This is a genomic window from Kitasatospora sp. NPDC090308 (assembly GCF_044769485.1).
Taxonomy (GTDB): domain Bacteria; phylum Actinomycetota; class Actinomycetes; order Streptomycetales; family Streptomycetaceae; genus Kitasatospora; species Kitasatospora fiedleri.
In genome coordinates this window covers 154,879-594,689 of the sequence record NZ_JBIVXY010000004.1, presented here as the reverse complement: position 1 = coordinate 594,689, position 439,811 = coordinate 154,879, and the positions used below count along the sequence as shown (strand labels likewise).

The following is a 439,811-nucleotide window of genomic DNA, read 5'->3' as shown; positions in this document are numbered from 1 at the left end:
GGGACGGGACGTCGAGTTTGCGGTAGACGCGGGACAGGTGGGTCTCCACCGTGCGGGGGCTGAGGAAGAGCCGCTCGGCGATCTCGCGGGTGCGCAGCCCCGTCGCGGCCAGCTCGGCGATCTCCAGTTCGCGGTCGCTGAGCAGGCCGCGCGGGTGCGCGGTGCGGCAGTCCGTCGACAGTTCGGCGCGGGCGCGGGTCACCTGCTCCGTCACGAGCAGCGCCGGGTGCGTCCGGGTGACCGCCTCGGCCGTGCCCAGGCGGTCGAGGGCCGCGGCCGGTCCGTGCGCCTCGTGGAAGGCGCGGGCGCCGGTCGCCAGGGTCCAGGCGTACTGCACCGGCATCCCGGCGGACCGGAACGCCTCCGCGGCCCGGGCGAAGTGCCCGGCCGCCGCGCCGTGGTCGCCGTCGGCCAGCTGGAGCCGGGCCCGGGCGCACCGCGCGTGGGCCTCCTGGACGGGCAGCCCGAGCCGCCGGGCCTCCGCCTCGGCGGTCCGGACCAGCCGCTCCGCCTCCGCCCGGTCCCCGCACTCCAGGGTGGCGGTCGCCAGCACGGCCAGCAGGAACGGCCGGGAGAAGGGCCGGACCAGGGGCAGCCGCTCGTCGGGCCCGCCGTCCAGCAGGGTCCGCCGGCACCCGGCCGGGTCACCGCCGAGCAGCCGGGCCTGGGCGAGCAGGCCGGTCGCCGAGGCCGCCCACCAGCTGTGGCCGGACGGGACCGCCTCCGTCGCCTCCTCGACCAGCGCCACGGCGTCGGCGGCGCCCTCCCGACCGCGGGCCCAGACGAGCGCCGTCGCGCGGATCGCCCGTGCCAGGGCCAGCGCGGGCCGCACGCCCAGGCAGCGGGCGAGGTCCTCGGCCTCCGCGGCGTGCTGCCGGGAGGACTCCAGGCGGCCGGTCCACTGCTCGGCCACCGCGAGCCCGAGCAGGCGGTGGAGCAGGACGGGCCGCTGGGGCCTCCGGCGGTCGGCGGCCGGTCCGCGGTGGTCGGCCGTCGGTCCGCGGCGGTCGGTGGTCAGCCCGTGGCGGTCGGCGGTCAGCTCCTGGCGGTCGGCCGTCAGCCCGCGGCTCAGGTGGCGGGCCGCGTCGGCGAACCGCTCCAGGTAGAGCTCGGCGCTGCCGAGCAGGGCCAGGGTCTCCGGGGTGCGGCCGGCCATCGGGTCCGGCAGGGCGTCGACCAGCCGGGCGCAGTGGGTGACCTCGTCCAGGGCCTCGGCCAGGTCGCCCGCGTGGGTGACGCAGAGCGCGTCGAGCACCCGTAACACGATGCGGTCCGGCTCGCCGGCGCCGGCGCCATCCGCGTCCGCGTCTCCGTCGCTGGAGGCGGGGCCGGGGCCGCCGCCGTGCCCGTCGGCCCCGGCCGGGACCCGGACGGCTTCCCGGAGCAGGGCCCGGGCCTGGTCGTGGGTGCCGCGCAGGACGTGGACCAGCCCGTGCTCGATGACCAGTTCGGCGGCCTCGGCCGGCAGCGGCGACGGCAGCGGCCGGGGCAGCAGGCGGAGGGCCGCGTCGGCCAGGGCCGCCGCCTCCGCGTAGCGGCCGAGCTGCCGCTCGGCGCCGACGCAGACCGCGTACGCCTGGCACAGCTGCCGCTCGTCGAGCGTCGCGGCCCGGCGGCCCAGCAGTTCGTGCGCCCGGGTGCGGGCCTCGCCCGGGTGGCCCGAGGCGATCAGGGCGCGGCAGCGGGCGAGTTCCATCGCGTTCCGGGCGGCGGCGTCGGCTGCTCTGTCCCCTCCGTCGGGCAGGGCCTCCAGGGCCAGTCCGAGCCAGCGGGCGGCGGTGGCCGGTTCCAGCGCCGCGATCTCCGCGGCCCCGTCCGCCAGGGTGCGCGCGGCGAGGGCCGCGTCGCTGCCCAGCAGGTGCTCGGCGTGCCGGGCCCGGTCGCGGGCGCGCCCGTCCCGGCCGGTGATGAGTTCCAGGGCGCGGCGGTGGGCGCGCAGCCGGAAGGACAGCCCGGCCCGCTCGTGCGCGACGTGGCCGACCACCGGGTGGCGGAAGGCGAGCCGGCCCTGCCAGTCGGCCTGCCGCAGCAGGCCGGCCTCCTCCAGTTCGGCGAGCGCGTCGAGGGTGCGGTCCGCCCCCAGGCCGGAGAGCCGGGCGACGTCCTCCGGCCGGAACGGGCTGCCGGCCACGGCCGCCGCGGACGCGGTGAGCGCCGCGGGCGGCGTCAGCGCGTCGAGTTCGGCGACCAGCGGTTTCGCCGCGCGCAGCAGCCCGACCAGGTCGGTGCCCGCCCGCTCGGGCCAGTGCTCGGGCTGCCAGCGCGCCGCGACGAGCAGGCGCAGGTAGCGCGGATTGCCCTCGGCCGCGGCGCACAACCGGGCGGCGAACGCGCGGAGTTCGGCCGGGGTGCGGGCTCCGGGCTCCCCGTCGGCGGGCCGGTCGGCCAGCAGGACGGCCACCTCCTCGGCGGTGAGGGCGCGGGGTTCGACCCGGGTCACCGTCCCGGCCCGCACCCCGTCCTGCAGCGCGGCCCGGAGGGCGGGCGCGGTCTGCCCGGGCCGGTGGGCGACCGCGAGCAGGAACGGGGCGGGCGTCACCGACCGCACCAGCCGGACCAGCAGCGCCGTCGACGCCGGATCGCACAGGTGGACGTCGTCCAGCACCACGAGGTGCCCCGCCGCCCAGGCGAGCGGCCGGCCGTCCGGGCCGTCGAGCCGCTGCTCGGGCCCGGCTAGTTGCTGCCCCGACCTGTCGAGCCGCTGCTCCGGCCCGTCGAACCGCTGCTCCGGCCCGTCGAGCCGCTGCTCCGGCCCGTCGAGCCGCTGCTCCGTCTCGCCGTCGTCGCCCGCCGACTCCCGGGCGTCGCGGAAGACCTGCCACGGGCCGGTGCCGCCGCGCCGGGCGTGGGCCCGGGCCACCGGGACCCCGCGCCGTGCGGCCAGCTCCAGGAGCGCCCCGGCCAGGCGGGTCTTCCCGATCCCCGGCTCCCCGGGCAGCTCGACGACCGAGCCCCGGCCGCGTTCCAGCGCGAGCACGGCCCGGGTGAGCACGGAGAGTTCGGCCTCCCGCCCCACGAGCCGGCCCCCGGCGGGCCGTTGCTCCCCGACGAGCTGCTCCGCGGCGAGGTGCCCGGCCGGAGAACTGTTGTGCTGCAAGGCGCTTGCCCACTTCCGTTGTCGACGCGAGGTGCCCCACCCGGCCCGCCCCGGACGCCCCGCCGCCGCCGCGCCCCTCGGCGGACCTCCCCGGCGGGGCCGGGCGGTCCTGACGACTCGGCGGCGTCGACCGGGTGCGCCCTGACACGGGCGGCCCGGGAGATACGTACGGAGATTACGTGCTCCCCCTGACGCTTCCGCGGGCGTGCTCGATGAAGCTGGCCTCTCCCGACCTTCCGATCCGGAGGACAACGTGAAACTCAGGAGCATGGCGGTGGCCGCCGCACTCGGCGCCACCGTCCTCACCACGGTGCCGGTGGTCACCGCCCCGTTCACCGCCTACGCGTCCTGCGTGGACGACCACTCCACCTGCGGCAACGAGGACCCGCCGCCGCCGGAGGACCCGGACGACCAGGACCCGCCGATCATCGACTTCCCCGACCCCGGCTACCCCGACTACCCGGGCGACGACCCGGGGCCGGCGACGGGCAGCCTGCCGACCGTCATCACCAACGGGTCCAACGTCAGCGAGGCGCCCGTGCCCGTGGCGGACGCCACCCTGCCCACCGTCGTGGTCACCGGCACCGCCACGCCAGCCCCCGCACCGGCCGACCCGGCCATCCCCGGCAACACCGGAGCCGTCGGCGGGGGCGGCGAGGACAGCACCCCGGGCGCGGTGCTGTACCGGCTCGGGAAGCTCTGGGAGAAGCACGAGAACTGCTACCGCAACGGCAACTCCATGCCGTACAAGGTGTCGGAGACCGTCAAGTACGACGTCACCTACCAGGTCAGCACCAACATCTCGGCGAAGGCGGTCGACGTGCTCACCGCCACGATCGGCACCCAGCTCAACACCACGATCAGCCGCAGCCAGACCGTCGACTTCACCCTCAACCCGGGCGAGAGCTGGTCGCTGTTCGTCGAGTACCAGACCAACGTCTACCGGATCACGACCTTCGACTACTGGAGCCTCTCGTACAAGACCGAGTTCGTGAACGTCACGGCCCCGACCGGCGTCGTGACCCCGCGCCCCTGCTGAGGCCGGTCCCGTCCTGATGCCCCGCCACCCCTCCGAACCGGCGGCACGACCGGCCACGCCCGTCGTGCCGGTCGTGCCGCCGCTCGACGCGGAGGTGATCCCCGGACCGGCCCGGGCCGCGGCGCTGGCCGCCCTCGCCGCGCTCACCGCGGCCGTCCGGCGCCACCTCGGCGACCCCGACCTGTTCCACCGCCCCCGCTACCGGATGAAGGCGCACCACCGCCACCTCGCCGGGCTGACGGGCGAACAGGCGACCGCCCGGATCGCCGAGGCCGCCGAGGCCCGGGCCGCGGCCGGGCTGCTGGCCGTTCACTCGGTCCGCGCCGAACGCGCCGAACGGCCCGACCGCCGCCCCTGCTTCACCCCGGACGCCCTCGCCGAACTGCACGGGCTGCTCGTCGCCGCCGACCCCAACATCCCCGGCACCGGCGGCTTCCGGAACGCCACCGCCAGGGTGAACTGGCCCGACGGGCGGCGCTTCGTGATGACCGTCCGCCCCGGCCGCGACCTGCGCGACCACGTCCGGCGCTGGCACGAGTGGGGCACCCGGACCACCTCGCCGCCACTGGACGCCGCGGCGCTCGGCATGGTGCGGCTGCTCACCGTCCACCCCTTCCCCGACGCCAACGGCCGCACCGCCCGGCTCCTCGCGGAGTGCGACCTGGTGGCCGCCGGCCTCCTGCCCGGCCTCCTGCTCGACCTCGAAGGCTGGACCGAACGCCACCGGGCCGAGCACGATCGGGCGGTGGTCGCCGCCGCCCGAGGCCGACTTCCCCGCTGGGGCGAGCTGTTCGCCCGCACCGTCACCGACACCGCCCGCCACCGGACCGCGACCGTCGAGACCTACGGCGCCCTGATCGACGCCGCGATCGCCCGCACCGACGGCGACGCCGCCGAGACAGCCGTCCTCAACTGCCTCCGCACCGCCCCGGCCCTCTCCGCGACCTGGCTCCACGGCCGCATCCCGCACGACCCGGCCCCACCCCTCGACCGCCTCCGCAACGCCGGAATCCTCACCCCCCACCCCCGCCTCCCGGGCGCCCTGATCCACCCTCAGGCCCTGGCCGTCCTGGACACCCCGTACGAAGACCCCCCGCCCTGAGGTCACAGTGAAGCCGCCCCCAACCCCACCCGCCCCAACGGAGGCCAGGGCAAACGGCGGGTGGCGGTGGCTTCGCCCCGGTCGGTGGCAGCTTTGGCACGGACGGTACCGGCACGGTCGCTGGCCCCTTGTTGGAGCAACCCCCGCGAGCGCGGGGCCGAGAGGTCGATGCGGGTGAAGGTGGCGTGGGCGGCGGAGCAACCCCCGCGAGCGCGGGGCCGAGCGCCACCAGCCCCGCGCCCCGCCGTCGCCCAGCGAGCAACCCCCGCGAGCGCGGGGCCGAGGGCGCGTCGTACACGCCGATGAGGGTCAGGTCGGAGCAACCCCCGCGAGCGCGGGGCCGAGAGCAGGATCCCACGGCCGCCGACTTGTCCTCGGGAGCAACCCCCGCGAGCGCGGGGCCGAGAGGGCGTAGGCGGCGGCCTTGAGGGACAGCCCGGAGCAACCCCCGCGAGCGCGGGGCCGAGGAGGTCGGTGTAGTCGCCGCGGTAGGAGTGCGGGAGCAACCCCCGCGAGCGCGGGGCCGAGTGGCGCGGGGCGTTCACCTCGTACTGGTAGCTGGAGCAACCCCCGCGAGCGCGGGGCCGAGGCTTGGTGACCTGGGGTGTTGCGGGTCAAGTGGTGGTGATTTTGTCAGGTGGATTTGTTGGGAGAGCTTGCATCGTCTGGTCGCTGTCCGGAGATTGTCGGTTGGGTCCTCTACGCTGCGGAGCGTAGTGGATCGGAGGCATGAGGTGGGCGGACTTGTGCAGGGGAGAGGGCTTTCAGGGGAAGTGGCGGGGTGGTTGGGGGCGTTGTGGGGGAAATCGGCGGGGAGGGCCGGGGGAGCGACGAACCTGCTGATTTCGCACATGTTGGACACTGCGGCGGTGGCTGAGGTGATGTGGGACGAATACCTTCCGCCGGTCACGCGTCGGCGATTGGACGTGGTGGCGGGTAGGCGGGGTCGGGGGCGGTTGTTGTTCGTGTGGCTTTGTGGTGTGCACGACGTGGGGAAGGCGACTCCGGCTTTTCAGTTCATGGACGCGGCGGGAGCCGCTGCGGTGCGGGCGGCGGGGTTGGGGTGGAATGAGTACGCCGTCGCGGGTGGGAGGAGGTGGCGGCACGACCGGGCGGGTGGCCGGGTGCTGCGGGGGCTGCTTGCCGAGGCCGGTTGGGCGGAGGAGCAGCGGGCTTGGGTGTGGCCGTTGGTGGCGGGGCATCACGGCACGTTCCCGACGGTGGGGGATCTGGCTCCGCCGAAGAAGAACGAGGAGTTCCAGGGGCGTGGGGCCGCCTGGCGCGGTGCCCAGGCCGCGTTGGTCGAGGTCTTCAGCCGGGAGGTCGGCTTCGGCGGTGAGTGTCCGTTGGACGAGGTCCAGCCCTGCGAGGTGCCGTCGCGCACGGTGCAGCTCCAGCTGTCGGGGCTGATCGTGATGGCGGACTGGATCGCCAGCAACGAGCGGTACTTCCCCGGTGTCGCCGATCTCGGGCGCGTCTCGTGGGAGGGCGCGCGCAAGCGGGCCGGTGCGTCGTGGTCCGCGCTGGGGCTGCGCGGTGGGTGGGGGCAACTCGCTCTGCCTGGGGTCGAGTTGTTCCAGGACAGGTTCGGCGAGGAGCCCCGGTCGTCGCAGCGGATGGTGCTGGAGGTGGTTCGCCGGATGGGGGGCCCGGGGCTGGTGGTCATCGAGGCGCCGATGGGGGAGGGGAAGACGAAGGCGGCGCTCGCGGCGGCCGAGGTGCTGGCGGCCCGGAGCGGTGCGGACGGAGTGTTCCTGGGCATGCCGACCCAGGCGACGGCCGACCCGATGTTCACTCAAGTCCGTTCTTGGGTGGGCGAGATCGACAGACCGCTCGCTGACCAGGTGGCGTTGCTGCACGGCAAGCGGATCTTCAACAAGGAGTGGCGCGCGCTCCTCGACGGCGATGGCGCCGACACCTTCGAGGCGGACGACTGCTACGGCTCGGTGGGCGAGGACGAGTACGGGATGGCCTGGTCCTTCGGGGCGGAGGAGCCGCAGCGGCGGGGTCCCTCCGAGTGGTTCCTCGGGCGGCGGCGCGGTCTGCTCAGCCCGTTCGCGGTCGGTACCGTCGACCAGCTCCTCCAGGCCGCGACCCGGACCAAGCACGTGATGCTGCGGATGGCCGGCCTGGTCGGCAAAGTGGTGATCCTGGACGAGGTGCACGCCGCGGACGTCTACATGTCCCAGTTCCTGCTGGAGGGCCTGCGCTGGCTCGGGCAGGCGGGCGTCCCCGTCCTCCTCCTGTCGGCGACGATCCCGCCCGAGCAGCGCCACGACCTGGTGGCGGCGTACCTGGCCGGAGCGCGGTCCGTCGAGACCGTGCCGGAGGTCGAACTCCCGCAGCCGGACGGCTACCCGAACGTGACGGCCGCATGGATGGGAGAGGACGGTCCGCAGGTGCTGGTGGAGAGCGCGGAGACCTGGCGGCCCGACCTGGAGGTCGAGGTGCGCGTCCTCGACGAACCGGTGGCCGATCCGGGGGGCGAGGACCCGTCGGGTCCGACCGCCGAGGCCGTTGCGGAGTACCTGGAGGGTCAACTCGTCGACGGCGGCTGCGCATTGGTCATCCGCAACACCGTCGACCGGGCCCAGCGCACCTTCGAGGCGCTGCGCGCGAAGTTCGCCGACCAAGAGGTGCACCTGCTGCACGGCCGGCTCCACGCCGGGCACCGCGCCGACCGCACCGCGGCGGTGCTGGGGGCGCTCGGTCGGCGTGACGACGGCCGGCCGCGTCCCCGGCGGATGGTGGTCGTCGCCACGCAGCTCGCCGAGCAGTCCTTCGACGTCGACGCGGACCTGCTGGTCACGGACCTCGCGCCGATCGACCTGCTGTTGCAGCGCATCGGCCGTCTCCACCGCCACGACGGCAACCCGCGCCCGCCCCGGCTCGCCCGTCCGACGGTCGTCGTGACGGGGCTGCGCCGGGCAGGCGGCGGAGTCCCGTGGCTGCTCCCGGCCGCGGAGCGGATCTACGGGCGCTGCCCGCTGCTCCGCACGGCGGCCGAGGTGATCGCGGCCAGCGGCGGCGGGTGGGGCATCCCGGGCCGGGTCCCGGAGTTGGTCGCCCGGGTCTACGGCGCCGATCGGATGGTCCCGCAGGAGTGGGCCGACGAGGAGTCGGCGGCGCGGAAGACCTGGATCGAGGACCGGCGCGGGCGCCGGGAGGCGGCCGCGCCGTTCCTGCTCACCCGGGTCGGTGAACACGGGCAGCCGACCTTGGAAGGGCTCCACTACGCGGGCCGGGGCGCACTGCGTGACGGGCAGTTGGAAGCCCTGGTCAGGGACGGCGATCCGAGCACGGAAGTGCTCATGGTCCGCCGGGTCGGTGGTGGCTATCGCACGATGACCGGCCGGGCGCTGGGCCCGAACGGCGAGACCGCGGCCGACCTGCTGGATGACGTACTCATCGGCACCGTCCGGCTCCCGGCCAAGCTCACCGAGGCGGTGGAGCGGCACGGCCTCGGTCCGTTGCCGGGTTGGCGTGACCATCCCTGGCTGCGCTACGGCAGGGCGCTGGAGCTGGACGAACGGGACGAGACACAGCTCGGCGACTGTCGGATCCGGTACGACGACCGGCTCGGCCTGGTTGTGACCGGCCGCCCGTAGCGCCTGGTAGGGGGTGGGCAAGAGAAGTCTTGGCCACCCCCAACCCCGCGAGCGCGGGGCCCACTTGGTGCCGACCCGACCGCGGAAAAACGGCTAGGGGCCATCCCCTTCGGGCGAAGCCCCGGGGCAGGTGGCAATTCAAGCATTCGCCCTTCACCGATCGGTGGCTGGTGCCACTATGAAGGACAAGCCACTTCCAAAAAAGGCTAGTTGAGGGATACGACTGTGCCCGTGTACAACCTGGCGGACGAACCGTGGCTGGCCCCGCGCCTGCTCGACGGAGGCCCGCCCGTCCACCTGGGAATCGCCGAAACGCTGACGCGGGCGGACGAGTTCGACGGACTGTCCGTCGACTTCGCCACGCAACTCCCCGCCGTGCTGCGTCAAGTGCTTCTGCCGGTGGTCGTAGCCGCGCTGGGGGCGCCCGAAACAGCGGCGGCTCAAGGTGAGCGGCTGGCCAGGGGCGGGTTCACCGTGCGGGAGAAGGAGCGTCTGCTCGCCTACCTGGCCGAGCACCGGGCGCGCTTCGACCTGTTCGACGAGGCCGTGCCCTTCGCCCAGGTGGCCGGTCTGCGGACGGCGAAGGGCGAGACGAAGGGTGCCGCCGTGCTGGTGGTCACCGCGGCGAGCGGCAACAACGTGCCGTTGTTCGCCAGCCGTTCGGACGCGGACCAGCTCGACCTGACGCCCGCCCAGGCCGTCCACTGGCTCCTGCACACCCACTGCTGGGACACCGCCGCGATCAAGACCGGCGTCGTCGGGGACGACAAGGCGAAGGCCGGCAAGACCATGGGCAACCCGACCGGGCCCCTCGGCCAGCTCGGTGTGATCGTCCCGATGGGGCGCACCCTGTACGAGACGCTGCAACTGAACATCCCGGTCACCGCGGGCGCGAACCTGGGCAAGCCTCAATGGGAGCGCCCTCCCGGCACGCCCGCCTGGGAACAGCGGTCGGCCACCGGCCTGCTCGACCTGTGGACGTGGCAGGCGCGGCGCGTCCGCCTGATCCCGCACCAGGACGACGGGGGAGCGCTGAAGGTGGCCCGCGTCGTGATCAGCGCCGGCGACCGCCTCTCCACAACGCCGGAGTGGGAGCCGCACACCGCTTGGACGTTCACCGCACCGGCCAAGAAGACGCCGAACCACGCCCCCGAGCGTCGGCCGCGCCGCCACCCGCAGGGCAAGGCCGTCTGGCGCGGGCTGGACGCGCTGCTCGCCCCCGTCCGGCAGAACGACGAGGGCGTCTTCGAGACCAGCGTGCTGCTTGACCGGATCGGCGCCCTCCAGGAGGACGCGCAGCTGCCGGCCGACTATCCGCTTCGGGTCGAGACCTTCGGCATGGTGTACGGCACGCAGTCCTCGGTGGTCGAGGACGTCGTCCACGACACCATCCCCTTGCCCCTGCTCGCCCTCCAGCAGGACTCCGGAACGCGGCTGTTCCTGCTGGACGTCGCCGAGCAGGCCGAGCGGCTCGCCCGGGCTCTCAACGACCTCTCTGCGGATCTGCGCCGCGCGATCGGGGCCGATCCGATCCCCTGGGACAAGGGCCAGCGGCCCGGTGAACCACTGCTGCACGTCCTCGACCGCCTGGTCCGCCGGATGCTGGCCGGAGCCCGGGCGGCCGGCGGGGACGAAGAGCTGCTGGAACGCGGCCGGTTCGCCTGGGAAGAGGCGGCGGCCCGGCGGACCTGGGAACAGGCGGCCGCCCTGCTGGCGGCGGCCCCCGCCGGCGCGTTCACCGGACGGACCGTCAGCCAGACGGGAAAGCAGGGCAAGACCCGCACCTTCTCCCTCGGCAGGGCGGCCGACAAATTCCGCCGCGAGGTCCACGACATCCTCCCGCGCCACGCGCACACCGCTCGTGCCACCGCGCGGGACCGGTCCGGCGCGCTCGACGACACCGAGAACCTCTCTTCCGGAGACCACGTTGACGACTGATCAGCCCGCCGCTCGACGGCGCTACTGGCACGAGTACACCGCTCCCCACCACGGCTGGCGCACCGACCCCCGCACGGGACAGCCGGGTCGGCCGCCCGGCGAGGAGCTGGCCGCCCTGCGCTCCGGGCTCGGGCGACCGGTGATGGACAGCTCGAAGATGTGGCCGTACTACAGCACCGAGGTCGACGACGTACTGGCCCTCCAGAACCGGGTCTCCGACGAGCAACAGGCCGAACACGCCGCGCTCGCCCTCTACGGCCTGCACCAGCAGGGCCAGAGCAGGCCGATGCACCGCTCCGGCGTCAAACTCGGCCGGGCCCTGCGCGAACTGCGCCGCCACGGCAAGTACAGCGAGAACGCGCTGGACGCCAGGGTCGGCCAACTGGCCGCCGCGACCAGCGTCCCGGCCCTCCTGGTCCACCTGCGGGGCCTGGTCACCCAGCTGCGGACGGTCGGCCAACCCCTCGACTACGACCACCTGATGGCCGACATCCGTGCCTGGCACCAGCCCGAGCGCCGACCCCAGGTCCGGCTCAAGTGGGCCCTGGGCTACCAGGCGTGGCAGAACAAGACCTCCGTCGGCGACGAGTGACCACCGCCCACAACCGAACCCCGTCCCCGCCTCGTCAGGAGAAGCGCGTGCCTTCCCGTTCCCGGCTCTACGTCGACGTCCACATCCTGCAGACCGTCCCGCCGGCCAACCTCAACCGCGACGACAACGGCAGCCCCAAGGAGGCGTACTTCGGCGGCAAGCGCCGCTCCCGCGTCTCCTCCCAGGCATGGAAGCGTGCCACCCGTGTGCACTTCGCGGAGCGCTACGAGCCGCAGGACCTCGGCACCCGGACCAAGCGCATCGCCGGCAAGCTCGCCGAGCGCCTCGCCGCCCGTGCCGACCTGCGCGCCGAGGACGCGCAGCGCATCGCAGGGGCGCTGCTGAAGCCGATGGGCATCGCCGCGGGCAAGAAGGCGGGCGACACCGCTTACCTGCTGTTCTACGGCCGCCGACAGCTGGAGGGCATCGTCGACCTGGTCGCCGCCGACGCGGCGGAGTTGGCGGCGCTGGACGACCAGCAGTTGGAGGAGCGGGTGAAGAACCTGCCGGTCCGCGAGCAGCTCCAGCAGGGCCACCCCGTCGACGTCGCACTGTTCGGCCGGATGGTCGCCGACATCCCCGGCCTCAACGTCGACGCCGCCACCCAGGTCGCGCACGCCCTCTCCACCCACGCCACCGAGCTCGAGTTCGACTACTACACGGCCGTGGACGACGAGACCGGCGACGAGGAGACCGGCGCCGGAATGATCGGCACCATCGGCTTCAACTCGGCGACCCTGTACCGCTACGCCACCGTCGGCCTGCACCAGCTGACCGAGAACCTCGACGAGGAGAAGACCGCCGTCGAGGCCGTCGACCTGTTCGTCGACTCCTTCGCCCGCTCCATGCCCACCGGCTACGGAAACTCCTTCGCCCACCGCACCCGGCCCAGCCTGGTCGCCGTCGTGGTCCGCACCGACCAGCCCGTCAACCTGGTCTCCGCGTACGAGAACGTCGTCCCGGTCGGCGACGGCATCCTCGCCGAATCGGCCCGCCGCCTCGCCGCCGAGTACCGCACCGCCACCTCCCAGTGGGGCGACGAACCGCTCCACACCGCCATCTGCCACACCCTGGACGCCGCGAGCCCCGAAGCGGCCGCGCTCGCCGAGGCGTTCGGCGCCAACCGCACCTTCGCCGAACTCCGCGAGGGCCTGCGCACCGTCCTCACCGAGCGGACGGCGGCACGCTGATGCCCGCCAACGCCACCTCGCCGGACGACCGGGCAGTCCTCCTGCTGCGGCTCGCCGGACCGCTCCAGTCCTGGGGTGACCGCAGCGCCTTCAACCGCCGCGACACCACCCCGCAGCCCACCAAGTCCGGCGTCCTCGGGCTGCTCGCCGCAGCCGCCGGCCGCCCCCGCGGAGCGGACCTCACCGACCTGGTCGGCCTCCGGCTCGGCGTCCGAGTGGACCAACCGGGAACGCTGCTGCGCGACTACCACACCGTCAGTGACTACCGCGGTCTGCCGCTTCCCCAGGCCGGAGTCAACGCGAAGGGCGTCCAGAAGCCCACGTCGCCCGGCAAATACACTCATGTGACGCACCGCCACTACCTCCAGGACGCGGTGTTCCTCGTCGCCGTCGAGGGGCCGACGGAGCTGATCACCACGCTCGGCGAGGCCGTCACCCGCCCGGCCTTCCCACTCGCCCTCGGTCGCCGCTCCTGCGTGCCCACCCAGCCGCTGAGCCTCGGCGTCCGCCGCGGCACGCCGCTGGAGACGGCCCTCGCCGAGGAGCCCTGGCATGCGAACGAACAGACCAGGAAGACGTACGAACGACAGGGGAAACGCGGCCCGGCCCCGCTCCGTACCGACCGGATCGACCTGGCGGCCAGTTTCGACGACCCGCACGGGGACGACACCTGCCAGGACGTCCCGCTGAGCTTCGACCCGCGTCGGCGCGGCTTCACCAGCCGCACGGTCCGGCACGCCTGGCTCAGCGTCCCCACCGGCCTCCGGGCCGCCGTTCCCACCGAGCCGCCCGCCGACGGCGGCCACGACCCCTTCGCCCTGCTGGGCTGGTGACCCGACCCATGACCTACCTCTCCCGCATCCGCATCAACCCCCTGCGCGCGGCCAGCCGCACCCTGCTCGCCAACCCGCGCGCCCTGCACGGGGCCGTCCAGGCCGGAGTCCCCGACCAGGCACCCGGCGACCGGATCCTCTGGCGCCTCGACACCGACCACCCACGACGGCCCCACCTCCTGGTCCTCACCCCCGGCAAGCCCGACTGGACCCACCTCGTCGAACAGGCCGGATGGCCCGACGCCGGCGGTGAGCACTACGCGGTCCGCGACTACAGCCCGCTGCTCGCCCAACTCGCCCTCGGCCGCGAGTTCGCCTTCCGCCTCACCGCCAGCCCCGTGCAGAACACCGCCAGCCCCGTCGCGGGCAGCACCCACCGCACCAAGACCGCCGCCGAACTCCACCGCCGCTCCTACCGCGTCCCCCACCGCACCGCCGGACACCAACTCGCCTGGTTCCTCGAACGCACCCCGCGCTGGGGCTTCACCGTCCCCGAAGCCCGCACCGACGCGCCCGCCCCCGGGCTGACCACCCCGGACGACGACGGGCCGCCGGCCCGCGAGGTCCGGATCATCGACCGCGACCGGCGCACCTTCGCCAAACCTGGCACTCGCACCCCCGTCACCCTCACCACCGCCACCTTCGAAGGACATCTGCGGATCAGCGACCCCGCCCTCCTGCGGACCGCCCTCCTCGAGGGCATCGGCCCCTCCAAGGCGTACGGCTGCGGGCTGCTCACCCTCGCCCCGCTCCCCGGCGGAGCCCGCTGACCGATGGCCGACATCTGGTGGAAAGCCCATCCCCACGACCTGCACCGCCTCTCCGACCGCATCTCCAGCGTCTACGTCGAGCGCAGCCACATCGACCGCGACGAGAACGCCGTCGTGGTCATCAACAAGCGCGAGACAGTCCGCGTCCCCGCTGCCATGGTCGCCGTCATGCTCCTCGGCCCCGGCACCCGGATCACCCACGGCGCGGTCAACCTCCTCGCCGACTCCGGAACCACCGTGTGCTGGGTCGGCGAGCAAGGTGTCCGCATGTACGCGGCCGGACTCGGGCCGAGCCGCGGCGTTGGGCTCTTGAACCGGCAGGCGTGGCTGGTCAGCCGGACCAAAGAACGGCTCGCCGTCGCCCGCGCGATGTACCGCATGCGCTTCCCCGGCGAAGACGTGGACGGCGCGACGATGCAGCAACTGCGCGGCCGCGAAGGCGCCCGGATCCGCAAGCTCTACCAGGCGCACTCGCGCCGCACCGGTGTCCCCTGGAACGGACGCGTCTACCAGCCAGGAGACGCACACGCCGCCGGCGACGACCTCAACCGCCTCCTCTCCGCCGCCAACGCCGCGCTCTACGGCATCTGCCACGCCGTCATCACCGGCCTCGGCGCCAGCCCCGGCCTCGGCTTCGTCCACACCGGCCTGGCGACGTCCTTCGTCCTCGACATCGCGGACCTCTACAAAGCCGAATACACCGTCCCCCTCGCCTTCGACCTCACCGCCCGCGGCCACACCGAAGAACGCGACGCCCGCCTCGGCCTGCGCGACCGCATCGCGGAGGACCGCCTCCTCGGCCGGATCGTCCGCGACGTCAAAGCCCTCCTCACCCCGGACGGCCTCGACCTGGAGGACCAAGACGTCAACCAGTTGTGGGACGAGAAGGTCGGCGCGGTCCAAGGCGGTGTCAACTGGTCCTCGACTGAAGGCGGTTCCACTCGCCATACCGTCGATCCGGACCTGGGCGATGAGGACGAACACCTGGCGATCGTCGGCCCCGAGTTCGACAACGAGCCGAAGCAGGAACCCCGATGACCGTCATCGTCCTGATCGCCGCCCCCGAGGGCCTACGCGGCCACCTCACCCGCTGGATGGTCGAAGTCCACGCGGGCGTCTTCGTCGGCAACCCCAGCCGACGCATCCGCGACCGCCTCTGGGAACTCCTCGCCACCCGCATCGGCACCGGCCAAGCCATCCTCGTCGAACCCGCCTCCAACGAACAAGGCTGGACCGTCCGCACCGCCGGCACAGACCGCTGGAAGCCCGTCGACTTCGACGGACTGATTCTCTCCGCCCGCCCGACCCGATAACATCGCAGGTCACGAAGCCTCGGCCCCGCGCTCGCGGGGATTGCCCCTTCGCGGTGAGCCCGTATTCCTGGGCGCGCCGCTCGGCCCCGCGCTCGCGGGGATTGCCCCTGGCGGGCCAGCCACAGCAGCTGCTCACGGTGCTCGGCCCCGCGCTCGCGGGGATTGCCCCCCGACGGCCGCCCGGCGCCCCTCCAACCGCCGCTCGGCCCCGCGCTCGCGGGGATTGCCCCAGGACGACACCGCGCGGTTGATCAGCACCCTTCTCGGCCCCGCGCTCGCGGGGATTGCCCCTCCAGGCCCACGGCCAGGACGCCGCGCAGCTCCTCGGCCCCGCGCTCGCGGGGATTGCCCCGCCGCCAGCCGCAGCTGCTCGTGGGTGGGGTGCTCGGCCCCGCGCTCGCGGGGATTGCCCCTGGGAGTCGTCGAAGAAGCGCCCGGGCATCACCTCGGCCCCGCGCTCGCGGGGATTGCCCCTGGGAGTCGTCGAAGAAGCGCCCGGGCATCACCTCGGCCCCGCGCTCGCGGGGATTGCCCCGGCACCAGGGCGGCGGAGCGGCGCTCGGTCCACTCGGCCCCGCGCTCGCGGGGATTGCCCTCAGCCCAACGACAGCTACTCCAAGATTGCCGCCTCGGCTCCGCGCTCGCGGGGATTGCCCCGGACAGGACGTCCGGGACTTCCAGCAGCGGCTCTCGGCCCCGCGCTCGCGGGGATTGCCCGTGCCAGCTGTCGAAGTTCCCCGAGGGCGGCTTCTCGGCCCCGCGCTCGCGGGGATTGCCCCCCGGCCCTGGCGGCCGGCGACTGCATCCGCGCCTCGGCCCCGCGCTCGCGGGGATTGCCCCTCCCGCTACACCGCGGTGGTGGCCGGCCGGTACTCGGCCCCGCGCTCGCGGGGATTGCCCCTCCGGCGCCGTCACCCCGCCCGGCGCGCCGGGCTCGGCCCCGCGCTCGCGGGGATTGCCCGAACGGGTCGCCGATGTTGGCTCCGGTCTTCTGCTCGGCCCCGCGCTCGCGGGGATTGCCCCTCGACCCGGCGGCCGAACTCGTCGCCTGGTGCCTCGGCCCCGCGCTCGCGGGGATTGCCCCTGCGGTGGCGAGCCCCCGGCGGGATTCACCTGCTCGGCCCCGCGCTCGCGGGGATTGCCCTTCTGGGACACCCGCCCGACCGGGCTCACGCGCCTCGGCCCCGCGCTCGCGGGGATTGCCCCGTGGTGTACATGGAGTACAGGCTGGCTCGCGACTCGGCCCCGCGCTCGCGGGGATTGCCCCTGGGAGATCCCCAGCGGCATCGTCGAGGACGGCTCGGCCCCGCGCTCGCGGGGATTGCCCCGTCTGGCCGGGCTCGCGGCGGGGCAGCGGCGTCTCGGCCCCGCGCTCGCGGGGATTGCCCCTGACCGCCGGCCGCCCCACCCCGAGGCGGCCCCTCGGCCCCGCGCTCGCGGGGATTGCCCCCTGATCTTCGAGCTGCGGGACAGCTCCGGCCCCTCGGCCCCGCGCTCGCGGGGATTGCCCGCAGGACCGCGCCGATGACGCCGGCGGCGATGCCTCGGCCCTACGCTCGCGGGGATTGCCCCTCGCCGCCGTCCGAACGCTCACCGCCGACTGGCTCGGCCCCGTGCTCGCGCGGATTGCTCCTCCTCAGCCCCGTGCTCGCGCGAACGTCATGGTGGCGCTGGTTGTACCGGGCACTTGTGGCCGGGGGCTGTCCTGTGGCGCATGTCGGCCCGCTTCCTGGACGCGGTGTAAGTGTCGCTGCGGTGCCTGAGCGGTTGGGCGGGCTCCGGCAGGGATTGGTCGGGGTTGTGTCGGAGCGGTGGCCACGCCGGGATGGCGTGGAGCTGCCGTGAGTCGCTCGTTCGCGAAGTGCGTTCCGAAATTGGCGCGTTGACCGGTCGTGGTCGGCAGCGGTGTGAGGGTGCGTCCGGACGTGCCGAGGCGCCGGTCCTCCCGGGGTGGGGGGACCGGCGCCTGGGGGTGGGTCAGCCGGGCCAGGTGCCGGTGAGGCGGCGGGTGGCGGTGGCTCCGCTGCGGTCGATGGCGGCTTTGACGAGGGCGAAGATCGCGCCCTGGAGGGTGGCGGCGAGCAGGACCTCGCGCCAGGTGCGGTCCTCGTCGGTGGCGTCCGGGGTGTCGTCGTCGTGGCCGATCAGCTTCCAGGTCTGCTTGAAGGCGACGCCCGCGAGCAGGCCGCCGACCACGCCGAGCGTCAGCCCGACCGGCTTGTACAGGATCTTGACCGCGTTCACTTCTGCTTCCGGCCGCGCAGCAGGAGCAGGGTGACCACCAGGACCGCGCCGCCGACCAGCAGCGGGGTGCGGTTGGCCCGGGCCGCCGCGACGGCGGACGCGGCCTTCTGCCGCAGTTGCTCCGGGGTCTTCTCGGCGGCCAGGTGACCGGCGTGGACCGCGGTGTCGCGGATCTGGGTGGCGGCCTGGTCCGCCTTCTCGAGCACCTGGTCCGGGGTCTTCTCCTTGACCAGGTCGGCGGCCTGCCCCGCCTTCTCCCGGAGCTTGCCGGTCAGTTGCGCGGCCTTCTCGGCGGCCTGTCCCTTGAGTTCTGCGGTCTTCTCCACGACCTGCTCCTTGACGTCTGCCTTGGCCGCCAACGCCTCGACCGTGCGGCCGAGGTCCTCGCGGGTGTGCTCGACCTGCTCACGGAGCCGGTCGGTCTCCGCCGATCCGTCGCCCTGGGGCTGCTCGTTCATCGGTGTGCCCTCTCCTTGATCTCGGCCACGTCGGCCTTCACGCTGTCGATGGTCTGCTCGGGCGCGGGAGCGCCGGCCCTGGCCACCTGCTTGCGGCCGGCCTGGACCAGGACCGCGGCGACCAGCGCGAGCAGGGCCGCGACGATCAGCGCCGACGCCCACACCGGCAGGGCCAGTGCGAGGGCGGCGATCGCCGCGACGACCACGGCCTGGGCCGCCAGGACGCCGACCAGGCCGGCCCCGCCGACCAGGCCGCCGCCCAGGCCGTAGCGCTTGCCCTTCTCGGTCAGCTCCGCCCGGGCCAACCGCATCTCCTCCCGGACCAGTTCCGAGAGTTGCTGCGACGCCCGCGTGACGAGGGCGCCCACCGGCTCCTCGCCGCCGTACCGGGTGCCGTCCCCGATGCCGCTGCTCATGGCCTTGCTCCTTCCTGCTGCCGTCCTGCTGCCGTCCTGCTCCCGTGCGCATCGGACCGGGATCCCTCCCGGCCCGCACGCGCCTACCCCTGAACTCGCGGGTCATCCGCCGCAGGTGCCGACGTGGTCGGCGGGGTGCTCTGCGGACCGGGGGAGGGGGAGGGGTTCAGCGGCCGGTGGCGGGGGTGACGACGGCTGTTTCGACGTGGGTGATGCCCAGGCCGGTCAGGTCCCGGGAGAGGAAGCCGTAGAGGGACTCCAGGTCGGGGAAGTAGCCGGCCGCGTGCAGGTTGGAGGGGCCGGAGGTGGCGAAGGCGCCGTGGACGGCCGGGTGGGCGGCCAGGGCGCGGCCGGTGGCGGCCAGGTGGTCCGGGGCCACCCGGAGGAGGAACTTCGCCTCGATGGGCAGCCCGAGCCGGCGGGGGTCGACCAGCACCTGGGTGACCAGTCGGCCCTCCGCGGCCATCCGGGCCAACCGGCGGCGGACCGTGCTCTCCGGGTGGCCGGTCCGGGCCGCCAGGGCCGTCGCGCTCAGCCGGGCGTCCGGGGCGAGGGCGTCCAGCAGGGCCTGTTCCAGCGGGTCGGCCTCCACACCGTACGGGCCGGGGGCGGGCGGTGCCGGTGCGGTCGGTACGGTCGGGGCGGTCGGGGCCGGAGCGAGCGGTGCCGGTGCGGTCGGGACCGGGGCGGCCGGGGCCAGGGCCGTGCGTTCGGCCGCCGTCAGCACCTGGTGGCGCCACTCGGAGGTGAGCCGGAAGACGTGCAGGATGGTGGCGCTCTCCACGGACGTCACCGCCTGGGTGGAGGGCAGTTGACGGAACACCAGCCGGTCGCGCGAACCGGGTTCGGTCCGGGCGACCGCGAAGATCTCGTCCCCGGCCGTGGTGACGTCGACGAACGGGACGTCCTCGCGCGCCGCCAGCGCGGCCACGATGGCGTCGAGCTTGCCGCGCAGCACCCTGATCCGCAGGAACAGCGCCCCGGCCGAGCCCCCGTGGCGCGGCCGGGCCACCGGGGAGACCACCACCCGCACCGTGCCGTCCGCGGTCAGCGCCCGCAGCCGGCGGCGGACGGTCGCCGCCCCCACCCCCAGCACCTCGGCCGCCCGTTCGGCGCCGAGCCGGCCGTCCCACTGCAGGGCGGCGACCAGCCGCTGGTCCAGGGGACTGAGAACGGAATGCGCCGATGCACGGACCATGACAGCGAGTTTCGCTCATCGCACCGCCCCGCGGCGACCGTTCCGGCACCTCCGGGCCGAGGATGGGAAGCACCCCGACCGATCCCCACCGAGGAGGCTCGCCGTGTCCGAGATCCGGCAACGCACCGAAGTACGCTTCGCCAGCGGCACCACCGCGTGCGCCGCCTGGCACTACCCGGGGTCCAACGGCGGCTGCGTGGTCATGGCCGGCGGGACCTCGGTGACCAGGGGACCGGCCACCGACCGGTTCGCCGCCCGCTTCCACCGGGCCGGGTTCAGCGTCCTCGCCCTCGACTTCCGGCACTTCGGCGGCAGCGGGGGCACCCCGCGCCAGGTCGTCCGCTTCGACGAGCAGATCGCCGACTACCGCGCCGCCGTCGACTTCGCGGCCGGCCTGCCCGAGGTCGACCCCGACCGGATCGCCGTCTGGGGCTTCTCGCTCGCCGGCGGCCACGTCCTGCGGGTCGCCGCCGACCACCCGCGGCTGGCCGCCGCCATCGCCCAGACCCCGCTCGCCGACGCCCCCGCCATCACCCCGCACGCGCTGCGCTCGATGACCCCCCGCGCGGCGCTGCGCCTGTTCGGCCGGGCCGCCGCCGACCTGCTCGGCGGCCTCGTCGGCCGCCCTCCGCTGCTGGTCCCGACCGCCGGACCGCGCGGCACCGTCGCCTCGCTCACCACCGCCGACGCGACGGACGGCGACCGCGCCCTCGACCCCGACCGCCGCCACACCGACTGGGACCGGACCGTCGCGGCCCGGATCGCCCTCCAGCTCGGCACCTACCGCCCCGGCCGCCACGCGGCCCGCATCCGCTGCCCGCTCCTGGTGGTCGTCTGCGACGACGACCGCAGCGCCCTGCCCGGACCCGCCCTGCGCGCCGCCGCGACCGCCCCGCGCTCCGAGACGCTCCGCCTGCCCGGCCGCCACTACGCCCCGTTCCTGGAGGCCCACGAACCGGCCGTCACCACCCAACTGGCCTTCCTGCGGACGCACTTGCTTGCCGACCGCCCGGACGCAGCCGGAGACCCGGGTCGGCGCGACCGTGCGCAGCGGGCCGCCGGGTGAGCGGTGTCCGGCCGTTCCTCCCGGGCCTCGGGGCGGCAGCGGATCGGTAGGATCGGGGCCGGGACGAGGGGGCCGAGGTGGGACGAGGCGAGGCGGCGGCCGGGCTGTTCGGGGCGCGGGCGGGATTCGGGTTGGAGTTCCACCTCGGACAGGACCCGGCGCTGCTGTGCGTCGACGTCTTCGTCGGCGGGCTCCGGGTGAACGCGTGGGACAACGCGTTCTACCCGCCGCTGCTGGTCAAGAAGCTCGGGGCGGAACTCGGCCGCTTCCGCACCCCGGCCGCGCCCCCGCCGGGGTTCACCTCGCCGGCCGAGTCCTTCCGCCGGGCCGAGCGGTGCAGGTACGGCGAGGACGCCGGCACCGGCGCCGACGCGGCACTCGCGCGGTGCGCGTTCCTGGAGTGGGGGGAGTGCACCGACGAGGTGACGGCCTTCGCCTTCCCCGACGGGGAACGGGTGCACCTCGCCTGCCGGGTGCGGGCGGACGGCGGCGCGGCCTGGGGCACTGGGGCCCGGCGCGGGCCGACGGTGGCGTCGGTGCGCCGCACGGCGCTCGTCGGGACGCTGGAACGCGCCCTCGCCGTCGCCGAACGGGAGTGGTCCGTCCGCCTCGCCGCCGGCCGTCGCGCCGGGGCGCGGCCGGACAGGGCCTAGCCTCATGGTCGTGGGCACCGACGTGTACGGCTGCATCGAGATCCGGGATCCGAACGCCGACGAGGACTGGTTCGAGTGGGAACCGTGGCAGCGCTGCATGGACCTGGGCCCGCTGTACGGGGGGTTCGGCGACTACCCGGCGTTCGCCCTGCTGTTCGGGGTGCGCAACGACCTGGGGTGGGAGCCGCTCGCCGCGCGCCGCGGACTGCCGGGGGACGTCTCGGCGGCGGTGCGGGCGGAGTTCGAGGAGGCGCGCCGCCTGGACGCGGCGCTGCACGGCCCGACGTGGGTGAGCTGGGCGGAGCTGGCGCGGGCCGACCTGACGGCCTCGCCCGCGGGCCTGCGCGGGTTGGTCCTGCTGCGCGAGCCGACCAGCGAGGGCGGGCACGTGCGGGGCGGGTACGTGCAGCGGCGGTTCTGGGTCGGCGAGCGGTGGGGCTCGGCGGAGCTGGTGCGGCGGACGGGCCCCGGGGTCGGCGGCCGGAGCCCCGCCGAACTGCCGTTCGGTGAATGGTCGGTGGGCGCCACGCGGGTCACGTACCGCCCGTTCACCCTCGGGGACGCCGTCGGGCCGGGCACCGGCTGGGAGCACGTGTTCGCCGTCATGGCGGCACTGGCCGGCCGGTTCGGCGACGACGGCGTCCGGCTCGTCGTGTACTTCGACTGACGGCCGAGGGCCGAGGGCCGGCGGTCGAGGGTCGACGGTCCGGTGCCGGTCCGGTGCCCCGGCTGCGGCGTGCGGCCGTTACATCGGACGAAGGGACAAATGTAGGGTTTGCGGCATGAAGCTGGTCAAGAGGCGGCCCCGGTTCTACCTGCTGCTGGGCGTGGCGGTGCTGGCGGTCGCGGCCCTGGTCACGGTGGCGGTCATCCGCAGCTTCGCCATGGTCACGGTCAGCCCCGGGCAGGCGCGGAAGCAGGCGAAGGGCGCGCCGGTCGCGGGGCGGGTGGACTGCTCGCGGGAGAAGTGCATCGCGCTCACCTTCGACGGCAGCCCCGGGGAGCCCACCGGGAAGGTCATGGACCTGCTGGCGGAGTACCGCGCCCCGGCGACGTTCTTCCTGGAGGGGCGGGACCTCCACAGCCACCCCGACGTGGTGCGGCGCATCGCGGCGGAGGGGCACGCGATCGGCGACCACACCTGGACGCACCCCCGGCTGACCGAGGTCTCCGACGCGCAGGTCCGGGACGAACTCGGCCGCACCGCGGACGCGATCGAGGAACTCACCGGCCGGCGGCCCACCCTGATGCGCCCGCCGGAGGGCCGCACCGACGACCGGGTCTCGGCGATCTCGCGGGAACTCGGCATGGCCCAGGTGCTCTGGACGGTGACCGCGCAGGACTACGCGACCGACGACACCGCGCTGATCACCCGGCGGGTCCTGGACGGCGCCGCCCGCGACGGGATCGTCCTGCTGCACCCGCTGCACGAGGGCACCGTCCCCGCCCTGCCCGCCGTGCTCAAGACGCTCAGCGACCAGGGCTACACCTTCGTCACCGTCGACCAGTTGCTCGCTCCCGGCACGGCGCGGCCCGGCACCATCTACCGGTGACGGGCCGTCGGCCCCGACCCCGTTTTTCGGATGCATGTTCGTCCCGGCCATGGGCAGACGGCGGTTCGACACCGACTACGGAGGTTGCACGTGGTTCCCCTTCTTCTCGTCCTGCTGCTGGCCCTGCTCCTGTTCGGTGCCGGATTCGCACTCAAGGCCCTCTGGTGGGTGGCCATCGTCGTCCTGGTGGTCTGGCTGGTCGGCTTCGTCGCCCGCGGCGCCCACCCCTCCGGCGGCCGTCGCCGCTGGTACCGCTGGTAGGCGCTCCGGTCCGGGCACGCCCGGGAACCGACATCGAGCGGGGTCCGCGCGCAGGCGCGGGCCCCGCTCGTCCGTGTCCGCCACCCGGTTCGGAACGGCGGGGTGTGCGCCACCGCTCACGGGGCAGACCTCCAGCAGCCGTCGGACGGGCCAGCGCGGAGAACGGCGCGGAAACGGCCCGGCCCGGTGCGAACCCGCCCTCCTCGTACCGCGTCCGAGCCGTGCCCGGAACGAGCCCGTCGACGAAAGGGATGGAGACCATGGAAGGACACGACCCCGCACTGCGGGCCGTGGGTTGGGCGCGGACGCTGCCCGTGTCCAGCGGCGTGCGGACCGGGCGCTCCTGGGCCCGCCGGCACCTCGACGAACTCGGCTGGACGGCCCGCGCACCCGAGACCGCCGACGCGGTCATCCTCACCATCTCCGAACTCATCACCAACGCCCACCTGCACGCCCGCAGCGACGCCAACCTCGTCCTCACCTGGGACGGTTCCTGCCTGTACGTCAGCGTGCACGACGACTCGCCGAGGATGCCGCGCCCGCGCGAGGCCGGGTCCGACGCCACCTCCGGCCGCGGGATGGCGCTGGTGGACAGCCTCGCCGACGACTGGCAGGCCCGGCCCGACGGGCGGGGGAAGACCGTCATCGCCTCCTTCCACCCGAACAACTGCACCGAACACCAAGGCGATTGATCCGAGGCCGGTCGGCGGGAGGGCAGGGGCGCGGGGAAGGACCGCGGCCGTGGTCAAGGCCGTCCGGGTCACGGGTGTGTCCCGGCGGGCGGTCACGGCGGCGGTGCTGCTCCGGGGCCGGGTGAGCCGGCGTCAGGGCTGGTCGGGGGGCGGCGGCCGGTGCCGCCGGGGCGGGCCGTTCCCGGCCGTACTGTCACAGCACTGTCCTGGGGGCGGACCGGACGCAACGGTTCGGCCGGGTGGGCAGTCCTGCTCTTCGGAAACCCGCTCGCACCGAACGGTCGGCACCGCCGTCCCGTCCTCGAGGAGAACACCATGCGCGCCCGCACGTCCGTCTTCGCCGCCCTGGCCGTCGCCGCCGCCCTCTCGCTCACCGCCTGCCAGGACGACGAGACGGACACCGCGCAGGGCGCCCCGACCGGGGCCGCGACGCGGACCGCGTCCACCGCGTCCACCGGGTCTCCCGCGGCCTCCACCGGTGGCGGCCAGGCTTCGGGCGGCGCGGGGAAGAGCAGCGCGCCGACCAGCGCGGCACCGACCGGCTCCGACGCGGCCGGGAAGGCGGCCAAGTGCCGGACGGCGGACCTGACCGTCACCGCCGCCGACCGCACCATCACCGGCGACGCCACCCGCACCGTCGTGGTCGAGCTGAAGAACCGCAGCGGCAAGGACTGCGCGATCTCCGGGTACGCGGGCGTCGACCTCCAGACCTCGGCGGGCCCGCTGTCCGCCGAGCGCTCCGGCGAGCCGGTCGTCGCGGGCGTCCTGAAGAGCGGCAAGTCGACCTACTTCGGCATCGGTTACCCGGCCAACACCTCGGGCGGCTCCGGCATCCGGATCACCGGCCTGGTGGTGACCCCGCCGGACGAGACCCAGTCGGTCACCCTGCCCTGGCCGGGCGCCGCCTCGCTGCCCGTCACGGACGGCAGCGGGACCCCGGTGCGGGTCGGCCCGGTGGGAAGCGCCGGCCAGGGCGAGTGACCCCGGGGCCGGGCTGCCGGGGCGCGGTGGGGCCGCCGGGGCGGGATGGCAGACTGGCGCGATGAAGACCATCGGCCTGATCGGCGGCATGAGCTGGGAGTCCACCGCCCAGTACTACCGGCTGCTCAACGAGTTGACGCGCGAGCGGCTCGGCGGGCTGCACTCGGCGAAGTGCGTGCTGCACTCGGTGGACTTCGCCGAGATCGAGGAGTTGCAGACGGCGGGCCGCTGGACCGAGGCCGGGGAGGTGCTGGCCCGGGCGGCGAAGTCGCTGGCGGCGGCCGGGGCCGACCTGCTGCTGATCTGCACCAACACCATGCACAAGGTCGCCGACCAGGTGGCCGCCGCGGTCGACGTCCCGCTGCTGCACCTCGCCGACACCACCGCCGAGGCGGTCCGGACGGCCGGGCTGGACCGGGTCGGGCTGCTCGGCACCGCGTTCACCATGGAGCAGGACTTCTACCGCGGCCGGCTGGCCGGGCACGGACTCGAGGTGCTGGTCCCGGACGCGCCGGGCCGGGCCGTCGTGCACCGGGTGATCTACCAGGAGCTGTGCCTGGGCGTCGTCCGGGAGGAGTCCCGGGCCGCCTACCGGGAGGTGATCGCCGAGCTGGTCTCCCGGGGCGCGCAGGGCGTCGTCCTGGGCTGCACCGAGATCGAGCTACTGGTCGGGGCGGCCGACAGCCCGGTGCCGCTCTTCCCGACCACCGCCCTGCACGCCCGGGCCGCGGTCGACGCCGCCCTCGGCCCGGACGCGCCGTCCGGGCCGCCGCCGCGCACCCCCTGACGGGCCCGCGCTCCCTTTTTCGTCCTTCTGCCCGGCGGGGTTCTTGCGGACCGGCAGAACGGGTATCCGCCCTGCCGGGGCCACCCGGCCCCAGTCCGCGCAGGACGCGCACCGGTCCGCCGACCGGGCGGTGGGAGGAGAGGGAACCCATGGAACCGACCCGTGAGCCGAACCCGTCGGAGCACCCCGACGGCGAGGTGCGGCCGAACGACCCGACCGCGGAGGATCCGACCGCGGAGGAGCTGGCCCGCATCGCCGCCGAGGCGGAGGTCTGGGAGGGGCCCGTCCGGGACGACCCCGTTCCCCCGAGCGAGCGGAAGCGCCGGATGTCCGCACTCGTGGCCCGACTGGGCGGCAACCGGCCGGATCCGGACACCGCCCGGCCGGACAGCGCCCGACCGGGCGGCACCGGGCTGGCCACCCGGCTGGGCGGCGGCCTGCTCCGCGGCGGTCGCCGCCTCGGGACGGGGGCCCGCAGCGGGGCCGGGGTCCTGGCGGACCGCCTGCTCGACGCGGCCCCGCGCATCCCGGTGCGCGACCTGGCCACGCTGCGCGCCCAGCACCCCGGCGCCCGGACTCCCGACGAACTGGCCGACCTGATCGTCTCCGGCGCGGTGAAGGCGTCGGCGGCGGTCGGCGCGAGCACCGGGGCGGTGGCGATGCTGCCGGTGCCGCCGGCCCTGGCGGTGGAGATGGGCGCCGAACTGCTCGCCATCGCCGCGATCGAGCTCAAGCTGATCGCCGAGCTGTACACCATCTACGGTCAGGCCCCGACGGGCTCGGTCCGGCAGCGTTCGCAGTCCTACCTGGCCGCCTGGAGCGAGGGCCGGGGCCTCGACCTGACCCGCCCGGGCACGCTGGTGGTGCTGAGCAAGGGCGCGGGCCTGCGGCGGCAGGTCAGCAAGCGGCTGACCCGGGCGGGGCTGCGCAAGCTCCCGACCCTCACCCCGCTGCTGGTGGGAGCGGTGATCGGAGCCCGGATCAACCGCGCGGACACCTTCCGCCTGGCCCTCGCCGTCCGCCGGGACCTCCAGGAACGCCGACCGATCGACCCCGGCTACTGGGACCGGCCCGGCGACTGAGCCGTCCGGCCGCGTACCGACCCGACCCGGCCCGGCTGCGGTGATGCCCACGGGCGGGGACGGGTGGTGCGGGCTCCGGTCAGGCGCGGCGGGCGGCCAGGTGGGCGGCGGCGGTTCGCCAGGCGGCGGTCACGGCTGCGTGGGCCCGGGCGGTGGCGGTGTCCACGTCGGGGTCCAGGAGCAGGGGTGCCCCGAAGTGGACGTGCACGGCGGGGCGGCGCAGCGGGGCGGTGGCCAGGCCCGCGAGCTGCTTGGCCGTGGACCCGGAGCTGATCCGTCGGGCACCCGCCTGCCCCAGCGGGACGACCGGGGCGCCGGTGGTGGTGGCGAGCCGGGCCAGGCCGGTGCGGAAGGGGCCGGGCGCGCTGTCGGCCGCGTCCACCCGGCGCGGGAGGCGCCCCTCGGGGTAGAGGACGACGACCCGCCCGGCCGCCAGCGCGTCGGCCGCGGCCCCGAGCGCCCGGGCGGCCCGTTCGGTGCCGCGGTGGACGGGGATGTGGCCCTCGCGGACCAGCGCGCCGCCCAGCAGCGGGACGCGCCACAGCCCGGCGGTGGCGAGCACCACCGGCTCGACGCCCAAGCGGCGGACGGCGGCGAGCACCACGCCCGGGTCGACCAGCGAGGAGTGGTTGGGCGCGACGATGCTGCCGGGGGCCAGGACCGCCGCCTCGTCCGCGGTGACGGTGAAGCGTCCGAGAACCGGGACGACGGTGCGGGCGACGGTGCTCAGCATGGGGGACGGTCCTCGGATCGTGATCGGGAGAGGCGGAATCGGCCTGGTCCTCGGGTGGCTCGCCCATGATGGCGGCGGGTCGCCCCGCCGAGCCTGAGTCCGGGTACTCACCCCGCTACTCACCCGCGCTCCCGCGCCCGGGGGCCCGGTCCCGGCCGGTGGGGGAGCGGCGGGGTGAAGGGGGCGACCGCGCCGTCCGGATCGCGGTTCGGGAGACGGAGAACGGGCGTCCTGGGCCCTACCTATGCGCGACCGATTCGCCCGGCCGCGCCGCTCCGTAGCGTTGGCCGTGTCAACCCCACCCCCTCCGCACGACCCCGGGAGCAGCCATGACCGCCTACGCCCTGGCCCAGGTCCACGCCGTCGAGTTCGGGCCCGACGTCGTCGCCTACCTGCGGCGCATCGACGCGACACTCGACGCCTTCGGCGGGCGCTTCCTCGTCCACGGCGGCGCGTTCGAGACGCTGGAGGGGAGTTGGGGGGAGCTGGGCCTGATCCTGATCGAGTTCCCCGACTACGGGCGGGCCCGCGCCTGGCACGACTCGCCCGCCTACCGGGACATCGTGGAACTGCGGACCCGCCACATGACGGCCGACGTGATCCTCGCCGAGGGCGTGCCGCCCGGCTACCGGGCCGAGCAGAGCCTGGCGAAGACCGGCCCGGACGCCGCCGGCTGAGCCCGGGCCCCGACCGGTACGGGAGCGGTGCGGGTCGGCACGAGCGGGGCCGGAGGCCGCTCAGCGGGTGGGCCGGAGCAGGCCCCGGGCGGCCAGCAGCGGGAGCAGGCCCTCGCCCACCCGGTACGCCTCCTCCAGGTGGGGCACCCCGGACAGGATGAACTCGTCCACGCCCAGCCGGTGGTACTCCTCGATCCGGTCGGCGACCTCGGCGTGGCTGCCCACCAGCGCGGTGCCCGCGCCACCGCGCACCAGGCCGAAACCGGCCCACAGGTTCGGGTACACCTCCAGCCGGTCGACCGCCCCGTCGTGCAGCTCCCGCATCCGCCGCTGCCCCTCCGACTCGCTGCGCGCCAGGGCGAGTTGGGTCTCGCGGATGCGGTCCGGGTCCATCCCGGCCAGCAGCCGGTCGGCCTCGGCCCAGGCTTCGGCGGAGGTGTCGCGGGTGATGGTGTGCAGCCGGACGCCGAACCGCGGGCGGCGCCCGTGCGCGGCGGCCAGCGCCCGGATCCGCTCGACCTTCGCCGCCACCAGCGGCGGCGGCTCCCCCCAGGTGAGGTACACGTCCGCGTGCCGGGCGGCGACCTGCTCCGCCGCCGCCGACGAACCGCCGAAGTACACCGGGGGCACCGGATCGGGCAGCCGGGTCAGTTCCGCGCCCGTCACCCGCAGGTGCGCGCCCTCGTGGTCGACCCGCTCGCCGCGCCACAGCCGCCCGGTCACCGACAGGAACTCCCCGGCCCGCGCGTACCGGCCGTCCTTGTCGAGGAAGTCCCCGTACGCCCGCTGCTCCCGGGACTCGCCGCCGGTCACCACGTTCAGCGCCAGCCGGCCGCCGGACAGGTTCTGGTAGGTCGTCGCCATCTGGGCCGCCAGGGTCGGCGAGACCAGGCCCGGCCGGAAGGCCACCAGGAAGACCAGCCGCTCGGTCAGGCCGGACAGCATCGCCGTGGTCAGCCAGGCGTCCTCGCACCACGGGCCCGTCGGGGTCAACACCCCGGTGAAACCCAGCTGTTCGGCGGCCCGGGCGATCTGCCCCAGGTAGCCGAGGGTCGGCGGCCGGTCCGTGCCGGACGCCCCCGGGGTGGAGCCGTGGCCCCCGCCGACCACCTCGCGGCTGTCCCCGGTGGTCGGCAGGAACCAGTGCACGGTCAGCGCCACGGACCCTCCCCGGCGCCCGGCGCGAACCCGCCGAACCCGCCGTCGTGGTGCACCAGCGGCTCGCCGCCCGGCACGTCCGCCGCGACCACCTCGCCCACCACCAGCAGGTGGTCGCCGACCGGGTGCAGCCCCACCCGGCGGGCCGTCAGCCGGGCGGCGGCACCCTCCAGCAGTGGCGTGCCGTGCGGGCCCTCGTGCCACGGCACCCCGGCGAACCGGTCCGCGCCGCTGCGGGCGAACGCCCGGGCCAACTCCTCCTGCTCACGGCGCAGCACGTGCACGGTGAACGCCTCGGCCGCGCGCACCGCCGGGGCCGTGGACGCCCCCGAGGCGAGGTAGAAGGAGACCAGCGCGGGCTCCAGGCTCACCGAGGTGAACGAGGTGGCGGTGAACCCGGCCGGTCCGGGCACGGTGATCACCACCACCCCGGACGCGTGCCGCCGCAGGGTGCTGCGCAGCAGCTCGGCGGGTGCCGCGGTGGGAGGGCGTTCGTCGAGAGTCGTCATGGGGACGGTCCTTTCCTGGGAGGGGACGACGGCCGGGACGCCACCGGCCGTCGTCGGGGGGAGGGGAGGGGGAGGGGGTGGCGGGGTGGTCAGCCGGTGGTGTCGGGGCCGGGCGGGCCCAGCGGGACGAGCAGCGGCGGCGGAGCGGACGGCAGCAGGTCGAGGCCGGCCCGCAGCTGTTCCAGCCACAGCACGGTGCGGGCCGCGACACTGCGGTGCACCGCGTCGTTGAACACGTCGTGGCGCCCGTCGGCCACCGTGACCGCCTCGACCGAGGGCAGCCGCCCCGCCAGCTCCCGCAGCGCCCCGACCGGGGCGACCGGATCGGCCGAGCCGTGGAACGCCAGCACCGGCACCGCCGGGCGGGCCGCCGCCGCGGCACCGGCCAGGGCGGCGGGCACCGGCTCGAACAGCGCACCGGGCCGGAACCCGGGATCACCGGCCAGCAGTCCGCGGTGGACCGGGCAGGCCGTCCGCGCGGACAGCTCGTCCTCCGCCCGGCCGGGCCGCCCGCTCCCCGGCAGCCCGGCCCCCGGCAGCCCGGCCAGCAGCAGTCCGTCCGGTCGCACCTCGGCGGCGAGGGCCAGCGCGAGCAGCGCACCGAGGTCGGAACCCGCCAGCACCACCGGCCCCCCGGCCGGCTGCTCGGCCCGCGCCTGCGCGAACAGGGCGGCCGGACGGCCGGAGGGGCCGGAGGGGACGAACGGGCCGGACGGGGCGAGCAGGCCGGTCAGGTCGAGCGCGTCGAGCGCGTCGAGCGGGTCCGGTGCCGGGGAGGTGCCGGGGCCGTGGCCGGTTGCCGGGCCCGTGGTGGGGACGGCGGCGGAGGCGGGTGATCCGGACGTGGCGGCAGCCGGGCCGGTCAGGGTGCGCGGACCGGGCCGGTCGAGCGGGTCCGGTGCCGGGAGGGCGTCGGAGCCGTGGCGGCGGCGGAGCGGGTCCGTGTCGGGGTGGCGGTCGGCTGCGGTGTCCGTGGCGGGGACGAGCAGGCGGTAGCCGTCGGAGGCCAGCCGTCGGCCGAACCGGGCGTACACGCCGGGGTGTTCGCCCCGGCCGGGGAGCAGGACCACGGTGCCCCGGACGGCGGTGCCGGGGGCGGGCTCCCAGCGGCCGTCCGGTCCTGCCACCGGTTCCACCGCCGATCCCGCTGCTGGTCCCGCGGCCGGTCCCACGGCCGGCCCCGCCGCCGGAGCGGGACCGGTGGCGGGGAGTGCGGGCGCGGTCACCGGGCGCCGGCGGTGGCCGGGGTGGTGGCGGCGGCGTCGCGGCGGGCGACCTCCTGGCGGACCAGCGGCAGCAGCTCGCGACCGTAGTCGAGGGCGTCGTCCAGCGGGTCGTAGCCGCGGATCAGCAGGGTGGTCGCGCCGATGTCCACGTAGTCCAGCAGGGCCTGGGCCACCGTCTCGGGGGAGCCGACCAGCGCGGTGGAGTTGCCCCCGGCGCCGGTGGCCTTCGCGGTGGCGGTCCACAGCGCCCGGTCGTGCAGGTCGCCCTTGGCGGCGGCGGCCAGCAGGCGCTGCGAGCCGACGTTCTGCGGCGTCGCGTCGGCGCCCGCCAGCGCCGTCCCCCGGCGCCAGCCGAGGGTGCTGCCGCGCTGCTCGATGGTGCCCAGGATGGTCCGGGCCCGCTCCCACGCCTCCTCGTCGGTGCGGCCCAGGATCGGCCGGAAGGAGACGCTGATGCCCGGCACGTCGGTGCGCCCGGCGGCCTCGGCGGCGGCCCGGACCCGGGCGATCTGCTCGGCGGTCTCGGCCAGCGGCTCGCCCCACAGGGCGAAGGTGTCGGCGTGCTTGCCGCCGACCCGGTACGCGGCCTCGGAGGAGCCGCCGAAGTACAGCGGGATGCGCGGCTGCTGCACCGGCCGGACGTCGGAGCGGAAGTCGGCCAGGCGGTAGTAGGGGCCCTCGTGGTCGAACGGGGCCTCCTCGGTCCACGCCTTCTTCACCACCGTCAGGTAGTCGTCGGTGCGGGCGTAGCGCTCGTCCTTGGACAGGTAGTCGCCGTCGCGGCGCTGCTCGGCGTCGTGACCGCCGGTGATGATGTGCACCGCGACCCGGCCGCCGGAGAACTGGTCGAGGGTGGCGAAGGTGCGGGCCGCGACGGTCGGCGCGAGGAAGCCGGGGCGGTGCGCGACCAGCAGGCCCAGGCGCTCGGTGTGCGCGGCGGCGAAGGCCGCGACCTGGTTCGGGTCGGGGCTGCCCGAGGACTGGGCGATCAGGATGCGGTCGAAGCCGGCCTGCTCGTGCGCCTGGGCGAAGCGGCGGGTGTAGTCGACGTCCACCACCGGGCCGGTGGCCGGGCGGATCTCGGAGACGTCGTGGGTGGAGATCATGCCGACGAACTCGACGGGCATGGCTGGTCCTTTCAGTGAAGGGGTGTAACGGAAGTGACAGGGGGTTGGATCGGTGAAGGGGTGCAGGAGTGACAGGAAGTCAGTTTGGTGAATGCCTGTAACAGATGTGAGTAGCCATCGCTTGAGTGAATGGGTATAGCGATGGTGAGGGGAAGTCGGAGGGGCGAGCGGCTGTAGGGGAAGGGAAGCGGCAGGCGGTCAGAGCGGGCGGACCCGCCCGAGGGCGGTGCGGCCCGCGGCGAGCAGCACCGAGTCCTCCTGCGGGGTGTGGACCCGGGCGCACAGCACGTCGCGGAGGTGGCGCTCCAGCGGGTGGTGGCGGGTCAGGCCGTGGTTGCCGACCAGGGCCACCGCCTGCTGGACGGCGTCGATCGCGGCCCGGGTGGCGAGCACCTTCGCGCCGCCGGCCTGTTCGGCGGCGCCCGGTTCGTCCGCGTCGACGGCCGCGGCGAGGGCGGCGACCAGCCGGTCCGCGCCGGTCAGGGCGACCTCGATCTCGCCGACGGCGGTCTGGAAGCGGGGCAGCGAGGCCAGCGGCGCGCCGAGCGCGCTCGGGGTGCGCTCGTGCAGGAAGCCGAGCAGCCAGTCCCGGGCGCTGCCCGCGACGCCCAGGTAGAGAGCGGCCAGGCCGAGGCTGTTCCAGGCGCCGCCGACCGGGTCGCGTCCGCCGTCCGTGCCGGGCAGCGACAGTCCGGCGACCCGGTCGCCGGGCACCGGGACGGCGGCCAGGTGGACGTCGTCGCTGCGCGAGGCGCGCAGGCCCAGGTGGTCCCAGACCGGTTCGACGGTGACGCCCGGACTGCCGGCCCGGACCAGGAACGAGCCGACCCGGGGCTGCTCCTCGTCGGTGGCGGCCCAGACCAGCAGCCAGTCCAGCAGGTACGCGCCGGTCGAGTAGATCTTGTGGCCGGTCAGCTCCCAGCCGTCGCCGCGGCGGCGGGCGGTGGTCGCGGGCAGGCCGCCGCGCACCGGGCTGCCGAGTTCGGGCTCCACCCGCAGCGAGTTCACCAGGACGGGACGGCGGGCGGACTCGGCGAGCAGCTCGGCCAGCGGTCCGGCCGGCCAGCGCGGGGTGCGGGCCTCCAGGGCGTGGGTGAACAGCGTCATCGCGGTGATCAGCGCCACCGCCGGGTCGCCCGCGCCGAGGGCGCGCAGGATGCGCACGGTGTCCGCGAGCCCGGCCCCGGGGCCGCCGTGCCGGGTGGCCACCGTCGCGGTCAACAGGCCCGCCGCGTGCAGGAGTTCGAAGTCGACGAGGGGGAGTTCGGCGTCCCGGTCGTGCGCGGCGGCGCAGGCGGCCAGGGCGGCGGTCACCTCGGGCAGCCCGTCCAGCGCCGGGGTCGGGAAGGCGGACGGTGCCGGGGCCGGGGAGGCGGGCGGGGCGGCGGTGGTCATCGGGGGGCCTCCGGGGTCGGGACGGCGGTGGTCATCGGGGGTCTGCGGGCTCGGCGCGCAGGGCGGGCGGGTGGCGGACGGTCACCGGCGGCGGGTCGCCGCCCGTCCAGCGTTCGAGCTGGACCAGGGCGTGCTGGCCGGTGCAGCCCTGGGAGAGCCGGGAGCTGGGCTGGTCGGCGGTCAGCACGTTGGGGTTGCCGTGCGCGCACAGCGGGGGCTCGGTGCCGGGGACGGGGTCGAACCAGGCGCCGGTGGGCAGCCGGAGCACGCCGGGCCGCAGCCGGTCGCTGAGCCGGGCCCCGGCCAGGCAGGCGCCGCGGTCGTTGAAGATCCGCACCAGGTCGCCGTCGGCGATCGAGCGCTCCGCCGCGTCCGCGGGGTGGAGTTCGACGGCCTCCCGGCCGGCGACCTTGTCGGCCAGGCTGGCCGCCCCGACGTCGAGTTGGCTGTGCAGCCGGGTGGCGGGCTGGTTGGCGATCAGCAGCAGCGGGTGGCGCCGGGCGGCCGGGGTGCCGAGCCGTTCGGGCGGGTCCAGCCAGGCGGGGTGGCCGGGGCAGTCGGGCAGGCCGAGCGCGGCGATCGCGGGGGAGTGCAGTTCGATCCGGCCGCTCGGGGTGGCCAGCGGGTGCCGCTCGGGATCGGCCCGGAACTCGGCGAACAGGGTGCGCTCGGCGGCCTGTTCGGGCAGCCGCCACTCGCCGTCGGCCCAGAACCGGTCGAACGGCGGCGGGTCGCCCGCGCCGTCCGCGCGCAGCCGCTCGGCCCACTGCCCGTACAGGTGCTCCAGCCACTGGCGCGGGCTCCGGCCCTCGGTGAACTCCGCTGCGAAACCCAGGCGTTCGGCGAGCGCGGTGAGGATCACGTAGTCGTCGCGGGCCTCGCCGACCGGGTCGACGGCGCGGTGCATGGCGATCAGGTGGGTGTCGCGCCGGCCGCCGCCGAGGTCCTCGCGCTCCAGCGGGGTGGTGGCGGGCAGCACGATGTCGGCGTGCCGGGCGGTGGCCGTCCAGTGCGGCTCGTGGACGACCACGGTCTCCGGGCGGGCGAAGGCGCGGCGCAGCCGGCCCAGGTCCTGGTGGTGGTGGAACGGGTTGCCGCCCGCCCAGTGCACCAGCCGGACGTCCGGGTAGCGGCGGGCCGTCCCGTCGTACGCGTACTCCTCGCCGGGGTGCAGCAGCAGGTCGGAGATCCGCGCGCAGGGGATGAACTCGCCGGTGGGGTTGGCCGGTTGGGGCAGGAACGGCAGGCGCAGCGCCGGGCCGGTGTCGCCGACGTCGCCCATCGAGCCGTAGCCGTGGCCGAACCCGCCGCCGGGCAGGCCGAGTTGGCCCAGCGCGCAGGCCAGCGCGAGGGCCGCCCAGACCGGCTGCTCGCCGTACCGGGCGCGCTGCAGCGACCAGGTGACGGTGACCAGGGTGCGGGTGGCGGCCATCTTCCGGGCCAGCGCCCGGATCCGCTCGGCGGCCAGGCCGCAGATCGGCGCGGCCCAGTCGGCGTCCTTGGGCGTGCCATCGGCCCGGCCGTCCAGGTAGCGCTCCAGCACCGGCCAGCCGCTGGTGCAGCGCTCCAGGAAGGCCCGGTCGTGCCGCCCCTCGGCGACCAGGGTGTGGGTCAGGGCCAGCAGCAGCGCGGTGTCGGTGCCCGGGACGATCGGCAGCCAGTCGGTGGCCGGCCCGTCCGGCAGGTCGTCGCGCAGCGGCGAGACCAGCGCCACCTCCGTTCCGGCGGCGGCCAGTTGAGCGAGGAAGCCGGGCGTGGAGTGCCGGGTCACCCCGCCGGGCGTGACGTACACGTTCTTCGCCGGGACGCCGCCGAACGCGACGATCAGCCGGGTGTGCCGGACGATCGTCGGCCACGAGGACGCGGCCCGCAGCACCGTCTCCGCGTCCCCCACCACCCGGGGCAGCAGCACCAGCGAGGTGCCCAGGCTGTACGAGTTCCGGGACGCCGTGTAGCCGCCGAACAGGGCCAGGAACCGGTGCAGTTGGCTCTGCGCGTGGTGGAACCGGCCCGCCGACGCCCAGCCGTACGAGCCGCCGAACACCGCCTGCGGCCCGAACTCCCGCTTCACCCTTGCCAGTTCCCCCGCGACCAGGTCGAGCGCCCGCTCCCAGGACACCTCCACGAACGGCTCCCGCCCGCGCCCCTCGCCCGACCCCGGCCCGCCCCGCAGCCAGCCCTCCCGGACGGCCGGCCGGCGCACCCGGGTGCGGTGGCGCAGCGACCCGGCGACGCCCGCCAGCAGCGGCGAGGGCGCCGGATCGTCCGGGTGCGGCTCGACCAGGACCCCGCCGGCGGGGCGCGGACGGACCCGGAAGGCACCCCAGTGCGAGGTGGTGGGACGGCTGGACATGGCGGATTTCTCCAGGAGTCGACGGAACGTCAGAGGGACGTGCGGGTGCGCCGGTCGCCGGCGTGGTGGCAGGCCACCGTCCGGCCCGGCAGCGGCGCGGTCTCGGCCGGGCGGGGCGCGCAGGCGGCGTCGGCGAACGGGCAGCGGTGGGCGAACGCGCAGCCGGAGGCGTCCGGCCGGTCGGGTGCCGGGGCGCGCAGCACGGCCAGTTCGGCCCGCCGGGCCGCCCCGCCGCCCGGCGCGGACGCCGCCAGCAGGGCCGTGTACGGGTGCAGCGGGCGGCCCAGGACGTCCGCCGCCGGGCCGCTCTCCACGATCCGGCCCCGGTACAGCACGGCCAGCCGGTCGGCGACCCCCGCCAGCGACTCCAGGTCGTGCGAGATCAGCACCACGGCGAGGTCCAGTTCGCGGCGCAACTCGTCCAGCAGCCGCAGCACGTGGTTGCGGTTCGAGGCGTCCAGCGCGGACACCGGCTCGTCGGCGAGCAGCAGGCGCGGGCGGGTGACGATCGCCCGGGCCAGCGCGACGCGCTGGCGCTGGCCGCCGGAGAGCAGGGCCGGGCGCCGCTGGGCCAGCGCGTGGTCCAGGCCGACCAGGTCCAGCGCCTCCAGCACCCGCCGCCGGCGCTCGGCGGCCGGGACGCCGGCCACCGCGAGCGGCTGGCCCACCAGCCGCAGCACCGTCAGGTCCGGGTCCAGCGAACGCAGCGGGTCCTGGAACATGTACTGCACCGTCCCGGCCCGCCGCACCTCCCGCAGCGCCCGCCCGCGCAGCCCGGCCCGGTCCCGCCCGTCCAGCGAGATCCGCCCGGCGGTGACCGGCGCCAGCCCCACCACGGCCCGCGCCAGCGTGGTCTTCCCGGAGCCGGTCTCCCCGATCACCCCGAGGATCTCCCCGGCCCGCACCTCCACGTCGACCCCGTCCAGCACGGGTGCGCCGCGGTCGAACTCCACCTCCAGCGCACGCACTTCGAGCAGAGCGGTCATGACTGGGCACCTCCGGAAACACTTGGGCGGAACGGAACGGGACGGATCGGGACAGGTCGGGACAGTCCGGGACAGGTCGGGAGCGCAGCGGCCGGGCGGGCACGCGTCCGGGTGCGCCGGTTGGCGGGCTCTGAGGCAGCCCGTGGGCCTTGGCGGCCAGGGAGCCTTGGGGCGGCTAGCGGGGCTTGAGGCAGCGCACCCGGCGGCCGTCCGGCCCCGGCGTCAGCGGGACCGGGGCGAGGGAGCACTCCGGGGCCGCGTACGCGCAGCGCGCGGCGAAGCGGCAGCCGGGGCCGGTGGTGCCGGGGGCGGGCGGGCGGCCGGGGATGACGGGGAAGCGGGTGCGCTCGCCGGCGCCGAGCCCGGCCACGGTGAGCAGCGCCTCGGTGTACGGGTGGGCGGGGGCGGCCACCACGCTCGCGGTCGGGCCGTCCTCGACGACCTCGCCCGCGTACAGGACCAGCAGCCGGTCGGTGGCGTCGGCGACCACCGCCAGGTCGTGGCTGACCAGCAGCAGGCCGAGGCCGCGCTCCTCCCGCAGCCGGGCCAGCAGGTCGAGCACCTCGGCCTGGACCACGGTGTCCAGCGCGGTGGTGGCCTCGTCGGCCACCAGCAGGTCCGGGTCGCCGCTGACCGCGATCGCGATCAGCACCCGTTGCAGCATGCCGCCGGACAGCTCGTGCGGGTAGCGGTCGTACACCGCGTCCGGGTCGCGCAGCCCCACCGAGTCGAAGAGCTCGACCGCGCGGCGGCGGGCGTCCGTCCGGGACAGGCCGCCGTGCAGCCGCAGCGGTTCGGCGAGCTGCCGGCCCACGGTGAGCGACGGGTTGAGGAAGGAGCCCGGGTCCTGGAACACCGCGCCGAGCCGGGTGCCGCGCAGCCGCTGCCAGCCGCGCCCGTCCAGGCCGAGCAGGTCGGTGCCGCCCAGGGCGAGGGTGCGGGCGTCGGCCTCGACCCCCGGGGCGGACAGGCCGAGCACGGCCCGGCAGGTCAGCGTCTTGCCGCTGCCGGACTCGCCGACCAGCCCGACCGACTGCCCGGCGAGGACGGTGAAGGACACCTCCCGCACCGCCTCGGCGGCGCCGTGGCCGACGGCCACCCGCAGCTCCTCGACCTCCAGCACCGGGCTCCCCGGCGCCGGGCGGTCGGACCCGGAACGGTCGGACCCGGAACGGTCGGACCCGGAGTGGTCGGACACGGGGCGTTCAGACACGGACGCGGTGCTCATCGCGGGCCTCCTCCGGCGCTCGCAGCGGGGTCGGGACGGGCTGCTCCGCCGGGGCCTCCGGCGCGGGCGCGGACGGCTCGGCGTCCCGCAGCGCGTCGGCCAGCAGGTTCAGCGCCCCGACGGTCAGCATGATCAGTGCGGTGGGCACGGCCGGGGCCCACGGCTGCTGGGCCAGGAAGCCCAGGTCGCTGGCGAGCATCCCGCCCCAGGTCGGCGCGGGCGGCTGGACGCCGATGCCGAGGAAGGTCAGCGAGGCGACCGTCAGCAGCGCGGTGGCCAGCGCGTGCGCCGTGGTCACCGCGACCGTCGGCAGCACCTTGCGCCACACGTGGGTCCGCAGCACGGTCAGCCGCCCGGCGCCCATCAGCTCGGCGGCCTCCACGTACTGGGCCCGGTCCAGGCCGAGCGCCGCCGCCCGGGTGACCCGGAAGAACAGCGGGGCCAGCAGCACGCCCAGGGCCAGCATCGCCTGGTGCAGCCCGTTGCCCAGGACGCCGACCGCGGCGATCGCGAACAGCGTGAACGGCAGCGTCATCAGGGCGTCCACGGCGCGCAGCGAGACCCAGGCCAGCGGGGCGGAGAACCGCACCGAGGCCAGCCCCGGCAGCACGCCCAGCAGCAGGGCCGTGCCGACCGCCTCGGCCGCCGCGGCCACCGACAGCCCGGTGCCGGAGAGCAGCCGGCTGAGCACGTCCCGGCCCAGGTAGTCGGTGCCCAGCAGGTGGCCGGCGCCCGGCCCCCGCAGCAGGTGCGCGGTGTCCTGGGCGAGCGGGTCGAGCGGGGCCAGCCGGCCGCCGAACACGGCCAGCAGCGCGACCGCGGCCAGCACCGCCAGCGAGGCCCGCACCACCGGGCGGCGCAGCGCCGCGCTCACCGCGCACCCGCCCCGGCCGGGCGCCGACGGGCGGCGGGGTTGAGCGCCAGCAGCCCGGCGTCCACCGCCAGGTTGGCGACCAGCACCACCGCGACGGTCACCAGCAGGGTGCCCTGGATCACCGGGACGTCGTGCTGCTCGGCGGCCTGGAGCGAGAGCTGGGCGATGCCCGGCAGGTTGAAGATCCGCTCGGTGACCACCGCGCCGCCGATCAGCATCGGCACGCTCATCCCGAGCACCGTCACCGCGGGCCCGGCGGCGTTGCGCAGCACGTGCCCGAACAGCACCCGGCGGCCGGACAGCCCGCGCATCGTCGCGCCGGTCGCCCAGTTCTCCCGCAGCGCGCCGACCAGCGAGGTGCGCAGCTGCCGGGCGATGCCCGCCGCCGCGTCCAGGCTCAGCGCCAGGGCGGGCAGCAGCGCGAACCGCAGCCACTGGCCCGGGTCCTGGCCCAGCGGCACGTAGCCGCCCGAGGGCAGCAGCCGCAGCTGCACCGACACCAGGGTGATCAGGCCGATCGCGACCACGAACGCGGGCAGCGTGCCCAGCAGGGTGCACAGCGCGGTCACCGACCGGTCCAGCCGGCTGCCCGGGCGCAGCGCCGCCGCGATGCCCGCGGCGGCGCCCAGCAGGACGGCGAACAGCAGGGCCAGCCCGGCGATCGACAGGTCCACCGGCAGGGCGGCCGAGATCGAGTCCGCCACCGGCAGGGTGGTGAACCAGGACCGGCCCAGGTCGCCGCGCACGGCGTGCCCCAGCCAGCTGCCGAACTGCGCCCACAGCGGCCGGTCCAGGCCGAACTCGTGGTTCATCCGGGCGATGTCGGCGGGCGTCGCGGTCTCGCCGAGCACCGCCGCCGCCGGGTTGGCGTCGGAGACCGCGCCGAGCGCGAAGGTGAGCAGCGAGGAGAGCAGGAACACCGTGACGGCGGAGGCCAGCACCCGCCCCAGCGACCGGGGCGCCCGGGCCGTCCGGCGCACCACCCACCCGGCGGCCCGCGACCGCGGGCCCGCCGCCGGGAGCACCGCGCTCACGCGACGCTCACCCCCTCGAAGCGCTGCACCACGGTGAACGCCGGGATCGGCGACACCGACTTCCGCCGGGCCAGCAGCCGCGGCACGCTGTACAGGAACACGTTCGGCATCGTCCGCACCGCCAGCGCGGTCGCCGCCTGCAACGCCTTCGGGTAGTCCGGCGAGTCCAGCGGCGTGCGCGACACCTGCTGCACGGCGGCCAGTAGCTCGGGCGGCGTGCTGCGGCCCGGGTTCATCAGCCCCTGCTCGCCGAACAGCACCTGGAACGCCTGGGCGGCCGAGTCGCGGCCCGCGAACTGGTCGGTGAACAGCGCCCTGGAGTGCTGCACGTAGACGATCTGGGTGGCCTGCGCCGCCGGGATCACCTCGATCTGCGCCCGGATGCCGACCTCCTTCAGCTGCGCCTGCACCTGCTCGGGCAGGCCCTGCGCGGCGGTGGTGGTCAGCGTCAGGTCCACGCCGTCCGGGTGCCCGGCCTTCGCCAGCAGCGCCCGCGCCTTGTCCGGGTCGTAGCGGAACAGGTCGGCCGAGCCGGCGTCGTAGCCGACGTAGCCCTTCGGGAACGGCTGGTAGTTGACCTCGCCGTGCCCGAACAGCTGGGTCTTCACCAGCGCCTCGCGGTCGATCGCGTACTTCAGCGCCTCCACCACGTCCGGGTTGTCGAACGGCGCCTTGGTGGTGTTGAGGTCCAGCACCGCCACCACCAGCGACGGGATCTCCTGCACCTCCAGCCCGGCCGCCTTGGCCGCCTCGACCTGGCTGCCGGGGATCTGCGCGACGTCGAACTGCCCGGACTGCAGACCGCTGACCACGGTGGCGGCGTCCGGCAGCGGGTAGACCTCGAAGTTCTCCAGCCCGATCGACCCGGCGTCCCAGTAGTGCGGGTTGCGCCGCAGCACGGCCTTGCTGTTCTGGACGTAGGAGACCAGGCTGAACGGGCCCGCGCCGGCCGGCTTGGAGGCCAGCGCCGCGGGGTCCGACTCGAACGACTTCGGGTTCACCACCAGGCCGGTCTTGCCGGCCAGCAGGTTGGGCAACTGGTAGTCGGGCGAGGCGAGTTCGATCACCACGGTGGTGGCGTCCGGGGCCAGCACCTGCTTGACCTGGGTCAGTTGGGGGGCGACCAGCGACTTGGGGTCGGTGCGGCCGCGGTCCAGGCTCTTCTTCACCGCGGTGGCGTCCAGCGGCGTGCCGTCCTCGAAGACCAGCCCGGGGCGCAGGGTGAAGGTCAGCTTGGTGCCGTCGGCGTCGTACTTCCAGTTGGTGGCCAGCGCGGGGACGGCCTTCCCGCTCTGGTCGAGCTTGGTCAGACCGGCGTACACCAGGGAGAGCACGTGCACGTCCCAGCCCGCCGAGGAGAACACCGGGTCCCACGAAGTGGGCAGCGCCCAGCCCCACTTGAGGGTGCCGGAGCTGCCGGACGCGCCGGTCTGCGCGACCGTGGCGCCGCCGCACGCGGCCAGGGCGAGGGCGGCTCCCGCGCCCAGGCCGAGGCCGAGGAAGGAACGTCTGGCGAGGGGGGAGGAGGGCAGGGCGGAGCTGGTCATGGGCGTGCGTCACCTTTCACGGCGCGGCGGGTGCCCGGACGCAGGCGTCGACGCGGGGGGACCGCGGACGGCGGGGAACGGGCACGACGGCGCGACAGGGCACCGGCAGGGGGAGGGGGCGGCAGCCGCCGCCGCCCGGTCACGGGCGGGACGGAGCCTGGCAGGAGGAGGAGGCCCGGGAACGGCGGCCGGGGCCTGCCGCACGGCGCGGGACGGCCGTGTTCCGGGAGCGCGGGCGGACGGTGCCGCCGGCGCGGAGGGGGGCACTCAGAGACAGAGATCGCTGCTGGTGCGCCGGAAGTCCACGTAGCGGCACACCACGTTGGGGTGCGTCGAAAGCATGCCGCCATCCTGTCGGGCGGGCGGGCCCGGTGTCAATGGACACCAAAAGGTGTCCCATTGGGTGGCGGGCCGCCGGGGCGGCTGCGGGGTGCGGTGCGAGCCGCCAATCGCACCGCAGCGGAAGGAAACTGACGGACCGTCGGGCAGCGGAGGGTGAGCTGCGGTCCGATCGGCGGTCGCGCCGGGCGTCTCGTGATCCGGGAAGAGGTGTCTCACATGGTGGGAAACGGTGATTCGGAGGCCGGGTGGCGGAGGGCCCCGGGGCCGGGGTTCAGGGCGCGGGGAGGAGCGGGGAGACGGCGGCCTCCTCCGGCGACAGGTACAGCGGGCCGCCCGCGGTGGCGACCGTCACCGCGCCGTCCGGCGGGCCGTCCGGCGACTCCGGCGCGGTCAGGCTCCGGTAGCGGCGCAGCAGCTCGGCCGGATCGGGGCGCTCCTCCGGCCTCCCCGCGGGCAGGTCCGGGCACACCGCCCGGGCCGCCGCCAGGTACTCCGCCGACGGACGCCAGCCCGGGACCACCCGGCACCCCGCCGGGCCGCGGAACAGCAGCGTGGGCAGGGCGTAGCGGCGGCCGTCCGCGATCTCCTTCGCCCCGCCCGGGTGCGGGCCCGACCCGCGCAGCCCCACCACCTCCGGGCGCGGCGCCCGGGTCTCGGCCCGGTCCCGGGCCACCCGCTCCCGCACCGGCGCCGAGGCCGCGGCGGACGCCAGCGCCGCCGCGTCCAGGCCGGGCACCCCGCGCAGCGCCCCGGCGATCCGCTCCGGGGTGTCGGCCGGCTCGCCCCGGACGAACGCCGACTCGCGCAGCCGCCGCAGCACCCGCTCCGCCACCTGCGGCCCCTGCTGCTCCGCCGCGGCGGCGGCCAGCGAGGCGGGCCAGCTGCTCGCCGCGACCCAGCGCAGCCGGGCCGGTCGCGGCGCGCCCGTGTGCGCCGACACCCGGGCCACGAACTCCCCGTACCAGGCGGCCTCCGCGGCCGGGTCCGGCGCCGGGTCCTCGTCGTCGTCGAACAGGATGCCGAACACCCGCCGGTGCGTGGCGGCCCCGGCCAGCACCCGGCGCAGCGCCCGCAGCACGGGCTCCGACCCCCAGGCCCACGGACAGAACGGGTCGGTGAACTCGACGACTTCGAGCGCGCTCTCGCGCGCGGGCCCGCCCTCCGGCCGGACGGCCTCCGGCCCGGTGTCCCGGCCGGTCACACCGCCTCCGCGACCGGCCGGGGCAGCGGGCGTCCGGAGCGGCGGACCAGCGCGGCCACGGTGGTGCCCGCCAGCACCTCCCCGGTGCGTTCCTCGACCTCGCGCCAGATCCCCGGCAGCGCGTCCGCCGGGCCCGGGTAGGCGAGCCCCGCCAGCGGTTCGCCGCGGAGCGTGATCAGTTCGCCGTCCACGGCGCGCACCACGTCGAGCAGCGTGATGTCCGAGGCCGGGCGGCCCAGCCAGTAGCCGCCCTCGCAGCCGCGCTGGCTGCGGACCAGGCCGGCCCGGCGCAGGTCGCCGACGACGGACTTCAGGAACCGGAACGGGATCTCCTGGGACGAGGCGATCGCCTCGCAGGTGAGCGGACGCCCCGTGTCGCAAGCCAGCTCGACCAGTGCGCGGGCGGCGTAGTCCGCCTTGGCGGAAATATGCATACCCCGAAGTATCCACCGGGCCGGGCGATCATCAAGTCCCGTCCGGGGCCGCCGGTCCGGCGTCCGGCCGAAAGGACACCTCTTGACATCCTTTTCGGGCCGCGCCTAGCGTTCCCCTCGTCCCGCGCACCCCGCGCACCCCGCCGAGCGTCTCCGTGGCCGCGACCGCGTTCCGCCGTCGCACCCGCCGCCGCACCCGCCGTCGCCGTGCCCGCCGCCGTCCGCCGGTGCTCCGTGCGCACCACCGCCGTCCACCTCCGGGAGAGCCCGTGTCCGCCGAACCGCACCGTCCCGCTCCGGCGCCCGCCGCGACCGCCGCGACCGACGGGGGTGGGCGGACCCGTGCCGGCGAGGGCTTCCACCCGCACCTGCCCGCGCCGGACGCCACCGGCCCGGACGCCGCCGTCCCGCTCCGCGCCCGCCTGCACCACATCCGGGCCGACGCGCTCGACGGCGACACCGCGCAGACCGGGGGGATGCGGCGGTTCGCGGCGATCAGCGGAGGCACCGTCGGCTCGGAGAAGCTCTGGATGGGCCAGACCCACGTCGCCCCCGCCACCGCCTCCTCCGACCACCACCACGGCGAGTCGGAGACCGCGATCCACGTGGTCAGCGGCCACCCCGAGTTCGTCTTCCTGGACCACTCCTCCGGCGAGCCGGTCGAGGTCAGGCTGCGCACCGGGCCGGGCGACTACATCTTCGTGCCGCCGTACGTCCCGCACCGCGAGGAGAACCCCGACCCGGCGCACGAGGCCGTGGTGGTGATCGCCCGCAGCACCCAGGAGGCGATCGTGGTCAACCTGCCGAGCCTGCACGCCGAACCGCCGACCGCGCCCTGACGGCTGCTCGGCACTCCCCACCGGACGGCGCGCCGCGCCGAAGGGCGCGGAACGGCGCCGGTGCTCAGCGCAGGACGGCGGAGAGCAGGTCGGCGCCGAGCATGGCGGTGGCGCCGAGGTCGAGCGCGTGATGGACGTGGCGGCCCCGGCGGCGGGCGGTGAGCAGGCCCGCGCGGCGCAGCACGGCGAGGTGGCGGGAGACCTCGGGCGGGGTGAGCTCCCAGGCGCGGGCGAGTTCGCCGGTGGTGTGCGGGCCGCGGGCCAGGGTGCGGACCAGCCGCAGCCGGACGGGGTGGGCCAGCGCCTCCAGGCGCAGGGCGACGGTGTCCAGCGGGACGGCCGCGGGGCGGTCGCCGTCCGCGGCCGGGTACTGGACGACGGGCTGCCAGCCCGGGGCGTACACCGCGACCAGGTGCGGATGCCCGAAGACGCTGGGCAGGAAGGTGACGCCGGCCGGGCCGGCCTGCGCGGCGGAGTCCTGGAGCTTGTCGAGGACCAGCGAGCCGCCGTCGGCCGTGAGCGCGATCGCCGTCGACACCTCGGCGAGCGCGGCGGGCAGGCCCTGACGGCGGCTCAGCTCGGTCTTGTCCCGGACGTCCCGGCCCAGGCGGGCGGCCAGCGCGGGCCACTCGGTGTCGAAGAACGCCTCCGCGCACCGCTCCAGGGTCTCCCGCAGCCGGGCCCGGACGGCCGGCGGATCGGCCAGCAGGCGCTCCGCGAACGCCTCCTGGACGGGGCCGCGGGCCTGCGCCCGGTCCAGCGCGTCGGCGCGGGCGGCCGGGTCGTGCAGCGGGGAGCGGCCGGCGAAGGTGCGCCGGTTCGAGCCGCAGGTGGTGACCAGCGCGGCGTGCGCGTACCGCTCGTCCCCGATCAGGTCGACCTGGTCCAGTTCGGCGGCCAGGGTGGCCCGGGGCCGGGCCGGCACCAGGAAGTCGGCCCGCGAGGACCGCCACAGGAACTCGGCCTCCCGCAGCCGCTCGGCCAGCTCGGGGCGCAGGCCCGCCCACACCCCGGCCGCCCACCCGGCCAGGTGCGGGTGGTGCTCCGGCGAGGCCAGCACGTGCAGCATCGCGGTCAGTTCGGCGAGCGGCGAGACGCCGAACCGGATGCGCTCCGGCGGCGTCCCGGCGAGATCGATGCGCAGGGTCACCCCCGCATTCTCGCTGTTCACGGCCGCGCCACCGGCACCGGTTGACGGAAAGCGTCAATCGACGTGACCGCGCCGCGCCCCCGCCCGCACCTTGGCGCCATGACCACCAGCCCCCCTGCCGCCCGCACCGACACGACCCGGCCGCCGACCCAGCCACCGCCGACCCAGCCACCGGCCCGCCCCTCGTCCCCGCTGTCGTCCCCGCCGTCGATCCGTCCGACGGTCCGGCAGCTCGTCCGGGCCGGCGGCGGGCCGCGCTACGCCGCCGCGCTGCTCGTCGACGCCCTCGGCACCGGCCTGCTGCGGCCGTTCCTGCTGCTGTACGGGATCACCGTGCTCGACCTCGGCACGGCCGCCACCGGCCTGGCGATGACCGGCGGCATCGTCGCCGGGCTGGCCTGCATGCCGGCGCTCGGGCGCTGGCTCGACCGGGGCGCGCGCAGCACGGCGGTGGCCGCGTCGATGCTGGTGCGGGTGCTGGGCGTGGCCGCGCTGCTGGCGGCGCCCACCGGCGGCGTCGCGCTGTTCACCGTCGCCGCGCTGTTCCTCGGCATCGGCAACCAGTCCTGGCCCGCCGCGCACGCCGCACTGGTGGCCTCGGTCGCCGAGGAGCACCTGCGGGACACCGTCCTGGCGGCCGCCCGGGCCGCCCGCAACGCCGGACTCGGTACCGGCGCGCTGCTCGCCACCGCCTGTCTGGCCGGCGGTCCCACGGCCCTGCGGGCGCTGGCCCTGGCCTCCGGGCTCGGCTTCCTCACGGCGGCGGCGCTGGCCCGCTCGGTCCGGGTCCGCGACGGGGCGGCGCGGCGGACCGCCCCCGCGGCGGACGGGGCGGCACCGCGGCTCGGGGCGCTCCTGCTGGCCAACGTGGTGTACGTGTTCTGCCTGAACGTGCCCGAAGTGGCGCTGCCGCTGGTGCTCGTGACCGTCCTGCACGCCTCGCCGGCCTGGCCGGCCGCGGTGTTCGTCGCCAACACCGTGCTGGTGGTGACCCTCCAGGTGCCCGTCACCGCGTGGGCGGCCGCCCGCTGGTCGCGGGCCCGGGTCCTGGTCCTGGCCGGGGCGGTGCTCGCCGCGAGCTACCTGGCGTTCCTGCTCGCCACCCCGTTCGGGCCGCTCGCCGTCGCCCTGGTCGCGGTGCCCTGCACCCTGGGCGAGATCCTCTACGCGGGCAGCGCCACCGCCCTGGTCACCGCCCGTACCCCGGCCCCCCGCCGCGGCCGCGCCCTGGCCCGCCTCCAACTCTCCACCGGCTTCGGCCTCGCGGTCTCCCCCGCCGTCCTCACCGCCCTCACCCCCGTCGTCCTCTGGCCCGTCCTCGCCGCCGCCACCCTCGCCGCCGCCACCCTCGTCCACCGCACCACCCCCGAAGCCCCCTGACCCCCCGCCGCCCCTCACCGGGCGGGGGCGGGGCGTGGGCGGGGGCGAACCCGGGCTCGACCGGCGTCCGGGCGTTCGTTTCCCGGGGCGGTCGCGGTGGGGGCCGGACGGTGTCGCGCAGTCATATCCGGTCATGATGCGATCAATAGGAGAAGTCGGTCCGGGTCGAACTGTTCGCCGCCCTACCTTGGTCGGCGGCACGAGCTGACGCGACGTCAGTTCGGCTGCCGATCCGAGGTGGAGAAACAGTGCTGAGAAGCCCGCGTCCGCCCCTTCCGATCCGTCGAGCCCGTCGAGTCCGCCCGTCGCGCGCCGCGCTGGCCGCGGCGCTCACCACCGCCCTGCTGCTGCTCGGACCGGGCGGCACCGCCCCCGCGAGCGGCCGGACCGCCGACACCGCCGCCGTCGCCGAGACCGCCACCGCCGAGACCCCCGCCGAGACCCCCGCCGAGACCGCCGCCGCGGGGTCGACGCTGGTGAAGAGCGTGCGGAACGCCACCCACCCCGGCGCCGCCACCGCCGAGCACGGGGACACCCTCGACTGGACCGTCCAGTACGAGAACCGGACCCCCGGGGACGCCGCCGCCCCCGCCGCGGTGACCGACCCGATCGCCGGTGCCGGGGCGGGCCAGAGCTACGTCCCCGGCTCGCTGCGGGTGCCGCCCGGGTGGACGCCGTCCTGGTCCACCGACGGCACCACCTTCGGGCCGACCGACACCGGCGCGGCCACCGTCGCCGTCCGGGCCGAGAACCCGGTCGCCCGGGCCGGCGGCACCGAGCTCTCACCGCTGCTGCTCGCCCCCGTCCAGCCCACCGCCCAGGCCACCGGCGGCGACGGCTACACCCCCGTGCTGTACCGGACCCCCACCGGGGAGGTGCAGGCCTGGAACATCTACCACCACGCCGCCCCGGCCGCGTCGAAGGTGGTGTGCAGCAGCCTGACCACCGGTCAGCCCTGTACCGGCGGCCCCTGGCCGCGCCCGCTGAACACCGCGACCGGACCGCTCGGCAGCGGCGCCACCGGCGACCTCGGCAGCCCGCTCACCTCCAAGTACGTCCTCGACCCGCAGCAGCCCAACCTGCTGTACTACCCGGCCACCACCGCGACCGGCGTCGGCATCGGCTGCCTCGACCTGGCCGCGCACGCCAACTGCGGCTACACCGCCCTGGCGGCCAACGGCACCGCGCCCAGCAGCGCCAACAACCTCGCCGGACTGGCCCGGGTCGGCGACGCGCTGTACGCGGTCGCCAGCACCGGCCAGGTGCTCTGCCTGTCGCTGCCCGGCCGCACCCCCTGCCCCGGCCAGCCGTACGCCCCGATCGTCGCCCCCAACCACGACCTGCCGAACACGCCCGCCGCGCTCTACCAGGGCGGCCTGACCGCCGTCGGCGACAAGGTGTTCGCCTCCTCCGCGCCGCAGGCCGGCGGCTCCAGCGCGGCCGGCCCGCCCGCCCTCGGCTGCTTCGACACCACCACCCGCGCGGTCTGCGCCGGCTGGAGCACCCCGCACCCCGCCGGACCGACCTCCGGCTACTACACCTACGACGCCTTCACCGCGTACGACACCGCCGGACACCCCGACGGCGTCTGCACCAGCACCGTCGGCGGCGCCACCGTGCTGACCACCTGCTACGCGGTCGACGGCTCGCCGCTGCCCGCGCCCGGCATCCTGTCGGCGTTCAGCGGCGGCACGCTGACCTTCGACCCCGAGACCGTCACCACCGACAGCGGGACGCGCAGCTACTTCCCGGCCTGGGGCGGCACCGGCGGCAACGGCAGCACGCTCTGCTACGACTGGACGGCCGCCGCGCCCTGCGCCGGCTTCCCGCTGCCCGCCACCCACCCCAGCGCCAACGGCGGCGTCACCCGCGACTACGGCTACGCCTACGACAGCACCACCCGCTGCCTGATCGGACTCGGCGACGCCGGCGTGCTGTTCTCGATGGACCCGGCCACCGCCGCCAGCCCCTGCCTGCACAGCGGCGCCACCGTCACGCTCAGGCCCGCCGACTTCTACTGCGACGGCGGCAGCGGCCACGTCCGGTCCTACACCCGGGCCCGGCTCACCGGCCTCGACCTCACCCACGTCGACCCGACCGCCTCCCGGGTCCTGGTCACTGACCCCGACGGCACGCCCGTCACCACCCCCGGCCTCGCCCCCGACGGCACCGTCGACCTGTCCGGCGTCGACCCCGCCGCGCACCCCGCGCTCACCGTCACCGCGCAACTCGTGCTCACCACCACCGGGGACTTCACCGCGGACAACCACCCGATGCTGGTCGTCGAGTACCGCGGCGACGCGCCGCAGGTCTGCTTCCGCACCACGGTCGCCGCCGACTGCGCCACCACCTCCGTCGGCAACACCGCCACCGGCACCGACGCGACCGGCGCGCTCACCTCCAACACCGTCACCGTCCCCGTCGCGCCCGGCGAGGGCTGCCAACCCCGGGTCAGCGTCCAGAAGGAGATCTGCGGCTCCGCGAACTCCCGCGACTGCGCCCCCGGCGGACCCGGGCCCTGGGCCAAGACCAGCCCGGTCGGACTGCTGGGCCTGCTCGGCACCGCGCACTGGCGGATCACCGTCACCAACGCGGGCCCGGTCGACGCCGCCGCCGTGACCGTCAACGACCCCACCACGCCCGCCTGTCGGAGCGCCGCCGGCACGTTCGCGCTGCCGGCCGGGAGCAGCCGCCAGGTCTACTGCGACTCGCTGCTGCTGGCGCTGCCGGTGAAGAACACCGCGTCCGCCGGCTTCGTCGCCGCGAACGCGCCCGCCGGGACCGTCCCGACCACCACCGCGCCGTCCGCGGCGGTGGCCTGCTCGCTGCTGTGCCTCCTGGCGGTGCCCTAGCCGGAACCGAACCCGCCACGGCCGGCCGGCCGCCGGGCACCCCGCCCGGTGGCCGGCCGGCCGACCGTTCGCGGTCCCGGGGGTTCTGCTGAGGGCAGAGCGGTACGGCCCGTCCGGCGGACGTGCGGTGCCTAGGCTTGGGGGATGAGAACTCATGCGTCGGACACCCAGGCCCGCGTCGTCCCGCTGCGCCCGCCGCAGGCGCCGGAGCGCAGGGAGCCGCTGCTGCGGGACGTGGTGGGCGGCGTGCTGCGACGCGAACGGCTCACCCAGGGGCGGACGTTGAAGGACGTCGCGGAGGCGGCCCGGATCTCGGTGCCGTACCTGTCGGAGCTGGAACGCGGCCGGAAGGAAGCCTCCTCCGAGGTGCTCGCCGCCGCCGCCCGGGCGCTCGGCCTGGGGCTCGGGGACGTCCTCTCGCTGGTCCAGCGGGACCTGGTCGCGCTGCACGGCACCGCCGCCCGGGGCCGGACCGCCACCGCGACCGCCACCGCGACCGCGGGCCGCTACGGCGGGCTCTGCTTGGCGGCCTGAGCGGCCGCAGGGTCGTACGCCGTACGCCCGGGCCCGGAAGCGGTTCCCCCACCGCTTCCGGGCCCGGGCGTACGGGCGCGTACCGCCTCAGGAGGCGGGGACGCGGCTGCTCAGCACCCGGTCGGCCAGGCCGTACGCGACGGCCTCCTGCGCGCTGAACACCTTGTCGCGGTCCATGTCGGCGCGCAGCGCGGCCACCGGGTGACGGGTGTGCCGGGAGAGCACCTCCTCGACCTGGGTGCGGATCCGCAGCACCTCCTTGGCGGCCAGGCTCAGGTCGGAGACGGTGCCGCGCTGTCCGCCGCTGGCGGGCTGGCCGAGCAGCACCCGGGCGTGCTGGAGGACGAAGCGCCGCCCCGGGTCGCCGCCGGCCAGCAGCACGGCCGCGGTGGAGGCGGCCTGGCCGACGCAGTAGGTGGCGATCGGGCACTGCACGAACGTCATCGCGTCGTAGATCGCCATCAGTGAAGTGAACGACCCGCCGGGCGAGTTGAGGTAGAGGGCGATCTCCTGCTCGGGGCCGGCGGCCTCCAGGTGCAGCAGCTGGGCGATCACCACGTTGGCCACGCCGTCGTCGATCTCGGTGCCGAGGAAGACGATCCGCTCGCTGAGCAGCCGGCTGAACACGTCGTAGGAGCGCTCGCCCTGGGCGGTCCGCTCGATCACGTAGGGAATCGGGTAGGAGGCCATGTCACAGCCCCGCCCGTCGACGGGACGCGGCCGTGCCGATGTCGGCGAGCGACTCCAGCACCTGGTCCACCATCCCGTACTCGCGGGCCTGTTCGGCCGTGAACCAGCGGTCCCGGTCGCCGTCCCGGGCGATGGTCTCCGGGCTCTGCCCGGTGTGCTCGGCGGTGATCCGCTCGATGGCCTGCTTGGTGTACTCCAGGTTCTCCGCCTGGATCGCGATGTCGGACGCGGTGCCGCCGATGCCCGCCGAGGGCTGGTGCATCATGATCCGCGCGTTGGGCAGCGCGAACCGCTTGCCGGCCGCGCCCACCGTCAGCAGGAACTGCCCCATGCTGGCGGCGAACCCCATCGCCAGGGTGGAGACGTCGTTCGGGATCAGCCGCATGGTGTCGTAGATCGCCAGCCCCGCCGTGACCGAGCCGCCCGGGCTGTTGATGTACAGGCTGATGTCGGCGCGCGGGTCCTCGGCCGAGAGCAGCAGCAGCTGCGCGCAGACCCGGTTCGCCGACACGTCGTCGACCTGGGTGCCGAGCAGGACGATCCGGCGGGCCAGCAGCAGCGCCGCCAGGTGGTCGTCGAACGGGTTGGGCGGGGTGTCGCCCTCCTCCGCCCGGGGGCGGAGGGCACGGAGTGGAGTCATCGGGTCTCCCGGTGGTGACGGAGGGTCGGTGACTCCACTGTTGCCCGCCGCGGGCCCCCGGCGGACGCCGCTCTGCCCGCCGCAGATTCGCTGCGGGCAGAGGCGGCCGGGAGCGGCCCCCCCGGCCGGTCGGTCGGTCGGTCGGTGCCGGTCGGTGCCGGTCGGTGCCGGTCGGCGGTGCTCGGCCGTGCTCAGGGGCGGGCCGCGAGGCGGTGCAGGTCGGCGGCCAGGCGGTGCAGGTGGTGGCGGGTGGCGTCGAAGTGGTGGTGGTCGGCCGGGACGGCGGGGGCCAACGCGGTGTCCACCGTCCGCTCCACCTCGTCGATCAGCGCGGCCCAGCGGGCGGTCGCCGCCTGCCGCCACGGCGGCTCGCGCCGGGCCCGTTCGAACTCGGCCCGGGCCGAGGCGAGTTGCAGGTGCGGGGCGCCACCGCCGCGGGGGCGGGGCGGGGCCAGCGCGAGGGCGGTCTGCTCGACGGCGGCGGCCAGCCGGCGGGCCACCGCGAGCTGCCGGTGGCGGTGCGGGCCGAGCAGCTCGCAGGCGAGCACCGCGGCCAGGCAGCCGATCGCGCAGCACGCCAGGTTGGGCAGCAGCAGCGGCAGGCCCGGGTCGCCCGCGATCTGGGTGACCATCAGCACTACCGTGGCCAGCGCCGCCGCCTGGTACAGGTAGCCGGTGCCGGACAGCGCCGGGACCAGGCCCGCCGCCAGCGCCAGCACCGCCAGCAGCGCCCCGTCCGGCCCGGCGCAGGCCAGCACCAGCCCGCTGCCCAGCAGGCCCAGCGCGGTACCGCAGAACCGTTCCAGCGCACGCCCGGTGACCGGGCCGACGTCCGGACGGCAGACGAAGACCACGTTCAGCACCGCCCAGTACGGGTGCGGCAGTTCCCAGTACGCCGCCGCCGCGCCCGCCAGCAGCAGCGCCAGGCCCACCCGCAGGCCGCACAGCCAGGACTGCGGGTCCGCCAGCACCGCCCGGGCCGCCGCCCGCCGACGGCCCGGGTGCCGGCGGTCCGCCCGCCCGCCGGCGGACCCGACCGGCCCCGGCGCCACCGCGGACCGGGCCGCCCGCAGCAGCCGCGCCTCCAGCGGGCCGCAGGCCGGCGGCCACGCCCCGTCCGACGCCGGGCGGCCCGCCGCGACCCGCTCGGCCTCGGCGCGCAGCCGCCCGCGCAGCGCCGGACCGGCGGCCAGCCCCCGGGCCCCGGCCGAGGAGGCCGTCTCGGCGAGGGCCAGCAGACCCGGCAGGTGCCGGGCCAGCAGCGCGCCGCCGCCGACCGCGCCGGTGTGCCGGGCCTGCTCCAGCGCGTCGTGCAGCGCGCGCCGCCGCGCCGTCCCGGCCGGGCCCGCCGCGTCCGGCTCCAGCACCGCCGCGCAGCCCGCCAGGCACCGGGCCAGCAGCGCCCGTTCGGCCCGGCCCCGGAAGAACGGGCGCCCGGCCAGCGCCAGCACGACCACCGACAGGCCGCCCAGCAGCATCAGCGCGGGCGGCAGCCAGAGCGGCCCCGGCAGCGGCAGGTCCCGGGCCACCGCGGCGTCCATCAGCAGGACCATCGCGCCGAGCGAACCCTCCGGGCCCAGCCGGGCGAGCACCCCCGCCGCCACCCCCAGCGCGGGCAGCAGGTACGGCTCACCCGCCCGCCCCGCAGCCGTCAGCGCGGCGAACGCCCCCACCACGCCCAGCAGTTGGGGAAACAGCATGGTGATCGCCCGGTGCCGGTAGGCGGCGGCCACATCGGTCAGCACCGCCGAGAGCGCGCCCATGGCCACCATCACCCCCTCGGCGGGCCGCCCGGCCCACAGGCCCAGCCCGGCCGGGGCGGTCACCGCCGACAGCGCGCGCCAGGCCGCCGGCGAGACGGCGGGCCGCCGCCGGGGGGCGCAGGTCTGCCGCACCCAGGGCAGCAGCCGTCCCGCCCCCGGCGCCCGGGACGGAGCCCGCTCCGGGCGGGGCCGGGTCTGCCGCCCCCGGGGCAGCGGAAAGTCGGACCGGAGCGTGCGGTGACGCCCGTGTCGAAGTGTTGACATGCCGCACATGCAAGGCGACGCCCCACCGCCGCCGACCCGCCGCCACCGCCGTGCTGCGCCGCCTGGAGGCGGGATTTCGCTTGGCCGGGGGAGCACCCGTGACCTCCCGGTGTCGCCCGGATGGAGCGCGTGACCTCCGCCGCGCCGCCACCCGCCCCGACCGCGGGAGGGGCCGTTCCGGCGGGACGTTTCTGCCCGTGGCGGCCGGACCGGGGACGGTCTCGAGGATCTTCCCGCCGCCGTCTGCGCCCGCCGTTACGCTGACGCCATGACGAAGCGTCACCTCGGCAGGGCGACAGCGGCCCTGCTCCTCGCGGGCACCGCCGTCGCGTGCGGCAGCAGCACGGAACGCACCGGGTCGGCCGACATCGCCGACTCCGCCGGGCCCGGCGCGTTCGCCGTCCCCGCGGGGCTCACCGCCACCTGCGGACTCCTCGGCTACGGCTCCTTCTCCGACACCCTGGGAACGCCGACCGGCACGAACACCCTCGGCGACACCGTCTCCGGCACGGACCGGGAGAAGACGGTCGACTGCCGGCAGGACGTCGCCCACCAGGCGAACGGCGCGGCCGACCTCTCGAAGCCCCAGGGCACGGTCGAGACCCAGTTGGCGTTCTGGCGCGACGTCGACACCGCGAAGTCCCAGTTCCCGGCCGAGCGGACCGTGGCCCGCGACCAGCTCGCGAAGGACGCGGCCACCACCCCCGTGCCGGGCGTGGGGACCGAGGCGTTCCGCTACCTCAACAAGGAGTCCATCGGGACGGCCGGCACCTTCGTGCTGGTGGTGCGGCAGAGCAACCTGATCCTCACCGTGCAGGTGACCGCCCTCGGCGCCACCCCGTTCACCGACCGGCAGCGCACGGAGATCTTCGACCGGATGGCCGACCACGCGAAGGCGGCCCTCCCGGTGGTCCGGCGCGCCGCCACGGCACCGGCCGGTTCCTGAGGGCCCGTCCGGCGGCCCCGGGCGGATTGCGCGCGGACCGGCCGGGTAGCCGCGAGGGCGAAGCACCCGACCCGAAGCACCCGACCCGGGGAGACGCCGATGACCGCACACCGCGAACCCGCACCGGACGGGCGGGGCCGCCCGGACGCCGAGGGCGACCGCCGCTACGGCGACCGGGCCGCCGACGTCCGGCCCGCCCGGGAGCACGACCCGGACGTCCACGGCCCGCAGGAGGGCTACGACGCGACCGCCGACGCCGCCGAGCGCACCGGCACCGACGCTCCCGACGCCGACGCCGACGCCGACGGACGCTGACGCCGACACTGGCGGACGCCGACACCGACGCCCCGCGCGGCCCGGGACGGGCTCGGCCGGGCCGCTCAGGCGGGGGCGGGCGGCTCCTGCGGCTGGAGGTCGAAGACCCGGTCGGCGCCGACCACCTCCAGCAGCCGCATCACGTTGGCCGAGGGGCGGGCCAGTTGCAGGACGGCACCGGTGTGCCGGGCGGTCCGGCGGGCGTCGAAGAGCAGGTTCAGGCCCGCGGAGTCCATGAAGGTGACCGCGGCGAGGTCGACGGTGACCAGGGCGGGCGCGTCGAACTGGGCGGAGGCGAGGGCGGCCCGCAGCCGGGGCACGGTGTGCAGGTCGAGTTCGCCGTAGCAGGTCAGCTGGGGGCCCAGCGGACTGTTCTGCCGGGTGACGGTGAACGACACGGGGTTTCCTCTCGGCCGGGGCGCGGACGCGGCAGCGAGCGTACCGGCCGCACGAGGCCCCGGGCAGGGCGCAGGCGGCACCGCCCCGCGCCGCGCGCACGCCCCGCCGCCCGTACGTGTGGCCGGCCGCGCGTCCGCTGCCGGGGGCGGGGACGTGTCGTACCGCCGTTCGGTCGACGGGACGGCGCGGTTGGTCCGTCCGGTGGTGATCCTGGCGGTAGGACGGGGCCCGCAGCCGGCCGCCGGGGCCTCCTCGCGCTGCTGCGCGCCGCCCGGGCGGTCGACACTCCGGACGACGGCCGCCGTGCCCGGTCTCCGGCGCCTGGCGCACCGGCCTCCGACACTGCCTCGCCGAACGCCGCCGGGAACTGCTCCCGACCGGCACCGTCGCGCGCCGGGGCGCCGGGGCGCCCGGTCGCCCGCCGTCCCACCGCCGCCGCGGGCAGCCCTGGCGCTGCGCGCCGGTCGGTGGCTGCCCTGGCGATGCGGACCTCCGTGCGGTGACCGGCGCGGTCGGTGCCGGAGCCGGTCCCGTGCTCCGCGCGGTCGGGCTCAGAGGTCGATGACGACCTTGCCCCGGACGTGCCGGTCGGCCTGGAGCTCGACGGCGGCCCGGACCCGGTCGATCGGGAAGGTCGCCGCGACGGGCACCCGCAGCCTGCCCGCCGCGACCAGGCGGGCGATCTCCTCCAGGGCGCCGGGGGCGGCGTTCGCGCCGTTGGCGGCCGTCACGCCGTCGACCTGCGCGGCGATGGTGCAGATCCGGCCGTCCGGGACGCCGAGTTCCCGCGCCACGTCCACCGTGTCGGTCCCGTGCAGGTCGAGCGCGGCGGTGACGCCGCCGGGGGCGAGGGCGCGGACCCGTTCGGCCAGGCCGTCGCCGTAGGTGACCGGCTCGGCCCCGAGGCCGCGCAGGTGGTCGGCCGACGCCGCGGACCCCGTCCCGATCACGCGCGCCCCGGCGAGGCGGGCCAGCTGGACGGCGAACACGCCGACCCCGCCGCCGGCGCCGCCGATCAGGACGGTGTCGTCCGGGCCGGGGGCGATCGCGGCGAGGGCGGCGGACGCCGTGCGGCCCGCGATGGTGAGGGTGGCGGCGGTGCGGTCGTCGACGCCGTCGGGGGTGCGGTGGGCCTCGTCCGCCGCGGTCTCCCCGGAGGGGGTGACCAGCACGAAGTCGGCGACCGCCCGGGACAGGGCGCCCCCGAACACCCGGTCGCCGGGGGCGAAACCGCTGACGCCCTCGCCGACCTGGTCGACGACGCCCGCGTAGTCGGTGCCGAACCCGACCGGGAGGGTCAGGCCGAAGCGGGCGGCGGTGTCCGCGTCGGAGGTCATGAACCAGTCCATCGGGTTCAGTCCGGCCGCGGTGACCCGCACCCGGACCTGCCCCGGCCCGGCCTGCGGTGCCGGGACCTCCCGGACGTGCAGGTGCTCGGGGCCGCCGAAGGAGTCCATCCGTACGGCCCGGCCGCCGGTCGCGGGTGCTCGGTCGGTCTGTGTCTGCATGTGCGCCATGTGCGCCGTCTCCTCGATGGTGAAGGTCGCCGGTGGAGGGAGGATCGAAACGGACTATGCTCCGTTTACATGAGTGACCGTAACAGAAACGGAGCACGTTCCGTTTCTTCCGGGGCGGAGACCCGCCCGCCGCGGGCGGACGCGGCCCGCAACCGCGACCAACTGCTCGCGGCGGCGACCCGGGTGTTCATGTCGGCCGACGAGGAGCCCCCGATGCGCGCCATCGCCCGGGAGGCCGGGGTCGGCATCGCCACGCTCTACCGCCACTTCCCGACCCGCGAGTCGCTGGTCGACGCGGTCTACCAGGACCAGGTCGAGCGGCTGACCGGCGGCGCCCGCGAGCTGCTCGGCCGACTGCCACCCGCGGCGTCGATGCGGTGCTGGATGGACCTGTTCGGGGACTGGACGGCCGCCAAGAACGGCATGCTCGACACCCTGCGGGCGATGATCGAATCGGGTCGGATCGCCCACACCGGGACCCGGGCCGAGCTGCTGACGGCCATCACCACGATCCTCGACGCGGGCCGCGCGGCGGGCGACCTGCGCTCCGACGTCGCGGCCGAGGACATCGCCGCCGCCCTCATCGGCATCTTCACCGTCGCCCCCCGCCCCGAGCGGGAAGACCTGGCCGCCCGCCTGCTGGACCTGCTGATGGACGGCCTGCGGCCCGCCGCCCGGACGCCCTGAGACCGGTCCCGGTCCGGTCCGGTCCCGCGCGGCGGCTACGGGACGAGCCTCGGGCGGGCCCCGCCGTCCGTCCGGTCCGCGGCGGGCCGCTCCGGGCCGCTCCGGCGGGCGGGGGAGCCCCGGCCGGGCTCGTCCGGGCGCGGTGGCCGGGCCGTCGGCGGGGGGCGGTCGCCGGTCAGGACGGCGCGGTAGAGCGACTGGAGTTCCGCGCCGGGGGCGGCGCCCAACTCCTCGGCCAGGCGGCGCCGGACGGTGCCGTAGCGGTCCAGCGCCTCCGCGCTGCGTCCGGCCGCGTGCAGGGCCTGGATCAGCACGTGCTCCAGCGGTTCGGCCAGCGGGTACTCGGCGGTGAGGTCGGGGACCGCGGAGATCACCGCGCCGGGGCGGCCGAGCCGGAACTCCGTCCGCGCCCAGCGCACCGCCGCGTCCAGCCGCCGCCGGTGCCAGCTCGCCCGGACCTGCGCGGCCCACTCGCCCGCGAGACCGGCCAGCGGCTCCCCCCGCCACAGGCCCAGGGCCTCGGCGAGCTCCGCGGCCCCGGCCTCGTCGTCGTGCTGCCGGTCGGCGCCCTGCTCGACCAGCCGGCGGAACCGGTGCAGGTCCACCAGTTCGGGGTCGACGTCCAGCACGTAGCCCGCGTGCCGGCGCTCCAGCCGGGCCGCGGTCCCGCCGCCCGGGACGGCGGTCTGCCGCAGCAGCCCCCGGATCCGGCTCAGGTGCGCGTACAGCACCGGCCGGGGGTGGGCGGGCGGACGGTGGCCCCAGACCCGGTCGACGAGCGTCTCGATCGCGATCGGCCGGCGGGCGTCGACCAGCAGCGCCGCCAGGACCACCTGCTGCCGCGGCGTCCCCACGTCGAGCGGCCCGTCCGCCGACCGCACCTCGATCTCGCCCAGCAGCCGGAAGTCCACATGTACCCCCCAGGTGATCAACGCGTGATCGGCGGCGCGCGCGAAGCGCCCGGCTGCCCATGCTGGCTGCCCCGCAAGGCGGCCGCAAGGTCGGTGCACAGGCCACCGCGCCAGGGTGGGACGCCCCGGCCGCCGACCACCCGGAACCCGCGGTCGCCCCCCACGGCCGCACCCCCACGGAGGAGACCACCATGCGGACACCCCTTCCCCGACGGCCCGACCGCCCGGGCCGCTCGGACAGCCCGGGCCGGACCGGGCGCGCCCGGTTCACCCCCGCCGCGCTGGCGGCGGCCCTCGCCTGCGTGCTCTTCGCGGCGCTCGCCCCCACCCCCGCCCAGGCGGACGAACCCACCCGCTACGAGCTGGTCAACGCCCGGACCGGGCTGCGGGCCGACGTCATGTGGGCCCCGGCCGCCCCGTACACCGGCGTCTTCCTGTGGCCGGACAACACCAGCGCCTCCCAGGAGTACGAGCTGCTCGACAGCGGGAACGGCTACTTCCGGATCAAGGCCCGGCACTCCGGCCAGTGCCTCATGCTCGACTGGCGCTCGGGGACCTACGCGAACGGCACCCCCGTCCTCCAGTACCCGTACTGCGACGCGGGCTACGCCCCGGCCGAGTGGACCACCGCCTGGGTCGGGCACACCTGTACCTGCTTCCCCACCACCATGCTCCTGAAGAACCGGGCCACCGGCCGGTGCCTGGACGCCGCCGCGCCGTCCGGCACGCCCGCCCAGCAGGCCGCCCTCCAGCAGTGGGACTGCATCACCGCCGACGACGCGTGGAACACCGGCAACCAGAGCTGGAACCTCCTCCAGCTCAACAACCTCCCCGTCGTCAACTAGTGCCGCGTCAGGCCGCCTGCGCCCGCCGGGGGACCGGCGGGCGCAGGCGCGTGCGTGGTGGCGCGGGCCCGGGCCCTACGGGGCCGGGCTGCCGGTGGTGGTGATCTCCGCGGCGCTGGTCCACGGCCCGCGGTTGCCGGCCTCGGTCAGGGCGCGCAGCCGCAGGTAGCGGCCGCTCTTCGCGGTGAACTTCACCGACTTGAGGGCGGCGGTGTCGGCGAAGCTCCCGGTGGCGACGGGTGTGCCCCAGGAGGTGGTGCTGTCGGAGACGTAGACCTCGTAGGAGCCGATCCGGCCGTTGACGCCGCCGTCCTGCCGGGGCAGGTAGCCGAGGCCGTCGACGGAGTAGCGGGCGCCGAGGTCGATCCGGATCTCGTGCGGGAGCGGGGCGGGGGTGCCGGACCACTGGGTGTGCCAGAGGGTGGCGGAGCTGCCGTCGATCGCGTGGGCGGCGGCGCCGTTCTCGTTGGCGGTCTCCTGGCTGTCGGCCGAGACCACCTTCCAACCGGCCTGCGGGATCGGGCCGCTGCCGCCGACCGGGGTGCCGGTGGGCAGGGTCAGGCCCTTGGCGGTGACGGTGAACGCGCCGGTGACGGCGTGGTCGCCGGCCTTGATCCACAGGGTGCCGGAGCGGTCGGCGGGGTCGAAGTACCAGCCGGTGGCGGCGGACTGGTAGGCGGCCTTGCCGCTCAGCTTCGGCAGCGCCGTCCCGCCGACCGTGACGCCGCTCGGCGCGCCGGCCGCGTGCACGGTGAACTCGTAGGCTCGGCTGGCGAGTTGACCGGTGTAGCTGCCGTTCGCCGCGCCGACCGCGAGGGTGACGTCGCCGGTGCCGGAGTTCGGCGCGGTGACGTCGACCCGCTGCCGGGAGGAGGCGCCGTTCCGGTAGGCGCGGGTGGTGCCGTCGTCCTCGTACAGGGTGAAGGAGGAGGTGCCGCGCGGGTAGACGTCGTAGGTGAGGGTGGAGACGGGCTTCTCGCCGGTGTAGTTCATCTGCGGCCACATCGGCACCGCCGCACCGGACTTGACGAACAGCGGCAGTGTGTCGAGCGGGGCGCTGTAGCCGTTCAGCCAGCCGGGGCCGGTGTAGACCTTGCCGGTCCAGTAGTCGGTCCAGCTGCCGGCCGGCAGGTAGATGCCGTCGCGGACGCTGGTGTCGCTGACCACGGGGGCGACCAGGAAGGAGTCGCCGGCCATGAACTGGCCGCTGGTCCGGTTGTCGCGCGCCACCGGGTCGTCGGGGTACTCCAGCACCATGGCGCGGGTGGAGGGCACGCCGGTGTCGGTGGCCGTCCGGCTCATGGTGTACAGGTACGGCATCAGCCGCATCTTGAGCTGCAGGTACGTGCGGTTGATCGACAGGTACGGGTCGGCGTACCGCCAGGGCTGCTTGTCGTTGTAGCCGGCCGACGGGTTGGTCGCGCCCCAGCCCGACATCGTCATGAACGCCGGGGTGAACGCCTTCCACTGGAGGTCGCGGACGTACGTCTCGGGGCTGCCGGCGAAGATGCCGTCCACGTCCCCGGAGGCGTAGTTGAGGCCGGACAGGCCGGCGCCCGCGATGGACGGGACGTGCCAGCGCATGGCGTCCCAGGTGCCGGAGGTGTCGCCGGTCCAGACCACGGCGTTGCGCTGGGTGCCGGCCCAGCCGTCGACGGTCCAGACGAAGCGGCGGGCGTCGGAGTTGTTCTCGATGCCCGCGACGGCCTGGTTGACGCCGGTGAAGGCGGTCTTGTAGCCGCCGCCGATCCAGGCCACGTCGGTCTTGACGGCGCGCGAACCGGCCGTCCCCACCTCCCAGTTGATGTTGTTCAGGCCGGTGGAGGTCCACAGGCCGGTGTGGACGCCCCGGGCGGCCAGGCCGGAGACGGTGCCGGGCAGGTCGGTGTAGCCGCACCCGTAGCCGTCGTTGGGCAGGAACCAGCCGGAGGGCATGTCGGCGGCGCGGGCGTCGGTGGCGTAGCCGACCGCGTCGGGGGTGGTCTGGTGGCGCAGCCGGTCGTGGTCGCCGCTGTAGGCGGGGTTGGAGGCGTTGAAGCAGTCGGCGTTGCCGAGTTCGAGGCCCCAGATCGGGGCGAGGAAGGGCTTGCCGGTGACGTCGGTGTAGGCGTTCAGGACGTCCTTGAGCGAGTTCCCGGCGAAGTACCAGGCGTCGAAGCGCTGTTCGTTGTGGGTGAGCCGGGTCGGCGCGCCGAAGTCGTAGCTGCCCGGGGCCCAGGTGTTGCGCATCACCCCGTAGCCGTTGGTGGACATGTAGAACGGGGCCGGGCTGGCGTTGCTGTTCTCGGTCCAGGAGTTGGTCACGGCGACCGGGACGGTCCGGTCGCGCAGCGCCCAGTCGCCCAGGTGCAGGCCGGTTCCGTAGAACTGCTCGTCGGCGCCGCGGCTCAGGTACTGGGTGGTCTGGCCGGTGGTCCAACTGGTCGGCTGGGACTCGGCCCAGAGCAGGGTGGCGTTGTCGGCGCGGTAGAGCGCGAAGGTGAGCGGCGCCTTGGTGATCCGCAGCGAGATCGCGGAGGTGCCGATCCGCCAGTAGCTCCCGGCGTCGGTGAGGGTGGCGGTGACGGCGCCGAAGGCGGTGGTGGTGGCCAGGTCGGTGCCGGCCGGGTCGTCGGTGAACGCGCCGTTCGGGCTGAGCCAGATCCGGAAGATGTCGGCGCGGGCCAGCTGGACCCGGGCGGCCGCACTGCCGGAGGTGGTGACGGTGAAGGTGTTGCCCGAGCGGGTGACGGCGGTGGCGTTCCCGGCGGTGGCGGCGTGGGCGGCCGGGGCGGGGCCGAGGGCCGCGAACAGGGCCGCGACGGTCAGCAGGACGACGGAGAGCACGAGGGAGCGGCGCCCTCCGCTGCCGGGCCTGGGCAGCGGGGGGCGCGGGACGGAACGCATCGGTGGATGCCTCCTCGGTGGTGATCGGGGGCGGTGGAGGGTGACCGCGGGGCCCCGGACCCGGCGCGAGGCGGCCGGGCGGACCTGCGGGACGCTGCGCTGTGCTGTCGACCGGACGGGGCGTCAGGCCCCGCCGAGCGGAGCGGGGTCGGGAGCTCCGCCGGTTCGCCGGTGGGCCGGGTTTGACCGGTGTACATCGCAGCAGCAGGCTGACGTGACGTCAAGTGATCGATGAGGCGCAGTTTCGAACATCTTCGCGCAGAACGCGCAGTCGGGATGCGCGGAACGGCGCGCAACGGCGCACAACGGCCGCAGGAGGGTGCGGGGGAACGGCGGCGGGAGGGTGCGGGGGAACGGCGGCGGGAGGGCGCGGGGGAACGGCGGCGGGAGGGCGCCGGGAGCGCCGGGAACGCCGTCGCCCCGCCGGGGGGGCGGGGCGACGGTGGTGCGGGGGAGCGGTCGTGCGGGGGCGGGTCAGCCGTGGTTGACCGCGAGGGCGTAGAAGGCGACCCGGGCGCCCTTGGTGGTGCTGTCCGAGGAGGACTGGTTGTAGGAGCCGGCCTTGAAGTACTGGTGGTAGGCGTTGAAGGAGGACGGGATCGGGTAGTGGGTGGTGCTGCCGTTGACCGTCAGGTCGATGGTGTTGCCGCCGGAGACGGCGATGGTGTAGCTCCACTTGGTGCCCACCGCGACGTGGCCCACGGTGTGGGTGGTCTGCCCGCCGTCGGGGGAGTTCTCCACGCCCGCCACGATGTCGCCGCTCGCCCGGTAGTAGAGCTCGATCAGCGGCTTGGTGGAGGAGCCGCCCGAGCCGAGGTGGATCTGGCCGACGCAGACGTTGGAGGTCACCGAGACCACCCGCAGGGTCGCGGCCAGCCGGTGGCTGCCGGCCAGCGCCCAGTCGGCCGCGCCGCCGTTCGGGTTCATCTCGCGCAGCTCGGAGCGGGCGTAGTTGGAGTTGGGCGTGGTGACGCCCTTCTCCGGGGCCCAGAAGGTCATCGCGCCGTCGCCGCCGTCGGTGTAGAAGTACGCGTCGTGGAAGCCGTTCGGGCCCTGGAGCGCGGCGGAGGAGACGGTGGTGGGCGAGCCGGGGGAGCCGACCGGCTCCTGGAGCTGCCAGCGCGAGAGGTCGAAGTTGCCGCCGGGGGAGACCGCGGGGTTCAGGCCGCCGGCGGGCGGGGTGGAGCCGGTGGGCGGGTTCCACTGCTGGTTCGTCCCGCCGGTGCAGGTCCACAGTTGCAGCGGGGTGCCGTTGGCGGTGGAGCGGTCGGTGACGTCCAGGCACTTGCCCGCGCCGGTGTTGACCAGCCCGCCGCCGTCGGCGGTCCACTGCTGGGCGGCGGTGCCGTTGCAGTCGTACAGCTGCACCCTGGTGCCGTTGGCGGTGCCGGCCGCGGCGGCGTCCAGGCACTTGCCGAGCGCGCGGACGGTGTGGTCGGAGGTGTCCACCGTCCAGCTCTGCGCGGCGGTGCCGTTGCAGTCGTAGAGCTGGACGGCGGTGCCGTTGGCGCTGGCGGCCGCGGCGACGTCGACGCACTTGCCGCCGAGGCCGGTGATCGGGCCGGTGGTGGTCGCGGCGGAGGCGGCGGGGCCGAACAGGCCCAGGGTGCCGACGACACCGGCGGCGGTGGCCGCCGCGAGGAGGGGGGAACGGCGCTTCATGGGAGTCCTTGGTCGCTCGTGGTGGGGGCCCGGATCGCGAGCGCGGATGCGGGGACACGGGGACACGGGGGCGCGGGGCGCTGTCCGGCGGGGCGGTCCGGTGGGGCCGCGCACCCGGGGGAGCCGATGGACAGCAAACCTTACTGACGATCCGCCGGAATCCTGCTGGCTTGCCAAGACCCTGTCAAGATGCGGCGGGTGCGCCGGGCGGCGCTGCCCGGCCGGATCACGGTTGCCCCAAGCCCCCTCCCCGGCGCGGGAGTTCCGCGTTAGATTGCCGCGGTACGGGCACCGTACGGGGAGGCCGGGGTGAGCTTCGGATGAGCAACCAGATCGTCAAGGCCCTGGAGCACGGCGCGCAGAAACTCGGCAGGACGCTCGCCGAGGACGCCGGGAAGGCGCTGAAGGACTTCTACCGCAAGGCCGGCGACAACCTCAGGACCGTCGCGAGGAACACCCGCGAGACCGAGGCCAGGCACGTCGAGGACCTCGAGCGGATCATGCGCGGCGAGGGGCGGGGCGGCGTCCCGCACCCGCGCCCGGGCGGCGGGCGCGGCCGGGGGAGCGGACCGCTGGGCCGGGGCGGGCGGCGCGGGCAGTCCGTGGACGGGAACTCCGGCTGCCACACCGCCGGCGACCCGGTGGACGTGGTCTCGGGCCAGGTCGTCACCGCCGAACGGGACCTGGTGCTGGCCGGGCTGCTGCCGGTGGTGCTGCGCCGCTCGTACGCGTCGGGGTACGTCGGGGGCCGGCTGTTCGGGCAGGGCTGGTCCTCCACGCTGGACCAGCGGGTGGAGGTCGACGCCACCGGGGTGCACTACGCGGGCGACGACGCGCAGATCCTGCACTACCCGCTGCCGCCGCGCCACGGGGCCCGGGTGCTGCCGGACGCCGGGGCGCGCTGGCCGCTGACCTGGGACGCCGACGGGGGCTTCCGGATCGAGGACCCCGGCACCGGCCTGGTGCGGCACTTCGCCGACCCCGGCCCCGGCGGGGCGTACCGGATCGGCGAGGTCCGCCCGATCTCGGCGATCAGCGACCGCAACGGGCACCGGATCGCGTTCCGGCCCGACCCGGACGGCGTGCCCTGCGAGGTCGTCCACAGCTGCGGCTACCGGGTCGCCGTCGACCGCACGGTCACCCCCGGAGGCGTCCGGATCGAGGGCCTGCGGCTGCTCGACGGCACCGACGGCGGGCGCGGCACCGCCGTGGTCGGCTTCCAGTACTACCCGGACGGCAACCTCGCCGGGGTGGTCGACTCCTCCGGCCTGCCCCACGTCCACGAGTACGACGAGGCCGGGCGGATGACCGCCTGGATCGACCGCAACGGCCACTCCTACGCGTACACCTACGACGAGGAGGGCCGGGCCGTCTCCGGCACCGGCGAGGACGGCGTCCTCGCCGCGGCGTTCCACCACGACCCGCGGGCCCGGGTCACCGTCGCCACCGACAGCCTCGGCCACGCCACCGCCTACCACTACGACGAGCAGCACCGGGTGGTGCGGGTCGTCGACCCGCTCGGCCACGCCACCGGCACCGAGTACGACGAGCACGGCCGGGTGGTGGCCCGCACCGACGAACTCGGCCGCACCGTCCGCCTCCGACTGGACGAGCACGGCGACCCGGTCCGGGTGACCGCCCCCGACGGCAGCGAACTCACCGTCCGCTACACCGGGTTGCGCCGGATCGCCGCCCTGGAGGAGAACGGCCGCACCACCGCAGCCTTCGACTACGACGCCGCCGGGAACCTGCTCGGCCGCACCGACGCGGCCGGCGCCGTCACCCGCTACGCCTACGACGGCCAGGGCCGGATGACCGCGCTGATCGACCCGCTCGGCCGCACCCACCGGATCGCCACCGACCCCGCCGGGCTGATCACCGCCGTCACCGACCCGCTCGGCCGGACCGCGACCGTCGAGTACGACGCGTTCGGCCGGGTCGCCGCCGTCACCGACCCGCTCGGCGCCACCACCCGGCTCACCCGCCGGGTCGAGGGCCAGGTCACCGAGCGCCGCCACCCGGACGGCACCGCCGAGACCTGGAGCCACGACCCCGAGGGCAACACGGTCGAGCAGCGCGACGCCGCCGGAGCCGTCGTCCGCTTCGAGACCGGCCCGTTCGGACGCCTGCGGCGGCAGGTCCGCGCCGACGGCGAGGTCCAGACCTTCCGCTACGACACCGAGCTGCGGCTCACCGCCGTGACCACCGGCGAGGCGGTCTGGGAGTACCACTACGACCCGGCCGGACACCTGGTGGCCGAACGCGACCTCAACGGCCGCACCCTGCGCCACACCAAGGACGCCGCCGACCAACTCCTCGCCACCACCGACCAGGACGGGCGCACCACCGCCTTCGCCTACGACCCGCTCGGCCGGCTCGTCGAGCGCCGCGACCACGACGGCACCACCACCACCCTCGGCTACGACGAGCACGGCCACCTCGCCGTCCTGACCGACGGCCGCTCCACCGTGACCTTCACCCACGACCCGGTCGGCCGGGTGCTGACCGAGGACGTCGACGGCCGCACCACCCACCACCGCTACGACCCGCTCGGCCGCCGCACCGGCCGCACCACCCCCACCGGCCTCACCTCCACCTGGAGCTGGGACGAGGCCGACCGCCCCGCCGCGCTCACCACCCTGCTGGAGGAACTCACCTTCACCCGCGACGCGGCGGGCCGGGTCACCACCAGCCGCCTCGGCTCCGGCGCCGCCCTCACCCAGAGCTGGGACCCGTCCGGCCGGCTGACCGGCCAGGCCCTCTGGGCCCGCACCGACGGCGCCCCCGCCCCGCTGCACCGGCGCGGCTACCGCTACCGCGCCGACGGCCTCCCCGAAGCCGTCACCGACACCCTCCGCGGCACCCGCACCTACGCCCTCACCCCCGCCGGACGGATCACCCGCGTCACCGCCGACGACGCCCACGAGAGCTACGCCTACGACGCCCTCGGCGCCGTCACCCGTGCCCACGACACCCGCCGCCCGCAGGACGGCTGCGCCGGCGAACGCGCCTACACCGGCTCCCTGCTGCGCACCGCGGGCCGCACCGCCTTCGACCACGACGAGCGCGGCCGACTGGTCCGGCGCACCGTGCGCACCCTCTCCGGCGGGCGCCGCGAGTGGCACTACCACTGGGACGACCGGAACCGGCTGACCGGCCTCGACGCCCCCGACGGCACCCGCTGGGCCTACGGCTACGACGTCCTGGGCCGGCGCACCTCCAAACACCTGCTGGACGCCGGGGGCCGGATCCGCACCGACGCCGAACGGACCTGGTTCAGCTGGGACGACAACCAGCTCGCCGAGCAGCGCACCGTCCTGCCCAACGGCGCCGCCCGCACCGTCAGCTGGGACTGGGAGCCCGGCACCTGGCGGGCCGTCGCCCAGCGCGAACGGATCACCGGCCCCGACGGCGACCCGGTCGACGAGCGGTTCCACGCGATCGTCGCCGACCTGGTCGACGCGCCGAGCGAACTCGTCCACCCCGACGGCCGGATCGTCTGGCACGCGGACACCAACGTCTGGGGGCGCCGCTTCCGGCACCCTGCCGCCGACGGCGCCCCCGACTGCCCGCTCGGGCGGCCCGGCCAGTACCACGACGCCGAATCCGGCCTGGAGTACAACTACTTCCGCTACTACGACCCCGCCACCGGCCGCTACCTGAGCACCGACCCGCTCGGCCAGGAGGCCGGACCCGACCCGCACGGCTACGTCCCCAACCCGCTGTACTGGACCGACCCGCTCGGGCTGGCCCCCAAGCAGCCCTCCGGCTGGGGCGGCTGGTACGGCAAGCTGACGCCCGCGAACTGGACCGACGGCAGCGACACCACCCGCTACGAGGTCAACCACATCCCGGCCAAGGCCACCTACCTGGGCCTGGGCACCCCCGACCTCAAGGAGAGCACCGGCCCGGCGATCCGGATGGAGTACGACGACCACCGCGACTTCATCAGCACCGGCTCCTCCGCCGCCAGCGAGCAGTGGCGCGCCACCCAGAAGAGCCTGATCCAGCAGGGCAAGTTCGACGAGGCGATGAAGATGGACATCGACGAGATCCGCCGCGTCCACGGCACCAAGTACGACGCCGCGATCAAGGACATGGTCGACTCGCTGCCCGGCAACCGGAAGTTCCAGAAGTACCTGGCGGGGAACGGCTGGAAGATCCGCACCTGCCTCCTACAATGACCGGCATGGACATCGACCTCGAACCGGCCCGGGGCATCACCGGCTTCCCGCTCGGGATGGCCGCCGAGGACCTCGAGACCGCCGCCGCCGCGCTCGGCCGGGTCAGGGTCAAGGACGAGGGCCTCGCCGGGCGGTTCGCCTACATGAAGGTCACCGCCCTGCACGAGCAGTTCGAGATCGTCTTCCACCTGGAGGACGGCCGCACCCTCACCGCCGCCGAGGTCTGGGCCCCGCGCCCCGGCCCGGAGCGGATCACCGTCCGGCTCGGCGGCACCGACGTCTTCGCCGTCCCCGCCCGGCAGTTGCTCGACGAGCTGCGCGCCGCCGGGCACACCGTCATCGACAAGGTCCAGCACGCCTACGTGACCGACCTGCCGCTCGGCCTCACCCGCACCGCCGGGCACGACGTCCCGCTGGACACCGACGGCGAACCGCTCCACTTCCAGGCCGCCCTGGTCGCCCGCCCCGGCTACTACGACTTCCTGCTGCCCGCGGCCGAGTAGCCCGCCCCCCGGAGGAACCCGTGTCCGCACCGTCCGGCCCCGTCGCGTTCGAGCGGGTCGCCCCGGTGGTCCCGGTCCGCGACCTGGCCGCCGCCCTGGAGCGCTACGGCCGCCTCGGGTTCACCACCGAGCCGTACCGGGACGGTTCCGGGTACGGCTTCGTCTCGCGCGGCGCGGTGGAGCTCCACCTGACCGAGTGGCCGGAGCACGACCCGCTGCGCACCGGCGCGGTGGTCTACCTGTACGTGTCGGACGCGGACGCGCTGCACGCCGAGTGGGCGGCGGCGACACCGCCGGGACGGCTGACCGAGCCGGCCGACACCCCGTACGGGCTGCGCGAGTTCGGCTACGTCGACCCGGAGGGCACGCTGCACCGGGTCGGCTCCCCGCTCGCCCGCTGAGCGGGCCGAGGCGGAGCGGGCCGGGCCGGGTCGGGGCGAGCCGCGCCCGGCGAGCCGCACCGGGCCGCCCGTCGGTGCTCCGGGGGCCGTTCCCGTCCGTTCAAGAGGTGAATCCTGCACGCCACTTGACGGTGGGTCGTCACCCCCTCAACACTTCCGTACGAACCCAGAGAGCGCTCTCAACCGGTCGGGTTCAGCAGAAAGGCGAAACCACCCCTTCTCCCACTTCGGCCCGGCGTTCACTTCACGAAGCCGGACGAGAGGACCCCCATGCGAAGGACGACCGCCCTCTCCCACCCCCACCCCCGGCAGCCCGCCCGCCCCCGGGTGCTCGCGCTGCTCGCCGCGGTGGCGCTCACCCTCGCGGCCCTGTTCGGCCTGGCCGCCACCGCCGGCCCCGCCTCCGCCGCGGGCGACTACACCCAGAGCGCCACCCAGCTGAACGCCTCGCAGGTCAAGATCGTCTTCACCCCGACCACGCCCGCGCTCTACGTGGACGTCCACTACCTGGTCAACGGCGCCAACCAGCAGAACGTCCGGATGGCCAACAGCGCGGGCACCTGGAGCTGGACCGTCGGCTCGCTCACCACGGGCAACGCCCTGGAGTACTGGTTCACCTACGAGAAGAGCGGCCCGCAGTACGACAGCCCGCACTTCACCTTCACCGTGGGCGGCGGCGCGAGCAGCCCCAGCCCCAGCCCCACCGCCAGCGCCAGTCCCAGCAGCAGCCCCACCGGCGGCACCGGCGGGACCTGCCCGGCCCAGTCCGACACCCCGAACTTCGGGCCCAACGTGCACGTCTACGACCCGAGCATGTCCAGCGCCACCATCCAGGCCCAACTGGACGCCCACTTCAACCAGATGAAGGACACCCAGAGCGCCCAGTTCTCCGAGAACCGGGTCGCCGACCTGTTCAAGCCCGGCACCTACAACGTCAACGACAACGTCGGCTTCTACACCTCGGTGGCGGGCCTGGGCCAGAACCCCGGCGACGTCACCATCAACGGCAACATCACGGTGGACGCCTTCAACGCCTCGGACGCGGGCAACGCCACCCAGAACTTCTGGCGCTCCGCCGAGAACCTGGCCATCAACCCCGGCGGCGGCACCGACCGCTGGGCGGTCGCCCAGGCCGCCCCGTTCCGGCGGATCGACGTGCGCGGCAACCTGGCGCTCTACCCGGCCAGTTACGGCTGGGCGAGCGGCGGCTACGTCGCCGACACCAAGGTCAGCGGCCAGGCCGCCTCGATCTCGCAGCAGCAGTGGTACACCCGCGACAGCAGCCTCGGCAGCTGGGACGGCGGCGTGTGGAACATGGTCTTCTCCGGCGTCCAGGGCGCCCCGGCCAACACCTTCCCCAACCCGCCCGAGACCACCCTCGCCACCACCCCGGTCTCCCGTGACGTGCCCTACCTGTACGTCGACGGCTCCGGCAAGTACCGGGTGTTCCTGCCGAGCCTGCGCACCAACGCCACCGGCCCGAGCTGGGCGTCCGGCAGCACCCCGGGCAGCTCGCTGCCGATGAGCCGGTTCTACGTGGTCAAGGCCGGCGACACCGCCGCGACCATCAACAACGCGCTCTCCCAGGGCTGCAACCTGTTCGTCACCCCCGGGGTCTACCACCTCAACCAGACCCTGAACGTGACCAGGGCCGACACCGTGGTCCTCGGCATCGGCTACCCGACCTTCGTCCCCGACAACGGCGTCAACGCGATGCAGGTCGCCGACGTCGACGGCGTCCGGCTCAAGGGCCTGCTCTTCGACGCCGGCACCACCAACTCGGCCGCCCTGCTGACCGTCGGCCCGAGCGGCTCCTCGGCCAACCACGCCGCCGACCCGACCACCATCCAGGACGTCTTCTTCCGGATCGGCGGCGAGATCGCGGGCAAGGCGACCACCAGCCTGATCGTCAACAGCAACCACACGATCATCGACCACATCTGGGCCTGGCGCGCCGACCACGGCAAGGCCGGCACCTTCGGCTGGAACGTCAACACCGCCGACAACGGTCTGATCGTCAACGGCAACAACGTGCTGGCCACCGGCCTGTTCGTCGAGCACTACCAGAAGTACGAGGTCACCTGGAACGGCCAGAACGGGAAGACGATCTTCTTCCAGAACGAGATGCCCTACGACGTGCCCAACCAGGCCGCCTGGGTGTCGCCGACCGGCGTGAACGGCTACGCCGCCTACAAGGTCGGCAACGGCGTCACCAGCCACGAGGCGTGGGGGCTGGGCAGCTACTGCTACTTCAACGTCAACCCGGCGGTGAACGCCTACCACGCGTTCGAGGTGCCGAACACGGCGGGCGTGAAGTTCCACGACGTGCTGACGGTCTCCCTCGGGCACCAGGGCACGATCTCCCACGTCATCAACGACACCGGAGGCGTCACCCCGGACGGGACCGTCCCGGTCAACGTGGTCGCCTACCCGTAGCGGCTAGGTCGAACGAAGGGCGGGCGGCGGGCCGAAGGGCCCGCCGCCCGCCCCCGCCGTGCGGACGCGGGGCCGGTCAGGCGTGCGGGACGAGGGCCACCGGGGCGGTGCTGTGCTGGACGGCCGCGTGGGCCACCGCGCCCAGGTCGCTGCCGAGCAGGTGCGGGCGGCGGCCGACCACCACCAGGTCGGCGTGCTCGGCGGCGGCGACCACCGCGCCGACGGCGCCCCCGAGGCGGGCCTCGACGCGCAGTTCGACCTCCGGGTGGGCGGCGGCGGCACCGGCCAGCGCCCGGGTCAGGTCGGCCTCGATCTGCGCGCTCCGGTGGTCCGGGTCCGGGTCCGGCGGCAGCCAGCCGGGCGCCCCCGCCCAGAGCGGGACCATCTCCCAGCCGTGCACCGCCCGCACCACGGCGCCCGAGCGGGCCGCCTCGGCGAGGGCGAACTCCACGGCGGGCAGCGAGGAATCGCCCGCCAGGGCCACCACGATCTCCGGCCGGGCCGTGGCCCCGCCCAGCCGCGTGGGAGTGTCCACCGCGGCACCCGAGCCCGGCATCGCGGGCGCCTCCACCGCGGTGAGGGTGTCGGTGTCGGTGTCCACGGCCGTCGCCGTGGCCGTGGCCGTCGGAAGCGTGGCGGTGGCCGTCGTCGCGGGCCCGGGCGCGGTCGTGCCCGCGCTCGCGGCCGTCAGCGTCTCGGCCTCCGCCAGCACCTCGGCCTCCATCCGCGCGTCCGGCTCGACCGGTACGTCCGCGTCCGTGCGCGCGGCCACCGCCGCACGCGGGTCCCCGACCGGCTGCAGGGCGTTCTCCTCGGCGGGGTGCTCCCGGACCAGGACCACCGGGCAGGCGGCCCGGGCGGCGACCGAGAGGGCCACCGAGGTGCCCAGCATGTCGGCCAGGGCGCCCGGGCCGTGCGAGCCGAGCACCACCAGGTCGTAGCCGGCGGCGAGTTCGAGCAGCGCGTCGGTGGGGTCGCCGGCGGCGGCCTGGGTGCACACCGAAAGCTCCGGGTGGGCGGCCAGCAGGTCCGCCGCCAGGGTCTCCAGGTCGTCGTGCTCGGCCTGCTGGAGCGGGGCGGCGTCCGGGCCCTCCGGCCCGGCGGTGCCGAGCCAGTGCCAGACCCGGAGCAGAGTCAGTTCCGCCTCGCGCCGCACGGCCTCCGCCGCCGCCCACTCCACCGCGGCCCGGGACTGCGGGGAGCCGTCGTAGCCGCTCAGGATCTTCTGCGTCATGGTCCACGTCCCCTCTCGCGCCGGACGGCCGACCGCCGTCCGTGGCGGTCGTCGGCTACCCCGCTGAGCGGCGGACATGCGGGGGACGGGTGGTGCGGGTGGGGCTGGGCCGCGCGGGTGAGCGTGCCCGGCCCCGGGTGCGAGATCCCCGGGGCGGGCGGGGCCGGGTGCCAGAGTGACCGTGGTTCCGATCATCAGACCGAGGACGGTGGACACCGGTGTCCCGTGCCACACCCCGATCCTGGCGGGCCGCGGCCCTGCTGCTGGCAGCGCTCCTGTTCGTCCCGGCGGTCCCGGCCGCCGCCGACCCCGCACCCCCACCGCCCGGCGCCGACCAGGCCGGAGCGGCCACCGGGGCGGACCGGCCGCTCGACCGGCTGGCCGCGGACGTCGCCGAGGCCCGGCACGCCGCCGAGGCCGCCGAACAGCAGTACACCGCCGCCGCCGGGGAGTTGGCGCAGCGCCGGAAGGACTCGGCGGACGCCGCCCGGCAGGCCGACCGGCAGCGCGGACGGCTCACCGAGGCCGAGACGGAGGCCGCCCGGCTGGTCGCCGAGCAGTACCGCAGCGGCGGACTCGGCTCGCTGGCCCGGCTGTTCCTCGCCGACCGGCCCGAGGACTTCCTCGACCGGCAGCAGCGCGCCGCGTCCGACACCCGCAGCGCCGCGGCCGTGCTGCGCGACCTGCGCGAGGCCCGCAACCGGATGGTGCTGCTCTCCGAACAGGCCGCGCAGGCCGAGCAGTCGGCGTCCGCCGCCGCCGACCGGGCCCAACGGGCCCTGGACCAGGCCCGGCAGGGCGCCGCCCGCACCGAACAGCTGCTGGCCGCCGCCACCGCCGAGCAACTCGGCCTGCTGGAACAGCGCGAGAACGCCCTCGCCGCCGACGCGGACCGCCAACTCCTCGCCGCGGGCCCCGGCGGCGGGGCGTCCGCGGCCGGACGCCGGGCCGTCGAGTTCGCCCTCGCCCAGCGCGGCAAGCCCTACCTGTGGGGCGGCGCGGGCCCCGACGCGTTCGACTGCTCCGGCCTCACCTCGCAGGCCTGGCAGGCCGCCGGCGTCCCGATCCCGCGCACCAGCCAGCAGCAGTGGGCCGCCCTGCGCCACATCGCCCTGCGCGACCTGCGCCCCGGCGACCTGGTCATCTACCACGGCGACGCCGGCCACGTCGCGCTCTACCTGGGCGCCGGAGCCGTCGTCCACGCCCCGCACACCGGCACCGTGGTCAAACTCGCCCCCGTCACCATGCTCCCCATCCTGGGCGCCGTCCGCCCCGACCCGGGCACCCCGGCCGAACCCGCACCCCCGGCCCCGCCCGCCGCGGCCCCGCCCGCCGAGGCCGCGCCGCCCTCCTGACGGCAGATCGACGAGGACCCCTCCGACGTGCCCGGCCCGACGGCACCGGGCCCTGCCGGACGCCGGCCCGACGCCCCGCGAGGAGACCGCGCTCCGGCTGGGGCCGCCCCACCGTCCGGCGGGACGGCCGGGGTTGGCAGGATGGCAGGTCAGGGGCGGGCGGTACGAGTGGAGGGCGGGACGGGTGGGCGGCTGGGAGCGGGCACTGGACGCGGCGGGGGTGCGGGAGCCCGCGCTGCGGGCCGCGTACGGGCGGGAGCGCGAGCAGGTGGTGGCGTACAAGCGGGAGGTGGCGCTGGCCGCCGGGCTGCTGCTGCCGCCCGGGACGCTGCCGCACGTGATCGTCGCGACCGCGTTCATGCACCGCACCGACGACCTGCTGGACAGCGGGCCGCCCGCCACCCGCCGGGCCGCGTCCACCCGCTGGCGCGAGGAGGTCACCGCGGCGCTCGACACCGGCCGCACCGACCGGCCGGAGCTGCGGCCGCTGCTCGACAGCGCCGAGGCCCGGCCCGTGCTGCGCGCACGGGTGCGGGACTTCCTCGCCGCCGCGGACGCCGACCTCGACTTCGCGGGCTTCGCCACCGAGGCCGACTACCAGTCCTACCTGGACGGGTACTCGCTGCCCGGCTTCATGGTCGTCGCCGCGCTGCTCGGCCCGGACGGCGACCAGACCGCCTACCGCGCCGCCTGCCGGACGTTCATCGACTCCAGCCAGCGGCTCGACTTCGTCAACGACCTCGCCGAGGACCTCGCCGACGGCCGCCTCACCCTCCCGCGGCAGACCCTGGCCGAGTACGGCGTCACCCGCGCCGACCTGACGGGCGGCGCCGCGACCGGGCCGGTCCGGGCCCTGCTCGGTGCGCTGCTGGACCGGGCCGACCGTGACCGCGCCGCGAGCGGTGCGCTCGTCGACCTGGTGCCGCCCGCCCACCGGCCGATGGTCCGCTGCCTCGTCGGCGTCGAGCAGCTCACCGCCACCGCGGCCCGGGCCGACCTCGACGCCCTGCTGCGCCGCTCCGCGAGCCCCGCCAAGCCCGCCCTGCTGCGGCTGCTGGCCCGCGAGTACCTGCGGGCCCGCCGGACCCGCCGGGTGCGCCGGGTGCGCGGAGGGCGTTGAGAGGTCAGGCGGTGGCCGTCGGCGGGTGGGCGGCGGCGATGCCGGCCAGGACCAGGTCGAGGCCGGAGCGGAACTGCTCGCGGTCGTCGTGCTCGCGCAGCTGGTCGGCGACGGTGCGGGTGAAGGAGTAGGCGGCGGGGTCGAGGCCCTGCCAGGCGTTGGCGGCGTCGGCGAGCACCCGGGGGCGGTCGACGCCGGGGTCGAGGGCGTGGGCGGCGGCGGTGTTGGCGGCGTTCAGCGCGGTGGCGCCGAGGATGTAGTGCATCAGGGCCGAGGCGGCGGTGAACCAGCCCTCGACGGGCACGCCCATCGCCCGGACGTGGCGGCCCAGCGCCTCGAAGATCCGCGGGCCGACGGTGCCGCCCGGCCGCCCGGCCAGCTGGGCGGCGATCTGGGCGGAGAGCCAGGGGTGCGCCTCGGCGGCCTCGAACAGGCGCAGCGCGACGGCGTGGACGCCCTCCCGCGGCCGGTCGGCGGCGGGGCCGTCCGGAGCAGCCGGGCCGTCGGGGGCGGCCGGGCCGTCCGCGACGTCCGGCGTGGCGGGGCCGTCGGGGGTGGCCGGGTCGTCCGGGGCGAGCGGGAGGGCGCGGGCCACCACCGCCTCCGTCGCGGCGGCCAGCAGTTCGTCCTTGTTGGCGACGTGCCAGTAGATCGCGCCCGCGCCGGTGGCCAGCCGCTCGGTCAGCACGCGGAAGGTCAGCCCGCCCTCGCCCGCCGCGTCCAGCACCTCGACGGCGGTCTCCACGATGCGCTCGCGGGAGAGCGCGTCGCTGCGGCGGGCGGTACGGCGGGGGGAGCGCGGGGTCGGGCTGGTCATGGGTCGAGTTTGACATATCTGGAACGACGTTCCAACAATGGAATGGCGTTCCAGTCCATTCGACCCCGCCGGGAGGCAGCCGTGAACACCCCCGCCCACACCCCCGTCACCATCGTCGGAGCCGGCCTCGGCGGCCTGCTGCTGGCCCGCGTCCTGCACGTCCACGGCATCCCCGCCGAGGTGTACGAGGCCGAGACCTCGCCCACCGCCCGGGCCCAGGGCGGCATGCTCGACATCCACCCCGACAACGGCCAACCCGCCCTCGCCGCAGCCGGGTTGACCGAGCAGTTCCGCGCCCTCGTACTGCCCGGACGGGAGGCCGCCCGGGCCCTGACCCCCGACGGCGGCGTGCTGCTCGACCAGCCCGACGACGGCACCGGCCAGCGCCCCGAGGTCCAGCGTGGCGACCTGCGCGACCTGCTGCTCTCCGCGCTGCCCGCCGGCACCGTGCACTGGGACCGCAAGGTCGTGGACGTCCGGGCGCTCGGCGGCGGCCGCCACCGGGTGGAGTTCGCCGACGGCGGCGCCGTCACCACCGACCTGTTGGTCGGCGCGGACGGCGCCTGGTCGAAGGTCCGCCCGCTGCTCTCCGACGCCCGGCCCGCCTACACCGGGACGTCCTTCGTCGAGACCTACCTGCACGACGCCGACACCGCCCACCCCGCCACCGCCCGGGCCGTCGGTGGCGGCGCGATGTTCGCACTCGTCCCCGGCCAGGGCATCCAGGCCCACCGCGAGGCCGGCGGCGTCCTGCACACCTACGTGGCGCTGCGCCGTCCGCTGGAGTGGTTCGCCGCCGTCGACTTCACCGACCCGGCCGCCGCCAGCGCCCGGATCGCCGCCGAGTTCCCCGGCTGGGCGCCCGAACTCACCGCCCTGATCACCGAGGGCGCCACCCCGCCCGTGCTGCGCCCGCTGCACACCCTGCCCGCCGACCACCGCTGGGAGCGCGTCCCCGGCGTCACCCTGATCGGCGACGCCGCGCACCTGATGATCCCGTCCGGCGAGGGCGCCAACCTCGCCATGTACGACGCCGCCCGGCTCGGGCAGCTGCTCGCCGCGCACCCCGGCGACCCCGAGACGGCGCTCGCCGCGCACGAGGCGGAGATGTTCGCGCGCAGCGCCGCCGAGGCCGCCGACGCCGCCGTCCTGCACGAGCTGATGCTCGGTCCGACCTCCCCGCACGGCCTGATCGCCATGTTCACGGGCGCGGGTGAGGGCGCGGGTGAGGGCGAGAGCGCAGACGCGGACGCGGGGGAGTCGGCGGGAGTCTGAGGGGCGGGCGTCCGACTCGGGGCCGGTGCGGGCATGGCCGTCCGGGAAACGGGCAGGCGGTGAGCGGCGGACGGTTCGGCGTGCCGGATCAGGTCGACCGGCACGTCGTCCCAACCGCCGCCGTCGGCACGGGAGTTCGAGCTGTGCCGCCGGGTCGGCCCGGTCTCGCCGGGCGGTTCGGCGGACGGTTCGGCGGCTGACCCGGGGTCAGGCGGCCGAGATGCGAAATATCGCACAGGTGAGATATGTTCGCGCAGTGACCGAAGACTACCTCTCCCGCATCGGCAAGCTCGTCCGCGCCGCCCGTACCCACAAGGGCTGGACGCAGACCCAACTGGCCGCGGCCCTCGGCACCACCCAGAGCGCGGTGGCCCGGATCGAATCGGGCGGCCAGAACATCGGCCTGGACCTGGTCGCCCGGATCGGCGAGGCGCTCGACAGCGAGATCGTCTCGCTCGGCGTGGCCGGCCCGATGAACCTCCGGGTGGTCGGCGGACGCCGCCTCTCCGGCAGCATCGAGGTCCGCACCAGCAAGAACGCCTGCGTCGCGCTGCTCGCCGGCTCCCTGCTGACCACCGGCCGCACCACCCTGCGCCGCGCCGCCCGGATCGAGGAGGTCTACCGCCTGCTGGAGGTCCTCGCCAGCATCGGCGTGCGCCACCGGTGGATCAACGACGGCCTCGACCTGGAGATCACCCCGCCCGCCGAACTCGACCTCTCCGGCATGGACGAGGAGGCCGCCCGGCGCACCCGCAGCATCCTGATGTTCCTCGGCCCGCTGCTGCACCGCGCCGACCGCTTCGAGATCCCCTACGCGGGCGGCTGCGACCTCGGCACCCGCACCGTCCAGCCGCACCTGTCGGCGCTGCGCCAGTTCGGACTGCACGTCAACGCCACCACCGGCAGCTACCGGGCCAGCGTCGACCGCGGCGTCTCCCCGCAGCGCCCCATCGTGCTCACCGAACGCGGCGACACCGTCACCGAGAACGTGCTGCTGGCCGCCGCCCGCCACCCCGGCACCACCGTCATCCGCAACGCCAGCGCCAACTACATGGTCCAGGACCTGTGCTTCTTCCTGGAACTGCTCGGCGTCGAGGTCGAGGGCATCGGCACCACCACGCTCACCGTGCACGGCAAGGCCGTCATCGACGCCGACGTCGACTACGCCCCCTCCGAGGACCCGGTGGAGGCGATGAGCCTGCTCACCGCCGCCGTCGTCACCGACTCCGAACTGACCATCCGCCGGGTGCCGATCGAGTTCATCGAGATCGAGCTCGCCGTCCTCGACGAGATGGGCCTGGAGTGCGAGCGCGGCCCCGAGTACCCGGCCGCCAACGGCCGCACCCGGCTCACCGACCTGACCGTGCGCCCCTCCAAGCTGGTCGCGCCGATCGACAAGATCCACCCGATGCCGTTCCCCGGCATCAACATCGACAACCTGCCGTTCTTCGCCGCGATCGCCGCCTGCGCGCACGGCTCCACCCTGGTCCACGACTGGGTGTACGAGAACCGCTCGGTCTACCTCACCGAACTCGGCCGGGTCGGCGCCAGCGTCCAACTCATGGACCCGCACCGGGTCCTGGTCGAGGGCCCCACCCGCTGGCGCGCCGCCGAGATGATGTGCCCGCCCGCGCTCCGCCCCGCGATGGTCCTGCTGCTCGCCATGCTGGCCGCCGAGGGCACGTCCATCCTGCGCAACGTCTACGTGATCAACCGCGGCTACGAGGACCTGGCCGCCCGCCTCAACTCGGTCGGCGCGCAGATCGAGGTCTTCCGCGACATCTGACGCCGCGTCCGGCACCGTGTCCGACGCCGAGCCCGGGGCCGGACCGGCCGCCGCGTCCGGCCTCCGTACCCGGCCCCGCCCCGGCGGGATATCGCACCAGTGCGGTAGCGGTTCCTTCACGGCGGGGTCGGGGCGGAGGTCCAGCGGGCGTACCGACAGGTCTCCGACCACCGGGACGCCCCGGAACGCGCGCTGCGGTGAGCGGGGCCGCCCGCCGCGCCGGGGCGCTGGACGGCGTGCGGGACGGCGTGCGGGACGGCGTGCGGGACGGACCCGGTGGCCCGGGGGCGTGACGTAGATTGGGGGCGGACGAAGGGGGAGCTCCGATGGCGGTGCGCACGGAGGAACCGGCCCGGGTGGGGCCGCTGCTGGCGCAGTGGCGGCGGCGCAGGCGGGTCAGCCAGCTGGAACTGGCCAACCTGGCGGGCGTCTCGGCGCGGCACGTCGGCTTCGTGGAGACCGGACGCGCGCAGCCCAGCCGCGAGATGGTGCTGCGGCTGGCCGAGCACCTGGAGGTGCCGCTGCGGGAGCGCAACGCGCTGCTGATGGCGGCCGGGTACGCGCCCGTGTTCCGGGAGAAGCCGCTCGACGACCCGGCGATGCGGCCGGTCCTGGAGGCGGTGCGGCGGGTGCTGCGCGGCCACCACCCCTACCCGGCCCTGGCGGTCGACGGCCGGTGGGACATCGTCGCCTCCAACGCCGCGTTCGACCTGTTCACCGAGGGCGTCGCCGCCCACCTGCTGGAACCGCCGGTGAACGCCCTGCGGCTGGTCCTGCACCCCGACGGGATGGCCCCCCGGATGGTCAACCTCGGCCAGTGGCGCGGCAAACTGCTCACCCGGCTCGCCCGCTGCGCGGCGCTCGACGAACGGCTCCGCCCGCTGTACGAGGAACTCCAGGGCTACCCGTGCGACCAGCCGGTGCCCGAGGTCGACGTCCCCGGCCCGGACGACATCATGGTCCCGCTCGAACTGCGCTGCGGCGACCGGGTGCTGACCTTCATCGCCACCCTCGCCACCTTCGGCACCGCCCGGGACGTGACCATCTCCGAACTGCTCATCGAGAGCTTCTTCCCGGCCGACGACCGCACCGCCGCCCACCTGAACGCCCTCACCGGCCCGCCCCCCTCCTCCTGAACTCCCGGCCGGGGACACCTACCCGGGGGCACCTACCTGGCGGGTAGTTGAGGTGCCCGGCGGCCCCGGGGAGAGTGGATCGCGTACCGCGCCCCGCACCCGCCGCCCCGGCGGGGCGGAGCGGCGCGGGCCTCCCACTTCCCCGCAAGCCGCAGGAGCCTGCCCTCCCATGACCGACAGCACCACCGTGCCCGCCGCTCCCGTCCCCGCCCCCGTCCCCGCCCAGGCCGCCGCGCCACCGGGCGCGCCGCACCCCGCCACGCTGCCGATCGTCCTGGTCGGCGTGTTCCTCTCCGGGCTCGACTTCTTCATCGTCAACGTCGCCGTCCCCGCCATCCGGCTCGACCTGCACGCCACCGACGCCCAGATCCAACTCGTCGTCGCCGCCTACGCGCTGGCCTACGGCGTCGGCCTGATCACCGGCGGCCGACTGGGCGACCTGTACGGGCGCCGCCGCGTCCTCGCGCTGGGCATGACCCTGTTCACCGCCGCCTCCGCCGCCGCCGGCGCCGCCCCCACCGCCGAGCTGCTGATCGCCGGACGGGTGCTCCAGGGCGCCGCTGCCGCCCTGATGGCCCCCCAGGTGATCGGCATCATCACCACCTCCTACCAGGGCCAGGCCCGCACCAGGGCGCTGAGCTGGTACGCCGCCGCGGCCGGGATCGCCGCCGTGTTCGGCCAGTTGATCGGCGGCGTGCTGATCCGCACCGACGTGCTGGGCCTGGGCTGGCGGGCCTGCTTCCTGGTCAACCTGCCGATCGGCCTGGCCGCCGCCGTCGCCGCGGCCCGGCTGCTCCCGGAGTCCAAGGCCCCCGGCCGGTCGCGCCCGGACCTGCTCGGGCTGCTGCTGGCGACCGCCGCGCTGACCGCCGTCTGCCTGCCGCTGATCGAGGGCCGGGAACGCGGCTGGCCGCTGTGGACCTGGCTGCTGCTGGCCGCCGGACCGCCGCTGCTCGCCGCGTTCGCCCTCCAGCAGCGCCGACTGGCCCGGACCGGCGGCTCGCCCTCGCTCGACCTCTCCCTGTTCCGGGAACGCGCCTTCACGGCGGGCCTGGCCGCCCAGCTGATCTTCTGGGCGTCGATGGCCTCGTACTTCCTGGTGTTCGCGCTCTACCTCCAGCAGGGCCGCCACCTGGCGCCGATCTCCTCCGGCCTGGTGTTCAGCGTGCTCGGCGTCGGTTACGTGGCCGCCTCCGCCACCGCCCGGCACCTGGCCGCCCGGATCGGCCGGCACGCCATCACGGCGGGCTGCGTGCTGCGCGCCGCCGGGCTGCTGCTGGAGCTGTGGGCCGTCGCCGACACCACGACCAGCCTCTGGTGGCTGGTGCCCGGCCTGCTGCTGGACGGCTGTGGCATGGGCCTGTCCTTCGCCCCGCTGACCGCCACCGTGCTGGCCCGCGTCCCGGCCGCGAGCGCGGGCTCGGCCGGCGGCGTGCTGACCACCGGCCTCCAGGTCGGCAACGCCCTCGGCGTCGCCCTGATCGGCCTGGTCTTCTACCGCGTCCTGGCCGACACCCCCGGCCCCGACGCCGTCCCCGCCGCGTTCCGCGCCTGCCTGCTGTACGTGCTGGCCGCCACCGCGCTGCTCGCCCTGGTGGTCCAGGCGCTGCCCGGCCGGAAGGCGGCCGAACGGTGACCGCCCCGACGCAGGGGGCGGCGGCCGGGCCCGACCCCGAGGAGCTGGCCCGCCGCTACGTGCGGCTGTGGAACGAGCCCGACCCGGACCGGCGCCGCGCCGCCGTGGCGGAGCTGTTCGCGCCCGCGGTCGCGCACCGCACCCCGACGACGGCGGTGGACGGCCGGGCGGCGCTCACCGAGCGGATCGCCCTGGCCCACGCGGCGTGGGTGCGCGACACCGGGCACGCGTTCCGCCTGCTGCCCGGCACGGACGGGCACCACGGGGTGGTCCGGCTGCGCTGGGAGATGGTGCGGGCGGCGAGCGGCGAGTGCGTCTCGGCGGGCACCGACCTCCTCGGACTCGACCCGGCCGGGCTGGTCCTGACCGACCACCAGTTCATCGACCGCTGAGCCCGGCCCGACCGCCGGGCCCGGCCCGACCCTGACGGCCCGGGCCCGGACGGACCGCCGGCCCCCGAGGGGAATCCCCCCCCCGGGGGCCGGCGGTCCGCCGCGGCCGGACGCTTCCGCTCCGCCCGGCCGCGGTGCGTCACCCTCGCCGGTGGCGCGTCACGGCTGCCCGCCGCGCTCCAGCGGGATGCGCTCGCCGGCCTCGACCGCCGCCGGGAGGCGGTTCTCGGCGGGCGGCAGCGGGCAGGTGGCCAGGTCGGTGTAGGCGCACGGCAGGTTGGTGGCCCGGTTGAAGTCGACCGTGACCCGGCCCTGCGCGTCCGGCTCGTCGATGCTCAGCGAGCGGTTGGCGGCGTACGTGGTGACGCCCGAGGTGGCGTCGGTGAACAGCACGTGGAAGCTGCCCGGCCGGAAGCCGTTGAACGCGGTCAGCCGGTGCGTGCCGCCGCCGTCGGGCAGCGTGAACTCGATCTCGCCCGGCGCGTCGTACACGTGCTGCAGGCCCTCCACGGCCGCGCCGACCGTCACCGGGCGCGGCTCCTCGAACGGCAGGTAGCGGCCGGTCAGCGCCCAGTGCGGGTCCGGCGCGTAGGCCGGGGTGCGGGTGAAGGCGCGCAGCAGCGGGTTGTCGGGGTGCCGGGGCCGGACGATGTCGTGGCCGCCGCGCTTGGCGACCTCGATCACCGCCTCGCCCGCCGTCGCGTACCGGCTGGCCCGCTCCGGCAGGACGCCGAAGTCGTACCGGCCGCGCACCGGCTCCCCGTCGAGGAGCAGCTCCTCGCCCTCGTCCAGCTCGACCCGCACCCCGTCCGGGCCGGTCGACCAGGCGCCCGGGGCGTCCGGGAAGCGGGTCGGCTCGGCGTCCAGCCAGTGCAGGCTGGTGACGGCGAGGAAGCCGTGCGGGTCGGCGAGGGCGCGCTGGCTGGCGGCGTGCCACTCCTCCCACTCGCGGGTGAACTCCTCGGTGCCGGCGGGGTCCTGGGCAGTGGTCGGTTCCTGAGTGGTCGTCATATCGCTTCCTCGGCAGTGCGGACGGGGACGGGCGGAAGGTCGAGGTGTTCGCGCAGGGTGCTGCCCTCGTACTCGGTGCGGAAGACGCCGCGCTCCTGGAGCAGCGGCACCACGGTGTCGGCGAACTCGTCCAGGCCGCCGGGCGTCAGGTGCGGGGCCAGGATGAAGCCGTCGCTGGCGTCGGACTGGACGAAGCGGTTCATCTCCTCGGCGATCCGGGCCGGGGTGCCGACGAAGGACTGGCGGGCGGACACCTCGATCACCAGGTCCCGGATGGACAGCTTCTTCGCCGCGGCCAGCTCCCGCCACTCGCGGGCCACCGCCAGCGGGTCCCGGCCGGTCCGGACCGAGGCCCGGCCCCGGGACACCGTGTGCTCGCCGACCAGCGGGTCGACCTCCGGCAGCGGCCCCTCCGGGTCGTGGTCCGACAGGTCCCGGTTCCACACCTGCTCCAGCAGCCGGATCGCGGTCTGCCCGCTGACCTGCTGGCGGCGCACCAGCGCGGCCTTCTCGCGGGCCTCCGCGTCGGTGGCGCCCAGCACGAAGGTCACCGCGGGCAGGATCTTCAGCGCGTCCGCCGACCGCCCGTGCCGGGCCAGCCGGCCCTTCACGTCCGCGTAGAACGCCTGCCCGGCCTCCAGGGTGCCGTGCCGGGAGAAGATCGCGTCCGCCGAGGCGGCGGCGAACTCGCGGCCCTGCTCGGAGTCGCCGGCCTGGAAGATCACCGGACGGCCCTGCGGCGCGCGCGGCACGTCGAACCGGCCCGCGATGTCGAACTCGCTGCTGCGGTAGGCGAACCGGCCCGCCTCCGGATCGCCCAGGAACACCCCGGACGCCGGATCGGCCACCACCTCGTCCCCGCGCCAGGAGTCGAACAGCCGCCAGGACGCCTCCAGGAACTGCCGGGCCCGGGCGTACCGGTCCTCCTCGCGCAGGAAGCCGCCGCGCCGGAAGTTCTCGCCGGTGAACGCGTCCCAGGAGGTCACCACGTTCCACGCCGAGCGGCCCGCCGAGAGGTGGTCCAGGGTGGCGAACTGCCGGGCCACCTCGTACGGTTCGTTGAACGTCGAGTTGATCGTCCCGGCCAGGCCGAGCCGGTCGGTGACCGCGGCCAGCGCCGCCAGCACGGTGAAGGTGTCCGGCCGGCCCACCACGTCCAGGTCGTAGATCAGCCCGTTCTGCTCGCGCAGCCGCAGGCCCTCGGCCAGGAACAGGAAGTCGAACTTGGCGCGCTCGGCGGTCCGCGCCAGGTGCGCGAAGGAGCTGAACGCGATCTGGCTGCCCGCCGCCGGGTCGCTCCACACCGTGGTGTTGTTCACGCCCGGGAAGTGCGCCGCCAGGTGGATCCGCTTGAGCGGCTTGCCGCTGCTGCTCTGGTTGCTCATGTCTGCTGCGTTCCTTCGGAGTTCAGGCGCTGACGGCGGTGGCGTCGGCCGTGGCGGCAGCCGTGGGGCCGGTCTCGGTGGACGCGGTGGACGCGGGGTCGGTACCGGCGGTCTCGGCGGGTGCGGCGGCGTAGCGGTTGGCGGGGCGCGGCAGGCCCAGCAGCCCGCGCAGGGTGGACGCCTCGTAGGCGGTGCGGAACAGCCCGCGGCGCTGGAGCTCCGGCACCAGGCCGCGGGTGATCCGCTCCAGGTCGTACGGCAGCGCGCCCGGCCGCAGCCGGAAGCCCGTCAGCCCGGCCGTCGCCAACTCCGCTAGCAGGTCGGCCAGTTCGGCGGGCGTCCCGGCGAAGACCCGGGCGTCGCTGGTGTACTCGGCGCCCGCCGCCGCGTCCAGCCGGGCCAGCCGCTCGGCCGCCGCGCCCGGCTCGTCGTCCAGGAACACCACCAGGTCCGCGAAGACGTGCACGGTCTGTGCGGCCCGCCCGGCCTCCCGCTGGGCGGCCCGCACCTCGGCCACGATCGCCCGGGCCTGCTCCGCGTCGTGCGGCGTCACGAACGCCAGGTCGGTGGAGCGGCCCGCCAGCCGGAACGGCTCGCCGCGGTGGGCCAGGGCCGCCACCGGCGGCTGGCCCTGCGGCGGGCGGGGCGTGATGGACGGGCCGCGCACCGAGAACCGGGGCCCCTCGAAGTCGATGTAGTGCAGCTTCTCCCGGTCGATGAACCGGCCGGTCGCCGCGTCCCGGATCTCCGCGTCGTCCTCCCAGCTGTCCCACAGCCGGCGCAGCACCTCCACGTAGTCCTCGGCCTCGCCGAAGGACTCCGCCAGCGCCGCCAGCGCGGCGGGCGAGTCCAGGTCGTCCAGCCGCAGCTCGCGCGGCTCGCGGCGGCCGAAGTGCCCGACCTCGTCGACCCGCCCCGAGACCCTCACCCGCAGCCCGGCCCGGCCCTCGCTCACGAAGTCCAGGGTGGCCACCGCCTTGGAGAGGTGGAACGGCTCGGTGTGCGTCACGATCGCGGTCGGCACCAGCCCGATGTGCCGGGTCAGCGGCGCGATCCGGGCCGCCACCAGCACCGCGTCCAGCCGGCCCCGGACCCGGTCGGTGCGGGCGTCCGGCTCGAACGGGTGCTCCGACTGCAGGCTCAGCCCGTCCTCGATGGTCAGCAGGTCGAGCAGGCCGCGCTCCGCCTCCGCCGCCAGGTCCGCCCAGTACCGGGCGGTGAACAGCTCCTTCGGCCGGGCGTCCGGCTCCCGCCACGCGGCCGGGTGCCAGCCGGCGCCGTCCAGCGCGACGGCCAGGTGCAGCGGGGCGGGGACGGCGGGAACGGCGGGAACGGCGGAGGACGCCTCGGGGGAGGGGGATGCTGCTGGCGATGCGGGCATGGCGGGACCGGTTCCTGTTCACGGGAGGGGCTGGCGAACGCGTCGGGGCGGGCACCGAGGGCGCGGCCGGGGTGCGGCTGCGGCGGTGGGGAGAGGGGGCCGGGAGGGGCGGGGGAGAGCGGAGGGCGCGGGGCGGTGCGGGCTCAGCCGACCGGGCCGGCCGGACAGAGCGCGGTGCTCACCCGCAGCAGGTCGACCGGCCGGTCGAGGTACACCTCGCGCTCCAGTGCCCGCACCGCCGTCACCTCCCCGTCCGCGTCCCGCGGCACCGCCCGGGTGCCGCCGTCCTCGCACCGTAACTCCGCACCGGGGCCCGGCACAACGCTGTTCATACAGCGGTAACGAACCGCCGACTCCGGCCCGCCGGGCGGCCGTTGACATCCCGTCCGGGCCCGGCCTAGCTTGACCAGGACGAGGGACGACGACGCGACGGAGCGGCGCGGCCGTGACGCGGTGCCGCCGCGACCACGACCGCGACAGCCGGCGCGGCGGGCGACGAGCGACGACTGCGACAACCGACGAGCGACGAGCGACGGCCGAGCGACGAGGCGACCGGGGGGTGCGGGGTGGTGCGGCCAGCGGAGCGCGCGGTGTACCTCGACCGACCGGTCGACCTGCTGCGGGTCAGCAGCGCGCTCTGTCCGGCCGACTGAGACCGCGCCGCCCGTCCACCCGTACCAGGAGCCCGCCCCGCCATGAGCCCGCGCACCGCCCTGCCCGCGCCCACCGCCAGTACCGCCACCGCCAGTACCGCCGCCGACACCGCCGGTGCCGCCACCGGCGCAGCCGCCCACGTCCTCGACAACCCCGCCTGGGCCGCCCTCGCCGGGCCGCACGCCCACCTCGCCGAACGCCGCGGCCGGGCCGCCCGCTACCCCGCGGACGTCTCCCCGTTCACCGCGCTCGCCGACCCGGCCGACCCGCTGGCCTGGCAGGACCTCGCCGCGCTGGCCGGACCGCCCGGCAGCACCACCCCCGTCACCGGCGCCGCCGCCGCGCCCGCGGGCTGGGAGGTGCTGGAGTCCGGCCACGGCGTCCAGCTGGTCGCCACCGCGCTGCGCACCGAACCCGCCCCGGAGGCGGTCGAGTTGGGCCCGGCCGACGTCCCCGAGATGCTCGACCTGATCGCCCGCACCCGCCCCGGCCCGTTCCTGCCCCGCACCATCGCCCTCGGCCGCTACCTCGGCCTGCGCCGGGACGGCCGCCTGATCGCGATGGCCGGCGAACGCCTGCACCCGCCCGGCTGGACCGAGATCAGCGCCGTCTGCACCGACCCCGACCACCGCGGCCGCGGCCACGCCACCCGCCTGGTGCGGGCCGTCGCGCACGGCATCGAGCAGCGCGGCGACACCCCGTTCCTGCACGCCGCCGCCGACAACACCCGGGCGATCGCCCTGTACGAGTCGCTGGGCTTCACGCTGCGCCGCCACACCGCGTTCCTGCGGGTCCGCACCCCCCTGGACGCCGGCCCGGCCGTCCCCGCGGGCACCACCTCGAACCGGGAGAACTGACGCCATGGCCGACCGCCCCACCACCGCCTTCCACTGGTTCCTGCCGACCGGCGGCGACGCCCGCGACCTGGGCGGCGCGGCCCACGGCACCGGCATCGGCGGCGCGTCCGCCGCCGCCCCGGCCGGCCGCCCCGCCACCCTCGGCTACCTCACCCAACTCGCCCAGGCAGTCGACCAGTTGGGCTACGACGCGGTACTCACCCCGACCGGTGCGCACTGCGAGGACGCCTGGATCACCACCGCCGCGCTGATCGCCGCCACCCGCCGGCTCAAGTTCCTGGTCGCCTTCCGCCCCGGCCTGATCGAACCCGCGCTCGCCGCGCAGACCGCCGCCACCTTCCAGCGCCTCTCCGGCGGCCGGCTGCTGCTCAACGTGGTGGCCGGCGGCAGCGACGCCGAACAGCGCGGCTACGGCGACCGGCTCGACCACGACGAACGCTACGCCCGGGCCGGCGAGTTCCTCGACGTGGTCCGGGCCGCCTGGCGCGGCACCCCGTACGACCACGCGGGCCCGCACTACCGGATCGAGGGCGGGCACCTGCGCCAGCCCCCCGAGCCGGTGCCCGAGGTCTACTTCGGCGGTTCCTCCGACCCCGCGCTCGACGTCGCCGCCCGGCACGCCGACACCTACCTGACCTGGGGCGAACCCGTCGAGCAGGTCGCCGAGAAGATCGCCCGGGTCCGCGAGCTGGCCGCCGCGCAGGGCCGCTCCCCGCGCTTCGGCCTGCGGGTGCACGTGCTGAGCCGGGCCACCGCCGCCCGCGCCCGGCAGGACGCGGACGACCTGATCGCCGGGCTCGACGACAGCGCGATCGCCGCCGGACAGCAGCGGCTGCGCGCCCTGGAGTCGGTCGGCCAGCGCCGGATGCTCGACCTGCACGGCGGCAGCCGCGACCGGCTCTGGATCGCCCCCAACCTCTGGGCCGGCATCGGCCTGGTCCGCGGCGGCGCGGGCACCGCCCTGGTCGGCAGCCACCGCGAGGTCGCCGACCGCCTCGCCGAGTACCGCGACGCGGGCGTCGACGAGTTCGTCCTCTCCGGCTACCCGCACCTGGAGGAGTCCTACACCTTCGCCGAGCACGTCCGCCCGCTGCTCTGACGGCCCGCCCGCCGGGACACGGGGCCCGACGGACCGCCGCCCGCCCCCAGGGGCCGAACCTCCCGCCACCCGGGACGTTCGGCCCCTGCCCCTTTCCCGCCCCCGCCCCTACCGTGGAACCTCACCCGTTGGCCGGGCCGGCGGGGCCGTGACACCCCGCCGGCCCCGGGCGGACCGCAGCGCGGGCACCCCCCGGTCTCCGGCCCCCCGGCCTCCGGCCTCCGGCCCCCGGCCCCCGGCCGCGGTCCGAGCCTCCTTTCCCGGCCTCCGCCCCGGCCCCTGCTGCCGGGCCGCCACCGTCCGACGCGCGCGCTCAAGCGGTAGCGCACCCGCTTTCGTTCATTTTCATGACTCGGTCGTTTTTTTGCGTGAAGCTCGATACGCTTCGGCCATGACGAAGAAGCTGGACGAGGTGGCCCGGTTCGCCGGTGTGAGCGCGGTGACGGTGAGCCGGGTGCTGCGCAACCGGCCGGGGGTGGCGCGGGAGACCAGGGAGGCGGTGCTGACGGCGCTGGACGTGATGGGGGTCGAGCGGCCCTCGGCGTTCCGCTCGGACCGGGCGCCGCTGGTCGGGTTGGTGGTGCCCGACCTGCAGAACCCGGTGTTCCCCGGGTTCTGCGAGGTGCTGGCGGGGGCGTTGAGCAAGCAGGGGCTGATGCCGGTGCTGTGCACCCGGACGGCCGACGGGGTCTCGGAGGCGAACTACATCGAGATGCTGCTGCGGCAGAACGTGGCGGGCATCGTCTTCGTGGGGGCCAGCTACGCGGACGCCGGGCCCGAGCAGGGGCGGGCGCTGCGCGAGCGCGAGGTGCCGGTGGTGCTGATCAACGCGGCGGACGGGCACCGCGGTTCGGCGCTGATCTCGGTGGACGACGCGGCGGCCGTGGAGCAGGCCGTGGCGCACCTGGAGGCGCTCGGGCACGAGCGGATCGGACTGCTGCTCGGCCCGGCCGGACACGTGCCGTCCGTGCGCAAACTGGACGCGTTCGCCCGGCACCTGCGCCGCCGCGGGCGGGAGGGGGAGCTGAGCCGGCTGGTGGCCCACGCGATGTTCTCGATGGACGGCGGGGCCGCCGCCGCGCCCCGGCTGGTGGAGGCCGGGGCGAGCGCGGTGGTGTGCGCGAGCGACGCGCTGGCGCTGGGGGCGATCCGGCGGCTGCGGAGGGAGGGGCTGGTCGTGCCGCGGGACGTCTCGGTGGTCGGCTTCGACGACTCCCCGTACATGATCGCCACCGACCCGCCGCTCACCACGGTGCGCCAGCCCGTCGCCGCGATGGCCGCCGCGGCGGCGAAGGCGCTGGTGGAGCAGATCGAGGGCCGTCGGCTGCCCGCCGAGGAGGTGCTGTTCGAGCCCGAGCTGATCGTGCGCGGGTCGACCTGCACGGCACCCGCGACCGTGGCCGCCCGCGGCTAGCGGGGATCGCGAAACCGGTTCGTAACGCAAGCATGTTGCGTCATCCCGTTGACTTCTTGCGTTCACAATGTCAGTGTTCGGGTCACCGACGAGCGCCCGGTGCCACCGATCCGGGCCTCTTCATCCATCACACCGTTTGCGCTGCGAGCCGGGCTCGGCGCAAGCGGTTGCAGGATCCACGGAAGGTCCGAATCAGCATGGGCAGCAACAGAATCCGCCGGGTCTCCGCCGTGGCACTGGCCGCGGCCACCGCCTTCGCCGCCACCGCGTGCGGCAGCGGCGGCAGCGGCAGTGGCAGCGGCGACGCCGGGGGAGTGGTCACCATCTCCGTCAACGGCCTCCCCCCGGCCACCCAGACCGTGGACCGCAAGAACTTCGAGGACGACGTCAAGGCGTTCGAGGCCAGCCACCCGAACATCAGGATCGACGCCCACGAGGGCATGATGGACCCGAAGACCTTCGCCGCGAAGCTCGCCGGCGGTCAGCTGGAGGACGTCTACTACGTCTACTTCACCGACCCGGCCGGCCTGATCCAGCGCCACCAGGCCGCGGACATCACCCCCTACCTGAAGGACGTCCCCGCCCTCGCCGACGTCAAGCCCGCGTTGCAGGACGTCTTCAAGGGCCGGGACGGCAAGGTCTACGGCCTGCCCACCGGCAACTACTCGATGGGCCTGGTCTACAACCGCGAGCTGTTCACCAGGGCCGGGCTCGACCCGGACAAGCCGCCGACCACCTGGGACGAGGTCCGCACCGCCGCGCAGAAGATCACCGCGCTCGGCGACGGCGTCACCGGCTACGCCGACTTCTCCAAGAACAACCAGGGCGGCTGGCACCTGACCTCGTGGATCTACTCGCTGGGCGGCGACGTCGCCACCCAGGACGACTCGGGCAAGTGGAAGGCCGCGGTCGACTCCGACGCGTCCCGCAAGGCCCTCCAGTACCTGCACGACATGCGGTGGACCGACAACACCATGGGCAGCCGCCAACTGCTGGAGATCCCCGACGTCCAGAAGATGATGGGCGCGGGCAAGCTCGGCATGTACCTCGCCGGCCCCGACAACATCCCCACCATCGTCAAGCAGTTCGAGCGCAAGTACGACGAGTACGGCCTGGCCGCGATGCCCGGCACCGCGACGCTCGGCGGCGGCGACGGCTTCATGTTCAACCCCAAGGACACCCCGGCCAAGATCAAGGCCGGCCTCGCCTGGGTCCAGTGGAAGTACCTGAACCCGGACCGCGAGGAGGAGACCACCAAGAAGTCGGCCGGCTCCGACATCCCGATCGGCCTGCCCCAGCCCGACCTGTTCGACGGCAAGAGCGGCGAGACCACCAGGGCGGTGCACGCCGAGTACGCCAACGTCCCGCAGCGCAACTACCAGCCGTTCACCGACCGCGCCGCCGAGGTGAAGGTCAAGGTCGAGCCGCCGAACGCGCAGCAGATCTACACCGTGCTGGACGGCGTGATGCAGGCCGTGCTGACCAAGCAGGACGCCGACCTCGACGGCCTGCTGAAGGACGCGCAGAAGAAGGTCGACACCATCCTCGCCACCGCGCAGTGAGCCCGGGGCGCGGCCGACCACCTCCCGCCGCCGCCGGCCGCGCCCCGTCCGACCGCCCGCCCCGCCCGCCCCCGCCGGTCCGCCCGCTCCCGCCCGGGCCACAAGCCGGCGGCCCGTCCTCCCGCTCCCGTCCGAGCCGAAAGCCACCCGCCCATGAAGGTCGACACCGTCGGCGCGCCGCGCCCCACCGAGCAGCGGCCCGCCACCGACCCCGCACCGCCCCCGTCCTCCTCCCCGCGCCGGGCGGGACTGCGGCGCCGCCTCGCCGACAACCTCGTCGGGTACCTGTTCCTCGCCGCCGGCATCCTCGCCTTCGCGCTGTTCTCCTGGTACCCGATCGTCCGCGGCTTCCTGCTGAGCTTCCAGCAGGTCAACTTCACCGAACCCGCCACCTGGGTCGGCCTGGACAACTTCCAGCGCCTGTTCGACGACCCGCTGTTCCTCACCGCCTGGCGCAACACCCTCTGGTTCACCGCGCTGGCCCTGGTGTTCGGCTTCGCCGCCCCGTTCGTCACCGCCGTCGTCCTCAACGAGCTGCGCCACGGCCGCGCCTACCTGCGGATGACCGTCTACCTGCCGGTGATGCTCCCGCCGATCGTCACCGTGCTGCTGTGGCGCTGGTTCTACGACCCGGGCCCGGGCCTGTTCAACCACGCGCTGGCGGTCCTGCACCTGCCCCCGCAGCAGTGGCTGGAGTCGGAGAACCTGTCGATGCTCTCGCTGGTCCTGGTCTCCACCTGGGCCAACATGGGCACCACCACGCTGATCTACCTCGCCGCCCTCCAGGGCGTGCCCGGCGAACTGTACGAGGCCGCCCAGCTCGACGGCGCCTCGATCCGGCAGCGGCTGTGGCACGTGACGGTCCCGCAGATGCGCTTCATCCTGCTGATCACCCTGCTGCTCCAGGTCATCGGCACCATGCAGGTGTTCATCGAACCCTTCGTGCTGACCGGCGGCGGACCGAACGACGCCACCGTCACCGTCCTGCTGCTGCTGTACCGCTACGCCTTCGTCTACAACGACTTCGGCCTGGCCAGCGCGATGAGCACGGTCCTGTTCGTCGTCCTCGGCGCCTTCGCCGGGCTCTACCTGCGCCTGACCCGCTCCAAGGGCTGAGAGGAACCCGCCATGGCCACCGCCGAATCCGCCGCCCGCACCCTGATCGCCCCCGCCGAACTCGACCGGCCGCTCGGCCGGCTGCTCTACCGCGCCGTGCTGGGCACCGTCCTGGTCACCTTCACCGCGGCGTTCGTCTTCCCGCTGTACTGGATGGTCTCCGGCGCGCTGAAGTCCTCCGCCGAACTCGCCGACCCCAGCCCGACCCTGATCCCGCACAGCTTCCACCCCGAGAGCTACGGCCAGGCGTGGAGCAGCACCGGACTGGGCCGCTACTTCCTCAACACCCTGCTGCTGGCCGCCGGGGCGCTGCTGTGCCAGCTGCTGGTGGACGTCTGCGCGGCGTACGCGCTGTCCAAGCTGCGACCGGTGCTCGGCAACGTCGTCCTCGCGATGATGCTGGCCACCCTGATGCTGCCGGTGTCCGCGCTGCTGGTGCCCACCTACCTGACGGTGGTGGACATCCCGCTGATCCACGTCAACCTGATCAACACGCCGTTCGCGATCTGGCTGCCCGCCTGCGCCAACGCCTTCAACATCTTCGTGCTGAAGCGGTTCTTCGACCAGATCCCCGAGGAGCTGATCGACGCCGCCCGGATCGACGGCGCGGGGCCGGTCCGCATCCTGCTGCACGTGGTGCTGCCGCTGGCCCGGCCGGTGCTCGCCGTGGTGTCCATCTTCGCGGTGGTCGGGGTGTGGAAGGACTTCCTGTGGCCGATGCTGACGCTGCCCGACCCCAAGGGCCAGCCGATCACCGTCGCCCTCAACACGCTCGCCAACGACATGCCCGCCAACCAACTGCTGGCCGGCATGGCGATGGCCGCCGTCCCGCTGCTGGTGATCTTCCTGCTGTTCCAGCGCCACATCATGGCGGGCCTGACCGCGGGCAGCCTCAAGGGCTGACACCCGCCCGCCGGGAGGTCGGCTGACGCCACGTCGGCCGCCCCTCCCGCTCCGCGCGGGCCGCCGTCCCCGGTGCCGACCTCCCGGGGACGACGGCCGCCCCACCGACCCGGCACCGGCCGCGGCGGTCGGCCGTCCGACTCGCCCGGTGCCGCCGCACCACCGCACCGCCGCAACGCCCCCACCCCACCCCCACCCACCGGGAGCCGCCGTGCCCCGGTCAGCTTCGGGAGCCCACGTGTACCCTGCACCCGGCACGTCCCGCGCCACCGCGACCGCCCGCGCCACCGCGACCGTCCGCAGCCGCACCACCCATGGCCGCACCACCCGCGGCACCGCCCTCGCCGCGGCCGCCACGCTGGTCGCCGGCCTCGCCCTGTGGACCACGTTCACCACCGGCGCCCGGGCCGCCTCCGTCGTCCTGGAGGCCGAGTCCGCCGCGCTCTCCGGCGGCGCGGTGGTCGCCGCCGACCACTCCGGCTACACCGGCGGCGGCTTCGTCGGCGGCTTCACCGACGGCAACAAGGGCGCGGCGAAGACCTCCTTCACCGTGCAGGCCCCGAGCGCGGGCGCCGCCACCGTCACCCTCCGCTACGCCAACGGCACCGGCTCCGCGCAGACCCTGAGCCTGCTGGTCAACGGCACCAAGGTCCGGCAGGTCACGCTGCCCGCCACCGCCAACTGGGACACCTGGGCGGGCAGCGAGCAGACCGTCACCCTGAACGCCGGCGCGAACACCGTCGCCCTCGCCTTCACCGCCGCCGACAGCGGCAACGTCAACCTCGACAACCTGACCGCCACCACCGGCACCACCACCCAGGGCGGCACCCTGGAGGCCGAGTCCGCCGCGCTCTCCGGCGGCGCGGCGGTCGCCGCCGACCACTCCGGCTACACCGGCAGCGGCTTCGTCGGCGGCTTCACCGACGGCAACAAGGGCAACGCCACCGCCGCCTTCACCGTCCCCTCCGGCCAGGCCGGCGCCGGCAGCGTCACGATCCGGTACGCCAACGGCACCGGCTCCGCCAAGACGCTCACCCTGCTGGTCAACGGCGCCTCCGCCGGGCAGGTCACGCTGCCCGCCACCGCGAACTGGGACAGCTGGGCCACCGTCCGACAGGCCGTCACCCTCGCCGCCGGGACCAACACCGTCGCGCTGAAGTTCACCACCGCCGACAGCGGCAACGTCAACCTCGACAGCCTCACCCCCACCACCCCCACCGGCACCGGCAGCCCCAGCCCCTCGCCGTCCGACCCGGGCACCCCGGCCCCCACCGGCGCGGGCGCCACCCTCCCCTTCACCGGCTACGAGGCCGAGGCCGGCACCACCAACGGCACCGTCCTCACCCCCGACCGCACCTACCTCAGTACCGCCGCCGAAGCCTCCGGCCGCAGCGCCGTCAAGCTCACCCAGACCGGCCAGTACGTCGAGATCAAGCTCACCGCCCCCGCCAACGCCGTCAACCTGCGCTACTCCCTCCCCGACAGCGCCGACGGCAAGGGCCTCGACGCCACCCTCAGCGTCTACGCGGACGGCCAGGCCCTGCCCGACCTGTCGCTCACCTCCCGCTACGCCTGGGTCTACGGCGCCTACCCCTACACCAACAACCCCGGCGAGGGGCAGGCCCACCGCTTCTTCGACGAGACCCGCGCCACCCTCGGCCGCACCCTGCCGGCCGGCACCGTGCTGCGCTTCCAGAAGGACGCCGGGGACACCGCCGCCTCCTACACCCTCGACCTGGTCGAGGCCGAACAGACCGGCACCGCCGAGACCCTGCCCAGCGGCTACCTGTCGGCCGCGAGCCTCGGCGTCACCCCGGGCGGCCCGGACGTCACCGCCGCCCTCAACAGCGCCCTGAACACGGCCAAGAGCCAGGGCAAGGGCCTGTTCCTCCCGGCCGGCACCTACACCGTCTCCGACCACGTCAACCTCTCCGGCGTCACATTGCGCGGCGCGGGCGTCTGGTACACCGTGCTGCGCGGCACCGGCCTCAAGGGCGGCCTGTACGGGCAGGGCGGCACCAGCACCGTCGAGAACCTGACCATCGACGGCCAGAACACCGTCCGCGACGACGCCGGCGGCCAGGCCGGCATCGAGGGCGACTTCGGCACCGGCTCCGTCATCCGGAACGTCTGGATCCGGCACACCAAGGTCGGCCTCTGGATCAACGCGCCCACCAAGGGACTCCAGGCCAGCGACCTGCGGATCCGCGACACCTACGCCGACGGCGTCAACCTGCACGGCGCGGTGAACGGCGCCGTCGTCTCCAACAGCAGCATCCGCGGCACCGGCGACGACGCGCTGGCCATGTGGTCCGATGGCGCGGCCGTCACCGACAGCGCCTTCCGGCACAACACCGTGCAGCTGCCCGCCCTCGCCAACGGCGCCGCCGTCTACGGCGGCAGCGGCAACAGCGTCCAGGACAACCTGATCTCCGACACCGTCACCGCCGGCGCCGGCATCACCGTCTCCACCCGCTTCGGCCAGCCCTTCACCGGCACCACCACCGTCTCCGGCAACGTGCTGCGCCGCACCGGCAGCATGGAGGTCAACTGGAACTCCAAGCTCGGCGCGGTCTGGATCTACGCCGACCAGAGCGACCTCACCCAGCCCGTCGTGCTGAACGGCAACACCGTCGAGGACTCCACCTACAGCGGCCTCCTGCTCTCCTGGCAGAAGCAGATCGCCGACCTGCGCGTCGACGGACTGACCATCACCAGGACCGGCGCCAACGGCATCGAGGGCAACGCCACCGGCCGGGGCACCTTCGCCAACACCAAGGTCTCCCAGACCGCCGAGGCCCCGCTGAACGTGACCGGCGGCTTCACCATCCAGCGCGGCACCGGCAACAGCGGCTGGTAACCCCGCCCGCACCAGCGGCTGGTGGCCCCGCCCGCCCGTCCGCACCACGGCCCCCCGGCGGACCACCCGCCCGGGCCCGCCCGCACCACGGCCCCGGTGACCACCCGTCCAGGCCCGCCCGCACCCGCGGGCGGGCCCCGGGCCCCGGGCCCGTCCACGAACAAGGAGAAGAACCCCGTGAGCAAGTCCACCGAACGCCACACCCGGCCCTGGTGGCGCACCGCCGCCATCTACCAGGTCTACGTGCGCAGCTTCGCCGACGGCAACGGCGACGGCGTCGGCGACCTCGCGGGCGTGCGCAGCCGCCTGCCGTACCTGCGCGACCTCGGCGTGGACGCCCTCTGGTTCAACCCCTGGTACCGCTCCCCGATGGCCGACGGCGGCTACGACGTCGCCGACTACCGCGACATCGACCCGCTGTTCGGCACCCTCGCCGAGGCCCGGGAACTGATCGCCGAAGCCCACGGCCACGGCCTGCGGGTCATCGTCGACCTGGTGCCCAACCACTGCTCCGACCAGCACCCCTGGTTCCGGGAGGCGCTCGCCGCCGACCCCGGCTCCGCCGCCCGGGAACGCTTCTGGTTCACCCCCGGCCGCGGCGCCGACGGCGAACTCCCGCCCAACGACTGGCAGTCGTACTTCGGCGGCCCCGCCTGGACCCGCACCACCGGCCCCGACGGCGCCCCCGGCGACTGGTACCTGCACCTGTTCGCCCCCGAGCAGCCCGACCTCAACTGGGAACACCCCGAGGTCCGCGCCGAGTTCGAGTCCGTCCTGCGGTTCTGGCTGGACCACGGCGTGGACGGCTTCCGCATCGACGTCGCCCACGGCCTGGCCAAGAAGCCCGGCCTGCCCGACGTCGGCCCGCACCCCGACGTCACCGACCTGCCCTACCAGGACGTCGACGCCGTCCACGAGGTCTACCGCTCCTGGCGCAAGATCACCGACAGCTACCCCGACGACCGGGTCTTCGTCGGCGAGGTCTGGCTCCCCACCCCCGAGCAGTTCGCCCGCTACCTGCGCCCGGACGAGCTGCACTCCGCCTTCAACTTCGAGTTCCTGTGCTGCGCCTGGGAGCACGACGCCGTCCGGGACGTCGTCGACGGCACCCTGGCCGCGCACGCCCGGGTCGGCGCCCCGCCCACCTGGGTGCTCTCCAACCACGACACCATCCGGCACGCCACCCGCTACGGCCGCGAGGACACCTCCTTCGACATGGGGAACAAGCGGCTCGGCGCCCCCACCGACCGCGCCCTCGGCCTGCGCCGGGCCCGCGCCGCCGCCCTGCTCACCATGGCGCTGCCCGGCGGCGTCTACGTCTACCAGGGCGACGAACTCGCGCTCGCCGAGGTCGAGGACATCCCCGACGCGCTGCTCCAGGACCCCACCTTCGTCCGCTCCGGCGGCACCGACCGCGGCCGCGACGGCTGCCGCGTCCCGCTGCCCTGGTCCGGCACCCGGGCCCCGTTCGGCTTCTCCCCGGACGGCGCCGCCGACCCCTGGCTCCCGCAGCCCGCCGCCTGGGCCGAGCAGAGCGTCGCCGCCCAGCAGGCCGACCCGCACTCGGTGCTCGCCCTCTACCGCGACGCCCTGCGGCTGCGCCGCGACCGCCTCGCCGCCCTGCCCGAGACGCTCGACTGGCTGCCCGCCGACCCCGGCGTGCTGGCCTTCACCCGCGACGGCTCGTTCGCCTGCCTGGTCAACTTCACCGACCACCCGCTGCCCCTCCCGCCCGGCAGCACCCCCCTGCTGACCAGCGCCCCGCTGGACGCCGGCCGGCTGCCCGCCGACGCCTGCGCCTGGCTGGACCTGTCGCTGCCGGCGACCGGGCCGTGACGGGCGCCGACGGGCACCGACGGGCGCCGACGGGCACCGGCGGGCGAGGCGGGTCCCTGCGGGGTGTGAACTCCCTTCTGTAACTTACGAGTTGTTCATTGACACCGGTGCGGCGGCGTGGCCACCATGGACGCCGCCCACCGCCTGTCGACACCGTCCCGAGCCGCTCGGGGTGTGGGAGCGCTCCCATGGTGTTCGGGCAGGTCACGGGCCATCCGATCGGCTACCCCCACCCCCCACCCCGCAGCCGCCCCGGAAGGACACCATGCCGCACCCCGCCGCACCCCCACCCGGCCCGCCCGGCCCGCCCGCACCCGTCCGCCGCACGGCCGCCCCCCGGCACCCCGGCTCCGCCCGGCGCGCCCTGTGCGGACTGCTCGCGGCCGGGGCCCTGGCCGCCGGGGCGCTGCTGCCGCTGCACACCGCGCCCGCCGCCGCTGCCGACAGTGCCGTCGCCGACAGCGCCGCCGCCGCGTCCGCGTCCGCGTTCAACTACGGCGAGGCGCTGCAGAAGTCGCTGCTCTTCTACGAGGCCCAGCAGTCGGGCAAGTTGCCCGCCACCAACCGGGTCGGCTGGCGCGGCGACTCCGCGCTCGACGACGGCAAGGACGTCGGGCTCGACCTCACCGGCGGCTGGTATGACGCGGGCGACCACGTCAAGTTCGGCCTGCCGATGGCGGCGTCGACCACCATGCTGGCCTGGGGCGGCATCGCCGAGAAGCAGGGCTACACCGCCTCCGGGCAACTGCCGTACCTCAAGAACAACCTGCGCTTCGTCGACGACTACCTGCTCAAGGCGCACCCCGCCCCGAACGTGCTCTACGGCCAGGTCGGCAACGGCTCGGCCGACCACGCCTGGTGGGGCCCGGCCGAGGTGCTGCCGATGGCCCGGCCCGCGTACAGGATCGACGCCTCCTGCCCCGGCTCGGACCTGGCGGGCGAGACGGCCGCCGCGCTCGCCTCCTCGTCCATCGTCTTCGCCGACAGCGACCCGGCGTACGCGGCGACCCTGCTCACCCACGCCAAGCAGCTGTACACCTTCGCCGACACCTACCGCGGCAAGTACAGCGACTGCATCAAGGACGCCCAGGGCTACTACAACTCCTGGAGCGGCTACAACGACGAACTGGTCTGGGGCGCGATCTGGCTCTACAAGGCCACCGGTGACAGCACCTACCTGGCCAAGGCCGAGAGCTACTACGCCAACCTCTCCACCGAGCCGCAGACCACGACCAAGTCCTACAAGTGGACGATCGCCTGGGACGACAAGTCCTACGGCGCCTACGTGCTGCTGGCCCAACTCACCGGCAAACAGCAGTACGTCGACGACGCCAACCGCTGGCTGGACTGGTGGACCGTCGGCGTCAACGGCAGCCAGGTCACGTACTCGCCGGGCGGCGAGGCCGTGCTCGACTCCTGGGGCTCGCTGCGCTACGCCGCCAACACCTCCTTCGTGGCGCTGGTCTACTCCGACACGCTCACCGGCGACCCCACCCGCAAGGCCCGCTACCACGACTTCGCGCTCCGCCAGATCGACTACGCGCTCGGCGACAACCCCCGCAAGTCCAGCTACCTGATCGGCTACGGCACCAACCCCCCGAAGAACCCGCACCACCGCACCGCCCACGGCTCCTGGACCGACCAGCTCACCAACCCCGTCAACAGCCGCCACACCCTGATCGGCGCCCTGGTCGGCGGCCCGAGCTCGGCCGACGACTCCTACACCGACGACCGCTCCAACTACGTCAACAACGAGGTCGCCACCGACTACAACGCCGCCTTCACGGGCGCACTGGCCCGGCTCTACGGCGAGTACGGCGGCGCCCCGCTCGCGAACTTCCCGCCGAAGGAGACCCCGGACGGCCCGGAGATGTCCGTCCAGGCCTCGGTGAACGCCGCCGGCCCCAACTTCACCGAGATCAAGGCGTACCTGATCAACAAGTCGGCCTGGCCGGCCCGCCCGCTCAAGAACGCCTCGCTGCGCTACTACTTCACCCTGGAACCGGGCGTGATCCCGAACCAGATCACCCTGACCACCAACTACAACCAGTGCGGCGCGGTCAGCGGCCCGACGCTCTACGCGGGCTCCACCTACTACGTCACGGTCGACTGCTCCACCACCGTGATCGCCCCGGCCGGGCAGTCCGCCTACCGCAAGGAGGTGCAGTTCCGGATCGCCTCCTCGGGCGCCTGGGACCCCACCAACGACTGGTCGTACCAGGGCATTTCGCTGGTCCCCGGCTCGACGCCGGTGGACGCGGCCAACATCCGGCTGCTGGACGGGGGAGTGCCGCAGTGGGGCGCCGAACCGGGCGGCGGCACCGGCCCGTCCTCGTCCCCCTCGCCCTCGCCCTCTCCCTCGCCGTCCTCCTCGGCCTCCCCGTCCCCGTCCCCTTCTCCGTCGGCATCCCCCTCGCCCTCGCCGAGTGCGAGCGGTGGTCCGACCCGGCCGGTCACGGGGTGCGCGGTCAGCTACACCGTGGGCAGCAGCTGGGGCGCCGGGTTCACCGCCGACGTGACGGTGCGCAACACCGGCAGCGGCACCGTCTCCGGCTGGAAGCTGGCCTGGACGTACCGGGGCAACGAGGCGGTCAGCAACGCCTGGAACGCCCAGGTGGTCCAGAGCGGCGCGGCCGTCACCGCCACCGACGCGGGCTGGAACGGCACGCTCGCCCCCGGCGGCACCGCCTCCTTCGGCTTCCAGGCCACCGGTACTCCCGCCGCGCTGCCCGCCTTCACCCTCAACGGCACCGCCTGCACCACCGCCTGACCCGTTCAGCCCGTTCAGCCCGCCGGACCCGCCGGACCCGCCGGACCCGCCGGACCCCGAACGCCCCCGTCCCCGCCGCCACCGCGCGGGGGCGGGGGCGTTCGCGTGCGGCCGGGACGGCCCGGATAAACCTCGGGATTCGCAAGATCACCGCATCGAGGTAAATACCCCCGGCCCCGTGGGCGGAGCGCGCCTACGGAGCGTTAGCGTTCCTCAAGATCCGACCGAGCCGGTCACAGCTTCTGACGGTTAGTCAATTCTTCATTCCCCGAGGAGTGTTCGTCCCGTGACCATTGAGGCCGGCCCGGTCGTGGAGCCGGCACCGCTGCCGACGCGGACGTCTGCACGGACGCGGGTCGACCCGCCGAACGCGTCCGCGGACGCTCCCGGAGCAGGCTGACCACGAGATCCCCGCTCGTGGCGGACGGTCGCAGGCCGCCCGCCCCGTCCGCACGGCCGGACGCGCCTCCGTCGGCCGTCCCGACCAGACCGCCCCCTCCCAGTAAGGAGTCCAGGATGCCCGAGCCAGGGCCTTCCTCTCCGTCACCGGCCCCCGCCGTCCCGGCCGACCTCACCGCCCTCACCGCCCTCCCCGCGCTGCCCGGCCCGCCCGCCGTCCCGTTCCGGGCCGCCGCCACCGCCCTCGCCGCACTCGCCGCGCCCGCCGTCGTACCCGCCGCGCCCGGGGCGTCCGGTGGCGGGCTGGAGCGCATCCTGCGCGGTCCCAGCGGACTCGGGACGGGCGGCCTGCTGCTGCCCCGCCTCCCGGCACCGGCCGCGCCGCCACTGCCCGCCGCCGTCCCGGAGCCGCCCGCCGCCACCCCGGCGGAGGGCACCCCGGTGCCCGGCCTCTACCACCACCCGGTGCCGGAGCCCGACCCCGTCCGGGTGGCCGAGGTCAGCCGCCGGATCAAGGACTGGGCGGTGGACGAGGTGGAGCTGTTCCCCGACGAGTGGGAGGGCGAGTTCGACGGCTTCTCGGTCGGGCGCTACATGGTGGCCTGCCACCCGGACGCCCCGACCGTCGACCACCTGATGCTGGCCACCCGCCTGATGGTCGCCGAGAACGCGGTCGACGACTGCTACTGCGAGGACCACGGCGGCTCCCCGGTCGGCCTCGGCAGCCGGCTGCTGCTCGCGCACACCGCCATCGACCCGCTGCACACCACCGCGGAGTACGCGCCGGGCTGGGCGGAGTCGCTCGGCTCGGACGCCCCGCGCCGCGCCTACCGCTCCGCCATGGCGTACTTCACCGGTGCCGCGACCCCCTCCCAGGCCGACCGCTACCGGCACGACATGGCGCGCCTGCACCTGGGCTACCTGGCCGAGGCCGCCTGGGCCGAGACCGACCACGTGCCCGAGGTGTGGGAGTACCTGGCGATGCGCCAGTTCAACAACTTCCGCCCCTGCCCGACCATCACCGACACCGTCGGCGGCTACGAACTGCCGGCCGACCTGCACGCGATGCCCGGGACCCAGCGGGTCATCGCGCTCGCCGGGAACGCGACCACCCTGGTCAACGACCTCTACTCGTACACCAAGGAGCTGGCGAGCCCCGGCCGCCACCTCAACCTGCCCGTGGTGATCGCCGAACGCGAGGGGCTCTCCGACCGGGACGGCTACCTGAAGGCCGTCGAGGTCCACAACGAGCTGATGCACGCCTTCGAGGCCGAGTCCGCCGCCCTCGCCGCCGCCTGCCCGGCCCCGCCGCTGCTGCGCTTCCTGCGCGGGGTGGCCGCCTGGGTGGACGGCAACCACTACTGGCACCGGACCAACACCTACCGCTACAGCCTGCCCAACTTCTGGTAAGAACCGGCAAGAAACGGACACGTGGACATGACCAGCACCGAATTCGACACCGCCGCCACCACCGGCACCGACGCCGCCACCCCCTTCGTCCCGGCTCCGGCGACCGCCTACCAGGGCGACATCGCCCGCTACTGGAACAACGAGGCCCGGCCGGTCAACCTGCGCCTCGGCGACGTCGACGGCCTCTACCACCACCACTACGGCATCGGCGAGGTCGACCACGCCGCCCTCGGCACCCCCGAGGACAGCGCGTACGAGAAGAAGCTGATCGCCGAACTGCACCGGCTGGAGTCCGCCCAGGCCGAGGTCCTGCTCGACCACCTCGGCCCGATCGCGCCGGGCGACACCCTGATGGACGCCGGCTGCGGTCGCGGCGGCTCCATGGTCATGGCCCACCAGCGCTTCGGCTGCAAGGTCGAGGGCGTCACCCTCTCCACCACCCAGGCCGAGTTCGGCAACCGCCGCGCCCGGGAGCTCGGCATCGCCGACCACGTCCGCTCCCGGGTCTGCAACATGCTCGACACCCCGTTCGCCAGCGGCCTGATGTCCGGCTCCTGGAACAACGAGTCCAGCATGTACGTCGACCTGCACGACCTGTTCGCCGAGCACGCCCGGGTGCTCAAGGTCGGCGGCCGGTACGTCACCGTCACCGGCTGCTGGAACCCGCGCTACGGCCAGCCCTCCAAGTGGGTCTCCCAGATCAACGCCCACTTCGAGTGCAACATCCACTCCCGCCGCGAGTACCTCCGCGCGATGGCCGACAACCGCCTCGTCCCGCAGGCCGTCATCGACCTGACCCCCGACACCCTCCCCTACTGGGAACTGCGCGCCACCTCCTCGCTGGTCACCGGCATCGAGGAGGCGTTCATCGAGTCCTACAAGGACGGCTCCTTCCAGTACGTCCTGATCGCAGCCGACCGCGTCTGACCCCTCTGTCCCCCTCTACCCCTCTGTCCCTCTACTCCCTCTTCCTCTCCTCCGCCCCACCGGTCCCCGCCGCCACCCAGGCGCCGGGGACCGGCCGGCGGTGGGATCAGGTGCTGTGGCCGTAGACGGCCGTGACCGGGGCGTGGTCGGACCAGCGTTCGGCGTGGGTGGCGGCGCGTTCGACGTGCGCGCGGGTGCAGCGGGCGGCCAGGCCCGGGGTGGCCAGCTGGTAGTCGATGCGCCAGCCGGCGTCGTTGTCGAAGGCGCGACCGCGGTAGGACCACCAGGAGTAGGGGCCGTCCTGGTCGGGGTGGTGGTGGCGCAGGACGTCCACGTAGCCGTGGTCGTCGAGGACGCGGGAGAACCAGGCGCGCTCCTCGGGGAGGAAGCCGGCCTTCTTCCGGTTGGCCTTCCAGTTGCGCAGGTCGGCCTCGCGGTGGGCGATGTTCCAGTCGCCGCAGACCACCACCTCGCGGCCCTCCGCCGCCGCGCGGGCCCGCAGCTCGCCGAGGTGGAGCAGGAACTCGGCCATGAAGCGCTCCTTCTCGTCCTGTCGCGCGGTGCCCACCTCGCCGGAGGGGAGGTACAGCGAGGCGACCGTCAGGCCGGGCAGGTCGAGCTCGGCGTAGCGGCCGGAGGAGTCGAACTCGGCGGACCCGAAGCCGATCCGGGTGGCCTCGGGCGCGCGCCGGGAGAGCACCGCCACCCCGGCCCGCCCCTTGGCCGCGGCGGGCGCCCAGACGCCGTGCCATCCGTCGAGCCGGGCCAGCACGTCGTCGAACTGCCCGGCCTCGGCGCGCACCTCCTGGAGGCAGACCACCTCGGACTCGGTGCCGTCGATCCACTCCAGGAAGCCCTTCTTGGCGGCCGCCCGGATCCCGTTGACGTTGACTGTCGTGATGATGCTGTGCACGGAGCGAGGGTACCGGTCGGCTCCGACAGCCCGGCATTCCGGGCGAACCGGTGCGCCATACCGGGTCGGCGGGCGATCCGCAAGGAACACCTCCCATTGGTCTTGACCATCTCCCGGGGCACCCCCTACTGTCACTTACTGCAAAGACCTTTAATAAAGAAGGACGGATAAAGCCCGCCTCCCCCACCTGCCGAAACGGGGAGTCGCGGTGGGCCTGTCGTCCCTCAGGGTGGAGGACACGGTGGGGCAAGGAACGCTCGCGGCGGTGGCGGAGCCGAAGTACTGGCACCTGCGCACGGTGCTGCTGCGCACCATGGACACCGAGTTCTCCACCGGCCAGGTGCTGCCCAACGAGCGGGAGCTCTCGGCGCGCTTCGGCGTGGCCCGGGCCACCCTCCGGCAGGCCCTGGACCAGCTGGAGCTGGAGGGCCGCCTGGTCCGCCGTCGCGGCATCGGCACGCTGATCGCCGCCCCGCGGGTGGGCGTCCCGGTCGGCGGGCGCGAGTCCGGCCGCCCCGGCGCCGCCCGCGACGGGCAGGAGTGGACGGTGGTGGACTGCGCCACCGGCCCCGCCACCGCCGCGCTGGCCCGCACCCTGGGCCTGGCCGAGGGCGACCAGGTGCACACCGTGCGCCGTCTGCGGACCGTCCAGGGCGTGACGGTCGCCGCCGAGTCGCTGCACGTGCCCTCCGCCGCGCTGCCGCACCTGGCCGTGGTGGTGAAGGGCGGCGACCGGGCCCGCGGCGTGCTGCGCCAGCTGGAGCGGCTCGGCGTCGACGGCGAGTCCCGCTCGGTGGAGCTGGGCGTCGCGGAGGCCGCCGAGGCCGCGCTGCTGGAGCGCCCCCCGGGCACCCCGGTGCTGGTGGTCACCACGCAGTACGCGACGGCGGGCCGGCTGGTCGCGGTCGGGGTCTCCACCTACCGGGCCGACACCTGCAAGCTGACCTTCGGCGAGTCCGGCGCGGCCGTCCAGGTCGCCTCCGCCGTCCCGGTCGCCGCCGCCGTCTCCTGACGCCGGGCCCGCCGCCCGCCACCCGCCACCGTTCCTGACGGACCGTCAGGGCGCCTTGTCGGTGGCCGCCGTTACGCTCCTGCTCACTGACGACCGGTGAAGCAGGGGAGCGGCGCCACGATGGATCAGACGGACCAGACGGACCTGACCGAGCAGGCGGACCACGGCAGGGTGCTCACCGAGCGGGCGGTCGCCGCCGTGCGGGAGGACCCGGGCCGTCAGGTGCTCGACTACCACCGGTTCGCCGGCCCGTGGGTCGAGGGCGCCCTCCGGCCGCGCCCCGAGCTGACGGCCTTCCCCAGCGGCCACCCGCTGCCGCCCAGTCTGCGCACCTGGCTGGCGTACGACAGCGGGATGCTGGCGCGCCACGACTGGTTCGACGAGGACGGCGCCCTCGCGCCGCGCACCCTGGGCGAGATCGCCGTCGAGGAGTACGGCGAGCCGTGGGGCTCCTGCTTCGAGCCGTTCTCGGAGCGGTTCGGCGAGTGCTTCCTGCTGCCCGGCGGCTCCGACTCCCGCCGGGTGCTGTCCGTCGGCCCGCACGGCGAGCGCGACGGGCTCGGCGAGTACCCGGTGTTCGCGCTGGACGTCGACGACCTGCCGTACGCGGTGCTGATGTACCCGGGTTTCGACGTCTACCTCGCCGAGACCGCGGGCGTGCTGCCGCCCGACGACCGCCCCGGCTACGACTCGCTCAAGCACGACCCCCGGTACGCGCGGCGGATGCTGGCGCACGCCCGGGCGCGGCTCGGCGGTGCGTACGACCTGCTCTGCCTGCCGTAGCCGGGCGCCGCGGGCGGGCGGCTACCGCGCGGTGGGCGGGTCGACGGCGAACAGCTGTTCCTCGACGTGGTCGAGGGCGACCCGCAGCGCGCCCATCGCGACCACCTCGGAGCCGAGCGCGGCGAGCGCCACCTCGGGGGAGCGCAGCGTGTAGCGGGCGAGCTGTTCGCGCAGCGGCTCCAGGACGCCGTCCAGCCCGGCAGCCCAGCCGCCGACCACGACGAGTTCGGGGTCGAGGGCGAGGACCAGCGCGGTGACGTCGTGCACCAGGCGGCTCAGGAAGCGGTCCATGGCGATCTGCGAGACCTGGTCGCCCTCCCGGGCCAGTCGCAGCACCCGGGCCACGGCGGCCTCGTCCAGCGGGTCGAGCGGCTTGCCGGTGGTGGACAACAGCCGTTCGGGGGTGACCTGTTGGCCGAGCAGGTGGAGCGCGCCGATCTCGCCGGCCGCGCCGCCGTGGCCGCGGTGCAGCCGCCCGCCGATCAGCGAGCCGGCGCCGGGGCTGAGCCCGGCCATCACGAACACCACGTCGCCCTTGCCGACCGCCGCGCCCTTCCAGTGCTCGGCGATGGCGGCCAGGTTGGCGTCGTTCTCGATCACCACGGGGCAGCGGAAGGAGCGGCGCAGCCGGGCCCCGAGGTCGAGGCCGGTCCAGCCGGGCATCGCGGTGCCGAGCCGGACGGTGCCGTCCCGGTCGACGATGCCGGGGGTGCCGACGGCGACCTCCCACAGGCTGTCGCGGGAGACCCCGGCCTTGCGCAGCACCTCGCCGACGGTGGTGCGGACCAGGGCGAGCCGCTCCTCGGCCTCCACCGACTCGTCCACCGTCCGGGAGTGGCTGGTCAGCACCTCGCCGGCCAGGTCGGCGAGGACGACCCGCAGGTCGTGGACGCCGATCTCGATGCCGAGCACGTGCCCGGCCTCGGCGCGGAACCGGAACCAGCGGGCCGGGCGGCCGCGCTGACGGCCCGACTCCTGGACGTGCTCGACCTCGGCGACCAGCCCGGACTCCAGCAGCCCCTCGATCACGCCCTCGACGGTGGGCCTGGACAGGCCGGTGTCGCCGACGAGCTGGGTCAGCGTGACGGCCTGTCCGTCGCGCAACGACCGCAGGGTGACCGCCGCGTTGATGCGCCGCAGCAGTGAGGAGTCCCCTCCGGTGAGCCGGTCCGTCAAATCGCTGCCCTTCCGCTTCGCGCGACTGCCCTGGCGCGCGGTGACGTGGAGCGCGGCACCGCCGGTCCGACCGTGGTGAGGCCGTCGCGGGCCCGCGCGGAGCCGCCGCCCGCGGCCTGGCACTTGTGGGGTGCACCGGACGGGGCGTCTGCCCGGATCGTACTCGGGCGGCCCCGCGCGGGGCGAGCGTTTCCGCAGCTCATAACGGCTTCGGTATCGAAACGGTACGTCGTCCGTGATCACGGGGTGACCCGCCGTCGGCGCGGCGGAGGACCGGTGGGAGACGGCAGGGAGACGGGAGGGGCAGGGGGAGACGGGGAGAGGCGGGGGAGACGAGGGGAGGCGGGGGAGGGGACGGCGGCGGGCGGGCGGCGGGGTGCCGTGGACGCCCTAAGCTTCCGCCCATGGGGAACGACACCGCCGCAGCGCACCCGACCGTGCACCCGACCGTGCGCCCGGTCGCCGGGGAGGACGCCGAGTTCGTCCGCGCCCACACCAGTCCCGGGCCGGTGCCGTTCGTGCCGGAGGTGCGGCTGCGGATGGCGGGGGACGCGATCGAGCTGTGGGAGACCACCGAGCGGGCGCGCGGGCGGGAGGGGCTGCCGCCGCCGTTCTGGGCGTTCCCGTGGGCGGGCGGGGTGGCGGTGGCCCGGTACGTCCTGGACCATCCCGAACTGGTGCGCGGACGCCGGGTGTTGGACCTGGCGGCGGGCTCCGGCCTGGTCGGCGTCGCGGCGGCGCTGAGCGGCGCGGCCGGGGTGCGGGCGGCGGAGATCGACGCCTACGCGGTGGCCTCGATCGAGGTGAACGCGCAGCTCAACGGCGTCGCGGTGACGGCCGAACTGGCCGACGTGCTGGACGGTGACGGTGCGCCGGACGAGGTGGTGCTGGCGGGCGACGTGTTCTACGAGCGGACGATGGCGGCCCGCTTCCTGCCGTTCCTGGAGCGGGCCGCCGCCCGGGGCGCGACCGTGGTGGTCGGCGACCCGGGACGGGCCTACCTGCCGCGCGGGCGCTTCACCGCGCTCGCCGAGTACACCGTCCCGGTCGCCGCCGACCTGGAGGACGCGGCCGAGAAGTCCACCACGGTGTGGGCGCTGCGCGGCTGACCCGGCGCCGGGCCCCGGTGGGGCGGGGCGGGCGAACCCGTTGGCGGGCGGCCGGGCGGGGCTGGTAGGAACGGGGGCATGAGCGAGTACGAACTGCGGGCCGCCCGCCCCGAGGACATCGACGCGGTGCTGGCGTTCTGGGCCGAGTCCGCCGAGGGCACCAGCATCAGCGACGACCGGGCGGGCGTCGCCCGGCTGCTGGAACGCGACCCGCGGGCCCTGCTGCTGGCCGAGCACGAGGGCGCGATCCTCGGCACGGTGATCGCGGGGTGGGACGGCTGGCGCTGCCACCTCTACCGGCTGGCCGTCCACCCCGCCGCCCGCCGCCGGGGCATCGGCACCGCCCTGCTCGACGCCGCGCACGCCCGCTTCGCGCAGGCCGGCGGTCGCCGGGCCGACGCGATGGTGCTGGAGCACAACGCGCTCGGCCGAGCCGCCTGGGAGGCCGCCGGCTACGGGCGCGAGGACCAGTGGCGCCGCTGGACCAGGCCGCTGGACGGCGACCCCGCCGCGTCCTGACTCCTGACGCGCCGCCGGAGCGGGCGCGCGGGGGAGTGCCGGGAGGGCCGCCGGGGGTCTCAGGGGAGGATCGGGAGGATCGGGCGGATCATCGCCGTCAGCTCGGGGGAGAGCGGCGTCGAGCGTTGGGAGTTGAACCTCCGGTAGCCCCAGCTCTCGTACCGCCGGAGCACCTTGCCCTCGCCCGCCAGCGGGTTGACCATCAGGGCGGCGCGCTGTTCCGGGCGGTCGGCGAGCAGGGCGTCGTGGATCAGGCGGGCCGTTCCGGTGCCCCGCCAGGGGGCCCGGACGCCGATCTCCCGGAGGGCCAGCACCGGGGTCGCGGTGAAGCCCGCGGGCAGCGGCTCGGCCAGGCGCCGCCAGTAGCCGTCCGCGGGCCCGACGGTGTTGCCGTAGGCGTAGCCGATCGCGCTGCCCCCGCCCCGGCCGGGGGCGGCCACGGCCAGGACGAGGGCGAAGCCCGGGGTGGCGGCGTGCTGGTCGAGGCGTTCGGCGAAGGCCCGGACCCGGTAGTTCGGGTGGTCCAGCAGCGGGGCCCGGACGTCCGCGTACACGTCCAGCAGGGTCCGCCGGACGTCCGGCGCGAGGGTGGTGAATCGGCGCAGGTCGACGGCCACGCGGGCTCCTCCGGACGTCGGGGGCGTACCGGGCCCGCGGTCGGTGCGGGTCCTGCCGGGAGTCTCCCGCACCGAACGGCGGCGACGGACCCCGGGCACCCCGGCCCCGCCCCGGCCCGCCGCCCGCCCGGACCCCGGGCACCCCGCCCCGGCCCGGCGCACGTCCTTCGGCCGGGTGCGGCCCGGCCGCCGCTCCGTCACTCGAAGGCCGCCGCCGCCTCCCGCAGGGCCCGGGCCACCGTCTCCGGGTCGTACGGCGCGGCCGGGCCCGGCAGGTAGGTCACCGAGCGCAGCTCGCCGGTGTAGCGGAAGGAGCGGTGGCGCTCCCACAGCGGCCAGGACACCGGGGACTTGCGGTCGACGCCGACGCTGATGCCCTGGAACGGGGCCATCCCGATCAGCTGGTGCACCGGGCCGAGCGTGCCCGTCACCGCGCCGTCCACCCGCACCTCGAAGCGCCACTTCAGCTCGGCCACCGCCGTCGCCTCCAGCGCCACCAGGTGCGCCCCGGGCGGGAGTTCGCCCGCGTCGGCCTCGAACAGCTCGCCGTACTGGTTGTACGCCAGGCGCAGCCGCCCGTCTTCCACGTACAGGCTGTAGCCGCCGCCCTGGTCGCCGTGCGAGACCAGCACGCCCCGGTCGTCCGCGCCGTGCCGGTCGAGGGCCACCTCGGCGGTGAAGGAGCGGAACGCCACCAGCCGGGAGGAGCGGTAGCGCTCCAGCTCAGGGGTGCCGGCCAGCAGCGTCACCGGCCGGCGCAGCGCCTCGTCCTCCGGGTTGCGCAGGGCGAACGCGCCGGAGGCGTCGGCCAGCGGGAAGACCCCGTTGCGCCAGGCCGCGTCCTCCCACGCCTGCGCCAACTCCTTGACCAGCTCGTGTCGTTCGGCCGACAGGTCGTGGATCTCGGTCGGGTCGGTGCGCAGGTCGTACAGCGCCCACTCGCCGTCGTCGTAGGGCGCGCCCGGCCGGTGCAGGGTCACCAGCTTCCAGCCGTCGCGGTAGTACGAGCGGTTGCCGGTCATCTCGCAGTACTGCTCGTGGTGGGTGGACGGCGCGTCGGCGGCCCGCAGCACGGACGCGAACGACACCCCGTCCAGCTCCTGCACCGGCACCCCGCCGCGCTCCGCCGGCCGCTCCACGCCCGCGAGTTCGAGCAGCGTGGGCAGCAGGTCGGTGACGTATTGGTACTGGCCGCGCACCCCGTCGTCGCCCGCCGCGCGCGGCAGCCCGGCCGGCCAGGACAGCACGAACGGGACGCGCACGCCGCCCGCGTGGGTCTGGCCCTTGTACAGCCGGAACGGCGTGTTGGAGGCCATGCCCCAGCCGCGCGGGTAGTGCACCAGCGACCGCGGGCCGCCGATCAGGTCGATCTCCCGCTGCACGTCCGGGTTCCAGTCGGCGGGCAGGTTCGGGTGGTGGACGAAGCGGCTGAAGTAGCTGCGGGTGCCCTCCGCGCCGCCCTCTCCGGTGCCGCCGTTGTCGGAGGTGAACACCACGATGGTGTTGTCGAGTTCGCCGAGCTGCGCCAGCACGTCGGTGAGCCGGCCCAGGTTCTGGTCGACGTTGTCGACCATGGCGGCGTAGACCTCCATGTAGCGGGCGTACAACTTCCGCTGCACCGCGTCGAGTTCGTCCCAGGCCCCGACCTCGTACCCGGCCTCGCCGTTGCGCTCCGGCAGCTCGGTGCCGGGCGGGAAGTGCCCGGCCGCCAGCTGCCGGGCGAAGCGCCGCTCCCGCAGCTCGTCCCAGCCGCCGTCGTAGCGGCCCCGGTGCCGGGCCAGGTCCTCCGGCTTGGCCTGGAGCGGGCCGTGCACCGCGTTGTGGGCCAGGTAGAGGAAGAACGGCTTGTCCGGGTCGTGCGCGCGCAGCGACTTGACCATGCCGATCGCCCGGTCGGTGATGTCGTCGGTGTAGTAGTAGCCGTCCGGGAACTCGTCGATGTCCAGCGGCGAGTTGTCGCGCACCAGCTGGTGCGGGTGGAACAGGCTGGTCAGGCCCTCCAGCACCCCGTAGTACTGGTCGAAGCCCTTCTGGAGCGGCCAGTTGGCGCGGTCGTCGGCCGCCGAGGAGGCGGAGTCCCGGGTCAGGTGCCACTTGCCGACCGCGTACGTCGCGTACCCGGCGTCGTGCAGGGTCTGCGCCAGGGTCGGGACGTCGCCCGCGATCTCCATCCCGTACCCGGGGAAGCCCGGGTCGGCGTTGGCCACGAACGAGTACCCCACCCGGTGCGGGTTCAGGCCGGTCAGCAGCGCCGCCCGGGCGGGCGAACACAGCGGCATGGTGTGGTAGTTGGCGAGCTTGACGCCGCGCGCGGCCAGGCCGTCCAGGGTCGGCGTCGGCACCTCCGAGCCGAACGGCCCGACGTCGCTGTAGCCCAGGTCGTCGACCAGCACCACCACCACGTTCGGCGCGCCCTCGCGCGGGCGCACCCGGCGCGGCCAGGACGGCACCGACTCGCCGAACGTCCGCCCGACCCGGCCGGGGAAGCCCGCGTAGGGGTCGCGGCGGTGGCCGGTGCCGGGGCTCGCGCCCTCGGTCGCGTTCCGGTTGGTGTCGCTCACAGCAGGCTCCCGGAGGTAGGGGCGGGCAGGGCCGGGACGGCCGCCAGCAGTTCGGCCGTGTAGGGGTGTTCGGGCGCGGTGACGACCCGGTCGGCCGGGCCGCTCTCCACGATCCGGCCGCGGTGCAGCACCGCGATCCGGTGGCTGACCTGCCGCACCACCGCCAGGTCGTGCGCGATGAACAGCACCGCCAGCCCCAACTCCCGTTGCAGGCGAGCCAGCAGCTCGATCACCTGGGCCTGGATCGACACGTCCAGCGCGGAGACCGGCTCGTCGCACACCAGGACGCTCGGCTCCGGGGCCAGCGCCCGCGCGATGCCGATCCGCTGCCGCTGCCCGCCGGAGAACTCGCGCGGCGAACGGGCCGCCGCCGACGCCTCCAGGCCCACCTGCTCCAGCAGTTCGGCCACCCGGGCCTGCCGCTGCGCCCGGTCGCCGATCCGGTGCGCGATCAGCGGCTCGGCGATGATCCGGCCCACCGTCAGCCGCGGGTTCAGCGAGGCGTACGGGTCCTGGAAGACCATCTGGATCTCCCGCCGGGCCCGCCGGCCGTCCAGCGGCTGCCCGGCGAAGCTGATGCCGCCCGCGTCGGGCGCGTGCGCGCCCACCAGGGCCCGGGCCAGCGTGGACTTCCCCGACCCGGACTCGCCGACCAGGCCCAGCGTCTCGCCCGGGTGCAGCTCCAGGTCGACGGACTCCAGCGCCGCCGTCCGCCGCCGCCGCGGACCGTACCCCTTCGCCAACCCGCGCACCACCAGCAGCGGTTCGGCGCCGGGCGTGCTGTTCGCGGCGGCCCGGGACGGCGCGTCCAGCCGTGGCACCGCCGCCAACAGGGTCTTGGTGTAAGGATGTCGAGGTGACGTCAGGAGCCTTTCGACAGGGCCCTGTTCGACCACCTCGCCGTCGCGCATCACCAGCAGCCGGGAGCAGGTCTCGGCGATCACGCCCAGGTCGTGGCTGATCACCACCAGGGCGGTGCCGCGCTCCCGGTTGATCCGGGCCAGCAGGCGCAGGATCTGCCGCTGCACGGTCGGGTCCAGCGCGGTGGTCGGCTCGTCCGCGACCAGCACCTGGGCGTCGTGCGCCAGGGCCAGGGCGATCATGATGCGCTGGCGCTGGCCGCCGGAGAACTGGTGCGGGAAGTCGCCCAGCCGGGACACCGCCTTCGGCACCCCCACCAGCTCCAGCAACTCCACCGCCCGCGCGGCCCGTTCGGCCTTCGACCGGCGCCCGCCGTGCGCCCGCAGCGCCTCGTCCAGCTGGCGGCCCACCGAGAGCACCGGGTTCAGCGAGGACATCGGGTCCTGGAAGATCATCGCGATCCGCCTGCCGCGCACCGCCCGCAGCGCCTCCTCCGGCAGCCCGGCCAGGTCCTGCCCGTCCAGCTCCACCGCCCCGCCGGTGATCAGGCCCCCGGCGGGCAGCATCCGCAGCAGTGCCAGCGCGGTCGTCGACTTGCCCGACCCGGACTCGCCGACGATCCCCAGGCTCTCCCCGGCTCCCAGGGCGAAGTCCACCCCGCGCACCGCCGGCCGCCCCCCGAACGCCACGTGCAGCCCGCGCACCCGCAGCAACGCGCCGGTGGGGGAAGGAGGTTGGTCCGCCGACGGCGGGCGGTCGATCAATTCGGTCATCGTACGGCCCTCCGGGTCGGGTCGGCTTCCCGTGCTCATGTGCGCGCCCCACGGTTCAGGGCCTCGGCCAGCAGGGTGAAGCCGAGGACGAGGGCGGTGGTGACGGCCAGCGGGGCGGCGGCCAGCAGCGGGTGGGTGTCCAGGTAGGCGACCGAGCCGCTGATCAGGCTGCCCAGGGTGGGCTCCGGCGGGCGGACGCCCAGGCCGAGGAAGCTGAGCGCGCCCTCGATGAAGACGCCCACCGACAGGGCGACCGCGCCCTGCACGATCAGCGGGTCGACCGCGTTCGGCAGCACGTGCCGCAGCAGCACCCTGGCCCGGCCCGCGCCGCCGACCCGGGCGGCCAGCGCGTACTCGCGCTCCCGCTGCACCAGCACGCCCGCCCGCAACTGCCGTCCGAAGTACGGCACCTCGGCCAGCGCGATGATGATCACCACCGGCCAGCGGCCCGGCCCGAGGATCGCCGTCACCGCCAGGCCGAGGATCAGCCCGGGGAAGGACAGCACCAGGTCGAACAGCCGCTGCACCACCAGGTCGGCGGTCCGCGAGGTGGCCGCCAGCAGGGCCAGCCCCGCACCGGCCAGCGCGCCCGCCGGAACGGCCGTCAGGATGATCGACAGGTCGGTGAGGATGCCGTGCAGGAGCCGGCTGAGCAGGTCCCGCCCGATGTCGTCGGTGCCCAGCGGGTGCGCCCCGCTCGGGCCGGCCAGCGCCTGCGGGCCCTGCGCGTCCGGGTCGGCGCCGGACAGCAGCGGCGCCAGCAGCCCGGCCAGCGCCACCGTCCCGACCAGCACCAGCCCGCTGACGCCCCGCCAGGTCAGCAGCCCGGCGACGTAGCGGTTGCGCGAACGGGCAACCAGGGGAAAGGGGATCGTGGTCATCGTGTCGTCACTCCCACCGCACGCGCGGGTCGAGCCAGGAGTACAGCAGGTCGGTGAGCAGTTGCACGGCCACGTACCCGGCGACCACCAGCAGCAGCAGGTCCTGCACCACCGGGTAGTCGCGGCGCTGGACGCCCTGCTCGATCAGCTGGCCGAGGCCCGGCCAGGCGAAGATCCGCTCCACCACCACCGCGCCCGCGACCAGCTGGCCGATCTGCAGGCCCAGCACGGTGACCGCGGCGGGCAGCGCGTTCGGCAGCGCGTGCCGCCACAGGATGCGGCGGCGCGGCACCCCCAGCGCCGTCGCGGTGCGCACGTAGTCCTCGCCGAGCGCCCGCTCCAGCCCGTCCTGCAGGTACCGGGCCAGGATCGCCGCGCTCGGCAGCGCCAGGCACAGCGCCGGCAGCGCCAGGTACTGCACCGCCAGGTCCGGCGCGTCGAACAGCGAGGCGTACCCGCCGGCCGGCAGCAGGCCCAGGCCCACCGCGAACACCAGCACCAGCACCACGCCGGTGACGAACGGCGGCACCGCCAGCGCCCCCGTGGTCAGCGCCCGCAGCGCCCCCGCCAGCGCCCGCCGCCGCGCCGACACCGCGTACAGCGCCGTCGGCACGGCCAGCACCACCACCAGCAGCAGCGCCACCAGGGTGAGCTGGACGGTCGAGGCCAGGCCGTCCCCGATCAGCTCGGAGACCTGCCCGCCGATCGCGTAGCTCGGCCCCAGGTCGCCCGTCAGCACCTGCCCCAGCCAGTGCAGGTACTGCGAGAGCAGCGGCGCGTCCAGCCCCAGCCGCTCCCGGATCGCCGCGATCACGGCCGGCGAGGCGTCCGGCCCCGCCAGCGTGGTCGCCGGGTCGCCCGGGATCAGCCGCAGCATCAGGAAGACCGTGAACGAGGCGGCCACCAGCACCGCCACCCCGCTCGGCAGCCGTTTGAACAGGAAGGTCCGCACCGCTCAGCCCGCCAGGTACGCGTCGTCGAGGTTCAGGTACGAGTACTTGTTCAGCGTCACCCCGCGCACCTGCGCGCCCGCGACCTCCACCAGCCCGGCGATCGCCAGGTCGATGATGAACTGCTCCTCCAGCAGGATGTCCGTCACCTGCTGGTAGAGCGCCTTCGCCTCCGGGCTGTCCGCGTCCGAGCGGTTCCACGCCTTCTGCACGGCCTCGGTGTACGCCGGGGAGGAGAACTTCGAGGTGTTCTTCGCCTCGTTGAACGGGTACGCGCTGACCGCCAGCGTCGCCGGGTGCGCCTGCGAGAAGCTGTGGCTGAGCGTCCACAGCGCCGGCATGGACTGCGAGATCAGCTGCTTCTGCATGGTCGGCGAGTCCACCGGCTGCAACTGCACGTCGATGCCGACCTGCTTGAGGTCGTACTGCAGGATCTGCGCCACCGCCGTCGACCCGGCGTCCGACTGGTGCGCCAGCGGCAGCGACAGCGAGGTCACCCCGGCCTCCGCCAGCAGCGCCTTCGCCTTCTCCGGGTCGTGGTGGTACCGGTTCGCGTCCTGCTCCCGGTAGGCCGGCGAGGACTTCGGCCACGGCACCGAGGAGACCGTCGCGTACCCGCCCAGCGCCTGCTGCACCAGCCGGTCCCGGTCGATCGCCCAGGCGATGGCCTGCCGCACCCGCCTGTCCTGCACCTCCGGGAAGGACAGGTTCGCGCCGATGTAGAACGCGCCCGCCCCGGTGTCGTACTGGGTGATCCGGAACCGCTTGTCGTCCTTCAGCGTCGCCACGTCCTTGCCGCGGACCGCGTACGACAGGTGGGTCTGGCCGGTCTTCACCGAGGACAGCAGCGTCTCCGCCTGCGGGATCACCTTGATCTCCACCCCGTCCAGGTACGGCCGGCCCGGGTTCCAGTACTTCTCGTTGCGGGCGAAGCTCAGCGAGGACCCCGGCTTGCGGTCAGTGAAGGTGAACGGGCCGGTGCCGATCAGCCTGGTGCCCGCGACGGCGTCCTCGACGGACTCCGAATCCGGGATGATCATGAACTCGAAGAGGTCGAACAGGTTGGACACCTGGTGCGCCAGCACCAGCGTCAGCTCGAAGTCCCCGTTCTTCCGGAAGTCCGCCACGGTCAGCGCCGTCGAACGCAACTGCGCCGAACGCACCGGGTTCTGCAGGTTCTTGATCGCGAACACCACGTCGTCCGCGGTGAACCGGCGCCCGCTGTGGAACGCCACGTCCTCGCGCAGCTTCAGCGTCACGCTCAGGCCGTCCGCCGCCACCTCCCAGCTCTTCGCCAACTCCGGCTGCGGGCGCAGCTGTTCGTCGTAACGGGTGAGCGTGTTGAACACCAGCCGCTGCAACAGCGAGTTGGCGCTCTGCGCGAACAGCAGCGCCGGCGTGAAGTCGACCCCGACACCCACCGTCAGCACCCCGCCCCGGCGCGGCGAGGCCGCGTCCGACGCCGCCGCCGCGTCCGTCCCGGACGAGGCGTCCGCCGCCGAGCGGCACGCCGACAGCGCCAGCAGACCGGTACCCGCCAGGGCGCCGCGCAGCAGCGCCCGGCGCGAGATCGCGGAGAGGGGGAGCGGGCCACCGGAGCCGGCGGAGAACACGGTCATGGTCAACAGTCCTTCGGGAGAAGCGGGTTCGGGATGGGACGGGGTGGAGCGGGGAGCGGGGAGCGGGGAGCGGGGAGCGGGGAGTGCGGGTGGGAAAGGGGGTGTCGGGCGGGCGGGTCCGGCGGCTCAGAGGCCCGGCAGCGGACGGGCGTACAGCTCGCCCAGCACCGGCGCGCAGGCCGCCACCGCCAGCGCGTCCGCGCCGAAGCGCTGCGCCACCAGGAGGTCGGCGTCCCGGTGCAGGTGCGAGCGGAGCGCGAACTCCGCGCGCACCTCGTCCAGGTAGACCGGGTCGGCCAGCGCGAAGGTCTCGGTCAGCACCAGCAGGTCCGGGTTGACCACGTCGGCCAGCAGGGCCAGCGCCCCGCCCACCACCCTGGCCCGCTCCCGCACCAGCGCGTCGGCCCGCCCGTCACCGGCCCGGACCGCCGCCAGCAGCAGCCCCCGGTCCGGCCGGGCGATCACGCCCTGCGCGACCGCCGCCTCGAACAGCGTGTCGTCCGAGGCGGCCACCGACAGGCAGCCGCGGCGACCGCAGTGACATCGCGCCGTGCTGCCCGGCACCGGCAGGTGCCCGCCGTCACCGGTCACCGATGGCGGACCCTGGTGCACCGTCCCGGCCACCGAGATGGACGCGTCCACCACGTGGCCCACGAACAGCTGCACCATCGAGCGCCGGGCCGCCGGATCGCCGAACAGCACCTCCGCCGCCGCCAGCGCCCGGGCGTGGTTGTCCACCCGCACCGGCAGCCCGGTGGCCCGCTCCAGCAGCGCCCGCAACGGCACGTCCCGCCAGCCCAGGGGCTCGTGCCGGACCGTCACCCCGCGCTCGCTGTCCACCGCCCCGCCGGTCACCGCGCCCAGCCCCAGCACCCGGCGGCCGGACTCCACCGGCGCGGCCGCCGCCAGCAGCCGCGGCAGCCGGGCCAGCAGCGCCTTCAGCACCGCCGGCCCGCGCCGCCCGCCGTTCGGCAGCTCCTGCCGGAACAGCACCCGGCCGCGCAGGTCCAGCAGCGCGAACGTGCTGTACGGCAGGCCGATGTGCAGCCCGGCCACCGCCAGCCGCTCCGCGTCCACCTCCAGCGGCAGCTGCGGACGACCCCGCGAACCCGGCGCCGTGACCGCCAACTCCGGTCGCTCCGCCAGCAGTTCCAGCCGCAGCAGATCCACCACCTGGCGTGACACCGCCGCCGGGCTCAGCCCCGTCAACCGGGCCACCCCGCTGCGCGCCACCGGCCCGTGGTCCAGCACCGCCCGCAGCACGGTGGCGGCGTTCGCCTCCCGCCGGTCGTCCCCGGGCCGGAAGGCCGGACGCTCCCCGGCGGTACTGCGGACGGTGCCGTTCACTGGTTCAACTCCTGTGTGGTGCAAGGCGGTTGATTGACATTCCGGCATGGACGGTCAATGTGGTAGTCGATCGGTTTGCCGGTGTTGTTGTCGACGGCCCGGTCAGGAGACCGGGCCGGCCAGCGCCTCCGCCTCCAGCTCGACCGCCGGGACCAGGCCCGCCACCCGCGGCGGGTCGGCCGGCTCCAGCAGGCGGCTCGGCCGACCGTCCACGCCCACCGGCAGGTCGCCGTCCAGGGTGATCCGGCGCACCAGGCGCGGCTCGTCGCCGTAGTCGTTCACCGCGTAGTGCTGGGTGGCCCGGTTGTCCCAGATCGCCACGTCGCCGACCTGCCAGTCCCAGCGCACGCTGTTCTCCAGCCGCTCCACGTACCGCTGGAACAGCTCGATCAGCGCCCGGCTGTCCTTGCCCGACACCCCGACGATCTTCTGCGCGAACGACCCCAGCAGCAGGTGCTTCTCACCCGTCACCGGGTGCACCCGCACCAGCGGGTGCTCGGTCTTGAACGCGGTGGACACGAACACCTGCCGGAACCGCTTCGCCACCTCGGCGTTGTCCGCCAACTCCGGTGCCAGCGCCAGGTTCGCGGCGTAGTCGTAGTCGTTGGTGTGCACCGCCCGCAGGCTCTCCGCGAGCGCCTTGAGCGGCGCCGGCAGGTCCTGGTACGCGGCCGCGGTGTTCGCCCACACCGTGCTGCCGCCCGCCGGCGGCAGCTCCAGCGCCCGCAGGATCGACGCCTTCGGGTACGAGGGCACGAAGGTCACGTCGGTGTGCCAGTTGTTCGCCCGCACGCCCTTGGTGGCGTCCAGCTCGAAGATGTACCGGCCGTCCGCGCTGGGCACCGTCGGGTGGAACACCGGCTGCCCCAACAGCCGTGCGAACGCCTCGTGTTCGGCGTCGTCCAGGTGCTGCTGCCCACGGAAGAACAGCACCTTGTGCTCGTACAGCGCGGCCTCCAGCGCCGCCACCGTCGCGGCCGGCAGGTCGGCGCCCAGCTTGACGTCGTGGACCACCGCGCCGATCCGCCCCGCGGCCGGGGTCAGCCGCAGATCGGTGGACGCGGGCGTGGACGTGGGAGCGGGGGCGGACGTGGAAACGGACATGGCGGAACTCCTTCGGTGGGACGGAGAGACGGAGAGACGGCGACGGTGACACGGCGACAGTGGCGGCGGCAGCGGATACGGCTGCCCGACGCATCAGCCGAACGCGGATGCGGACACGGCACGGCATCCGGGCAGCCCGAGGGCGCGCCGCCGTACCGGAGAGAAGGGGGAGAACGGTGAGAGGGGCGTCGTGACTACGCGCGGCAGCGCGGACAACAGCCACCGCGGCACACGGACACCGGGACCGGGCACGACGCACGACAGACGACAACGGCGGTACGCATCGGCCCTCCTTCCGGCTCGCTGCGAGTGGGCTCGGCGCTCATCGTGCTGGGCCGCGACGCCCGCTGTCAATCGCCATCCGCCCAGTTGGGGGCGGGTGTTGCGGAGTATTTCGACATGTTGCGGCGTGGTGACGGCCCCGCGACGAACCCCCGTCCGCCCTTGTCGCCGGGCCCTCGCCCGAGCAAAACTTCCCGAGCGGAAACAACCCGGGGCCGCGCCCCGAACCCGCTCCTCAGGGCCACGACTCCGATCCGGCCCGTCGGCCCGTCGGCCCGTCGGCCCGTCGGCCCGTCGGCCCGTCGGCGCGACGCGGCACGCGGGCGCGGCGGGTGCGCGGCCGGGACCCCGAGCCGGGCGACCCAGCCGGGACGGTGCCGGCAACGGGTCGATCACCGCCCACGACTCATCGGCCGACCCATGACGACGCACCACGAACAGACCGACGACCACACCACTGTGCGGACGAGTCCTAGGCGCGTCGGTGGTCGGCCATCACCTCGTCGAGGACCCGCAGACTCGTCTCCGCCCGGGCGGAGACGGCCGCCGTCGGACGGCCCGCCTTCCTGGCGCTCTCGACGCTTTCGGCGAGGACGAGCAGTGCCTTCCAGGTCAGCCAGCCGCGGGCCCGCGCCCAGGTGCCCTCGTCCTGCCCCACGGCGTGCCGGAACGCCGCCCGGCTCGGGCCGGTGAACAGCCCCCAGGCCATCACGAGGTCGCAGGCCGGGTCGCCGACGCCGCAGGTGCCGAAGTCGATGACGGCGCTCAACTCGCCCCCGGAGACCAGCAGGTTGCCCTCGGCGAGGTCGCCGTGGAACCACACCGGCGGGCCCGTCCACTCCGCTGCCAGGGCCTCGTCCCAGATCGCGGTGGCGTGCGCGGTGTCCACGTACCCGCCGAGCGCGGAGAGACAGCGCCGGGTCTCCTCGTCGTAGTGGGCCGGCGAGGCCCCCCGCTGGAAGCTGTGCGCACCCGCGAGCGGTCCGCCCGTGGTGTCGCACCGGTGCAGGGCGAGGATGAACTCGGCCACGGCCTCGGCGAACCGGGGCAGGTCGGCGATGTGTCCCGCCGCCGCGGTCTCCCCGTCGATCCAGCCGCGCACCGACCAAGGATGCGGGTACCCCTCACCCGGCTCGCCCCTGCCCAGCACCTGCGGAACGGGCAGCGGCAGGGACGGCGCCAGGCGCGGCAGCCAGGTGTTCTCCTTCTCCACCGCCGGGACGTAGGCGGCGTGCGTGGGCAGACGCACCGTCATCCGATCGCCGAGCCGGTAGGTGCGGTTGTCCCACCCGTCCACCGCCACCGGCACGACCGGCAGTTCCGCCCACTGCGGGAACTGGGTGCGCAGGAGACGACGCACCAGCCCGGCGTCGATCCCGGCCCGGCCGTCCGGCGGAGGGTTCCTCGTCTCGCTCATCACCGAGGATCCTCCGCCGCGGCCCGGGACGGCCGCAAGACGATTTCCCGGCGCGGATCCGCCCGGCCCGTCGGCGGCGGAACCCGGGAACCGGACCGCTCGGCGCCCGAGTCGTTCCCGTGGGCACGCGACGGGGCGGTCGAGCCACTGCGGCACCCGTCGCGAAGCTCGCGAGGCGGTTCCCGCTCGGAGCCGCGCACACCACTGTCCGGCGCCCGCCACCGAGCGGGAGGGAACGACGGGTCATCCGGCACGTGCTGCACCCCGGCTTCCGCGCAGCGCCTTTCGGGTCGGCCTCGACCGTCCGGACCACCCTGCCGGACAAGCCGTGATCGACCACTGGGGAGGTGCCGACGGGTTCGGCGGCCGCGCTGGTCGGACCCCAGCCGCAGGCCCGCCGGGTGCGGACGTGGCCGTGCCGACTCGGGCCGCAGGGCCCGGGCGACAGCGGACATCCCGAGGCGGGCACGGCCCGGACGGTCGATTCCGAGGCCGGTGCCCGTACGCGGCGAGTGGTCGCGGGGGCGGTCGGCCGCCCCCGCGCCGTCTGCGCGGCCGCTCCCGGGCCGGGAGCCGGTCCCCGTCATCCAGCGGCGGTCGCCCCTACTGGCCGAGCAGGTGGGCGAAGTCGTTGCCCAGGTTGCCCAGCATCGGCAGGGCGCCCAGGTCGGTGATCGCGCCGACCGGGATGCTGTAGCCCTGGTTCGGGACCGGCCCGGCGGCCTCCTCGGCGGCTGCGCCGGCGGGGGCGGCGGCCGAGAGGAGCGCGGCGGCGAGGGCGAGGGCGGGGAGTGCGGTGCGCATGCGGCGTTCCTCGGGCGTGCGGTGACGGGGCAAGGGCTGACGGCCCTTCAACGCGCGACCGGCCGGGACGGTGACGCGGAGCCGCCCGTTCGGAGCAGGGGGCGGAGCCGTGACGGGGGCGGTGCGCCGTCCCGCCCCCTCCTCCTCCCGTCCCGCCGTCAGGGGCGCCGGACCGCCAGGTCCGCGAGCGCCGAGAGAATCCGGGCGAAGGCGTCCTCGCTCTCCGTGGGCCGGAACGTCGCGGGGCGGTGGTCGCACAGGAAGCCGTGCGGGACGCCGGGGTAGCAGACCAGGTCGGTGCGGACGCCAGCGGTGGTCAGGCGGGCGGAGATCCGGGCCCACTGCTCGGGCGGGACGACGTGGTCCTCCGCGCCGACCAGGCCGAGCACCGCGGTGCCGTGGGCGGCGAGCGCGGCGGCGCCCTGCTCGGTGAGCGGGGGGTGCTCGTCGGCGAGCGGGGTGGGGCCCTCCAGGGTCCAGCCGGGGTAGCAGGCGGCGACCAGGTCCAGCGGCAGACGCGTCCCGGCCAGCAGGCCCAGGTGGCCGCCGACCGAGAAGCCGACGAACGCCCGCCCCGGGCCCCCGCCGAGGGACGCGCCGACGGCCAGCGCCGCCGCCGTGTCGGCGGTCACCTGCTCGGCCGTCAGCGTGCCCAGCAACTCGAAGCCGGTGACCCGCCCGGTGTCGTCGTACGGCAGCTCGGCCCGCTCCGCCGCCCGCCCGTAGAAGTCCGGCGCGACGGCGGCGTACCCGGCGGCGGCCAGCCGCCCGCACACCTCGCGCACCCACGCCGTGACCCCGAACAGCTCCTGCCCGACCACCACGGTGGCCGCCGGCGGCACCCCCTCGGGCGCGGCCAGGAACACCTCCGGCCCACCCCCGTCCGGCCGCACCCAACGCCCCGTCACATCTCCCGCGTCCATCCCGCGCCGCTCCCCGTCGCCCTCCGCTGACCCGACCTGGCCCCGCGGGCCCCACGCTACCCGCCGCCGCCCGGCCGGAGACCACCCGTCCCGGCCCGCCGCGTCAACTCCCGCACCGGGCAGACCGGCTGACGGTCCAGCGGGAAAGGGGACGAGTACCAGCCGGTCAGACGCCGGCGGGCGGGTGGACGGAGAGTCCTGGCCGGGCCAGCGGACGGGCGCGTTCGTACAGTTCGCGGGCGTGGGCGTTGCGGCGGTGCGGGCCGATCGCGGCGAGCATCGCCCGGTAGCGGTCGTCGGCCCGGCCGGACTGGACGTGCGGGTAGTCGTCCAGCGCACGGTGCCACTCGGTCACCGCCTCCTCCAGTCGGCCTTCCCGGAGCTTCCACTCGGCGAGCATCGCGCGGTGCCGCACCCTGGCCCGGCGGTAGACGGTGGGTCGGATCTTCTCGGAGAGCTCCATCGCGCGGATCGCGGTGTCGCGGTTGCCGAGCTCGTAGTTGACCTGGGCGACGTGGTAGGCGAGCGAGGACGGGTCGTAGGAGCCGTGGGCCTTGGCCTTCGACTCGGCCTTCTCCATCGCGGTCTCCGCCTCGCGCAGCATCGCCATCGCGCCGCTCGCGTCGCCGGTCCGGGCGAGTGCGTGGGCCTGCTGCCCGGCCAGGAACGCGCGCATCCTGGGGCCGGCCTCGGGGGCGGCAGCCGACGCGGCGTCGGCGTACCGCAACGCGGCCGCGCCGTGGCCGAGTTCGACCGCCTGCACGCTCATGCCCCGCAGGGTGGTGCAGTAGGTCAGGTGGTCGCCGGCGGCGCCGGCGAGTTCGAGGGCCTTGGTGTAGTAGCTCTGGCCGAGCAGGTCCAGGCGCTCGTCGACGGCCATGTAGCCGGTCAGGTACAGGTGGTCGGCCGCGGCGGAGAGCATCGCCCGACGGACCTCGTCGGAGGCGTCGGCCTTCAGGTACGGGGCGATGTTGTTGACCATGAACGCGGCGGCCATCGGCCGGGCGGTCCGGCCCCCGAACCGGTCGTCGAGTTCGCTGATCCGCTCGGTCATCTGGATCACCGCGTCGACCTCGGCCATGCCGATCCGGGTGTACGGGTCGGTCCTGATCCGTTCGAACCGTCCGAGGACGTCCTTCCAGCCGGGGATGGTCAGGGCGACCGAGTACAGGCCCGCGCTGAGCACGCCCCTTCGCGATGGGTCCATGTCCATGCTCCCCAGGTCGATCAGTCCCGCCACGGTATCCGGTGCTTCGGGCCGGACGTCCGGCTGATCGGCGAATCCGGCCTCGAACGCGGTGATCGGTCGGCCGAGCCGGCGGGTGAGGGCTTCCAGGACCACGGCCTGGTACTTGGCCATCGGCCGGGTGCCCGAGAGCCAGTGCGACACTGCGGACTCGTCGTACCGCAGCTTGATCCCGGCCTCGGTGCCGGCCCGGTTGACCGCGCGGGCGAACTCACCGTTGCTCGACCAGCGGCACTGCGCGATCAGCGCGGCGAGCTTGCCGTTCGGCGTCCGCATCCGTGCTGCCATGCCAGCCCCCCGGCGAGGTTTCAAGGGTTTCAAGGGTCCGGGGTGTCTCTACCGTGTTCACGCCCGGCGCACACATGTTGACTCTGTGTCAGGTTGATCGGGTGGGCAGGAGCGGTGCCCGGTCCGGCCTTCCCGTTCGGCGGCACCCGCCACTGCGTTCGATCCGTCCCGGTGGCGGGTGCCGCCCATCAAGCGTCGCCGAAGGGTCGTGTCATGGCTGTCAGTTCGTCGTTCCACCTTATGAGAGACCCCTCCCAGGTCCGGCCCGCCCGGCGCCAGGTCCAGTCCCTGGTCGTCGGCTGGGACATCCGCCTGGACGAAGACACCCGCACCGCGCTGGACGTGATCACCTCGGAGCTGGTCACCAACGCGGTACGGCACTCCAAGGGCGCGGTGCTGACTGTCGCCGTCCACGCCGACCTGGCGCGGTGCTTGGCGATGGTCGAGGTCTTCGACGGCTCGTTCATCCTGCCCCGGGCCCGTACGGTCGGCCCGGACGCGGAGGACGGCCGGGGCATGTTCCTGGTCGAGCTCCTGGCCCGCGACCACGGTGCCGAGCGGACCGAGGCCGGGAAACGGGTGTGGGCCGAACTCCTCCTGCCTGAACAGCCACTGAGCCGCCGACAACTCCTGTCGCAGCCCCGCCGGGCGGCCCGGCCCCTGTTCGACCGCTTCCGGCCGCCGCCGCGTCCCCCGCGCCCCCGCCCCGGCACCCGGCCTGGAACGCCGGCCGGGGCGGGCACCGGGCGGCGGTGACCCCCTCTGTCCTCGGCGGGTACTTCCGTGCGGCACGCCCCCGCACGCCGCACGGAAGTACCCGCCTTCCCCGAGCGCCAGCCGTCCGACCCGATCAAGGAGGCCATTGAAGTGCACGAACTCATCGTCAGCCGGTTCCTGGACGACTACCTGGTCGTCCATCCCGGTAGCACCGCGGGAATCAAGGTCCCGATGCGGCACTACGCCGACTTGGAGCGGGCCGCCGCTGCCGACGAGGCGGCCCCGGCCTGGCTGATCAAGGCAGTCCGGCAGCGCTGGGCGATGGACCTCTCTCCCGTCCGCCCGCTGCGGGAGTACCTGCTGGTCCGCGCCCCGGCCGACCCGCAGTACAGCCGTGCGTCGTGGGAGATCAACCTCGGCTGCAACTACGACTGCGAGCACTGCTACCTCGGTGAGAAGACCTTCGAGGGCCTGAGCATGGAGGGCAAGGCCAAACTCCTGCACCTGATGCGCGATGCCGGGGTGCTGTGGCTGCAGATCACCGGTGGCGAGCCGACCGTCGACCGCGACTTCACCGATGCCTACACCCTCGCCCACAGGCTCGGCATGATGCTCACCGTCTCCACCAACGGCTCGCGCCTGTGGCAGCCGAAGATCCTGGACCTCCTCAGCAGGCTGCCCGCCTACCGGGTCGTCGTCTCCGTCTACGGGGCCAGCGCCGCCAGCTACGACGGCCTGACCCGCCGCAAGGGCTCCTTCGCGACCTTCCAGAAGGGCATGGCCGCCGCCCTGGAGGCCGGCCTCCCGATGCGGCTCAACCTCGTCGTCACCGAGCACTCCGCCGACGAGGAGGCCGCGATGGTCGCCATGGCCGAGAACTGGGGCCTGGAGCACAACAGTTACGTCAACATGGCCCCGACGATCTACGGCGGCGCCGAGTCGCTGCCCGCGCAGTCCGCCAAGCACCTGCGGCAGCGGAGGGTGTTCACCGGCTGCAACGCCGGCCACACCTTCTTCCACTCCGACCCGCACGGCAAGGCGTCGATCTGCAAAGTCGGCCGCGACCCCGGCGTGGACCTCATGACCGACGGCCTCGACGGCCTCCGACGCCTGGGCGCGATCGCCGACTCCCTCATGCTTCGCACCGGTGGGTGCTCCGGCTGCCGGCTGTCCGGCTCCTGCGGGGTCTGCCGGCCGATGGCCAAGCTCTACCAGGAGGCGAAGGCACCACTCGCGAGCTACTGCCGGCACGGACGACCCAGGGAGGAGGTGTCCGCATGAACCCCCAGGCCGTGATCCAGCTCGGAGCCACCCGCGTCGACGTGGTCGACGTCGAACTCGTCGACGACCTCGACGAACTCGCCGAGTCCACAAAGTGCTCCTGCAACGCGGGCGACGACAACCCGTTCTAGGACACCGGATGCTCGAAAACCCGCGGGCCCCGGTCGCTTCCGTGCCGGGGCCCGCGGCGTGCGGGGCCGATGGGTAGGGTGCTCGCATGCGCCTGACGTGGGACTGGATGAGCCCCGTGGTGACCGTGCCATACGTGCCCACCCTCGGACCGGTCCACCCCGACGCACTCACCCCCGAGCTGTTCGCCGACGTCATCGACCTCGCCGGCACCGGCCGCTTCCTCGTCCACGACAAGGACCGCCGCTGGTCGGACACCAAGGACGAGACGGTCCTGCCGCTCGACATCGTCCACCGACCCGGCCTCACCCTCATCCCGACGCTCTCCACCCGCGGCACCGGCACCCTCAAGGTCCACCTCTACGGCGTCCCGGCCGACGTCGACCAGGAGGCCGCCGAACTCGCCGCGAAGCTCGCCGCCACCCACGGCGCCGCCAAGGCCCGCGTCCTCTCCTTCCACCCCCCGGGCCGGCCCACCAGCACCACCGCCGGGGCCTGCACCCGTGTCCAGCTCCGCGAGTTCACCCCCGACCGGCCTCGCGTCGCCCAGTCGGACGCCGTACGGCCGCTGGAGGCCCACCCGGAGGCCGTGCGGGCGACGTTCGCCGAGTTCGCCGGCACACTGGCCGGTGACGGCTTCGCCTTCCTCAGCTCCCGCATGCGGGCCGCCGCCGTCGGACCGGTCCTGGTCGCCGTCGCCGGAAGTCGGGTCATCGGGGCGATCGGCCCGATGGAGACCCTGCCCGATCCCGTCGGCCGCACCCGGCTGCTGCCGCAGTACTTCGGTGTGCTGCCCGACCACCGCGGCCACGGCCACGGCCGAGCGCTCTGGCGGGCCGCCATGCACTGGGGTCACACCCGCGGTGCCGACTACCAGCTCCTGCAGACCGAGATCGGCGGCCCCTCCGACACGCTCTGCCGCTCCGAAGGACTCACTGACCTCGGCCTCGTCCGCACCGCCACCGTCTGATCCGCCGTCGCGATCACCGGAGGCAGTCTCAGGCCGCGACGGCCGCGACGGCCGTGACGGGCGCGGTGGGCAGGTGTTCGGCGAGCAGGGCGGCTAACTGTTCGGGGTCGAGGATGCGGATGCCGAGTCCTTCGGCCTTGGCGCGCTTGGAACCGGCCTTCTCGCCCGCGACCAGGAGGGTGGTGCGCTTGGAGACGGAGGAGGACGCCTTGCCGCCGGCGCGTTCGATCAGTTCGTTCATCTCGTTGCGGGAGAGCGCCGCCAGGGGGCCGGTCATGCTGCCCGTCACCACCACGGCCTCGCCGGTCAGCGGGCCGGTGGCCGGGGCAGCGGCGGTTTCGGCGGGGACGGGGGCGGCGGGCGCGGTCGGGGTGGTGACCTGGGTGCCCACGCCGAGGTCGGCCAGGCGGTCCAGCAGCGCGGACAGTTCGGCGAGTTCGGAGACCACCAGGCGGGCCTTCTCCGGGCCGATGCCGTCCACGGCGGCCAGGGCCTCGGCGTCCGCCGACCGGATGGCCGCCATCGAGCCGAAGTGCGCGGCGATCCGCCGCGACATGCTGCGCCCGGTGCCGCGCACGCCCAGCGCGCACAGGACGCGGTTCAGCGGGCGGGTGCGGGCGGTGGCGATCGCGGCGAGCAGGTTGTCGGTGCTCGTGGTGCCCATCCGCTCCAGGGAGAGGAGTTGCTCGCGGGTCAGGGTGAACAGGTCGGCGAGGTCGGTGACCAGCCCGGCCGCCACCAGCTGCACCGCCCGGGTCGAGCCCAGGCCCTCGATGTCCAGCTGGTCGCGGCCCGCCGCGTAGATGATCGACGCCACCGCCTGGCAGTCGCGGCCCCGCACGCAGCGCCAGCGCTGCTCGCCGGTGTCGGTCCCCTCCCCGCAGCGCGGGCAGGCGGCGGGGAAGACGATCGGCCGCTCCGTGCCGGTGCGCTCCTCCACCAGCGGGGCCTCCACCCGCGGGATCACGTCCCCCGCGCGGTAGACGAAGACCCGGTCGCCCAGCATCAGCCCGCGGCGGGTGATGTCGGCGGGGTTGTGGAGGGTGGCGTAGGTGACGGTGACGCCGTCGATGACCACCGGTTCCAGGACGGCGCGCGGCGCGATGATGCCGGTGCGGCCCACCGCCCACTCCACCGCCAGCAGCCGGGTCACCTTGTGCTCCGCCGCGAGCTTGCGGGCCACCGCCCACCGCGGGGCCCGGGAGCCGGAGCCGGCCTGCCGCTGGTCCGCGGCCGCGTCGGCCTTCACCACCACGCCGTCGATGCCGAACGGCAGCGCGCCGCGCAGCGCGGCGATCCCGGCGATCCGCTCCCGGACCTGCTCGATCGTCTCGCAGCGCACCGGGGCGGCGGCCGTCCCGGCGGCGGTGTTCGCGCCGAGCCCGGCCAGGGACTCCAGCAGGGCGCTGTGGCCCAGCTCCTCGTCCAGGCCGATCGCCCCGTAGGCGAAGAACGTCAGCTCGATCCGGTACGGGCGGTCCTTGGCCCGCAGCGTCCCGGCCGCGCCGCTGCGCGGGTGGGCGAACGGGGCGGCCTCGTGCGCGAGCCGGATCCGGTTGGCCTCCTCGAACTGGGCCGTGGTCAGCAGCACTTCGCCGCGCAGCTCCACGTCCAGCGGGCGCGTCAGCACGGCGGGCAGGCCCAGGACGGCGTCGGCGGCGTGCGTGATGTCCTCGCCCGCCAGGCCGTCGCCCCGGGTCAGCACCTGCTGGAGCCGCCCGCTCCGGTAGCGGGCGGCGACGGCCAGCCCGTCCAGCTTCGGCTCCACGCACCACCCGGCCACCGCCCGGCCCAGCCGCCGCTCCAGGCCCGCGGCCCAGTCGGCCAGCCCGGCGTCGTCGAACACGTTGTCCAGCGACAGCATCGGCACGCCGTGCGGCACGTCGCCCACCACCGCGCCGCCCGCGACCTTCCCGGTCGGCGACTGCGGCAGCACCTCGTCCGGATGCGCCTGCTCGTAGGCCGCGATCGCCCGCACCAGTGCGTCGTACTCGTCGTCCCCGAGCGGCGTCGCCCCGTCCCCGTAGTAGGCGGCGGCGGCCCGCGCGGCGGCAACGGCGTCGGCGTAGTCGCTGGAGGAGAGCGGAGCGGCGTTGTCCATGACCGTCATCCTTCCGTTCCGCACTGACAATCGACCGCCTCCGACCGAACCGCCTGACACCCCGTCAGCGACGGGTGAAACCCGTTCGGGCGAGAGTGGGATCGCGGAAGCGGGGAAGGCACGCCGAGCGACCCCCCGCGAGACCCAGGAGCCACTGACGTGACAGCACCGCCCACCACCGCCTCCCGCGCCGACGACCGGCCGGTCCTCCTCGTCCTGTTCGGGGCGACCGGGGACCTCGCGCGCCGGATGCTCTTCCCCGCGCTGTTCGAACTGTGGGAGCGCGGCCTCCTCCCGGACCGGTTCGAGGTGATCGGCTCGGGCCGCCACTCGCCCGGCACCGACCAGGACTTCCGCCGCGACGTCGTGGAGGCGGTCGCCGCCTCCGCGGACGGCGCCGACCGCGCGGCGCTGGAACGGTTCGCCGAACGGGTCCGGTTCGCCACCGCCTCCGCCGAGGACGGCACCGGGCTGGCGGCGGAGGTGGAGCAGCGCCGCGCCGCGCTCGGCGAGGGCTGCCGGACCTTCCTCTACCTCTCCGTGCCGCCCGGGCAGACGGACGGCATGCTGCGGATGACGGAGCGCGAGGGCCTCGCCCGGGACGCGACCCTGATGGTGGAGAAGCCCGTCGGCGAGGACGTCGACACCGCCCGCGCGCTCAACGCGCTGCTGGCCACCCTCGCCCCCGAGGAACGCGTCCTGCGGGTCGACCACTTCCTCGCCAAGGAGTCGGTGCGCGCCCTGCTGGCCCTGCGGACCGCCAACCCCTGGCTCGCCGGGTCGTGGGACGCCCGGCACATCGCCTCGGTGCTCATCGACGTCCCGGAGAAGATCGACATCGAGGGCCGGGCCGCCTTCATGGAACGCACCGGCACCTTCCGCGACATGATCCCCACCCACCTGTGCCAGGCGCTGGCCGCCGTGGCGATGGAACCGCCCTCCTCCGACGACCCGGAGGCGGAACGCGCCGCCCGGCTCCGGCTGTTCGAGCAGACCAGGCCCTTCGACCCGGCCCGGACGGTGTTCGGCCAGTACGAGGGCTACCGGGAGGAGGACGGGGTGGCCGCCGACTCGACCACCGAGACCTTCGCCGCCGTCGAGGTCCGGATCGACAACCCGCGCTGGCAGGGCGTCCCCTTCCTGCTGCGCACCGGCAAGGCCCTGGACTCCGCCGACCACCGGCTCACCGTCCGCTTCCGCCCGACGGACCCGAAGGACTCGAAGGACCCGAAGGACTCGACGGACCGGACGGACTCGACGGACCGGACGGACTCGACGGGCCGGACGGCGGACGCGGAGCAGGGCGGAGCGGAGGCCGGCACCGAGCTGGTGGTGGGCCTGAGCGCCACGGCGGACGTCCGGTTCGGCGTCCGGCTCAGCCGCCCCGGCCCCCGGCCCGGACTGGTGGACGGGGTGCTGGGCCTGGAGCCGCTGCCCGGCGCCGACGCGTCCCTCGGCGCCTACGCGCAGGTCTTCCACCACGCGCTGAGCGGCGACCACCGGGTGTTCACCACCGCCGCCGAGGTCGAACGGCTCTGGGAGCTCGCCGCGCCGGTCCTCGCCGACCCGCCGCCCGCCGTCCGCTACCCCCGGGGCTCGTCCGGACCGGAGGTGCCGGGGGTGGCGGACCCGGCGTCGGACTGCGAGGGCTGAGCGCGAGGACTGAGCGCGAGGGCCGGGCGTGCGGCGCCCGCGGCCGGTCAGTGGCCGGTCGCGGGCAGGTCGCGCAGCGCGTTCTCCACGACCTCGGTCAGTGCCGGGTGGATCCACAGCGGGCCGTCGGCGAGTTCGCCGGCCGTCATGCCGGTGGTGAGGGCGACCACCAGGGGCTGGATCAGGGTGGCGGCCTGCGGGCCGAGGATGTGCGCGCCGAGCAGCCGTCCGGTCCGGCGGTCGGCGAGCACCTTGCAGAAGCCCTCGGTGTCCTCCAGCGCCCAGCCGTAGGCCACGTCGGCGTACCGGTGCACGGCGACGGCCGGGTCGAGCCCCTGCCCGCGGGCCTGCCGCTCGGTGAGGCCGACCTGGGCGATCTGCGGGCGGGTGAAGACGGCGGAGGGCACCGCGCCGTAGTCCATGGACCGCTCCTCGCCCGGGTGCAGCAGGTTGTGCGCGACGATCCGGGCCTCGCGGTTGGCGACGTGCTTGAGCGGGACGGGCGTGGCGATGTCGCCGAGCGCCCACACCCCGTCGGCGGTGGTGCGCAGCTGGGCGTCCACGGTGATCCGGCCGTCCTCCCCGGTGGCGACGCCGGCCCGGTCGAGGTCGAGCAGGTCGCTGTTGGGGCGGCGCCCGACGGCCACCAGCAGGGTGTCGGCGCGCAGTTCGGCGCCGTCGTCCAGGGTCAGCCGCAGGTCGCCGGGGCGGCCGGTGACGGCGGTCAGTTCGCGGCCCAGCCGCAGGTCCCAGTGGCCGCGCATCGCTTCGGTGAACGCGGCGGACACCGCCTCGTCCTGCTGCTTCCCGAGCAGCCGGTCCTCCTTCTCCACCACGGTGACGTGGCTGCCCACGGAGCGGAAGACGTGCGCCAGCTCGGCGGCGATGTAGCCGCCGCCGAGCACCACCAGCCGGGCGGGCGGCCGGGGCAGGCGCATCACGGTGTCGGAGGTCTCGTAGGGCAGACCGGAGGACGCCACCACGGGCGGGACGACGGGACGGCCGCCGGCCGCGATGACGATCCGGTCGGCGGTCAGCTCCAGCGGGCCGTCGGCGGTGTCCACGGTGAGCCGGCGCGGCCCGGTGAACCGGGCGAGGCCCCGGTGGACGGTGGTGTTCGCCGCGTCCCGGCGGTCCCGCTCGCCCTCGGCGGACGCCGCGTCGAGCCGGCCGAAGACCCGGTCCCGGACTTCGGGCCAGCGCACCTCCCGCAGCCGCGCGTCCACGTCGTGCCGCCCGGCGTCCCGGACGGTGTCGGCGACGTCGGCGGTGACGGCGAGCATCTTGCTGGGGATGCAGCCCGCGTTGAGGCAGGTGCCCCCGAACGGGCCGGCGGAGACGACGGCGACGTCCAGGTCGGCGAAGCGGTCGTCGAGGAGGAGGTTGCCAGAGCCGGCCCCGAGGACCAGGAGATCGTGATGGCGCATGTTCGGAACGTAACCGTTTCCCAGCGGACCATTCCGGACGCCGGTCCGGACGCCGGTCCGGACGGGTGCCGCCCGGCGGCTTCCCCCGGGGCCGGCGGGCCTGTCCGGCGGGCGGACGGAGGAGCGGACGGAGGAGCGGACGGAGGAGATGTTCACCCGTTCGGCGCATCCGCACCCATGAGTCGCGCGGAATGGGGGAGGCGTGAGTCAGCACCGTGCAGAACGACATCCCGATGAGGAGAACCCGCCATGGCCCGCACCGCCAACCGTGACGCCAACCGCCCCGCCTACACCGTCCCCGGCCTGACCACCGAACAGGGCGCGGAGCTGATCGTCACGCTGCAGGAGCGGCTGAACGCGCTGAACGACCTGCACCTGACCCTCAAGCACATCCACTGGAACGTGGTCGGCCCGCACTTCATCGCCGTCCACAAGATGCTCGACCCCCAGGTCGACCGGGTGCGCCTGATGGCGGACGACGTCGCCGAGCGGATCGCCACCCTGGGCGGCGTCGCGCACGGCACCCCCGGCCGACTCGTCGCCGAGCGCGGCTGGGACGACTACAGCGTCGGCCGGGCCGACGCCATCGCCCACCTCGGGGCCCTCGACCTGGTCTACACCGGCGTCATCACCGACCTGCGCAACGCCGTGGAGCAGGCCGGCAAGATCGACCCCGCCACCGAGGACCTGCTCATCGAGCAGCTGCGCGACCTCGAGCAGTACCAGTGGTTCGTCCGCGCCCACCTGGAGAGCTCCAGCGGCACCCTCGCCACGGCGGACGCCCCCACCGAGGCGCGGGCCGCGAAGAAGGCCGTCCGCAAGAGCGGCAAGTCCGCGGGCTGACCGCCCCGCACCCCCGAAGGCCGTCTCCGAAGGCCGTCTCCGAAGGCCGCCCCCCGCCCGACCGGTTCGCCGGTCCGGCCCGGGGCGGCCTTCGGCGTGCCCGGGCCGGTCAGGCGGGGCGGTGGGCGGCTGCGAACGCCGTCGCGTCCCAGGTGCCGCCCAGGGCGGGGGCGAGGGCGGCGGTGGCGAAGGGGTGGAAGGTGGCGGGGGTGTGGGCGGCGGCGCCGGTGGGGAGGGCGCCGAGGAGGGGGGCGCCGGCGGCGGTGGGGAGGTCGGCGAGGTTGCAGCGGGTGGCGAGGTCGGGGGCGGCGGGCCAGCAGCCGATGACGACGCCGCGCAGCGGGAGGCCGCGGTGGCGCAGCGCCTCGGCGGTGAGCGCGGTGGCGTTCAGGGTGCCCAGGCCGGCCGCCGCGACGAGCAGGAACTCGACGTCCAGGCCCAGGTCGCGGCAGGCCAGCGCGTGGTCGGCGAGGGTGCGGCCCCGTTCGTCGTAGCGCACCAGCAGCCCGCCCGCGCCCTCGACCAGGACGGTGCGGTGCCCGGCGGCGAGCTCGGCGACCGCCTTGGCGACGTCCTCGGGCGCGAGGGGCGGCAGCCCGGCCCGGCGGGCCGCCGTCTCGGGGGCGAGCGGCTCCGGGTAGCGGGCCAGCTCGACCGCGTGCACCAGCGGCCCGGCCAGCCGGGCGACCTCGTGCACGTCCCCCGGCTCGTCGGGCCCGAGGCCGGTCTGGCCGGGCTTGAGCACCGCCACCGGCTCCGGGCACAGCGCGGCGACGGCGGCGGTGGTCAGGGTCTTGCCGACCTCGGTGCCGGTGCCGGTGACGAAAAGGACGGTGGACATGGTGCCGGTGCTCCTGTGCTGGGGGTGGGTTCCGAACGGCCGGGCCGGGCCTAGGCGGTGGCCGTGGCGGATGTGGCGGATGTGGCGGTGGCGGCCGTGGAGGCGGTGGCCGCGGCGGCGATCGCCCGGCCGATCGCGGCCAGGTCCTCGTCCGGGGTGACGAACGGCGGCATGGTGTAGATCAGGTCGCGGAACGGCCGCAGCCACACGCCCTGCTCGGCCGCCGCCGCGGTCGCCGCGGCCATGTCCACGGGCGCGTCCAACTGCACCACGCCGATCGCGCCGAGCACCCGGACGTCCGCGACCCCGGGCCGCCCGGCGCACGGGGCGAGCGCGGTGCGCAGCGCGGACCCGATCCGCCCGACCTCGCCGCGCCAGTCCTGCCGCAGCAGCAGGTCGATCGAGGCGTTGGCGACCGCCGCCGCCAGCGGGTTGCCCATGAAGGTCGGGCCGTGCGCCAGCACCGGGACCTCGCCGCGCGAGATGCCCTCGGCGACCCGGCCGGTGCACAGCGTCGCGGCCAGCGTCAGGTAGCCGCCGGTCAGTGCCTTGCCCAGGCACATCACGTCCGGCGAGACGCCCGCGTGGTCGGCGGCGAACAGCTCGCCGGTGCGGCCGAAGCCGGTGGCGATCTCGTCGAAGACCAGCAGCACGTCGTGCGCGTCGCACAACTCCCGCAGCGCGCGCAGGTACGCGGGCGAGTGGAAGCGCATCCCGCCCGCGCCCTGGACCACCGGCTCGACGATCACGGCGGCCAGCTCGCCCGCGTGCCGCCCGATCAGCTCGGCCAGGTGCGCGAGGTACGCCGGGTCGGCCGGGGCGTCGTACCCGGCGGGCGGCTCGGCGGCGAACAGCTGCCGGGGCAGCACCCCGCCCCACAGGTGGTGCATCCCGCCCTCGGGGTCGCACACCGACATCGGGTGGAAGGTGTCGCCGTGGTAGCCGCCGCGCCAGGTCAGCACCCGGTGCTTCTCCGGCCGGCCGAGCGAGCGCCAGTACTGCAGGCACATCTTCAGCGCGACCTCGACCGCCACCGAACCGGAGTCGGCGAGGAAGACGTGCTGCAACGGCTCCGGCGTCAACTCGACCAGTTTCACCGCCAGTTCGACGGCCGGACGGTGGGTGAGGCCGCCGAACATCACGTGGCTCATCGAGTCGAGCTGCCCGCGCACCGCCGCGTCCAGCTCGGGGTGCCGGTAGCCGTGGATCGCCGCCCACCAGGACGACATGCCGTCGACCAACTCCCGGTGCCCGCCCACCGGTTCGGCCAGCCGCAGGCGCACGCCCGCGGCCGACTCCACCACGAGGGGCTGCGCCGTTCCCGGCATCGGGCCGTACGGGTGCCAGACGTGCGCCCGGTCCAGTTCGAGCAACCGGGCGGCGTCCGGGGTTTTCTGACGGTCCATCAGGCGTTCGGGGCCAGCTCGGTGCCCGCGCCGCGACGGCGCACCCGGACCAGGTCGGTGCGCGCCTCGTCCTCCGCGCCCGGGGCCGCGACGGCTCCAACGGCTTCGACGACTCCAACGGCTCCAACGGCTCCAACGGCTCCGGCGGCCCCGACGGCCGGCGCGCTCTCGCCGTGGCCGCCGCACGGGCCGCAGCCGCCGCCCGTCCCGCAGGCGCCCTCCTCCTGGTGGCCGCCGCAGCCGGTGGCGGCGGCGTGGACGCGGTGGCGGGGGAGGGTGGTCTGCTCGGCGCCCTCCACCTCGAAGCCCGCGTCCTTGATCATGTCGAGGTCGGCCTGCCCGGCCTGGCCCTCGCTGGTCAGGTAGTCGCCCAGGAAGATCGAGTTGGCGATGTGCAGGCCCAGCGGCTGCATCGAGCGCAGGTGCACCTCGCGCCCGCCGGCGATCCGCACCTCGATGTCCGGGCAGACGAACCGGACCATCGCCAGGATGCGCAGGCAGCGCTGCGGGGTGAGGTTCCACTCCTCGGCCAGCGGGGTGCCCTCGAACGGGATCAGGAAGTTCACCGGCACCGAGTCCGGGTCCAGCTCGCGCAGCGCGAACACCACGTCGACCAGGTCCGCGTCGCTCTCGCCCATGCCCGCGATCAGGCCCGAACAGGCCGACAGGCCCGCGCCGTGCGCCTTGGCCACGGTGTCCACCCGGTCCGCGTAGGTGTGGGTGGTGGTGATGTCGCCGTAGGTGGCCTCGGAGGTGTTCAGGTTGTGGTTGTACGCGTCCGCGCCGGCCGCCTTCAACCGCTCGGCCTGGTTGTCCGAGAGCAGGCCCAGGCAGGCGCAGACCTCGACGCCCTCGTCCGCGCCCTTGATCGCCGCGATGGTGTCCGCGACCCGGTCGATGTCCCGGTCCGTCGGGCCGCGCCCGCTCGCCACCAGGCACACCCGCTTCGCCCCGCCCGCGACGCCCGCGGCGGCGGCCTGCGCGGCCTGGTCCGGCTTGAGCCAGGTGTACTTGAGGATCTCCGCCTTCGAACCGAGGCGCTGCGAACAGTACGAGCAGTCCTCCGGACACAGCCCGCTCTTCAGGTTCACCAGGTAGTTGAGCTTCACCCGGCGGCCGAACCACTGCCGGCGCACCCGGCCGGCGGCCGCGACCACGTCCAGCAACTGGTCGTCGGTGGTGGCCAGCACGGCCAGCGCCTCCTCCCGGGTGGGCAGTTCCCGGCGAAGGCCCTTGTCGGTCAGGATGTCGAGGAGGTCCATGGCCCGATCCTGCCCGGGTGGCCCCGGCGTCCGCCAGAGGGAACCCGCCAGAAGATCCCCCGCAGGCTGTGCGAGTTGTCACAGTGTCGCGGCTCACAGTGACCGCCCCGACACCGGCGCGGACCGCGTCGGGCCGCGCCGTCGGGCCGCATCTGGCCGCGTCGCGCCGGGCCGGGAGCGGGCGGGGCGGCCGGGACCGGGGTCAGGCGGGCTGGACGGGGGGACGGTGGTCGATGACGATCCGGGTCAGCGGACGCTCGTCGACCGCCGCCGTGGAGTCCGCGGGCAGGGTGCGGCGGATCTCGTGGGACAGGTCGACGTAGTACGCCAGGGCCATGGCGCTGTCCTGGAGGTCGCGGGCCGGGCCGCTGCCGGTCTCCCAGTAGGTGGTGTACAGGGCGTGGACGGCGGACATCAGGCTGGGGCCGGACAGCCGGACGGTCACCATGTCGCTCTTCTCGTCGGTGGCGGCCGGCGGCAGCTGGAAGTACTTGGCGCCGACGGCCCGCGCGACGATGAACTGCCAGGCGTGCGGGTGGCAGACCAGTTCGGCGGTACCGATCTGGGCGGCGGTCCGCAGCACGGTGGACAGCTCGGCGTCCAACTGGTCCCGGAGGCGGTCCGGTCGCACGGCGGGCGCGGAGACGGCGGGAGCGGAGACGGCGGGAGCGGGGGCGGCGGTGGGCTCCGGCGCGGGCTGCTGCCGGCCGGTCAGTTCGGAGAGCAGACCGGCGGCGGCCTGCTGCTCGGTGCTGTCGGTGCTGTCGGTGCTGTCGGTGCTGTCGGTGGGGGTGGAGGCGGGGTCGGGGAGCGGGTCGGGGGTCGGGTCGGACGCGGCGGACAAGGCGGTCTCCTTCGGGGCGGCGGGCTCGGCGGTCTCGGTGGTGGCAGCGGTGCGGGCGTCGGTGCCGGTGTCGGCGGCCGGCACCGCCGCAACGGTGGTCGTGGCCGCTGCGGCGGGCTCCGGCGCGGGCTCCGCCCCGGCGTCCGGTCCGGACGGCGGCGCGGTCCGGACCGTCCGCAGTTCGGCGAGTCCGCTCTCCCAGGCGGCCCGGGCCTCGGCCAGTTCGCGGCGGAGCCCGTCGATCTGCCGGTGGGCCAGGGCGAGGTCGCGCTGGTCGCGGTCGAGGGCGCGGAGGACCTCGGTGCGGGTCCGGTCCAGGCCCTGGCCGAGGGCGGCGGCCAGATCGGTGCGCAATTCCGCTTGGCCGGAACGGAGTTCCCGCAGTTCTTCGATCAGCGCGGGGGCGGTTTCGGTGCGGAGGAGTGCGATCTGTTCGGCGGTTCTCGTCATGTTCCCTCCCGTTGGTGGTGGGTGCCGCCGCGGGCCGGCCTGCGGCGGTCGGCGGTTCCCGGTGGTGTCCGGGCCAAGCGTGGTGGGCCTGTTCCGGGCGGGTGGGCAGGTCGGGGCAGGCTGTCGGGATTGCGGCGATCACTGGCCGGAATCCCCTCGCCGCCATGTTCGAATGGTTTGTTGCGGGTTTCCCCACCCCCGCCGGGAGCCCTTCTCGCGGATTTCCGACCCGGCCGGGAAACGGATTCTCCGGGGCGCGGCGGAAACGTCGACCGGGCGGAGCGGGCCGGGTCGGGCAGGCGGACGGGTTCGGTCCGAAGTGGGCGTGCGTCCGACCCGAAGGAAGGACCGTCCGATCAACTGCTTACAATCTGCGCCATGACCATCCAGCGGGGCCCGCACGCGCGCGGGGACGACGAGCAGCCGCCGCCCGGGCACCGGGCGAGCGGCGAGCGGCGTCGGCTGGCCGTGCTCTGGGGCGTCGTCGCGGTGCTCGCGGCCGGCGGGGTCTGGGTGGTGGCCACCCCGCACCACCGGGGCGCGGCGTCCGGGTCGCCCAGCGGCGACAAGCCCACGGCCCAGGCGGCCGGGGCGGGCCAGCCGGTGGAGCCGCTGACGGAGTCTCAGTCCTTCCTGGCCGAGCGGTACTTCCCGGCCCAGCGCGGCTACGACTACGACAACTACCGGGCCCGCCGCTCGACCGCCCGGGAGGGCGCCGAGTGCCGGGGCGTGCAGAACGACAAGGCCCGCGACCTGCTGGCCGAACTCGGCTGCCAGGGCTGGCTGGGCGTCGCGCTCACCCGCAGCGACCAGCCGGTGGCCTCCAGCATCACGGTGCTGCGCTTCCTCGACGAGGGGGCGGCGGCGCGGGCCCTGCCGACCGTCCGGGACAAGGCCGCAGACTTCGAGTTCACCTACCCGGAGGGGATGTTCGCCCCCGCCGCGAACGTCCGGCCGATGTCGGCGACCCGGGTCGAACTGGTCGGCCACCACATCACGCTCACCGTCTCGCGCTACCTCGACCAGCGGGCCGGCGAGAAGCCCGACGACCTGCTCACCGCCAGCAGCCGGTCCGCCGCCGCCGTGGCCGGCCAGCCGTTCATGTGGATGTAGGGCCGTACCGCCCGGACGCCGCCCGCCCGGACGCGGCCCGCTCGCGCCGCCCGGCGGCCGTCGCCCGCAGCAGCGCCCCGGCCGCCAGCGCCAGCACCGCCGCCAGCCCGAACACCGCCGCCGCCCCGAACGGCAGCGCCACCCCGCCCAGCACGCTGCCCGCGCCGATGCCCAGGTAGATGCCGGACGCGTTCAGCGACACCAGCAGCGCCCCCTGTTCGGGCGCCGCCACCAGCAGGCGCAACTGCTGCGGCGGGGTCTGGCACCAACTGCTCGCGCCCCACAGGAACGCCAGCGCCCCGACCACCGCGGCCCCCGCCCGCACCGGCCCGGCCGCCAGGCCCGCCAGCACCGCGAACGCCGCCGCCATCACCGCGTACCCGGCCGTCAGCACCCGCACCGGCCCGCGCCGGTCGGCGAACCGTCCCGCCAGCAGGTTCCCGGCCACCGCGCCCGCCCCGTACAGCACCAGCGCCACCACCACCGCCGTCCGCCCCGCGACCCCGACGGCGGCCAGCACCGGCACGCTGTACGCGTACGGGACGTAGCAGGCGGCCATCCCGAGCACCGTCAGCGGCAGCACCGCGAGCACCCCCGGGCGGCGCAGCGCCGCCAGCCGGGCGCGCAGCGGGACGGGCTCGGTGCCCGGCAGCGGCGGCAGCGCCAGGCGCACCGCGAGCGCGCACAGCGCGGTCAGCGCCGCGACCGCCCCCAGCGCGGCCCGCCAGCCCAGCCCGACGGCGGCCACCCGTCCCAGCGGCACGCCCAGCGCGGTGGCCGCCGTCAGCCCGCCGATCACCACCGCCAGCGCCCGCCCGCGCCGTTCGGGGCGCACCAGCGCCGCCGCGCTCGCCCCCGCCGTCGGCGTGAACGCCGCCGCCCCGAGCGCCGCGAGCAGCCGGCCCGCCAGCAGCGCCGGGTAGGTCGGGGCGAGCGCGGTGAGCGCGTTGGCGGCGGCCAGCAGCACCAGCGCGCCGACCAGCAGGGCCCGCCGGGGCACCCGGGCGGTGGCCACCGCGAGCAGCGGCGAGGCGAGCGCGTAGCAGGCGGCGAACAGGCTCACCGACTGCCCGGCGGCCGAGGTCGACACGTGCAGCGCGGAGGCCGTCGCGGGCAGGAACCCGGCGGTGACGAAGGCGTCGGTGCCGACCGCGAAGGTGCCCAGGGCGAGCACGGCGGCGAGACCGAGACCGCCCCCGGTGGGGGTCGGGGCCGGGGCGGTGGGGGGTGGTGCCTTGAGCGCGTCGGTCACGGGGGAGCCCTCCTCGGAGGCAGGCGCGGGCCGCTGTTCCGGACATTCGGTGTCCTGAATCATTCGGGACACACTGTATCCAGAATTGGCGGACGGGGAAGGGGGGGTTCCGGCGGGTGGGCGCTCAGCCGGTGGCGGCGGCGGTGCCGGCCAGGCGGGCGTGGTTGGCGCGGACCCGGGCCACCGAGGCGGCCGGGGTGGCCGCCGCCAGGTCGGCGACGCTCTGCCCGGAGAGCTCGCGCCGCCAGGCCAGTTCGGCGCGCCGCATCGCGGTGGAGACGCCGCACGGGCGGGCGAACTCGCGGGCGGACGCGCCCGTCGCGGAGACGCCCCGCTGCCGGATCTCGACGCAGGCGAACAGCGGGTCCGGGCCCTCCACGGCGGCCACCACGTCCATCATGCTGATCCGCTCCGGCTCCCGGGCCAGCCGCACGCCCCCGCGCGGCCCGGAGACGGACGTCAACACCCCGGCCCGGGTCAGCCGTTGCAGCACCTTGTTCAGGTACGTCGGCGACAGCTCGAACATCGCCGCCAGCCGCGCCGAGGGCACCGGCTCCGCCCCGCCCACCCAGACCAGGGTGAGGCAGCAGTGCAGGGCCCACTCCACGCCTTCGCTCGTCCGCATATTCCGGATGGTAGCTATCCGGAACCCGGCCGCGCCAGCACGGACCGGTGCCCCGGGGGCGTCCGTACCGTCGGCGCGGCAGCGGCGCGCGGATCAGCCGTCGAGGTGCTGCTGGACGCGGCGGGAGGGGGAGAAGACGTACAGGTCGAGGATGGCGGGCAGCGGGGCCAGGCCCGGGCCGCCCGCCTCGATCCAGGCGGTGATGTCGGCCCCGGCGTCGCGGTCGTTGACCAGGCCGAGCCAGACCGGCCGGCCACCGGCCCGGCGGCCCGCCGCGGAGGGCTGGACGACCACCACGTTGGCGTGGTCGCAGGCGTCCAGGCAGGCCACCGGGCGGACGGTGGCGACCTCGGCCAAGGCGCCGCGCAGGTCGGCGAGTTGGGCGGCGTGGTCGAGGCCGGGGATCTTCGGGGTGCCGCAGCAGCACCCCCGGCAGACCGAGACGGTGCAGCGGGCGGGCGCACCCTGCGCGCCGACGGCGGCGGCCTTCTCGCGGGCCCGGCGGCTCATCGCAGGACCCCCGCGGCGGCCCGTCCGGTGACGGCCCGCCAGGCGACCGGCCGCCCGGCGGCGGCGGTTCCGGCGGCCCGGTCCCACGCGGCGTCGCGCAGCAGGCGCAGGCCGTTCAACCCGACCAGGACGGTGGAGCCCTCGTGGCCCAGCACGCCCAGCGGCAGCGGCAGGGTGCCGACCAGGTCCCACACCACCAGCACGGCGATGAACGCGGCGGCCAGCACCAGGTTCTGCACCACCATCGAACGGGCCCGCCGGGACAGCGCCACCACCGCCGGGACGGCGGCGAGTTCGTCCCGGACGACCACCGCGTCCGCGCTCTCCAGGGCGAGGTCCGACCCGGTCCGGCCCATCGCGACGCCGCTGTGCGCGGCCGCCAGCGCCGGCGCGTCGTTGACGCCGTCGCCCACCATCAGCACCCGCCGTCCGGCGGTCTCCAGTTCCTGCACGGCGGCGACTTTATCCTGCGGCAGCAACCCGGCCCGCACCCCGGTGACCCCGGCCTCCGCCGCCGCCCGCCGCGCCGCGCGCGGATTGTCGCCGGTGAGCAGCACCGGAGCCGCCCCGGTCAGGGCGCCCAGCGCGGCCACGGCCGCCGCCGCGTCCGGCCGCACCCGGTCGGCGGCGCCCAGCACGCCCACCGCCGCGCCGTCGCGCGAGACCAGCACGGCCGTCCGGCCCGCCTCCTCCAACTCCGCGACGAACGAAAGGGGTTCGATCGGGGCGGTGACGGCGACGGACCGTCCGGCGACGGTGGCGGTGACGCCGACGCCCGGGGTGGAGGCGAAGTCCGCGGCGTCGGCCAGGGTGAGGCCGCGGGCCCGGGCGGCGGCCACCACGGCGCGGGCCAGCGGGTGCTCGCTGGGCTGCTCGGCCGCCGCCGCCAGGGCGAGCAGCCCGTCCGCGTCCAGGCCGGAACCGGGCAGCGGGCGGACGTCGGTGACGTGCGGCGCGCCCTCGGTCAGCGTGCCGGTCTTGTCGAGCGCGACGGCGTCCACCCGGCCCAGACGCTCCATCACCACCGCGGACTTCACCAGGACGCCGTGCCGCCCGGCGTTGGCGACCGCCGACAGCAGCGGCGGCATGGTCGCCAGCACCACCGCGCACGGCGAGGCCACGATCATGAACGTCATCGCGCGCAGCAGCGCGTCGGTGAACGCCGCGCCGGCCAGCAGCGGCACGGCGAACACCGCCAGCGTGGCGGCCACCATGCCCAGCGAGTAGCGCTGCTCGATCCGCTCGACGAACAGCTGCGTCGGCGCCTTGGTCTCCGACGCCTCCTCGACCAGTTCCACGATCCGGGCGACCACCGAGTCGCCGGCCTCCCGCCCGACCCGCACCCGCAGCGCGCCGGTGCCGTTCAGCGTCCCGGCGAACACCTCGTCACCCGCCCGCTTGGCGGCCGGCAGCGGCTCGCCGGTGATGCCCGCCTGGTCGACCTCGCTCGCCCCGTCCAGCACCAGGCCGTCCGCGCCGATCCGCTCGCCGGGACGCACCAGCACCACGTCCCCGACCGCCAACTCCTCGACCGGGACGGTCCGTTCGGTGCCGTCCTCGGACAGCCGGGCCGCGGTGGCGGGCGCCAGGCCGAGCAGGCCGCGCACCGAGTCGGCGGTGCGGGCGGTGGCCAGTGCCTCCAGCGCGCCGGAGGTCGCGAAGATGACGATCAGCAGCGCGCCGTCCGTCACCTGCCCGACCGCCGCCGCGCCCAGCGCCGCCACCACCATCAGCAGGTCGACGTCCAGCGTCCTCCCGCGCAGCGCCCGCAGCCCCGCCCGGCCGGGCTCCCAGCCGCCGCACCCGTAGGCGAGCGCGTACGGCGGGCCCCAGGCCCAGGCCGGCGCCCCGGCCAGGTGCAGCGGCAGGGCGAGCAGGAACAGCAGCAGCGCGGCGGCGGCCCACCGGGCCTCCGGCAGCGCGAGGAGCCGGGTGCGCCGGGCGTCCCGGGCGGGCGGGGCGGGTGGGGCGTTCCGGAGGTTCGGGGTGTCGGTGGATGGCATGGCGGCGGGAGTCCTCGGGCGTGGGCGGGAGCGGGCGTGGACCCGGCCACCATACATGAACACATGAAGGATCATTCATGTGTGCGCTGTACGATGGTCGCCATGGGTCATGGAGCTTCCCCCGCCACGAGCGCCGTCCCGCGCACCCCGCTGGACGCCGACAGCGCCGCCCGGGTCGCCACCACCCTCCAGGCCCTGGCCACGCCCTCCCGGCTGCTGATCCTCTCCCGACTGCGCGAGGGCCCCTGCGCCGCCACCGAACTGGCCCACGCCGTCGGCATGGAGCAGTCCGCCTGCTCGCACCAACTGCGCCTGCTGCGCAACCTCGGACTGGTGGTCGGACGGCGCAACGGTCGCTCCGTGGTCTACGAGCTGTACGACAACCACGTCGCCGAACTCCTCGACCAGGCCGTCTACCACATCGAGCACCTGCGCCTGGGCCTCAGCGACGCCGAACCCGACCACCCCGACCCGCGGTAGCGCGTGGCGGCCCGTGGCGGCGCGCAGCCCGCGGCCGTTTCAGGCCGGTGCGGTCCGGGGGCGGCGCAGGCAGAACTCGTTGCCCTCCGGGTCTCCCAACACACAGAACTGGATGTTCTGGAGTGTGAGAGATGGCAGCGGCGTCTGTGCTGGTCAGAGGCTCGGAAGCGGACAGCGGGCGACCCTTGCTCCCCATGTGGGGTATGGAAGACGCACGCAACCCACTGTCCGGCACCGTATTCACCGAGACGCTTCGGGGTGTCCGGTGCATCCGGCTGTCCGTCCTGACGGACGAGACCACCAGCCCCGAACGGCAGCGGGAAGCCTGCGACCACGTAGCCAGAGAGCTGCGGGTCACCTTCGGCGCGGGTGACGCGCTGCGCGAAGCGGTGGACCTTGACGTCAGTGCATCCAAGACCAGCCCTTGGGAGCGCCCGCAGCTCCTACGCTGGCTCAGCAACCCGCAGGCGTATGACGCTCTGGTGTTCTGGCGGTTCGACCGCGCCATCCGGTCCATGGGGCACATGTACGCCCTCGCCAACTGGGCGCGCGAGCACCGGAAGGTACTGATCTTCGCCGAGGGGCTGGGCGGGGGTCGGCAGGTGTTCGACTTCCGCAACCCCATGGACCCCATGGCGGAACTCCAACTGTTCATGCTCGCTTTCGCCGCACAGTTCGAGTCGCAGTCCATCAGCGACCGCGTCAGCGGCGCGCAGGCCGCCATGCGCAGGATGCCGCTTCGCTGGCGCGGCGGTGGCCGTCCGCCGTACGGCTACATGCCCGCGCCCATGCCCGAGGAGTTCGGCGGCAAGGGCTGGACCCTGGTGCCCGATCCGGACGCCGTGGCGGTCATCGAGCGCATCGTCCGTGAGCTGCTGGAGGGTGCCACGGTGTCCGGCATCGCTGCGGGGCTCAACGCCGATGGGGTGCTCAGCCCGCGTGACTACTGGGCCGACAGGATGGGCCGCGAGCGGGGCGGCAAGACCGGCGGGACCAAGGGTCAGCACGTCGTCCGGGAGACGTTCCAGTGGACCCCTGCGGTCGTTACCCGGATGCTCCGCAACGAGGTCCTGTTGGGCTGGAAGATGCACAACGGCGTGCCCGTGCGCGACGACCAGGGCAACCCGGTCATGTGCAGCGAGACACCGATTCTCACCCGCGAGGAGTTCGACCAGATCGGCGCCGTTCTGGACGAGCGCAGCATCAACAACGGCGAGCGGTCCGACACGGAAGCGCTGTTGCTGCGGGTCATCCACTGTGATTCGTGCGGCGGGCGCATATACTTGAACCGGCAGGAGAGCAAGAAGAATCAGGCGCCTGTCTACAAGTGCAACCACCACGCCCGGGGCGACAAGTGCGAAGCGCCCGCGAACATCCGTGGGGACTGGGCGGACGAGTACGTGATAGCCGAGTTCCTGCGCCTGGTCGGGGGAATTCAGACCAGGACAACCATGGTGGTACCTGGGTACGACCCCGAGCCGGAATTGAACGCGACCGTGGCCGAGTTCACCGCGCACCTGAAAATCCAGGGACAGCAGAAGTCCAAGCACGCCGCGCAGGAGTGGCAGAAGCGGCATGACGCGCTGGACAGCCGCATAGCCGACTTGGAGTCCCGCGAGAAGACCGAGCCGCAGCGCATCACCACAGCGACCGGGCGCACCTTCGCCGACGACTGGACGGCTGCCGATACGGCCGAGCGGCGCGGCATGCTCGTTGACGCCGGAGTCCGCCTGAACGTCCGCCGGGGCACCCGTGGCGGGTGGCGCACGCTCGACACACGGCGGGTGGACTTCACCATGAGCGGCGAACTCGACCCCGCCGCCGAGGAACTGTTGGCGGTCGCCCTCGGCATTGAGTCCGAAGCCAGGGCCGAGATGTTGCGCGCAGCCGCGTGACGGCCCCATAGAGCCCTGCACAGCCCTGGTTGGTCCCCGCGGACCGGCCGGGGCTTTCTGCTGCCCGCAGACGGGCGCCTGTGGCCTCGGCCCGCCGGCTCGGGCCCGGGGCCTACAGCGGTGGTGGTGGGTGGTGGTTAGTACCTATTTTTTTGAACACATAGAAAAAACTAAGAGAAAACAGAAGAAGGACCACTTTCGCCACCTCGCCACCGAAGGCGGGAAACCTCCGCCCTCCACTATGACAAGGGAAGGGCGGCGGCTGCACGGCGCCGTAAGACGTCCGGCAACGCTTGCTCCCCATTACGTACAGAGGCCGTAACAATCCACGGCCATGAAGGACGGAGAACACTATGAGTGACACCCCGCACCGGGCCAGCTACCTGGACGGCCCTCGGGACAAGGATGCGATCCGCGCTGCCGAGTGGCAGCGAGACGAGCGCATGGAGAAGCTGGCCGCCCTCCGGGACGCGAACCCCGAGGTGTACGACCGCATGAGCACCACTGCCCGCATGTCCCTTGGCTACTACGAGAACGCGAAGAAGATCGCAGCCCAGTACGGGCGCGACACCACGAAGGGTGACAACTGACATGAGCGCCGAGATCGAGAAGGCCGCCGAGCGGGTCGCCAAGCTGCAAGCGCAGATCGATAAGGTTTCCGGCCCGCTAGCCGATGCCGAGGCACAGTTGCGCGCCGCCGAGGACGCCGAGAAGGCCCGCCGAGCCGAGCGAGAGATCGAGTACAGCCGCGACTTCGCTAGGAACTGGTCGGAGCGGGCCAGTGAGGCAGCGAACTCCGGCGACGAAGCCCGCGAGCGGTTCTATGACGCGCTGTCGGCAGAGCCCTGGTTCGCGGCGTATGTCGAGTACCGGGCCGCCCGATACAAGCGAGGGCACGTCATGGACGAAGCACAGCGCGCACAGCGGACCATCGGTGAAGTCGTCACCGTGCCCGAGCAGCGGTATTACGCGGCGCAGATTCTCGATGAAATCGTTGATCGCCTTGAGAAGGAGTCGGCACAGCTTGCCGACGAATTCAGTCAGGATCTCGTGAGTCAGCGTGAGGCATACGTTGCTGCGCGGGGCTGACGCGGCTACCGAAACGGCGGTACGGCATGGCCGTTGACGCACTCGACCCCGGGTCGGACGGAACCTATCCGCACTTTCCTCGGGACACGCAGGGTCGGCCCGTCTGGTCGGACGCACCAACTGGGCTGCCAGTAGCCAGCGGTGGGGCGCCGATGCCGCGCGGAGTCCAGCGAATGCGCGATCCGAGGTCCGGTCGCGTGCTGGTGGTGGACGTGACCCCGAGACAGCCGGACGGAATTCCGATCAATCCGCCGGCCATCCCACCGAGGGGGCCCGATGCCTCGTAAGCCCCGCCCCTCGTGCCCCGTTCCCGGCTGCCCCGAGCTGACAACTGGTGGACGCTGCAAGGAACATGAGCGTGAGGCAACCAGGAACCGAGCCACGCCGGGCACCATCGCGTACGGTCCAGGCTGGCCCCGTGCCCGCCGCGCCTACCTGTACGAGAACCCCTGGTGCGTGCTGTGCGGCTCGGTGGCCACGGTCGCGGACCACTTCCCCGAGCCTCGGCGCGTGCTGGTGGCCCGTGGCGTGCCCGATCCGGACGCGTTCCATCGGATGCGGCCGTTGTGCACGCTCTGTCACAACCGGCAGACGGCGAAGCACCAGCCGGGCGGTTGGGCTACGGCGAACGCCAAGCCCGTACGGCGCTGACCAGGGCCGCTACCAGGGGGGTACTCCCCTCCCCTCCCGCGAAAGCACGGCAGGGAGGGGAAAACTCGCGCCGGAGCTGTGGCCGTTCTTGGGGCTCCGAGTGCCATTACAGCGAGTTGGAAAGGAGACTATGGCTGATCGGTACCGCCCCAAGCCAGCGGCAATACGGGCCCGCGAAGGGAACCCGTCCAAGGCTGAGATCAGAGAGGGGGTGATTGTTCCGCGCGCTGTTCTCGCCGAGCCCGATTGGCGAGATCTGTTCAAGGACTCGCCGGCCCCCGAGATCCAAGAAACCAATATCCGCTGTCGAGAAATAGCCTCGGCTGAGTGGCGGCGCGTTGTGCCGATTCTCGAAGTGGCCGCAGGGCTCGGCGAAGTGGACCACTCGACCGTCAAGGACCTGTGTGTCTGTGTGGCCCGCATCGACCAGGCCGAGCGCGACCTGTCCGAGCGTGGACTCATGGTCACGGCCGAGCGCGGGACCGTGAAGAACGGCGCCGCCACCATCGCAGCACAGTACCGCTCCCAACTCGCACGCTACATTAGGGAATTGGGTCTCTCACCGAGTGCGCGAGTGGCCATTGCCCCGCCGGAGTCAGCAGACGACTCCGATATCTGGGACTGACCGGTCCCACCTTCCGCGAACGCCCCCGTCCCTTCCTCCCTCATCGGGTGGTTGGGGCGGGGGCCTTCTTGCGTTCCCGCTTGCTGCCCTGCCGTCACTCGCCCCTTCCCACGTGCTCGGTTCGAGCCGGTGCTAGCCCGGCAGCGCTGGTCCTACTCTTACCCCATGGCTATGGCTGTCGATCCGGCGCTGTCTGTTGGTCAGCGCATCAAGCTTTTCAGGGAGCGCGCGGGCAAGTCCCGTGCCGTGCTGGCCGGGTTGGTAGGCCGCTCAGAGGGATGGTTGAAGGCAGTTGAGAACGGCCGCCTCCTGCCGCCGAGGCTGCCCATGCTCGTCAAGATCGCAGAACACTTGGGCATCGAAGACCTGTCGGCCCTGACGGGGGACGTGTCGATGCCCCGAGCGTTGTTCTCCGGGGCGGAGCATCCGGCGCTGTCGGTGGTCCGGCGGGCCGTTGACTCGGCGCCGCTGGGCCTGGCAGATGGGCCGGTCCCGAGCGTCAATCACGTTGCGGCTCAGGTGGCTGCGGCTTGGCAAGCTCGGGACTCCCGGGGCGACCACCGTACGGCTCTTGGGGACCTGCTCCCGGCGCTGGTATCGGCTGCCTCGGCCGCCGCATCGCACCCTGACTGCCCGGATCGTCGGCGCGCTGAGGTGCTGTATGCCTCGGCTCTGAATCTTGTCCAGATGTTCGCCGCCTACCAGGGGGATGGAAACCTGGTCTGGCGCGTGGCTGAGCGCTCCTTGGCGACCGCCCGAGCGTCCGGTGATGCCGTCGCCGTTGCGCAGGCTTGTTGGTTCCTGGTGGAGGCGTTCCGGAAGTCTGGGCAATGGGACAGCGCCCAGACGCTCACGGAGGAGGCTCTGCGGCTACTGGGACCGGCCCGGGGTGATTCTCCGTCGCTTGCTGCGGCATGGGCAGATATGGCGTTCCACGCGGCCATTACGCACGCTCGCGCGGGAGAGTCGGGCGAGGCTTGGGGCTGGTTCGATCGGGCCGAGGAGGTCGCCAGGACCCTGCCGGCTGACTTCTGGCACTCGCCAACCTCCGCATCTGCACGGGTAGTCCCGGTGCACGCTGTGACAGTCGCTGTCGAGCTGCGACAGGTCGGTACCGCCTTGCGGTGGGCTGACCGGCTGGCACCGGCAGAACTTCCTGCACGGCCGAGGCGGGCACGGCACCTGATCGAGGTCGCACGGGCATACGCCCTGCGGGGCGAACCGGATTGGGTGGCGTCGCTGCTCACCGACGCAGTGGAAGCAGCGCCCGACACCGCCCGGTGGAACCACGAAACCCATGACTTGGTACGGGGCCTGCTGGACGGCCCGCCATCTGTTCGACCCGCCGCCCGTGACCTTGCAACCGCTACCGGGCTCGCCGCCTGACTGATAGTTAGGGGCACAAACTGTGCCTCTCGGCCGCCTTGAGTGCCCGTACCGTCCATGTGACGTGACGGGCATTCAGCGTTTTGGAGGCCGAATGAGCAGCATGCCGACCAGGGAACTGCCGTCGGTACTGACGCACACGGACTGCCAGGACACGAACCGGATCGTTACGCGGTTCGGGGGCTGGAAGTTGCGCCCGGATGACCCTCGGGCCGTTCCGGCGCGCTACGTCCTGTCCTGCGTGTCCGAGGATGAGGACGGCACCGTGTGCGGTGAGACGTCCCGGCCGAGTGCCGACGTGGGGGCCGTGGCGGAGTGGGCGCGCACCCACACCTGGCTCAACCAGGACCACCGGTCGTACAGCCTGGACGCTGCCTCGGTCCCGATGGTGCTGGCGCCCGAGGAGGAACCGGCGTGAGCCGCAAGACCCTTGCCGCCTGCGTCCTGGCCGTGGCGGTCGCCCTCGGGCCCGCCGTTCTGGTGGTCGCCCTCGCCAAGCTCGACCCGTACGCCGCGCGTCGGTGGGTCTGGTGGTTCTTCGCCCTGGCGGTCGCCATGCTCGGCATCGTCTACGGCGGGGACTGGGAAACGTGGTGGCGCCGAAGACGTGCCGCCAGGCGGTCCCGGCTGCGGGTCACGGTGCGCCACGTCCGTCCCGGACAGCCGCCGTGACCCTCGCTGCCGAGGTGTCGCCCACGCTGGCCGAGATCGGCGCGGGACGCCTGCCGGAACCGCCCGAGGAGAACGACGGGAACCCGTGGACGGTCGGGGACTGCTGGCTCTACTGCGGGCGCACCTCGGTCCGCGTGCTCTGGCTCGGCCCGGTGACCGCAGCCGGCGGAGTCACGGCCGAGCTGCTCGTCTGCGCCGACTGCATATCGACCCTGCACGGAAGGGCAGTTGCCGCCATGGCCAAGCGGGACAAGTCGGCGACCGAGCGCACCCACCGCGCTCGGCACGCCCGACCCCGGTCGAGATGGGGCACCAGGGTTCGGCAGTAACCCGACCGCTCGACTCCCGGCGTTGCCTGCGCTGCGCCGGGCTACACAACCCCCGCCCCGGTGGCGGGACTTGGACGGCCCGGACGACCGGGGCGGGGCACAGACGGATCACGGTATGGAGCGGAGATGCACGAGTGCCCCGAGGGCGCCGGACACGAGGTCGAGACGACCACGGAACCGGGTGCCTTGTTGAGCGGCCCCGGCGGGCCGGTCTGGCGGTGTAAGACCTGCGGCCGGTGGGGCGGAGTCCTGACCGGCGAGTGGGCCGAACTGTTCCCCGGCGAAACGGAGTTGTTCCCCCTCGGGTGGACGCGCCCCGGCGAGCCCGTACCGATCCGCAAGGCGTACCCCCTCGGGCACACGTAGGCACCTCACGAACTCCTGTTCCGGCGGGTGGGAAGGGTCAACGATCCCACCGGAACAGGGCACCAACTCCCGCTCAGGGCACACCAACTCCCATGCCCGGAGTGGGGCACAACACCACCTCGCCTGTCTCTGTCCGGCAACAGGCTTGAGCGGGCAAGGTGGGTTCTTCGCACTTCCGATCAACACCGAAATGTAGGAGGAGAGTTGAGTACCGTTTCTGAACTCGTTCCCGCTGCCCCGTGGGGCATGGTGCGCATGGCGCCGTTGCGCAACGGCGAGCCGTCGCAGTGGCAGTACGCCGGATTGGACCCCGTGACGCAGACCGGTCTGTGGTTCGGCGAGGACGGCGCCATGGGCCCTGCCGAGTTGGGCAAGCACGGCACGTCCGTGAACACCTACCCGACCACCCAACAGGGCAAGGACGGGAAGATGGACAGTGACTCCGGCTCGGACGCGACGCAGGACTAGGGGTAGCGCCATGGACGGACCCCCGGTGCTGGTCTCGACCGAAGTCGAGGACCCGACCGCCGATCTGGTCGTAGCGGAGTTGAACCGGCGCCGGGTGCCCGTCCTCCGGTTCGACCCCGGACGGGACTTCCCGACCCGCGCCGCGCTGGCCGCTTCGCTCACGGCTGACGGGTGGTCGGGGAGTCTCACAGTGGGTAAGCGCACCGCCGATCTCTCCGGCGTTCGCGCCCTCTATCATCGGCGGCCGAGCCCGTACACGCCGGAGAGCGACGGCCAGGCCGACCGGTTCGCCGCGCAGGAGAACCGCCGGGGGCTCAACGGCGTACTCGGCGCGCTCCCGGGCTGTCTCTACCTGAGCCACCCGCAGGCCATCGCGCGTGCCGAGTACAAGCCCGCTCAACTCGCCGTTGCCGCCGGACTCGGGCTGCCGGTTCCGGCAACGCTGATCACCAACAGCCCCGCCGAAGCGAAGCTGTTCGCCACTGCGCAATCCGCGATCTACAAGCCCTTGCACGCCGGGGCCTACCACGTGGACGGTGAGCCCGCCGGTATCTGGGCGGCCCCGGTCGAGCCGGGGGAGATCACTGATGCGGTGGGCAACTGCGCTCATCTGTTTCAGGCGCAGGTGCCGAAGTCCGGCGACGTGCGCGCCGTGGTCGTCGGGGAACAGGTGTTCTGCGCGCTGATCACCGCCCCTCCCGGAGTGCTCGACTGGCGCAGCGCGTACCGGAGCCTGACGTACGAACCTGTGGACTGCCCGGAGCCGGTCCGGGCCGCTCTGCTGCGGTTCCTCGGTGAGTTCGGCTTGCACTTCGGAGCGTTCGACTTCGCCGTGACCCCCGAGGGTGAATGGTGGTTCCTGGAGTGCAACCCGAACGGTCAGTGGGCGTGGCTGGAGCACGCGGCGGGCCTGCCGATCACGTCCGCCATCGCGGACCTTCTGGAGAACGGAGTAACCGGGTGAACGAGTCCGAAGGGCTGCGGGCGGTGCTGGCCGCACAGCTCAAGGAAGCGGGGGTGATCCGTAGCGCCGAGTGGGAAGCGGCGGTGCTGGCCGTCCCGCGTGAGGCGTTCCTGCGGGACGGCTGGTTCGAGTACGACGGCGACGGCTGGTACCGGCCCGTGTCGCTGGAGAAGTCGCCCGAGTTGATCGGCCGCGTGTACGAGGACGACACGTTGGTGACGCAGCTCGCCGGCTGTGTGGTGCCCCGACAGGTCGAGGGCCGGTTGGCGCAGGTGCCCACGTCGTCTTCGACACTGCCCGGCTTGGTGGTCCGGATGCTCGAAGACCTGCGGGTGCAGCCCGGCATGTCCGTTCTGGAGATCGGCACCGGCACCGGCTATTCAACTGCACTGCTGACGCACGTCCTTGGCGACGACCAGGTGACATCAATCGAGGTGGACGCGGACGTGTCAGCGCGGGCGTCCGTGGCGCTCGGTGGGCTCGGCTACTGGCCCGAGCTGGTGAACGGTGACGGGCTCGCCGGTCACGCCAAGGGTGCACCGTATGACCGGATCATCGCCACGTGCGGGGTCCGGACCGTTCCGGCCGAATGGATCGCACAGACCCGTCCGGGCGGGGAAATCCTGGTAACCGTGGGCGGCTGGATGAACGCCTCAGAGTTGGTGCGGCTCACGGTGGCCGAGGACGGCATGGCAACGGGTCCGGTGCTCGGCGCCGGTGTGTCGTTCATGCTGGCCCGCCCGCACATGCCCCCGCCGCTCGGCATGCTGCCCGCGCTCGACCAGGGCGAGGCCCGCCCGGCGGGCGTCGGCGCTGACCTGCTCGACCAGTGGGCGGCCCGGTTCGTGGCGCAGTTCGCGGCGCCCACGGCGCAGTACTTCGCCATGCCCCGGAACGGACGCACCGAGCACGTGTTGGTGGACGTGGACGGCGGGTCGTGGGCCGTGGTGTTCGAGGACGGGGGCCGCTGGCTGGTCCGGCAGGGCGGTCCGGTCCGACTCTGGGACGCGGTGGCCGAACTGATCACCCGGTGGCGCGTCGCGGGTGAGCCCGTGGGCGAACGGCTGCAGGTGGTGGTCAGCACCGAGGATCAACGGGTCGAGTGGGACCGATCCCAGTAGTTCACCCCACCTGGTAAGCCCATGCACAACGATGCCCCGTGCAGTCTCTCTGACCGTGCGGGGCCTCTTGCATGCGCTGACGTGACGGTAAGATCAGCAGAACTGGTAGTCAGGTGTGTTGGGGTCCGCCAGCACCAGCCGCTCCGTCGTCGCCCCGAGCCGTCGGGCGCCGAGGGCCAGCAGCCGGGCCGTCTCCGCGTCCGGGTCCGGCTCGGGGCCGAGGGGGCTCAGGTCGAGGTGCAGCGGGAGGCGGACCGGTCGGGGGTCACTGGTCGGGCTCAGCACCAGGGCCGGTCGCGGCCCGCCGTAGCCGTCCGCGGCCGGTCCGAGTTCGATGCTCCCGTCCGGTTCCCTGCCCAGTTCGACGTACCCGAGCGCCGCGCCCCAGAACGCGGCCAGCCGCTCCGGGTCCGCGCAGTCCAGTACCAACTCGCCGATGCGGCACGCCATGCCGGGCAGCATATCCACCCGGCCGGACGCGCGGAGCCGGTGCCGCACTCTCGCATCGGCCGGCTCGGTCGGGCCTCGCCGAAGGGGGTGGCGAGGGCGGCGGCCGGGTGTTCGCGGGCGGGGTGACGGCCGGGCAGGAGCACGTCGGCCTGAGCCTCGGTGCCCTCCCTCCCGCCGGGTGCTCCGCGGCCTTCGGACCGCCGGGCGTCGTCACCGGACCCGGCGGCGCCCCCGGCCCCGACTCCACCGCGGGGCGCCACCGGACCGGCCGAGACCGGAAAGCGCCGGGCCACCACCGGGCGGAGCGGCTGCACGGCGGCGGCCCCGGCTGGTACTGCTGCGCGGTACGGGGCGTGCCGGTGCCGATCGGCTGTCCGGTCAGGGGCCGAGGGTGACGGTGAAGCAGGCGCCGCCTTCGGGGCCGTGGCCGCGGACGGTGACGGTGGCACCGAGCCGGTCGGCGAGGCGCTGGGTGATGGCCAGGCCGAGGCCGGTGCCGCCGGGGCGGGTACCGGCGTAGCGGGCGTGCAGGGCGCCGGGTCGGAAGGCGACCTCGAGGTCGTCGTCGGTCAGGCCGGGGCCGCCGTCGCGGACCTGCAGCTCGGCGGCACCGGTCTCGGTCCTGCGCAGGGCCAGCACGACGGGGGCGCCGGGCGGGGAGACCCGCACGGCGTTGCCGATCAGGCCGTCGAGCAGCTGGCGGACCCGGAACCCGTCGGTGACCGCGATCACGGGTCCGCCGGTCCGCTCCACCCGCAGGTGCAGTCCGTCCTGCCGGACCCGCTGGTCCCAGGCTTCGGCGGTCTCGCGGGTGAGGGCGGCCAGGTCGGTGGGTTCGCGGGTGACGGGGAAGTCCTCGGCGTCCAGGCGGGCGAGTTCGAGCAGGTCGGAGACGAAGCGGTCCAGGCGCTTGGTCTCGGTCAGGAGGATCTGGCCGACCTGGGCCTGCTGCCCGGGTTCGACGACGCCGTCGCTGAGGGCCTCGGCGTAGCCCTGGAGCGCGGTGAGGGGGGTGCGGATCTCGTGCGAGACGGAGGTCAGGAAGTCGCGCTGGCGTCGTTCGCTACGTTCCAGGGCGGCGCCCAGGGTGTTCAGGGCCCGGGCGACCTCGCGGGCTTCGGCGGGGCCGTCCGCTTCGCAGTGCAGGCCGCGTTCGCCCGCGGCGAGGCGGTGGGCGACGTCGGCCGCCGCCACCAGGGGGCGGGCGATGCGGCGGGCCAGCAGGGCTCCGGCGAGGGCCGCGCCGATCAGGCCCGCGACCAGGGGGAGCGTCAGACTGCCGCGCATCCGGTTCGCGGCCGCGTCCACCTCGGTGAACGGCTGGGCCAGGACGACGGCGCCGCCGTTGCCCGCCGGGTGTCCCTGGACGAGCACGCGCCGGTCGCCGAGCGAGCCCGTGGTGGAGAGGGTCCGTCCGGCGAGCAGCGCGTCCCGGTCGGCCGAGGTGACGGCCCCGGCCGCCGGGCCGTCCACCTGCCCGCCGGGGGCGACGACGGCGACCTGGACCCCGGTGGCACCGGTCAGGCGCTGGGCCTGGTCGAGGAGCAGCACGGACAGGTTGGGGGCCAGGCTCAGTACGGTGGCCTGGCGGGCCAGGCGCTCCCGGTACTGCGACTCGGCGTCGGAGCGGGCGGTCTGCCAGGCCGCGATGCCGGCCAGGAGCACCGCGGTGGCTCCCACCACGGTGGCGAGCAGGACCAGGCTGCCGGTCAGCGACCCCGCCCGCGGGCGCCTCACCGGCGGGGCTCCTGGGCGCTGTAGCCGACCCCGCGCACGGTGCGGATCGGGCTGGCGTCGCCGAGCTTGGCGCGCAGCTGCGAGACGTACACGTCGACGACCCTGCTGTCGCCGTAGTCGGCGCGCCCCCAGACCTGGGCGCGCAGCTGCTCGCGGCTGAAGACCTGGCCCGGCCGGGCGAGCAGGTGGGCGAGCAGGTTGAACTCGGTGGTGGTCAGCTCCAGCGGCTCGCCGTCGCGGAGCGCCGTGCGCCGGGCCGGGTCCAGCCGCAGCCGCCCGGTGCCCAGGACGGCCGGGACCGGCGGGCCGGCGGTGCGGCGCAGCACCGCCTTGAGGCGGGCGACCAGCTCGCGGGGCGAGAACGGTTTGGTGAGGTAGTCGTCGGCGCCGATCTCCAGGCCGAGGATCCGGTCGGCCTCCTCGTCGCGGGCGGTGACCAGGAGGACGGGCGTCCAGTCGTCGGCGGCGCGCAGCCGTCGGCAGAAGTCGGTGCCGTCCAGCCCGGGCAGTCCGATGTCGAGGACGATCGCCACCGGCCGCAGCCGGGCGACGGCGGCCAGCCCGGCCGTGCCGTCGCTCTCGGTGTGGACGCCGAAGCCCTCCCGGCTGAGGTAGAGGCGCTGGAGGTCGGCGATGTGCCGCTCGTCCTCCACCACCAGGACGAGGCCCTTGCTGTGCGTCATCTGTTGGGTGCCACCGCAGTCTCCCGGCGCCGCCGCACCCCTCTCGCGGCGGCACGGCCGGCCGCGGGCGCAACGGCTTCGAACTGCACCGATGCTAACCCGCGGGTCGCCACCGCCCCGCTGAGCGGCGCAATCCTTACACCGCCCGAACACCGGCCGAACCTCCGCCTTGCACCGCGAGGACAGGATGCTCGCGGCCCCGCCGACCGGTGCGGCCCGGACGACCGGCGGTCAGGACGACCAGCGGTCAGGACGAAGGAAGGCAGCCGTGCTCACCGGTTCCAGGTCGCTCGCGCTGGCCGGCGTCGGCCTCGCGGTGCTGCTGGCCGGCGCGGTCCTCGTGCTGCTCGCCCGCACCGGGCGCAACCCGTCCCCGGGGGACCGCAGAACCGCAGGGCGGCACCTGGACGGCACCGGATCGCCCGCACCGTCCGACACCACGACCACCAGGGCAGGACACCAATGACCATCCGTCCCACACCGACCCGGACCGCCACCGGAGGACGGCTGACCCGCCTGCGCCGCCCGGCCACCCGGGGCGCCCGGGCCACCCGCGCCGCCGTCCTGGCCGTGGCCGCCCTGGCGGCCGTCGCCGGAGGCGGCGAAGCGGTCACCCGGCACGTCCTGGAGAGTCGGATCGCCTCGGGCGTGGAGAAGTCCCTCGACACCCGGGTGACGGTCGACACCGGCGACGGCCCGGCCCTGCTCGCGCTCATCGACCGGCACCTGGGCCGCGTCACGCTCAGTGCCGACGACGCCCGCCTCGGCCCGCTCCCCGGCGCCTCGGTCCGGGTCACGCTCGACGACCTCCACCTGGCCGAGCCCGCGACGGTGTCCGAGGTCCGGGCCGACGTGACGATCCCCGCCGACTCCCTGGCGCGAGCCGTCGGCGACTCGGACCAGGGCGTTCCCGTCAGCGGTGCCCGGACCGACCCCGCCGCAGGCACCCTCCTGCTCTCCGTCGGCCCCAACGGCATGGGCCGGTTGACGCTGAAGCCCGCCCTGGCCGACGGCCGGGTCACCGTCACCGCGACCGAACTGCAGCTCCTCGGCCGGACGGTCACCGGACCCCCGCTCGACCGGATCAACGCCCGGCTGACGGCGCGTCACCGGCAGGCCGACTACCCGCTGTCCCTCGAACCGCTCTCACTCACCGTCACACCGACCGGACTCGCCCTCACCCTGGCGTCCGGCCCCACCACGCTGAAGCACCCGTGAACCAGGAGCCGGCCCCGGCCATGACCCACCCCCCGACCCCACCGTCCACCCGCCGCACCCGCCGCACCCGCCGGCGCCGACGCATCGTCGCCACCGTTGCCGGCCTGACCGCCCTGGTGCTCGGCGCGACGGCCGGCGCCCTGTGGCTGCTGACCGTCAAACTCCTGCACCCCATCGACGACACCCCGCTGAACACCCGCGTCGTCGCGGTGGGAACCGCGACGGTCACCCTGCCCGCCACCGCGGAGAGCCGGGCCGCCGGCACCTACGGCCTGGTCTGGCAGGACAGCGGCTCCGCGCGACAGCACGCGGGAGTCCTCGGCCGCATCACCGCCTCGGACGCCAGGACCGTCACCCGCGAACTCCGGGCGGCCACCCCGCCCGCCGCCGGTGACAAGGCGAAGATCACCGTCACGGTGTGGAACTCCGACCCGAGGCAGGCAGCGGGGCTGGACTACCAGGAGGTCGACTACTCCGGCGACCTGGGCCCGATGCCCGCCTGGTACCTCCCCGGCGCGCGCGACACCTGGGTCATCCAGGTCCACGGCCTCGGCGCCGGCCGCAGTGCGGGCCTGCGGACGATGCCCCGACTCCACGGTCTCGGCTATCCGGTCCTCGACATCACCTACCGCAACGACCCCGGCGCGCCCCGCGACACGAACGGCAACCGGCAGCTCGGCGACACCGAATGGCGCGACCTCGACGCCGCCGTCCGCTACGCCGAGGCCCACGGGGCCTCCGGGGTGGTGCTCTACGGCTTCTCCATGGGCGGCGGCATCGTCGAGAACTACCTGCAGCGCGCCTCCGACACCGGCGCGGTCCGCTCCGTCGTCCTCGACGCACCCGCACTCGACTACGGCGCGGCCATCGACACCATCGCCACCCACCTCGGGATCCCGTTCCCGGTCGCCGACGTCGCAGCCCCCTTCATCCGACTGCGCGCCGGGGTGGACCTCGACCGGGTCGACACCCTGGCCGCGAACCGGCGCACCGGCGGCCCCGAGCAGCCCGTGCTGCTCTTCCACGGCACCGCCGACACGGTCGTCCCCTACGCCACCAGTGCCCGGTTCGCCCGCGACTGGCCGGACCGGGTCCACCTCGTCACCGTCGCCGGAGCCGTCCACACCGGTGCCTGGAACGCCGACCCCGCCCGGTACGACAGCGAACTCGCCGCCTTCCTCGACCAGCACGGCTGAGCGGCGGCAGGCCCGGAACCGGCGCCGCAGGCGATCCGGCCGCTCTCCCGGTCGTCGCTCCTGGCGAGAGGGCCGGGGGACGGGGCACCGGGGATCACGCGGGCGGGGCCGGGGTCACAGGGCGGCGAGGAGGGCGGGGAGGTAGGCGTTCGCCTGGCCTTCGGCGGTGGGGTGGAAGGACTGTCCGACCGGCCAGTCCAGGGCGTGCAGCCACGGAGCCGAGTCGCAGAGCTGGTGCCCGGCGAACCGGGCGTTCACCTCCTGGTAGGTGAATCCCGGGTGCTCGGCGGCCTCGGTCCGGATGACGGCGTCGAGGGTGTCGGCCCCCTCGTCGAGCGCCGCGCGCTTCACGCGGTCGATGCCGGGGCAGAGCGGCTGGGCGAGGTCGTAGAACCTGGGGTAGCCGAGGACGACCACGTGGGCGTTGGGGGCGTGGGCCCGGATGGCGCCGTAGACGGCGTCGAGTTCGCCCGGGAGCTGGGTGCGGGCGGTGTCCTCGGCGGCGGAGACGGCGTCCAGGCAGGTGGCGTCGTCACCGAGCAGGCAACTGGCCAGCACGTTCTTCAGGCCGACGTCGTTGCCGCCGACGGTGATGCTGACCAGCGTGGTCGCGGAGTCGAGCGGGCCGAGCTGGTTGTTGACCACGTCGCCGGTGGTGGCGCCGCCGCAGGCCCGGAAGGCGAAGGTGGCCGGCGAGGCGAGCCGGTCGTAGAGGTAGGGGTAGGCGTTGGTGCTCTGGTTGCAGCTGTTGAGGTAGCTGGTGGCGGATCCGCCTCCGGCGGAGTAGGAGTCGCCGAGGGCGGCGTAGTGGACGGTCCCGGTGCCGGCCCGGGCCGTGGTGGCGCCGAGGGCGGCGGTGGACAGGGTGAGCAGGGCGGCTGCGAGGGCGGCGGTCCTGGTTCGGTGCACGGTGGCCTCCTGGTGGGGCGGGCGCGGGAGCGCCGGAACGTCGCCGTCCGGCGCGGTGGTGCGTCCGGTGACGGTGCGGCGGTCGGTGGCCGTCAGCGGTGCTCTGCCCGGCGGCGGTCGAGTTCGGCCTGGAGGGCCGCGGCGTCGCGGTGGTAGGTGCGGTGGAACAGGCTCGCCAGCAGTCCGTTGGCGAGGACGAGGACGACCAGCAGCCAGAGGAACGCGGCCCGGATGCCGAGGGCGTCGGCGAGGTAGCCGAGGGCCAGGGAGGTCCAGGCCGTGCAGACGAGCTCGGTGGAGAGCATCAGCGCGAAGGCGGCGTTTCGCAGTTCGGGGGCGGTGACGGCGGCGACCAGCGGTCGGTTGATGCCGGGGTTGACGCCCTGGAGGAAGGCGAGCACGGAGAACAGGGCCGCGTGGACGGCGATGTGGTGCCACGCGATCTGGCTGGCGGGGTAGGCGAGGACGCCGTAGGCGAGCAGGGCGGCCTGGAGCAGGACGAGTCGCCCGGTGCGCGGGTGGCGGCGGTGGAGGCGGTCGCTGAGCAGCCCGCCGGCGTAGGTGCCGAGCAGGTAGGCCAGGGAGGCGGGCAGGACCACGGTGGCGGCGAGCGCGTTGCTGTAGCCGAAGCCGTCGACGAGCAGGACCACGCCGGAGACCTGCAGCACGAACTGGCCGTTCGTCAGGCGCTGCAGGAGCAGGACCCGCAGGGTCGGCACGGCGAGGAGCCGCCTGGTCCCGGCCCGGCCGGGCGCGGCGGCGGGCGCGCGTCCGAGCCGGGGTTCGGCGGCGCCGACGCCCGGGTCGCGCAGGAACAGCAGGACCAGGACGCCGATCAGGATCTGGAGGGCGCCGGAGGCGAGGAAGCCGTAGCGCCATCCGTCGTGGACGCGGGTGAGCTGGCCGAGCAGCGGCCCGGCCAGCGCGGTGATCAGCGCGGCGGTGCCGTAGAGCGCGCCGGCAGCCCGGCCGCGGGAGCGGTCGTCGAACAGGTCGACGAGCAGGCCGTTGACCAGCGGGCCGGCGCCCGCGATGCCGGCGGCGCCGACGGTGAACAGCAGCAGCAACTGCCAGAAGTCCTGGGCGAGGCCGGCGGCCGCGGTCCAGACGCCCCAGAAACCGGCGCACAGCGCCAGCAGGGTCCTGCGGGAGACGCGGCGCAGCGCGAGGAGCCACAGCGGACCGGCCACCATGCCGGCGATCCTGGAGACGGCGACCAGCACCCCGAGCGCGGACACGGGCAGTGCGAGAGCGGTGCGCAGCATCGGGAACATCACCGAGGCGACGCCCGCCTCGGTGTTGTCGAACGCGATCAGGGCGGAGAGCAGCGCGAGTTGGCGTCTTCGGGCCGGGGCCGCCGCGGGCTGGTCGGCGGCGCGGGGGGCGAGGGACGGGGCCTGGGTGTTCATCGTGCGGGGCTCCTCGGGCCGGACGGGGACGGGGTGGGTGCCGGGGTCACCCGGGGCGTGTCGCTGGGCGCGCGGTTCGGAAGGGGCCGCCACCGCGGCTGCGGCCCGCCGGTCTGCCGCCGGGCCCGCGTCGGCGGCCTCCGCGGCGCGGGGGCGGGCCGGGGGACGGGCCCGGTCTCGGTGCCGGCGAGCCGCTGCTCCGACTCCGCGGCGAAGGTCACCGACCCGTCCGCCGGCAGCTGCAGCTGCAGGTGCGGGGTGGTGGGGCGGTGGTAGCCGCGAGGGGTGATGCGCAAGGAGGCTCCTGGGAGACGGGGCTGCGCCGAGCAGGGTTCATATGTTCCTGCGTAGTTATTCAGCAGGATTGACACCGGCGTCGGCCATGTCAATGCTCTCGGTGCGACTTCGCGCGCCTGAAATGTTCAGGACGCATGCGGCAACAGTAGGCCGGACGGGCCGCAGGTGACGGTTCATCTCTCGGTCCATATGTTCTAAGGTCCATAGCGAACGATTCCCTGTACCGAGCCCGCCCCGACGGAGGCCGACGCCGTGAAGGCCCTGATGGTCATGTTCGACACCCTGAACCGGCGCTTCCTGCCGCCGTACGGCGCCGAGGGGGTGCACGCCCCCCACTTCACCCGGCTCGCCGAGCACACCGCCGCGTTCGACACCTGCTACGCGGGCAGCATGCCGTGCATGCCGGCCCGCCGGGAGCTGCACACCGGCCGGTACAACTTCCTGCACCGCGGCTGGGGACCGCTGGAGCCCTTCGACGACTCGGTGCCGCAACTGCTGGGCGAGCACGGCGTCCACACCCACCTGGTCACCGACCACCCACACTACTGGGAGGACGGCGGCGCGACGTACCACAACCGCTTCCGCTCCTACGAGTTCTTCCGCGGTCAGGAGGGCGACCCGTGGAAGGGCCAGGTCGCCGACCCCGACATCCCCGACTCCCCGCGCACGATGCGCGGGCCGGCGTGGCGCCAGGACTGGGTCAACCGGCAGCACCTCACCGACGAGGCCGACCACCCGCAGACCCGCACCTTCGACGCGGGCCTGGAGTTCCTGCGCACCAACCACGCCGAGGACGGCTGGTTCCTGCAGATCGAGACCTTCGACCCGCACGAGCCGTTCCTCAGCTACGACCGCCACAGGCAGCACTACCCCCACGACTACGCCGGCCCGCACTTCGACTGGCCCGACTACCGGCGGGTCCTGGAGACGCCCGAGCAGGTCGAGCACGCCCGCCTGGAGTACGCGGCGCTGCTGACCATGTGCGACGCCTCGCTCGGCCGGGTCCTCGACGCCATGGACGGACTGGACCTGTGGGACGACACCCTGCTGATCGTCTGCACCGACCACGGCCTGCTGCTCGGCGAGCGCGGCTGGTGGGGCAAGAACATCCAGCCCTGGTACGACGAGACGATCCGCACCCCGCTGTTCGTCTGGGACCCGCGCAGCCGCGTCCGGGGCGAACGCCGCACCTCCCTGGTGCAGACGATCGACCTGGCACCCACCCTGCTGGACTGGTTCGGCCTCGCCCCGACGCCGGACATGCAGGGCCGGTCGCTGCGCGACACCGTCGCCGCCGACGCGCCGGTGCGCGAGGCGGGGCTGTTCGGCTCCTTCGGCGGGCACGTCAGCGTCACCGACGGCCGCCACGTCTACATGCGCGCCTGCGCGGACCCCGGCAACCAGCCGCTGTTCGAGCACACACTGATGCCCACCCACATGCGCGCCCGCTTCAGCCCGGCCGAACTGCGCGGGGCGCAGCTGGTGCCGCCGTTCCCCTTCAGCAAGGACGTGCCGCTGCTGCGCACCCCCGGGTCGGCGATCAGCAGCCCGTACGCCTTCGGCACCCTGCTGTTCGACCTCACGGCCGACCCCGGCCAGGAACACCCCCTGGTCGACGACGCGGTGGAGCTGCGGATGGCCGCACTACTGGTGGACCTGCTGCGCGCGAGCGACGCACCCGAGAGCCAGTACCGGCGCCTCGGACTGCCCGCCGAGGGGCCGGTCACCACCGAACACCTGCTCGCGCGCGTGCAGCGGCCGCAGGCGGAGCTGGGGCTGCGGCCCGGGCCCCGCCCCGAGGACTACCCCGCCGGACCGCGCAGCGTGCACACGTCCATCGCCCGGCTGCTCGCCGACCCCGAGGCGGAGAAGATCGTGCGGGGCGCCTTCGGCCCGCTGCTGGACGGGCCCTTCGCGGCCGTCCTCACGCAGCTGTCGCTGCTCCACGTCGCCGCGACGGTCACCGGCATGCTCCCGCAGGAGCGGCTGCGCTCGCTCGCCGACCAGCTCGCCGCGCTGCCCGAGCCGGCCACCGCGTCCGAGCCGGTCGCCGCGTCCGAGTCGACCACCGTGCCCGAGCCGGTTGCCGTGCCCGAGCCGGCCACCGCGCCCCGGAACGGCTGAGGGAGTCAGCGTGCACACCTGCTGCACCCCGGGCCGCCCCGGCCGTGTCCACGCCTGCGCGCCCGGCACCGTCGAGCTGCTACCGCCGCCGCCGGTCCCGCCCCGACGGCGGGCGCCGCACACCGCACCCGAAGTCGTCGACCTGCCCGGCGGCGAGTTCCGGATGGGCGACCACTTCGACGAGGGCTACCCGGACGACGGCGAACGCCCGGTGCACCGCGTCGTTCTGGAACCCTTCGCGATCGGGACGACCACGGTGACCAACGCCCAGTTCGCCGCGTTCGCCGCCGCCACCGGCCACCGCACCGACGCCGAGCGGTACGGCTCCTCCGCCGTCTTCCACCTGGCACTGCGCGCCCGTCCGCGCGACGTGCTGGGGAGGGCGCCGCGCACCCCGTGGTGGCTGGAGGTCGCGGGCGCCGACTGGGCGCACCCGGGCGGACCGCTCTCCTCGTGGCAGGAACTGCCCGACCACCCCGTCGTGCACGTCTCCTGGTACGACGCCGTCGCCTACTGCCGATGGTCGGGCACCCGGCTTCCCACCGAGGCCGAATGGGAGTACGCGGCACGCGGCGGCCACCGGGGCCGCCGCTACCCCTGGGGCGACGACCTCACCCCGGACGGCCAGGACCGGTGCAACATCTGGCACGGCGACTTCCCCACGCACAACACGCTGCGCGACGGCCACCTGACCACCGCTCCGGTGCGCTCCTTCCCGCCCAACGACTTCGGCCTGTACGAGAGCGCCGGGAACGTCTGGGAGTGGTGCGCCGACTGGTTCTCGCCCGCCTACTACCGCCGCTCGCCGCGGCACGACCCGCTCGGCCCGCGCACCGGCACCGCACGGGTCACCCGCGGCGGCTCCCACCTGTGCCACCGCAGCTACTGCAACCGCTACCGCCTCGCGGCCCGCTCCGCCAACACCCCCGAGTCCTCGTCCGGCAACTGCGGCTTCCGCGTCGTGCGGGCCGCTCCCGGCCCGGCCTGATCGGCTACCTTGGGCCGACGCCACCACCCCACCCTGAGGAACGCTTCACCGATGCGCCTGGAACACCTCATCCTCGGCCTGCTGGCCGTGCGCCCGTTCTCCGGCTACGACATGCGCAAGTGGATGGAGGGCAAGGGCAAGTACCTCGGCTACGGGGTCCAACTGCCGCAGATCTACCGCACCCTGCCCAAGCTCGTGGCCAACGGCTGGGCCGCGTTCGAGCTGGACCCGCGCGCCGGCCGGCCCGACGCCAAGGTCTACCGGCTCACCGAAGCCGGCCGCCAGGAACTGCTCGCCTGGGCCCGCTCACCCTACGAGCCCTCACCCCGCATGACCGACAGCGACTTCCGCCTGCGCTTCCTGTTCGCCGGCCAACTGGGACCCGAGTTCGCCCTCGACCTGCTGCGCACCGAGCTCGACTACCGGCTCGCGCATGTCGGCGAACCGGGCTGGATGGACTTCCTCACCGACGAAGCCGCTGACGGAGCCGCTCACGAGGCCGCTGACGGAGCCACTGCGGAAGCCACCGCCGGCTCCCTGGTCGACGCCGCGTGGGCCAACGCGGTCCGCCTGGCCGCCCACGAGCACGGCTACCGGGCCATGGCCTCCTACATCGCCTGGCTGCAACTCACCCTCGCCCGCCTCGAACTCCAGGCCGGCCTGCCGCCCAGCCGCACCCCCTACCGGGGACGGCCTGCGGACACGCCCTGACCCTCCGGCGTCGGGTGTGCCGCCGGAGAACGGCGGCGAGCTTCCCGTCGCGGGCCGCGCGATCGACGTGCCGCGCGCCCGTGCGCTCCACGGCCGACCGTGACGACGCCGGCCTCCGGATCGCCGCCGGCGTCCCGGCCGTCCCGGCGCGGCCGTGGCCGTGGCCGCCGACGGGAGCGCGGGCAGCGCCGGGACGTCGAGCCCGGGCGGTGGTCAGCCGAGCCGGGGTCAGGCCAGCAGCTGCTCCAGGACGGCCGGGTCGCCGGTCGCGAGCAGATCGGCGGACGGGCGGCGGCGGTGCAGGGCGAGCAGCAGGTCGCTCGCGGTGCCGGCGAGTTCCAGCACGGCGGGGTCCTGCCCGGGGGCGGCCTCCGCCGGGGCGAGGTCGAGGGCCAGCTCGGGGCCCTCGGCGGTGCGCAGCCGGACGGCGGCGGGGGCGTGCGGCCACGGGGCGGACATCGCCCAGTACAGGTCGCGGAACTCGGCCAGGCCGTCCAGGGCGACGGCCTCCGGCAGCGGGAGGGGCGCGCCGAGGGCGAGTTGGGCGTCGTGGGCGTGCACGGCGGCCTCCTGCACCTGGTGGCGGGCGATCGCCCCGCTGTCGCCGGGGACGTCGCTGCCCTGCCACCACGTCCAGCAGGCGCGGTCGGGACCGGCCTCCCGGAGCGCCGCGAGCATGGCGGCGGTCGCCGCCTCGGCGTCGGCCAGGGCCCGGGCGGCCGGGAGGCCGGTCTCCAGCTCGGGGCGCTGCGGGGTGAAGCCGGGGCCCGCGGCCACGGCCGCCGCCCAGAACAGGTGCACGCCGGTGATGTGGCCGAGCAGGTCCGACAGCGCCCAGTCGGGACAACTGGGGACGCGGGCCGTCAGGTCGGGCGCCTCGGCGACGGCCTTGCGCAGCGCGGCGGAGCGTTCGTCGACGAGGTCCAGCAGGTCCGAAAAGGCAAGTGGGACAGTCATCCTGACTGCCTATCACGGACGGGTGACAACGAGGCCGCGCCCGCCGACCCCCCGTCTCGGGGCCCTCCGTCTCCTGGCTCCCCGTCGGGCCCGAGGGCGAGGCGGCCGAGCGGGGTGACGCCGGTCCCGGTGACGCCGATCCGGGTGATCAGGCCGTGCGCGATCCGCAGCCGGATCGGCGCGTACGGGCGGCCGCCGGGGGCGATCACGGCGGCGGGTGGGCGCGGTGAGCGGCGCGGTGGAGGGGGTCCTGCTGGTCGGCACGGTGTGCTGCGCGTCGGCGAACGCCGTGGCGGTGGTGGCGAAACTGGTGCGGGGCCCGGCCGGGCTCGGTCCGGCGGTGCCCGGTCTGCCGGGGCGGACCCTGGCGGCGCTCGGTCCGGCGGCGTCCGTCGGGCCGGTGCTGTTCTCCGTCGGCGCGGTGGCGGCGCACGTACGGGCGGAGGTGCTCCACGCCCTCGGGTTCCCGGCGGTGTCCCTGCTGTCGGCGGCGGCCTCGGTCGGCCACTTCGGCTTCGGCTGAGCGTGCCGGGGAACCGCCCGCCGCCGTCGGCTCGCGCCCGTCGGCCTGCCCGCGCCCGTCGGCCTGCCCGTGGCAACGCGCCGACGCCCGGCGGCCGTTCGAGCGCCCGGTGCCGACCCGCGCCGACCTCGGCACCGCCTGCGCGGTACGCGGTGCGCGGTGGCGCGACATGGTTCGATCCCGCCCGGTCGTGCTGGCCGGGCGGGATCGAGGGGGCGGCACCGCCCGGGGTCGGAGGAGGCTCCCCGCCCGTCGGAGCCCCGGGCGGTGCCGGCTCGGGGGGCCGGCGCCCGTCGGGTGACGGGTGTCGGCCGGTCGGCTGGTGTCCGTGGGAAGCCGGACGTCAGCCGGGGGAGGGGCGTCCGTCCGCGGACGGACGCCCTTCGGGCATCAGGCCCCGAACACCTGGAACTCGGAGAGCTGCGCGGCGGGCCAGCCGGTGTTGCCGGTGACGTTCAGGCGCAGGTAGCGGGTCGAGGTGGCCGGGAGGTTGATGGTGACGGTGTTGCCGGTGGCCGGGTCGAAGGTGTAGCCGGCCGAGCCCACCAGGGTGGTGAAGGTGGTGCCGTTGGTGGAGCCCTGGACGGTGACGGTCTGGGTCCGGGAGGCCCAGGCGCTGGCCGGGGGCAGCTTCAGGACGGCCTTGGTCAGGCTGCGGGAGCAGCCCAGGTCGACCTGGATCCACTGCGGGAAGGCGTTGTTGGCGCTCTCCCAGTACGAGTTGGCGTCACCGTCGACCGCGTTGCCCGGACCGTAGGTCTGGCTGGTGCCGGAGGCGGTGGCCGGACGGCCCTGCGCCAGGTTGCCGCTGCCGGTCGGGCAGGTCGGCCCCGAGGGGGACGAGGACGGCGAGGACGACGGGGAGGAGGACGGCGAGGAGCTGCCGTTGCCGCCGCCGAACACCTGGAACTCGGAGAGCTGCGCGGCGGGCCAGCCGGTGTTGCCGGTGACGTTCAGGCGCAGGTAGCGGGTCGGCGTGGCCGGGAGGTTGATGGTGACGGTGTTGCCGGTGGCCGGGTCGAAGGTGTAGCCGGCCGAGCCCACCAGGGTGGTGAAGGTGGTGCCGTCGGTGGAGCCCTGGACGGTGACGGTCTGGGTCCGGGAGGCCCAGGCGCTGGCCGGCGGGAGCTTGAGGACGGCCTTGGTCAGGCTCAGCGAGCAGCCCAGGTCGACCTGGACCCACTGCGGGAAGGCGTTGTTGGCGCTCTCCCAGTAGGTGTTGGCGTCACCGTCGACGGTGTTGCCGGGGCCGTAGGTCTGGCTGGTGCCGGAGGCGGTGGCCGGACGGCCCTGCGCCAGGTTGCCGGTGCCGCTCGGGCAGGTCGGCGGGGTGGAGGTGGAGGGCGACGGGGACGGGGACGGCGAGGAGGGGTTCGAGGTGGACGGGGACGGGGACGGCGAGGAGCTGCCGTTGCCGCCGCCGACCGGGACGCCGTTGTACGTCCAGACCGGCGCGGGCCACTGGCCGGTGCAGGTCGAGCCGGTGATGCCGGAGTTGCCGCCGCCGTCGGTGATCTGGAAGCCGGTGCCCACGCAGTTGTGGATCGGGGTGGCGGACTGCGCGATGTTCTTGGCCTTGACGTTGGTGAACTTCATCTGGGCGTTGGCCTGCGCCTGGATGGCGTAGGTGCCCGCGCCGTCGATGTTCACGTTGGTCAGGTTGACGCCGGTGACACCGCCCTCGATGGTCTGGATCGCCTCGTAGGAGCTGTCCAGGATGTCGGTGTCGGTGATGTTGATGGTCGCGCCGGTGATCGGCTCGTTCAGGCCGTCGAACCAGATCGCGCCGACGCCGAACTGCCAGTTGAAGTCGCTGTTTCCGGTGCGGATCAGGGTGTTGCGGGCGGCGGTGATGGTGCCGGCGACGGCGGTGCCGCTGCCGGAGTTGACGCCCGGGTAGCGGTTGGCGATGTGCAGGCCGCCGCCGTTGCTGATGGTGTCGGACATGACGTTGTCCGAGATGGTGAAGTCCTTGCCGCCGTACGTGACGATGTTGTTGGCGAGGATCGGCAGCACCACCGTGTTGTGGGTGAAGCTGTCGTTGGTGTTCGCCACCCGCTCCGGCCAGGAGGCCAGGCCGTCGTCACCGGTGTTGCGCACGAAGGTGTTGGTGACCGTCGAGTTGGTCACGCCGGTGTGGAAGTTGACGCCGTCCGCGGTCTGGTCGAGGATGCGGCTGTTCTTGATGGTGAGCCGGTCCATCGGACCGTCCATCCAGGCGCCGACCTTGGTGTGCTGGATCCACAGGTTGTCCACCGTGGAGTTGGACATCGCGCCGCCCAGGCCGTTGACCTGGTCCTCGTCGACCCGCTCGCGGATGTCGCCGATGATGGCGAAGTCCTTGAGCGTGACGTTCTGGCTCGGGCCGCCGGAGGTGACGTACTTGCCGTAGATGCCGGCCGCGTGGCTGCGGTTGTTCGGGTCGCGCCCGCCCAGCACGCTGTACCAGGGGCCCGCACCGGCCAGCGTCACCTTGTCCACGATCACGTGGTCGTACAGGGTGAAGTTGCCCTGCGGGATGTAGACCGTCCGGCCCTGCGCCGCACCGGCGTTCACCGCGGCCTGGAACTTGGCGGTGGAGTCGGTGGCGCCGGTGGGGTCGGCGCCGAAGTCCGCGACCACGTCGATCGCGTTGGCGGGCTTGGCGATCGGCGCGCCGACGTTCTCGAAGTCGGCCAGGTCGATGGTGAAGGTCGGCGACTGGGCGGTGGAGGACACCTGCAGCCGGATCTTCGTCCCGGCCGGGTAGGTGCTGCCCAGCAGGGTGCGGGTCTCGTCGAAGAAGTGGTGCGGGTTGGTGTCGCCCGGGTTGTTGTTGAACGGGTAACCGCCGTAGTACCAGCTGTACTTGGAGGTCACGTCGACGTTCTTCAGCTTCTGCCCGTTGACCAGCAGGTCCATCGAGGCGTCGCGGCCCTTGCCGTCCGAGGAGTCCGGCAGGCTGTAGCGGAAGTCGATCGAGTTGGCGGGCGCGGTGAGCGTGAACTCGACGTACTGGCCGACCGCGTTCAGCGTCACGGCCTGCCGGCCGGAGGCTTCCGAGGGCAGGTGGCCGTACAGCCGGTCCGGCCCGACCACGGTGCCGTTGGTGGCCGCGTACTCGGCCTCCTGCTCGATGAACGGGACGGTCGCGCCGCGGTTCGGGACGGCCAGCGGGGAGAGCGCGGGGACGGCGGCGGCGTGGGCCGTGCCGGCGTTGACGAACGCCGCCGCCAGCAGGCCGGAGGCGCCCAGGGCGAGCGTCGCCAGGGACGCGACGGTCCGTCTGGCGCGGGTGGGGGGATTCAGCATGGATGACCGTGCTTCCTGCGGGGGAGGCCCGGGTGGTGGCCGGGCGTGCCGAGCGTAGGACGCTGTGCGGCAGGAAGTCCACGGGTGAACGCAAAAAAGATACAGATTGACGCAAGATCAGATGTGAAGGGACGGTGGAACCCAACTGTAGGGCCCATGTCAGGGCATCCGGCTCAGGGCGCGGACCCGATCAGGGCGTCGCCCGTCGGGGTGCGCCGGTAGAGCACCGAGCGGCCCGCGCGGGCCCGGGAGAGCAGGCCCGCGGCGCGCAGCACGGCGAGGTGGTCGGCGACGGCGCCGGGGGACTGGTGCAGGCTGCGGGCGAGCTGGGTGGTGCTGGCGGGGGTGTCCAGGGCGGCCAGGACGCGGGCGCGGGAGCGGCCGAGCAGGGCGGCCAGCGCGTCGGGCGGGACGGCGGCGCCCGGCTCCCACAGCGCGGAGATGCCGCGGGCCGGGTAGATCAGGGTGCACGGCCACGGCTCGTCGTGGTGCGCGGCGACGCCCGGCCAGACGAACACCGAGGGGACCAGCAGCAGGCCCGCGCCGCGCAGCGAGTAGGTGGTGGCGGCGTCGAACGGCGGGACGTCGATGCCGCCGTCCCGCCAGCGGACGTTCTCGTGCAGCCCGGCCAGCGCCGCCGCCCAGCCGCGCCGGCCCAACTCGCCCGCCCGGTGCACCACGTCGCGCTCGCACAGGGCCCGCAGCTGCGGCCAGTCCCGGGCCAGCAGACCGTGCCAGGCGCGGTCGAGCGCCCCGGCGACCTGCCGGACGGCGTCCGGCGCGGCCAGCACCGCCCGGGCCGCAGCGTCGGTGTCCGGGCGGGCCGCCAGGCAGCGGGCGATCTCGGCGCGGGCTGGCTCCGGCGGGGCGGCCAGGATCGCGGTCAGGTCGTCCGCCCAGGTCTGCGCCATGCCGCGCGGCGGGATGGCGATGAAGTCCGCCCCGAACCTCTCGTTGTGCAGCGCCAGCGCGGCCCGCACCGCCGGGTCCGCCCGCAGCCGCAGGAAGGCCGGGCGCAGCCGCTCCCGCCACCCCGGCGGCAGCGACCGCTCCCCGCCCCGGTCCAACAGCCGCAGCAGATTGGCCAGTTCGAACGCGGGCGAGAGCGCGAACCGGCTGCGCACCAGGTCCTCCGCGGCGACCTCGAACCTCAGCATCCGGCGCTCCCTCCACCCTCCCCGCCGGACCGTCCGACGGCTTCCTGACGGCCGTCCGACCGCTGCCCGCTCGCGGCCCGTCCCCGTGACCTTACGTCCGGGGACGAATCTCTCGCCCGCACCGGCCCCCGGCCGCCAGGCTCACCGGCATGACGACCTACCGCGAGGTACTGGGCGACCCGCGCTTCCGCCTGCTGTTCACCACCCGCACCCTCGGCATCGTCGGGGACTCGCTGCGGATCACCACCCTGGCCGTGCTGATCTACGCGGGCACCGGCTCCGCGCTGCTGAGCGCCGTCGCCTTCGGCATCGGGTTCCTGCCGCAACTGCTCGGCTCGATGCTGCTCGGCTCGCTCACCGACAGCCTGCGCCCCCGGCCGCTGATCACGGCCGGGTACCTGCTGGACGCCACCGCCGCCGCCCTGCTCGCCCTGGTGCGGATGCCGGTCGCGGCCGGCCTGCTGCTGGTCGGCGCGGTCGCGGTACTCACCCCCGTGTTCAACGGCGCCTCCAGCCGCCTGGTCGCGCAGACCCTGCACGGGGACGCCTACGTGCTGGGCCGGTCGCTGACCCAGATCGCCTCCTCCGGCGCCCAGTTGCTCGGCCTGGCCGGCGGCGGCGTGGCGGTCGCCCTGCTCGGCCCGCACGGCGCCCTGCTGGTCGCCGCCGGGCTGCACCTCGCCGACGCACTCGCGATCCGGCTGCGGCTGCCCGACCTGCCGCCCCTGCGGCGGGCCACCGGCTCGGTGCTCCGGCAGAGCCTGCGCGGCAACGGCGACCTGCTGCGCCGCACCCCCGTCCGCCGTCTGCTGCTCGCCCAGTGGCTGCCGTCCGCCGCCGTGACCGGCGCCGAGTCGCTGGTCGTCGCGTACGCCGGGGCCCGGGGCTTCCCGGCCGGCGGGTACGGGTTCCTGCTGGCCTGCCTGCCGGTCGGGATGCTGCTCGGCGACCTGCTGGTCGGACGGTTCGCCGCCCCCGCCACCCGGGAGCGGCTGGTCGCGCCGCTGGCCGCGCTGACGGGCCTGCCGCTGCTGGTCTTCGCGCTGCCCGTGCCCCTGCCGCTGTGCGCCGCCGCCCTGCTGGCCGCCGGTCCCGGCTTCGCCTACGCGCTCGGCCTCCAGCGCTCCTTCCTGGACGTGCTCCCGGCGGACGGCCAGGGCCAGGCGTTCACCCTGCTCGGCTCCGGCACCATGACCCTCCAGGGCGTCGGCCCCGCCCTGTTCGGCACCGTCGCCACCTTCACCGGCACCGGCCCCGCGATGGCCATCGCGGGCGCGGCCGCCGTCCTGACCGCGTTCTGGATCGCCACCTGGCACCGCCCGCCCCGCCCCGCCGCCGCGTCCCCCACGGCCGCGGCGGCGGCCTGAGGCTCCGTTCCCCGGCTCCGGTCACTCACGTCGCTTCCGCGCCGCCGCCCCCGCCCCCGTCGGCCAGGAACGGGCGCAGCAGCGCGAGGAGGGCGTGCGGCCGGTGCAGCGGGACGATGTGGCCGCAGTCCTCGATGAGGTGCCCGGTGAGGTCGTCGGTGATCGGGCGGAGCTGGCGCTCCAGCGCCGCGCCGACCGGCCGGGCGCCCAGCGCCATCGTCGGCACCGTCAGGCGGGCGGTGGCGACCGCCCGTTCGATCTGGGCCGCGCTCTCGGGCAGCGCCCGGTAGTAGGAGAACGCGCGGCCCAGCGCCCGGCGGCCGGTGTACGCGCGGACGAAGGCGTCCCGGAGGGCGGGGCGGACCCCGTCGCCGAGGGTGCCGGCGTCCAGGAACCAGTCGACGTAGGCGGCCTCGTGGCCCTCCAGCACGGTCTCGGCCAGGCCGGACGCGGCGCGGTGGAAGCCGAACCACCACGGCGGCCCGCCGGCCAGGAACTCCTCGGCGCCGGGCAGCCCGCCCAGCACGGACTCCATGACGGCCAGGCGCCGGACGAGGTCCGGGCGGCGCAGGGCGAGCAGGAAGGCCGGCGGGGCGCCCGCGTCGATGCCCACCACCGCGGCCGAGGGGACGCCGAGCGCGGCCAGCAGCGCCGCGGCGTCCTCGGCCAGCGTCCCGGCGTCGTAGCCGGTGGCCGCCGCGCCGCTGGCGCCGAACCCGCGCAGGTCGGGCGCGATGACGCGGTGGCGGTCGGAGAGGCCGGCCATGACGTCCGTCCACAGCTCCCAGGTGTGCGGGAAGCCGTGCAGCAGCAGGACGGCCGGGCCCGACCCGGCGAGTGCGACGTTCAGGTCGACGCCGTTGACGGGGACGCGCCGCAGTTCGGGCACGGAGGGGCTCCAGGTGGGGTGGGGAACGGTGACCACCTCACGCTAGGGACCTATCCTGGCCCCTCCAAGACGGCACTTCTCCCTCAGGTGGTGAGCCCGGAGTGACCACGTCCGAGTCCGATGGACCCGGTCGGCGGCCCGGTGAGCGGGGCGACCTGCTGGACCCGCTCTGCCCGACCCGCCGACTGCTCGACCGGATCGGCACCAAGTGGACCTCGATGGTGGTCAAGGTGCTGGCCGAGGAGGCGCCGGACGAGCTGCGCTTCGCGGAACTGCGGCGCCGCGTCCCCGGCATCTCGCAGAAGATGCTGTCCGTCACCCTGCGCGGCCTCGTCCGCGACGGCCTGGTCGCGCGCCGGGTGGAACCCACCGTGCCGCCCGCCGTCCACTACCGGCTCACCGCACTCGGCCTGTCCCTCGAGGGGCCGCTCTCCGCCCTGCGGGTCTGGGCCGAGACGCACATGCCGGAGATCGACCGCAGCAACCGGCTCGCCGACGGGTGAGCCGTCGGCGAGCCGGTTGCTGCGGGGCGGGGGTGCCGACCCGGGGTCAGGGCTTGAGGATCAGGCGGATCGGGTCGCCCTGCTTGCTGTGCAGGCGCTCGACGGCCTCGGCGGCCCGTTCCAGCGGGAGGACCTCGCTGACGGAGCGGGAGAAGTCGAGGCGGCCGCCCGCGGCGAGGGCGATGAGCTGGGGGACGGCGTTCTCCTCGGAGCCGTAGTGGCCGAGGATCCGCTGCTGGAGGTAGGAGAAGCGGATGCTGTCCCGGACCGTCAGGGGCTGGTCGGTGAGGCCGACCAGGACCAGGCGGCCGTGCGCGCCCAGCACCTTCAGCGCCTGCTCGCGGACGGCGGGCACGCCGGCGAAGTCGAACGCGGCGGACAGGCCCGCGCCGCCGGTGGCCGCGCCGATCTTCGCGGCGAGCTCGGGATCGGCGGAGTCCAGGGCGAGGTCCGCGCCGAAGGCGAGGGCGCGTTCGCGGGCGGCCGGGGCGGGGTCGACGGCGACGATCGGGTTGGCGCCGATCGCGCGCAGCAGCTGCACGCCGTGCGCGCCCAGGCCGCCGACGCCCCAGACGCCGACCGGCTCGGCGGGGCGCACCCCGCCGGTGGTGGTGACGGCGCCCCACGGGGTGGAGACCGCGTCCGGGATGATCGAGCCCTGCTCGAACGGGATCGTGTCGGGCAGCCGGAACAGCGTGTCGGTGCGGGCCAGCGCGTACTCGGCCCAGCCGCCGTCGTAGTCCACGCCGCGCGTCCAGGTGGTCCCGTCGCGCTTCTCGCCGGCCTGCAGCACCACCCGGTCGCCGACCTGCCAGGCACCCGACCCGGGGCCGGGCTCGGCGACGGTGCCCGCGACCTCGTGGCCCAGCGTGACGCTCTCGCCGGGCAGGTACAGCGGGGTGAGCGAGCCGTCGATCAGGTGGACGTCGGACAGGCAGACGCCCGCCGCCTCCACCTTGACCAGCACCTGGCCGGGGCCGGGAACGGGACGCTCCACCTCCTCCACGCTCAGGGTGCGGGTGGGAACGTGCAGACGGACGGCACGCATCACAGCCATGGTCGATCCTCTCCGGCCGGCGGCGAGCCGTCGGCGGCCTCGTTGCCGCTCGCGACGGCCCGACCGGTTGCGGCCGGACTATCGCAAGGTGACTTGCGTTGTCGAGGCTACGACGCCGCCCGGTGCAACGCAAGGTCGCTTGCGTTAGGCTCCGGGTGTGCCCGCGAAAGAACCGTCCCGGGAGGAACCGCCCGGGGGAGAGCCGCCTCGGGAAGAGCCGCCCGGGGAAGAAGTGCCGGACGCCGCGCCGCAGACCGTGGTCGCCACCGCCCCGCTGCGCCGGCGCGGTGCCGCGATGCGCCGGGCGGTCCTCGACGCGACGGTGCGCCTGCTCGCCGAGGGCGGCCTGGAGGCCGCCAGCGTCGCGGCGGTCGCCGCCGCCGCCGGGGTGCACGAGACCTCGGTGTACCGCAACTGGGGCACCCGGGAGCGCCTGCTGCGCGAAGCGCTCGCCGACTACACCGACCAGGCCATGCCGCTGCCCGACACCGGCAGCCTCCGCACCGACCTGCACCGGCTGCTCACCGCCCTCGGCGCCTTCCTCGACACCCCCGAGGGCCCGGCCCTGCTGCACCTGAGCATCGCCCCCGCCACCGCCGAGACCCGCAGCGGACGCGACGCCTACTGGGCCGACCGCCTCGACCGCGCCGAACAGCTCCTGCGCCGGGCCGCCGCCCGCGGCGAGATCCGCCCCGACGCCGACCCCCGCGCCGCCGTCGAGGCCCTGATGAGCCCGCTGTTCGCCCGCCACCTGCTGCTCGGCGAACCCGTCACGCCCGCCTTCGTCACCGCCCTGGTCGACCTGGTCCTGGACGGCCTCGCCCCGCGCTGAGCCCGGCGGCCACGGTGGACCGACGACGGCCCGGGTGACCGTGCTCGACGGCGGCTCCGGCAGCGGCAGGACCAGCCTCGCGCGGGCCCTTCAGGCCCGACTGCCGCGCCCCTGACCGGCCTTCGGCATCGACGGCCCGGCCGCCGCGCTGCCCCCGGCCCGGCGGGAGAGCGGCGACGGCATCGCCCCCGCCACCGACGGCACCGTCCCGGTCGGCGACGCCTTCCGCGCGCTGGAGGCCGCCCGGACGGCCGCCGCCGCCACCGCCCGGGCCGGCGCCCCGGTCATCGTCGACGACGTGTCCCTCTCCGGCCCCGCCTCCCCGCAGCGCCGGCGCGAAGCCCTGCACGGCCCGGACGTCCTCCGGATCGCCGTCCGCTGCGACCCCGCCGAGGCCGCCGCCCGCGACCGCGCCCGCGGCGACCGCGCCACCGGCATGACCGCCGACCAGGCGGTCCGCGTCCACCGCGGCGTCCACTGCGACCTCGGGTCGGACACCACCTGCACCCCGCCCGCCGCCTGCGCCCGCGCCGTCGAATCCCACCCCCCGGCAAGGGAGTTGACGGTAGGTCGGTCAGTGGTGGTCAGTCGAATCGGCGGGTCGCGGTGATGCCCCCGTCCACCGGCAGGGTCACGCCGGTGACGTACGAGGCACGGTCGCTGAGCAGCCACGCCGCCGCCTGCGCGACCTCCTCGGGCCGGGCCGGGCGGCCCAGCGGGGTCGAGCGGGCCACCAGGTCGGCGAAGGCCGGGCCGAGCGCGAAGAGGTCCTCGGTGCCGGGGGTGCGCACCACGCCCGGCGCCACCGCGTTGACCCGGATGCCGTGCGGCGCGTAGTCCGCCACCGCCGCCCGCACCAGGCCGGTCAGCCCGTGCTTCGCGGCCTGCTGCACACCGTCGCCGAACCCGCCGACCAGCGCCCCCACCCCCGAGTTGACCACCACCGACCCGCCCCGGCCGCCCGCCACCAGCGCCGCGAGCTGCGCCCGCAGGCACAGCCAGGTGCCGCGCAGGTTCAGCGCGTGCACGCCGTCCCAGTCCTCCTCGGCGCGCTCGGCCAGCGGCGCGGGCGGCAGGCCGTTGCCCGCGTTGTCGAACGCCGCGTCCAACCGCCCGTAGCTGCGCAGCGCGGTGTCGACCAGCAGGTCCGCACCCGCCGCGGTGGTCAGGTCGACGGCCACCGGCACCGCCCGCGCCCCCGCCTCCCGCAACTCGGCGGCCAGCGCCGCCACTTCGTCCCCGCTCCGGGCCGCCAGCACCAGCGCCGCCCCCTCCCGGGCGAACAGCCGCGCGGCGGCCGCACCGATACCGCGTCCCGCGCCGGTGACGATCGTGACCTTGTCCTCGAGAAGTCCCATGCCCGCCAGCGTGGTTGACGCCGCCCCACCCCACCAGCGGCCGACCCGACCGGGGACCGCCGATCCCGGACCGGCCGGGGCGTGGACAGCGGGGCGGGCCGGGGTGAGCCGGGGCTCACCGGGGGCGAGGCGGGTCGGGGCGAGGCGAGGGGGGCCCGTGCTCGCCGGGCCGGGTCGGTCGGGCACCGGGTCGGGCCCGTGCTCACCGGGTCGGGTCGGTCGGGCACCGGGTCGGGCCCGTGCTCACCGGGTCGGGTCGGTCGGGCACCGGGCCGTGTGGTGGGGCACCGGCCCGGCCAGCCCGGACCCGGCAGGTCCTGGTTGCGCGGTGGCGGGTGTGGCAGGGTGGCGCGCATGCCCGAGACCCCGCTGGGCGCGTTCCTGCGCGCCCGTCGTGCCCGCCTGGCGCCGTCCGACCTCGGCCTCGCCGCGACCGGCCGGCGGCGCACCCCCGGGCTGCGGCGGGAGGAGGTTGCGGCCCGGGCCGGGATCTCGCCGGACTACTACGCCCGGCTGGAGCAGGGCCGCCAACGGGTGCCCACCGGGCCGGTGCTGGACGGCATCGCGGACGCCCTGCGGCTGGCCGACGCCGAACGGGCCTACCTGCACCGGCTGGCCGGGCGGCGGCCCGCCCCGGAGCGGCCGGAGGAGCGGCGGGGCGTCCCGGCGAGCACCCTGGCCCTGCTCGACACCCTGGACGCCGCACCGGCGTTCGCCACCGGCCCGACCTTCGACCTGCTGGCCTGGAACCGGCCCGCCGCCCTGCTGATGGCCGAGCCCGCCCGCCGGCCCCCGCACGAACGGAACCTGCTCTGGCAGGTCTTCTGCTGCCCGTACGGCTCCCGCACCGCCGACAACCACGCCCCCGAGCGGTCGATCGGCGCGGACCTGGTCGCCTCCCTCCGGGCCCACCACGCCGACCGCCCCGCCGACCGGAACCTCGCCGACCTGGTCGACCGCTTCTCCGCCGCGAGCCCGGCCTTCGCCGCCCTGTGGTCCCACCACCGGGCCGGCCCGCCCGGCCCCGGCCGCCTGCACGTCCGCCACCCCGCGCTGGACACCGACGTCCTGGAGTACACCGTCCTGGCCCTGCCCGAACCCGGCCGCTACGTCTTCGCCTGCCTCGCCCCGCCCGGGGGGCGCACCCGCCGGGCCTTCGCGGCCTTCGCCGCCGAGCGCGGGGTCGAAGCGCAGGTGCCCGGCTGAGGGGCGGCCCGGTCCGGGTTCCGTCCCGGGGCGGACGGTCAGTCGGGGCACAGGCTCGCCGGGCGGGCGAGGAAGCGGGTCTCCGGGTACCTGTCCTGGCCCTGCCGGAACCCGGCCGCCACGTCTTCGCCTGCCTCGCCCCGCCCGGGGGGCGCACCCGCCGGGCCTTCGCGGCTTTCGCCGCCGAGCGCGGGGTCGAAGTGCCGGTGCCCGGCTGAGGGGCGGCCCGGTCCGGGAGCAGGCGGTCAGTCAGGGCGCAGGCTCGCCGTCCCGCGCTGGGCACCGACGTCCTGGCCCTGCCCGAACCCGGCCGCCACGTCTCCGCCTGCCGCACCCGCCGGGTCGAAGTGCCAGTGTCCGGCTGAGGGGCGGTGCGGTCCGGGCCCGTCCCGGGAACCGGAGCTGGAGGGTCAGTCGGAGCGCAGGCCCGCCAGACGGGCCAGGAAGTGCGTCTCCGGGTCCTCGCCCCGGCCCGCGTGCGTCCGGGGGGCGGCGGTGAGGGCGCTCAGGGCGCGGCACCAGGCCAGCAGGCGGTCGGGGGAGAGGCCGGGGACGAGCGCGGCCAGCCGGTCGGTCCGCCGCCGTAGCGCGGCCAGGTCGGTGACGCCCTCCAGGGCCCAGTCCACGGCGTCGAAGTCCGGGTCGCCCCAGGTCGGTCGCGGGTCGATCGCCACCAGGCGCCCGCCGGGGCCGGAGAGCACGTTGGACGGGTGCAGGTCGCCGTGCACCAGCCCGGTCGGCCCGTCGGCGGCGAGGGCCAGGGCCGCCGCCCGGGGCCCGGCCAGGTCGCTCCCGGCCCCGGCGGCGGACGCCCGGCGCTCGGCGAGGTCGAACAGGAAGTCGATCCGGTGCGCGAGCGGGCGCAGGCCGGAGCCTCCCGCGGGCCGGGCGGCGGAGCGCAGGTCCCGCAGCAGGGAGGCGACCCCGGGCAGGGTCCAGCCGAGCTGCCGCACCGGCGTACCGGGCCGGACGTCCGCCAGCAGCAGCGCCCCGGCGGCGGTGTCCGCCGCGAGCAGCGCGACGACCGACGCCCTGCCCGCCCAGACGCGCAGGGCCGCCGCCTCCTCGCCCGCGATCGAGGGATCGGGCGTCAGCTTCAACCACACCCGGGCCCCGTCGCCGCGCCGCACGCAGCGGAACACCCGCGAGGTGCCCCCGCCCCCCGCCGCGACCGGCTCCAGCCCCCACCGCCCGGCCAACTCCCCGACCAGTCCGGGCAGCGCGTCGCACCACCCGAGCACCCCGCCCCCGAACCGCCCGACGAACCGCTCCCGCACCTCCGGCCCGACCCGAGCCAACTCCTGCACCGCGCCCTCCCCGGCCCACCGATCCGGATGTCGGGTCAGATCCCGGTCCCGGTCCCGGGCATCCTACGGGCGCGATCCGTCCCGCTCGGTGGCCGGGGGAGGGGCGGGTGGGTCAGTGCGCGCCCACCGAGGTGATCTTGACGACGGCGCGGCCCTCCTCGTCGGAGCCGTAGAGGTCGACCTCGGCGGAGATGCCCCAGTCGTGGTCGCCGTTGGGGTCGTCGAAGATCTGGCGGACGCGCCACAGGCCCTCGTCCTCGACCTCCTCGATCAGCAGCATCTTGGGGCCGCGCGCGTTCGGGCCGGTGAAGAGGTCGTCGTACTCCTCCCAGTAGCCGTCCATCGCGTCGGCCCAGCGGTCGGCGTTCCAGCCGTCCTCGCCGTCGAGTTCGGCCAGCGCGTCGTACTGCTCCAGGGCGCACAGCTCGACCCGGCGGAAGAGCTCGTTGCGGACCAGGACGCGGAAGGCCCGGGCGTTGGCCGTGACGGGGGCGGGCTTGTCGTCCAGGCGGACCTCGGCGGCCTCCGGCTCGGTCGGGTTGGCGAGCGCTTCCCACTCGTCCAGCAGCGAGGAGTCGACCTGGCGGACGAGTTCGCCCAGCCAGGCGATGACGTCCTTGAGGTCGTCGGTCTTGATGTCGTCCGGGACGGTCTGCTCCAGCGCCTTGAACGCGCCCGCCAGGTAGCGCAGCACGATGCCCTCGGTGCGGGCCAGCTCGTAGAAGCCCACGTAGTCGGTGAAGGTCATCGCGCGCTCGTACAGGTCGCGCACCACGGACTTCGGCCGCAGCGGGTGGTCGCCGATCCACGGGTGGGCCCGGCGGTACACCTCGTAGGCGTGGCCGAGCTGCTCCTCCAGCGGCTTCGGGTAGCTGATCTCCTGGAGCCGGTTCATCCGCTCCTCGTACTCGATCCCGTCGCGCTTCATCTCCGCGACGGCCTCGCCGCGCGCCTTGTTCTCCTGCGAGGCGAGGATCTGCCGCGGGTCGTCGAGGGTGGCCTCCACGACCGAGACCACGTCCAGCGCGTACGAGGGCGACTCCGGGTCGAGCAGGTCGAAGGCGGCCAGCGCGAAGGTGGACAGCGGCTGGTTGAGCGCGAAGTTCTCCTGCAGGTCGAGGGTCAGCCGGGCGATCCGGCCCTCGGCGTCCGGCTCGTCGAACTGCTCGACCACGCCGCCCTCCCGCAGCGAGCGGTAGATGGCGATCGCGGTACGGATGTGGCGGCGCTGCGCGGCGCGGTCCTCGTGGTTGTCGGTGAGCAGCTTGCGCATCGCCTCGAACGCGTTGCCCGGGCGGCCGATCACCGACAGCAGCATCGCGTGGCTGACCTTGAACCGGGAGACCAGCGGCTCCGGGTCGGCGCCGATCAGGCGCTCGAAGGTCTCCTCGGTCCAGGACACGAAGCCGTCCGGGGCCTTCTTGCGGACCACCTTCTTGCGCTTCTTCGGGTCGTCCCCGGCCTTGGCCAGCGCCCGGTCGTTCTCCACCACGTGCTCGGGGGCCTGCGCCACCACCTGGCCGACGGTGTCGAACCCGGCCCGGCCCGCGCGCCCGGCGATCTGGTGGAACTCGCGGGCCCGCAGGATCCGCACCCGCTGCCCGTCGTACTTGGACAGCGCGGTGAACAGCACCGTGCGGATCGGCACGTTGACGCCCACGCCGAGCGTGTCGGTGCCGCAGATCACCTTCAGCAGGCCGGCCTGCGCCAGCCGCTCCACCAGGCGGCGGTACTTGGGCAGCATGCCGGCGTGGTGCACGCCGATGCCGTGCCGCACGTACCGGGACAGGTTGCGGCCGAACTTGGTGGTGAAGCGGAAGTTGCCGATCAGGGCGGCGATCGCGTCCTTCTCCTGCTTGGAGCACATGTTGATGCTCATCAGGGACTGCGCCCGCTCCACCGCCTCCTTCTGGGTGAAGTGCACCACGTACACCGGCGCCTGCCCGGTGGTCAGCAGCTCCTCCAGGGTGTCGTGCAGGTTGGTGCGCCGGTACTCGTAGAACAGCGGCACCGGACGGGTCGCCGAGCGCACCACGGTGGTCGGGCGGCCGGTGCGGCGGGTCAGGTCCTCCTCGAAGCGGCGGACGTCGCCGAGCGTGGCCGACATCAGCAGGAACTGCACCTGCGGGAGTTCGAGGATCGGGATCTGCCAGGCCCAGCCGCGGTCCGGTTCGGCGTAGAAGTGGAACTCGTCCATCACGACCTGGCCGATGTCGGCGCGCGGGCCGTCGTGCAGGGCGATCTGGGCCAGCACCTCGGCGGTGCAGCAGATGATCGGCGCGGTCGGGTTCACCGAGGCGTCGCCGGTCATCATGCCGACCTGCTCGGTGCCGAAGACCTTGCACAGGTCGAAGAACTTCTCCGACACCAGCGCCTTGATCGGCGCGGTGTAGAACGTCCGCTTGCCCTCGGCCAGCGCGGCGAAGTGCGCGCCCGCCGCGACCAGGGACTTCCCGGAGCCGGTCGGCGTCGCCAGGATCACGTTGTTCCCGGAGACCAGCTCGATCAGCGCCTCCTCCTGGGCTGGGTAGAGGGTGATACCGCGCTCCGACGCCCACTCGGCGAAGGTCTCGAACAGCGAGTCGGGCGTGGCGGGCTTCGGCATCAGGTCCAGGAGGGTCACCCCGCTATCTTGCCCGTCCGGGATCACCGCGGGCAAAGCTCGCCCCCGCACCACCCCGCCCCGCCGCGCTCCGGACGATCGGATGGTCGCCCGGCGCGCCCGCGTCGTGACAGCGAGTAGCGGGGGAGGGCTGGGCCGCTCGCCCCCGACCGGGGCCGGCACTACGGCCCGATCGCCGGGGACGACGGCTTCGCGGGCGGGATCACCCCCACCCGGACTCCCCGCCGCCGCCCGACACGGTCGCGCTCACCCTCACCCGCACCCGCCGCTGAGACCCTCCCGGACGGGACCGAGCCGGCCCCGGGCGCGGGCCCGGCCCCGGGCGTGGGCCCGGCCCGTCACGGGCAGGTGACCACCTGGCCGGCCCAGGACAGGCCGCCGCCGAACGCGAACAGCAGCACCCGGGCGCCCGAACGCAGCTCGCCCCGCTCCACCAGCTTCGCCAGCGCCAGCGGCACGGAGGCCGCCGAGGTGTTGCCGGAGTCCACCACGTCCCGGGCGATCACCGCGTCCTCGGACAGGCCCAGCTTCTGCACCAGCGACTCGATGATCCGCAGGTTCGCCTGGTGGGTCACCACCCCGTCCAGCTCCGCCGGGCTCAACCCGGCCGCCCGGCACGCCTGTTCGGCCAGCGCGGGCAGCTCGGTGGTGGCCCACCGGAACACCGCCTGGCCGTCCTGCTCGAACTGCGGGTGCCACTCGTCCAGCAGCCGCACCGCGCTCGCCCGCGACGGGTCCGAACCCCAGACCACCGGGCCGATCGCGCTGCCCTCCCCGTCGGTCGCGGACAGCACCGCCGCGCCCGCGCCGTCGCCCAGCAGGATGCAGCTGCGCCGGTCCGTCCAGTCGACCAGGTCCGACATCTTCTCCGCGCCGATCACCAGCGCGTGCTTGGCGCCGCCCGCCAGCAGCGAGTGGTTCGCCACCGACAGCGAGGTGCAGAACCCCGCACACCCGTTGTTCAGGTCGAACGCGACGGCGGACGGAATGCCCAGCCGACCCGCCACCTGCGCCGCGATCGACGGGCAGCGGTCCACCGCACTGCAGGTGGCCACCGTGACCTGCCCGATCTCCGCCGGGTCCAGCCCCGAGGCCGCCAGCGCCTTCGCCGCCGCCCCCGCCGCCAGATCGGTCACCGACTCCTGCGGCCCCGCGATCCGCCGGGTCACGATCCCGGTCCGCCGCCGGATCCACTCGTCATTGGTGTCCACCATCGTCGCCAACTCGTCGTTGGTCAGCACCCGGCTGGGCTGGTGGTGGCCGAGAGCGGCTATCCGGACTCCGGGCATGGCGGTCCCCTTCTCCACGGGCGGCCCCCGGCCGACGCCGGGGCAACGGCCTGGAATATAGCAACCGACCGATCGGAAGCTAAACGCCGCCCGCAGAACGGACACCCGCCCGACGGGGAGGCGCCGACGCCCCGTCCCAGCGAACTTTGACGGGCTCAGTGAAGTTTGACCGCTGCCCGGTACCGCGTTCGACGGACCGCTTTTCGCAGGGCGATCGTGCACGCGACCGTCGCCAGGAGCAGCGCTGTCGGAGCCGCCAGCGCTGCGGTCCAAGCCGTAAAGCCCTTGCTGGGGACGGTGTACGCACCCCATGGCGTCTTCGCTGCGGCGACTTGCTCGCCGGGATGGCCGTCATGGCGCAGCGAGACGCGGGTGCCGTCGGCGCGGGTGCCGTCGCACCGGACGTAGTCGTTGCGACCGGCGTGTTTGGTCTCACACGCCGACGCCGTTACCTGTTCCAGTGGTTCGTTCGGCGCGACCAGGGACAGCCCGAGTGCGAGGGACACGGCAGCCGCGCCCACGCACAACGCTGCCAGCAGCCCCCAAACGCGACCGCCCACCGCCGGCCTGCCCCGCCATGGCACGAAAGCTACCCGCTCGAAAGTCGAGCAACAGCGACAGAGGTAGGCACATGGCGCGCTCTTCGCCACGTGGACCGGACTTCGGCCGAACCCCATTGAGAAGAAATTGAGTTGGCCGAACTTCACTGAGACTGATCAAGCTTCGTCGTAGGAGTGGAGCGGATCGCCGGTTCGGTGCGGTGGCGGCCGGTCCTGTCGGGGGTGGCGGCTAGCCTGCGGCGAAGCTGGAGGACTGAGGGCGAAAGCGAGGCGCTGCGGTGGGCGGCAACGAGTGGGCGATGACCGGGCCGTACCAGGAAGATCTGGAGGCGGCGTTCCGGCAGGCCCAGGAGCGGGAGTTGGCGAAGGACGATCACGGCTTTCCGGGACGCGGCATCGTCCAGCTGTGGCAGGACGAGACGTGGCAGGAGTACATCGCGACCGGGGGTAGCGGCACGGTGCTCGACTTCTACGAGTTGGCCGTCACCGAGGACGAATCCCCTTTCGTGATGCGCCCCTTGTCCCCTGACGAGGTCTCGGCCTGGGCCCCCGACGGCCGTCCGACCCGTGAGCAGTGGGACGCCGCGCTGCGCCGGTTGCTCGACCCGATCGGACGGGGGGAGGGCCGCTGCACGGTCCTTTACCGCGACGGCCGGGCAGCCGAAGTCGGCTACTGGGGCTGCACCGCGGACTGATCCCGTCCTGACCAGGTTCGAACAGCTGTCAGGCACCCCAGCGGGCGACGACGGCTTCCGCGACGTCGAAGGGGGTGCCGCACTCCGCGCAGCAGGCCGTGCCGTAGGTCAGCTTGTGCGCGAGGTCGGGGCGGCCGTCCGCGAGGATGCGCTCGCGCAGTCTGCCGGCCAGACCCCGCATCGCCGAAGTGTCCCGCGGCTGGAGGGGGATCGTCAGCCAGCCCGGGATCCCGCAGGGCTTCTTCGGTGAGCTCCCGCATCGCGGCGATCTCCGCGGCGTACGACACGTAGGGGTCTTCCCCGTTGTCGGGCCGGTCGATGCTGGCGACGACGGCGCCGGCCGGGTGGAGCGGTTGCTGCCGCTCCGTAGGTGACCAGCGCCGGGCGGTGTCGGCCAGGGCCGGAAGTGCCGCGTAGCTGGCCGAGAAGACCGAGCCCTGGTGGCACAGGGCGGACCACAGCGCGTTCCAGCAGGCATCGTGCGGATCCGGACTCATGGCGTCGAGGAGAGCGGGGATGTCCTGGGTGGTGCCGTACGCGTGGCTGAGCTCGGACCAGTCCGTCGTGCAGCGAATTCAAGCAGTTGAGGAGACGAATTCCGAACGGTCGAAGTTCGTGGGACGGCCAGGGGTTATCCGCCCCAACGCGACCCGGCTCGGCCAAGCCTGGCGGGTGGGCTTCCCCGTCACACCGGGCTCCGACCGTCAGGGGTCCGTAGCCCCGCCGGGCCGCGTTGGGGCGATGGGCCGGGCTGCGGTCGGCGCATCGTCGCACGTCGTAGGATTCCGGGGCCGGGGGTAGGACGGGACGCGTCCGGGCGGACGGATGGACGGACGGATCGCGGAGGAGGACCGGATGAGCCCGCGCAGCACGGTGGTCGAGGCCCGCCGGACCAGGGCCCGGATCATCGACCGCAGTGTCGCCCTCGCCTCGGTCGACGGGCTGGAGGGGCTGACCATCGGGCGGCTGGCCGCCGACCTCGGGCTGTCCAAGGCCGGGGTGCTCGGGCACTTCGGCACCAAGGAGGCCCTCCAACTGGCGACCCTGGAACGGGCCTCCGCGCTGTTCACCGCGCTGGTGTGGGACCCGGCGGCGGCCACCGAGCCCGGCCTGCGCCGGCTGCGGGCGGTCTGCCAGAGCTGGATCGACTACCTGGAGCACGCCCGCGAGGTGTTCCCCGGCGGCTGCCTGTTCACCACCGCGGCCGTCGAGTTCGACGCGCACGACGGCCCGGTCCGCCGCAACGTCGCCCGCCTGCTGCTGGTCTGGCGCCGCCGCCTGGCCGGCGAGGTCCGGCTCGCCGTCGAGGCCGGGGACCTCCCCCCGGACACCGACCCCGAGCAGGTCGTCCACGAGCTGACCGGCATCTACCTGGCCCTCAACCAGGCACTCCAACTCCTGCGCGACCCGCTCGCCGCCACCCGCACCCGCCGCGCCCTGGACCGGCTGCTGCCCGCCGACCGCTCGCTGCCCGCCCGCTGAGCGTCGGCCGGGGTGGACGGAAAACGGGTGGCAGCGGGCCGCGCGGGCGGGGATCATGCGGGCATGACCGACTGCCGAAAGGCCGGTGCCGCGTAACCGGCCCGGCGCCCTGCGCGCCACCGCACCCCGTGCCACCGCACCCCGTGCCACCGCACCCCGTGCTACCGCACCCAGCCGCCGCCCGGAGGCCCCGCCGCCGCACGTCCCGGGGCTGTCCGCGGCCGCGGACCGGGACGTCCGCCGGGTCGAGTGGCAGCGCCCCGACCGCTGGGTGGAGCCGGGGGCCACGGGCGAGGCGCTGCGCCGCTACCGCGCGTTCCTGCGCGCCCCCGGCGGGCGGTGGCGGTACCCCCGGGCGGCGGAGTTCTCCTGCTGCCCGGGCTGCGCGCGCGACGACGCCCGCCACTGCCGGGACGTCCTGGCGGCGCTGCTGCCGCACCTGCCTCCCCGCTCCCGGGCCGAACTCGTCCGGCTGCTGCGCCCGTTGGACGCGGAGTTCCGCCGCCGCACGCTGCCCGACCCGTTCGCCCCGCCGGACGCCCCCTGGTGGTGGCGCCGCCTGGGTGACTCCCCGTGGGGCTGACGCCCCGGGCGGGAACCCTCGCCGGAAACCCCTGTGGCGGGCGTTCGGGCAGCACACCAGGACCCCGTAAAAGCGCATGAAATGACAGGCGGAAAATCGAAGGAAAGCGCCGGGCGGCGAATTTCCGGTTCCTCCCGCGTGGCACCCACCCATTCGCCGCGCAGCTCCTAGTCTCAACGGTCTACAGCGCTGCGGCACCTTCCCGCCGCGCCCCCGTTCCGCGCGTTCGCGCGTTCCCGCGTTCCCGCGTTTTCCGTGCCGTCGATCCGAGGAGTTGCGGCCATGAGCCGTGTCGTCAGGGCCGCCCTGTTCCAGACCGCGTGGACGGGCGACAAGGAGAGCATGCTGGCCGCCGCCGAGCAGGCCGCGCGGGACGCCGCCGGGCAGGGGGCGGGGATCATCGGGTTCCAGGAGGTGTTCAACGCCCCGTACTTCTGCCAGGTGCAGGAGCCGGAGCACTACGCCTGGGCCGAGCCCGTCCCGGACGGGCCGACGGTGCGGCGGATGCGGGAGCTGGCCCGGGAGTTGGGGATCGTGATCGTCGCCCCGGTGTACGAGATCGAGAAGCCCGGTTTCTTCTACAACACCGCCGCCGTGATCGACGCCGACGGCAGCTACCTCGGCAAGTACCGCAAGCACCACATCCCGCAGGTGCGCGGATTCTGGGAGAAGTACTACTTCAAGCCCGGGAACCTGGGCTGGCCGGTGTTCGACACGGCGGTCGGGAAGGTCGGCGTGTACATCTGCTACGACCGGCACTTCCCGGAGGGCTGGCGGGCGCTCGGCCTGGCCGGGGCGGAGATCGTGTACAACCCGTCGGCGACCAGCCGCGGCCTGTCCGCCTACCTGTGGCAGCTGGAGCAGCCCGCCGCAGCCGTCGCCAACGAGTACTTCGTCGCCGCGATCAACCGGGTCGGCGTCGAGGAGTACGGCGACGACGACTTCTACGGCACCAGCTACTTCGTCGACCCGCGCGGGCAGTTCGTCGGCGAGGTCGCCTCCGACAAGCGCGAGGAACTGGTCGTCCGGGACCTGGACCTCGGCCTGATCGACGAGGTCCGCCAGCAGTGGGCGTTCTACCGGGACCGGCGCCCGGACGCCTACGGCCCGCTGACCGAGGGCTGAGCGCGATGGCCCGCACCCTGATCACCGGCGGCCTGGTCGTCACCGCCGCCGAGGAGACGCACGCCGACGTGCTGGTCGAGGACGGCCGGGTGGTCGCGCTCGCCCTGCCCGGCAGCCAGCGCTGGCACGCGGAGCGGGTGTTCGACGCCAGCGGGAAGTACGTCGTCCCCGGCGGCGTCGACGCGCACACCCACATGGAGATGCCGTTCGGCGGCACCCGCGCCTCGGACACCTTCGAGACCGGCACCCGGGCCGCGGCCTGGGGCGGCACCACCACGATCGTCGACTTCGCCGTCCAGACCAAGGGCGCCCCGCTGCGCGCCGGACTGGACGACTGGCACGCCAAGGCCGACGGCCGGTGCGCGATCGACTACGCCTTCCACATGATCGTCTCGGACGTCAACGCGGCGACGCTGGACGAGATGCCCGGCCTGGTCGGCGAGGGCGTCACCTCGTTCAAGCTGTTCATGGCCTACCCCGGGGTCTTCTACTCCGACGACGGACAGATCCTGCGCGCCATGCAGCGGGCCGCCGACACCGGCGCGCTCACCATGCTGCACGCCGAGAACGGCCCCGCCATCGACGTCCTGGTCGAACAGGCCCTGGCCCGCGGCGAGACCGACCCGCGCCACCACGGCGAGGTCCGCCGGGCGCTGCTGGAGGCCGAGGCCACCCACCGGGCGATCCAACTGGCCCGGGTGGCCGGCGCGCCGCTGTACGTGGTGCACGTCTCCGCCCGCGAGGCGATCGCCGAACTGGCCGCCGCCCGCGACCTCGGCCTGCCGGTCTTCGGCGAGACCTGCCCGCAGTACCTGTTCCTGTCCACCGACAACCTGGCCGAGCCCGGCTTCGAGGGCGCCAAGTACGTCTGCTCCACCCCGCTGCGGCCCAGGGACCACCAGGCGGCGCTCTGGCGCGGCCTGCGCACCGACGACCTCCAGGTGGTCTCCACCGACCACTGCCCGTTCTGCTTCAAGGGGCAGAAGGACCTCGGCCGCGGCGACTTCTCGAAGATCCCCAACGGCCTGCCCGGCGTCGAGCACCGGATGGACCTGCTCCACCAGGCCGTGGTCGACGGCCACCTGACCCGCCGCCGCTGGATCGAGCTCGCCTGCGCCGCCCCCGCCCGGATGTTCGGCCTCCACCCCCGCAAGGGCACCATCGCCCCCGGCTCCGACGCCGACCTGGTGATCTACGACCCGCACGCCGTGCAGACCCTCTCCGCCGCCACCCACCACATGAACGTCGACTACTCGGCGTACGAGGGCCGCACCGTCACCGGACGCGTCGAGACCGTGCTCTCCCGCGGCGAGGTGGTGCTCGACCGCGGCCAGTACCTCGGCCGCCCGGGGCACGGCACCTTCCTGCCCCGCTCCACCTGCCAGTACCTCTGACCACCCCCTCATCCGCGAGGAGCCCCCCGCCGTGGACTTCGGACTCGTCCTGCAGACCGACCCGCCGGCCGCCGAGGTCGTCGACCTGATGCGTCGCGCCGAACGGGCCGGGTTCAGCCACGGCTGGACCTTCGACTCCGCCGTGCTCTGGCAGGAGCCCTTCGTCATCCACAGCCGGATCCTGGAGCACACCGAACGGCTGCACGTCGGCCCGATGGTCACCAACCCGGCCACCCGCAGCTGGGAGGTCACCGCCTCCACCTTCGCCACCCTCAACGACATGTACGGCAACCGGACGGTGTGCGGCATCGGCCGCGGCGACTCCGCGATGCGGGTGGCCGGACGCCGCCCCAACACCCTGGCCCGGCTCGGCGCCGCCGTCGACGCGATCCGCGACCTCGCCGAGGGGCGGGAGGCCGAGGTCGACGGCACCCCGATCCGGATCCCCTGGATCAAGGACGGCCGACTGCCGGTCTGGATGGCCGCGTACGGCCCCCGGGCGCTCGCCCTGGCCGGACAGAAGGCGGACGGGTTCATCCTCCAACTGGCCGACCCCTACCTCACCGAGTGGATGGTCAAGGCCGTCCGCCGGGCCGCCGAGGAGGCCGGCCGCGACCCCGCCGCCGTCACCGTCTGCGTCGCCGCCCCCGCCTACGTCGGCGACGACCTCGCCCACGCCCGCGAGCAGTGCCGCTGGTTCGGCGGCATGGTCGGCAACCACGTCGCCGACCTGGTCGCCAAGTACGGCGAGCACTCCGACCTCGTCCCCGAGGAGCTCACCGCCTACATCAAGGACCGCCACGGCTACGACTACAGCCACCACGGCCGCACCGGCAACCCCTCCACCGACTTCGTCCCCGACGCCATCGTCGACCGCTTCTGCCTCCTCGGCCCCGCCACCGCCCACATCGAGAAACTCCGCACCCTGCGCGACCTGGGCGTCGACCAGTTCGCCCTCTACGCGATGCACGACGCCCGCGAGGCCGTCATCGACGCCTACGGCACGGAGGTCATCCCGGCACTGGCCTGACCCGGCGGCCGGGCGTCGGTCACGTACCGGCCGGCTCGTGCGTCCCGTGCGTCCCGTGCGTTCCCTCGGCCGCGACCGGCGGGGTGCCCGCGAGCTCGCGCAGGAAACGGCCGACCTGGTCCCCCAGCGGGGGCCGAGGGGCGTCGGGCTGGTCGACCCGCATGGACACCGCGCCGTGCACGGCGGCGCGCCGGTCGAGGGCCACGGTGGCGGTCGCCCGTCCGAGTTCTTCCCTGCCTTCCGCCTGGAGGGCGGCCGGACCTCCGAACACCGGCACGTCATGCGGCAGTCCCCGATGAGGCACGCCACCGGAACGGCGTGTTCCGAGCGGGTGGAACGCACGGCAGGGGCGGCGGATGGCGGTAGGGGACCGGGCCTGGTGCCGGGTGGCAGGGGTGGCCTCGGTGGCGTTCTCGGCCGTGTTCGTGGAGGCGGCGCGGGTCGCGAACTGGCACGTGCAGCATCCGGTGCCCGTTCCCGGTGACGATCCGCCCGGCGGCGGAGAGACGGGAAACGTGGTCGCCGTACCGCTCTTCGCGCTGCTTGCGGCCGTCTGCCTCCTCCTCCCGCTGCTGTGGGGGCCGCAGTGACGCACGGCCACAAGGGGCGGCCGGCCCGGCAACCGGCGGGGACCGCCGCCTTCCTGCAAGGAGTCACCCTGCTGCTGGCCCTACTGGCCGCGGTGAGCCCGCCGTGCGGCTGGATCGGTGTCACGGCCCTCGTGGCCGCGGAACTGATCGCCCTCGCCGTCGTCCTGAGCCCGCTCCGACCGCGCGGCCGGGCCGCCGCCTCCTGAAGGCCGTCCCGTGACCGGTGGGGCGGTCGGTGCGTCGGCGGGCGAGTCCGTCGTGCGGGTCGCGCAATGCTCTGAACCTGTGGATCGGCGCCGGGAGGAACGGGGAGGGCGTACCTTCACGAATGATCCACAAGCTCTCCGAGTGGGCCCGCGTTGCAGCGCGGGTCAGGAAGGCACGCCCGTGCTCAGCGTAGTCACCGACGACAGCCCGACCCGGTCCGGCTCCCTGATCGACGAGATCGTTCGCGGGGGAGATCGGCGGATGCCCGCCGCGGCGCTGGAAGCGGAAGTCAACCAGTACACAGCCGAATGGGCGGCCGAGACCGACGAGCACGGACGGCGCCTGGTGGTGCGCAACGGCCACCACCGGCCCCGCACCGTGGTCACCGCGGTTGGTCCGGCCCAGGTCACCGCTGCCCGAGTCAACGACCGCCGCGTCGACGAGACCACCGGCGAGCGCAAACGGTTCTCCCCGAAGATCTCCGAGGCCCTGCCGCTGCTCCACTTGCACGGCCTGTCGCCCGCGACCGTCACCGGGCTGACGAAGCAGTGGAGCGACGACCGCGCCGCCTTCCAGGACCGGGCCCTGTCCGACTGCGGCATCGAGAACGGCGTCCTGGCCGAGTGCGCCGAGGCGGCGGCATGACCGAGCACGCCAACCCGGACAAGCACGCGGTCGAGGTGGAACTGCAAATCGACCAGGTCGCCGTCGTGACCGCGACCGAGGCCACCGCCACCGTGCGCTGCACACTCGGGCCCGTCCGTCGCGGAGCACGCTTCGACCGCATCCGCGACGCCGTGGAAGCCATCGACCTGGAACTGACGCAGATCCTCACCTACCACCGCTCCGTCGAGGAGCTCGACCCCGTCCACACCGCGCTCGTGACCCTCCGAGGCCGAGGCGTCCGGCACCTCGCGTCAGCCGCCCCGGGCCCCCGCCGGCAGATCATTCAGGGAACCAACCCACCACCATCATGAGCAACCCGTCCACGGGTACCGACCATTGCTCGGGCGGGTCTTCGCCGAGGGCGCCCGGGAGACCGTCACCGGCACCGTCCAGGACGCGGCGCGCCCCTCCGGACCTCTCAACGTCCCTTGCCGACGCGGTGGGCACCGCTGATGAGGCTTCGACCGTACCGAGTCAGCATCGAGCGGAAGGTTCCGCTGACGGCCGTCTGTCGATCACCGAGGTCCTGATCGACCTGCCGTTCCCCCGTCAAGAGGAGAGCTCGGGCAGGCCTGGCTTCCACCTGGCCGTGCTCCGGGAGAACCGAGACTTCTGGGACGACCGGAGCGAGGAGACCACCGAAGCAGCAGAACAGGGGCTGGAGTCCGATCTCGCCGTACCGGCCGCGACTTTGACCGGCCGCTGGGGCCGCCCGACGTCGGTGGACCTGTGGCCGTATCTCGGGCTCGACCGTCCCGACCTCGACTGCACGGCACCCGAGCCGCTCTCCTTCCTGAGCGGTGCCGCCGGCAGCATGCAGGTGCGGCGGTTGCCGGTCGCAGACCGTTGGCTCGCGTCGACCATCGGTCAGGCCGATCCGGAGTTCCCGTTCCAACTGCGCGCTCAGTCCCGGCGGGTGGACCAGAGTGGTGGTGGCGTTCGGCGTGATCGTGCCCGGGGGCTGTGGCTGGAGGAACAGGTCCACCTATCTCACTTCTGATCTGACAAGACCAGTAGGATGACGCCCGCGTCGAGGCTGGCGGTTCGTGGGAGCTGGGGCTGGGCGCTGAGCAGCCGACACGGTGGGGGGCCGATGAAGCCGGTGAAGAGTAGCGACCCTGTTCGGATGGTCCTGGTGGCCGCAGGGCTGCTGTTCCTGGTGATCTCGGTCGTCAGCATGGCCAGGTCATCGGTCGGATCGCGGGTGTTCTTCGTGGTCCTGACGGTCATTTCCGCGGTGTGGTGCTTCCGTGCGGCCCGGATGGGGCTGGTCATCGACCAGGACGGCGTTGTCGAGCGGTCGATCGGGCCCTCTCGCCGTACCCCCTGGGGGAGGTCGCGGCGGTTGCCGTCCGTGCCGGACGGGGAACGGACGCGGCCGACTACTGGCTGGTCGAGTTGCGGCTGCGCGACGGCCGGGTCCTGCCGGTCGGGGGAACGGCGAGCCGTGACAGGAGCAGCGTCGAGGAGGTCGGGCACCGGATCGTCGCCATGCGGGCGGCACGCCTCGGCGGCGGGGACGCGGCCGGGTTGCTGGAGCTGGACGGTGGTGCGGGCCGGACGGGCAGTCAGCCGCGGGGGGATGCGGTCGTCGGTCCGGACGGTGTCCCGGTGGTGGTCCGGTTGACCGGCCCCGGCGGGGTGAAGCTGGACTGGGGCGCTGCGGCGCTGCCGGACGGTCTGCTGATCGCGCTCGTGGCCGCCGTGGTGATCGGTGTCGGGAGACTGGTGTCGGTCCTCGTGCGAAAGATCCGCAGGATGCCGGGCTACGAGGTGAACATCGAGGTCGGCGGACCGGAACCCCGCAGCGTCACCCTGCCGTTCGACTCGCGGGCGCAGGCCGCCGAGCGCGCCCGCGAGCTGGTCGCCGCCGTCGGCGAGCGCGGTGCGGACGCCGTGCCCCGCGCCTCCGGACGGTAAAGGGCAGCCGTAGGGACGCCCTACAGCTGCTGGGTGGGTCGATGCGTGTCCGCTGTGGCGGGTCATCGTCGAGGGGACCCGGGAGACCGTCACCGACACCGTCCGGAGCGTCGGTTGGCGTGCCGGGCCGTTCGGTACCGGTGTCGCCGACCGGTGGGTCGGGATCGACCGGGAGGGCACGGGCCTGAACCTCCGGCTCTGGGCTTACCGGGCGGGGCCCTGACGTGCTGTCACCGGCTCCGGTGGCTGTCGGTGGCGGCTGCGAGGATGGCCGGCATGGCTGGAACGATCACCTATCTGCGGGGCGACGCCACCGCGCCGCAGGGCGAGGGGCCGCGGATCATCGCGCACGTCTGCAACGACCTCGGGGGGTGGGGCAGGGGCTTCGTGCTGGCGCTCTCCCGGCGCTGGCCCGGACCGGAGGCCGCGTTCCGCCGTTGGCACCGGGAGCGGGCCGGTAACGACTTCGGGCTGGGGGCGGTCCAGTTGGTGCGGGTCGCGCCTTGTCTGTGGGTGGCCAACACGGTGGGCCAGCGCGGCATCCGGACCGGCCGTTCCACCGGTGTCCCGGTCCGCTACGAGGCGATCGACACCGCGCTGGCCGCCCTGGCCGCCGAGGCCGTCCGGCTCGGGGCCTCCGTGCACATGCCGCGGATCGGCTGCGGCCTGGCCGGCGGCAGGTGGGAGCGGATCGAACCCCTGGTCACCGACCGCCTCACCGCCCGGGGCATACCGGTGACGGTCTACGACCCCTGACCGGTCGGCCCGCCGCCGCGGGCAGGCCCTCTTCCGCACCGGCCCGATCGGCGGGACGCTGGGAGCGCACCGGGGGAGCAGGGGGAGGGGGACGCATGGACCTGCGGCAACGGGTGGTGCGGCGCAACCCGTTCGTCACCTGGACGCTCAACGGGCTGGCCGCGGCGGCCGTCCTGCTGTTCGTGCACACCATGGTGCGGCAGAACCTGTCCGCGCAGGGGCTGCGCTCCTGGCCGTGGTCCTGGCAGCTGCTCGACACGCAGAGCGCGACCGCCGCGCTGCTGGCCGCGATCGGGGCGATCGTCGCCCGCGCCCAGTTCGCCCGTACCGTCCGTCCGCTGCTGGGCAACACCGGCTGGCCGGCGGTCGGCCACGCCCCCGACGGGGCACTCGCCTGGGCCAGCCACCTGCGCAACGGGGGGAGCGGCGCGGTGGTGGTGGTCTCCCTCGAGTACCGCCTGGACTTCTTTCCCGACCCGGTGGCCGAGACGGGGGCGCGGGCCCCCGACGGGCCCGACGGGCCGGGCCCGAGTACGGGGTGGACCGGGCGGGACGGGGCCGTCGCGGCCGTCGCCGGGTACGGGCTGCGCTCCGGAGCCGACTACCGTTTCGCGTCCATCCGTCCGAACAGCTTCATCGGCGGCGAGAGCAGCTTCCTGCTCGGCTGGTTCGCCGAACCCGCCCTCGCGGTGGTCCGGGACCTGTACGTCCGGGTCACCGTCCGGGACCGGATCGGCGACCTGCACCAGCGGGTCATCTCCTGCCTGGTCGACGTCGACCGTCCGCTCGCCCACGTCGTCCCCGACCCGCGGTAGCGCCCCGGCGGCCGGGGGGAGCCGGTGCGGCGGCCTACGATGCTGCGCATGACGGAAGACGCCGGTGACCTGGACGGGCTGGTCCGCAAGCGGATCCGCGCGCTGCGGGTCGCGCAGGGCTGGTCGCTGGAGGAACTGGCGGGCCGGGCCAACCTCAGCCAGTCCTCGCTGAGCCGGATCGAGAACGGGCAGCGCCGGCTCGCGCTCGACCAACTCGTGACCCTGGCAAGGGCGCTGGACACCACGCTGGACCAGTTGGTGGAGACCGCCGCCGAGGACGTGGTGATCAGCCCGACGGTCGACGGGCCGCACGGCACCATGCGCTGGCCGGTCAAGGGCGACCCGGGGATCAGCGTGGTGCGCCAGCGGATGACCGAGCCGCCGCCCGACAACCCGGCCCGGATGCGCGCCCACCCCGGCCGGGAGTGGCTGGTCGTGCTCTCGGGCACCGCGATCCTGATGCTCGGCCACCGCCGGATCCGGCTCGCCACCCACCAGGCCGCCGAGTTCCCCACGATGATGCCGCACGCCATCGGCGCCGAGGGCGGCCCGTGCGAGGTCCTCGGCATCTTCGACCGCGACGCCCGCCGCGGCCACCAGCCCGACCCCGGCCCGCACCGCTGCTGACGGCTTGCGCCTGCGGCAAGCGGGAACGGCACCGTCTTGCGCATTCCGGGAGGGTGCGTGCCCCACGCGCATGACGGCCGTACGGTGGCACACATGAGCCACCCGCAGCCCCACGTCCCCGCCCACGGGCACGCCCACGGGCACGCCCACGCCCACCACCAGCACCCGGTCGAGGACGACGCCGGGCAGGCCGAGGTCCTCGACCTGGACGCCGAGGTGCTGGCCGAGCACCTCGCCGCGATCACCGACTGGCTGCCGCTGGACGCCGACCCGCGGCACGTCGTCGACCTCGGGGCCGGCACCGGCGCCGGCACCTTCGCGCTGCTGGGCCGCTTCCCCGGGGCCCGGGTCACCGCCGTCGACGCCTCGCCCGGCCACCTGCTGCGCCTGCGCGAGAAGGCGCACGCGCTGGGCCTGGCGGACCGGATCACCACCGTGCAGGCCGACCTGGACGAGGCCGACTGGCCCGAACTCGGCCGGCCCGACCTGATCTGGGCGTCCGCCTCGATGCACCACCTGGCCGACCCCGACCGGGCCCTGCGCCGCGTCCGCGAACTCCTCGCCCCGGACGGCGTGTTCGCCCTGGTCGAACTGGCCGGCTTCCCGCGCTTCCTGCCGCCGGACGCGCCCGCCGAGCGCCCCGGCCTGGAGGAGCGCTGCCAGCGCGCGACCGACCACTTCCACGCCGAGCACGTCCCGCACCGGGGCGCCGACTGGGGACCGCTGCTGACCGCCGCCGGGTTCACCGTCACCGGCGAGCGCACCGTCACCGTCCACATCGACGCCACCGAGCACCCGTCCGTCGGCCGCTACGCCCTGGCCACCCTGCGCCGGATCCGCTCGGCCGCCGCCGAGGCGCTCGACCCCGCCGACCTGGCCGCCCTCGACCGGCTGACCGACGCCGACGGCCCGGACAGCGTCGCGCTGCGCGAGGACCTCGCGGTGCGCACCGAACGCCAGGTCTGGGCCGCCCGCCGCTGACGCCCACCTCGCCGAGGCCCGCACCGCCGAGGTCGACCGCCCGGCCCCCGCGTCCGGTGCTTCAGGCCCGGCGCCGCTCGTACAGGGCACGGCCGATCCGGCGGCCCAGCAGCAGGTGGGCCAGCAGGGCGCCGAGCGTGTTCAGCAGGACGTCGTCCACGTCGAACGCCCGGCCCTCCACCAGCAGGCCCTGCGCCGCCTCGACCGTGACCATCACCAGCGCGGTCAGCGCGGTCGCCGCCAGCACGCTGCGCAGCCGGGGGAACAGCACCGGCAGCAGCACCCCGAACGGCGCGCCCAGCAGGATGTTCCCGCCCACCTGCTGGGCGGCGGCCCGGACGGCGGGCTGGTCCAGGTAGCCGCGCAGCGAGGCGCCGAGGTGGAAGTTGGGGTGCACCAGGTCTCGGGCGCCGGGCTCCGGCACCAGCGTCACCCGGGCCAGCGCGACCGCGAACACCACGGTCAGCACCAGCCCCGCCAGCAGGATCAGCCACCGGGCCAGGACGGAGAACGGCCCGCGCCGCTGCATGAACGCCGGCCGGGTCCGCTCGGCCCGCGGGGCGCCCGCGTCCCCGGGGGCGGCCGGGACGTCCCCGGACGCCGCCGGGGCGCTCCCGGGCTTCCGGGTCCGCCAGCGCTTCCAGTCCCACGACGAGGACCGGCCGCCCACCGGTTCCACGTCCACGGCCGGTGCCTCCTGCTGCCCGGCTCCCGTCGAAGTGGCCCGCACTCTGCCCACTGTCGAGGCCCTCCCCATTCCCGCGTTCCGCTCCCTGTTCCCCGTGCCACCGCCGAATACCCCGTGGCAGCGCTCCCATGCCGCGCCGACCGGCGCCGACCGGCGCGGGCCGGTGGCCTCCGGCCGGGCGGTGCGGCAGACTCGTCCGCATGGTTTCCCTGGTGCAGAACGTGGCGATCGACTGTGCGGACGCCTACCGGCTGGCCCGGTTCTGGGGCGCGGTGACGGGCCGCCCGGTCGACCCGGACGGCCGTCCGGGCGACCGCGAGACGCAGGTGACCCTGGCCGACGGGCTGGTGCTCTACTTCAACCAGGTGCCCGAGGCCAAGACGGCCAAGAACCGGGTCCACCTCTGCCTGCGGCCCGAGACCACCCGCGACGCGGAGGCGGAACGCCTGCTGGCCCTCGGCGCCGTCCTGGTCGCCGACCGCCGCGACGCCGACGGCACCGGCTGGGTGGTGCTGGCCGACCCGGAGGGCAACGAGTTCTGCGTCCTGCGCGGCACTGCCGAACGGGCCCCCGCCCACTGACCCGGCGTACAGCGCAAGGCGTAAGGCGGCGGCCGCCCCCTCCCGCACGGAGGGGGCGGCCGCCTTTCCGGTGGGGGCCGGGTCCGGGGGCCTTACGGGTAGGCCACCAGGTTCGCCACGTTGGTGGACGAGTTGGACGGTCCGCCGGTGGAGTTGATGACGTGGGCGATGGTGCCGGTGCCGCCGAGCGAGACGGTCACCATGTCGTGGAAGCGGACGGTGGAGCGGTTCGGGACCTCGAAGGAGTGCTCCTCGACCACGGACGGGTTGACGTTGAAGTAGGCGTAGGAGCCCAGGCCCCAGGCCTCGTGGTTGGTCACCGAGTCGGCGACCTTGTAGGCCGGGTAGCCGCGGGTGGAGCCGTTCATCCAGGCGGCCTGGTTCGGCGGGTCGTACGGCAGCTCGTTCTGGAAGAAGTACGTCCGGCCGTTGTTGCCGTTCCAGATCACCTGGGTCTGCTGGTAGTGCTCGACGAACAGCCCGTACATGGTGACGTTGTTGCCGTTGACGACCAGCCCGTTGGCGGCGGTGTTGCTGGTCCAGCCGACGCCGCTGCCGTGGTCCGCGCGCCACAGCCACATGTGGTCGCCGATCACGTTGTTCGAGTTGACCACCAGCGACTGGGTGGCCTTGCCGACGCCCGCGCCGCCGATCCGGAAGAAGACGTCGTGCAGCGAGGTCGGGTCGGCCGAGTGGTCGGCGGCGGAACCGGCCGCGCCGAGCTGCATCAGCACCGGCGAGTTGACCGTCCCGGCGTCGATCAGCAGGCCGGCCAGCTTCACGCCGTTCACGTCGGCGACGTTGACGGCGGTGATGCCGTTGTCCGGGACGAGGGTGGCCAGGCCCAGGCCGAGCACCACGGTGTCGGCGCGGTTGATGTTCAGGGTCTGGTTCAGGTGGTAGACACCCGGCGTGAACAGCAGGTTCTTGCCCTGCGCCAGCGCCCCGTTGATGTCGGCCGCGCTCGCGCCCGGCTTGACGATGAAGAACTGGTCGATCGGCAGCGAGCTGCCCTGCTGGGCGCCGCCCGCCCAGCTGGTGCCGGAGGTGTTGGAGCGCAGCGCCGGGACGAACACCTTGTAGGCGCCCGCGGAGTCCACGTACAGGAAGGGCTTCTCGCGCACCACCGGGGTCTGGTTGACCGTGGTGTAGGGCGGGTTGGGGAAGGAGTTGGCGGGCGCGTTGACGTCGCCGACGAACACCATGTTCCAGTTGGAACCGGTCCAGCTGCCCCACTGCGCGTTGCGCGACAGCCACTGCTGCTGGGAGCCGGAGCGGACCTGGCCGTCGATCTTCGAGTCGGCGATGAAGCCGCCCGAGGACCAGCCGCCGTCGTCCAGTTGCAGGTTGCCGCGCACGTGCATCCGGCGGTAGGGCGCGGCCTGGGAGACCGCCCAGCGGTCGGTGCCGCCGGTCGGGTTGACCGAGAGGTTCTCGGCGGAACGCCAGAAGTTCTGCGTCGCGTTGCCCTGGAACCAGTCCGCCTCGGCGTGCACCGCGCCGTTGATGGTGACGTCGTCGGGGGACAGGCCCAGGCCCGCGACCTGGGTGTAGAAGCCGACGTTGGCGTCCACGTTGTAGCTGCCCGGCTTGAACAGCAGGGCCTGGCGCTGGGTGCCGAACTGGTTGCTCTCCTGCTGGGAGAAGACCGCGTTCAGCTTGGCCTGGACGGTCGCGGCGGGCGTCGACGGGTCGAAGACGGCCACGTTCGGCCCGAAGTCGGGCGTGCCGGGCGGGTTCGTGACGGTGCTCCCGAAGGTGAAGGACTGCGCGGTGGTGCCGTTGCAGGTGTACTGCTGCAGCTGCACCGCGTCGGCGGTGGAGGCGCTCGGCACGTCCAGGCACTTGCCGCTGTTGCGGTTGACGAAGTGGTAGGCGCCGCTCGCCTCGGCGACCGCCTGCCACTGCTGGTTCGGGCCGCCGCTGTACGTCCACAGCTGGATCTTGGCGGCGTCCGCGGTGGAGACGTCGGTGACGTCCAGCGCCTTCGAGGTGTCGTTCTGGTTGTTGATCCGGACGTAGCCGTTGCCGAGGTCCTGGACCTGCCACTGCTGGGCGGTGGTCCCGTTGCAGGCGTACTGCTGGACGGCGGTGCCGTTGGCGGTGGCCGCCGCGGCGGCGTCCACGCACTTGCCGGAGTTCTGCGCCACCAGGGTGGTCGCCCCGGTCGGGACGGCGGCCAGCGCGGCGGGGGCGGGGGCCAGCAGCACCGCGGAGGAGGCGAGCAGGCCGGCGGTCGCGGCGAACGGGAGGATTCTGTTGCTGCGCAAGGGGGTTGCTCCTTTCTCGGGCCGACGGGCGATCAGGCGGGCAGGTTCCACTGCTGGTTGGAACCGGCGAAGCAGTCCCAGATCTGGAGCCGGGTGCCGTTCGCGGAGGACGGGCCGGTGGCGTCCAGGCAGCGGCCGGAGGCCGGGTTCACCAGCGTCTTGTTGGACTGCGCCTGCCACTGCTGGGCGCCGGTGCCGTTGCAGTCGTACAGCTGGGCCTGGGTGCCGTTGGCGGTGCCGGCCGAGGTGAGGTCGAGGCACTTGCCGAGCGCCCGGACGGTGCCGTCGGTGCCCACCGTCCACTGCTGGGCGGCGGTGCCGTTGCAGTCGTAGAGCTGCACGGCGGCGCCGTTGGCCGAGCTGGCGGCCGCGACGTCCACGCACTTGCCGCCGTAGCCGGTGATCTGGCCGGTGCGGCCACCGGTCGGCGGCGGGGTGGTGGTGCCGCCGGTGAGCGCGTTGAAGGTCTTGGAGAACTGGTACGCCGACTGCGGGGTGCCGCTGCAGCTGTCGGAGAGCGTGCCGCTGCTGGCGCACGCCTTGTCGCGGCCGATCGCCCAGAAGGCCAGCAGCTGGATGCCCTTGGACGCGGCGAAGGACTCCAGGGTCTGCGCGTTGGCGGTGGTGAACACCTCGGCGGTGGTGTCGTTGACCCCGATCATCGGGGTGTTGCCCTCCATCGCCCACAGCTGGTCGGAGGTCTTGGACGTCCAGATCTGGCCGAGCTGGGTGTGCAGGCCGTTGGCGGCGCTGATCGCGGCCTGGCCCATGTCCATGGCCGGGCCGTAGTCCATCGTCATGATGTTGACCGCGTTGACGGTCAGGCCGCGGCTCTTCGCGTTGTTCAGCAGGCTGATCGAGTTGGATTCGAGACCCGAAGGGCTGACCGGCAGCGTGTAGTTGACGTCCAGCCGCTTGCCCGCGGCCGCCTGGGCCTGCTGGAGCTGGGCCAGCGCCTGGTTGCGGCGGTCGTTGGCGGTGGTGTCGTTCAGCGCGCCGCCCTCGATGTCCAGGTCGATCCTGGTCAGGTTGAGCGCGTCCACCACCCGCTTGTACTGGGCCTGGAGGCTGGAGACGCTGGTGCACGCCTGGCCCAGCTCGGTGCCGGAGGCGCCGCCGAAGCTGGCGATCACGTCGCCGCCGGCCGCCCGGTGCGCGTTGATCGCGTTGGTCCAACCGGCGTCCGTGATCGAGGTGTTGCCGTTGAACGTGGCGTTGCAGCTGCCGTCGCTGATCACGAAGGCGAGGGTCACGTACTTCAGCCCGCCGCTGGTGCGGGCGTTCGCCAGCGTGTTCGGCGAGTTCCAGGTCTCCAGGTACGGCGCGGCGTAGTGCGCCGGGAAGCCCGGCCCGGCGTTGGCCGCGGCCGAGGCCGGGCCGGCACCGGCCACCAGCAGGCCGGCGACGGTGGCGGGCAGCGCGACGGCGGCGGCGACGGCCCGGAGGCGGGTGCCGGTACGGCCTTCGGCGCGGGGGCGCAGACGGGTGCGGATCAAGGCGGCTCCTCGTGGGGGAGAACGTTCACTCGTTCAGTTAGTGAACGCGAAGCGATGCCTGAGGGAGCGTCCGGAGTGGTCCGGGCAGGGCGGATCATCCCCCTGAGGGGGAATCAGTGGTGGTGGCCAGCAGCCCCGCCGGCTTTGGTCTGGACCTTTTTCAAGACGTGAAGTTAGGGGGGTCTGCGCGGCCACGTCAACCCCCGTGCGTACAGGACTCGAAGACCGTGCACGGAGCGGCCCGACGTGGAGCGCCGCAGCGGGACGTGCCCAGTTGTGTTTGTTAACAAATGAAAGTCGCCCGGGGCGGCCGCACCGGTGGTCCGCCGACGGCGGGGAGCGGGAAGGCGCCCCCCACGGCCGGGGACTTCAACCGGCAGGTCATCACAGAGCCCCGGGCGGGCGCCGGGAAGGCCGACGCGCTCGGCGGGGCGCGGCGGCGGGGCGCGGCGGTCAGCGGCTCCAGCGGGGCGGGATGCGGTTGAGGAGCAGGCTGCGGTGTTCCGCCAGTGTCATCGGGCGGGGCCGGAGCAACGCCCCGGCGGCGGTGGCGTCCCCGGCGGCGGTGAGGGCCGCTGCGGCTGCCGCGACGGTCGGCGGGGCCAGACGGCCGACCTCGTGCAGCAGGACCTCCAGGCGGCCGTGCTGGCCCGCCCGCCGGAAACCGGCGACCAGCGCGGGCAGGTCCGACGGCGCCCGTACCGCTCCGGCCCGCCGGACCAACCGCCCCGCGACCTCGAACTGCCCGGTGGCGTGGAACGCCGCGACCACCGCGCCCAGTTCGGCCGCCGGCCAGGCCCGCGCGACCGCCGCCACCAGGTCGTCCGGCGAGATCCCCGGGTGCCGGAGCCGGTGCAGCGTCGGCAGCCACTCCGCCCGGAACCGGCCCTCGCCCGAGGGCCGGGCCCGGACCCAGTCGAGGAACGCCGCCTCGTCCGCGGTCCCCGCCCCGGTCCGCCCGGGAATCTACCAGCCCGTCGCGGCCCGGGGCCGTCCGTCCGGGAACGGGCGGCGGCCCTCCCCGACGGGAGCGGGACGGCGCTGTGGGCGGGGCCTGCTTGAATGCGTGGATGCTGGTCGCCGAACTGATCCGCCGCCTCCCCGACACCCCCGCCGTCCTGGCGCGCTGCCGCGCCCTGGCGATGCTGGACGCCGTCCTCGGCCCGGACTGGGCGGACAGGTACTACTCGTGCGACTCCGGCTGGGCGCCCGGCGAGGTGATGGCCTCGATGCGGAACGGCAGCGGCGACTCCTACGCGATCGTCTTCACCGAGCAGGGCGCCCTAGCCCTGGGCTTCGACCACGAATCCGCGCTGAGCCCGTACCGGTACGACGCGCGGGAGCCGTGGCCCGGGCTGATCGACGAGGTGCCGGAGGCGTTCCGCGCGCAGCTGGAGGAGCCCGCCTTCCGCGACGAGGACGGGGTGCTGGAGGCCACGGTGTGCTTCTGGCGCGAGCGGGCCGACACCGCGTGGCGCACCGGCGACCTCGCCCCCGCACCGGACGGCGGTGACCAGGACGGCGGCGCCGCCCGGCTGTTCGACCTGCTGCTGGACGGCAGCTCCGAGGCGTACCGCGATTTCGCCGAGGAGTACTACGAGGTGGACGTCGACCTCGACGCCGTCCGCCACGTCCACGCCCTGCGCCCGCTCACCGCCGAGCTGGTGCGCGCACTGAACCCGGAGCTGGACCTCGCCGACCTCGCCGACGACCTCGCGGAGATCGGCTACCCGACCGGCGGGTGAGGCCCCGCCAGGGAGCCGCCACCGGATGAACCTCCGCCGGAGGAGCCGCCGGCAGGTGGGCCTCCGACGGCGGGGTGCCGCCAGGCTGTGGCAGCGCGGCACGGCTCCGGGCGGGCGAAGGAGCGGAACGGCGGGCCGATCAGCCCGACGGCGTGCGGTCCAGCGGCGTGGGCGGGTCGGGCCAGGTGTCCTGTGACTGGACCGCACCGGCTTGGCCGGGGACTCCGGGTGGTGGTCGCGGCCGGGGGTTTCGTAGCTGTCGGGCGGTGGTCGGCTTCGCGTTCGGCGGGCGGGACGTGACCCGTCTCGCCGGGGAGTCGGCGGTACGGCGTCCCGGGGCGGCCCGCGCCACGACTTCACCGCGTCCGTCCGAGCCTGACCGCCTCGGCCGTGGCAGCGGGGGCCGACCTGGCCTCGTCCGACGCCGGCCCCGTGGTCGAGGGAAGCGCCGCCCGCTACGCGCACCTCCGCGGTCGCCCCGACGACGCCGCGCTGCGCCGCCGGTTGCTGCGGCGGCCGGAGAGGGCGCACGACCCGCGCCGGGACCGGCACCGCCACCTGCTCGCGGTGGTCGACCGCTGGTCCGTCCCGCAGACCTCGTCACCCGTGCTCGACCGGTCCGGCGCGGCCGTGCGCGCGAGGTCGCGCCGGACCGCCTGCCTGCCGGCGGCAGGCCCCCGACCCGGCTGCGTCGGCGCCCCCTGCGGTTTCCCGTAGGGGTTGTGCGCCGACGACGGGTTCGTTCTCCGGCGCAACCCCTACGCCGTTGAGCCGACGTCAACTTCCTCCAAGGGAACGTACGGTCACGCCCATGACCAGAATCCGCCCCGCCGCCGCCCTGGCCGCCCTGCTGCTCGCCCTGCCGCTGTCCGTCGCCGCCGGCCCGCCCGCGGGGGCCGCCCCGGCCACCCCGGCCCGGGTCGCTGACTCCGCCGCCCCTGCGGCCGCGGTCCGGGCCGAACTCCCGCGCCCCACCGGGCCGTACACAGTCGGACAGGACGTCCTGGAACTCGTCGACCGGGACCGGACCGACCCGTGGGTGCCGGCGTCGGGCCCGCGCCGGCTGATGGTGTCGGTGTACTACCCGGCCAGGGCGGGCACCGGCGACCCGGCCGCGTACATGACCCCCGGCGCGGCGCGGATGCTGCTGGACGCCAAGCTGCCGGGCAACACCGTCCCCACCGAGGCGCTCACCGAGATCCGGACCTGGGCCGCCTCCGGGGCCCGCCCCGCGCCCGGCCGCTACCCACTGGTGCTCCTCTCGCCGGGCTTCACCATGCCCCGCACCTCGCTGACCGGCTTGGCCGAGGACCTGTCCAGCCACGGCTACGTGGTCGCGCTGATCGACCACACCTACGAGAACACCGGGACGACCTTCCCCGACGGGAGCACGCTGCCCTGCGTGATGTGTGGCCGACTGCGCTCCCCGGAGGACTGGGCGGGCCTGGACCGCAGCCGGGCCCAAGACGTCTCCTTCGTCATCGACCGGTTGACCGCCCGCCCCCACCCCGCCTGGCGCTACTCCCGCATGATCGACCCGGCCCGGATCGGCACGGCCGGCCACTCCGCGGGCGGCGCGGCGGCCGTCCCGGCCCTGCTCGCCGACGACCGCATCCGGGCCGGCGCGGACCTGGACGGCACCATGGACGTCCCGGTGCCCGCCACCGGCCTCGGCGGCAGAGCGTTCCTGATGATCGGTCACCCGCTGCCGGACGCCGCCGAGGACCCCAGCTGGGCCGAGAGCTGGCCCCGGCTCGACGGTTGGAAGCGCTGGCTGACCGTCGCCGGCACCAACCACGCCTCGTTCACCGACTTCCCCGTCCTCCTCGACGCCCTCGGCCTGCCCGACGACGGCCGGACCCTCTCATCCGGGCGCGCCCTCCAGCTCACTCGCACGTACGTCACGGCCTTCTTCGACCTGCGCCTGAAGGGCGTCGCCCAGCCGCTCCTCGACGGGCCGACCCCCCGGAACCCGGAGGTCTCCTTCCACCCGTAGGGACCGGCCGTCGGTCTCCTCCGGTCCCCTCCGAATCCGCCTGGCACGCGAAACCAGGTGACGAACCGGCTCGGCCCGGTGAACAGGCTCGGCCCGGTGAACAGGCTCGACAGCGCCTCCGGCCGTCGGTGCGGCGGCCAGGCTCACCGGGAGGAGACCGGCGGTCGAACCCACCTGTCGAGCGGTCGGGATCGGGTGCGGGAGGACACCGGGACGGTGCGGCGGACCCGGTGCCGGTCGAAGCACCCGCCGACCACGGCCCGCCCGCCGGGCCGCACCACCCGGCCCGGCTCCGGCAGCGGCACGCCCGGATCCGGGACCTCATCCGGGGCCGTCACCAGGTGCGCCGCGTCGAACGCGCCGTCGGGCAACGGCAGGGCGCGGGCGTCCGATCCGGCGGGGACGGTGCCGGTGGCGTCCTCCGCGGAGATCCGGACCGTCACGTGGCCGAGCGTCCCCTGCTGGACGCCGGCCACGTCGGCCACGTCGGCGATGCCGGTCACGTCAGCCACGTCGAGCCGCTTGGCGGGTCCCGCCGCGGCACCGCCCGCACGGAGACCAGCACCGTGCCCGGCCCGGTCTCCGACAGCACCGTCCGAGCCGGACTCGGCCTCCCGCACGCGGAGGCGGACCGCCGCCGGCTGCCGACGGTGCTGCGCTACCCGGGGGTGGCGGGCTGCCGGACCGTCCGGGGCGCTCGGCTCCCGCCCGGGAGGGGGAGGGGCAGACCGCCGCCGAGCAGGTCGAGGAGGTGGGGCCAGGCCAGGGCGCCCAGCCGGGTGTCGGCGGCCGGGGTGCCGCCGTGGGCGTGGACCGGGGACGGGGGCAGCGGGAGTTCGCCGGGGAGCACCACGCGGTGGCCCGCGTCCGGGTCGCTGACCAGCAGGGTGCGGGGGCCGCCGGACGCGGGGCGGTGCTCGCGGAGCTGCTCGGCGAACGGGAGGGACGGCCACATCGCGTCGGCGCCGCCCGCGACCAGCAGCAGGTCCGCCCGGGCCCGCTCGACCGGGATCCGGGCCGCGGGCAGGGCCGGGGCGAACGTCCGCGCGCTCCGCTCGTACCAGCCGCGGACGGCCACCGGGGCGCCCTCCGGCTCCGCGGGCGTCCAGCCCTCGTCCATCGGGACGAACGGCAACGGACGCCCCCACCAGGTCCAGGAGGAGCGGAACGGGCGGTCCGCGCCGTCCGGGCCCGGGCCGACGTTGCACCACACCAGGGAAGTGGGCGCCAGCGCGGCGACCGCGTCTACCCGGGGATCGCGCACGGCCGTCAGCAGCGCGGCCTCCGCGCCCTTCGACGTCCCGAGCAGGCCGACCCGGCGCGCCCCGTCCGCCCGCAGCAGGTCCACCGCCGCCGTGAAGGTCTCCAACGGGACCTCGCACACCCCCGGCGGCTGCCCCGGCCCGCCGAACCAGCGGATCGCCAGCGCGTCGAACCCCGCCCGGGCCAGCACCCGCGCCCGCGTCTCCTCCACCCGCCCGCTCGACCCCGACAGCCCCACCACCCCGACCGGGCTGCCCCCGGTCGGCGTGCACCGCAGCCCCTCCCAGGGCTCCGCCCAGGCCCGCTCGACGATCTCCATCCGCCTCCCCTTCTCCGTCCTGCCACCGGCACACCCACCCTCGCCGGGCCCGTCCCCGCCACGCAAGGGCGTACCGGACACCGTCGAGCCGCGGCGCACGCGCCCCGCAGGCCCGGGATGCGGGTGCCGGGCGGGTGCGGCACGGCAGGACGGCCGGGCCCCCGCCGAGGAGCGCGGCGCCGCCCGGGCGAAGTGGTGCCCTGTCCCCGGACGTTGGCGCCCCTCCGGTGGGCGCCCCGGTCAGTGGAGCTCCCGTGCGCGGTGCGCCGGGCACCGGCGTTTCTGGACTTGCTGGTCCATTTTTGCCCGCCTAACGTGCAGTACGTGCCCGGACGACGGCGGACGGGCCCGAGCAGGAAGGCGGTGTGCCATGCACGCGATCCGGATCGAGGAGCACGGCGGCCCCGAGGTGATGCGCTGGACCGAGCTGCCCGACCCCGTGCCCGGCCCCGGGGAGGCGCTGGTGCGGCTGGGCGCGGCCGGGGTCAACTACATGGACACCGGGGCCCGTTCCCAGGGCGGCCCGGGCTGGGCGGCGCCGACGGTGCTGGGCGCCGAGGGCATGGGGTACGTCACCGCGCTCGGCGCGGGCGTCGAGGACCTGGCCGTCGGCGACCGGGTGGCCTGGTTCTACCACCCCGGCAGCTACGCCGAACTGCTGGCCGTCCCGGCCGCCGCCCTGGTCAAGGTCCCGGACGGGGTGCCGGACGAGATCGCGGGCGGCCTGCTGATGCAGGGCCTGACCGCCAACCACCTGACCACCGAGACGTTCTCCGTCACCCCGGGCAGCACCGCCGTGGTGCACGCCGCGGCCGGCGGGGTCGGGCAGCTGCTCACCCAGCTGGTCAAGGCCCGCGGCGGCAGCGTGATCGGCCTGGTCTCCCGGGAGGAGAAGACCGCGGTGGCGAAGGAGGCCGGGGCCGACCACGTCCTGGTGCACTCCGGCGGCGGGTTCGAGGAGCGCATCCGCGAACTCACCGGCGGACGCGGGGCCGACGTGGTCTACGACGGCGGCGGCGCCGACACCTTCCGCTCCTCCCAACTGGCCCTGCGCCCGCACGGCGTGCACGCCTACTACGGCCCGTTCATGGGCGTGCCGACCATGCGGCCCACCGACCTGCCCCACAGCATCCTGCTCAGCTACCCGGTCGTGCACCACCACGTCGCCACCCGCGCGGACCTGGTGCGGCGCACCGGCGAACTGTTCGACCTGGTCCTGGACGGGCGGCTCACCCAGCGGATCACCGGCCGCTACCCCCTCGCCGACGCCGCCCGGGCGCACGCCGACCTCGAATCGCGCCGGACCACCGGCAAACTGCTCCTGCTGCCCTGACCGCCGACCGTCCCGGGAGGAGAACCGTGCCGCTGACCCGCAAGGGCGCCGCCACCCGGCAGCGCATCGTCGAGGGAACCGCCGAACAGATCCGGGAGGACGGCGTGTTCGCGGTCCGGCTGGAGGACGTGATGGCCCGCACCGCGACCAGCAAGAGCCAGCTCTTCCACTACTTCCCCGGCGGGAAGGACGACCTGCTGCTCGCCGTCGCCCGGCACGAGGCCGACCGGGTGCTGGCGGACCAGCAGCCGGAACTCGGCGCACTCACCTCCTGGGACGCCTGGCGGCAGTGGCGCGACAAGGTCCTCGCCCGCTACCGCGCCCAGGGCGGCAACTGCCCCCTGCACACGGCCCTCGCCCAACTCGGCGGCGCCACCGACGCCACCCGGGCGGTGGCCTGCGAACTGCTCGCCCAGTGGCAGCGCCACCTCGTCGCGGGCATCCGCCACCTCCAGGCCGACGGCGCGATCTCCCCGGAGCTGGACGCCGACCGGGAGGCCGCCGCGCTGCTGGCCGGCGTCCAGGGCGGCGTGCTGATCCTGATGACCACCGGCTCCGCCACCCACCTGGAGGCCGCCCTGGACACCGCCCTCGCCCGCCTGCGCGCGAGCGGGGCCTGAGGGGTGCGGACGCGCGCGGAGGCGGGGCGGGCGCTGGCGGGATCTTGACGGTCACAGGCGGTCACGCCACTCGTGGAGCGAGCGCGCGGGACCCGAGGATGGAGCCGTCGCCGACCGGTACCACCCGCACCCGTACCCGGTACGGCCCCGTCCCCCCCTCGCGTCCCGTCAGGAAGAGGCCCCCGTGTCCGTCGCCGAGAACACCCGTGAGAGCAGCAGCGCCGTCCCGGGCGACGCCGTTCCGATCAGCGCCGTCCTGAGCGTCCCCGCCGCCGCCCCGGCCGAGGCCGCCGCCCACTACGCCGCCCGGCTCGCCTTCGAGGCGGACGTCTCCGACGTGCACGCCGACCTCGCCGCCGGGGTGCCCGGCATCGTGGTGGTCGACACCCGCAGCAGGGCCGCCTGGGACCAGGGGCACCTCCCCGGCGCCGTCCACCTGCCCACCGCGCGGATCGCCGATCTGGCGCCGGGGACGATCGACCCGGCGCTGACCGTGGTCACCTACTGCTGGGGCCCCGGCTGCAACGGCGCCACCCGCGCGGCGCTGGCCTTCGCCCGGCTCGGCCACCCGGTCAAGGAGATGCTCGGCGGCTTCGAGTACTGGGTCCGCGAGGGCTTCGCGTACGACACCGCCGCCGGCACCGAGCAGCGCCCCGTCGACGACCTGACCGCCCCGCGCTCCGGCCTCTCCTGCGCCTGCTGAGCCCCGCGCCCCGCCCACGAACCCCCGCTCCGCCGCCGGTCCGGCGGGCGGTCGGCGTCAGTCGCGGTAGGCGGCCGTCGCCGTCTCGACGAAGGAGCGGACCAGCGGGTCGGCCCCGCGCTCGTTCCACGCCACCACCACCCGGCTCGGCGCCAGGTCCACCACCGGCACCACCGCCAGCTCGGCGGGCAGTTCGTGCCCGAGCGGCGCCAGCCCGACCGTGCCGTTCCAGAGCACCGCCTGCAGGCACTCCTGGACGCCGCGCACCACCGGCCCCTCGCGCGGGACGCCGCCGTGCCAGTACGCCTGCCAGTGCGGATCGGTGCCCGGGGGGAAGCGGAACCAGCGCCGGTCGGCCAACTCGGCCAGCCGCAGCCGCTCGCGGCGGGCCAGCGGGTCGTCCGCCCGCAGCACCGCGCCGACCGGGTCGGACCGCAGCGTGCGCACCGCTAGGCCGGTCCCGTCGAACGGAGCCCTGGTGAGCGCGACGTCGACCAGCCCGGCGCGCAGCCCGCAGGTCGGGTCGGTCAGGTCGGTCTCCCGGACCCGGACGTCCACGCCGGGGTGGCGGCGGCGGTAGGCGGCCGCCGACCGGAACACGCCGGGGTCGGTGCCGTCGCCCAGGATGCCGACGGTGATGCCCGCGCTCCCGGCCGCCGCGCCCACCCGTGCCCTTACCCGGTCGGCGTGGGCGAGCAGCGTCCGCGCCTCCGCCAGCAGCACCGCGCCCGCCGGGGTGAGCGCGACCCCGGCCGGCGAGCGGACGAACAGCGGCGCGCCGAGGTCGGCCTCCAACTGCTTGACGGCCCGGCTCAGCGGCGGCTGGCTGAGGTGCAGGCGGCGGGCGGCCCGGCCGAAGTGCAGTTCCTCGGCGACCGCGACGAAGTACCGCAGGGTTCGTAGCTCCACGCTGCGACGATACCCAGCCGGTATCGGCGGCCCGGAACGGGTCTTGGACAGCGCCCGGCCCCGGCGGTGGGGTGGACGGGGACGCGGCCGACCCGGCCGCCGCCACCGCCCGGCCCCGCCCAGCGGCGGCCACGTCCGAACGGGAACCATGGAACTCGCCTACTGGATCGTCGCGGGCCCGCTCGCCCTCCTCTACCTCTACGGGGGCGCGCTGAAGGCGGTCCGCAGCCCCGACCGGCTCCGCCCGATGATGGCCTGGGTCGACCGCGTCCCGCTCCCCGTCCTGCGCACCCTCGGGGTGCTCGAACTCCTCGGCGCCGCGGGCCTGCTGCTCCCGCCGCTGACCGGCACCGCCACCTGGCTCGCCCCGGCCGCGGCGGCCGGTCTGCTGCTGCTCCAGGCCGGCGCGGTCCCGGTCCACCTCACCGGCGGCGACCGCCGGATCGGCCTCAACCTCGTGCTGCTGGCCGCCGCGGCCGCGGCCCTCGCGCTGTCCGTCGGGTAGCCCGGGCCGGGGCCGAGCGAGTCGGAGAACAAATGGGTTGGACGGGCGGCGGGAGGTTGCTACTGTTCGGATCACCGTGACCGGAAGCGAGGAGGTGAGTTCCCGATGAGAGCTGGATCGAGGCGGGTGCTCCCCCTTTCCCCACGGTGCAACGACTGACACAGGTGTCGTCGGGAGCGCTCGCGTGACAACGCAGGCACTCCCGAAAGGCGAAAGCCATGAACACCGTGCAGATCACCCGGGTCGACGAGACCCAGTGGCAGGCCCTGGCCGACGACGTGGTCGTCGGCCACGGCGACGTCTCCTCGCGCCGCCACGACCTCCGCTACGTCAGCATCGACGTCTGGGACGACGCGGCCTTCCAGCCGCTCGCCGGGGCGATGCTCACCGCCCTGCCCGCCCCGCTCCGCACCCTGGTGCCGGGGGACGACGACACCGGCCTGGCCGCCCGCTGGGAGCGGGCCGGCTTCGTCCCCGAACGACGGGAGTGGGAGTACCTGCTGTCCACCGCCGTCGCCGCCGAGTCCCCCCGCCCCGCCCCGGGCGTCACGATCCTGCCCGCCGGGGCGGCCGACGAGGCCGCGCTGCGGGCGCTGGACCGGGAGATCCGGGCCGAGGTCGAGGCCGGGCCCGGCTGGCACACCATGCCCGCCGAGGTTCGACCCGGCCCTCCGGGGGACACTCTCATCGATCCCTCCCTGTACGCCGTCGCCGTCCACCGGGGCCGGTACGCCGGGCTGGTCCGGGTGGTCCGCGGTCGCGGCCCCGCCCGGATCGGCCTGCTCGCGGTCCGCGCCGCCGACCGGCGGCACGGCCTCGGCCGCTCCCTGCTCGCCCACGCCCTGCACACCCTGCACCGGGCGGGAGTCTCCGCCGCCTGGGCCGAGGTCGACCAGTCCCGCACCGCCGCCACCACCCTCGTCGAGAGCTTCGGCGCCGAACGGACCGGCCAGGTCCTGCACCTGATCCACCCCTGATCAGCCCTGATCGACCCGCACCACCCCTGATCGACCCGCACCACCCCGTCGGAACCCCACCAGAGAATCGAGATCCCTTGCCACGCGTCGCAAAGGGCCTGGAGCTCGAAGGCACCGTCCTCGAGTGTCTGCGCAACGCCACCTTCAAGGTGGAACTGCAGAACGGCCACCACGTGCTCGCCCACATCAGCGGAAAGATCCGCAAGAACTACATCAAGATCCTCCCGTTCGACCGCGTCCTGGTCGAACTCAGCCCGTACGACCTGACCAGGGGCCGCATCCTGTTCCGCTACCGCAACTGACCCCCCGCCAGGCCCGCCAGGCCCGTCAGACCCGTCAGGCCCGCCGCCCCGGAGTGTGGGACACCGCACATCGGGGCGGCGCGCGTTGCTCCGGCCCGCTGCCGGGTGACAGAGTGCCGGGCATGGCGGGAGACGGGCAGGTCGGGGACGTGGGTGCGGCGCCGGAGCGGGTGTTCGACTGGCTGGACGAGGCCGCGGCCGTCCGTGCGGAGGCCGGGCTGACCAGGCGGTTGCGCAGTCGCCCGGCCGAGGACCCGGTGCTCGACCTGGCGTCCAACGACTACCTCGGGCTGACCAGGCACCCGGCCGTCACCGCGGCCGCCGCCGGAGCCGCCGTGCGCTGGGGCGGCGGGGCGACCGGCTCCCGGCTGGTCACCGGGACCACCGAGGCGCACACCGAGCTGGAGCGCGAACTCGCCGAGTTCTGCGGGTACGAGGCCGCGCTGGTGTTCTCCTCCGGCTACACCGCCAACCTCGCCGTGCTCACCGCGCTCGCCGGGCCGGACACCCTGATCGTCTCCGACGCCCACAACCACGCCTCGCTGATCGACGGCTGCCGCCTCGCCAGGGGCCGCACCGTCCGCGCCGCGCACTGCGACCCCGGCGCGGTCCGGGCCGCCCTCGCCGGGCGGACCGAACCCCGCGCCCTGGTGGTCACCGACTCGGTGTTCTCGGTCGACGGCAACGCCGCCCCGCTCGCCGGACACCTCGCCGCGGCCCGGGAGTCCGGCGCCGCCCTGGTCGTCGACGACGCGCACGGCCTGGGCGTGCTGGGCCCCGGCGGCGCGGGCGCCGGAGCCGCCGCCGGCATCGCCGGACAGCCCGACGTGGTTGCCACCGCGACGCTCTCCAAGTCCCTCGGCGCCCAGGGCGGCGTCGTCCTCGGCCCCGAACGGGTCGTCCGCCACCTGGTCTCCGCCGCCCGCACCTTCATCTTCGACACCGGCCTGGCCCCCGCCGCGGTCGGTGCCGCCCTCGGCGCCCTGCGCCTGCTGCGCGCCGAACCCGGGCGGGCCGCCGACGCCCTCCGGGTGGCCCGCGAACTCGCCGACCGGCTCACCGAGTCCGGCCTGCACGCCTCCGCCCCCGACGGCGCCGTGGTCTCCGTCCGCGCCGAGGACCCCGAGCACGCCGTGCGCTGGGCCGCCGCCTGCCGCGAGGAGGGCCTGGCCGTCGGCTGCTTCCGCCCGCCGTCCGTCCCCGACGGCGTCCCGCGGCTGCGGCTGACCGCCCGCGCCGACCTGACGGACGAGCAGATCGCCTTCGCCGTCGGCGTGGTGCTCAAGACCCGCTGAACCGGTCCGGGGCGGGCCGGGCGCGACCCGCCCCGGACCGGGCGCGGCATCAGCCGAAGACGACCTGGTCGACCGTCCAGAACGCCGAGTTGGTGCCCGTGTAGCGGAACTGGAACCGGGCCGTCGACGCACCCGCCGGGACGGTGACGTCCAGGTGCTCGACGGTGTTCAGGTCCGCCCGGTAGGACTTCACCAGCTGCGCGGCGCCGCCGTCGAACGAGACGTACACGTCGCCGGTCTGCGGGCCGTCGACCTTGTAGTCGGTGGCGAAGGACAGCGTGCCGTGCGTGCGGCCGGCCACCGAGTAGGCCGGGCTGACCAGCGTCGAGTCGAACTGACCGGTGCCGTGCGACTTGTCGTCCCACTCGTCGGAGTCCGCGACCGCGAACACGTTGCGGGCCCGGACGTTGGTCTCCCGGCTCTGGCCGAGCTGCGCCGCCGTCCAGAACTCGTCGGTGGCGAACGCCCAGCCGCGCCACTCGGTGACGCCGCCGGACGGCATCCGCGCGTTGTCGATCGACCAGCCGGCCGGCGGGGTGTGGGTGAAGCCCTTGACCGTCGCGCCGATGCCGCTCTCGTCGACCCGGGTCTGCAGGCTCGGCCGCAGCGCGTCGAACTCGTCCGGCACGATCTCGTCCACCGGCGTGCCGTCCAGGCCCCAGGCCGGGTCGACCGGCGCGCCCTCGTGCTTGAGCACGGTCGGCGCGATGTCCACCGGCTTGACGTCGTAGCGGTGCGCGCCGGCCGCGTAGCCCCGGCCGTTGAGGACCATCCAGGTCTGCCGCTCGTTCGCCGAGTTGCCGCCGTGGCCGCCCGCGTCGGTGTGGCCGTGGTCGGTGGTGACCACCACCAGCCAGTCCTCCGCGGCGTAGGTGGCACGGGACCTGAGGCCCGCCAGCACCTGCCCGACCCGGGTGTCCGCGTCGTGGATCGCCGCCAGGTACTGGCTGGACGCGCCGCCGTACGAGTGCCCGGCCTCGTCCACCTCGTCCAGGTGCAGGAACACCGAGTCCGGGTTGCCGTGCGCCAGGTAGTCGGCGGTGTCCGCGGCGGCCTTCGCGTCGTTCTCGCTCTCCGAGACCCGCAGGTCGGCCCTGCTGCTGAAGACCGTGGTCGCGATCGGGTTCCAGGAGCCGACCACCAGCGTCGAGGCGGCCGGGGCGGCGCTCTCCAGCCGGCTCGTGTAGTCCGGGTACAGGTCGAAGCGCGAACCGGTGAAGTTGTTGTCCATCACCTTGTGCTTGTCCGGCCACACGCCGGTCGCGATGGTCGACCAGCCCGGGCCGGAGAGGGTCGGCGCCAGCGGGTTCGCGTACAGGTCGGACGTCGCCGTGGTGCCGGAGGCGATCAGCGCCTTCAGGTTCGGCGCGTCCGCCGTGAGCAGCTTGTCGTACCGGGTGCCGTCGATGCCGATGACCAGCGTCTTGGCCTGCTTGCTGCCGTTCGGCAGACCGTTGTACGCGCCGGTGGCGGCCACGGCGGACGAGCCGCCCAGCGGGACCAGCGCGGCCGCGACGACGGCCGCCGCGGAGAGGGAGAGGGCCATGGTGGAGCGGGAGTTGCGCACGGGGGCTCCCAACGGGAAAGCGTCACGGTGCGGTTGCACCGGCACCGAGGATGGGCCGGGCGGGCGAGCGCGAGCCCGCGCCGAATCCACGGTTGTATGAACAAGCGCCAAAATTCAGTACAGACCGGTTATCCGTTCGTGATGTTCCGTGGACGTCCGGACCGAGGGCGAGCCGAGGGCGGACCGGGGGCGGGGGAGGGGTGCTCGCTACCCTGGGCCGGTGAACCACGGCCCCTCCCGCGCCCCCCTCGCCCCCGCCCGGTCCGGCGTTCCCGAGCACGGCCGGGTGCCCAAGTACTACCTGGTCAAGGCCGAACTCGAAGAGCTGATCGAGGAGTTGGGCCCCGGCGGACGGCTCCCCACCGAAGCCGGCCTGGCCGAGCGGTACGGCGTCGCCCGGGCCACCGTCCGCCAGGCCCTGCGCGACCTGCTGATCGAGGGCCGCCTGCGCCGCCAGGGCCGCGGCACCGTGGTGGCCGGCGCCAAGATCGAACAGCCGCTGTCACTGGCCAGCTACACCGAGGGCGTCACCCGCCAGGGCCTGCGCCCCGGCCGCACCCTGATCGCCCTGGACCGCCAGCCCGCCGACCCCGCGACGGCCGACCGCCTCGCCGTCCCCGCGGGCGAGCCGCTCTGGCACCTCGAACGCGTGCTGCGCGCCGACGAGGAACGCGTCGGCCTGGAGTCCACCTACCTGCCGGTGGCCCGCGTCCCGCGGCTGGCCGCCGAGTTCGACCCCGCCGGCTCGCTCTACGGCTACCTGCGCGAACGCGGCGTCCACCTCGCCGGAGCCGAGGAACGCATCGAGACCGTCCTCGCCACCCCGCGCGAGGCCCTCCTGATCGGTACCCCGCCCGCCCTCCCGATGCTCCTGCTGAACCGCCGCAGCCGCGACGCCGCCGGCCGCCCGCTGGAACTCGTCCGCACCCTCTACCGCGGCGACCGCTTCAGCTTCACCCTCGACCTGACCGCCCCCACCACCGACTGACCACCGGCCGACCACCGGCCGACCACCGGCAGGAGGCGGCCTCGCGCCGGCGGTGAACGCCGCGGAGCGCGGCGTCAGGCGAGGGACTTGCGCATCAGGGTGCAGACCGTCTCGTGGCGGCGCAGGGTGCCGTCCGCGTCCTCCACCTCCCAGGAGTCGGCGGCGCGGCCGAAGGCGCGGTAGCCGAGGCGCTCGTACAGGGCGCGGGCGCGCGGGTCGGACTCCTCGACGCCGAGCTCGGCCCGGGTCAGGCCGCGCGCGACGATCCGCTGCTCGGCGGAGCGGATCAGCAGCGTGCCGATCCCGCAGGACTGCAGGGCCGGGTGGACGCCCAACTGCCAGAGCGTGCCCGCCCCGGGCGCGACCGCGTAGTCGACGCCGCCGACCGCCACCGGCAGCCCCACCGGCGTGCACACCGCCAGGTAGTCGACCTCGCCCGCCTCGGCCCGGCGGAGCTGTCGGACCAGCTCGCGCACGTGCCGGGGCGAACCGGCCCAGCCGCAGGACGGCAGGTCGGCCTCGGTGAGGTCGCGCACCGACAGGTGCAGCCTGATCTCGGCCATCGCGGTGTCCCTCCGGTTCGGCCCGGGCCGGTGCGGCTCCGGCCGTGGCCGTGGGCGTCCCCATTGCAGCAAGCCGCGCCCCGGGACGTCCAAGGGATTTGTGACGGGGGGTCAGGCCGGAGCCCCGAGAACGGTGGTGGTGGCAGACCCGGGGCCACCCGGTTCCACCCCGGACTCGCCCCGCTGGAGGGCGGCATCGTGGTCCGCAAGGTCCGGATCGGCACCGGGGCCACCACGGACCTGTACGAGCGGCTCGAGGCCCGCGGCGTCGACACGCCGGTCCTGAGCGGGATCAGCACCGGCGGCGTCGTGCTGTCGACGCTGCTCGACGCCGCCGACCGGGACCACCGGCCCCACGTGCTCTCCGACGGGGTGGCCGCCCGCGACCCGGAGGTGCACCGCGTCCTGCTGGAGAAGGTGTTCCCGAGCCGGACGCACGTCATCGACACCGCCCGGCCGGCCGAACTGCGGGGCCGAGGCGGCCCGTTGCCGCCGTCCGCCCCGGCCGCGACCCGCCGATGACCCGCCCAGGTCACGGCCCGCCCAGGTCACGGCCCGCCCGGGTCAGGGGCGGACGGCGACCGCGCCGTAGCAGGAGGCGCCGGCGTCGGTGATGTGCTCGGTGTCGTCCTCGGGGGAGGGGTTCCAGCGGGTGGTGGCGACCAGGCCCGGGTCGAGGAGGTCCCAGCCGGTGAAGAACTCGCCGAACCGGTCGCGGGTGCAGGCCGCGACCGGCGTGCCGGCGGCGGTGTAGACCTGGATGAGCCGGGCGGTCTCGTCGGGGGCGAAGTCGGGCGTCAGGTGGCTGATCACCAGCGCGGACCCGCGGGGCAGCCGGGCCTTGAGGCCCTCGGTGATCCGGTGCGCGTCGTCCGGGACGAAGTGCAGCAGCGCGTTCATGCTGAGCGCGACCGGCCGGTCGAAGTCGAGGGTCCGGGCGGCGGCCTCCAGCAGCGCGTCCGGCTCGCGGACGTCGGCCTGGACGTAGGCGGTGACGCCCTGCTCGGTGCCGCGCAGCAGGGCCTGGGCGTGCAGCAGCACGATCGGGTCGTTGTCGGCGTAGACGACCGCGGCGTCCGGCGCGATCCGCTGGGCCACCTCGTGCAGGTTGGGCGAGGTGGGGATGCCGGTGCCGATGTCGAGGAACTGCCGGATGCCGGAGCGGGCGAGCAGTCGGGTCGAGCGGCGCATGAAGGCGCGGTTGGCGCGGGCGGCGGAGCGGGCGTAGGGGAAGACGGCCAGGGCGCGGCCGGCGGCCTCCCGGTCCGCGGGGAAGTTGGTCGTCCCGCCGAGGTAGAAGTCGTACATCCGGGCCGAGTGCGCCAGGTGGATGTCGAGGTTGACCTCGACGCCCTCGGTCCGTCCGCTCACGTCTGTCACGCGCGCCCCCTGATCGTCCGTCACTCCTTCACTGCGCCCACTATGCCCATACGGGCGAACGGAGAATCAAGGGGGGTGGTCGCACCCGGGGCGCGGCCGGGCGAAACGGTCGGAATCGATCATCGGTCGGTCCGATCCGGTCGGCGCCCCGGATAGGCTGGTTTTCCGGCAGGGTGACTTGCGGCTGATCCGGAAACCTCTTGTGCCGGATTACCATTTCGGCACCTGATGCGCCTTACTGTTCCTGTGGGGGACGCGAGTTCTGGCGACCGGTGCCGGCGGCCGGCGCCGGCGTCCGGCTGCGGCGACCAGGGTGCCGCCGGGGAGGAGTGGGGCGTGAACGAGAGCGAACGGGCGGTGGGCGACCGGCACCGCCTGACGTTCGACGCATTCTGCGACACGCACCACCGGACGTGGACCGGCTTCGCCGCCGCCCGCCTGGGCGACCCCGGCGCGGTGCACGGCGCGGTGGAACTCGCCAAGGGCCGGGTCTGGCAGGAGTGGCCGCGCATCCTGCGCGAGCAGTTCCCGGCCTTCCAGGCCTGGACGATCCTCAAGGAGGAGGTCGGCGCGGCCCTGCTGCAGCGGATGATGGACGGCGAACCGCCGCCCTCCCCGGCGCACGTCCCGCTCTGGGTCTGCGCGGTGCGGGTCGCCGCCGAGCGGGCCGGCGACCTGCCGGAGACCGCCGCCGACCACTGGCAGCTGTACGCCGCCCTGCGCGGGCTCTCGGAGCGGCGCCACGACGTGGTCCTGCTGCGCTACCTGCTCGGCCTGACGGACCGGCAGATCGCCGACTGCCTGGCCACCACGGAGGCCAACGTCCGCTCCACCGCCGCCCAGGCCCTCGACCGGCTGGCCGCCGCCCTCGGCGCCCGGAACAGGGAACGCCGGTGACCGCCGGACCGGACAGCCTCCACCCACCCGCCACCCGCGAGCCCCGCCCGCGCCCCGGCGGTCCGCACCGCGCAGGCGGCCAGGGCGGCCAGGGCGGCCCGGACGGCCCCGGCGTCTCCTGGGACCGGCTGCTCACCGCCCCCCGCCCGTTCCCCTCCGAACACCTCCAGGCCGCCCACGAACTCGACCTGGCCACCTCGCTGGTCCTGGCGATGCCCACCGCCGCCCCCTCGCTGGACCTGCTCGTCAACGACGAACGCATCCACCCCGAGGGCGCCCTGGTCCTGGGCGCGCTGCTGCACGCCGCCCGCCACCGCGAGGGCGCCCAGTTCTGGTGGCAGTTCGCGGCCGGCGGCGGCTCCTACACCGCCGCGTCCTGCCTGAGCCTGCTGCACCGCAGCCTCGGCGAGTTCCTGGACGCCGAGGTCTGGCGGCGCCAGGCCGAGGCGCTGGCCGCCCGCCCCCGCCCGCCGCAGCACGTCCTAGGCGTCCGCGACACCCTGCTCCCGGCGGGCGTGCTCGCCGAGATCCTCGCCCTGTGCCACGACGGCCTCGACGTGAAGCTCCCGCCCCGGCTGGCCGCCGTCATCCACCAGCTCCCGGTCGACTGCGACGACCTCGAGTACGGCGAACTCCCGCAGGTGAGCAGCACCCTGGTCCGCGACCTGGCCCGCTGACCTGCTGACCGGCACCGGCCGGCCCGCACCGGGCGGCCCGTCGGCCCTCAGCGCTGGACGATCACCCGCTCGCCCTCGCCCACCGGCTCCTGGAAGGCGTCGAAGTACCGCCGCAGCGTCTCGTCCGGGACGGTCACGCTGTTCGCGTCGCTGCGCCGGCTGCGGGCGGCCAGGCGGCGGCGCAGCGTCTCCAGGTCGGCCCGCAGCCGGACCAACTCCCAGCGGCAGCCGTGGTCTTCGATCAGTGCCTTGTACCGGTCGCGGGTCTCCCGGCTCCAGAAGCTGTAGTCGACGACCACCGGGCGGCGCGCCTCCAGCAGCCCGACCAGTTCCTCCCACAGCTCCCGTTCCACGGCCGTCTTGAGCCGCTCGTACACGGCCGGTTCCAGCTCCGCCCCGTCGCGCCCGGTCCGCGCCCAGATCACCTCGTCGATCGACAGCCGGACGAACCCGCGCCGCTCCAGCGCCCGCGCGTACGTGCTCTTCCCCGATCCGGGCAGCCCGCACATCAGCACCACCAGCCCGCGCTCGGTCCCGTCCAGCTCCGGCAGCAGCTCCGCCTCGTCCGGTACCGTCTCCACCTCGTCCACGCGGCCCAGCCTATGCCGTTCCGGCCCGCGGCCGTCGCACCGGGGACGGGAGGACGGTCGGCGGCGCACCGCCCCGCGCCGCGGAACCGGCACCGCACGGCGGGGGGCCCGGCCTACAGGGGGGGGGATCGGCCGGGCCCTTCTTCCGCCGCACCCAGCGACTGCCCCGGATGCACGACTCCATGCCACCTTCTTCCGGGCCTCCGGGCCTCCGGGCTTCCGGGGCTTCTTCCGGGGCGGCGGGCGGGGGCCCCGGTCGGCGGGTGTGCGAAACATTGCAACGGGCCCGTGAACAGCGTGCGTTGTCTGCGCGCAGCCAATTGCGGGCCCTCGTCGCGCGCCCGTAGGTTCACCGTCAGTGCCGCGCACGCTCCGTCCGGCCGGGGACGCCCGCCGACCCGCTCCGCCCGCACGTTCCCTCCTGCCGCGAAAGGGTGCGCACACCATGAGCCGGAACACCGAACCTCCGCGCGACGAACCGAAGGCCGCATCGAAGGTGGACCGCCGCGGCTTCCTGGCCGGCGCGGTATCGGTCGCCGCCGCGACCGCCCTGCCCCTGACCCTGGGCGCCCCACCCGCCACCGCGGCCGCCGCCACCACCGAGCCCGGCGCCGCGCCGGGCACCCGGCCGAACATCCTGGTGATCCTCACCGACGACCAGCCCAAGCAGACCGAGTGGGCCACCCCCAGGACGGTCGACTGGCTGGTCGGCCACGGCGTCCGGTTCACCGCCGGGCACGTCACCACGCCGCTGTGCGCGCCGTCCCGCTCCTCGATCTTCAGCGGCCAGTACGCGCACCACCACGGCGTCCGCGACAACGGCCACCCGTACAACCTCGACCAGCAGCACACCATCCAGCGGGCGCTGCACCAGGCCGGCTACCGCACCGGCCTGTTCGGCAAGTACCTGAACGCCTGGCACCCGGCCGACAACCCGCCGCACTTCGACGAGTGGCTGCTGTCCGCGCCGGTGGTCTACAACAACGGCCAGTACAACGACAACGGCACCGTGCGCACCATCCCCGGCTACTCGACCTCGGTGATCCGCGACCACGCGCTCGCCTTCCTCGACAAGGCCGCCACCGACACGCGCCCGTGGTTCGCGTTCGTCGCGCCGAAGGCCTCGCACGAGCCCAACACGCCCGAGCCCAAGTACGCCGACACGCCCGTCCCGGCCTGGGACGGCCGCCCGTCCGTCGACGAGGCCGACCGCAGCGACAAGCCCGAGTGGATCCAGAACGGGACGGCCACCCTCGCCACCGCCCGGCAGCTGCGCGCCCGCCAACTGCGCACCCTGCTCTCGGTGGACGACGCCGTACAGGCCATCCACGACAAACTGGCCGCGCTCGGGCAGCTGCAGAACACCCTGGTGATCTACCTCGGCGACAACGGCTACACCTGGGCCGACCACGGCTGGTCGAAGAAGTCGGTGCCCTACCTGCCCTCGGTCGAGGTGCCGTTCTACCTGTCCTGGCCGGCCGGCGGCCTCGGCGCGGGCAGCCCCGCCGACCACCGGATCGTGGCCAACATCGACATCGCCCCGACCGTCCTGCAGGCCGCCGGGATCACCCCCGACTGGGCGGTCGACGGGCACTCGCTGCTCGGTGCGTACAGCCGCGACCACCTGCTGGTCGAGTTCTGGGAGCAGGGCGTCCACCAGGACGGGCGGCCGCACAGCTGGGCCTCGTACCTCTCCACGTCCAAGCAGTACACCGAGTACTACAAGCTGCACACCGATGCGAACGGCCTGCCCGCGGGCACCGGCCAGGTCGCCTTTCGCGAGTACTACGACCTGGACGCCGACCCGTACCAGCTGGTCAACAAGCTGTACCAGGCCACCCCCGCGCAGGAGCAGGCGCTGGGCATCCCGGCCCTCGCGGCGACCCTCGCCGCCGAACGCACCGCCTGACCGCACGGCCGCACGGCCGCACGGCTTCCTCGAAACCCCGGTCGGTCGCCCCCCACGGCGACCGGCCGGGCCCCACTTCCCGGCAACTCCGAACCGCCCGGGCCACCCGAACCACCCGAACCACCCGAACCCCCGCACCGAAGAGGCCGTCATGCTCCCCTGCTGCACCCCCGGACACGAGCCCACCGACCTCGGCCTGCCCGTCCTGCCGCTCCTGACCCCGGAACCGCCGCCCGTCGCACCGTCCCCCGCCGCGGTGCGGGCCGCCCGCGGGCTGCTGGAACTGCCCGGCGGGACGTTCCTGATGGGCGGGCAGGACCCGGACGGCGTCCCGGCCGACGGCGAGGGGCCGGTGCGCGAGGTGCGGCTCGGGCCGTTCGCGATCGCCGCGACCACCGTCACCAATGCCGAGTTCGCGTCCTTCGTCCGGGAGACCGGGTACGTCACCGACGCCGAGCGCTTCGGCTCCAGCTTCGTCTTCGAGGGCTTCCTCACCGACCGGCTGCGCGCCGCCTCCCCGCCGGTCGCCGCCACCCCGTGGTGGCGGGCCGTCGAGGGGGCCGACTGGCGCGCCCCCGAGGGCCCCGGCAGCGGTTTCGCCGCCCGCCAGCAGCACCCCGTGGTGCACGTCTCCTGGAACGACGCGCAGGCGTACTGCGCCTGGTCCGGCACCCGGCTGCCCACCGAGGCGCAGTGGGAGTACGCGGCCCGCGGCGGACGCACCGGCACCCGCTACCCGTGGGGCGACGAACTCGCCCCCGGCGGACGGGAGATGCTCAACATCTGGCAGGGCGAGTTCCCGATCCGCCACACCGGCCGGCACCGCTCCACCGCCCCCGTCCGCTCCTACCGCCCCAACGGGCACGGCCTGTACAACGTGCTCGGCAACGTCTGGGAGTGGTGCGCCGACCGCTTCAGCCCCAACCACCACCGCCCCGACACCCCCGCCACCCGCCACGACCCGCTCGGCCCGCCCACCGGCCCCGCCCGGGTGATGCGCGGCGGCTCCCACATGTGCCACGCCTCCTACTGCAACCGCTACCGGCTGTCCGCCCGCTCCTCGAACACCCCGGACAGCTCCAGCGGCAACATCGGCTTCCGGGTGGCCCGCTGACCGCCCGCCGGGGCGCCCCTGGGGCGCGGCGCGGCGCACCCTTGACCGGCCCTTGCCGGGCGGCGGGGGCATGTCGCGGGGGCGGTCCGCGGTCCTAGCGTCCTGCCGCCGAGCCGAACCCGGCCGCGACACCACACCCCATCGGTGCCGCGGCCGTCCCCCATCAACCCCGGCCCGGCGGGAGGAAACCCGATGAACCGCAAGACCGCGCTGGCGGCAGCCGTTGCGGCCGCCCTCACCCTGGGCACCGTGGTGGCGGCGAGTTCGCAGTCCCCCGCACTGGCGAGCGGCACCACCGCGAACGGTGCGGGCTTCCAGTCGATGACCGTCGTGGGCCGCCTCGCGGTCATGGAGCGGGCGGAGAAGGAGGCCGGGGCACTGGCGAAGACACTGGGCCTGGGCCCGGACGAGCGCCTGCTACCCAAGGACGTGCTGGTCGAGAACGACGGCGCCCGGCACGTGCGCTACGACCGCACCTACCGCGGACTGCCCGTGGTCGGCGGCGACCTGGTCGTGCACTACGCCGCGAACGGCAAGCCCGCCTCGACCACCTGGGCGCACGAGGGCGCCGTCAAGGTGGCCGGCGTGACCCCGAAGCTGACCGGCAAGGACGCCTCGGCCACCGCCGAGCGCAGCGCCAAGCACGTCACCTCGGCCCGCACCACCACCCTCGACACCAGCCAGCTGGTGGTCTGGGCGGTCGGCAAGGTACCGGTGCTGGCCTACCGCAACACCGTCACCGGCACCGGCGACGCGGGCCCCGGCTCCCACGAGGCGGTCGTGCTCGACGCGGCCAGCGGCGCCGTCCTCGACCAGTACGAGGTCGAGCAGACCGTCACCGGCACCGGCAACGGCGTCAACGTCGGCCAGGTCGGCATCGAGACCAGCCAGGGCGGCAGCGGCTACACGCTGACCGACGCGGCGCACGGCGGCACCATCGTCTACGACTCGTACAACAGCCCGCAGTCGAACCCCGCGCAGAACGCCCGGACCTTCTCCAAGTCGTCCAACTCCTGGGGCAACGGCTCCACTTCGAGCCGCGAGAGCGCCGCCGTCGACGCCTCCTACGGCCTGGCCAAGACCTGGGACTACTACAAGAGCACCTTCAACCGCAGCGGCATCCGCAACGACGGCCGCGGCGCCCCGGCCTACGTGCACGTGGACAACCAGCTGCTGAACGCGTTCTACGACGACTCCTGCTTCTGCATGTCCTTCGGCGACGGCTCCTCGCAGAACGGCAACACCCCGCTGACCGCCCTGGACGTCTCCGGCCACGAGATGAGCCACGGCGTCACCGCCGCCACCGCCAACCTGAACTACTCCGGCGAGTCCGGCGGCCTCAACGAGGCCACCAGCGACATCTTCGGCACCATGGTCGAGTTCTACGCCGGCAACAGCACCGACCCCGGCGACTACTACATCGGCGAGAAGCTCCACATGGGCAACGGCTACCTGCGCCGGATGGACAACCCGGCCGCCGACGGCTCCTCGCTCTCCTGCTACAGCAGCCGGGCCGGCCAGGTCGACGTGCACTACTCCTCCGGCATCGCCAACCACTTCTTCTACCTCGCCGCCGAGGGCACCGGCGCCAAGACCATCGGCGGCCTGCCGCACAACGGCACCCCGTGCAACGGCGACAGCTTCGGCGGCATCGGCCGGGACAAGGCCGCCGCGGTCTGGTACCGCGCCCTGTCCACCTACATGACCTCCACCACCACCTACTCCGGTGCCCGCACCGCCACCCTGCAGGCCGCCGCCGACCTGTACGGCGCCAACTCGCAGGAGCGGTACCTGGTCTCCAAGGCGTGGGCCGCCGTCAGCGTCGGCACCGCCCTGCCCGACCCGGGCAACGGCACCCCGACCCCGTCGCCGTCCGGCTCGCCCAGCCCCTCGCCCACCTCCTCGCCCACCGGCAACCCCAACCCGGGCAACGCGCTGACCAACGGCGGCTTCGAGCAGGGCGCCACCGGCTGGACCCAGAGCGCCGACGACATCACCAACTCCACCCAGCAGCAGGCCCACGGCGGCTCCTGGTACGCCTGGATGATGGGCTACGGCTCCACCGCCAGCGAGACGCTGGCGCAGAACAACGTCGCGGTGCCGTCCACCGGCAGCCCCAAGCTCACCTTCTGGCTCAAGGTCACCACCCAGGAGTCCGGCTCCACCGCCTACGACACGCTCAAGGTCACCGCCAACGGCCAGGCCCTGGCGACGTACTCCAACGCCAACGCCTCCGCCGGCTACGTGCAGAAGACCGTCGACCTGAGCGCCTTCCGCGGCCAGAGCGTCAACCTGGGCTTCGTCGGCCAGGAGGACGCCTACCTGTCGACCGTCTTCCTGGTCGACGACGTCAGCGTCGGCTGACCGGAGCCGACCGCCGGAGCCGACCGGCCGGAGCCGACCGCCGGAGCCGACCGGCCGGAGCCGACCGCCGGAGCCGGGAAGCGTCCGACCGGCTCCGGCCGGGCCACCCCAACAGGCGGTCCTTAAAGGGGACTTAACGGCGGGTCGTGAGGGTGTCGCGTTCAGGTGACACCCTCGCGCAGCCGGTTCCGAGGCGGCACACTGACCGCCATGACCGGCATCCTCCCCGGCCCGGCCGCAGCCGCCACCACCCCGGCGGGCCCGACCGAGCCCCCACTCGTCGACCGCGCGCACCTGCTCGCCGACATCCGCGCCGCCCTCGCCGCCACCGGCGGCGTCCTGCTGCACGGACCGGCCGGCATCGGCAAGACCGCGCTGCTCGACACCCTCGCCCAGGACGCCGGCCCGGCGGGCGGGACCGTCCTGCGCAGCAGCCCCACCGCCGCCGAGGCGGACCTGCCGCACCTCGCCCTGATCGACCTCCTCGGCGAGGCCCTCCCCGGCCTCGCCGAGGACCTGCCCGACCACCTGCGTCAGGCCCTGGAGTGCGCCCTGCTCCACCGCGCCCCCCAACCCGGCACCCCCACCGACCCGTTGGCCGTCCGGGTGGCCGTCCTCGAAGCACTGCGCCGACTCGCCCAGCGCGGCCCCGTCCTCGTCCTGCTCGACGACACCCAGTGGCTCGACGAGGCCAGCCGCCAGGTCATCGCCTTCGCCGCCCGCCGCCTCACCGACCGCCGGGTCCGGATCGCCGTCACCGAACGCACCGAACACGCCGCCGCCGCACCCGAGCGGGGCGCGCTCTGCCCGCCCGGCGCCCGCGAGATCCCGGTCGGCCCGCTCGGCGAACGCGGCACCGGCGCCCTGCTGCGCGAACGGCTCGGCCTGCGGCTGAGCGGACTCACCCTCACCCGGGTGCACGCCGTCAGCGGCGGAAACCCCTACTACGCGCTGGAGTTGGGCCGCTCGCTGGCCGCCGGCGGCGGTGAGAGCGCGCTGCCCGCCGACCCGGCCCGCCCGCTCGACGTCCCGCACCGGCTGCGCGCCCTGGTCTCCGCCCGGCTCGGCGAACTCCCCGACACCGCACGGCAGTCGCTCACCGTCCTGGCCGCCGCCCGGACCGGCACCGGCCTGCCCGCCACCGTCACCGAACCGCTCGCCGCCGCCCGCCGCCACGGCATCGTCCAGCAGACCCCCGCCGGCACCCCCCAGTTCAGCCACCCCCTGGTCGCCGAAGTGGTCCTCGCCGACGCCGCCCCCGACACCCTGCGCGCCGCCCACCGGCTGCTCGCCGAACTCACCGCCGACCCGGTCGAACAGGTCCGCCACCAGGCCCTCGCCGCCGACGCCCCCGACCCCCGCCTCGCCTCCCGGCTGCACCGCGCCGCCGACACCGCGCTCACCCGCGGCGCCCCCGGCACCGCCGCCGAACTGCTCCGCCTCGCCGCCGAACACACCCCCGACCCCGACACCGCGAGCCGCCGCCTGCTCGCCGCCGCCCGCAACGCCGCCGCCGCCGGCCTGCCCGACCTCGCCCGCGCCTGCGGCGAACGCCTCGCCGCCGCCCCCGCCGCCGACGTCCGGGTGCACGCCCGCCTGCTGCTCGCCCGCCTGCTCGGCCCCGACCACCCCGGTGCCGAACCCCTGCTCACCGCCGCCGCCGAGGACACCGGCGGCCACCCCGCCCTCACCGCCGCCGTCCACCAGGAACGCGCCGTCCGCGCCCTGCACCGCGGCGACCGCGCCGAAGGACTCGCCGAACTCGCCACCGCCGAGAAGCACGCCGACCACGCCGACGACCCCGACCTGCTGGTCGAACTCCTCGCCCAGCGTGCCCCGCTGACCCTGCTCACCGACCCCGCCCTGGGCCTGGCCCAACTCGAACGCGGCTGCCGCCTCGCCGCCGGCCGGCCCCCCACCGCCGCCGCCGTGTTCTGCCGCGAAGGACTCGCCGTCGCCGCCCTGCGCAGCGGCGACCTGCCCCGCGCCGTCGCCGAGGTCGAGGCGCTGCGCGCCGAGGTCGAAGCCGCCGGCCGCACCGAGGACCTCGCCAACGTCCTCTACATCGCCGCCTCCGTCTACGAGCGGGCCGGCCGCTGCGCCGAGGCGTACGCCGCCGGCCGCGCCGCCCACGACCTGCGCGAACGCATCGAACCCAGCCCCGGCCCGGCCCGCGTCCTGGGCGGAGCCGCCGAACTCAACGGCGGCACCGCCGACCGCGCCGCCCACCTCCTCGACTCCGCGATCCGCGCCGCCGAGAGCGACCACGACCGCGAATGGCTCGCCTACGCCCACGGCCTGCGCGGACGCGCCGAACTCCTGCGCGGCAACCACCCGGCCGCCGCCGACCACCTCGCCCGCTGCCGGCTCCTGCTGCGCCTGATGGAGTTCACCGACCCCGCGCTCTTCCTGGTGGACGCCGACCTGGCCGAGGCACTCGCCCTCTCCGGCCGCCCCGAGCAGGCCGCCGCCGCCCTCGCCGACGCCCGCGACCGCGCCGCCCGGCTCGGCCGCGACGTCCTCACCCTGGGCCTGCACCGCGCCGAAGCCCACCTCACCGCCGCCACCGACCCCCGCCGCGCCGCCGACACCCTGCGCGCCCTGCTCCCCGACACCCACCCCTACCCCCTCGAACTCGCCCGCGCCCACCTCGCCCTCGGCACCCTGGAACGCCGCGCCCGCCGCCGCGCCGCCGCCCGCACCGCCCTCCAGGAGGCCCACACCCGCTACACCGCCGCCGGCTGCCGCCCCTGGCAGCAGCACACCGCCGCCGCCCTCGCCGCCCTCGACGCCCTGGAGGCCGACCCCACCCCCATGCAGCAGCAGATCCTCACCCTGATCCGCTCCGGCGCCACCAACCGCGAGATCGCCGCCCGCCTCCACCTCTCCGTCAAGGCCGTCGAGGCCAACCTCACCCGCCTCTACCGCCAGTACGGCGTCCGCGGCCGGGCCGAACTGGCCCGCCACCGGGACTGACCCGGGGCCGGGCCGACCCGCGGCCCAGTGGCAGGATGGGCGGCATGAGCGAAGAAACCCGGCCCCTGCTCGTCGACCGCACGCCCTTCCCGGAGGGGCTGGACGAGCGGCTGCGCGCCCAGTTGACCTTCCTGGTGGAGGTGGACCGGCTCAAGACCGTCCTGCGCCAGTCGCCGCTGGCCGCCGCCGACCGCCGCGAGAACGACGCCGAGCACTCCTGGCACCTGGCGATGATGGTGACCGTTCTGGCCGAGTACGCCGACGAGCCGATCGACGTCGGCCACACCGTCCAACTGGTCCTGCTGCACGACCTGGTGGAGATCTACGCCGGGGACACCCCGCTGTACGACGACGCGGGGGCCGTCGACCAGGCGGAGCGCGAGGCCGTCGCCGCGGACGAGCTGTTCGGGCTGCTGCCCGCCGACCAGACCCGCCTGCTGCGCGCGCACTGGGACGAGTTCGAGGCCCGCCGCACCCCCGAGGCCCGGTTCGCCAAGGCGATGGACCGCCTCCAGCCCCTGCTGCTCAACTGGCTGGCCCGTGGCGGCACCTGGCGCACCCCCGGCGTCACCGCCGCCGACGTCCGGGCCCGCAAGGCCGTCATCGGCGACGCCTCCACCCCGCTGTGGGAGGCCGCCCGCCGACTGATCGACGAGGGCGAGGCCCGCGGCTGGTCCCGCCCCGCGCCCTGAGTCCGCCGCCCGGGCCAGGGGTCCGCCGCCCGGGCCGGTGGTCCGGACCGGCGGCCGTGCCACGGGTGTTGACATGTTCAGTGTCGGTCGGGATGCTGCGGAGGAGCGCTCCTCCAACGTTGCAGAGCCCGACGCGCCGCCACCGGCCGGGCCGGTGCCCGGCCCCGGGCCCCACCACGGATCGGGACACCATGAAGCCTTCCCGCCGCCTGTCCGGCGCCGTCGCCCTCACCCTGTCCGCCGTCCTCGCCGCCGCGCTGTCCACCGCGGTCACCGCCCCGGCCGAAGCGTCCCAGACCGCCCTGCGGGCCGCGGACCCCAGCGTGCTGCGGGTCGGCGGCACGTACGTCTCGGTGCAGTCCACCGGCGCGGGCATCGCCGTCCGGCAGGCCGCCTCGACGGCCGCGCTGGCCTCGGCGCCCGCCCGGCAGGTCTGGTCGGACACCGCCGGGCGCGGCGAGGTGTGGGCGCCGGAGATCGTGGTGGACGGCGGCCGCTACTACATCTACTTCTCGGCCGGCCGCGGCGCGGCCCACCGGATGTACGCCATCAGCTCCGCCACCCCCGACAGCGGCTACGGCGCCGAGACGAAACTGGCCCTGCCGGACGACAGGTGGGCCATCGACGGCACCCTGTTCACCTTCAACGGGCAGCGCTGGTTCGTCTGGTCCGGCTGGGCCGGCGACACCAACGTCGAGCAGAACCTCTACATCGCCCGGATGAACACCCCGACCGCGCCGACCGGCGCCCGCTACGTCATCTCCCAGCCCCGGGAGGGCTGGGAGCGGGTGGTCGGCAACCCGTTCATCAACGAGGCACCCGAGGCGATCAAGGACCCCAACGGGCAACTGCACGTCACGTACTCCGCCAACGGCAGCTGGAGCGACCAGTACTGCCTGGCCGACCTGCGGCTGCGGGCCGGCGGCGACCCGACGTACGTGTGGGACTGGTACAAGTCCAACGGCTGCCTGTTCGGCTCCCACCGCGAGACGATGATGTCCGGCTGGGACCCGACCCTGCACGTGGACGGCCCCGGCCACCACAGCTTCGTCCTGCTGAACGGCGACATCAACACCAGCCCGCCCGCCGGGTCGACCTTCCCCCTGATGTTCCACGCCGTCCCCAAGGGCACGCCCTACTCCTGGGCCGAACGGTACTGGTACACCGGCACGTTCGCCTGGTGGGGCGGCGCCACCTACCGCCGCGCCAACGTCCCCGGACCCACCGCCGACACCGGCTGGAGCCTGAAGTTCTTCGAGTGACCGGCCCGGGGCCCGGCCCTCCTCAGACGCGTTCGAGCGGGCGGTGCGGCTCGGGCGGCAGCGTGACGGTGACGGGGTCGCCGGGGCGGATCTCGCCGCCGGAGCGGACCACGCCCATGACGCCCGCCCTGCGGACCACCGCCCCGGTCTCGTCCCGCCCCACCACCTGCTTGAGCAGGCCGTGCCGGAAGCGGTCGATCTGCCCGCACGGGTTGCGCAGCCCGGTCACCTCGACCACCGCCTCGGCGCCGAGCCGCAGCAGCGTCCCGACGGGCAGGCCCAGCAGGTCCACGCCCCGGGTGGTGACGTTCTCGCCCAGCTGCCCGGGCCCGACGGTGTAACCGGCCTGCGCCAGCTCCTCGAACAGTTCGGCGTGCATCAGGTGCACCTGCCGCAAGTTCGGTTGGGTCGGGTCCTGCGCCACCCGGGAGCGGTGCCTGACCGTCACCCCCGCGTGCACGTCCCCCTCGACCCCGAGACCCGCCAGCAGGCGGATGCCGTCCCGGTTCGGCTTCGTGAACGAGTACTCCCCGCTGCTGCTGACCGCCACCACGCTCCCGGACACCCGGACCACCCCTCGTCGCACCGATGTTCCGTGCACCCACCCTACGGGCAGCCCGTCGGCGGCCCGCGGCGGGGGCCCGGCCGCGGCGGTCAGGGCAGCAGCCGGGTGCCGGGCGGGAGGGAGTCGGTGCGGTCGGCCTCGTGGAGGTGGGCGAGCAGGGTGTCGCGGAAGGCGCTCGCGGCGCGGGTCAGCGGGAGGTCGCGGCCGTGCGCGACGGCGATGGTGCGGCCGAGGCCGGGCGGGGCGAAGGGGGTGGTGGGGAGGTTGGCGCTGGCGGCGACCATGCCGGGGACGACCGCGGGCCCCAGGCCGGCCCGGACGGCGGCCAGGACCGCGTCCATCTCGCCGCCCTCGACGGCGTAGACCGGCTCGAACCCGGCGGCGCGGCAGGCCGCGAGGGTGGTCTCGCGCAGGTCGTAGCCCTCGCGGAACATCACCAGGCCCCGGCCGCGCAGGTCGGTGATCCGGGCCCGGCCGCGGGGGAGCGGGTCGGCCGAGACCAGCACCAGGTCCTCGTGCAGCAGCGGGGTGACGGCGAGCGGGGCGGGCGGCGCGGAGGCCGGGGTGATGACCAGCGCGAGGTCCAGCTCGCCGGCCTCCAGGTCGCGGACCAGGTCCCGGGAGCCGCCCTCGGTGAGGTGCAGGTCGACGCCGGGGTGCCGGGCCCGGTACGCGCGCAGCACCTCCGGGACCAGGCTGGCGCAGAGCGAGGGCGGGGCGCCGAAGCGGACCCGGCCCCGGCGCAGCTGCACGGTCTCGGCGACCGCCCGCCGGGCGCTGTCGGCGTCCGCGAGGATGCGCCGGGCCAGCGGCAGCAGGGCCTGTCCGGCGTCGGTCAGGGTCGTCCCGGAGCGCGAGCGGTGGAACAGCTCGGCGCCCAGCTCCCGTTCCAGGGCGCGGACCTGCTGGGAGAGCGAGGGCTGCGAGACGTGGCTGAGCTCGGCGGCCCGGGTGAAGTGCCGAACGTCGGCGACCGCGACGAAGTAGGCGAGCTGCTGCAACTGCACACCAGCCATCATAGGCACTGCCTATCGTGATCGGCGGTTCCATGTCTTGGACACCCGCGACACGCCCGGCTTACGGTCATGGCCATGGCTTCCGCACCCCCGGCGAACCGGGCGAAACGGACGGGCCGGGCCCCCGCCCCCGGCCGGCACCCGTCCTCCCTGGCGGCGCTCTGGCGCAGCTCCGTCGGCAAGAAGGCCGTGATGGCGGTCAGCGGCCTGGTGATGCTGGCGTACCTGGTCGCCCACATGCTCGGCAACCTCAAGATCTTCTTCGGTCCGGACGACATCAACGGGTACGCGCACTGGCTGCGCACCCTCGGCGAGCCGCTGCTGCACCACGGCTGGTTCCTCTGGCTGGCCCGCCTCGTCCTGGTGGCGGCCGTGGTCGCCCACGGCACCGCCGCCTACCAGCTCTCCCGCCGCGATCTGAAGGCCCGCCCGGTCAAGTACGCGCACCGGCGGCAGCGGGCCACGTACGCGACCCGGACGATGCGCTGGGGCGGGGTGATCCTCGGGCTGTTCATCGTCTGGCACATCCTCGACCTGACCACCCTCACGGTGAACCCGGCCGCCGAGGAGGGCCACCCGTACCAGAACGTCGTGGCCTCGTTCTCGACCTGGTACTCGGGCGTCATCTACTGCCTGGCGATGCTGGCGCTCGGCCTGCACGTGCGGCACGGCTTCTGGAGCGCCGCGCAGACCCTGGGCGTCAACAACCCGCGCCGCGACCGGGCGCTGAAGGTCGGCGCGAACGCGCTGGCGCTGCTGCTGACCGCCGGGTTCCTGTCGGTGCCGGTGGCCGTGATGGCCGGACTGGTCCGGTGACCCCGATGGACCCCGACACCGCGAAGGACGGAGCGGCCCCGATGAGCTACCTCGACTACACCCTCGGCGACCCGGTCGCCGACACCACCGCCCCGGCCGGGCCGATCGAACAGCGGTGGGAGCGGCGGCGGTTCGAGGCCAAGCTGGTCAACCCGGCCAACCGCCGCAAGCACACCGTGATCGTGGTCGGCACCGGCCTGGCCGGCGGCGCGGCCGGCGCCACCCTGGCCGAACAGGGCTACCACGTCGTCCAGTTCTGCTTCCAGGACTCCCCGCGGCGGGCCCACTCGATCGCCGCGCAGGGCGGCATCAACGCGGCCAAGAACTACCGCAACGACGGCGACTCGGTGCGCCGGCTGTTCTACGACACCGTCAAGGGCGGCGACTTCCGGGCCCGCGAGTCCAACGTGCACCGGCTGGCCGAGGTCTCGGTGGAGATCATCGACCAGTGCGTGGCCCAGGGCGTCCCGTTCGCCCGCGAGTACGGCGGCCTGCTCGACACCCGCTCCTTCGGCGGCGTCCAGGTCTCCCGCACCTTCTACGCCCGCGGCCAGACCGGCCAGCAGCTGCTGCTCGGCGCCTACCAGGCGCTGTCCCGGCAGATCGCCGCCGGGAACGTCGAGATGCACCCGCGCACCGAGATGCTCGACCTGCTGGTGGTCGACGGCCGGGCCCGCGGCATCGTCGCCCGAGACCTGGTCACCGGCGAGATCCGCTCGTACACCGCGGACGCCGTGGTGCTCGCCACCGGCGGCTACGGCAACGTCTTCTACCTCTCCACCAACGCCAAGAACTCCAACGCGACGGCGATCTGGCGCGCCCACCGGCGCGGCGCCCTGTTCGCCAACCCGTGCTTCACCCAGATCCACCCGACCTGCATCCCGCGCTCCGGCGACCACCAGTCCAAGCTCACCCTGATGAGCGAGTCGCTGCGCAACGACGGCCGGATCTGGGTGCCCAAGGCCGAGGGCGACACCCGCCCGCCCGGGCAGATCCCCGAGGACGAGCGCGACTACTACCTGGAGCGGATCTACCCGGCGTTCGGCAACCTGGTGCCGCGCGACATCGCCTCCCGGGCCGCCAAGGTGGTCTGCGACGAGGGCCGCGGCGTCGGCCCCGGCGGGCAGGGCGTCTACCTCGACTTCGCCGACGCCGTCGCCCGGCTCGGCCGGGACGCCGTCGAGGCCAAGTACGGCAACCTGTTCGAGATGTACGAGCGGATCACCGCCGAGGACCCGTACGCCGTCCCGATGCGGATCTACCCGGCGATCCACTACACGATGGGCGGCCTCTGGGTCGACTACGACCTACAGACCACCATCCCCGGCCTGTTCGCGATCGGCGAGGCCAACTTCTCCGACCACGGCGCCAACCGGCTCGGCGCCAGCGCCCTGATGCAGGGCCTGGCCGACGGCTACTTCGTGCTGCCGCCCACCCTCAACGACTACCTGGGCCGCACCAAGCTCGCCGCCGTCCCCGCCGACCACCCCGAACTCGCCGCCGTGGAGGCCGAGTCCGCCGACCGGCTGAACCTGATCCTGGCCGTCGACGGCGACCGCACCCCCGACTCGTTCCACCGCGAACTGGGCGAACTCCTCTGGGAGGAGTGCGGCATGGCCCGCGACGAGGCCGGGCTGCGCCGCGCGCTGGCCCGCATCCCGCGGATCCGGGACGAGTTCTGGCGCCGGATCAAGGTGCCCGGCACCGGCGAGGAGCTCAACCAGGCGCTGGAGAAGGCCAACCGGCTGGTCGACTACTTCGAACTCGCCGAACTGATGTGCCTGGACGCGCTGCACCGCGCCGAGTCCTGCGGCGGCCACTTCCGCACCGAGTCCGCCACCCCCGAGGGCGAAGCCGCCCGCCGCGACGAGGAGTTCGGCTACGCCGCCGCCTGGGAGTTCACCGGCACCGGCACCGCCCCCGTCCTGCACCAGGAACAGCTCGTCTTCGAGCACGTCCACCCCACCCAGCGGAGCTACGCGTGAACCTCACCCTGCGCATCTGGCGCCAGCAAGGCCCGGACACCCCGGGCGAGATGACCGAGTACCGGGTCTCCGGCATCAGCGCGGACATGTCCTTCCTGGAGATGCTCGACACCCTCAACGAGGAACTGATCCTGCGCGGCGAACGCCCGGTCGCCTTCGACCACGACTGCCGCGAAGGCATCTGCGGCGCCTGCGGCATGGTCATCAACGGCCAGGCCCACGGCCCCGAACGCACCACCACCTGCCAGCTGCACATGCGGCACTTCGACGACGGCGACACCATCGACGTCGAACCCTGGCGGGCCGGCGCGTTCCCCGTGGTCCGCGACCTGGTGGTGGACCGCTCCGCGCTCGACCGGATCATCGGCTCCGGCGGCTACATCACCGCCCCCACCGGCTCCGCCCCCGAGGCGCACGCCACGGCCGTCCCCAAGGAGGCCGCCGACCTGGCCTTCGAGCACGCCGAGTGCATCGGCTGCGGGGCCTGCGTCGCCGCCTGCCCCAACGGCTCCGCGATGCTGTTCACCGCTGCCAAGGTGGTCCACCTCAACGTCCTCCCGCAGGGCGCCCCCGAACGCGCCTCCCGGGTGCGGACCATGGTGGAGACCATGGACGACGAGGGTTTCGGCGGCTGCACCAACACCGGCGAGTGCGCCACCGCCTGCCCCAAGGGCATCCCGCTGTCCGGCATCGCCCGCCTGAACCGCGAGTTCCTGCGCAGCTGAGGAAGCCGGACCCGCCCTCCCCGCCAGCATCCTGACGCAGCGTCAGATGTCGCGCGGGGAGGCCAGCGGCAGCGGGCCCGGGCCCTTGACGATCCGGATGGTCGGCGCGGTCTCCAGGTGCTGCACCCCCGGCAGCGCCGCCACCCGGCTGGTCAGGTAGGCGTACAGCTCCCGCACGCTGCGGGTGATCACCACCGCGTGCAGGTTGCTCGGGCCGGTGGTCGCGCAGGCGTACGCCACCTCCGGGTGGGCGGCCAGCGCCGCACCGGCGGCGGCGAGTTCGGACGGCACCACGTTCAGCCACAGCCAGGTGTGGGTGCGCAGCCCGAAGATCCGCCAGTCCACGTCCAGGTCGTAGTAGAGCACCCCCGAGCCGGCCAGCTCCTCCAGCCGGCGGCGCGCCGTGCTCTCCGACTTCCCGCAGGCGGCGGCCAGTTCGGCCAGCGGGGCCCGCCCGTCCACCGCCAGCGCCGCCAGCAGCCGGCGGTCCGCCGCGTCCAACTCCGGCACCGGGCCGTCCGGTTCGGCGACCCGCGGACCGGCCGCGGTCAGCTCCGCGACCTGCCCGGCGGTCAGCGCCCCGGACTTGACCGCCAGGCTCTGCGCGCCGCCGAAGAAGGTGTGCAGCACGCAGTGCGCGCTCACCCCCAGCACGCTCGGGGTGCGCGGCAGGTGCTGGAGCAGCAGCGAGTGGTCCGAGCGGTCCGGCGGGGTGCGGGTCGAGCAGGCGATCTCGGTGCCGCCCGAGTTCAGCGACACCCACACGGTGTCCTCCCGGCGGGCCAGCGCCGCGGCCACCGCCCCCGCCGAGTCCGGCGAGCAGCGCACCCGCAACTGCCAGCGCACCTCGCCCAGCCGCTCCGGGTCGGGCAGCCCCAGCACCCGGATCACCCCCGCCCCGCGCAGCCGCCCGTACCGGCGCGCCACCGTCTGGTCCGACACCCCCAGCACCGCCGCCAGTCGGCTGAACGCCGCCCGCGGCGCCAACTGCAGCGCGTGCACCAGCTGCCGGTCGAGCGCGTCGTAGCCGTCGGATTCCACCGCACCATCGTAGGACGTGTCGAGAACCGGCGCGAACCGCGCACCGGCTAGGGGAAAGCGGCGGTCCGGAGCGAGAGTACGGAAGGAAACGACAACCCCGTCCCGGAAGGACGACCCCGCCCGTGCGCAAGTGGATACCCCTGACGGCGATCTGCGTCGGCGCGTTCATGCTGCTGGTCGACGCCAGCATCGTGAACACCGCGCTGCCCGAGATGTCCGAGGACCTGCACTCCACCTTCACCGCCCTGCAGTGGGTGGTGGACGTCTACGCCCTCACCCTCGCCGCCCTGCTGATGGCCTTCGGCTCGCTCGGCGACCGCCTCGGCCACCGCCGCCTCTACCTGGCCGGCCTCGCCGTCTTCGGCCTCGCCTCACTGGCCTGCGCGCTCGCCCCCGACGCCGGTACCCTGATCGCCGCCCGCGCTGCCCAGGGCCTCGGCGGCGCCGCCATGATGACCTCCACCACCGCCCTGCTCAACGCCGCCTACCAGGGCCGCGACCGGGGCACCGCGTTCGGCGTCTGGGGCGCGGTCAACGGCGCCGCGGCCGCCGCCGGGCCGGTGCTCGGCGGGCTGCTCACCCAGCAGTTCGGCTGGCGCTCGATCTTCCTGGTCAACCTGCCGATCGCCGCCGTCGCCGCCTGGCTCACCGTCCGCCACCTCACCGCCGACCGCCCCCGCGCCACGGAGGCCGAGGCTGCGGGCCGGTCCGGAGCGGTGGCGGGCCGGTCCGCCGGACGCTTCGACCTGCCCGGCGCCGCCACGTTCACGCTGTTCGCCGCCGCCCTCACCTACGGCCTGATCGAGAGCGGCGAACGCGGCTGGAGCGACCCCCTGGTGGCCGCCACCCTGATCGCCGCCGCCCTCGCCCTCGCCGCCTTCACCACCGTCGAACTGCGCACCGCCCGGCCCCTGCTGGACCTGCGGCTGCTGCGCAACCCCGCCTTCGTCGGCCTCGCCGCCGCCGGGCTGCTGCTCACCGCCGCCGCCTTCGCCCAGCTCACCTACACCGGCCTCTGGCTCCAACAGGTCCTGCACCTCAGCCCGTTGAACGCCGGACTGGCCGTCTGCCCGCTCGCCGCCGCCGCCTTCCTCACCGCCCCCGCCGGCAGCCGCCTGCTGCGCGGCGCACCCCCGCGGCTGCCGATCGCCCTCGGCCTGGCCCTGATCGGCGGCGGCACCCTGCTGCTCACCCTGGTCTCGCCCACCACCGGTTGGACGGCCCTGCTGCCCGGCCTGCTGGCCACCGGCGTCGGCGTCGGCCTGGCCACCCCGCCGATGATGGCCGCCGCCCTGGCCGCCGTCCCGCGCGAACGCGCCGGCATGGCCTCCGGCGCGTTCAACACCGCCCGCCAACTCGGCCTCGCCCTGGGCATCGCCGTCCTCGGCACGGTCTTCCAGAACACCCTGCGCGAACGCCCCGGCACCGATCCGCGCCACGCCTACGCCGCCGCCCTCGACCACGTCTACCTCACCGCCGGAGCGGCCGGACTGCTCGCCGCCGCGCTGGTCGTCCTGCTGGTGCGCCGCCCGGCCCCCGCCGCGCCCGCACCCGTTCCGCAGCCTCACGTCGTCAAGGAGCCGTCCGGGCAGCCGTCCTGACGGATGGTCAGTTCGACGGCAGGGAGTCGAGCCAGGAGGTCAGCAGCCCGTTGACCTCCTCGGCGCGCTCCTGCTGCACCCAGTGGCCGCAGCCCTCCAGCAGGTGGGCGGAGACCAGTCCGGGCAGCGTGGCCGGGAAGGCGTCGATCGCCTCCGCCATCCAGGTGGTCGAGGCGTCCCGCGTCCCGCCGACGAACAGCGCGGGCTGCTCCAGCGGACGCCCGGCGAAGGGGGCCAGCTCCGCCCAGTCCCGGTCCATGTTCCGGTAGCGGTTCAGCGCGCCGGTCAGGCCGGTGCGCTCGAACTCGCCCGCGTAGAAGTCGAGATCGGCCTCCGACAGCCAGGACGGCCGCACCCCGCGCGGGAAGCGCTCGCGGAGCGTCCCGCCCGCGGCCCGGGAGACGAAGTGCGGGTCCGGCGCGTCCGGGCCGGGCATGGTGTCGGCGGACAGCGCGGCGAAGAACCCCGCCAGCCAGCCCCGGACGTCCGGCTCGATCTCCGCCTCCGCCCGGCCCGGACGCTGGAAGTACGAGACGTAGAACTCCTCCGGCCCGCCCATCCCGGCGAACACCTCGCCCGGCCGCGGCCCGCCCGGCGGGGCGTACGGCACGCTCAGCAGGCCCACCGCGCGGAACACCTCCGGGTGCAGCAGGGCGGACGCGGCCGCGATGTTCGACCCCCAGTCGTGCCCGACCACCACCGCCGTCTCCGCGCCCGACCCCCGCACCAGCGCCAGGTTGTCCGCCACCAGCTCCCGCATCCGGTACGCCGCCGGATCGTCCGGCCGGCACGACCGCCCGTACCCGCGCACGTCCGGCGCCACCGCCCGGTACCCCGCCGCGGCGAGCGCCGGCAGCTGGTGCCGCCACGAGTACCAGGACTCCGGGAACCCGTGCACCAGCAGCACCAGCGGCCCGTCCCCCTGCTCCACCAGGTGCAGCGGCCCCGCGGGCCCGGCGACGGTGCGGTGCCGGGCCCCGGCGGCCGGGCCGGACCCGACGGTCTCCTGCGGTACGGACATGACGACTCCTCCAAGGGGCTGGACCGGGGACCGGACAAGGGGCTGGACGGCGGCGGGAACGCCCCGGCGCCGGGAACAGGTCGATCATGCGCCGTCCCGCCCCGCCCGGGCGACTACTCTTGCCGGATCGGCAACACCGCAGCTGAGGGGAGTGCCCGGGATGACCGGCAACGAGGAGGTGGCGCACCTGCTGGCCACCATGGGCCCACGGCTGCGCGCCGCCCGGGCCCGCGACGGTCGCGGCCTCGGCGAGGTGTGCCGGGCCACCGGCCTCACCCCCAGCACGCTGTCCCGGATGGAGAACGGCCACCGCCACCCCACCCTGGAGGTGCTGCTCCTGCTGGCCCGGGAGTACCGCGTCCCGCTCGACGAACTGGCCGGTACCGCGCCCGCGCGACCGGCACCGCTGCGGGGCGCGGACGACAAGGCGGTGCTCCCGCTGACCCGCTACGTCGGCGGCCTGCACGCGCACAAGCACGTCCTGCCCGCCACGGCCGCCGCCACCGACACCACCGCCGCCACCGCCGCCACCGACACCACCGCCACCGACACCACCGCCGACGGGCCCCCGTCCCGGCCGCGCCAGGTCTCCCACCCCGGCCACGAGTGGCTCTGCGTGCTCTCCGGGCGGCTCCGGCTGGCCCTCGGCGACCGCGAGCTGGTGCTGGCCGCCGGGGAGGTCGCCGAGTTCGACACCCGCGCCCCGCACGGGGTCGCCAACGCCGCCCCGGACCGCCCCGTCGAGTACCTGGTGATGTTCGGCCCGCAGGGCGAACGCCTGCGCGTCCGCAGCTGACGTCGGGCGGCCGAAATCCCCTGTCGCCGAAGGGGGTTCAGGCCGCCCCGCTCGGCGCGCCGCTCGGCACCCCGCCCCGCAGGCCGTCGCCGGACAGCGCCTCGGAACGGCCCAGCTGGTAGGCCATCTGAACCCGGCTCTGGGCGTCGTACGCCTTGAGGATCTTGGCGATGTGGGCCCGGCAGGTGCGGACGTTGAGGCTCATCCGACGGGCTATCGCGTCGTCCGGTTCGCCGTCCACCAGCATCCGCAGGATGGTCTGCTGGACTTCGTTCAGCCCCCGCCCGGCCGAGCCGCCGCGGTAGCGGACGTCGTACGGGCTGGCCCGCCGCCAGTCGCGCTCGAAGGCGTCGGCCAGGTAGGCGACCAGGGCGGGGTGGCGGACCAGCACCGCGCGGCGGCTGTCCTGGGCGGCCGAGACGAAGGCCGTCCTGCGGTCGAAGATCATCAGCCGTTTGGGCAGCTCGTCGAGGGTACGGACCTCCGCGCCCAGCGAGGACACCTTGGTCACGTAGTCCCGGATCGGCTCGCTGAACCGGGCCGGGTGCTGGTAGAGCGTGCGCAGGTGGGCGCCGCGGGCCAGCAGCTCCTCGGCCTTGCCGAGCGCCCGGGCCAGCGCGTCCGCCCGGCGGCCGTTGCCGGGCTGGGCGGTGAGCGCCTCCTCGGTGCAGTCGCGCATCGCCTCGTCGATCGCCGAGGTGATCATGTCCAGGCCGACCAGGTCCTGCACGGGCGCCGCCTGCGGGCCCTCCTCGGACGCCTGGTCGTAGAGGTGCGAGAGCCGGGTCAACTCCCCGACCAGGCGCGAGCCGTACTCCTCGATCCGGGCGGACTGCAGTCGCACCCGGCGGCGCACCGAGGCCGCGGCCAGCTGCGGGTCCACCGGGACCAGGCGGGCGGGCTCGGCGGCGTCGGCGGCGAGCAGCCCGAGCCTCAACAGCTGTTCGCTGGCGGCCAGTTCGTCAGGGGAGAGGCAGGCGGCGGAGAGGCCGACGGGACCGCCGCCGACCGCCGGGTTGGGCAGGCTGCCGCTGCTCAGCGAGCGCACGTAGAGCCGCTCGGCGGCGGGGCTGAGCCGGGGGACGTCCTCCTGACCGGGATCACCGGTCCGGTGTTCGGTGTTCATGACCACCCTCATGTTCATGCTGTTCATCAACATGAGCCAGCTGATCGCTTGCTCGACTCGGCCGGTCGGCCAAGAATTGTGTGTGCGGACGGACACGGGTTCTCCGCAACCACCCACCTGACAGAAGGATGTGACCGATGATCAGCCATGCCTCCAGCCACCTGCGGCGCTGGGTCGCCCTGCTCCTCCTGCCGGCCGCCGCCGTGATCGGCGTGGCGGCGGTCGGAACCGGCGCCGGGCACCCCGGTACCGGGCACGGCACCCGGGTGGTCGCGGACCTGGAATGGGACGTCACCCCCACCGGCGGTCACTGACCTCCGGACCGGCGGACGCGCTCCACCGCCGACGGCTCAGCCGCCGTCGACCGATCTCCCGGGGCAGGAACGCCGACATCGGACCGGAACGCGCACGGTCGGCCCGCTCACGACCGGGACTCTCGCAGCCGGGACTCTCGCAGCCGGAACGCGCACGACCGGGACTCTCGCGGCCGGAACGCGTACGACCGGAACCCTAGGAGCCGGGACTCTCGCAGCCGGGGCGCCCACGACCGGGAATGCCGCCGCCGGGAATCCCGCCACCGGGAATCCCGTGCCCGCGGCGGGCCCGCGGCCCGCGTCGACACCGATGCCGTGGCAGACCGGTTGCCGGAGCGTCGAGTACGTCCCCGACCTTCCTGGCACACCGCACATCCCAGCTCCCCATGTAGCTGCCGCCCCCGGCGCGGCATGAACCGTCGCGCTCATGACCAGGGCTGATCGTAACCAATGGAACGGCCCGATGCGCCGTTGTTCGACACTTCCGCACGCCGATCTACGCGCGTTCACGTGCGGAAAGACCTGATGCACCGTCAATTGTCCATGTAATCAAAGCATTTGCCCCCATCGCCGCTCCGGCCTGCCCGTCCAGGAGGACATCCATGAAGAAACTGCTGCTGATCGAGGCGAACGGCATGGTCGGTGGTGACCTGCTCGACGCGGCGCGGGAGTTGGGCGTCGAGGTGCACGTCGCCACCCACGAGGAGCTGTACCGCGACTACCGCCCCGAACTGAAGGAGAGGATCGACGGCACGGTCTTCACCGACCTCGGCGACACCGAGACGGCCGTCCGCGACCTGCTCTCCTTCGCCCGCGAGCGGGGCGTCGACGGCGTCGTCACCGGCTGGGAGTTCTTCTCCCCGCTGGTCACCCGGGTGGCCGCCGAACTCGGCCTGCCCGGCCACGACCCGGAGAAGGCCGCCGCCGCCCGCAACAAGCGGGTGATGGCGCAGGTCTTCGACGCCGCCGGCGTCCCCGCGCCGCGCACGGCCGTGGTGGCCGGCCCCGCCGAGGCCGCCGAGGCGCTGGCCCGGACCGGCCTCGACTACCCCGTGGTGGTCAAGCCGTGCGAGAACGCCGGCTCGGTCGGCGTCTCGGTGGTGCGCGGCGAGCAGGAGCTGGCCGCGGCGGTCGAGTTCGCCCAGGGCTGGCCGCGGGAGTTCCCGCACGGCACGCCGCTGGAGACCACCGTGCTGATCCAGGAGTACATCGGCGGGAAGGAGTTCAGCATCGAGACGGTGGTCTTCGAGGAGAAGTACCACCACCTGGCGATCACCGAGAAGTTCACCACCGACGACGCCACCCGCGCCGAGGTCGGCCACACCGTCCCCGCGGCGCTGGACGCGGCGGCCACCGAGGCGGTGCTCGCCACCGTCGAACAGGGCCTGGCCGCGCTGGGCTTCCGGTACGGCGTCGCGCACACCGAGCTCAAGCTGCTGGAGGACAACACCGCCCGGATCATCGAGGTCGGCGCCCGCCCGCCGGGCGACCACATCGTCAAGCTGGTCCGGCAGGCGACCGGCGTCAGCGAGGCCCGCGCCTACCTGCAGGCCGCGCTCGGCGAGCACCCCGACGTGCTGCCCACCCACCAGCGGGCCGCCGCGATCCGCTTCCTCACCCCGCCGTCGGCCGGCGTGCTGCGCTCCGTCGAGCACCTCCCCGAGGGCCCGCACACGGTGGCCACCGCGCTGTACGCCGAACCCGGCAAGGAACTCGCCCGCCCGCAGGACAACATCTCCCGGGTCGGCCACTTCATCCTGACCGCCGAAACGGCCGAGGAGGTCAACCGGCTCGCCGCCGAGGCCCTGGCCGCCGTCCGCATCGAGCTGGCCTGAGATGGCCCGCATCGCGCTGCTGCGCTCCATCGAGATCCAGCAGACCGACCCCTACGTCCGGGAGCTGGCCGGCCCGGCCGCCGAGGCCGGCCTCACCCTCAAGCTGTTCCACACCGACGGCGAGTGCGGACCGGACGACTTCCCCGGCGAGTCCGAGAAGCTCCCGCCCGGCCTGAGCTGCGAGCAGATCGCCGACCGGATCGCCGCCTGGGGCGCCGACGGCGTCGTCTCGCTCTCCATACCCGACGAGAACGCGCTGCGCGACGCCGTGGTGCGCGAGAAGCTCGCCGCCCGCGGCATCCCGATGGTCATGCACAGCCCGGACGCCACCTGCGTGCTGGCCAACAAGTGGGAGACCAAGCGGCTGCTCGCCGCCCACGGCCTCGACACCCCCGACGGGCTGCTGGTCGACGGCGACCTGCTGCGCGGCCGCAGCGTCCAGGCCCCGGCCTACCAGGACCTGCTGCTGGCGCAGGCCGAGCGGATCGGCTACCCGCTGCTCTCCAAGCCGCTGTGGGACTGCCTCGCCACCGGCATCCGCTTCCTGCCCGACCGGGCGGCCCTGCGCGCCTACCTCGCCGACCCGTACGACGGCAGCACCGTCCTGGAGCACTGCGTCACCGGCGAACTCTGCTCGGTGGAGGTGGTCGGCCGGCCCGGGCACTACGCCCTCCAGCCGCTGATCTGGAAGGGGCCGACCGGTGGTGCCCCGTCCTTCGTCTTCGACACCGTCCGCTACACCGCGCCGCGCCCCGGCCCCGACCGGGACTTCCGGCCGGTCGCCGAGCGGCTGCTGCGGCTGTGCGAGGACCTCGGGATCGAGGGCGCCATCGAGGTCGAGATGATCCACGTCGACGGCGGCTACCAGGTCATCGAGATCAACCCCCGGGTCTCCGGCTCCACCACGCTCTCCATCGCCGCCTCCGGCGACAACACCTACGCCGCGCTGCTCTCGCTGCTGCTCGGCACCTGGGAGCAGCAGGCCCCCGGCTTCGGCCGCCGCCGCCGGCTCGCGCTGCAACTGCCGATCCGCCGGGCCACCCCCGCGCTCACCGCGCTGCTGCGCGAACGCCTCGACCTGGTCCGGGCCAGCGAGTTCCACATCGACGGCCAGGCGTACGCCAACACCGTGCTCACCTGCGAGTTCGACCGTCGGGACGAACTCGCGGCGACACTGCGCGAGTTGACGGCCGAGCACGGACTGCTCACCCCCGGCGTGCTCGAACTGGCGGAGCAGCTCCTGGCCGCCCCCGCCCCGCTGGCCGCCGCCACGGCCTGACCGGCGCACCACCGCGCACCACCCGTACCGCCCCGTCCCACCGCGAACCCACGAACCACACGCACTACGCGCACCACGCGACCGAACCGAGAGGAACCGCCACCATGCTGGTCAGCGAGCAGGGCTCCGTCCTGGACACCGCCCCCGGCGTCGAACTGCGCAGCGACATCTCCGTCGAACTGGTCGACCACCGGGCCAGCGACGCCGGCGTCGTCCGGGCCGCCCGGGTCTCCACCATCGGCGAGGACGCCCAGATCGAGGACAAGGGCGAGGGCTACAGCGCCGGACTCCTCAACTACCTGATGAAGAGCCGCCACGGCAGCCCCTTCGAGCACAACTACATGACCTTCCTGATCACCGCGCCGATCTTCACCGTCCGCCACCTGATGCGCCACCGCACCTGGTCGTTCAACGAGGAGAGCGCCCGCTACCGGGAGCTGCGCCCGGTCTTCTACGTCCCGGACGGCGAGCGCCTGCTGCGTCAGAAGGGCAAGCCCGGCCACTACCAGTACGTCCCGGGCACCGACCAGGACCACGAGCAGATCCTCACCTCCGCGCACGCCGTCTACGCCAAGGCGTACGAGGAGTACACCGCGATGCTGGAGTCCGGCATCGCCCGCGAGATCGCCCGCATGGTGCTGCCGGTGGCCACCTACTCCTCGGTGTACGCGACCTGCAACTCCCGCGGCCTGATGCACTTCCTGAGCCTGCGCACCAACCGCGCCGACGCCACCTACCCCTCGCACCCGCAGCGCGAGATCGAGCTGGTCGCCGAGCAGATGGAGGACGCCTGGAAGGCCCTGATGCCGGTCACCCACGCGGCCTTCGAGACCTACGGCCGGGTCAGCCCCTGATGCGGGTCACCGTCTACGCCGGCTCCTCGGCGGGCCGGGACGAGGTGTACGCCCGGGAGGCCGCCGCCTTCGCCCGCGAACTCGCCGAGGCCGGGCACGAGATCGTCTACGGCGGCGGCAGCGTCGGACTGATGGGCGTGGTCGCCGACAGCGCGATGGCGGCCGGCGGCCGGGTCACCGGCGTCATCCCGCGCTCGCTGCACGACGCCGAGGTCGCCCACCTCGGCCTCACCGAACTGCACGTGGTCGACACCATGCACGAGCGCAAGGACCTGATGGCCCGGCTCGGCGACTGCTTCGTCGCCCTGCCGGGCGGCCTGGGCACCGTCGAGGAGCTCTTCGAGGTCTGGGCCTGGCTGATCCTCGGGCACCACGGCAAACCGGTCACCGTCCTGAACACCGACGGCTACTGGGACGGCCTGCTCGACACGGTCGAGGGCATCGCCCGGGCCGGGTTCATGCGGCCCGAGGAGAGCGCCTCGCTGGTCCCGGTCCGCAAGGCCGGCGACCTGCTCGCGCTCTGCGACAGCTGGCGGCCCCCGCCGCCGCGCTGGGCCTGACCGGCCCCGGACACCACCACGGGCACCCCCCACCGGCACCGCGGCACCACCCGCCGTCACCACCCACCGACCGAGAAAGGCAGTCCGTGCAGCAGCGCATGGCCACCCCCGCCTTCTCCCGACTGCCCCGCTCCGCCCGGCTGGACGGCGACTTCGACGTCGTCCGGCTGGGCGCGGAGCTGGCGGCGCTCCGCCAGGTCCACTGGCACCGCCGCCGGCGCTACCCGGCCCAGGCCCTCACCGCCGTCCCCGAGCAGTGGCGCACCCTGCCGCTGCGCAGCATCGGCGGCGACCCCGAGCGCACCGACGCCGGCGGCCCCGACCGGGACGACTTCGCCGACACCCCGTGGCTGGCCGGCGCCCCGTACCTCGCCGAGGTGCTGGGCGCCCTGCCCGCCGCCAAACGGGCCGTCCGGCTGATGGCGCTCACCCCCGGGGCCAGCGGCGCCCCGCACCGCGACACCAAGAACGGCCTGGCCTGGGGCACCGTCCGGCTCTACCTGCCGCTCACCGCCCACCCCGGCGCCGGACTGGTCATCGAGGGCGAACCGCAGCAGTGGACGCCGGGCACCCTCTGGTACGGCGACGTCAGCCGCAGCCACCGGCTGCTGCACCCCGGCACCGACGGCACCCCGGTCCACCTGGTCGCCGACCTGCTGCCCAACCGCGCCCTGCTGGACCTCTTCCCGCCGGTCTTCCGCACCCCCGAGGTGCTGGCCGAGAGCATCCTGGCCCGGCCCCCGGCCCCGCTCGACGCCGCCGCCCGGGCCGCCCACGGCCTGCGCTTCGACGTCCCCGAGTCCTTCACCGACCGGGACGAGGCGGACGGCGCCTTCCTGCGCCACCAGCGCCGACTGCCCAGCACCGTGCTGCTCCGCGCGGACCGGCTGTTCCTGACCGCGCCCGGCGAACCCGAGCTCGGCCTGGTCCACCTCGGCGGCGGCGAGTTCCGCTTCGCCGGCTGGACGGAGGAGCGCACCCTGCGGCTGCCCCGCCCCGGCGAGGTCCCGGCCGTCGTCCTGCGCACCCGCTGCGGCAGCACCGTCCGCGAAACGGCGGTGCCCGCCCGGCACGACACCTGACCGACCCCGGGCCCCGGCCCGGCCGACCGCGGCCCCGGCCGCCCCACCGACAGCAGACAGCAGACAGCAGAGAGGTGAGAACCGTGCCGACCCTGGCAGCGACCGCCGCCCCGACGGGCACCCCGGTGACCCTGGTGGACGGCTACGTGCCGGTCATCGACCTGAGCGGCGCCCGCACCGACCCCCGCCGCCGCGCCGAGGTCGCCGCGGCCGTCGACCGGACCTGCCGCACCAGCGGCTTCCTGGTCATCGTCGGCCACGGCGTCCCCGAGCAGGCCATCACCGAGATGTACCGCGCCACCCGCGAGTTCTTCGCGCTCCCGCCGGAGGTCAAGGCCGCCCACCTGGCCGACCCCGCCGACCCGCTGATGCGCGGCTTCGGCCGCAGCGGCAGCCTCGCCGCGTCCAACCCGGACGCCTCGGTGGCCACCGAACGGGCCCGCCCCGACGTCTCGGAGACCTTCACCGTCAACCGGCTCGGCGAACCCGAGGGCGCCCGCGCCCTGCCCGCCGACGCCGCCCCGGCGCTGCGCACCCCCAACCCGTGGCCCGACCTGCCGGGCTTCGCCGACGCGTACCGCGGCTACTACGCCGAGATGGAACGGCTGGCCGGCGAGCTGATGCGGCTGTTCGCCCTCGGACTCGGCCTGCCCGAGGACTGGTTCGAGGACAAGATCGACCAGCACATGACCAACCTGACCGCCAACTACTACCCGGCGCAGCCCGTCCCGCCCGCACCCGGACAGCTGCGCAAGGGCGAGCACAGCGACTGGGGCAGCCTCACCATCCTCTACCAGGACAACGGCACCGGCGGCCTCCAGGTGCTCGACCGCACCGGCGACCGCTGGCTGGACGTCCCCGTGGTCGAGGGCTCCTTCGTCGTCAACATCGGCGACCTGATGGCGATCTGGACCAACGACGCCTGGGTCAGCACCGTGCACCGGGTGGTCAACCCGCCCCGCGAAGAGGCCCACAACGAGCGCTACTCGGTGCCGTTCTTCCACCAGCCGAACTACGACGCCCTGATCGAGTGCATCGCCACCTGCACCGACCGGGACAACCCGCCGCGGCACGCCCCGGTCCGCTCCGGCCCCTACATCACCGGCAAGTTCGCCCGGGCGTACGGAAACTGACGCCCCCACACCCAAGCGGCGGCCGCCACCGGGGCGGCCGCCGCGCGCCCGCAGGAGAGTCATGGACAACAGCGCACCCCGGCCGTCGCAGTCCGCACGGCCGCCGCAGCCGCCGCGCGGACTGCGACACCTCCTCGGCCTGCCCGACCTCACCGGCAACGGCCGGTTCCTGGCGGCCAACGTCATCGACAGCCTCGGCAACGGACTGGTCCTCGCCTTCACCGTCGTCTACTTCACCCGGACCACCGACCTGCCGCTGGTCGAGATCGGCGCGGCCCTGACCCTGGGCCACCTGCTCTCGCTGCCGGTGCCCGCCCTGGTCGGGCCGCTGCTGGACCGGATCGGCCCGCGCGCCGTGGTCGCGGTGGGCAACCTGGTGTCGGCCGGCGGCTTCCTCGGCTTCCTGTTCTGCCGCCAGGCCTGGATGATCGTGCTGTTCCAACTGGTCGTGCAGACCGGCTCGAACATCTACTGGACCTCCAGCCGCCCGCTGGTCGTGCTGGCCGCCCGCGAGGGCGAACGGCAGCGCTGGTTCGCGCTCACCAGCTCGCTGCGCAACATCGGCGCGGGCTTCGGCGCGGCCGTCGCCGCCCTGCTGCTCCAGTTCGCCGGCACCACCGGCCTGCGGGCCGTGGTGGTCGCCAACACCGCGACCTTCCTGCTCGCCGCCTGGCTGATCTCCTCCTGGCGCCCGACCGGCGAACAGCCCCGCCCCACCGCCGCCGCCCCCGCCGACCGCCCGGCCGGCAGCTACCGGGACGTCCTGCGCGACCTGCCCTACCTGCGCCTGGTCGCCGCCAACCTGGGCTTCGTGCTGGCCGCCATGGTGCTGCCGGTGCTGCTCGCCGTCTACGCCACCGGGACGCTGCACTCCGCCGCCTGGATCGTCGGCGCCCTGGTCGTGCTGAACACCGGCCTGGTCGCGCTGGCCCAGACCACCGTCGCCCGCTGGGGCGAACACCGCAACCCCGTACGGGTGCTGGCGCTGGCCGCGATCCTGAACGCGGTGGCGTTCGCGCTGTTCGGCGCGCTGTCGGCGGTGCCCGGCTGGGCGGTCGAGGCGGGCCTGGTGCTGGCCGTGCTGGTCTACACGCTGGCGGAGATGGTCGGTGGCCCGCCGTCCAACGAACTCAGCGTGGCGATGGCCAAGGAGCACATCCAGGGCCGCTACCAGGCCGCCTTCCAACTCTCCTGGACGATCGGCGGCGCCGTGTCGCCGGTGGTCCTGACCGCCCTGCTGGGGCGCGGCCCGCTGTGGCCGTGGGTGTTCCTGGCCGCGTTCAGCCTGCTGTCGGTGCTGCTGGTGCAGGGGCTCGGCGGACGGCCCGCGAAGTCCGCCGAGCCCGCCGAGCCCGTCGCGTCGGCCGAGCCCGTCGCGTCCGCAGACCCCGCCGCCACCGCCCCCGCTCCGGCGGCCCCCGCTCCGGTCGCGTCCGCGGAGGTGTCCGGTGCTGCGTGAACGGCTCGGCCTGACCTGGGAGTTGCACGGCGACGGCCGCGAACCGCGCCCCGGCGCCGCCGTCCGGCCCGACCAGCGGCTCAGCTGGCCCCGGACGGTCGGCCTCGGCGCCCAGCACGTGGTGGCGATGTTCGGCGCCACCTTCGTCTTCCCGCTGGTGATGGGCCTCGACCCGAACCTCGGCATCATGATGTCCGGCATCGCCACCGCGCTCTTCCTGCTGGTGGTGCGCGGCCGCATCCCCAGCTACCTCGGCACCAGCGCCTCGTTCGTGGGCGCGGTCGCCGCGATCCGGGCGGCCGGCGGCTCCAGCGCCGTCGTCACCGGCGCGGTCGCGGTGTCCGGCATCGCGCTGGCCCTGGTCGGCCTGGCCGTGCACCGGGCCGGCAGCGCCGTCGTCAACCGGCTCTTCCCGCCGGTGGTGGCCGGCGCGGTGGTGCTGCTGATCGGCTTCAACCTGGCCCCCGTGGTCGCCCGGATCTACTGGCCGCAGGACCAGTGGACGGCGCTGGCCACGATGGCCGTGGTGCTCGCCTCCGGCGTCCTGCTGCGCGGCTTCTGGGGGCGGATCTCGGTCTTCGTCGGCCTGGTCTTCGGCTTCGCCCTCTCCTGGCTGCTGGACCTCACCACCGGCCCGATCACCGCCCCCGACGCCACCGGCGCGGTCACCACCCACTTCCGGGTCGACCTCGGCGCGGTGGCGCACGCCGACTGGATCGGCCTGCCCTCCACACACGCGCCGGAGTTCCGGCTCTCCGCGATCCTGCTCGCGCTGCCCGCGGTGATCGCCCTGGTCGCCGAGAACACCGGCCACGTGCGGGCGGTTGCCGAGATGACCGGCAGCGACCTGGACGGCAGCCTCGGCCGCGCCCTGTTCGCCGACGGCCTGGCCACGGCGGTCGCGGCCGGCACCGGCTCCGCCCCGACCACCACCTTCGCCGAGAACATCGGCGTGATGGCCGCGACCCGGGTCTACTCCACCGCCGCGTACTGGGTGGCCGCCGGCACCGCCGTCCTGCTCGGCCTGTGCCCCAAGTTCGGGGCGATCGTCGCCGCCACCCCCGGCGGGGTGCTCGGCGGCATCACCGTGGTCCTCTACGGCATGATCGGCCTGCTCGGCGCGAACATCTGGGTCCGGAACCGGGTCGACTTCGGCGACCCCGTCCACCTGGTCCCCACCGCGGCGGGCGTGGTCGCCGGGATCGGCGGCGTCTCGATCGGCGTCACGGGCGGCTTCTCGCTGAGCGGCATCACGCTGGGCACCCTGATCGTCCTGGTCGGCCACCACGCCCTGCGCCACCTCGCCGCCCGCCGCCGCACCGCCACCGGCCCGCACCCCGCGCCCGCCGCACCCGTTCCCGTCTCCGTCTCCGCACCCACCGCCGCGGACCCCCAGCCCGTCCCCGCCGCACCCGCCCCCGCCGCCGCCAGCCGAGGAGCAGCCCGATGACCAGCCCCGCGCCGACCCGCCCCGCCACCAGCACCCCCCCGGTCGCCGAGAACGCGCTGACCGCCGCCTACCTGGCCGGCCGCCCGAGCGCCGAGTCGCTGGCCCGGCGCTGCGCCGAGGACACCGCGCTGCGGACGGCCCTGGGCGGCAACTACCTGACCCGCCCGGTCTTCCTGGAGGGCGCCACCGCCCGCGACCTCGGCGTCCGCCTCAGCGGCCTCTACGACCTGCTGCTCTCGCTGCCGCACCGGCTCTTCGACGGCGACGTCCGGGCGTTCGCCGCGGCGGCCGGCTGGTCGCCGCTCCAGATCGCCACCTCGCTGCGCCCGGACGGCAGGCCGCGCACCGTGCCGCGGATCGCCCGCTCCGACCTCTACCAGGAGGCCGGCGGCTTCAAGCTGCTGGAGCTGAACGTCGGCAGCCCGCTCGGCGGCTTCGACACCCCGCTGATCAACCGGGCCATGCTCGGCGACGAGCAGCTGCGCCGCTTCGTGGCCGAACACCGCCTGGAGTACGCCGACACCCTGCACCTGCTGGTCGCCATGTGGCGCGAGGCGTTCCCCGAGCTGGACTTCGACGCCGCCCCGCTGGTCGCCCTGGTGGACTGGCCGACCAGCTTCCCCAGCCTGGAGCCGCGGCTGCGGGTGATGGCCGAGATGCTCGCCCCGCTGGGCATCGAGGCGGTCCCCTGCCACGCGGGCCAGGTCGAGACCCGCGCCGACGGGGTGTACGTGCACGGCCGGCGGATCGACCTGGTGCACCGCTGGTTCGTCAGCGAGGACCTGGTCGACCCGGCCGATGCCGCGCTGGCCGCCCCGATCCTGGCCGCCGCCGACGCGGGCCTGGTCGCGCTGTTCGCCACCCTGGAGACCGAGCTGTACGGCGCCAAGGGCTGCCTCGCGCTGGTCAGCGACGAACGCCACCGCCCGGCCTTCGGCACCGCCGAACTCGCCCTGGTCGACGGCCTGTTGCCGTGGACGCGGATGCTCGCCGACCGCAAGGTCGAGGCCGACGGCGAACAGGTCGACCTGCTGCCGTACGTGCTGGCCCACCGCGAGGAGTTCACCCTCAAGGCCACCGCCGGGCACGGCGGACTCGACGTCCTCCCCGGCTGGCAGACCGGGGAGGCGGAGTGGCGGGCCAAGGTGGCCGCCGCCGCGGGCGGCCCGTACGTGGTGCAGCGGCGGGTGCGGCCGGTGGTGGAGCGCTTCCCGGTCGGCGACGGGACGGGCCGCACCGAGCCAGTGGTGGTCAACTGGGGCGTCTTCATGATCGGCCACGGCTACGGCGGCGCCTTCAACCGCGGCATCGCCAACCCGGAACCCGGCGTGATCAGCCTCGCCAACGGCGCCAGCTTCACCACCGCCTTCCACACCCCGCTGGACTGACGCCCCGTCCGCCCCGCCCCGCCCGTCCGCCCCGCCCCGCTGCTCCCGTCCGCTACGCCGCCGCTACCCCGCCGCCGCTACGCCTCCGGCGCGAGCGCGGCGGCGGCGGCCCGGGCGAAGCCCTCCGGGTTGTCCAGCATGATGTTGTGCCCGCAGTCCGGGACGGCCACCACCGACACCCCGGCGGCGGCCAGCGCCTCCGCGCCCGGCAGCGGGGTGTCGGACGCCGGCAGCAGGAAGGTGCGCGGCACGGACAGGCCGCTCAGCACCTCCCGCACCGTCGGCGAGGTGTTGCGGGCCAGGTGGACGGCGCTGCGGTACAGCCCCTCCCGCCCGGCCAGCCGCATGGTGGACCACCAGTGCGGCCCCACCCGGTCCGCGACCTCGGCCCAGCCCCCGGCGAGGAACTCCTCCTCGGTGTACGCGGCGATGCCGCTCCCGCCGCCGTGTCCGGGCCGGGGCGGCACCGGGTCGAGGTTGGCGTCCACCAGCAGCAGCCGGGACACCAGGTGCGGGTGGCGGTCGGCGAGCACCACCGCCACCGAACCGCCCATGCTGTGCGCGACCAGCTCCGCGCCCGACACCCCCGCGGCGGTCAGCAGCGCGGCCAGCGCGTCGGCGTGCGACTCCAGGGTGTAGTCGAAGCCGGTCGGCCGGTCGCTGAGGCCGTGCCCCAGCAGGTCCACCAGCAGCGACCGCCGCCCGGCCAGCAGCGGATGGACCGCCGAGGCCGCGAAGTACGCGGGCGCGCTGGCCCCCAGCCCGTGCACGTAGACCCGGGCCGCCTCCCGTCCCTCGAACTCCACCCAGCGCATCTGATCGCCCTCGGGCGTCACGGTCGCGGTCCGCACCGTCCCAGCTCCCTCCGTCTCGCAGCCTGCCGACGGAGCAAGACCCTAGTGCGTCCCGACGCCCCGTCAGGACCGCCCGCGCTGATCCGGCACGATTCCGGAGCGCCGCACTAGGCTGACCGCCATGAGCCCTTCGATCGCCACCAACACCCGGGTGGAACTCGCCGAGTTGCTGGACTTCGTCCGCCCCCGCCACCGTGCCCTGCTGCTCACCCGGCGCGCCGACGGCAGCCCGCAGGCGTCCCCGCTGACCTGCGGCGTCGACGACGCCGGCCGGATCGTGGTCTCCACCTACCCGGAGCGGGCCAAGACCCGCAACGCCCGGCGCGACACCGCGGTCAGCGTGGTCGTGCTCTCCGACGAGTGGGACGGCCCCTGGGTGCAGGTCGACGGCGAGGCCGAGGTGCTGGACCTGCCGGAGGCGCTGGAGCCGCTGGTCGAGTACTACCGCACCATCTCCGGCGAGCACCCGGACTGGGACGAGTACCGCGCCGCGATGCGCCGCCAGGGCAAGTCGCTGATCCGGATCACCCCGCGCCGCTGGGGCCCGATCGCCACCGGCGGCTTCCCGGCCCGGCTGGCCACCACCGACTGACGCCGCGCCCGGTCCGTGCCGCCCGCCGGACCCGTTCCGTCGGGGCACGGGCACGGGCACGGGCACGGGGACGGCCCCGGTCTCCGTGGGGTGGGACCGGGGCCGTCGGGGGAGTGGCGGTGCGTCAGCCGGTGAAGCCGGCCGTGATGGAGCTGAACTGCCAGTCGGACTGGGCGATGCCGGAGCAGGTCTCCTGCAGGCCGCCGCCCGCGCAGCCGCGGTCCCGGTTGACCGACCAGAACGCCAGGCGGGCGATGTGGTTGGTGTTGGCCCAGTCGCGGATCGCGGTCCAGTTGGCGACGGTGGTGGTCTCGTTGGTGTCGCTGAGGCCGTTCATGCCGGAGATGCCCAGGTGCGCGTAGGCGGTGGCGTCGTCCCAGCCGTAGACCGACTTGAGCTTGTTCTTCAGGCCGGTGGCGGCGCTGACGGTGGCGGCGTACATGTCGGTGGACGCGTTGCCGAAGTCGAACGGCATGATGGTGAAGACGTCGATGTCCGCGCCGAGTGCCTTGGACTGCTCGATCAGCCGGTTGCCGGGGGCGGTCGGGCCGCTGGTCGAGGTGCCGAAGGTGACGATCGTCCGGATGCCGGGGTTCTTCTGCTTGACGATCTTCAGCGCGTTCAGGATGCGGTCCTGGACGGTGTAGTTCTCGAACTCGTCGGTGTTCTCGATGTCGATGTCGATCGCCTTCAGGTTGTAGGCGTCGATCACCTTCTGGTAGGCACCGGCCAGCGCGGTCGCGTCGGCGCAGTTCGGGCCGAGCTTGTTGCCCGACCAGCCGCCGAAGGACGGGACGACGTCGCCGCCCGCGGCGCGCACCGCGTTGACGGTCTGCTGGTCCACGCCGCCCAGCAGCGGGCGCTGGCTGTCCCAGGCCGGGTTGCAGCCGTTCTGCGCCAGCACGAAGGCCAGGGTGAACCACTTGACGCCGGTGGCGTTCATCACGGTGGTCGCGGCCGGCGGGTTGCCCCAGCCGTTGTACAGGTACGGCGCGGCCTGCTTGAAGCCGCTCGGGGTGGTGGTCGGGGGCGTGGTCACCGCCAGCGCGTTGGACGCGGCGGAGGCGTTGCCGGCCGCGTCGCGGGCCTTCACGGTGAAGGTGTACGCGGTCGAGGCGGTCAGGCCGGTGACGGTCGCGGTGGTGCCGGTGACGCTGGTGGCCAGCGTGCCGTTGCGGTACACGTCGTAGCCGGTGACGCCGACGTTGTCGCTCGACGCGCCCCAGGAGAGCGAGACCTGGGTGGCGGCCGTCGCGGTCGCGGCCAGGCCGGTCGGCGCGGTCGGCGCCTGCTGGTCCCCGCCCGAAGGCGTGGTCACCGAGAGGGAGTTGGACGCGGCGGAGGCGTTGCCCGCGGCGTCGTGCGCCTTGACGGTGAAGGTGTAGGAGGTGCCCGCGCTCAGGCCGGTGACGGTCGCCGTGGTGCCGGTGACGGTGGTGGCCAGCGTGCCGTTGCGGTACACGTCGTAGCCGGTGACGCCGACGTTGTCGCTCGACGCGCCCCAGGAGAGCGAGACCTGGGTGGCGGCCGTCGCGGTCGCGGCCAGGCCGGTCGGCGCGGTCGGCGCCTGGGTGTCCGGCGTGCCGCCGCCCGGGCCGTCCAGGCTGATGTCGTCCGCGTAGTACGTGCCCTGCCCGAACCAGCCGTTCAGGTACACCTCGGCGCTGGTCTGCGAGGCGCCGGTGGTGAAGCTGACCGTCAGCTGCTTCCAGTCGGCCGCGGCCGGCGTCCAGGTCGAGGCGCCGCCGGTGACGCCGAGGTACACGTAGTTGCCGCGCACCCAACTCGACAGCGAGTAGGTGGTGTTGGGCTGCACCGCGACGGTCTGCACGCACTTGGCGTTGTCCGAGGCGCTGGCCGCGCCGGCCAGCGCCTTCGAGCCGCCGTGGACGGGGGTGGAGACCACCGAGCCGAGGACGCCGGAGCAGGACCAGCCGCTCAGCGTGCCGGTCTCGAAACCGGGGTTGGTCAGGATGTTCGCGGCGCTCGCGCTGCTCGGGACGGCGGCGACGGCGGCCGTCGCCAGCAGCAGCGCGGCGGCGCCGACCGCGGTGGTGCGGCGGTTGGGGGCGTGCACGGGGACCTCCAGTGGGGGATGGGGGCGGAGGTGCGTAGGGAGCGCGCACAACAAAATGGACTGGACCAATCCCGAATGTCAAGGCTAGGTCAAAACCCGGACACCCGGCTGACCCGCCGTCAGCCACCCGCCGGCCGCCCATCGGCCGCCTGCGGGCCTCCGCCCAGCACCCCCCTCGGCCCCCTTCGGCACCGCCCGGACGCCCCCGCGTCGCTGCTCCGTCCGGGTGTCTTGCGGCACGCCGGAGCCGGACCGGCGGCCCGGCTCGGGCACGATCGTTCAGCCCAGCTGTGGCACCCGTTAAGAATTCCTCGATGGACCGAACCCACCGTGACCGGGCAGATTTCACCCTGCCGGGCCGGTCACCGCCGCACGCCGGGCCGCCCCACCGGGCTGCGAACCGCCGCACGCCCGCACCCGGGCCTGCCGACCCGCAGGCCCGCCGAACCCCGCGTCAGGAGCGCTCGCCGTGAAGGCACTCGTCAAGCTGAACGCCGAACCCGGACTGTGGATGACCGACGTCCCGGAACCGGAGATCGGCCCCGGCGACGTCCTGATCAAGGTCCTGCGCACCGGCATCTGCGGCACCGACCTGCACATCCGCAAGTGGGACGGCTGGGCCCAGCAGACCATCAAGACCCCGCTGACCGTCGGCCACGAGTTCGTCGGCGAGGTCGCCGCCGTCGGCGCGGCCGTCACCGACGTCAACGTCGGCGACCTGGTCAGCGGCGAGGGCCACCTGGTCTGCGGCAAGTGCCGCAACTGCCTGGCCGGCCGCCGCCACCTGTGCCGCAACACCGTCGGCCTGGGCGTCAACCGCGACGGCGCGTTCGCCGAGTACGTCGCGCTGCCCGCCTCCAACGTCTGGGTGCACCGCGTCCCCGTCGACCTCGACGTCGCCGCGATCTTCGACCCGTTCGGCAACGCCGTGCACACCGCGCTCTCCTTCCCGCTGGTCGGCGAGGACGTCCTGGTCACCGGCGCCGGGCCGATCGGCATCATGGCCGCCGCCGTCGCCAAGCACGCCGGCGCCCGCAACGTCATGATCACCGACGTCTCCCCGTACCGCCTCGACCTGGCCCGCGAGCTCGGCGTCACCCTCGCCCTGGACGTCTCGCAGCACACCATCGAGGACGGCCAGCACCGGCTCGGCCTGCGCGAGGGCTTCGACGTCGGCCTGGAGATGTCCGGCCGCCCCGAGGCCATGCAGTCGATGATCGCCAACATGACCCACGGCGGGAAGATCGCCATGCTCGGCCTGCCCGCCGACGACTTCCCGATCGACTGGGCCCGGGTGGTCACCTCGATGCTCACCATCAAGGGCATCTACGGCCGCGAGATGTTCGAGACCTGGTACGCGATGTCCGTGCTGCTCGAGGGCGGACTCGACCTCACCCCGGTGATCACCGGCCGGCACGCCGCCCGGGACTTCGACGCCGCCTTCGACGAGGCCGCCGGCGGCAACTGCGGCAAGGTCATCCTCGACTGGACGACGCTCTAGGGACTGTCCTCGAACTCCCTTCCCCGGCAAGCCAGCTGATCCCTCGTTAGGAGCGACACCCCGTGTTCGAGAACGTCCGCGACGACCTCGCCGCCACCCTCGCCGAGATCCGCGAAGCCGGCCTGTTCAAGCCGGAACGCGTCATCGGCACCCCGCAGTCCGCCGAGATCACCGTCACCTCCGGCAACGGCGGCCAGGTGCTCAACTTCTGCGCCAACAACTACCTCGGCCTCGCCGACCACCCCGCCGTGGTCGCCGCCGCCAAGGACGCCCTGGACCGCTGGGGCTACGGCATGGCCTCGGTGCGCTTCATCTGCGGCACCCAGGACGTCCACAAGGAGCTCGAGCAGCGGCTCTCCCAGTTCCTCGGGCAGGAGGACACCATCCTCTACTCCTCCTGCTTCGACGCCAACGGCGGCGTCTTCGAGACCCTGCTCGACGAGCGCGACGCCGTCATCTCCGACGCACTCAACCACGCCTCCATCATCGACGGCATCCGGCTCTGCAAGGCCCGCCGCCACCGCTACGCCAACCGCGACCTCGCCGACCTGGAGAAGCAGCTGCAGGACACCCAGGACGCCCGCCGCCGCCTCATCGTCACCGACGGCGTCTTCTCGATGGACGGCTACATCGCCCCGCTCGCCGAGATCTGCGACCTCGCCGACCGCTACGACGCCATGGTCATGGTCGACGACTCGCACGCCGTCGGCTTCGTCGGCCCCACCGGCCGCGGCACGCCCGAACTGCACGGCGTCACCGACCGGGTCGACATCATCACCGGCACCCTCGGCAAGGCCCTCGGCGGCGCGTCCGGCGGCTACGTCGCCGCCCGCCGCGAGATCGTCGCCCTGCTGCGCCAGCGCTCCCGCCCCTACCTGTTCTCCAACTCGCTCGCCCCGGTGATCGCCGCCGCCTCGCTCACCGTGCTCGACCTGCTGGAGACCGGCGACGACCTGCGCGACCGGCTGCGCGCCAACACCGAGCTGTTCCGGACGAAGATGACCGAGGCCGGCTTCGAGATCCTGCCCGGCGAGCACGCCATCGCCCCCGTCATGGTCGGCGACGCCGCCAAGGCCGGCCGCCTCGCCGAACTCCTGCTCGAACGCGGCGTCTACGTGATCGGCTTCTCCTACCCCGTGGTCCCGCACGGCGCCGCCCGGATCCGGGTCCAGCTCTCCGCCGCCCACAGCACCGAGGACGTCGAACGCGCCGTCGCCGCCTTCATCGACGCCCGCACCGCCCTGGACGCCTGACCCCGTCCCCTTCCGCCAGGGCGCGGACCGACCCTCGACCGCGCCCCCCTCCGGGCCGCCCCCCACCCCCCTCCGGGGACGGCCCGCCCGGCGCGGGGAGCCACTCCCGGCTCCCCGCGCCACCCCCCGGCCTCCGGCCTCCGCGCCGGGGTTCCCGGGCCGCCCGGCCGCCCCGTCCCGGCCGCCCCCGTCCCGGTCGGCTCCGCCGCGCTGGCAGAATTGACCCGTGATCGACGCACGACGGCTGCGGACCCTCCGGGCCGTGGCCGACCACCGGACCGTGACCGCCGCCGCGGCCGCGCTCTACCTCACCCCCTCCGCGGTCTCCCAGCAGCTCGCCGCCCTCGAACAGGAGACCGGCCACACCCTGCTGGTCCGCGCCGGCCGGGGCGTCCGGCTCACCGCCGCCGGGGAGATCCTGCTCACCCACGCCGACGCCGTCCTCGCCCAGCTCGAACGCGCCGAGGCCGACCTGGCCGCCTACAGCTCCGGCGCGGCCGGCGAGGTCACCGTGGCCGCCTTCGCCACCGGCATCGCCCTCGTCCTCGCCCCCGCCGTCACCGCCCTCGCGGACACCGCCCCCGACCTGCGGGTGCGCGTCCTGGACGCGGAGGGCGACGCCAGCCTGCCGATGCTGCTCGACGGGCGCGCCGACATCGCCGTCGCCGTCGAGTACCGGGGCGCGCCGCGCCCCGACGACCGCCGCCTGACCCGCCTGCCGCTGTACGCCGAACCCTTCGACGCCGTCCTCCCGCTGCGCCACCCGCTGGCCGCCGGGAGCGGGCCCGTCGCGGTCGCCGCCCTCGCCGCCGAACCCTGGATCGGCCCCTACCCCGGCAACCCCTGCCACGACGTGGTCCTGCTCGCCTGCGAGCACGCGGGGTTCCAGCCGCGGCTGGTCCACTCCTCCGACGACTTCCGCGCCGTCACCGCGCTCGCCTCGGCCGGCGCCGGAGTCGCCCTCGTCCCGCGCTCCGCCCTGCGCGGCGCCGAACTCGCCGCCGTCGCCGTCCGCCCCGTCGACAGCGCCCTCGCCACCCGCAGGGTCTTCGCCGCGACCCGGGCCGGGGCCGAACTCCACCCCCTGATCAGCCCGGTCCTCACCGCCCTCGCCGAGGCCGCCGCCCCCCTCGACCACCCGGCCTGACCGCCCCGCGCCCCCGACCCTCCCCGATAACCGGTCGAAAGCCACCCCTCCCACCTGCTAGTTTCCGTTTCCGAACCGACCGGGGGGAGGCCCGAGATGCCGCACGACCGCAACCAGCTCCAGCTCCAGCTCCAGGACCAGAACCAGGGCCAGGACCAGGACCGGCGACCCGACGCCGAGCAGCGCGCCGCACGACGGGCCGCGCTGGTGGCCCGGATCCGGGCCGCGAACGCCGAGACGCTGGAGAGGCTGGCCGAGCTGTGAACGCGCCCCACCAGCACACCACCGACCACCTGGACGAGGACGACATCGCCTACCTGCTGGGCGACGTCGCGGTGGTCCGCGAGCGCTCGCTGCTGCGCTCCGCGCTCGGCCGCCCGCAGTCCTCCGCGTTCGGGGCGGACGCGTACCCGGACGCGTGGACCAAGGCGGTCGCGCTCGGCGAGTCACTGGCCCGCAACCACCCCATGACGGACCGGAACAAGCGCACCGCCTTCGAGTCGATGCTGCTCTTCCTCGACTACAACGGACAGCCCTACACCGACCCGCAGCCGGACGACGCGGTGGCCTTCATGCTGCGACTGGCCCAGGGCGGCTACCGCGACCGGTTCGACACCGCGGTGGCCGACTTCCGCCGGATCCTCGGCGCCGCTCCCGACCCTCCGCTCCCTCGCTGCCCTCCTGCCGCACCGACGCGAATCGGCCGATCCACCACGTCCTGACTGCTCAACACCCGTCCTGGCATATGCTGCCGGGTGGCCAGGGACCACCACCACCCACCCTCGCAGGAGTGCCCGATGAGCGATCACCAGACCGAACCCGGCACGAACCCGATCCCGATCGGCGTCGTCGGACTCGGCGACATCGCGCAGAAGGCGTACCTGCCCGTCCTCACCGCCCAACCCGGCATCGACCTGCGCCTGATGACCCGGGACCGGGCCAAGCTCGACCGGATCGGCGACGCCCACCGCCTCCCGTTCCGCACCACCGACCTGGGCGAACTCATCGACTCCGGCATCCGCGCCGCCTTCGTCCACGCCGCCACCGACCAGCACGTCCCGATCGTCGAGGAACTGCTCACCCGCGGCGTCGACGTGTACGTCGACAAGCCGCTCGCCTACGACCTCGACGGCGCCCGCCGCCTGACCTCCCTCGCCGAGCGCACCGGCCGCTCCCTGATGGTCGGCTTCAACCGCCGCCACGCCCCCGGCTACCTGCTCGCCGCCGAGCGCCCGCGCGACCTGATCGTGCTCCAGAAGCACCGCGAGGGCCTCCCCGAACGCGCCCGCACCCTGGTCTACGACGACTTCATCCACGTCGTCGACACCCTGCGCTTCCTCGTCCCCGGCGAGATCGAGCACGTGGACGTCCGCTCCCGCACCCGCGACGGCCTGGTCGAGCACGTCGTCCTCACCCTCGCCGGCCACGGCTTCACCGCCCTCGGCATCATGAACCGGGTCTCCGGCTCCACCGAGGAGATCCTCGAAGTCTCCGGCGCCGACTCCAAGCGCGAGGTCCACAACCTCGCCGAGGTCGTCGACCACCGCGGCCAGCCCACCGTCCGCCGCCGCGGCGACTGGGTCCCCGTCGCCCGCCAACGCGGCATCGAACAGATCGTCCTGCACTTCCTCGACGCCCTCCGCGCCGGCAAGACCCTCGACGCCGCCGACGCCCTGCGCACCCACGAACTCTGCGAACTCATCGTCGACCGCATCGAAACCGACCCCAGCTGACCCCGCCTCGGGTCCGACCCGCCCGCTCGGCCGCCACCGGCGCAGTGGCTGACGCCACGTCAACCACCCTGCGAAAAACGGGATGCGGACCACCGGAGACCCGGGCTAGGTTGATCCGATGCGCCTGACGAAGTACGCCCACGCCTGCGTCCGGATCGACTCACCCGACGGGGAGCGCTCCGTCCTGATCGATCCGGGCTGCTGGACGGAGCCGGAGGCGTTCCACGGCGTCCGGGCGGTGCTCTACACGCACGCGCACGCCGACCACCTCGACGAGGGCCTGCTCGCCGCCGCCCGCGCCGCCGACCCGGGCCTGGAGGTCTACACCCACCCGGAGCTCGCGGCCGAACTCGCCGGGCACCCCGCCCTCGCCGGCCTCCCGCCCACCGCCGTCCGGGCGGGGGAGGGTTTCGAGGCGGGCGGCTTCGCGGTGCGCGCGGTCGGCGGACGGCACGCGCAGGTCATCGACGAGTACCCGGACTGCGCGAACCTCGGCTACCTGGTCGAGGGCGTCTACCACCCCGGCGACGCCCTGCACGTCCCGCACGGCCCGGGGGAGGACGTCCGCGCCCTGCTGCTCCCCGCGTCCGGCCCGTGGCTGAGCCTGCGGGAGGCGATCGAAATGGTGCGCGCCATCCGCCCGGAGCGCACCTTCCCGATCCACGACGCCAACCTGAGCGCGATCGGCGCCGAGAACTTCGACGGCTGGCTCGGCGGGGAGGCGGCCACCCGCTACGCCCGGATCGCGCTGCGGGAGTCCGCCGTCCTGGACTGACACCGGCCGTCGATCACCGGCCCCCGGTCGCCGGCTCCCGATCACCGGCCCGTCGACCGCTCGACCGCTCGATCACTGGCCCATCACGTAGCGGACGGTCGGGCCGGTGGTCCAGCCGCCGTCCACCGCGAGCTCGGCGCCCGTGATGTAGGAGGCCGCGTCGGAGAGCAGGAAGACGGTGGCCGAGGCGATCTCGGGCGCCTCGCCGACCCGGCCCATCGGGGTGTTGGGGTAGTTGCCCTCACCGCGCCGGATGCCGGTGGACGCCGTCATCGGGGTGTAGGTCATGCCCGGGTGGACGGAGTTCACCCGGATCCGGTCCACGCCCAGCTCCACCGCGCCGATCTTGGTCAGCCCGCGGACACCCCACTTGGACGCGCCGTAGCCGGCCGTCAGCGCCAGGCCCATCAGGCCGGCCGCCGAGGAGATGTTCACCACCGAACCGCCCCCGGCCTCCCGCAGCGCCGGGATGACCGCCTTCATGCCGATGAACACGCCGGTCAGGTTGACGTCCAGGACCTTGCGGAAGTGCTCCACCGACTCCTCGGCCAGGAAGCTCCCGGTGGAGATGCCCGCGTTGTTCACCAGCCCGTGCACCGCCCCGAACTCGGCCCGCGCGTACGCGACCACGTCCGCCCAGTCCTGCTCCGAGGTGACGTCGTGGTGGCGGTAGCGGACCCGCTCGCCCAGCGCCGCGGCGGTGGCCTCGCCGTCCGCGTCCAGGACGTCGGTGATCAGCACGTTCGCCCCCGCCTCGACCGCCTGCTTGGCGGTCTCCGCGCCCAGGCCCCGGGCCCCGCCGGTGATGACGACGGTCTTGCCGGACAGCTCGTTCATGACTTGCTCCTCGCTCACTCGCTCCGCGGGGCAGACGCCCCGCGGGCGCTCGTTCCAGTGGTACGTCCTCCGCCGACATCCGGCGCCCGGCGCCCGGCGCTCGCCGCCCGGTACCCGGCGGCGGGGGTCAGGGCACCGGCGCGGTCAGCAGGCCGGTGCAGACGGAGACGAGGTCGGCCAGGTACGCGCGGTCCTCGCTCAGGGTGGGCTCGCCCTCGGCCAGCTGCCGGGCGCGCTCGGCGAGCGCGGCCCCGATCAGGGTCAGCGCCAGGTCGATCCGCTCCAGCCGGACGGGCTCGGGCGCCAGCGCGACCAGCGGCTCCTCCAGCGCGAGGATCAGCCGCCAGTACAGGGTGCCCGCGAGCCCGGCGTGCGGACGCCGCTCCCGGATGCCGCTGCGGTGGCTGACCTGGGTGGAGATCCGCAGGCAGTCCCGGCCGCGCTCGGTGCGCAGCTCGGTGGACTCCGCGTCCACCAGCGCCCCGAGCAGCTCGCCCAGCCCGCACCCCTCGGGCCGCGGCAGCCGCTCGGCGAGCGCCCGCTCGGTGCGCCGCTGCCGCTCGGCCATCACCGCGTCCAGCAGCCCCTCGCGCGAACCGAAGTGGTACTGCACCGCGGACGGGTTCGCCTGCCCGGCCCCCCGCACCACCTCGCGCAGTTGCGCCCCGTGCACGCCCCGCGCCGCGAACGCGCGCTCGGCGGAACGGATCAGCCGCGCCCGGGTGGAACCGCCGTCGCCGCCGCGGTCGTCATCGACCGGTCCGGGGCCGCTCCCGGCGCCCGTCGCCTTCTTCGTCATGCCACCACATTAATACTCGACATTATTAATGTCGAACATTAGGGCAGTTGGCGGAGCCCTCGACCCGTCCGTGTGCCGCCTGGGAACTCGCTGGGAACCCCGGCGCGCGGCAGGAGGAATCTCCAAGCCGCAGTTGCTAGCTTCGTGACGCATGATCGACTCGTCCCACCTGGCAGCCCGGTCACGCTCCCTGGCGCTCCACCTCCTGTCCCGGCTCAGACTCCGCCACCTCGCCTGGCCGCTGTTCGCCGTGGCGTTCTGGCGCTACCTGGTCGTCTACGGCCTGCCGTACGCCAACGACGTGGTCTTCCTCTGGCTGATCGCCGCCCTGATCGCGGCGTCCGTGCACAGCGGCGGTCGAAAGGGGTGGCTGTACGTCCTGCGCGACTGGGTCCCGGTGATGGCCGTGGTCTGGACGTACTCGCTGCTCCGGGGCTACGGCTCGCACACCCCCTGGAGGCCGCACTACGCCCCGCAGCTCGCCTTCGACAAGGTGCTCGGCTTCGGCGAGACCTGGACCGTCCGGCTCCAGGACTGGCTGTACCACCCCGGCCGGCCGCAGTGGTACGACTACGCGGCCGTCACCGTCTACATGTCGCACTTCTTCGCGGTCTTCGTGATCCTCGCCGTGCTGTGGAAGCGCAACCGCGCGCGGTTCCGGCACTTCCTCGGCTGCTACCTGGCGATCACCGCGATCGGCTTCGTCACCTACGTGCTCTACCCGGCCGACCCGCCGTGGCTGACCGCGCTGGAAGGCCACATGCCGGCCGTCAGCCGGGTCGTCTCCACCGTCCTCGACAGCAGCGGCCTGCACCGGGCCGGCACCGTCTTCGAGAACGGCAGCAAGTTCGCCAACGACGTCGCCGCGATGCCCTCGCTGCACGCCGCCTACCCGATGATGATCGCCCTGGTGTTCTGGCCGAAGGCCGGCCGCACCCTCCGCGTCCTGCTCACCGCGTACCCGCTGGCGATGGCCTTCACGCTGGTCTACGGCGCCGAGCACTTCATCATCGACATCCTGGTCGGCTGGGCCTACGCCTGGGCGATGGTCACCCTGGTCAACCGCTTCATTGCCCGCCGCGCGGCGGCCCGGGCGGTGCGGGAGGCGGCGGCCGCCCCCGCCGTCGAACCGGCCCCGACCGTCCCGGTCGGCTGAGGGCGCTCCTCCCCGCTCCCGCGGGCCCCGGCCCCGGCCCCGCAAGGTGGCCCCGGCCCGGCAAGGTGGTGCCGGACCGGGGCCCTTCCACGTCCCCGGCCCGCCGCCGCCGTCCGCCGTCGCGCCCGGGGAGGTGCCGGCGAGACCCTCCGGAGGCGGCTGAGCGGATGCCGGGAACTCGCTGGGCGTTCCCTGTGAATCGAACTGTTCCGCGTTCGCGCTGATGGGCCGCCCGGGTGAACCTGACGTCCCGTCAGAGGTGGTGGCCCCGAGGCGATCCGGTGGGAGCGGGGAAGGCTTTGCCAATCCGTGGCGGAGTCTTGTTGCGCCCCCGGGTAGCGTCGTGCGGAACACCGCAGGAGGACCCGCCATGGCCGCACCCCACGCCCCGTCAGCGCCCGGCGCGCGCCCCCGACCCGCCGGCGGGCCGACCGGCCGATGATCTCCGGCCACCTCGCCGCCCCCGTCCTGTGGGCGGTCCTGACGCCGCTCGGCGTCCTGCTCTCCGGTGCGGGCCTGGCCTCCACCATCCGCATCCGCCCGGGCACCGACCGCCCCCGCGACCACCTGCTCGGCCCCCTGCTGATCGCCGCCGGCATCCTGGTCGCGGGCTTCGGCCTCTGGATGCTCTGAAACCCCGCCACCCCCGCACGCGCGCGAACGTGGCTCGACCGCAGCGACGGTACTCAGCCGCCGTCCGCGATTCGGTCACCGGTGTCCGTGCACCAGTGGCCGATGCCGGTCCAGTCGAACCCCGACCGCCACTCCGGCTGCCCGCGCGACCAGCCGACCAGCGCGTTCACCACCTCGGCGAGGGAGACCGTCAGGGTCCGGTAGTGCTCGGCGGGGACGCCGTCGCGGTACTCCAACTGGTAGCCGCCGTTCTCCCGGAGACGGACCTGCACGTACCAGTCGCCCGCCGGCTCGTCCGCGCCGAACCGTTCGACGATCAGGTGGGATTCGCCCCGCTGCGTGTTCGCCACCAGCCGGCCCGGGGCGGCCGGCCCCGGGTCGCGCATCGACAGTCCGCGCTCGGTCATCGCGTGAAGCACGCGTGGAGCATGCCGCACCTCGCCGACAACGGCCCCACCGGGGACCACGGGAACGCGCGCCACCCCGACCCGTCCTGTCCCGCGCCCCCACCCCTGGTCCGCTCGTCCTCCGCCGACCAAAAACAAGCACGCGTGCTTGATTTGTCTTCGGGTTGCTGCCACGCTCGGTCCCGACCGGACGCGCTCCGTTCCCGGAAACCGCCGTCAACGGCAGCCGGGTGCGGCGGAGTTGGGGAGGTTTCGTGCTGCGGATCGGCAATGCTTCGGGGTTCTACGGGGACAGGTTCGGCGCGTTCCGCGAGATGCTGACCGGCGGACCGCTGGACGTGCTGACAGGGGACTACCTGGCCGAGCTGACCATGCTGATCCTGGCCCGGGACCGGCTGCGCGACCCGTCGCTGGGGTACGCGCGGACGTTCCTGCGGCAGGCCGAGGAGTGCCTCGCCGAGGCGCTCGACCGCGGGGTGCGGATCGTGGTGAACGCGGGCGGCCTCAACCCGGCCCGGCTGGCCGAGGCGCTCGGCGAACTCGCCGCCCGGCAGGGCCTCCGAGCCCGGATCGGCCACGTCACCGGCGACGAACTCCTCCCCAGGGCCGACGAGTTCGGCTGGACGGAGGAGTGGGACGCGCACCGTCCGCTGCTGGCCGCGAACGCCTACCTGGGGGCGTTCGGGATCGCCGCGTGCCTGCGCGCGGGCGCGGACGTGGTGGTGACCGGCCGGGTGACGGACGCCGCACTGGTGGTCGGGCCGGGCATCGCCCACCACGGGTGGACGCCGGACGACCTGGACGCGCTGGCGGGAGCGGTGGTGGCGGGCCACGTCCTGGAGTGCGGGGCGCAGGCGACCGGCGGGAACTACGCGTTCTTCACCGAGCACGACGTCGACCACCCGGGCTTCCCGATCGCCGAACTGCACGCCGACGGCAGTAGCGTGATCACCAAGCACCCGGGCACCGGCGGCGCGGTGACCGTGGAGACCGTCACCGCCCAACTCCTGTACGAGACGGGCGGACCGCGCTACCTCGGGCCGGACGTCACGGCCCGGCTGGACACCGTGACGCTCACCGCGCAGGGCGCCGACCGGGTCCGGATCGACGGCGTGCGCGGCGAGGCCCCGCCCGCCACCCTCAAGGTCGGGCTGAACCGGCTCGGCGGGTACCGCAACGAGCTGGCGTTCGTCCTCACCGGCCTGGACGCCGACGCCAAATCCGCCCTGGTGCAACGGCAGTTGAGCCGGGCGCTGGCCGCCGACCCGCCGGCCGAACTGCGCTGGACCGAGACCCGCACCCAGCACCCGGACGCCGACACCGAGGAACGCGCCAGCACCCTGCTCCGGCTCACCGCCCGCGACCCGCAGGAGCGCAGGGTCGGACGCGCCCTCACCGCCGCCGCCGTCGAACTCGGCCTGGCCGGCTACCCGGGCTTCCACCTCACCGCCCCGCCCGGCCGCCCCAGCCCCTACGGGGTGTTCGAGGCGAGGGAGTTGGACCAGAAGGCGGTCGACCACACCGCCCACCTGCCTGCTGGCCACCTGGCCGCCGCCGGCCTGCCCGTCGATCGCCCGGCCACCGGCCGACGTGTCTCCATCCCGCCCCCGACGGCCACCACCACCCGCCAACCCCCGCTCCCGCCCGTGCGGTTGCCGCCACCCCCGCCCCCCGGCCCGACCCGCCGCGCCCCGCTCGGCCTGGTCGCCGGGGCCCGCAGCGGCGACAAGGGCGGCGACGCCAACCTCGGCCTCTGGGCCCGCGACGAAGCCGGATGGCCCTGGCTCGCCCACACCCTCACCGTCGCCAGACTGCGCGAACTCCTCCCGGAGGCCGCCGAACTGGAGATCGAGCGCCACCTGTTCCCGAACCTCCGGGCGGTCAACTTCACCCTCCGCGGCCTGCTCGGCGAAGGCGTCGCCGCCCAGGCCAGGTTCGACCCCCAGGCGAAGGCGCTAGGGGAGTGGCTGCGCTCCCGCCACCTCGACATCCCGGAACCCCTTCTCCCGCCCGTCCGGCCCGAGCCCCCGGAGGCCCCGCTGTGACCGTCCTGCCCACCCGGCTCGACCCGGACGCGCCCGAGTACGCGGCCAACCGCGACGCGATGCTCGCCAGACTCGCCGACCTGGACGCCGAACACGCCAAGGCACTGGCCGGCGGCGGACCCAAGTACCTGGAACGGCACCGCGGTCGGGGCAAACTCGCGGCCCGCGAACGGATCGAGCTGCTGCTCGACCCGGACTCGCCGTTCCTCGAACTCTCCCCGCTCGCCGCCTGGGGCAGCCCGTACCAGGTCGGCGCGGCACTGGTCACCGGCATCGGCACGGTGGCCGGCACCGAGTGCGTGATCACCGCCAACGACCCCACCGTGCGCGGCGGTTCGTCCAACCCGTGGACGCTGCGCAAGGCCCTGCGGGCCAACGAGATCGCGCTGCGCAACCGGCTTCCGCTGATCAACCTGGTCGAGTCCGGCGGCGCCGACCTCCCCAGCCAGAAGGAGATATTCATCCCGGGCGGCGCGCTGTTCCGCGACCTGACCAGGCTGTCGGCGGCGGGCATCCCCACCGTGGCCGTGGTGTTCGGCAACTCCACGGCGGGCGGCGCGTACGTGCCGGGGATGTCCGACCACGTCATCATGGTCAAGGAGCGGGCCAAGGTGTTCCTCGGCGGCCCGCCGCTGGTGAAGATGGCCACCGGCGAGGAGTCCGACGACGAGTCGCTCGGCGGCGCCGAGATGCACGCCCGCACCTCCGGCCTCGCCGACCACCTCGCCCTCGACGAACCCGACGCCCTGCGCCTGGCCCGCCGGGTCGTCCACCGCCTGCACTGGCGCAAGTCCGGCCCCGAACCGGCGCGTCGCCCCGAGCCGCCCAAGTACCCGGAGGACGAACTGCTCGGCATCGTCCCCGGCGACCTCAAGGCGCCCTTCGACCCCCGCGAGGTGATCGCCCGGATCGTCGACGCCTCCGACTTCGACGAGTTCAAGCCCCGCTACGGCACCAGCCTCGCCACCGGCTGGGCCACCCTGCTCGGGTACCCCGTCGGCATCCTGGCCAACGCCCAGGGCGTGCTGTTCAGCCAGGAGTCCCAGAAGGCCGCCCAGTTCATCCAACTCGCCAACCAGCTGGACCGCCCGCTGGTCTTCCTGCACAACACCACCGGCTACATGGTCGGCCGGGAGTACGAGCAGGGCGGCATCATCAAGCACGGCGCGATGATGATCAACGCGGTGGCGAACAGCACCGTCCCGCACCTCTCCGTCCTGATGGGCGCCTCCTACGGCGCCGGCCACTACGGCATGTGCGGCCGGGCCTACGACCCCCGCTTCCTGTTCACCTGGCCGAGCGCCAAATCCGCGGTGATGGGCCCCCAGCAACTCGCCGGCGTCCTCTCCCTGGTCGCCCGCCAGTCCGCCGTCGCCAAGGGCCAGCCCTACGACGAGGAGGCCGACGCCGCGATCCGCGCCGCCGTCGAGCAGCAGATCGAGGCCGAGTCCCTCCCGGTCTTCCTCTCCGGCCGCCTCTACGACGACGGAGTGATCGACCCGCGCGACACCCGCACCATTCTCGGCCTCTGCCTGTCCGCCATCCACAGCGGACCGATCGCGGGCGCCAAGGGTTATGGCGTTTTCCGAATGTGACACCCCATCACAGTTGCAGCGTCCTGCAACCGTTACACCCCCTCACCGCCGCAAGGGCGCCTCGCTGCTGCACCTACTCGCAACCGTAACACCCTCTCGCGATTGCACCCTCTCGCAACCGTGACGCCCTCTCACCACTGCACCGGCCTGCAACCGCGAGTACCTCTCACCGCCCCGCCCCACGACCTCTCCGCCCCCGCCCCGATCCTCCCGCGAGAAAGCGAACTGACGGATGATCACCTCCCTGCTGGTGGCCAACCGAGGCGAGATCGCCCGCCGGGTCTTCCGCACCTGCCGCACCCTCGGCATCGCCACCGTCGCCGTGTACGCCGACCCGGACGCCGGTGCCCGGCACGTCCGGGAGGCCGACACCGCCGTCCGGCTGCCCGGCGCCGCGCCCGCCGACACCTACCTGCGCGCCGACCTGCTGGTCCGGGCCGCCCTCGACGCGGGGGCCGACGCCGTGCACCCCGGGTACGGGTTCCTCTCCGAGAGCGCCGACTTCGCGCAGGCCGTGCTGGACGCCGGGCTGCGCTGGATCGGCCCGCCGCCCGCCGCCATCGCCGCGATGGGCTCCAAGACCGCCGCCAAGCGGTTGATGGCCGCCGCGGGCGTCCCCGTCCTGGAGGTCGGCCCCCACCCCACCGAGGCCGACCTGCCGTTGCTGGTCAAGGCCGCGGCGGGCGGCGGCGGACGCGGCATGCGGGTGGTGCGCACCCTCGCCGAACTCCCCGACGCACTGGCTGCCGCCCGGGCCGAGGCCGCCGCCGCGTTCGGCGACGACGAGGTGTTCTGCGAGCCCTACCTGCCCACCGGCCGGCACCTGGAGGTCCAGCTGCTCGCCGACGCCCACGGCACCGTATGGGCGGTCGGCGACCGCGACTGCTCGCTCCAGCGGCGGCACCAGAAGGTGATCGAGGAAGCCCCGGCCCCCGGCCTCGCCCCCGAGTTGCGGGCCCGCCTGCACGCCGCCGCCGTCGCCGCCGCCCGCGCCGTCGGCTACCAGGGCGCCGGCACCGCCGAGTTCCTGCTCGCCCCCGACGGCCGCCTCGCCTTCCTGGAGATGAACACCCGCCTCCAGGTCGAACACCCCGTCACCGAGTGCGTCACCGGACTCGACCTGGTCGCCCTCCAACTCGCCGTCGCCGAAGGCGAACAGCTCCCCGCCGACCCGCCCCCCGTCCGCGGCTGCGCGATCGAGGCCCGCCTGTACGCCGAGGACCCGGCCCGCGACTGGCAACCCGCCACCGGACCGCTGCACCTCCTCGAACTCCCCGGCACGGACGTCGAATTCGCCACCCTCCCGAGCCCGGCCGGGCTGCGCCTGGACGCGGGGGCCGGGGCCGGTGACCAGGTCACCGTCCACTACGACCCGATGCTCGCCAAGGCCGTCGCCTGGGCCCCCACCCGCACCGCCGCCGCCCGCCGCCTCGCCGACGCCCTCGCCCGCGCCCGCCTGCACGGCCCCACCACCAACCGCGACCTGCTGGTCCGCGCCCTGCGCCACCCCGACTTCCTGGCCGGCCGCGTCCACACCGCCCTGCTCGCCGACCACCACGCCGAACTCACCGCCCCCGACGACAAATCCACCCCCCTGGCCGCGCTCGCCGCCGCCCTCGCCGATGCCGCCGACCGCCGCGGCCCCCTGCGCGAACTCCCCTCCGGCTGGCGCAACCTGCCCTCCCAGCCGCAGACCAAGCGCTACCGCGCCGCCGACGGCACCGAGTACGACGTCCACTACCGCCTCACCCGCGACGGACTGCGCGCCGACGACCACCCCGACGTCCAACTCCTGCACAGCACACCCGAATCCGTCGACCTGGCGATCGGACCGCTGCGCCGCCGCTACCGGATCGCCCGGTACGGCGACCAGGTCTTCGTCGACGCGCCCACCGAGCACCACACCCTGACCGCCGTCGACCGCCACCCCGCCCCCACCGCCCCGCTCGCCCCCGGCACCCTGCTCGCCCCGATGCCCGGCACCGTCGTCCGGATCGACGCCCGGCCCGGCGAACGCGTCACCACCGGCCAAGTCCTGCTCAGCATCGAGGCGATGAAGATGGAGCACCGGGTCACCGCCCCCGCGGACGGCACCCTCACCGACCTCCCCGCCACCCTCGGCCGCCAGGTCGAAACCGGAACCGTCCTCGCCGTCGTCCGCCCCGACCACTGACCCGCCCCGACCACTGACCCCGCCCGCCGCCACCGCCGCGCCCCGCCGCCACCGCCTCGCCACCCACGACAGACAGGACCCCGCCATGTCCACCCCCCTGACCCCGTCGCGTCCGCCCACCCTGCCGAGCCCGCCGACCTCGCTCACCGACACCGAGGACCAGCGCGACCTGCGCGCGGCCGTCGCCGCCCTCGCCGCCCGCTACGGCCGCGACTACTTCCAGCAAAAGGCCCGCGCCGGAGAGCCCGTCCGCGAACTCTGGTCGGAAGCCGCCAAGTTGGGCTACCTCGGGGTCAACCTCCCCGCCGCGTACGGCGGTGGAGGCGCGGGCATCGGTGAACTCGCGACCGTCCTGGAGGAGTTGGGCGCGGCCGGTTGCCCGCTGCTGATGCTGATCGTCTCCCCGGCGATCTGCGGCACCGTCATCGCCCGGTTCGGCACCGACCCGCAGAAACAGCGCTGGCTGCCCGGACTCGCCGACGGCACCGCCGTCATGGCCTTCGGCATCACCGAGCCCGACGCGGGTTCCAACTCGCACCGCATCTCCACCGTCGCCCGCCGTGACGGCGCCGACTGGCTGCTCACCGGCCGCAAGGTGTTCGTCTCCGGCATCGACCAGGCCGACGCCGTCCTCTTCGTCGCCCGCACCGAGGACGCCCGCACCGGCAAGCTCAAGCCCGCCCTGTTCGTCGTCCCGCGCGACACCCCCGGCTTCGAGTACCGGCCCATCCCGATGGAACTCACCGCCCCGGAGAAGCAGTTCCAGGTCTTCCTGGACGACGTCCGGCTGCCCGCCGACGCCCTGGTCGGCGACCAGGACTCCGGCCTGCTGCAACTCTTCGCGGGCCTCAACCCCGAACGCATCATGACGGCCGCCTTCACCCTCGGCATCGCCCGCCACGCCCTCGACACCGCCGTCTCCTACGCCCGCACCCGCACCGTCTGGGACCGCCCCATCGGCGCCCACCAGGGCATCGCCCACCCCCTGGCCCAGTGCGCCATCGAGGTCGAACTCGCCCGCCTGATGACCCGCAAGGCCGCCCAGCTGTACGACGCGGGCGACGACCTGGCCGCCGGCGAAGCCGCCAACATGGCCAAGTACGCAGCCGGCGAAGCCTCCTGCCGCGCCGTCGACCAGGCCGTCCAGACCCTCGGCGGCAACGGCCTCACCCAGGAGTACGGCCTGGCCGCCCTCATCACCGCCACCCGCGTCGGCCGGGTCGCCCCGGTCAGCCGGGAGATGATCCTCAACTACGTCGCCCAGCACACCCTCGGCCTGCCGCGCTCCTACTGACCCGCCCCACCCGCCCGGGCAGCACCACCCCGATCACCCGCCACCACCACCCGCCGCCGGCCACGCGGAGGGCGCCGCCGTACTCTTCCACCAGCCCCGCGCCCGGGGACCGGAAGCCCGGACGGACCCCCGACCGGGCCCGAGCCGCCCACCGACCGGAAGGATCCCCGTGCGTGACGCCGATCTCGCCCGCCAGGCCGCCGAGCTCGGGGCGGAGGTGGTGCGGAGCCGGGCGTGGCAGGGCGTCGAACGGCAGGACAAGGGCGGCGGCGACTTCGCGACCGCGGTGGACGTGGAAGCGGAGCGGGCCATCCTCGACCTCCTCCGTGCCGCCCGCCCGGACGACGCGTTCACGGCGGAGGAGAGCGGCCGCACCGGTGCGCCCGACGCCGCCCGCCGCTGGCTGGTCGACCCGCTGTGCGGGACGCTCAACTTCGCGGCGGGCACCCACCTGGTGGCCGTCAACGTCGCACTCCAGGAACACGGCCGGACGGTCGCCGCCGCCACCGCCGACCCGTACACCGGCGAGACGTACTGGACCGACGGCGCCCGCGCCGCCCTCCGCCACCACGGGGAGGACACCCCGCTGGCACCGTCCGCGGGTTCCCGGCTGGTCGACCTCAACCTCGACCCGCCCTACCCGAACGCCCCCGCGCTGCGCGTCGCGCGCCTGCTCACCGACGCCGACTTCGAACGCGCCTTCCGCCCCCGGGTGGTCTCCAGCACCCTCGCGGTGGCCTGGGTCGCCGCCGGCCGCCGCGCCGCGTACCTGACGGACGGGCAACTGGCGGGCAGCGTCCACTTCGCGGCCGGCATCGCGCTCTGCGAGGCCGCCGGCTGCACCGTCACCGACCTGCGCGGCAGACCGGTCCACCACGGCGACGGCGGCCTGATCGCCGCAGCCGACGAGGAGACCCACGCCCGCCTGCTCGACCTGGTCACCCGACAGGAGAACCCCGGCGTACGCCGGTAAGCCGGGCACGCGCCCTGGTGGCGGCCAGCCATCCCCGGCACGCTTGCACCGCGACCGCGATCACGACCGCAACACCACCTCTCAATCGTTACGTCTTATTACTCATGCAGTGAGCACTCGTGTTCGTGATGGCCACTCACACTTTCAACACCATCTCACATTGGTAACGGCCTATCGCATGTGTGAGCAGCCATCGCGTTGGCAGTACCAACCCGCACCCCGCACCCCTCACCCGCACCTCGCGACCGCACCCCCGCGATCGCGCCCGCGCCCGCCGAGCCGCCCGGAGGCCCGCATGGTGTTCCACAGCGACTACCCGTCCGTCGCCCCGCTCGACCTGCCGATCCACGACGCCGTCCTCGACGGCTGCGCCACGGGCGAGCACGCCGACCGTCCGGCCCTGATAGACGGCCTGACCGGGCGCAGCGTCAGCTACCGGGAGCTGGAGACGGGCAGCCGCCGGGTCGCGGCGGGGCTCGCCGAGGCCGGGGTCGGCAAGGGTGACGTGGTGGCGCTGTTCAGTCCGAACTCGATCGCCTATCCGCTGGCGTTCTACGGCACCACCCGCACCGGCGCGACGGTGACCCCGGTCAGCGCGCTGGCCACCGCCGAGGAGCTGGCGGGGCAGTTGCGCGACTCCGGTGCCCGCTGGATCATCACCGTCGCCGCGTTCCTGCCGGTGGCCCGGCAGGCGGCCGCCGAGCACCCGGTCGCCGAGATCTTCGTCTGCGACGAGGCCGAGGGCCACCGCTCGCTCGCCGAGCTGGCGGCCGGCTCGGCCCCGGAGCCCGCCCCGTCGATCGACCCGGCCACCGACCTGGCGGTGCTGCCGTACTCCAGCGGGACGACCGGCCTGCCCAAGGGCGTGATGCTGACCCACCGCTCGGTGTCCACCAACCTGGCCCAGGTCGACGCGCTGCTCGGCCCCCGCCCCGGCGAGCGCACCCTGGCGGTGCTCCCGTTCTTCCACATCTACGGCCTGACCGCCCTGCTCAACCGCCCGCTGCGGGCCCGCGCCACCGTGGTCGTGCTGCCCCGCTTCGACCTGGAGCAGTTCCTGACGGCCATCCAGCAGCACCGGATCGAGGCGGTGTACGTGGCCCCGCCGATCGCCCTCGCACTGGCCAAGCACCCGCTGGTCGACCGCTTCGACCTGTCCTCGATCCGCTACGTGCTGAGCGCCGCCGCCCCGCTGGACGCCGAACTGGCCGCCGCCTGCGCCCGCCGCCTGGGCCTGTCGCACCTGCTGCAGGGCTACGGCATGACCGAGCTGTCCCCGGTCACCCACGTCCTCCCGCCCGGCGACCCGAACCCGCCGGTCGGCACCGTCGGCCGCCTGGTCCCCGGCACCGAGCTGCGGATCCGCTCCCTCTCGGCCCCGCACCACGACCTCGGCCCCGGCGAGGACGGCGAACTGCTGTTCCGCGGCCCGCAGGTGATGCGGGGCTACTTCGGCAAGGAGTCCGAGACCTCCGCGACCGTCGACCCGGACGGCTGGCTGCACACCGGCGACGTCGGCCACGTCGACGACGCCGGCTACCTGTTCGTGGTCGACCGGGTGAAGGAGCTGATCAAGTACAAGGGCTACCAGGTCGCCCCGGCCGAACTGGAGGCCGTGCTGCTCACCCACCCGAGCATCGCCGACGCCGCGGTGATCGGCGTCAACGACGCCCACGGCGCCGAGCACCCCAAGGCGTACGTGGTGCCCGCGTTCGGCTGCGACCTGGCCGAGCAGGAGGTGATCGAGTACGTGGCCCGCCGGGTCGCCCCGTACAAGAAGGTCCGCGAGGTGGAGTTCCTGGACGCGGTGCCGAAGTCCGCCAGCGGCAAGGTGCTGCGCCGCGAACTGCGGGCCCGCGGCGCGCAGCCGGCCCGGCACCCCGCCGACGGCGCGCAGGGCGCGGGAGCGGCGTCGCCCGGGAACGGCGGCGCACGGGGCGGCGACGTGGAGGAACGACCGCGCACGGGAACGGCGGTGCGCGAAACCGGCGGTGCATAGGATCGGCACCCGGAGCCCGCCCGCGCAGACCAGGAGCCGCCGATGACGACCAGCGCACCCGCCGCCCGCACGCCCCGGCAGGACCGCAGCCGCGCCACCCGCAGACGGCTGCTGGAGGCGGCGGTGGAGTGCCTGGCCGAGGTCGGCTGGCACGGCTCCACGGTGCTGGTGGTCGCCGAGCGGGCCGGGGTCACCCGCGGCGCCGCCCAGCACCACTTCCGCACCCGCGAGGACCTGTTCACCGCCGCCGTCGAACACGTCGCCGCCGAGCGGCTGGCCGCCGCCCTGGCCCGGGTCGAGCAGCTGCCGCCGTCCGGCCCGGCCCGCACCGAGGCGGTGGTGGAGATGATCGTGAGCCTCTACACCGGCCCGCTGTTCCGCGCCGCGCTGCACCTGTGGGTGGCCGCCGCCACCGAGGAGCCGCTGCGCAGCCGGATCACCGGCCTGGAGAACCACATCGGCCGGGAGGCGCACCGGGCCGCCGTCGAGTGCCTGGGCGCGGACGAGTCCGCCGCCGGCGTCCGGGAGACCGTCCAGGCCACCCTCGACCTGGCCCGCGGCCTGGGCCTGGCCAACCTGCTCACCGACGACGGCCCGCGCCGGGCCGGCGTGGTCCGCCAGTGGTCCCGCCTGCTGGACGCCGCACTCGCCGGCTGACCCGGTCCGGGCCGCCGTCCCGTCCCGGCCCGCCCGCCCGGAGGTCCCACCCGGAGCGCCCGCCCGGCCGCCTCCGCCCGGCCGCCTCCGCCCGCCGCCCCCCGCCCGACGCCGCACCGCGGACCGGCAGTTGGGAGTAGCACTCTTGCCCGAACCGGTCCGTATCCAGCACACTCGCATCTTCGGTCCGACCGCCCGCACGACCACCAGTCGCCAGCGTGCGGCGAGCCGTGCAGTCTGGTGGAAGCCGGAACGACCGGCAGAACCGGGGAAGGTACCGGGCAGGTGGCCAACTGAGCACGCACGGGTTCGAACAGAAGCCCGGCCGCGACGCGGCGGGTGCCGCTTCCGCGCGCCTGGCCGGGCACCGCCTGGTCCCGCTGGCCACCGCGCTGGTCCAGGAGGACGGCCGGATCCTGCACTGGAGCCAGGAGGCCGAGGCGCTCACCGGCTGGCCCGCCGACGAGGCGATCGGCGCGCACCCGGTCCGGCTGCTGCTGCCCGAGCAGGAGCGGGCCGCCGCCGAGCGGCTGTTCGAGCGGCTGGTCGCCGGACGCGGCTGGTCCGGCACCCACCCGGTGCGCCGCCGCGACGGCTCCACCGTCGAGCTGGAGTTCCACACCTACCCGGTGGCCGGCCCCGACGGCAGCACCCTGTTGCTGGCCACCGCCTCCGACACGCACGCCCTGCACGAGGTCGAGTCCGACCTGGCGATCCTGGACGGCTTCTTCGACCAGTCCCCGATCGGCCTGGCCGTCTACGACACCGACCTGCGCTTCGTCCGGCTGAACGCGGCGCTGGCCCGGATCAACGGCCTCAGCGCCGAGCAGCACCTCGGCCGCCGGCTCTCCGCCGTGCTGCCCGGCATCAACGCCGCCGAGATCGAGAACGTGATGCGGCAGGTGATCACCACCGGCAAACCGGTGGTCGACGCCCGCTCGTACGGCCGCGTCCCCGGCGACCCGCGCCGCGACCGGGCCTGGTCGGCGTCCTACTTCCGGCTGGAGGACTCCACCGGCAAGGTGCTCGGCGTCTCCTCCTCGATCATTGACGTCACCGAGCGCTTCCAGGCCGAGGCCCGCGCCTCCCGCGCCCAGGAGCGGCTGACCCTGCTCGCCTCGGCCGGCGCCCGGATCGGCACCACCCTCGACCTCAGGCGCACCGCGGAGGAGATGGTCGAGGCGATCATCCCGAAGTTCGCCGACTTCGCCACCGTCGACCTGCTGGAGCCCGTGCTGCGCGGCGAGGAGCCCGCCCCGATCCAGCCCGAGCGGGCCATCCAGGTCCGCGCCGTCGCGGTCGGCGAGGCGTACGGCTCCGGGCTGACCGGCGCCGCGGACGCCGTCGGGGGCACCACCGAGTACGGCCCGAACCGGGTCTACACCCAGTGCCTGCGCAGCGGCCGCCCGCTGCTCAAGCCGCACGTCGACGAGGAGGTGCTGCGCGGCCTGGTCCCCGACCCCGACCGGGTCGCCCCCGGCATCACGGCCGGCATCCACTCGTACCTGCTGGTGCCGCTGATCGCCCGCGGCATGGTGCTCGGCGGCGCCGAGTTCGTCCGCACCCGCAACCCCGAGCCGTTCGGCGCCGCCGACGTCTCGCTCGCCGAGGAACTGGTCGCCCGCACCGCCCTGGCCATCGACAACGCCCGGCTCTACCGGCGCGAGCGCGAGACCGCCCTCACCCTGCAGCGCAGCCTGCTGCCGCAGGAGATCCACCGCACCCTCGGCCTGGAGATCGCCCACCGCTACCTGCCCTCCAGCGTGGTCAGCGAGGTCGGCGGCGACTGGTTCGACGTCGTCCCGCTGTCCTGCGGGCGGGTCGCCCTGGTGGTCGGCGACGTGATGGGCCACGGCATCCGGGCCGCCGCCACGATGGGCCAGCTGCGAACCGTCGCCCGCACCCTGGCCACCCTCGACCTGCCGCCCGAGCAGGTCCTCGGCCGGCTCGACGAGACCGCCTCCGCGATCGGCGAGGGCCAGTTCGCCACCTGCGTGTGCGCCGTCTACGACCCGGTCGACCGCAGCGTGGTGATCTGCTCGGCCGGCCACCTGCCGCCCGTCCGGGTCGACCCCGACGGCACCGCCCAGGTCATCGACCTGCCGCCGGGCGTCCCGCTCGGCGTCGGCGGCGGCGCCTTCGAGTCGATCGAGTTCACCCTGCCGCCCGGCGCCACCTTCGCGCTCTACACCGACGGCCTGGTCGAACGCCGCGGCCGCGACCTCGACGAGGGCATCGACCTGCTCGCCCGCACCCTCGCCGCCCCCGGCCGCACCCTGGAGGAGAGCTGCGACGCCGCGCTGTCCGCCCTGGTCACCGACGGCACCGAGGACGACATCGCGATGATCATGGCCCGCGTGCTGCCCGTCCCCGCCGACCGGATCGCCACCCTGCTGCTGCCCAGCGAGGGCCCGCTGCCCGCCCGCGCCCGCCGCTTCACCCGCGCCACCCTGGACGCCTGGGGCCTGTCCGGGCTCACCGACTACGCCGAACTCGTGGTCAGCGAACTCGTCACCAACGCCCTGCTGCACGCCGACGCCCCGCGCCGCCTGCGGATCTTCCGCGACCGCACCCTCACCCTGGAGGTCTCCGACGCCGGCGGCCAGCCGCCCCGGCTGCGCACCTCCGCCGAGGAGGACGAGGGCGGCCGCGGCATCCACCTGGTCAGCGAACTCGCGCACCGCTGGGGCAGCCGCCCCACCCGGCACGGCAAGGTGGTCTGGGCGGAGATCGAACTCCCGTACCGGGCCGGCTGACCCGCCCGCCCGTACGACGGCCCCCCTCGTACGACGGTCACCCCCTCGTAGGACGGCCGCTCGCCCGTACGACGACCACCCATCCGGACGACGACCGCTCGCCCGGGTGACGGCCACCCGCCCGGACGAGGACCGCTCGCCCGGGCGGCGGGACTGACGGACAGTCGGAGGCAGTCCCCGCCGCCGACCGAAAGGCCCCCCGTGCCCGTCCGCCTCCTCCTCGCCGCCGCCGGCCTGCTCGCCCTCGCCGCCGCCGCCCCGGCCGCCGCCGACGACACCCCCACCGGTACGCCCGCCGACCCGCCCGCGGCGACCTCCGCCGCGACCACCGTCACGATCACCGGCGCCGCCATCGACCCGAAGATCCCCAGCCGGGTCCGGGTCGCCCTCGCCTACACCTGCGCGCCGACCGACCAGCCCCGCTCGCTGAACACCTCCGTCGAGCAGACCGACCCCGAGGACCCCGCCACCATCGCCTTCGGCTCCACCCGCACCGCACCGACCCAGGTGGTCTGCGACGGCACCCCGCAGACCCAGACCGTCACCGTCCAGTCCAAGACCAGCAACTGGCTGCCCGGCACCGACTCCGTGGTGATCACCACCCTCACCGACCTCGGCGCCACCCCGACCGCCGCCGCCGACGCCCGCCTGATCGCACTGGACCAGCCGCCCGCCCCCTGACCCGCCGTCAGCCGACCGGCCCCCCTCCCCGGCGCGCCGCCCGCCCGCCGCCGCCGTCGCCTCCGAGACTGGACGCCGGACGGAAGGGAACCCGGATGACCCAGCCCACGACAGCCACCGCACCGGCCCCCGAGGTGCGCCGCTGGCGGGCCCTCGCGGTGTGCCTGGTCGCCGGGTTCATGACCCTGCTCGACGTGTCGATCGTCAACGTCGCCCTGCCGTCCGTGCGCAGCGGACTGCACCTGTCCGAGGCCGGGCTCCAGTGGGTGCTCTCCGGCTACTCGCTGGCCTTCGGACTCGTGCTGGTCCCGGCCGGACGGCTCGGCGACGCGATCGGCCGCCGCCCGGTCTTCCTGACCGGACTGGGCCTGTTCACCGCCACCAGCGCCCTGGCCGGCGCCGCCCAGAACGAGACCTGGCTGGTGGTGGCCCGGCTGCTCCAGGGCATGGCCGGCGGACTGCTCGTCCCGCAGGTCTCCGGCTTCATCCAGCAGCTCTTCCGCGGCGGCGAACGGGCCCGCGCGTTCGGCATGCTCGGCACCACCATCGGCTTCTCCACCGCCGTCGGCCCGCTGCTCGGCGGCCTGCTGATCGCGGTGTTCGGCACCGCCGAGGGCTGGCGCTGGGTCTTCTACGTCAACCTCCCGATCGGCCTGGTGGCCCTCCCGCTGGCCCGCCGGCTGCTGCCCGCGCCCACCCCCGACACCTGCGCCCGCCGCGACTTCGACCCGGTCGGCGTGCTGCTGCTGGGCGTCGGCACCGTCCTGCTGCTGCTCCCGCTGGTCCAGACCCAGTGGCACGGCACCGGCAAGTGGCTGCTGCTGGCCGCCGCCGTCCTGGTCCTGGCCGCCTTCGCGGGCTGGGAACGCCGCTACGCCCGGCACCGCGAACCGCTCGTCCACCCCGAGCTGTTCCGCACCCGCTCCTTCACCTACGGCGCGCTGGTCTCCCTGCTCTACTTCGCCGGGTTCACCGCGGTCTTCTTCGTCTTCACCCTCTACCTGCAGTCCGGCCGCCACTACAGCGCCCTGCAGGCGGGCCTCGCCATCACCCCCTTCGCCCTGGCCTCCGCGGTCGCCTCCACCATCGGCGGACGCCTGGTCACCCGCCACGGCCGCCGCCTGATCGCCGTCGGCCTGGCCACCGTCGCCGTCGGCCTCGCCCTCGCCGCCCTCGCCGTGCACCTCTTCGACGGCCCCGAGGTCGGCTGGGCCACCGCCCTCCCGCTCCTGCTGGCCGGCCTCGGCAGCGGCCTGGTGGTCTCCCCGAACCAGGCACTGACCCTCAACGAGGTCCCGGTCGCCCGGGCCGGCTCCGCGGGCGGCGTCCTGCAGACCGCCCAGCGGATCGGCTCCGCCGCGGGCATCGCCACCGTCGGCGCCACCTTCTTCGCCCACCTGCACACCCCCGCCGACTACCCCACCGCCTTCCAGCTCAGCATCGCGGTGGTCCTCGCCTTCGTCCTGCTCGCCCTGCTCGCCGCGACCGAGCCCTTCGGCCGCAAGCCCCGCGAGAAGGCCGGATGAGCGGCGGGTCCGCGGCCGGGGCCGGTAGGACAGGTAGGACAGGTAGGACGGTAGACCGACAGGGCGGTGGGAACGGCGAACGGCGGAACGCTCCCGGCCGGTGGACCCCGGCCGTTCGCGCCCGCCGTTCCCCGTGCTCCCGGCGCTCCCGGTGCTACAGCCCCGCCACGCCGCGCGCGGCGACCCGCAGGGCGGCCACCGGGTCGCCGACCGAACTGCCGGCCCGCCAGCCGACGAAGCCGTCGGGGCGGACCAGGACGGCGCCGCCCTCGCGCAGGCCGTAGACCGCGGGCCAGCCGCTCGGCCCGGCCGGACGGGGCCCGGCCGGGAGGTCGGGCACGGGCTCGGGCACCAGGTCCCCGTCCTCGCCGACCAGCAGGCAGCGGATCGGCACCCCGGTCTGCTCGGAGACCGCCCGCGCCGCCTCCGGCCACCCCGCCCCGCCCGCCACGGGCGCCAGCAGCACCGGCTCGCGCCCGAACAGGTCGAGCGTGGACAGCCGGACGCCGTCCGCGTCGCGCAGCCACAGGTGCGGGGCCCGGGTGCCGACCTCGCCGGTCGCGGCGAAGCGCTCCGGGATCACCCCGGCGGTGGCGTCCGCGCCGACCAGCGCGCCCTCGGTGTAGCGGTAGCCGAGCGCCACCGCCAGCACGTTGGTGCGCGGCCCGCCCACCGGCGCCGCGTCGAAACCGGGGTGCTGGTGCTCCACCGACCGGGCCGCCGCCCGGGCCGCGGTCTGCACGGCGACCGGCCGCCGCTCCGCCCCGTACGACTCCAGCAGGCGCGGCCCGCCCCAGCCGTCGAGCACCGCGGCCAGCTTCCAGGCCAGGTTGTGGGCGTCCTGGATGCCGGTGTTGGAGCCGAACGCCCCGGTCGGCGGCATCTCGTGGGCGGAGTCGCCGCACAGGAAGACCCGCCCGGCGCGGTACCGGTCGGCGACCCGCTCGGCGGCGTGCCAGGGCGCCCGGCCGGTGATCTCCACGTCCAGGTCGGGCACCCCGGCCGCGGCCCGGATGTGCGCCGCGCACCTGGCGTCGGTGAAGTCCTCGACGGCCTCGCCGCGCTCCGGGTGCCAGGGCAGGTGGAAGACCCACTCCTCGCGGTTGTCGACGGGCAGCAGCGCGCCCGCGCCGGCCGGGTCGGTCAGGTAGCAGGCGATGAACAGGCGGTCGCCCACCACCTCGGCCAGCCGCTTGGCCCGGAAGGTCACCGAGACGTTGTGGAACAGGTCGCCGCGCCCGGACTGCCCGATCCCCAGCTGCTCCCGCACCGGGCTGCGCGGCCCGTCCGCCGCGATCAGGTAGTCGGCCCGCACCTCGCGCTCCTCGCCGCCGGCCCGGTCCCGCAGCCGTGCCGTCACCCCGTCGGCGTCCTGCGCGAAGGAGAGCAGCTCGGTGTTGAAGCGGACGTCGCCGCGCTCGGCGGCGTGCCGCAGCAGCACCGGTTCGAGGTCGTTCTGGCTGCACAGGCACCACGAGGACGGGCTGAACCTGGCCAGGCCCCCGCCCGGGTCGATCTCCCGGAACAGCCACTCCTGCTCCCCGCCGGAGAGCGTCTCGGCCTGCAGGATGCCGTGGTTGTCGGCCAGCACGGACGCCGCGGCGCGGACGTCCTGCTCGACGCCGGCACCCCGGAACAGCTCCATGGTGCGCAGGTTGTTGCCGCGCCCCCGGGGGTGCCGGGAGGTCTCGGCGTGCCGCTCCACCAGCAGGTGCGGCACACCGAGCCGACCGAGGAAGAGCGAGGCGGACAGTCCGACCAGCGAACCGCCCGTGATCAGGACCGGGACCCGGTCGGCCATCTGTGTGTTCATCAGCTCTGCTCCATCCGTGCGGGGCGCTGGAAGCGCCAGACCCGACATCCATCCCCCGCCGCGGGCGGCCACGCAGGGTGCGTCGCCCGGATGGCCGTGAAGTCTCGCGCGGCCGTCCGTCCCGCCCTGACGATCGAGGACGAACCGCCGCCCGCTCCGCCGACCGGCCCGGCCGCCCGAGGCCCGTCCGTGAAACCGGCGAAGGGCCCTTCGCGGGCAGACCGCGGAGGAAGCGCGGACGAACCACGAACCGACGACAGGATCCGCCGCCATGACCCTGCTCTCCGCAGCCGAGGAGACCACCACCACCGGCCGGCCCACCCCGGGCCGGCTCCGCGTCGTCCTGATGCTGGACGTCCACGACGGCGCCCAGGACCGCTTCCTGGACGCCTACGAACTGCTGCGCTACCAGGTCTCGTCCGTCCCCGGCCACGTCAGCGACCAGCTCTGCCAGTCCATCGACGACCCGTCCCGGTGGCTGATCACCAGCGAGTGGGAGAGCGCCGAGCCGTTCCTCGCCTGGGTCGACAGCCCCGCCCACCGCGAGATGGTCAAGCCCATGCACGGCTGCGTCAGCGACACCCGCTCGCTGCGCTACACCGTGCTGCGCGAGACCCACGGCGTCACCGCCACCGACACCCCCGCCCCGCCGCTGCGCCCCGGCGAGCACCACCCCGGCGTCCCCGGCGTGCCGCGGCCCGGCCCGGACGGCGTGGTCCGGCACGCGCTCAGCTTCACCGTCAAGCCCGGCACCGAGGCCCAGGCCGCCGAACTGCTGGCCGGCTACCGCTCCCCGCAGGCCCGGGTCGACGACACCACCCGCCTGCTGCGCACCTCGCTGTTCATGCACGGCAACCGGGTCGTCCGCTGCGTCGAGGTGGCCGGCGACCTGCCCACCGCGCTGCGGCACGTCGCCCGGCAGCCCGAGGTGCGGGCCGTCGAGGAGGCGCTCAACCCGTACCTGGAGGAGAACCGCGACCTGGACGACCCGCTGTCCGCCCGCGACTTCTTCCAGCGCGCCGCGCTGCCCGTCATCCACCACCACGCCGGCCTGAAGAGCGGCCCGGTGCAGCGGCACGCCTACCGCTACCCCGTCCGCCCCGGCGCCGGCGCGGCCCTCGTAGAGCTGCTGTCCGAGCAGGACGAGCACGCCGCCGCCGACCCCGGCAGCCCGCTGGTGCGCGCCACCGTCCACCGGCACGAGGACCTGGTGGTCCGGCTGGTCGACCTGCTCGTCGACCCCGCCGACGACCCGGCCGCCGCCCTCGGCCTGGCCGGCCCGCTGGCCGCCGCCGTCCTCGGCAAGCTCACCGAGCCGGTCGAGCACACCCGCGAGGGCCTGCGCCACCTGCTCGCCGAGTGCGCGATGACCCCGGTCACCGACCGCACCTCGGCCGAGGACTGACCCGGCGGGTCCTCGCCCGCCCCGTACGACCCGTACACCCCGCACACCCCGCACGAGAGGAACCAGCACCGTGACCACCGAGACGCCACGAGTCGTCCACGTCGACGACGCGCCCCCCAACCGCAAGCGCGGCGGCGACCTGCGGGCCATGCTCACCCCGCCGGCGGTCGGCGCGACCAGCGGATTCATGGGGGTGGCGATCGTCGAACCGGGGGACCGGATCGGCGAGCACTACCACCCGTACTCCGAGGAGTTCGTGTTCGTGATCTCCGGCGAGCTGGAGGTCGACCTGGACGACGTCACCCAGCGGCTGCGGCCCGACCAGGGGCTGATGATCCCGATCGGGATGCGGCACCGCTTCCGCAACGTCGGCAGCACCCAGGCCCGGATGGTCTTCCACCTCGGACCGCTCGCCCCGCGCCCCGAGCTCGGACACGTCGACACCGAGGAGGACGCAGCCGAGGCGGGCCCGCCCGAACCGGCGGAGGCCGCCTCGTGAGCCGCCGGGTCGCGGTGACCGGGATCGGCGTGGTCGCCCCCGGCGGCATCGGCGTCCCCCGGTTCTGGTCGCTGCTCACCGAGGGCCGCACCGCCACCCGCGGCATCACCCTGTTCGACCCGGAGGGCTTCCGCTCCCGGATCGCCGCCGAGTGCGACTTCGACCCCGCCGCCCACGGCCTGACGCCGGACCAGGTCGCCCGCAACGACAGGTACGTCCAGTTCGCGCTGGTCGCCGCCGCCGAGGCGGTCGCCGACGCCGGGCTCGACCCGGAACGCGAGGACCCCTGGCGGATCGGCGTCTCGCTCGGCACCGCCGTCGGCGGCACCACCCGGCTGGAACGCGACTACGTGCTGGTCAGCGAGCGCGGCGAGCACTGGGGCGTCGACCACGCCCCCGCCGCCCCGCACCTGGAGCGGGCCTTCTCCCCGTCCACCCTGGCCTCCGCGGTCGCCGAGCAGATCGGCGCGCACGGCCCGGTGCAGACCGTCTCCACCGGCTGCACCTCCGGCCTGGACGCCGTCGGCTACGCCGCCCTCGCCATCGAGGAGGGCCGCGCCGACGTGATCGTCACCGGGGCCTGCGACTCGCCGATCTCCCCGATCACCGTCGCCTGCTTCGACGCGATCAAGGCCACCTCGGCCCGCAACGAGGACCCCGAGCACGCCTCCCGCCCGTTCGACGCCGGCCGCGACGGCTTCGTGCTCGGCGAGGGCGGCGCCGTCCTGGTGCTGGAGGAGTGGGAGCACGCCAGGCGGCGCGGCGCCCGGATCTACGCCGAACTCGGCGGCTTCGCCACCTTCGGCAACGCCTACCACATGACCGGGCTCACCCAGGACGGCCTGGAGATGTCCCGGGCCATCGACCGGGCCCTGGCGCACGCCGGGGTCCCCGGCGAGGCCGTCGACTACGTCAACGCGCACGGCTCCGGCACCAAGCAGAACGACCGGCACGAGACCGCCGCCGTCAAGCGCTCGCTCGGCGAGCACGCCCGGCGCACCCCGATGAGCTCCATCAAGTCGATGGTCGGGCACTCGCTCGGCGCGATCGGCGCCATCGAACTCGTCGCCTGCACCCTCGCCCTGCACCACGGCGTCGTCCCGCCCACCGCCAACTACACCGAGCCCGACCCCGAGTGCGACCTCGACTACGTCCCCCGCACCGCCCGCGAACTGCCGCTGCGCCACGTGCTGTCGGTGGGCAGCGGCTTCGGCGGCTTCCAGTCCGCGGTGGTGCTGAGCAAGGTGGAGGCGGCCGCATGAGCGAACGAAGCGCGGTGATCACCGGCGTCGGCGTGGTCGCGCCCAACGGGATCGGCGCCGACGACTACTGGAAGGCCCTGGTCGAGGGCCGCTCCGCACTCGCCCCGATCGACCGGGAGGGCTGCGCGCACCTGCCGCTCAAGGTGGCCGGCCTGGTGCACGGCTTCGACGCCGAGGAGTACGTCGAGGCCCGCTACCTGGTGCAGACCGACCGCTTCACCCACTTCGCGATGGCCGCCGCCGAGCTCGCCACGGCCGACGCCGACCTCGCCGACCACCCCGACGACCCGTTCGGCGTCGCCGTGGTCACCGCGGCCGGCTCCGGCGGCGGCGAGTTCGGCCAGCGCGAACTGCAGCACCTGTGGGCCGAGGGGCCCCAGCACGTCGGCCCCTACCAGTCGATCGCCTGGTTCTACGCCGCCTCCACCGGCCAGATCTCCATCCGCGGCGGCTTCAAGGGCCCCTGCGGCGTGGTCGCCTCCGACGAGGCCGGCGGCCTGGACGCCCTCGCCCACGCCGCCCGGGCCGTCGCCCGCGGCACCGACGCGGTGCTGGCCGGCGCCACCGAAGCACCCATCGCCCCGTACTCGATGGTCTGCCAGCTCGGCTACCCCGGGCTGTCCACCGTCGAGGACCCCGAACGCGCCTACCGCCCGTTCGGCTCCGACGCGGCCGGGTTCGTCCCCGCCGAGGGCGGCGCGATGTTCGTCGTCGAGGACGAGCGCACCGCCCGCCGCCGCGGCACCCGCCCGCGCGCCCGGATCGCCGGCCACACCGCGACCTTCACCGGCGCCGCCCGCTGGAGCGAGAGCCGCGAAGGACTCGCCCACGCGATCCGCGGCGCCCTCGCCCAGGCGCGCTGCGCCCCGGACGAGGTCGACGTGGTCTTCGCCGACGCCCTCGGCGTCCCCGAAGCCGACCGGGCCGAGGCGCTCGCCCTGGCCGATGCCCTCGGCGAGCACGCCGAGCGCGTCCCCGTCACCGCCCCCAAGGCCGGACTCGGCCGCGCCCACAGCGGAGCCCCCGCCCTGGACGTCGCCGCCGCCGTGCTCGCCCTCGAACACGGCCTGGTCCCGCCCACCCCGCACACCGCGGACTGCCCGCACGGCCTCGACCTGGTCATCGGCCACCCGCGCGCCGCCGAGCTGCGCACCGCCCTGGTGCTCAGCCGCGGCCTGATGGGCTCCAACACCGCCCTGGTGCTGCGCCACCCCTGACCGTTCCGACCGCAAGGAGCACGACATGGCCTCCGAGATCACCTACGAGGAACTCGCCACCCTGATCAAGACCCGGGCCGGGGTGTCGGTCACCGTCGACGAACTCGCCGACCCCGGCTGCATGTTCCTCGACCTCGGTGTCGACTCGCTCGGCGTGCTCGGCGTCCTCGCCGACGTGGAGAACCGCTACGGCGTCTCCATCGACTCCTCCGACCTGCTCGGCCGTCCCGTCGCCGAGTTCCTGCAGACCGTCAACTCCACCGTGAAGGCTGGTGCCTGAGATGCCCGGACACACCGACAACACGATCGTCATCGACGCCCCGATCGACCTGGTCTGGGACGTGACCAACGACCTGGAGAACTGGCCGGAGCTGTTCAGCGAGTACGCCTCCGTCGAGATCCTCGACCGGCAGGACCAGCTGGTGCGCTTCCGCCTCACCATGCACCCCGACGAGAACGGCCAGGTGTGGAGCTGGGTCTCCGAGCGCGAGGCCGACCGCGACAAGCTCACCGTCCGGGCCCGCCGGGTCGAGCCCGGCCCGTTCGAGTTCATGGAGATCCGCTGGGAGTACGAGGAGCTGCCGCGGGGCACCGGCATGCGCTGGATCCAGGACTTCGCGATGAAGCCCACCGCGCCCGTCGACGACCTCGGCATGACCGACCGGATCAACCAGAACTCCAAGGTCCAGATGGAGCTGATCCGCGCCAAGGTCGAGCACCGCGCCGGAGCGGCCCGATGAGCGACCTGGCCACCGACCTGCACCGCACCCTGATCGTCGCCCGGATGAAGCCCGGCACCGCCGACCACATCGCCGGCGTCTTCGCCGACTCCGACCGCGGCGACCTGCCCGGCCTGATCGGCGTCCGCGGCCGCAGCCTGTTCCAGTTCGGCGACGTCTACCTGCACCTCATCGAGTCCGAGCGCCCCGCCGGACCGGAGGTCGCCAGGTACGCCCAGCACCCCGAGTTCCGCGACGTCAGCGAACGCCTCGCGGTCTACGTCGACGCCTACGACCCGGCGACCTGGCGCAGCCCCAAGGACGCCATGGCGCACGAGTTCTACCGCTGGGACCGCTGACGCTGCCGCTGAACCGCCGCGGCGCGGAGCGCAGAGCGGAGGGGCCGCCCGGAACTCCGGGCGGCCCCTCGGTGTCTGCTGGCGTCGGCGTCGGCGTCTGTCGGCGTCCGTCCGCGCGCGCCGTCTGCGGGGCTGTTTACGGGACGGTGCAGGAGAAGGCGTGCAGGTACGGGTTGACCGGGGCGACCGCGTCCAGCCGCAGGCCGGACTCCGCGATCAGGGCGGTCAGGCTGCCCAGGGTGTGCTTGGCGCCGCCGACGTTCAGCAGGAGCAGCAGGTCCATCGCGGTGGTGAACCGCATCGAGGGGGAGTCGTCCACCAGGTTCTCCACGATCACCACCCGGGCGCCCGGACGGGCCACCTGGCGCAGGTTGCGCAGCGTCCGGCGGGTGGAGTCGTCGTCCCACTCCAGGATGTTCTTCACCAGGTACAGGTCCGCCTGCACCGGCACCGCGGTGCGGCAGTCCCCGGGCACCAGCCGGGCCCGGTCGGCCAGCGACCCGCCGGGCAGCAGCCGCGGGTCCGCGTGCTCGACCACCTTCGGCAGGTCCAGCAGGGTGCCGTGCAGGTCGGGGTGGCGCTCCATCAGCTCGGCCAGCACCTGCCCCTGGCCGCCGCCGACGTCCGCCACCGAGGCGACGCCCGCCAGGTCGAGGAAACCGGCCAGGTCCTGCGCGGACTGCCGGCTGGACTGGGTCATCGCCCGGTTGAACAGGGCGGCGGACTCCGGCGCGTCGTCGTGCAGGTACTGGAAGAACTCCTTGCCGAAGGCGTCGCCGAAGACGCTGCGCCCGGTGCGCACCGCGTCGTCCAGCCGGGACCAGGACTGCCAGGTCCACGGCTCGGTGCACCACAGCGCGATGTCGCGCAGGCTGCCCGGCTCGTCGGTGCGCAGCAGGCGCGACAGCGGGGTGTGCCGGTAGCGGCCGTCGGCGTCCTCGGCGAACACCTCGTAGCAGGCCAGTGCGCGCAGCAGCCGCCGCAGCGGGCCGGGCTCGATGTCCAGCCGCCCGGCCAGCTGCTCGGCGGTGGCGGGCTCCTCGTCCAGCGCGTCCGGCAGCCGCAGGCTGGCGGCGGCGCGGACCGCGCCCGCGCAGGCGGCGCCGAACACCAGCTCGCGCAGCAGCATCGCGGGCGGGACGGCCGGGGCCGCGACCGACTCCGGCGGACTCTGCGGGCTCTGGGAGGTCTGCGGGCTCTGCGGGTTCGGCGAGGTGGTCGGGTTGGGCGGGGCGGTCGGGGCGGAGGTCACGGGGACGGCCTTTCGTCGGTGGGTCGGAGGATGGTCGGGGGACGTGGGTGGGGGCTGCGTGGGGGAGCGGGGTGAGAGTGGCTCAGCAGTGGCCGGCGGGCTCGGAGGTGCCGCAGACGTTGCCGGCGAACGTGTGGCCGGTGCCGTGCGGGTCCCGGTCGGCCAGGTCGGCGGGGACGTTGTCGCGCAGTGCGTTGCCGGTGACGGTGGCCCGGGCGTTGGGGGCGCCGACCACGCTCGGGTACAGCACGATGCCGCCGGACATCGGGGACGCCCCGGTGTGGTCGGCGACCTGGTTGCCGGAGACCGTGACGTCCTCGGTGCCGGTCAGCAGGATTCCGGTGCCCTGGACGAAGTCGAGCCGGGGATTGGGCGGGCAGTACCGGTTGTTCGCCCGCACCACGTTGTCCCGGAGGGCCAGCGCCCCGGCCCGGGGCACCCCGTCGTCGCCGACCACGAACAGGCCGCCGCAGTTCCCGGACGCCAGGTTGGCCTCCACCGTCAGCCCGCGCACCCGGCGCAGTTGCAGGCCGATCCGGTTGCCGGTCAGCCGGTTCTCGGACACCTCGGTGCCCAGGGTCTCCAGCGCGCCGCCCTTGCGGTCGTACCAGTTGGCGACGAAGATCCCCGCCTGGCCGTTGTCCCGGGCCTCGTTGTCGGTCAGCACGGTACGGGTCGACATCTCGACACTGATGCCTTGCAGGCCGTTGTCGTGCACCGCCACCCCGCGCACCGTCAGCCGGTCAGTGACGGCTGCGCCGACGCCGTTGCGGGCGAAGCCCGCCACCGTCAGCGCCTCCACCACCACGCCCGAGACCGGGTGCACCGGCACGCCCTGCGGGTCCGAACCGCCCGTCACGCACACGCCGTCACCGGCCTGTGCGCAGGCGCCGCGGTCGGCCGGATCGGGCCCCAGGACGGTGCCGGTGCCCTGGCCGCGCAGGGTCACGCGGTCGGTGGTGAGCGTCACGCTGCCCGGGTAGCGGCCCGCGGCGAGCTCCACCACGTCACCCGGGGCGGCCGCGTCCAGGGCGGCCTGCACGGACGCGCCCGGCGGGACCCGGAACACGGTCGGACCGGTGGGCGCCGCCGCAGCCGGGGCGGCGGCCAGCGCGGCGGGCACCGAGGCGGCGCAGGACAGCAGAACGGCGGCGACCCGGATCAGCGGGCGCGTCGGAGCGAGGAGAGCAGTCATCGAGAGCAGCCGGCTTCCAGACGTCGCGGTCGCGGACGGCATGAGGAGCACGTCCGCCGCCTCGAAGCTATGGTCGCGCCCCCGGCCCGGCCAGCCGGGTTGGCTCGCACGGGTTGCCCGCACCCGCCGACCGGGTGGCGGCGGGCCGGAAGAGCGAGGCAGGTACCACCCGTACACCCGATCGGGGGCCTCTGCGGCCGGGCACCGGGCCCGCACCGGCGGGCCGAACCACTATGGACCCATGGACACGCAGAATGGACGAACCACCGAGCAGACCGAACTCCTGGCCGCCGACCTGCGCCCCACCGGCGCCGACGGCACCGATCTCCGCACCGGACCCTGGTCCGGCCTCCGGCTGGTGGAACCCGGCGCCGACGCCTTCGGCGGGCCCGATGCCGACGCCTTCGCGGAGGCCATCGGCGAGGCGGCCGACGAGGCCGTCGCCGGGCAGGACGCGGAGGGCGCGGACGACCCGGCCTGGGACTACGAGGACGTCATCCTCCGCTCCGTCAACTGACCCGGTGCCGGGGCGGAGCGCGCACGGACACATGGACATACGGACATACGGACATACGGACATGCCGGCACGCGGAGATGCGGGCACGCGGATGCCGGTGGGTCCACCGCTCTCGACTCGTGCGGTGGACCCACCGGCATCCGCGTGCCCGGTCAGTAGCGGTAGGACTTCACCACCACCGGGATCAGGTTCACGCCCTGGCCCGCCTTGCTGAACGCCATCGGGTTGGCGGTCGCCCCCGCCGCCAGGTTCTCGATGCCGACCGCCTGGCTGTCCACGCTCTTGCCGGTGCTGTCGGTGAAGTCGACCTGGATCGCGTAGGAGCGGGTCTCGGTGGTGCTGTTGGTGACCGTGACCATCGCTGCCGTCAGGTCGCCGGAGGTCGAGTTCGGCACGCCGGTCAGCGTCACATCCGAGATCGCGTTGCCCGCGTCCGGGACGGCCGCCAAGACCTCCGCCGCCTTCGCCCGGGTGGCCGCGAGCTGGGCGTTGACCGAGGCCTCGAACGAGGCGGCGCGCTCGGACGCGCTGGCCTGCGCGGCCGAGACCGAGGCCAGCGCCGACTCGTGCGCGGACGCGAAGGCGGACGGCGGCTCGCCCGAGAAGCTCGCCGTCTCCGGCGGACCGACCGTGAACGTCGACATCGCCGCCTGCACCGGGTTCTCGCCCGAGCTGCCGCCGCAGGCCGCGACCACCGAGATCCCGGCCACCGCGCCGGCCAGCGCCAGCGAGACCCGCAGGCCGCGCCGGACCGGCCGCCGACGCGCCGGGTGCCGCTGCGGCGGCCCCACCCGGCCCTGCCGGACCAGCCCCCGGCCCGAACCGTTCCGCTCCGCGTCTCGCATCGCGATGCACCCTTTCGCTCAGAACCGCGCCGGGCCCGTGCGCGCCGCGGTCGTTCCGGCAGGCCCACGGCCCGCGCCCGGACGTGCGGAACCGGACGTCCGCCTCCGCCCTACGCCCCCATCGTCCGAGCCCGGCGCCACCCGGGGCCAGCGGCGCTGCGCCATTGGGGGAGCCGGACGTCCCGTCAGACCGGCGGTGCGGGCGGCGGGATGGGTACGGCGGGCGCGCGGCGGCGGCCGCGGCCGCGGGTGGCGGTCAGCGGTGGGCGGGGGACCTGGCGGGTTCCGCTCCGGACCGCGGGGCGGGGCGGTCGGCCGGCTGCGTGGGGCCGGCGGAGGTGGCGCCGGCGGTGGTGCCGGCGGCGGTGGTGCCGACGGTGCCGGTCGTGGTGCGGTCGGGCCGGTCGCGCAGCAGGTGGCGGGCGAGGGCGGCGGAGGCCAGCAGCAGGGCCGCCGAGACCCAGGCCGCGACCGTGACGCCGTGCACGAACGCGCCGTTCGCACTGGCGAGCAGCTGCCCGGCCGGGCCCGCGGGCAGGGCGGCCGCGGACTCCAGGGCGCCGCCCAGCGACTGGCGGGCCTGCTCCGCGAGCGCCGGATCGACGCCCGCCGGAACGGACAGCGAACCCGCGTACAGGGCCGTCACGATCGAGCCGACCAGGGCGATGCCCAGCGCCGCGCCCAGCTCGTACGCCGTCTCCGACACGGCCGAGGCGGCGCCCGTCCGGTCGGCCGGGGCGGCACCCAGCACCAGGTCCGAGGAGAGGGTGTACACCACGCCCTCGGCGGTGCCCAGCGCCAGGAAGGACGAGCCGAGCAGCAGGTACGCGCTGTCCACCTGGACGAAGCCCAGCACGCCGATGCCCAGGCCCATCACGAACAGGCTCGCCGTCAGCACCCGGCGGGCCCCCGCGCGCCGCACCAGCCGGGCCGTCAGCAGACCGCCCGCCACCGAGCCGACGAAGGCCGGCATCTCGGCGAAGCCCGCGTGGAGCGGGGAGTAGCCGCGCACCAGCTGGAGGTACTGCGACATGAAGAAGATCACGCCGGACAGGCCGATCAGGCAGATCAGCGAGGAGACCACCGCCGCCGTGAACCGCGCGTTCCGGAACAGCCGGACGTCCAGCAGCGGGGTCTCCAGCCGGAGCTGGCGCCGCACGAACACCACCAGCGCGACCGCGCCCAGCGCGAACACCAGCGGGGTCGTCCACCGCTCCAGGCCGTGCACGGCGAACTCCTTGACGCCGTACACCGCCCCGATCACCCCGGCCATCGACAGCAGCACGCTCAGCACGTCCCACCGGCCCGGACGCGGATCGCGGGACTCCGGCAGCAGCCAGCCGCCCAGCGCCAGCAGCAGCACCATCACCGGCAGGTTCAGCAGGAACACCGACCCCCACCAGAAGTGCTCCAGCAGCACGCCGCCCACCAGCGGGCCCAGCGCGGCGCCGGCCGCCGCGCCCGCGCCCCAGACGCCGATCGCGGTGGCCCGCTCCCGGGTGTCCGGGAACAGCGTGCGGATCAGCGAGAGCGTGGACGGCATGATCGTCGCCCCGGCCACGCCGAGCAGCGCCCTGGCCAGCACCAGCCAGCCCGGGCCCGGAGCGTACGCCGCCAGCAGCGAGGCCGCGCCGAACGCGGCCGAACCCGCCAGCAGCACCCGCTTGCGGCCCAGCCGGTCGCTGAGCGCGCCCATCGACACCAGCAGGCCGGCCAGCACGAAGGAGTAGACGTCGCCGATCCAGAGCAGCTGGGTGCCGGACGGGCGGAGGGTTTCGGTGATCGAGGGGATGGCGAGGGAGAGCACCGTCGCGTCCACCGCCACCAGGGTGACGGCGAGCACGAGGACGCCGAGACCGGCCCAGCGGTGGCCGGGCCGGGTGACGGGGGTGGGACTCATCAGGTATCAGATCTCCGTAGAGCACCGCCGAGGAACAACTCGGCGAGCGAGAACGCGCTTTCGCGGGGGGCGAGCCGGCCTTCCTGCACGGCCCAGCCGATGCCGGCCACCAGGTCGAAGAACGCCTCGCTCAGCCAGGCGGCCGAGAGCTCGACGCGGAACACCCCCTCCTGCTGGCCGCGCAGGAACAGCGCGCGGACCCGGGCGTCCTGCGTCTCCCAGAGGTCGTTGATCTCCTCGTGGTCGTACAGCTGGTTCTCACCGGCCAGGAAGGCGCACAGCGCGGCGTCCGGCACCACCGCGTCCACCAGCCGGCGCAGCGCGGCCTCGGCGTTGCCCTCCTCCACCCGCGCGGCATCGAGCGCGGAGGAGAAGCGGCGCAGACCGAGGGCGCCCACCTCCAGGATCAGCGCCTCGCGGCCCGGGAAGATCCGGTGCAGCGTGGCCCGGCTGATCCCGGCGGCGCGGGCGATCTCGTCGAGATGGGCCGTCGGGCGCCGGGACAGGATGCCCACGGCTGCCTCCAGGACGGAGTCGCGGTCGGTTGCCATGAGAAGAGGATAGCGCAACTGAGACATCTATGTCTCAGAATTTCGATGTGCGTCTCACCGGCGGGGTGCGGATACGGGCGCAGGAGGGGGCGGGGGAGTGCTTCCGGGCATGCCGAAGACCCCGCGCGGGGCGCGGGGTCCGTGGGTGTCGGTGGGTGTCGGTGGGGCTTGCGGCCGGGGCCGGGCGGTCAGCTCTGGTTGTAGAAGCCCGACTCGTCGAGCGGGCGGTCGATGACCGTCACCTCGACGTCGGCCGGGGTCAGCAGGAACACCCGGCGGGCGATCCGCTCGATGCCGCCGCAGGTGCCGAAGATCAGGCCGGAGGCGAAGTCGACCATGCGCTTGGCCTCGGCGTCGTCCATCTCGGTGAGGTCCATGACCACCGGGGTGGCGGCGCGGATGTGCTCGCCGACGGTGCGGGCGGCCTCGAAGCCCGTCGGTCGGAGCGAGACGATCTTGGAGGGGCCGGTCTGGACGCTGCTCGGCAGCGTCTCCTCGCCCTCCCACGGTTCCTCGTACATCGCGGCCGGGTAGCTTCCGGAAGGCATCAGCCACCCGTTGTGGTGCTCGTCGCGAAGTGCTCCCATTAGCCGCGCCTCCCTGTCTCGTTCCGTACTCGTCCCCCGGGGGACGACGGGTCGTTTTGACACGTCATCCACTTGTTGGAACTGTCCGAGTATCGCACTGATCACCGTGGATGTGCCCGCTTGTACCCGCTGGACGAGTTGTGGCGCGGGGGGAAATCCGTGGCTCCCCGGATGTCCGCAACGACGCCACCGGCAGGTGAACGGTTGCGCGGGACGACCCTATCGGTGCTACCCGGAAGCTAGTTGACTATGTGTCAACAATCATGTAACGGCTTCACCCGGGAGTGGCGGGTCGCGAACGGGGGGCGCGCGCGAGGGGGGTGGCGCGCGGCGCGGCGTGCGTCACACGGGCGTGGCGTCCCGCGCGGCGCGGGCGGACTACTCGCCGGTGGAGCCGTCGATTCGTTCCCGAAGCAGGTCGGCGTGGCCGTTGTGACGGGCGTACTCCTCGATCATGTGCACCAGGATCCAACGGAGCGTCACCTCGTTGCCGCGCCACCGGCCCCTGCCGGCCGTGTCCAACGACGCACCGGCGGCTGCGGACCGGGCGAACGCCACCTCCTCCTGCCAGACCGCGGTGTCGGCGACCGGATCGGCCCCGTCCACCAGGTCGAAGTCGCCGTCCGGGAACTCCTCCGTCCAGTAGCGGCCGGACGGCCCCAGGTCCTGGCCGTCCAGCACCTCGCGGAACCAGTGGCGCTCCACTTCCGCCATGTGCCGCACCAGGCCGAGCAGGGACAGCGAGGACGGCGGACAGGCGCGTCGGCGCAGTTGACCGGGTGACAGCCCCTCGCACTTGAGGGCGAGCGTGGCGCGGTGGAAGTCCAGCCAGGCGCCGAGCATGGTCGCCTCGTCGGCGGCGAAGGGCGGGCTGGTGCGGGTGGTGGCGGGGGCCGTGTTCGTCATGCGGACATGGTGGAGCAGCCCGGGCGGGGCGGGCGAACCGTTTTCCGGCGGCCGTTCCCTTTCCCTTTCCCGTTTCCCGTTACTGGGCCGGGCCGGGTGGGGCGGGGTTGTGGTGGGAGGATCGGATCATCGTGAGGGCTGGTGCCGCTGGTGTGGCGGGGAATGGGCGGTGGCGAGCGTGCGCAAGGTGGTGACGGGCACTCAGCTGGCGCTGCGCCTGCTGCTGGAGCTGGCCTCGCTGGCGGCGCTGGCCGTCGGCGGGTACGGGGTACGGGCGGACGGCCCGGTCGTGCTACGCACGCTGATCGCGCTGGTGCTGCCGGTGCTCGCGGTCCTGCTGTGGGGCCGCTACGCGGCGCCCCGGCGGCCGGTGCGCGACTCGGCCCTGCTCTGGTACGGGGTGCAACTGCTGGTCTGGGGCGGCGCGGTCGCGCTGCTGGCGGCCGGCGGGCACCCCGGGTGGGCGCTCGGCCTCGGCGTCGTGATGGCCGTCAACACGGTGGTGCTGTGGTCGCTCGGCGAGTGGTCGCCCGCGATCGAGCGCTAGGCGGACGGTCTGAGCCGAGGGAGCGGCCCGTTCCGGGGAGGGCGTGCCGTCGGTGCCGTACCGCGTCGTACCCACCGCGCGGTGCGCTGCCCGAGGCCGGATTCGCTGCGGAGGGCCTCGGCGTGGGGGCTCCGGCGCGGGGGCTCCGGCGCGGCCGGTCCTGCTCGGCCGGTGAGGCGGGCGTCGGGTACTGGGGTGCGGCGCCGGTCAGGCGGAGCGGCGGGGGCGGGCGCGCCAGAGCGAGACGGCGCTGAACACGCACATCGCGGTGATCACGCCTGCGGAGATCAGGAAGGCCGGGGAGGTGGGCGAACCCGCGCTCGCCCCGGCGACCACGTACGCGGCGGTGGTCGGCACCACGCCGAGGACGGTGGCCGCCAGGTACGGCCAGAACCTGACGCCGGAGAACGCGCACGCGAAGTTGCCGGCCTGGAACGGCGCACCCGGGAACAGCCGGATCAGCAGCACGCTGCGGAAGCCCTGTTCGGCCAGGCGCCGGTCGATCTCCGTCAGCACCCGGCCGCGCACCAGCGGCCGCAGTGCCTCGCGCCCCAGCGAACGTCCGAGCGCGAACGCCACCGCCGCGCCGATCGCCGACCCCGCGATCGCCAGCGGCACGCCCCACAGCGACCCGAACAGCACCCCCATGCCCGCGTTCAGCGCCGGACGGGGCAGGAAGGCCACCGTCCCGAAGCCGTACGCGGCGAGTGCGATCGGGATCCGCCACGGCCCCGAGGCGGCGGACAGGACGGCGGACGGGTCCCACAGCAGCAGCGAGCCCGCGGCGGCGGCCAGCACGGCGAGCAGCGCGCCCAGGCGCAGCAGCGCCCCGCGGTGCGGGCGGCGCGCGGTCCGGTGCGGCGGGGCGGCGGCGGGGAATTCCGGGACGTCGGCGCGGGGCGCGGGGGCGGTGGCGGGGTCCGCCGGGGTGCCGGTGCCGGCCTCGGCGGGGGTGGCGGTTCCGGTCGGGGTGGCGGGCGCGGCTATCGGCTGCGGAGCGTGCACCCGGGGAGCTTAACCCGCGCCGAGAGCCGTACCGCCCGGGAGGTACGCCCCCGGCCGGGTGGGCGGGCGCTCACGGGTTGGCCGGGCGGCGCAGTCGCTTGAGCAGGGCGATGTCGGCGGCGTGCCGGGCGCCCTCGACCCGGGCGGGGTCGTGGCGGCCGTCCGGGGTCTCGATGATCAGGGGGACGCCGGCGGTGGCCGGATGCGCGAGCAGCGCCTCGAACGCGGCCGCGCCGATGTGACCGGCGCCGATGTTCTCGTGGCGGTCCTTGCGGGCGCCCGCGACGTCCTGCGAGTCGTTGGCGTGGATCAGCCGCAACCGGCCGGGTCCGATCGCCCGGTGCAGGGCGTCGAAGAGCTCGTTGGCCCCGTCCGGCGCGGCCAGGTCGTGGCCGGCCGCGAAGGCGTGGCAGGTGTCCAGGCAGACGCCGACCAGCGGGTGGTGGTCGAGGGCGTCCAGGTAGGCGGCGAGGTCCTCCATCCGGGAGCAGAGCGAGCTGCCCTGGCCGGCCGTCGGTTCCAGTAACAACCACGGGGCGTCGGCACCGTACCGGTCGAGACCGTCCAGGATCGGCAGCACCTGCTCGCGGACCTGGGCGAGCGCCTCCGCGCGGGTGCCGCAGAGCGCGGACCCGGTGTGCACGACCGTGCCGAGGGCGCCGATGGCCGCCGAACGGTGCAACGAGTGCGTCAGCGACTCGGCGGAACGCTCCCGGGTCGCATCCGAGTCGGAGCCGAAGTTGATCAGGTACGGCGCGTGCACGTACGCCGGGACGCCCCGCTCGGCGCAGGCCGTCCGGAAGGCCAGGTCGTGCGCCGGATTCCCGGCCGGGGTCGCCCACCCGCGCGGGTTGGCGACGAACACCTGGACCGCCTCCGCCCCGACCTTCTCGGCGTAGGCCAGCCCCGTCCCCACCAGGCCCTTACCGGCGACGGGGACGTGGGCACCGATCGGGTTGCGCGGGGCGGAATCCATGACCACGAGCATCGCACGGCAGGACGGAGGCGCAGATCATCGGGTCGACGCACTCTCGGCGGCGGGTGGCAGGTGGCTGGTGGCGGATGGGTGGCGGCGGTCGCAGCGGGCGGCGCGCGCCCCGGGGGCGGGGCGGTGCCGGGGCTCCGGACGTGTCGAGGGGCGCGGGAGTGGATCTCCCGCGCCCCTCGACGGACGTCCGTCCGCCCATGCTCCGGCCGTCCGTCAGTGGGTCGGCTCCAAGGAGCCGGAGGTCGCGACCGGGACGTCCACCGACTTGCGGTGGCGCATCGCCGTCGCGGAGGGGACCAGCGCGGCGACGAGCAGCGTCACCGCGACGAAGGAGACCGTGAGCGAGCTGGCCTGGGCGATGCCGCCGACCACGGCCGGGGCGACCAGGCCGGAGGTGTACGTGATGGTGGCGACGCCGGCGATGGACTGGCTCGGGTTGGTGCCCGCCCGGCCCGCCGCGGCGAACGCGAGCGGAACGACCACGGCGATGCCGATGCCGATCAGCGCGAAGCCCGGGATGGCCAGGTACGGGGAGTCGGCGAGCACCACCAGCAGACCGCCGACGGTGGCGACCATGCCGCTCAGCCGGACGGCGCGCACCGGGCCGAGCCGGCGGACGACCGCGTCACCGGCCAGGCGGGCCGCGGCCATGGTGGCGGCGAAGGCGGTGAAGCAGGCGGCGGCGACGGAGGAGGAGGCACCGGTGATGTCACGGAGGTAGACCCCGCTCCAGTCCATCGACGCACCCTCGGCGAACACCGCGCAGAACCCGACCAGGCCGATGACCATCGCTTCCTTCGGAGGCAGCGCGAAACGCGGCGGGGCTTCCTCCTCGGCTGCCGGCCGGACGTCCAGCACCCCGCGCGACACCACCTGGGCGAGCAGCGCCAGGACCGCCGCGGTCACCGCGTACTGCACCCGGGCGTCCGCATGCTGATGGGCCGCCAGGACACCGAACGCGGAGGCGACCAGGCCGCCGACGCTCCACATGCCGTGCAGGCCGGACATGATCGACCGACCGATCCGCTCCTCGACCTCGACACCCTGCGCGTTCATCGCGACATCCGACATACCGGCCGTCGCGCCGTAGAGGAACAGCGCCAGACAGAAGACCGCCAGATTGGGGGAGAGTGCCGGCAGCGCCAGCGACAGGCACCACAGCGTCAACAGGCCCTGCAGCGCCGTCCGGGCGCCGAGGCGGTGCACGATCCGACCGGCCAGCGGCATCGCCATCGACGCGCCGATCGCCGGGAACACCAGGGCGAGACCGAGCTGGCCCGGGCTCAGGTGGAGGTGGTCCTTGATCCACGGGATGCGGCTGACGAAGGTGCCGGTGACGGCACCGTGAACGGCGAACACCAGCGCCACGCTCATCCGTGCGCGCTGGATGTCCTTGAGAGTCTCGCCCATGCTGGGCTCCCCCTTGGGTCGGTCGGATGGCAATAAACTATCAGGGACCCTGCCTGATAGAAACCTCTGGAAGGATGCAGGCTCATGACGACCGCTCGCACCGCCACGCCGAGCACCGCCCGGGCCATCAACGACCGGCTTGCCCTCGACCTGCTGCTCGAACGGGGCCCGCTCACCGCATCCGATCTGCGCGCGCTGACCGGACTCTCCCGGCCCACCGTCGCCGACCTGCTCGAACGACTCCAGCGCAGCGGCCTGGTCGCCCACGCCGGCGAGAGCGCCGCGCTGCGCCGCGGCCCCAACGCCCGCCTGTACGGACTGGTCGCCGACCGCGCGCACCTCGCCGGCATCGACATCCGCGCCAACGGCGTCAGCCTGGTGGTCGCCGACCTGACCGGCCGGACGCTCGGCACGGCCACCATCGCCGCCTCCACTCCTGCCCCCGCTGTGGACGCGCCCGGGGGGCCGGCGGACGGCGACCAGCTGGTGGAGCGGACCGTCGAGGCACTGCTCGCCACCGCCGCCGAGGCCGGTGCCGGGGAACTGCACACCGTGGCCGTCGGCGCTCCCGGCCTGGTCGACCCGGCGACCGGCGCGCTCAACAACTCCGGCAAGCTGCCCGAATGGCACACCAAGCTGCTCGCCGCCCTGCGGGCGCGCCCCGGGACGGAGGTGATCCTCGAGAACGAGGTGAACCTGGCCGGGATCGCCGAGCACCGCATCGGCGCGGCCCAGGGCCGACGGGACTTCGCGCTGATCTGGCTCGGACACGGCGTGGGCGCCTCCGTGGTGCTGGACGGTCGCCTGCGGCGCGGGGCCTCCGGGGGCACCGGCGAGATCGGCTTCCTGCCCGTGCCCGGGACCATCGGGCTGCCGGACTCGAAGAAGTGCGACAACGGCTTCCACTCCACGGTGTCGAGCGCGGCGGTCTGCGAACTCGCCGCCCGCCACGGGCTCAAGGTAGATATCGGTGCCGGTGCCGGCGCCGGGGCTGGTGTCGGGAGCACAGGTCGAACCCGAGCCGGAGGCGTGGCCAAGGACCAGGAACCCGCCGCCGAGGCGGTGGTCCGCCGGGCCGTCGAGACCGGCGCCGACGACTTCCTGGACGAACTCGCACTGCGGATCGCCGTCGGGGCCTCCGCGATCTGCGTCGTGCTCGACCCGGGATGCGTGGTGCTGGGCGGCGAGATCGGACAGGCCGGCGGCTCCGAACTGGCCGGTCGGGTCGAGCGCCATCTCACCCGACTCTCCCCGCTCGCCACCGAGGTGCGGGCCGGTACCGCGGGCGGCGGCGCCGTCCTGGCGGGCGCCGTGCTGACCGCCGGGGACGCGGCGCGACGGGAGCTGTTCGGGGGCGACTGAGAGCGCGACCTGGCGCGCGCCGCACGGAGCGCCGTGCCGGGTGCCGGGGCCGATGACCCGTCGGCGCTGCCGAACCGGATCTCTGCCCTTCGTCGTGGTGGCACCGGGGCGTAGCGGCCCTGCTGCCGCGCGGCGCGCTGGTCCGCAGCTCGTGTCGGCCGAATCGGTCGTGTGAGGCGGGCGCGGTGAGTCATGGTGCGTTGAGGTGCGGTCGTGGCCAGGGCCGCAGCGGCGGGCGGCGGGTCGGGGACGGGCCGGTTCCCGGTCGGAGGGTGGGGCGTGCTGGGGAAGTGGTGTCGGTACGGCAGGATGGCGGGGTCCGCCAGTCCGTTCTTGAATCGTCCGGGAGCCGCATCGATGGTCACGTCCGACCGGCCCGTCCACCCGTACCGCATCGGCGAGGCTGCCTCGATGCTGGGGGTGAGCGCCGACACCATGCGGCGATGGGTGGATGCGGGCCGACTGCCGGCGACGCGCGACGAGCACGGACACCGGATCATCGACGGGGCGCAACTCGCGGCGTTCGCCCGGGAACTCGCCCGACCGGAGAACGGCGAGGTGGAGGGGCGTTCATCGGCCCGGAACCGGTTCCCCGGGATCGTGACCGCCGTCGTCCTGGGCGACGTCGCGGCGCAGGTGGAGATCCAGGCGGGCCCGTTCCGGGTGGTCTCCCTGATCAGCCGTGACTCGGCGGAGGAACTCGGGCTCGTCCCGGGGGCGCCCGCCACCGCGGTGATCAAGTCGACCAACGTCGTGGTCGAACGGCGCTGAGGCCGGTTGAGGCCGAGCGGACCCTCGCGCAGCCTCAGGCAGGCTCCCACTCCCGCCCCCTCTTCCGCTCCGGTTCCTGCACCGATCGAGCCCGAGCCCGTGTGTGAACCCGAGCCCTGGTCCATGGCCGGGACCGGGTCGTTCGTGCGGTACCGATGGCCAGCGGCGGGGCGTGAACTGACGCCGCCTAGGATGCGGAGACCTGCGGTCGACCGGTAGCGGGACGGCCAGCGTTGTGAGTGCCCTGACCGTGCGAGAGGACGATCCCGTTGAAGAGCCGCGTGCGCGCCGTTGCCCATCGTGGTGACCCGTACCTGCACCGCGAGAACACCCTGCCGGCGGTCAGCGCCGCCCTCGCCGCGGGGGCCGACGCCGTCGAGGTCGACGTCCAGCTCACCCGGGACGGGGTGCCCGTGCTGCTGCACGACCGTAGCCTTGAGCGGCTGTGGAACGACCAGCGCCAGATCAACCGGGTGACGCTCGACCAGTTGGAAGAGCTGGCCACTCCCGGGCTCCGGATCCCCACCCTGGCCGAGACCTTGCAGGCCGTCGCCGCGACGGACGGGGCACGGCTGATGATCGATCTGGACGACAGCGCCCCGGCTGCCGTCACCTGGCAGGTCGTCAGCGAACTCCGGATGGAGTCCCGCGTCGCCTTCTGCGGACCGGTGGTGGCCATGCTGGCCGTCCGTGAACTCGCGCCCGGCGCGGAGATTTCGCTGACCTGGAAGCGTCTCCAGTTGCCGAAACAGCGACTGCTCGCCGAGCTGCGCCCCAGCTACCTCAACCCGCCCTTCGGGCTGGTGGACGAGCGGCTGGTGGCCTCCGTCCACGACGCCGGCCTGGGTCTGGCCACCTGGACCGTGGACCTGCGCCGCACCATGCGACGGATGATCGCGCTCGGAGTCGACTCGCTGACCTCCAACCGAATCGCCTTGCTGCGCCGAACGATCGACCAGCAGCAGGCCTGATCCACCGGTGCTGACCGTCCGCACCCGCACAACCGAGACGGGGGAAGCGAAGGGCGCGCGGGGCCACCGGTGGCGGCGTTCCGACCGCGCCGGTCGGCTGCTCCGACCGCCACGCCACGCCGCCGGCTCCTGCCAGTCGATATGACCGTTATCTGTTGAAATAAGACGATCATGACGACGGGTTGGCTGCGGAGGTGGCGGTGACGGCTGAGGGCTCTCCGAATCCGCAGGGACCGGACGACCGTCAGAACTCGTCGACGCCCTCCAGGGGCGGAGACGGCGAAGGGGCCGCCAGGGGCACCTCAGGGAAATCCGCATCAAGTGAGAGTCCTTCCACGGGGGACGAGGGAACCTCGGGAACGGCACCCGTGATCATCGCTGGAGGTACGCAGCCGGAACTGGACGATCGGCGGCCGGCCCAGATGCTGCCCGCGCCGGTTCGATCTGCTGCTGCCTGGTCCGCGGCGGTGATCCTCTTCATCACCGTGGCCGCGTTCGCCGTCTTCGTGGTGGTGGAACTGCGGGCCGCAACGATCCCGATGCTGATCGCCCTGCTGGCCACGGCCCTGCTCTACCCGGTGATGCCCTGGTTGGTGGACCGGGGCGTCAAGCGAGGTGTGGCGGCCGGACTGACCTGCACCATCCTTGTACTCGTGGTCACGGGAGGGATCGCGCTGCTGGTCAACTCCCTGGTGAGCAGCGCGCCTCAGATCGTCTCCGGGCTCCAACAGGCGGGCGACCGCATCGCCTCCTGGCTGGGGCCGTTCGGTGACAAGATCCAGTACGCGCTCAAGGAGAGCTCGGGGTCCGGGAGCACCCTGGTGGATTCACTCGCGGACGGAGTCCTGTCCGGGCTGGGGCTGGTCACCCAACTGCTGACCGGGGGAGTGCTCGCCCTCGCGCTGGTCTTCTTCTTCCTGCGCGACGGGCACCGCTTCGGCGACGCTATGCACGAACTGATGCCGGGCAGGCACGCCGACACGGTGATCGCGTGCGGTCAGCAGGCTTTCACGGCGATGGCCGGTTTCATGCGGGGCACCACCCTGATCGCGCTGATCGATGCCACGTTCATCTCCATCGGGCTGCTGGCCCTGGGGGTTCCCGGGGCGGCCGGACTCGGAGCGCTCGTCTTCATGGGTGCCTACATCCCTTTCGTCGGTGCCTTCCTCTCGGGAACGGTGGCCGTTCTGGTGGCCCTTGCGAACGGCGGACTGGGCACGGCCCTGTGGACCCTCGGGGTGGTGCTGGCGGTGCAGGCGATCGAGGGGAACATCCTGCAACCCCTCATCCAGAGCCGGACCGTCGAACTCCACCCCGCCACCATCATGATCGCGGTGGTGGCGGGCTCCGGGATCGCCGGAATCATCGGTGCTCTGCTGGCGGTGCCGGTCAGTGCGGCCGGACTCGGCGTGGTGTCCGTCCTCCGGGGTGAGGCGGAGGGGCCGGGGCTGCCGGGTAGCCGTCGGAAGCGTCAACGACCCGAGTCCTGAGTGGCCGTGCTGCGGGTACGAGTGCGGGTGCGCCCGGCTCCGGTTCGTGGCTGCGTCAGGTCCTCCGAATTCGGTCGAGCGGTCAGGGGGCAGGGAAGTAGGCGGCCATCCAGCGGTCCAACTCGGCGAAGACCTCGGCCCGGACCTGATCGGCCGACAGGACCAGGTCGTGCATGCCGCCTTCGATCCGGATGGTGGTGACGTGCCGACCCAGACGCGGTGCGAGTGCGGCGATGTCGTCGGCGCGCAGGACCGCGTCGGTGCGCATCAGCGCCGGGTCCCACCGGTTGGTGACGGTGGAGGCGGTGGATGCCATCAGCAGGACCGGGCAGTCGATCGAGAGCCCTTGGCGCACCTTCCGTTGGCCGCGCTGGATCGCGGCCAGCCAGCCGGCGAACAGTGGAAAACCCTCGGCGGGCTTCAGGGCGAGATCGAACTCCCAACTGCCCCGGTGGCTCAGGTGGAGGCTGTGGACGTAGTGCGGATTGAGCGGGGCGGGCAGCTTCCGGGTGGGGGCGGTCCGACCGATGGCTTCGAGCGCGGGGGCGCCGAGGGCCCGTACGGCCGGGGCGGCGGGCATCGACAGGAAGGGACTGTTGAGGAACAGGCCGTCGACCACCCCGTGGCCGACCCGTCGGGCCGCCCACAGGGCTGCCACCAGCCCGCCCGTCGAGTGCCCGTTCACCAGGAGCCGGGTGTGGCCGTCGAGCTCCCGGATGATCCGGACCGCCTCGTCCACCTCCTCGTCGTAGGCGGCGAGGTCCGTCACGAAGTTGGGGGAGTGGTGCGGGCGGAGCGACCTGCCGTACTTGCGGAGGTCCAACGCGTAGAAGGAGAAGCCGGCCGCCGTGAAGTGGTCCGCGAGGTGGGTCTGGAAGAAGTAGTCGGTGTAGCCGTGCAGGTACAGCACCGCTTGGCGGGACCCCTCGACCAGTCGACGGACCAGGGTGGCACTGACCTCGCCCTCCTCGTCGGGGAGCAGTGGGAGCTCCGCCGCCTCGTACGGGGCGCCCAGGATGTCTTCACGGAACTCCACGCCAGCCACGTCCATTTCCTGCTCTGCCGTGCCGCCCGGGACCACCCCGCGCGGTACCACTCCCGCGACCATACCGGTCGGTAGGATCCTTCGTTTGGGAAGACTGCCCTGGTGGGGCCTAAGCTGCCCGCATGGCTGTCCCTTCGTCGATCGTTCTTCGCCCCGTCACTTCCCGGAGGCCCGGCCGATGAGCGGCATCACCGCCGACGGGGCGGATCCGCGGCCGGCGGAGCGCGAGGTGGCGCTCGGCACCGCCAAGCTGATTCCCGACATCGACGTCGAAGGCGGCTGGCTGCTCACCCTCGACGGCACCCCGCAGTCGTATGTCGACCTCCAGGACCCGACACATCTCGAGTTCGAGTACGTGCAGCGGATCGCGCACCTGCTGGACGTGGTCGCGGACCCCGGTGAACCGTTGGACGCACTGCACCTGGGCGGCGGCGGGCTCACCCTGCCCCGCTACCTGGCGCGGGCCCGTCCCGGCTCGCGCCAGCAGGTGGTCGAACTGGACGGCCCGCTGACCGAGTTCATCGCCGAGCACCTTCCTTGGCCGTCCGGTATCGAGGTGACGGTCGGCGATGCCAGGGCCGCACTCGGGTCCGTGGCACCCGCCAGTGTCGATGTGGTGGTGGCCGACGTGTTCCGCGGCTCGCGGACGCCGGCTCACCTCACCAGCATCGAGTTCGTACGGCTGGCTGCCGCCGTGCTCCGGCCAGGGGGCTGCTACGCGGCGAACCTGGCGGACGGCCCGCCGCTCACCTTCGCCAAGGCCCAGGCTGCCACGGTCGCGGCCGTCTTTGCCCACGTCTGCCTGGTGGCCGAGCCCGCAGTGTTGAGGGGCCGGCGCTACGGGAACGTCTTGCTGGTCGGCTCCGATGCGCCGCTCCCCACCGGGGAGTTGACCCGGCTGCTCGCCGCGGACCCGTTCCCCGCCAGGCTCACGGAAACGCCGGAGCAAGCGGCAGAGCCGGTCACGGATGCGACGGCCGAAGATTCGCCGCCCCCTCCCAACGGAGCTTTCTCGCTGGGCTGAGCCGGAACGGTGGCGTGGCGGAGCACTGTGCTGGAAGTCGTACCTGATGGGAGGCGCTCCTTTCGGTGACGGGACGGCAGGTGCCTTTCGGCCCTGGGCAGACCGCAGGCCGGCAGTGGAAACGCCGGGCCGCTGGGCGGTCGGTCGATGCTGCTGCCGACATGGGCGTGGTGGCCGGTCAGACGGCGGAGAGGACCAGTCGGCGATTGCGGTTGCGGTAGCCGACCAGTTCGAGAGCGGCGACCACCGGATGGTTGGAGAGGCTGGTCTCGGCGCGGACCACCTCGGCCTGGCTTTCGGCGGCCAGGATCCGGGTGATCTCGGCGATGATCTCGGCAGCGAAGCCCCGTCCTCGGAATTCGGGCAGGACTCCGAGGTAACCCACCACCGGCACGACGGAGTTGTGCGAGGGGATGGCGAAACCGGCCACCTGCCCCGTTGATGTCCTGGCTATTCGCCACCAGGAACGCTTGCCGTACATCTCCCAGCGGTAGAACGCGACCTCGTTCCTGGCGTGTGCTTCTGAACCGATCAGGAGAGCCTCCCGGGTGCACATCGCGTCCAGACTGTTCGGCAGGACCCGGCGGAACAGGTCGACGAAGACTTCGTCGTCGGGCTCGGACGTGAAGAACAGCCGACCGGACAGGGAGGGGACAGGATGATCGGTCTCGCGTTCGAAGCGGAGCCGTTCGGCGGCGAGGCGCAATCCTGCGGCCTCGGCCGCGTGGCGACGCCACGCCACCGAAGCGGCGACCTCGGGGTGATCGCGCCAGTCGGGCGGTAGGAAGAGGTGGTAGTCGGGCGCGGGTACCAGCCCATCTGCGGCGAACACCTGATGGGCGGCGGTCAGCAGCGCGGCGGCGACCGCACTGCGCGGATCCACGGGCGGACTGGGCACCCGGGGCGTTCGCCTGCGCGGATCGATGGAGGGCCGGGCCGGATCGGACCGGGCGAACAACGCATCCAGATTGCTCGGATGGACGTCGGTGGGAGCGCCCCACCAGATGGCGACGGCCAGCGCTGCTCGGCCAGGGCCAGGCTCCGCCACCCAGATCCAGCCGGGACGGTACTCGCCGCTGGCCAGACGCGCGCGCACCATCTCTGCGGAGAGCGAGGTGGAAGGGTCGGGCCGGATCTGAGCCAGCACGGCGTTGAGTTCCTGCGGAACGATCGGACGGAAGATCACAGTGCCTCCAGGAAGGGGTGGGAGACGCTGAACCCGATCGTGGCGATCCGCCGCGACTGCTACGCGAGAACGGACCGGCGGGGTGGAGCAGCGATCGGGAGCGCCGCGGAACGGTCGCGGATTATCGGAACCATTGCGGGACTCCCTTCGAAGAGTGGCACTGCGAGACCTCGGTGCCCGGACGAGCGAACGCCGGGAGAACCAACGGCGGGACCTGATCCGCCGTCAGCTGTGCCCAAGAGTAGGAGGGACAGCGGATCGCCTGCAAATTATTATTCGAGGCCGGGATTCCTCGGATCCGCAGCACCGAGTGGAGAGACCGATGGGATCGGAGGACTGCTCGGAAAGCGAGGAATCGGGCTGATACGGGGTGGCCGCAGGCGGGAGCCGGAGGTCCTTCGTGCCTTCAGCAGTGATGCCTGCTCCGCCTCGGAGACCTACACCCCGGGGATGGATTGATCCGGCTTCAGCGCTGGTAACTAGATTCAGGCGAAGAAAGCGCCGCGCTCCTGCGAGGTGGGTGGCAGGAACGCGGCGGGATCGAAGGAGGGTGGGGCTTTCCGGGGCCGGTGCCCGGTCGGTGGATCAGACTCGACCGACCAGGGCGAAACCGGCGTCGGTGACGGCGGAACGAATCTGGTCGTCCTGGAGAGGTTCGGCAGATTCGACTGTCACCTGGCCGGACTTCGCGTCGGCGGTGACGTTGGTGACGCCGTTCAGCGCGGTCAATCCGGCGGTGACGGTTCGCTCGCAGTGGCCGCAGCTCATTCCTTCGACGGTGAAGACAGCGGTGGTAGACATGGATACCTCCAGAGAACATGCAGGACTGGGCGGGCGGCCGAGCGGGGCCGAAGGACGCCGTACAGCACAACGCACTCGATCGTGATGGGACACCGGGACACGCCGGTGAGTGCCCCCAACGGGTGGTGTGCTGAATGGGAGTTCGCCAGTGGCAGGCGCGGCCGGCCGCGGTTTTCCGGGAGGCGGCGTCGCGGTGCCGGGGTGGTGTCGCGGTGGTGCAGCACCCCGCTTGGGCCGAGCAGCGGGTGGGGCTGGCATCCGGATGCGCGCGGTGCGCCGCCTTGCCGTCTGCGCTCCCCGCCCTGCCGGGCGCCGGATTTTTCAGACTAAATCCGAATGGGCCGGGGAGGTTTATTTCTTGAATTCATAAAAATCTCTCGCTACGGTCGGCCGCGTCGATATCGCCGACGCTCTGTGGAGGGCTGTCGGCATGACCACGAGGGGGAAGCATGGCTGTGGAGTCCACGACCGCCATCGAGAAACAACAGCCCGTGCCGGCGTCACTGAACGTGTCAGCCGCGCGGTTCGCCGTATCAATCCTGCTCGGATTGGTAGCAGGGCTGGTGCTGCAGACCTGGACGGTGGCCTTCCTGGGGCGCCTGGGCCCAGAGGCGCTCTACGTCCGCTCGGTGTACACCCCGGTCGGTTACCTCGTGCTGGCGGTGACCGAAGGGCTCGTGGTGGCTGCTCAGGTCTCTGCGGGTATCGCTGCTCGGAACGGCAGAGAACGGGACTCGCTCAAGTCCATACCGACGTTCTTCGCCATCGGCGCGGGCCTGCTGATACTGCAAGCCGTCACCGCGGTGGCGGCCTCGGGCCCCTTCCTGTCCGCTCTCGGGACCGCGCCCGGCGCCCGGCACGAGGTGCTGGTCTTCGTCGTCGCCGTCGCTCTGACCGGAGTGGTCGGGCTGATCCCCTACCTCGGTACCGGAGTCCTACGCGGTCTGGGCCACACCGGTCCGGCCGCCTGGCTGGGGGTGCTGTTCACCGTGCTGTCCATCGTGGGCATGGTCGCGCTCCGCGCGGTCACGGGCCTCGGCGTACTGGCGGTGCCGATCGGGGGCCTGCCCGCCACCGTGATCGTCGGGACGGCTGTCGTGCGCGTTCTCCGGCGGAAGCAGGTGGCCTGGCCCGTGCTGACCCTCGACCGGGGTGCGATACGTGAACTCCTGGGCCTGGGCGCCCCGGTGGCGGGCACGTTCCTGCTGCTGTCCACCATGACCTTCGGCTACCTGCGGGTACTGCACGAGGCCGGGCCGACCGAGGTCGCGGGATTCGCCCTCGGGCAGATGGCCGTCGGACTGCTGATGGTGATCGCGATGGCCGCCGGCTCCGGTGCGGCCGTCGCCGTGACCTTGCGGCCCGGCGAGAACCGCCGAAGTCTCAACCACACGGGCCTGGTCACCGCCTTGCGGCTGGCGACCCCTCCGTACCTCCTGCTCGGGGCGGCGGTATTCCTGCTCCGGGAACCGATCGCCCGGGCGCTGACCACGGATCGTGCCGCGGCCTCCGTCACAGCCGACTACTTCGCCTGGGTCGGCCCCACCCTGGTGCTCTTCGGCGGAACGCTCGCGCTGCTCAGCTACCTGGAGCAGATCGGTCGAGCGGGGGTGGCCTTCCTGTTGAACGTCGTCTACTTCGCGGCGATGCTGGCCGCCGCGTTCCTCATACCCGGGCCCGTACGCGCCGGGGACCTGTCGAAGCTGATAGCTGCGGGCAACGTCCTGGGACTCGTCGGGCTCTGGTTCAGCGCACGCTTCCTTGTGCTGCGTCGGTGACGCCCCGCCGTCGTGGCCGGGAGGGCTGAAACCGGCTGCGGCACCACGGGCTCGGGCCTGTCCACCACCGCGTTGACGGCTGGACAGCCCCGCTGGCGGGAGGCGCGGCGGGTCAGATTCCCGACAGGTCGTCGGGCACGGGCGAGAAGGCGAACAGGTCGACCCGGCCGGTGCGGATGTAGTCGGCGTTCCGGAGGACGCCCTTCTTCTGGAACCCCGCCTTCTCGGCGACCCGCTGGGAGGCGGTGTTGCCGGTGGCGGCGAACAGCTGCAACCGTTGGAAACCCTACTCGCCCAACAGCCACTCACCGAGGGCCCGCGTTGCCTCGACCGTCACCCCGCGGCCCCGTGCCCACGGGGCGGTCCAGTAACAACCGACCCCGCTCACCCGGGCCGGCCAGTCAGTCTTCTTGAGGCCGCCGGTGCCGAGCAACTGCCCGGAGTCGCCTCCGGTGACGGCGAAGTGGATGCCGTCGCCGGAGGCGCGCAACCGGTGGGACACATCGGTGCACCAGGAAGCCGCGTGCTCGGTGGTGTAGGGATCGGGCAGTGGCTGCCACTGCTGGGTCAGCTCGTCGGAGCAGGCGGCTCGGGTGTCGTTCACGTCCTCTGCGGTGAAGGAGCGGAGGGGCAGCCGATCGGTGTGCAGGACGGTTTCGGGAAAGATCGGCGGCACAGGGGAGCTCCCGGTCCAGAGGCGGACAGAACGAGAGGCGGCCACCGGCGGACCGAACCGGGCCGGAACGGACAGCCGCCCCGTTCGAACCGGCCGGAGGACCGGACGGACACGGGCGAGTGTGGGCCGGATTCGGCACGCTCCGGTGTGCCGAAGCTTCGGGTGGGCGCGGACAACGGGGTCAACCTCATAGAACCCTAGAAATGTCTAATTGGTTGGTTTAGTACCTGTTATACCCTTTTCGGGTGTGGGTTCAGTGAGGCTCGGGCATCTTCCGGATCGTCAGCTCGCGGCAGTGCGAGCCCAGATCCAGCAGGAGGCCGAAGTGATCGAGCAGTTCAGGACGGGACTTGACGCGCAGCGCGGTGTAGAACGCTGCGGCAGCCTGCTCGGGGGCCAACGGCTTCCCGTCAGCGGAACGAACCACGAACCGCGGTTCGCTCGCCAGGCCGACGAGGGCGCCGTCGGGCAGCGACACGGCGATCAGCAGGCAGACGTAGTGAGCCCGGAGTTCGAGGACCCGGTGGTGAGCCGCGTCGAGCGAGGCGGACGGGCGCCGACAGACCAGAACGGAGGCGCTGTCGGTGAGGTGCGTATCGGGTTCCTCGGCATCACTCGCAAGATGTCAGAAGGTCTGCTCCGATTCCTCACCCGGCTCACGCGCCGCTGCCGGGTAACGGCGCACCGACACGCGGAGGGACGGACTGTCGGTGCCGAGAAGAGCCGTCTCCACGTAGAAGGAGGTGACAGGTGGGGCATCGGCCTGCGGTACGGGCGGGAAAGCCATCGGCCGGCCACCCGTCTCCGCCGGCGGAGCCAGTTTCAGCAACTGGTACAGCAGCCGACGGAGTTCCGGAAAGGCCGACCCGGGCTCCATGAATGCGCGCTGGGCGACAGCCATGAGCCGATCGGAGCGATGGCCCGAGACCGCCGCGTCGATCTGTGGGCGCAATGGAGCCGACCGGTCGAGCATCGGAACGGAACGGCCGAGCGTGTGCCCGGCCGTCCCGGGCACCATCTCCTCACCGAAGGCGGCGAGCACGACGGGCCTGCCGAGCGCAGCCCCGTAAAGGGTCACCGAGCCGTGGTCGCCGACCACCACGTCGGAGGCGGTCAGCGCCTGCTGCCAACCCGCCGTCGGATCGATCAGCAGAGCACCGGCAGCCAGTGCCGAACGCTGCGCCACCCGGATCTGCCACGCCCCGTGGCCGGACCAGACGTTCGGATGCAGCACCAGGGCGAGTCGGTACTCGTCTGCGGACAGCTCGGCCAGCAGCCGGGCCGGCAGGTCCGGGTGACGGCCGATCAGCGCGCCGGGCCCCCAGGCGGAGGTCACGAAGACCAGCTGTTGGCCGGGTCCGACCCCGAGCGAAGAGCGGTAGCGGTCCCGCCAGCGCAGATTGGCGTGCAGACGGTCCAGGCACGGGTCGCCCACCAGGACGGTCCGACCCGCAGTGGCTGGATGGGCGGCGGCGAGCTGGCTCTCCTGATCGAGGTGCGACACGGTGAGCCAGGCCCGACCCGCCGACAACAACCCGTCCGGCACCAGATCGGAAAGCCGAGTACCCGAAGACGCCGAATCCGGAACGAGCTTCTGGAAACCGATCCCGTGCGGAAGGACGAGCACCGGGTAGTCGCCGGACGGAACGCCGATGTTCTCGCTCGCCGAGATCAACAGGTCAGGTTCTGCCTCGGCGAGTTGAGCCCAGGGTGGGGTCCGGCAGCGCAGTGAGCGGAGCAGTTCCGGAACGCCTTCGCCGAAGGCGGAAGTGGGATCGTGGGCGAATACGATCGCCAACCGGGGATCATTGCCCACCAGATCCGGCAGGACTTCCAGAACACGAACGAGGGAGGTCACCGTTCGGGCCGCGACCGCTACGGTGCGCTCGCTGTCGAGGTGCGCCAGTGCCAGGCATCCGGACCGACCGGCACGAGGATGGGCCTATCGAAGTCCACCGGACACCTTCGCCCTTGCGGGCGATCGTACCGAATCGATCAGCGCCGGGCGCTCAATGACGCGGTTCGCGGCAAGGTAGATAGCGGATCGAAGGGGCTGAGACAAGGTACTCACCACCTGTTTCTCCGCATCTGCCGGGTCTTCTCTTGAAGGCTACTGGAGTGTGGAAGGTGGTTTCGACGGCCGGGACCGCAAAGGAAACGGACCGGAGAGCGGGCGATAGCGTCCGGGCAGGCGATGCGATGGGAAGGGGAGCCAATTGGTGCGGATACGGGTGGCAGCGGCCCAGTTCGAGTGCGTTGCGGGTGACGTGGTGGCCAATGTGCGGCGGATCGCCGGTCTGGCGCGGGAGGCGCGGGAGGCGGGCAGCGTGGTGATGGTCTGTCCGGAGTTGGCGCTCACCGGGTACGAGCCCGAGCTGATCGGTGCGGACCGGACGCTGTGGACCGAGGCGGAGGACGTGCGTCTCGACCCGCTGCGTGAAGCGGGGATCACGGTGGTGGTCAACGGGGCTACGGCAGGACCGGGAGGCCGACCACGGATCACCAGCACCGTGTACGCCCGGGACGGCTCCGTGGTGGAGGTGTACGCGAAGGAGCATCTGTACGAGAACGAACAGGAGGTGTTCGAGGCCGGGAGCGGGGGCGGCCGCTTCTGGCTGGACGGCATCGGCTACTCGTTGGGGACGTGCTTCGACAACCACTTCCCCGAGGTGGCCGCACGGAACGCAGCCCGGGGCTGCCAGGTGCACCTGGCGAGTTCGCTGTACGGGACCGGAGGGGGACGTGAAGAACGCCGAGTCCTTCATCCGGCGATAGCGAAGGCCACCGGAATGTACGTGGTGCTCGCCAACCACGTCGGCCCCGCCGGACCGTGGACGGGCTGCGGGGGCAGCGCCGTGTGGGCACCGGACGGGACCGTGATGGCGGAGGCCGACGAGAGCGGACCCCGACTGCTGGTGGCCGACCTGGAGGTGGAGGTGGAGGTGAGCGGTTGAGGCCGGGGGACCCGGCGGAACCGAAGGGGCGGCTCAGCGGTAGTCGTCGTCGGGGACGCGATCAGCCAGGTCGTCGAGCACGGTGAACCTGACCGCCTCGCGCAGCGGCTCGTCGGGCTCGGCGTCGTCGAACTCGGCTTCGGCGTCCTCGTCCGGGTACACCAGGTGCACAGCGGCCTCTTCCGCGCTGGCGGCCCCGGCGTCCGGTCCGACGTCGGTGCCCTCGGTGTCGATGCCGTCCTCGACCAAGCGGCCGGACCGGGGCGAGGGCCCGTCGGCCCAGCGGTCGTCGACCGCCTCGGGGCTGTCGTCGGGCTCCTCCTCGGACAGCAGCTGGTCCAGGGACTCGCCGCGCTCGGCCTCCTCGGGCGTGGTGCCGTACGCGGTGGCCCCGCGGTAGCCGTCCGGCGGGATGACTCCAGTGTCGAGCGGGTCGTCGTCCAGCCGGTCCGTGAGCAGGGAGTCGGCAGGTTCGAGAACGCCGTCGTCCTCGGCGGGCTCCGGGTCCTGGGCGTCCCAGTCGGTCATGACAGCACCTGTCCTCGTCGCTCGGGGTGAGGTCGCACGCAGTTTCTTCATGCTCGCCAGGGAGTCACCCGGCCCGCAACACGGCACGGTGCCGAAGCGCTCGGGGCAGGAGCCGGGACGGGCGGTCTCCGTGGGTCTGGCGGGAGCAGGTGGAACGGCTGTCAGCAGGGAAGTTGCCTGGCCGGGGGCACGGCAGCAGGTGCGTTGCCGTGGAGCGGAAGTGTCGGGACAAAGGCAGGACGGGGAGCGGTGCCGGGCCGTGGCCCAGGGCGGTGAGCCGGGGGTCGGGGCCGGTGAGCAGGCAGGTGGGTGCGGTGGAGGGATTTCAGATGCGAGAGGAGGTGGGAATGAAGGGTTCCGGTGAGGAGGCAGCCGAGCGTGGTGCGTCGGCGGGCGGCTGCCGGGGTGTGCGGGTGGCACGGCATGATGGGGCGTATGGAACGTACGTGCTCTCGCCGGCTGGTGCGGTCGGGTCGGGCGTGCGGATGGGGCGTGCGGAGATGAGGCACGGCGGGGGAGCGCCGGGCTTCGTCGGGCGGCGGCGGGAAGTGGCGCGGTTGGTCGAGGTGCTGCGCACTGCGTCGGCGGTGATGCTGGTGGAAGGCGATGCGGGAGTCGGGAAAACCGCGCTGGTCGAGCGGGCGCTGGCGGAGGCCGGGATCCCGGGGGAACGGGTGCTGACCGCACGGTGCCACCCAGTGGCCGAGCCGCCGCCCTACGGGCCGTTGCTGGACGCCTTCCGGCACAGCCGCCCGGCCCTGGCGGAGACCGCCGGAGTACCGTCGAGCGCCGGTGCGCTCCGCGCGTGGCTGCCGGACCTGGCCGACCTGCTGCCGGCGGACACCGCCGGGCCGGGAGCCGACGAGCGGTACCGGCTGGCACAGGGCCTGCGGGCGTTGCTCGGAGCGCTGGGCGAGGTGGTGCTGCTGGTCGAGGACGCGCAGTGGGCCGATCGGGCGACCAGAGAGCTGTTGCTGCTGCTGGCCAGAGACCCGAACCCCGGCCTGTCGCTGGTGGTGACCTACCGGCGGGAGGAGCTGCCGGACGGGGTGTCCGTGCTGGGAGCGGCCTACCGCTGCCCGCCCGGGGTCTCCGGTGGGTTGCTCAGGGTCGAGCCCTTGGACGAGGCGGAGGTCCTGGAGCTGGCCCGTGCCGCGCTCGGTGCCAGTGGCGGGAGCGGTTCGGCCGCTGGTGGCGGCCCCGCCGCCGGGAGCGTGCCCGCGGTGGCGGCCCTGCTGCACCGGCGCTCCGGTGGGTTTCCGGCGGCGATCGTCGAGGACCTGGCGGTACTGCGGGAGGACGATCGGCGGACGGACCCCGTCGCTCTCCTGGCCGGGGCGGACCTGCCGCGCAGCCTGCGGGACGCGGTGGCCGAGCGACTGGCAGGGCTCGGCCCGGAGGCGCGTGCGGTGGTGGAGACGGTTGCCGTGCTGGACGAGCCGGCCGGGGAGGAGCTGATCGCCGAGGTCTCCGCGCTGCCCTCCGAGCAGGTCTCCGCCGGGCTGGTGGAGGCCCTGCGCGCGGCGGTGCTGAGCGAGCCCGCCCCGGCCAGGTACGCGTTCCGCCGGGAGCCCGCCCGGCAGGTGGCGTACCGGCGGATACCGGGCCCGACGCGCTCCGCGCTCCACCGTCGGGCCATCGAGGCGCTGCGCGCCGGGCAACCGCGGCCACTCGCCCGGATCGCCGTGCACACCCGCGCGCTCGGCGACCGGGACGCCTGGCAGCAGGCCGCCGAGGCGGCGGCCGAACAGGCCGCGGAGCAGGGCCACACCGCGCTGGCGGGCTCGCTGCTGCGCGAGCTGCTCGCCGAGACCGACCTCGCGCCGGAGCGCCGCGGGCGGGCCGCCCGGGCGCTGGCCGGCCTGGCCGCGAACGCCGCCTACGACGAGGCCAGCACCGAGGTGCTGGCCGACATCATCGCGGACCCCCGGCTGCCGGTGGCCGACCGCGGTGAGGTCCGGCTGACCCTGGGCCTGCGGGTGGCCGTCCAGGGCGGCGACCGGGCCGGGTTCGCCCTGGTCGAACAGGCCGCCGACGAACTCATCGCCGAACGGCCGGCCCGCGCCGCCCGGGCCTTGGTCGCGCTTGCGATGAACGAACGCGACGGCGCGGGCGCGGCCGTCCGGGAGCGGATGGCCAAGGCCGCCGCCGCGCTGGAGATCGAGCCCGACGAGGAGGTCGCCGCCGCCTACCGCGCCACCAGGCTCACCTTCCAGGCCCGCGAGGGCGACCCCGAGCTGTGGCCCGAACTCGACCGGCTGCCGCGCGGCGCCTCCAGCCCGGAGCTCGTCCGGCAGACCACCAGGGCACTGTTCAACGTCGGCGAAATCGCGATGGAGACCGGCCACGACCAGCGGGCCGGACAGCTGCTCGCCGAGAGCCGCGCCCTGGCCCGGCAGGCCGCGATCTCCTACCTGGAGTGCTACAGCCGGATCGCCCTGCTGCGCCTCGACGGCCTGGCCGGGCGCTGGCAGGGCTTGGAGGAGCGGTTCGAGGCGCTCGGCACCGAGTACCCGGACGTGGCGATGGCCCGGGTCGAACGCGCCCTGCTGTTCGGTCGGATGGCCGCCTCGCGGGGGCGGCTGGCGGTCGCCCGGGCCGAGTTCGAGTCCGCCGCCGGGTACGGGGAGCGGGAGTCACAGGTCACCACGGCGATCAGGGCCGCCGCCGGTCTGGGAGCGGTGGAGCTGGTGGAACGCGGGGCGGAGGCGGCTGCCGCGCTGCTGGCGCCGGCGGTGGCGATCCTGCGCCAGGCCGGGGCGTGGGCCCGTGCGGGGGAACTGCTGCCGATCGCCGTGGAGGTCGTACGGGGCGTCGGTGACGAGGGCGCGGCCCGGCACCTGGTCGAGGAGGCGGCGGAGGCGATCGGGAGGACGGACGCGCCCGCCGCCCACGCGGGGCTGGCCCTGGCCCGTGGCGTCCTGCTGGAGGGGGCGGAGCCGTGCGGTGCGATCGAGTCCTACCGCCGGGCCCGGGACGCCTGGCGGAGCATCGGCCGCCCCTACGAGGTCGCCAGAGCGGAGGAGCGGCTGGCCCGGGCACTCGCGGAGCGCGAACCGCAGACCGCGGCCGAGCGGTTGGCCGCCGCCGAAGCCACCTACACCACCCTCGGAGCGGCCTCCGACGCGGCCCGTTGCCAGCACGTCCGGCGGGACCTCGGGCTCGGGCGGATGGCTTCGCCCGGACGGCGCGGCTACGGCGAGGCGCTCTCGCCGCGCGAGCGGCAGGTTGCGGAGCTGGTCGGGCAGGGGGTCAGCAACCAGGACATCGCCCAGGTGCTGTTCCTGTCGCCGCGCACGGTGGAGCACCACGTGGCCAGCGTGCTGAGGAAGTTGGGTGTGGGACGGAAGGACGTGGCGGAGGCGCTGGCGGAGACCGAGAGCTGAGTTCGAGTGGAGGGGCGGGTGGTGGGTGGGCGCTCGGCGGGGAGTGCGGCCGGGGGCGCGGAGGGGAGGAGAGCTGCGGGTGGGCATCCGGCCGGGCTGGGCCCACCGGTTCGCGGCGGGGTGGTGGTCGAGCGGGCCGGGCGGGCTCTGCGGCAGGTCGCTCCAGGGGCCGTTTCGGCGGGTGCTTCGAGTAGCGGTTCGAGCGGCGGGAGGCACCGGGCAGCCAGGAGCGTTCGGCTGGGGGTGGGTGACGCCCGGGGGAGAGCGGTGGACGGCGTGTCAGTGGTGCAGGGCGGCGCGGGCGGTGGCGGTGGCGGTGTCGGTGCGGGCGCCGCGGCGGTGGCGGAGGGTCGGGTGGGTGTGCGCGGTGGTGGCGGCTGTGGCGAGGGCCTCGACGTGGGTGAGGGCGCGGACGGCGAAGGTCTGCTTGCCGCAGGCGCCGGTGGGGCCGGGGGTGGGCATGGTGACCAGCCAGAGCGGGAGGTCGACTGTGGGGAGACGTCGCGGGGTGGGGAGGGTGGCGGCCGGGGGCGGAGTCAGGCACGGGGGTGGTGGGTGAGACGGGGGTGGTGGGTGAGACGGGCGAGTCGGGAGAGCGTGGCGCGGCGGGTCTGGCGTTCGACGGTGCCGCGGCGACGTCCGATCGTGGGCCGGTCGGCGCGGGCGGTGAAGTGTTCGCTGGTGTGCAGGCGGAAGCGTTCGCGGCGGGTCATCCGGGCCTCCGGGTGAGGGTGGGCGGAGAGGGAGTGCCAGCCAACCGGGGGTTCATTACGGTGATCAATGCGTGGCGGTACCCATCGCGGCGGGCGAAGGGCAGGTGGTGGCCGGTCGAGGCTGGGGATACCCAGGGTTCGGGGCGGATGTTGGGTAGGGGATACGCATTGTTCGGCCCGCGGGAGTGGCGCTTTTGGTGGCCGGTCGAGGCTGGGGATACCCAGGGTTCGGGGCGGATGTTGGGTAGGGGATACGCATTGTTCGGCCCGCGGGAGTGGCGCTTTGCTTGGGGTGTTCCCGATGACGGCTGCCAGCCGGTCCTCGGCTGCTCAGGAGGTTTCGATGACCCGCCGTGAACTCTTCCGTCGTTACGCCGCCGAGCACTTCACCGCCCCGGACGTGTCGGCCACCGGCCGGGCTCGCTGCCGGGGGGCGGTGGAGCGGCAGACCAGCCGGGCCCGGTTGGCCTCGCTGGCGCGGATCACCCCCCGCCACCCGCTGCCGGGGACGGCTGGGAGCGAGGTGGCCGGTGCCGGGATGCCTGCTCAGCGCTGGTCGCCGGCGGTCGGGGGAGTCGAGGTTCTGCGGATTCCGGCGCAGCGTTCGCGCGGCAGCCGTCCCGGTACGTCAGACAGTTGAGGATGGGGAGAGGGAAGAGAGAAAGATACCCCTGACGGACCGTCAGGGGGGCGGGCGGGGGTGGGCTCAGCGGATCAGGTGGGGGAGGAAGCGGGCGCCCTGGTGGGTGATGGGGCTGTCGTCCGTCTCGCGGATGCCGAGGCCGGCGGATTCGCCGTCGACGACCCAGGTGCCGAGGACGGGGCGGTTGCCGTCGAAGTCGGGGAGCGGGTGGTACTGCTGGTAGCAGTAGCCTTCGGCGCCGTAGCGGTCCGGGTCGCCGGCCCAGTCGGCGAGCCGGGTCTGGCTGCCGTCGGGTTCGACGATGCGGATGCCGGCGCCCTCCCGGCCGAGCAGCGGCTTGGCGGCGTAGCCGGGGCCGTCGGGGTCGGCGAGTTCGCGCGGGCCGTCGAGGTAGGCGGGCAGCAGGTTGGGGTGGCCGGGATTGAGCTCCCACAGCACGGCCAGCAGGGCCTTGTTGGAGAGCAGCATCTTCCAGGCGGGCTCGATCCACAGCGTGGAGCCGGTGCTGCCGCCGAGGTCGATGACGTCCAGCAGGTGGTCGGCGAACTCGTCGTCGACCAGCCACTCCCACGGGTAGAGCTTGAACGCGGAGCGGATGAAGCGGTGCTCCAGGTCGACGAAGCGGCCGGACAGCTCGTCCCAGCCGATGTCCTCCACGGCGATGCCGACGGTCCGCAGGCCGGCCTGTTCGGCGCACTCCTGCAGGTAGAGGGTGGTGAGCCAGTCCTCGCCCTCGGTGTCGCCGCGGGAGTGGGCGAAGTGGACGGGACCGGGCGGCAGGAGGTGCTTCTGGCGGGACCAGGACTCGATCAGCCGCTCGTGCAGGGAGTTCCACTGGTCGGCTTCGGGGAAGCGCTCCTCCAGCCAGAACCACTGCGGTCCGGCGGCCTCGATCAGCGAGGTCGGGGTGTCGGCGTTGTACTCGAAGAGCTTGGCCGGGCCGGTGCCGTCGTAGGCGAGGTCGAAACGACCGTACACGCTGGGCTGTTCGTCGCGGCGGCGCCAGGACTCGGCGACGACGGCGGCCAGGCGCGGGTCGGTGATGCCGAAGTCGGCGAAGCGGCCGGTGCGCACCACGTGCTCGGCGGCGGCGAGGGAGAGCTCGTGGAGTTCCTCGACGACCTCCTCCAGGGCCTCCACCTCGGGCAGCGAGAACTCGTAGTAGGCGCTCTCGTCCCAGTAGGCGTGCGGGCCGCCCTGGTTGCACGGGTCGGAGCACATCGCGTACACGAGGCCCTGGGACTCGACGGTGGCCAGCCAGTCGGGGCGCGGGGCGATGGTGTGGCGGCGCATCCGGATCAGCCTCCGCCCGAGCCGCTGCTGCTGCCCTTGGGGCAGCCGAAGCCGCCGCGCTTGGCGGCCGACTTGCTGAAGGTGCCGCCGCTCGCGGTGGTGGTGCCGGAGCCGCAGTAGTACCACTGGCCCGCGCCCGAGCCGCCCGCCGAACAGGAGTGCGCGTCGAGGACCTTGAGGGTGCCCGGGTCGACGCAGCGGCTGGGGGTCTTGCTCGACGAGGAGCAGCCGGCCAGCGTCAGGGCGAGGGTGCCGACCATCCCCAGGGCGACGAAGCCGGAGCGGCGGCGGGCACCGGGGGTCGGCCGGTCCGGTCCGGTGGCGGGGGAAGGCGGCGGCGGTGTCATGGCGGATCATCGTACGCGGGCCGCCGGACGGTGGGGGAGGTGCCCCCGGAAACTGACGGGACGCCAGTGCCCCGGGCCGTCCGTGGGATATCTTTTGCCGATCCTTGACCACGAGGCGGCCCGCACGGGCGCCCGACCTCCGGGGAGCCCCCGCAGATGAACGACATACTCCACGGCCTCGGCGCGGCCGCCGTCTACGGCCTGGTGGGCCTGGTCCTGCTGCTGCTCGGCTACCTGCTGATCGACCTGCTGACGCCCGGCAAGCTCGGCCGGCTGATCTGGGCCGAGGGCAACCGCAACGCGGCCGTGCTGCTCAGCTCCGCGCTGCTCGGCGTCGGCGGCATCGTCTACACCGCGATCCGGTACACCTACGACGACTTCGGCAAGGGCCTGCTGTCCACGCTCTGCTTCGGCGTGCTCGGCCTGCTGCTGATGGCGCTCGCGTTCTGGCTGCTGGACCTGCTCACCCCCGGACGGCTCGGCACGATCCTGGTCTCCACCGAGCCGCACCCGGCGGTGTGGGTGTCGGCCAGCTGCAACCTGGCCGCCGCGGCGATCGTGGCCGCCTCGATCGCCTGAGCACCTGAGCGCCCCGACCCGGGCGGCCTCCCGGAAGCAACACGTCAGCGCCGTTCGGCCGGCAGCAGTTCGGCGAACAGCGGAGCCACCTGCCCGGCCTCCAGCAGGAACCCGTCGTGGCCGTGCGGCGAGGAGATCGTCCGCAGCGCGTCGGCGTCCGGCAGCAGCGCGGCCAGTTCGGCCTGCTGGGCGGGCGGGTACAGCCGGTCGGAGTCGACCGCGGCGACCAGCGCCGGGACGGCGGCCCGGCGCAGCGCCGCCGCGGTGCCGCCCCGGCCGCGCCCGAGGTCGTGGGCGTTCATGGCCTCGTTGAGGACCACGTAGCTGCCCGCGTCGAAGCGGTGGGCGAGCTTGGCGGCGTGGTGGTCCAGGTACGACTCGACGGCGAACCGCCCGCCCCGCCAGGGGTGTTCGCCGGACTGCGGGTCCCGGCCGAAGCGGGCGGCCAGCTCGGGCTCGCTGCGGTAGGTGATCTGGGCGAGGCGCCGGGCCAGGCCCAGGCCGCGGTGCGGGCCGCCGCCGGGCGGCAGGTGGTGGTAGTCGCCGCCGTGCCACCCCGGGTCCGCGCGGATCGCGTGCAACTGCGCGGAGGCGTGCGCGATCTGCTCGGCGGAGGCCGCCGCCGCGGTGGCCAGCACCAGCAGCGCCCCGACCCGCCCCGGGTGGGTCACCGCCCACTCCAGCGCGCGCATCCCGCCCATCGACCCGCCGACCACCAGCGCCCAGCGCTCGATGCGCAGGGCGTCGGCGAGCCGCACCTCGGCGGCGACCTGGTCGCGCTGGGTGAGGAACGGGAACCGGCTGCCCCAGGGCCGCCCGTCCGGCGCGGTGGCGGACGGTCCGGTGGAGCCCTGGCAGCCGCCGAGCACGTTCGGCGCGACCACGAACCAGCGGTCGGTGTCCAGCGCCCGCCCCGGCCCGACCAGTTCCGTCCACCAACCGGCCGTCCGGTGCCCCGGTCCGGCCGGCCCGGTGAGGTGGCTGTCACCGGTCAGGGCGTGCAGCACCAGCACCGCGTTGGAGCCGTCGGGGTGCGGCGTGCCCCAGGTCTGGTACGCCAGCCGGGCCCCCGGCAGGGTGCCGCCCGCCTCCAGGGCGAGCGGCCCGGGCAGCGCGAACCAGCGCCGCCCGCCGACCGGATCGCCGTCCCGCCAGGCCCCGGAGGACGGCGGGACGGCGAGCTGCGGCAGGCCGTTCAGGACGCCGCGCCCTTCGCCGCGCGGAAACCCGCCTCCAGGTCGGCCCGCAGGTCCGTGACGCTCTCCAGCCCGACCGACAGGCGCACCAGGCCCGGCGCCGTCCCGGTGGCCACCAGCTGCTCGGCGTCCAGCTGGCTGTGCGTGGTGGACGCCGGGTGGATCACCAGGCTGCGCACGTCCCCGATGTTGGCGAGGTGGCTGAACAGCTCCAGCCCGTCCACGAACCGCCGCCCCGCCTCGACGCCGTCGCGGAGCTCGAAGGAGAGCACCGCGCCCGCACCGCGCGGCAGGTAGCGCTGGGCCGCCGCGTACCAGCGGCTGGAGGGCAGCCCCGGGTAGTGGACGACCGACACCTCGTCGCGCCGCTCCAGCCAGCGGGCCAGCTCCAGGGCGTTCGCGGTGTGCCGCTCCAGCCGCAGCGACAGCGTCTCCACGCCCTGCAGCAGCAGGAACGCCGAGTGCGGGGAGAGCGCGGGCCCGAGGTCGCGCAGCAGCTGGACCCGCAGCTTGGCGGCGAACGCGCCCGGGCCGAGGGCGTCCCAGAAGCGCAGGCCGTGGTAGCTCGGGTCGGGCTCGTTGAAGCCGGGGAAGCGCTCGGGGTGGGCGCCGAAGTCGAAGCTGCCGCCGTCCACGACCACGCCGCCGATGGTGGTGCCGTGCCCGCCGAGGAACTTGGTGGCCGAGTGCACCACGACGTCCGCGCCGTGCTCCAGCGGCCGCAGCAGGTACGGGGTCGGCACGGTGTTGTCGACGATCAGCGGCACCCCGGCGGCGTGCGCGACGTCCGCGACCCCGCGCACGTCCAGCACGTTGCCGCGCGGGTTGCCCAGCGACTCCGCGAACAGCGCCTTGGTGTTCGGGCGGACCGCCGCCCGCCACGCCTCCAGGTCGTCCGGGTCCTCGACGAAGCTCACCTCGATGCCGAACCGGGGCAGCGTGTGGCGCAGCAGGTTGTACGTGCCGCCGTACAGCGAGGCCGAGGACACCAGGTGGTCGCCCGCCTGGGCCACCGTCAGCAGCGCCAGCGTCTCGGCGGCCTGCCCGGAGGCCAGCGCGACCGCCGCCACGCCGCCCTCCAGCGAGGCCAGGCGCTGCTCCAGCACGTCGGTGGTCGGATTGTGGATGCGGGTGTAGATGTTGCCCGGCTCGGCGAGCGCGAACAGGTCGGCGGCGTGCGCGGTGTCCCGGAAGGCGAACGAGGTGGTCTGGTAGATCGGCACCGCCCGCGCCCCGGTCGCCGGATCGGGCTGCGCGCCCGCGTGGATCTGCCGGGTCTCGAACGACCAGCCGGGAACGGCCTCGGGGCTCTGCTCGGACATGCTGCTCCTGTACGGGATCGCGGGCGCGCCGCGGGCACGGCGGAGCCGTCGCTCGGACGCGGGAGGGCGGGGAGACGGCACCGCCGGCGGGTCTGCGCGGCCGGGGTGCCCGCCGTACCGGCGGTGCGGCGGCGCCGCCGGACGGTCACGGCGTCAGGTAAGCACAGGCCGCGAACGCCCCGCCAGCGGGTCGCCGAAACGGAAACGGGAGGACACGGGGCGCAATGTCCCGGCGACCTGACGGGTCATCATCCGATGGTCGTACCAGCGGATTCGGCCTGCTCCGGGACGGTGCCCGGGACGCCGAGCAGGGACAGGAACGCCGCGGTCGCCGGAGTGGGACCGGAGCGCGGCCAGACCACCGTCTCGATCCGGGTCGGCGCGTCCGTGACCTCCACGACGGCGACGCCGGTCAGCCGCGGGGCGTACGCGGCGGGCAGCATGGCCACCGCCAGGCCCGGGCCCACCAGGCGCGGGATGTAGGACGCCTCGTCGACCTCGAAGGCCACGTCGCGCACCAGCCCCGCGGCGGCGAACGCCAGATCGGTCTGGGCCCGCCCCGCACTGCCCGCCGGCAGGTCGACGAAGGGCTCGGCGGCCAGCTCGCGCAGCGGGACCCGGCCGCGGGAGGCCAGCGGGTGGTCCGGTGCGACGGCGGCGACCAGGGGGCCGCGGGCCAACTCGCGGGCCGTCACCCCCTCGGGCCGGAAGGTGGTCGGCAGCCCGAGGAAGGCGACGTCCAGCGCGCCCTGGCGGACCTGCTCGACCAGGTCCTTGCTGGCGCCCACCCGCAGGCTGATCCGCACCCGCGGGTGCCGGCCGCGGAACTCGCGCAGCCCGACCGGGATGTCCACCGCGGTGACGGTCGAGATCAGCCCGACCGCCAGCCGCCCGCGCACCTCGCCGACCGCCGCCGCGACCTCGGCGGCGGCCCGCTCGGCCGCCTCCAGGCACTGCCGGGCGGCCGGCAGGAAAGCCTCCCCGGCGGCGGTCAGCCGGACCCGGCGGCTGGTGCGCTCGAACAGCCGGGCGCCCAGCTCCTGTTCGAGCCGGGCGATCTGGTGGCTGAGCGCCGACTGCACGACCAGGCAGCGCTCGGCGGCCCGGGTGAAGCTCAGCGTCTCGGCGACCGCGAGGACGTAGCGCACCTGCTGGAGTTCCATGCGATCCATCATGGAACGAGATCGATGAGCTGACAAACATGTGTTGGACTCATCGATCGGGCCGGAGCCAAACTGCTGCCCATGAGAGCGAACCCCGGCACCACCCCCACCGTCAGCCCGCTCGACACCCGCGCCCCGTCCCCGGGTTCGCCCCGCCGCGCCGGTCTCGGCACCCTGCCCCGCACCGCGCTCACCGCGCTCGCCCCGATGGTTTGGGGCACCACCTACGTGGTCACCACCGAACTGCTGCCCCCGACCACCCGATGTCCGCCGCCCTGCTGCGCGCCCTGCCCGCCGGTCTGATCGCGCTGGCCGTCACCCGGACCCTGCCGCGCGGCAGTTGGTGGGGCAAGGCCGCGGTGCTCGGCGTGCTGAACATCGGCCTGTTCCTGCCGCTGCTGTTCACCGCCGCCGAGCGCCTCCCCGGCGGCGTGGCCGCCACCCTCGGCGCCGTCCAGCCGATGGCCGTCGCCCTGCTCGCCGTCCCGGTGCTGCGCCAGCGGCTGTCCGCCCGGCGGCTGGGCTGGGGACTGGTCGGTGTGGCCGGCGTCGGGCTGGTGGTGATCGGACCGAGCGCGGGGCTGGACGCCGTCGGCGTGGCCGCCGGGCTGGGCGGCGCCGCCACCATGGCGCTCGGCGTCACGCTCACCAAGCGCTGGGGCCGCCCCGAAGGCGTCGGCCCGCTCGCGCTGACCGGCTGGCAGCTCACCGCGGGCGGCCTGTTCCTGCTGCCCACCACCTTCCTGTTCGAGGGCGCGCCCCCGGCGGTCGACGGCCGGGCCGCGCTCGGCTACCTCTGGCTGGGCCTGGTCGGCGGACTGCTCACGTACGCCCTCTGGTTCCAGGGCATCGGCAGCCTCCCGGTCACCGGCGTCGCGGTGCTGAACCTGCTGTCGCCGCTGGTCGCGGCGGTGCTCGGCGCGCTGCTGCTGGACCAGACGCTCGGGTTGGTGCAGTTGCTGGGCTTCGCGCTGGCGCTGGCGTCGATCGTGGCCGGCCAGCTGCCCGACCGCCGTACGGCCGGCGGGCTGCCCGGACGGTCCTGAGCGGTCGTCGAACGCCCGTGCCCGTCGAACGCGCACGGCCGCCCGGGAGCCGGGCGGCCGTGCGTCGGTGGATGCGGGGGCCGGTCAGATCCGGCGGATGGTGCTGATGCTCAGCGCGTCGACCGCCATGGTGCGGACCGGGGCACCGGGCTTCGGCGCGTGCACCACCATGCCGTTGCCGATGTACATGGCGACGTGGTCCTGGGCGCCGTGCACGTTGTAGATCACCAGGTCGCCGGGCTGGGCGTTGTGCCAGTCGCGGCCCACGCTGCTGCCCGCGTGCGCCTGCTCCTGCGAGGTGCGCGGCAGGTGCACGCCGGCCTGGGCGTACGCGTACACCATCAGCCCGGAGCAGTCGAAGCTGCTCGGCCCCTCGGCGCCCCAGACGTACGGCTTGCCCCGCTGGGCGAGCGCGGTGGTCACGGCGGCCTGGGCGGCGCCGCTGGAAGCCTCAGGCAGGTCGGCGACGTCCAACCGGTCGGCGCCGCGCGAGGCGGTGCCCCCGTTGTCCGCGAGGATCGCCGCACGGTCGGCGGCGCTGAGCTGGTTGAGCAGCCGCTGCGACTCGGCGAGCTTGGACTGCACCTCGCCCTTGGTGTCGTTCAGCGTCCTGGTCTCGGTGTCCAGCTCGGCCAGGATCGACGAGGTCTCCTGCTTCTGCTGGTCCAGGCGGCGCTGCTGGTCCTTGAGCGCCTTGAGGATCTCGCTCTGGGTGTCGGCGGCCTGGTTGAAGGAGGACGCCTTGGTGAGGTACTGGTCCGGGTCCGCGGAGAGCATCAGCTGCATCGACGGGTCGACGCCGCCCTGCCGGTACTCGTCGGCCGCCACCTCGGCCAGCCCCGAGGCCAGCGCGGTCAGCTGCTCCTGGCTGCGGGCCACCTGGTCCTGCAACTGGCCGGCCTGCTGGCGCAGCTGGTCGGCCCGCTCCTTGGCCCCGTTGTACTTCTCGGTGGCCTGCTCCATCTCGCCGGTGAGCTTGTCGACCTGGGCCTTCACCTCGTCCTTGGACGGCTGGGCGGGCGCCGCGTGCGCCCCGGCCTGGGCCGAGAGGGCGACCACGGTCGCGGCGGCACCCGTGAGCACGGTCACCCGCGCTCGGCTCGGCTGCTTGGGGCGGCGGTGGGAGGCCATCCGAGGTTCCTTCTTCCGGTTCTGCCGGGCGAACTCTTCGCGCTTCGTTCGTCGTTCGAGTGATCATCCGAAGACGGGTTCGATGCCAGACCGTAATGAAAACCCGGCTCCGCGTCCACTCCTCCCCTCCGAACCCGGCAGGGAGAGGAGTGGCTGACTGTATGTCAGCCTGACGGCGACGCCTCGACAGGGGGCAGGTGGTATGTCACATGTGGTGGTGATGGCTGATGGGCGCACTACCGCAGGAGGACCGGACTCCCCTGACCAGGGCGAACGCGGCGCCGTCACCCCGGGGCGGGGCGGACGGACAGTGCGGCGCAGAATGGCTCCGTGCTCGAACTGACCACGGAGGAGCGACTCCGCACCGCCACCGACGACGACAGCGTGCTGGTCTGGGCCGCGCAGGGACTCGCCGGCGGCGCCCGCGCCTGGACCTCCGCCTCCGGCCGGGCCGTCGCCGTCGCCTCGCCCGCGCTCTCCGGGCGCGACCGGATCGCCGTCCGCGGGCCCGCCGCCGAACTGCTGCCGCTGCTGGACGGGGTGACGGCCCTGGTCGGCCCGAGCTACCGCCCGTTCGGGGACGCCGAACTGCTCGCGGAACTCTGCGCGCGCCACGACGGGCTGGAGTCGCGCGGGCGGTTCGGCTGGATGCAGCGCGACGGGACCGGCGCTCCACCGCTCGGTGCCGGGGCGGCGGGTGGCGGTGGTGGCGCGTACTGGCTGGCTCCCGACGAGTGGGACGAGGCCGCCGAGCTGATCGACCGCCACTTCCCCGCCTCGTACGCCCACCCGCACCGGCCGGGCGTCCGTGCCTGGGCGGGCGTCCGCGACGAGGCCGGGCGGCTCACGGCGCTCGCCGCCGACGCGTGGCCCGCCCCGACGGTCGGCCTGCTCGCCGGTGTGGTCAGCGACCCCGTGCACGGGCGCGGACGCGGGCACGCGGCGGCGGCCTGCCGACTGGTGCTCGGCGGGATCCTGGCGCGGTCGCCGCGCGCGGCGCTGATGGTGGACGACTGGAACACGGCGGCGATCGGGCTCTACCGGCGGCTCGGCCTCGACCACCGGTTCCTCAGCGCGGCGGCGCAGCGCGGGGCCGACGCGGCGGCGGTGCCCGGACGGGAGGGCGGGTCCCGTCCGGGCGCGGTGCCGGAACTTGTCACCCGTGGTCGCTAGCGTGTTCGCATGACCGATGCCGAGCACGATCTGCGCCGTCTGCTGCCCAGTGGGGACCCGAGTACCGTCGCCGGACTGCTGCCCGCCGGGCGCCTGGTCAGCCCCCGGCAGGGAGGGGAGGAGGCGGCGCCGGTGCTCTGGCTGAGCGACGGGCCGGCACCGCTCGGGCTGTGGGAGAAGCTCCACCGGGAGCACCCGCGCAGCGGGCTGTGGCCGCTGCTGCTCGCGCCGCTGCGGGTCGGGGAGGAGGAGTTCCGGCCCTGGGCGACGGGCGAACTCGACACCGTCTCCGCCAGCGAACCCGACTGGTACGACCCGGCCGCGCTGCTGCGTACCGGCTGGGAGTACTCCACGGTCGTGGACTCCGACGGCGAGCCGCTCGACCCGGACGAGATGTCCGAACTCGGGCGGTCCGTCGCCCCGTTCCTCGACGGCTGGCCCGGCACCGCGCCCGCGGCCGAGCAGGCCGGCGACCCCGACGGGGCGGCCCGCGCGCTCGCCCGGGAACTGCTCGCGGGCAACGCGCACCTGCGGATCGGCCTGGTCGCCGCGGCGAGCGGGGCGGAGGCGCTGACCGCCTGCGGCTGGTCGGGCCCGGTCAACCACGAGGACGACATCGCCAAGGTGTCCGCCGTCCTGCTGGACTGGGAGCGCCGCTACGGCACCCGGCTGGTCCAGGTCGGCTTCGCGGAGCTGGAGTTGAGCGTGGCCGCCCCGCCCGGCGACGAGCGGAGCGCGCTGCGGATCGCCGCCGAGCACCTGGCGTTCTGCCCCGACAACATCTTCCAGGGCGCGGGCACGCTCACCGAGTACGCGCCCGGGCTGGTCGGAGCCGCGCAGTGGTCCTTCTGGTGGGACTGACGGGCGCCCGCCGCTGGTGCGTTCCCCGGGAGAACGTCAACTCCGGTTGATCACGCCCCACTCGTGCGAGCGAAGAATCGCACAAGAATTCGCTCCGGCGGGTGGTTTGGCCTCCGTAGCACCGAGTTCCCGTCTCCACGGACCCTAGGGTTGCTGACAAGACAGGGACGGAGCGGTACGGATCGGGCCGAAAAGCCCAGGGGGGAGCAGACCATGACGGAAAGCACGCGGACGGGCACCGGCGGATCGGGAGCAGGCTCGATGCTCCGCCGCACCCTGGGCGAACAGCGGATCGCCCTGGTCGCCTGGCGGCTGCTGGTGCTGCAGAACGCGCACCCGGCGGTCGCCGCCGGGGTCAGCCAACTGTCGACCTACCGCAGCCACCCGTGGCGGCGGATCGAGCACACCATGGACAGCGGCCGACGCCTGTTCTCCGCCGACCGGGAAGCCCTGCACCTGGAGGTCCAACGACTCGCACGGAGCCACCGCCGGATCGCCGGGGTCGACGACCGGGGCCGTCCCTACACCGCGCTCGACCCCGCCGTCCGGGTCTGGGTGCTGGTGACGCTGTACGAGGCGATGACCGCCCTCCACGCGCTCGCCGGGCGCCCGCTGCGCCCCGCCCAACTGGACCGGCTCTACCGGGAGTTCCGCAGGGTCTGCGCCGCCTTCGAACTCCCCGACGAACTGTTCCCGCCCACCGCCGCCGACGTTCCCGGCTACATCGGCGCCACCATCCGGGACACCCTGGAGTTCACCGAAGCGGCCCAGGACATGCTGTACACCGTCCTGACCCGCGCGCCGGCCCCGCGCCGCCTCGGCCGGCTCCGCCCCGCCTGGCCGCTGCTGCGCAGACTCGTCGCCCGCTTCCTGACCACGCTCACCCTGGCCGACCTGCCACCGGAGTTCCGCGCCAAGTTCGGCCTGCCGCGCAGCCGGGGCGCGGCCGTGCTCTCCTGGGTCGTCCACCGCGGCGCCCGGGCGGTGGCGCTCCAACTGCCGGACCGGTTGCGCTACCGCACGCTGTCGGACGGCGGGCGGGCCCGACCACAGCAGGCCAGGGCACCGCGCCCGGCGCGCACCCCGCGCCGGGACAACCGGCCGGCGCGGATGGCCGCGTTCTACCGCCAGGTGATGGACCAGACCGGGGACGGACGGCTGACCTCGGCCGACTTCCAGGCGATGGCCCACAACATCTGCTGGCCGCTGGAGCTCGACCAGGCCGGTGAGTCCGCCGTGTACGCCGCCTTCGACACCTGGTGGCACCACCTGCTGGCCACCGTGGACGCCGACGGCAACGGCGAGATCTCCTGCGAGGAGTTCGTCACCGCGATGCTCGCCGGCATCGACCGGGACCCGGACTACCTGGACCAGGGACTGCACGTCGCCGTCCGCGCCATGTTCCGCGCCGCCGACCTCGACCACAGCGGCCTGCTGGACGCCGAGGAGTACCGCACCCTGTTCGGCGGCTCCCGGGTCCATCCCGCCGAACTGACCCACGGCTTCCGCCAACTGGACACCGACGGGGACGGACAGATCACCGAGGAGGAGTTCGTGAGGGGATTCGCCGAGTTCTTCACCGCCCGGACGGAGAGCACCGCCGGTACCCAACTGCTGGGTCGACCATGACGGCACGGCGCTGAGCCGTGACGTCGGTGCCGGTACTGCCGCGGGCGCGGGCGGCGGTGCTGGTCGGGGCCGGGTGCGGAGACCGCCCCGGGGGGGGCAGTTCCTTGACAACTGGAGAGAGGGTGAACCGCCGGTCGGGCGGATCGAGGAACTGGTGCGGGCCCAGGGCCCGGTCGCCGAGGCCGCCGTCGCGGCGCTCAACGCCAGGACCGGCCACGGCCGCGTGCCGTACGACTTCCTCGCGTACGGCGGCAGCCGCAGCCGGGCGGACTTCCCCTCGAACTCGCCCGCCCGGTCAGACCGGCTTCGCCACCGCCTGTAGCGACTGGTTGGTGGCCGCCAGCACCTCGCCACCGGACCGCGTTCCCAGCGGGCGGCGTAGTTCGGCGATCTCCGGATCGGCCGCCGACACGGTGAGGGTGTAGGGGGCGGGGCCGGTGACGTTCTGGCCGGCGTCGGTCCGCGGGGTCAGCCCGGCGGCCAGCGCCGGTGCGTCGACGCCGGGGCACAGCGCTGCGGCGGGCAGCACCACGTGGGCGGTCGCGCCGCCGTCGGTGATCAGCCAGCCCCGGCCGTCGGGAGTGTGCGCGGCGCCGTCCACCGTGGTGGGCAGCCCGTGGGCGGCGGCCACCACCCCGTTCGGGCCCTCGATCTCGACCGCGACGCCCGCGCTGCCCAGCGGGGCGGCGAGTACCAGCGGGGCGTCCGAGTCAGAGCCGAGCTCCAGGTCGAAGACGAACTCGCCGGGCCGGCCGGCGTCCAGCCGCTGGTAGCCGTAGGAGGCGAAGCGCAGCCAGGGACCGGTGGGCTTCCCGGCGGACTCCCCGGCGGGGAGTGCGTCGGCGGTGGTCGGGAAGTGGTGGTAGCCGTGCTGCCCGCACTTGCTGCCGGCGAACGTCCCGCCGCCGGGAAGCGCCTGGTCGACGGTGGGACGGGGGCTGCCAGGGCGGGTGCCCGGGGACGCGATCTGCGGGGTGTGCGCCCGGTTCGGTCCGAACAGCAGCCCGCCGACCACGAGGAGGACGATCAGCACACCGAGCACCACCGTCCAGCGCTCGCCCCGGCTGAGCGTGCGGAACCGGGTGCCGAACCGTCCGGAGCCGGAGCGGCGGGTGCGGGCCGGGCCGTCCTGGGACCAGCGGCGGCCACCCGGATCGACCGGAGGCTCGTGGCGCCAGCGCTCGCTGAGCATCCTGGTCCGGGCGGACGGCTCGCTCACGGTGGCGGAGCGGATGAACTCCTCGTCCAGGACCAGACCTTCGAACGGGTCCGGAGGTTCGACGGCATCGGGCGGGCGGCGGTCGGGCATTGCGCCAGTATGCCCGCCGGGAGTGTCGTCGCGGGGCTATGTTCTGGATCACGGACGCGGCAGACCCGGGAAGGCCCCGGTGCGGCCCGCCGTCCGGGAAGGGCGACCGCCGTGCCGCAGATCCTGATCGACCACTCGCCGGACCTGGACTTCGACGCCACGGGCTTCGCCAAGGAGGTGCACCAGCTGATTCCCGCCGTCGTCGACACCCGGGTGGAGGACTGCAAGACACTGGTGCGCGAGGCTGCGCAGCACCTGGTGGGCGACGGTGCGTCGACGGAGGCGGTGGTGCTTGTCGAGATCAAGCTCCTGGCCGGTCGCAGCGCAGAGATCCGGAGCACGCTCACCACCCGGGTGATGGAGCTGCTGCGCGCGTACGTCCGGGTGCCCGCCGCGTTCTGCGTGGAGGTCACCGAACTCGACCGGGAGACCTACGTGTTCGTGCAGCACCCCGGACAGTGAGGGCCGGGGGGAGGACCGGAGAGTAGGACCGAGGGAGTGGGGGCCGGCGCCCGCCGGGCGGTAGCCGTGGCGGTGACGGCGGGGGTGGCGCCGATGGCGGGGCCGGGGTGGATGTGAGGGTCGAAGGAGGGCGATGGCCGGGACGGTGGGGCGTCAGAGTCCGGGAGTGGATTCGTCGAAGAGTAGGCAGCGGGCCCGGTGGTTCAGGTCGAGGGTGCGTCCGGAGACCACCTGGCGGCCCGGTTCGTCCACCTCCCGGGCGGTGTGGTGGATGCCCTTCGCACGGCTCAGGTCGGGGACGCGAGCGGTGCGGTCCGGGTAGCCGCTGTCCGGGATGAAGATCAGGTACTCCCAGTCGCGGGCCGGGTTGTGCACGGTGGAGCAGGGGTCGGGCGACAGGCGGATGGTGACGAAGTCCTTGTCGTTGGCCACCGCGGAGCGGCCGAGCCCGAACGCCCCGGTGCGGGGCAGGTCCAGCCGGGGGGTGGTGACGCCGCGCTTCGCCTGCTGGAACACCCAGATCTCGCCGTTCTGCTGTCCGTTGTTATCCTCGCGCTCGTAGAGGCAGAACGCGTCGGCGGGACAGGCCGCGACGCCGTGCCCGCGCGCCAGGTGAGCGCCGGACCGCTGGGTGGTGGCCGCCCCTGCGGGGCTCGCGGCGGCGGCCAGGACGAGTAGCCCGACCGCCGCACAAGTGATCATCTTCTTCATGCCCCGCCCAACGAGCCCCGGCCGGGCCGGGTACGCGCCCGCCCGCCTTTCGTGACGTTCCGTCACTTGGGCGGTGGATCTTGATACTCAGCGTGACGATTTGGCGTTGAAGTGTTACTCGGGAGCTGTCGAATTCACCTGGCGAACAGACGAGTGACATGCGTTGGTGTCGAGTGAGGGTGCGGGAGGGGGGTGGTGGAGGGGATTCGGCGCCGCATCGCGGAGCAGCCTCACGAGGGATCCGCCACCTTGACCCCCGAGGGGTACTTGGCCGACGAGTTCCCCGTGGGGGTCGTCGGGTTCGGGGCGTAGTCGGGCGGCGGTAGGTGGGTGCGGCGGGGGCTCGTGGGTGGGGTTGCTTGTGCCGCTGCTCGGGGCGTGTCTATGTTGGGCGGGAGTTCGACCGTTCGGCAGGATGCAAGAAGAGGTGCAGCGGCACGATGTGTGGCCCCCGCCCGGCAGCGTGGTACGGGAGCGGAGCCGGTTCCCCCGGCGCTCCGCGGGCGAAGGAGGCGTGAGGTGACCGGCACCCCGGACGCCATCGGCGCCCTGCTCGGAACCGGCCCCCGGAGGGTCGTCCCGCTCCCCGAACCGGCCGAACGCGAACGCCTGCGGGTGGCGTACGGGTTGACGAAGTCCGAGACCGCGCAGGCCCTCGGGATCAGCGCGAGCACGCTCACCGCCTGGGAGCAGGGCCGTCGCGACCCGCAGGGCGAGGGCCGGGCGGCGTACGCGCGCCTGCTGGAGGGCATCGCCGCGCAGTTGGCGGAGGAGCTTCCGGTAGAACCGGTGCCGGAGAGGGAGGCGCAGGCGGAGGCGGAGGCCGGGGCGGTTGAGCAGCAGGCGGTGATGCTCGATCAGCGCCCGGACGGTTCGTTGGTGATGGTTGACGCCGCGCCGTGCGTGCAGTGCGGGCAGCCGTCGGTGTACCGCGCGCAGGGGCGGCCCATGCACCTCGGGGGCTTCTGCCGTCCGCCGATGCCCGGGGCCGTACCCGCCCCCGTTCCTGTACCCGTAGCTGCCACCGCGCCCGTGCCGGCCCCGGAGCCCGTCTCCGCTCCGGCCCCGGCCAGGTCGCGCGGCGCCGAGGCGCGGGGTGGGCGGACGCGCAGGGGCAGTGAGGGGGAGGACTGGGAGCAGGCGGCCGCCGCCCGTTTCCCGGCCGGGCCGCTCGTGGTGGTGGACGTGGCGGCGGACGGGCGCGGGCTGGTGGCGCACGGCGCGGACGGTGCGGAGGTGCCCGGGGAGCGGCCGGCGGGCCGGACGGTGGCCGGGCTGCTGGAGTGGGCGCTGCGGGTGCGGCTCGGTTCGGCGCGGCTGCACCGTTACGGCAAGGACGGCGACCCGCTGCTGGTGCTGACCGACGCCGCCGCCGCCGAACTCGGTCTGCCGCCCGCCGGGCGCGACGAGAAGACCCAGTACGTCGCCCGGATCGGTCGGCTGCCCGACACCCACCAGCAGGTCAAGGCGCTGGCGAAGGAGGGCTGGCAGCTCACCCGGCGCGGGTTCGGCCCCTGGGCCCGGATCTACCGCGAGCCCGAGGCCGGCCGCCGGCAGTGCGTGCAACTGTGCGTGCTGCCGTGGGGCGCGCTGGACGGCGGCGGCTGGAAGCTCCCGGACGGGCTCGCCGCCCCCGAACTCGCCCGCCTGCTCGGCACGTACGCCCGCCGGGTGCACACCCCACGCGGCTCCACCGCCGTCTCCGGACTAGAACTCGTCACCGCGCTGCGCCCGCCGACCCGGCCGGTGCGCACCGGCAGCGGCTGGACGTCCGGGCCGGTGGAGGGCTCCCGGGCCCGGGTGTTCGACGCGGCGCCGCCCGAGGTCCCCGACGAGCACCCGCTGGCCGCCGACCGCGAGGACGACGCCGTCCTGGTCACCGAGGCCTGGGACTGGCACCGCCCGCTCACCGACCGGGAGTCCGCCGCGCCGTTCGCCGTCGGGCTCGACGTCAACATGGCCTTCCTCGCCGCCGCCGGGCGCCTCAACGTCCCGCTCTCCGAACCCGTCCACGAGCTGAACCCGACTTTCGACAAGAAGACCCCGGGCAGTTGGCGCGCCGACCTCAGCGGCCTCGCCCTCGACCCGCTGCTGCCCAACCCGTTCACCGCCGACGGCAGCGCCCCCACCGGCCCCGCCTGGTACAGCACCGCCAAACTCGCGTACGCCGTCGAGCTCGGCGCGGACGTCCGCCCCAGCGAGGGCTGGCTGCGCCACGAGTCCGGCCCGTACCTCGACCCGTGGCACAAGCGGCTGCGGCAGGCGTACGTCGACACCATGGCCGCGCTCGGCGTCCCGCTCGACCTCGCCGACCGCGACCCGGCGGCCTTCCTGGACGCGATGGCCGCGCTCGGCGACGGCGACCCGGCCGAACTTGCCGTGCTCGGCGCGATCAAGCAGACCGCCAAGGGCACCATCGGCAAGTTCCGCGAACGCCCGCGCGGCTTCGGCTACCGCCCCGGCCAGCGCTGGGCCGCCCTCGAACGACCCACCTGGGACCCGCTGGTGCGCGCCCTGGTGATCGACACCGCCACCGTCAACCTGCACCGCAAACTCACCCGGCTGCACGCCGAACTCGGCACCCCGCCGCTCGCCGTGCTCTCCGACTGCGCGGTCTTCGCCGCCCCCGGCCCCTCGGCGCTGGACGTGCTGCGCCGCCCCGACGGCAGCGTCTGCACCGCGCTGCGGCTCGGCGTCTCGCCCGGGCACGTCAAGTTCGAGGGCAGCCGACCGCTCGCCGAGATCCGCGAACTGCTCGCCGACGGCGCCAACCCGGCCCGCCACATCAAGACCGGCGGCCTGGTCTCCGCCGACGAGTGAACCGTCCCAGCGCAGCAGCGAGGAAGTGACGCCCCGTGGGGGAGATCGACGAAGGACTCGAACGGGTCGAGCGGACCCGGCCTATCCCGCGCACCGTGCCCGCCCGGGTCCGGTACCTGGTCAAGCGGGCCAAGGGCTCCACCCGGGCCGTCGCCGCCGAACTCGGCGTCTCCCAGCGCACCGTGCAGCGCTGGCTCAAGGGCACCATCGCCCCCAAGCCGGACGCCGCCCGCCGGATCGAGGAACGCGTCCGGGCCACCTGGCAGCCCGGCGTGCGCCGCCGGGTCCGCCGCCGCGCCGAGGAGCAGGGCTTCATGCTGCACATCCAGGCCAGGTTCGGTTACAGCGCGGCGGGCGGGTCGACGGACGACCCGCGCGAGCGGCTGATCACCCAGCACCTCCCCGGTGACGTCGCCCGCGAGCTCTACGCCGCCCGCGACGCCGGGGCCGGCGAGAGCGAGCAGCAGCGCATCCTGGCCGGCGCCCTCCAGGAGCACTACTTCAAGGACCGCGGCCGCCGCGCCGAGGGCCTGACCGCCGAGATCAACGACCTCGGCTGGCTGGAACTGGAGGTCTGACCCCCGGCACCCGGCCGGACGAGGACGGAGCCGGACGGGGGCGGGGCCGGTGACCGAGCGCTTCGGTCGGCGAGTGAGTACGCGGTGAGTGAGCACGCGGGTCGGCGACTCGGGCGGGCGTTGTCGGTGGCGCCGAGGAGCCGGGACGCGGTGGTCGGAACCCGGCCGCGGATGGTGGAGCCGGGGGGCTCACGCCCCCTGGCGGGTGTGACCCGGCCCGCGTTGTCCGCCGGCCCGGTAGCGGCCCGGGGTCGTGCCGACGAGGTCGGTGAACGCCGCGATGAAGCCGCTGGGGTTGGCCCAGCCGCAGGCGTGGGCGGTGTACGTGGTGTCGTGGCCCTCGGCCAGCAGCACCAGCGCGTGGTGCACGCGCAACTGCGTGCGCCACTCGTAGAACGTCATGCCGAGCTCGGCGCGCAACAGCCGGCTCAGGGTGCGGGCACTGGTCCCGACCTGCCGGCCGAGCCCGGCCAGCGTGGTGGTGTCGGCGGGCGTCCGGGACAGGATCCGCTCGATCGCCCGCAGCCGGTCGTCGCGCGGGTGCGGCAGGTGCAAGGGCTGTTCGTCGGCCTCGCGGAGTTCCTCGACCAGGACCCGCAACAGACGCCCGCGCGCGGCGCGGCCGTAGCCGGGCACCGCCCCACCCCCACCGCCCGAGCCGTGGTGGCCGTCGCCGCGCGGGCCGGTCAGGGCGAGCAGCACCTCCCGCGCCAGGCCGGAGACGCCGAACACCGCCGGACGCCCCGGCACCAGCCGGGCCAGGGACGGCGGCAGGAAGACGATCCGCATGTCCGTGTCCCCGTGGGCGCGATGGCGGTGGGTGAACCCGGCCGGTGTCCACGCGACCCGGTTGGCCGGGACGATCGACGTCCCGCTCTCGGTGTGCAGCGCCAGGACACCACTGGCCGCGTAGACCAGGTGCCCGCGCGCGTGCGCCTGGACCCCGCTGCCGCCGCCGGAGGGCCACAGGTGGCGCCCGCCGGAGGGCCACGTCAGCGACGTGGCGCCGGCGTCCGGGCGGGCTTGGCGGCGAACGGGCATCGGTTGGCAGCCTATCGGTGGCAAGCCACGACGTGCGTCGACGAGGCTTTTCGTCGTGAGCGGTGGCCCCCGACGCCACGGCCGAGCAGGTGAGGGGAAGTCCCATGGCAACGTTCGTCCTTGTTCTCGGCGGTTGGCACGGCTCCTGGGCGTTCGAGGCCGTGGTCCCGCTGCTGGAGCGGGTCGGCCACACCGTCCACACCCTGACCCTGACCGGCCTCCGCCCCCACGACGACCCCGCCACGATCGCCACCGCCAACCTCGACACCCACACCGACGACGTGCTGCGCCTGCTGGAGCGCGCCCACCTCGACGACGTGACGCTGGTCGGCCACAGCTACGCCGGGATGGTGATCACCGCCGCCGCCGACCGTGCCGACCGGCGGGTCCGCCGCCTGGTGTACCTGGACGCCTGCGTACCGCGCGACGGCGAGTCGTGCTGGTCCCTCATGAACGAGGGCTACCGGGAGTCGTTCGTCGCCGGTGCGGCCACCAGCGGCTACGCCGTCCAACCCCCGTGGCGGCCGGACGGCGACCCGCGCCGTCGCCCCCACCCGCTCGCCGCCTTCCTGCAGACGGTCCGCCTCACGGGCGCCCACGCCGACGTCCCCCGCCGCGAGTTCGTCTACTGCTCGGGATGGGAGGACCGCACACCGTTCGCCGACCAGCGCACCCGGCTGCTCGCCGACCCGGGATGGACCGTCCACGACCTGCCGACCGCCCACAACGCCATGCGCGAAGACCCGGGGGCGGTCGCCGCGCTCCTGCTCCACGAAGCGGACGGACCCGGTGGACCTGGTGGACCCGGCTGAGACGCCGCCCTCGCCCAGGGACGGACGGCCCGGTCGAGGTCGTGGCGTGCCCGGTCGAGCCGGGTGGCAACGGACACCCCCGGCCGGACAGCGCGACGGGCCGGGTGACCGCCGCCCGGCTCTGCCCGACCCGCCGTACCGCGCGCTCGGTCACAGGGCCGCGGGAGGGCTTCCGGAACAGTCCCGGCCGGTGCGCGGGCACGTGCTGCGAGGACGGGAGGAAGGGCTGTGAAGAGGACTCGCTCGTACGGTCGCGGTCACGGGCCGAGGTGCACGGACGCCGGTCCCGGCCGGTGGTGCGGGTGGGCGGTCGGGTGCCGGTTGCGTGCCGGGCTTGAACCGGGCGGGCGGGGCGAGGCAGCATCGTTGGTGGACAGCTTCCCCCGTGCGCAGGAGGCCCGCTCATGTCCGTCGAACAGCTGCTCCGTTCCCTGCCCGCCGAGGCCCCCGCCCCCGTGCTCAGGCCGACCGTGGTGGAGGTCCCCGGCCGGGTCCGGGTGCTGCGGTTGGACGGGGAGATCGACCTCGACCAGCGGCGCCTCCTGCGCCGGGCGTTGGAGCGCGCCCTGCGTGCCGCGCCGGCCCGACTGCTGGTGCTGGACCTGTCCCGGCTCGTGTTCTGCGACGTGACGGGGCTGAACGAACTGCTGCGGGCCCGGGAGGAGGCCGAGGCCGCCGGGTCCGGGCTGGTGCTGGCCGGGCCGCTCCCGCAGACGGCCCGGCTGCTGGAGGCCACCGGCACCCGGGCGGTGTTCGAGGTGCACGACAGCGTCGCCGGTGCCCTGGCCCACCGGGGGCGGCGATGAGCACCGACAGCCGGACCCAGCCGGAGCGGTACGTCGTCACCCTGCCCGGCCGTCCGGGCGCGCACTGCCGGGCGCGGACCGTCACCGTGTACCGCACCGGCCGGACCGGCCCCGGGGGAGGAGCCGTGTACGCGGACGCCGACGGCACGTTCCTGGTGGAGGTCACCGGTCAGGTCGCCAGCCCGCTGTCCCCGTCGCGCGGGTCCGGGCTGCCGGTCGTCCTGCACGCCCACCCCATGCCCTGACCGGCGCGGCCCTGGCCGGGGAGGTCGGGCGCGGAGCGTCCTGCCGCCGGTCGGGTGAACCCGGCGACCCTGCTGCCTTGGGCTCCGGCGGGCGGGGTAGGCGCGGATCATGCGCGCACTCATCCTCAACTGCACCCTCAAGCCCTCGCCCGAGCCGTCCAACACGGACGCCCTCGCCTCCCACGTCGCCGACGCCCTGGCCGAGCGCGGGGTGGAGGTCGGTACCGTCCGGGTTGTCGACCTGGACATCCGGCCCGGTGTGAAGACCGACATGGGCGGCGGCGACCAGTGGCCCGCCGTCCACGAGCGGCTGCTCGCCGCCGACATCCTGATCGTCGCCTCGCCGACCTGGGTCGGTCGGCCGTCCTCGGTCGCCCAGCGGGTGCTGGAGCGGATGGACGCGATGATCTCCGAGGCGGACGACGACGGCGTCCCGGTCGCGTTCGGCAAGGTGGCCGGCGTGGTGGTGACCGGCAACGAGGACGGTGCCCACCACGTGATCAGCGAAATCTGCGGCGGCCTGGTCGACATCGGCTACACGATCCCCGCCCAGGCCTGGACGTACTGGCACCTGGGCCCCGGCCCCGGCCCCGACTACCTGGACGAGGAGAAGGGCCACGACTGGGCGCACACCACCGGCCGCACCATGGCCGCCAACCTGCACCACGTCGCCTCGGCACTCGCCACCCGAGCCTGGCCCGCCCCCGCGCAGTGACCACCGACGCCGGTACCGCCCCGCCGCGGTCCCCGCTCCGTGGGCCGGGCGGGCGGAGAGGAAGGAACGAGCGATGACCCGCGACCGGTCCGCGTCGAGCGACCCCGTCGAGCAGTACCCGAAGCCCGACTTCGCCGAGCAGCAGCAGCCGCACCCCGGGAGCAGCGCGGAGATGGACCCGGAACCGGACTACGGCGAGGACACCTACCGCGGCACCGGCCGCCTGGCGGAGCGGGTCGCGCTCGTCACCGGCGCGGACTCCGGCATCGGCCGGGCCGTCGCGCTCGCCTTCGCCCGGGAGGGCGCCGACGTCGCGTTCTGCCACCTGCCCGAGGAGGAGGACGACGCGCGGGAGACGGTCCGGCTGGTCCGCGGCGCCGGACGGCGCGCCCTGGCGGTGGCGGGGGACGTCCGGGAGGAGCGGTTCTGCACGGACCTGGTGGCCCGCTGCGTCGCCGAACTCGGCGGCCTGGACGTGCTCGTCAACAACGCCGCCTACCAGATGTCCCAGCCGGACGGCCTGGCCGCCATCACCACCGAGCAGTTCGACCGGGTGGTGAAGACCAACCTGTACGCGATGTTCTGGCTCTGCCGGGCGGCGCTGCCGCACCTGAAACCGGGGTCGTCGATCATCAACACCGCGTCCGTCCAGGGCTACAAGCCGAGCCCGCACCTGCTGGACTACGCGACCACCAAGGGCGCCGTCGTCACGTTCACCCAGGGCCTGGCCCAGCAGCTCGCCCCCGAGGGCGTCCGGGTCAACGCCGTCGCCCCGGGCCCGGTGTGGACGCCGCTGATCCCCGCCACGATGGACGCCGAGAAGGTCGCCGGGTTCGGCAAGCAGTCCCCGCTGGGCCGCCCCGCCCAGCCCGCCGAGATGGCCCCCGCCTACGTCTTCCTGGCCTCGGCGGAGGCCGGCTACATCACCGGCGACATCGTCAACGCCACCGGCGGCACCCCGCTGCCCTGACCGCCCCGCTGCCCCGACCCCCGCAGAGCCGCAGAGCCGCAAAGCCGCGACCGTGACGGAAGGACCTCGACCGTGCGCCTGAGAACCAGCGACCCCCACCGGCCGGGGTACCGGCGGGTGCGGCACGGCCGGGGCTTCCGGTACCTCGCCCCGGACGGCCGGCCGGTGGGCGACGGGGAGCGGGCCCGCCTCAAGGCGCTGGCGGTGCCGCCCGCCTGGACCGAGGTGTGGATCTGCCCGTACCCCAACGGGCACCTCCAGGCCGTCGGCACCGACGCGGCCGGCCGCCGCCAGTACCTCTACCACCCGGCGTTCCGGGCCCGGCGGGACGAGGCCAAGCACGAGCACGTCGTGGCGGCGTCGGCGGCCCTCCCGAAGCTGCGGGCCGCCGTCGAGCGGGACCTCGCGGCGCGCGGACTGGGCCGCGAACGGGTGCTGGCGTGCGCGACCCGCCTGCTGGACCTCGGGCTCTTCCGGATCGGCTCCGACGCCTACGCCCGGGAGAACGGCTCCTACGGCCTGACCACCGTCCTGCGCTCGCACGTCACCCTGGCCCGCGGCGAGGTCCGCTTCGACTACCCGGCCAAGTCCGGCCGGCGGCGGATCGCGGCCCTCGCCGACCCGCCGACCCACGCCGTGGTCCGGTCCCTGCTGCGCAGCCGGTACCCGGGCGAGCGGCTCCTGGTCCACCGGGAGGGCCGCTCGTGGCACGAGGTGCACGGGAGCGACCTCAACGCGTACCTGCGCGAGACCGGCGGAAGCGACCTCACCGCCAAGGACTTCCGGACCTGGAACGCCACCGTCCTGGCCGCGGTCGGGCTCGCCGTCTCGCGGCCGGCGGCCGCGAGGTCCGAGGCGGCCCGGCGGCGAGCGGTGACGCGGGTGGTCCGGGAGGTGGCCGACTACCTGGGCAACACCCCGGCCGTCTGCCGGGCCTCCTACATCGACCCGCGCCTGATCGAACTGTTCGAGGAGGGCGTCACCATCGCCCCGGCCCTCGGCGGACTGGGCGCCGACGGCGGGCCGGTCGCCACGCACGGCCCGGTCGAGGACGCGGTCCGCGCGCTCCTCTCCTGATCGCCAGCCCGCCAGCCCGATCGCCCGATCGCCCGACCGCCGGACCGGCTCGCGGCGGAGGTGCGGGCCGGACGCGTGGGCGGACGCGGTGGCGCGTCGGGATCAGGGCGCGGCGGCGGCCGGGGGTGCGTCGCGGTCGTGGACGAGGACGCCGGCGGCGTAGGTGGCGCGGACGGCCCGGTCGTCGCCCAGCACGGCGAGCACGAAGAGCAGTTCCTCGACGTCCTCGGCCCGGGCGGTGCGCCGGGCCAGCAGCGGGGTGGCCTTCGGGTCCAGCACCACGAAGTCGGCCTCGTGGCCGGGTTCCAGCGAGCCGACCGTCCCCTCCAGGCCCATCGCCTGCGCGCCGCCGCGGGTGGCGAGGTGGAACGCCTCGACCGCGTCCAGCGAGTAGCCGGTGAGCTTGGCGACCTTGTGGGCCTCGTTCATGGTCGCCAGCATCGAGAAGCTCGTCCCCGCGCCGACGTCCGTGCCCAGGCCGAGGCGCACCGGCCGGGCCGGGTCCTTGGCGGCGCGGACGCGGAACAGGCCGCTGCCGAGGAACAGGTTGGACGTGGGGCAGTGCGCGAGCGCCGTCCCGGTCTCCGAGCAGCGGGCCCGTTCCCGCCCGGTCAGGTGGACGCCGTGGGCGAGCACCGCGCGGGGGCCGAGCAGCCCGTGGTGGTCGTAGACGTCCAGGTAGCCGCTCCGTTCCGGGAACAGCGAGCGGACGCGGGCGACCTCGTCGGTGTTCTCCGAGACGTGCGTGTGCACCAGCGTCCCCGGGTGCTCCCGCCACAGGGCCCCGGCCGCCTCCAGCTGTTCGGGGGTGCTGGTGGGGGCGAAGCGCGGGGTGATCGCGTAGAGGTTGCGGCCCTTGCCGTGCCAGCGCTCGATCAGTGCCTTGGAGTCGTCGTAGCCGCGCCGGGCGGTGTCCAGCAGCGCGTCGGGGGCGTCCCGGTCCATCAGCACCTTCCCCGCCGCGATCCGCAGGTCGCGCCGGGACGCCTCCGCGAACAGGGCGTCCACCGACTGCGGGTGGACCGTGCAGAAGGCCAGCGCGGTGGTGGTGCCGTTGCGCAGCAGCTCGTCGCAGAACGCGGCGGCCGTGTCCGCGGCGTACCGGGCGTCGGCGAAGCGCCGTTCCTCGGCGTAGGCGTAGTGGTCCAGCCAGTCGTCCAGCCGCGAGCCGAACGCGGCGATGACGCCGGTCTGCGCGTAGTGGACGTGGGTGTCGACGAACCCGGCGCTGATCACGTGGTCCGGGTAGTGCACCGGGGTGGTGCCCGCGGGGAGCCGGTCGCGCAGCGCGGTGTGGTCGCCGATCGCGGTGATCCTGCCGTCCTCGCAGATCAGCAGGCCGTCGGGCTCGTGGACGAAGGACTCCGCCCGGTCGGTCAGGAACGGGTCGGCCCGGAACCAGACCATCCGCCCGCGTACCGCCGTCGTGCCCCGTGCTCCGGTTGCCGTTGCCATGGGGGAGTATCCCCACGTCGCTCCGCGGATGGTCAAACCGGCCCGACGACCTGGTGCGGCGTCATGCGGCCTGCCGGGGGCGCGGGGTGAGGGCGGCGTGCTCCAGCGGGGCGGACGGGTCGACGGAGAGGTCGAGCGGGGCGGGTGCGGCGCCGGAGCGGGCCAGCAGGTCGCCGATGGCGGCGACCATCGCGCCGTTGTCGGTGCACAGGCGCGGTGGCGGGACGCGCAGGGTGATGCCGGCGGCGGCGCAGCGCTGCTCGGTCAGGGCGCGGACGCGGGAGTTGGCGGCGACGCCGCCGACCACGACGAGGGTGGTGACGCCGTGGTCGGTGCAGGCGCGGACGGCCTTGCGGGTGAGGGTGTCGGCGATCGCCTCCTGGAGGGAGGCGGCGGCGTCGGGCACGCGGGGGGTGGTGCCGGCGGCGCGGTGGGCCTCGACCCAGCGGGCGGCGGCGGTCTTCAGGCCGGAGAAGGAGAAGGCGTACGGGTCGTCGTGCGGTCCGGTGAGCGGGCGGGGCAGGCGGACGGCGGCCGGGTCGCCGGTGCGGGCGGCGCGGTCGACGGCGGGGCCGCCGGGGTAGGGCAGGCCCAGGACGCGGGCGGTCTTGTCGAAGCACTCGCCGGCCGCGTCGTCCAGGGTGTCGCCGAGGTGGACGATCGGATCGCGGGCCAGGTCGCGCACCAGCAGCAGCGAGGTGTGGCCGCCGGAGACGATCAGCACCACGCAGGGGTTCGGCAGCGGCCCGCCGTCCAGGGTGGCGGCGGCGACGTGTCCGGCCAGGTGGTGCACGCCGTACAGCGGCACGCTGAGCGAGAACGCGTAGCCCTTCGCCGCCGCCACGCCGACCTGGAGCGCGCCGGACAGGCCGGGGCCGGTGGTGACGGCCACCGCGCCGACGTCGGCGAGGGTCAACCCGGCGCGCTCCAGGGCCTCGCGCACCACCGGGGCCATGGCGTGGACGTGCGCGCGGGCGGCGATCTCCGGGACCACGCCGCCGTAGCGGGCGTGCTCGTCCATGCTGGAGGCCACTGCCTGCCCGAGCAGCACCCCGTCCCGCACCAGCCCCGCGCCCGTCTCGTCGCAGGACGACTCGATCCCCAGCACCACCGGCGACTTCGCCACCAGCCCGCCCTCCACTCCGCAATACGTTCGCACTTGCACACAGTGTGCAGTAAGGGGCCGTGAAGCGCGTACTCCCCGCCCTCCCGGGCTTTCCGGACCCGGGCGCTCCGGGGGTGCGTTTTCGGCCAGGTGCTTGACCTCTCCGAAGATGACGGGACATGCTCAAGCCGCGTCGGACGCAGGGGGACATCCGGAGCAGAGCGACTTCCGACCCGCACTCCAGGGAGGTGTGAGACCGTGCGTTCCGTTGCTCCTCCGGCGGTGGCGCCCGTCGCGTCGGGCCGGCTGCCGCTCCTCGGGCACCTGCCGCACCTGGCCGTCCGGCGGGTGGAGTTCCTGCAGTCGGTCAGGGGCCAGGGCGACATCGTCAGGATCTTCCTCGGCAACCGGCCGGTGTTCGTCCTGAACTCGCCCGAGGCGGTCCACGAGGTCATGGTGACGCAGGGCCGGAAGTTCGGCAAAGGGCTGCTGTTCGACGTCGCGCGCCCCTTCATCGGCAACGGCATCATCACCTCCGACCGGGACCTCCACCGGCGCCAACGGCGGGCGCTCCAACCCGCCTTCCGCCGCGACGGCATCGCCGCGTGCGTCGGCACGATGGCGGGCATCGCGGAGGAGCAGGTGGCGGCCTGGCGGCCGGGCGAGGTGATCGCCATGGACCTGGTGCTGCGCCGGATGATGACGGCCATGCTGGTCGCCACCCTGTTCAGCACCGGACGCCCGGACGGTGCCGCCGCGGTGGCCGCGCTCGGGGAGCGGGTGGCCGAACACCTGACCACGGTGATGCGCGGGGTCTTCGTGGGCACCGTCCTGCCCGCGCGGATCGCGACCTCGCCCGCGCTCGGGCACCGCAGGTACCTGGCCGCGGCCGCCGCGCTGCGCGAACTCGCCGACACCGCCGTCCGGCAGGCCCGGCAGGACCCCGCCGACCACGGCGACCTGCTGTCGGCCATGTTCGCCCCGACCCCCGGCAACCCGGACGGGATGACCGACACGGAGGCCCGCGACGAACTGCTGTCCCTGCTGATGGCCGGCGCCGAGACCACCTCGACCACGCTGGCCTGGGCGCTCCACGAACTCGGACGGCGCCCGGAGATCACCGACCGGATCAAGGCGGAGTGTGACGCGCTGCCCGCCGACGCCCTCCCCGGCGCCGCCGCGCTCCCCTTCACCGACCGCTTCCTCCGGGAGGTGCTCCGGCTGCACCAGCCCAGCTGGATCCTCATGCGGCGGGCCCTGGAACCGGTGCGGGTCCGCGGCGTCGAACTCCCCGCGGGCGCCGAGCTGATCTACAGCGCGGTGACGATGCACCGGGACCCCGCGCACTTCCCCGACCCCCTGCGGTTCGACCCGGACCGGTGGCTCGACCGCCCCGAGAAGGACCTCCCGCCGGGCGTCTACGTGCCGTTCGCCCTGGGCAACCGGAAGTGCATCGGGGACCACTTCGCGATGACCGAGATGCTGGTCGTCCTCCGCTCGATCGTCACCCGCTGGCGCCCGCACCCGGTCCAGGGGCACCGGGTCCGGCCGGTGGTCCAGGCGCTGATCCGGCCCGACGCGCTGCCCATGCGCGTCTCGCCCTGGCCGACCCGCTGAACCCACCCCCCACGCCCACGGAGGCGCGCCCCACCATGACACCGACGGCAGAGACGACCGCGCCCGCCGACGCCCCCCGGCACCCGGCCCCGGCGCCCCTCGCCCTCCCCTTCCCCGGCCGGACCAGCCCCGACCTGCGCGCCGCCCACGACCGCCACCTCGGCTGGCCGAAGTCCTTCGGGTTCCTCGCCTCGGAAGCGGAGGAGTCCCACCACCTCAAGGGCCAGTTCCCGCTGATCGCGGCCATGTTCTACCCGAACGCGACCGGAGCCGAACTGGACCTGGGCGTCGACCAGCAGAGCTGGTACTTCCTGTTCGACGACGCCCTCGACGAGCGGTGGGGCCGGTCGCCCGACCGGGTCCGGCACCTGGTCGGACTCGTCAAGGAGGGCGTCACCGGCGAGGCGTCCCCGCTGCCGCTGGCCGCCGCCTTCGCCGACATGCGGCGGCGCAGCTGCCGGGGCATGCCCGAGGACTGGCGCCGGAGGTCGGCCGCCCACTGGTCCTCCTACCTGGACCACCACGTCCACGAGGCGCGCAGCCGCCGGGACGGCGTCCCGATGCCGCTGAGCACCTACCTGCGGGTGCGGCGCCACACCATCGGCGTGGCACCGGTCATCGACCTCGCCGAGCGGCTCTCCTCGTGCGTCCTGCCGGACCACCTGTACACGCTGCCGCACCTGTCGGTCATGCGCGAGATGGCCAGGACGTTCGTCATCTGCGACAACGACCTCGTCTCGCTGGACAAGGACGCGGCCCTGGGGGAGCCGAACAACCTCGTGCTCTGCCTGGAACGCGAACACGGCCTCTCCCGGCCGGAAGCCCTGGCGCGCACCCGCCGCCGCCGCGCCGAGGCGCTGGACCTCTTCACCGCCGCCCAGCGCGCCCTGCTCGACCCGGCGGCGACCGGCCACCTCGACCCGGCCGAACGCGAACTGCTGCGCCGCTACTGCACCGAGGCGCTGCAGACCACCGTCCGCGGCGCCCACGACTGGCACCACGCCTCCACCCGCTACCACGGGTAGCGCGGGCACCCGCCAGCACGACGAGACGGCCCTCCCGGGGCCGACCCAACCGAGGAGCACGCACCGTGTCCGACCAGCGCCCGGCTTCCTTCGTGGCCTCCGAACGGGACCGCCGCCGCCCCTTCGACCCGTCACCCGACCTGCTGCGCCTGCGCGGGGAGAGCGGCCTGCCGCGCCTGCGCGTCGTCCACCCGGTGCGCGGGGAGATCGAGGCCGCCGTCCTCACCCGGTACGAGGACGTCCGGGCCGCCTTCGCCGACGAACGCCTGGTGACGGGCGACGGCATCGACCCGGAACTGCCGCGCACCCTGTTCAACCACCCCGGCTTCCTGCCCGCCTACAGCGGACCGGAACACGCCCGCCTGCGCCGCATGCTCACCGGCAGCTTCACCGTCCGCCAGGTCGAACGGCTGCGGCCGGCGATCCGGGAGACGGTCGCCGCCCACCTCGACGCCATGGCCGAACACGGCCCCGTCGTCGACCTGGTCGAGGCGTTCGCCCTGCCCGTCCCCTCCCTGGTGATCTGCGAACTGCTCGACGTCCCGTACGGGACGCGGTCGGTGTTCCAGCGCTGCGCACAGGTGATCATGGACGGGACGGCCGGAGCCGACCGGCTGGTGGCCGCGTCGGCCGAACTGAACGCCGCCATGGCCGACACCGTCGCCCGCCACCGGGCCGCCCCGGGCCACGGCGTGCTGGGCGCGGTGGTGCGGCAGCACGGCGCCGAACTCACCGACGACGAACTCGTCGGATTCGGCACCACCCTCCTGGTCGGCGGACACGAGACCACGGCGACCATGCTCGCGCTGAGCGTGCTGGCCCTGCTCCGCCACCCGGACCAGCTCGCCGCCCTCCGCGACGACCCCGCGACCACCGGCCCGGCCGTCGAGGAACTCCTGCGCCACCTCGCCATCCCCGCCCCGCTGCTGCGCACCGCCGTGACCGACGTCGAGGTCAACGGCCAGCGGATCGCCGCCGGCGAGCACGTGCTGCTCTCCCCGCTGACCGCGAACCGCGACCCCGCCCTCGTCCCCGAACGCCCCGACGAACTCGACGTCCACCGCCGCCCGGTCGCCCAACTCTCCTTCGGCTTCGGCGTCCACCAGTGCCTGGGCCAGCAACTGGCCCGGCTGGAGCTGAGGATCGCCCTGCCGGCCCTGCTGCGCCGCTTCCCCGCCCTCCGGCTCGCCGTCCCCGAAACGGCCCTCCGGTTCCGCCGGGGCTCGACGGTCTACGGCGTCGAGCAACTCCCGGTCGCCTGGTGACCGTACGGGCCGGATGACCGTACGGACCGGGTGACCGCGCGGGCCGGGTGACCGGCCGGAGCGGCCGGGGGCGATTTCGGCCGCGGGTTCCGGCGGCATGGTTGACCAAGTTGAAGCGGGCATGGCATTTTCGTGCGGCGCGGGCGTGCGCCGACCGGTCGCACGTCTGCAATCCCCCACAAGGAGAGCCATGTTCAAGAGATTCGCCGCCGCGCTGGGCGCGGGCACGGTCGTCGCGGGCGCCCTGACCTTCGGTGCCGCTCCCGCGCAGGCCGTTCAGGCGGGCGATCTGACCTCCACCATCGCGCTGAGCAACTGCTCCGCCTCGCTGGTCCGTTACCCGAGCTCGGTGGAGACCGACCGGGCGCTGATGCTGACCAACGGCCACTGCCTGCCGACCATGCCGACGGCGGGTCAGGTCATCCAGAACGCGAGCGCCAGCCGCAGCGGCACGCTGCTCAACTCCGCCGGCACCTCGCTCGGCACCGTCCAGGCGGACAAGGTGCTGTACGCGACGATGACCGGCACCGACGTCGCGCTCTACCAGCTCACCGACACCTTCGCCTCGATCACCTCCAAATACGGGGCGACGGCGCTGACGATCAGCGACACCCACCCGGTCGACGGGTCCTCGATGTACATACCCTCCTCGTACTGGAAGCAGGTGTGGAACTGCTCGATCAACGGGTTCGTCCCGACCCTGCGCGAGGACCAGTGGACCTGGCACGACTCGCTGCGCTACAGCGCCGGGTGCAACACCACGCACGGCACGTCCGGTTCGCCGATCGTCGACGCCGCCAGCCGGAAGATCGTCGGCATCAACAACACCGGCAACGACGACGGCGCGACGTGCACCCTGAACAACCCGTGCGAGGTGGCCGCGGACGGCACCACGACCGTCACCAAGGGCCAGAGCTACGGTGAGGAGACCTACTGGTTCACCACCTGCCTGGGCACCGGCCGGGTCATCGACCTGAACGTCAGCGGCTGCCTGCTGACCAAGCCGGCCGGCGCCGCCGTGTCGGTGACCAACCCGGGCAACCAGTCCACCGCGGTCGGCGGCGCGGTCGGCCTCCAGATCACGGCCGGCGGCGGCACCGCGCCGCTGACCTACTCGGCCACCGGCCTGCCGGCCGGCCTGTCGATCAACGCCTCCACCGGCCTGATCAGCGGGACGCCCACCGCCGCGGGCGGCTCCTCGGTGACCGTCACCGTCAAGGACGCGGCCAACAAGACCGCCTCCACCACCTTCTCCTGGACGGTCACCGCCACCCAGGGCTCCTGCACCCCGGCCCAGCTGCTCGGCAACCCCGGCTTCGAGACCGGCACCGCCGGCCCCTGGGCCGCCAGCTCCGGCGTGGTCAACAACTCCACCTCGCAGGCCGCCCACGGCGGTTCCTGGAAGGCCTGGCTGGACGGCTACGGCTCCGCCCACACCGACAGCCTCTCGCAGACCGTCACCATCCCGGCCGGTTGCAAGGCGACCCTGAGCTACTGGCTGCACGTCGACACCGCGGAGACCGGCACCACCGCGTACGACAAGCTGACCGTCACGGTGAACGGCACCACGGTGGCCTCGTACTCGAACCTCAACAAGGCCACCGGCTACGCGCAGAAGACCGCCGACCTGTCGGCCTACGCCGGTCAGAGCGTCACGGTGAAGTTCAACGCGGTCGAGGACTCCTCGCTGCAGACCAGCTTCGTGATCGACGACACCGCGATCCAGACCGGCTGAACCCGGTAGCCCCCGGCGGAGGAAGCAGGACGCCGCCGGGTTGCGCGCCCCCTCGCACCGGCCCCCGAGACCCGATCGCGGTCTCGGGGGCCGACGCCGTTCGGGTCGGGAAACCTTGGAGAGCGCTCTCCGGATATGGAGGGGGATGGCGTTCAAAGCGGTTTCGATCGCGGCTCCTCCGCCCGGGACGTGGGTGCGCGAAGGCCCGGATGTGGCGCACAGGAACAGGTGTGATCCCTTGACAGGTTCAGGTGGGGGTCAGGAGAATCCGGGAGAGCGCTCTCTCTTCTTGCCGCCGTGGCCCACCCCACCCCGCGAGCCGCCGGCTCGCGTCCCCCACCGCCGACTGGAGCCGTCGTGCGCCGTTCCGATCACCGACCAGCCCTCGCCGGGCCCCTCGCCGCCCTGCTGGTGGCCGGGGCCCTCGCCGCCTTCGGCAGTCCGGCGGCGCGGGCCGCCGACCAGCCGTGGACCAACGCGTCCCAGACCCCGGACCAGCGCGCCGACGAACTGCTCGCCGCGATGACCCAGACCGAGAAGCTGACCATGCTGCACGGCGGGCCGTCCTGCGGCTACGCGGGCTGCATCCCGGCCAACACCCGACTCGGCATCCCCGCGCTGCACTTCCAGGACGGACCGGTGGGCGCCGGTGACGGCCTGACCGGGGTGACGCAGCTGGCGGCCCCGGTGGCCGGGGCGGCCAGCTGGGACCCGGACCTGATGCGCGCGTACGGCCAGGTGCTCGGCGCCGAGCAGTGGGGCAAGGGCACGAACGTGGTGCTCGCCCCGACGGTCAACATCGTCCGCGACCCGCGCTGGGGCCGGGCCTTCGAGTCGTTCGGCGAGGACCCGTACCTGGCCGGGCAGATCGGCGCCGCCGACATCGCGGGCATCCAGAGCCAGGGCCCGATGGCGCAGGTGAAGCACTTCGCGGTCTACAACCAGGAGACCAACCGCAACTCGCTCGCCGACAACGCGGTGGTCTCCGACCGCGCCGAGCGGGAGATCTACCTGCCCGCGTTCGAGGCCGCCGTCCGGCAGGGCGTCGACTCCGCGATGTGCTCGTACTCGGCCGTCAACGGCGCCTTCGCCTGCGAGAACGGGCCGCTGCTGAACGGCGTGCTCAAGGGCGACCTCGGCTTCAAGGGGTTCGTCACCGCGGACTGGGGCGCCACCCACTCCACCGTGGCCTCGGCCAACAACGGCCTGGACGTGGAGATGCCCGGCAGCGACTACTACGGCAGCGCGCTGACCAACGCCGTCGGCGCGGGCCAGGTGTCGCAGGCGACCGTCGACGACCACGTCCGCCGGGTGCTGGTGTCGATGTTCCGCCGCGGGCTCTTCGACCGGGCGCAGAACGGCAACCGGGACGCGGTCGTCACCACCGCCGCGAACGCCGCCGTCGCGCAGCGGGTCGCGCAGGAGGGCAGCGTCCTGCTGAAGAACAGTGCCTCGGTGCTGCCGGTGGCGCCGTCGGTGAAGTCGATCGCGGTGATCGGCGAGGACGCCGGGGCCGGGGTGATGACCCAGGGCGGCGGCAGCGCCGCCGTCAACGCCCCGCACGTGGTGACGCCCTACCAGGGCATCAAGGCCCGCGCCGGGGCCGGGACCACGGTGACGTTCGCCCAGGGCGGGCCGTCCGCCGACGGCTCGCTGCCGCCGGTCCCGGCCACCGCGCTCAAGCCGTCCTCCGGCAGCGGCAGCGGCCTGTACGGCGAGTACCACAACAGCACCGACCTCTCCGGGCCGGTGGTGGCCAGCCGGGTCGACGCGGGCGTCGACACGGTCTGGGGCGGCCAGTCGCCCGCCGCCGGGGTCAACGCCACCAACTGGTCGGTGAAGTGGACCGGCACGCTGACCCCGCCCGCCAGCGGCAGCTACCAGTTCTCGCTGAACAGCGACGACGGCAGCCGACTGCTCGTCAACGGGCAGCAGGTCATCAACAACTGGTACAACCAGGGCCCGACCACCCGCACCGGCAGCATCACCCTGACGGCCGGTCAGCCGGTGAGCGTCGAGGTCGACTACTACCAGGCCGGCGGCGGCAGCAACGCCACGCTCGGCTGGTCGGTGCCCGGCCAGAGCGCCCACGACCAGGCCGTGACGGCGGCCCGGAACTCCGAGCTCGCGCTCGTCTTCGTCAGCGACTTCCAGTCCGAGGGCTCCGACCTGCGCGACATCGACCTGTCGGCCGCGCAGAACCAGCTCGTCGCGGACGTGGCCGCCGTCAACCCGCACACCGTCGTGGTCGTCAACAGCGGCTCCGCGGTCACCATGCCCTGGGCCGGCGCGGTGCAGGGCATCGTGGCCAACTGGTACCCGGGGCAGGAGGCGGGCTCGGCGATCGCCGCGCTGCTCTACGGGGACGTCAACTTCTCCGGCAAGCTGCCGGTGACCTTCCCGAAGTCGCTCGCCGACGTGCCCGCCGCGAGCACCGCGCAGTGGCCCGGCCAGAACGGCAGCGTGCAGTACTCGGAGGGCGTGAACGTCGGCTACCGCTGGTACGACGCGAAGAACAAGGAGCCGCTCTACCCCTTCGGGTACGGCCTCTCCTACACCACCTTCGGCTACTCCGGCCTCACCGTCTCCGCGCCGGACGCCGCGGGCGACGTGGCCGTCGGCTTCGACGTCACCAACACCGGCACCCGGGCCGGCTCCGAGGTCGCCCAGGTCTACGTCGGCCAGCCCGCCGCCAGCGGCGAGCCGCCGAAGAGCCTGCGCGGCTTCCGGAAGGTCACCCTCGACCCCGGCCGGACCGAGCACGTCGCGCTGACCCTGGACGCCCGCAGCTTCCAGTACTGGGCGGGCTCCTGGACGACCGCCCCCGGCACCCACACCGTCTCCGTCGGCTCCTCCTCCCGCGACCTGCGCCTCACCGGTCAGACCACCGTCACCGGCGGCGGCACCGGCGGCGGTCTGACCCTGCTGCCGCGGACGGGGTGGTCGGCGTCGGCGTCCTCGACGGGCGGGGGCGACGTTCCGGCGAACATGCTGGACGGGGTGGCTGGTTCGCGCTGGTCGTCGGGCGCGCCGATGGCGGCGGGGCAGTCGGTGACGGTGGACACCGGTGCGGTGCGGTCGCTGGCGCGGATCACGATGGACTCGGGCGGTAGCGCGAACGACTACGCGCGCGGCTACCAGGTGTTCCTGTCCTCGGACGGCGTGTCGTGGGGTTCGGCGGTGGCGTCGGGCAGTGGCACGGGGGCGCTGGTGACGGTGGACTTCCCGGCGCAGAACGCCCGGTACGTGAAGGTGGTGCAGACCGGGGCGTCCACCTCCTGGTGGTCGATCGCCGAGTTCAACGCCTACACCAGCGGCGGGAGTTCCGGCGGCGGCGGTCTGACCCTGCTGTCGCGGACGGGGTGGTCGGCGTCGGCGTCCTCGACGGGCGGGGGCGACGTTCCGGCGAACATGCTGGACGGGGTGGCTGGTTCGCGCTGGTCGTCGGGCGCGCCGATGGCGGCGGGGCAGTCGGTGACGGTGGACACCGGTGCGGTGCGGTCGCTGGCGCGGATCACGATGGACTCCGGTGGCAGTGCGAACGACTACGCGCGGGGCTACCAGGTGTTCCTGTCCTCGGACGGGGTGTCGTGGGGTTCGGCGGTGGCGTCGGGCAGCGGGACGGGGGCGCTGGTGACGGTGGACTTCCCGGCGCAGAACGCCCGGTACGTGAAGGTGGTGCAGACCGGGGCGTCCACCTCCTGGTGGTCGATCGCCGAGTTCAACGCCTACGGCTGAGCCGGTCCTGACGTCGCGGGGGCTGCCTCCCCCCGCGGACCGGAGGTGGCCAGCGCCTTCCCGACGCCGCTCGGGGAGGCGCTGACCGGTCCGGTGCCCCGGCGGCGGGGGAGCCGGTCTCCCGCCCACGGGTGCGGGCGGGTCGTGGCACCCGGTCGCCGCCGGGTTTTACAACGTTATACAGAGCCTGAGGGTCGTCGGCAAGGGTGCGTCGGTGCCCGTCGGCGGCCCTCCGGCCTTTCCGGTGAGCCGCCCGCTGCCGCCGCTGATCATGGGAATTGATCCGCGACGATCCCTGCCGGAGCACTGGACACCGCTCCCGCCGCATGCTGTCATGCCGTTGCCCCCAGGTTTCTAACGTTGGAATTCTCCTCGGGAGGAGAATGTCATGCCCATGAACCGCAGGCAGTTCGTCGGCAGCGCCGCCGCCGTCGGCGCCGGCCTCTCGTTGCCCGCACCGGCCGACGCACTCGCCACCCCCGCCCGGCCCGCCCCCGCCGCGACGGCCGCCGCCGCGACGGTCGCCCCCGCCCCGGGCGGCCTCTACTTCCCCAACGCGGCGCCGCTGGCCCCCGTCGCGTTCCTGCGCCTGCCGCCCGGCAGCATCACCGCGGCCGGCTGGCTCGACGGCCAGCTCCGGCTCCAACTCGCCGGCCTGTGCGGCCGCTACGACCAGCTCTCGCACTTCCTCGACCTGAACACCAGCGGCTGGACCCACCCCGACCGGGTCGGCTGGGAGGAAGTCCCGTACTGGCTGCGCGGCTACGTCGACCTGGCCGTCGCCACCCGCGACGCCACCGCCCTCGCCACCGCCCGCCGCTGGATCGACGCCATCGTCGCCACCCGGCAGTCCGACGGCTTCTTCGGGCCGACCGCCCTGCGCACCTCGCTCAACGGCGGACCGGACTTCTGGCCGTTCCTGCCGCTCACCTGGGCGCTGCGCAGCTGGCAGGAGTACAGCGGCGACACCCGGATCATCCCGCTGCTCAGCGCCTTCTTCCGCTACATGAACGCCCAGGGCCCCGGCGCGTTCAACAGCAGCTGGGTCTCGGTGCGCTGGGGCGACGCGCTGGACAGCGTCTTCTGGCTCTACAACCGCACCGGCGACGCCTTCCTGCTGTCCCTGGCCGACAAGATCCACACCTACGGCGCGAACTGGACCGACAACCTGCCCAGCCTGCACAACGTCAACATCGCGCAGGGCTTCCGCGAACCCGCCCAGTACGCACTGCGCTCCCCGTCCGCCACCCTGACCGGCTCGGCGTACCGCACCTACGACACCGTGATGGCGCGGTACGGCCAGTTCCCCGGCGGCGGCTTCGCGGGCGACGAGAACGCCCGGCCCGGCTTCGGCGACCCGCGCCAGGGCTTCGAGACCTGCGGCGTCGTCGAGTTCATGGCCAGCCACCAGCTGCTGAACCGGATCACCGGCGACCCGCTCTGGGCCGACCGCTGCGAGGACCTCGCCTTCAACTCGCTGCCCGCCGCGCTCGACCCGGCCGGCCGGGCCGTGCACTACATCACCAGCGCCAACAGCGTCGACCTCGACAACACCCCCAAGAGCCAGGGCCAGTTCCAGAACGGCTTCGCCATGCAGGCGTTCATGCCCGGCGTCGACCAGTACCGCTGCTGCCCGCACAACTACGGCATGGGCTGGCCCTACTTCCTGGAGGAACTCTGGCTCGCCACCCCCGACAACGGACTCGCCGCCGCCATGTACGCCGCCTGCTCGGTCACCGCCAAGGTCGCCGACGGCACGGCGGTCACCTTCACCGAGACCACCGACTACCCGTTCGCCGAGACCGTCACCCTGCGCCTGAGCACCCCCGAGCCGCTGGACTTCCCGCTCTACCTGCGCGTCCCCGGCTGGTGCGCCGCGCCCGCCCTCACCGTCAACGGCGCCGCCGTCAGCGCCCCCGCCGGACCGGCGTACACCGTCGTCCGCCGGACCTGGCGCGACGGCGACACCGTCGTGCTGCGCCTGCCGCAGCGCACCACCGTCCGCACCTGGGCCGCCAACCGCGGCAGCGTCTCGGTCGACCACGGCCCGCTGACGTACTCGCTGCGGATCGGCGAGAACTACCAGCAGTACGCCGGCACCGCCGCCTTCCCCGAGTACGCCGTGCACGCCACCACGCCCTGGAACTACGGCCTCGCACTGGACGCCGGGAGCCCCGCCTTCACCGCCGCCGGGGGACCGCTGCCAGCCAACCCCTTCACCCAGGCCGGCACCCCGGTGCGGATCACCGTGCCCGCCCGCCGCATCCCCGAGTGGCAGGCCGACGGCCAGCACGTGGTCACCCCGCTGCAGAACAGCCCCGCCCGCAGCACCGCGCCCGTCGAGACCGTCACCCTCATCCCGATGGGCGCGGCCCGGCTGCGGATCTCCGCCTTCCCCACCACCTCCCCGAACGGCACGCCCTGGACCACCGGCGGCGCCTCGTTCCGGCTGCGCAACCGCAACTCGGGCAAGGTGCTGGGCGTGGACGGCATGTCGACGGCGGACAGCGCGCGGGTGGTGCAGTTCGCGGACAGCGGGACGGCCGACCACCTGTGGCAGCTGGTCGACAACGGCGACGGCTGGCTGCGGATCCGCAACGTCAACTCCGGCAAGGTGCTGGGCGTGGACGGCATGTCGACGGCCGACAGCGCCCGGGTGGTGCAGTTCGCGGACAACGGCACCGCCGACCACCTGTGGCAGCTGGTCGACAACGGTGACGGCTGGTTCCGGCTGCGCAACCGCAACTCCGGCAAGGTGCTGGGCGTGGACGGCATGTCGACCGCCGACAGCGCGCAGGTGGTGCAGTTCGCCGACAGCGGCACCGCCGACCACCTGTGGCAGCTCCAGCCCGACGGCCAGGTGCGGGTCCAGAACCGCAACTCGGGCAAGGTGCTGGGCGTGGACGGCATGTCGACCGCGGACAGCGCGCAGGTGGTGCAGTTCGCCGACAGCGGCACCGCCGACCACCTGTGGACCTTCCTCGCCGACGCCGACGGCTGGTTCCGCATCCGCAACGTCAACTCGGGCAAGGTGCTGGGCGTGGACGGCATGTCGACGGCGGACAGCGCCCGGGTGGTGCAGTTCGCGGACAACGGCACCGCCGACCACCAGTGGCGCCTGGTCGACAACGGCGACGGCTGGTTCCGGCTGCGCAACCGCAACTCGGGCAAGGTGCTGGGCGTGGACGGCATGTCGACCGCCGACAGCGCCCGGGTGGTGCAGTTCGCTGACAGCGGCACCGCCGACCACCTCTGGCAGCTGCGCTGACTCCGCCGCACTCCGCACCACCGCAACCCCGCACCGCCCTTCCCCACCCCTTCGTTGGAGGAGCACCGATGCACCGACCGCCCCCCGCCGCAGCAGCCGCAGCCGCGCTCCGCAGCCGGACGGCCGCCCTGCTCGCCGTCCTCGTGACCGCCGCCGCCCTCCTGCTGGCGGCCGGGCAGGCCCCGGCCCGGGCCGCCGCCTGGACGCCCAAGTCGCCGCCGATGACCACCCCGTGGACCGGCCAGGTCTCCGTCGACCACCCGCTGCCGGAGTACCCGCGCCCGCAGCTCACCCGCCCCGACTGGCTCAACCTCAACGGCATCTGGGACTTCGCCGTCACCCCGGCCGGCGCCGGCCAGCCCGCGACCTTCGGCGAGCAGATCCGCGTGCCGTTCGTCGCCGAGTCCGCGCTCTCCGGCATCCAGCGGCAGATCACCCAGAACGACCGGCTCTGGTACAAGCGCACCTTCACCGTCCCGGCAGGTTGGTCCGGCCGCCGCGTCCTGCTCAACTTCGGCGCCTCCGACTGGCAGACCACCGTCCGGGTCAACGGCACCCAGGTCGGCGCCGTGCACAGCGGCGGCTACGACGCCTTCGGCTACGACATCACCCCCTACCTCAACGGCGGCACCAACACCGTCGTGGTCTCGGTCTGGGACCCGACCCAGACCGGCGGCGGCGCGGTCGGCAAGCAGCGCAACACCAACGGCGTCCTGCCGCACTCCGGCGGCGGCATCTTCTACACCGCCGCGTCCGGGATCTGGCAGACCGTCTGGCTGGAGCCCGTGGCCGCCGCCCACCTCAGCCGCCTCGACCTGGTGCCCGACCCCGCCGCCGGCACCGTCCGGGCCACCGCCCTCGCCGACGGCGCCACCGGCCAGAGCGTGCGGGTCACCGTCTCCACCGGCGGCACCGTGGTCGGCACCGCCACCGGCCAGGCCGGCGCGCCGATCACCGTGCCCGTCCCCGGCGCCCACCTGTGGACCCCCGAGGACCCGTTCCTCTACGACGTCCGCGCCGACCTGCTGTCCGGCACCACCACCGTCGACTCCGTCGGCAGCTACACCGGCATCCGCTCGATCGCCGTCGCCACCGTCAACGGCGTCCAACGCCCGGTCCTGAACGGGAAGTTCGTCTTCCAGACCGGCACCCTCGACCAGGGCTACTGGCCCGACGGCATCTACACCGCCCCCACCGACGACGCCCTGAAGTCCGACCTCCAGGCGCACAAGGACCTCGGCTTCAACCTGGTCCGCAAGCACATCAAGGTCGAGCCGCAGCGCTGGTTCTACTGGGCCGACCGGCTCGGCCTGCTGGTCTGGCAGGACATGCCCGCGATGGACACCCGCACCCCCGACGCCGCCGCCCGCACCCAGTGGGAGGCCGAGTACCACCGGATCATCGACCAGCACCGCAGCTCGCCCGCGCTGATCCAGTGGGTCGACGAGAACGAGGGCTGGGGCCAGTACGACCAGGCCCGGATCGCCGCCGACGTCAAGGCGTACGACCCCTCCCGGCTGGTCGACAACATGAGCGGCGTCAACTGCTGCGGCGCCGTCGACGGCGGCAACGGCGACGTGGTCGACAACCACGTCTACGTCGGCCCCGGCGCCACCACCCCCACCGCCACCCGGGCCGCCGTCCTCGGCGAGTACGGCGGTCTCGGCCTGCGGGTGGCCGGCCACGAGTGGTACCCCGGCGGCGGCTTCAGCTACGAGGACCAGCCCAGCGCGGCCGCCCTCAACGACCGCCTCGTCAACCTGCTCGACAGCCTGCGCACCGGCCAGATGCCCGCCGGGCTCTCCGCCTCCGTCTACACCGAGATCACCGACGTCGAGAACGAGGCCAACGGCCTGCTCAGCTACGACCGCCAGGTGGTCAAGGTGGACGCCGCCCGGGTCCGGGCCGCCAACCTCGCCCTGATCGCGGCCTCCCGCACCACCCCCGCCAACCCCACCCTGCCCACCGGCCAGGACAAGTCGCTGCGCGCCACCACCGCCTGCTGCACCGACCGCTACCTGCGCCACTACGACGGCCTCGCCAACACCGAGCACGTCGACGCCGCCAGCAGCGCGCTGCTCAAGGCCGACGCCACCTGGAAGGTCGTCACCGGCCTGGCCGACCCCGCCTGCTACTCCTTCGAGTCGCGCAACTACCCCGGCCAGTACCTGCGCCACCGCGACAGCCGGGTCTACCGCGAGGCCGGCAGCGACGCCCTCTTCCGCGCCGACGCCACCTTCTGCGCCCGGCCCGGCACCGGCGGCGTCCGCCTCACCGCCTACAACTACCCCGACCGCTACCTGCGCCACTTCGACTCCCAGGTGTGGATCGCCACCTACGGCGGCGGCAACCCGTGGGACGGCAACACCCCCTCGTTCGTCGCCGACACCACCTGGTCCGTCGACGCCCCCTGGGCGCCCTGACCGACCCGGCAGCACCGACCCGGCAGCACCGACCCGGCAGCACCGACCCCGCAGCACCGACCGACCCCCGCAGCACCGACCGACCCCCGCAGCACCGACCGCTTCCGCACGGCACCGACCGGCTGCGGCCGGGCCGACCCCGGCCCGGCCGTCGCCGCGTTCCCCCGCCCGTTCCCCCGTCCCCCAGCAGCACCAGGAGACCCCCGTGACCGTGTCCCGCCCCCTGCGCGCCGCCCTGCTCTCCACCGCCGTGCTGGCCGCGGCGCTGCCCGCCGTCAGCGCCGCCACCCCCGCCGCGGCCGTCACCGCCGCGATCTGCAACAAGTACTGCGACACCCGCGACCCCGCCCTCAGCCCGCAGGACCGGCAGCCGGTCTCCGCGGCGCTCTCGGGCCGCACGCTCGTCCTGCACTTCGACGACGGCGACGCCATGGGCTGGGCCTCGATCGCCGGCGGCGCGGCCGGCGACGAGGTGTGGCTGGACCGCTCCATGGACGGCGGCCGGACCTGGACCGGCGGCAGCAAGCTCGGCGACACCAAGGTCCCGGCGGGCGGCAGCGGCTGGCGCACCCTGATGTACAACGTGGACGACTGGAACACCCGCGGCGTCGGCGCGCTGCGGGCCTGCGGACAGGTCGGCACGGCCCTGGCCTGCACCCCCTGGGCGCGCACCACCTGGAACGCCTGGGACCGGCGCACCGCCGCCGCCACCGCCCTGATGGCCTCCTTCGACCGCACCACCAAGCTCTTCGGCGGCAACGGCTGGTGGACCGGCGCCAACGCGCTCACCGCGATCATCGACAACGCCCGGCTCACCGGCATGGGCAGCTACACCTACGCCATCGCCGAGACCTACGACAAGAACATCAACGCGCAGGGCGGCAACTTCACCAACGAGTACCTGGACGACACCGGCTGGTGGGGCCTGGCCTGGGTGGCCGCCTACGACCAGACCGGCGACGGCCGCTACCTGGCCACCGCCCGCGCCGACGCCGACCACATGAGCGCCAACTGGACCGGCTCCTGCGGCGGCGGCGTGCGCTGGAACACCGGCAGCACCTACAAGAACGCCATCACCAACGAGCTGTACCTCCAGCTCACCGCCGCCCTGCACAACCGCATCCCCGGCGACACCGCCTACCTCCAGCGGGCCCGCGACGAGTGGACCTGGTTCCGGGGCAGCGGCATGGTCAACGCCGACCACCTCGTCAACGACGGCCTGAACGACGCCTGCGCCAACAACGGCCAGCCCACCTGGACGTACAACCAGGGCGTGGTCCTCGGCGGCCTGACCGAGCTCTACCGGGCCACCGGCGACGCGAGCCTGCTCACCACCGCGCGCACCCTCGCCGACGCCTCCACCACTCGGCTGACCAGCGGGGGAGTGCTGCGCGAACCCGGCGAGGGCGACGGCTGCACCGGCGACGGCCCCTCCTTCAAGGGCGCCTACGTCCGCGGCCTGGGCCGGCTCAACACCCAGCTGTCCGACCACCCCTACGCGCCGACCCTCACCGCCTGGGCGAACTCCGCCTCCACCAAGGACCGCAACCCGCTCGACCAGTACGGCCCGCACTGGGCCGGCGGCCCCGGCAGCACCGACTACGGCTGCCAGCAGAGCGCCCTCGACCTGCTCAACGCGGCCGGCTGAGACCTGCCCCGACGTGCCGCCCGCCCGTCGCCCCGACGTACCGCCCGCCGGGCACGGCGGTGCCGCCCGCCCCGGTCGGGGGCGGGCGGCACCGGGCGGACGGCCCCGCTCGCTACGCGGAGGCCGGCGGGTTCCACTTCTGGGCGGCGGTCCCGTTGCAGTCCCAGATCTGGAGCTGCACGCCGTTGGCGGTGTTGGAGGACGGGATGTCCAGGCAGCGGCCGGAGTTGGGGTTCACCAGCGTGCCGTTGACGGCCTGCCACTGCTGCGCGCCGCTGCCGTTGCAGTCCCAGAGCTGGACCGGGGTGCCGGCGGCGGTGCCCGAGGAGGTGACGTCCAGGCACTTGCCGAGCGCCTGGAGGGTGCCGCCGGTGGACGTCCACTGCTGGGCGCCGCTGCCGTTGCAGTCCCACAGCACGACCTTGTTGCCGTTGGCGGTGCCGGAGTTGGAGTCGTCCACGCACTTCGCGGTGTTCAGGCCCGAGGTGATCGGACCGGACCCGGCGCCCGGCCCGGCGGCGTAGACCTCCAGTTCGTAGAGCCGGGCGGCGGTGTCGCCGCCGGTGTTGGTCGGGGTCGAGACCACCACCCGCACGTACCGGGCCGAGCGGACCGCGAACGGGCTGTAGGTGCGGCTGGAGCGCGAGCCCGTGACGGTGGCGGCGCTGGTCCAGGTGGTGCCGTCGGTGCTGGTCTGCACCTGGAAGGCGCCGGTGTTCCAGGCGGTGTTCTCACCGCCGAGCCCGGCGTGCTCGAGCACCACCGAACCGACCGGCTGCGCCGAGCCCAGGTCGACCTGGAGGCTCGCGCCGGCCGCCTTCGAGCACCACTTGCTGTTGTTCTGCAGGCTGCCGTCGACGGCCTTGTCCGCGCCCTCGGCGGTGGCGCACGCGGCCGAGGAGCTGGTCGCCTTCCCGCGCGCCAGGTTGGTGCCCAGCTCCGGGGCGGCGGGCACCGGGCTCGCGCCGTCCTGGAAGGAGGGCGGCACGTCGCCCGCGCCGGTGCCCCAGCTCGTGCTGGGCGCCGACCCCATGGTGAAGTCGAGGGTGCCGCCGGCCGCGAGGTCCGGGTAGCGCAGGTAGTTGTGGCTGGTGGCCGTCCCGTTGACCTTCAGGCCCTGCACGTAGGAGCCGGTGCCGGACGCGTTGACGGTGATGTTGCCGCCCGGGCGCTGGATCAGCACGGACGGGAAGGACGGGCCGTGCACGGCCAGGGTGTCGGCGCCGGGCGTCGACGGGTACAGGCCGAGGGCCGCCCAGACGTACCAGGCCGAGGTCGCCCCGAGGTCGTCGTTGCCGGGCAGTCCGCCCGCGCCGGTGGTGAAGGACTCGGTCATCACCTTGCGGACGGCCGCCGAGGCCCCGGCCGGGTAGCGGGCGTAGTTGTAGGCCCACGGGACGCCGTGCTCGGGCTCGTTGCCGATGTAGTAGTACGGCAGGCTCTGCCCGGCGTTGACCTGGGTGAAGTGGTGGTCGAGCCGCTGGACGGCGGTCTGCCGGCCGCCCATGTCGTTGATCAGGTCGGCGAAGTCGTAGGGGACCATCCAGGTGTACTGGGCGGCGTTGCCCTCGGTGAAGTCGGCCTGGGCGGCCGGGTCCAGCGGCCACTTCCAGCTGCCGTCGGAGTTGCGCGGCTGCACGTAGCCGGACTCGGGGCCGTAGGTGTTGCGCCACCACTGGGCCCGGGTCATGAAGTCGGTGTAGTCCGCGGTGCTGCCGAGCGCCTTGGCGAACTGGGCGACGGCGAAGTCGGAGGCCGAGTACTCCAGCGAGTCGGACGGCGCGCCGGGGATGTAGTGCAGGTTGGTGTAGGTGCCCTGGTTGCCGCGGATCGGCGAGCCCTGCGCGGTGCCGCCGGCCGAGGACTTCTTCATCAGCGCCAGCGCGGCGGCGGTGTCGAAGCCGCGGGCCCCGAAGGCGTACATGCTGGCGACGATGATCGGGCCGGGGTCGCCGGTCATCACGAAGTCCTCGTTGGTCTGCTGCGACCACTTGGGCAGCAGGCCGCCCTGCTGGCCGTCCAGGACCATCGAGTTGGCGATGTCGGCGGCCTCGTTCGGCGCGATCAGTGCGATCAGCGCCGCCCAGGAGCGGTAGATGTCCCAGCCGGAGTAGTTCTGGTAGACCGGGCGGGCGGAGTTGTGCACCGCGCCGTCGAAGCCGCGGTAGTCGCCGTTGACGTCGCTGGCGACGTTCGGGCTCTGGAAGACGTGGTACAGGGCGGTGTAGAACTTCTTCAGGTCGGTGGCCGAACCGCCGCTGACCTGGGCCCGGTTGAGGATCTGGTTCCACGCGGCGTCGGCGCCGGAGCGCACGGCGGCGAAGTCCCAGCCGTTGTTCTCGGCGGTCAGGTTGGCCTGGGCGTTGGCGGTGCTGACGTAGCTCAGCGCCACCTTGAACTGCACCGTCCGCGAGCTGCTGGTGTCGAAGGTGAGGTAGGCGCCGGTGTTGGTGCCGGACGCGCTCGCCGAACCGGCGCTGACGGTGGAGCCGGACCAGGTGCCGAAGCCGGTCGGGGCCCGGTCGAAGCGGATGTCGAAGTAGATCTGGTAGGTCTTCGAGGAGCCGCAGAAGCCGCCGGCGGTGACGCTGCCGGTCACCTCCGAACCGCTGACCTTCACCGAGCCGCTGCGGTTGCCGGTGGCGCTGCGGCCGGTGTTGACCAGCAGCTGGGCGGCGTTGGTGGCGGGGTAGGTGAGCCGGCCCATGCCGGTGCGGGTGGTGGCGGACAGCTCGACGTCGGTGGCGTACTTGTCGAGCCGGTTCTTGTAGTAGCCGGGGGAGGCGGCCTCGTTGGACTTGGTGTAGCCCGAGGCGTAGCCGGTCCAGCTGCTGCCGGGCGAGGCGCCCAGCGCGCCGGTGACCGGCAGCAGCGGGAGGTCCTCGTTGTTCGGGCAGCCGGCCCCGTCGAAGTGGGTGAGGCTGAAGTCCTCGATCGAGGTGTCCGAGTTGCGGTAGCCGGACGGCGAGGCCGTCGGCGTGTCGGGGCTGAACTGGACTCCGCCGAAGGGCACCACGGCGCCCGGGTAGGTGGAGCCGCCGGCGCCGCCCCCGACGGGGTTCGGCGCGTTGCTGTCGTCGGTCCCGATGAACGGGTCGACGTACGGGGTGAGGTTGGCCGCCGCCGTCGCGGCGTGCGCGACGGGGGCGGTGGCGAGGAGGCCGGGGCCGAAGGCGGCGAGCAGGAGCGCGCCGGCCGCGACGGCGGCCCGGGACTTGAGAGCGGGCAGGGGCACCGTGAGCACCTTCCGGTAGCGATGTGAACGTTACCGAGCGAGTGGCATTGTTCCGACGATGTCGAACGCCAGTCAAGGTCATGACACAACGTCAACTTCGGTTTTTTCCGGGGACTTTGCGCGGGACATCGAGGTGTGACGAAGCTATTGACAGTCCGCCGCCACGCCATCAGACTCCCAACTCTTGCGTGAACGTTACCAATTGCGGCACGGAGGCCGGCCCGATGACACAACCCCTCCTGGAAGCCAGGCAGGTGAGCAAGCGCTACGGCCAGGTGCACGCCCTCCAGGGCGCCGACTTCACCGTCCACCCCGGCGAGGTGGTCGCCCTGATCGGCGACAACGGCGCCGGGAAGAGCACCCTGGTCAAGACGCTCTCCGGCTCCGCCGCCCCCGACGGCGGCGAGATCCTGGTGGACGGCACACCGGTCCGGTTCGCCGGCCCGCTCGACGCCAGGCGCCACGGCGTGGAGACGGTCTACCAGGACCTGGCCCTCGCCCCCGACCTGGACGCCGCGGCCAACCTGCACCTGGGCCGCGAACTGCACCGCCCCGGCCTGCTGGGCCGGCTCGGCGTGCTGGACAACACCGCGATGCGCCGCGCCGCCGTCGCCGCCTTCGCCGAACTCGGCGTCGACCTGCGGGACGTGTCCGTCCCGGTGGCCGCGCTCTCCGGCGGCCAGCGGCAGTCGGTGGCGGTCGCCCGCGCGGTCGCCTTCGCCAGCCGCGTCATCTTCATGGACGAGCCCACCGCGGCCCTCGGCGTGGTCCAGCGCGGCCGGGTGCTGGAGACCGTCCGGCGGGTCCGCGACCGCGGCATCTCGGTCGTCCTGATCAGCCACAACATGCCGGAGGTGCTCTCGGTCGCCGACCGGGTCGAAGTCCTGCGCCTGGGACGGCGGGTGGCGGTCTTCGACGCCGCCGCCACCTCGGTCGAGGAACTGGTCGGCGCGATGACCAGGGCGCTGGACCCGGTGCCCACCTCCACCAGGAAGGACGGTACGGCGTGAGCACGCGGATGCCCGGAGCGGCCGGCGGCGAGACGGCCGGTGTCGGCGAGGCGGTCGAGGGCGGTGGGGCGGCCGGTGTCGGCGAGGGGGTCGGCGGCGGTGAGGCGGTCGCAGTCGAGGGCGGCGAGGGCGGCAAGGCGGTCGGCGGTGGCGCGGTGCGGCGTTCCCCGCTCGCCGTCCCCGGGTGGGCGCGCCGGCTCGCCGCGGCGAACGAGGCGTGGACCTTCGGCGTCCTGCTGCTGCTGGTGGCGTTCTTCACCGCCGCCCGGCCCGACACCTTCCTGACCCGCTACGACCTGACCCAGATCGCCACCAACGCCGCGATCTACCTGGTGCTGGGCGTCGGCATGACGTACGTGGTCATCGTCGCCGGGATCGACCTGTCGGTCGGCTCGGTCCTGGTGCTCTCCGCCGTGCTGTCGGCCGAGTACACCATCCACCACGGCGGGGCGGCGGCCGGCTGGGGTGCCGTCGCGGTGTCCACCCTGATCGCGCTCGTCACCGGGCTGCTCTGGGGCGCGCTGCAGGGCTGGCTGGTGGCCAAGGCGAAGGTGCCGCCGCTGATCGTCACGCTCGGCGGCTTCGGCGCCGCCCTGGGCATCGCCCAGATCGTCACCGGCGGCCAGGACCCGGCCGGGGCGGTCTCCGGGAAGCTCCAGCGCGGCGTCGGCTTCGGCAAGCTCCTCGGCCAGGTCCCCTGGCTGGTCGTCATCGCCTTCGCCACCACCGTGGTGTTCGGCCTGGTCCTGGCCCGCACCCGGTTCGGCCGGCACACCTACGCGATCGGCTCCAACCCGGAGGCCGCCCGCCGCTCCGGCATCGACGTGGACCGCCACCTGGTGCGGGTCTACGCCCTGACCGGGCTGCTCGCCGGACTCGGCAGCACGATGTGGCTGGCCTACTTCGGCACCACCTCGATCGCCGGGCACTCCACCGACAACCTGAAGGTCATCACCGCGGTCGTGCTCGGCGGCGCCAGCCTGTTCGGCGGGCGCGGCAGCGTGCTCGGCACGGTGATCGGCGTCTTCATCCCGGCCGTGCTCACCACCGGGCTGATCATCATGGACGTCCAGCAGTACTGGCAGGACGTCGCGATCGGCGTGGTCCTGGTCGCGGCGGTCTACCTCGACCAGTTCCGCCGGCGCGGCCGCGAGCGCGGCTGACCACCCGGCCGGTCCGCCCGGGCGACGCAGCACGTCCGGGCCCCGCTCCCGTACGCCGGCTCCCGCCGCCCGTCCGCTCCCGCTCCCGCTCCCGCACCTCTGCTCCCACCCACCCGCAGTTCCCCCCGCAGGAGGAGACCCGCCATGCCCGGAACCAGCAGATCGCGCACCCTCGTCCGCTGCTGCGCCGTCCTCGCCCTGGTCGCCGCCGGCACCGCCACCGCCGGCTGCGGCAGCGACGGTGGCGGCGGCGCCAAGAGCGTCACGCTGAAGCTCGTCACCGGCGTCAAGAGCGACCCGTTCTACATCACGATGGCCTGCGCCGCCCAGGCGGAGGCCGAGAAGCGGGGCGTGAAGCTCACCGTCGACGGCTCGGCGCAGTGGGACGTCGCGGTGCAGCGGCCCATCGTCGACGCGGTCGGCGCCAACCGCCCCGACGGGCTGCTGATCTCGCCGGTGGACACCGCGGCCCTCACCCCGTCGCTGACCCAGGTGCAGAACGCCGGCACCAAGGTCGTCCTGGTGGACACCGCGGTCAGCGACGCCTCCGTCGGCGTCTCCCGGATCTCCTCCGACAACGAGGCCGGCGGGCGGACGGCCGCCAAGGCGCTGGCCGAGCTGATGGGGGACCGGGGCTCCGCCCTGGTGATCAGCGTCAAGCCCGGGGTCTCCACCACCGACGCCCGGATCAAGGGCTTCACCGAGGAGATGAAGGCGAACCACCCGGCGATCACCCTGCTGCCCGTCCTCTACGACAACGACCTGCCCGCGACCGCGGCCTCCCAGCTCCAGGCCACCCTGGCCGCCCACCCCGACCTCGGCGGTGTCTTCGCCGGCAACACCAACACCGCGCAGGGCGTCGCCACCGGCCTCCAGGCCGCGGGGCGCCAGGGCGCGGTCAAGGTCGCCGCGTTCGACGCCGAGCCCGACGAGGTCGCCGCCCTGAAGAGCGGCACCCTGGACGTCCTGGTCGCCCAGGACCCGGCCGGCATCGGCACCCAGGGCGTCGACCAGGCGCTCGCCGCCGTCGCCGGGCAGCCGGTCACCGCGCAGATCGGCACCACCATGGTGGCCATCACCAAGGCCAACCTGGACGACCCCGAGGTCGGCAAGTACGTCTACCGGGAAGCCTGCTGACCCCGGGCCGGGGCGGCTCCCGGCCCCGGTGGGAGCCGCCCGGCGGCCGGCCGGGGACGGGCCGGCGGGCGTCGTAGGATGCACTCTCCGACGCCCGCGCCGACCCGCGGGCGCCCGGGACCCCGTCGTCCGATGCCCCGGTACGCCGCGCGCGCACGCACCGGACGCCGCGGGGCCGCGGCAGGGGCTCGACGGCGGGCCCCGGGGGAGTGCGCCGAGGAGGAGCCCTGTTGAAGCGCCCGACGATGAAGGACGTGGCCGAAGCCGCGGGGGTCAGTCTGATGACGGTCTCCCGGGTGGTCTCCAACACCCCGGGCGTCTCGCCCGACACCGCCGCCAAGGTCGAACAGGCGGTGCGCCGACTCGGCTACCAGCGCAACGACAACGCCCGCAACCTGCGGCAGAAGCGACTCGGCACGTCCACGATCGGGCTGGTCGTCGACGACCTCGCCAACCCCTTCTACGCCCTGATGGCCCGTTCGATCGAGGACGAGGCGCACCGGCGCGGCTGCGTCGTCCTGGTCGGCAGCACCAACGACGAACCGCGCCGGGAGCGCGAGGTGATCGCCGCCTTCACCGCCCGGCAGGTGGACGGTCTGATCATCGTCCCGACCATCGGCAGCCACGGCTTCCTGAAACCCGCCATGGAGGCGGGCACCCAGGTGGTCTGCGTCGACCGCCCCGCCAAGGACCTCGACGTGGACACCGTCACGGTCGACAACCGCGACGGCGCCCGACGGGCCGTCACCCACCTGCTGGACCACGGCCACACCAGGATCGCCTACCTCGGCGACCGCTACGACATCTGGACCCAGCGCGAACGCCACGCGGGCTACCTGGACGCGCTCCGCGCCCGCGGCCTGGCCCCCGACCCCGCCCTGGTGCGGCACGGCCTGCGCTCCCACCTGGACACCCGGCTCGCCCTCGCCGCCCTGCGCGCCCTGCCCGAACCGCCGTCCGCCCTGTTCAGCAGCAACGACCTGATCACGCTCGGCGTCCTGGACCGCGCCGACGGCCCGGACGGCCCGGACGGCCCGGAGACCGCCGACGTCCCCGCGCCGATGGCCATCGTCGGCTTCGACGACCTGCCGCTCGCCAAACGCCTCAACCCGCCCCTGACCGTCGTCAGCCAGGACCCGGTCGCGGTCGGCAGCACCGCGGCCAACCTCCTGTTCGCCCGGATCACCGGCGACCGCTCCGCCCCGCGCCAGGTCGTCCTCCTCACCCGCTTCGTCGAACGCCGCTCGGGCGAACGCCCCGCCCACCGGACCGACCACCGCACCGACAGCCCGGCCGCGGCGCCCTGAGCGGCCCGGGCTCCGACCCGGGCTCCGACCCGGGCTCCGGCCCGGGGGGTGGGGCGGGGGGTGCGGTGGTTAAGGTCGGGGCATGAGCGCTCGTTACCTCCTTCCGTACGCACCCGATGTGATCGGCGGTCTGCCCGCCGGACTCGACGCCCTGGTGTGGGACGGGGACGGGCCGGTGCCGCCGGACGAGGCGCTGCGCGAGGTGGAGTTCTTCTGCCTGCCGTACATGCGGCACGCCGTCGCGCTGCCGGTGATCGGGCGGCTGCCGTCGCTCAAGGTGGTCCAGACGCTCACCGCCGGGATGGACGACGTCCTGCCGCACGTGCCGGCCGGGGCCGTCGCGTGCAACGCGCCCGGGCTGCACGACGCCAGCACCGCCGAGCTGGCGGTGACGCTGATCCTCGCCTCGCTGCGCGGCGTCCCGCACTTCACCCGCCTCCAGGACCGGGAGCGCTGGCAGCAGGAGTTCCACCCGTCCCTCGCCGACCGGACGGTGCTCATCCTCGGCTACGGCTCGATCGGCCGGGCGCTCGCCGCGCGGCTGGAGCCCTTCGAGTGCGAGGTGGTCCGGGTCGCCCGCCGCCCCCGCCCCGAGGAGGGGGTGCACGGCGTGGCGGAGCTGGCCGAGCTGCTCCCGGCCGCGGACGTCGTCGTGCTGCTGACGCCGCTGACCCCGGAGAGCCGCCACCTGGTCGACGCCGGGTTCCTGGCCCGGATGAAGGACGGCGCGCTGCTCGTCAACGTCGCCCGGGGCCCCGTCGTCGACACCGGGGCGCTGCTCGCGGAACTCTCCGCGCAGCGCCTGCGGGCGGCGCTCGACGTCACCGACCCGGAACCGCTGCCCGCCGGGCACCCGCTCTGGCACGCCCCCGGGGTGCTGATCACCCCGCACGTCGGCGGCCCCAGCAGCGCCTTCCTGCCGCGGGCCAAGCGCGCCCTGCGCCGGCAGGTGCTGCGGTTCGAGCACGGCGAACCGCTCACCCCCGGACACTGACCCGCACCACCCGGCCCCCGGTCCCCGGCCGCCCCTCGCGCCTGCGCGGCACTTCCTTCGGACGACCACCCGATCCGGGGTGCACGACGTGGTGCGCGCGCCCACTCGGCCCGGGCGGACCCGCAGCGGCCGTCGCGGGTTCAGCCCAGGTCGAGGAGCTGCTCGTGGAAGCCGCCGAAGCCCCGCGCGGTGTCGACGAGGTGGATCTCCAGGATCCAGTGGCAGACCCGTCCGGCCCGGTCGGTGCGGCGCATGGGCGTGGTGTTGCCGGGCGCGATGTAGGACTCGATCTCGGCGGCGTCGATCTTCTCGTGCGGGAACTCGCCCACCAGGTGCCCGGCGTGGCCGGTGCCGCCGAGCGTCCAGCCCGCGGCCCGGGCCAGGCGGTCGACCTCGGCGTGCAGCCGGGCGCCGGTGACGTCCGGGTGCTCGGCGAAGTAGCGGCGACCGGCGTCGAACACCGCGGGCAGGTCCGCGGCGAGGCGCAGCTTGTCCGGGTCGTCGCCCAGGACGTAGGTGCGGCCGAGGTCGGCCTCGAACTCCTCGAAGATCGGGCCGAAGTCGGCGAAGGCGATGTCGTCGGCCCCGAGGACCCGGTCCGGCGGGTTCTCCCGGTAGGGGAACAGGGTGTGCGGGCCCGAGCGGACGATGCGCTTGTGCCAGTGCTTGGTCGTCCCGAACAGCTCGTTCGCCAGGTCGCGGATGCTGTCGCTGACGGCCTGTTCGCTCCGGCCGGGGGCGACCAGGCCGCGCCGGGCCACCTCCTCGAACAGGACGGTCGCCTTGGCCTGGGCGTCGAGCAGCCGCCGGGCGCGGAACTCCTCCGCGGTGGCGGTGTCCACGTAGGCCCAGGCCCGGGCGCCGGAGCGCAGGTCGGCCCGGATGCGCAGGTAGTCCTCGACCTCGTAGTGATCGGCCGCCGCCAGCTCCGCGGCGCTGAGCGTGAAGACGCTGCCCTCGATCGCGTCCGCGGGGTCGTCGGAGCGGACGGCCACCGGGTGCCGGTCGCTGCCGCTGTCGGCGATCACGTCCGGGTCGGTGATCGTCACGGTGTCCAGCCGGAAACCGGTCAGCGCGTCGGGGCGGCCCGCCAACTCGCGCCCGAACCGGGCCCGTTGGACCTGCGGGAGGCGGAGCGTCCCGTACGAGAACAGCAGCTGGTCGGACACGGGACCCCCATCGCGGTGTGGCATCTGCCAGTGGTTTCGCCACTCTACCGTGGCAGTTGCGAGGGTCTCCGGTGATTTCGCCCACGCCCGGGGCGGCTCGCGCGTGGGTGCTCCCGGTGCGGCGGTCAGTGTGCGACCGGGCCGATCCAGACCTCGGTGACACCGCCGATGTAGCGCCCGCCGCAGCGGTCGGCGGGCACCACCAGCTGCGGACCGGCACCGTCCAGCGCCGCGCCGTCGGCGCTGGTGGCGAGGAGGACCTGCTGGCCGCCGAAGTCCGGGTCGATCTCGGCCCAGGACAGGACCGCGCAGTGGCCGTCCGCGCCGGTCACGGCCAGCAGGAAGCGCAGGCGCTGCTTGCGGCCGCGCAGGTCGATCCGCGGACGGGCCTCGCGCACCGCGTCCCACAGCTTCGGGCCCTCGAAGCTGTGCCGCCGCTCGCCGTCGGCGAGGCAGTCGAAGCTCACCTCGGCCCGGTGGGCGGGCAGCGCGCGCAGCTGGGCGACGGTCAGCCGCAGCGGTGCGTCGACGCTGCCGTGGAACCGTACGGCGGGTGGCGCGGTGGTGGCGGTCACGGTGGCTCCTTCCCGGCCGCCGCGGCGGGTCCGGTACCGGCCGGGCGGGGCGCGGCACCCTCGCAACTGCGCGCCGCTGGCGGTATTTTCGCCAGCAGATGCGGGGATCATGCGCCGGACGGGCCGGCAGCTGCCGCAAGTCCGGCTCCATGGCGCGGACGGGGTCGGGCGGACCGGGCGGGTCGGGTGGACTGGGCGGGCCGAGCGGACTGGGCGGGTCGGAGATTCGGGCACGGGCGGAGTCGTTCCCGCCCGCCGGGAAGTCCTCGCTGTGCGGGACGCGGACGGAGTGGTTGCCGAACCGGGTGCCGAGTCCCGGCCGACGTGGCGCGCGCACAGGGCGGGTGCACAGAGCGCGCGCACAGAGCGGGTGCACAGGGCGGGCGATCGCCCCTCCACCGCACCGGATCAGCCGGCCGCCCGCCGGTTGCGGGCCGGGCGGATTCCGGCGGGGATGCGCTCCACCAGGGCCGCGGCCTCCGGTGTGCGCACCACGAAGTGCACCTCCCAGGACGTCCCGCCCGCCAGTTCGGCCTCCACCGCGGCCCACACCGCGGCCAGCGCGGTCTCGCGCGGCAGGCCGCCGCGGCCCGAGCCGAGCAGCGGGAAGCACACCGAGCGCAGCGGCGGGTCGAACCGTCCGCACTCTTCGGCGAGCAGCGCGAACACCCGGGAGGCGGCCCGGGTGACGTCGGCGGGCAGCACGTCGTAGTCGTTGGTCCCGGCCCGGGGGACGGCCACCGCCGCGTGGTAGATCCGGCGGACGCCCCGCTCCGCCAGGACGCCGGGGCCGGTGGCCGCCACCGTCCCGGGCAGCACGGCGCGTCCGGCCACCCCGCGCCGGGCCGCCCAGGCGCGCAGCTCCTCGCGCAGCGGGTCGGCCAGCACGTCCCCGGTCACCCCGCGCCGGGCGGCGGCCCGGCGCAGCGAGGCGGCCACCGAGGACTTGTACGACTCGGGCAGCGCGAAGTACACGTTCGACGGGGAGACGACCACGTCCACCCCGCGCAGCAGGTCCACCGGGTGCACGTGCAGGGCGAGTTCCACCGGCCGCCCGCCGGCGGTGACGCGGACCGTCCGGTGCGTGCCGGAGCCGGCCCCCGCGGGGACCGGCTCCGGCTCCGGCTCCGCGACCAGGCGCAGGACGTGCTCGGCGACCTGCTCCAGGACCATCACCTCCTGGTTCCGGCGGAACCACTCCACGCCCACCCCGTACACGCGGGCCGCCCGGGCCCGGCGGTCGGCGGGCGGCCAGTCCCGGGTGCCCTGCGCCAGCCCGAGGGTGTACTCGGCGGCGGTGCGCAGCGTCCCCGCGTCCAGCCGGGAGACGGCCAGCCGCAGCAGTGCCTCGATCCCCGCGACGGGCGTCGCGGCGGCGGCACCGGTGGACACCGCCCCGGCCGCGGCCTCCAGGGCGGGCAGCGCCCGCCCGCGCAGCCGGACCAGCCCGTTGAGCCTGACTTCCTTCAGTTCCTTCACAAGTGACGCCGCGTCAGGGAGGGGTGTCATGTCCCCACGATGGCACCGTGCTCCGAGGACGCACAAGTTGCGGGGGGATCGCCGCTCCCCGGTCCGCCGCGCCGCTCACTGCCCGGTCCCCTGGCCGGCCCCCTGCCCGGCCCCCTGCCCGGTCCACGTCGCGGGCACCGAGACCCTCGCCCGCAGGGGCGCGAGCACCTCGTTGGCGCGCGCGAGGCCCTCCGGGGAGCCCAGGTCGGGGACGCTCCGCTCCGGCACCGCCTCCAGCGGCCCGTCCGCGCCGCGCCCGACCCGGTCCCGGTAGAGCACCATCACGTCGTCGCGCCGGTTGCGCCGGGAGTCCCAGAGCAGGCCCTGCGCCCGGGGCTCCTGCGCCCGGATCTCGCTCGACCAGCGCCGCGACACGGCGTAGTTGCGCTCGTCGTCGAGGAGGGTCTCCTGGCAGCGCACGGCGGCCAGGTCCGCGCCGGTCAGCAGCGGGACCAGGACCAGGTCGCACCGGGAGCGCAGGCAGCTCAGCGCCCGCCCCTCGGCCGCGGCGTAGCCGACCTCCCGCACGCCGTCCCCGCCGTAGGGCACGGAACGCAGCAGGCTCTCGGCGAGCGCCGTGAGCGGTGTCGCCGCGAGGTAGAGGTAGTGGTACGGGTCGAGGACGGTGCCCTCGAAGCGGCCGCCGCCGAAGTGGATGTCCGCGAGCCGGTCGTTGAACTCGTCCGGCGCGTACTTGGACTTGTGCACCCGCCACAGCTCGGTCCCGGCCGGGACGGTGGTGAGGTGGGGGCTCAGCTCCGTCCCGGCCCGGGGGAAGAAGCCGGTGGGGTCGAAGGGACGTCCGCTCGTCATTCGCCCTCCACCAGTTGGGCCGCCGCCCCGACCAGCTCGGCATCGGGCAGTCGGCCGAGCAGCGACACGGGCCGACCGCCCAGCCAGCTGTTGCCGCCGAGCCACCAACTCGCGGCCCCCCAGGGGTCGATGTCCGCCAGCAGCAGCCGGTTGACCGCCAGGACCACCCCGTGCGGGGCGCCGTCGCCCGCGAACTGGAACCGCGGGTACCGCGCGCTCTCCGGAGAGCCGGGCACCCGGATCAGCTCGGGCGGCGGCGGACCGCCGCAGCGCTCCCGGGCCTCCCGCGCCGAGATCGCCGCCTCGCCGAGCAGCGGGTGGCCCGGCCTGGCCCCGCCGGACCGGACGGGGGAGGGCTCGCGTTCCGGCGCGGGCTCGGGTGCCGGTACGGGGGAGGGCGCCGGTACGGGGGAGGGCCCGGGTTCCGGCGCGGGTACCGGTGTCGGTTCCGGTTCCGGTGCGGACAGCCAGGCCAGCAGCTCCCGGGCGGCGGCCACGTCCGCCGGCCCGGGTACGTCGGCGACCAGCCGGGAGGACTCCAACGCGGCCCGCACCGGATGCTCGAAGGACAGCCGCCGCAGCGCCAGCCGGACGCCCTGGAGCGCGTTGCGCCGACCCCGGTCGTCGTCCGGGGGCACCGCGGCGAGCGCCGCCAGACTGCCCAGCAGGACGGCGTACCGCTCCTCGCCGAGCTGCGCGCGGATGCTGTCGCGGTGTTCGCGGATCAGGCCGAGCAGCCGTGTCGTCGCCCGTCCGCGGCCCTCGTCCGCACCGTCCTCACGCATGTGCCCCTCCCTCGCTCCCGTTCTTCGGCCCGCCGGGCCCGGCGGGCCCGGGGTGGCCCTGGTGGATGAAGGCCGCCCAGTGCGCGATCCGGTCCAGCCCCGGGCGCCGCAGTTCGTCCACCAGCTCCTCGTGCAGCGACTCCGGGGCCCGACGGTCCGGGTCGAGCATCCACAGCTGGGCGGCCCGCAAGGCGTCGACGGGGCTGAGCCGGTCGACGTTCAGGTGGTGGTGGAACACCGCCATCAGCAGCGCCGACACGCCGTCCGAGACGGCCCAGCGGGAGCCGACCACGTCTCGCGCACCGGCCGCGCAGAAGCCGGTGGTGAGGGTCAGCGCCTCGTCGTGGTCACGGGACGACAGGTCGGTCCGGCAGGCGCTGAGCACGACCAGCGGGCCGTCCTCGGCGGTGCCCCGGGCACCCGGGTGGTCGAGCAGCCGGGTGACCGTGAGCCGCCCCGCGGCGGGGTCCGGGTCGCCGTCGGGGCCGGCCAGGTGGAGGGCCGAGGCGGTGGGGTCGGTGCCCTCCGAGCCGTGCGCGCTCAGGTGGAGCAGCGAGGCGCCGTCGGCGAACCGTCCCAGGACGGCCCCGGGCGTGCCGGGGGCCACCTCGTCCGCGGCCAGGTACGAGACGCTGCCGTACAGCCGGGCCCCGGGGTAGAAGGAGTCCCGCAGCGCCGTCACCTCGATCTCGGCGTACATCAGGCTCTGGCCCGGGTCGGCCAGCAGGACGGGCGCGGCCGTCGGCGGCCGGGGCGCGCGCCGCACCGAGCGCAGGAACTGGCTGCCCGAGGCGGCGTAGCTGACCACCGCGGCCTGGCAGAGGTACCCGCGGGGCGGCCCACCGGGGAGACGGCCGGCGTGCCAGGGCACCAGGCCCAGGCGTCCGCACGGCACCAGGACGATCCGCAGCGGCTGGCCCCCGGCGCCCAGGTCCCGCTCCAGATCGGCCAGCAGCGGGCCGAGCACCTCCCCCGCCCAGTCGCAGAGCGCGTCGAGCGCGTCCTCCCAGGCCCGCCGCAGCGCGGGGTCCTCGCCGTCCGCCCGCGCCGCGGCGTCGAGCGCCGCGGCGGCGTCCAGGTAGTCCTCCAGCGGTCCGCTCCCGGCCCGGGACAGCTGCTCCAGGACGACCATCGCCGCCCCGAGCCGCGGGCTGACGACGATGACCACCCCGGGGCTGACCCCGTCGCCGGGGACCAGGTACAGCAGGGCGTCCGCACCGCCGTCCGCGAGCCCGTCCGAGAGGTCCGCCAGCGTGGGGGTGGCGAGCAGGCCGTCCTCCGCGCGGTAGCCGAGCGCCCGGAGCGCCCGCCGGCGCAGGGCGCTGGGCAACTCGCCGGGGACCCCGCCGTCGGCGTCGCCGTCGTCGCCCGTCGTCGCGGTGGCCGTCGTCGCGGTGGCCGCCCTCGTGGTGGCCACCCGCCAGGCGTCGGCGAGCTCCCGGTGCCCGCGCCGCTCCAGGAGTTCCGGGACGGCCGCGGAGGTCGACGCCGCGTGCAGCACCAGCGCCCGTCCCGCCTCCAGCGCCGCCACCGCCTCGGGCAACCGCCCCTGCGACCCGGCCCACAGCGCGGCCTGCACGCCCCGGCTGGCCCCGGCCCGGGCGGCCACCAGCCCGTGCTCGGCACCGGTCTGCAACAGGACGTCCGCGGCGAGCGCGGTCAGCGACTCCTTCGCCGCCCCCAGCGCCCTGAGGTCCGACACGTCCCCGTCCTCGACCGCGCGCACCCGGTACGCCTCGGCCAGTTTCCACAGCGCCTCGGTGGCGATCCGCGGCGCCCGCCCCTCCCGGACGCCCGTCCGGACCCGCTCCAACTCCCCGATCAGCAGGTCGAGGACGCCCCGGTCACGGGTCATGCCGTACCGGAGGGCCAGCGAGAGCGCGGAGCTGTGGACCTGCTCGGTGGAGGCGTGCGGCGGCGGGGTGCGGTGCTCCCGCATCGGCGGCGGCGGGGTGCCGCCCAGACCGGCCCGCAGGAGGTCGAAGTCCGAGGTGTCCGGGATCGGGATCCGCTCGCCGAACGGCGCCCCCGTCGCCCTCAGCTCGGACACCCCGTCCTCCAGGACGGACAGGCTGTCCAGCAGTTGCTGCCGGTCCCGGGCGAGCACGCCGAGCTTGGCGCGGGCCGCGCCGACCGTCAGCGTGACCAGCCCCCGGAAGAAGCCGTCCGGGACCTCCTCGGCCAGCCGCTCGGCCTCGGCCACCAAGCCGCGCGCCGTCTGCACGTCCTCCTCGGGGTCCCCGCCCGCCCTGAGGTCCATGACCTGCTGGTACAGGCCCGTCACCCGGCCCAGGACGGTCGGGTCCCCGACGCCGGGCGGCAGCGAACCCTTCATCTTCTCCAGGCCGTCCCGGAACGCCGCCAGGTGCCGGAGGCCGGCCTCCTGGTCCTGGAACGTGCCGCCGGTGCGGCCGCCGACGTTGAGCAGGACCGCCCGGAGCGCCTCCAGGTGGTGGGACCAGTCGACTCCGGCGGGCGGCCGGCCCTGGACGGTGCGCAGCCGGTCGAGCAGCTCGTCGATCCGCTGCTGCGGGTCCGTGCTGTCCAGCGCCTCGCCGAGCCCGGCGGAGGTGGCGTTGACCGCGTCCACGGTGGCGGCGATGCGGCGCAGATCGGCGGGGTCGGTCGGGGTGGCGGGGTCGGTCGGGGTGGTGGGGTGCTCGGCCGGGGTGGCGGGGTCGGTCGGGGTGGTGGGGTGCTCGGCCGGGGTGGCGGGGTCGGCCGGGCCCTGCGCGGTGGGCGTCGGCGCTGCCGCTCCGAAGGTCCGGTCGAGCAGCTGCCGGAACTGTTCCGCGAAGGGGTCCCCGTCCGGAAGCGCGCCCGTCAGGACGTCGTGGAGGCCCGCCGTCGACGGAGCCGCCATCCCCGCCCGCAGGCGGCCCAGCAGATCGCCGTGCTCGGGCGGCAGCGGCAGGTCCCCGATCTCCGCGAACAGGGTCTGCACCTCCCGGGCGAAGCCCATCAGCTCCGCCGGCGTGGAGCGCGTCGTCCAGTCCAGGAAGGCCGAGAGGTCGGGCACCGAACGGAACCCGCTCTGCGGCGGGACGGGCGCGATCAGTCCGACCAGGTGGAACGCCGCCCACTGGCGGTGCTCCCCGCTCGCCGTCGCCCCCAGCACCGTGGCCGGGTCCCGCACCTCGCGCAGCAGGGACTCCGCCCGCTCCCGGTCGCCCGGTGCCCCGGTGGCGGCCCACCGGGTGGCCAGCGCGACGCCCAGCCACAGGTGCGCCGCACTGCGCAGCGCCGGGTCGTGGTCCAACAGCCCCGCCAGCTGTTCGAGTTCCCGGACGGACGCCTCGCACGCGGGCAGCAGCGGCAGCCCGCCGCCCGGGGCGGGCAGCAGGCGCCTGGCCCGCTCCTCCGCCTCCGCGACCCAGGTGCGCAACCCCCGTACGCCGCCGTCCTCCGTGTCCTCGTGCTCGACCTCGCCGTTCTGCGTGCCGCCGTTCTGCGTGTCGCCGTGCTCGCCGTCGCCGTTCCGCGTGCCGTCGTGCTCCACGTCGTCGTGCTCCACGTCCCCCACCGGCTGCCTCCCGCCTCTCCGCGTTCCCTCCGTGACACTCCGCCACTATGCCGAGACCCGGACCCCGGCCGCAGTCGATCCCGGGACCCGCCCGCTCAACGTCCGGAATCCGACCGGGAGACGCCCAGTTGGGCCCGCATCTCGTCCCGGACCCGGCGCAGCCCGGCCCACCCGGTGTCGATGCCCTGCTGCGCGGCGGCCGGGGAGTCGCCGGCCCGGGGCGTACCCGCGTCGAGGCGGCGGACCATGCCGTAGAGCGCGCCCAGGCCGTGGCTGAACGGCCCGGCGAGGTCGAGCACGGGCTCGGGCACCCGCAACTGCGCCTCGGCGTACACCGCCCGGTACCGGTCGCGCGCCTCGGCCAGCCGCTGCCGGGCCGCCGGGACGTCGCCGTTCCGGCCCAGGGCGTGCACCTGGTCGGCGAGGGCGGCCAGGTACTGCCGGGCCGTCGTGTTCAACGCGACGTAGCACGCGCGCAGTTCGTGCTCGCGCCGCTGCCGCTCCGCCGCCGCCCCGGCGCGTTCCTGCTCGCGCCGTCGCCCGTCGTCCGCCGCGCGTTGCGTCAGCAGCGCGGACAGCAGCGTCCCGAGGACGCCGACCACCGCGACGCCCAGCGCGCCGGTCCCCTCGATGTCCACCCCGGCCCTCCGTCCGCCGCGCTCCGCCGAACGGCCAGCGAAGCAGCGGGCCCAGGGGCGGGGGAAGGGCAGGTCCTGGGTTCGCCCGGGATCCGCCCGGAGTCCGGCCGGGGTTCGACCCGGGGCCGGGCCGGTGTCAAGCCGTTGCTCGGGAAGGGGCGTTCGGGCGGCGGGCCAGGAAGACGTGTTCCCGGCCGGGGCGGTCCGGGGCGCCCCGGACCTCGACCGGATCCAGGCCCGCCGCGCGCAGGTCGGCCTCGACCTCGGCGCGTTCGCGGAAGCGCAGGGTCGAGTCCGAGGTGAGGTGCTGCCCGTCCGCCGCGAACACGTAGTGCCAACGGAACGTCACCAGCGGCCCGGAGACGTCCAGCAGCTCCACCCAGTTCTCCACCGCACCGACGTCCGGCAGCTCGCTCACCCGGTGGGACGCCTCCCGCGTCCAGGACTCCCAGGCCCGGCGGGCCGGCACCCGGCTCTCGAACACCAGGTGCCCGCCCGGGCGCAGCGCGCCGCGCACGCCCAGCAGGGTGGCGTGCCACTGCCCGGGACCGGTGACCGCCTGGGCGGCGTTGGCGGTCATGGTGACCAGGTCGACCTCCAGCGGGGGCAGGCCCGTCGCGTTCCCGACCAGCCAGCGGACCCGCTCGGCACCCGGCTTGCGGCGGGCCACCGCGACGGACGCGGCGGCCGGGTCGACACCGAGCACGCGCACGCCGCGCCCGGCCAGCAGCAGGGCGAACACCCCGGTGCCGCAGCCCAGGTCGAGGACGCGGGACGCGCCGAGCTCGTCCACCAGGGCGAGGTAGGGCGGCAGGTCGTCGCGCACCGGGTCGAGGGCGTCGTAGATCGCCGCCAGCCGGGGCAGGGTGAAGCATTCGTCGGCCATCCGCGCGACGGTAGCGCCGACGGCGCTCCGGCCGCGCCCGGTTTTCGGTGCGGCCGGGGCGGGGGGAGAGGGGAGCGGCGGCAGTGGGAAAAGGAGTTGTCGGGGGAGGAGGGGGTTCCGTACGGTGTCCGGGTGAACACCGGAACGGCCATGGGCCACGCACGGATCGGTGACCCGGTGGGCGACTGACCGCGCCCCGGGTGCCGCAGGGTCGCCCGCACGCCAGAGGACCACCACCTCCTCCGCGCAGTGCGCGTACCGCCCCCTTGCCGACCACATCCGGAACGAGGTCAGACCCGAACCATGCCCGCCGCCTTCAACCACACCATCATCGCCTCGCGGGACCGCACCGTCTCCGCCCGCTTCTACCAGGAGCTGCTGGAGGCCGAACAGGCGCCCTCCTGGGGCCCGTTCACCAATCTCCAACTCGCCGACGGCGTGCTGCTGCAGTTCGCCGAACCGCCGGTGGAGATCCAGCGGCAGCACTACGCCTTCCTGGTCGACGACGAACTCTTCGACCGCGCCCACACCATGCTGCGCGAACGCGGCATCGACCACTGGGCCGACCCGCAGATGCAGCGCCTCGGCGAGACCAACACCGAACACGGCGGACGCGGCGTCTACGTGCTCGATCCGGCCGGCCACGGGCTGGAGCTGATCACCCGCCCCTACCTGTGATCGGTTGATCTGTCGACCTGTTGATCTATCGACCCGCCGACCCGCTGACCTGTCGACGCGGGTCGGCGGGCCGACGGGTCGGCAGGTCAGCGGGTCAGCAGGTGGGCGTAGCGGCGAATCGCGGGTGCGAGGATGGGGCGATGGACCATCGGGAACTGCGTGCGGCCCTGACGGAGACGCGAAGCGTCCTCACCCCGCAGCTCGGCCTGGACTGGGGCGTCCCGGCCGGCCCCCTGGAGTGGAGCTGCCGGGACACCCTCGCCCACATCGGCCACGACCTGCTCGCCTACGCCGGGCAGCTCGCCGCCCGGCCCACCGACCGCTACCTGCCCTTCGACCTGACGATACGTCAGGACGCATTCCCCGCCGACCTGCTGGCGACCGCGCTGGCCTGCGGCGACCTGCTGGCCCTCGCGCTGGCCGCCGCCGACCCCGGGCTGCGCGCCTGGCACTGGGGCTCGACCGACCCGAGCGGTTTCGCCGCGATGGGCGTCGCCGAGACGCTGCTGCACACCCACGACATCACCACCGGCCTGGCCCTCGACTGGACGCCGCTGCCCGCGCTCTGCGCCGCCGTCCTGGCCCGGCTCTTCCCGGGCGCCCCCGCCGGAGAGCCCGCCCCCGTCCTGCTCTGGTGCACCGGCCGCGGCGAACTCCCGGGTCGGCCGCGCCGGGAGTCCTGGGCCTGGCGGGCGGCGCTCGCCGAATAGCCGTCGGAGCTGTCGGAGCTGTCGGAGCCGCCGGAGCCGGTGTGGCTGTCGCAGTCGGCGGAGGCGTGCGGGCGCCGGGTGCGCCTTCGCTAGAGTCGGGGCATGAGCGAGCAGACGGAGCAGCTGGAGCAGGCCGGGTCGACCGAGGAGTCGGTGCGGGCGCCGTTCGGGAACTTCCCGCAGGTGCGCCGGGCGGTGGACGCCGTCGGGGAGTTGGCGGCCCCGGTGGCCGAACTGCTCGGGCGCTGGGACGCGGAGCTGGCCCGGCAGGTGCTGTACGTGGACACCGATCCGGAGCTGGCCGACACCGCCGTGTTCTGCGCCGCGTACGACGTCCCGGCGGAGGCGTCCGCGAACTGCGTGGTGGTCGCCGCGAAGCGCGGCGGGGAGACCACGCTGGCCGCCGGGCTGGTGCTGGCCACCACCCGGCTCGACGTCAACAAGGCGGTGCGGAGTCACCTGGGCGCGCGCAAGGCGTCGTTCGCGCCGATGGACACCGCCGTCGGCGAGAGCGGCATGGAGTACGGCGGCATCACCCCCGTCGGCCTGCCCGCGCACTGGCCGCTGCTGGTCGACGCCGCGGTCGCCGCCGCCCCGTACGTGCTGGTGGGCAGCGGTCGGCGGCGCGGGAAGCTGATCCTGCCGGGTGCGGTCGCCGGTGCGCTGCCCGGGGCGCAGGTGCTGGAGGGGCTGGCCGGCTGAGCGAGGCGGTGCGCGGGTCGGCGCACGGGCCGGGCGGGGAACATCGGGGGTGTCCGGGCGGTTGGACCGGATGGTCCCCCGGGGCGGTGCCCCGGGCGGACGAGTCGACGTCCCATGCGAGGAGTGAGTACTAGATGACCACGGACCGTGCCGTCCTGGCCGGCGGCTGCTTCTGGGGTATGCAGGAGCTGATCCGCAAACTCCCCGGCGTCCAGTCGACCCGCACCGGCTACACCGGCGGCGAGAACGCGCACGCCACCTACCGCAACCACCCCGGCCACGCCGAGGCGCTGGAGATCGTCTACGACCCGGAGCGGATCAGCTACCGGACGCTGCTGGAGTACTTCTTCCAGATCCACGACCCGAGCACCCTGGACCGGCAGGGCAACGACATCGGCAGCAGCTACCGCTCGGCGATCTTCTACGCGGACGAGGCCCAGCGCGCCACCGCCCTCGACACCATCGCGGACGTCGACGCGAGCGGCCTGTGGCCGGGCAAGGTGGTCACCGAGGTGACCCCGCTCGGCGACTTCTGGGAGGCCGAGCCCGAGCACCAGGACTACCTCCAGCACTACCCCAACGGCTACACCTGCCACTACCCGCGCCCGGGCTGGAAGCTCCCGGTCCGCGAAGGAGCGTAAGGGCCCGAGCCCCGGCCCCTGCGGGGGCTGAGGGCGTGCACGGCGGCGGCGGTCATCGGTTTCGGTGGCCGCCGTTCGCCGTGTGCGGGGGCCGGGGTGGGCGCCGTTCGTCGCAGGCGTCTACGGGGCCGGTGCGGGGTGACGAGGACCCTCGAAATCGGCGCTGACCGGAGTGCTGTGAAAGACCGGGTCGCAGACGTGAATGCGGAAGCGTTCCGCTGCGGGACGAAACGCCCGGCTTCGTTCACGGCAGGGTGGCGGGGGCGTTGAGCTCGGTCGTCCTGCGCAGGAGTTCACGGTCGGTGCAGTAGCTGTCCGGATCGTCCACGGTGCACAGGACGTATTCGCCGTGGACGCGGAAGACACTCAGTGCGAACTCGCAGTCCCATGACTTGCCGAAGCTGGCAAATGCCTCCTGCCCCTCGGTGGCGCTCCGTTCACTGACGAAGACATCGGATTCGCTCCGGGCGTAGAACATCCAGGTGCCCTCGCGTTCGCACGAGGCCGTGCCCGGAATGCCGTCGGCGGTGGCCCGGTGGTCGAGGCCCAGATGCAGCGTCATGCCGAAGCCGTCCTGCCACGTCCCGAGCATGTCGCTCTGGCCGACCACGACTTCGTCGGGCCGCTGGTAGCCGATCAGGCCGGCACGAGCTGCCGAGAGGAGGGCCAGCGGCGCGAGAAGTACCGCCACGATGAGCCCGACCCACCCCCAACGCGCCAGTGCTGTCTTCTTGATCATGGGTACCCGCCCTGTTTCGTTCGACGCATACGAACGCACCCGGCCGACGGCATCCCAGGACGGACGATCGGATGAGATCGCCTCATCATGGCATCGAATTTGAACATGTTCAATCTTGTGATGCCGTCCCGGAGGGATGGCAGCGCGAACCCGGTCCTCTGCCGACCGGGTACTGCGGCCCGGGACGTGCCCACTGCGCATTCTGACGGCTCGGCGGACTTTCGGGGGAGCGGTGCACGAGGTGACCGGGGAAGACGGGAAAGGAGGGCTCGTGAACCCCGCCGACTTCTCCACCGAACCGAACAGTCACCCGCCACGCGCCGCACTACTTGGCGGTGCGGCTTTCTGTGGCTGTGCCCGGAATTGCGTGACAGGCCAGGTCGCCGGCCTGAATGTGGGACCGTTTCGCGGGGATGGGTTTGCCTACTCGGAAACGGGCGAGTCGGCACCCCTCCTCGATCGTTCGCGGGCCCCCGGCCATAGCCTCGGAATTCCCCTGGTTCTGCCCGGATTCCCGTGCGGTTGAGCGGTTGAGCGGTTGAGCGGTTGAGTGGTTGAGCGGCGGACGGCGAGGTCGGGTCGCGCTCCGGATCGCCGTGGCTCAGCTCGGCGAGTGCATCAGGGAGGTGAGGTAGGCGTTCAGCCGCTCCTCCACGGTTTGTGTCGTCAGCTCGGTTCGTCCGGCCTCCCGCCACGGCTGTGCCACCCACTGGACTTCCTCCGAGAACGCCAGGGGGGCTCGCACCTGCCAGTACAGCCGTTCGGGCGCGGTCGGGGCCAGCGTTCCGCCGGCCTCCTGGTAGGTCTCGGTGAAGCGCAGGCCCCACTGCGGGCCGTGCAGTAGCGCGAGATTGGTGGAGCAGTGCGCCACGTCGAGGTCCGTCGGGCCCCAGGAGGCCGCCGCCCAGTCGACGACACCGGTGATCCGGGGGTCGGCGGTGCCGGTCGGATCGTCGGCCGGTGGGCCGAACAGCACGTTGCCGGGCTGGAAGTCGCGGTGCAGGAAACGCCCTTCGTGGCGCGGCGCGGGCGGGCGGATCACGTCGATCGCGGCGTTCCAGACCGCGGTGTCGGCGGTCTCGGGGGTCACGACCGTGTCGGCGGTCGTCAGCGCCACGTACTCCCGGGGTCGGACGGCGGGCCGTACCGCGTGGATCGCCACGAGTTGACGGGCCAGCAAGGGCAGGCGCGTCTCAAGCCCTTCGTCGGCAAGGACCGTTCGGCCCGGCAGATGGGTCATGAGGAGCGAGGGGTACGCGCAGTGCGCTGCGGTCGGATCGACGGCCACCAGTGCGGGCGCCGACACGTCGGTACCGGTCAGCGTGGTCAGGGCGCCGGCCTCCCGGTGCAGGAGGTCCTCGGCCGGCCCCTGCCGGGTCGGGGCGACGAAGGAGCGGAGCACCAGGTGGCGGGTTCCTCCGTCCCGCGTGCCGATGGTCAGCCTCCGCATGTCGGCGGTGGCGCCGCCGTGCAGCGTCTCCGCTCGGACGATCCGTTCGCCGGACCCCAGGTGCCGACGCACCCAGGCCAGTGTCGACGGTCGGACGGGCGCCGCCTCGTCATGGTTGGTCACCGTGCCACCTCATCATCCGGTCGGCGGTGCGCGCGAGCCTTTGCGGGCCGGTCCGCGAGTGGTGGGTGGGGATTTTCAGGGCTCTGACCGGAATTCCGTGAAGGCTCCCTTGGCGTATGTGATCTACTCGCGGCATGGGCAGCTCGAACATGGACTACCGCGGTTCCGGGTTCTGGGTCCGCGACTACCAGGTCGAAGTGTGGCTGTACCTCTTGGCGCAGGAAGCCAAGGCGGTCGCTGACGCTCCGGCATGGTTGGCCGGCGCCCGTGATGAGTGGGAGGCGCAGGCCACGGCCGGCTTCATGGGATGCGTCTCGTCACGCTTGGACGAGCACCTTGGAACGGACCCTGATCGCGTCGCGCTCACGCTTCATCTTTCGGAGCGCGCCGTCCAGCGACTACTCGCATGGGCTCCGGCCATCCCGAAGGATCTCGTGAATTCCTTTGGCACTGGCGGTGATCAGGAGGCGTTCGACACGGACCTGCCCACCGACCCTTTGCTGGCATGTGGTCGTGCCTTCATCAGCCTTCTTCGTGGAGAGGTCCCGCCCGGATACGACAGGTGGGCGTCCTGATCTCGCTCGGGCACAGGCTCACGCCCTTTTGGGGATGTGTATCCGAAGGAGTCGAAACGAAGCCCGGCCGTACATGGTTCTTTTGAGCGTTTTGACCCGGTTCACGTTGCCTTCGACCTCGCCGGAGATCCATTCGAGGGTGAGTCCGGCGGTGACGGCGGCGAGGTCCTGGCGGAGGAAGCCGGCGAACGAGCGCATCGGCGCGGGGGCGCCCTGCTCGGCCTGGTCGATCCAGTCCGGCAGGAGGGTGCCGAGGCGGTTGGTCATGAGGTCGTGGAAGCATCGGGCCAGGTCGTAGGCGCGGGCGATGTCCGGGCAGGCGGTCCTGACGTCCAGCAGCTCGTCCTGCTCGCGTTCGGTGAGGGTGCCGATGGGCCGCATGATCCAGGAGGTGATCCGGCGCGGGCTGGGGATGTCGGTGCGGACGGGTTCGGCGGTTCCCTCGCGCAGGGAGGCGACGTGGCGGCGCACGGCCAGGACGCTGCCCTGGTAGCCGCGTTCGGTGATTTCGCGGAAGAGTTGCTGGGCGCTGGTGCACCCGGCGGTGAACCGGCTGTTGAGGTAGGGCTTGGACGGGTCGATCAGCCCCTGCTTGCCGACGCCGAACTCCCGGGCGGAGGCGAGGAGTTCGTCCAGCGGGGTGGTCTTGAAGCGGCGGACGGTCTTGCGGTCGAGCCCGAGGTGGCGGGCGATGGCGCTGATCGTCCACTTCTGGTCCAGTAGGCGGTGGACGTCCCCGTAGCGGTCGCGGGTGCGTTCGACGATCGGGGTCCGGGGCAGTTGGAGGACCGGCAGGTTGATCGCGGGCAGCTCGGGAGGCGCTTCCTGGTCTGCGTGTTTGCGCAGGCAGGAGCGGTGCTGGTGGCAGGTCTTCTCGACCGCGGCGGACAGGTTCTGCAGCAGGTGCCAGCGGTCGGCGGCCTCGATCGCACCGGGTGCGGTCGACCGCGACACTGAGCTTGCGGCACAACCGCTCGCCCGTGCGGCCGCCGAGTTCGACGGCCACCGCTCGCAGCCAGTCCTTCAGCCCGGTGCTGGAGCGCAGGTGACGCTCGCTCGGCCCCCGGACCTGCTCGACGAACGTCCGCCGCGCGCAGCGGACGCGGTCGCAGAAGTACCGGCGCACCCGCAGCCGCATCAACAACTTCCGCCCCGGCAAAGGGCTTTCGGCCACCATGTGCCAGTACGTGGAGTGGACCCGCCGACCCCGGATCCCGCAGTCCGGGCAACGGACGGTCGGACCGCACGCGCCGACCTCGACCAGCACCAGGTCCAACCCGGCGGTCACCCGCTCCAGTTCAACATCGACTCCAGGGAACAGCACGTCTTCGATCGCGTCGAGAGCCACGTGAAGGTCGTCCCGTAGCGAAACGATCCTGCATTCATGCCGATGACCTGGTCTTTCACGGAATTCCGGGCGGAGCCATTTTCAGCCAGTCCGCTCGGGGGTGCTGCGGGCGCGGAGGAGGGTGTCGAGGGAGTCGACGATCCAGTCCCAGGACTCCTGCGGGGGGACGGGGGTGTGAGCGAAGCCGCCGGCGGATTCCAGGCCGATGTAGCCGTGGAAGACGCTGCCGAGGAGGCGGACCGCGTGGGTCTGGTCGGGTTCGGGGAGGTGGTAGCCGCGGAGGATGGCCCGGGTGAGGTGGGAGTGGCGGGGGGCGGCACTGGCGGCGGCGGTCTCGGGGTCGAGGCGGAGGCGGGCGGCGTCGTAGCGGCCCGGGTGTTCGCGGGCGTAGCCGCGGTACGCCTCGGCGAAGGCGGCGAGGGCGTCGCGGCCGGACCGGCCGGCGATCGCGTCGGTGGCGCGGTCGGCGAGTTCGGCGAGGGCCAGCAGGGCGATCCGGACCTTGAGGTCGTGGGAGCTCTTGACGTGCGAGTACAGGCTGGCGACCTTGACGTCGAAGCGGCGGGCCAGCTCGGTCACCGTCACCTGGTCGAAGCCCACCTCGTCGGCCAGTTCCGCGCCCGCTCGGGCCAGTACCTCGGGGGTCAGACCTGCACGTGCCACCGCACCCACCCGTCCCTTCCTCGTCGTCGTCCGGTCGTGCTTCCTGAGTCGATTATCCATTTGCCTAAACGACTTAGGCAAATTAGCGTGGTGTTTCGTGAGAGAGCTGACCGACCCCGAGATCCGCGCCGCGTTCCTGAACTGCTCCAAGGGCGAGGCGAAACGTCTGAACCTGCCCCGCGAGCTGCACGAACAGCCCTGGTCGGAGCTGGACTTCCTCGGCTGGCGCGACCCGCAGGCCCCGGACCGGGCCTACCTGGTCGCCGAGCTGGAGGGCCGCCCGCAGGCCGTCGTCCTGCGGTCCTCCTCCGGCGCGTCCTGGCAGCCGCGCCGCAGCATCTGCTCGCTGTGCGTCACCACCCACACCGGCGGGGTCTCGCTGCTGGTGGCCCCGCTGGCCGGTCCCGCCGGGCGGCAGGGCAACTCGGTCGGCGCGTACATGTGCAGCGACCTGGCCTGCTCGCTGTACGTCCGCGGCCTGCGCGAGACCGGCACCAAGATCCACGAGTCGCTGACGCCGGAGCAGCGGATCGAGCGGATGCGCGGCAACCTGGCCGCCTTCCTGGCGAAGGTGCGCGGGGAGGCTGCGGCGGGCTGAAGCCCCCTCGGGGGTGCGCGGCCGGGCTCAGGGGAGTTCGACGGAGAGCTGGGTGCCCAGTTCGCGGAAGCCGACCCGGGCGGCGACCCGGCGGGAGGCCGGGACGCGGGCGCGCCACTGGGGGAGCAGCCCGGCGGCGAGGGCGTGGGCGGCGGCGGCCGTCGCGGCGACGCGGGCCAGGCCGCGGCCGCGGGCCGTCGGGTCGGTCAGTGCGCTGAACTGGGCGGTCTCGAACGGCCAGGCACGGTAACCGCAGGCGGCCAGGACGCGGCCGTCCCGGAGGACGGCGAACGCGGGCGAGGTGATCTCGCCGAGCGCGGCCTCGTCGCGTTCCATGGCCGGCACCCTGGCCTCCAGGGCGCGCAACTCCTGCTGTTCGTTGGGGAGTTCGTGGACGGGTGGGCGTCGGGCCGCCGACGCGAGGTCGGTCGGGGCGAGGTAGGCGAGCGCGGCGGGGCCGAGCACCCGGCCGACCGGCAGTGCGGCGCGCAGCCGGTCCGCGTCCCACCCGGCCTCCGGGCAGGACCGCAGCGCGGCGCGGAGCAGTTCGGCGCGCCGGGCATCCGGGGCGGTCGCCAGCACCGCGCCGCCCAGCGTCAGCAGGCCGACCCAACCCGGCGGGCACAGGCCGGAGTTCGGTGACACCACGACACTCGAGGCGCCGGGCGCGGGGAAGGCCGCGGGCACGTCGGCCAGCCCCGTCCAGAGGCGGGACGCCCGGTGGAGCAGGTGGTCGTCGGTCATCGCCCGATTCTGGCAGTGCGGTCGGCTCCGCCGCGCCGGGATTGCGGGCCGGGGGCGGGGCGGAGGAGGGAGGCTCAGTGGCCGCCCTTCGGGAGTGCGCAGCCGCCCTCCAGGTACGGGCCGTGCACCTCGATGTGCGGCGGGTCGGACAGCACGCCCGTCAGGCAGGGGCCGAGCTGCGGGACGGAGAAGGTGAAGTGCACGCCGTCGCCGCCCTGGTCGACGGTGGCGTCCGGGTAGCCGAGGCGGGTGAGCAGGGCCTTGGCCTGCTCGGGGCCGGTCGGGGGCTGCGCGGCGGCCTCGGCGGCGATGCGGGCGGCGTGCGCCTCGCCGCGGCACTGGGCGGCGGGGTTCAGCGGGGCCGTCCGCAGGTAGGCGTGGTTCTCGGCGTACTTGGGGTTCTCGGGCTGGGGGCCGGACGACGGGGTGTCCACCGGTGACGGCTGCGCGGTGGGCTTCCCCGCGCAGGTCCTCGCGACGCTCGGGAACGCCCGATCGTGGTCGGCCACCGCCTGTGCGTACTGCTGCTCGTACTCCTGCTGGGCCGCCTGCGCGGCATCCGGCGAACCGGCGGCGGCACCCGCGGCGGAGCCGGAACGCGCGGCGGAGCCGGAGCCCGTGACGGAGCCGGAGCCGGGGGAGTCGGAGCTGCGGGTGGAGCCGCAGCCGGCGAGTAGGGTGCCCGCGGCGAGCACGGTGGCGGCCACGGCCAGGGCGGGACGTTTCACGGTGGGGCGCTCCGGTCGGCAGGGACGGGCCCCTGCGGCCCGTCGCGCCGATCATCATTCCGTATGCGGTGGACCGGCGGCCTGAGTACCCGTACTCAGGCCCGCGACGCGGGGGCGGGCGGTAAGGGCGTTCCGGTGCAAGTCAGTTCGAGACGGCCGTGGTCAGGGCAGTCGGAGGGCCGCGCGGAAGGCCGGCAGGTGGTCGGCGAGGAAGGCGTCCACCGTGCGGGCGGGGCGGCCGAGCAGGTCGGGGACGGCGGTGGTCACTCCGGCCAGCGAGCCCGCGGCGACCTGGCGCAGCAGCTCGGCCAGGCCCGCGGTGAAGCCGGCCGGGAGGCCCTGGGCGGCCAGTGCGGCGGAGACCTCGTCCGGGGTGAGGGGCGCGAGGCCGACCGTCCGGCCCAGGGCGTGCGAGATCCGGGCGGCCAGCTCCCGGTCGGTGACGGCCTCCGGCCCGGTCAGGACGAAGGACTCACCGGGGCGCGGCGGCCCCGTCAGCAGGGCCTCCGCGCACTCGGCGATGTCCCGGCAGTCGATGTGCGAGACGGGCGCGCCGCCGTAGCGGCCGACCAGGCGCCCGTCGGGGGTGAACGTGCCCGGGGCCAGCAGGTTCTGCAGGAAGCCGGAGGGTTGCAGGAGCGTCCAGGCGGCCGGGCCGGACTCGGCGAGGCGGCGGTCGAGCACGCCGTGCACGCCCTCGGAGAGCGGGCGGCCGGGCGCGGCGTGCCACACCGAGACCTTCACCACCCGTTCGACGCCCGCCGCCGCGGCCGCGTCGATGACGGAGCCGAGCTGACGGACCATCGGCTGCTCCCCGTCCACCGGCGCCGCGCCGGGCCCGTTCAGGAACAGCCGGTCGACGCCGTCGAACGCGGCGGTGAGCGAGCCCGGATCGGCGAAGTCGCCCACGACGTACGCGCAGCCCAGGGCGCGGCCCTTGGCCTCGTCCCGGACCAGGGCGCGGAACTCGGCGCCCCGGTCGGCGAGTCGGCGGACCAGGTGGCGGCCGATCGAGCCGGTGGCTCCGGTCAGCAGGATCACGGCGGGTTCTCCCCTGTCTGGTGTTCCGTGGCGCGGCGGACGGCGCGCCGATAAGCTGAGGCATCCTCGGTTTCGAGGTGAGTCGAGGATGCCTCGACTTGACGGCCGACCGCAAGAGCCGACGGGCAGGGGTCGGCCACCAGGGCCGGGCGCAGGGGCCGACCGCGAGGACCGGCAGCAAGGGCCCGGCCGGGAAAGGGAGATGACGTGACCGAGACCGCCCGCCGCCGTCCGCGCGCCGACGCGCGGCGCAACCGTGAGCGGCTGCTCGCCGAGGCCGACGCCGTCTTCCGGGAGGAGGGCACCGGTGCCTCGCTGGAGCGGGTGGCCCGCCGCGCCGGGGTGGCCATCGGCACGCTCTACGGCCACTTCCCGACCCGCGCCGCACTGATCGCCGCCCTGCTGGACGCGCGCAACCAGGAGCTGTTCGCCCACGGGGACGGACTCGCCGAGCACCCCGACCCGGCCCGGGCGCTGGCCGACTGGATCCGCGCGGTGGTCCGGCACGCCGCCGCCTACCAGGGCCTGGCCGCCGCGCTGGCCGCCCGTTTCGACGAACTCCAGGACTCCTGCCACCGGTTGACGGCCATCGGCGACCGCCTGGTCGACCGGGCCCGCCGGGCGGGCGCCCTGCGCGGCGACACCACGGGCGCGGACGTGTTCACCCTGATGAACGCCGCCGCCTGGGCCCGCGAGCACGACACCGAGGCCCAGGCCGACCGGCTGCTCGACCTCGCGCTGGCGGGGATGATCGCGCGGTGACGCCGGGACGGGGGCGGGGACGGGGCGGGGCGGGCGGCGGGCGGGGTGGACGGGCGGTGGCCACGGAGTGCCGGAGCCGGTGAGTTCGCGCGGGTGTTCAACGGTGACGGAACTTTCAACACATTCACCGGTCATATGACTGGATGGTGGGCGTACTGATTGGGCACTGTGGTGACGGGCCGGACGCCGGCCGCGCCGAGGGGAGTCGGTGCGGGGCCGGGCGCGGTGCGGCCCGTACCGGATCGGCCCTCTCGCTGCTGCGGAGCGTGCAGTCATGCCCGTGTCGGTTCACATGTTCCCAGGTCAGGGGGACTTCCCCGTGCAGACGCTGTACCGGGCCGCCGCCCGGGACGGTGCCCTGCGCCGCGCGCTGCGGGCCGTCTACGAGGAGATCGACGCCACCGTCGCGACCGCCGACGCCTCCGTCGATGACGCCGTCCCCGCTTCCGACACCCCCGCACCCGCCTCCGTCCCCCCGCTGGCCGCCCTGCTGCTCGGCGAACACCCGCCCGGCGGAAGGGAGTTGGCCGAGGGTCCGGTCGGCCTCCAGCAACTGGCCCACTACGGTGCGGCGGTGGCCTGGCAGCGGGTGCTGGCCGAACGGTACGGGCCGCCCGACGCGCTGCTGGCCGTCAGCTTCGGGGAACTCGCCGCGCTGACCGTCGCCGGTGCCTGGACGGTCGGGGCCGGCGCGCGCGCCGCGTACGGCCTGGCCCGGGTGCTGGCCCGGACGCCCGGCGGGCTGACGCTGATCGGCTGCGGGGAGCGGCGGGCTGCCACGCTGGCCGCCCGCGCCGGGGGCGGCCGGGTCGCCGTCGGCTGCGTCAACAGCCCCGGGGAGTGCGTGCTCGGCGGGCCGGTCGACCGGCTGGCCGCCGTCGAGCGGCTCGCCGCCGAGCAGGGCGTCACCGCCGTCCGGCTGCGCCTGCCCTTCACCTCGCACCACCCGGAACTCGACCGGCAGCGACGGCAGTTCGAGGAGATCCTGCGCGGCGGCCCGGCGATCGGGGAGCCCGCCGTCCCGGTCTACTCGGCCGTCGCCGGACGCCGCTACACCCCCGCCGACGACCTGGCCGCCCGCGCCGCCGACTGCCTGGTCCGCCCCGCCCACCTGCCCCGGCTCCTCGCCCTGCTCGCCGCCCACGGCCACACCGACTACCGCGAGGCCGGTCCGGGTGGCGCGCTGAGCCGCAACGCCGCCGACTGCCTGCGCGGCACCGGCGCCCGGGTGCACGTTCCACCGACCGGCCAGCCGTTCGCCCCACCGCTCGACGAGCTGCCCGATCAGCTGCTCGCTTCAGCGCCCGGTCGGCCGCTTGCTTCACCGTCCGGCCTGCCGCTCGACCAGCTGCTTGCTTCACCGTCCGGCCAGCTGCCCGTCCCACTGCCCGGCCTGCCGCCCGATCGGCCGCTCGCCTCACCGTCCGGCCAGCCGCCCGCCCCACTACCCGTCCCACTGCCCGTCCGGCCGCCCGCCTCACCGTCCGGCCAGCCGCCCGCCCCACTACCCGACCACCCGCCGACCCCCGCAGCGAGAAGGACCGTGACGATGGCCGAGGAGCCGACGAGGACCCTGGACGAACTGCTGCACGGTCGCCACCACCCCGGCTACCTGCCCCGCCTGCACCGCGCCCTGGCCCGGCACCCCTACCGGGTCGCCGAGTCCGCCGCCGAGCGCGAGCCCTACCTGTACCGCCGCCTGCGCGCCCTGCTGCGCGCCCTGCCCGCCGCCGCCGACCTGCACGCCGACGCCGACGCGCTGGCCGCCGCCCTGGCCTGGGCCACCGTCGCCGACCCCCGGCTCGGCATGACGGTGGTCACCCAGAGCATCCTGGGCCAGGGCTCGTTGCTGCGGCTGGCCGGCGGGCCCAAGGACGTCCGGCCGGAGCTCGACGCCGTCGACGCCGGTGCCCTGCGGATCGGCTACCTGGTCACCGAGGCCGGCCGCGCCAGCAGCCACCTCGGCGCCGGGACGGTGGCCGAATTCGACCCCGGTCGGCGGGAGTTCGTGCTGCGCACCCCCACCACGGCGGACCGGAAGTTCGGCGGCGTGGCCGGGCACCCCGGGCCGCGCGGAGCCGTGGTGATCGCCCGCGCGGTGGACGGGCGGGGCCGGGAGGGCGGGGTGTTCGCCTTCCTGGTGCGGCTGGCCGACCACAACGGCCCGCGCCCGGGCGTCACCCTCTCCCCGCCCGTCCCGGTCGGCGCGCTCCCGCTCGGCTACCACCGGATCGGGTTCGACGGCGTCCGCGTCCCCGAGGCGCACTGGCTGCGCGACGACGCCGACCTCGACGAGCACGGCCGCCTGCGCGACCCGCGCACCCCCGAGGACCGGCTGCGCCGCACCCTCGCCGTCGGCCAGGACCTGTGGGGCGTCCTGCCCACCGCGCTGGCCGCACTCGCCCGCCAGTCCGCGGTGCTCGCCGTCCGGCACTCCCGCCACCGCGAGACCCGCGCCGCACTCGCCCCCGGCAGCCCCCTGCTCGCCCACCGCAGCCAGCAGCGCGCCCTGCTCGGCGCCCTCGCCGACGCCTTCGCGCTCAGCTGCGCCGCCGCCCGCGCCCGCGAACTGCTCGCCGCCGCCCGGGAGTCCGACACCGCCGACGCCGAGGCCGGGTTCGCACCCTGGTCCGCCGTCAGCCGCCCGCTGTCCGCGTACAAGGCGCACTGCGCCGACGAGGCCGAACGGATCGTCGCCGAGTGCCAGCGCCGCTGCGGCCACGCCGGACTCGCCGACGACAACCGGCTGGCCGGCTACCACGGCTTCGCCCGCTCCTTCGACCCGGCCGGCGGCGACAGCCGGCTGATCCGCTACGACCTCGGGCGCGCCCTGCTCGACGACCCGCCCGCCACCGGCATCGGCACCGCCACCGGCGCCCTCCCGCCCGTCCCGGCCGACCTCGCCGACCCCGGCTGGTGGCCCGCCGTGCTGGCCCGCCACCAGCACACCCTCACCGGGTGGCTGCGCCGGGCCCGCACCGAGCACGCGCCCGGCTCCGCCACCCCTTTCGAGGTGTGGAACCCGCTGCTCGACCGGGCGGCCGAACTCGGCGCCACCTACGCCGCCCGGCTCGCCGCCGAGGACCTCCCGCGCGCCCTCGCCACCCTCCCCCCGGACGAGGCCACCACCGCCCTCGCCCACCTCGCCGCCCTGCGCGCCGCCGACCGGACGGCCGGCGCCCTGCTGCGCCACCGCACCCTCACCCCGGGCGACCTGGTCGGCCTGGAGAACGCCCTGGAGCGCGGCTACGACCGGCTGCTGCCGCACCTGGAGCGGATCGAACGCGCCTTCGCCTTCCCGGACGACCTGGTCCGGGCCCGCGACGGCGCACCCGAGGCCCGGTCGGCCGCCACCGACTCCGCCGACCCCGCCGACTCCGCCGACCCTGCCGAGCGGAAGGAGCCGGGGCCGTGAACGCGGTGGGCGTGTGGGGCACCGGGCGGTACGTGCCGGCCCGGGTGCGGAGCAACGCGGAGGTCGCGGCCGGGACGGGGGTGACGCCGGAGTGGATCGCGGAGCGCACCGGCGTGCGCCGTCGGCACGTCGCGGACGGGTCGCAGGCGGCCTCGGACCTGGCTGCGGAGGCGGTGCGCCGGGCGCTGGCCTCGGCGGGCGTGACGGCCCGGCAGCTCGGGCTGCTGGTCTGCGCGACCTCGACGCCGGACGAACTGGGCCCGGCGACGGCCTGCCGGGTGCAGGCCCTGGTCGGGGCGGCGGACGCCGTCGCGCTCGACGTCTCCGCGGCCTGCTCGGGCTGGCTGTTCGGCGCGAAGGTCGCGCACGACTGGCTGCGGGAGGCGGACGGGCCGATGCTCGCGGTGGTGGTCGGGGTGGAGGCGTACTCGAAGTTCCTCGACCCCGCGGACCGGGCCACCGCCGTGCTGTTCGCGGACGGGGCCGCCGCCACCGTGCTGGGCCCGGTCGAACCGCCGGGCGGGCTGGGCGGGTTCCGGCTGGGCTCGGACGGCAGGCTCGCGGACCGGGTGCTGATCCCGGCCGGCGGCAGCCGGCGCCCGGCGACCCGGCAGACCCTCGCGGAGGGCGCCCACCGGATCCGGATGGACGGGCGGACGGTGAGCCGGTTCATCCGGGACGCCTTCCCGCGGATGCTCGGCGAGACGCTGGAGCGCCACGGCCTGACCACCGACGACATCGACCACGTGATCACCCACCAGCCCAACCCCGTCCTGGTGCGCCGGCTCGCCGCCGAGGCGGGCCTCGCCGACCGGATGACCGTGGTCGGCGACCTGGTCGGCAACATCGGCGCGGCCAGCGCCCCGTACGCACTGGCCACCGCGCACGCCGAGGGCCGGCTGCAACCCGGCGACCTGATCCTGCTGACCGTCTTCGGCGCCGGCATGACCTGGGGCAGCGCCCTGCTGCGCTGGTCCGAGACCAGCTCCGAGACCAGCTCCGAGACCAGCTCCGAGACCAGCTCCGAGACCCGCCCCGAAGCCCGTCCAGAGACCCGCCCCGGCAGCCGCACCGACACCGGGGCTGGCACCGGGACCGACCCGCACCGCACCGAACGGAAGGAAGAACTGTCATGAGCAGCAGCACACTGCCGGGCGCGTTCCGGCTGGACGGCGCCCGCGCCCTGGTGACCGGGGCCTCCCGGGGCATCGGGCGGGCCTGCGCGCTGGCGCTGGCCGAGGCCGGGTGCGAGGTCGTGCTGACCGCCCGGTCGGCGGCGGCGCTGCACGCGGTCGCCAAGGAGGCCGAGGCGCTCGGCGCCCGGGCCCGGGCGCTGCCCGCGGACCTGGGCGCGCTGGGCGCGCCGAGCGCCGTGGTGGCGGAGGCGGCCGCCGCGCTGGGCGGGATCGACGTGCTGGTGCACAACGCCGGGGTGCTGCCCACGGCGGCGGACGGCAGCCCCGTCCTGGTGCCGTTCCAGGACTCCGCGCAGGACGACTGGGAGCACGTGATCGCCGTCAACCTGAACGTCACGGCCGAGCTGTGCCGGGCCGCGCACCCGCACCTGGCGGCCTCCGGGCGGGCCTCGCTGATCCTGATGTCCTCGGCGGCCGGGCTGATGGGCACCCCGATGCTGGAGGCGTACGCGGCCTCGAAGGCCGCCCAGATCTCGCTGGCCCGCAGCCTGGGCGTCGGCTGGGCGCGGGAGGGCATCCGGGTGAACGCGGTCTGTCCCGGCTGGGTGACCACCGACATGACGAGTTTCGCGTCCGACGCGGAGCCGGTCTCGCAGTGGCTGATGAGCCACGTTCCGCAGGGCCGCTGGGGCACCCCCGAGGACGTCGCCGCGGCGGTGCTGTTCCTGGCCTCGCCCGCCGCCGACCTGGTCACCGCGCAGACCCTGGTGCTGGACGGCGGGCTCAGCACCCCGGACGGCGGACTGGCGGGCGTCCCCAAGCCGCCGTCCCCGTTCGCGGCCTGAGGGGGCGCCGGATGCCCCGCGCGGCCGTCGTCGGCCTCGGCTCCTGCCTGCCCGCCCGCAGCGTCGACAACGAGGAGGTGATCGCCGAGGGCGGGCTCGACAGCAGCGACGAGTGGATCCGCCGGCGCACCGGCATCCACCGCCGCCGCCGCGCCGCGCCCGGCACCGCCACCGGCGACCTCGCCGTGTACGCCGCCGCCGCCGCGATCGAATCCGCCGACGCCGCACCGGACTTCGTCCTGCTCGCCACCACCACCCCCGACCACCCTTGCCCCGCCACCGCCCCCGCCGTCGCCCACCGGCTCGGCCTGCCGCACGTCCCCGCCCTCGACCTGGCCGCGGTCTGCTCCGGCTTCCTGTACGCGCTGGCCACCGCCGACGCCCTGGTGCGGGCCGGGGCCTGCCGCCGTCCGCTGGTGATCGGCGCCGACACCTACTCCACCATCGTCGACCCCGCCGACCGCGGCACCGCCGCCCTGTTCGGCGACGGCGCCGGGGCGGTGCTGCTGGCCGCCGCCGAGGACGGCGCGCCCGGCGCCCTGCACGCCGCCGACCTGGGCAGCGACGGCGGCGGGGCCGCCCTGATCACCATCGGCGCGGGCGGCTCCCGGCACCCCGACCGGCAGCGGCGGGACCCGGACGCGCACTGGTTCCGGATGCGCGGCCGGTCGGTCTACGGCCAGGCCGTCCGCCACCTCACCGACTCCGCCGCCCGGGCGCTGGCCGCCGCCGGGTGGAGACCCGCCGACCTGGGCGCGTTCGTCGCCCACCAGGCCAACCAGCGCATCCTCGACTCGGTCGCCGACCGCCTCGGCCTGCCGCCCGCCGTCCGCTTCGGCAACCTGCGCGACCTCGGCAACACCGCCGCCGCGTCCATCCCGCTGGTGCTCGCCGACGACGGCCCGCAGCGCGCCCTCGCCCCCGGCACCCCCACCCTGCTCACCGCCTTCGGCGGCGGCCTCACCTGGGCGTCCGTCGCCCTCACCTGGCCCGCCGCCACCCCCGTCCGCCGCACCCTGGGCTGACGGCCCCGCCACCAGGAGGAGACCCCGTGGACCAGGTCACCGCACGCATCACCGCCGTCCTCACCGAGAAGTTCGACGTCCCCGCCGAGCTGATCACCGCCCGGGCGAGCTTCCAGGAGCTCGACCTCGACTCGCTGTCCGTCGTCGAGCTGTACGTCACCCTCCAGGAGGAGTGGGGCGTCCCGCTGGACGCCGAGGCCGCCACCGGCGAGGTGACGGTCGGCGAACTCGCCGACGAGGTGCGGAAGTCGCTGGAGGGGAGGCGACCCGACGATGACTGACCGGATCGTGGTCACCGGCACCGGGACGGTCACCGCCGGGGGCGAGGGGACGGACGCGACCTGGCGCACCCTGTGCGAGGGCCGCGGCACCGCCCGGCCCGACCCCGGCCTGGCCGGCACCCCGGTGCCGATCAGCTGCCGCCCGCCGCACCCCGACCGGGCCCCCGTCCGGCAGGGCTGGCGGCTGGACCGCTCCACCCGCTACCTGCTGACCGCCGCCCGGGAAGCCCTCCGGGAGGCCGGGATCGAGGCGTTCGGCGAACGGCCCCCCGACTGGGACCCGGGCCGGGTCGCCGTGGTGGTCGGCTCGGCCGCCGGGGGCGTGGCCGTCCTGGAGGACGCCCACCGCCGGCTGCTGGAACGCGGACCGGACGCGCTCTCCCCGCTCACCCTCACCGGCTACCTGCCCAACCTGTCCGCCGCCGGCCACCTCGCCCTCGCGCTGCGCACCACCGGCCCCGCCCTGCACACCTCCACCGCCTGCGCCTCCGGCGCCAACGCGATCGCGCACGCCGCGCTGCTGCTGGCCACCGGCGCCTGCGACCTTGCGGTGGCGGGCGGCACCGACGCGATGGCGACCCCGCTGTGCGCCGCCGCCTTCGCCCGGACCGGCGCGCTCTCCCGGCGCACCGACCGGCCCGCCACCGCGTCCCGCCCCTTCGACCGGGACCGCGACGGCTTCGTGCTCGGCGAGGGCGCCGGCGTCCTGGTGCTGGAGCGGGCCGCCGACGCCGCCGCCCGCCGCGCCCCCGCCCTCGCCCGCCTCGCCGGGTGGGCCACCACCTCCGACGCCCACCACCCCGTCGCGCCCGACCCGGCCGGCCGCGGCCTGCGCGTCGCCGTCACGCTCGCCCTGCGGGCCGCCGACGCCGGGCCCGAGCAGGTCGACCACGTCAACGCGCACGGCACCGGCACCCCGCAGGGCGACCGGGTCGAAGCCGCCGCGATCCGCGACCTGTTCGCCCGCACCCCGCCCAGCGTCACCTCCGCCAAGGGCGCCCTCGGCCACACCATGGGCGCGGCCGGCGCGATCGAGGCCGCCCTCACCGTCCGCACCCTGCTCACCGGCACCGTCCCGCCCACCGCCAACCACGACGCCCCCGGCCCCGACACCGCCGGGATCGACCTGGTCACCGGCGCGCCCCGCCGGCACGCGCCCCGGCTGGCCCTCAGCCACTCGATCGGCTTCGGCGGCCACAACACCGTGCTGGCGCTGCGCCGCTGACCGGCCGTCCGGCGCTCGGTCACAGGCGGCGCGGGCCGACCCCGCCCTCGGCCAGGCTGTCGCCCGGGTTCAGCAGCGCGCACGCCTTCATCGACAGGCAGCCGCAGCCGATGCAGCCGGTCAGTTCGGCCTCCAGCCGCTCGATGGTCTGCCGGCGCTCCTCCAGGCGGCGCTTCCAGCCGCGCGAGGCGCGCTGCCACTCCTGGTGGCTGGGCGGCCGATCCAGCGGCACGTCGGCGAACGCCGCCCGGACGTCCTCCAGCGGGACGCCGATCCGCTTCGCCACCGAGACCAGCGCGATCCGGCGCAGCATGTGCCGCGGGTAGTGCCGCCGCCCCCGCCCGTCGCGCTCGGAGGCGATCAGGCCCAGCTCCTCGTAGAACCGCAGCGCCGACACCGCCACCCCCGTCCGCGCGCTGACCTCGCCGATCGCCAGCCAGTCACCCGCCGCGGGCCGCCCGCCACCGGACCGATGGGTCGTCATCCCCGCCTCCCCGCCTCCCCTGTTGACCTCAACCTTACTTGAGGACCTACGGTCGGCTGCGCCAGCGCGGCGAGCACCACCGACCGGAGAGGACCGCACCCCGATGACCTTTGTGATCGCCCTGCCCTGCGTCGACGTCAAGGACAGGGCCTGCGTGGACGACTGCCCCGTCGACTGCATCTACGAGGGGGAGCGGATGCTCTACGTCCACCCCGACGAGTGCATCGACTGCGGCGCCTGCGAACCGGTCTGCCCGGTCGAGGCGATCTTCTACGAGGACGACCTCCCGGAGGAGTGGCAGCCCTTCACCCCCGCCAACGCCGAGTTCTTCGACGACCTCGGCACCCCGGGCGGCAGCGCCAAACTCGGCCTGATCCCCAAGGACCACCCCGCCGTGGCCGCCCTCCCCGCCCAGCACACCGCCTGACCGACACCCCCCGCCCCGCCCCGGCGCGGGGCGGGGGGTGTCGGGCACGTGGTGGGGCGCGGGCGTACTGCACCACGCTGGACGGGGTGGTGTGCGTGGCGGCGAACGGGGCCGAGCCGTGGCGGTCGGTGATCGAGCCGGAGTGGACGCACGCGCGGGGGCACCGCCCCGGGTGCGGGCTCTCGGTGGACGGGCGGCGGCTGTGGCTCTACCGGCCCGACGCGATGGCCGGCCGCGGCTGCCACGACCACTGGACGGTGCTGGACGCCGGGACCGGCGCGCGGCTCGCGCCGGTCGAGCTGCCCACCGTCGGCCACGGCGGCGAGCACTTCGCGCACCCCGACGGGGAGATGCTGCTGTGCGTCGGCGAGGGCCAGGACGGCATCGCCGTCTTCCGGGGCACCGTCGCCGACGGCGTGCTGCGACCCGTGCCCCTCCCCTGGACCGACCGCTGCCTGATCGCCCTCCCCCCGGACGGCTCGCACTTCCTGACGGTCGACCACGGGCAGACGGACTTCGCCGTGCACGCCCACCCCGGCGGCGAGGTGGTGCGCAGCGCCACCGTCGACGACTTCGGCCACGACGGCGAGCGGTGGGAGGCCGTGGTCGAGTGGAGCGGCGGCCACCTGGACCGCGACACCCTTGCGGTGGTGCTGTACGGCGAGGACGCGGAGACCGGGCGGGAGTGGTTCCGCAGCCACCGGGCCGACGCGCGCACCGGCCGCGACCTCGACGCGTTCGACTCCGGGGCCCGGGACTGCTACGACCTGTGCCCGCTCGGCGACGGCAGCCGGCCGACCACCGACGAGTCCGGCCACCCCGTGCGCGGCTTCCCGCCCGCGGAGCCGGACTGACGGGCGGTCAGGAGACCCGCCGGGCCGGGCCCGTTCGGCGCGCGGCGGCGGAGTCCGTCAGGGAGCGGACGGGGCGGGTCCGGCGGGCTTGCGGGCCTCGAACAGGGTGCGGGACATGGTGGAGACGAATACGCCCTCGCGCTCGATCAGCCCGTGCAGCGCGCGCAGGCGCTCGCGGTAGCGGTCGACCGAGAAGTCCGGCACCGTCCAGACCACCTTGCGCAGGAACCAGACCACCGCGCCGACGTCGAAGAACTCCAGGCGCAGCCGCTCGTTGCGGCACCGCACCACCTCCAGCCCGGCCGCCCGGGCCCGTTCGGCCTCCACCTCGTGCTCGCGGGCGGTGGGCACCGGGAACGGGCCGAGGAAGAACGCGCTCAGCTCGACGTTGGTGCGTCCGCCCACGTGCTGGGCGAAGTAGGTGCCGCCCGGGGCCAGCACCCGGGCGATCTCCGGGAAGTCCACCGCGGCCGGGTGGCGGCTGGTCACCAGGTCGAACGCGCCGTCCGCGAACGGCAGCGGCGCGTCGGCCGGGGAGGACACCAGCACGGCGCCCATCGGGTGCAGCCGCCGGGTGGCCAGCGCCGCGTTCGGCGCCCAGCCCTCGGTGGCCGCCATCGTGCGCGGGAAGTGCGGGAAGTCCGCCGCGCCCGCGCCCGCGAGCACCTCGCCGCCGCCGGTCTGCAGGTCGAGCGCCGCGCGGGCGGCGGCCAGCCGCTCGCCCAGCAGCCGCTGGTAGCCCCAGGAGGGGCGCTGCTCGGTGGCCCGGCCGTCGAGCCAGGCGAAACCCCAGCCGTCGACGGGGGCGGCCCCGGCCTCGTCGACCAGGGCGTCGAATGATCGGTCCATGGCGATCATCCAAGCACGTCAGGGCCGGTGGACCGAGGGATTCAACGCCCCGTGAAATCTTCCCGACAGGGCGTCGGCAACAGCTTGACTTAGGTGAGCCTCACCTAAATAATCGTAGGGATTCGATCTTTGGAGGCCCTTCCCGATGTCCAGCCCCGACCAGCAGCCCGCCGCTTTCTCCGCCCTGCTCCGCACCGCCAGCGCCGAGGAGCACCAGGCGGCCGAGCAGTCCTCCTTCATGAGCGACCTGCTCGGCGGGCGGCTCGGCGTCCAGGCCTATACCGACCTCACCGGCCAGCTCTGGTACGTCTACCGCGCCCTGGAGTCCCGCCTGGACGCCCTGGCCGCCGACCCGCTGGCCGGCCCGCTGATCGACCGCGCCCTGCTGCGCACCGCCGCCATCGAGCGCGACCTCGACCACCTGGCCGGCCCGGACTGGCGCAGCACGCTCGCCCCGCTGCCCGCCACCGAGGCGATCGCCGCCCGGATCGAGGAGCTCGCCGACACCTGGCCGGCCGGCTACCTCGCCCACCACTACACCCGCTACCTGGGCGACCTGTCGGGCGGTCAGATCATCCGCGGCGTCGCCGAGCGCACCTGGGGCTTCGAGCGCAAGGGCGACGGCGTCCGGTTCTACGTCTTCGAGGAGATCGACAACCCGGCCGCGTTCAAGCGCGACTACCGGGCCAAGCTGGACGCCGCGGGCGCGCTGATGGACGAGGTCGAGCAGCGCCGGGTCGCCGAGGAGTGCAAGCGCGCCTTCGTCCTCAACGGCGCGATATTCAGCGAGCTCGGCGGGCGGTACCCGCTGAGCGCCTGAGCGACTGGGCGCCTGAGCGGCTGGACACCCGGGCGGCTGGACACCCGGGCGCCCGAGCGAGCGGAGTGCCGAGAGGCCCGGTGCGGGAACGGTTCCCGCACCGGGCCTCGTCGTCGTCCGTACCGGGTCGGGACGGGGGCGTACCGGGTCGGGGCGGGTGACGGGGCGGCCGTGCGCTCGGGCATCATCGTCCGCATGAGCGACACGCACAACGACCAGTTGGACACCCGCTGGCAGGGCTTCCTCGGCCTGCCCTTCCCGCAGAGCTGCTACCGGCGTTCGCCCGCCGGCGAGGACCTGGTGCTGCTGGACAGCCACCTCGCGGGCTGCGTGTCCGCCGCGTTGACCGGCCCGCTCGACCAACGCCGCAGAGCGGCCCTGCGCACCGGCATAGCGACCGTCGACCGCATCCTGCCCGAACTGGCCGACGACCCCGGGGCCGCCGACTACTTCACCCGCCTGCGCGAACTGGCCGTCCTGGCCGCCGCCCGGTAGACCCTGTCCGCCGGGAGCCGGTGAGGACGCGGTCGGGCCCGCGCGGAAGTGTCCGCGCGGGCCCGAAAGGGGGTCAGCGGCCTTACTCGGCCGCGGCGGTGTCGGCGGTGGCGGTGCCGGAGGAGCGGCGGCGGACCAGGACGGTGGTCGCCCCGCCCACCAGCAGCAGCCCGGCCGCGGTGGCCAGCATCGGCACCGTGCCGGTGCCGCCGCCGGTGAAGGCCAGCTCACCGCCGGTGCCGCCGGAGGTGGTGAGGGTGGCCCCACCGGTCCCGCCGGTGCCGGTGCCCGCGCCCGTGCCGGTGCCCGTTCCGGTGCCGGTGCCGGTGCCGGTGGTCGGGGTGCCGGACGGCAGGGTCGCGTTCCGGTCGAAGGAGAGGACCGCCGTCACCGGGGCCAGCTCCTTGCCCTCCTTGTACTGGCCGAACACCGGCACGCCCTCGGCCGTCAGCGTCGCCGGGACCTGGCGCAGCGTCACCACGCCGTCGACCGGGGTGAAGTCGGCCTTGGCGAGGTCCAGCTTGGCGATCTTCGCCCCGGTCAGCCGGACCGGCGCCCCGCCGGAGAGCGAGTTGGCGGTCACGTCGGCCACCAGGTACGCGCCGGAGGCGTCCACCCGCAGGCCCAGGTGGGAGAGGGCGGTGTCCAACTGGTAGTGCCCGTCGGCCGCCTGGTGCCCGAGGAAGCGCACCGACCCGGCGAAGCCCGCCGACAGCGCGTGGGTGTCCGTCCGGTAGCTGCCGCTGCCCGAACCGAAGCGGAACTCGGCCGCGCCGCCGCCGAACTCCACCTTGCCGTTGGCGATCGGTCCCGTCACGTAGGCCAGGAAGTCGGACTGCACGTTCCACTCCAGCCGGCCGTCGACGATCGCCAGCTCGTTGCCCGCCGGGGTGGAGGCGGACGCGGAGGGCGAGGGGGAGGAGGACGGCGCGGCGGAGGCGGACGCGGAGGGCGAGGGGGAGGAGGACGGCCCGGTGGAGGCGGACGCGGACGCCGAGGGCGAGGGCGAGGAGGACGGCCCGGGCGAGGCCGAAGCGGAGGCCGAAGCGGAGGCGGAGGCCGAGGGGGACGGGGCGGGCGTCTGCTTGAGGACGATCGACAGCGGGTCCAGCGCGGTGCCCTCGGGGTAGAACCCGGCGAACGCCTTCGCGCCGTCGGCGGTCAGGGTGGCGGCGGTGGCCCCGCCGTTGGTGGTGTCGCGGGCGACGGTGAAGGTGGCCAGCGCGACGTCCTGGCGCAGCGTCGGGGCGGTGGCGCCGATGCTCTCCTTCGAGGCGGTGTCCGCGGTGAGGGTGCCGGTGGTGCCCTCGGTGACGATCCGCAGGTCGCTGATCGCGATGTCCAGCGCGCCGTCGTGGGCGAGGAAGCGCACCCCGCCGTCGAAGGCCGCGTTCAGCCGGTGCGTCGTCAGGTCGTAGCCCGCGGAGGCCAGGTTGAAGTGGTAGGAGCCGTCCGCGTTGGTGGTGGCCCCACCGCTCAGGGTGACGCTCCCGCCGCCGGCCGGGCCGGTCACGTAGGTGCGGAAGCTCGCCTTGACGCCCCAGTCCAGCGAACCGGTGTCGTAGCTGACGGTGGTGGGGGCGCCGGCGCCGAAGGCGAGCGAGGGCAGGCCGAAGGCGGTCAGGCCGAGACCCGCGGTCGCGGCGGCCAGCGCGGCCAGCCGGGTGCGGTTGCGGTGGCGGACGGCAGGGGTGTGGGACATGGATCGGACTCCGGAATCGGTGGGGTGGGGCGGGAGGAGGGGCCGGGGGAGCGGCCGGGGACCTGCCGGGGGCGTTCGGGAACGGGGGCGTTCAGGAACGCCTGCGGCGCCGGACGACGAGGGTCGTGGCCGCCGCCACCGCCGCGGCGAGCACCAGGGCGAGGGTGGTGATCAGGGCGGTGTGGGAGGAGGAGGACGTGGCGGCGGCGACGGGCGCGGTGGCCGGGGGCGGCGTGGGCGTGGGCGTCGCGCCGAGGTCGGGCAGCGGCGGGACGGCCGCGGCGGGGGTGAGCGGGAGGTTGACGGTGAGCGGGTCCATCTCGGTGCCGGCCGGGTAGAGGTTGCCGAAGGCGCCCGCACCGGCGGCGGTGAGGGTGAGCGGCAGGTCGGTGGCGGTGAGGAGGTCGTTCTCGGTCTTCAGGGCGCTCGCGTCGAAGGTGGCGATCTCGGTGGTGGCGGCGGTGCGGGTGGTGCCGTCGGGGGTGCGGCCGGAGACGTCGACGGTCAGGTGGCCCTCGGTGCCGGCGGCGGTCAGGCGCGGGTTGGCGAGTGTCAGGTCCAGGCCGAGGGTGTCGCCCTCGCGCAGGCCAGTGAAGCGGACGGTGCCGGTGAAGCCCGCGTCGAGGGTGCGGGCGGCCGGGTCCCAGGTGCCGCGGGCGGGCGTCCAGCGGAAGAACGCCCCGCCGTCGGCCGCGCCGTCGCCGAGCTGCCAACCGCCCTGGGCGATCGAGCCGGTGACGTAGTCGCGGAAGGTCCGCCGGACGCCCCAGTCGAGCGCGCCCCGGTCGAGGGCGGTGGCGGTGGCGGTGGCGCTCGGGGTGGCTCCGGCCGCGCTCTCCGCGGGCTCCGGGGCGGCGGTCGGGGCGGCGGTCGGGGTGGGCGTCGGCGTCGGGGAGGGCGCGGCGGCCGGGGACTTGAGCGTCACGGAGAAGGTGAGCGGGTCGAGCGCGGTGCCCGCGGTGTAGAAGCCGCCGAAGGCACTGGCCCCGGCCGGGGTCAGCGTCGCGGGGACGTTGCTGAGGGTGAGGGTGCCGGAGGCGTTCTTGAGCGAGACGCCGGAGAGCGAGAGGTCGGCCAGCCGGGCCTGGCCGGTGCTGGAGGTCTTGCCGGTCTCGCGGGACTTGGAGCTGACGTCCGCGTACAGGGCGGCGCTGCCGTCGGCCGCGGCCTTGACGGTGAGGTGGGAGATCGAGAGGTCGAGCGCGTTGCTGCCGTTCTCCTGATGGCCGGTGAAGCGGACCCCGCCCTGGAAGGCGGCGGAGAGCGCGCCGGTGGCCGGGTCGTAGCTGCCGGCCGCGGAGTGGAAGCGGAACGCCGAGCCGCCGACGGTGGCCGCGCCGCCGGTCAGGGCCCACTTGCCGTTGGCGATCGGGCCGGTGACGTAGGTGAGGAAGGACTGCTTGATGCCCCAGTCGAGCCGGCCGCCGGAGACCGCCGGATCGGCCGCGGCGGCCCGGCCGGGGAGCCAGGCCAGGGCCAGCAGCAGGGCGAGCGGCAGCACGAGGGCGGTGCGCAGCCGGCCGGCCGGGCGGCGGGGTGGTACGGGGGGCCGTCCGGGGACGGGCATGGCGGATCACTCCTCGGCGGAGGGGAAGCGGGCAGGTGGCAAGGGGTGCGGGGGGAGGCGGCCCCCTTGCTCAATTGAGGTAAGGCTAACCTAATATATGAGTCAAGTGTCCCGACCACGACCCCCCTGGGCGACCTCGACGGGACGTCAACGCACCGAGAAAGGCCCGAGGTTGACCCGCACCCTCCGCGACCGGACCAGAACCGCCCCCGCCGTCCTGCTCGCCGTCCTCGGACTCCTGCTCGGTGCCGCCGCCTGCTCCACCGGCGAGGCCGCCCCCGACACACCGGCGGCCTCCGCCTCCGCTTCCGCCACCGCCGACCCCGACCGGATCGAGGCGCTGCCCGACACCCCCGCGCCCCGCCTGCCCGTCACCGTCCCCTCCGCCGACGGCCGACAGGTCACCGTCACCAGCGCGGACCGGATCATCCCGCTCAACGGCAGCCTGGCCGAGCTGGTGTTCAGCCTCGGCCTCGGCGACCGCGCGGTCGCCCGGGACGTGTCCACCACCTTCGAACAGGCCGCGAAACTCCCCGTCATCACCCAGGCCCACGAGGTCTCCGCCGAGGGCGTGCTCTCCCTGCACCCCACCGTGGTGCTCGCCGACCGCAGCACCGGCCCCGCCGAGGCCGTCGACCAGATCCGCGCCGCCGGCGTCCCGCTGATCGTCCTGGACGACGCCAAGAAGCTGGACGACGTCGGCCCCCGGATCGACCGGGTCGCCGCCGCCCTCGGCGTGCCCGAGGCCGGTGCCCGGCTCAAGGAGCGCACCCAACGTCAGATCGCCGACGTGCAGGCGCAGCTCCCGGCCGCCGGGGCCACCCGCCCCAAGGTCGCCTTCCTCTACCTGCGCGGCAGCGCCTCCGTCTTCCTGCTCGGCGGCCCCGACTCCGGCGCGCCCTCGCTGATCGAGGCCGCCGGCGGCGAGGACGCCGGCACCGCCGCCCACCTCACCGGCGACTTCACCCCGCTCACCAGCGAAGCCCTGGTCAAGGCCGCCCCCGACGCGATCCTGGTGATGACCAAGGGCCTGGAGTCGGTCGGCGGCGTCGACGGCCTGCTCGAACTCCCCGGCGTCGCCCAGACCCCCGCCGGACTCGACCGCCGGATCATCGCCGTCGACGACGGCCGCCTGCTCTCCTACGGCCCGCGCACCCCCGAGGTGCTGCGCGACATCGCCACCCAGCTGCACCGGGACGCCGAATGACCGCCACCCTGCCCGAGACCGGCCCGACCGGCGGGACCGGCGCCGCCGCGCCCCCGCCGGTGAAGAAGGCCGCCCGCGACCGGCGCCCGCTGCTGCTGGCCGGGCTCTGCGCCGCCCTGCTCGCCTGCGCGCTGCTCGCCGCCGGCACCGGCGCCTACGCCATCCCGCTCGGCGACATCCTCGCCTCGCTCGCCCACCGCGCCCACCTCGGCGGCCACGCGCTGGAGCGGGTCCCCGAATCGGTGCTGTGGAACGTCCGGCTGCCCCGGGTGGTGCTGGCCCTGCTGGTCGGCGGCGCGCTCGGCTGCGCCGGGGCGCTGATGCAGGGCGTGTTCGGCAACCCGCTGGCCGAACCCGCCGTGATCGGCGTCTCCTCCGGCGGCGCGGTCGGCGCCGTCAGCTGCATCGTGCTCGGCCTGGACGCGCTCGGCTCCTGGACGGTCACCGCCGCCGCGTTCGCCTCCGGCCTGCTCACCGTCGGCGCCGTCTACGCCATGTCGCGCAGCGGCGGCCGCACCGAGGTGGTCACCCTGCTGCTCACCGGCATCGCCGTCAACGCGTTCTGCGGCGCGCTGATCGGCCTGCTGCTGTTCACCGCCGACACCGCCGCGATCAGCCAGGTGACGTTCTGGCAGCTCGGCTCGCTCTCCCAGGCCAGCTGGACGAAGGTGCTGGCCGTGCTGCCGTTCGCCGCCCTCGGCCTGGCCGTCGCCCCCCGCTACGCCCGCCGCCTGGACCTGCTCGCGCTCGGCGAACGCCCCGCCCGGCACCTGGGCGTGGACGTCGAACGGATGCGGATCGTGCTGATCACCGTGGTCGCGCTGCTCACCGCCGCAGCCGTCGCGGTCAGCGGCATCATCGGCTTCGTCGGCCTGGTCGTCCCGCACCTGCTGCGGATGCTGGCCGGCCCCGGCCACCGCTTCCTGCTGCCCGCCTCCGCCGTCGGCGGCGCGCTCGTCCTGGTCGCCGGCGACCTCGCCGCCCGCACCCTCGCCGCACCCGCCGAACTCCCGCTCGGCGTCCTCACCGCACTCATCGGCAGCCCGTTCTTCTTCTGGCTGCTGCGCCGCACCCGACGCCGCCAGGGAGGCTGGGCATGACCGTGCTGCTGGAAGCCGACCGGATCGGTTTCGCCGTCGGGGGACGGGAGTTGCTGGCGGACGTCGACCTGACCGTGCGGGCCGGGGAGATCCTGGCGCTGCTCGGCCCCAACGGCGCCGGCAAGTCCACCCTGCTGTCCGTCCTGGCGGGCGACCAGCGCCCGGCCCGCGGCGAGGTGCGGATCGACGGCCGCCCGCTGGCCGGGCACCGGCCCGCCGAACTCGCCCGCCGCCGCGCCCTGCTGCCGCAGACCCACGAGGTGTCCTTCCCGTTCCCCGCCGTCGAGGTGGTCCGGATGGGACGCGCCCCCTGGGCCGGCCGCTGCACCGCCGACCAGGACGAACGGGCCGTCGCCCGCGCGATGGCCGCCACCGACTGCGCGCACCTGGCCGAACGCCCGTTCACCGCGCTCTCCGGCGGCGAACGGGCCCGGGTCGCGCTGGCCCGCGTCCTCGCCCAGGACACCGCGCTGCTGCTGCTCGACGAACCCACCGCCGCGCTCGACCTGCGCCACCAGGAACTCGTGCTGCGGGTCGCCCGGGAACGTGCCGACGCCGGACACGGCGTGGTCGTCGTCCTGCACGACCTGACGCTGGCCGCCGCGCACGCCGACCGGATCGCACTGCTGGACGCCGGACGCACCGTCGCCGTCGGCCCCACCGCCGAGATCCTGGACGCCGACCTGCTCAGTCGGGTCTACCGCCACCCCGTGGAGGTCCTGGCGCACCCGCGCGGGGGCGCGCCGATCGTGCTGCCCGAGCGCCCCCGGGAAGCAGATTGACGGATCGTCTGCCCGGGAAGATCCACGGTTGGTGGGCGACCGACCGGGCGAGATCCGGGCCGCAAGGCGGTCCGGGCGGGTGACCCGGGAGGGCGGTCCACATGTCCGCGCCAGGTGTGGGTACCCGCACCAGCAGGAACCGGACCACCCGGAGGCACCACATGCAACTCACCATGCTTCTGCTGCTCACCCCCCTGATCCTCGCCGCGGCCGTCACCGCGACCCGCGCCCCCGCCCGTCGCGGCCGCCACCGCGCCGCCCCGCGCGGCCGGGAATCCTGACAGGCCGTCACTCCTCGTACCGGACGGTGAAGCGGGTCCCGCCGCACCGGCCCGGCCCGCCGAGGCGCAGCACCAGCAGGGTGCCGTACCGGGCCCGCGCGTCCGCCAGCCGCGCCCGGTCCGCCCGGTCGGTCCGGTCGGTCCGGGCGGACCGGCCCGGCGATCGGGGCGGGACGCTCCAGCGGCGGTGGCGCAGTCGGCCGGAGCCGATCCCCCGGCGCGGCGCCCGCACCCCGTCCCGGAGCGGGAGCGGCGCCCCCGGCCGGTCCCAGTCGATCCGCAGCTCCGGAGTGCCGAACTCCGGGCCGGTGGATCGGGCCGGGCCGCACTCCGGGGGCGGCATCCAGTCCGCGATGCCGTACCGCCGGAGCTCGTCCAGGACGTCGGCCACCTCGCCGCGGACCCCGAAGTAGGCGACGGCCCGCAGCTCGCAGGTGACCTTGCGGACGGCGGGGGAGCCGAAACCCGCGAACTCGGTGCGCCGGGAGAAGGTCTCCGCGCAGTGCGTCAGCACGTGCTCCAGACCCCCGAACGCGCCCACCCGCTCGACCACCGCCCCCATCCCGCGCTCCGCCGCCGCCCGGCGCGACTCCACCCCGGGCGACTCGACCAGCCGCCGCAGCTTCCGCTTCGACGGCCCGCTGAGGTTCGTCCCGCCGAACCGCACCAGGACGAGCGCCCCGACCAGCCCCAGCGTCCTGGCGCACTCGGCCGCGAGCGACCTCCGCTTCCCCGTCATCCCGCACCTCCGGCTCCACCATCGGCGAGCCGGGGGCCGGACGCATGAGTACGGGTACTCAGCCGGCACCGGCCGCGGCGGCGTTGCTGTGCGCCTGGCCCGGGCGCGAGGGGGCGCCGGGCGTCCGGGGGGCGGGGGCGGGCGTCAGGCGGGCGGTTTCTCCCGGACCGGGACGTGCTGGGTGCTGTGTTCGGTGAACGGTGCCCGCGTCCACCCGTCCCAGCGGTCGCGGAGCCGCAGGCCGGCCGGTCGGGTCATCAGGTCCGGTTCGGCGGGCCAGGCGTAGCGGAAGGGGACGGTCCGGGCGGTGCCGCGGCCGTCCGGGGTGACCTGGAGGTAAGTGGCAGGTCGCGTCCTGGGTGACGGTGTCGTAGGCGGTGCAGGCCCACTCGCCGGGGCCGGTGCGGAACGGGACGGTGTTCTGCCCGGCCGGGATCTTGCGCAGCTCCGGGACCATCGCCTCGACGGCGAAGCGGCCGCCGGGCGCGAGGTGGGCGGCGGCGGTGCGGAAGCAGGCGACCTGGGCCTCCTGGCCGGTCAGGTTCATGAGGGTGCGGAAGACCGGGAAGACCAGGGCGAAGGGCCCGTCGGCCGTCAGGTCCGCCTGCGCGGTGGCGAAGTCCCCGAGGGTGACGCCGATCGACTCGCCGCCGGGCTCGGCGCGCAGGCGCCGCACCATCGCCCGGGACGGCTCGATGCCGTGCACCGGGACGCCGTGGCGGGCGAGCGGCAGGGCGATCCGCCCCGTCCCGACCCCCAGCTCCAACGCCTTTCCGCCGCCCGCCAGTTCGGCGAGGACGTCGACCGTCCGGGCGATGGCGTCCGCCCGGAACTCGGGCCCCGAGGACTCGTCGTACCGCTCCGCCACCTGCTCGCCGAAGTACCCGTCCGCGTCGCTCGCCGGCCGACCGTACCGCGCGGGCGGCGCGGGGGACCGGCATTTTTCCGGCCGCAACTCCCGCCGCCCGAAAGGCCGTTCGGCCTGGGGGCGGGAGGGCGGGGGAGGGTCAGCGGGTGCGGTGGTCGATCAGGGCGGCGATGCCGTCGAGGATGCGGGCGATGCCGAAGTCGTAGGCGTCGTCGCGGCCACCGGGGGGTTCGGCGAGGGCGGCGGCGAGGGCGGGGTAGCGGTCGGCGTGGGTGTGGACCAAATCGCCGAGGGCGCGCAGGAGTTCGGCCTCGGGGGAGCCGTCGCGGGACTGGCGGTGCTGGGCGGCGATGGTGCGGACGTGGCCGACCAGCAGGACGGCGGCGTCCATGCGTTCCGCGCCGGACAGGCCGTGGCCGTCGAGGGCCGCCACCACCCGTTCCAGCCAGGCCAGTTCGCGCGGGCCGGTGGGGCGCGGGGCGGCGAGGGCGTCCAGCAGCCAGGGGTGGGCGGCCAGCACGGCGGACATCCGGTGGGCCCAGTCGGCGAGCTGTTCGCGCCACGGGGCGTCGCTCGCGGGCGGGGGGTCGCCCGCGGCGTGCTCGACCATCAGGGCGACCAGTTCGGCCTTGCCCGGCACGTACCGGTACAGCGCCATCTTGGTGTGGTCGAGCAGCCCCGCGACCCGCTGCATGGACACCGCCGCCAGGCCCTCGGCGTCCGCGATGCCGACCCCGGCGCGGGCGATCGACTCCAGGCTCAGGGACGGCTTCGGCCCCCGGGTGGGCCGGGCGGGCGGGCCCCACAGCAGCCGCAGCGCCGCGTTCGGTTCCGGCACGGCCCCTCCTCGCTCCGCGGGCCGGCCTTGTGCGCGGCCCGGAACTGTGTCTACCGTACACAGCAATGAACCGCGTCCGCTGGACGCAGTTTCTCGGCGGTGACGTCACCCGAGGAGGAAGCACGTGCGGATACTGATCTCCGGCGCCGGCATCGGCGGCCCCGCGCTCGCGTACTGGCTCGCCCGGTACGGACACCGGCCCACCGTGGTCGAACTCGCCCCCGGACTGCGGGCCGGCGGGCAGGCCGTCGACTTCCGCGGCCCCACCCACCTGACCGTCCTGCGCCGGATGGGCCTGCTGGACGAACTGCGCGCGCACCGCACCGGCGGCACCCCCATGACCTTCACCGACCCGCGCGGCCGGACCAGGCTGCGGCTGCCCGCCGAGTTCGCCGGCGGCGAGGTGGAGATCCCGCGCGGCGACCTCGTCCGGCTGCTGCACCGGCACAGCGCGCCCGGCACCGAGTACCTGTTCGGCGACACCGCCACCGCCCTGCGGCAGCGGCCCGACGGCGTCCTGGTCTCCTTCCGGCACGCCCCCGAACGGCACTTCGACCTGGTGGTCGGCGCCGACGGCCTGCACTCCCGGGTCCGCGCCCTCGCCTTCGGACCGGAACGGCGCTACGTCCGCCACCTCGGCTACTACGCCGCCACCTGGCCCTTCCCCAACCGCCTCGGCCTGCCCGCCGGCAGCACCGGCGTCAACACCCCCGGCCGGCTCGCCGCCGCCGGGGCCGACCCCCGCGACCCCGCCCGGGCCGGCGCCTTCCTGCTGTTCGCCTCGCCCGAACTGCCCCTCGACCGGCACGCCCCCGCCCGGCTCAAGGCACTGCTGCGCGAACGCTTCGCCGACCTGCCACACCCCGTCCCGCACCTGCTCGCCACCCTGGACGAGGTCGACGACCGCGACCTGTACGTCGACTCGATCAGCCGCGCCGACGTCCCCGCCTGGTCCGACGGCCGGATCGCCCTGCTCGGCGACGCCGCCTGCGGCGCCACCATCGGAGGGATGGGCACCGGCACCGCCCTGGTCGCCGCGTACGTCCTGGCCACCGAACTCGCCCGCGCCGACGGCGACCACCGCGCCGCACTCACCCGCTACGAACGCACCGTCCGCCCCTACGCCCGACGCTGCCAGCGCGGCGGCGACCGCACCGGGCCCTTCCTCGCCCCGCGCACCGCCCGCGGCCTGTGGCTGCGCAACACCCTGCTCGGCCGGCGCCCGCTGCTGGACCGGATGCTCGCGATGGGGGAGGACATCGCCACCCTCGACCTGCCCGAGCCCGCCCGGGCGCGGCAGGGGTGAGGGGGCGGCCGTCGGTCCCGTTCCGTCGGGGGTGAAAGTTTCGCGGGGCCGGCAGGCTCCTCGGGGCGGCCGGGCGCGGGTGGGACGGGCGCGAAGGGCCTGTTCGACAGCGGTTCGACGGTGGTACGGCCCGGTGGCGCGGAGTCAGGGGCGGTCGGGGCGGCGGGAGTTCGCGGGGTCCGGGGCCTGCCGTGAGGGCGGGGCGGGCCGCTAGCATCGGGCGCGGTTCGTTGCGGGAGCGCTCCCACGTTCCGGTTCCCGCATCGGCCCCGGTCAGCATGCCCCCCACCCGGCTGCCGTCCGCCTCTCCCACCCGAGAGCACCCCACCGGAGGACACCGTGCACACCCCCGACCCGCACCGGCACACCCCCGTCCCGCCCGTCCGGCCGACCCGTCGGGCCGCCGCCCTCGCCCTCGCCGCCGCGACCGCGGCCGTCGGCCTGGTGGTCGCCGCCCAGGGCGGCGCGGGCGCGGCCGTGCAGGGCAGCCTCGCCGCCGACACCCAGTTCTACAAGGACCCGACCTCGCAGGTCGTCAAGTGGGTCGCCGCCAACCCCGGGGACTCCCGCACCCAGGTGATCTCCAAGCGGATCGCCAGCCAGCCGCAGGGCATCTGGTTCTCCAACTACCGCCCCGACAGCGTCACCTCCGACGTCCGCGCGGTCACCTCGGCCGCCGCCCAGGCCGGCCAGGTGCCGGTGCTGGTGGCCTACGCGATCCCCAACCGGGACTGCGGCGGCGCCTCCGCCGGCGGCGCGCCCGACCTGCCCTCGTACGACGCCTGGGTCGGCAAGTTCGCCGCCGGACTGGGCAGTTCGCGCACCGTGGTGGTGCTGGAGCCCGACTCGATCGCGCTCACCACCTGCCTGAGCGCCCAGCAGCAGAACGACCGGTTCGCCTCGCTGGCCCGCGCCGTCACCACCATCCACGCCGCGAACCCGAACGCCAAGGTCTACCTCGACGGCGGCCACTCCACCTGGAACTCCGCCGCCGAGCAGGCCAACCGGCTGCGCGGCGCGGGCGTGCTGAACGCGGACGGCTTCTTCACCAACGTCTCCAACTTCAACACCACCGCCAACGAGAGCTCCTTCGCCCGCAACGTGCTGAACGCCCTCGGCAACCCCGGCAACCTGCACGCCGTCATCGACACCAGCCGCAACGGCAACGGCCCGGCGGGCAGCGCCTGGTGCGACCCGTCCGGCCGCCGGATCGGCAACTACCCGACCGCTGCGACCAACGACAGCGCCGTCGACGCCTTCCTGTGGATCAAGCCCCCGGGCGAGGCCGACGGCTGCGCCGCCGCGGCCGGGACGTTCGTCCCCGACATCGCCTACCAGCTGGCGCAGAACGCGCCCGACCCGAGCACGCCGTCCCAGCCGCCGTCCTCGCAGCCGCCGACGTCCCAGCCCCCGACCTCGCAGCCGCCCACCTCGCAGCCGCCGGCCGGGAACGCGGCCTGCTCGATCGCGTACCGGGCCAACTCCTGGGCGGGCGGCTTCACCGCCGACGTGACGGTGAAGAACACCGGCTCCGCCGCGATCTCCGGCTGGACGCTCGGCTGGACCTTCCCCGGCGACCAGAAGGTCACCAGCGCCTGGAACGCCAGGGTCACCCAGAGCGGGGCCGCCGTCACCGCCACCGACCTCGGCTACAACGGCACCCTGGCGGCCGGCGCGTCCACCGCCTTCGGCCTGCAGGCGACGTACGGGTCGAACAACACCACCCCGACCGCCTTCACGCTGAACGGCACCGCCTGCACCACCTCCTGAACCACCCTCCCCAGCCCCGCCGGCCACCCCCACCCGAGGGCCGGCGGGGCACCCTTCCGTTCCGCCCCGCCCGCTCCGCGCGGGTCAGGGCCGGAGCTGGACGGCCGTCACCATCACGTAGCCGACCAGCAGTCCGAACAGGCACACCGCGGTGATGTACCGGGGGGTGAACGGCAGCCCCGCGAGCGACGGGTAGAGCAGGACGGCGCCGCCCGCCGCGAGGTCGGCGATGTACAGGCCGTCGGGCGGGACGATGCCGGTGCTGCGGGCGGCCCAGCCGGTGGCGATCAGGAAGCCCGTCAGCAGGGTGAACCCGGACAGCAGCCCGGACCCGATCGCCCCGAGCGTGGGGTGCGGTTCCGGGAACGGCTCGCCCTCCGGGACCTCGGGGCGCAGCCGGTTCGCCACCGCGAGCGCGCCCACCGCGAGCACCAGCGCCCCGAGGGCGCCGAGCAACGGAGCAAGGTTCAACGTCTCCTCCTGGAGAACACGAAGTGCTGTCCGGCGAGGGCCGCGAGCGCGGCCGGCAGCAGGACGGTGACGAGCAGGACGGTCGCCCAGACCGAGGGTTCGAGCGGGCCCGGCCCGGCCGGGGCCTCCGGCGGCGGGGCGGCGACCAGGGTCGAGGGGGCGGTGCCGGGTGCCGGGACGGGGGCGGGTGCCGGGGGCGGCGGGCTCGCCGCCCGGGCGACGGCCGTCGAAGCCGGAGCCGGAGCCGGGGCCGCGGTCTGGGACTGCGGGTGGGGGGAGGCGGACGGGGTGCGGAGGGGCGTCGGGTACGAGGCGGCGGGAGGCGCGGTCGGGGCCGGGGCCGGGAGCGGCGTCGGGTGCGCAGTGGGTGCGGGGGTGGGAACGGGAGTTGGCGACGGGTGCGGCGTGGGTGTCGGGACGGGGGTGGGTGTCGGGACGGGGGTGGGTGTCGGGGTGGGGGTCGGGGTGGGCGTGGGTGCCGGGTGGTGGCAGTGCCACGGCCACGGCCAGGGCGGGTGGTGCGGCAGGGGCAGCGAGGGCAGCGAGGGCAGCGGAGGCAGGGGCGGGAGCGACGGGAACAGGGGCAGGGGCAGGGGCGGCGGGTACGCGCCCGCGGCATGGTCCATTGCCCGATCATCGGACCGTTCCGGTGGTGCGCGGTAGCCGTTCGGGGTCAAACCCCACCGGCCGGTGAACCCTCCCGGGCTGCGGCGGAACGTTCGAACGCGGATCGGTCGCCCGTTCGGTCGGTGGCGGCCGCGGTCAGGGCCACCGCCGCCGCGGCGAGCACCGGCAGGCCGGTCCCGAGCAGCAGGGCCAGGACCGCCGGGCAGCTCACGGCCGCGGCCAGGCGCGGCGCGCCGGTCAGGACCCGGACCGCCGAGGCCGTGCAGGTCAGGTAGACGGTGAGGAACAGCGCGGTGGGGACCGCCACCAGCTGAGCGGTGGTCAGCACGCCCCAGCCGACCAGGGCGAACAGCGGGACGCCGATGAGCGCGGTCGCGGCCGGTACCGCGAGCGCACCGCGTCGTCCGGCCGCCGCACCGGACGGGAGCAGGGCGTCCAGCAGGGCGGCGGCGCCGGTCAGATAGGTGTTGGTGGCGGCCAGGGTCAGGACCAGGGCCGCGCCCGCGGCCAGCAGCGGGCCCCGGTCGCCGATCGCGGCGCGCATCAGGTCGGCGAGCGGCACGGAACCGCCCGCGCCCGGGCCGAGCACGGCGACCGTCGCGGCCGCCAGGCCCAGGCAGAGCAGCGAGGTGACGGCGAAGGCGATCAGCACCACCCGGCGCAGCTGGCGGCGCGGGTCGCGCAGCCGGGTGGTCAGCGAGGCGGCGGCCTCCCACCCGACGAACGCGAACATCAGCGGCGGCGCGGCCCGCGCGACGCCCGTCCAACCGTGCGGCAGGAACGGCGTCCAGTGCGCGGCCCGGGCCGCCGGAGCCGCACCGATCACCGCGAACAGCACCAGCCCCACCAGCGCGGACACCAGCACCAGTTGCAGCCCGGCACCGGTGCGCACCCCCAGCAGCCGCACGGCCAGCACCACCGCCAGCAGCACCAGCCCCGCCCGGACGGCCGCGCCCCCGTCCGCGCCGACGGCCGCCGCCGCGTAGCTCCCGCCGATCAGGCAGACCACCGGCGCCCCCGCGACCACCCCCGCCAGGAAGCACCACCCCGCGGCCCGGCCCGCCCGCGCCCCCAGCCCGGCCGCCGTGTACCCGGCCACCCCGCCGGACGACCCCAGCCGGGTGCCCAGCCCGCAGAACACGGCCGCGATCAGCCCGGACAGCGCCAGCAGCCCCAGCCACGCCACCAGCGAGGCCGGGCCCGCCGCCCGCGCCGCGAGCCCCGGCAGGAGCAGCAGGCTCGGCCCGAGCAGCGCACCGATGTACAGCGCGGACGCCCCGGCGGTGGACAGCAAGGCGGCCGGGCGGGAGGAGCCCCGGCGGGAGGCCCGGGAGGCCCGGGAGGCTCGGGAGGCTCGGGAGGCTCGGGAGGCTCGGGAGGTGAGGAGGCGGGGGCGGGGGTGGGGGCGGGTCGCGGACGGGGTGTCGGTCATGCCCTGATCCTGGCCCCGATCGCGTGGCACCCGCTGGTGAAATCCGCGCCGCGACGGGGCCCGGACGGCATGCGCTGCCGCGCGGCGGTCGTTTCGCGGCACCACGTGCCGGGGCTAGGGTGCGGGGCATGCCGAGTCCGCAGTACGACCGCATCGACCGCGCCATCCTGGCCCACCTCCAGCGCCACGGCCGGACGCCCAACGTCGACCTCGCCGAGGCCGTCCGGCTCTCGCCCTCCTCCGCGTTGCGCCGGACGAAGGCGCTGGAGGCGGACGGGGTGATCGCCGGGTACCGGGCCGAACTCGACCGGGAGCGGGTCGGGTTGGGGCTGACGGTGTTCGTGGCGCTGCGGGTGGAGCAGCACTCGCGGGAGACCTCCCGGCACATCGAGGAGTCGCTGTGCGCGATCCCGGCGGTGGTCGCCTGCCACGTGGTGTCGGGCGAGGCGGACTTCCTGGTGGAGATCGCCGTCCCGGACCTGGCCACCTACGAGCAGGTGCTGCTGGACGAGATCCTCGCGGTCGGCCCGGTCCGCGACGCCCGCTCCACCTTCGCCATCCGCACCGTCCGGTCCCGGGGGCCGCTGCCGCTCGACCACTGGCCGCCCCGACGGGGGTAGGACGGGGGCGGGTACCCGGGCTACCGGTGGGTACGGAAGACTGGGCCGGGGCGGTGAGCGCCGTCGTCCCACCGCTCCGCCGTACCGTCGTTCCGTCGTCGCGTCCGTCCCGTACCGGAGGTGCCACCGTGGCCGAACCCCTGATCGCCGCCGTCGGCGGACTGCACCCGCAGGTCGACCCCGAGGCGTTCGTCGCGCCCGGGGCGGTGGTGGTCGGGGCGGTGACCGTCGCCGCCGGGGCCAGCGTCTGGTACGGGGCGGTGCTGCGCGGGGACGCCGAGCGGATCAGCGTCGGCGCGCTGACCAACATCCAGGACAACTGCACCGTCCACGCCGACCCGTCCTTCCCCGCCGTCCTCGGGGAGCGGGTCTCGGTCGGCCACAACGCCGTCCTGCACGGCTGCACGGTCGAGGACGACGTGCTGATCGGGATGAGCGCCACCGTCCTCAACGGCGCCCGGATCGGGGCCGGTTCGCTGGTCGCGGCCGGCGCGGTCGTCCCGCAGGGCATGCAGGTGCCGCCCGGGTCGCTGGTCGCCGGCGTCCCCGCGAAGGTCAAGCGCGAGCTCACCGAGGAGGAACGGGCCGGCATCCGGGCCAACGGCGAGGGCTACCAGCTGCTGGCCGCCGCCCACGCCCGGGACGTCCCCGGGGCGGGCCGCTGAGACCCGGCCGCCCTCCGACCGGTTCCGGGCGGCGGCTCAGGAGACGAAGCCGACGACGCCGAAGCCCGGGCGCTTCTCCACCTGGCGCAGCCAGCCGACGACGTCGGAGACGGCGTCCGCCACGGCGGGCTCCAGCGGCGGGGCGTGGTCGTCCCGCTCGGTCCGCTCGAACTGCTCCAGCGCGGCCAGGCACTGCTCGTGCGTCCACTCGCCGCAGCGCGGCAGGTCGTCCGAGGGGATTCCGCTCGGCAGGCCCCCGTAGTAGCCGAACTCGGCCACCGAGACCGCCGTGATCCGCAGCGCCCGCAGGCCCTCGTCGACCATCTCCAGCCAGGAGCCGCGGAACGGCGAGAAGCCGGAGTTGTCCAGGAAACTGCCGGTCAGCTCGCACAGGCGCTTGTAGGCGTAGCCGTACTGGAAGACGTACGGGGAGTCCGCCGGGTAGGGGCCGCCGTGCACCACCGCGTGCAGCGCCTCCGCGGCGGTCGGCGCGCCTTCCGCTATCTCGTCGGAGAACCAGTCGTCGTCCGCGGCGAGGCGGGCGCCGAAGCGCTCGCCGATCAGCCGGAGCATCTGATCGTCGCCGGAGCCGACCAGGCCGCGCACGGCGGCGGTGTCGATCAGGAAGGGGCTCAGGGAGGAACTCATGTGATCACCCTAGGCGCCGTGACCGACAGTCAACTCGGGCGTCCGGCAGTCACAGCAGGCCACGTCCGGGCGCGGCGTCCGACGGCCAGTGGCCGGAGCGGGCCAGGGTGAGGACGAGGGCGGCGATGTTCCAGGCGTCGTCCGCGCCGCTGTGGTGGCGGCCCTCCAACGGGAGGCCGGCCAGCTCCAGGGCCTGCGCCATGCCCGGGCGCCGGCGCAGGCCGCGGGCGTCCGTGAAGACCGCCTTGGCGTTGGTGTGCCGGTGGCCGAACGGGTACGCGGTGCCCGTGGCCCGGCACTGGCGGGCGAACTGCCGCTGGTCGTAGTCGCCCCAGCTGGCCCAGGGCCGCTCGCCCGCCCGGTGCTCGGTGGCCAGCAGGCGGCAGGCGGCGGAGAACGGCAGGCCGGTGTCCACCTCGGGCCCGGTCAGGCCGGTCAGTTCGGTGCAGAAGGCGCTGACGGTCGAACGCTGGGGGCGGACCAGGACGCGGTGCCGGCCGACCCGCTCCAGGGAGTCGAGGTCCACCACCGTCAGCCCGATCTCGATGATCTCGCTGACCTGGCCGGGCGGCGGCTGCCCGTCCCAGCAGGTGGCCTCGATGTCGACCACGTTCAACAGCCCCTGCGGCAGCCCGTGTTCCATGGGGGGATGATGGGCGGAGCCCGCCGCGCCGGTCAATCGGATATCGCCGTCGCCGACCGGCCGCAGTCAGTGGTGGCCGGGCGTCGCGACGGGGGGTGTGCTGTCCGGTGAGGTCGGGGACGCGGCACTGGCTGATCGTTGCTCTGCGCGGGGACATCGAGCCGTGCGGCACCGGTCCGCAGCACGTGGATGAGACCGGCCAGGGCCGTCCGGTCCGGGATGCGCGGTCGCCCGGGGGGCCTGTCGGCCCCGGCCGACCCTCGTCGGCGTCGCCGGCGGGTTCGGCGGCACCCGCTCCGGCTCCACCCGGCCCGGCCGGAACGCGGAGGTCTCCTCCACCCGCTCCAGCGCCTTGCCCCGGCTTCGGTGACCTGGCCGCGGCATCCTCGTTGGAACGATCATGATGTTGACCCATGACCCGCACCGCGGCCCGTCCGAGAGCGCTCCCGCGCGGCGCGCACTCCCACCAGTGACAGCCGGAGGCGCCGGCACCGGGCAGGAAGGGCTGGACCGCATGATCGCGCTCCCCGCCGCCGCCACCCTGGGCACCGACCACCACATCGACGGCGCCCAGACCCTCGCCCGGCTCGGCGCGGACCGCGTCTACATGATGGGCGACAACCCGGCGCTGCCACCGATGCCCGCCAGGCCCACCCTGGCGGACTTCTTCCGCCTGCGGCTCGCGCAGGATCCTTTCACCGCCCTGCACCTGATCCACAGCGCCCGCCGCGCCCGCGCCCTCGACCTCGGCGACGCGGTGGTCACCGCCTGCCTGCTGCACGACATCGCCGTCGGCGGCCTGCTGCGCAGCCACCACGGGCACTGGGGCGCCCAGCTGGTCGCCCCCTACGTCAGCGAGGAGGTCGCCTGGGCGATCCGCCAGCACGAGGTCCTCCGCTTCTTCCCCGACCCCGCGGTGGGCTATGACTACCCGCAGGCCTACGACGCGTTCTTCGGCGCCGACTACCGTCCGCCCGAGCACGTGCGGCACGCCTACCGTCAGGCCCGTGCCCACCGCTGGTACATGACGGCGCGCCTGGTCACCCTCAACGACCTCTACACCTTCGACTTCGACCCGGCCGAGGCGATCGACATCGGCGAGTTCGAGGACGAGCTCGGCCGCTGCTTCCGGCAGCCCCGCGAAGGGCTGGGGTTCGACGACTCGCCCTCGGCACACATGTGGCGCACCATGATCTGGCCCAACAACTTCCTGTAGCGCGGCTCGGCGGCGCCGCGGACTCCGGCCGGCCGTGGCGGTCTCGGTCCCCTGGTCGCGCAGAGCTGCCTGACACAGCCGCTCGACCATGACGGGACGAGCCTCGGGGTGGCTGTCGACCGAAGGGGGGCGGCGGACGGCCGACGTCGCGGAGCTGATCTGCTATCCCGTGAAGGGGTGCGCGGGCACCTCGACGACCGAGGCGCTCCTGACGCCGGCGGGCCTCGCGCACGACCGCAGCTTCATGGTCATCGGCGAGGACGGCACCTACCGCACCCAGCGCCGCCACCCCCGCCTCGCCCTGGTCCGGCCCGCCGTCAGCCCCGACGGCACCCGGCTCACCCTCGACCCGGCCGACGGTACGGACCGCTTCGGCACGGTGCGCCTCGACGTGACGACGACCGCGCCCCGCCGCGACGCCGACCTGTTCGGCACCGCCTTCCGGGGCATCGACCGGGGCGACGAAGTCGCCGCCCGGCTCTCGGAGTTCCTCGGCACCCCCAGCCGCCTGGTCCGGGTGCCGCCCGAGCACGACCGGATCGCCGACGGCCTGACCCCCGGCCCCGCCGGCTACGCGGACAGCAGCGCCGTCCACCTGCTGTCCCGCGCCTCGCCGGCCCTCCTCGACCGGCGACTGGCCGAACGGGGCGCCCCGCCCCTGCCGATGAACCGCTTCCGCCCGGACACCGTCGTCGGCAGCCACGGCCACGACGACGAGGGCCACGGCGACGACCGGGCGGCCGTCCCGCACGCCGAGGACCGGGCGCGCCGCCTCACCATCGGCGCGGCCGAGTCGGGCTGCGCCGAACTCGCGGTGCGCTGCGCCGTCACCCTGGTGGAGCAGGAGACCGGGGCGCGCCGGGGCCCGGAGCCGCTGCGCACCCTCGCGGGCTACCGGCGGGCCGCGAGCGGCGGCGTGGTGTTCGGGACGAAGTTCTCCGTGCTGACACCGGGAAAGCCGTCGGTCGGCGACGAGGTGGCCGTCCGGGAGTGGGAGGAACCCGAACGGATTTCCTGGGCCCTGTCCGGCAAGACCGGCCGGACGGGGTCCAACGGGGTCCAACGGGGCCTAACGCCAGAGCGGTTCCTCGGCCCGGTGTTCGGCCTCGCGCAGCACCCGCAGCACGTTGCGGCCGGTCAGTGCCTCCAGCTCCGTTGCGGACCAGCCGCGTTCGGCCAGTTCGTCCAGGAGGAGGGGGTAGCCGGACACGTCGGGCAGGTCGACCGGCTGCCGGTCGACGCCGTCGTAGTCGCCGCCGAGGCCGATGTGGTCCAGGCCCGCGACCTCCCGGGCGCGCTCGACGTGGTCGGCGACCTGGGCGGCGGTGGCCTCGGGGCGCGGGTGGGCGTCCAGCCAGCGCTTGAGCTCGGGCGGCGGGGGCCCGCCCGGACCGGCGGCGAAGGCGGCGGCGATCTCCTCGGCCGCGGCGGCCGGGCTCTCGCCCGGGGCCGGGTGCCGGGGCCAGCTCCAGGACGCCGGGGGCAGGCCGAGGCGCTCCCGTTCGGCGGCCGACTCGGCCCGCCAGGAGGCGACCTCGGGCGAGATGAAGTCGGGCACGAAGGTCAGCTGGACCACCCCGCCGTTGGCCGGGAGCAGCGCCAGCACCTCGTCGGAGACGTTGCGGGGGTGGTCGTTCACGGCGCGGCAGGAGGAGTGGCTGAAGATCACCGGGGCGGTGGAGGCGGCCAGGGCGGCCCGCTGGGTGGACTCGGCGGTGTGCGAGAGGTCGACCAGCACGCCGATCCGGTTCAGTTCGGCGACCACGGCCAGCCCCGCCGCGGAGAGGCCGCCGACACCGGGGGAGCCGGGGTCGGTGGCGGAGTCGGCCCACGGCGTGTGGTGGTTGTGGGTGAGCGTCAGGTAGCGGACGCCCAGCCGGGCGTAGGCGCGCAGCACGCCGAGCGAGGAGGCCAGCGAGTGGCCGCCCTCGATGCCGAGCAGCGAGGCGATCCGGCCGTCGGCGATCGCCGCCTCGACCTGGTCGGCCGTCACGGCCAGCCGCAACTGCCCCGGGTAGTGGGCGATCAGCCGGTGGGTCAGGTCGATCTGCTCCAGGGTGGCGACGGCGGCCACCGGTTCGGGCAGGTCGGAGGGGACGTAGACCGACCAGAACTGCGCGCCGACCCCGCCCTCGCGCAACCGGGGCAGGTCGGTGTGGAGTTCGGGCCGGTGCCGGTCCAGCCCGGCCACCGAACCGCCGCTGCGGGCCCGCAGGGCGACCGGCAGGTCGTTGTGGCCGTCGAACACCGGGCTGCGGCGCAGGACCTCCCGGACGACGGCCTGCGGGGAACCGGCCGAACCGGCGGAGCCGTCGGAACCGGCGGAACTCTCAAGGTGGGCCGGGTCGGCGGGGCCCGGGTCGGCGGGGCTCGGATCGGCGGGGCCCGGTGCGGTGCGGTCCGTCATGGGGCGGTGGCTCCTGTTCGCGGGAGGGGGAGGGCGGCGCGGCGCCGGGCCTGGCGGTCCGGGTCGGGCACCGGCAGCGAGGCGATCAGCCGCCGGGTGTACGGGTGCTGCGGATCGCCGAGCACCCGGGCGGTGGGCCCGGACTCGACCACCCGGCCCCGGTGCAGCACGGCGACCCGGTCGGCCACCCGCTCCACCACGGCCAGGTCGTGGCTGACGAACAGGGCGGCGAAGCCCAGCTCGCGCTGGAGCCGGGTGAACAGCTCCAGCACCTGCGCCTGCACCGAGACGTCCAGCGCGGAGGTCGGCTCGTCGGCGATCACCAGCGCCGGGTCGAGGGCCAACACCCGTGCCAGCGAGGCGCGTTGGCGCTGGCCACCGCTGAGCTCGTGCGGGTGCCGTTCGGCCGTCCCGGCCGGCAGCCGGACCTGCTCCAGCAGCTCCCGGACGCGCGCGGCGACGGCGGCCCCGTCCAGCTCGGGCCGGTGCACCCGCAGCGGCTCGGCCACGCAGGCGCCGATGGTCAGGTGCGGGTTGAAGCTGGTGGCCGGGTCCTGGAAGACGTAGCCGAGCCGGCCCCCGCGACCGGCCGCGGTGCCGCCGGCGCGGCGGCGCGGGCCGGTGCGGAGCGTCTCGCCGAGGACGGTGAGGGTGCCGCCGCTGACGGCGGTGAGCCCGGCGAGGGCGCGCCCGATGGTGGTCTTGCCGCTGCCGCTCTCGCCGACCAGCCCCAGCACCTCGCCCGCGCCGATCTCCAGGTCCACCCCGTCCACGGCCCGGAACGCCCGGCGGCCCAGCCGCCCCGGGTACTCGACGGTCAGGCCGCGGGCCGCGACCACCGGCGCGGCGCCCCCGTCGGCGGGCCGGGCCGGGCGGGGTGCGGCCTTCCCGAAGTCCGGTACCGCCGAGAGGAGTTGGACGGTGTACGGGTGCTGCGGCGCGGCGAACAGCTCGCGGACGGGGGCCTGCTCCACGATCCGGCCCTCGCGCATCACCGCGACGCGGTCGGCCAGGTCGGCCACCACCCCCATGTTGTGGGTGATCAGCAGCAGCGCCGTGCCCAACTCGTCCCGGCAGCGGCGCAGCAGGTCGAGGATCTCGGCCTGCACGGTCACGTCCAGCGCGGTGGTGGGCTCGTCCGCGACCAGCAGCCGGGCCCCCAGGGCGAGGGCCATCGCGATGACGGCGCGCTGCTGCTGACCGCCCGACAGCTGGTGCGGGTAGTGGTCGACCCGCCGCTCGGGCTCGGGGATGCCGACCTGCCCCAGCAGTTCGACCGCGCGGGCGCGCCGCTCGGCGCGGGTGCCCCGGCCGTGCGCGCGCAGGCCCTCGGTGAGCTGCCAGCCGATCGGGTGCACCGGGTTCAGCGCGGTGGCGGGCTCCTGGAAGACCATGGCCGCGGCCGTCCCGCGCAGCGCCCGCAGCGTGCGGCGGTCCGCGGTCAGCACGTCCACCGGCCCGGCGTCCCCGTGGTCGAGCAGCACCCGGCCCCGGGCGGCGGCCGACTCGGGCAGCAGGCCGAGCACGCTGCGCGCGGTGACGGTCTTCCCGCTGCCGCTCTCGCCGACCAGCGCCACCGCCTCCCCGGCCGCCACCGCCAGGTCCACGCCCCGGACGGCGAGGGCCGGTCCGCTGTCGGTGGCGAACGACACGTGCAGGTCCTCGATCCGGAGCAGCTCCGTGGGCGGCGTCTTGGGCTCAGGCACGGCTCTGCTCCGGGGTGTCGGCGAGCGGGACGGCGGGCGGGGCGGGCGCGACCGCGGGCGGGACGGCGGGCGCGTCGACGACCGCGTCGACCACCGCGGGGGCGGCGGCGACCGGCGCGGCGGTCCCGGCGGGGGCGGTGCGCGGCGCCCGGCGGCGGCGCAGGCGCGGGTCGGCGAGGTCGTTGAGGCTCTCGCCCAGCAGGGTCACGCCGAGGACGGCGAGGACCGTGGCGGTGCCCGGGGCGAGCGCCGTCCACCAGATGCCCGAGGTGACGTCGGGGACGGAGCGGTTCAGGTCGTAGCCCCACTCGGCGGCGGAGTTGGGCTCGATGCCGAAGCCGAGGAAGCCGAGGCCGGCCAGGGTGAGGACGGACTCGGCGGCGTTCAGGGTGAGCAGCAGCGGCAGGGTGCGCACCGAGTTGCGCAGCACGTGCCGGAACATGATCCGCAGGCGGCCGGTGCCGATCACCCGGGCGGCCTCCACGAAGGGCTCGGCCTTGACCCGCAGCACCTCGGCGCGCACCACCCGGAAGTACTGCGGCACGAAGACCAGCGCCACCGAGCAGGCCGCCGCCGTCAGGCCGCCGACCAGGCTGGAGCGCCCGCCGCTGATCACGATGGACAGCACGATGGCCAGCAGCAGCGAGGGGAAGGCGTACAGCGCGTCGGCGACCCCCACCAGCAGCCGGTCCGGCCAGCCGCCCAGGTACCCGGAGACCAGGCCGAGCAGGGTGCCGGGCAGCGCCGACAGCACCAGCGAGAGCGCGATGACGGCCACGGCGGTGCGGGTGCCCCACAGGGTGCGCGCGAGCACGTCGTAGCCGCCGACGGTGGTGCCCAGCGGGTGGCCGTGGCCGGGCGGCTGCTGCGAGCCGAACAGCGCTCCACCGTCCTGGAGTTGGGCGTGGCCCCAGGGTGCGAGCCAGGGCGCGAGGAGGGCGGCGAGCAGGAACAGCGCGGTGAGCCCGGCCCCCGCCAGCAGCATGCCGCGCTGCAGGCCGACGCTGCCGCGCACCCGCTGCGGCACCAGCCGGGACAGCCAGGACGGACGGTCCGCACCGGGTGGACGGGAGGGCTCGGAGGGGCGGGACGGCTCGGAGGAACGGGAGGGCTCGGAGGGGCGGGACGGCTCGGGCGGACGGGACGGCGAGGACGGGGAGGACTCGCGGGACGGCTCGGACATCAGTACCTCACCCGGGGGTCGATCAGCGCGGCCAGCGCGTCCACCAGGAAGTTGACCACCGCGACCACCACCGCGAACAGCGCGACGATGCCCTGGACGGCGGCGAAGTCGCGCACTGTCAGGTAGTGGGCCAGCTGGTAGCCCAGGCCCTTCCACTCGAAGGTGGTCTCGGTGAGCACCGCCCCGCCGAGCAGCCCGGCCACCTGGAGGCCGAGCACCGTCACCACCGGGATCAGCGCGGGCCGGGCGGCGTGCCGGGTGATCAGGCGCAGGCCGCCGACGCCGCGCGAGCGCGCCGCCGCCACGTACTCGGTGTCCAGGGTGGCGATCAGGTGGGTGCGCACCAGCCGCAGCAGCACGCCGGCCAGCAGCAGGCCGAGGGCCAGCCCCGGCAGCACGCCGTGCCGCAGCACGTCGGCCACCGCCGCGCCGTCGCCGCTGCGCACCGCGTCGACCAGGTAGAGGCCGGTGGTGCTGGACAGGTTCTGCAACTCCAGTTCGACCTGGATCGAGGCGCGGCCGGAGACCGGCAGCCAGCCGAGCCCGACCGCGAAGACCAGTTTGAGCAGCAGCCCGACGAAGAAGACCGGCGTGGCGTAGCCGAGGACGGCGGCCAGGCGCAGCACGGCGTCCGGGGCGCGGTCGCGGTAGCGGGCCGCGACCGCGCCCAGCGGGACGCCCACGGCGACGGCCACCAGCAGGGCCCAGCAGGCGAGTTCGAGGGTGGCCGCGCCGTAGGTGCGCAGCACCGCGGAGACGGCCTGGTTGTCGGTGGCGGTGCGGCCGAAGTTGCCGGTGGCGGTCTGCCGCAGGTAGTCCAGGTACTGGGTGAGCAGCGGCCGGTCGTAGCCGGCCGCGTGCAGTTTCTGCTGGAGCTGGGCCGGGGTGAGCCGGTCGGCGAAGGCGGTGGTGACCGGGTCGCCGGTGGCCCGCATCAGGAAGAAGACCGTCGTGAGCAGCAGGAAGACGGTCGGGACGACGAGCAGGAGGCGGACGGCCAGGTAGCGGGCCAGCGGCGAGCGGAGCACGGCCGACAGGGGTCGGCCGTGCTCCTGGCGTCCGCGTCCGCCCAGGGGTGGGGCGAGCGTCATGGCGGGATCTCTCGGGTGTTCGGGGTGCGCCGGTCGGCGGGGGTCAGCTCTTGCTGAGCTCGGCCCAGCGGAACCGGTAGGCGCTGTTCAGCCGCTCGGGCACGCCCTGCACGCCGGCCCGGGTGACGATCGCGGTGGACCCCTGGAGCAGCGGCAGCAGCGGCACCTGCGCGGCGGTGGCGTCCTGCACCTGCTCGATCTGCCGGGTGCGGGCGGCCGGGTCGGTCTCGGTCTCCTCCTGCTTGATCAGGGCCTGCACGGCCGGGTCGTCGTAGCCGCTGTTGACCCAGCTGTCGTGGGAGAAGAACGAGCCGACGTAGTTGTCGGCGTCCAGGTAGTCGGCGTACCAGCCGAGCTGGTAGAGCGGGTAGAGGTCGGCGACCCGGTCCTTGCCGTACTGGGACCACGCGGTGGACTGGAGGTCGACCTTGAACAGGCCGGTGGCCTCCAGCTGGGTCTTGATCAGGGCGTACTCGTCGGCCGAGGAGGAGCCGTAGTGGTCGGTGTTGTACTGGAGGTGGAGGTCGACCGGGGTGCTGACGCCGGCGGCGGCGAGCACGGCGGCGGCGGCGTCCTTGGAGGGGCCGCCGTTCTTGTCGCCGTAGAGCCTCTTGAAGGACGCGGTGGCGCCGGTGATGCCGTCCGGCACCGAGGTGTAGAGCGGCTCGAAGGTGTTCTTGTAGACCTGGGAGGCGAGTTGGGCCCGGTCGACGGAGTGGGCGACGGCCTGCCGGACGGCGAGCGCCTTGGCCGGGTCGGCCTGGCCGGTCGCGCTGCCGTAGGGCTGGGTCTTGAAGTCGAAGACCAGGTAGCGGATGCCGTTGCCGGAGCCGGTGTGGACGGTGACGTCCTTCTTGCCGGAGAGGTCCTGGAGGTCGGCGGTGGGCAGGGTGCGGTAGACGGCGTCGATGCCGCCCTGCTGGACGTCCAGCTTCAGGTTGTTCGGGTCGGTGTAGTACTTGAGCCGGACCTGCGCGGTCTTCGGCGTGCCCAGCTGGCCCCGGTAGGCGGAGTTGGCCTCGAAGGCGACGAGTGAGTTCTTGGCGTAGCTGGTGATGCCGTAGGGGCCGTCCCAGGGCTTGCCCTTGACCACGGCGTCGTCGTCGAGGACCTTGTCGGCGGGGAAGACCTCCTCGTCCAGGACGAAGCCGGCGCCGGTGGAGAGCACCTGCGGGAAGAGGCTGTCGTTGGCCGACTTGAGGGTGAACACGACAGTGGTCGGGTCCGGGGCGGCGACCGAGGCGAGGTTGTAGAGCAGCGAGGACGGGCCGTTCTTGTCGGCGATCCGCAGCTGCCGGTCGAAGCTGAACTTGACGTCGGACGAGGTCAGGTCGTGGCCGTTGGCGAACTTCAGGCCGGGCTTCAGGGTGGCCGTGTACTGGGTGGGCGCGGTCAGCTTGACGTCGGTGGCCAGGTTCGGCGAGACGTCCGAGGTGCCGTTCCTGGCGCTGAGCAGCGGGGAGTAGACCTCGTCCGCGATGGTGCCGGAGCCGGCGTCCCAGGAGCCGGCCGGGTCGAGGCTGACGATCTGGTCGGTGGTGCCGATGGTCAGCACGGAGGCCGCGCTGCCGCCGGAGGCGGAGCCGCCGGCCTTGGCGCTGGTGCAGGCGGTGGCGGAGACCAGGACGGCGGCGCTCAGCGCGAGCGCGGCGGTGGCGCGTCGGCGGGGCGCCGGGGTGGGTATGGCGACGGTCGAACGGCCGTGTCGGGCAGGGGACTTGTGCATGGACGGTCTCCGGGTTCGCGGGTGCGCGGGTGCGGCGGCGGTCGCCGGCGACGCGGCAGCGGTGCGGGCGCGGGATGCGGCGGGCACGCTGGGCGCGGGGCGGGCGCGGGGCCTGGTGAGCGGCGGGACGGGCACCGCCGGGCCGCCGGTGGGCGGGGGGGGCTGTCGTGCTCAGCGACAGAGCGAACTGGAGACCATGAGCAGGTCGATGTGGCGGCGGCTGTACAGAGCCGTGGGCACCCTCGTCCTCCCGGTCGTGGTCGGTCCGGGCGTGGCACCGGAACTCGTGGCGAGGCACGAAGGTAGATCAACGGCCGGGGCCGGTCAAGGGGAGCGGTCGGCGCTCCGGGGGTGCTCCACCGGTCGCCCGGTGGGCCGCAACTCTCCTGCGGCACAGGATAGTTAACTGATCATCAGGCAATATTGCCGGGGCCGTTCCGGTGACGGGCGTTCACCTCGCGTGCCGGGATCGCCACACGGTGGCAATGCAATCTTCACGACACGGTATCTACCCGCATAGACAATCGGCTGCCACGCTGGCTCGGAACCGCCGACAGGGCCCAACGCGCCTTCCCGCAGCGCCACTTGCGCGTTGGCCCTGCCCTGCCCTGCTCTGCCCTGCCCTGCTCCGCCCGCTGCGCCGCGCCGCCCCTGTTGCCCCCGTCCCTCCGTCGAGTCCAGGAGTGCCCCCGTGCCGAATCGTTTCCTCCGCCGTTTCGCCGCCTTCGCCACCACCTCCGTCCTCGCCGCCGGAGCCGTCACCATCGGCACCGGCACCGCCGAGGCCGCGCTGCCCACCCCGGTCTCCGCCGCCACCGCCCGCAGCTACCTGGCCCAGTTGACCGTCAAGGCCGAGAACCGCACCGGCTACAACCGCGACCTGTTCCCGCTCTGGATCACCATCTCCGGCACCTGCAACACCCGCGAGACCGTGCTCAAGCGCGACGGCTCCGGCGTGGTCACCGACGCCAACTGCGCCGCCACCTCCGGCACCTGGTTCTCCCCGTACGACGGCGCCACCTGGCACGCCGCCTCCGACCTGGACATCGACCACCTGGTGCCGCTCGCCGAGGCCTGGGACTCCGGCGCCTCCGCCTGGACCACCGCCCAGCGCCAGGCCTTCGCCAACGACCTGACCCGCCCCCAGCTGCTCGCCGTCACCGACAGCGTCAACCAGGCCAAGGGCGACAAGGACCCGGCCGAGTGGCTGCCCTCGGTGACCGGCTACCGCTGCACCTACGTCCGCGCCTGGGTGCAGGTGAAGTACTACTACAAGCTGTCCGTGGACAGCGCCGAGAAGACCGCGCTCACCAACATCCTCAACGGCTGCTGAGCGCCGCGCCGTTCGACCCGGACCGTCCGCGCGGAACCCCGCGCGGACGGTTTGGGCGTTTGCGCACGCGAATGACCGAAATGTCCGATCGGCGCGCCTTCGTCCTGGTCAACGCGGTTCTCCGGCATCCTTGCTGACGGAACGACGGACGGCTGGACACGGGCGGAGGGCTGACGGATGGACAGGCGGAGCTTCCACCGGGCGGGGGTCGCGGCCGGCGCCGGGCTGTTCACGGCCGCGGCGGGCGGACGGGCCTACCCGGCCCAGGAGTACGGAGCCCAGGCGTACGGGCCCCAGGCGTACGAGGCCCAGGGCTACCCGGCACCGGCCTACGCGGTGCCGACGTACGAGCCGCACGGGTACGAGACCCAGGGCTACGGGGCGCACGGCTACCCGGCACCGGCGTACATGGTGCCGGCCTACTCGGCGCCGGCGCCCGCGGCGCCCGCGTACGTCGTGCCGCCGCGCACGGCGCCGTACGGGGCGGTGCTCTCGGACGGGCTGGCGGTGCCGTGGACGCTCAGGCAGGTGGTCGCCGGGGACCTGAACGTCTGCTACGCGGAGTGCGGCCCGCCCGACGGCCCGGTGGTGGTCTGCCTGCACGGGTGGCCGTACGACATCCACAGCTTCGCCGAGGCGGCCCCGCTGCTGGCGGCGCGCGGCTACCGGGTCCTGGTGCCCTACCTGCGGGGCCACGGCCGGACCAGGTTCCGCTCCGAGCAGATCCCGCGCAACGCCCAACAGGCCGCCGTCGCCCGGGACCTGATCGCCCTGCTGGACGCGCTCGGGGTCAGCAGCGCCCTGCTGGCCGGGTTCGACTGGGGCGCCCGGACGGCCGCGATCGTCGCCGCGCTGCGGCCCGACCGGGTCAAGGCCCTGGTGTCGGTGGGCGGCTACCTGATCACCGACGTCCACGCCCAGGCCGACCCGCTGGGCGCGGAGGCCGAACACGCCTGGTGGTACCAGTACTACTTCACCACCGAACGCGGACGCCGCGCCCTGCTCGACCGCCGGCTGCGCCGCGACCTGTGCCGACTGGTGTGGCAGACGGTCTCGCCCGGCTGGCAGTTCGAGGAGCAGGTCTTCGACCGCACCGCCACCGCCTTCGACAACCCCGACTACCCGGAGATCGTGGCGCACAACTACCGCTGGCGCCTGGGCCTGGCCGGCGGCGAGCGCCGCTACGACGCCGACGAGCGGCGGCTCGCCGACCGGCCGGTGATCACCGTGCCCGCCGTGGTGCTCGACCCCGCCCTCGACCCGTTCACCGCGCCCGGCCGGGGCCGCAGCTACCGCGACCGGTTCGTCGGGCCGTACCTGCACCGCACCGTCGACGGCGTCGGCCACAACCTGCCGCAGGAGGCGCCCGGCGAGTTCGTCCGGGCGGTGCTCGACGCCGACCGGCTGTGAGCGACCCCGCGGACGGGACGGGACGGGCCGGGCGTGGGGCCCCGTTGGGCTCCGCGTCACCGGGTGAAGGATTGACGAACAGTCAGACCGCCCCCTGGACAAGCCGTTACCCGTCGGTAAGTCTCGTGTGACGTGACCGACACCACCAACGCCACCGCCGCGCCCCGCCCGCCGCGCCGCCGGGTGATCCAGGCCGCCGCCCTCACCGCCGGGGCCCTCGCCCTGCCGCTCACCGCCCCGGCCGGCCGGGCCGACGCCGCCGACACCCCCCGGTTCCTGCACGGCGTCGCCTCCGGCGACCCGCTGCCCGACGGCGTCCTGCTGTGGACCCGCCTCACCCCCACCGCCGACGCCCTGCCCGGCTCCGGGCTCGGCCCCGACACCGCCGTCCGCTGGCAGCTCGCCACCGACCGCGACTTCACCACCGTCGTCGCCACCGGCACCGTCACCACCGGCGCCGCCACCGACCACACCGTCAAGGCCGACGTCCGCGGCCTGCGGCCCGACACCGCCTACTGGTACCGCTTCCTCGCCGACGGCGCGACCTCCCCCGTCGGCCGCACCCGCACCACCCCCGCCGCCGACGCCGCCCCCGACCGGCTGCGCCTGGGCGTCGCCTCCTGCGCCAACTGGGAGGCCGGCTACTTCGCCGCCTACCGCCACCTCGCCGCCCGCGGCGACCTGGACGCCTTCCTCTTCCTCGGCGACTACATCTACGAGTACGCGAGCGGCGCGTACGGCACCCGCGGCACCGTGGTGCGCCCGCACGCCCCCGCCCACGAGATCCTCACGCTCGCCGACTACCGCACCCGGCACGGCCGCTACAAGACCGACGCCGACCTCCAGGCGCTGCACGCCGCCGTCCCCACCATCGCGATCTGGGACGACCACGAGTTCGCCAACGACGCCTGGTCCGGCGGTGCCGAGAACCACACCCCCGGCACCGAGGGCGACTGGTCCGCCCGGGTCGCCGCCGCCAAGCAGGCGTACTTCGAGTGGATGCCGGTCCGCCCGTCCGTGGCCGGCACCACCTACCGGCGGCTGCGCTACGGCAAGCTCGCCGACCTGCACCTGCTCGACCTGCGCTCGTTCCGCTCCCAGCAGGCCGCGGTCGGCGACGGCCGGGTCGACTCCGCCGACCGCACCCTCACCGGCCGGGCCCAACTCGACTGGCTCAAGGCCGGGTTGGCCGCCTCCGACACCACCTGGCGGCTGGTCGGCAACGAGGTGATGATCTCCCCGGTGGCCTTCCTCTCGCTGCCCGACTACCTGCTCCGACCGCTCGCCCAACTGCTCGGCCTGCCCGGCGAGGGCCTCGCCGTCAACGTCGACCAGTGGGACGGCTACACCCACGACCGGCGCGAACTGCTCGCCCACCTCAAGGACCACCGCATCACCAACACCGTCTTCCTCACCGGCGACATCCACTCCGCCTGGGCCTGCGACGTCCCCTACGAGGCCGCCACCTACCCCGCCTCCGGCAGCGCCGCCACCGAGTTCGTGGTCACCTCGGTCACCAGCGACAACATCGACGACATCCTCAAGGTCGCCCCCGGCACGCTCTCCCTGGTCGCCGCCGCCGCGATCCAGGCCGCCAACCGGCACGTCAAGTGGACCGACCTCGACTCGCACGGCTACGGCGTCCTCGACATCACCCCCGAACGCGCCCAGATGGACTACTACGCCCTCTCCGACCGCACCAGGACCGACGCCACCACCCGCTGGACCCGCTCCTACCGCACCCGCACCGGCACCCAGCAGATCGAACGCGTCAACTCCCCGGTCGCCTGACGCCCTGTCCGCCGTCCGCCGCCGCCGTCCACCCTCGTCCGCCGCCCGGGGGCGGCGGACGTGGTCACCGGACGTCACCCCGGTAGGGTCGGCAGCCACGCCGTTGGAGACGTGCCCTCCGGGGCGGAAGGGCGGCCCGACCGTGCGCTCCGCACCGCACCCGCTGCTGGCGCACTTCCTGGCCGCCGCCGAGGGCCGCTTCCCGCCCGCGGACGGGCGGGTGACGGTGCTGCCGCCGCTGCCCGGCGGGCTGGAGTGCTCGGTGGCGTTCACCGGGCACGCCGTCGTCGCCACCGCCCTGGACGCGCGCCAGGTCGCGGACGGCGGCGCGGACGGCTACGGGGGCTCGCTCGACCCGCGCTTCCTGCTGCGCCTGGCCGGGCCGGACGGCTGGATCGGCGTCACCGACGCCACCCTCACCGCCCGCGCCACCGGCGGCCCGCCCCGCCTCGGCCCGCTGCCCGGCCTCGACGACCACCCGCGGGTGCGCTTCGCCCGCTCCCAGCGCACCCGCGTCACCGTCCACGGCGACGGACGCGGACTGGTCACCCTCGCCCACGGCCTGGCCGGCCGCCACGAACTCAGCGTCGAGCTGCACGACACCCGCCCCGACGGCCGGGGCCACGGCCGCACCCTGCTGCACGACGCCCTCACCCTGCTCCCCGCCGGCACCCCCGTCTTCGCCGCCGTCGCCCCGGGCAACGCCCGCTCCCTGCGCGCCTTCCTCGCCGCCGGCTTCACCCCCGTCGGCAGCGAGGTCGTCCTGCGCCCCGGTCAGTCCAGGTCGTCGGGGCCGGGAACGCCGCCGTAGGCCGGGGCGAAGAGGACCAGGGCGACCAGGTCCTCGGTGATGTCGTGGAAGCGGTGCGGTTCGCGGGCCGGGACGAAGAGCGAGCTGCCGGGGCCGACGTCGACGGTGCGGTCGCCGGAGGTGAAGCGGGCGCGGCCCCGGGTGACGACGTACACCTCGTCCTGGAGGTGCGGGGACTGGTCGTCGGCGGAGCCCGCCGGGAGCGAGTAGGTGCCGAAGCTCAGGGCGGGCACGCTCAGGTGCTCCGCGTAGTGGGGGGAGCCGTCCGGGGCGGGGCGGAAGCGGCCGCTGTCGATGATCTCCATGACGGCCGATCCTCGCACGGGGGACGGGTGTCGGGGGAGGGGTGTCGGGGGGGAGGGTCGCGGGGGAGTCGGCCGGGGCGGTGAGCGGGGTCAGCCGAGGCGGGCGAAGGTCGCGGGGACCGGCAGGGTGGTCCAGCGGTCGAGGGGCCAGACCAGGATGCGGGCCCGGCCGATCACGTTGCCGACCGGGAGGAGGCCGCCCGCCGGGTTGTGGAGCTGCTGGTAGCGGGAGTCGAGCGAGTCGTCGCGGTGGTCGCCCATCACCCACAGGAACCCCGTCGGGACCTGGACCGTGCCGACCGGGAAGTCGTCGCAGGGGGTGGAGCCCGGGTACAGGTAGGGCTCGTCCAGGGCGGTGCCGTTGACCTTCAGGGGCTGGCCCGCGTCGCACTCGACGGTGTCGCCGCCGACCGCGATCACCCGCTTGATCAGGTCCTTCTCGTCGGCGGCGGGCATCAGTCCGAGGTGGCTCAGCACCCCCCGCACGATGCCGCCGGAGCCGGTCGGCTCGGTCAGCCAGCCGCCCGGGTCGCGGAAGACCACCACTTCGCCGCGGTGCGGCTGCTCGCCCAGCCAGGGGCTGAACTTGTCGACCGCCACCCGGTCGTCCTTCTGCAGGGTGCCCATCATGGAGCCGGACGGGATGACGAACACCTGCACCAGGAAGGTCTTGACCAGCAGCGACAGCAGCAGCGCCGCGACCACGCAGCCCGCCACCGTCCGCCCCCGGGAGGGGCCGAGCCCCCGGCGCAGCCGCTGCCGCCACCCGGAGTCGGAGCCGGACGGCCCGTCGGCCGACGAGGTGCCGTCGGCGGAGGTGGCTGCGGTGGTCACGGCGGCTCCCGGGGCGGACGGTGGCGGGCTGCGGGTGATGACGGCTGACAGGCCGACGGAGCGGGCGGTCGGCAGGTCGGACGGTCGGTCGGAACGGCCGTCATCGTACGTGCACCGTGCGTGTGTTCGGCGTAAGGCGACGCCCCCTCAGGCCGCGCCTCCCGCCCCCGGACGCGGGTGTGGGCGCCCCCGGGCCCCCCCCCCGGCCGGCCCCCCCCCCCCCCCCCCACCCACCCCCCCCCCCCCCCCCCCCCCCCCCCCCCC

At 74.6% G+C, this 439,811-nt stretch carries 389 protein-coding genes, 10 pseudogenes and 2 CRISPR repeat arrays; of the genes and pseudogenes, 232 read left to right on the top strand and 167 right to left on the bottom strand.

The genetic code is table 11. From position 1 onward, the window contains the following. Positions 1–3,097: LuxR C-terminal-related transcriptional regulator (locus ACIQVD_RS13240; RefSeq protein ID WP_402288646.1), on the bottom strand; the 3,097-nt coding region annotated here is incomplete at its 3' end. Positions 3,098–3,350: 253 nt separating this feature from the next. Here ACIQVD_RS13240 and ACIQVD_RS13235 point away from each other — a divergent pair. From ACIQVD_RS13235 to cas2e, 10 genes are all read left to right on the top strand, one after another. After that, complete coding sequence (locus ACIQVD_RS13235) at positions 3,351–4,136, top strand: DUF6426 family protein (RefSeq protein WP_400684327.1); 786 nt, start codon at positions 3,351–3,353, stop codon at positions 4,134–4,136. A 73-nt stretch (positions 4,137–4,209) separates the two neighbouring features. Next, complete coding sequence (locus ACIQVD_RS13230; RefSeq protein WP_402288643.1) at positions 4,210–5,238, top strand: Fic family protein; 1,029 nt, start codon at positions 4,210–4,212, stop codon at positions 5,236–5,238. A 133-nt stretch (positions 5,239–5,371) separates the two neighbouring features. Next, positions 5,372–5,827: a CRISPR direct-repeat array (repeat unit 28 nt; unit sequence GAGCAACCCCCGCGAGCGCGGGGCCGAG). Between the two features lie 157 nt (positions 5,828–5,984). Further along, complete coding sequence (locus ACIQVD_RS13225) at positions 5,985–8,846, top strand: CRISPR-associated endonuclease Cas3'' (protein ID WP_402288676.1); 2,862 nt, start codon at positions 5,985–5,987, stop codon at positions 8,844–8,846. Between the two features lie 225 nt (positions 8,847–9,071). Beyond that, on the top strand, positions 9,072–10,784 hold the full coding sequence (casA, locus tag ACIQVD_RS13220) for a type I-E CRISPR-associated protein Cse1/CasA (protein WP_402288641.1): 1,713 nt from the start codon (positions 9,072–9,074) through the stop codon (positions 10,782–10,784). Next, positions 10,774–11,376, top strand: coding sequence for a type I-E CRISPR-associated protein Cse2/CasB (gene casB / locus ACIQVD_RS13215; RefSeq protein ID WP_402288639.1), 603 nt, complete (start codon positions 10,774–10,776; stop codon positions 11,374–11,376). Before casA ends, casB begins: the two co-directional genes overlap by 11 nt. 47 nt (positions 11,377–11,423) lie before the next feature. Further along, positions 11,424–12,566 carry a type I-E CRISPR-associated protein Cas7/Cse4/CasC gene (cas7e, locus tag ACIQVD_RS13210; RefSeq protein ID WP_402288636.1) on the top strand — a complete coding sequence of 381 codons (1,143 nt, stop codon included), beginning with the start codon at positions 11,424–11,426 and terminating at the stop codon, positions 12,564–12,566. Continuing rightward, positions 12,566–13,399, top strand: coding sequence for a type I-E CRISPR-associated protein Cas5/CasD (gene cas5e, locus ACIQVD_RS13205; protein ID WP_402288633.1), 834 nt, complete (start codon positions 12,566–12,568; stop codon positions 13,397–13,399). Before cas7e ends, cas5e begins: the two co-directional genes overlap by 1 nt. A gap of 8 nt (positions 13,400–13,407) precedes the next feature. Next, on the top strand, positions 13,408–14,169 hold the full coding sequence (gene cas6e, locus ACIQVD_RS13200) for a type I-E CRISPR-associated protein Cas6/Cse3/CasE (protein ID WP_402288631.1): 762 nt from the start codon (positions 13,408–13,410) through the stop codon (positions 14,167–14,169). Between the two features lie 3 nt (positions 14,170–14,172). Continuing rightward, positions 14,173–15,207: a type I-E CRISPR-associated endonuclease Cas1e gene (cas1e, locus tag ACIQVD_RS13195; RefSeq protein WP_402288628.1), complete on the top strand. Its 1,035-nt coding sequence runs from the start codon at positions 14,173–14,175 to the stop codon at positions 15,205–15,207. Then, the gene (gene cas2e, locus ACIQVD_RS13190; protein WP_402288625.1) at positions 15,204–15,482 is read left to right on the top strand and encodes a type I-E CRISPR-associated endoribonuclease Cas2e; all 279 of its coding nucleotides are present in this window, start codon (positions 15,204–15,206) and stop codon (positions 15,480–15,482) included. The genes cas1e and cas2e overlap by 4 nt, the downstream gene beginning before the upstream one ends. An 18-nt stretch (positions 15,483–15,500) precedes the next feature. Continuing rightward, a CRISPR array of direct repeats spans positions 15,501–17,115; the repeat unit is 28 nt; unit sequence CTCGGCCCCGCGCTCGCGGGGATTGCCC. Positions 17,116–17,459: 344 nt separating this feature from the next. Here the strand turns inward: cas2e and ACIQVD_RS13185 are convergent. The 4 genes from ACIQVD_RS13185 to ACIQVD_RS13170 all read right to left on the bottom strand — a co-directional run bounded on the left by ACIQVD_RS13185 (position 17,460) and on the right by ACIQVD_RS13170 (position 19,798). Next, positions 17,460–17,726 carry a DUF4235 domain-containing protein gene (locus ACIQVD_RS13185; protein ID WP_100839135.1) on the bottom strand — a complete coding sequence of 89 codons (267 nt, stop codon included), beginning with the start codon at positions 17,724–17,726 and terminating at the stop codon, positions 17,460–17,462. After that, the gene (locus ACIQVD_RS13180; RefSeq protein ID WP_402288622.1) at positions 17,723–18,184 is read right to left on the bottom strand and encodes a DUF3618 domain-containing protein; all 462 of its coding nucleotides are present in this window, start codon (positions 18,182–18,184) and stop codon (positions 17,723–17,725) included. The genes ACIQVD_RS13185 and ACIQVD_RS13180 overlap by 4 nt, the downstream gene beginning before the upstream one ends. Then, positions 18,181–18,600, bottom strand: a complete 420-nt coding sequence (locus ACIQVD_RS13175; RefSeq protein WP_400684340.1) for a phage holin family protein — start codon at positions 18,598–18,600, stop codon at positions 18,181–18,183. The genes ACIQVD_RS13180 and ACIQVD_RS13175 overlap by 4 nt, the downstream gene beginning before the upstream one ends. A gap of 166 nt (positions 18,601–18,766) precedes the next feature. Next, positions 18,767–19,798, bottom strand: a complete 1,032-nt coding sequence (locus tag ACIQVD_RS13170) for an Lrp/AsnC family transcriptional regulator (protein WP_402288620.1) — start codon at positions 19,796–19,798, stop codon at positions 18,767–18,769. Between the two features lie 103 nt (positions 19,799–19,901). Between ACIQVD_RS13170 and ACIQVD_RS13165 the strand changes: the two genes are divergently transcribed. From ACIQVD_RS13165 to ACIQVD_RS13125, 9 genes are all read left to right on the top strand, one after another. Continuing rightward, positions 19,902–20,864 carry an alpha/beta hydrolase gene (locus ACIQVD_RS13165; RefSeq protein ID WP_402288617.1) on the top strand — a complete coding sequence of 321 codons (963 nt, stop codon included), beginning with the start codon at positions 19,902–19,904 and terminating at the stop codon, positions 20,862–20,864. 77 nt (positions 20,865–20,941) lie between these two features. After that, positions 20,942–21,517 carry a hypothetical protein gene (locus ACIQVD_RS13160; RefSeq protein WP_402288614.1) on the top strand — a complete coding sequence of 192 codons (576 nt, stop codon included), beginning with the start codon at positions 20,942–20,944 and terminating at the stop codon, positions 21,515–21,517. A 10-nt stretch (positions 21,518–21,527) separates the two neighbouring features. Continuing rightward, positions 21,528–22,184: a hypothetical protein gene (locus ACIQVD_RS13155; RefSeq protein WP_402288612.1), complete on the top strand. Its 657-nt coding sequence runs from the start codon at positions 21,528–21,530 to the stop codon at positions 22,182–22,184. 115 nt (positions 22,185–22,299) lie between these two features. Next, complete coding sequence (locus tag ACIQVD_RS13150) at positions 22,300–23,070, top strand: polysaccharide deacetylase family protein (protein ID WP_400684352.1); 771 nt, start codon at positions 22,300–22,302, stop codon at positions 23,068–23,070. Between the two features lie 90 nt (positions 23,071–23,160). Further along, the gene (locus ACIQVD_RS13145) at positions 23,161–23,331 is read left to right on the top strand and encodes a hydrophobic protein (RefSeq protein ID WP_400684355.1); all 171 of its coding nucleotides are present in this window, start codon (positions 23,161–23,163) and stop codon (positions 23,329–23,331) included. A gap of 260 nt (positions 23,332–23,591) precedes the next feature. Continuing rightward, entirely contained in the window at positions 23,592–24,023 is a 432-nt protein-coding gene (locus ACIQVD_RS13140; RefSeq protein ID WP_400684358.1) for an ATP-binding protein, read from the top strand. Positions 24,024–24,338: 315 nt separating this feature from the next. Continuing rightward, positions 24,339–25,004, top strand: a complete 666-nt coding sequence (locus tag ACIQVD_RS13135; RefSeq protein ID WP_402288607.1) for a DUF4232 domain-containing protein — start codon at positions 24,339–24,341, stop codon at positions 25,002–25,004. A gap of 61 nt (positions 25,005–25,065) precedes the next feature. After that, complete coding sequence (locus ACIQVD_RS13130; RefSeq protein ID WP_402288605.1) at positions 25,066–25,791, top strand: aspartate/glutamate racemase family protein; 726 nt, start codon at positions 25,066–25,068, stop codon at positions 25,789–25,791. Positions 25,792–25,940: 149 nt separating this feature from the next. Then, positions 25,941–26,873, top strand: a complete 933-nt coding sequence (locus tag ACIQVD_RS13125; protein ID WP_400684365.1) for a hypothetical protein — start codon at positions 25,941–25,943, stop codon at positions 26,871–26,873. A 79-nt stretch (positions 26,874–26,952) separates the two neighbouring features. Here ACIQVD_RS13125 and ACIQVD_RS13120 read toward each other — a convergent pair whose 3' ends face one another. Continuing rightward, entirely contained in the window at positions 26,953–27,606 is a 654-nt protein-coding gene (locus ACIQVD_RS13120) for a lysophospholipid acyltransferase family protein (protein ID WP_402288602.1), read from the bottom strand. A gap of 329 nt (positions 27,607–27,935) precedes the next feature. Here ACIQVD_RS13120 and ACIQVD_RS13115 point away from each other — a divergent pair, with 329 nt between their 5' ends. Continuing rightward, positions 27,936–28,283 (top strand): DUF1330 domain-containing protein, encoded by a 348-nt coding sequence (locus tag ACIQVD_RS13115; protein WP_402288600.1) that lies wholly within the window; start codon positions 27,936–27,938, stop codon positions 28,281–28,283. Between the two features lie 60 nt (positions 28,284–28,343). On the opposite strand, the gene ACIQVD_RS13110 is transcribed toward ACIQVD_RS13115, so the two are convergent. From ACIQVD_RS13110 to ACIQVD_RS13050, 13 genes are all read right to left on the bottom strand, one after another. Beyond that, the gene (locus tag ACIQVD_RS13110) at positions 28,344–29,444 is read right to left on the bottom strand and encodes an LLM class flavin-dependent oxidoreductase (RefSeq protein ID WP_402288598.1); all 1,101 of its coding nucleotides are present in this window, start codon (positions 29,442–29,444) and stop codon (positions 28,344–28,346) included. Next, on the bottom strand, positions 29,435–29,950 hold the full coding sequence (locus ACIQVD_RS13105) for a flavin reductase family protein (protein ID WP_100839121.1): 516 nt from the start codon (positions 29,948–29,950) through the stop codon (positions 29,435–29,437). Before ACIQVD_RS13105 ends, ACIQVD_RS13110 begins: the two co-directional genes overlap by 10 nt. An 89-nt stretch (positions 29,951–30,039) precedes the next feature. Next, a complete protein-coding gene (locus tag ACIQVD_RS13100; RefSeq protein WP_402288595.1) occupies positions 30,040–31,077 on the bottom strand; it encodes a hypothetical protein in 1,038 nt (345 codons plus the stop codon). 95 nt (positions 31,078–31,172) lie between these two features. After that, the gene (locus ACIQVD_RS13095) at positions 31,173–32,303 is read right to left on the bottom strand and encodes an LLM class flavin-dependent oxidoreductase (RefSeq protein WP_400684377.1); all 1,131 of its coding nucleotides are present in this window, start codon (positions 32,301–32,303) and stop codon (positions 31,173–31,175) included. Positions 32,304–32,501: 198 nt separating this feature from the next. Then, positions 32,502–33,698, bottom strand: coding sequence for an acyl-CoA dehydrogenase family protein (locus ACIQVD_RS13090; protein ID WP_402288593.1), 1,197 nt, complete (start codon positions 33,696–33,698; stop codon positions 32,502–32,504). A gap of 31 nt (positions 33,699–33,729) precedes the next feature. Continuing rightward, complete coding sequence (locus tag ACIQVD_RS13085; RefSeq protein WP_402288590.1) at positions 33,730–36,051, bottom strand: molybdopterin-dependent oxidoreductase; 2,322 nt, start codon at positions 36,049–36,051, stop codon at positions 33,730–33,732. A gap of 29 nt (positions 36,052–36,080) precedes the next feature. After that, a complete protein-coding gene (locus ACIQVD_RS13080) occupies positions 36,081–37,037 on the bottom strand; it encodes an ABC transporter ATP-binding protein (protein ID WP_400684386.1) in 957 nt (318 codons plus the stop codon). Positions 37,038–37,212: 175 nt separating this feature from the next. After that, positions 37,213–38,160 carry an ABC transporter ATP-binding protein gene (locus ACIQVD_RS13075; protein WP_402288588.1) on the bottom strand — a complete coding sequence of 316 codons (948 nt, stop codon included), beginning with the start codon at positions 38,158–38,160 and terminating at the stop codon, positions 37,213–37,215. Between the two features lie 82 nt (positions 38,161–38,242). Next, positions 38,243–39,139 carry an ABC transporter permease gene (locus ACIQVD_RS13070; protein ID WP_100839115.1) on the bottom strand — a complete coding sequence of 299 codons (897 nt, stop codon included), beginning with the start codon at positions 39,137–39,139 and terminating at the stop codon, positions 38,243–38,245. Further along, entirely contained in the window at positions 39,136–40,173 is a 1,038-nt protein-coding gene (locus tag ACIQVD_RS13065) for an ABC transporter permease (protein ID WP_400684396.1), read from the bottom strand. The genes ACIQVD_RS13070 and ACIQVD_RS13065 overlap by 4 nt, the downstream gene beginning before the upstream one ends. Continuing rightward, positions 40,170–41,720 (bottom strand): ABC transporter substrate-binding protein, encoded by a 1,551-nt coding sequence (locus ACIQVD_RS13060; protein ID WP_402288585.1) that lies wholly within the window; start codon positions 41,718–41,720, stop codon positions 40,170–40,172. The genes ACIQVD_RS13065 and ACIQVD_RS13060 overlap by 4 nt, the downstream gene beginning before the upstream one ends. Positions 41,721–42,333: 613 nt before the next feature. After that, positions 42,334–43,263 (bottom strand): DsbA family protein, encoded by a 930-nt coding sequence (locus ACIQVD_RS13055; protein ID WP_402288583.1) that lies wholly within the window; start codon positions 43,261–43,263, stop codon positions 42,334–42,336. Continuing rightward, entirely contained in the window at positions 43,260–43,697 is a 438-nt protein-coding gene (locus ACIQVD_RS13050) for an Rrf2 family transcriptional regulator (protein WP_100839113.1), read from the bottom strand. The genes ACIQVD_RS13055 and ACIQVD_RS13050 overlap by 4 nt, the downstream gene beginning before the upstream one ends. A gap of 368 nt (positions 43,698–44,065) precedes the next feature. Between ACIQVD_RS13050 and ACIQVD_RS13045 the strand changes: the two genes are divergently transcribed. Then, entirely contained in the window at positions 44,066–44,536 is a 471-nt protein-coding gene (locus tag ACIQVD_RS13045; protein WP_400685357.1) for a cupin domain-containing protein, read from the top strand. A 64-nt stretch (positions 44,537–44,600) separates the two neighbouring features. Here the strand turns inward: ACIQVD_RS13045 and ACIQVD_RS13040 are convergent, their stop codons facing one another. Beyond that, complete coding sequence (locus tag ACIQVD_RS13040) at positions 44,601–45,686, bottom strand: DUF5937 family protein (protein ID WP_400684407.1); 1,086 nt, start codon at positions 45,684–45,686, stop codon at positions 44,601–44,603. Between the two features lie 99 nt (positions 45,687–45,785). Between ACIQVD_RS13040 and ACIQVD_RS13035 the strand changes: the two genes are divergently transcribed. The 3 genes from ACIQVD_RS13035 to ACIQVD_RS13025 all read left to right on the top strand — a co-directional run bounded on the left by ACIQVD_RS13035 (position 45,786) and on the right by ACIQVD_RS13025 (position 50,452). Beyond that, positions 45,786–47,066: an MFS transporter gene (locus ACIQVD_RS13035; RefSeq protein WP_402288579.1), complete on the top strand. Its 1,281-nt coding sequence runs from the start codon at positions 45,786–45,788 to the stop codon at positions 47,064–47,066. A 248-nt stretch (positions 47,067–47,314) separates the two neighbouring features. Continuing rightward, positions 47,315–49,918, top strand: coding sequence for a hypothetical protein (locus ACIQVD_RS13030; protein ID WP_402288577.1), 2,604 nt, complete (start codon positions 47,315–47,317; stop codon positions 49,916–49,918). 144 nt (positions 49,919–50,062) lie between these two features. Beyond that, on the top strand, positions 50,063–50,452 hold the full coding sequence (locus tag ACIQVD_RS13025) for a helix-turn-helix domain-containing protein (protein WP_402288574.1): 390 nt from the start codon (positions 50,063–50,065) through the stop codon (positions 50,450–50,452). Between the two features lie 87 nt (positions 50,453–50,539). Here the strand turns inward: ACIQVD_RS13025 and ACIQVD_RS13020 are convergent, their stop codons facing one another. From ACIQVD_RS13020 to ACIQVD_RS13010, 3 genes are all read right to left on the bottom strand, one after another. Then, positions 50,540–51,142: a ClpP family protease gene (locus tag ACIQVD_RS13020; RefSeq protein WP_400684418.1), complete on the bottom strand. Its 603-nt coding sequence runs from the start codon at positions 51,140–51,142 to the stop codon at positions 50,540–50,542. A gap of 1 nt (position 51,143) precedes the next feature. Then, entirely contained in the window at positions 51,144–51,782 is a 639-nt protein-coding gene (locus ACIQVD_RS13015; RefSeq protein ID WP_400684420.1) for a ClpP family protease, read from the bottom strand. Positions 51,783–51,973: 191 nt separating this feature from the next. Continuing rightward, positions 51,974–53,677, bottom strand: coding sequence for an FUSC family protein (locus tag ACIQVD_RS13010; RefSeq protein WP_402288572.1), 1,704 nt, complete (start codon positions 53,675–53,677; stop codon positions 51,974–51,976). Positions 53,678–54,077: 400 nt separating this feature from the next. Here ACIQVD_RS13010 and ACIQVD_RS13005 point away from each other — a divergent pair, with 400 nt between their 5' ends. Both ACIQVD_RS13005 and ACIQVD_RS13000 read left to right on the top strand, forming a co-directional pair. Continuing rightward, positions 54,078–54,755 carry a hypothetical protein gene (locus ACIQVD_RS13005; RefSeq protein ID WP_402288569.1) on the top strand — a complete coding sequence of 226 codons (678 nt, stop codon included), beginning with the start codon at positions 54,078–54,080 and terminating at the stop codon, positions 54,753–54,755. A gap of 99 nt (positions 54,756–54,854) precedes the next feature. Further along, positions 54,855–55,070 carry a hypothetical protein gene (locus ACIQVD_RS13000; protein ID WP_402288567.1) on the top strand — a complete coding sequence of 72 codons (216 nt, stop codon included), beginning with the start codon at positions 54,855–54,857 and terminating at the stop codon, positions 55,068–55,070. Positions 55,071–55,135: 65 nt separating this feature from the next. Here the strand turns inward: ACIQVD_RS13000 and ACIQVD_RS12995 are convergent, their stop codons facing one another. Then, complete coding sequence (locus ACIQVD_RS12995) at positions 55,136–55,468, bottom strand: STAS domain-containing protein (protein WP_400684432.1); 333 nt, start codon at positions 55,466–55,468, stop codon at positions 55,136–55,138. A gap of 552 nt (positions 55,469–56,020) precedes the next feature. Beyond that, positions 56,021–56,977 (bottom strand): NADP-dependent oxidoreductase, encoded by a 957-nt coding sequence (locus ACIQVD_RS12990; RefSeq protein WP_400685360.1) that lies wholly within the window; start codon positions 56,975–56,977, stop codon positions 56,021–56,023. 78 nt (positions 56,978–57,055) lie between these two features. Here ACIQVD_RS12990 and ACIQVD_RS12985 point away from each other — a divergent pair, with 78 nt between their 5' ends. Beyond that, complete coding sequence (locus ACIQVD_RS12985) at positions 57,056–57,673, top strand: TetR/AcrR family transcriptional regulator (protein ID WP_400684435.1); 618 nt, start codon at positions 57,056–57,058, stop codon at positions 57,671–57,673. 35 nt (positions 57,674–57,708) lie between these two features. On the opposite strand, the gene ACIQVD_RS12980 is transcribed toward ACIQVD_RS12985, so the two are convergent. Beyond that, entirely contained in the window at positions 57,709–58,605 is an 897-nt protein-coding gene (locus ACIQVD_RS12980; protein ID WP_402288564.1) for a BTAD domain-containing putative transcriptional regulator, read from the bottom strand. Between the two features lie 170 nt (positions 58,606–58,775). Here ACIQVD_RS12980 and ACIQVD_RS12975 point away from each other — a divergent pair, with 170 nt between their 5' ends. Further along, complete coding sequence (locus ACIQVD_RS12975; RefSeq protein WP_402288562.1) at positions 58,776–59,429, top strand: RICIN domain-containing protein; 654 nt, start codon at positions 58,776–58,778, stop codon at positions 59,427–59,429. A gap of 75 nt (positions 59,430–59,504) precedes the next feature. Here ACIQVD_RS12975 and ACIQVD_RS12970 read toward each other — a convergent pair whose 3' ends face one another. Then, positions 59,505–62,315 (bottom strand): TIM-barrel domain-containing protein, encoded by a 2,811-nt coding sequence (locus ACIQVD_RS12970; RefSeq protein ID WP_402288560.1) that lies wholly within the window; start codon positions 62,313–62,315, stop codon positions 59,505–59,507. A gap of 474 nt (positions 62,316–62,789) precedes the next feature. Next, a complete protein-coding gene (locus ACIQVD_RS12965) occupies positions 62,790–63,977 on the bottom strand; it encodes a polysaccharide lyase family 7 protein (RefSeq protein WP_402288557.1) in 1,188 nt (395 codons plus the stop codon). A 320-nt stretch (positions 63,978–64,297) separates the two neighbouring features. On the opposite strand from ACIQVD_RS12965, the gene ACIQVD_RS12960 reads away from it, so the two are divergent. The 4 genes from ACIQVD_RS12960 to ACIQVD_RS12945 all read left to right on the top strand — a co-directional run bounded on the left by ACIQVD_RS12960 (position 64,298) and on the right by ACIQVD_RS12945 (position 71,501). Next, positions 64,298–68,161, top strand: coding sequence for a DUF6531 domain-containing protein (locus ACIQVD_RS12960; protein WP_402288555.1), 3,864 nt, complete (start codon positions 64,298–64,300; stop codon positions 68,159–68,161). Between the two features lie 5 nt (positions 68,162–68,166). Further along, on the top strand, positions 68,167–68,664 hold the full coding sequence (locus ACIQVD_RS12955) for a hypothetical protein (protein WP_400684452.1): 498 nt from the start codon (positions 68,167–68,169) through the stop codon (positions 68,662–68,664). 20 nt (positions 68,665–68,684) lie between these two features. Continuing rightward, entirely contained in the window at positions 68,685–69,065 is a 381-nt protein-coding gene (locus tag ACIQVD_RS12950; protein WP_402288552.1) for a bleomycin resistance protein, read from the top strand. Between the two features lie 270 nt (positions 69,066–69,335). Next, positions 69,336–71,501, top strand: coding sequence for a hypothetical protein (locus tag ACIQVD_RS12945; protein ID WP_402288550.1), 2,166 nt, complete (start codon positions 69,336–69,338; stop codon positions 71,499–71,501). A 76-nt stretch (positions 71,502–71,577) separates the two neighbouring features. On the opposite strand, the gene ACIQVD_RS12940 is transcribed toward ACIQVD_RS12945, so the two are convergent. Next, entirely contained in the window at positions 71,578–72,735 is a 1,158-nt protein-coding gene (locus ACIQVD_RS12940; RefSeq protein ID WP_400684460.1) for a universal stress protein, read from the bottom strand. Between the two features lie 218 nt (positions 72,736–72,953). Between ACIQVD_RS12940 and ACIQVD_RS12935 the strand changes: the two genes are divergently transcribed. Both ACIQVD_RS12935 and ACIQVD_RS12930 read left to right on the top strand, forming a co-directional pair. Then, entirely contained in the window at positions 72,954–74,090 is a 1,137-nt protein-coding gene (locus ACIQVD_RS12935) for an NlpC/P60 family protein (RefSeq protein WP_402288547.1), read from the top strand. Positions 74,091–74,274: 184 nt separating this feature from the next. Beyond that, a complete protein-coding gene (locus ACIQVD_RS12930; RefSeq protein WP_402288545.1) occupies positions 74,275–75,210 on the top strand; it encodes a squalene/phytoene synthase family protein in 936 nt (311 codons plus the stop codon). 4 nt (positions 75,211–75,214) lie between these two features. Here ACIQVD_RS12930 and ACIQVD_RS12925 read toward each other — a convergent pair whose 3' ends face one another. After that, complete coding sequence (locus ACIQVD_RS12925) at positions 75,215–76,027, bottom strand: TetR family transcriptional regulator (protein WP_402288543.1); 813 nt, start codon at positions 76,025–76,027, stop codon at positions 75,215–75,217. Between the two features lie 81 nt (positions 76,028–76,108). Here ACIQVD_RS12925 and ACIQVD_RS12920 point away from each other — a divergent pair, with 81 nt between their 5' ends. From ACIQVD_RS12920 to ACIQVD_RS12900, 5 genes are all read left to right on the top strand, one after another. Beyond that, positions 76,109–77,302 (top strand): FAD-dependent oxidoreductase, encoded by a 1,194-nt coding sequence (locus ACIQVD_RS12920; protein ID WP_402288541.1) that lies wholly within the window; start codon positions 76,109–76,111, stop codon positions 77,300–77,302. 256 nt (positions 77,303–77,558) lie between these two features. Next, a complete protein-coding gene (locus tag ACIQVD_RS12915) occupies positions 77,559–79,088 on the top strand; it encodes a UDP-N-acetylglucosamine 1-carboxyvinyltransferase (RefSeq protein ID WP_400684473.1) in 1,530 nt (509 codons plus the stop codon). Between the two features lie 326 nt (positions 79,089–79,414). Then, positions 79,415–80,224, top strand: coding sequence for a helix-turn-helix domain-containing protein (locus ACIQVD_RS12910; RefSeq protein ID WP_400684476.1), 810 nt, complete (start codon positions 79,415–79,417; stop codon positions 80,222–80,224). 169 nt (positions 80,225–80,393) lie between these two features. Next, entirely contained in the window at positions 80,394–81,860 is a 1,467-nt protein-coding gene (locus ACIQVD_RS12905; protein WP_400684479.1) for an MFS transporter, read from the top strand. Beyond that, positions 81,857–82,252, top strand: a complete 396-nt coding sequence (locus tag ACIQVD_RS12900) for a nuclear transport factor 2 family protein (RefSeq protein WP_402288538.1) — start codon at positions 81,857–81,859, stop codon at positions 82,250–82,252. Before ACIQVD_RS12905 ends, ACIQVD_RS12900 begins: the two co-directional genes overlap by 4 nt. A gap of 159 nt (positions 82,253–82,411) precedes the next feature. Here the strand turns inward: ACIQVD_RS12900 and ACIQVD_RS12895 are convergent, their stop codons facing one another. The 4 genes from ACIQVD_RS12895 to ACIQVD_RS12880 all read right to left on the bottom strand — a co-directional run bounded on the left by ACIQVD_RS12895 (position 82,412) and on the right by ACIQVD_RS12880 (position 86,361). Continuing rightward, entirely contained in the window at positions 82,412–83,263 is an 852-nt protein-coding gene (locus ACIQVD_RS12895) for a DUF1684 domain-containing protein (protein WP_402288536.1), read from the bottom strand. Beyond that, positions 83,260–84,648: an NtaA/DmoA family FMN-dependent monooxygenase gene (locus tag ACIQVD_RS12890; protein WP_100839084.1), complete on the bottom strand. Its 1,389-nt coding sequence runs from the start codon at positions 84,646–84,648 to the stop codon at positions 83,260–83,262. Before ACIQVD_RS12890 ends, ACIQVD_RS12895 begins: the two co-directional genes overlap by 4 nt. A 22-nt stretch (positions 84,649–84,670) precedes the next feature. Beyond that, complete coding sequence (locus ACIQVD_RS12885) at positions 84,671–86,029, bottom strand: LLM class flavin-dependent oxidoreductase (RefSeq protein WP_402288533.1); 1,359 nt, start codon at positions 86,027–86,029, stop codon at positions 84,671–84,673. Positions 86,030–86,172: 143 nt separating this feature from the next. Continuing rightward, positions 86,173–86,361: a hypothetical protein gene (locus ACIQVD_RS12880; protein WP_402288531.1), complete on the bottom strand. Its 189-nt coding sequence runs from the start codon at positions 86,359–86,361 to the stop codon at positions 86,173–86,175. Between the two features lie 363 nt (positions 86,362–86,724). Between ACIQVD_RS12880 and ACIQVD_RS12875 the strand changes: the two genes are divergently transcribed. The 11 genes from ACIQVD_RS12875 to ACIQVD_RS12825 all read left to right on the top strand — a co-directional run bounded on the left by ACIQVD_RS12875 (position 86,725) and on the right by ACIQVD_RS12825 (position 103,836). After that, the gene (locus ACIQVD_RS12875) at positions 86,725–87,540 is read left to right on the top strand and encodes a GNAT family N-acetyltransferase (RefSeq protein ID WP_402288528.1); all 816 of its coding nucleotides are present in this window, start codon (positions 86,725–86,727) and stop codon (positions 87,538–87,540) included. A gap of 4 nt (positions 87,541–87,544) precedes the next feature. Beyond that, positions 87,545–88,639 (top strand): LLM class flavin-dependent oxidoreductase, encoded by a 1,095-nt coding sequence (locus ACIQVD_RS12870; RefSeq protein WP_400684500.1) that lies wholly within the window; start codon positions 87,545–87,547, stop codon positions 88,637–88,639. A 391-nt stretch (positions 88,640–89,030) separates the two neighbouring features. Next, complete coding sequence (locus tag ACIQVD_RS12865; RefSeq protein ID WP_111551720.1) at positions 89,031–90,053, top strand: LacI family DNA-binding transcriptional regulator; 1,023 nt, start codon at positions 89,031–89,033, stop codon at positions 90,051–90,053. Positions 90,054–90,250: 197 nt separating this feature from the next. Then, the gene (locus ACIQVD_RS12860) at positions 90,251–91,615 is read left to right on the top strand and encodes an ABC transporter substrate-binding protein (RefSeq protein ID WP_402288525.1); all 1,365 of its coding nucleotides are present in this window, start codon (positions 90,251–90,253) and stop codon (positions 91,613–91,615) included. Between the two features lie 153 nt (positions 91,616–91,768). Further along, positions 91,769–92,731 carry a carbohydrate ABC transporter permease gene (locus tag ACIQVD_RS12855; RefSeq protein WP_111551719.1) on the top strand — a complete coding sequence of 321 codons (963 nt, stop codon included), beginning with the start codon at positions 91,769–91,771 and terminating at the stop codon, positions 92,729–92,731. A gap of 12 nt (positions 92,732–92,743) precedes the next feature. Next, positions 92,744–93,634 (top strand): carbohydrate ABC transporter permease, encoded by an 891-nt coding sequence (locus ACIQVD_RS12850; RefSeq protein ID WP_400684508.1) that lies wholly within the window; start codon positions 92,744–92,746, stop codon positions 93,632–93,634. Between the two features lie 238 nt (positions 93,635–93,872). Beyond that, a complete protein-coding gene (locus ACIQVD_RS12845) occupies positions 93,873–96,494 on the top strand; it encodes a carbohydrate-binding protein (RefSeq protein ID WP_402288521.1) in 2,622 nt (873 codons plus the stop codon). 177 nt (positions 96,495–96,671) lie between these two features. Continuing rightward, positions 96,672–98,330 (top strand): glycoside hydrolase family 13 protein, encoded by a 1,659-nt coding sequence (locus ACIQVD_RS12840; protein ID WP_402288518.1) that lies wholly within the window; start codon positions 96,672–96,674, stop codon positions 98,328–98,330. Between the two features lie 265 nt (positions 98,331–98,595). After that, the gene (locus ACIQVD_RS12835) at positions 98,596–101,100 is read left to right on the top strand and encodes a glycoside hydrolase family 9 protein (RefSeq protein WP_402288515.1); all 2,505 of its coding nucleotides are present in this window, start codon (positions 98,596–98,598) and stop codon (positions 101,098–101,100) included. Between the two features lie 516 nt (positions 101,101–101,616). Further along, positions 101,617–102,909 (top strand): family 2 encapsulin nanocompartment cargo protein terpene cyclase, encoded by a 1,293-nt coding sequence (locus tag ACIQVD_RS12830; protein WP_402288512.1) that lies wholly within the window; start codon positions 101,617–101,619, stop codon positions 102,907–102,909. Positions 102,910–102,936: 27 nt separating this feature from the next. Continuing rightward, positions 102,937–103,836 carry a geranyl diphosphate 2-C-methyltransferase gene (locus ACIQVD_RS12825; RefSeq protein ID WP_400684521.1) on the top strand — a complete coding sequence of 300 codons (900 nt, stop codon included), beginning with the start codon at positions 102,937–102,939 and terminating at the stop codon, positions 103,834–103,836. A gap of 106 nt (positions 103,837–103,942) precedes the next feature. On the opposite strand, the gene ACIQVD_RS12820 is transcribed toward ACIQVD_RS12825, so the two are convergent. Then, positions 103,943–104,749 carry an exodeoxyribonuclease III gene (locus tag ACIQVD_RS12820; RefSeq protein WP_402288510.1) on the bottom strand — a complete coding sequence of 269 codons (807 nt, stop codon included), beginning with the start codon at positions 104,747–104,749 and terminating at the stop codon, positions 103,943–103,945. A 241-nt stretch (positions 104,750–104,990) separates the two neighbouring features. Here ACIQVD_RS12820 and ACIQVD_RS12815 point away from each other — a divergent pair, with 241 nt between their 5' ends. Both ACIQVD_RS12815 and ACIQVD_RS12810 read left to right on the top strand, forming a co-directional pair. After that, positions 104,991–105,761, top strand: coding sequence for a GntR family transcriptional regulator (locus ACIQVD_RS12815; protein WP_402288508.1), 771 nt, complete (start codon positions 104,991–104,993; stop codon positions 105,759–105,761). A 120-nt stretch (positions 105,762–105,881) separates the two neighbouring features. Further along, positions 105,882–106,544, top strand: coding sequence for a hypothetical protein (locus ACIQVD_RS12810; protein ID WP_402288506.1), 663 nt, complete (start codon positions 105,882–105,884; stop codon positions 106,542–106,544). Between the two features lie 21 nt (positions 106,545–106,565). On the opposite strand, the gene ACIQVD_RS12805 is transcribed toward ACIQVD_RS12810, so the two are convergent. Continuing rightward, positions 106,566–107,720 (bottom strand): ROK family protein, encoded by a 1,155-nt coding sequence (locus tag ACIQVD_RS12805; protein WP_402288504.1) that lies wholly within the window; start codon positions 107,718–107,720, stop codon positions 106,566–106,568. A 404-nt stretch (positions 107,721–108,124) separates the two neighbouring features. Between ACIQVD_RS12805 and ACIQVD_RS12800 the strand changes: the two genes are divergently transcribed. Further along, on the top strand, positions 108,125–108,829 hold the full coding sequence (locus ACIQVD_RS12800; protein ID WP_402288502.1) for a class I SAM-dependent methyltransferase: 705 nt from the start codon (positions 108,125–108,127) through the stop codon (positions 108,827–108,829). 78 nt (positions 108,830–108,907) lie between these two features. Further along, the gene (locus ACIQVD_RS12795; protein WP_402288499.1) at positions 108,908–109,348 is read left to right on the top strand and encodes a GNAT family N-acetyltransferase; all 441 of its coding nucleotides are present in this window, start codon (positions 108,908–108,910) and stop codon (positions 109,346–109,348) included. A 59-nt stretch (positions 109,349–109,407) separates the two neighbouring features. Here the strand turns inward: ACIQVD_RS12795 and ACIQVD_RS12790 are convergent, their stop codons facing one another. The 13 genes and pseudogenes from ACIQVD_RS12790 to ACIQVD_RS12730 all read right to left on the bottom strand — a co-directional run bounded on the left by ACIQVD_RS12790 (position 109,408) and on the right by ACIQVD_RS12730 (position 125,021). Further along, positions 109,408–109,965 carry a GNAT family N-acetyltransferase gene (locus ACIQVD_RS12790; protein ID WP_402288496.1) on the bottom strand — a complete coding sequence of 186 codons (558 nt, stop codon included), beginning with the start codon at positions 109,963–109,965 and terminating at the stop codon, positions 109,408–109,410. 197 nt (positions 109,966–110,162) lie between these two features. Beyond that, positions 110,163–112,526 carry an arylsulfatase gene (locus ACIQVD_RS12785; RefSeq protein ID WP_402288494.1) on the bottom strand — a complete coding sequence of 788 codons (2,364 nt, stop codon included), beginning with the start codon at positions 112,524–112,526 and terminating at the stop codon, positions 110,163–110,165. Continuing rightward, entirely contained in the window at positions 112,523–114,160 is a 1,638-nt protein-coding gene (locus tag ACIQVD_RS12780; RefSeq protein WP_400684568.1) for an ABC transporter ATP-binding protein, read from the bottom strand. Before ACIQVD_RS12780 ends, ACIQVD_RS12785 begins: the two co-directional genes overlap by 4 nt. 35 nt (positions 114,161–114,195) lie before the next feature. After that, positions 114,196–115,041: an ABC transporter permease gene (locus ACIQVD_RS12775; protein WP_400684571.1), complete on the bottom strand. Its 846-nt coding sequence runs from the start codon at positions 115,039–115,041 to the stop codon at positions 114,196–114,198. A 7-nt stretch (positions 115,042–115,048) separates the two neighbouring features. Continuing rightward, positions 115,049–115,993, bottom strand: a complete 945-nt coding sequence (locus ACIQVD_RS12770; RefSeq protein WP_400684573.1) for an ABC transporter permease — start codon at positions 115,991–115,993, stop codon at positions 115,049–115,051. Positions 115,994–115,996: 3 nt separating this feature from the next. Next, a complete protein-coding gene (locus tag ACIQVD_RS12765; RefSeq protein WP_400684575.1) occupies positions 115,997–117,610 on the bottom strand; it encodes an ABC transporter substrate-binding protein in 1,614 nt (537 codons plus the stop codon). Positions 117,611–117,736: 126 nt separating this feature from the next. Next, complete coding sequence (locus ACIQVD_RS12760; protein WP_100838996.1) at positions 117,737–118,957, bottom strand: ROK family protein; 1,221 nt, start codon at positions 118,955–118,957, stop codon at positions 117,737–117,739. A 102-nt stretch (positions 118,958–119,059) separates the two neighbouring features. Then, a complete protein-coding gene (locus ACIQVD_RS12755; protein ID WP_402288489.1) occupies positions 119,060–120,061 on the bottom strand; it encodes a TauD/TfdA dioxygenase family protein in 1,002 nt (333 codons plus the stop codon). Between the two features lie 630 nt (positions 120,062–120,691). After that, positions 120,692–120,796, bottom strand: a pseudogene (locus tag ACIQVD_RS12750) (IS5/IS1182 family transposase); the annotation flags it as partial. A gap of 19 nt (positions 120,797–120,815) precedes the next feature. Then, positions 120,816–121,760, bottom strand: a complete 945-nt coding sequence (locus ACIQVD_RS12745) for an aminoglycoside phosphotransferase family protein (RefSeq protein WP_402288487.1) — start codon at positions 121,758–121,760, stop codon at positions 120,816–120,818. 603 nt (positions 121,761–122,363) lie between these two features. Further along, entirely contained in the window at positions 122,364–122,564 is a 201-nt protein-coding gene (locus ACIQVD_RS12740) for a hypothetical protein (protein WP_400684583.1), read from the bottom strand. A gap of 158 nt (positions 122,565–122,722) precedes the next feature. Beyond that, the gene (locus tag ACIQVD_RS12735) at positions 122,723–123,487 is read right to left on the bottom strand and encodes a dienelactone hydrolase family protein (RefSeq protein WP_402288484.1); all 765 of its coding nucleotides are present in this window, start codon (positions 123,485–123,487) and stop codon (positions 122,723–122,725) included. A gap of 166 nt (positions 123,488–123,653) precedes the next feature. Next, on the bottom strand, positions 123,654–125,021 hold the full coding sequence (locus ACIQVD_RS12730) for a tetratricopeptide repeat protein (RefSeq protein ID WP_402288481.1): 1,368 nt from the start codon (positions 125,019–125,021) through the stop codon (positions 123,654–123,656). A 213-nt stretch (positions 125,022–125,234) separates the two neighbouring features. Here ACIQVD_RS12730 and ACIQVD_RS12725 point away from each other — a divergent pair, with 213 nt between their 5' ends. From ACIQVD_RS12725 to ACIQVD_RS12710, 4 genes are all read left to right on the top strand, one after another. Continuing rightward, the gene (locus ACIQVD_RS12725) at positions 125,235–125,777 is read left to right on the top strand and encodes an ATP-binding protein (RefSeq protein WP_402288478.1); all 543 of its coding nucleotides are present in this window, start codon (positions 125,235–125,237) and stop codon (positions 125,775–125,777) included. Between the two features lie 111 nt (positions 125,778–125,888). Next, the gene (locus tag ACIQVD_RS12720) at positions 125,889–127,019 is read left to right on the top strand and encodes a radical SAM protein (RefSeq protein ID WP_402288475.1); all 1,131 of its coding nucleotides are present in this window, start codon (positions 125,889–125,891) and stop codon (positions 127,017–127,019) included. Beyond that, complete coding sequence (locus ACIQVD_RS12715; protein ID WP_402288472.1) at positions 127,016–127,150, top strand: hypothetical protein; 135 nt, start codon at positions 127,016–127,018, stop codon at positions 127,148–127,150. Before ACIQVD_RS12720 ends, ACIQVD_RS12715 begins: the two co-directional genes overlap by 4 nt. A gap of 86 nt (positions 127,151–127,236) precedes the next feature. Next, complete coding sequence (locus ACIQVD_RS12710) at positions 127,237–128,118, top strand: GNAT family N-acetyltransferase (protein ID WP_402288469.1); 882 nt, start codon at positions 127,237–127,239, stop codon at positions 128,116–128,118. Between the two features lie 28 nt (positions 128,119–128,146). Here ACIQVD_RS12710 and ligA read toward each other — a convergent pair whose 3' ends face one another. Beyond that, positions 128,147–130,228: an NAD-dependent DNA ligase LigA gene (gene ligA / locus ACIQVD_RS12705; RefSeq protein ID WP_402288466.1), complete on the bottom strand. Its 2,082-nt coding sequence runs from the start codon at positions 130,226–130,228 to the stop codon at positions 128,147–128,149. Between the two features lie 150 nt (positions 130,229–130,378). Here ligA and ACIQVD_RS12700 point away from each other — a divergent pair, with 150 nt between their 5' ends. After that, complete coding sequence (locus ACIQVD_RS12700) at positions 130,379–131,872, top strand: glucose-6-phosphate dehydrogenase (protein ID WP_402288462.1); 1,494 nt, start codon at positions 130,379–130,381, stop codon at positions 131,870–131,872. A 47-nt stretch (positions 131,873–131,919) separates the two neighbouring features. On the opposite strand, the gene ACIQVD_RS12695 is transcribed toward ACIQVD_RS12700, so the two are convergent. Continuing rightward, a complete protein-coding gene (locus ACIQVD_RS12695; protein WP_402288460.1) occupies positions 131,920–133,299 on the bottom strand; it encodes a mycothione reductase in 1,380 nt (459 codons plus the stop codon). A 249-nt stretch (positions 133,300–133,548) separates the two neighbouring features. Here ACIQVD_RS12695 and ACIQVD_RS12690 point away from each other — a divergent pair, with 249 nt between their 5' ends. Then, entirely contained in the window at positions 133,549–134,142 is a 594-nt protein-coding gene (locus ACIQVD_RS12690; RefSeq protein WP_400684613.1) for a Dps family protein, read from the top strand. 109 nt (positions 134,143–134,251) lie between these two features. On the opposite strand, the gene bioD is transcribed toward ACIQVD_RS12690, so the two are convergent. From bioD to ACIQVD_RS12670, 4 genes are all read right to left on the bottom strand, one after another. Continuing rightward, on the bottom strand, positions 134,252–134,983 hold the full coding sequence (gene bioD / locus ACIQVD_RS12685; RefSeq protein WP_400684616.1) for a dethiobiotin synthase: 732 nt from the start codon (positions 134,981–134,983) through the stop codon (positions 134,252–134,254). A gap of 50 nt (positions 134,984–135,033) precedes the next feature. Then, the gene (locus ACIQVD_RS12680) at positions 135,034–136,389 is read right to left on the bottom strand and encodes an adenosylmethionine--8-amino-7-oxononanoate transaminase (protein ID WP_402288456.1); all 1,356 of its coding nucleotides are present in this window, start codon (positions 136,387–136,389) and stop codon (positions 135,034–135,036) included. After that, positions 136,389–137,651: a biotin synthase BioB gene (gene bioB / locus ACIQVD_RS12675; RefSeq protein WP_402288454.1), complete on the bottom strand. Its 1,263-nt coding sequence runs from the start codon at positions 137,649–137,651 to the stop codon at positions 136,389–136,391. Before bioB ends, ACIQVD_RS12680 begins: the two co-directional genes overlap by 1 nt. Before the next feature lie 202 nt (positions 137,652–137,853). Further along, positions 137,854–138,945, bottom strand: a complete 1,092-nt coding sequence (locus ACIQVD_RS12670; protein ID WP_402288451.1) for a hypothetical protein — start codon at positions 138,943–138,945, stop codon at positions 137,854–137,856. A 378-nt stretch (positions 138,946–139,323) separates the two neighbouring features. Between ACIQVD_RS12670 and ACIQVD_RS12665 the strand changes: the two genes are divergently transcribed. Then, positions 139,324–140,058, top strand: a complete 735-nt coding sequence (locus ACIQVD_RS12665) for a hypothetical protein (RefSeq protein WP_402288448.1) — start codon at positions 139,324–139,326, stop codon at positions 140,056–140,058. Here ACIQVD_RS12665 and ACIQVD_RS12660 read toward each other — a convergent pair. The 4 genes from ACIQVD_RS12660 to ACIQVD_RS12645 form a co-directional block, all read right to left on the bottom strand. After that, positions 140,045–141,310 (bottom strand): MFS transporter, encoded by a 1,266-nt coding sequence (locus tag ACIQVD_RS12660; RefSeq protein WP_402288445.1) that lies wholly within the window; start codon positions 141,308–141,310, stop codon positions 140,045–140,047. The genes ACIQVD_RS12665 and ACIQVD_RS12660 overlap by 14 nt on opposite strands. Before the next feature lie 124 nt (positions 141,311–141,434). Next, entirely contained in the window at positions 141,435–141,935 is a 501-nt protein-coding gene (locus ACIQVD_RS12655; protein ID WP_400684632.1) for an RrF2 family transcriptional regulator, read from the bottom strand. A gap of 93 nt (positions 141,936–142,028) precedes the next feature. Next, the gene (locus ACIQVD_RS12650) at positions 142,029–142,445 is read right to left on the bottom strand and encodes a (2Fe-2S) ferredoxin domain-containing protein (RefSeq protein WP_400684634.1); all 417 of its coding nucleotides are present in this window, start codon (positions 142,443–142,445) and stop codon (positions 142,029–142,031) included. Then, the gene (locus ACIQVD_RS12645; protein ID WP_402288442.1) at positions 142,442–144,448 is read right to left on the bottom strand and encodes a heavy metal translocating P-type ATPase; all 2,007 of its coding nucleotides are present in this window, start codon (positions 144,446–144,448) and stop codon (positions 142,442–142,444) included. The genes ACIQVD_RS12650 and ACIQVD_RS12645 overlap by 4 nt, the downstream gene beginning before the upstream one ends. Before the next feature lie 102 nt (positions 144,449–144,550). Here ACIQVD_RS12645 and ACIQVD_RS12640 point away from each other — a divergent pair, with 102 nt between their 5' ends. From ACIQVD_RS12640 to tgmC, 12 genes are all read left to right on the top strand, one after another. Beyond that, entirely contained in the window at positions 144,551–144,928 is a 378-nt protein-coding gene (locus ACIQVD_RS12640; protein WP_400684639.1) for an ArsR/SmtB family transcription factor, read from the top strand. Positions 144,929–145,131: 203 nt separating this feature from the next. Further along, entirely contained in the window at positions 145,132–146,823 is a 1,692-nt protein-coding gene (locus tag ACIQVD_RS12635) for a recombinase family protein (RefSeq protein WP_402288440.1), read from the top strand. A gap of 353 nt (positions 146,824–147,176) precedes the next feature. Continuing rightward, a complete protein-coding gene (locus ACIQVD_RS12630) occupies positions 147,177–147,413 on the top strand; it encodes a hypothetical protein (RefSeq protein ID WP_400684645.1) in 237 nt (78 codons plus the stop codon). A 1-nt stretch (position 147,414) separates the two neighbouring features. Then, complete coding sequence (locus tag ACIQVD_RS12625; RefSeq protein WP_402288438.1) at positions 147,415–147,912, top strand: hypothetical protein; 498 nt, start codon at positions 147,415–147,417, stop codon at positions 147,910–147,912. Positions 147,913–148,693: 781 nt separating this feature from the next. Beyond that, positions 148,694–149,188 (top strand): phage terminase small subunit P27 family, encoded by a 495-nt coding sequence (locus tag ACIQVD_RS12620; protein ID WP_400684651.1) that lies wholly within the window; start codon positions 148,694–148,696, stop codon positions 149,186–149,188. 165 nt (positions 149,189–149,353) lie between these two features. After that, positions 149,354–150,574, top strand: a complete 1,221-nt coding sequence (locus tag ACIQVD_RS12615) for a helix-turn-helix domain-containing protein (protein ID WP_392914291.1) — start codon at positions 149,354–149,356, stop codon at positions 150,572–150,574. Between the two features lie 241 nt (positions 150,575–150,815). Beyond that, complete coding sequence (locus tag ACIQVD_RS12610; protein WP_402288435.1) at positions 150,816–150,992, top strand: hypothetical protein; 177 nt, start codon at positions 150,816–150,818, stop codon at positions 150,990–150,992. After that, positions 150,989–151,246 (top strand): hypothetical protein, encoded by a 258-nt coding sequence (locus ACIQVD_RS12605; RefSeq protein WP_111551685.1) that lies wholly within the window; start codon positions 150,989–150,991, stop codon positions 151,244–151,246. The genes ACIQVD_RS12610 and ACIQVD_RS12605 overlap by 4 nt, the downstream gene beginning before the upstream one ends. Continuing rightward, positions 151,243–151,575 (top strand): hypothetical protein, encoded by a 333-nt coding sequence (locus ACIQVD_RS12600; protein ID WP_402288431.1) that lies wholly within the window; start codon positions 151,243–151,245, stop codon positions 151,573–151,575. Before ACIQVD_RS12605 ends, ACIQVD_RS12600 begins: the two co-directional genes overlap by 4 nt. A 570-nt stretch (positions 151,576–152,145) precedes the next feature. After that, positions 152,146–152,409, top strand: coding sequence for a putative ATP-grasp-modified RiPP (gene tgmA / locus ACIQVD_RS12595; RefSeq protein WP_400684660.1), 264 nt, complete (start codon positions 152,146–152,148; stop codon positions 152,407–152,409). A gap of 25 nt (positions 152,410–152,434) precedes the next feature. Next, positions 152,435–153,373: an ATP-grasp ribosomal peptide maturase gene (gene tgmB / locus ACIQVD_RS12590; protein ID WP_402288428.1), complete on the top strand. Its 939-nt coding sequence runs from the start codon at positions 152,435–152,437 to the stop codon at positions 153,371–153,373. After that, entirely contained in the window at positions 153,370–154,494 is a 1,125-nt protein-coding gene (gene tgmC, locus ACIQVD_RS12585; protein WP_400684666.1) for an ATP-grasp peptide maturase system methyltransferase, read from the top strand. Before tgmB ends, tgmC begins: the two co-directional genes overlap by 4 nt. Before the next feature lie 93 nt (positions 154,495–154,587). Here the strand turns inward: tgmC and ACIQVD_RS12580 are convergent, their stop codons facing one another. The 3 genes from ACIQVD_RS12580 to ACIQVD_RS12570 all read right to left on the bottom strand — a co-directional run bounded on the left by ACIQVD_RS12580 (position 154,588) and on the right by ACIQVD_RS12570 (position 157,364). Beyond that, positions 154,588–154,944, bottom strand: coding sequence for a VOC family protein (locus ACIQVD_RS12580; protein WP_402288425.1), 357 nt, complete (start codon positions 154,942–154,944; stop codon positions 154,588–154,590). Positions 154,945–155,322: 378 nt separating this feature from the next. Next, the gene (locus ACIQVD_RS12575; protein WP_402288423.1) at positions 155,323–156,681 is read right to left on the bottom strand and encodes a histidine kinase dimerization/phospho-acceptor domain-containing protein; all 1,359 of its coding nucleotides are present in this window, start codon (positions 156,679–156,681) and stop codon (positions 155,323–155,325) included. Further along, complete coding sequence (locus ACIQVD_RS12570) at positions 156,678–157,364, bottom strand: response regulator transcription factor (RefSeq protein WP_400684675.1); 687 nt, start codon at positions 157,362–157,364, stop codon at positions 156,678–156,680. Before ACIQVD_RS12570 ends, ACIQVD_RS12575 begins: the two co-directional genes overlap by 4 nt. A 268-nt stretch (positions 157,365–157,632) precedes the next feature. Here ACIQVD_RS12570 and ACIQVD_RS12565 point away from each other — a divergent pair, with 268 nt between their 5' ends. Genes ACIQVD_RS12565 through ACIQVD_RS12555 form a run of 3 tightly spaced genes read left to right on the top strand, consistent with a single transcriptional unit; the run spans position 157,633 to position 159,778 of the window. After that, positions 157,633–157,830 carry a hypothetical protein gene (locus ACIQVD_RS12565; protein ID WP_402288420.1) on the top strand — a complete coding sequence of 66 codons (198 nt, stop codon included), beginning with the start codon at positions 157,633–157,635 and terminating at the stop codon, positions 157,828–157,830. After that, positions 157,827–158,582, top strand: coding sequence for a DUF2993 domain-containing protein (locus ACIQVD_RS12560; protein WP_400684681.1), 756 nt, complete (start codon positions 157,827–157,829; stop codon positions 158,580–158,582). The genes ACIQVD_RS12565 and ACIQVD_RS12560 overlap by 4 nt, the downstream gene beginning before the upstream one ends. 20 nt (positions 158,583–158,602) lie before the next feature. Continuing rightward, on the top strand, positions 158,603–159,778 hold the full coding sequence (locus ACIQVD_RS12555; protein ID WP_402288417.1) for an alpha/beta hydrolase: 1,176 nt from the start codon (positions 158,603–158,605) through the stop codon (positions 159,776–159,778). Between the two features lie 114 nt (positions 159,779–159,892). Here the strand turns inward: ACIQVD_RS12555 and ACIQVD_RS12550 are convergent, their stop codons facing one another. Together ACIQVD_RS12550 and ACIQVD_RS12545 are read right to left on the bottom strand one after the other, a co-directional pair. Continuing rightward, entirely contained in the window at positions 159,893–160,687 is a 795-nt protein-coding gene (locus ACIQVD_RS12550) for an SGNH/GDSL hydrolase family protein (protein ID WP_402288415.1), read from the bottom strand. A gap of 92 nt (positions 160,688–160,779) precedes the next feature. Further along, positions 160,780–162,096, bottom strand: a complete 1,317-nt coding sequence (locus tag ACIQVD_RS12545) for an MFS transporter (protein ID WP_402288413.1) — start codon at positions 162,094–162,096, stop codon at positions 160,780–160,782. 549 nt (positions 162,097–162,645) lie between these two features. Between ACIQVD_RS12545 and ACIQVD_RS12540 the strand changes: the two genes are divergently transcribed. From ACIQVD_RS12540 to ACIQVD_RS12530, 3 genes are read left to right on the top strand one after another with little or no spacing between them, the layout of a single operon-like run. Beyond that, a complete protein-coding gene (locus ACIQVD_RS12540; protein ID WP_402288411.1) occupies positions 162,646–164,517 on the top strand; it encodes a sulfatase-like hydrolase/transferase in 1,872 nt (623 codons plus the stop codon). Positions 164,518–164,527: 10 nt separating this feature from the next. Beyond that, positions 164,528–165,505 (top strand): formylglycine-generating enzyme family protein, encoded by a 978-nt coding sequence (locus ACIQVD_RS12535; protein WP_402288409.1) that lies wholly within the window; start codon positions 164,528–164,530, stop codon positions 165,503–165,505. 51 nt (positions 165,506–165,556) lie between these two features. Further along, positions 165,557–166,216, top strand: coding sequence for a PadR family transcriptional regulator (locus ACIQVD_RS12530; protein ID WP_402288407.1), 660 nt, complete (start codon positions 165,557–165,559; stop codon positions 166,214–166,216). Between the two features lie 228 nt (positions 166,217–166,444). Here the strand turns inward: ACIQVD_RS12530 and ACIQVD_RS12525 are convergent, their stop codons facing one another. Then, the gene (locus ACIQVD_RS12525; RefSeq protein ID WP_402288405.1) at positions 166,445–167,173 is read right to left on the bottom strand and encodes a maleylpyruvate isomerase N-terminal domain-containing protein; all 729 of its coding nucleotides are present in this window, start codon (positions 167,171–167,173) and stop codon (positions 166,445–166,447) included. Between the two features lie 226 nt (positions 167,174–167,399). Here ACIQVD_RS12525 and ACIQVD_RS12520 point away from each other — a divergent pair, with 226 nt between their 5' ends. Further along, positions 167,400–167,696 (top strand): DoxX family protein, encoded by a 297-nt coding sequence (locus ACIQVD_RS12520; RefSeq protein WP_402288402.1) that lies wholly within the window; start codon positions 167,400–167,402, stop codon positions 167,694–167,696. Between the two features lie 390 nt (positions 167,697–168,086). Here the strand turns inward: ACIQVD_RS12520 and ACIQVD_RS12515 are convergent. From ACIQVD_RS12515 to ACIQVD_RS12505, 3 genes and pseudogenes are all read right to left on the bottom strand, one after another. Then, positions 168,087–168,467: pseudogene (locus ACIQVD_RS12515) on the bottom strand (discoidin domain-containing protein); the annotation flags it as partial. 126 nt (positions 168,468–168,593) lie between these two features. Beyond that, a pseudogene (locus ACIQVD_RS12510) lies at positions 168,594–170,987 on the bottom strand (discoidin domain-containing protein); the annotation flags it as partial. A gap of 173 nt (positions 170,988–171,160) precedes the next feature. After that, a complete protein-coding gene (locus ACIQVD_RS12505) occupies positions 171,161–172,144 on the bottom strand; it encodes a DUF5937 family protein (RefSeq protein WP_402288400.1) in 984 nt (327 codons plus the stop codon). A 149-nt stretch (positions 172,145–172,293) separates the two neighbouring features. On the opposite strand from ACIQVD_RS12505, the gene ACIQVD_RS12500 reads away from it, so the two are divergent. Continuing rightward, positions 172,294–173,511 (top strand): MFS transporter, encoded by a 1,218-nt coding sequence (locus ACIQVD_RS12500; RefSeq protein WP_400684707.1) that lies wholly within the window; start codon positions 172,294–172,296, stop codon positions 173,509–173,511. Positions 173,512–173,536: 25 nt separating this feature from the next. Here the strand turns inward: ACIQVD_RS12500 and ACIQVD_RS12495 are convergent, their stop codons facing one another. Continuing rightward, entirely contained in the window at positions 173,537–174,400 is an 864-nt protein-coding gene (locus ACIQVD_RS12495; protein WP_400684709.1) for an alpha/beta fold hydrolase, read from the bottom strand. Positions 174,401–174,501: 101 nt separating this feature from the next. On the opposite strand from ACIQVD_RS12495, the gene ACIQVD_RS12490 reads away from it, so the two are divergent. Continuing rightward, complete coding sequence (locus ACIQVD_RS12490) at positions 174,502–174,903, top strand: winged helix-turn-helix transcriptional regulator (RefSeq protein ID WP_400684712.1); 402 nt, start codon at positions 174,502–174,504, stop codon at positions 174,901–174,903. A gap of 46 nt (positions 174,904–174,949) precedes the next feature. On the opposite strand, the gene ACIQVD_RS12485 is transcribed toward ACIQVD_RS12490, so the two are convergent. After that, positions 174,950–175,960, bottom strand: coding sequence for a zinc-binding dehydrogenase (locus ACIQVD_RS12485; protein ID WP_400684715.1), 1,011 nt, complete (start codon positions 175,958–175,960; stop codon positions 174,950–174,952). Between the two features lie 295 nt (positions 175,961–176,255). Here ACIQVD_RS12485 and ACIQVD_RS12480 point away from each other — a divergent pair, with 295 nt between their 5' ends. Beyond that, positions 176,256–176,792: a TetR-like C-terminal domain-containing protein gene (locus ACIQVD_RS12480; RefSeq protein ID WP_100840530.1), complete on the top strand. Its 537-nt coding sequence runs from the start codon at positions 176,256–176,258 to the stop codon at positions 176,790–176,792. A 127-nt stretch (positions 176,793–176,919) separates the two neighbouring features. Next, entirely contained in the window at positions 176,920–177,402 is a 483-nt protein-coding gene (locus ACIQVD_RS12475; protein ID WP_402288672.1) for a chemotaxis protein, read from the top strand. Here the strand turns inward: ACIQVD_RS12475 and ACIQVD_RS12470 are convergent. After that, the gene (locus ACIQVD_RS12470) at positions 177,377–178,150 is read right to left on the bottom strand and encodes an SDR family NAD(P)-dependent oxidoreductase (RefSeq protein WP_402288397.1); all 774 of its coding nucleotides are present in this window, start codon (positions 178,148–178,150) and stop codon (positions 177,377–177,379) included. The two genes, ACIQVD_RS12475 and ACIQVD_RS12470, sit on opposite strands and share 26 nt — an antisense overlap. 354 nt (positions 178,151–178,504) lie before the next feature. Between ACIQVD_RS12470 and ACIQVD_RS12465 the strand changes: the two genes are divergently transcribed. Further along, positions 178,505–179,356 carry a helix-turn-helix transcriptional regulator gene (locus tag ACIQVD_RS12465; RefSeq protein ID WP_402288395.1) on the top strand — a complete coding sequence of 284 codons (852 nt, stop codon included), beginning with the start codon at positions 178,505–178,507 and terminating at the stop codon, positions 179,354–179,356. 410 nt (positions 179,357–179,766) lie between these two features. Here ACIQVD_RS12465 and ACIQVD_RS12460 read toward each other — a convergent pair whose 3' ends face one another. The 4 genes from ACIQVD_RS12460 to ACIQVD_RS12445 all read right to left on the bottom strand — a co-directional run bounded on the left by ACIQVD_RS12460 (position 179,767) and on the right by ACIQVD_RS12445 (position 185,081). Further along, positions 179,767–180,663, bottom strand: a complete 897-nt coding sequence (locus ACIQVD_RS12460; RefSeq protein ID WP_402288393.1) for an aminoglycoside phosphotransferase family protein — start codon at positions 180,661–180,663, stop codon at positions 179,767–179,769. Between the two features lie 112 nt (positions 180,664–180,775). Beyond that, the gene (locus tag ACIQVD_RS12455; protein ID WP_400685370.1) at positions 180,776–183,268 is read right to left on the bottom strand and encodes a DEAD/DEAH box helicase; all 2,493 of its coding nucleotides are present in this window, start codon (positions 183,266–183,268) and stop codon (positions 180,776–180,778) included. A gap of 356 nt (positions 183,269–183,624) precedes the next feature. Beyond that, positions 183,625–184,575 (bottom strand): beta-ketoacyl-ACP synthase III, encoded by a 951-nt coding sequence (locus ACIQVD_RS12450; protein ID WP_400684721.1) that lies wholly within the window; start codon positions 184,573–184,575, stop codon positions 183,625–183,627. A 155-nt stretch (positions 184,576–184,730) separates the two neighbouring features. Next, positions 184,731–185,081, bottom strand: coding sequence for a hypothetical protein (locus tag ACIQVD_RS12445; protein WP_402288390.1), 351 nt, complete (start codon positions 185,079–185,081; stop codon positions 184,731–184,733). Between the two features lie 332 nt (positions 185,082–185,413). On the opposite strand from ACIQVD_RS12445, the gene ACIQVD_RS12440 reads away from it, so the two are divergent. Next, entirely contained in the window at positions 185,414–185,830 is a 417-nt protein-coding gene (locus ACIQVD_RS12440) for a hypothetical protein (RefSeq protein ID WP_402288387.1), read from the top strand. Between the two features lie 28 nt (positions 185,831–185,858). Here ACIQVD_RS12440 and ACIQVD_RS12435 read toward each other — a convergent pair whose 3' ends face one another. Continuing rightward, positions 185,859–186,011, bottom strand: coding sequence for a hypothetical protein (locus ACIQVD_RS12435; protein ID WP_402288385.1), 153 nt, complete (start codon positions 186,009–186,011; stop codon positions 185,859–185,861). 674 nt (positions 186,012–186,685) lie between these two features. Here ACIQVD_RS12435 and ACIQVD_RS12430 point away from each other — a divergent pair. The 5 genes from ACIQVD_RS12430 to ACIQVD_RS12410 all read left to right on the top strand — a co-directional run bounded on the left by ACIQVD_RS12430 (position 186,686) and on the right by ACIQVD_RS12410 (position 191,444). Next, positions 186,686–187,312 (top strand): TetR/AcrR family transcriptional regulator, encoded by a 627-nt coding sequence (locus tag ACIQVD_RS12430; RefSeq protein ID WP_402288382.1) that lies wholly within the window; start codon positions 186,686–186,688, stop codon positions 187,310–187,312. A gap of 85 nt (positions 187,313–187,397) precedes the next feature. Next, complete coding sequence (locus tag ACIQVD_RS12425) at positions 187,398–187,895, top strand: hypothetical protein (protein WP_402288380.1); 498 nt, start codon at positions 187,398–187,400, stop codon at positions 187,893–187,895. Between the two features lie 282 nt (positions 187,896–188,177). Then, positions 188,178–189,020 (top strand): nitrilase-related carbon-nitrogen hydrolase, encoded by an 843-nt coding sequence (locus ACIQVD_RS12420; protein WP_402288379.1) that lies wholly within the window; start codon positions 188,178–188,180, stop codon positions 189,018–189,020. A 5-nt stretch (positions 189,021–189,025) separates the two neighbouring features. Continuing rightward, the gene (gene hydA / locus ACIQVD_RS12415; RefSeq protein WP_402288376.1) at positions 189,026–190,414 is read left to right on the top strand and encodes a dihydropyrimidinase; all 1,389 of its coding nucleotides are present in this window, start codon (positions 189,026–189,028) and stop codon (positions 190,412–190,414) included. Positions 190,415–190,445: 31 nt separating this feature from the next. Beyond that, complete coding sequence (locus ACIQVD_RS12410; protein ID WP_400684743.1) at positions 190,446–191,444, top strand: TIGR03842 family LLM class F420-dependent oxidoreductase; 999 nt, start codon at positions 190,446–190,448, stop codon at positions 191,442–191,444. A 19-nt stretch (positions 191,445–191,463) separates the two neighbouring features. Here ACIQVD_RS12410 and ACIQVD_RS12405 read toward each other — a convergent pair whose 3' ends face one another. Beyond that, positions 191,464–191,715 (bottom strand): hypothetical protein, encoded by a 252-nt coding sequence (locus tag ACIQVD_RS12405; protein ID WP_402288374.1) that lies wholly within the window; start codon positions 191,713–191,715, stop codon positions 191,464–191,466. Between the two features lie 133 nt (positions 191,716–191,848). Here ACIQVD_RS12405 and ACIQVD_RS12400 point away from each other — a divergent pair, with 133 nt between their 5' ends. From ACIQVD_RS12400 to ACIQVD_RS12355, 10 genes and pseudogenes are all read left to right on the top strand, one after another. Next, entirely contained in the window at positions 191,849–192,034 is a 186-nt protein-coding gene (locus ACIQVD_RS12400) for a hypothetical protein (RefSeq protein WP_402288371.1), read from the top strand. Further along, entirely contained in the window at positions 192,031–192,240 is a 210-nt protein-coding gene (locus ACIQVD_RS12395) for a hypothetical protein (protein ID WP_402288368.1), read from the top strand. The genes ACIQVD_RS12400 and ACIQVD_RS12395 overlap by 4 nt, the downstream gene beginning before the upstream one ends. Before the next feature lie 181 nt (positions 192,241–192,421). After that, positions 192,422–192,832, top strand: a pseudogene (locus ACIQVD_RS12390) (IS256 family transposase); the annotation flags it as partial. A gap of 50 nt (positions 192,833–192,882) precedes the next feature. Beyond that, entirely contained in the window at positions 192,883–193,218 is a 336-nt protein-coding gene (locus ACIQVD_RS12385) for a hypothetical protein (protein WP_402288365.1), read from the top strand. 128 nt (positions 193,219–193,346) lie between these two features. Then, positions 193,347–193,907: a hypothetical protein gene (locus tag ACIQVD_RS12380; RefSeq protein ID WP_402288363.1), complete on the top strand. Its 561-nt coding sequence runs from the start codon at positions 193,347–193,349 to the stop codon at positions 193,905–193,907. Positions 193,908–194,305: 398 nt separating this feature from the next. Beyond that, positions 194,306–194,827 carry a hypothetical protein gene (locus ACIQVD_RS12375; RefSeq protein WP_402288360.1) on the top strand — a complete coding sequence of 174 codons (522 nt, stop codon included), beginning with the start codon at positions 194,306–194,308 and terminating at the stop codon, positions 194,825–194,827. Positions 194,828–195,103: 276 nt separating this feature from the next. Beyond that, positions 195,104–195,583: an Appr-1-p processing protein gene (locus ACIQVD_RS12370; RefSeq protein WP_402288358.1), complete on the top strand. Its 480-nt coding sequence runs from the start codon at positions 195,104–195,106 to the stop codon at positions 195,581–195,583. Positions 195,584–195,678: 95 nt separating this feature from the next. Continuing rightward, the gene (locus ACIQVD_RS12365) at positions 195,679–196,398 is read left to right on the top strand and encodes a hypothetical protein (protein ID WP_402288356.1); all 720 of its coding nucleotides are present in this window, start codon (positions 195,679–195,681) and stop codon (positions 196,396–196,398) included. Between the two features lie 48 nt (positions 196,399–196,446). Then, positions 196,447–197,025, top strand: coding sequence for a helix-turn-helix domain-containing protein (locus ACIQVD_RS12360; protein WP_400684772.1), 579 nt, complete (start codon positions 196,447–196,449; stop codon positions 197,023–197,025). A 93-nt stretch (positions 197,026–197,118) separates the two neighbouring features. After that, positions 197,119–198,006, top strand: a complete 888-nt coding sequence (locus ACIQVD_RS12355) for a class I SAM-dependent methyltransferase (protein WP_402288354.1) — start codon at positions 197,119–197,121, stop codon at positions 198,004–198,006. Positions 198,007–198,067: 61 nt separating this feature from the next. Here the strand turns inward: ACIQVD_RS12355 and ACIQVD_RS12350 are convergent, their stop codons facing one another. Then, on the bottom strand, positions 198,068–198,691 hold the full coding sequence (locus ACIQVD_RS12350; protein ID WP_402288352.1) for a VanZ family protein: 624 nt from the start codon (positions 198,689–198,691) through the stop codon (positions 198,068–198,070). A gap of 203 nt (positions 198,692–198,894) precedes the next feature. On the opposite strand from ACIQVD_RS12350, the gene ACIQVD_RS12345 reads away from it, so the two are divergent. Next, positions 198,895–199,275, top strand: coding sequence for a VOC family protein (locus ACIQVD_RS12345; RefSeq protein ID WP_402288350.1), 381 nt, complete (start codon positions 198,895–198,897; stop codon positions 199,273–199,275). 92 nt (positions 199,276–199,367) lie between these two features. On the opposite strand, the gene ACIQVD_RS12340 is transcribed toward ACIQVD_RS12345, so the two are convergent. The 3 genes from ACIQVD_RS12340 to ACIQVD_RS12330 form a co-directional block, all read right to left on the bottom strand. Continuing rightward, the gene (locus tag ACIQVD_RS12340; RefSeq protein WP_402288348.1) at positions 199,368–201,545 is read right to left on the bottom strand and encodes an RICIN domain-containing protein; all 2,178 of its coding nucleotides are present in this window, start codon (positions 201,543–201,545) and stop codon (positions 199,368–199,370) included. Positions 201,546–201,577: 32 nt separating this feature from the next. Then, positions 201,578–203,041 carry a ricin-type beta-trefoil lectin domain protein gene (locus tag ACIQVD_RS12335; RefSeq protein WP_402288346.1) on the bottom strand — a complete coding sequence of 488 codons (1,464 nt, stop codon included), beginning with the start codon at positions 203,039–203,041 and terminating at the stop codon, positions 201,578–201,580. Between the two features lie 453 nt (positions 203,042–203,494). Then, the gene (locus ACIQVD_RS12330) at positions 203,495–203,857 is read right to left on the bottom strand and encodes a hypothetical protein (protein WP_402288343.1); all 363 of its coding nucleotides are present in this window, start codon (positions 203,855–203,857) and stop codon (positions 203,495–203,497) included. A 254-nt stretch (positions 203,858–204,111) separates the two neighbouring features. Between ACIQVD_RS12330 and ACIQVD_RS12325 the strand changes: the two genes are divergently transcribed. From ACIQVD_RS12325 to ACIQVD_RS12315, 3 genes are all read left to right on the top strand, one after another. Beyond that, complete coding sequence (locus ACIQVD_RS12325; protein WP_402288341.1) at positions 204,112–204,786, top strand: hypothetical protein; 675 nt, start codon at positions 204,112–204,114, stop codon at positions 204,784–204,786. A 390-nt stretch (positions 204,787–205,176) separates the two neighbouring features. Beyond that, a complete protein-coding gene (locus ACIQVD_RS12320) occupies positions 205,177–205,503 on the top strand; it encodes a hypothetical protein (RefSeq protein ID WP_402288339.1) in 327 nt (108 codons plus the stop codon). A 94-nt stretch (positions 205,504–205,597) separates the two neighbouring features. After that, complete coding sequence (locus tag ACIQVD_RS12315) at positions 205,598–206,782, top strand: alpha/beta hydrolase family protein (RefSeq protein WP_402288336.1); 1,185 nt, start codon at positions 205,598–205,600, stop codon at positions 206,780–206,782. 143 nt (positions 206,783–206,925) lie between these two features. On the opposite strand, the gene ACIQVD_RS12310 is transcribed toward ACIQVD_RS12315, so the two are convergent. Continuing rightward, positions 206,926–207,294: a methyltransferase domain-containing protein gene (locus ACIQVD_RS12310; protein WP_402288334.1), complete on the bottom strand. Its 369-nt coding sequence runs from the start codon at positions 207,292–207,294 to the stop codon at positions 206,926–206,928. Between the two features lie 146 nt (positions 207,295–207,440). Next, positions 207,441–208,364 (bottom strand): acyl-CoA thioester hydrolase/BAAT C-terminal domain-containing protein, encoded by a 924-nt coding sequence (locus tag ACIQVD_RS12305; RefSeq protein ID WP_402288332.1) that lies wholly within the window; start codon positions 208,362–208,364, stop codon positions 207,441–207,443. 370 nt (positions 208,365–208,734) lie between these two features. On the opposite strand from ACIQVD_RS12305, the gene ACIQVD_RS12300 reads away from it, so the two are divergent. The 3 genes from ACIQVD_RS12300 to ACIQVD_RS12290 all read left to right on the top strand — a co-directional run bounded on the left by ACIQVD_RS12300 (position 208,735) and on the right by ACIQVD_RS12290 (position 211,020). Further along, positions 208,735–209,697, top strand: coding sequence for a quinone oxidoreductase family protein (locus tag ACIQVD_RS12300; protein ID WP_400684808.1), 963 nt, complete (start codon positions 208,735–208,737; stop codon positions 209,695–209,697). Positions 209,698–209,723: 26 nt separating this feature from the next. Further along, positions 209,724–210,317, top strand: coding sequence for a TetR/AcrR family transcriptional regulator (locus ACIQVD_RS12295; RefSeq protein WP_402288329.1), 594 nt, complete (start codon positions 209,724–209,726; stop codon positions 210,315–210,317). Positions 210,318–210,501: 184 nt separating this feature from the next. Beyond that, the gene (locus ACIQVD_RS12290) at positions 210,502–211,020 is read left to right on the top strand and encodes a rhodanese-like domain-containing protein (protein ID WP_402288327.1); all 519 of its coding nucleotides are present in this window, start codon (positions 210,502–210,504) and stop codon (positions 211,018–211,020) included. A 57-nt stretch (positions 211,021–211,077) separates the two neighbouring features. Here the strand turns inward: ACIQVD_RS12290 and ACIQVD_RS12285 are convergent, their stop codons facing one another. Continuing rightward, entirely contained in the window at positions 211,078–211,929 is an 852-nt protein-coding gene (locus ACIQVD_RS12285) for a LysR family transcriptional regulator (protein ID WP_402288325.1), read from the bottom strand. Positions 211,930–212,077: 148 nt separating this feature from the next. Between ACIQVD_RS12285 and ACIQVD_RS12280 the strand changes: the two genes are divergently transcribed. The 4 genes from ACIQVD_RS12280 to ACIQVD_RS12265 all read left to right on the top strand — a co-directional run bounded on the left by ACIQVD_RS12280 (position 212,078) and on the right by ACIQVD_RS12265 (position 215,008). Further along, the gene (locus ACIQVD_RS12280; RefSeq protein ID WP_402288323.1) at positions 212,078–212,434 is read left to right on the top strand and encodes a DoxX family protein; all 357 of its coding nucleotides are present in this window, start codon (positions 212,078–212,080) and stop codon (positions 212,432–212,434) included. Between the two features lie 218 nt (positions 212,435–212,652). After that, positions 212,653–213,411, top strand: coding sequence for a GNAT family N-acetyltransferase (locus tag ACIQVD_RS12275; RefSeq protein WP_402288321.1), 759 nt, complete (start codon positions 212,653–212,655; stop codon positions 213,409–213,411). A gap of 77 nt (positions 213,412–213,488) precedes the next feature. Beyond that, positions 213,489–213,713 carry a translation initiation factor IF-1 gene (gene infA, locus ACIQVD_RS12270; RefSeq protein WP_030463886.1) on the top strand — a complete coding sequence of 75 codons (225 nt, stop codon included), beginning with the start codon at positions 213,489–213,491 and terminating at the stop codon, positions 213,711–213,713. 122 nt (positions 213,714–213,835) lie between these two features. Continuing rightward, entirely contained in the window at positions 213,836–215,008 is a 1,173-nt protein-coding gene (locus tag ACIQVD_RS12265) for an 8-amino-7-oxononanoate synthase (protein ID WP_400684828.1), read from the top strand. Positions 215,009–215,057: 49 nt separating this feature from the next. Here ACIQVD_RS12265 and ACIQVD_RS12260 read toward each other — a convergent pair whose 3' ends face one another. After that, positions 215,058–216,575, bottom strand: coding sequence for an alkaline phosphatase family protein (locus ACIQVD_RS12260; RefSeq protein ID WP_402288318.1), 1,518 nt, complete (start codon positions 216,573–216,575; stop codon positions 215,058–215,060). Between the two features lie 220 nt (positions 216,576–216,795). Between ACIQVD_RS12260 and ACIQVD_RS12255 the strand changes: the two genes are divergently transcribed. After that, positions 216,796–217,563, top strand: coding sequence for a GntR family transcriptional regulator (locus ACIQVD_RS12255; RefSeq protein ID WP_402288315.1), 768 nt, complete (start codon positions 216,796–216,798; stop codon positions 217,561–217,563). Positions 217,564–217,637: 74 nt separating this feature from the next. Here the strand turns inward: ACIQVD_RS12255 and ACIQVD_RS12250 are convergent, their stop codons facing one another. Beyond that, positions 217,638–218,126 carry a GNAT family N-acetyltransferase gene (locus ACIQVD_RS12250; RefSeq protein ID WP_402288313.1) on the bottom strand — a complete coding sequence of 163 codons (489 nt, stop codon included), beginning with the start codon at positions 218,124–218,126 and terminating at the stop codon, positions 217,638–217,640. On the opposite strand from ACIQVD_RS12250, the gene ACIQVD_RS12245 reads away from it, so the two are divergent. After that, on the top strand, positions 218,040–218,648 hold the full coding sequence (locus ACIQVD_RS12245) for a cysteine hydrolase (protein WP_402288310.1): 609 nt from the start codon (positions 218,040–218,042) through the stop codon (positions 218,646–218,648). The genes ACIQVD_RS12250 and ACIQVD_RS12245 overlap by 87 nt on opposite strands. A gap of 42 nt (positions 218,649–218,690) precedes the next feature. Here the strand turns inward: ACIQVD_RS12245 and ACIQVD_RS12240 are convergent, their stop codons facing one another. Continuing rightward, positions 218,691–219,506: an SAM-dependent methyltransferase gene (locus tag ACIQVD_RS12240; RefSeq protein ID WP_402288307.1), complete on the bottom strand. Its 816-nt coding sequence runs from the start codon at positions 219,504–219,506 to the stop codon at positions 218,691–218,693. A gap of 336 nt (positions 219,507–219,842) precedes the next feature. Here ACIQVD_RS12240 and ACIQVD_RS12235 point away from each other — a divergent pair, with 336 nt between their 5' ends. After that, complete coding sequence (locus ACIQVD_RS12235) at positions 219,843–220,403, top strand: sigma factor-like helix-turn-helix DNA-binding protein (protein ID WP_402288305.1); 561 nt, start codon at positions 219,843–219,845, stop codon at positions 220,401–220,403. Next, on the top strand, positions 220,400–221,080 hold the full coding sequence (locus tag ACIQVD_RS12230) for a hypothetical protein (RefSeq protein ID WP_402288302.1): 681 nt from the start codon (positions 220,400–220,402) through the stop codon (positions 221,078–221,080). The genes ACIQVD_RS12235 and ACIQVD_RS12230 overlap by 4 nt, the downstream gene beginning before the upstream one ends. A 47-nt stretch (positions 221,081–221,127) precedes the next feature. Here ACIQVD_RS12230 and ACIQVD_RS12225 read toward each other — a convergent pair whose 3' ends face one another. Then, positions 221,128–221,670: an AAA family ATPase gene (locus ACIQVD_RS12225; RefSeq protein WP_402288299.1), complete on the bottom strand. Its 543-nt coding sequence runs from the start codon at positions 221,668–221,670 to the stop codon at positions 221,128–221,130. Between the two features lie 445 nt (positions 221,671–222,115). On the opposite strand from ACIQVD_RS12225, the gene ACIQVD_RS12220 reads away from it, so the two are divergent. The 6 genes from ACIQVD_RS12220 to ACIQVD_RS12195 all read left to right on the top strand — a co-directional run bounded on the left by ACIQVD_RS12220 (position 222,116) and on the right by ACIQVD_RS12195 (position 231,987). Beyond that, complete coding sequence (locus ACIQVD_RS12220; RefSeq protein ID WP_402288296.1) at positions 222,116–223,579, top strand: sulfatase; 1,464 nt, start codon at positions 222,116–222,118, stop codon at positions 223,577–223,579. 151 nt (positions 223,580–223,730) lie between these two features. Next, positions 223,731–224,693, top strand: a complete 963-nt coding sequence (locus tag ACIQVD_RS12215; RefSeq protein ID WP_402288293.1) for a formylglycine-generating enzyme family protein — start codon at positions 223,731–223,733, stop codon at positions 224,691–224,693. 192 nt (positions 224,694–224,885) lie between these two features. Then, positions 224,886–227,057 (top strand): M4 family metallopeptidase, encoded by a 2,172-nt coding sequence (locus tag ACIQVD_RS12210; protein WP_402288290.1) that lies wholly within the window; start codon positions 224,886–224,888, stop codon positions 227,055–227,057. A 210-nt stretch (positions 227,058–227,267) separates the two neighbouring features. Next, positions 227,268–230,033, top strand: a complete 2,766-nt coding sequence (locus ACIQVD_RS12205; RefSeq protein WP_402288287.1) for an AAA family ATPase — start codon at positions 227,268–227,270, stop codon at positions 230,031–230,033. 44 nt (positions 230,034–230,077) lie between these two features. Next, complete coding sequence (locus ACIQVD_RS12200; protein ID WP_400684859.1) at positions 230,078–230,725, top strand: HD family hydrolase; 648 nt, start codon at positions 230,078–230,080, stop codon at positions 230,723–230,725. A 191-nt stretch (positions 230,726–230,916) separates the two neighbouring features. Next, entirely contained in the window at positions 230,917–231,987 is a 1,071-nt protein-coding gene (locus ACIQVD_RS12195) for a glycoside hydrolase family 43 protein (protein WP_402288284.1), read from the top strand. A 22-nt stretch (positions 231,988–232,009) separates the two neighbouring features. Here ACIQVD_RS12195 and ACIQVD_RS12190 read toward each other — a convergent pair whose 3' ends face one another. Next, positions 232,010–232,540 carry an MOSC domain-containing protein gene (locus ACIQVD_RS12190; protein WP_400685375.1) on the bottom strand — a complete coding sequence of 177 codons (531 nt, stop codon included), beginning with the start codon at positions 232,538–232,540 and terminating at the stop codon, positions 232,010–232,012. A 101-nt stretch (positions 232,541–232,641) separates the two neighbouring features. Next, positions 232,642–233,559, bottom strand: coding sequence for a LysR family transcriptional regulator (locus ACIQVD_RS12185; RefSeq protein WP_402288282.1), 918 nt, complete (start codon positions 233,557–233,559; stop codon positions 232,642–232,644). 78 nt (positions 233,560–233,637) lie between these two features. On the opposite strand from ACIQVD_RS12185, the gene ACIQVD_RS12180 reads away from it, so the two are divergent. Genes ACIQVD_RS12180 through ACIQVD_RS12170 form a run of 3 tightly spaced genes read left to right on the top strand, consistent with a single transcriptional unit; the run spans position 233,638 to position 237,094 of the window. After that, positions 233,638–234,384: a succinate dehydrogenase cytochrome b subunit gene (locus ACIQVD_RS12180; RefSeq protein WP_402288279.1), complete on the top strand. Its 747-nt coding sequence runs from the start codon at positions 233,638–233,640 to the stop codon at positions 234,382–234,384. A gap of 41 nt (positions 234,385–234,425) precedes the next feature. Then, positions 234,426–236,369 (top strand): fumarate reductase/succinate dehydrogenase flavoprotein subunit, encoded by a 1,944-nt coding sequence (locus tag ACIQVD_RS12175; protein ID WP_402288669.1) that lies wholly within the window; start codon positions 234,426–234,428, stop codon positions 236,367–236,369. Beyond that, a complete protein-coding gene (locus tag ACIQVD_RS12170) occupies positions 236,366–237,094 on the top strand; it encodes a succinate dehydrogenase/fumarate reductase iron-sulfur subunit (protein WP_100838929.1) in 729 nt (242 codons plus the stop codon). Before ACIQVD_RS12175 ends, ACIQVD_RS12170 begins: the two co-directional genes overlap by 4 nt. Positions 237,095–237,136: 42 nt before the next feature. Here the strand turns inward: ACIQVD_RS12170 and ACIQVD_RS12165 are convergent, their stop codons facing one another. Next, positions 237,137–238,135 (bottom strand): Lrp/AsnC family transcriptional regulator, encoded by a 999-nt coding sequence (locus ACIQVD_RS12165; protein WP_400684874.1) that lies wholly within the window; start codon positions 238,133–238,135, stop codon positions 237,137–237,139. A 122-nt stretch (positions 238,136–238,257) separates the two neighbouring features. Here ACIQVD_RS12165 and ACIQVD_RS12160 point away from each other — a divergent pair, with 122 nt between their 5' ends. Continuing rightward, positions 238,258–239,736 (top strand): MFS transporter, encoded by a 1,479-nt coding sequence (locus tag ACIQVD_RS12160; RefSeq protein ID WP_400684877.1) that lies wholly within the window; start codon positions 238,258–238,260, stop codon positions 239,734–239,736. Positions 239,737–239,743: 7 nt separating this feature from the next. Here ACIQVD_RS12160 and ACIQVD_RS12155 read toward each other — a convergent pair whose 3' ends face one another. After that, entirely contained in the window at positions 239,744–240,757 is a 1,014-nt protein-coding gene (locus tag ACIQVD_RS12155) for an alpha/beta fold hydrolase (RefSeq protein WP_400684880.1), read from the bottom strand. A 160-nt stretch (positions 240,758–240,917) separates the two neighbouring features. Between ACIQVD_RS12155 and ACIQVD_RS12150 the strand changes: the two genes are divergently transcribed. Further along, positions 240,918–241,553 carry a helix-turn-helix domain-containing protein gene (locus ACIQVD_RS12150; RefSeq protein ID WP_402288275.1) on the top strand — a complete coding sequence of 212 codons (636 nt, stop codon included), beginning with the start codon at positions 240,918–240,920 and terminating at the stop codon, positions 241,551–241,553. A gap of 37 nt (positions 241,554–241,590) precedes the next feature. Here ACIQVD_RS12150 and ACIQVD_RS12145 read toward each other — a convergent pair whose 3' ends face one another. After that, positions 241,591–242,679, bottom strand: a complete 1,089-nt coding sequence (locus ACIQVD_RS12145; RefSeq protein WP_400684886.1) for a LuxR C-terminal-related transcriptional regulator — start codon at positions 242,677–242,679, stop codon at positions 241,591–241,593. A gap of 137 nt (positions 242,680–242,816) precedes the next feature. Here ACIQVD_RS12145 and ACIQVD_RS12140 point away from each other — a divergent pair, with 137 nt between their 5' ends. From ACIQVD_RS12140 to ACIQVD_RS12095, 10 genes are all read left to right on the top strand, one after another. Continuing rightward, entirely contained in the window at positions 242,817–242,993 is a 177-nt protein-coding gene (locus ACIQVD_RS12140; protein WP_400684889.1) for a hypothetical protein, read from the top strand. A gap of 602 nt (positions 242,994–243,595) precedes the next feature. Further along, positions 243,596–244,828 (top strand): ATP-grasp domain-containing protein, encoded by a 1,233-nt coding sequence (locus tag ACIQVD_RS12135; protein ID WP_400684892.1) that lies wholly within the window; start codon positions 243,596–243,598, stop codon positions 244,826–244,828. A gap of 1 nt (position 244,829) precedes the next feature. Then, positions 244,830–246,107 (top strand): ATP-grasp domain-containing protein, encoded by a 1,278-nt coding sequence (locus tag ACIQVD_RS12130; RefSeq protein ID WP_400684895.1) that lies wholly within the window; start codon positions 244,830–244,832, stop codon positions 246,105–246,107. A 104-nt stretch (positions 246,108–246,211) separates the two neighbouring features. Next, on the top strand, positions 246,212–246,961 hold the full coding sequence (gene thyX, locus ACIQVD_RS12125; protein WP_100838921.1) for an FAD-dependent thymidylate synthase: 750 nt from the start codon (positions 246,212–246,214) through the stop codon (positions 246,959–246,961). Continuing rightward, on the top strand, positions 246,961–247,521 hold the full coding sequence (locus ACIQVD_RS12120; RefSeq protein ID WP_100838920.1) for a TIGR00730 family Rossman fold protein: 561 nt from the start codon (positions 246,961–246,963) through the stop codon (positions 247,519–247,521). The genes thyX and ACIQVD_RS12120 overlap by 1 nt, the downstream gene beginning before the upstream one ends. Positions 247,522–247,607: 86 nt before the next feature. Further along, positions 247,608–248,603 carry an aspartyl/asparaginyl beta-hydroxylase domain-containing protein gene (locus tag ACIQVD_RS12115; protein ID WP_400684900.1) on the top strand — a complete coding sequence of 332 codons (996 nt, stop codon included), beginning with the start codon at positions 247,608–247,610 and terminating at the stop codon, positions 248,601–248,603. Positions 248,604–248,686: 83 nt separating this feature from the next. Then, the gene (locus ACIQVD_RS12110) at positions 248,687–249,736 is read left to right on the top strand and encodes an isopenicillin N synthase family dioxygenase (protein WP_400684903.1); all 1,050 of its coding nucleotides are present in this window, start codon (positions 248,687–248,689) and stop codon (positions 249,734–249,736) included. Between the two features lie 61 nt (positions 249,737–249,797). Beyond that, positions 249,798–251,195, top strand: coding sequence for an MFS transporter (locus ACIQVD_RS12105; protein ID WP_402288269.1), 1,398 nt, complete (start codon positions 249,798–249,800; stop codon positions 251,193–251,195). Further along, complete coding sequence (locus ACIQVD_RS12100) at positions 251,185–252,645, top strand: uracil-xanthine permease family protein (RefSeq protein ID WP_402288266.1); 1,461 nt, start codon at positions 251,185–251,187, stop codon at positions 252,643–252,645. The genes ACIQVD_RS12105 and ACIQVD_RS12100 overlap by 11 nt, the downstream gene beginning before the upstream one ends. Further along, complete coding sequence (locus ACIQVD_RS12095; RefSeq protein WP_402288263.1) at positions 252,642–254,033, top strand: hypothetical protein; 1,392 nt, start codon at positions 252,642–252,644, stop codon at positions 254,031–254,033. The genes ACIQVD_RS12100 and ACIQVD_RS12095 overlap by 4 nt, the downstream gene beginning before the upstream one ends. Before the next feature lie 77 nt (positions 254,034–254,110). Here ACIQVD_RS12095 and ACIQVD_RS12090 read toward each other — a convergent pair whose 3' ends face one another. Next, positions 254,111–254,884: an alpha/beta fold hydrolase gene (locus ACIQVD_RS12090; RefSeq protein WP_400684915.1), complete on the bottom strand. Its 774-nt coding sequence runs from the start codon at positions 254,882–254,884 to the stop codon at positions 254,111–254,113. A 124-nt stretch (positions 254,885–255,008) separates the two neighbouring features. Here ACIQVD_RS12090 and ACIQVD_RS12085 point away from each other — a divergent pair, with 124 nt between their 5' ends. After that, positions 255,009–255,479 carry a PPOX class F420-dependent oxidoreductase gene (locus ACIQVD_RS12085; RefSeq protein ID WP_400684918.1) on the top strand — a complete coding sequence of 157 codons (471 nt, stop codon included), beginning with the start codon at positions 255,009–255,011 and terminating at the stop codon, positions 255,477–255,479. A gap of 124 nt (positions 255,480–255,603) precedes the next feature. Here ACIQVD_RS12085 and ACIQVD_RS12080 read toward each other — a convergent pair whose 3' ends face one another. Further along, positions 255,604–257,556, bottom strand: a complete 1,953-nt coding sequence (locus tag ACIQVD_RS12080) for a fibronectin type III domain-containing protein (protein ID WP_402288261.1) — start codon at positions 257,554–257,556, stop codon at positions 255,604–255,606. Between the two features lie 469 nt (positions 257,557–258,025). On the opposite strand from ACIQVD_RS12080, the gene tdh reads away from it, so the two are divergent. From tdh to ACIQVD_RS12045, 7 genes are all read left to right on the top strand, one after another. Beyond that, positions 258,026–259,057 (top strand): L-threonine 3-dehydrogenase, encoded by a 1,032-nt coding sequence (gene tdh / locus ACIQVD_RS12075; protein ID WP_400684924.1) that lies wholly within the window; start codon positions 258,026–258,028, stop codon positions 259,055–259,057. A 62-nt stretch (positions 259,058–259,119) separates the two neighbouring features. Beyond that, positions 259,120–260,310 carry a glycine C-acetyltransferase gene (locus ACIQVD_RS12070; RefSeq protein ID WP_111551628.1) on the top strand — a complete coding sequence of 397 codons (1,191 nt, stop codon included), beginning with the start codon at positions 259,120–259,122 and terminating at the stop codon, positions 260,308–260,310. A 226-nt stretch (positions 260,311–260,536) separates the two neighbouring features. Beyond that, a complete protein-coding gene (locus ACIQVD_RS12065; RefSeq protein WP_400684928.1) occupies positions 260,537–261,457 on the top strand; it encodes a LysR family transcriptional regulator in 921 nt (306 codons plus the stop codon). 96 nt (positions 261,458–261,553) lie between these two features. Further along, positions 261,554–261,721 carry a hypothetical protein gene (locus ACIQVD_RS12060; protein WP_402288257.1) on the top strand — a complete coding sequence of 56 codons (168 nt, stop codon included), beginning with the start codon at positions 261,554–261,556 and terminating at the stop codon, positions 261,719–261,721. Then, entirely contained in the window at positions 261,718–262,179 is a 462-nt protein-coding gene (locus ACIQVD_RS12055) for a type II toxin-antitoxin system death-on-curing family toxin (protein WP_400684934.1), read from the top strand. Before ACIQVD_RS12060 ends, ACIQVD_RS12055 begins: the two co-directional genes overlap by 4 nt. Positions 262,180–262,254: 75 nt before the next feature. Further along, on the top strand, positions 262,255–263,190 hold the full coding sequence (locus ACIQVD_RS12050) for a Gfo/Idh/MocA family protein (RefSeq protein WP_402288255.1): 936 nt from the start codon (positions 262,255–262,257) through the stop codon (positions 263,188–263,190). A 118-nt stretch (positions 263,191–263,308) separates the two neighbouring features. Continuing rightward, positions 263,309–263,965, top strand: a complete 657-nt coding sequence (locus ACIQVD_RS12045; protein ID WP_402288252.1) for an MBL fold metallo-hydrolase — start codon at positions 263,309–263,311, stop codon at positions 263,963–263,965. A 72-nt stretch (positions 263,966–264,037) separates the two neighbouring features. On the opposite strand, the gene ACIQVD_RS12040 is transcribed toward ACIQVD_RS12045, so the two are convergent. Both ACIQVD_RS12040 and ACIQVD_RS12035 read right to left on the bottom strand, forming a co-directional pair. Further along, positions 264,038–264,802 (bottom strand): glucose 1-dehydrogenase, encoded by a 765-nt coding sequence (locus ACIQVD_RS12040; RefSeq protein ID WP_400684942.1) that lies wholly within the window; start codon positions 264,800–264,802, stop codon positions 264,038–264,040. A gap of 127 nt (positions 264,803–264,929) precedes the next feature. Then, complete coding sequence (locus ACIQVD_RS12035) at positions 264,930–265,601, bottom strand: TetR/AcrR family transcriptional regulator (protein ID WP_402288248.1); 672 nt, start codon at positions 265,599–265,601, stop codon at positions 264,930–264,932. Positions 265,602–265,752: 151 nt separating this feature from the next. Here ACIQVD_RS12035 and ACIQVD_RS12030 point away from each other — a divergent pair, with 151 nt between their 5' ends. Together ACIQVD_RS12030 and ACIQVD_RS12025 are read left to right on the top strand one after the other, a co-directional pair. Further along, a complete protein-coding gene (locus tag ACIQVD_RS12030; RefSeq protein ID WP_402288245.1) occupies positions 265,753–266,757 on the top strand; it encodes a phosphatase PAP2 family protein in 1,005 nt (334 codons plus the stop codon). 438 nt (positions 266,758–267,195) lie between these two features. After that, a complete protein-coding gene (locus tag ACIQVD_RS12025; protein ID WP_400684949.1) occupies positions 267,196–267,390 on the top strand; it encodes a hypothetical protein in 195 nt (64 codons plus the stop codon). 53 nt (positions 267,391–267,443) lie between these two features. Here ACIQVD_RS12025 and ACIQVD_RS12020 read toward each other — a convergent pair whose 3' ends face one another. Then, complete coding sequence (locus tag ACIQVD_RS12020; protein WP_402288243.1) at positions 267,444–267,809, bottom strand: hypothetical protein; 366 nt, start codon at positions 267,807–267,809, stop codon at positions 267,444–267,446. A 242-nt stretch (positions 267,810–268,051) separates the two neighbouring features. Here ACIQVD_RS12020 and ACIQVD_RS12015 point away from each other — a divergent pair, with 242 nt between their 5' ends. The 10 genes from ACIQVD_RS12015 to ACIQVD_RS11970 all read left to right on the top strand — a co-directional run bounded on the left by ACIQVD_RS12015 (position 268,052) and on the right by ACIQVD_RS11970 (position 283,496). Further along, the gene (locus tag ACIQVD_RS12015) at positions 268,052–269,842 is read left to right on the top strand and encodes an acyclic terpene utilization AtuA family protein (protein ID WP_402288240.1); all 1,791 of its coding nucleotides are present in this window, start codon (positions 268,052–268,054) and stop codon (positions 269,840–269,842) included. Further along, entirely contained in the window at positions 269,839–271,437 is a 1,599-nt protein-coding gene (locus tag ACIQVD_RS12010; RefSeq protein ID WP_402288238.1) for an acyl-CoA carboxylase subunit beta, read from the top strand. The genes ACIQVD_RS12015 and ACIQVD_RS12010 overlap by 4 nt, the downstream gene beginning before the upstream one ends. Positions 271,438–271,669: 232 nt before the next feature. After that, a complete protein-coding gene (locus tag ACIQVD_RS12005) occupies positions 271,670–273,610 on the top strand; it encodes an acetyl/propionyl/methylcrotonyl-CoA carboxylase subunit alpha (RefSeq protein WP_402288235.1) in 1,941 nt (646 codons plus the stop codon). Positions 273,611–273,695: 85 nt separating this feature from the next. Next, a complete protein-coding gene (locus ACIQVD_RS12000; protein ID WP_402288232.1) occupies positions 273,696–274,904 on the top strand; it encodes an acyl-CoA dehydrogenase family protein in 1,209 nt (402 codons plus the stop codon). Between the two features lie 169 nt (positions 274,905–275,073). Beyond that, the gene (locus ACIQVD_RS11995; RefSeq protein ID WP_402288229.1) at positions 275,074–275,877 is read left to right on the top strand and encodes an inositol monophosphatase family protein; all 804 of its coding nucleotides are present in this window, start codon (positions 275,074–275,076) and stop codon (positions 275,875–275,877) included. A 295-nt stretch (positions 275,878–276,172) separates the two neighbouring features. Then, the gene (locus ACIQVD_RS11990) at positions 276,173–277,876 is read left to right on the top strand and encodes a 4-coumarate--CoA ligase family protein (RefSeq protein ID WP_402288227.1); all 1,704 of its coding nucleotides are present in this window, start codon (positions 276,173–276,175) and stop codon (positions 277,874–277,876) included. A gap of 42 nt (positions 277,877–277,918) precedes the next feature. After that, entirely contained in the window at positions 277,919–278,533 is a 615-nt protein-coding gene (locus tag ACIQVD_RS11985) for a TetR/AcrR family transcriptional regulator (protein WP_100838892.1), read from the top strand. A 230-nt stretch (positions 278,534–278,763) separates the two neighbouring features. Further along, positions 278,764–281,289: a SpoIIE family protein phosphatase gene (locus ACIQVD_RS11980; RefSeq protein WP_402288225.1), complete on the top strand. Its 2,526-nt coding sequence runs from the start codon at positions 278,764–278,766 to the stop codon at positions 281,287–281,289. 201 nt (positions 281,290–281,490) lie between these two features. Beyond that, positions 281,491–281,970, top strand: a complete 480-nt coding sequence (locus ACIQVD_RS11975) for a hypothetical protein (protein ID WP_402288222.1) — start codon at positions 281,491–281,493, stop codon at positions 281,968–281,970. Positions 281,971–282,065: 95 nt separating this feature from the next. Then, entirely contained in the window at positions 282,066–283,496 is a 1,431-nt protein-coding gene (locus ACIQVD_RS11970; protein ID WP_402288220.1) for an MFS transporter, read from the top strand. Positions 283,497–283,650: 154 nt separating this feature from the next. Here ACIQVD_RS11970 and ACIQVD_RS11965 read toward each other — a convergent pair whose 3' ends face one another. Beyond that, positions 283,651–285,309 (bottom strand): FAD-dependent oxidoreductase, encoded by a 1,659-nt coding sequence (locus tag ACIQVD_RS11965; protein WP_402288217.1) that lies wholly within the window; start codon positions 285,307–285,309, stop codon positions 283,651–283,653. A gap of 271 nt (positions 285,310–285,580) precedes the next feature. Here ACIQVD_RS11965 and ACIQVD_RS11960 point away from each other — a divergent pair, with 271 nt between their 5' ends. The 7 genes from ACIQVD_RS11960 (at position 285,581) to ACIQVD_RS11930 (ending at position 290,770) form a co-directional block, all read left to right on the top strand. After that, positions 285,581–286,714, top strand: coding sequence for a SchA/CurD-like domain-containing protein (locus tag ACIQVD_RS11960; RefSeq protein WP_402288214.1), 1,134 nt, complete (start codon positions 285,581–285,583; stop codon positions 286,712–286,714). Between the two features lie 70 nt (positions 286,715–286,784). Then, positions 286,785–287,213: a cupin domain-containing protein gene (locus tag ACIQVD_RS11955; RefSeq protein WP_111551611.1), complete on the top strand. Its 429-nt coding sequence runs from the start codon at positions 286,785–286,787 to the stop codon at positions 287,211–287,213. Next, positions 287,210–288,475, top strand: coding sequence for a beta-ketoacyl-[acyl-carrier-protein] synthase family protein (locus ACIQVD_RS11950; RefSeq protein WP_402288211.1), 1,266 nt, complete (start codon positions 287,210–287,212; stop codon positions 288,473–288,475). Before ACIQVD_RS11955 ends, ACIQVD_RS11950 begins: the two co-directional genes overlap by 4 nt. Continuing rightward, positions 288,472–289,692, top strand: a complete 1,221-nt coding sequence (locus tag ACIQVD_RS11945) for a beta-ketoacyl synthase N-terminal-like domain-containing protein (RefSeq protein ID WP_400684983.1) — start codon at positions 288,472–288,474, stop codon at positions 289,690–289,692. The genes ACIQVD_RS11950 and ACIQVD_RS11945 overlap by 4 nt, the downstream gene beginning before the upstream one ends. Positions 289,693–289,717: 25 nt before the next feature. After that, complete coding sequence (locus ACIQVD_RS11940) at positions 289,718–289,972, top strand: acyl carrier protein (RefSeq protein WP_400684985.1); 255 nt, start codon at positions 289,718–289,720, stop codon at positions 289,970–289,972. 1 nt (position 289,973) lies between these two features. Beyond that, a complete protein-coding gene (locus ACIQVD_RS11935; RefSeq protein ID WP_402288208.1) occupies positions 289,974–290,432 on the top strand; it encodes an SRPBCC family protein in 459 nt (152 codons plus the stop codon). 17 nt (positions 290,433–290,449) lie between these two features. Beyond that, positions 290,450–290,770 (top strand): TcmI family type II polyketide cyclase, encoded by a 321-nt coding sequence (locus ACIQVD_RS11930; protein WP_100840511.1) that lies wholly within the window; start codon positions 290,450–290,452, stop codon positions 290,768–290,770. A 136-nt stretch (positions 290,771–290,906) separates the two neighbouring features. On the opposite strand, the gene ACIQVD_RS11925 is transcribed toward ACIQVD_RS11930, so the two are convergent. Further along, positions 290,907–291,899 (bottom strand): methyltransferase, encoded by a 993-nt coding sequence (locus ACIQVD_RS11925; RefSeq protein WP_402288666.1) that lies wholly within the window; start codon positions 291,897–291,899, stop codon positions 290,907–290,909. A 205-nt stretch (positions 291,900–292,104) separates the two neighbouring features. Next, positions 292,105–293,217 carry a nitrous oxide reductase family maturation protein NosD gene (locus ACIQVD_RS11920; RefSeq protein ID WP_402288206.1) on the bottom strand — a complete coding sequence of 371 codons (1,113 nt, stop codon included), beginning with the start codon at positions 293,215–293,217 and terminating at the stop codon, positions 292,105–292,107. A gap of 241 nt (positions 293,218–293,458) precedes the next feature. Here ACIQVD_RS11920 and ACIQVD_RS11915 point away from each other — a divergent pair, with 241 nt between their 5' ends. Beyond that, positions 293,459–293,734, top strand: coding sequence for a hypothetical protein (locus ACIQVD_RS11915; RefSeq protein WP_402288203.1), 276 nt, complete (start codon positions 293,459–293,461; stop codon positions 293,732–293,734). Positions 293,735–293,886: 152 nt separating this feature from the next. Here ACIQVD_RS11915 and ACIQVD_RS11910 read toward each other — a convergent pair whose 3' ends face one another. From ACIQVD_RS11910 to ACIQVD_RS11890, 5 genes are all read right to left on the bottom strand, one after another. Next, complete coding sequence (locus ACIQVD_RS11910; protein WP_400684991.1) at positions 293,887–294,579, bottom strand: hypothetical protein; 693 nt, start codon at positions 294,577–294,579, stop codon at positions 293,887–293,889. A 256-nt stretch (positions 294,580–294,835) separates the two neighbouring features. Beyond that, positions 294,836–296,479, bottom strand: a complete 1,644-nt coding sequence (locus tag ACIQVD_RS11905; protein ID WP_402288201.1) for an MFS transporter — start codon at positions 296,477–296,479, stop codon at positions 294,836–294,838. Beyond that, on the bottom strand, positions 296,479–297,030 hold the full coding sequence (locus ACIQVD_RS11900; RefSeq protein ID WP_100838878.1) for a TetR/AcrR family transcriptional regulator: 552 nt from the start codon (positions 297,028–297,030) through the stop codon (positions 296,479–296,481). Before ACIQVD_RS11900 ends, ACIQVD_RS11905 begins: the two co-directional genes overlap by 1 nt. Positions 297,031–297,218: 188 nt before the next feature. Further along, positions 297,219–297,617, bottom strand: a complete 399-nt coding sequence (locus tag ACIQVD_RS11895; protein WP_400684995.1) for a cell division protein SepF — start codon at positions 297,615–297,617, stop codon at positions 297,219–297,221. Positions 297,618–297,995: 378 nt separating this feature from the next. Next, positions 297,996–298,523: a DinB family protein gene (locus tag ACIQVD_RS11890; protein ID WP_400684997.1), complete on the bottom strand. Its 528-nt coding sequence runs from the start codon at positions 298,521–298,523 to the stop codon at positions 297,996–297,998. Positions 298,524–298,692: 169 nt separating this feature from the next. Here ACIQVD_RS11890 and ACIQVD_RS11885 point away from each other — a divergent pair, with 169 nt between their 5' ends. Then, the gene (locus tag ACIQVD_RS11885; protein ID WP_402288198.1) at positions 298,693–299,070 is read left to right on the top strand and encodes a YrdB family protein; all 378 of its coding nucleotides are present in this window, start codon (positions 298,693–298,695) and stop codon (positions 299,068–299,070) included. 207 nt (positions 299,071–299,277) lie between these two features. Here the strand turns inward: ACIQVD_RS11885 and ACIQVD_RS11880 are convergent, their stop codons facing one another. From ACIQVD_RS11880 to ACIQVD_RS11870, 3 genes are all read right to left on the bottom strand, one after another. Further along, positions 299,278–300,075 (bottom strand): TVP38/TMEM64 family protein, encoded by a 798-nt coding sequence (locus tag ACIQVD_RS11880; protein ID WP_402288195.1) that lies wholly within the window; start codon positions 300,073–300,075, stop codon positions 299,278–299,280. Between the two features lie 70 nt (positions 300,076–300,145). Then, positions 300,146–301,051, bottom strand: coding sequence for a deoxyribonuclease IV (locus ACIQVD_RS11875; RefSeq protein ID WP_402288193.1), 906 nt, complete (start codon positions 301,049–301,051; stop codon positions 300,146–300,148). Positions 301,052–301,276: 225 nt separating this feature from the next. Beyond that, entirely contained in the window at positions 301,277–302,473 is a 1,197-nt protein-coding gene (locus ACIQVD_RS11870) for an MFS transporter (protein ID WP_402288191.1), read from the bottom strand. An 84-nt stretch (positions 302,474–302,557) separates the two neighbouring features. Here ACIQVD_RS11870 and ACIQVD_RS11865 point away from each other — a divergent pair, with 84 nt between their 5' ends. The 4 genes from ACIQVD_RS11865 to ACIQVD_RS11850 all read left to right on the top strand — a co-directional run bounded on the left by ACIQVD_RS11865 (position 302,558) and on the right by ACIQVD_RS11850 (position 307,067). Continuing rightward, positions 302,558–303,835 carry an ROK family transcriptional regulator gene (locus ACIQVD_RS11865; protein ID WP_402288189.1) on the top strand — a complete coding sequence of 426 codons (1,278 nt, stop codon included), beginning with the start codon at positions 302,558–302,560 and terminating at the stop codon, positions 303,833–303,835. Positions 303,836–304,192: 357 nt separating this feature from the next. Further along, positions 304,193–304,606: a molybdopterin-binding protein gene (locus ACIQVD_RS11860; protein WP_402288187.1), complete on the top strand. Its 414-nt coding sequence runs from the start codon at positions 304,193–304,195 to the stop codon at positions 304,604–304,606. A 269-nt stretch (positions 304,607–304,875) separates the two neighbouring features. Then, positions 304,876–305,577, top strand: a complete 702-nt coding sequence (locus ACIQVD_RS11855) for a glycerophosphodiester phosphodiesterase (protein WP_402288185.1) — start codon at positions 304,876–304,878, stop codon at positions 305,575–305,577. Between the two features lie 368 nt (positions 305,578–305,945). After that, positions 305,946–307,067: an AI-2E family transporter gene (locus tag ACIQVD_RS11850; protein WP_400685015.1), complete on the top strand. Its 1,122-nt coding sequence runs from the start codon at positions 305,946–305,948 to the stop codon at positions 307,065–307,067. Positions 307,068–307,149: 82 nt separating this feature from the next. Here ACIQVD_RS11850 and ACIQVD_RS11845 read toward each other — a convergent pair whose 3' ends face one another. Next, positions 307,150–308,103, bottom strand: a complete 954-nt coding sequence (locus tag ACIQVD_RS11845; protein WP_402288182.1) for an alpha/beta hydrolase — start codon at positions 308,101–308,103, stop codon at positions 307,150–307,152. A gap of 187 nt (positions 308,104–308,290) precedes the next feature. On the opposite strand from ACIQVD_RS11845, the gene ACIQVD_RS11840 reads away from it, so the two are divergent. After that, positions 308,291–309,136, top strand: a complete 846-nt coding sequence (locus tag ACIQVD_RS11840; protein ID WP_402288180.1) for a spermidine synthase — start codon at positions 308,291–308,293, stop codon at positions 309,134–309,136. Positions 309,137–309,314: 178 nt separating this feature from the next. Here ACIQVD_RS11840 and ACIQVD_RS11835 read toward each other — a convergent pair whose 3' ends face one another. Continuing rightward, on the bottom strand, positions 309,315–310,322 hold the full coding sequence (locus ACIQVD_RS11835) for a GNAT family N-acetyltransferase (RefSeq protein WP_402288177.1): 1,008 nt from the start codon (positions 310,320–310,322) through the stop codon (positions 309,315–309,317). 585 nt (positions 310,323–310,907) lie between these two features. Next, the gene (locus tag ACIQVD_RS11830; RefSeq protein ID WP_380240019.1) at positions 310,908–311,123 is read right to left on the bottom strand and encodes a heavy-metal-associated domain-containing protein; all 216 of its coding nucleotides are present in this window, start codon (positions 311,121–311,123) and stop codon (positions 310,908–310,910) included. A gap of 449 nt (positions 311,124–311,572) precedes the next feature. Here ACIQVD_RS11830 and ACIQVD_RS11825 point away from each other — a divergent pair, with 449 nt between their 5' ends. Continuing rightward, entirely contained in the window at positions 311,573–312,901 is a 1,329-nt protein-coding gene (locus tag ACIQVD_RS11825; protein ID WP_402288174.1) for an MATE family efflux transporter, read from the top strand. A 112-nt stretch (positions 312,902–313,013) separates the two neighbouring features. Here the strand turns inward: ACIQVD_RS11825 and ACIQVD_RS11820 are convergent, their stop codons facing one another. The 4 genes from ACIQVD_RS11820 to ACIQVD_RS11805 all read right to left on the bottom strand — a co-directional run bounded on the left by ACIQVD_RS11820 (position 313,014) and on the right by ACIQVD_RS11805 (position 315,435). After that, a complete protein-coding gene (locus ACIQVD_RS11820; RefSeq protein WP_402288171.1) occupies positions 313,014–313,175 on the bottom strand; it encodes a GNAT family N-acetyltransferase in 162 nt (53 codons plus the stop codon). A gap of 12 nt (positions 313,176–313,187) precedes the next feature. Next, a complete protein-coding gene (locus ACIQVD_RS11815) occupies positions 313,188–313,577 on the bottom strand; it encodes a GNAT family N-acetyltransferase (protein ID WP_402288168.1) in 390 nt (129 codons plus the stop codon). 253 nt (positions 313,578–313,830) lie between these two features. Further along, complete coding sequence (locus ACIQVD_RS11810; RefSeq protein ID WP_402288164.1) at positions 313,831–314,055, bottom strand: hypothetical protein; 225 nt, start codon at positions 314,053–314,055, stop codon at positions 313,831–313,833. 147 nt (positions 314,056–314,202) lie between these two features. Beyond that, on the bottom strand, positions 314,203–315,435 hold the full coding sequence (locus tag ACIQVD_RS11805) for a hypothetical protein (protein ID WP_402288161.1): 1,233 nt from the start codon (positions 315,433–315,435) through the stop codon (positions 314,203–314,205). 361 nt (positions 315,436–315,796) lie between these two features. Between ACIQVD_RS11805 and ACIQVD_RS11800 the strand changes: the two genes are divergently transcribed. Next, positions 315,797–316,531 carry a carbon-nitrogen hydrolase family protein gene (locus ACIQVD_RS11800; protein WP_402288158.1) on the top strand — a complete coding sequence of 245 codons (735 nt, stop codon included), beginning with the start codon at positions 315,797–315,799 and terminating at the stop codon, positions 316,529–316,531. A 33-nt stretch (positions 316,532–316,564) separates the two neighbouring features. Here ACIQVD_RS11800 and ACIQVD_RS11795 read toward each other — a convergent pair whose 3' ends face one another. Further along, positions 316,565–317,059, bottom strand: a complete 495-nt coding sequence (locus ACIQVD_RS11795) for a DUF5709 domain-containing protein (protein WP_400685041.1) — start codon at positions 317,057–317,059, stop codon at positions 316,565–316,567. A gap of 329 nt (positions 317,060–317,388) precedes the next feature. Between ACIQVD_RS11795 and ACIQVD_RS11790 the strand changes: the two genes are divergently transcribed. Further along, positions 317,389–320,445 (top strand): ATP-binding protein, encoded by a 3,057-nt coding sequence (locus ACIQVD_RS11790; RefSeq protein ID WP_402288155.1) that lies wholly within the window; start codon positions 317,389–317,391, stop codon positions 320,443–320,445. A gap of 279 nt (positions 320,446–320,724) precedes the next feature. On the opposite strand, the gene ACIQVD_RS11785 is transcribed toward ACIQVD_RS11790, so the two are convergent. The 4 genes from ACIQVD_RS11785 to ACIQVD_RS11770 all read right to left on the bottom strand — a co-directional run bounded on the left by ACIQVD_RS11785 (position 320,725) and on the right by ACIQVD_RS11770 (position 323,441). Next, on the bottom strand, positions 320,725–320,907 hold the full coding sequence (locus tag ACIQVD_RS11785; protein WP_402288152.1) for a hypothetical protein: 183 nt from the start codon (positions 320,905–320,907) through the stop codon (positions 320,725–320,727). Between the two features lie 74 nt (positions 320,908–320,981). Then, positions 320,982–321,158: a hypothetical protein gene (locus tag ACIQVD_RS11780; RefSeq protein ID WP_402288149.1), complete on the bottom strand. Its 177-nt coding sequence runs from the start codon at positions 321,156–321,158 to the stop codon at positions 320,982–320,984. A 706-nt stretch (positions 321,159–321,864) separates the two neighbouring features. Next, positions 321,865–323,094: a glutathionylspermidine synthase family protein gene (locus ACIQVD_RS11775; RefSeq protein ID WP_400685053.1), complete on the bottom strand. Its 1,230-nt coding sequence runs from the start codon at positions 323,092–323,094 to the stop codon at positions 321,865–321,867. A 5-nt stretch (positions 323,095–323,099) separates the two neighbouring features. Further along, positions 323,100–323,441 carry a hypothetical protein gene (locus ACIQVD_RS11770; protein ID WP_402288146.1) on the bottom strand — a complete coding sequence of 114 codons (342 nt, stop codon included), beginning with the start codon at positions 323,439–323,441 and terminating at the stop codon, positions 323,100–323,102. Positions 323,442–323,597: 156 nt separating this feature from the next. On the opposite strand from ACIQVD_RS11770, the gene ACIQVD_RS11765 reads away from it, so the two are divergent. Beyond that, a complete protein-coding gene (locus tag ACIQVD_RS11765; protein ID WP_100838857.1) occupies positions 323,598–324,020 on the top strand; it encodes a DUF350 domain-containing protein in 423 nt (140 codons plus the stop codon). Positions 324,021–324,064: 44 nt separating this feature from the next. On the opposite strand, the gene ACIQVD_RS11760 is transcribed toward ACIQVD_RS11765, so the two are convergent. The 3 genes from ACIQVD_RS11760 to ACIQVD_RS11750 form a co-directional block, all read right to left on the bottom strand. Then, positions 324,065–325,219, bottom strand: coding sequence for a homoserine O-acetyltransferase (locus tag ACIQVD_RS11760; protein WP_402288664.1), 1,155 nt, complete (start codon positions 325,217–325,219; stop codon positions 324,065–324,067). Beyond that, entirely contained in the window at positions 325,216–326,538 is a 1,323-nt protein-coding gene (locus ACIQVD_RS11755; protein ID WP_400685058.1) for a bifunctional o-acetylhomoserine/o-acetylserine sulfhydrylase, read from the bottom strand. The genes ACIQVD_RS11760 and ACIQVD_RS11755 overlap by 4 nt, the downstream gene beginning before the upstream one ends. A gap of 248 nt (positions 326,539–326,786) precedes the next feature. Then, positions 326,787–327,701: a LysR family transcriptional regulator gene (locus ACIQVD_RS11750; RefSeq protein WP_400685061.1), complete on the bottom strand. Its 915-nt coding sequence runs from the start codon at positions 327,699–327,701 to the stop codon at positions 326,787–326,789. Positions 327,702–327,908: 207 nt separating this feature from the next. Between ACIQVD_RS11750 and ACIQVD_RS11745 the strand changes: the two are divergent. Beyond that, positions 327,909–328,747, top strand: a pseudogene (locus ACIQVD_RS11745) (EamA family transporter). 84 nt (positions 328,748–328,831) lie between these two features. On the opposite strand, the gene ACIQVD_RS11740 reads toward ACIQVD_RS11745, so the two are convergent. Next, positions 328,832–329,878 (bottom strand): NlpC/P60 family protein, encoded by a 1,047-nt coding sequence (locus ACIQVD_RS11740; protein ID WP_402288143.1) that lies wholly within the window; start codon positions 329,876–329,878, stop codon positions 328,832–328,834. A 330-nt stretch (positions 329,879–330,208) separates the two neighbouring features. On the opposite strand from ACIQVD_RS11740, the gene ACIQVD_RS11735 reads away from it, so the two are divergent. The 3 genes from ACIQVD_RS11735 to ACIQVD_RS11725 all read left to right on the top strand — a co-directional run bounded on the left by ACIQVD_RS11735 (position 330,209) and on the right by ACIQVD_RS11725 (position 333,541). Further along, positions 330,209–331,051: a GNAT family N-acetyltransferase gene (locus ACIQVD_RS11735; protein WP_402288140.1), complete on the top strand. Its 843-nt coding sequence runs from the start codon at positions 330,209–330,211 to the stop codon at positions 331,049–331,051. Positions 331,052–331,060: 9 nt separating this feature from the next. After that, positions 331,061–331,912 (top strand): DUF4253 domain-containing protein, encoded by an 852-nt coding sequence (locus ACIQVD_RS11730; RefSeq protein ID WP_402288138.1) that lies wholly within the window; start codon positions 331,061–331,063, stop codon positions 331,910–331,912. Between the two features lie 213 nt (positions 331,913–332,125). Beyond that, positions 332,126–333,541, top strand: a complete 1,416-nt coding sequence (locus tag ACIQVD_RS11725) for an oxygenase MpaB family protein (RefSeq protein ID WP_402288136.1) — start codon at positions 332,126–332,128, stop codon at positions 333,539–333,541. 295 nt (positions 333,542–333,836) lie between these two features. On the opposite strand, the gene ACIQVD_RS11720 is transcribed toward ACIQVD_RS11725, so the two are convergent. Next, positions 333,837–334,850: a hypothetical protein gene (locus tag ACIQVD_RS11720; RefSeq protein ID WP_402288133.1), complete on the bottom strand. Its 1,014-nt coding sequence runs from the start codon at positions 334,848–334,850 to the stop codon at positions 333,837–333,839. 111 nt (positions 334,851–334,961) lie between these two features. Here ACIQVD_RS11720 and ACIQVD_RS11715 point away from each other — a divergent pair, with 111 nt between their 5' ends. After that, on the top strand, positions 334,962–335,312 hold the full coding sequence (locus tag ACIQVD_RS11715; RefSeq protein WP_402288130.1) for a 5-carboxymethyl-2-hydroxymuconate Delta-isomerase: 351 nt from the start codon (positions 334,962–334,964) through the stop codon (positions 335,310–335,312). Positions 335,313–335,465: 153 nt separating this feature from the next. On the opposite strand, the gene ACIQVD_RS11710 is transcribed toward ACIQVD_RS11715, so the two are convergent. Beyond that, positions 335,466–336,023, bottom strand: coding sequence for a hypothetical protein (locus tag ACIQVD_RS11710; protein ID WP_402288128.1), 558 nt, complete (start codon positions 336,021–336,023; stop codon positions 335,466–335,468). Between the two features lie 519 nt (positions 336,024–336,542). Between ACIQVD_RS11710 and tap the strand changes: the two genes are divergently transcribed. Together tap and tpg are read left to right on the top strand one after the other, a co-directional pair. Then, positions 336,543–338,843 (top strand): telomere-associated protein Tap, encoded by a 2,301-nt coding sequence (gene tap / locus ACIQVD_RS11705; RefSeq protein WP_402288126.1) that lies wholly within the window; start codon positions 336,543–336,545, stop codon positions 338,841–338,843. 35 nt (positions 338,844–338,878) lie between these two features. Further along, positions 338,879–339,421, top strand: a complete 543-nt coding sequence (gene tpg, locus ACIQVD_RS11700) for a telomere-protecting terminal protein Tpg (protein ID WP_402288123.1) — start codon at positions 338,879–338,881, stop codon at positions 339,419–339,421. Positions 339,422–339,610: 189 nt separating this feature from the next. On the opposite strand, the gene ACIQVD_RS11695 is transcribed toward tpg, so the two are convergent. Then, a complete protein-coding gene (locus ACIQVD_RS11695) occupies positions 339,611–340,462 on the bottom strand; it encodes an AraC family transcriptional regulator (protein WP_402288121.1) in 852 nt (283 codons plus the stop codon). 104 nt (positions 340,463–340,566) lie between these two features. Here ACIQVD_RS11695 and ACIQVD_RS11690 point away from each other — a divergent pair, with 104 nt between their 5' ends. The 6 genes from ACIQVD_RS11690 (at position 340,567) to ACIQVD_RS11665 (ending at position 345,087) form a co-directional block, all read left to right on the top strand. Further along, the gene (locus ACIQVD_RS11690; protein WP_402288119.1) at positions 340,567–341,274 is read left to right on the top strand and encodes an alpha/beta fold hydrolase; all 708 of its coding nucleotides are present in this window, start codon (positions 340,567–340,569) and stop codon (positions 341,272–341,274) included. A gap of 404 nt (positions 341,275–341,678) precedes the next feature. Further along, the gene (locus ACIQVD_RS11685) at positions 341,679–342,080 is read left to right on the top strand and encodes an STAS domain-containing protein (RefSeq protein ID WP_402288117.1); all 402 of its coding nucleotides are present in this window, start codon (positions 341,679–341,681) and stop codon (positions 342,078–342,080) included. Next, positions 342,077–342,325, top strand: coding sequence for a DUF6296 family protein (locus ACIQVD_RS11680; RefSeq protein ID WP_400685094.1), 249 nt, complete (start codon positions 342,077–342,079; stop codon positions 342,323–342,325). Before ACIQVD_RS11685 ends, ACIQVD_RS11680 begins: the two co-directional genes overlap by 4 nt. A 109-nt stretch (positions 342,326–342,434) precedes the next feature. Then, a complete protein-coding gene (locus ACIQVD_RS11675; RefSeq protein WP_402288114.1) occupies positions 342,435–343,040 on the top strand; it encodes a flavodoxin family protein in 606 nt (201 codons plus the stop codon). Positions 343,041–343,113: 73 nt separating this feature from the next. Beyond that, positions 343,114–344,010 carry an SDR family oxidoreductase gene (locus ACIQVD_RS11670; protein ID WP_400685098.1) on the top strand — a complete coding sequence of 299 codons (897 nt, stop codon included), beginning with the start codon at positions 343,114–343,116 and terminating at the stop codon, positions 344,008–344,010. Between the two features lie 72 nt (positions 344,011–344,082). Next, positions 344,083–345,087, top strand: coding sequence for a DNA topoisomerase IB (locus ACIQVD_RS11665; RefSeq protein WP_400685101.1), 1,005 nt, complete (start codon positions 344,083–344,085; stop codon positions 345,085–345,087). A gap of 102 nt (positions 345,088–345,189) precedes the next feature. On the opposite strand, the gene guaD is transcribed toward ACIQVD_RS11665, so the two are convergent. Both guaD and tsaD read right to left on the bottom strand, forming a co-directional pair. Further along, on the bottom strand, positions 345,190–346,542 hold the full coding sequence (gene guaD, locus ACIQVD_RS11660) for a guanine deaminase (RefSeq protein WP_402288112.1): 1,353 nt from the start codon (positions 346,540–346,542) through the stop codon (positions 345,190–345,192). A 61-nt stretch (positions 346,543–346,603) separates the two neighbouring features. Then, a complete protein-coding gene (gene tsaD, locus ACIQVD_RS11655) occupies positions 346,604–347,653 on the bottom strand; it encodes a tRNA (adenosine(37)-N6)-threonylcarbamoyltransferase complex transferase subunit TsaD (protein WP_402288661.1) in 1,050 nt (349 codons plus the stop codon). A gap of 252 nt (positions 347,654–347,905) precedes the next feature. Here tsaD and ACIQVD_RS11650 point away from each other — a divergent pair, with 252 nt between their 5' ends. The 9 genes and pseudogenes from ACIQVD_RS11650 to ACIQVD_RS11610 all read left to right on the top strand — a co-directional run bounded on the left by ACIQVD_RS11650 (position 347,906) and on the right by ACIQVD_RS11610 (position 364,366). Beyond that, a complete protein-coding gene (locus tag ACIQVD_RS11650) occupies positions 347,906–349,264 on the top strand; it encodes a cytochrome P450 (RefSeq protein WP_400685109.1) in 1,359 nt (452 codons plus the stop codon). A 35-nt stretch (positions 349,265–349,299) separates the two neighbouring features. Further along, a complete protein-coding gene (locus tag ACIQVD_RS11645) occupies positions 349,300–350,289 on the top strand; it encodes a pentalenene synthase (RefSeq protein WP_402288109.1) in 990 nt (329 codons plus the stop codon). A 65-nt stretch (positions 350,290–350,354) separates the two neighbouring features. Then, a complete protein-coding gene (locus tag ACIQVD_RS11640; RefSeq protein WP_400685113.1) occupies positions 350,355–351,554 on the top strand; it encodes a cytochrome P450 in 1,200 nt (399 codons plus the stop codon). 97 nt (positions 351,555–351,651) lie between these two features. Then, a pseudogene (locus ACIQVD_RS11635) lies at positions 351,652–352,362 on the top strand (serine protease); the annotation flags it as partial. Positions 352,363–352,563: 201 nt separating this feature from the next. Beyond that, positions 352,564–353,289 (top strand): annotated as a pseudogene (locus tag ACIQVD_RS11630) (putative Ig domain-containing protein); the annotation flags it as partial. 357 nt (positions 353,290–353,646) lie between these two features. After that, complete coding sequence (locus ACIQVD_RS11625; protein WP_402288107.1) at positions 353,647–357,027, top strand: glycoside hydrolase family 3 C-terminal domain-containing protein; 3,381 nt, start codon at positions 353,647–353,649, stop codon at positions 357,025–357,027. Positions 357,028–357,415: 388 nt separating this feature from the next. After that, entirely contained in the window at positions 357,416–360,295 is a 2,880-nt protein-coding gene (locus tag ACIQVD_RS11620; protein ID WP_402288104.1) for an RICIN domain-containing protein, read from the top strand. Between the two features lie 68 nt (positions 360,296–360,363). Next, positions 360,364–362,718: an AbfB domain-containing protein gene (locus ACIQVD_RS11615; RefSeq protein WP_402288101.1), complete on the top strand. Its 2,355-nt coding sequence runs from the start codon at positions 360,364–360,366 to the stop codon at positions 362,716–362,718. Positions 362,719–362,968: 250 nt separating this feature from the next. Further along, positions 362,969–364,366: a glycoside hydrolase family 76 protein gene (locus ACIQVD_RS11610; RefSeq protein ID WP_402288659.1), complete on the top strand. Its 1,398-nt coding sequence runs from the start codon at positions 362,969–362,971 to the stop codon at positions 364,364–364,366. 112 nt (positions 364,367–364,478) lie between these two features. Here the strand turns inward: ACIQVD_RS11610 and ACIQVD_RS11605 are convergent, their stop codons facing one another. Beyond that, positions 364,479–367,601 carry a GH92 family glycosyl hydrolase gene (locus ACIQVD_RS11605; RefSeq protein WP_402288099.1) on the bottom strand — a complete coding sequence of 1,041 codons (3,123 nt, stop codon included), beginning with the start codon at positions 367,599–367,601 and terminating at the stop codon, positions 364,479–364,481. A gap of 224 nt (positions 367,602–367,825) precedes the next feature. Between ACIQVD_RS11605 and ACIQVD_RS11600 the strand changes: the two genes are divergently transcribed. The 5 genes from ACIQVD_RS11600 to ACIQVD_RS11580 all read left to right on the top strand — a co-directional run bounded on the left by ACIQVD_RS11600 (position 367,826) and on the right by ACIQVD_RS11580 (position 373,212). Beyond that, complete coding sequence (locus ACIQVD_RS11600) at positions 367,826–368,611, top strand: ATP-binding cassette domain-containing protein (RefSeq protein ID WP_402288096.1); 786 nt, start codon at positions 367,826–367,828, stop codon at positions 368,609–368,611. Next, a complete protein-coding gene (locus ACIQVD_RS11595) occupies positions 368,608–369,774 on the top strand; it encodes an ABC transporter permease (protein ID WP_402288093.1) in 1,167 nt (388 codons plus the stop codon). Before ACIQVD_RS11600 ends, ACIQVD_RS11595 begins: the two co-directional genes overlap by 4 nt. Positions 369,775–369,918: 144 nt before the next feature. Next, positions 369,919–370,911, top strand: a complete 993-nt coding sequence (locus ACIQVD_RS11590; protein WP_100838832.1) for an ABC transporter substrate-binding protein — start codon at positions 369,919–369,921, stop codon at positions 370,909–370,911. 230 nt (positions 370,912–371,141) lie between these two features. Next, complete coding sequence (locus tag ACIQVD_RS11585) at positions 371,142–372,218, top strand: LacI family DNA-binding transcriptional regulator (RefSeq protein WP_400685132.1); 1,077 nt, start codon at positions 371,142–371,144, stop codon at positions 372,216–372,218. Between the two features lie 82 nt (positions 372,219–372,300). Further along, positions 372,301–373,212, top strand: coding sequence for a 2-hydroxyacid dehydrogenase (locus ACIQVD_RS11580; protein ID WP_400685135.1), 912 nt, complete (start codon positions 372,301–372,303; stop codon positions 373,210–373,212). A gap of 140 nt (positions 373,213–373,352) precedes the next feature. Here ACIQVD_RS11580 and ACIQVD_RS11575 read toward each other — a convergent pair whose 3' ends face one another. The 9 genes and pseudogenes from ACIQVD_RS11575 to ACIQVD_RS11535 form a co-directional block, all read right to left on the bottom strand. Then, a complete protein-coding gene (locus ACIQVD_RS11575) occupies positions 373,353–374,054 on the bottom strand; it encodes a M24 family metallopeptidase (RefSeq protein WP_400685394.1) in 702 nt (233 codons plus the stop codon). A gap of 6 nt (positions 374,055–374,060) precedes the next feature. Next, positions 374,061–374,405, bottom strand: a pseudogene (locus ACIQVD_RS11570) (gamma-glutamylcyclotransferase family protein); the annotation flags it as partial. A gap of 101 nt (positions 374,406–374,506) precedes the next feature. Beyond that, positions 374,507–374,956, bottom strand: a complete 450-nt coding sequence (locus tag ACIQVD_RS11565; RefSeq protein ID WP_402288089.1) for a hypothetical protein — start codon at positions 374,954–374,956, stop codon at positions 374,507–374,509. 408 nt (positions 374,957–375,364) lie between these two features. After that, positions 375,365–376,465 carry a hypothetical protein gene (locus ACIQVD_RS11560; RefSeq protein WP_402288087.1) on the bottom strand — a complete coding sequence of 367 codons (1,101 nt, stop codon included), beginning with the start codon at positions 376,463–376,465 and terminating at the stop codon, positions 375,365–375,367. Between the two features lie 75 nt (positions 376,466–376,540). Continuing rightward, the gene (locus tag ACIQVD_RS11555) at positions 376,541–377,278 is read right to left on the bottom strand and encodes an RES family NAD+ phosphorylase (RefSeq protein WP_402288085.1); all 738 of its coding nucleotides are present in this window, start codon (positions 377,276–377,278) and stop codon (positions 376,541–376,543) included. Continuing rightward, positions 377,275–378,063, bottom strand: a complete 789-nt coding sequence (locus ACIQVD_RS11550; RefSeq protein WP_402288083.1) for a hypothetical protein — start codon at positions 378,061–378,063, stop codon at positions 377,275–377,277. Before ACIQVD_RS11550 ends, ACIQVD_RS11555 begins: the two co-directional genes overlap by 4 nt. Next, the gene (locus ACIQVD_RS11545) at positions 378,056–381,586 is read right to left on the bottom strand and encodes a CHAT domain-containing protein (RefSeq protein ID WP_402288081.1); all 3,531 of its coding nucleotides are present in this window, start codon (positions 381,584–381,586) and stop codon (positions 378,056–378,058) included. The genes ACIQVD_RS11550 and ACIQVD_RS11545 overlap by 8 nt, the downstream gene beginning before the upstream one ends. A gap of 95 nt (positions 381,587–381,681) precedes the next feature. Next, positions 381,682–382,224 carry a hypothetical protein gene (locus tag ACIQVD_RS11540; protein WP_400685152.1) on the bottom strand — a complete coding sequence of 181 codons (543 nt, stop codon included), beginning with the start codon at positions 382,222–382,224 and terminating at the stop codon, positions 381,682–381,684. Between the two features lie 136 nt (positions 382,225–382,360). Next, positions 382,361–383,110 (bottom strand): class I SAM-dependent methyltransferase, encoded by a 750-nt coding sequence (locus ACIQVD_RS11535; RefSeq protein ID WP_402288078.1) that lies wholly within the window; start codon positions 383,108–383,110, stop codon positions 382,361–382,363. A 303-nt stretch (positions 383,111–383,413) separates the two neighbouring features. On the opposite strand from ACIQVD_RS11535, the gene ACIQVD_RS11530 reads away from it, so the two are divergent. The 4 genes from ACIQVD_RS11530 (at position 383,414) to msrA (ending at position 385,841) form a co-directional block, all read left to right on the top strand. Beyond that, on the top strand, positions 383,414–383,788 hold the full coding sequence (locus tag ACIQVD_RS11530; RefSeq protein WP_400685157.1) for a VOC family protein: 375 nt from the start codon (positions 383,414–383,416) through the stop codon (positions 383,786–383,788). A 140-nt stretch (positions 383,789–383,928) separates the two neighbouring features. Continuing rightward, entirely contained in the window at positions 383,929–384,498 is a 570-nt protein-coding gene (locus ACIQVD_RS11525) for a maleylpyruvate isomerase N-terminal domain-containing protein (protein WP_402288076.1), read from the top strand. Between the two features lie 102 nt (positions 384,499–384,600). Beyond that, the gene (locus tag ACIQVD_RS11520; protein ID WP_400685161.1) at positions 384,601–385,200 is read left to right on the top strand and encodes a YbaK/EbsC family protein; all 600 of its coding nucleotides are present in this window, start codon (positions 384,601–384,603) and stop codon (positions 385,198–385,200) included. Between the two features lie 134 nt (positions 385,201–385,334). Next, entirely contained in the window at positions 385,335–385,841 is a 507-nt protein-coding gene (msrA, locus tag ACIQVD_RS11515) for a peptide-methionine (S)-S-oxide reductase MsrA (RefSeq protein ID WP_100838825.1), read from the top strand. A 244-nt stretch (positions 385,842–386,085) separates the two neighbouring features. Here the strand turns inward: msrA and ACIQVD_RS11510 are convergent, their stop codons facing one another. Together ACIQVD_RS11510 and ACIQVD_RS11505 are read right to left on the bottom strand one after the other, a co-directional pair. Further along, the gene (locus ACIQVD_RS11510) at positions 386,086–386,580 is read right to left on the bottom strand and encodes a hypothetical protein (protein WP_402288072.1); all 495 of its coding nucleotides are present in this window, start codon (positions 386,578–386,580) and stop codon (positions 386,086–386,088) included. Between the two features lie 601 nt (positions 386,581–387,181). Beyond that, on the bottom strand, positions 387,182–388,153 hold the full coding sequence (locus ACIQVD_RS11505; protein WP_400685166.1) for a phosphotransferase family protein: 972 nt from the start codon (positions 388,151–388,153) through the stop codon (positions 387,182–387,184). A gap of 134 nt (positions 388,154–388,287) precedes the next feature. Between ACIQVD_RS11505 and ACIQVD_RS11500 the strand changes: the two genes are divergently transcribed. After that, positions 388,288–388,728 carry a hypothetical protein gene (locus ACIQVD_RS11500; protein ID WP_400685168.1) on the top strand — a complete coding sequence of 147 codons (441 nt, stop codon included), beginning with the start codon at positions 388,288–388,290 and terminating at the stop codon, positions 388,726–388,728. Positions 388,729–388,746: 18 nt separating this feature from the next. On the opposite strand, the gene ACIQVD_RS11495 is transcribed toward ACIQVD_RS11500, so the two are convergent. The 3 genes and pseudogenes from ACIQVD_RS11495 to ACIQVD_RS11485 form a co-directional block, all read right to left on the bottom strand. Then, positions 388,747–389,682 (bottom strand): transposase, encoded by a 936-nt coding sequence (locus tag ACIQVD_RS11495; protein WP_402288069.1) that lies wholly within the window; start codon positions 389,680–389,682, stop codon positions 388,747–388,749. Positions 389,683–389,845: 163 nt separating this feature from the next. Continuing rightward, a pseudogene (locus tag ACIQVD_RS11490) lies at positions 389,846–389,995 on the bottom strand (hypothetical protein); the annotation flags it as partial. Between the two features lie 162 nt (positions 389,996–390,157). Continuing rightward, the gene (locus tag ACIQVD_RS11485; protein WP_400685173.1) at positions 390,158–390,739 is read right to left on the bottom strand and encodes a TetR/AcrR family transcriptional regulator; all 582 of its coding nucleotides are present in this window, start codon (positions 390,737–390,739) and stop codon (positions 390,158–390,160) included. Between the two features lie 97 nt (positions 390,740–390,836). On the opposite strand from ACIQVD_RS11485, the gene ACIQVD_RS11480 reads away from it, so the two are divergent. Next, on the top strand, positions 390,837–391,337 hold the full coding sequence (locus tag ACIQVD_RS11480; RefSeq protein WP_402288066.1) for an FBP domain-containing protein: 501 nt from the start codon (positions 390,837–390,839) through the stop codon (positions 391,335–391,337). Between the two features lie 27 nt (positions 391,338–391,364). Here the strand turns inward: ACIQVD_RS11480 and ACIQVD_RS11475 are convergent, their stop codons facing one another. From ACIQVD_RS11475 to ACIQVD_RS11465, 3 genes are all read right to left on the bottom strand, one after another. After that, positions 391,365–392,081 (bottom strand): GNAT family N-acetyltransferase, encoded by a 717-nt coding sequence (locus ACIQVD_RS11475; RefSeq protein WP_402288063.1) that lies wholly within the window; start codon positions 392,079–392,081, stop codon positions 391,365–391,367. Positions 392,082–392,155: 74 nt separating this feature from the next. Continuing rightward, entirely contained in the window at positions 392,156–392,809 is a 654-nt protein-coding gene (locus ACIQVD_RS11470) for a hypothetical protein (RefSeq protein WP_402288061.1), read from the bottom strand. Positions 392,810–392,971: 162 nt separating this feature from the next. Further along, complete coding sequence (locus ACIQVD_RS11465; RefSeq protein ID WP_402288058.1) at positions 392,972–393,850, bottom strand: NAD(P)H-binding protein; 879 nt, start codon at positions 393,848–393,850, stop codon at positions 392,972–392,974. Positions 393,851–394,057: 207 nt separating this feature from the next. Between ACIQVD_RS11465 and ACIQVD_RS11460 the strand changes: the two genes are divergently transcribed. The 7 genes from ACIQVD_RS11460 to ACIQVD_RS11430 all read left to right on the top strand — a co-directional run bounded on the left by ACIQVD_RS11460 (position 394,058) and on the right by ACIQVD_RS11430 (position 402,539). After that, the gene (locus tag ACIQVD_RS11460; protein ID WP_402288056.1) at positions 394,058–394,612 is read left to right on the top strand and encodes a TetR/AcrR family transcriptional regulator; all 555 of its coding nucleotides are present in this window, start codon (positions 394,058–394,060) and stop codon (positions 394,610–394,612) included. A 319-nt stretch (positions 394,613–394,931) separates the two neighbouring features. Then, positions 394,932–398,027 carry an acyltransferase domain-containing protein gene (locus tag ACIQVD_RS11455; protein ID WP_402288053.1) on the top strand — a complete coding sequence of 1,032 codons (3,096 nt, stop codon included), beginning with the start codon at positions 394,932–394,934 and terminating at the stop codon, positions 398,025–398,027. After that, entirely contained in the window at positions 398,024–399,163 is a 1,140-nt protein-coding gene (locus tag ACIQVD_RS11450) for a 3-oxoacyl-ACP synthase III family protein (RefSeq protein WP_402288051.1), read from the top strand. Before ACIQVD_RS11455 ends, ACIQVD_RS11450 begins: the two co-directional genes overlap by 4 nt. Next, positions 399,160–400,008 (top strand): SDR family NAD(P)-dependent oxidoreductase, encoded by an 849-nt coding sequence (locus ACIQVD_RS11445; RefSeq protein ID WP_402288049.1) that lies wholly within the window; start codon positions 399,160–399,162, stop codon positions 400,006–400,008. The genes ACIQVD_RS11450 and ACIQVD_RS11445 overlap by 4 nt, the downstream gene beginning before the upstream one ends. An 11-nt stretch (positions 400,009–400,019) precedes the next feature. Beyond that, a complete protein-coding gene (locus ACIQVD_RS11440; protein WP_402288046.1) occupies positions 400,020–401,033 on the top strand; it encodes a beta-ketoacyl-ACP synthase 3 in 1,014 nt (337 codons plus the stop codon). 26 nt (positions 401,034–401,059) lie between these two features. Then, positions 401,060–401,314, top strand: coding sequence for an acyl carrier protein (locus tag ACIQVD_RS11435; RefSeq protein ID WP_402288043.1), 255 nt, complete (start codon positions 401,060–401,062; stop codon positions 401,312–401,314). Then, positions 401,307–402,539 carry a beta-ketoacyl-[acyl-carrier-protein] synthase family protein gene (locus ACIQVD_RS11430; protein ID WP_402288041.1) on the top strand — a complete coding sequence of 411 codons (1,233 nt, stop codon included), beginning with the start codon at positions 401,307–401,309 and terminating at the stop codon, positions 402,537–402,539. Before ACIQVD_RS11435 ends, ACIQVD_RS11430 begins: the two co-directional genes overlap by 8 nt. 19 nt (positions 402,540–402,558) lie before the next feature. On the opposite strand, the gene soxR is transcribed toward ACIQVD_RS11430, so the two are convergent. Continuing rightward, positions 402,559–403,023, bottom strand: a complete 465-nt coding sequence (gene soxR, locus ACIQVD_RS11425; RefSeq protein WP_400685201.1) for a redox-sensitive transcriptional activator SoxR — start codon at positions 403,021–403,023, stop codon at positions 402,559–402,561. A gap of 103 nt (positions 403,024–403,126) precedes the next feature. Between soxR and fdxA the strand changes: the two genes are divergently transcribed. After that, positions 403,127–403,450 carry a ferredoxin gene (gene fdxA, locus ACIQVD_RS11420; protein ID WP_400685203.1) on the top strand — a complete coding sequence of 108 codons (324 nt, stop codon included), beginning with the start codon at positions 403,127–403,129 and terminating at the stop codon, positions 403,448–403,450. Between the two features lie 95 nt (positions 403,451–403,545). Then, on the top strand, positions 403,546–404,304 hold the full coding sequence (locus ACIQVD_RS11415) for a hypothetical protein (protein ID WP_402288038.1): 759 nt from the start codon (positions 403,546–403,548) through the stop codon (positions 404,302–404,304). Between the two features lie 57 nt (positions 404,305–404,361). Here the strand turns inward: ACIQVD_RS11415 and ACIQVD_RS11410 are convergent, their stop codons facing one another. Next, a complete protein-coding gene (locus ACIQVD_RS11410; protein ID WP_402288036.1) occupies positions 404,362–405,153 on the bottom strand; it encodes a methyltransferase domain-containing protein in 792 nt (263 codons plus the stop codon). A 145-nt stretch (positions 405,154–405,298) separates the two neighbouring features. Between ACIQVD_RS11410 and ACIQVD_RS11405 the strand changes: the two genes are divergently transcribed. Both ACIQVD_RS11405 and ACIQVD_RS11400 read left to right on the top strand, forming a co-directional pair. After that, positions 405,299–405,973 carry a heme oxygenase (biliverdin-producing) gene (locus ACIQVD_RS11405; RefSeq protein WP_400685213.1) on the top strand — a complete coding sequence of 225 codons (675 nt, stop codon included), beginning with the start codon at positions 405,299–405,301 and terminating at the stop codon, positions 405,971–405,973. A gap of 195 nt (positions 405,974–406,168) precedes the next feature. Next, entirely contained in the window at positions 406,169–406,468 is a 300-nt protein-coding gene (locus ACIQVD_RS11400) for a hypothetical protein (protein WP_159073218.1), read from the top strand. Positions 406,469–406,550: 82 nt separating this feature from the next. Here the strand turns inward: ACIQVD_RS11400 and ACIQVD_RS11395 are convergent, their stop codons facing one another. Together ACIQVD_RS11395 and ACIQVD_RS11390 are read right to left on the bottom strand one after the other, a co-directional pair. Then, positions 406,551–408,170 (bottom strand): HtaA domain-containing protein, encoded by a 1,620-nt coding sequence (locus tag ACIQVD_RS11395; protein ID WP_402288032.1) that lies wholly within the window; start codon positions 408,168–408,170, stop codon positions 406,551–406,553. 91 nt (positions 408,171–408,261) lie between these two features. After that, the gene (locus ACIQVD_RS11390) at positions 408,262–409,737 is read right to left on the bottom strand and encodes an HtaA domain-containing protein (protein WP_402288030.1); all 1,476 of its coding nucleotides are present in this window, start codon (positions 409,735–409,737) and stop codon (positions 408,262–408,264) included. A 172-nt stretch (positions 409,738–409,909) separates the two neighbouring features. On the opposite strand from ACIQVD_RS11390, the gene ACIQVD_RS11385 reads away from it, so the two are divergent. The 3 genes from ACIQVD_RS11385 to ACIQVD_RS11375 are packed head-to-tail and all read left to right on the top strand — an operon-like array spanning position 409,910 to position 412,826. Next, positions 409,910–410,944 (top strand): hemin ABC transporter substrate-binding protein, encoded by a 1,035-nt coding sequence (locus ACIQVD_RS11385; RefSeq protein ID WP_402288027.1) that lies wholly within the window; start codon positions 409,910–409,912, stop codon positions 410,942–410,944. Then, complete coding sequence (locus ACIQVD_RS11380; protein ID WP_402288024.1) at positions 410,941–412,044, top strand: FecCD family ABC transporter permease; 1,104 nt, start codon at positions 410,941–410,943, stop codon at positions 412,042–412,044. Before ACIQVD_RS11385 ends, ACIQVD_RS11380 begins: the two co-directional genes overlap by 4 nt. Beyond that, a complete protein-coding gene (locus ACIQVD_RS11375; protein ID WP_400685223.1) occupies positions 412,041–412,826 on the top strand; it encodes a heme ABC transporter ATP-binding protein in 786 nt (261 codons plus the stop codon). Before ACIQVD_RS11380 ends, ACIQVD_RS11375 begins: the two co-directional genes overlap by 4 nt. A gap of 288 nt (positions 412,827–413,114) precedes the next feature. Here the strand turns inward: ACIQVD_RS11375 and ACIQVD_RS11370 are convergent, their stop codons facing one another. From ACIQVD_RS11370 to ACIQVD_RS11360, 3 genes are all read right to left on the bottom strand, one after another. Continuing rightward, on the bottom strand, positions 413,115–413,846 hold the full coding sequence (locus tag ACIQVD_RS11370) for a hypothetical protein (RefSeq protein ID WP_402288021.1): 732 nt from the start codon (positions 413,844–413,846) through the stop codon (positions 413,115–413,117). 58 nt (positions 413,847–413,904) lie between these two features. Further along, a complete protein-coding gene (locus ACIQVD_RS11365) occupies positions 413,905–414,714 on the bottom strand; it encodes a methyltransferase domain-containing protein (RefSeq protein WP_402288018.1) in 810 nt (269 codons plus the stop codon). Positions 414,715–414,853: 139 nt separating this feature from the next. Continuing rightward, positions 414,854–415,552 (bottom strand): TetR/AcrR family transcriptional regulator, encoded by a 699-nt coding sequence (locus ACIQVD_RS11360; RefSeq protein WP_400685230.1) that lies wholly within the window; start codon positions 415,550–415,552, stop codon positions 414,854–414,856. A gap of 124 nt (positions 415,553–415,676) precedes the next feature. Here ACIQVD_RS11360 and ACIQVD_RS11355 point away from each other — a divergent pair, with 124 nt between their 5' ends. Next, positions 415,677–416,858, top strand: coding sequence for an FAD-dependent monooxygenase (locus ACIQVD_RS11355; RefSeq protein ID WP_402288015.1), 1,182 nt, complete (start codon positions 415,677–415,679; stop codon positions 416,856–416,858). 339 nt (positions 416,859–417,197) lie between these two features. Further along, positions 417,198–418,628 (top strand): glycoside hydrolase family 6 protein, encoded by a 1,431-nt coding sequence (locus tag ACIQVD_RS11350; RefSeq protein ID WP_402288012.1) that lies wholly within the window; start codon positions 417,198–417,200, stop codon positions 418,626–418,628. 84 nt (positions 418,629–418,712) lie between these two features. On the opposite strand, the gene ACIQVD_RS11345 is transcribed toward ACIQVD_RS11350, so the two are convergent. The 3 genes from ACIQVD_RS11345 to ACIQVD_RS11335 are packed head-to-tail and all read right to left on the bottom strand — an operon-like array spanning position 418,713 to position 421,158. Further along, positions 418,713–419,099, bottom strand: coding sequence for a hypothetical protein (locus ACIQVD_RS11345; RefSeq protein WP_159073217.1), 387 nt, complete (start codon positions 419,097–419,099; stop codon positions 418,713–418,715). Next, positions 419,096–419,725, bottom strand: a complete 630-nt coding sequence (locus tag ACIQVD_RS11340) for a hypothetical protein (RefSeq protein ID WP_402288008.1) — start codon at positions 419,723–419,725, stop codon at positions 419,096–419,098. Before ACIQVD_RS11340 ends, ACIQVD_RS11345 begins: the two co-directional genes overlap by 4 nt. 47 nt (positions 419,726–419,772) lie before the next feature. Continuing rightward, positions 419,773–421,158, bottom strand: a complete 1,386-nt coding sequence (locus ACIQVD_RS11335; protein ID WP_402288006.1) for an APC family permease — start codon at positions 421,156–421,158, stop codon at positions 419,773–419,775. Positions 421,159–421,286: 128 nt separating this feature from the next. On the opposite strand from ACIQVD_RS11335, the gene ACIQVD_RS11330 reads away from it, so the two are divergent. After that, entirely contained in the window at positions 421,287–421,778 is a 492-nt protein-coding gene (locus ACIQVD_RS11330) for an Lrp/AsnC family transcriptional regulator (protein ID WP_400685243.1), read from the top strand. Between the two features lie 128 nt (positions 421,779–421,906). Then, on the top strand, positions 421,907–422,443 hold the full coding sequence (locus ACIQVD_RS11325) for a gamma carbonic anhydrase family protein (protein WP_400685246.1): 537 nt from the start codon (positions 421,907–421,909) through the stop codon (positions 422,441–422,443). Positions 422,444–422,479: 36 nt separating this feature from the next. Here the strand turns inward: ACIQVD_RS11325 and ACIQVD_RS11320 are convergent, their stop codons facing one another. Both ACIQVD_RS11320 and ACIQVD_RS11315 read right to left on the bottom strand, forming a co-directional pair. Next, a complete protein-coding gene (locus ACIQVD_RS11320) occupies positions 422,480–423,091 on the bottom strand; it encodes a hypothetical protein (protein ID WP_400685248.1) in 612 nt (203 codons plus the stop codon). A 49-nt stretch (positions 423,092–423,140) separates the two neighbouring features. Next, a complete protein-coding gene (locus tag ACIQVD_RS11315; protein ID WP_402288001.1) occupies positions 423,141–423,734 on the bottom strand; it encodes an exonuclease domain-containing protein in 594 nt (197 codons plus the stop codon). A gap of 514 nt (positions 423,735–424,248) precedes the next feature. On the opposite strand from ACIQVD_RS11315, the gene ACIQVD_RS11310 reads away from it, so the two are divergent. Together ACIQVD_RS11310 and ACIQVD_RS11305 are read left to right on the top strand one after the other, a co-directional pair. Then, complete coding sequence (locus ACIQVD_RS11310; RefSeq protein ID WP_400685254.1) at positions 424,249–424,950, top strand: hypothetical protein; 702 nt, start codon at positions 424,249–424,251, stop codon at positions 424,948–424,950. Positions 424,951–425,038: 88 nt separating this feature from the next. Beyond that, positions 425,039–425,959, top strand: a pseudogene (locus ACIQVD_RS11305) (MOSC domain-containing protein); the annotation flags it as partial. A 60-nt stretch (positions 425,960–426,019) separates the two neighbouring features. Here the strand turns inward: ACIQVD_RS11305 and ACIQVD_RS11300 are convergent. The 5 genes from ACIQVD_RS11300 to ACIQVD_RS11280 are packed head-to-tail and all read right to left on the bottom strand — an operon-like array spanning position 426,020 to position 433,063. After that, positions 426,020–427,357 (bottom strand): dipeptidase, encoded by a 1,338-nt coding sequence (locus tag ACIQVD_RS11300; RefSeq protein ID WP_402287998.1) that lies wholly within the window; start codon positions 427,355–427,357, stop codon positions 426,020–426,022. Next, complete coding sequence (locus tag ACIQVD_RS11295) at positions 427,354–429,063, bottom strand: dipeptide ABC transporter ATP-binding protein (protein ID WP_402287996.1); 1,710 nt, start codon at positions 429,061–429,063, stop codon at positions 427,354–427,356. Before ACIQVD_RS11295 ends, ACIQVD_RS11300 begins: the two co-directional genes overlap by 4 nt. Further along, positions 429,056–430,246 carry an ABC transporter permease gene (locus ACIQVD_RS11290; protein WP_402287994.1) on the bottom strand — a complete coding sequence of 397 codons (1,191 nt, stop codon included), beginning with the start codon at positions 430,244–430,246 and terminating at the stop codon, positions 429,056–429,058. Before ACIQVD_RS11290 ends, ACIQVD_RS11295 begins: the two co-directional genes overlap by 8 nt. Then, positions 430,246–431,337, bottom strand: a complete 1,092-nt coding sequence (locus tag ACIQVD_RS11285) for an ABC transporter permease (RefSeq protein ID WP_282204157.1) — start codon at positions 431,335–431,337, stop codon at positions 430,246–430,248. The genes ACIQVD_RS11290 and ACIQVD_RS11285 overlap by 1 nt, the downstream gene beginning before the upstream one ends. Positions 431,338–431,380: 43 nt before the next feature. After that, the gene (locus ACIQVD_RS11280; RefSeq protein ID WP_402287991.1) at positions 431,381–433,063 is read right to left on the bottom strand and encodes an ABC transporter substrate-binding protein; all 1,683 of its coding nucleotides are present in this window, start codon (positions 433,061–433,063) and stop codon (positions 431,381–431,383) included. A gap of 763 nt (positions 433,064–433,826) precedes the next feature. On the opposite strand from ACIQVD_RS11280, the gene ACIQVD_RS11275 reads away from it, so the two are divergent. The 4 genes from ACIQVD_RS11275 to ACIQVD_RS11260 all read left to right on the top strand — a co-directional run bounded on the left by ACIQVD_RS11275 (position 433,827) and on the right by ACIQVD_RS11260 (position 438,408). Beyond that, positions 433,827–434,396, top strand: coding sequence for an HNH endonuclease family protein (locus tag ACIQVD_RS11275; protein ID WP_402288656.1), 570 nt, complete (start codon positions 433,827–433,829; stop codon positions 434,394–434,396). A gap of 408 nt (positions 434,397–434,804) precedes the next feature. Beyond that, on the top strand, positions 434,805–435,806 hold the full coding sequence (locus ACIQVD_RS11270) for an alpha/beta fold hydrolase (RefSeq protein ID WP_402288653.1): 1,002 nt from the start codon (positions 434,805–434,807) through the stop codon (positions 435,804–435,806). 132 nt (positions 435,807–435,938) lie between these two features. Then, the gene (locus ACIQVD_RS11265; protein ID WP_400685269.1) at positions 435,939–437,597 is read left to right on the top strand and encodes an alkaline phosphatase D family protein; all 1,659 of its coding nucleotides are present in this window, start codon (positions 435,939–435,941) and stop codon (positions 437,595–437,597) included. A 142-nt stretch (positions 437,598–437,739) separates the two neighbouring features. Next, positions 437,740–438,408, top strand: a complete 669-nt coding sequence (locus ACIQVD_RS11260; RefSeq protein ID WP_402287988.1) for a hypothetical protein — start codon at positions 437,740–437,742, stop codon at positions 438,406–438,408. Here the strand turns inward: ACIQVD_RS11260 and ACIQVD_RS11255 are convergent. Both ACIQVD_RS11255 and lepB read right to left on the bottom strand, forming a co-directional pair. Then, on the bottom strand, positions 438,372–438,713 hold the full coding sequence (locus ACIQVD_RS11255; RefSeq protein ID WP_400685273.1) for a cupin domain-containing protein: 342 nt from the start codon (positions 438,711–438,713) through the stop codon (positions 438,372–438,374). The two genes, ACIQVD_RS11260 and ACIQVD_RS11255, sit on opposite strands and share 37 nt — an antisense overlap. A gap of 90 nt (positions 438,714–438,803) precedes the next feature. Continuing rightward, positions 438,804–439,547, bottom strand: a complete 744-nt coding sequence (gene lepB, locus ACIQVD_RS11250) for a signal peptidase I (RefSeq protein WP_402287985.1) — start codon at positions 439,545–439,547, stop codon at positions 438,804–438,806. Positions 439,548–439,811 lie beyond the last annotated feature (264 nt).

Coding starts and splice junctions, on each gene's coding strand:
- cas5e (WP_402288633.1), top strand. CDS start 12,566: ATGCCCGCCAACGCCACCTCGCCGGACGACCGGGCAGTCCTCCTGCTG.
- cas6e (WP_402288631.1), top strand. CDS start 13,408: ATGACCTACCTCTCCCGCATCCGCATCAACCCCCTGCGCGCGGCCAGC.
- cas1e (WP_402288628.1), top strand. CDS start 14,173: ATGGCCGACATCTGGTGGAAAGCCCATCCCCACGACCTGCACCGCCTC.
- cas2e (WP_402288625.1), top strand. CDS start 15,204: ATGACCGTCATCGTCCTGATCGCCGCCCCCGAGGGCCTACGCGGCCAC.
- ACIQVD_RS13180 (WP_402288622.1), bottom strand. CDS start 18,184: ATGAACGAGCAGCCCCAGGGCGACGGATCGGCGGAGACCGACCGGCTC.
- ACIQVD_RS13175 (WP_400684340.1), bottom strand. CDS start 18,600: ATGAGCAGCGGCATCGGGGACGGCACCCGGTACGGCGGCGAGGAGCCG.
- ACIQVD_RS13170 (WP_402288620.1), bottom strand. CDS start 19,798: ATGGTCCGTGCATCGGCGCATTCCGTTCTCAGTCCCCTGGACCAGCGG.
- ACIQVD_RS13150 (WP_400684352.1), top strand. CDS start 22,300: ATGAAGCTGGTCAAGAGGCGGCCCCGGTTCTACCTGCTGCTGGGCGTG.
- ACIQVD_RS13140 (WP_400684358.1), top strand. CDS start 23,592: ATGGAAGGACACGACCCCGCACTGCGGGCCGTGGGTTGGGCGCGGACG.
- ACIQVD_RS13135 (WP_402288607.1), top strand. CDS start 24,339: ATGCGCGCCCGCACGTCCGTCTTCGCCGCCCTGGCCGTCGCCGCCGCC.
- ACIQVD_RS13130 (WP_402288605.1), top strand. CDS start 25,066: ATGAAGACCATCGGCCTGATCGGCGGCATGAGCTGGGAGTCCACCGCC.
- ACIQVD_RS13125 (WP_400684365.1), top strand. CDS start 25,941: ATGGAACCGACCCGTGAGCCGAACCCGTCGGAGCACCCCGACGGCGAG.
- ACIQVD_RS13120 (WP_402288602.1), bottom strand. CDS start 27,606: ATGCTGAGCACCGTCGCCCGCACCGTCGTCCCGGTTCTCGGACGCTTC.
- ACIQVD_RS13115 (WP_402288600.1), top strand. CDS start 27,936: ATGACCGCCTACGCCCTGGCCCAGGTCCACGCCGTCGAGTTCGGGCCC.
- ACIQVD_RS13105 (WP_100839121.1), bottom strand. CDS start 29,950: ATGACGACTCTCGACGAACGCCCTCCCACCGCGGCACCCGCCGAGCTG.
- ACIQVD_RS13095 (WP_400684377.1), bottom strand. CDS start 32,303: ATGCCCGTCGAGTTCGTCGGCATGATCTCCACCCACGACGTCTCCGAG.
- ACIQVD_RS13090 (WP_402288593.1), bottom strand. CDS start 33,698: ATGACCACCGCCGCCCCGCCCGCCTCCCCGGCCCCGGCACCGTCCGCC.
- ACIQVD_RS13085 (WP_402288590.1), bottom strand. CDS start 36,051: ATGTCCAGCCGTCCCACCACCTCGCACTGGGGTGCCTTCCGGGTCCGT.
- ACIQVD_RS13080 (WP_400684386.1), bottom strand. CDS start 37,037: ATGACCGCTCTGCTCGAAGTGCGTGCGCTGGAGGTGGAGTTCGACCGC.
- ACIQVD_RS13060 (WP_402288585.1), bottom strand. CDS start 41,720: ATGACCAGCTCCGCCCTGCCCTCCTCCCCCCTCGCCAGACGTTCCTTC.
- ACIQVD_RS13050 (WP_100839113.1), bottom strand. CDS start 43,697: ATGCATATTTCCGCCAAGGCGGACTACGCCGCCCGCGCACTGGTCGAG.
- ACIQVD_RS13035 (WP_402288579.1), top strand. CDS start 45,786: ATGACCACCAGCCCCCCTGCCGCCCGCACCGACACGACCCGGCCGCCG.
- ACIQVD_RS13025 (WP_402288574.1), top strand. CDS start 50,063: ATGAGAACTCATGCGTCGGACACCCAGGCCCGCGTCGTCCCGCTGCGC.
- ACIQVD_RS13020 (WP_400684418.1), bottom strand. CDS start 51,142: ATGGCCTCCTACCCGATTCCCTACGTGATCGAGCGGACCGCCCAGGGC.
- ACIQVD_RS13015 (WP_400684420.1), bottom strand. CDS start 51,782: ATGACTCCACTCCGTGCCCTCCGCCCCCGGGCGGAGGAGGGCGACACC.
- ACIQVD_RS13005 (WP_402288569.1), top strand. CDS start 54,078: ATGACGAAGCGTCACCTCGGCAGGGCGACAGCGGCCCTGCTCCTCGCG.
- ACIQVD_RS13000 (WP_402288567.1), top strand. CDS start 54,855: ATGACCGCACACCGCGAACCCGCACCGGACGGGCGGGGCCGCCCGGAC.
- ACIQVD_RS12990 (WP_400685360.1), bottom strand. CDS start 56,977: ATGCAGACACAGACCGACCGAGCACCCGCGACCGGCGGCCGGGCCGTA.
- ACIQVD_RS12985 (WP_400684435.1), top strand. CDS start 57,056: ATGAGTGACCGTAACAGAAACGGAGCACGTTCCGTTTCTTCCGGGGCG.
- ACIQVD_RS12975 (WP_402288562.1), top strand. CDS start 58,776: ATGCGGACACCCCTTCCCCGACGGCCCGACCGCCCGGGCCGCTCGGAC.
- ACIQVD_RS12970 (WP_402288560.1), bottom strand. CDS start 62,315: ATGCGTTCCGTCCCGCGCCCCCCGCTGCCCAGGCCCGGCAGCGGAGGG.
- ACIQVD_RS12965 (WP_402288557.1), bottom strand. CDS start 63,977: ATGAAGCGCCGTTCCCCCCTCCTCGCGGCGGCCACCGCCGCCGGTGTC.
- ACIQVD_RS12960 (WP_402288555.1), top strand. CDS start 64,298: ATGAGCAACCAGATCGTCAAGGCCCTGGAGCACGGCGCGCAGAAACTC.
- ACIQVD_RS12955 (WP_400684452.1), top strand. CDS start 68,167: ATGGACATCGACCTCGAACCGGCCCGGGGCATCACCGGCTTCCCGCTC.
- ACIQVD_RS12945 (WP_402288550.1), top strand. CDS start 69,336: ATGCGAAGGACGACCGCCCTCTCCCACCCCCACCCCCGGCAGCCCGCC.
- ACIQVD_RS12940 (WP_400684460.1), bottom strand. CDS start 72,735: ATGACGCAGAAGATCCTGAGCGGCTACGACGGCTCCCCGCAGTCCCGG.
- ACIQVD_RS12925 (WP_402288543.1), bottom strand. CDS start 76,027: ATGACCAGCCCGACCCCGCGCTCCCCCCGCCGTACCGCCCGCCGCAGC.
- ACIQVD_RS12910 (WP_400684476.1), top strand. CDS start 79,415: ATGGCGGTGCGCACGGAGGAACCGGCCCGGGTGGGGCCGCTGCTGGCG.
- ACIQVD_RS12905 (WP_400684479.1), top strand. CDS start 80,394: ATGACCGACAGCACCACCGTGCCCGCCGCTCCCGTCCCCGCCCCCGTC.
- ACIQVD_RS12895 (WP_402288536.1), bottom strand. CDS start 83,263: ATGACGACCACTCAGGAACCGACCACTGCCCAGGACCCCGCCGGCACC.
- ACIQVD_RS12890 (WP_100839084.1), bottom strand. CDS start 84,648: ATGAGCAACCAGAGCAGCAGCGGCAAGCCGCTCAAGCGGATCCACCTG.
- ACIQVD_RS12885 (WP_402288533.1), bottom strand. CDS start 86,029: ATGCCCGCATCGCCAGCAGCATCCCCCTCCCCCGAGGCGTCCTCCGCC.
- ACIQVD_RS12880 (WP_402288531.1), bottom strand. CDS start 86,361: ATGAACAGCGTTGTGCCGGGCCCCGGTGCGGAGTTACGGTGCGAGGAC.
- ACIQVD_RS12875 (WP_402288528.1), top strand. CDS start 86,725: ATGAGCCCGCGCACCGCCCTGCCCGCGCCCACCGCCAGTACCGCCACC.
- ACIQVD_RS12870 (WP_400684500.1), top strand. CDS start 87,545: ATGGCCGACCGCCCCACCACCGCCTTCCACTGGTTCCTGCCGACCGGC.
- ACIQVD_RS12865 (WP_111551720.1), top strand. CDS start 89,031: ATGACGAAGAAGCTGGACGAGGTGGCCCGGTTCGCCGGTGTGAGCGCG.
- ACIQVD_RS12860 (WP_402288525.1), top strand. CDS start 90,251: ATGGGCAGCAACAGAATCCGCCGGGTCTCCGCCGTGGCACTGGCCGCG.
- ACIQVD_RS12855 (WP_111551719.1), top strand. CDS start 91,769: ATGAAGGTCGACACCGTCGGCGCGCCGCGCCCCACCGAGCAGCGGCCC.
- ACIQVD_RS12850 (WP_400684508.1), top strand. CDS start 92,744: ATGGCCACCGCCGAATCCGCCGCCCGCACCCTGATCGCCCCCGCCGAA.
- ACIQVD_RS12835 (WP_402288515.1), top strand. CDS start 98,596: ATGCCGCACCCCGCCGCACCCCCACCCGGCCCGCCCGGCCCGCCCGCA.
- ACIQVD_RS12830 (WP_402288512.1), top strand. CDS start 101,617: ATGCCCGAGCCAGGGCCTTCCTCTCCGTCACCGGCCCCCGCCGTCCCG.
- ACIQVD_RS12825 (WP_400684521.1), top strand. CDS start 102,937: ATGACCAGCACCGAATTCGACACCGCCGCCACCACCGGCACCGACGCC.
- ACIQVD_RS12810 (WP_402288506.1), top strand. CDS start 105,882: ATGGATCAGACGGACCAGACGGACCTGACCGAGCAGGCGGACCACGGC.
- ACIQVD_RS12800 (WP_402288502.1), top strand. CDS start 108,125: ATGGGGAACGACACCGCCGCAGCGCACCCGACCGTGCACCCGACCGTG.
- ACIQVD_RS12795 (WP_402288499.1), top strand. CDS start 108,908: ATGAGCGAGTACGAACTGCGGGCCGCCCGCCCCGAGGACATCGACGCG.
- ACIQVD_RS12780 (WP_400684568.1), bottom strand. CDS start 114,160: ATGACCGAATTGATCGACCGCCCGCCGTCGGCGGACCAACCTCCTTCC.
- ACIQVD_RS12775 (WP_400684571.1), bottom strand. CDS start 115,041: ATGACCACGATCCCCTTTCCCCTGGTTGCCCGTTCGCGCAACCGCTAC.
- ACIQVD_RS12765 (WP_400684575.1), bottom strand. CDS start 117,610: ATGACCGTGTTCTCCGCCGGCTCCGGTGGCCCGCTCCCCCTCTCCGCG.
- ACIQVD_RS12755 (WP_402288489.1), bottom strand. CDS start 120,061: ATGTCCGTTTCCACGTCCGCCCCCGCTCCCACGTCCACGCCCGCGTCC.
- ACIQVD_RS12745 (WP_402288487.1), bottom strand. CDS start 121,760: ATGAGCGAGACGAGGAACCCTCCGCCGGACGGCCGGGCCGGGATCGAC.
- ACIQVD_RS12740 (WP_400684583.1), bottom strand. CDS start 122,564: ATGCGCACCGCACTCCCCGCCCTCGCCCTCGCCGCCGCGCTCCTCTCG.
- ACIQVD_RS12735 (WP_402288484.1), bottom strand. CDS start 123,487: ATGGACGCGGGAGATGTGACGGGGCGTTGGGTGCGGCCGGACGGGGGT.
- ACIQVD_RS12730 (WP_402288481.1), bottom strand. CDS start 125,021: ATGGCAGCACGGATGCGGACGCCGAACGGCAAGCTCGCCGCGCTGATC.
- ACIQVD_RS12725 (WP_402288478.1), top strand. CDS start 125,235: ATGGCTGTCAGTTCGTCGTTCCACCTTATGAGAGACCCCTCCCAGGTC.
- ACIQVD_RS12715 (WP_402288472.1), top strand. CDS start 127,016: ATGAACCCCCAGGCCGTGATCCAGCTCGGAGCCACCCGCGTCGACGTG.
- ACIQVD_RS12710 (WP_402288469.1), top strand. CDS start 127,237: ATGCGCCTGACGTGGGACTGGATGAGCCCCGTGGTGACCGTGCCATAC.
- ligA (WP_402288466.1), bottom strand. CDS start 130,228: ATGACGGTCATGGACAACGCCGCTCCGCTCTCCTCCAGCGACTACGCC.
- ACIQVD_RS12695 (WP_402288460.1), bottom strand. CDS start 133,299: ATGCGCCATCACGATCTCCTGGTCCTCGGGGCCGGCTCTGGCAACCTC.
- ACIQVD_RS12690 (WP_400684613.1), top strand. CDS start 133,549: ATGGCCCGCACCGCCAACCGTGACGCCAACCGCCCCGCCTACACCGTC.
- bioD (WP_400684616.1), bottom strand. CDS start 134,983: ATGTCCACCGTCCTTTTCGTCACCGGCACCGGCACCGAGGTCGGCAAG.
- ACIQVD_RS12680 (WP_402288456.1), bottom strand. CDS start 136,389: ATGGACCGTCAGAAAACCCCGGACGCCGCCCGGTTGCTCGAACTGGAC.
- bioB (WP_402288454.1), bottom strand. CDS start 137,651: ATGGACCTCCTCGACATCCTGACCGACAAGGGCCTTCGCCGGGAACTG.
- ACIQVD_RS12670 (WP_402288451.1), bottom strand. CDS start 138,945: ATGACGAGAACCGCCGAACAGATCGCACTCCTCCGCACCGAAACCGCC.
- ACIQVD_RS12665 (WP_402288448.1), top strand. CDS start 139,324: ATGACCATCCAGCGGGGCCCGCACGCGCGCGGGGACGACGAGCAGCCG.
- ACIQVD_RS12655 (WP_400684632.1), bottom strand. CDS start 141,935: ATGCGGACGAGCGAAGGCGTGGAGTGGGCCCTGCACTGCTGCCTCACC.
- ACIQVD_RS12650 (WP_400684634.1), bottom strand. CDS start 142,445: ATGAGCCGCCGGGCCCGCGAGAAGGCCGCCGCCGTCGGCGCGCAGGGT.
- ACIQVD_RS12645 (WP_402288442.1), bottom strand. CDS start 144,448: ATGCCATCCACCGACACCCCGAACCTCCGGAACGCCCCACCCGCCCCG.
- ACIQVD_RS12640 (WP_400684639.1), top strand. CDS start 144,551: ATGGGTCATGGAGCTTCCCCCGCCACGAGCGCCGTCCCGCGCACCCCG.
- ACIQVD_RS12635 (WP_402288440.1), top strand. CDS start 145,132: ATGGAAGACGCACGCAACCCACTGTCCGGCACCGTATTCACCGAGACG.
- ACIQVD_RS12630 (WP_400684645.1), top strand. CDS start 147,177: ATGAGTGACACCCCGCACCGGGCCAGCTACCTGGACGGCCCTCGGGAC.
- ACIQVD_RS12625 (WP_402288438.1), top strand. CDS start 147,415: ATGAGCGCCGAGATCGAGAAGGCCGCCGAGCGGGTCGCCAAGCTGCAA.
- ACIQVD_RS12620 (WP_400684651.1), top strand. CDS start 148,694: ATGGCTGATCGGTACCGCCCCAAGCCAGCGGCAATACGGGCCCGCGAA.
- ACIQVD_RS12615 (WP_392914291.1), top strand. CDS start 149,354: ATGGCTATGGCTGTCGATCCGGCGCTGTCTGTTGGTCAGCGCATCAAG.
- ACIQVD_RS12580 (WP_402288425.1), bottom strand. CDS start 154,944: ATGGCGTGCCGCATCGGCGAGTTGGTACTGGACTGCGCGGACCCGGAG.
- ACIQVD_RS12570 (WP_400684675.1), bottom strand. CDS start 157,364: ATGACGCACAGCAAGGGCCTCGTCCTGGTGGTGGAGGACGAGCGGCAC.
- ACIQVD_RS12560 (WP_400684681.1), top strand. CDS start 157,827: ATGACCATCCGTCCCACACCGACCCGGACCGCCACCGGAGGACGGCTG.
- ACIQVD_RS12555 (WP_402288417.1), top strand. CDS start 158,603: ATGACCCACCCCCCGACCCCACCGTCCACCCGCCGCACCCGCCGCACC.
- ACIQVD_RS12545 (WP_402288413.1), bottom strand. CDS start 162,096: ATGAACACCCAGGCCCCGTCCCTCGCCCCCCGCGCCGCCGACCAGCCC.
- ACIQVD_RS12530 (WP_402288407.1), top strand. CDS start 165,557: ATGCGCCTGGAACACCTCATCCTCGGCCTGCTGGCCGTGCGCCCGTTC.
- ACIQVD_RS12525 (WP_402288405.1), bottom strand. CDS start 167,173: ATGACTGTCCCACTTGCCTTTTCGGACCTGCTGGACCTCGTCGACGAA.
- ACIQVD_RS12505 (WP_402288400.1), bottom strand. CDS start 172,144: ATGCTGAGGTTCGAGGTCGCCGCGGAGGACCTGGTGCGCAGCCGGTTC.
- ACIQVD_RS12500 (WP_400684707.1), top strand. CDS start 172,294: ATGACGACCTACCGCGAGGTACTGGGCGACCCGCGCTTCCGCCTGCTG.
- ACIQVD_RS12485 (WP_400684715.1), bottom strand. CDS start 175,960: ATGGCTGTGATGCGTGCCGTCCGTCTGCACGTTCCCACCCGCACCCTG.
- ACIQVD_RS12480 (WP_100840530.1), top strand. CDS start 176,256: ATGCGCCGGGCGGTCCTCGACGCGACGGTGCGCCTGCTCGCCGAGGGC.
- ACIQVD_RS12470 (WP_402288397.1), bottom strand. CDS start 178,150: ATGGGACTTCTCGAGGACAAGGTCACGATCGTCACCGGCGCGGGACGC.
- ACIQVD_RS12465 (WP_402288395.1), top strand. CDS start 178,505: ATGCCCGAGACCCCGCTGGGCGCGTTCCTGCGCGCCCGTCGTGCCCGC.
- ACIQVD_RS12455 (WP_400685370.1), bottom strand. CDS start 183,268: ATGCCGAAGCCCGCCACGCCCGACTCGCTGTTCGAGACCTTCGCCGAG.
- ACIQVD_RS12450 (WP_400684721.1), bottom strand. CDS start 184,575: ATGCCCGGAGTCCGGATAGCCGCTCTCGGCCACCACCAGCCCAGCCGG.
- ACIQVD_RS12435 (WP_402288385.1), bottom strand. CDS start 186,011: ATGCGGGGTCTGGCCGGCAGACTGCGCGAGCGCATCCTCGCGGACGGC.
- ACIQVD_RS12430 (WP_402288382.1), top strand. CDS start 186,686: ATGAGCCCGCGCAGCACGGTGGTCGAGGCCCGCCGGACCAGGGCCCGG.
- ACIQVD_RS12420 (WP_402288379.1), top strand. CDS start 188,178: ATGAGCCGTGTCGTCAGGGCCGCCCTGTTCCAGACCGCGTGGACGGGC.
- hydA (WP_402288376.1), top strand. CDS start 189,026: ATGGCCCGCACCCTGATCACCGGCGGCCTGGTCGTCACCGCCGCCGAG.
- ACIQVD_RS12385 (WP_402288365.1), top strand. CDS start 192,883: ATGACCGAGCACGCCAACCCGGACAAGCACGCGGTCGAGGTGGAACTG.
- ACIQVD_RS12370 (WP_402288358.1), top strand. CDS start 195,104: ATGGCTGGAACGATCACCTATCTGCGGGGCGACGCCACCGCGCCGCAG.
- ACIQVD_RS12365 (WP_402288356.1), top strand. CDS start 195,679: ATGGACCTGCGGCAACGGGTGGTGCGGCGCAACCCGTTCGTCACCTGG.
- ACIQVD_RS12360 (WP_400684772.1), top strand. CDS start 196,447: ATGACGGAAGACGCCGGTGACCTGGACGGGCTGGTCCGCAAGCGGATC.
- ACIQVD_RS12355 (WP_402288354.1), top strand. CDS start 197,119: ATGAGCCACCCGCAGCCCCACGTCCCCGCCCACGGGCACGCCCACGGG.
- ACIQVD_RS12345 (WP_402288350.1), top strand. CDS start 198,895: ATGGTTTCCCTGGTGCAGAACGTGGCGATCGACTGTGCGGACGCCTAC.
- ACIQVD_RS12325 (WP_402288341.1), top strand. CDS start 204,112: ATGCTGGTCGCCGAACTGATCCGCCGCCTCCCCGACACCCCCGCCGTC.
- ACIQVD_RS12315 (WP_402288336.1), top strand. CDS start 205,598: ATGACCAGAATCCGCCCCGCCGCCGCCCTGGCCGCCCTGCTGCTCGCC.
- ACIQVD_RS12305 (WP_402288332.1), bottom strand. CDS start 208,364: ATGGAGATCGTCGAGCGGGCCTGGGCGGAGCCCTGGGAGGGGCTGCGG.
- ACIQVD_RS12300 (WP_400684808.1), top strand. CDS start 208,735: ATGCACGCGATCCGGATCGAGGAGCACGGCGGCCCCGAGGTGATGCGC.
- ACIQVD_RS12280 (WP_402288323.1), top strand. CDS start 212,078: ATGGAACTCGCCTACTGGATCGTCGCGGGCCCGCTCGCCCTCCTCTAC.
- ACIQVD_RS12275 (WP_402288321.1), top strand. CDS start 212,653: ATGAACACCGTGCAGATCACCCGGGTCGACGAGACCCAGTGGCAGGCC.
- ACIQVD_RS12265 (WP_400684828.1), top strand. CDS start 213,836: ATGGCGGGAGACGGGCAGGTCGGGGACGTGGGTGCGGCGCCGGAGCGG.
- ACIQVD_RS12250 (WP_402288313.1), bottom strand. CDS start 218,126: ATGGCCGAGATCAGGCTGCACCTGTCGGTGCGCGACCTCACCGAGGCC.
- ACIQVD_RS12220 (WP_402288296.1), top strand. CDS start 222,116: ATGAGCCGGAACACCGAACCTCCGCGCGACGAACCGAAGGCCGCATCG.
- ACIQVD_RS12215 (WP_402288293.1), top strand. CDS start 223,731: ATGCTCCCCTGCTGCACCCCCGGACACGAGCCCACCGACCTCGGCCTG.
- ACIQVD_RS12210 (WP_402288290.1), top strand. CDS start 224,886: ATGAACCGCAAGACCGCGCTGGCGGCAGCCGTTGCGGCCGCCCTCACC.
- ACIQVD_RS12205 (WP_402288287.1), top strand. CDS start 227,268: ATGACCGGCATCCTCCCCGGCCCGGCCGCAGCCGCCACCACCCCGGCG.
- ACIQVD_RS12200 (WP_400684859.1), top strand. CDS start 230,078: ATGAGCGAAGAAACCCGGCCCCTGCTCGTCGACCGCACGCCCTTCCCG.
- ACIQVD_RS12195 (WP_402288284.1), top strand. CDS start 230,917: ATGAAGCCTTCCCGCCGCCTGTCCGGCGCCGTCGCCCTCACCCTGTCC.
- ACIQVD_RS12180 (WP_402288279.1), top strand. CDS start 233,638: ATGGCCATGGCTTCCGCACCCCCGGCGAACCGGGCGAAACGGACGGGC.
- ACIQVD_RS12175 (WP_402288669.1), top strand. CDS start 234,426: ATGAGCTACCTCGACTACACCCTCGGCGACCCGGTCGCCGACACCACC.
- ACIQVD_RS12155 (WP_400684880.1), bottom strand. CDS start 240,757: ATGTCCGTACCGCAGGAGACCGTCGGGTCCGGCCCGGCCGCCGGGGCC.
- ACIQVD_RS12150 (WP_402288275.1), top strand. CDS start 240,918: ATGACCGGCAACGAGGAGGTGGCGCACCTGCTGGCCACCATGGGCCCA.
- ACIQVD_RS12145 (WP_400684886.1), bottom strand. CDS start 242,679: ATGAACACCGAACACCGGACCGGTGATCCCGGTCAGGAGGACGTCCCC.
- ACIQVD_RS12140 (WP_400684889.1), top strand. CDS start 242,817: ATGATCAGCCATGCCTCCAGCCACCTGCGGCGCTGGGTCGCCCTGCTC.
- ACIQVD_RS12135 (WP_400684892.1), top strand. CDS start 243,596: ATGAAGAAACTGCTGCTGATCGAGGCGAACGGCATGGTCGGTGGTGAC.
- ACIQVD_RS12130 (WP_400684895.1), top strand. CDS start 244,830: ATGGCCCGCATCGCGCTGCTGCGCTCCATCGAGATCCAGCAGACCGAC.
- thyX (WP_100838921.1), top strand. CDS start 246,212: ATGCTGGTCAGCGAGCAGGGCTCCGTCCTGGACACCGCCCCCGGCGTC.
- ACIQVD_RS12120 (WP_100838920.1), top strand. CDS start 246,961: ATGCGGGTCACCGTCTACGCCGGCTCCTCGGCGGGCCGGGACGAGGTG.
- ACIQVD_RS12105 (WP_402288269.1), top strand. CDS start 249,798: ATGGACAACAGCGCACCCCGGCCGTCGCAGTCCGCACGGCCGCCGCAG.
- ACIQVD_RS12095 (WP_402288263.1), top strand. CDS start 252,642: ATGACCAGCCCCGCGCCGACCCGCCCCGCCACCAGCACCCCCCCGGTC.
- ACIQVD_RS12085 (WP_400684918.1), top strand. CDS start 255,009: ATGAGCCCTTCGATCGCCACCAACACCCGGGTGGAACTCGCCGAGTTG.
- ACIQVD_RS12060 (WP_402288257.1), top strand. CDS start 261,554: ATGCCGCACGACCGCAACCAGCTCCAGCTCCAGCTCCAGGACCAGAAC.
- ACIQVD_RS12050 (WP_402288255.1), top strand. CDS start 262,255: ATGAGCGATCACCAGACCGAACCCGGCACGAACCCGATCCCGATCGGC.
- ACIQVD_RS12045 (WP_402288252.1), top strand. CDS start 263,309: ATGCGCCTGACGAAGTACGCCCACGCCTGCGTCCGGATCGACTCACCC.
- ACIQVD_RS12040 (WP_400684942.1), bottom strand. CDS start 264,802: ATGAACGAGCTGTCCGGCAAGACCGTCGTCATCACCGGCGGGGCCCGG.
- ACIQVD_RS12035 (WP_402288248.1), bottom strand. CDS start 265,601: ATGACGAAGAAGGCGACGGGCGCCGGGAGCGGCCCCGGACCGGTCGAT.
- ACIQVD_RS12030 (WP_402288245.1), top strand. CDS start 265,753: ATGATCGACTCGTCCCACCTGGCAGCCCGGTCACGCTCCCTGGCGCTC.
- ACIQVD_RS12025 (WP_400684949.1), top strand. CDS start 267,196: ATGATCTCCGGCCACCTCGCCGCCCCCGTCCTGTGGGCGGTCCTGACG.
- ACIQVD_RS12005 (WP_402288235.1), top strand. CDS start 271,670: ATGATCACCTCCCTGCTGGTGGCCAACCGAGGCGAGATCGCCCGCCGG.
- ACIQVD_RS12000 (WP_402288232.1), top strand. CDS start 273,696: ATGTCCACCCCCCTGACCCCGTCGCGTCCGCCCACCCTGCCGAGCCCG.
- ACIQVD_RS11990 (WP_402288227.1), top strand. CDS start 276,173: ATGGTGTTCCACAGCGACTACCCGTCCGTCGCCCCGCTCGACCTGCCG.
- ACIQVD_RS11985 (WP_100838892.1), top strand. CDS start 277,919: ATGACGACCAGCGCACCCGCCGCCCGCACGCCCCGGCAGGACCGCAGC.
- ACIQVD_RS11970 (WP_402288220.1), top strand. CDS start 282,066: ATGACCCAGCCCACGACAGCCACCGCACCGGCCCCCGAGGTGCGCCGC.
- ACIQVD_RS11965 (WP_402288217.1), bottom strand. CDS start 285,309: ATGAACACACAGATGGCCGACCGGGTCCCGGTCCTGATCACGGGCGGT.
- ACIQVD_RS11960 (WP_402288214.1), top strand. CDS start 285,581: ATGACCCTGCTCTCCGCAGCCGAGGAGACCACCACCACCGGCCGGCCC.
- ACIQVD_RS11945 (WP_400684983.1), top strand. CDS start 288,472: ATGAGCGAACGAAGCGCGGTGATCACCGGCGTCGGCGTGGTCGCGCCC.
- ACIQVD_RS11940 (WP_400684985.1), top strand. CDS start 289,718: ATGGCCTCCGAGATCACCTACGAGGAACTCGCCACCCTGATCAAGACC.
- ACIQVD_RS11935 (WP_402288208.1), top strand. CDS start 289,974: ATGCCCGGACACACCGACAACACGATCGTCATCGACGCCCCGATCGAC.
- ACIQVD_RS11925 (WP_402288666.1), bottom strand. CDS start 291,899: ATGCTGCTGCGCGAGCTGGTGTTCGGCGCCGCCTGCGCGGGCGCGGTC.
- ACIQVD_RS11920 (WP_402288206.1), bottom strand. CDS start 293,217: ATGACTGCTCTCCTCGCTCCGACGCGCCCGCTGATCCGGGTCGCCGCC.
- ACIQVD_RS11915 (WP_402288203.1), top strand. CDS start 293,459: ATGGACACGCAGAATGGACGAACCACCGAGCAGACCGAACTCCTGGCC.
- ACIQVD_RS11910 (WP_400684991.1), bottom strand. CDS start 294,579: ATGCGAGACGCGGAGCGGAACGGTTCGGGCCGGGGGCTGGTCCGGCAG.
- ACIQVD_RS11905 (WP_402288201.1), bottom strand. CDS start 296,479: ATGAGTCCCACCCCCGTCACCCGGCCCGGCCACCGCTGGGCCGGTCTC.
- ACIQVD_RS11900 (WP_100838878.1), bottom strand. CDS start 297,030: ATGGCAACCGACCGCGACTCCGTCCTGGAGGCAGCCGTGGGCATCCTG.
- ACIQVD_RS11895 (WP_400684995.1), bottom strand. CDS start 297,617: ATGGGAGCACTTCGCGACGAGCACCACAACGGGTGGCTGATGCCTTCC.
- ACIQVD_RS11890 (WP_400684997.1), bottom strand. CDS start 298,523: ATGACGAACACGGCCCCCGCCACCACCCGCACCAGCCCGCCCTTCGCC.
- ACIQVD_RS11875 (WP_402288193.1), bottom strand. CDS start 301,051: ATGGATTCCGCCCCGCGCAACCCGATCGGTGCCCACGTCCCCGTCGCC.
- ACIQVD_RS11870 (WP_402288191.1), bottom strand. CDS start 302,473: ATGGGCGAGACTCTCAAGGACATCCAGCGCGCACGGATGAGCGTGGCG.
- ACIQVD_RS11865 (WP_402288189.1), top strand. CDS start 302,558: ATGACGACCGCTCGCACCGCCACGCCGAGCACCGCCCGGGCCATCAAC.
- ACIQVD_RS11860 (WP_402288187.1), top strand. CDS start 304,193: ATGGTCACGTCCGACCGGCCCGTCCACCCGTACCGCATCGGCGAGGCT.
- ACIQVD_RS11840 (WP_402288180.1), top strand. CDS start 308,291: ATGAGCGGCATCACCGCCGACGGGGCGGATCCGCGGCCGGCGGAGCGC.
- ACIQVD_RS11830 (WP_380240019.1), bottom strand. CDS start 311,123: ATGTCTACCACCGCTGTCTTCACCGTCGAAGGAATGAGCTGCGGCCAC.
- ACIQVD_RS11825 (WP_402288174.1), top strand. CDS start 311,573: ATGGCTGTGGAGTCCACGACCGCCATCGAGAAACAACAGCCCGTGCCG.
- ACIQVD_RS11795 (WP_400685041.1), bottom strand. CDS start 317,059: ATGACCGACTGGGACGCCCAGGACCCGGAGCCCGCCGAGGACGACGGC.
- ACIQVD_RS11790 (WP_402288155.1), top strand. CDS start 317,389: ATGCGAGAGGAGGTGGGAATGAAGGGTTCCGGTGAGGAGGCAGCCGAG.
- ACIQVD_RS11785 (WP_402288152.1), bottom strand. CDS start 320,907: ATGCCCACCCCCGGCCCCACCGGCGCCTGCGGCAAGCAGACCTTCGCC.
- ACIQVD_RS11780 (WP_402288149.1), bottom strand. CDS start 321,158: ATGACCCGCCGCGAACGCTTCCGCCTGCACACCAGCGAACACTTCACC.
- ACIQVD_RS11775 (WP_400685053.1), bottom strand. CDS start 323,094: ATGCGCCGCCACACCATCGCCCCGCGCCCCGACTGGCTGGCCACCGTC.
- ACIQVD_RS11770 (WP_402288146.1), bottom strand. CDS start 323,441: ATGACACCGCCGCCGCCTTCCCCCGCCACCGGACCGGACCGGCCGACC.
- ACIQVD_RS11765 (WP_100838857.1), top strand. CDS start 323,598: ATGAACGACATACTCCACGGCCTCGGCGCGGCCGCCGTCTACGGCCTG.
- ACIQVD_RS11755 (WP_400685058.1), bottom strand. CDS start 326,538: ATGTCCGAGCAGAGCCCCGAGGCCGTTCCCGGCTGGTCGTTCGAGACC.
- ACIQVD_RS11750 (WP_400685061.1), bottom strand. CDS start 327,701: ATGGAACTCCAGCAGGTGCGCTACGTCCTCGCGGTCGCCGAGACGCTG.
- ACIQVD_RS11740 (WP_402288143.1), bottom strand. CDS start 329,878: ATGGCCTCCCACCGCCGCCCCAAGCAGCCGAGCCGAGCGCGGGTGACC.
- ACIQVD_RS11730 (WP_402288138.1), top strand. CDS start 331,061: ATGACCGATGCCGAGCACGATCTGCGCCGTCTGCTGCCCAGTGGGGAC.
- ACIQVD_RS11725 (WP_402288136.1), top strand. CDS start 332,126: ATGACGGAAAGCACGCGGACGGGCACCGGCGGATCGGGAGCAGGCTCG.
- ACIQVD_RS11720 (WP_402288133.1), bottom strand. CDS start 334,850: ATGCCCGACCGCCGCCCGCCCGATGCCGTCGAACCTCCGGACCCGTTC.
- ACIQVD_RS11710 (WP_402288128.1), bottom strand. CDS start 336,023: ATGAAGAAGATGATCACTTGTGCGGCGGTCGGGCTACTCGTCCTGGCC.
- ACIQVD_RS11695 (WP_402288121.1), bottom strand. CDS start 340,462: ATGCCCGTTCGCCGCCAAGCCCGCCCGGACGCCGGCGCCACGTCGCTG.
- ACIQVD_RS11690 (WP_402288119.1), top strand. CDS start 340,567: ATGGCAACGTTCGTCCTTGTTCTCGGCGGTTGGCACGGCTCCTGGGCG.
- ACIQVD_RS11685 (WP_402288117.1), top strand. CDS start 341,679: ATGTCCGTCGAACAGCTGCTCCGTTCCCTGCCCGCCGAGGCCCCCGCC.
- ACIQVD_RS11680 (WP_400685094.1), top strand. CDS start 342,077: ATGAGCACCGACAGCCGGACCCAGCCGGAGCGGTACGTCGTCACCCTG.
- ACIQVD_RS11675 (WP_402288114.1), top strand. CDS start 342,435: ATGCGCGCACTCATCCTCAACTGCACCCTCAAGCCCTCGCCCGAGCCG.
- ACIQVD_RS11670 (WP_400685098.1), top strand. CDS start 343,114: ATGACCCGCGACCGGTCCGCGTCGAGCGACCCCGTCGAGCAGTACCCG.
- guaD (WP_402288112.1), bottom strand. CDS start 346,542: ATGGCAACGGCAACCGGAGCACGGGGCACGACGGCGGTACGCGGGCGG.
- ACIQVD_RS11645 (WP_402288109.1), top strand. CDS start 349,300: ATGACACCGACGGCAGAGACGACCGCGCCCGCCGACGCCCCCCGGCAC.
- ACIQVD_RS11620 (WP_402288104.1), top strand. CDS start 357,416: ATGCCCATGAACCGCAGGCAGTTCGTCGGCAGCGCCGCCGCCGTCGGC.
- ACIQVD_RS11615 (WP_402288101.1), top strand. CDS start 360,364: ATGCACCGACCGCCCCCCGCCGCAGCAGCCGCAGCCGCGCTCCGCAGC.
- ACIQVD_RS11600 (WP_402288096.1), top strand. CDS start 367,826: ATGACACAACCCCTCCTGGAAGCCAGGCAGGTGAGCAAGCGCTACGGC.
- ACIQVD_RS11590 (WP_100838832.1), top strand. CDS start 369,919: ATGCCCGGAACCAGCAGATCGCGCACCCTCGTCCGCTGCTGCGCCGTC.
- ACIQVD_RS11580 (WP_400685135.1), top strand. CDS start 372,301: ATGAGCGCTCGTTACCTCCTTCCGTACGCACCCGATGTGATCGGCGGT.
- ACIQVD_RS11560 (WP_402288087.1), bottom strand. CDS start 376,465: ATGACACCCCTCCCTGACGCGGCGTCACTTGTGAAGGAACTGAAGGAA.
- ACIQVD_RS11555 (WP_402288085.1), bottom strand. CDS start 377,278: ATGACGAGCGGACGTCCCTTCGACCCCACCGGCTTCTTCCCCCGGGCC.
- ACIQVD_RS11550 (WP_402288083.1), bottom strand. CDS start 378,063: ATGCGTGAGGACGGTGCGGACGAGGGCCGCGGACGGGCGACGACACGG.
- ACIQVD_RS11535 (WP_402288078.1), bottom strand. CDS start 383,110: ATGGCCGACGAATGCTTCACCCTGCCCCGGCTGGCGGCGATCTACGAC.
- ACIQVD_RS11530 (WP_400685157.1), top strand. CDS start 383,414: ATGCCCGCCGCCTTCAACCACACCATCATCGCCTCGCGGGACCGCACC.
- ACIQVD_RS11525 (WP_402288076.1), top strand. CDS start 383,929: ATGGACCATCGGGAACTGCGTGCGGCCCTGACGGAGACGCGAAGCGTC.
- ACIQVD_RS11520 (WP_400685161.1), top strand. CDS start 384,601: ATGAGCGAGCAGACGGAGCAGCTGGAGCAGGCCGGGTCGACCGAGGAG.
- msrA (WP_100838825.1), top strand. CDS start 385,335: ATGACCACGGACCGTGCCGTCCTGGCCGGCGGCTGCTTCTGGGGTATG.
- ACIQVD_RS11510 (WP_402288072.1), bottom strand. CDS start 386,580: ATGATCAAGAAGACAGCACTGGCGCGTTGGGGGTGGGTCGGGCTCATC.
- ACIQVD_RS11500 (WP_400685168.1), top strand. CDS start 388,288: ATGGGCAGCTCGAACATGGACTACCGCGGTTCCGGGTTCTGGGTCCGC.
- ACIQVD_RS11475 (WP_402288063.1), bottom strand. CDS start 392,081: ATGACCGACGACCACCTGCTCCACCGGGCGTCCCGCCTCTGGACGGGG.
- ACIQVD_RS11445 (WP_402288049.1), top strand. CDS start 399,160: ATGAGCAGCAGCACACTGCCGGGCGCGTTCCGGCTGGACGGCGCCCGC.
- ACIQVD_RS11440 (WP_402288046.1), top strand. CDS start 400,020: ATGCCCCGCGCGGCCGTCGTCGGCCTCGGCTCCTGCCTGCCCGCCCGC.
- ACIQVD_RS11430 (WP_402288041.1), top strand. CDS start 401,307: ATGACTGACCGGATCGTGGTCACCGGCACCGGGACGGTCACCGCCGGG.
- soxR (WP_400685201.1), bottom strand. CDS start 403,023: ATGACGACCCATCGGTCCGGTGGCGGGCGGCCCGCGGCGGGTGACTGG.
- fdxA (WP_400685203.1), top strand. CDS start 403,127: ATGACCTTTGTGATCGCCCTGCCCTGCGTCGACGTCAAGGACAGGGCC.
- ACIQVD_RS11410 (WP_402288036.1), bottom strand. CDS start 405,153: ATGGACCGATCATTCGACGCCCTGGTCGACGAGGCCGGGGCCGCCCCC.
- ACIQVD_RS11405 (WP_400685213.1), top strand. CDS start 405,299: ATGTCCAGCCCCGACCAGCAGCCCGCCGCTTTCTCCGCCCTGCTCCGC.
- ACIQVD_RS11400 (WP_159073218.1), top strand. CDS start 406,169: ATGAGCGACACGCACAACGACCAGTTGGACACCCGCTGGCAGGGCTTC.
- ACIQVD_RS11395 (WP_402288032.1), bottom strand. CDS start 408,170: ATGTCCCACACCCCTGCCGTCCGCCACCGCAACCGCACCCGGCTGGCC.
- ACIQVD_RS11390 (WP_402288030.1), bottom strand. CDS start 409,737: ATGCCCGTCCCCGGACGGCCCCCCGTACCACCCCGCCGCCCGGCCGGC.
- ACIQVD_RS11380 (WP_402288024.1), top strand. CDS start 410,941: ATGACCGCCACCCTGCCCGAGACCGGCCCGACCGGCGGGACCGGCGCC.
- ACIQVD_RS11375 (WP_400685223.1), top strand. CDS start 412,041: ATGACCGTGCTGCTGGAAGCCGACCGGATCGGTTTCGCCGTCGGGGGA.
- ACIQVD_RS11370 (WP_402288021.1), bottom strand. CDS start 413,846: ATGACGGGGAAGCGGAGGTCGCTCGCGGCCGAGTGCGCCAGGACGCTG.
- ACIQVD_RS11340 (WP_402288008.1), bottom strand. CDS start 419,725: ATGGACCATGCCGCGGGCGCGTACCCGCCGCCCCTGCCCCTGCCCCTG.
- ACIQVD_RS11335 (WP_402288006.1), bottom strand. CDS start 421,158: ATGACCGACACCCCGTCCGCGACCCGCCCCCACCCCCGCCCCCGCCTC.
- ACIQVD_RS11330 (WP_400685243.1), top strand. CDS start 421,287: ATGCCGAGTCCGCAGTACGACCGCATCGACCGCGCCATCCTGGCCCAC.
- ACIQVD_RS11320 (WP_400685248.1), bottom strand. CDS start 423,091: ATGAGTTCCTCCCTGAGCCCCTTCCTGATCGACACCGCCGCCGTGCGC.
- ACIQVD_RS11315 (WP_402288001.1), bottom strand. CDS start 423,734: ATGGAACACGGGCTGCCGCAGGGGCTGTTGAACGTGGTCGACATCGAG.
- ACIQVD_RS11310 (WP_400685254.1), top strand. CDS start 424,249: ATGATCGCGCTCCCCGCCGCCGCCACCCTGGGCACCGACCACCACATC.
- ACIQVD_RS11300 (WP_402287998.1), bottom strand. CDS start 427,357: ATGACGGACCGCACCGCACCGGGCCCCGCCGATCCGAGCCCCGCCGAC.
- ACIQVD_RS11290 (WP_402287994.1), bottom strand. CDS start 430,246: ATGTCCGAGCCGTCCCGCGAGTCCTCCCCGTCCTCGCCGTCCCGTCCG.
- ACIQVD_RS11285 (WP_282204157.1), bottom strand. CDS start 431,337: ATGACGCTCGCCCCACCCCTGGGCGGACGCGGACGCCAGGAGCACGGC.
- ACIQVD_RS11280 (WP_402287991.1), bottom strand. CDS start 433,063: ATGCACAAGTCCCCTGCCCGACACGGCCGTTCGACCGTCGCCATACCC.
- ACIQVD_RS11270 (WP_402288653.1), top strand. CDS start 434,805: ATGGTGCCGGCCTACTCGGCGCCGGCGCCCGCGGCGCCCGCGTACGTC.
- ACIQVD_RS11255 (WP_400685273.1), bottom strand. CDS start 438,713: ATGGAGATCATCGACAGCGGCCGCTTCCGCCCCGCCCCGGACGGCTCC.